This window comes from Paenibacillus sp. FSL H3-0286, from assembly GCF_045040705.1.
Taxonomy (GTDB): domain Bacteria; phylum Bacillota; class Bacilli; order Paenibacillales; family Paenibacillaceae; genus Paenibacillus_AQ; species Paenibacillus_AQ odorifer.
In genome coordinates this window covers 6679413-7070839 of the sequence record NZ_CP150285.1, presented here as the reverse complement: position 1 = coordinate 7070839, position 391427 = coordinate 6679413, and the positions used below count along the sequence as shown (strand labels likewise).

Below are 391427 nucleotides of genomic sequence, written 5' to 3'. Positions count from 1 at the left end.
AGACTGTCACTCCTTTAAATCTTCCAAATGTGGCATCAGCCATGAAGTGGAAATGTCGAAGAAAATAGGTTGGTGCTGATATTTATCCCCAGTAGGCAATATGAAGAGACAAAAAAATATGGATAAATTTGATTTGTTCACAACTTTATCCACAGCTTGTTGATAATTAAGAGAACAAACAAATCTATTCACATTCAAAAGTAATACCATCATAGCAAAACGCCCCTTGTTTTTCAATGAGCAGGGCTATTTTATCCACAAATTCAAGCACTTGTGTACAATTATTAGGAACACCACTACATATTGTTGATAATTTGTTTACGGTTCGACACTTTACGCCAAAGGTTCGATAATTTTATACACAGGTTGTGCTCAACTGTGAGTAGTCGACTTTATTTTTTGATCACAGGTGGATAACTGTCATATCTTGTGGATTACTTTTTTCCTGGGGAGAGTTGTGGATAAACACCTGAGCTTGAGGGGGAGGAACAAGCCGGTTACTAGGTTGACTTTTGCTCATAAAATATGTTTAAATATATAAAGGTGTTTTCTGTAAGGATATGTCTCGATATATAAAAATGATAATTCTTGTAGATACTGTCCCTACTATAAGGACGGCTTAGTCCGTTTCTGCTTATATGACAGTAATTAAGTTCCTGTAAGGGAGGTGCAATTATGAGACCGACATTTAGACCAAATGTGAGCAAACGTAGTAAGGTTCACGGTTTCCGTAAAAGAATGAGCACGAAAAACGGCCGTAAAGTGCTGGCAGCTCGCCGCTTGAAAGGCAGAAAAGTTTTGAGTGCGTAAGTTAGGCCACTAAGGGACCACTGCGGTGGTCTTTTTTTACTGCTTTTTATTATTATTGCTCTGCAAAAGTCTAGGATCTCGCTTAATGCGCTAGCTACACTTTGCGGGGCTATTTAACGTATATTGAGAAATATTTTGTGAGAAGTTGAAATTATTTTTCCTACTATATATAGAAGCTTAATTTCAGCACAGCAAATGTAGTCGTTTATGGCTGCTTGCAAATGCCTATACTATTAGAAGAAAAAATTCGGAGGGACACTTAAACCGGATTTTTATGAAGGAGATTCCCGTGCACAAAAAGTTACGTTTACGAAACCGTGCCGACTTCAGTCGTGTATACCGCCATGGGAAGTCATTTGCGAATCATCAATTTGTAGTGTATTGGTTTGGCAAAAAAGAGGTAGAGCGATTTAGAGTAGGTGTGTCTGTTAGCAAAAAGGTCGGAAACGCGGTTGTCCGTAACCGTATGAGAAGATTAGTTAAGGAAATCGTCCGTCACCATGAACCTGAGATTGCAGGTGGCTTAGACATGGTGTTTATCGTAAGAAAAGGAGCGCTTTCCATGGAGTATGCAGAGCTCGAAAAAAGTGTGCTGCATGTGCTTCGTAAAGCCAAGCTACTCAAGGCTTCCCGCAAATAAAGGGTGCTTAAGAGGCTTGTTTATTTGTATTCATAATTATGGTATGATTTACGGTGGAATGGAATGTTTAAGAGAGGGGTTTTGAAGTGTCTCTAATGAAGACTAGACGAGGAAAATGGTTTCTCCTCATCACGGTAATGGTGTTGTCGTTAGCTGTTCTGTCGGGATGCGCTCCGTCGGCTGCTGTCACGCACACTACGGAGGATTTGAAGAATGGAGGCTTCTGGCAAAGTAATGTAGTGTATTATTTCGCCATTGCCTTGGACAAGTTTGCAGATTGGTTTAACGGAGAATATGGTTTAGCCGTACTTGTGATGGTTATTATTGTCCGCACGTTGATTCTTCCGCTTACTATTAAACAGGTGAAGAGCTCGCGTGCAATGCAAGCCATTCAACCGGAACTCCAAAAGATCCAGAAAAAATATAAAGACACACCTGAAAAGGTGCAGCAAGAAACAATGCGTTTGTTCCAAGAAAATAAGGTTAACCCAATGGCGGGTTGTTTACCGCTGATCGTACAAATGCCTATCTTTATCGCTCTCTACAACTCGATCTACTATAATCCACATCTACGGGAGCACACCTTCTTGTGGCTGGAGCTAGGTAAACCGGATCATCTGTTTATCTTGCCAGTGCTAGCAGCATTAACAACATTTATTCAAACTAGAATGATGACCAAAATGAACCCAGTGCAACAACAAGGGCCAATGCAGTTCATGATGATGATCTATCCAGTTCTGATCTTCGTGATGTCGTACAATTTCCCTGCAGCCTTGCCACTATACTGGGTGTACAGTAACCTTTACACTATTATTCAGAACTACTTCTTATACCGCAACAACGATAAACACAAATTGGCAATCGCAAGTGCTGTAAAAAGTACAGATGACTCCAGTCCTGCTCCGAAGAGCAAAGGCGGCAACAAGTCATCGAAGGGAGCCAAAAAGTCAAAATGAGCAAAGTCGTCGCAACAGGGAAAACCATTGAAGAAGCTGTAGAACGGGGACTAACCCAGCTTGGAGTTCAAAAGGACCGGGTAACGGTCAACGTACTTGAGCAGCCATCAAGAGGATTCCTGGGATTGATCGGTGCGAAAGGTGCCAAGGTTGAACTAACCTTGATAGCCGAAGCCGCACCGGCATCAGCGGCGAGTGCTCCGTCACTGCCTCAACAGTCAGCAAGAGAGAGCAAACAGGAGGCCATCGGCGGTGTGCCACGCCAAGATTCCGGACAACCGGTGGAGGAAGCTTACCAAGAAGCCGTTCATTTCATTGTGGATGTCGCTAAGAGCATGGGGCTCGAAGTGGAGGTAGAAATCGTCCACACCAAGGAATCCACGATTCTGCAAATTTCCGGTCCAGATTTGGGACTGTTAATTGGCAGAAGAGGACAAACTCTCGATGCTCTACAGTATTTGGCTAATATTGTAGCTAACCGTTATTCCGACAGTTTTATACGGCTTGTGTTAGATGCAGAGAACTTCCGTGAGCGCCGTAAAAAAACGCTTGAAGAGCTGGCTGATCGTTTAGCCGGACGTGTAATTCGCACTCGTAAAGAGGTTGTATTGGAGCCAATGTCTCCTCAGGAGCGCAAGATTATCCACTCCAGGTTACAGGATCACCGGCAAGTGAGTACCCTCAGTAAAGGCGAAGAGCCAAATCGCCGCGTCGTTATAACCTTGAAGTAAAGACTATATGGATGCAATGACTCCTTGACCAATGTAAGGGGTCATTGTTTTTTTAAAAATAAAAGAACGTTTCTATTCAAAAAATATAAGTTTTGGGGTGAAAAACAGCATGCTTAGTGACACCATTGCTGCCGTATCGACGGCATTAGGCGAGGGAGGAATTGCTATTATTCGGGTAAGTGGCCCACAGGCTATTTCCCAAGTGGCACCATTATTTCGTAGCCGAGTTCCATTAACTGAAGCGGAATCGCATACCGTTCATTACGGACATATCGTCAGTCCTGATAACGGAGAGAAGATGGAAGAAGTGTTGGTAACCGTTATGAAAGGACCACGTTCTTTTACGACAGAGGATGTAGTAGAGATCAGTGCTCATGGCGGTGTAATTTCTGTAAGAAGAGTGATGGATTTACTTCTGCAGCAGGAGATAAGGTTAGCCGAGCCGGGGGAGTTCACCAAGCGTGCTTTCTTGGGCGGACGTATCGATTTATCGCAGGCTGAGGCTGTTATTGATCTGATTCGCTCTAAGTCTGACCGGGCTTTTTCTGTAGCTTTAAAACAGGTTAGCGGATCCTTATCGGATCGAATTCATGCTTTACGCCATACACTTATTGAGATGCTGGCTCATATTGAAGTGAATATAGATTATCCAGAACATGATGTAGAATCCATGACAGCTGAATTTATTAAAGATAAAAGCAGTGAGGTTATGGAGGGAATAACAAAGCTGCTTAAGACATCTAATGAAGGAAAAATACTTCGTGAAGGGATTACAACAGCTATTGTCGGACGTCCGAACGTTGGTAAATCATCATTGCTAAACGCATTAGCGCGTGATAACAAAGCGATTGTAACAGATATTCCAGGAACAACACGTGATGTAATAGAAGAATTTATAACGATAAATAATATACCGCTTAAGCTGCTCGATACAGCGGGAATTCGTGAAACGATGGATGTTGTTGAGAAAATTGGGGTGGAGCGCTCCAAAGCGGCAGTTAGTGACGCCGACCTGATTCTACTTGTGCTGAATGCTAATGAAGAGCTGCATGAGGATGAATTGGCATTGATGGAACAAATCCACGGTAGACAGTGCCTAGTAATCATGAATAAAATGGACTTACCGCCCAAACTGGATAAGGATAAGTTGCTCTCATTTTTTGAAGAGTCTAACATTGTACCGATGTCCGTTCTGGAAGAGGAAGGTCTAGACAAACTTGAAGATGCCATTTCGACACTCTTTTTTGGTGGAAAGCTGGAATCGGGTGACTTGACATATGTGAGTAATGTGAGACATATAGCCCTGCTCAAAAAAGCCTATAAATCACTTCAAGATGCATACGATGCTGCAGAACAGTATATACCGATTGATATGATTCAAATCGATGTACGGCTCGCATGGGAACAGCTTGGGGAAATAATTGGCGATACTGCAGCTGACTCTTTGTTAGACCAAATATTCTCACAATTTTGTTTAGGAAAATAAGATTCACGATTTAATATAATTTCAAGGGGGAAACAGGACATGAGTTATGATGGAGGCAACTATGACGTTATCGTCATTGGCGCTGGTCATGCTGGCTGTGAAGCAGCACTGGCTGCAGCCCGGATGGGTTGCAGTACGTTAATGATCACAATTAACCTGGATATGGTTGCATTCATGCCCTGCAATCCGTCCATAGGCGGACCTGCCAAAGGACATGTAGTGCGTGAAATTGATGCGCTTGGCGGAGAAATGGGCCGCAATATAGATAAGACATTCATTCAACTGCGTATGCTGAATACAGGTAAAGGACCAGCTGTACATGCTTTACGTGCACAAGCTGATAAATTCCTTTATCAACATACAATGAAGGAAACTATGGAGAAAACGCCTAATTTGACACTTCGTCAAGGGATGGTTGAGCGTTTAATCGTTGAGGATGGACGTTGTGTAGGTGTAGTTACGAAGACCGGAACCGAATACCATAGTAAGACTGTTATCCTGACAACAGGTACTTACCTGCGTGGTAAAGTGATTATGGGTGAGCTAACATATGAAAGTGGACCTAACAATCAACAGCCATCCGTGAAGCTTTCTGAGAACTTACGGGAGCTTGGGTTTGAATTGGTTCGTTTTAAAACAGGTACTCCACCACGTGTACATCGTGATACGATCGATTTCTCTAAGACAGAAATTCAACCAGGGGACGATGAACCGAAATTCTTTTCGTTCGAAACGAAATCATCCGATAACGAACAGCTTCCTTGTTGGTTAACGTATACCTCTGAGGTTACTCATCAGATTATTAATGATAACCTTCATCGTGCGCCGATGTTCACAGGTATTATCGAAGGAACTGGCCCACGTTATTGCCCTTCTATAGAAGATAAGGTCGTAAGATTCAGTGATAAATCTAAGCATCAGATCTTTTTAGAGCCAGAGGGAAAAAATACATCGGAATACTATGTACAAGGTCTGTCCACTAGTCTTCCTGAGGATGTACAGCTAGCTATCTTACGTTCCATTCCTGGTATGGAAAAGGTAGAGATGATGCGTAACGGCTATGCTATTGAATATGATGCAATGGTTCCTACACAGCTATGGCCATCTCTTGAAACCAAACGTCTTCCAGGTCTGTTCACTGCTGGACAAATCAATGGCACTTCCGGTTATGAGGAAGCAGCAGGCCAAGGGGTTATGGCTGGAATTAATGCAGCACGCAAAGTGCAAGACAAAGAACCCGTAATCCTAGATCGTTCACAGGGATACATTGGTGTACTCATTGATGATCTCGTGACTAAGGGAACGAATGAACCTTACCGTCTGCTTACTTCACGTGCAGAATATCGTTTGTTGCTTCGCCATGACAATGCAGATCTAAGACTTACACCTATCGGTTATGACATTGGTTTGATCACACAGGAGCGTTTCGATAACTTCACAGATAAGAAAGAACGGGTGGAGCGTGAAATTGTTCGTCTGCAAGAAACAAAGGTTAAACCTGTTGATGTAAACCAAGTACTAGCGCAATATGAATCGGCACCTATTGTAGATGGCAGTAATTTGCTTGTTCTGATGCGGCGCCCAGAGCTTGTATATAGTTTTGTTGATCAAGTATCACCATCACCAGAGATGCTGGATGCAGAAATGAAGGAGCAAGTAGAAATCCAAATTAAATATGCCGGATATATAGAAAAACAACTTCAACATGTGGAGCGCCTGCAAAAGATGGAGAAGAAAAAAATTCCAGATGACATTAATTATAATGAAATCCATGGATTAGCGATGGAAGCGCGGCAGAAGCTGACTAAGATTCACCCGATCTCTATCGGGCAGGCTTCTCGGATTGCGGGAGTTACACCTGCTGATATTTCCATTCTTCTTGTATATCTTGAGCATTACAACCGGGTAACCGCGGCGAAAGGATAAGCTATGGATAATACGGAAGTTCAATTCACACAACTATTACAGGAACGAGGCATATCCCTTACAGCAGAACAGTTAGCACAATTTGATCTGTATTATAAGGAACTCGTAACCTGGAATGAAAAAATGAATCTCACGGGTATAACTGAGCGAGAGCAGGTATATACGAAGCATTTCTATGATTCTATTTCATTAGCTTTTTTCCTTGATATTAACGAGATCACCAATCTCGCAGATATCGGTTCAGGAGCTGGGTTTCCAGGAATCCCACTTAAAATATGTTTTCCTCATTTGAAGCTAACGATTGTTGATTCGCTCAATAAACGAATTTCATTTCTGCAGCATGTAAGTACGACATTGGGATTAACTGATGTACAATTGATCCATGGGCGGGCAGAGGATGTCGCGCGCAAGTTCACTCATCGTGATGCCTATGATTTGGTTACAGCACGTGCGGTAGCAAGACTGTCTTTATTGAATGAATTTTGTCTTCCCTTCACACGCAAAGATGGGGTGTTCGCTGCAATGAAGGGCAGCGATCCCTCAGAGGAATTAAGCGAAGCTAAGTACAGCTTAAAAGAGCTTCGTGCTGAACTCAGCAAAGTGGAGTCGTTCAGCTTACCAGTGGAGGAGTCGGATCGACATATTGTTATGATCCGGAAGACAGGAGCAACACCAGCTAAATACCCAAGAAAAGCGGGAATTCCTGCCAAAATGCCATTGATAAAATAATGTTTCACGTGAAACATTGCCGATACTCAAAGTTCCTTTAGGAGCATTCTCTTTGAACAAAGGGAATGCTCTTTTTTTATGAAGATGATGATAACAAAAATCGATAAATATCAAATTAGATAAAAATTAGATTTATAAGCTGATTTGGTTGTTGCACCTGTAAAAATGCAGGAAAAATAGGTCTTTACGGAGAATATGATTATGTGGAGAAAAGTGATAGAATAGCATAGTAGACTTTAATTTTGTATATAACTCCTTCTCTGTACTCTTGTTCGAAAGAAGGAGAGATTATGATGCCTGTTCATTACAGGTAATTCCATAATATCAGAATGTTTTAGATTGCTGTACGATATGCTTTCCGTGAAGAAGGTCAAGAAGATCGTACTATAACGAAATTAGGTGGTTATGAACGGAATGAAAGAACAATTTACCAAGCTATTTGGGTTTAACGAGCGGAGCAGCGGAGAAGAAATCAAACAAATACCAGTTCATGAGGTCGTTAGCAGTCCTTACCAACCACGGACTATATTCGATGATGACAAAATTGATGAGTTATGTCAGACAATTAAAACTCATGGTGTCATTCAGCCTATTGTTGTACGTATGCGAGATTCCATATATGAGATCATCGCAGGTGAACGGCGCTGGCGGGCAGTTAAAAAGCTTGGTTTAGAGACGATCCCTGCTATTGTCCGTGAGTTCAATGATTCTCAGGCTGCATCTATTGCGCTCATAGAAAATCTACAGCGTGAAGGTTTGACCTCCATAGAAGAAGCTGTCGCTTATCAGAAGTTAATTGATCTTCATCAATTAACACAAGAAAGCTTAGCACAACGCTTAGGCAAGAGTCAGTCGACTATTGCGAATAAGATTCGTTTACTCCACTTACCTGAAGAGGTTAAGACAGCGTTGATGGAACGTCAGATTTCCGAAAGACATGCGCGTTCACTCTTATCACTGGATAGTGTGGAAATGCAATTAAAAGTTTTGGCAGAGATTATTGCAAAAGGATTAAATGTTAAACAGACGGAAGCTCGTATTGCTTTCTATAAACAAGTTTCGCAAACTAAAAAGTCAAAACGGGTCTCCTATACCAAGGATGTTCGTCTAGCTCTTAATACAATTCGTCAATCTATTGATATGGTGTCAGGCTCAGGTATGGAAATCAAAACGTCAGAAAATGACCGTGGTGACCATTACGAGATTGTAATCCAGATCCCCAAAAGATAAATTGTTTCAAAAGCTGAAGGCGGCCTTAAAGTGATTGGCCGCCTTTTGTGTGACTTAAACCAGGATGTATTGCTCAGTCCTGCATTTTAGAGTTTTAGCTCATATAAAGTAACATAGTTTGGCCGTTTGTACTTGCGATCTACGAGAAGATTCTTCCTAACTATTCGAGGTGAAATTAGTGTCCAAGATTATTGCCATAGCAAATCAAAAAGGCGGTGTCGGTAAAACAACATCCTCTGTGAACCTAGGTGCCGGTATGGCTACATTAGGAAAAAGAGTGCTTCTAGTTGATATCGATCCTCAAGGTAACACTACCAGCGGCGTTGGCATCAACAAGGCGGACGTAGCGAATTGTATATATGACATTCTCATTAATGAAGTAAATCCTCTAGAAACGATACTTGAAACTCAAAATGAAGGACTGCACATCATCCCGGCGACCATTCAATTAGCAGGGGCGGAGATCGAATTAGTATCAACGATTTCCAGAGAGTTGAAATTGAAAAAAGCCCTAAATGCGGTTAAAAATAATTATGACTACATCATCATTGATTGTCCTCCATCCCTTGGGATTTTGACGATCAATTCCCTTACAGCTGCTGATTCGGTAATCATTCCGATTCAATGTGAATATTATGCGCTCGAAGGGTTGAGTCAGCTTTTAAACACCGTGCGTCTAGTACAAAAAAATCTTAATCCGCATTTAAAAATAGAGGGAGTACTATTAACCATGTTGGATGCCCGTACGAATCTAGGGATCCAAGTCATCGAAGAGGTTAAAAAGTATTTCCAGGAAAAAGTTTACAGAACTATCATTCCTCGGAATGTCCGCTTAAGTGAGGCACCGTCTCATGGACAATCCATTATTACTTATGATCCTCGCTCAAAGGGAGCAGAAGTGTATTTAGAGTTGGCAAAGGAAGTGATTTCTTATGAGTAAACGTTTAGGAAAAGGTCTGGATGCTCTGATTCCTTCTTTATCTATTAATGAAGATGATAAGGTAGTAGAAATCCCATTAGCTCAATTACGGGCTAACCCTTATCAACCACGCAAGGATTTCAATGAAGAAGCAATCCAGGAATTGGCTGAGTCCATCAGACAACATGGCGTGATTCAACCGATCATTGTACGTAGTGTTTTGAAGGGGTATGAAATCATTGCCGGTGAACGCAGATTCCGGGCATCGCAATATTGTGGTAAACCTACGATTCCAGCAGTCGTAAGAAATCTAAGTGATCAACAGGTCATGGAGATCGCCCTGATTGAGAACTTGCAACGTGAAAATTTAAATGCAATGGAAATCGCAGTTGCTTATCAAGGTTTGATGGATCAATTTTCACTCACACAAGAAGAGCTATCACTTAAAGTTGGAAAGTCCAGATCACACATCGCTAACTTCCTAAGATTGCTTACTTTACCGGAAGAAGTAAAAGAATATGTTTCACGTGGAACAATGTCTATGGGACATGCACGAGCTATTGTTGCCCTGAAAGATCCGGAAGTTATTAAACAATTGGCTGAACAATGCGTGGAACAGCAATGGAGCGTAAGAGAGCTTGAAGAAACAGTGAAAAATCTGGATCGAAAGCCAACGAACGGTACAAAGATTAAAGTTGTTAAACGTGATCCCTATATTGATAATGTAGAGGAAGTATTACGTGAACGGTTTAAAACAACGGTTAAGATAAAACAAGGTAAGGAAAAAGGGAAGATTGAACTAAATTACTACAGTGCGCAGGACTTAGAAAGATTGTTAGAATTATTGGGTAACTAAATGGGTATCTATGCCAAGAACATATCCTGAGCTATCCGTAATCGGATGAGTAGGGGTATGTTTTTTCAAAATATAAGGATGTATAAAGTGCAGCTGAATATTATCCTTATATTTTCTACAGATAAGGTTATTATCAATAAAGGGCGACAACGTTGTTTCTTCTTAATGAAAAAGAGTATGAGACGAGGAGCAGGGTTATGGAAGACTTCGTATATTTGGATCATGCGGCTACGTCCTGGCCTAAACCTCCAGAGGTGGCAGCTGCGATGATGAATGCTTTGCAGTCGGGAGCAAATGCTGGCAGAGGAAATTATTCGTTGGCCATGGGAAGCGGACGGGTGTTGGTGAGAGCCCGGAGTTTGCTGGCGGAGTTGTTTGGGGTTTCTAATGCACAAGACATAGCGTTTACCCAAAACACTACGATGGCATTAAATATGGCGATTAGAGGTACGCTCAAAGCAGGGGATCATGTAATCTCTACAATGACTGAACACAATTCTGTGCGGAGACCTTTGGAATATTTACGTAAGTCACTAGGGATAAGTGTTGATTATCTGAAGGTGGATCGAGCGGGTCAATTGGATTTGAACGAATTGGGCAAAACGTTTCGACCAAACACTAAAATGGTAATTTGTAATCATAGCTCCAACTTATTAGGTAGTATACTTCCCATTGGTGAAATCGGGGATCTAGCTAAAGCAAAGGGTGCTATATTTCTAGTGGATGCTGCTCAAAGTGCAGGCTCGCTTGATATTGATGTGAAAAAGATGAATATTGACTTATTAGCTTTTCCTGGGCATAAAGGATTGCTTGGACCACAAGGGACTGGTGGGCTCTATATATCACCTGAATTGGATCTCGAGCCCTTAATGCATGGAGGGACAGGCAGTCAATCTGAGAATAGTGAACAACCCTCTGTTCGCCCAGATCGGTATGAAGCGGGAACGCAAAATGCGGTAGGAATTGCTGGTTTACTAGCCGGTGTTCAAAAGGTAAAATCGATAGGGACAAACGTTATCCACGAAAGAGAGTGGAAGCTGACTCAACTGCTGATGGAGGGCTTGTCCCATATTCCAAACATTAAACTGTTAGGGCCCACATTAGGGGCTCCGAGAACTGGAATTGTGTCGTTTGTAGTGGATGGGGAAGAATCGGCGAATATAGCCCACCGTCTAGATCGTGAGTATAAAATAGCCGTCAGAGCGGGTATGCATTGTACCCCACTGGCACATAAGGCTGTTGATACACTAGAAAGTGGTGCTGTTCGGGCGAGTGTAGGCGTAGATACAACAGAGCATAATATAAGCAGAATGCTAGCTGCTATGGATGAGTTATATGGCTGATGCCCGCAGCAGATAAATAAAAAGGATGGTCCATTCATGTCTGAAATGAATCAATTAATTAATGAACAGTTGCAGTGGTTTGTGTTTGGTTTCGTAGTAATTATGCTAGTATTGATAGTGACTGTAATCGCCCAGGGAGCTAAGCTGCGGACTATACGGCGCAAATATGAGGCCATGATGGCAGGAAGCGGTGTGGAGGATCTGGAAGGCCTTCTGGTTGATCTGAAGAACCAAAGCGACATGCTGGAAGAAGAACAACGTGAGCAAAAAGCGTTGATAGAAGCTACCCAAGTCAAAATCCGCGGCATGAAGTCAAATATCGCTCTGAAGCGTTATAATGCCTTCGGTGAACGTGGTAATGATTTGAGCTTCTCGGTGGCTATTCTGGATGACAATAGCAGTGGCATTGTATTAACCAGCCTTCATAATCGTGAGAACTCATATATTTACTCCAAGCCTATGCAAAATGGGGAATCACAATATGCCTTATCGCCTGAAGAAAAAGAAGTTATAACTCTCGCGTTGCAGCAGAAGTAGCATGCAGGTTCCATTGTTTTAAAGCAGAATATAGACTTGTAGCGATAATATCAGATAATCGCATGACTAGACTTAGCCGTGTATTCTGCAATACGAAATACTCCATAAAGCCGCCGACATTAACGATTCCAGTCAAATGGATATCTCCAACCGGCGGCAATTGTTTATTTACGCCAGCTCCTGGTCTGAGGGGACCTTCAACGACTTGGATGCAGCCAACACTAGTAGAGTGACCTAAGCAGGCATCTATTCCGATGACAAACGGGTTATTATATTTTTCATTAATTAGAGACAAAGTCTCTTCAAGATTGACGGCATGAACCGGTTCTTCAAGGGTACCGTATAAATGAAACAATGGACTATGAAAACGGGATAAGGCAGTACCAACAAGAGGACCGAGAGAATCTCCGGTGGAGCGATCAGTGCCTACACAGATGACGATAATTTGAGTCTCTGGACGCGTGCGTGAAAAGTGAAAAAGTAGCCGATGAGTAATTGCGGAATAGATATCGGGATCTGTATGTGATATTTTTAAACAGGACGTTTCTTGCGCTGCTGTAGCCTTGGATGAGGAGTTCATACCATCTTCCTTTCTAAAGGTGATTCTATTTCTTGGTATCTAGTATATGGATAGAAGAGGGGTTTTATACTCCAGCAGCAAGAGATAGGACGATAAACCTATGGAGAGGCTTGACGTATATGCAGGATGAGATGTTAATAGCATTTGACTCCACCCAGCAGGCGCTTCGTGCTGAAATGCTGCTTGAGTATGCTGAAATAGAAATTGATATATTTCCAACTCCGAAGGAGATCACCGCAGGCTGTGCAATTTCAATTCAGTTTTTTCAAAATGCGCTGGAAGAGGTAAAAAGAATTATAGTTGAGCAGGAAATAGAAATACGCGGCATCTACGGAAAACACAACGAGAACTACATACTGATTTAGGGGTAGGGAGGAGTACATGCGATGAATATGTGGATACTGGAGGCTGATACACCCGGTGCGGATACATTAAAAGATGCCATTCGCTTTAAAGATAAGGTGTGGAATTGGTTTACCGATGCTGATATGTGGGCGGATGTATTATTTGCGGGTCTACGGATTCTTGTTATTTTTCTCTTAACCCGGGTTATTATTAAAATTGTTTCTAATATTATTGATCGTTCGCTTGAGCGTAAAACCGGTGGCAGACTTCTGTCCAACACACGAAGGTTTACTACGGTTGGGGAATTGATGAAAAATGTAGTGACAGTTATCTGTAATTTTGTGATGATCATGCTCGTGCTTTCTGAGTTCCACTTCGATTTGGCACCATTGTTGGCTGGAGCGGGTGTGCTTGGTTTAGCAGTGGGTTTTGGGGCACAAAGTTTGGTGAAGGATGTTATTACAGGTTTCTTTATTATTTTAGAGGATCAATTTGCAGTGGGTGATGTAATTCAAACGGGGACCTATAAAGGAACGGTAGAATTAATTGGACTGCGAACAACCAGACTGTTAAGCACAACTGGAGAAGTATTTATTATCCCGAATGGATTAATCACTAACGTGACCAATTATTCTCTCTCGAATGCATTGGCTGTAGTTGATGTTCCTGTAAAAATGGAGCGGAGCTTGGAGGCCACGCTAGGTTTGATTGGAGAAGCTCTAAAAGGAATAGAAGAGCGTAACTCTAATGTTCTTGCTTATCCTAATGTGCTCGGTATACAGTCCATGAGTACTTCGGAATATGTAATTCGTATAGCGGCTAGCTGTTTACCTAATGCAAAAGAGGTTGCGGAGAGACAGATTCAGAATGATATTAAGCAGGCACTAGAGAAACTAAGCAGTCTAGAGCAGGCCCAAGCTGCTCAAGCCGAAGAGGAAGCGCGTTTGAAGGCAGAAGAAGAAGCAAAGGCTGAAATTGAACTGGCAAAAACAGAAAATGAGCAGGAAGTATCGGATACGCCTGACACTGGATCAAGACGCCAAATCGCAGCTACACAAGAGGGGAAAAAGGGGGAAGGGTAGTGGAACGTAAAGTTTTTCAGCTTGGAGATATTGTACAGATGAAGAAACAGCACCCTTGTGGTTCTAATGAGATGGAGATCATTCGTATGGGGATGGATATCCGCATTAAGTGTACAGGATGTCAGCATAGTGTTCTGATTCCCCGGGCGAAATTCGAGAAGAATATGAAGAAGGTACTGCGTTCTGCAGAGGGAAATACAGACAATAATTAAGCTTGCAAATGGCATGTCTGCATGATACAATTATTTTTGCTGCGGAGAGGTACCCAAGAGGCCCAAGGGGGCTGACTCGAAATCAGTTAGGCGTGTCACAGCGTGCGTGGGTTCGAATCCCACCCTCTCCGCCACTTCAGTATAATATAACATTTTAATGAATCCTTCGTTCCTGTAACGGAGGTTTTTTTGTGTCCACTGAGCTGTTTGCAAAAGATCATAACATGCAAAAAGAAGGGCCCTTTCGGGTCCTTCTTCAAGAGGCAGTACATCAATGATGTTGGAATTTCTCTGTATATAGCGACTAAAGTGATTTAGGCGTTGCTGAGGTTACTGCTTTTTAGACAATAACCCACTACTATTCCCAGCTAACAATAGATGCTGAATCAGATATCCTGTGATTGTGTTCGTCTACGACGGCCAACGGAACCACACCTCTCTTTTGTACTGCCTGAGTATAGTATGTGTAATGTCGTTTTTTTTATACACATTTATTTTTATTTAATGTACACGTGCTTTTTCAACCTTTTTCCACTTCCGATTTTTGTTACTGGTCTCGGGGAAGGTGTCCCCTTTTTCCATTTTAATATGTTGTGGATTCTGAATTTCGGTGTGGAAGCTTCGCGCTTCACCTACCTCTGTATACATGCCTGGATTGGGGGCTTTGTCGCCTTTTTCATATTCTGTCTTTTCGCCCATCATTATCGCTCCTTCCTTAAGTGCAGATGAATTCACTGATTATTGTGCGCAGGTAGGCTTTTTTTCATGTAAAAAGAGGGTGGAGGGTTGTCCGGTATTAATATTGCTTGCACTCTGCTGCTCGTTTTGGTATATTAATCAGGTGCGAGTCTATGTTTGTGCTCGTTCCTTGCTCCTGACGTGATTAGGGGCCTCAGACCATAAGGAGGTGAAAATTATGCGCAAATATGAAGTGATGTACATTATTCGTCCTGACATTGAACAAGAAGCTGTTCAAGCAGCAGTCGATAAATTCCAAGGCATCATCTCCAATGGCGGGGAAATTACAAAGCACGAAGTGCAAGGTAAACGCCGTCTTGCGTATGAGATCAAGAAATTCCGTGATGGCGTTTATGTTTTGGTTAACTTCAATGCAGAACCTGCAGTAGTTACTGAATTAGAACGTCTTATGAAGATTTCTGACGAAGTTATTCGTTATCTCATTACGAACGACGTTGCTTAAGATCTTGACAAGCTTTGTAATGAATCGCTCTAAAGGAGGGGACCAGAATTGTTGAACCGTATCATTTTGATCGGACGGTTGACCCGTGACCCGGAACTTCGTTATACTCCCGCTGGTGTTGCCGTAACTCAATTTACGCTTGCCGTAGATCGTAACTTTACGGGCCAGAACGGTGAACGTGAGGCAGACTTCATCCCGGTTGTTACCTGGAGACAGCTAGCAGAAACCTGTGCCAATTATTTGCGCAAAGGTCGTCTGACAGCAGTGGAAGGACGCATCCAAGTGCGGAACTATGAGAATAACGAAGGTAAACGTGTATACGTAACTGAAGTTATTGCTGATAATGTTCGTTTCCTGGAATCTTCACAAAGCCGTGAAGGTGGAAATACTTCAAGTGGTGCAAGTAGTATGCCTGAAGAGCCAGCATATGGTGGCGGTGGTAACGCTGGACGCGGAAATAACAACAATAATTTCTCGCGTAACAACAATACTCAAGATCCTTTTTCGGGCGATGGTAAACCGATTGATATATCGGATGATGATTTGCCATTTTAATTAGGAAGGACTGAAAAGAATATGGCTTTTAAACCAAGAGAAGGCGCTGACAACGACAAAAGACCAGCACGTCGTGGTGGACGCAACAAGCGTAAAAAAGTTTGCTTTTTCACTGTGAACAAGATTACTCACATTGATTATAAAGATACTGAACTTCTTAAGAAGTTCATCAGCGAACGTGGAAAGATTTTGCCACGTCGTGTAACAGGTACAAGTGCAAAATACCAACGCGCTCTTACCATTGCTGTAAAACGCTCGCGTCAAATCGCGTTGCTTCCTTACACAACGGAATAGGACGTTTTATAGAAGCAGTCGGGAAACCGGCTGCTTTTTTGTTGTGAAAAGCCAGCGTGTGGATTACGTTGACGTTCCATCTGGAATGTGTTAAATTACAGCTATCCTATAACAAAAGGGGAAATATTGATGTTGGTGACCGTTCTTAACTAGCAATTTCATAACACTGGAGTAGGAAGGCTTTAGCAGGCTCGTCTTTTGGCGTTTACGTGCTCTATTTGAGTTCGTTTCGCGCAGAGGTCTGTTGTTCCTAACAGTGGATGATTTAGTTAAGAACACACGAAGCGTCATATGGCCTCTTTACGGCTGTTGTTCTCTTTGTAATTAACCGTGCTCTTAGAGCACGGTTTTTTTGTTTTTCGGCCACCCTGGCTTTTATGGGGACCTTAAGACGCCAGAGAACAATAGCATAAAAAGAAGGGCAAGGACTGCCATAGTGGCATTCTTTGTCCTTTTTGCGTTAGGGAGATTTAGTTCCAAAAAAAGTTAGGTCAATAAGGAGGATTTGCTGTGAATTTACAAAGTCTAAACACGTTGGAATACGAAATTATTAAAACCGAGCTTAGCCGTCATGCGGTATCTTATGTAGGAAAGAAAACTGTAGAAGAGCTTATGCCTATGACCTATTTGCCTTCGATTCAAAGAGCGATGGAGGAAACGTCTGAAGCTAAAGAGCTGCTCGAGCGGGGGTCCAGTGTACCGATTCCTTCATTGGAGGGGATTGAGTGGATCATGTCACTAATGGGGACTGGATATTTGTACAGTGAGCAAGACTTCACTGCAGTGGCTACATTTCTAAAGAGCTGTAGTCAATTGCGCAAATATATGGCTTCTAAAGAGCAAAGTGCTCCCCGGATTGCTGCTTATGCTTCCTCGCTGCTGGAATTAAATCATGTGCGGGAAGCAATTGATCGTTGTATCCGCTTTGGGGCGATTGATGATGGAGCTAGTAAGGGGTTAGAGCGGGTTCGTAAACGGATTGCCGTAGCTAAAGAACGTCTTCATAAAAAAATTGACGGGATCATGACGCGCCATCAATCGATTTTGCAAGAGAATATTTATAGTCAGCGTGGTGGACGATATGTTATCCCCGTAAAGCGGGAGTATCATAAGCAAATAAAGGGATCGGTACTTGATCAATCCACAAGTGGACAGACGGTGTTCATCGAACCAGATGAGATCGCCTCCATGCAGATTGAGCTGGATTTGTTATTAGGAGAAGAGGCGCGTGAAGAAGCTGTGATCCTCAGTATGCTGACCAGCATGGTAGAACAGGAACAAACTGCACTGCGCCTAAATATCGAGGTTACAGGCACCTATGATTTTATTTTTGCCAAAGCAAAATATGCACGAACGCTGGGAGCATCTGAGGTTACTCTAAATGATAGGGGTTTTCTAAGGATGAACGGAGGCAGACATCCCATGCTGCAGGGCATGATTCCAATTAGCCTGGAGATAGGGAAGGGATATAAATCCCTAATCATTACAGGTCCAAATACAGGCGGGAAAACGGTGGTGCTCAAGACCCTCGGGCTGCTGACCCTCATGGCTCAATCCGGGCTGTTGATTCCGGTCGAGAAAGGGAGTGAGTTTACGGTCTTTACGGATGTGATCAGTGTAATCGGAGACGGACAAAGTTTGGCCCAATCACTGAGTACATTTTCGGCACAAATGAAGAGTATTGAGGGAATGCTGAGAGATGCCTCTAAAGGGGTGCTGCTGCTCATTGACGAGCTGGCGGCAGGTACAGACCCTGGTGAAGGAATTGCCCTCTCAATCGCCATTCTGGAAGAGCTGAGCCGTAAAGGGGCCAATATTATCGTCACAACCCATTTTAATGAGCTAAAAGCCTTTGCCGCTGCGACAGCCGGTTTTCAAAATGCACGAATGGAATTCGACAAAGAAACGCTGCAGCCGTTGTATCGTCTGACTATCGGAGAAGCGGGGGAGAGTTACGCTCTGCAAATTGCCAAAAAGCTGGGTATCCAGGATAACGTTATCAAGCGATCGTGGGAGATCGTTGAGGCGCAGCAGCAAAGGCTACAGAAAGGTGATGGGTCGGCATGGGCAAGTCTTTTTAGCAAAGAGGGGGAGAAAGGGAAGACTGCACCTGTTATAGAGGATTTTGAAAAAGAAGAAAAGTCTGCGGAATCACTGAGCGATAAGGAGAAGCAGACCCAATATGAAATTGGTGATGCTGTTCTTGTAACTTCACTAGGGCGGATAGGCATTGTTTATGAGAAAAGAGATCACTTAGGAATGGTCGGAGTGATGATCCAGAAGCAAAAAATGCGGATTAATCATAAACGTTTAAAGCCATATCTATCCAAAGATGAGCTGTATCCTGAGGAATATGACTTTGATATAATTTTTGAGAGCAAGGATACCCGTAAAAAGCGGAAATTGATGCAGCGTAAGCATGTCGAAGGCCTGAGAATTACGCATAAGGATGAAGAATAATGTAATAAAAGGATCTGCCTATGAGGTAGGTCCCTCTTTTTTTATAAATACTATGAAATATGCGTAAATTCAAGCAGGAGTATAGGCCTAAAGCTTAGAAGTTATTGTAACCATTCTAAAACTTTGTTACAGTAAATATTTATTCCATAGCTTATATGTAGATATACGTTCAACTAGAGAAGGGAAGGAACACATGAAGAATAAGAAGATATGCGGGTTCTTGTTAACAATGCTCGTGATGACTACTGTATTGTCAGCATGCAGCAGAGCAGGTACCAGCAGTAATTCATTATCTTTACATCACAATGAGGTGGTCGAAAAGCCACAGACTGGCGGAGTAGTTACTTATGGATACTCATCGCCGTTTATGGGCTTCTTTGAGCCTGCTTTTTATGAAGGTGAAGATGACTTTCATGTGCTGGAGTTTATTACTGAGGCCATGTTTACGATAGATGATGATTTATCAACGGTTCCTAATATCGCCACTTGGCAGGAGTCCGAGGATCATAGAATATTTACCTTTAAAATTAAACCGGGAATCCGTTGGCATAATGGAGATGAACTGACCGTAGAGGACTGGAAATTTGCGATGGAGACTATTGCTAGTCCAGAATACACCGGATCGCGTTATTATAGTGTGGAAATGATTCAAGGTGCAGAAGCCTATCATAAGGGTGAGGCGAAGAATATAACAGGCCTTAAGGTTATAGATCCTTATACTTTGAAAATAACAATGACAGCTGCCCGCGTTAATACGATTGATAATCTATGGCCGTATCCGATGAATAAAAAATATTATACTGGAGTCGCTGTTAAGGATATGCCTGAGAGTGATCAGATGCGAAAAAATCCGATTGGGATTGGCCCCTTTGAGGTGAGCCTTATTGAACCTGGCCAGCGGGTCGAGATGAAGCGCTTTGATCAATACTATAAAGGTAAGGCTTTATTGGATGGTGTGTTGTATAAGGTATTTGATGACAAGGAAATCATCAGCCTGTTTGAACAAGGCGTAATTGATATAGAGAATGCCCCACGAGATACTTATGAAAAGCTGAGCGAACTCGATAATATTAATATTTTACAATCAAATGAGCTTGCTTATGAGTATATAGGGTTTAAATTTGGGTATTGGGATAGTGAAGCTGAAAAAATCGTAATGGATAACCCTAAATTTGCGGATAAAAGATTACGTCAGGCGATGTATTATGCACTTGATCGGGAGGGGATCATTCAATCATTTTCTCATGGGTTAGGCAAGCCTATAGAAACTCCGGTTTCCAGTGCAAGCTGGGCGAAGATCCCTGACAGTCAGATTAATACGTATCCCTATGATCCGGAAAAAGCGAAGCAGCTGCTTGATGAGGCTGGTTTTGTAGATGTTGATGGAGATGGGCTGCGTGAGGATCAAAAAGGAGAAAAGTTAGTTATTCATTATGATTCTATGCTAGGCAGTCATTCAGCGGAGTTACGAACTGCTGCTATTCTGGAGGATTGGCGAAATGTGGGACTCGATGTGCAGCTTAATGGTGGGGCGTTAAAAGAGCTCAACACCTTCTATGAAGCAGTAGAGGCTGATGATCCGTCCATTGAGTTGTTTAACGGGGTATGGGGATTAGCTAATGATCCTGATCCTTCAGGTCTCTGGAGGGAGAATGATTTGTGGAACTACCCACGTTGGTCCTCGGAGCGGAATGAAGAATTGATTCGCGATGGCACAAGTATGAAGGCATATGATAGAGATTATCGACAACAAATCTATTATGAATGGCAGAAGCTAGTGAATGAAGAGGTTCCAATGATCTTTTTTGCGGAAAGAGAAAGCATTACTGCTGTTAATAAACGTCTACAAGGTGTGCGTGTTGATTCTTTGGGCTCCATAATTGAGCCTAATAAATGGTGGATAAAGGACTAAATTAAAAAAAATAAAAAAAATTACGCAAAAAGTGAAATCAAATTGCTGTTTCATTCGTCATATATATTATGGAGGATGACAACGATGAAGAGACGGATATTGATATGGGCTGGTGCAGCTTTGATAGTCGTTGTCTTAATTACGGTGTGGAGGCCTATCGAGCTGGGCTTTAAACCGGATATTGACGCGGGTTCAGCAGTGCTGCTAGATATGGATAGTGGAGACATATGGGTCAATATAAACGGCGATGTGCCTATGCCACCGGCCAGTGTGTCTAAATTAATGACTGAAATGATTGTGCTGGATCACATAACCTCTGGAACCCTTAGGTGGGAGGATAGAGTCCCTATTAGTGCTTACGCCAGTCAAATGGGAGGTATGAGTCTCTCATTAAAACGAGGAGATTTCTATACAGTAAGGGAGCTATTCGAAGGCATCACCATCTATTCTGCTAATGATGCTGCAGTTGCATTGGCAGAATATATGGCAGGATCAGAGGATTCTTTTGTACTTATGATGAATGATAGAGCACGTAGTTTAGGTTTATCTCCTAATACGGTATTTACCAACGCCTCTGGATTGTCGAGCAAGGATCTTGGTATCATTCGTCAGCCTACGCATATCGGTGGCCAGACGTTGATGACAGCGAGGGATACAGCCAAATTGGCAGCTGCGCTAATCCATAATCATCCTGATGTACTGAATATTTCCGGTCGTACACAGATGCAATTAAAGGATAAAGGGTTATATGTTAGTAATAGCAACCTTATGCTTCCAGGTATGGGCGGCGCTTACGCATACGATGGAGCAGATGGGTTGAAGACTGGATATGATAGCCAGACGGGATATTGTATTGCGGGATCAGCCCAGCGAGAGGGGCACCGGCTTATTGCGGTCGTTATGGGGGCAGAGACCTATGGCAGCCGATTTGAGGGTGCTGCTAAATTGTTCGATTATGGGTTTTTCCGCGGTTTACATTATGGAGAACGGGTAAAACATATTATACATGCCCTTGGAATTCGAAGTTAAATTTGGAGCATCATACCAGTAATTATTACTTGGTATGGTGCTTTTTCCCTATTCATGTCGGTATTTGTTGTTTCTTTTTATCCATTTAGTGATTACAATAGAAATATTGTTTTATCCCATATTATTTTAGAAACGCAAAAAAACTTTTTTCTATAATTTAGAATGACCCGAATTTCCTGAAAGGGGGGACAATAAGATAATGGAATAAGGGACAGTAAATTCGCCGCCGAGAGAAATAAAACCATGACTGCCTGAGAACGATCAGGAGGCATTGTAAATATATGGTATGTGTAATTATTCTACAATAAAGAAGGAATCAAAGATGAAAAAAATAAAGAAAAGATACATTGCGCTAATTGTTCTCGTCGTTGTTATAGCGGGAGGCTTTCTCTTTCGGAATTCTTTGGCCGTATTAGCCTTTGACCTCTTTTTGTCCGATCGGGTAGAAAGCAAGCTGAAAGAAGAATCTTACCAGCCACTTAAGGATGAGAATAAGGTTAAGCCAGAGCCGGTTGTATACAAAAGCGATCCATTCTCGCTGATGCTGCTCGGGACTGATCAACGCGACAATGAAACTGCACGTTCAGACACTATGATGTATGCTGTTGTTCGCCCTGAGGATTACAAAATTCTGCTTATTTCTATTCCACGTGATACGTATACCGAGATTATTGGGCATAACGATAATAAAAAAGATAAGATTACCCATGCTTATGCTTTTGGTGGGCAGCAAATGGCTAAGGATACTCTGGAAGCACTGCTGGAGCATGATATTCAGTACTATGCCACCATTAACTTTCAAGGGCTCAAGGATGCCGTTGATGCTATTGGAGGCGTTCCGCTGCCAATCAAGAAGGACATTGTAAACAAGGGTAAGGACCATGAAAAGTTTACGATCGAGGGTGGAAAGTCGAATTATAACGGTCAAGAAGCACTCAACTATACACGCTACCGTGAAGATAGTGACTTTAACCGGACCAAACGCCAACAGGTTTTTATTGATGTCGTAGCTAATAAAATGTTATCGATCAGCCAAATCGGCAATATTCCTAAGCTGCTGGATATTATGGGCGATAATTTTAAGACCGATATTGAGCCTTCAATGATTATTAGTCTGGCCAAGAAATTTATGGGCGGCAAAGATATGGATATCTCAAGCTTTACGGTAATGGGCGAAGGAAAACGTATTGACGGACTTTATTATGATATCGTTGATGAAGAGGACTTGCGCGAAGCTAAGGCGCTGATTGATAATTGGATGAATGCAGGAACACCTGTAGATCAACTGATTGAGCCGGGAAAAGCAAGTAATGCACTCGAGCCCAAAGCAACAGCAGTTACGCAGTAATTCTAATTGGAAAGCTAAACTCATATAAATAAATTGCAGCAGCCATAAACATTCTCATGGCTGCTGCTTACTGTCTTCATGTTATAATGAGTTGGAACTATTATTTAGCTGCTACGTATAATCACATTGGCATGGCAGTAAAAGGAAGTTAAAGAACCGTAATTCCTTCGGAACTCTTTGAGGAGGATCAAGAGATGAATATTGCATTTTTTTTACTTCCGAAACAGGAGGTGGCCTGCGTAACGCTCGATTCTACGCTGCGCCAAACGCTTGAGAGGATGGAGTTTCACCGCTATACAGCAGTCCCGATTCTTAACCGTAATGGAGAGTATGCCGGCACGGTAACGGAAGGTGATCTGCTCTGGTACATGAAAGAGTCGGAGGGTAAGGTTTCGTTTGAGAACGCTTCAAAATTTTTGCTGAAGGACGTTCCATTACGTATGAATAACAAGCCGGTCTCGATTGATGCGGATATGGAAGATCTAATTAATTTGGCTAAGGTGCAGAACTTTGTACCTGTGGTCGATGATATGAACCGGTTTATTGGAATTGTTCGCCGGAGTCAAGTCATAGAATATTGCGAGAAATTTGTAACAAGACAATCACAGGAATCATTATAGTCCCAGTGTATTCGCGGTTATAGAAGCTATCGGAACAAGGCCTGTATTTCCGGCGATAACGGAATGCGGGTCTTTTTTAAAGAAAGCTCCTCTCCCAAAAGAGGCATAGTCAGCATGGATTGAAGCATACTTAAGGGGCGCGGGGCGTCCAGTGTGACACCGAATTTTTTATGCTATAATGGAGAATAAAGCTTTTTGCCGGAGGTAGAGAGACGTGTCCAATGTGCCGAAGGATCTGGATGTAGCCAAGCGCGCCAAGGTAATTGAATGGCTGAAAACCGAAGTGATTGATCAAGTTTCAAGGTTATTTAAAGCGTTATGGGAAGGCAGTACTACCCGTGTCGGTGACAGTCTGGCTAGCTTGATTATGAGCTCTTATATTTTGGGCCGCAGACTAGGGATTCCTTATCGTTCTTTAGATGACTTGCTACTGGAGAAGCTTAGAAAGCACAAGCAGGAAGGGCATCAACTGGAAGATTGGTACCAAGATATATCTGCTTTAGAAGAACATATGCGTAAGAGGTGAATACTGTTGAAATTTCGCTGGTCATCTGTGGCTTGGAGCGTAGCATACTTACTTTTGCTGCTTAGTTTAACGACTCCACTCCTCATCATCACTACCCTTTTTATGATTGTTCCGGCAGTAGTGTTGTTTACTACCCTGAACACGAGACAATTTGTGCTGCATGTATTGCCGGTGTTGCTGATTGTAGGCTTGATTACACCAATTTATCTGTTGATAGCTGCGTATTTCTTAATACCGGCTCTGGTTATGGGGCGCTGGTATAAAAGACATGCCCCGGCCATGTCTACCGTGATCGCAGGTACGGTTACGATTCTTGCACAGTTCCTGCTGCTTTTGCTGCTGGGTACGGCATTATTTAATTTTGACCTGTCTACCTATGTGAACGATGTATTGCAAATGGTTAATTCACCTCTGTCTGAGCTCGGAACTACCAATCCTCTGCTCACTGATATTGGATTTTCAACTGAGGATGTAAACAAGATAAGTCATATGACGGTTCAAATGATCCCTATGACTCTAATCGTAAGCTCCTTCATGATTGCTGTGATTACGCATTCTATTGCCCGCCCGATTCTGAACAGTATGAATTATGCAGTACCTAAGATGAAGCCTGCACGTGAATGGAGACTTTCGAGATCGTTTATTTGGTACTATCTGATTGGTGTTGTTCTACAGCTCTTCTTCTCAGGGTCGGAGAACAATTTCATCCTCATGATTTCTGCCAATCTTCTGCCACTGCTGCGAATTGGCTTTATGATTCAGGCCATCGGATTTTTCTTCTTCCTGGCGCATGAACGCAAATGGAACAAGATGTCTGCCGTTTTGTTAGCGATACCGGTTATTTTACTGCCGCCGCTGCGCATTATTGGTATTATTGATCTTGCGTTCCCACTGCGGGAGTATGTGACCAAATCGAAACGATAGGGTGAGAGTTCATGCCTAAATTTCTGCAAAGACGCTGGCACGGCTATCATACCGTATGGGCGTTCATGCTGCTGTTGGTCCTTATTATAATTGTCAGTGTTTATAACTGGGCGCTTGGGGTCGCCGGCCTGTTTCTCTCAGGTACTTTATGCTTCTATATGTTGAAAGCGGAGATCTCGTTCCGCCGTAATCTGGTGGAATATATTAATGGGCTATCTTTCCGCATTAAGCGGGTAGAGGGCGAAGCAGTCAGCATGCTGCCGCTTGGAATCATTCTGTTTAGCGAGGATCGAACGGTGGAATGGAATAACCGCTATGCCGGCGATATTTTCGCACGTAAGTCTTTAGTCGGGGAATCACTGCAAGAATTATTGCCTGATATGCAGTCTTTTTTCACAGGTGCTGCAGCGGGTAAGCGGGAGGTCGCCAAAGAAGGTGTGCTCCATGACACCCGTCTTGAGATCACCGTGGATGAACGATTTTATCAAGCTGTCATTATTCCGAGTGAGCGTATTCTTTACTTGTATGATATCACTGAGCTTGTGGTGTTACGTGAGCGGTATGAGGATGAGAAGCTGGCGATCGGCATAGTGATGATGGATAACCTGGATGAATCTGCTCAAGGGATGGATGATCAACAGCGAACCTCGCTGATTGCTAAGGTGACGAGTGAAATCACTGAATGGAGTAAGCAGTTTGAGGTTTATCTGCGGCGGTTGTCCTCGGAACGTTATCTAATGCTGCTTAATCATCGTAGCCTGCAAGCGTTGGAAGAGAGCCGCTTCGTGATTCTAGATGAAGTCAGAGAAATGACTGCTGATCTTAAGGTACCCATGACACTGAGTATTGGTCTGGCCTTTGGCGCAGACTCTGCAAGTGAATTAGGGGCATTGGCCCAATCCAGTCTAGATATGGCGCTTGGCCGAGGTGGTGATCAGGCGGCTGTAAAAGCAGGCCAACGGTTATCCTTCTACGGTGGCAAGAGTAATGCTGCTGAGAAGCGTACCCGAGTGCGGGCGCGGGTCATTGCGCATGCTTTGCGGGATCTGATGCAGGAGAGCGATCGTGTGCTGATCCTCGGTCATCGGACACCGGATATCGACGCTGTGGGTGCTGCAATCGGCCTGTTAAGGGCTGCGCAGATGTATAATGTAGAGGCTAGCATTGTGATGGAGACTCCTAATCCATCGATAACTAACATGATGGAGCAGATTCGTAAGGACGATGAATTGTATAAGTCATTCATCACAACGGAGCAATCCCTACAGATCATGACAGAGCATACCCTGCTAATTGTTGTGGATACACATAAGGCGTCTATGACGATGGAGCCGCGGTTAGTGCAATATGCCAGCAGAATTGTAGTGGTGGATCATCACCGCAGAGGTGAAGAGTTCATTAACGATGCTGTATTGGTGTATTTGGAGCCATACGCTTCATCGACTTGTGAGCTGGTGACAGAGCTGCTTCAGTATATTCATGAGAAGGTAAAGATCAGTCCGCTGGATGCTACAATGTTGTTAGCGGGGATCACGGTGGATACGAAGCATTTTGCGCTTCATACGGGGTCGCGTACCTTTGAGGCCGCAGGCTTCCTGCGCCGGAATGGTGCCGATACCGTACTTATTCAGCGCATGCTCAAGGAGGATTTACAGGAGTATATTTCCAAAGCCGAAATTATCAAACATGCGCGGATGGTGTATGACCAAATCGCGCTCGTAGTTACGGCACCAGGCATGAAAATTCCGCAGCTTCTTATTGCTCAGACTGCGGACACGCTGCTTGGGATGACCAACGTAGTCGCTTCATTCGTCATCAGCGAGCGGCCTGACGGCCTGATTGGCATTAGTGCCCGATCACTAGGACGTATGAATGTACAGGTCGTGATGGAGAAATTAGGCGGCGGAGGGCATCTGTCCAATGCCGCGGTACAGCTTGAAGGAACATGTAAAGAAGCAGAAGCCAGATTACTGCAGGTGCTGGCTGAAATCGAATCGAAAGAGGGGTTATTCGAATGAAGGTCATATTCATAAAAGATGTTAAGGGTCAAGGTAAAAAAGGTCAGGTTAAAGAGGTATCCGAAGGTTATGCTTCTAACTTTTTATTGCCACGTGGATTGGTTCGTCCGGCAACGGAAGGTAACGTGAAGACGCTGGAGAATCAAGCGGCTGCTGAACAACGCCGTAAAGATAACGAAAAAGAAGAAGCACAGCAATTGGGTAAGAAGCTTGACGAGCTAACACTGACAATGAAAGCAAAATCAGGTGAAGGCGGACGTTTATTCGGTGCTATTACAAGCAAACAGATTGCTGAGACACTGGCTTCCACCAAAGGAATTACTATTGATAAGCGCAAGATTGAATTAGGTGAGCCAATTCGCCATATAGGAGTATTTCAAGTAAGCGTAAAATTGCATACTGAAGTAAAGGCCACACTTAAGGTTGAGGTAACGGAGGAGTAACATGGGTGGAGATCTCTTTTTCGATCGGGTTCCCCCGCAGAATCTTGAAGCCGAGCAGGCGGTAATTGGTGCGGTTCTGTTGCAGGATGAAGCGCTCATTACTGCAATGGAACGGGTGAATACCGAAGACTTCTACGATAAAGCGCATCAAATGATTTTTGAGGCGATGGTGCAGCTCGGAGAAGAGAGCCAGCCGATTGATCTTGTTACACTTACGTCCAGACTGCAGGACAAAGGAGAGCTTGAAGATATTGGTGGGGTTAGCTACTTAGCTAAGCTGGCGCATGCCGTGCCTACTGCTGCTAACGTAGAATACTACGCCCAGATTATCGAAGAGAAAGCCATGCTGCGCCGTTTGATTCGCACAGCCACGCAAATTGTGAGCGAAGGTTATACTGGCGGTGAAGATGTAGCCGATATGCTGAGTGATGCAGAGCGGCGCATTCTTGAAATCTCCAACCGGCGGAGCGGCAGTGGATTTATTGCGATCCGCGATGTCTTGATGGAAGTGTTCGACAAGGTTGAGTTGCTTCATCAAAATAAGGGGGGTACCTCAGGTATCCCAACCGGATTTGTGGATTTAGATCATATGACTAACGGATTCCAACGTAACGATCTAATCATTGTTGCGGCTCGTCCATCTGTTGGTAAGACTGCATTCGCCCTGAATATTGCACAGAACGTGGCAGTACGTGCTAAAGAAACTGTTGCGATATTCAGTCTGGAAATGTCAGCGCCACAGCTGGTACAGCGGATGATTTGTGCTGAAGCCAACTTAGATGCCAATATTATGCGTACCGGTGACTTCAAGAGTGATGATGATTGGTCCAAGCTGACGATGGGTATTCAGTCTCTATCTGAAGCGGAGATTTATATCGACGATACACCAGGTATCACGGTAACCGATATTCGTGCAAAGTGCCGGAGACTGAAGAAGGAAAAAGGACTTGGCATGATCGTCATCGACTACTTGCAGCTCATTCAGGGCCGCGGTAAAGGCGGAGAGAACCGTCAGCAGGAAGTATCGGATATATCTCGTACACTGAAGCAGATTGCTCGTGAGCTAGATGTGCCGGTTATTGCCCTGTCGCAGTTAAGCCGGGGTGTAGAGCAGCGCCAGGATAAACGTCCAATGATGAGTGACTTACGTGAATCGGGTTCTATCGAGCAGGATGCCGATATTGTTGCGTTTCTGTATCGTGATGATTATTACAATGCGGATACGGAGAAGAAGAATATTATTGAGATCATTATAGCTAAACAGCGTAATGGTCCCGTAGGCACGGTAGAACTGGTCTTTCTTAAAAATTTCAACAAGTTCGTTAACTACGAGCGAGCACATGCGGAACCATTTGCTGGTTAAACCTGACATGTATAATTCCCGAACGATTGCACATTTCTTTGTGTAATCGTTCGTTTTATTTGACTTTGAAAAAAACCGCTGTTACACTGAGAATTGTCCTTTAGCGGGTTAAATCTGCTTGGCGTCCGGAGGGCCACGTACATAAGAATGACGTATAGGGTCCATATTATGAAAAATAATGGTGCTAAGTAGCACCTACGGAGGAATGAACATGTCAACGGTAGTCGTCGTGGGAACACAATGGGGAGACGAAGGTAAAGGGAAAATCACTGACTTTCTAGCGGAAAGTGCAGATGTGGTCGCCCGTTATCAAGGGGGCAATAATGCCGGTCACACGATTCTGATTGACGGTGAGAAGTTTAAGCTCAGCTTGATCCCTTCGGGTGTATTTTATAAAGAGAAAACTTGTGTAATTGGTAACGGAATGGTTATTAATCCGGCTGCCTTGATCCAAGAAATTAATTATATTCATGAGAACGGTTTTGATACTAAGAACTTAGTGATCAGTGATCGTGCTCATGTCATTATGCCATACCATATGGTGCTGGATGCTCTCGAAGAAGACCGTAAGGGTCCGAACAAGATTGGTACTACACGTAAAGGTATCGGTCCTTGTTATATGGATAAGGCAGCACGCAACGGTATCCGTATTGCTGACTTGATGGACGCTGAGGAATTCGAACTGAGACTCCGCCCCTTGATGCAAGAGAAGAACCAAGTGATTACGCAGGTCTATGGTGCTGAAGCTCTTAATGTAGAAGAGATTCTGACTCAATACCTGGAATATGCAGAAGTGCTGCGTAATTATGTAACAGACACCTCTGTTATTCTTAATGATGCCATTGATGCGGATCGCAAAGTGTTGTTTGAAGGTGCGCAAGGAGTAATGCTTGATATCGATCAAGGCACGTATCCGTTTGTTACTTCATCCAACCCATCTGCTGGTGGGGTGTGCATAGGTTCTGGTGTTGGACCGTCCAAAATCAAACAGGTTATTGGGGTTGCAAAGGCCTATACCACTCGTGTTGGAGATGGCCCGTTCCCTACAGAGCTGAATGATGCAACAGGTGATTATATCCGTGAAACAGGTCATGAATATGGCACAGTTACCGGACGTGCGCGCCGTGTAGGCTGGTTCGACAGTGTAGTTGTGAGTCACGCTCGTCGGGTAAGTGGAATCACAGGGCTATCTCTTAACTCGCTGGATGTACTTAGCGGACTTGAGACTGTGAAGATCTGCACAGGCTACAAATACCGTGGTGAGGTAATTACTCATTACCCTGCTAGCCTCAAAATGCTGGCAGAATGTGAAGCGGTATATGAGGAACTTCCAGGCTGGAGCGAAGATATTACTTCTGCAAAAACGTTGGATGATCTTCCAGCAAATACACGCAGATATGTTGAACGTGTATCTGAGCTTACAGGTATTCCGATTGCTATCTTCTCAGTGGGTCGTAACCGTGAGCAGACGAATCAAGTATTGCCAATTTATATCTAAAATCTAGTTATAATAAGGAGCCCCGTTAGAGGCTCTTTTTTTTGTTCTGAGGACTATCTCTCTCTCTTTTGGGGCCTAGATTTATACCTAGACGTTTCCCAAGGCCGGTTCTAGTCAATACTGGATGTATAGAAGAACATGTACATGATCTACCAGATAGACTTGAACATAGGTGAGAGGAGAAATGAAGATGAAGATCGTGAAGCGTGCACTTAGCGTATGTCTGATTGTGGTACTTGCCAGCACTCTTTCAATTCTAACAACGGGCGTGGTTGTAAATGCTTATATTCAGTCGGTACTGGCTAGCTTCGATATTAAAGTGAATACTCCCGGTCCGGGATTTGGAGGAATGATTCGGAGCATCATTGGCATGGATAACAAATCTGACTCGGATACAGCCAATAAAGAAGTAACCACAGGGAGTACAGTTAGCAAGGAGACCGACAAAAGCACGGATTCGCCAGCTAAAGGCAAGGGTGAGCCCGTAGATGATAATACTCCGACTGATGCCTTACCAGTTATGGGGCAAGTTACAACCGAAAGTTCAGCTGATAACGGAAGCGGAAGTGTTGGTGACCAACAATTAGTAATGACACCTGAGGCACTCAGTGACTTCAAAGATAATCTTCCATCGGAAGAGAAGGTAAATATATTCAATATTTTGATGTCCAAACTACCCCAGGATGAGATGGCAAAAATTTCAACAGCGATGGAGGATGGATTAACAGAAGATGAGGTTAAAGAGCTGCAACAGGTAATTGCAAAATATGTTGATGCAGACGAATATGAGAGCATAATGAAAATGCTTACACCAACTACAGAATCTACGCAATAGCATTTGTAATTGTCACTTTATAGACACAAGAAAAAGGTTAAAATTTCATATTTGCGCAAAAAACCCGCGTATTTGGCGGGTTTTTTGTCATGTCTAAAGTTGAAATTTTTCTCTAAGCTATGGTACAGTAAACAAGGACCTCAAGAGGTTAATTTTTTGTAACCTCCTTAACAACCTTTTTATAGGTTCATTAGAAGCAGGAATTAAGCACTAGTATACGCAGAAATTTACATGGACGTAATCTATATAATCGAGGTCGTACAATTAGCTTGGCCGCTTTTGTCGGAAGTAAAAGCGGACTGAAAGGGAGAGTTTCATGAAGGGATTTAAGTTCATGCGTCGGATGAGCAAGCTGCAGGATGGACATCCAGCAGCATCCGAGGCGAATGTTCAACAGAGCCACAATTTCGATCACGACTCCAAACACTTTCAACAAGAGAAAGGTACTCGCAGATTTCGGCGTGCTTGGATTTTGGGATCTGTCGGCCTTGTGCTTCTAGCTACGGTGTTGGTTGGAGCAGAGAAAAAGTATGTAGCCGCTAACACGGTTACCTATTATCAAGTGTTGGTGAAGGGTGAAGAAGTCGGAAGACTTACCGATCAGACGCAGCTCAACCAGCTATACGAGAAGAAACAACGAGAATATCAGGAGAAATATCCGAATTCAACCATGGTGCTGCAAACAGAGGGCATAACAATAGAAGAGCAGAAGGCATACAAGCCAGAAGTTGATAGTGAGGCGACACTTACTAAACTAGATGGAATGCTGAAAGCTTATGCGGTAGGCGTGCAATTGATGGTAGATGGCAAGGCCGTTGGCATAGTTAAGGATCAGGAAACTGCTAATGCTGTGCTCGAAGGGGTAAAAAATCATTATGTCCCACAAGCAGAAGTAGCAACGACGGCTAGTAAGCTAACGAGAACAGCTGCTTCCAGCTCATCTGCTGCAAAATCGAAGGCTCCAGAGCAAGTAGAGTCGGTAGAGATTAGTGAAGATATTTCTATCGTTCCTATCAAAGCAGATCCTAATAAAGTGTTGGATGTGGAGGCAGCGGTCCAGACACTTACTGAAGGTAAAGAGGCGCCTCTTCTTTATACCGTTCAAGAGGGTGATACGATTTCGGGGATTGCCAAACGGTTTGAAATCACCCAAAAAGAGATTTATAGTAACAACCCTAACGTGAAAGAGCTGACGTTGAAGATTGGAGATACACTAAAGCTGAAGGTACCCCAACCAGATGTTACAGTAGTAACTGTGGAAAAAGTGACTGAGCAGATAGTGACTGAGCCGGAAGTGGTTGTGCGTTCGAGCGATCAGCTAGCGGCAGGCAAAAGCAAAGTGGTTCGTCCAGGACAAACTGGACTTAAAGAAATGGAGTATCGGGTAACAAAGGAAAATGGCACGGTTGTTCAAGAAGAATGGTTAGGCCAGACCGTTATAAAAGCCTCGCTGCCAGAAGTTGTTTATCGGGGAACGAAGGTTGTTGGTGAAGGAACAGGCATGTTCAGTTGGCCGGTAAGCGGGGCAACCCTGACAAGTAGCTTCGGTGAGCGTTGGAGCCGTGCCCATAAGGGTATTGATATGGTATCTAGCAATCGGAATATAAAAGCTTCTGATGCCGGGACCGTAATCTTTGCAGGGGTGCAGAATGGATACGGGAATGTAGTTATTGTGGATCATCGCAACGGATACCAGACCTATTATGGTCATTTAAAAAGCATCTCGGTTTCTACAGGCCAACGCTTGGAGCAGGGTGGCAAGATTGGCGTAATGGGCAGCACCGGACGTTCGACGGGTACACATCTGCATTTTGAGATTCGGAAGAATGGCACTGCTGTAAATCCAATGAAGTACTTGCAATAATTCATACTTAATCCTTTAACTGCTCGATTTTAATCGGGCGGTTTTTATTTTTTTTAATCTACGAGTGACGGCAAAGCCGTTTCTTTTTGCTGGGCAGGGGGATTGCTTATTTCGTAGGATGTGACGGTTAGACAGGTATGTTAAAATAAAGGAATGATCATTAAGTAAGAATAGGAAGGTGAAGCTGGGACATGCAGATGGGAACGATTCTGGTAGTAGATGATGAACAGCCTATTGCTGATATATTGAAATTTAATTTAGAAAAAGAAGGCTACGAGGTTATTTGTGCTTTTGATGGTAACAGCGCAGTGGAGCTGGCATTGTCCAAAAGGCCCGATCTTATGCTGCTTGATCTTATGCTGCCCGGCAAAGATGGCATGGACGTCTGCCGCGAGGTGCGTTCTGCGCACTTGGACATTCCTATCATTATGCTTACAGCCAAGGACGGAGAGATTGATAAGGTACTTGGCCTGGAGCTTGGTGCTGATGACTATGTGACCAAACCTTTTAGTACACGTGAATTGCTGGCCCGAGTTAAAGCCCAGATGCGGAGACAGCATAAACCGTCACCACAGGGGATGGCGAGTGAACCAGCAGAGAATAAGCAGGGCATTTATCATTTTGATCTGTTTATAGATACAGATATGTATATGGTCTATAAGGGCGGGGAGCCGCTTGACTTGACCCATCGTGAATATGAGCTGCTCTACTATATGATCAAACATGCCGGTAAGGTGATGACTCGGGAGCATTTGCTGCAGGCAGTGTGGGGATTTGAGTATTTCGGTGATGTGCGGACCGTTGATGTGACGATCCGTCGTCTAAGAGAGAAAATTGAGGAGAACCCCAGCAAGCCCGAATATATTTATACTCGGCGTGGACTTGGCTATTTGATGCATAGCCCTAAAAATGGAGGACTGTGATGAAGTGGCGGTCCTTTATCCGGACAATTCAGGCAAAACTTATTATTATTTACGTGTTGCTGATTCTGATAGCTATGCAGTTGATCGGGGTTTATTTTGTGAGCTCGATGAAGAACTCGTTAACAGATAATTTCACCAAGGACCTTAAAGCACGTGCTGAGATGTTGTCTATCCTGACTGCTGATAAATTTGGTAGTGAGGCTGGAACGGCAGATGAGGAAACCGCTGTGGAAAGTCTGCGCGGGATGGTCAATAATCTCTACATTAACGGGGCTGAAATTCAGGTACTGGATGCCAGCGGCAAAATCATCACCACTTCCGTTCCCTCGCAGAATGACTATGTCGGGCAGCGTAACACCCAGACAGTTGTGAACCGGGCCTTGCAGGGCATCAGTGATAACGAGGAATATATTATTGCGGATGATAATGTGCGGAAAAAGGTTGTGGCTAAGCCTGTGCTCTCAGGTGACAAGGTAGTGGGCGCAATCTATATTGCTGCTGACATGAAGGATCTGTACGCCACGATGGGCCGGATCAATAGTGTATTTATCTCAGGATTGCTGTTAGCTCTAGCGTTAACGGTTGTTTTATGCGTCATTCTGGCGCACACCATCACGCAGCCTATTAAGGAAATGACGAGGCATGCTACGGCGGTCGCTGAAGGCCGATTCAATCGTAAAATGCCCGTATTGGGCAATGATGAAATTGGACAACTCAGTCAGGCGTTCAATTATATGACCGGTAGATTGCGGGAAGCACTCTCGCAGAATGAAGAGGAGAAGGAGAAGCTTACCTCTATTCTGACGAACATGAGTGATGGTGTTGTGGCTACAGATGAGAACGGAGTAGTGATTCTGATGAATCGGCGGGCAGCGTTGATGCTCGGAAATGAAGGTCCGTTGCCGGAAGGCGCTCCTCTAGATAAACTGTTGGGCTTAGATTACGAACAAAGCGGATCTCTGGCTAAAGGCAATGCCCAATCTGCAATGCTTCATCTGACCCATATGGGTGGAGAAGATTCTAATATCGTAAGAGTGACGTTTACTCCGATTCATCGTCGTGAGGGTGGCATTGCCGGCACAATTGCTGTGTTGCAGGATGTCACCGAACAGGAGAATCTGGAGGAATCACGCCGGGAGTTCGTGGCGAACGTTTCGCATGAGCTAAGAACACCACTTACCACTATTAAAAGCTATGTTGAAGCACTGGATGATGGAGCACTTGAAGATCCGCAGCTGGCGGTTCGGTTTGTTGGGGTGATTCGCAACGAAACGGAACGGATGATTCGTCTGGTTACGGATTTACTGCATCTTTCCCGTCTGGATTCCAAGGAAGCTCTTCTTCGAATTCAGCAGACAGATATTACCGAGATGCTGGAGGATGTGGCGGATCGTTTTTCTTTTCAAATTCGGCAAAAGCGTATCGATATCAGTACAAGGGTCCGCAAAGATGTTACTACGGCGTGGCTTGATCGTGATCAAATCGACCAGGTCTTGGGGAATTTGGTCTCCAATGCGCTAAAATATACGCCAGAAGGCGGTACAATTGAATTGGAAGCGTTGAAGAATGAGGATGGAATGCTCTCCATTTCTGTACGTGATTCGGGGATAGGGATTCCGAAAAAAGATATCGAGCGGATCTTCGAACGATTTTATCGCGTGGATAAGGCACGTTCGCGGAACATGGGAGGCACTGGACTTGGCCTTTCCATTGCCCGGGAAATTGTGAAGGCACATGGAGGCTCCATTTCCCTGCAATCCGAGCTAAATGAAGGTTCAAAGGTAACCTTTACCCTGCCTTTGAACGAGCAAAGGGGGAGTGAGGCGTGAAGGAACGAATCAAATCATGCATTCTAGCCTTGCTCGTGCTCGGAAGCCTGGTTGAAAGCTATTATTTGATCTACCGCTTGCCTGGTGCTGATTCTGCGGTGCTTTCTGAGAACCTGTATGTGAAGACAGATAATATGGGTCCGGAAGAGAAGGTAGAGAACCTGTTATACCCTGACAAAATGATCATCCATATGGGGGAAGGCAAGCATACGCTTTTTTATCCGGACTCTACGTTCTATAGCTTGATCATGAATCGCTTAAAAGGTCGTGGCTTCGAAAGCTTCCAACGGCACTCGGTACAGGATTATGATTGGGATAAGATCCGCAATGAGAATCCTGGGATTGAGCTTTCGTTCGGAGCGGGCATTCCGGTAACGTTATTGCAGCGGGTGATGCAGTTATCGCCAGATTCCCTTTTTGAAGGAGAAAGCATCGATCGCATTTGGATCTATAACATTAAGAACGATTCCAAGGCCCATGCTATTTTCTTCAGTACGAGAGGCGACATCATATACGAAGCGGCAAAAGCGGATTTAACGGTTCAGGATGTGCAGCAGCATGTCGATTTCGGTAAGAATTGGACGCCTTACAAGACCGTAAGCGGGGATTATTATGTGCCAGACAGTAAGATTTCTCTGGTTCAGGTAGACATGCCTTCCGGGATGTACACCATAGAGCAAATGCAGAGTAATCTTTTCTTCGATGTTGGAAGCACTAGATATATCCGGGAGAAAAACGGCTCGGAGATTTATACGGACAGCAAACGGAGCCTTCAGGTGGACCAGGGTAAGAACTGGATGAGCTATAGCGACCCTGCGGCGCTTCCAGCTGGAGAAAGTACCCCTGCCAAGGATGCTTTGGAAGCTGTAGAATTTGTGAACCAGCATGGCGGATGGAATGGGACTTACCGTTTGGAGGCTACAGAGGAAGGCAGACAGGAGAGAAAGGTCTCTTTTCAACAATATTATGGCTCCTATCCGTACGGCTCCTATCCGATAATGAGCCATTCATCATTACAGTATGGTGTAATAAATCTGGAACTGCAGCAGGGAACAGTATCCTCTTATGAACGTTCTCTAATCTATATAGATGAAAGTAAGGCCGTAAAAAAGGTAGTGGAGCTATCTGGAGGTGCGGATCTGGAGTATAGGTTGTCTCTGGTCAGTAAAACTTCGGCAGTGAAGGATTTAACGCCTGCCTATGTGCCTGAGGTGAAGGAAGATCATCTGGAGCTGATACCTGTCTGGAAAGTTACACTTAGTGATGGCAGCGTGCTTACTTTGAATTAATGGGCAAGTGGTTCATATAACATTTAGGAGGTTCGGGTATGGATTGGGGAAGAGCTAAAAATGTACTGATTTGCGCCTTTTTAGGTCTGAATCTGCTGCTATGTTACCAGCTGTGGGTCGATTTACGCGATCAGGTTAGTGCTAATCTTGATTTTACTTCCCTGTCTGCTGAGACCCAAGCCGTAATGGAGCAGAAAGGGATTCGTGTATTGTGTCCCATTCCGGCTTCTACCCCGCAGCTTCCTAACATTACTTATCGTTATTCTGCTGAAGAACAGACTGAACCACCAATTAAATTAGATGTACCTATAGACAGCAAGCTGATCTATTCTTCCTTCTCAGAGCTTAGCAAGGCGCTTGAGGATAAGATTCCTGACATTTCCAATTATCGCTTTGATTCACAGGAAAGTGAGGTTGGGAAGTTCGTTCTTCATCCGCTGGTTCAAAATCAGTGGTCGTTGTTCCGTGTTAGGCTAGAGTTGATTAACAGTGATCAAAAAATCGTAGCTTACCGCTGGCCGAAGATTGAAATAGGGACAAGCAGCAGCGATAAAGAACAGAAGGTGCTTCCAGCATCGCAAGCACTTAGTAGTTTGATAGAGAAGTATTTCCCGGCAGATTCCGTAGTGAAGGAGATTGAGCTGGGATATTACGGTGAGCTGTTCAACTCGGAAAGTCAGGTAGCTTCGCCGATGTGGCGGTTTATGCTGGAGAACGGCAATGCCTATTATGTGGATGCTATTAGTGCGGACATCATCAGTCCTAAGACAACAGAGTAGAAGGAGTAAGGAAAATGGGGATTTCATTTACAGTACTGTCCAGTGGTTCTACCGGCAATGTAACGGTGGTACGAAACGGGGAGACAACACTTATGATTGACGCAGGTTTTAGTGCCAAGCGGATCGATGAGCTGTTGGCCATGCGTGAACTAACGGGTAATGATATAGACGGGATTCTAGTTACACACGAACATTCCGATCATATCAAGGGACTCGGGGCCATGGCCCGTAAATACGATCTTCCGATTTATGCGAACACCAATACCTGGGGAGCTATCGAGAAGGGAATTGGTAAAATACCGGAGTATAACCGTATGATCATGGAGTCTGGCCAGCACAAGGATTTCGGCAGTATGCGAGTAGAATCCTTTGCGATTTCTCATGATGCAGCGGAGCCAGTGGGTTACAATTTTTATGATGGAAAAGAGAAGTTATGTGTAGCTACAGACCTGGGCTATGTTAGTGATAAGGTAAGAGATGCAATTTCAGATGCAGATGTATTGGTGCTGGAGGCGAATCATGATATCGAATTGCTGAGAATGGGACGTTATCCGTGGAATACGAAACGGCGCATCCTAGGCGACATGGGTCACCTTTCCAATGAGGCAGCTGGAGCTGCGCTTAGCGAAATTCTTACAGGGCGGACCAAACGGACCTATTTGGCGCATCTAAGCCGGGATCACAATATGATGGATTTGGCAAAAATGTCAGTACGCGGCGCAATGGAGGATCGGGGCTGTTTTTTCAAAGATAGTGAGTTCAGACTGTGTGATACGTATTATGATCAACCTACGCCATGGGATAAGCTGAGCCAGTCATAAGCTGATCAAGTTCAGCGGTCTTGCGATCTAATTCTTGGCGGGAGATTAGACCTTTTTCAATCATCAATTCGATCATTGCGCTAAAGGCAAGGGTCATGTGGTAGTGTTCATCCTTTAAGTCACCAAGCTTACCGATAAACTCGACTAAATCCATACTTGTTGAAAAAGAACTCATAATTAATCCTCCTTTAATAGTGTGAATATATAGTGTAATTAGAACTGAAAACTGTAAAAAATTCGCAGGTGTTTTAGCTGAGGAAAATCCCGAATTGCAGGTTGCCTGTGATACAATTAAAAGCGTGATGAGCAATGCTAAAATTTTAGGGACACTTCTATTTTATTGTAGTCTTTTAAGTTGCAAAATATTCCTAATAGAGAAGATATATTAAAAGATTATCATAATCTAACGATTGACCGAAACTCTTGTGGGGTTAATGGATAAAGTGAAACTTTTTAGTGATATTTGGAGTCTAATGGTTACAGAGGTTTGGTTCGGACGTGGTTGCTATAGGTTCAGGTCTTACCAACAGTGAACGCTTGGCAATAGAAGGGGGAGATTTTCGGTGGGATTGTTTGATGATGATTTCTATTCAACTAAAGTTTCGCGGTCCAGAGGGGATGAAGCATCAAAGGGATCGTTTGCTAATCGTAGACATTCTGTACGCAGATCGCGTAAGGGTTTATCTACTTGGCAAATATCCGCCGTTTGCTCCTTAGTCAGCGCTGTGGTGGCAGTTTTGTTATTCAGTATGTTTACAGGCCAGATGAGTCATGAGACTGCTCAGAAGCCGGTTGTAGCAACTGGAAATGTTGCCCCAAGCAGTAGTGATCCATTTGACCGGATTATTCAAGCTGCTGCCACGGTTCGCCCTGCAGTAGTAAGTATTATCAATCATAAAGAAGATAATGAAGAATTAAACATTCTGGATGAGTCTGCACTAGGCTCAGGAGTGATCTATAAAAAGACAGGGAATAAAGCATTTATCATTACCAATAATCATGTCATCGAAGACTCCGGTAATCTCGAAGTAGTTACAGTGAACGGAGAGACTCGTAAGGCAACACTCGTTGGAACGGATAAAGTAAGCGACATTGCGGTACTCTCTATTGATGCCAAAGGAATCGATACCATCGCGCAGCTCGGTGATTCCTCTAAGCTTCGTCTAGGTGAAACGGTCATTGCTATCGGTAATCCGCTAGGACTTGGTGATACATTGACCTCGGGGATTGTTAGCTATACTGAACGGATGGTTCCCGTATCCCTTAATCAGGATGGAGTATATGACTGGGAACAAGAAGTGATACAGACCGATGCGGCGATTAATGAAGGAAACAGTGGCGGCGCATTAGTGGATCTGGATGGCAAGGTCATTGGAATTAACACAATGAAGATTTCAGATACGGGTGTAGAGGGTCTGGGTTTTGCAATTCCTGCGAATCATGTGATAGATATCGCTAATGAGCTGGCTGAAAAAGGACATATTGCCCGTTCGTACTTGGGTGTATATTCAGTTGATTTGAACAATCCGTACGTTCCACTAGCAGAAGATCAACGCAATGAATTGAACCTGCCGAACAGTGTTAAGGATGGAGTAGTTGTTCTAGAAGCCGTTGGCCCTGCGAAGGAAGCTGGACTGCAATTCAATGATGTCATTACCAAATTTAATGATCAATCAATCATATCTACCCTTTCTCTTCGCAAGTACTTATATAATCATACGAAGATCGGTGATGATCTGAAAATTACTTACTATCGAAACGGCGAGGCCAAACAGGCAACAGTTAAACTTCTTGAAAAACCACAGGAATAATATGCTGGAAGTCGGTATATAATGATATAGCAGTTACGACAAGTAGAGCGGACTACCCCTTCGATTCCGAGGGGGGTACCTTCTTGAAAAAGCGGATAAAAGTAACGTTTTTGGAAAAGCTATTTTTCTAAAACCATGATAATTATGCCAGAAAAAGGATCTATTTAGGGAATAAACACTAAGTGGCAACCCTTACATTGGAAGGTAATACTTATTAGGGCAAAACCGGATATATTCGGATGCTTGCTTGCCTTTGCTAATCAGGTGTGGTAATATGATATCAATCATACATTTAGTCCCTAATTCTCGCATTGAAAAGGGCTGTCATATTTGGTAATACAACCTTTTTCAATGTGTGAATTTTTTCTTTGTTTGAAGATAAAAAGAACATATTAATTTAAATTTGTGGAGGTAACACACATGCAAACAGGTACAGTTAAATGGTTCAACGCAGAAAAAGGATTCGGATTTATCGAAGTTGAAGGCGGAAGCGACGTATTCGTTCACTTCAGCGCAATCACTGGCGACGGCTTCAAAACTTTGGACGAAGGCCAACGCGTTGAATTCAACGTTGTTCAAGGCAACCGTGGACCACAAGCCGAAAACGTTGTAAAACTGTAATAATAGAAGAAACCGTCCCAGCTTGTGAAAGTTGGGACGGTCTTTTTATATCTAGTTACTCACTATTGACTTACAGGATGGGAGGAACGGCAATGAACTACCGGAAGAAACCTTTGGAAGAAATACCGGAAGAAAATACCGCAATTTGGGCATGTACCAATGAGGGATGCAACGGATGGATGAGGGATAATTTCGCATTTGAACATGCGCCTTCTTGCCGTCTATGTGACTCTCCAATGGTTCGCAGCACGAAGATGCTACCCCAATTGCTTAATTCGAATGGCGATCTCAAATCGCTGAAGAAGGGTATTTCCATCTAACCAATACCTAAATGAGTCAAGCATTTAATAGAACGACGAACCACTCAAGACGGGTAAACCGTCTTATTTTTTTTGCTTTCTTTATGCCAAATTGTGATCTTTGTCACAAATCATTTGAATTTCACCGTTAAATGACTATCTTTATGTGACATTTATCACAAAAAGAAGTTTAAATTTTTGACAGAATATAATTAACGAAAAGGGGAGAAGGAAGGGACAAATATGGATACAGTAATGCTGTCGCGTATACAATTTGCGTCGACGACAATATTCCACTATTTCTTTGTACCGGTATCAATCGGACTAGCGCTCTTGATTGCAATCATGGAGACAATGTACGTTAGAAAAGGTAATGAAGAGTACAAAAAAATGGCGCAGTTCTGGGGAAAGCTATTCCTCATCAATTTTGCAGTAGGGGTAGTTACAGGAATCTTGCAGGAATTTCAGTTCGGGATGAACTGGTCCGATTATTCACGTTTTGTGGGTGATGTATTCGGGGCTCCACTTGCAGTTGAGGCATTGGCAGCCTTTTTCCTCGAGTCTACTTTTATTGGGATATGGATATTCGGCTGGGATAAGGTGTCCAAGCGAGTACATTTACTGTCCATCTGGCTGGTAGCATTCGGTACGATGTTATCTGCATTCTGGATTCTAGCGGCTAACTCTTTTATGCAGCATCCTGTGGGTTTTGAGATAAATAATGGACGTGCAGAAATGAATGATTTCTTCGCGCTTATTACGAACGGACAATTGCTGGTTGAATTCCCACATACAGTACTGGCTGCTTATGCAACAGGTGCTTTTCTTGTAACTGGTATTAGTGCTTATAAAATATTGAAGAAACAAGAGGTTTCTTTCTTTAAGAAGTCTTTTCAGATTGCAGCCATCGTAGGGATTATTTCTTCTATTGGTGTAGCTGTTGCTGGTCACGCCCAAGCGCAATATTTGGTTGAAACTCAACCAATGAAAATGGCAGCTTCCGAAGGACTGTGGGGTAAGAGTGGTGACCCGGCACCTTGGACCGTATGGGCAAACATTGATCCAAAGAATCAAATCAGTAGTGGAGAATTTCAAATTCCTTATATGCTGAGTTTCCTTTCATATAGTAAATTTTCCGGTGAAGTTAAAGGTATGCTTGAGCTGCAAGCGGAGTATGAGCAAACCTATGGCCCCGGTGACTATATTCCACCTGTACGTACGACATTCTGGAGTTTCCGGATCATGGTTCTAGCAGGAACGTTAATGATTGTATTGGGAATGTACGCTATGTACTTAATGTGGCGCAAAAAAATGGACCGTCCGAACACTTGGTTTATGCGGTTTATGTTATGGGGCTTGTTGCTTCCTCCGATTGCGAATACAGCCGGTTGGGTTATGACCGAATTCGGGCGTCAGCCATGGACGGTATTCGGACTGATGACAACGGAAGACAGTGTGTCGCCTAATATTACAAGTGGTCAAGTTCTGTTCTCCGTGATTTCTTTTACAACGATTTATTTAATTCTAGGATTAGTGTTGGTCGGATTGTTTATTAAAGTGATTAAAAAAGGTCCTTATGCAATGGATAACGATCACGGCGATTCGAATGATCCATATAACGAGGAGGGTTCCCATGATATCTCTTAATGAATTGTGGTTTGTGCTGATTGCAGTTCTGTTTATAGGGTTCTTCTTCCTGGAGGGTTTCGATTTCGGCGTAGGGATGGAAACACAAATTCTCGCTAAAAATGATACAGAGCGCCGTGTTCTGATTAACTCGATCGGACCCTTCTGGGATGGGAATGAGGTATGGCTTATCACAGCTGCGGGTGCAATGTTTGCGGCTTTCCCTGAGTGGTATGCAACGCTGTTTAGTGGATTCTATATTCCTTTTGTATTTGCCTTATTAGCTTTGATAGCGCGTGGTGTCGCTTTTGAATTCAGAGGTAAACGTGATTCATTGGCTTGGAAAAGAACTTGGGATGCTTGTATCTTTATCGGCAGCTTCCTTCCACCATTCCTCTTGGCAGTAGTATTTGCAAGCTTTATCAAAGGATTGCCTATTGATGGGGAGATGCAAATGTATGCAGGGTTCACAGATATCGTGAATGTGTACACTGTAGTAGCAGGGCTTACTGTTGTCCTTCTGTGCCTGGTGCATGGTCTCATGTTCACAACACTGCGTACAGTGGGGGATCTACAGGCTCGCGCTCGCAAGTTGGCTCAAAAATTGCTAATCCCGCTCGCAGTTTTATTTACTGCTTTTGTGATTATGACTTATAATATGACGGATATTTTCGAGCAACGTGGAACGATTCTTATGATTATTGTAGCCCTGGGAGTTATCGCCTTTGTACTGTCCGGTTACTTCATGACGAAGAAGAAGGATGGCTACGCTTTTGGAATGACAGGAGCGGTAATGGCGCTTTCGGTAACTTCTATCTTTGTAGGATTGTTCCCGCGTGTTATGATTAGTTCAATTGATCAAGCTTTTAATTTGACGATCACTAATGCGGCTTCGGGCCATTACTCTTTGAAGGTAATGACGATTGTGGCACTGACTATCCTTCCGTTCGTATTGGGATATCAAATTTGGAGTTACTTTGTCTTTCATAAACGGGTTCACGAGAAGGAGCATCTTGAATACTAATGGATAAAAACTTGCTTGGGTATAAAGGAGTTAAGCCAGTCTTTCTGATTGTAGGCTTCCTTACCCTGGTGCAAAGCTTGTCCATACTTCTGCTGGCTAAATCGCTGGCAGAAGTCATCTCTGCGCTATTTGCGGGAGAACCTCTGAAGGAACAATGGGGCACTGCGCTATTGTTCCTTCTTGCATTTCTTGTGCGCCATGCTTGTGCTATGCTGATGAGCCGTGTCTCTTACCGCTTCGCGGAAGCAACGGGCAGCACTATGCGGAGGGAAATGATGGACAAGCTCTTCCAGCTTGGCCCTAGAATGGTGGGCGGGCGTGGAACCGGGGATCTTGTTACACTGGTGCTGGAAGGGGTAACTAAATTCCGCACGTATCTGGAAGCGATCATTCCTAGAATGGTAGGGATGTCTGTTACACCGATCTTGGTGCTTATTTACGTCTTTACGATGGACACTACGAGCGGGATTATTCTTACGGTAACTATGCCGATTATTATTGTTTTTATGATTTTGATTGGGATGACAGCCCGTAAGCAAATGGATCGGCAATTGAAATCGTATCGCACATTATCTAATCATTTTGTAGACTCATTACGTGGGCTAGAAACATTAAAATTTCTAGGACGCAGTCGTAGTCATAGCGACAGCATTGCTGCTGTCAGCGATCGTTATCGCTCGGCGACCATGCGTACGCTGCGAGTGGCCTTTTTGTCATCGTTCGCCCTGGATTTCTTCACTATGCTGTCAGTAGCTTCTGTAGCGGTAAGTCTTGGTTTGCGGCTTGTAAATGAACAAATGACATTGGTTACGGGCTTAACGATTCTAATCTTGGCTCCGGAATATTTCCTGCCTGTCAGATTGGTAGGTTCAGATTTCCATGCTACTTTGGATGGGAAAGAAGCCGCTGAAGCAATGAAGAGCATTATAGATCAAGATGAGGTGAAGGCTGAAGTAATCGTCCCTAACGGTGATCTATCTGTCGGTTCTGCAGCAAAAACATCGGAACAAATATTCACTTGGCATGAGAATAGCGTGCTCACATTAAATGACGTTAGCGTGAAGTATGAGGAAGCAGGGCTTTCTTCGCTGGAAGCGCTGAACCTGCAATTTAAAGGAGCTAGCAAAATTGGGATTATCGGAGAGAGCGGGGCCGGTAAATCTACTTTAGTGGATATATTAGGGGGCTTCTTACACCCTACTTCAGGAAGTATCACGGTTAACGGTACTACGGTTAGTGCATTAACGGATGAGGCTTGGCGAAAACAGACCTCGTATATCCCGCAGCGTCCGTATATTTTTAGCGGTACGTTAGCTGATAATATACGTTTTTATTACCCTGAGGCTTCTATGGAGGCTGTTGCCGCGGCAGTGAAAGCTACGGGTTTATCGGGTTTGGTGGATACTCTTCCGCATGGCTTAGATGAGATGATTGGTGGCGGCGGCCGTTCGTTCAGCGGTGGCCAGGAGCAACGGGTGGCATTAGCCCGGGCACTGCTTAGCAGCCGTCCGATTATGCTTCTAGACGAGCCAACGGCGCATCTGGATATTGAAACGGAATATGAGCTGAAGGAGACGATGGTGCCCCTTTTTGAAGGAAAGCTGGTCTTTCTGGCTACCCATCGCCTGCACTGGATGCTCGATATGGACATTATTGTAGTAATGAAGCAAGGCCAAGTGGCAGAAATCGGTACCCATCAGGAGTTACTTGCCCGCAAGGGTGCGTATTATGAGTTGATTGGGTCGCAATTGGAGGGAATCCATTGAAACGTGAAGGATGGTTTGCTCCCTATGTATCGTCGTATTTTTGGCGTTTTGTGCTAATTATTGTGCTTGGGGCGTTGACGATTTTTACTGCCTCTTCATTGATGTATACTTCAGGATTTCTGATCTCAAAAGCGTCTACACCAGTCGAAAATATCCTGATGATCTACGTGCCGATTGTCGGTGTACGTACGTTCGGAACAAGCCGGGCAGTCATTCACTACGTGGAACGGCTGATTGGGCATGACACCATTTTACGGATTCTTTCTAAAATGCGTGTGCGCCTGTACAATATTTTGGAGCCACAGGCCTTGTTCCTGTCGTCGCGTTTCCGTACTGGGGATATTCTCGGGATGTTAGCTGATGACATCGAATATTTGCAAAATGTATATCTGAGAACCGTATTTCCAAGTGTTATTGCTTTATTGATCTACGGGGTTGCAGTGATTGCGTTGGGCACCTTTGATATCGGTTTTGCGTTATTAATGGCTTTGTATATTTTGGTGTTGGTCGTGGTATTGCCGCTTATATCTTTGTTGTTCACCCAGAAACGTCAACGTGAAGTGAAGGTAGAGCGTAATCGCCTCTATCAAAAGCTGACGGACGCCGTTCTCGGTATGGGCGATTGGGTCATTAGTGGACGGCAAAGCCAGTTCGTGGAGACCTACGAAGCAGATGAGAAAAAAGTGGCCAAAACTGATGCAGCGCTGCGCAGCTGGGCGCGTCTACGTGCGTTTATCGGGCAAGCAGTCGTTGGGGTTGGTGTACTTTCGATGTTATATTGGGCCGCCGGAGAGTATGCGGATGGTGCTATTGCAGGTACTTTGATTGCGGCGTTTGTCTTGGTTGTTTTTCCTGTAGCAGATGCTTTTTTGCCAGTATCCGAAGCAGTGGAGAAAATCCCGCAGTACCGTAACTCGCTGGAGCGGTTGTCTGGAGTGGTCGGAGAAGAGCAGAATATAGTTTCCGAACAGGCATCTGTAGTCGATGTTCTACCTCAGGTCATAAAAAGTGCTCATATCAAGCTCGAAAATATAGGTTACCGCTATGGATCAGAGGATAATTGGTCGGTTCGTGATCTCAGCCTCGACATCCCACAAGGCAAAAAAATTGCCATCATCGGCCGTAGCGGGGCAGGGAAATCGACGTTGTTAAAGGCTATTCAAGGGGTTATCCAACCTTCTGCAGGTTCGGCTATGATTAATGGAATCGCGGCTGCTGCCTATGGCGATAACATTCCGTCTATTATAGCGGTGCTAAATCAAAGCCCACACTTATTTGATACTACGGTAGCGAACAATATTCGCATGGGTGATCCGAAGGCTTCCGAACAAGCGATTAAAGAAGCTGGAGCATTAGCCAAAATGGATACGCTGATCTCCTCGTTACCAGATGGATACAATACCTTTGTCCGTGAAGCGGGGCAACGTTTCTCCGGTGGAGAGCGCCAGCGGATAGCGTTAGCTCGTATTTTGCTGCAAAATACACCTGTCGTCATTCTTGACGAACCGACCGTAGGGTTGGACCCAAGCACGGAGCGTGATCTTTTGCAGACGATGTTTGAAGCTATGGACGGTAAATCTCTGATCTGGGTAACGCATCATTTGGTTGGTGCGGAGCAGATGGATGAAGTGATTTTTATGGAAAATGGCTCGGTAGAAATGCGTGGAACCCATGCAGAGCTGATGGAAAAAGAACCACGTTACCGCAGATTGTATGAGCTGGATCGTCCAGTGGAGTTTCTAGGGTAGGATGGAGAGTTTGCAGATAACATTTATAGAAATTAGAGAGATATAAGTGAAGAGATTCCTTTTGCCCGTTTGGGGTGGGAGGAATCTTTTTTTTCGGTAGGGCAAGAATATAGACAATGGATGAACAGATTGCTGGAATGGATAGATAGGAGTTCCATTTTCGTGGGAAGTATGGTAGAACAATAGAAGGAGTATTAGGCCGCAGCGGCACAGAAAGGGATGCTTGGTTGAATGTATGTAGTATGTAAAGAACATGTAGAGTTAGCCATCGACAAATTTGTGGACGAGTATGAGGATGCACCTGATATTGTGGACTTGAAGGAGACCGAGTTCTCGGACTGGGACCCGCCGGCCAAATGTGCGGAATGTGAGAAGAATGCGGAATATTTAGTGGTCTAAAGGACTGTTAAAATTTATTAAAAACACCTTGCAGTTCCGGAAATGGGCCGCAGGGTGTTTTTTTGCATGAAATAATATATGTGTTAGCCGATTAGGTCTTATGCATCTGCTGCATCTACTATGTCGGTCAGCGAGCTGCTTCGGTTGCCTCGGCGGTAGAGAATAGCTGAGATGATGGCGATCAATGCTGCAATAGAGAGTCCCCAGTAGATATTGGAGTAGGCTGCAGAAAGCGGCAGTCCGCGCTGCCATTCCAGAGCGCTTGCGGCCATAGCCACGCTGAAGGCGCCGCTAAAGAATTGCAGCAGCTGGAACAGGCCCATCCCAGAGCCGATTTGCGAAGAAGGCAGAATCCGAGAGATTTCATTGGATACACTACTGGACAGTGTCGTGAAGGCCAGACTCATAATCATATAGATGAACATGACGGCAATCCATGACCGCCCAGCAAAGAAAGCGAATAGGATGGTAGCGGTCAATACGAGCAATGGTGCAAAACGTAAAATCCCCGCATTGCCATAACGGTCAATGATTCGCCCCACGGAGCGGGAGACAAAGATGGCGAGCAGCGAACCCGGAAAGATCACAAGCCCGGCATGGCTTGCGCTGAAGCCGAAACGGTGAGTCAGAATCTGCGGCAGCAGGAATAACGTGGCAAAACTGCACAGGTAGGAGGCAACTCCGATTAGAGCCAACACGAGATATGAGCGGTTACGGAAAAGCTCCGGCATCACGAATGGATCAGGTGTGCTGCGGATACGGCCAACAAATAAAGCAATGGCGACAATTCCGGCGATCAAGGCAATCCACAGCCCGCTGGTCAGGAACAGCAGCAGCCCGGTCGTGCCGACGCCCAAGAACAGCCCGCCAAGCACATCAAAGGAGCCACGGGTGGGTACTTCTTTGGGCAGCAGAATAAGGAACAGCGGCACTAGAAGCAGAATAGCTGCCGTTACAGAGAATAACCAAATCCAACCGAGATATTCGACGATGGCTCCGCCCGCGACCGGCCCAAGTCCTAGACCCAGCGAGACGGCTGACATAATTGTCGCCATTGCTTTGCCGCGGCGGGCTTGCGGGATATAGCGGGTAAATAGGACAAGCGACAAGGACATTACTGCGCCCGCGCCTGAGGCCTGGAGAATACGAACGATAAGCAGGAAGATAAAGTTGGTGCTGAAAAAGCCGGCAACAGCCGCGAGGCCCAGCGTCAACAAGCCTATAACCAACAGACGGCGAATCGGCAGAAAATCAGAAAGCCGGCTGTACGTGATTGAGGCAATCGAGAACATAATGGAATACCCAGTGACAATCCAAGAAGCAGACGCAGCCGTAATCCCGAAGGCTTCGGTCACATCAGGCAGCGCCAGATTGAACATAGCCGTATTCATGATGACGAGAACCACAGCGACACTGAACAGCAGGGTCAGCAGGCCTTCTCGTGGAAGAGGCGCTTCCGGAACGGAGGCTTCATGATCCGCATTCGCGGAGAGGTTATTTACAGAAGTCATGTGCGAAGCACTCCTTTTATTATTGTTTAATAGTTCGATTACTTACGAACAATTGAAATATAGCATGCGTTGATATAAAATGCAATTAGGAACACCAATATTTTTTTCGCATTCATCGTACGACAAAAGGGGATAATCATCCGTGAAAATACTATTTCATCCGGACCGCAAGGACATTCAGCTTGCCTCCGTATTGTATGCACTCAGCGATCCGATTCGCTTACATATCGTATCGGATATTCACTTAAATGGAGAACAGGCTTGCAACTGCTTCAACGTCCCGATCGCAAAATCCACCATGTCTCACCATGCCCGTACTTTGCGCGAGTCAGGGGTTGTTTTTACACGAGTTCAAGGAACACAGCGCATGTTGTCCCTGCGGACTGAGGATCTTAATGCACGTTTCCCAGGCTTGCTGGACTCTATATTGAGCGCTTATGAAGCTGGGGGGAAACCGGATTTTGTGATGGAGGAGCAGGAAGAAAGTAAGTAGGGATGGATTGAACCTGCTGAGGACAGGCAATATAGGAAATCGTAGATTCAGGAAATCTAGGAATACGGGGATCAGGAGATCCAGGGATTGTATGAAAAATAGGACATTTAGAGAATGCGCAAGAGTAGGCCGTTTTAATTGTCGTTTCTTTTCCACCGAATATGTGATAGAACAGAAGGTACTTACTAAAACTACAAGGGACGCCCAGTGCGCGTCCTTTTGCTATTTCTATAGAGGATTATGACAGGAGGCACTTATGCTTATTCAAATTATTGGCGTAGGAAAGTTGAAGGAAAAGTACTTGATCGATGGCATCGCGGAGTATGCAAAACGGCTGACACCATACCTGAAGTTTCAGGTCATTGAGGTGGCAGATGAAAAAGCACCCGATTCTCTAAGCGAAGCAGAGGTCGTGCAGGTGAAGGGACGCGAGGGCGAACGCATCCTCGCGCAGATTAAGAGCGAGGCGCATGTCATTGCGCTCGCGATCGACGGCAAGCTGTGGAACTCGGAAGAGCTTGCCGCAGAAATTGACCGGCTCGGCACCTACGGGACGAGCCATGTCGTGTTCGTCATCGGAGGGAGCCACGGGCTCTCCGACGAGGTCATGCGCCGCGCGCAGCAGCGCATGAGCTTCGGGCGCATGACGCTGCCACATCAGCTCATGCGCCTGGTGCTGGTGGAGCAGGTGTATCGCGCGGTGAAGATCAATCGGGGGGAACCGTATCACAAATAGTGGTAAAGCGGAGAACAGAACTCAATATTAGTTTAAATGACTTGAACTGCACAGCATAACGGTTGAAAGCCAATACAATTGAAATAACAAAAATGTAAAAAGAGCCTCCACTTCGATTTTAGTGGAGGCTCTTTTAAGGCTGCTAATCAATGCGCCAGATGCTCGCTCATACTTATGTAAAATTAAATGTTTGCTACTTGGCAATGATAGGCACCCATAATTCCTGCTCAATTTTGGCTCCAGGAGCCAAATAATTCTCTATACATGAGGAGTGAAGAGTTTATGGTTACCTCAGCTGAGAGCGATATTCAGGATATTGTAGGTATGCTTCGTGACGCTAATGATGAGAAGATACGCGTGGCGAAAAATGTACTTAAAGAATTATTATGAGATACGTCCCTCAGAGCAAATGAGGTCATTTAAAACAAGCGCACAAGCCATTGGCTTGTGCGTTTTGCTGCAGCTTAAGTATAGTTCTTATTTTATGATTAATGGTAATAGTCTGAAATTTGATTTTCTAATAATCTTATTAATTTAAACGGGAGCGGCCATGTCGTCATTTATCGGATTTATAGTAGTTATTATCGTATTATCCATCTTAACTGGGATGAAGCAGGGGACTAAGAAGAAGAGATGACGCAGTACGGCAAGCGGAAACCTGCTGTTAAGAAAAGCAATAACAAAAGCGTGAAAACGACCTTTAACCGTTCTTCAATACCATGCAGTCCTGACGATGTACTTTTAAGAACACCTTTGGACAAACTAGCATTGCCGTTATTTATGGATCATAAGGAGGAAGAAATGACTGAATTACTAGCTCCAGCAGGAAATATGGAAGCTTTAAAAGCTGCAATTTCTAATGGTTGTGATGCCATATACTTAGGAATGCAAAAATTTGGTGCGCGTGCATACTCATCTAATTTTGATCTAGAATCGTTACAAGAGGCGGTTACGTATGCGCACCTGAGGGACGTTAAACTCTATGTTACAATGAATACCATCGTTTTTGAAAACGAAGTTGAAGAGATGAAAGAGCAGATCCACGAATTAAATAAAATCGGTGTGGATGGCATTATCGTCCAGGATCTGACTGCGTTCGATTATATCGTTAAAAACTTTCTTGATATGGAAGCACATTGTTCAACTCAAATGGGAATAGACGATTTAGACGGAACTTTATTATTAAAAGAACTTGGTGCCAAAAGAGTTGTTCTGTCCCGTGAGGTTGAGATTGAAAAAGTAAAAGAGATCAAAAGAAAAGCTGAGATACCTTTAGAAATTTTCGTTCACGGTGCTTTATGTGTATCTTACTCGGGAAACTGTCTAATGTCAGGATTAATGGGTAATCGAAGCGCAAATCGCGGAAGATGTGTGGGTTCATGCCGTAAGGAGTATGAACTCATGGATAAGACAACAGGTACATCTTTAGGGAAAAACCATATTCTATCTACCAAGGACTTAAACACAATCGACTATATCGAGGATTTAAAAGAAATCGATTCTTTAAAAATAGAAGGCCGAATGAAAGTGCCTACGTATGTTGCTAATGTTGTATCCAAATATCGCAAGGCCTTAGATCATAAAATAACCGAAGAAGACAAAGAAAATCTGAAAAAAACATTCAATCGAACATTTACTAAAGGATATTTGTTTCACGAAGATAGGAGAAATATTACAAACATTTTAAGACCTAATCACTTTGGTTATGAAATTGGAACAATCAGCAAGATTGTTAAAGATAGGTATGAAATAACACTTACACGACCTTTAAATCAGAACGATACCATTCGAATCAGTCACAACAATGAAGATGTTAATTTAACGGTTGCAAAACTGTACGATAAAGAGGGCGAATTAATCAACAAAGCAGAGGATGTCTGCTATATCAAAATCAAAGAAAAGATGTCTACGGGAGATTTAGTATATAAAACGAAGGATTATTTCTATAACAAAGAATTAGAATTATCACTGGAAAAAGAATTTAAGCGGTTTAACCTCGATATTAGAGTATATGCACGTCCAGATTCAAAGCTTGTCATAGATGCGGAGGGCTTAGGCTGTCATTATTCATATGAAAGCGAGGAAATACTAGGCGAAGCCATTAATAATCCAACAACAAAAGACCAGGTAATCAAGCAATTTTCAAGATTAAATGATACGATATTCGAACTTAATCATGTGGATTTTGAGGAATGCAATGCTTTTATTCCAGCTAAACTGTTAAATGCAGCAAGAAGAGATATTGTACTGGGCTTATATGACTTAAAGCTTAACAGCCAGCAGAAAAGAACCAAGGCTTTGGAAGCAAAAGAAAAAATAAGCTTTGCCCCTGAAAAACCATACTTTACGGCCTCTGTAACGACTAAGGAGCAGTATGATGCTTGCGTGAGCTGTGGAATTAAGGAAATCTATTATGAAAATGTTGTTAGAAGAAATCAGAATCGTTATAAGGAAAAAGAAGGGCAGCTACTAATCGGAGGATATGGCGGAATTTATCACTACAGAGAAACGAATCCGTTTGTTACGGACTATTCTCTAAATGTTGTTAATGCTACTAGTTGCTATGAATTATATAAATTAGGTGCAAAACGAGTCACTTTATCTTATGAATTGAATAAGAGCCAAATTGAAGATTTAAGGAATGCCTATTATGAAGAAAATGACGGCTATCCTGCACTGGAAATGATTGTATATGGCAAGGTTCCTTTGATGTTTACAAAATATTGTCCGATGAAAAAAATGAATCAATGCAGAATTTGCAAAACGAAGAGCTATGAGTTAAAAGATGAGCACGGAACGTTCCCTATCATTTCCCATAATGATTGTACAACGACTCTCCTTAATGGGAAGACGCTTAATCTGTTGGATGAGCTACCAAACATCAAAGGAATCGAGGCGCTCAGATTAAACTTCACAGTTGAATCCAAAGAGCAGGTTGTGAAAGTCATTAATATGGCGTCAGGCAAATTAAATGGCTCTATGAATAATGCTGTCTTTAATCAGGAAACAGACACAAGAGGACATTTTAATAAAGAGATTGTGTAGTCGTGGAATTCATTAAATGTTCTAAAATCTTGGGGAATACTATAAGTAAATCCGAGACAGGTGCAATTCAATCCAATCATAAGGATGAACTTCAGATGAAAATATTATTAGTTGAAGATGATAAGACGATCGCGTCGGGACTGGAATATTCGCTGCAGCAAGAGGGTTATTGGACTGTTCTCTGCCATAATGCCGCTTCAGCCCGAAAGGTGCTCGCCGAAGACATCGATCAGTTCACTATTACGAGCTAGAGAAGCTGTCCATCTATTTACGGGAGATTAGCAGCGGCCAGGCCTCCCTTGACCCTCGCGATAATCAAGAAGGTGAGCTTAGCATCTTAAAGAATGATATTTACAAGGTGACACGCATGCTCTCCGAGCATCGTTCTCTATTGCAGCAGGATAAGCTTCAACTGACCGATGCCATCTCCGATATTTCACATCAACTCAAAACACCGATCACCTCTATGACAGTCATGGCAGATCTGTTAAGCGCCCCTGATCTGCCTCCACTCAAAAGAACGGAGTTCACTCATCATATTCACATTCAACTTGAACGGATCGATTGGCTTGTTTCATCTTTATTAAAGCTAGCGAAAATGGATGGGGGACTATCCCGTTCAAAAAAGATCGAATACACATGAAAACCCTAATCCTAAATGCACTGGAGCCGGTTATGATTCCGATGGATATTAAGGGACAGACCGTTTCCATCACAGGGGATGACAACGTCTCTTTTGACGGCGATTTCCATTGGACTGCTGAAGCGGTTATCAATATTTTGAAGAATGGAGTGGAGCATACACCTGAGGGCGGTGCGATTACCATCACATTTTCCGACAACGTGCTATTTACGGAAATCGTTATTGCTGACAACGGAGAGGGCATTCCGAAAGAGGATTTGCCTTATATATTCAAACGTTTTTATAAAGGAAAGAATGCTAATGAAGGAACCATCGGTATAGGGCTTGCGATGGCTCACAGCATCATTGCAAGCCAGAACGGCGTGATTGATGTAACGAGCGACAGCGGGACTGGTACAGAGTTTCGGATCAAATTTTATAAGCATGTGATTTAACAGCACTCCATAAGTGACTAAACTGTCACCTCCAATGTCACTGTAAAGTCATTTTGGACAGATAAAATGATATTCATCAGATGAACGATGGAGGTACAACCATGCAAATGAAGCAGCATCGCAAGATTACTTTTTTTATCACGATAGGCTACACCCTGATTATTCTTTATTTTATGTTTTTTGCTTTCGGCAGAGCGGATAAGGTAGATCTAACCAGTCAGTACACCTTTATTTTTTTGCCGGACGATTTTTTTAGGGTGCCGGGTCTTTCCGATCTTCTACATCCGACACTGATGGACTTGGTGGGTATTGGAAACATTGCAGCCTTCATACCTTTTGGCATACTGTTTCCGTTGTTATACCGCACCAGCTTTGTTCGCTTCATGACAGGGTTTATCCTGTCCATTCTTGTGGTGGAGACCATCCAGGCACTAACATTCCTCGGCAGCTTTGACACGAACGACGTCATAAAGAACTCATTGGGCGCTGCTATTGGATTCGGGGCCTACAAGATTGGCTTCCGTACAAAAAACTACTGGAGAAATATCACTGCTACGGGAATTGCCAGTGCTGTCTTAATGCTCGGCGTGTGGGGGGTCTTAGGAGTAGTTGATCAAGTGTTCACCAAAGAGTTGGCCCCTTTTGTAGCGATAAACGAATGGGAAGATAGTACCGGAAATCGATTAACGGGAACCAAACAGGACAGTCTTAAGATTGGCGGTCAAGACGTGACACCCCAATATAATGTGTATGGCATCGAAGGTAAAAAGAAGGAAACATATACGTATTCGCTAGGCAATAAGGGAGATCTGTATCTTAGCTTGAATTATGGAATTCCTGATCATAAGGATTTTCAGGGCAGCATTAAGGTTACCGTTGACGGGCATGAGCTCCTGTCTGTATCTGCAGAAGATCAGCTCCATGAGCCGGATATGAGGATCCTTTATCTCACCGGGGCTAATGAGCTTAAGATAACCATTGAGGGGAATGAAACCCTTTGGGATGTTGGATATAGAGAGATGGTATATACCTGGAATTGAGCATCTAGGGAAGGAGGGATGGCAATGGAGATTTTAACAATTGAAAATTTGTCCGAAATATACGGCATTGGCGAATCGGCGGTGAAGGCGCTTGATGATGTTTCCTTTTCGGTCCAAAAAGGTGAATTCGTCGCAATTATCGGACCTTCCGGATCGGGGAAATCGACACTCCTTCATATGCTGGGCGGTGTGGATCGACCGACTGGCGGGAAAGTGTATGTTCAGGATACGGATATGTATACCTTGGACGAAACGCAGCTGGCCATCTTCAGACGCAGGCAAATCGGGCTGATCTACCAGTTTTTCAATCTGATTCCCGTCCTGACGGTGGAAGAGAATATTACGCTGCCGCTCTTGCTGGATCAACAAAAGGTAGATCAAAAGCAATTGGCTGATCTTGTGAATACGTTGAATTTGCAGCATCGATTAAACCATCTGCCGAATCAGCTATCCGGTGGACAGCAGCAGCGTGTCTCGATTGGCAGGGCGATCATCGGCAATCCTGCGATCATGCTGGCCGACGAACCCACCGGGAATCTGGACAGCAGGAATAGCAGCGAGATCGTCGTTTTATTGAAAATACTGAATAAGACCTATCATCAGACACTGATCGTAATCACGCATGACGAACGGATCGCCCTGCAAGCCGACAGAATCATTTCGATTGAAGATGGGAGGATTGCCAAAAACGAGGTGATAAGGCGATGAATATTGTCAATACATTAACCATCCGGCATCTGAAGCAGAACAAGAGACGAACACTTGTGACTATTTTTGGCGTAATTATTTCGGTATCCATGATGACCGCTGTCATTACGCTTGTTTTTTCCTTTGCGGATTTAATGATCAGACAAACTATCACAGATACAGGGGAGTGGCATATTCAGTATCAAGATATAACCAAGAAACAGCTTGCGGCGATACAGGGCGATGTTGCAACCAAAACGGTTGCAATCACAAGAGACCTTGGGTATGCCCCATTAGAAGGGGGACAAAATACCAATAAGCCGTACTTGTTCATTAAGGAATATAATGTGCAAGGGTTCACACAATTTCAGATTGAAATAAGCAAGGGACGTCTTCCGCACACGGACAAGGAGGTTGTGATCTCCGAGTCTGTTGCAACAAATGGCAAAGTGAAGTACGAAATCGGCGACCGTCTAACGCTTCGCGTCGGCGACCGATTCGAACAAGGGGGCGATCATCCCCTGGATCAGACGGAACCGCTGCGCAGGAAAGACGGCACATTGACCGAGACATTACAGCATAGCATAATTAGGGATTATACGGTGGTAGGCTTCATTAAACGTCCGGTGTCGGAAACGGCTTGGGCCCCGGCTTATACGATCATTAGCTATGTCGATGATCATATCATCGGGGGGGACGATCGGGTCGATGCGTCGGTGGTCTTGCAGCGGGTCAATCCGTTCTTGTTCGCACATGCGGAGAAGCTGGCTGAGAAAAACCAAATTGACACTGTCCAATATAATAACGATTTGCTTCGTTATTATGGCTTGTCCAGCAGCGGGGCCTCATCCAGCATGATGTTCTCATTATCGGCAATCATTATAGGGACTATTATAATTGGCTCGGTTGGACTCATCTATAACGCTTTTGCGATATCCGTCTCGGAACGTTCCCGCCATTTAGGGATGCTCGCGAGCGTGGGGGCGACGAAAAGGCAGAAGCGAAATTCCGTATTTTTTGAAGGTATCGTCATTGGTTTGATCAGCATTCCCATTGGCATCTTATGCGGTCTTGCCGGAATCGGAATCGCCTTTTCGTTCATGAACACAATGATTGAAGGGGCATTATGGACTAGTGAAAAGCTGAGGCTTATCGTCACGCCGTTATTGCTCTTGATTACTTGTCTTGTTTCGATGCTGACGATTTTCGTTTCGGCGTATCTCCCGGCGGTTAAAGCATCCAGGGCATCTCCCGTGGACGCGATTCGCCAAACCACTGACGTAAAGCTTACGGCCAAAGCAGTGAAGACGTCGAAGATCATTCGTAAGCTCTTCGGAATCGAAGCAGAAATCGGGCTGAAAAACTTAAAAAGGAACAAACGAAGACATCATGTTATTCTTTTTTCGCTTGTCATCAGCATCGTTTTGTTTTTGACGATATCGTTTTTCACGACTGGCCTGACACAATCTCTGGCATTGTCGCTGGAAGGCATCAATTACGATATTGAAGTGTCGTCCAGTAATGGCGAAAGACTAGATGACCGGTTGATGCAATCGCTTGTATCTCTGGATGGCGTCACGGAATACAACGTGAGTCATGAGTTAGTCGGGAACGCTTGGGTCGATGCAGCAAGCATCGCCGACGAGTTGCAAGAGAAGGTTAAGCAGGATAAGAGTATGCTGCAAGACGGGAAATACCCTTACGAAATTAAGCTCTATGCAATGAATGATTCGAGCCTGCAAGCTTATGCCAGAGCGGTTGGCGCAGATTACGAACAGCTTACGGATCTGGATCATCCCGCCGCAATCGTGATGGATACGATTCATTACAAAGATATAGATACGGGGAAATATATTCAGACGAAGTCCATATATGCGAATATCGGACAACATATCGAGCTAACGAGTTTTATTAAAGCGAGCGGGGAAGAAACGAAGGCAAATAAAGTGATATTTGCCGCATTGACGGATAAGGCACCGATGGGGATGAGCCCGGTAGGCGTAGGCGGGTTAAATATGATCGTGTCGGAACGCGTCATGAATCGGCTGGCAGACGGCGAGGAGCTGGCTAACGCTTCGATGTACCTCCATTTGAAAAGCACGGAACCGGTGAAAACGCAGCAGGAAATTGAAGCGATGAATGAGACCAATCTGAATGTCTACAATGTATATCAATTCAGAATAAGAGAAGAACAACAGATTCTGCTGATGAACGTCTTTTCTTACGGTTTTATCGTATTAATCTCTGCGATTTCTGTTGCGAACATCTTTAATACGATCTCAACAGGGCTGGCTCTTCGCAAACGGGAATTCGCGATGCTGAAATCCGTAGGCGCGACGCCAAAGGGGTTTGCAAAAATGCTGAACTATGAGAGTGTTTTTTATGGGGTCAAGTCGCTCTTGTATGGGCTTCCTGTCAGTTTCGCCGTGATGTTTCTGATCTATAAAGCATTTGCGAACAAATTCAGCTATGGGTTCACCCTGCCCTGGATGAGCATTCTGTCTGTCATTGTGTGTGTATTTGTCATTGTCAGCTCTGCGGTTGTTTATTCCGGAGCTAAAGTAAAAAAGGAGAATATTATTGATGCATTAAAGCAAGAGAATATATGATTCACGTACTTCACCCAGAGGAGGAGACGTTACCCGACGTCACACACAATCATGCGAGTCGACCGATTGCTCTCCATGCTGCTGATCATCTCCGGTAAAGGTACGGTAACGGGCAAGGAGCTTGCCGAGCATTTCGAGGTATCCTTGCGAATGAAGAATTTACACGGCTTGTTTGGCAGGAACGAAGCTTTTAATGACATCATGTTAAAGGTTGAGCATACCTATAAGCGGGAGTCCGATAAGCACAAGCTGACTCTGGATATGTCCCATTTCAGCATGGAGCAGGAAAATAAAGAATACATTGGGATCATAAGCAAGGCCATCACGGATAACAGGCTGCTGGTGTTCGACTATATCAATAGGGATATGGAAAAGCTGGAGCGAACGGTAGAGCCAAGCTGGATTGACTTTCGCCACGGCCATTGGTATGTGATAGGCTTTTGCCGGGTCAGAGAGGACTACCGCAGATTCAAGCTCGTGCGGATTAGGCAACTGAGACAGGGGCCGCCTTTTGCAAAAAGAGAGCTGCCGGAAGACCAAATCGCCGAGGTTATTAAGCAAAGCTATTCGCAGCGGGACATACAGGTCGTACTCAGATTCACTTCGCGAATTGGCGCGCAGCTTACCGAGTATTTTGAGAAAGAGAAGATTAGCCGGGGTGAAGATGGCAGTAGGACGCTCCAGCTATATTATGATAGAAATGTGTATAAAGTGAAATTTATCTACATTGATCCATTTACACAAGAAGAAAAGCTAATCAATGAGGAAACCTATCGTTTCGGCGTACAATTCATGATTCCAAGTAAATCTGTCTGGGGATTAGGAGTGACTGGAATTGGATGGAAGGCGTTAGACGGGGCACCGGAAATTGATGAGTATGCTATGAACTTAGTGCCGGCACAAAATGTGACTTATGAGCTTATCTTGCCTGACGAAGGAAGCGGAGAAGGTGGAGAAGGTGGAGAAGGTGAAAATCCGGGATTTCCAGGTTTTCCGGGATTTCCGGGAAGTCAATTCCCAGGCCTTACGGGTTTTATAAAGTTCTAATGTAGCTGTTATCATTTAGTTGGTTCTTATGAAAAGGTTCATCGTGGCTGACTGCTGCGATGAACCTTTTTTGCTGACTGTTCTATCACTCAGACCACTTAATTTGCCGTCTTATTGATGAAGTCAATCTCATTTCTGATCCCTTTATGGGCGTCATTCCACAGGCCCTTTGTCAGGCGAATGCGCAGCAGGCATGTGTTAGGATCTTCGTCGTTATTGGCTTCGTTATACCACCCGGCGAATATTGTGCGCAGCTTTGTCATCATCTCCGCGTTTTTCTCGTCACATACCCAGCCCAGGTTTTCACCGATACCATCGGCCGTAAAGTTTTCGACGATGATACAAACAGCGACTTCGGGGTTTTGGGCGATCTGCTGCATCTTGCCTGAGGTCGCGTAAGTAACGGTGTAGAACGCACCGTCCTCATAATAGGCGTCTACAATGCGGGCGGAGGGACGGCTTTTGCCATTAGCCCCCGGTTCCAGTGCGATGGTGGATAGTGAGATCAGGCCGTCCTTGTTACCCGCTTGTTCTTCCAGCAGCTTCATGGCTTCGTCGTACTTGCTCATTATATTACCTCCTAAAGTGTCATAAGGCATACATGATTAAGCTTATCATTGTAAAATCTTAGTGCATGTGAAGAATAATACGATAAAATATTAAATCGCCATCAATCCAAGCTTATACTCGATGGTCTTTTTTTTATGCCATTTAATCTCCAGTCTACAAATATATCTATTTTTTTTATGTAATAGACATTGTAAATTACCCTGGTCCTATTGTAGAATCAAGAAGTTGTCGAATAATGGTGTAAAATGCCATCCTTGGAACTCACTAGGACGACAGACTCATTGATATTTTTAGAGTAAGAAGGGGGAAGAAATAATGTTATTCCAAGCAGCACGCCGTAAACTCAGTCTGATGATTGTGTTTGCCCTATTATTAAGCACTCTTACGCCACATATGGTGTTTGGTGAGGCCGCGCAGTTCAAAGACATCACAGGCTCTTATGCGCAAAAGGAGATTCAATCATTAACTGAAGCAGGAATAATCTCAGGTTATGAAGATAACTCTTTTAAACCGAAAAAGGCTATGTCACGTGCCGAACTGGCGAAAATCATAGTCCTGTCGTTGGGGCTAGAAGCAAATGCTGATCAAGCCGCACCGTTTAAAGACGTTGCCGCGAACAGTTGGTATCGCGGTTATGTAGGTGCATTGGTAAAGGCAGGCATTACGGAGGGGACATCGGCCACCACCTTCAGTCCTAATGCAAATGTCACCCGTGAGGAGCTGGTCGTGTTTTTCATCCGAGCTTTCGAATTGGATGAAACAGCGAAGAAGCTTCCGGTTGATAGCAAGCTGTCGGATATCTCAGAGGTGTCCGAATGGGCAAAAGCGCAAGTATCCCTTGCCTTCAAAAATGGTTTCATCAACGGGGTCCAAGGCAGTGACGGCACTCTGAAATTCAAACCGAAAGAGCATGCGGAGCGCCAGGCTCTGGCTCGTCTGGCTTATGAGTTCAAAACCAATAAGTCAGTATATGTCGAGAAATCCAAACAGCTTCTGGCTGAAGAGGTTAATAAGGGCAAGAGTCCTGAGGTAACACCGACTGCCACCCCGGCAACAACTGACCGCGGGACATCTGTGACAGCACCGGCGCCGGGAGCTTCAGGTCCGGGAACGCCAGCATCGGCAACCCCAGCACCGGCAACCCCAGCACCAGTGACACCAACACCAACATCGGCACCGACACCGACACCGGCAACCCCGGCACCGGCAAATGCTCTCCAGGTTGTGGTGAAGGGGGAGAGTTCAGATGCCATTTATGTGGAAGAGCCAACAGAAGTTATATTCCGCTCATCGATTAATGCGCCAGGAACGGTAATCGCTAGTGTCTATCAAGTAGATGACAGCGGCAAAGTCATTTCGCAAATCATTTCGTTGTACGATGACGGTTTGGAAGCCCATGGAGACAGTCTTGAGGCAGACGGACTGTACAGTGGCAAAGCAGTATTGACTGAAAGTACGGAGGGTTACATAAATCTGCAGGCGTTTGTGGGAGATGTGCCAAGCAGCACAGTTTTTAAATTATCTGTAATGAAGCATCTTACGGATGAACAGCTTGCACAAACGGAAATCATTGAAAATAATACACAGAGTAAGCTTGATCAACTGGCTACTTCATATGGTAATTTGCAAAAAGCAAAGGAAGAAACTGTGGCTTGGCTCCAAACCCAAGCAGAAGTAGAGCATGCTGGGATTTCGGGTGAAGGAGGAAGCATCTGGTATTTGCTGGACAACGGGATTCTAGGGGGGATATCCGCAGCTCCTGAGAATACAAAAGGGTTAAGCAGCACCGTAGAAGAGGCTGCGTCCAGTACTACATTGGCGGCTGAGGCGCTAACGCAAAATGTGGAACAAACCGTGGCCACCATAGGAAGCCAGCGAGTTGCTGTGATTTCTCCGTTCTCCGGCACACTTCCATCTTCGACTGTTTATGACGCTGTATATCACAGCTTTGACCAGTCGAGTTACCCTTTCCTTGTAGAAAGAGTAAAGGACACCGCAGCGGGCGTTAATTTCTTTAAAGGGCTGAATCAGTATGGCGTCGTGGTCTTGGATACCCACGGAGATACTTACTATGATGAAAAAGTGCTTCAAAAGCTCCATAATAAGTACGGCATTGATTTCAAATACGCTGGACCGCAAGTTATGTTCCTGACAGGAGAAAAGGCAACGACAGAGAGCAAAAAGACCTATGAGTTGGACTTGAAAAAGGGACGACTGGCTATTATATCCGGTTATTATGCTATTACACCGTCTTTTATTACACGGTACAACGATATGCTACCTGATACCATCGTATATAATGGCAGCTGCCGCAGCGCGTACAACGATTCCATGGCAGATGCCTTCATCAACAATGGTGCTGGCACTTATTATGGATATACCGATTATGTAAAGCTTGCATATGATCAAGCTATTGCTAAATCCGTATTTACCGCTTTAAACGATGACAACATGACAACCGAAAAAGCCTTTCAAGCAGCAGTGGCTGCCCATGGAGCAAACGATGGGTTGGCAGCATTCTTCATGAAAGGAAGCAGCATTGGCACTAAGACCGAAGGGGTCATCAACGGAACCTTTGAAAACGGAACTTGGACCGGCTGGAATGGAAACGGCGATGTTCGGATGATCTCCAAGCTGGGACCGCTTAAACCGACAGAGGGGAACTACATGGCTATTATCAGCACTGGCCTTGGGTATGAAAACAATGATCAAGGAGGATATGACTACAATTCAGACAGTTATATCGAGCAAAGTTTCATTGTTCCGGCGGGTGCAACAACCCTATCGTTCGATTACAATTTCATTTCTGAGGAGCCTAAGGAATTCGTTGGAAGCAAATTCAATGACACCTTCAGAGCAACGGTAACTTCCAGTGTATACATTAATACGGCTTCCCTCATTACTTCTCACATAAATGGCGGCAATACAGTGACGTCCAGTGTCTATGGTAATGATTCTGTTATTATCGGGGCTGAATCGATTAATGAATCCACGGCCTATTGGATTGAAGAGAACAAAGTAGCGATTGATTTCTACGGCGGGGATCATACAACATACATGACGAATTGGAAGCATGTACAATTTGATGTAAGCCAATTTGCCGGCAAGGGCTCCATTGTCCTTCGGTTCCATGTTTGGGACCAAGGAGATAGTATCTACGATACGGCGGTACTAATCGATAATGTAATATTAAAGTAATCAAAAAACGGCTGGATCAGGGGAACCTGACCAGCCGTTTCTTTTGGAAATAAGCTAATGGGCGTGCGTTTGGATATGGATTCCAAATAAAGTGTGCATATTGCACATAATTTATGTTATACTTTATTATGTGCAATATGCACATAATATGGGGTGGAAGAAGGGTGTAAATATGAAGGCAGCAATCGTAAAGGTTAAGGGGACGATTCCCGTAATGGGTCATTTTGATTCCCCCGTTGGGACAGAGGGGCTAGTTATAATTAACGTTACGGCCACAGCCTTGAGTCGAGTTAGCAAGTTCCGTTCAATGGGTATGCACTATTCTTCTGAAGATAACTTTCCAATTGTAGCCGGTATCGACGGTGTAGGAACTTTGAAAGATGGGTCTCGTGTTTACTTTGCGCTGCCTACTGCACCATATGGCAGTTTGGCTGAGCAAACAATTGTCAACGAAAAGCTGACTGTCCGTTTACCAGATGGTATTGATGATCTCACTGCTGCCGCTATCGCCAACCCTGCTATGTCGTCATGGGCTGCATTGGTATTTCGAGCTGATTTTAAATCCGGTCAAACTGTATTGATTAATGGCGCTACTGGTACATCCGGTAGTTTAGCAGTTCAGATTGCTAAGGGTCTGGGGGCCAAGAAGGTCATTGTAACAGGACGCAACGAATTGAAGTTGCAAGCACTTGAAGCTGATGAGGCCATTGCATTTGATATGACAGCCGACAACGGTCAAAAAATGTTTGAAAACGCCCTAATGCCAGTTATTGCTGAAGGTGTTGATGTTATATTGGATTATCTTTGGGGCGACAGCGCACTCGCCATCATGTCAGCTCTTGCTAAGGCGAAAACGGATCGTTCAACCCGTTTTGTAAGCATTGGAACTTCATCTGGCCAAGAAAGCATTCATTTACCTTCATCTCTTTTACGCTCATCAACAATCGAACTCGTAGGTAGCGGAGATAAGAGTGTTTCCAAAGCTGATATGCTATCCGCTGTTAGAGGTGTCTTTGAAATGGCCGCCGAGGGGAAGATAAAAATTAACACAAAAGAGTTCGCTCTAGAAGATATTGAAGAGGCCTGGAATGCCCCGCTAATGCCTCGTCCTGTTGTAAGGGTGAAATAAAATGGAAAACGATATTTTTAAAGCGCTGATCGATTTAGTTTCCATTATCAATAGGCCAGACCGCGATAAGAAGATGATTGCTAATGCTGGCGTAAATTTGGAGGCAGCAACCTTTCGTGTCTTTGTGGGCATCGTGCATCTCCAACCGACTAGTGTTGGTGATTTGGCCGCCATGATGGGAAAAAACTATTCGAGTGTTAGCCGGCAAATCGATAAGTTAGAAAACGCGGGGTTGGTTCATACGTATCCATCAAGTGCAGATTCCCGCATTCGTGTGTCTGAATTGACGAAAAGCGGGGAGGAAATCAATGCAATGATTAGCCTCACCCGTGAACGAATTTTGCATGAAGCTTTGGATGACTGGACTCTGGAGGAAAAAAACAGCTTATTGAATAACTTAAGGCGTTTATTTGAATCGCTGCAAAGATTCGACTAGTTGCAGATTATGACTGTTCACACACAGTTCGATGTTTATTGCGATGGTGGATATTCGGGTAAAAGGAATTACGGATTCAATGGGGAACCATTCTGAAATCGGATTTACGAGGAAGCCGCAAAAATGCTAAAACGCTACTGACACAACGTTGTCAGTAGCGTTTTTGTATATTAGGTGTATAGCGAGTAGCGCATTGTTTTGGAGATAGGTGACCTTGCTCATAATCTTATTATAGAGGTGGAATTTATTCATGAGTAATATCAAATGGGAAGTGGATCCGGACCACAGCTCCGTCGAGTTTTCGGTGACGCATTTAATGATTAATAAAATCAAAGGAGTATTTGAGCGTTTCCAGGCGATTTTAAGTTTTGATCCCAACGAGTTAACGACCATGGGTATTCAGGCTTCCGTAGACGCAAATAGTATCACAACTCGCCAAGCGCAACGAGATGAACATTTGAGGGGCGACGATTTCCTTCATGCTGCCAAGTATCCAACCATTGCATTTCAAAGCACCAACTGTGTCTTTGCTGGTGAGCGGCAATATGAACTTACAGGCAATCTAACTCTGCATGGAGTAACCCAATCTGTTACTTTTCATACTGTTTTTGAAGGACTAAACAAGGACCCCCGCGGACGGGAACGTGTAGGATTTCACTCAACAGCCAGTATTGATCGTAATGAATTTGGATTGAAATTCAACTCGCCTCTGGAAACGGGTGGAATTATAGTCGGAAATGAAGTGAGGATCGAGCTTTATATTGAGGCAATTAAAATAAATTAGTGACCCTAAAGACTATCCTTTTATCGGGATGGTCTTTATTCAAAACTTGCTGTTACAGAAATTGCGCTGAACCGTATTACTAATTAATGTACTCTTGCACCGAGCGGAGAAGCTGCTTGGGCTTTTTTTATGTGCAGAAATGACTAGAAGATGCCTTGACTTATATTTGCATTAAATATTACCTAAATCGTATTTATCGAGCAGGAAATAACAGGAACTAAATTGAAAAAGTATACCCTATAGCAGCACTGACCGGGAGGATGGCATGCAATTTCAACCAATTTATTATAATGGGGAATTATTTCTACCGAAGATCGAATTAAATATGACACCGAATCAATCGGTTGGCATCATAACGGACTTGAAGCGAAAGCAGCTTTTAATGAATCAATTAGGTGATCATTCCCAATATTATTTATTTCGGGCTGGGCAAAACGAGTATATGCGTTTATCGGTGGAGGAACTAATCACTTTTCTAATCAGAATAACGGAGAGGAATGAGCGTGCCGCTTCGTTGATAGATTATTTTGCTTTAAAGGAAGAACGGAAGGTAAAGATCAAGGATCTAAGCTCATCGAAAAGAATGTATGTGACATTGCTGCGTGTATTTTTTGCGCATCAGCCTACACTTGTACTGGAGGAACCCTATTTTTACTTGGAAGAGCAAGATTGTCGTCAACTCAAACGGATTCTTGATGATCTTTCACAAGAAAAGCAGATTTTAATTTTAACTTCGAATTTAGAGGATGCCCTTATTTCCTGTGATGCCATTTATCGGTTGAACGAATCGGGATTTCATCCATTGGATATTCGGGACTTCGACGAGGATAAGCAGGAAGTACAGAAACAAGACGAGGCCAATATAACCTTGCAGAAGATCTCTACCAAAAGAAATGACAAAGTGATTTTATTTAATCCGCCTGAAATTGATTTTATAGAAAGTGTAGAGGGGTCAATCCTTGTTCATGTGGGCGGTGAAAATTATGACTGTGCGCTGACGCTGACCGAGCTCGAGCAGAGATTATTAAATTTCGGTTTTTTTAGGTGTCACCGATCCTATATTGTTAATCTGCAAAAAGTAAGAGAGATTATTACATGGACGAAAAATAGCTACAGCTTGCGATTAAATACAGGTCAAGATGCCGTGGTTCCGTTATCCCGTTCAAAATTGTCTGAATTAAAAGCTCTTCTTAACATTTAAAGGGTACCATTCAGGCGCTTACAGCTACATTTCGGCGCGTTTTGATGGCAGGAAGCATGTAATCTGTATATGTTTAAGCCATCAACACTAAGGATGTGGAGTTAATGAATGTTATCCGGGTAGAACGTATCCGTAAGAGATTTGGAGAAAAAGATGCGTTAGCAGATGTTTCTTTTTCAATTCCTAAGGGTGAAATTTTTGGTTTCCTTGGCCCGAGTGGCTCAGGCAAAACAACATTAATCAAGATTCTAACGGCACAGTTAAATCCGACAAGTGGACAGGCAAGTGTATTTGACCAGCCGGCGGAAATGATGCAGCAGTCTGCTCAGAAGATGCGTTTTGGCATTTTGACGGATAACAGTGGTCTATATGAGAGGTTAAGTATTGAGGAAAATCTGGAGCTGTATCGTAAGCTATATGATCTTCCCAAATCTGCGGTCGACAAGGTGCTGCAGTTTGTAAACTTAAGCGGAGAGCGCAAAAAGAAAGCCAACCTCTTATCCAAAGGGATGCGTCAGCGTGTCATGCTGGCATGCGCGATTATCCATGAGCCGGAATTATTATTTCTGGATGAACCAACTTCGGCTTTAGATCCGGTAAACACAGCACATATTTATAAAGGCTTACGCTACTTAAATGAGAAAGGAACAACGATTTTTCTGACTACGCATGATATGTCTGAAGCAGAATTGATATGCAACCGGGTAGCGATTCTGTATCAGGGACAAATCCAAACCATAGGCTCACCAAAGGAACTTAAGCGGCAGCACCGGGAGAACGTAATTTGTGTGGATTTAATCAATGGGGAAACCTACGAGCTCCCGATCGATGAGGGGACGGCTGATCAAATCGCGGATTGGATGAAGCGGGGGCTAATTGACCGGTTAGAGACGAAAGAACCAAGTCTAGGTGATATTTTTATTAAAATGACAGGAAGTGAGCTACTATGAGTATCTCATACAAACGTGCCCGGGCGATATTTGTGAAGGATTACAAAGAGTTTTCACGTAACTACGCGCTGTCCATTATGCTGATTTTTCCTATTATTATCGCTCTGATTTTCAAGAGGGCAGGTGCGTCTTTACCTGGAGCCAGCGGTTTTCTTTTTAATAGTTCGTTTGTATTGCTAACATGTTTCGCACAAGCCTGCTTGATTGCGGAAGAGAAGGAGCGTAACACTTTACGGTCATTAATGATGACACCGGCTACGACCATGGATGTACTAATCGGTAAAAGCAGTTTGGTCTTTGTCATGTCTGTTGTTGTTCTCGCTATTTCCACATTATTATTTGGCTATGAGCCAGCTAATATATGGGCGTTTGTGGCAGTAATCATTCTTTCGATTATTCTGTACACTGCAGCCGGGACGATCTGCGGCTTATTCTCCAAGACGTTGCTTGAAGCCTCATTATCTATACTCCCTGTGGCGTTCATATTTATGGGGGCACCGTGGGGAGAAGTACTAGCGAAGGATTATCCGGTCTTCAAAGTGCTGGATTACATGCCAAGCAGTCAGCTTGTGCATCTGCTGGGTCTAAGCAATACAGGTTATACGACGGGCGATGTATTGAAACCACTCCTCATTAATTTGGTATGGACGGTTGTGCTAACAGTAGTGTCTGTCATTTTGTATCAGCGGCGGTTGAAGGACGAGTAAGGGAGCTCTGAAGGGACTTTAGCCAGCCTTCGGTGGGTCTTTGGTAGGGTTGAAACAAGCGGCCGACTGAGACTATACGACGATTATTTTCCAATTGAGGCTGTGATGTTGTCATGACGGGGCCTGCCGGGTAATAAAGATGATTAGAACTTTCAAATTTGGCTGATTTTGGATTGGGAGCCAAGGAAACGGGGGGAAAGATCATGGCGGCACAGACAGTATCAGGCATCAGCTCCGTACAGACCATTGCGGCCTACGGCGGTACACAGAGTGATGTCAGTTCTCTGGAGAAACAGCGAAACCGGCTGATGATGGAACTGGATAAAGTGAATGCGGCACAAGGAAGTGAGATGCAGACGCCTTATCGCCGGGAGCAGCTGCAGCGGCAAATCCGGCTGCTGGAGTCCCAACTGGTACAGAAAAGCGGGAGCAGCACCTCCGTAAATTTTGTGCCTGCTTCTCCGCTTCAGGATCACCTCCCCCTTTGGGGAATTGAAGGAAAGGGAGGCCTCAAGGGCATCGGCCTGACTGATCCCCGGACGGCGACGGTGGACGCGGAGGGTCATTTCGACGCGTTAATTTAGGCAAGCGAGCGAAGGTGCGGAAAGCGTCAGGTGATGAACTGACGGCCCATAATCATGAGGCTAGCTGAGCTTCCACCGAGGAGACCAGCAACACGGTAGAAACAACAAAATAGGCGAGAGGGAAGCTTCAACACTTCCTCCTCGCCTACTCGTGTTCATGCAGTTGCTTAGGGTTCAACTACTTTATTCTGGTGTTCCTTGGGTTACCCCATGGATATACGAGAGCGTTGGGGAATCGACAGCCCCTTGTCCCGGATTATAGGTGAAGGAGTACTCGATGGTATCCCCGTGTTGCAGGTGATTCACAGGGTAGGTATAGTTACCGTTCCCTGCCGGGGTCATGGCTACGTTTAGCTGCCCACCGTTATTTAGCTTATAGTGTAAGTCGGCAAAGGTTGCGCCGTTCACATAGAACAGCAGGTCGTCGCCTATTTTCTTCAGACCCCGCACCTCATCGCCGACGATGATAACACCGGATGATGATGCCGGTACAACAGTGATGGTGGAGAGGGCTGTTTTATTGCCGTCGGCTGTTGTAGCCGTTACGGTTGTTGTGCCTGGAGTGAGTCCCGTCACGAGACCGTTCGGATTCACGGAAGCGACGCTGGTACCTGATACGTTCCAAGTGACCTGCTTATTGGTTGCATTAGACGGGGCAATATTGGCGTTCAACTGCACAGTCTGTCCGACTTCCACCTGCGCAGTAGTTTGATTCAGAGAAATACCGGTAACCGGTACGTTTACCGGATTCTCGCTGTTGCCTTCTTTATAGACACGAACATAATCCACTTGCATTGCTGCAGGAATATCGGACGGATCTGGGGTATGGCCGCTGTCGAAGTGCCCGCCGATCGCCAGATTCATAATGATGTAGAAGGGTTGATCGAATGGGGCGTTCGGATTGTTAGGTGCAGCTACGGAATACCATTGATCTCTACTGACTTTAAAGAAGAACTTGCCGTCCACATACCATTTCATATTATCTTCTTCCCAGATCATGGAGTACACATGATAATCATTGGCGAAGGTCTGGCCTTCAGGGAAGTGATATTCACCAGCAATATATCTGTTTACAGGCCATTGTCCGCCAAAGTGTATGGCCCCGCTGGTCGTGCCGGGCAAGCGTCCTTTGGCTTCCATAATATCAATTTCTCCGGATGCGGCCCACGCTCCATAAGCGGCATCTTCCGGAAGCATCCAAAGTGCTGGCCAAACGCCGTTACCTGTAGGCAGCTTAGCACGAATATCTACTCTGCCGTACTGGAAGGACAAGTGATCTTTGGTGTTAATCTTGCCGGATGAGTACTGGGCATACCGGCTTGGGTCCTGTGGAAAGGATTTTGAATCGTTCAAAGCTCTGATATTCAGCTTTCCGTCCTGTACAAATACATTTTGTGTACTGTCTGTATAGTGCTGCAGTTCCGCGTTGCCCCAGCCCCAGCTATTCGGATCGTCAGTAATATAATAACCTTGTTCGTAGCTCCATTTGCTCGTATCGAGCGCTGTTCCGTTAAATTCATCCTGCCAAATGAGATTCATACCCTCTATCGTGGTGTCGTTTGGTGTTCCGATGGCAATGTCATCATGATCGGATACATCCGGACGTGGGGCATCTGGATTACCGATAAAGGTATAGTTGACGTAATTGTTGCCGACACTTCCGCCCGCCTGTCCATTTAATGGATAGCCAATACGGATTTGCACATCCTCTTGGACGGGCTGGAACCAAAGCCCATAGATATAGTCAGCCCAATAGCCCCACTGGTTGGCATCGGACATGTTGTTATAGCCATTGCCGGCGTATACAAATCCGCTTTGGCTGGAATCACTCATAGCAACCCATTGTCCGTTGATGTTAATTTGGTAAACGTAATTTCCTAGCTCAGTGCCTATTGGAGCGCCCCCATCAATTTTGGGTAGCGGGACACCTATTACACCTTTTGCATCTGCGGTAAAGGTCGTTCCCTCATAAGGAGTTAAGACGTATGAATTTCTTACCGGTTTATTAAAGGTGAGGGTATAAACGACGTTAGCCGTTGAGGTTTTCGATTCTAACTTGACGTTGATAGACTCTGTTACGGTGAACCAGTAGCCACCGCCGCCTTCGGTGAATTGTCCGAAGTTGTTATCGTAGATCCAGCCGCTGGCTGCATTATTGTCAATATCAATCCATGTACTGCTGCTTACAGGTTTTACATATACCTTCAGATCTTCAGCTACGGCTTCATAGGTAACAGCCGGATCATTGTTGAAGGTAGGATAAGTAAAGCCTGCACTTCCTGTAAATCCTGCTGTAATCTGCGGCCCTTGTGTAGGGGCCATAGCAGTAATGGTCGTTTTGTTTATGTTTTGAAATACCAGGGTGTAATCAAGTGTAACTCCATTAGCCTTGGAGAATAGCTGAATCTCCGTTGTTGCGGAGAGAGTGAACCAATAGCCATTCAAGCCACCGTCGCTCCAGTGTCCCCAGTTTTGGTTGTAGGTATAGCCGCCTGCATTGTCAATATCCACCCAGTTTCCAGCAACTTTTACTTTTACACCGACGTCATCGGAAACATCATTCCAGGTGGCAGAGCCCCCATTAAATGTAGGCATGACGAAACCATAGCTAGCTTGCCCAACCCCTGATTTTGAGATGACAGGACCGTCTGCTGCTGAAAAGTAAGACATAGAGGTAACTGTGGTTCCTGCTGCCTGCACCTTTGAAGTCGGCAATAGGCCAACCCCAGCTAACAGTACTACTGCTAAGAACAAACTAAATACCTTCTGCTTAAAACCACTCTCCGTATTGTAAAGTCGTTTCATACTTGCCCTCCTTTAATAAAATAATGAAGAAACGAAACCGCTTACATTTAGGGACATCTCTATTCTATCGAATATAATAATCAGCTAAAAGGTACAATTATTTTTGTTCTAACCCAATTTTTTGGCTTTTGATTATTTATAGCGCTGTGTCACGGTACTTTTCCCCGCTGTCGTGCTTCCGGCGCATCATTTGCCGATATTCTGTGGGCTGCATATCCATGACATCCCGAAAGGATCGTGTAAAACTTTTGTAGCTTTCATACCCTACCATGGTGGCTACCTCTACAATTTTATGATCGGTTTCGGCCAGCAGCCGCCGGGCTTTATCCAGGCGCACATCGCGCAAGTATTCTGCAAAGCCTTTGCCGATATTTTTTTTGAACAGGTTAGAAAAATAGGCATAATTAAGCGACACGTGGTTCGATACCATCGCGAGATCCAGGGGTTTATGATAGCTTTCGTGTATAAAGCGTATGGCTTCATTCAAATCTTGCGAGTTGCGATAGCTGCACTTATATTCATAATAAAATTGGTTCAGCCGAAGCAGCTGTTGTTGCAGCGCCTGAATATAATCGCGAATACCCGGATAATCGAATAGATTTCGTAAACATTCGATGTCCAGCGCTTCTTCCCCCATGTACGGGCGGATCACACGTACAGATTCCTCCAGCATCTGTACAATGGCACGGCATAGCTGCTGTGTGTATTGGATGTGATAGCGTTGCAATGTATCTTTGTGAAATATCATAGAAATGCCTTGGGTGATTGTACCGCTGTTTTTGGTGCCGATTAACTGGAACAGGGCATATAACTCTTCATAGGGAAGCTCCCACTGCTGCTCCAGTCGCTCAATATGTGTTGGCAAGATGCAGCTCTTCTCTGGAAACAGGTAACTGTGGCGATAGAGCTCCAACGCTTGTGTATAGCTGCGGGGCAACTCCTTCAATCCTTGCTGCGGGCTGGTCATGGCAGTAATGGCATCTATCTGTCCTGCTTTGAGGGCGGCCGGGAAGGCTCCCGTTTCTACGGCCGCATCAACCGCGAGAATCAGGTACGGGCGGTGTTGCAGGCATATACACCCTCGTCTGCCATACACACGGTAGGCAAGGGATTCCATGCTGTGGCTACTGTCGGCCCCCGGTTGGTTAATCCATAATTCCTCCCGCAGCAGACACAGGCGGTAATTACTCCACAACTCTGGATTCTGTTGCTGGGTCTGGATAACCCACGCCTCATCAATCATTGCACCCTGCATGAACATACTCAGTTCCTTGCGGTCTGTCTCCCGGGCGCGGCGCGAGATATGCTCCATATTACGCGAGAGCGTCTGCCGTGTTTTTATCTCATTCGCTACATGTTCTACTGCGGTTTGCAGATCTTCACGTTTCACAGGTTTGAGCAGGTAGCCCTTTGCTCCAAGTTCGATGGCCTTTTGAGCATAGGCAAAATCACTATAGCCGCTAATAATCAGATAATCTACCTCGATGTGCTTCTGTTTACTCTGCGCCATCAGCGTCAGTCCATCCATATCGGGCATCCTGATATCAGTAATCACCAGTTGGATGTTGTGCTGACTCAATATATCCAAGGCCTCAATTCCGTTTACGGCACAGTAAATATTGTCCAGCTGGAGCGCAAATTGGCGCAGCATAGCCTGCAGCCCATCACGAATGTGCTTTTGATCGTCCACAATTAGAATATTGATCATGCCCTACCATCCTCCAAGATTCACATTTTCCCAAGGCAAACGTATGGTTACACAAGTATAGGCGCCCTGCACACTGTCAATCCAAAGACCGCAGTCCTTACCATAATGAAGCTGTATGCGCTTATGCACGTTCTCCAAGCCCAGTCCGTTTTTGCTGGTAACAATCGGTGAATCTGAGTCGCCCCGCAGCACAGCCTGCAGACTGGACAGCATTTCCGGGTCAATACCTGCGCCATCATCTCGTATCTCAATTAGCAGAAGGCTGTCATTTTCTACCGATACGGTAATTTGGATACTTACGCTGCCGCCCGAGGGCGCTGCATGATGAACGGCATTTTCGACGATGGGCTGCATGCACATTTTAGGGATTGTATAACGCAGTACCTCCTGCGGGAGATCCGCCGTCAACTCAATGCTGCCACCCTCCATAAAGTTTATGAATCGGACATAGCTGTGTATGTTGGCAAGTTCTTCGGTAAGCGCAACCGTATCGCTGCGCCATTGCATACTGTATCGCAGTTGTGAGCCTAAAGACACCAACGCTTCGGCGATAGCCGGCTGTCGCTGAACCTCCGCGAGCATACGGATGGATTCCAGCGCATTATATAAAAAATGTGAATTGATCTGCGAATGCAGCGAGTGCAGTTGTGCATTTTTGGCGATCAGCTGTTTATCTACCACTTGGGTCATCAGATGTTTGATTTCGTCCAACATATTATTGTAGCTGACGGCCACCTCGTCGATTTCGTCACCGGTTTCGTTTTTATCCAGGCCGGTATCAATTTTCGCATCCAGTTGGCCTTGCCGCACCTTGCGCATAGAAACCAGCACCCTGTCGAGCCGGCGGAAAATGCGCCGAGTGGTATGTGAAACGAGCAGTAACATCAGCAGCAATATACACAATGTGATCGCTACTACGAGCAAATACCAGCTTCGTGGGCCTTTCATCAGCGCTTGATGAGAGGCAATATCCACTACATAGGCGTTCAGTGGGGCGATGTAGCGATACAACGCGTAGTAAGTATGGTCGCCTACCTTTACCTTAATGGGGCTACTCTGCTGCAGCACATCCAACCGCTGGTGAATGCTGCCTAGAATTTTATCCAATTCTTCACCGGCATTTTGAGAAAAAATATGCTCAGGATTGTATACCGATCGGGAAGAGTCGGCTCCATCCATCACTACAGAAAAGAAATCTCCCCCGCTATCCTCAAGCAGGTCACTGAAAAAGACGCTATGCTGGGCGCGGATTTCCATAATGGTAGGGAGTTTCTGCTGTTGCCCCTGAAGACGTACCAACCGGTAATAGGATAGCGTATGCTCTCCATCTTTAAAAGCAAATAAGCGGTATGCCGCACCGCCTTCCTCCCGAAGTGTCACCCAGTAGTCCTTCGGCCAGAACTTGTCATAATGGTAGATTTCAGGCCAAATCTCAAATAGGTTTGGATTATCGACATAGAAACTGAGCTCGCTGATCATCTCGTAGCTTTGAATGATATTATGCATTTGCTCAAATTGATTTTGTCTAAATTTTACGAGACGCAGGCCATCCCCGCGCATATTGGAGTGAATAAAATCTACAAATGCCTTTTGATTCAGCGCAGTAGAGGAAGCGTTCTCAAGAATGCCCATTTTGCTGCGCAGCTGTTCGTTAATTCTTGAGACATGGCTGCTGCCGGTAGCCATAGCGTCCTTGTACAGCTGACTTTCCTGTGTGCGGATAAATAAAAAGGATACCACAATCGCAGGGATGGCAATCATCATGCTAAAGGCCAAAAACAATTTTTGGGAGATGCGGGAATTACGGTACAGCTTCTTCATTTTAGTCAGCAGATACTTCATTTAAGCAGCCTCCTACCCTTGTAATATACCATATATTACAAACTGCCCGGTAGGTAACTAGGCTGTTTTGTTAAATGGTTAAAAGAAGCGAAAAAGGGAATACCGGCCACCCTTTCGGTGGCCGGCAGCAATCTTAATACGGGCATTATTACTCTGCCATTTTGGATTTTCGCACATCCAGTTCAGCCTGGCGGTATTCCATCACCTTGCCAAAGCTGTAATTCTCGCGGCGGTCAAGGAAATTGTCGAAGATTTTATCAAATTCAGCCTCATTCTTGGCCGTAATTAGCTCAGGGAGTACTTCCTCCCAATTTTGCGAAATACGGGACCAGGCTACCGACACATCAGAATCGCCCTGTGGATCTAAGCCCTTATAGATACCGCTATCAATATCGGCCTGCATATTGGCGAAGTCTTCCATTTGCTTAATGACAGGAGATTTCTCCGGTCTCCACTGGTTGACGATTACAGGGTTTCGCATCATCCAATAGGTATCCATGATGCCGTATTCTTTCTCCAGCTTCTCAATATCAGTGTCGAGTAATTTTACCATTTCAGGCTTCAGCTGCGGCTTGCCATCTACCATCTCCCATGTTTCGCCTTCCTTGCCAAGGAATAAATCTCGCTGGCCTTCTTCGCTGGCCAGATAGGTCAAAAAGCGGATGGCTCGTTCAGGGTTTTCGGTTGATTTGCTAATCATCGTCACCATCCAGCCGTCCATGTTGCCAGGGAATAACTTAGGGTTATCGCCCTTGCTGTTCTTTGGCCCATCGACTGCGATGTAGTAAGAGTCCGGGTTGCCGCTAGCAGCCAGCATAGGATTGACAGCCGACATACCGGTCCACTCACGGACCATCATGAAATAGCGGGCGTTGTTTGTTTTTTCCTCTACCTGAGTATCGGAATCCACCAGGAAATCCACATTAATCAACCCGCGCTCGTAAGCCGTACGGAAGGTTTTTAGCCAGGCAATATAATCGGGATCGGTAATGCGGTCGTATACTTTTCCGTCTTTCTCATGCGGTACGGCCAGTAGGTTCTGCAGATATTCGGTCATCCCGTAAGGGACGTTCCCTTGTGCAAAAAAGGGACTGATGGGCTGGCCTTTATATTGGGAGTACTTATCCTTTACCAGTTGCAGTGCGTTCAGAAAGCCCTCTGGAGTGCTAATGTTCGGGCTGCCCATCTCCTCATACAAATCTTTCCGCACCAGGAAAGTCTGGTTGGCGGCCGTCATGCCAGTTTCATGCATCAGGTTGGGGCTATATGAATCATTCGGAACGCCATAGGTATTGCCATTTTCTTGACGATACCACTTCAGTGTACCGTCCCCCGCCACCTTGAAGAAGTAAGGGTCATACTTGTCAGCTAATTCATTTAAGGCGTAGACATGATCGCCTTCCCACAGCTTTTTGACAGCGGTTTCCCACGAACCCATTGATATCAAGTCTGGCAGCTTGCCCGAGGTCATCATTAGGGTAATATGCTCATTCGCTTCACCGGAAGGTACCTCAAGCTTGATGTTTACGCCTGTTTTTTCCGTTACGTACTTGGAGGTCAAGCTGTCTCCCCAAGTGTGGGCATACCAGTTAGCACCTACGAACCAGGTCAAATCAACAGGGCTGGTATCCAGCTTCCATGCCGGATCATCGGGATTGAGCTTTGCTTCACTCTGCGGCGGCTGTGTACTATCTGTAGGCTGTGGTGTTGGCTTATTTTCACTATTCGCTGAATTGGAACACGCGGCTATGCCTAGCATCAGGCTTGCGGCCAGAACGAGGGTCAACCCCGGCTTAATCAGATTGCGTTTCATGACATTATCATCCTTTCTTTGCTGCTTCTGAATTTTTGTATACCAGTTTCTAGACACTCACACTCTTATCCCTTAATGGCGCCAATCATCACGCCTTTGACCAGATAGCGTTGAATGAAAGGATAGACTATCAGAATAGGCAGTGTGGCCACCATCATGGATGCAAATTTAATAGAGTTGCCGGGAAGTCTTGCGCCGAATTGCGCCATAGCTTGCTGCTGCATGAAGGACATAGAGTTCTCCGCAATGATTTTGTACAGCATGGTCTGCAGTGGCAGTAATTCCTGCGAACGGATGTAGATGACCCCCTGGTAATAATCATTCCAATGATAAACGGCTGAAAAAAGCGATATAGTCGCAATGACAGCCATGCTATTGGGCAATACGATTCTGAACAGGACACCATAGTCTGAAGCACCGTCTACTTTCGCAGATTCCTCCAGGCTGTCAGGTATGGTGCGGAAGAAGCTCATGAAAATGACCATATTAAAAAAAGTGTACATAGAGGGAATGATGAATATCCAAAAATTATCATATAATCCCAGCTTCGTCATCAGAATAAATGTAGGGATCAGCCCGCCTGAGAACAGCATCGTAACCAATGCGATTTTAAGATACAGCTTGCGTCCGATTAGATTAGACTTGCTCATTCCGTAAGCAATAATGGCGGTAAACAACACATGCGTTGCTGTCCCGATCACTGTGCGCAGAGTGGTAATGTAAAAACCGTTCATCATTGTCTTATCATTGAACACAACACTATAGCTGGCCAGCGATAATTCTTTGGGAAACCAGTTGACGGTGCCCAGGGATGCCTGCTGCGGCGCATTAAGCGAGTTAATGAATACAAACCACATCGGGTATAGTGTTAAAAAGCAAACCGCCAGCATCAGCAGGGTGTTGCAGACCTCAAATACTCCAATTTGCCGAAATCTTTTGCGTCTTTCCATACCTCTGTCCTCTCCTTTCTAAAAAATGCTGTCGCCGGTTAGTTTTTTGGATGTGTGATTGGCCAAAAACAACAAACCTAGCGCCACAATAGAGCGGGCGAACAGGACGGCTGTTGAGAAGGAATGGCGCCCGGAGACCAACCCCATGTTGTAGATATACAAGTCTAGGCTTTCCGCCATCCTCATGTTCATATTGTTCTTCAACATAAAGATCTGCTCAAAGTTACTGCCGAGTATCCCGCTGACAGCGAGGATGAACAAAATAGCGATGGTGGGGCGTATGCTCTGAATGGTGATATGCCACATCCGTTGCCGCCGGTTTGCGCCATCCAGCTCAGCCGCTTCGTACAGCCCCGGATCAATGCCGGATATTGCCGCTATGTAGATAATGGCGCTCCAGCCGGTTTCTTTTAACGTATCGGTGAAAAAGGTGATCCACCAAAAGTACTTAGGGTCGCTGTTAAACAGAATTTCGCGTTCCTGGAGCCCGATCGCCATCATCAACTGATTGATCACACCGCCCTCGCCCAGCCAATTGAGTGCAATGCCGCCAAAAATCGTCCAGGCAATAAAGTGCGGCAGGTACGAAATGGTTTGTACCGTTCGCTTAAAACGAAGACTCCGTATTTCATTCAGCAGCAAGGCAAACAAGATGGGAATGGGAAAACCCAAGACCAGCTTGATGCTGCTCATCCCCAGAGTATTGCGAATCGAACGCCAAAAACGCTCATCCGTCAAAAAATCCTGAAAATGCTTCAGCCCGACAAACGGTGATTCTAGTAAGGGTTTGGCGATGCTGTAGTCCATAAATGCAATAATGAGCCAAAACATAGGGATATAACAAAAGATAAACATCCAGATGATTCCCGGGATAACCATGCTTTGCAATTGCCACTGCTTAAAAAGCGCTTTCATTTGTTCCGTTCTGTATTGGAACATTTTCCGTGCCCCCTTTCTATTTCATCGTATGAAAAAGCGTATAGGAAAAAAAGCCCATGATTATCGACCCTATCCCATTTTTTTAGATTTGTTTGACCAGCCGCAAAAATTAAGTATGCTGTGATTAAATGAAGGGAGTGTGCAAAGGATGAATAAACCTATATGGGAACAGAATTTCTTAGATAGAAATGCCGATATGAAGCTATGGAATATCCGCCTTGGCAACGACTTATTAGATAATGAAGGTAATCCCATAGACCCAGGTTGGGGCAACGGAGAGCAGCAGTATTACACGGATCATTCCAGCAATCTGTATATCGATGAATTTGGCTTAAATCTGTGCGCACGCAGTGAATCCATTGGAAAGGATGGGCGCAATTTTGCATATACCTCGGCTCGTTTGGATACAAAGGACCATTTTTCCTTTTGCTATGGGAAGTTAGTTGTGCGTGCAAAGCTGCCGGTGGGGCAAGGGGTTTGGCCTGCCATCTGGTTGCTTCCGCAGGAACAGGCTTACGGACCTTGGCCAGCTTCCGGCGAGATTGATATCATGGAAGCCAAAGGCCGCTTGCCTCAGCAAATATCCGGAACACTGCACTACGGAAAGGATTGGGAACATCAAATCGTCGAGGAGTTCTCGCACCATTTTGAAAGCGGAACCATTAATGAATTCCATGATTATGCACTGGAATGGACCGCCAGTTCGATTCGATGGCTGGTAGACGGACATTGCTTTGCCGAGCGCTGCTTGGAGCCAGGGGTTATGCCCTTTAACGAGTCATTTTATCTGGTGCTGAACCTTGCAGTGGGCGGCTGGTATGACAATGTAGCGGTTGACGAGGCTGTACTGCCAGCGGTGATGACGGTTTCAGGGATATGGCTGTACCCATAATTAAGAATCTTTGTGAGGCTCTATTATCGATTTTCAATACCTACATCCCATCTGGTAGAATAGGGAAAACCATATTTCTCTATATTCTAGTAACTTGATTATAAGCTTGGGAGGTAGACCATGGACAAAGAACTAATCGCACAGCTGACACAGTGGCATGAAGATGATGAACACCAGAAGATTGTAGACACTCTGATGGAGATTCCTCCAGCGGACAGAGATTACGAGATGGTCAGCAGTCTGGCAAGAGCGTATAACAATTTGGAACGTTATGAAGAAGCCCTTGAACACTTCGCGAAGATTGCGGAACAAGGACAGAATGATTATCTGTGGCATTTTCGTGTGGGATATTCCTACTATTATTTGAATCGATATGAGGAAGCGGTGAGAGTGCTGGGTATTGCCCATGACCTCGATCCGGATGATGAGAATACGGCCATGTTTCTGAAATTCAGCCAGCGCAAGCTACGCAAAGAACAACACGCCGCAGCCAGACAGGCAATCAGAGAGCAACATAATGATTCGGGGACGACTGCAACTCCTTTTGAAGGGATGGACCTCTCCGAATTTTGGAAAGATAGCGATTATGCGCTAAAAGAATATGTTTCGGCCCCGCCTACGGATGAGCTGATTGCTTCTGTAGAAGAAGAACTGGGTTACAAGCTTCCTGCCTCTTATATCAGTCTGATGAAGCAGCACAATGGGGGAGTGCCTTATAATACTTGTTTTCCTACGGAGGATGCGACCTCATGGGCTGAGGATCATATTGCGATTACGGGCATTATGGGCATCGGACGTGAGAAAAGCTATTCACTCTGCGGCGATCTCGGCAGTCCGTTTATGATTGAGGAGTGGGGATACCCTGACATTGGCGTGGTAATTTGCGATTGCCCTTCGGCAGGTCATGATGTCGTGATGCTGGATTACCGGAATTGCGGGAAGGACGGTGAACCCGAGGTGATTCATGTGGATCAGGAAGATAATTATGAGATTACATTTCTGGCCCCAGACTTCGAGACGTTTATACGCGGCCTGGTGAGTGATGAAGAATACGACACCTCTGAAGAAGATAAAGAGGAGGATTTGCGCAAAGTAGCCGTAGGCCAATTCTCACCATTGCTTGCGAAGCTGTGCAGCCATGTGTCTGAAGTAGATCAGCTTGAGCAGAAGATCCGTAAAGTATGTACCCGAATCGTTGAAGAGAAGGGACACTTCTCCTTTCATGCGGATGAGCTTTCTACTCTGATGTATGATGTGCAGTTCTGGCTATACACAAGCTCTTATCCAAATACGAGCCGTCAACAATATCTGGATGTATATGAAGAAATGATTGCTTTTGGCGGCGAGTTCGGCCAAGGAGGGTATGCTCCCGGCTGGATCAGCGATTGGCTGGATGGCCGAATACGGGAAGGACTGATCGTTCAGGAAAACGGGGTGCTTAGCTTCACAGATCAAGCCGGCTCAGAGGTCATTACACGGCTGGAAGCGGAAGCTGCAAAATAGGAGACGTTGATGTGGGATTTATTCCCGTGCGGTGCTCGATTGATCACGATAGTATTCAAGGGTCATCCCACAAGGGATGGCCCTTAAACTTGCCGTTTCAGACAGTGCAATCCGCATAATAAGCGAAAGAAAATTAAAGCGCTTACTCGTGAGTGTTTATATAAAAATGTAATTATTAACATTTTTCGACAACATTCACCTTACTTTTACATGGTAGTTATGATATATTCTGGGCGAATATGGATAACAAAAAAGAGAAAGGGGAATGAGTATGGAAGCGTTGGTGTGGACATCCAATCATAAGCTGGAGCTCTGCGAATGGGAAGAGCCGCAGATTGCAGCACCGGATGAAGTCAAGATCCGGATTGAGATGACAGGTGTATGTGGAACAGATTTAGCAGTCATAACTGGGAAAGAGGAGGGGGTTCCAGGGGTCATTCGTGGTCATGAGGCAGTAGGGACTGTAATCCAAATCGGCAGCAACGTTGACCGTGTTAAGGTAGGCGACCGCGTAGTTATCGATCCGAATCAAAGCTGTGATGTATGCTATTTTTGCTTGAAGAAACAGCCGCACCTCTGTACGGGCATCGATGGAAATGGGATGCCTATTGCGGGTTTGAATCGAAATGGGACATTCACTTTTTTTTACTCAACTGCACAAACGTTTGCACACCGTCTTCCCGATCATATGAGCTGGGAGACGGGGGTTTTGATTGAGCCGCTTGCCTGTGTACTGCACAATTTCAAAGAAGCTAATGTCACAGCAGACGACAAGGTACTCATTCTTGGATCGGGTCCAATGGGACTGTTAAGCCAAATTGTGAGCAAGTCGAAATCTGCGCTCACGGTAGCGACTGAAGTTAATCCCTATCGGCTAGCTTTTGCCAGAGAGATCTCAGATTTTGCTCTAACCCCTGCCCAATTAAATCAAGCTACCGTAGACAAAATCTGTGGGGGACATAAGTTTGATGTGATTATCGATACGGTGGGCACTCAACTCGAAATGGCGGAAAAGTGGATTGAACGTGGAGGCCGCATCGTTCCTTTTGGTATTAATGCGAAGTATCGCTACACCTTTTCCCCTACCAAATTCGTGCAGCATGCAATAAAAATTATAGCAGCAGGTGAATACCGCTACATTTTCGAGGAAGCTTTGCGGTTTGCCGCTGAAACTCCTGAAATGGAGAAACTAGTAACTAGAAAAGTTAAGCTCAGTCAGCATGAAGCAGCGATAGATGAGTTAATCGGCTATGAATTGAACTCTTTGAAGGTGGTTGGGAGTGAAACCGTAAAGACGGTTTTTGTTCCCTAAACGTAAGACTACAATCAATGAGAGGTGGCACTGTTGATGAGCAATGATAGCAAATTCAGATTAATTCAAGATTACTTGTCTACACAAAAGGCCAAAGAGGTAGAGCCAATTTGGATACCCGCAGTGTGGAATGAGTGCCAATATGAACGTGTTCTCTTAGAAAAAGAGGGTGAAATTTGTGTACACCCGTATGATTTTTTGACTGATCATTTGAATTATGTGGACAGGCTTTCGTGGAGATATCTGCTTAAGGAACGCATAAATCTGGACGATAGCGCGATCTATTCTTCGCTTATTCGCTATTCTACGGCTTGGGATTATAACCATGACGGAAAAATTGAATCGGGTACTTTTTTAAGATTCTTTATTCTTCTGCCTCTGCTAAAGAAAATGGGCATCAATATTCTGTACATGCTTCCAGTTAACCAGTACAGCAAGTTGAATCTGAAGGGGGATATTGGGTCCCCTTACGCAGTGCAATCGTTATTCCATTTGGACGAGAACCTGCACGATAGCCTATTGGATGATATGGAGGAGTTTACGATCCACGATGAGCTCAGCGCTTTGGTAGAGGCTTGTCATTTACTTGATATTAAGACTGTTGTTGATTTCATTCCCCGTGTGACGGCGAAAAACAGTGTGTTCATTACCGAGCATCCTGAATGGGTGTATTGGATCAAAATGGACGAATTAGAAGGCTTTGCGCCGCCCGCGATTCCCCAGCTTGGATTTTTTGAGGAGTGTACGCCGGACAAATTGGAGACGGTCTACCGCAGCCAGGAGACAGCAGTATTTCTGCGGAAGTTCACGCCACCGCCCAATGAACTCCATCCAATTCTTTGGCAGCACTTAAAGGAGAAAGCTGCTAAAACTGGAGATGAGCTATTAACTTTGGTGGAGCAAGAGATGGGGATAACGACTGCTCCAGCGCATTCGGATTGGATAAATGATGTGCAGCCGATTTGGACAGACATTACGTTCTTACGCCTCTACAAGGATTTCTCTCCGCAAGTGAGACATCTTATAAGTCCCGATCAGGCGCCATATGTCCTTTTTGATACGATTAAATGCAATGACTACCCGGGAGAGGAGCCGAATCTGGAGCTGTGGGATGTTCTGGAGGAGGCAGTACGGGTTAATCTCGAAAAATATGGGATTGACGGCTTCCGCATCGACATCGGACACGTGCTTCCTATTCCGTTGTTGACTCGTATTTTTGACACGATTAAAGAGATGAATCCAAATGCGATCTTAATCAGCGAAGATTTGTTCAATCGCAACCACAAGAAGGCAGCAAACACCGGCTATAACATTATGCTTGGCAGTGGATGGAACGTCATGACACAAATTACTAAAGACAATCTCGTTTCATTCTTAGAAGAGCTGCCTGAGTTGAATATTCATGTGTTTGCCTGTGCAGAAACAGCAGATACTCCTCGGATCACCAGCCGTGGCGGTGTTGAGGTTGCTCGGATGATTGCGGTATTTAATCAATTTCTTCCGAACGCAATTCCATACGTGACGACGGGTTATGAAATGAATGAGGAGCAGCCGCTCAACTGTGGTCTTGGAGACAACACGAACGGAGAGGAGATTTCCCGAGCTTTTTTTAACGTCATGCAAATTAATTGGACCAATCCTACACCGATGCTGCCGCTGTTGGCGGAGCTAAGTGAACTCAAGAGAGATTGGCGCCACCTAGTGAAGCCGGAAAACTTTTTCGTGGCTCAATCCCCGGAAGGTATTGTTCTGTATGGGTATATGCATGGAGATGAAACGCTGCTGTGCTGCTTTAACTTGAGTGCTGCTGCTTTCTGCCAAGTTGATTTGAAGGTTGCCGTACCTGGCCGATGCCCAATGACGGTAACACTGGATAGTTCCTTAACGGGTAGCAGCGTAGGTCAGGCGTTCGATTGCTTGCTGCTTGCGCCTAATCAGGCTTTAGTGCTCGTAAACAGTCATAGACAATTTAGGTAAGGGAGAGAGGCTGCAATGGAAAAGAACAATAAGGAAGTCGTGATATGGCATGAGTTTGATGGTCCGGGAGATACCTCGATTGAGGTGCTGGAGGGAATTTGTAAGCTGTATACTGAGCGCTTTGGGGTACAAATTACGCCACAAGTCATGAATATTACGGAGCTGACTGCGCGCCTGAACCAAATTAAGGACACCCAGCAAGGTCCGCATCTGGCGATGGTTCCTGCCGACATGTCCTCCTATGTTGAGAACGGTCTTTACTCCGAAGTGCCGGGCGGGCTATTTGACGATACGCTGACTGAGGGTGCTCTTTCAACGATGCAAATGAAAGGTGTTCAGTATGGTATCCCGGTATTGCGGGGCAATCATCTGGTTGTGTATTACAACCCGTCGATTTACCCTAGTGCGCCGACGACATGGGACGTGTTCGAAGAGGCAGCAGAAAGGTTATCCGCCCAAGGTATCGTACCGATTGGAGCAGACTTACAGCAAGGCTATTGGTTTATTCCGTTCCTTACAGCTTTCGGCGGCTGGCCTGTACAGAATGGAAAGCCGAATATCGTCACCTCTGAAATGAAGCAGGCGCTTCAGTTTATTCGCGACAAGATGGATCAAGGCGTGCTCGTTAGTCTCGACGGCTCGACAGGACTGCTTGAGCAGTTCATTGACGGTAAGATCGGCGCCATTATTTGTGGCGAGTGGATTTATAACCATCTAGATAAGCATATGAACAATAGGCTTGCGGTTTGCCAGCTTCCGAGCATCGAAGGGCGGCAATCGTTATCCATGTCTTCTTCTATTGGCCTGATCTACCCTAATCATTCATTAACGTCCGAGGAGCGGGAAGATATTTTATCATTCACGCGCTTTATGCTGAGTGACGAATGCCAAACGATGTGGACGCTGGGTGTACAGCGGATTCCGGCTCATGAAGAGGTACTGAACCGTCTAGCTGCCTCTGCTGCGCCTAACAAAAAGATGATTTTATCGCTTCTAGATCACTCACGGCCGATGCCGACTTATCCCTTCATGATCCATGTATGGGAGGCGTTAAATGCGGGTCTTATCGAGCTGCCCTTGAGCAATCCTGAACAAGCATTGAACAAAATAGAACAGTCTATTCAAGCCTCTTGGGGCGCATTTAAAAGCTAATAAGAGATGGGGAGAGCCAAATGAAAACAACGATATTCAGCCAAATTTCTATTGATGGAAAGCTCACTATGGGCGCTGGTAATTCGAGTAAAGAGCTTTTTTCTTTGTTTTCCAGTGAGGATATGGAATTTATTCATCTATTCCGGGGGAAGGTGCAGGGAATTATGGTCGGCAAAAATACAATTTTGACGGACAATCCCTTCCTTACTAATCGGTATGAGGAAAATAAAAATCCAATTCGTATCATTCCGACAACTACCTTGGATATTCCGCTAGATTGCAATGTACTCTCGGACCAAGGGAAGACAATTATTGTCACGACCGAGAAAGGACGGGATGAAGAAAAAATCAAACAGATCCGGCAAAGAGGAAAGGAGTGCCTTATCTGCGGCGAGGATAAAGTAGATTTTGTGGAGCTTGAACGTCAGTTGGAGGAGAACTATGGGATTACCAGTCTGATGGTCGAAGGCGGCGGATTCTTAAACTGGCATATTTTCAATCAGGATATCGTCGATGAGATTATTCTAATGCAGCTTCCAATCATCATAGGCGGCTCCACAAACATTACTTTAGTGGATGGAGACGGGTATCAGCAATTGAACTTTGCGAAAAAGTTCAAGATTGTAGAAATTCAACCAAAAGATAACTACACGCTCATGCGCTACAAAAAGGTGATCTAACCTCACACTAAGTCATAGACTGCGAATGGCTATAAGTTCTGGAAAAATCGAGAATATGGGGGTTGTGAACGATACATGTCAGAGAAAGAAGATTTCTACAAAAGTGTGTATAAAATCGCTGTGCCCGTTACGCTTCAAAGCTTGCTGATGGCGTTGCTTAATTTGACGGATCAATTGATGGTTGGGCAGCTGGGAGATGTGGCAATTGCCTCGGTGGGGATGTCGACCAAAATATACGGGATCATCGCGGTTGTCTTGGCCGGTTTATCGACGGGTGTATCCATATATGCAGCCCAGTTTTGGGGAAATAAAGATTCCAAAAGCGTCTCTCAAGTACTGGGTCTCGGACTGATCACCGGCTTTGCGTTCTCGTTCCTGTTCTCTGCGGCTGTCTTTATCGATTCGCCGCTCTTTTTGAGCCTATTTACTACAGACGTGAATGTAATAGATGAGGGTTATATCTTTCTCCAGATAATGTCGATCGGTTTTGTGCCTGTCATGCTCACGATGATGTATTCCGCCATTTTACGCAGTACTGGCCATGCCAAATGGCCGATGTATGTAAGTCTAATTGCAGTTGGCTTGAATATTATACTGAATTACGTACTTATTTACGGTCATTTCGGTGCTCCTGCGCTTGGTCTGAAGGGCGCTGCCATTGCTACTCTTATCTCTAGGGTCTTTGAATGCTTGTTGATTATTGGTGCCGTGTACCGGTATCGTTTACCGGGAGCTGTCGGGTTAAAGAACTTATTCAGCGTTCCTAAACCGCTCATTCGCAAGTTTTTTGGAACGACCTATCCGCTGCTACTGACTGAATTGATCTGGGTATTGGGTGAAACGGCATATGCGGTCATTTATAGCCGTATGGGGACGATGGAAATGACTGCAATGACCATTACCTTCCCACTTCAGGGTCTTTGCATCGGTTTATTATCGGGTCTGGCTAGTGCAGCAGGGGTAATGGTTGGCAACCGTTTGGGTGCGAATGAATCTGATATCGCACTCGATCATGCGAAAAGGTTCATTCGCCTAGGCATCATTATCTCTCTGATTGTCGGGATTATCATTGCGGCAGGCTCGAAGCTGTATGTCTCTGCGTTCAATATCTCCGAGGATGCTAAGCAAATGAGCATGTATATCGTTATCGTGTTTGCTGGATTTCTTTGGGTCAAAGTATCCAATATGATTATAGCCGGCGGTATTCTAAACAGCGGAGGAGACAGCAAGTTCGTATTCGGCATGGAGTCTACCGCAACGTGGCTGATAGGTGTCCCATCCGGGCTGTTGCTGTCATACATTTGGAAGCAACCTGTCTACCTTGTGTATCTCGTCATCTCGCTGGAGGAGGTTGTCCGCTTTGGCTTCGGCTACGCCCGGATTTACTCCCGTAAGTGGATGAGAAATTTAGTTAACGATCTGGCTGAAAAAGCTATGTAATGTACGACCTGATTGGGTCGATGTGGAGTATTACCTCCCTAAATTGGATATCTCTTCACTTAACAATGCAAAAGGTACTGCCTCAAGGTAGTGCCTTTTGCATTGGTTTTTAAATATCCAGTTGGGTGGTTTACGATCCATATAGTATTATTTCAATTCAATCTGTCCTTGTTCGGTTCCCCAGAACCCAGTTTGGACATTTAAAAGAAAGCCAGTCATATCTTCTGGGATTTCAAATACTACATTGCCTGTTTGAGCCAATCCAGGATTGATTCCTTCATATAAAAAATAGTCTCCGGAAGTAGTAATCAACATGCCTTTTAGTAGTTTCTTGGTAAGTTTTTAATAGTATTAGAGTGCAGTGTTTGAATATTTCTCGGGAGCCGTAGATGAGAGAAAAATAGGCCGCACTCCATGAAAAGAGCGACTATTTCTTTTTACATTTACTTAGGTTGCTTACGTCTTCTGAGATAGGCCCAGATCACAAATACCGCTGCTAGAGCAATAATGGCGCTAATGGTGATAGACCTTGTTAGGTGATTATTATCGTCCGGATAATACGCGGAAGCAAGGGTTTCATAGATCTAAAATAGTCTATGGACTGTTCAACAAATTTTGTGAGTGCTGCGGAGATGATTTTATAGGATCAGCTCCGCAAGACGATGAATGCCCTGCTCAATCGCTGCCTCATTTACTTTTGCAAACCCTAATACCCATCCTTTTCTTTTGCTATCCAAACAATAGGGTCCAAGAGGGTACACACGTATTCCATGTTGTAGGGCTAACTTTGTCACAGCTTCTTCGTCGAATGTTTCCTCAGCTTCTAATAACATATGTAATCCAGTTTCTACTCCACTGAGCGTGAAGCGCTCCCCTAAACCGCTAACCATAATAGCTTTTGCCATGACCTCGTGTCTTCGACGGTACACATTTCTGACTCTTCGCATATGGCGCATAAAATGACCATTTTTAATGAAGTGGGTTAGTGTTAGCTGATCCATAATCGGAAGATGACGGTAAGTCAGCTCCTGCACCTTCGCTAGCTGAGCAATTGCCTCGACTGATCCAACAATAGCCGAAATACGAATGCCTGGTGCAATCATTTTAGAGAAACTCATGAGATACAAAGTATTATTAGATGCCTGACTAAACAGCGTTGGCAGCGGCTCCCCGCGATATCGAAATTCACTATCATAATCGTCTTCAATGATCCAAAATCGTTCTTGAACGGCCTTATGCAGCAATTGTTGCCGGCGGGGCTCCGACATAACGACCCCTACTGCGCACTGGTGGGAAGGGGTGGCAAAGACCAGTTTGGATTGCGGGTGAATATGCTCAACCACTAGACCATACTCATCAACAGGAACGGGTACCACATTCATACGGCGGTATTTCATTGCCATCCAAGCAGCTGGGAAACCTGGATCTTCTACTGAGACAGTGTCCCCATCAGCTAAAAGTGACTGTGCGATTAAGTCAATACTATGCTGAGCTCCTGAGGTCAACAGAATCTGATTGGTTTGGACATGTATGCCCCGTTCAAGTGATAAATAACGCTGTATTTGCTCACGTAATGGTGTGTACCCGTAGCAGTTACCGTAAGCCCAGCTTGATAAATCCATTTCAGCGGATGCCTGGAGCAGCGATTGCCGCCAGTTTTTTTGGAATTGTTCGTCCAAATAGGGTTCATGGGGACTGAAATCAATATCCACTTCTAGCGGCTCTTTACCTCTGAACCAGTCATGTAATTGATCAACAGCTGAGTCTAGCAAGGAGAGTGAAGGAGGTGTGGGGCCCTCTGTTTCTATTTCCTTCGTTGATATAGCGACTTGCTTCCATGTACTAACTCGCGTCCCTCCCCGGCGGGAGGTAACTGTATAACCCCGACTTAACAATTCCTCATAGACGATCTGTATAGTTGAGCGGGAGACACCTACGATGTGCGCAAGTTCGCGGGTAGGAATCAGTAGTTCTCCTGGTGCCCAGACTCCGCTAGTAATATTATGGATCGCTTGATCAAGCAATTGCTGCCAGATCGGTCTCTTATCATTACGAATTACTTTCATCATCGTACATACCTCCAAATAGAAACTCCAATCATAAAAAGCTGGTTATGGATTGCTCTAAACAGCGAATTATGGATATTTTAATGCAATCCATTCATTGATATACTACCGTAACAACGCAGGTATCCGCAATTTAAATAAAAGGAGAGATTCGATATGAATTCGGTTCGTTACAAGACCAGGGAATGCCTAGATCAAGAGAAGATTGAAAGGTTCCTTCACCAAACGAGATTAGGTTATCTGGGGTTGGTTGATGGGAACCTCCCTTATGTTGTGCCACTTAATTATGTATGGACTGAAGGGAAACTGTATATTCATGGGGCTGGAGATGGAAGACGTAATCAGGTCATGCGTGATAATCCGGAGGTGTGTTTTACGGTATGTGAGGAATACGGAACTATTACAGATCCGGTACCAGCCAAAACGGATACAGCTTATATGAGCGTAATGATTTTTGGACAAGCAGAACCGATTTCAGATTTGGATGAAGCCACACACGTACTTCAGGAATTGATCAATAAATACGTACCCGGTTATTATAATCGCCCCTTGTCCAAGCAGCATGTGGAAAAGTATAGATCGGCTGTATTTGGCGGTCCGGTTCAAGTTTATCGGGTAATTCCGTATCATATCACGGCAAAAGAAAGTCCTATTGAAGCAGAAAAAATGTATAAAAGGGGCATGGGTACTGGACGAGATGTTTAGCCGCAAGATACCATTACAAATGGTGTTATGCTAACGAGGTCTTTGGCAGCCTTTATGTCCTAATCATATGGGGAGAGGGAGGCTTTTTAGAGGTACTATCTATCAAAGTAGGCCGCAATCCAATGAAGGAGGGCGGCCTACTTATTTTTACATTTATTTAGGTTGTTTACGTCTTCTGAGATAGGCCCAGAACACAAATACCGCTAATAGAGCAATAATGGCGCTAATGGTGATAGACCTTGTCAGATGATTATTATCGTCCGCATAATATGCGGAAGCAATGGTTCCCGACCCATCCTGCTCGTCATCGGAAGAATCGTTCTGCATCGTTTGTAACACATCAATTAAATGCCCGGGTGCTTGAGGCTCCGAAATATTGCTTAGTCCTTTTGTTTCTGCTGATGAGGCTTGTTGTGGGGCGATGATTAGTTCCTGATTGTCTTTCTTGAAGGCAGCTATATATTCGTCCCGCTCACGGATAAGTGTAGGCTCACTCACTTCACCCTCAGCTTCTAGTGAATGAATAGCATAGGCCAAAGTATTAGGATTTCCTCCAAACTCAGTAACTTGATAGGACCCGTTTGAATCCTTTTGAATGATCATTTTAGATTTGGGTATTCCGCCCGATAAAATAAGAAACTCCCAGTTGTCTTGGGGTGTGACCGTTTCAATCAGACTATCGGAAGCCGCCCTAAGCTTAGCGCCATCAATAAAATGAATCTGCATTCCTTGACCTACGGTAATTTCACTAATCTCTGCTTCATTGTTGTAACCATACCCTTCAGGATCTTTAGATAGCCCTTCTTTAATCAATGTTAATCCTTCTGTATTTGCAAAAGAAACAACATCTTCAGTTACGGTCTGAGCCCATACAGGTGAGAAAAAAGTCAGAAATAAAACGAATGAAGTTACAGTTAACAGCAGCGTTTTCTTAATGGGAAGCCCTCCTTAAATATATTTGTTGAAGCCATGAAGTCCCCATCTCCAGGTTCTATCGTAGCTGGAGCCACCTTTAACGTTGGTGTATAACATGGAGGTTTTTGTGCCCCCACTCGGGTTCATGTGTTGAATCCAATCATTTCCACTATATGTGTCGTACCCATAGATAACTACTGCGTGCCCGCCACCGGTAGCACTATTCCATTTCCAGCTTACATATATAGGACTGCCAACATTATCAATCTGGTTTTTTACATCGCTGTAAGATAGTGCTCCTGTATGATTCCAACTGGAGACACCATAATCATGAATGCCTTCTTGAACAGTTCCATAAGATTCACTCTCGTCTGTTGTACAGCCGGAGGTTCCCTTCACATGATTATAAAAAGAACATTGGCTTACAGAGATTCCGTAATATTGAAGTATGGTAACGCTAGTCGCAGCCCAGCACCAATTATTCTTAGCTTGTGTAGCTGTAGGGTAGCCAATTAAATTAGTCGCATATGCTTGGGAAACAAAAGAAAAAAGAAAGACTGAAACAAAGGTTCCAACAAGCATCAATCTCTTTTTTAAAGATAATTTCATGAATGGAATCAGCTCCTTATTATGGATTAATATTCCTTTTAATAACACTATTAAAATACCGTATATTAACTTATGTGTAAAGTTTACATATTTTTTCGTTTTTATAATACAGTCTACACATTTGATATGGAGAGGGGGATACTGATATGGATAAGGAAATATTGATGCTCGTAGGAATACGTGCTCCAATGATCCAAAGCAAGCCATTCATAACAAAAGCCACTCCGCTAAGGAATGGCTTTTCTTCATTTACTCTGCAATTACTAGTTACAACTGAGGTTCTTCCTTGCTAACTAGGTTTGCTTTCTTTTCAATCATGAGCTTGTTTTTCGTGGGCATAAATAAGGTTATAACAAATGCGGCAATGGATAAAATCATCATGAAGTAGTAGGCGTCACTTGCCCCAAGAATTGATGTAAGGGATTTAAGAATCTCAGGAGTAGTGGAGGGATTGTTCAGCAGCACTGTAGTTGCATGACTTGTTGCCTGCACTGTATAAATTGTAATTACGACAGCAGTACCAATGGCCCCGGCAATTTGGCGAACGGTATTGTTCACAGCTGTACCATGAGTGCCAAGTTGTTTGGGCAACGCATTTAGTCCGGCTGTATTGAGTGGCATAGTAATGAAGCTTAATCCAATTCGCAGGCCAATGGTACGAATCATTAGATACGTATACGTAGTTGATTCAGATAAATCTGTTACCGCCCACATAGATGGAATAATAAACAATAGACCAATGATGAACAGCGGTTTCGCACCGAAACGGTCGTATAATTTACCGGTGACGGGTGACATGAACGCATTTACGAGTGCGCCCGGCAACAATAGTAGTCCTGCATCAAATGCTGTAAACCCGCGGCCATTCTGCAGATAAATAGGCAATAAGATCATATCTGCGTACATCATCATCGTGATTAATACGTTAATAAGAGACGTCATCGTAAACACTTTATTTTTGAAGACCGACAGGTTTAGCAGCGGATCATCCGATTTGATTTGTCGAAGACAGAATACGGCTGTTACCACGACCCCAATCCCTAAGGTCAGGATCACGATTACATCATCCCAGCCTTTACTGCCTGCACTACTGAAGCCGTATAAAATTAAGCCAAATCCGACGGTTGATAAAAGCACACTTATGACATCAAGCTTCGACTTAGACGTCTCAGATACATTCACTAAATACTTGAGTGCCAACGCTATAACAATGAGGACAAGTGGAATAAGCCCGATAAATAACCAGCGCCAAGAGTGGTATTCGACAACAAATCCCGCCAGCGTTGGCCCAATAGCAGGAGCGAATATCATCGCCAGTCCAAGCAGTCCCATAGCGCTGCCACGTTTTTCAACGGGGAAGATCGCCAGCACAACACTCATCATGAGCGGCATTATAATGCCAGCACCGGCAGCTTGGATCATTCGTCCGATTAAGAGTAGACTAAAGCTCGGCGCTGCTGCACAAATTATAGAACCGATTAATAAAAATGACATGGCACTTATAAATAATTGCCGTGTTGTAAAACGTTTCATTAAATAGGCCGTAATCGGAATCAAAATCCCGTTGATCAGCATAAATCCTGTTGAAATCCATTGTACGGTTGTTGCCGTGACATCAAATACATCCATCAGACTACTTAAGGCGACATTTAAAAGCGTCTGATTGAGTGTGGATAAGAAACAACCAAAGATTAAGATGGTTAGTAAGATCCCTTTATTTATTTTCTTAATGTCTTCTTGCATGTTGCAGTCCTCTCTTCATTGCTTTTTCGACATAGTGTCAATAAAATAAATCATATCAGGATTTAAATAGTATTCCTATTTGCAATTTTATTGAAAATGTCGACTAATCGACAGAATAGGCAAATTAGTTGATGAAAGGCCATTTAAACGATAATAGAGGGATGAAATGACTGAACATAAAAGAGTTGACCCACGAGCTATTCGCTCAAAAAAGATGCTTAAGAACGCCGTTTTTTCATTATTGGCCGACAATGTGGAGATTTCCCAATTGACCGTCCAAAAAATCGCCAACCGCGCGGAACTAAATCGCGCAACGTTTTATTTGCATTATGAGGATATTAACGATTTATTGCGCCAGATCGTACATGAAATCTTCGATGACCTGTCCATGAAGGTTGAACCGCTATTACAAATGAAGAGCAACAACGAACAGGAGCAGCTGGTCACCTTTTTAAATTATTTTTTTGAATACCGGAAAGTTTTTGCTGTATTGATTGAGCATAAAGGCTTCAAAAAACACTTGACCAACCTGTTAAAAAGTACTGTCGAAAAACGAAGAAACGCGAGGAACATTGACCTTACTAAGGAGGTAGTCTCCGTTGATATTATTGCAGCCTCACTACTGGGGATTATTATGTGGTGGATTAAGGATGGCAACCAATATAGCGCTGAATACATAGCGGGGCAAATTACCTTGATGTATAAAAGAAGGTATTTATAAGGGCTTTTATGATATATTCAAGTAAAGTTTGAGTCCCTAGCCAATAATCTAAAAAGGAAGTGCGAACAATGGATTTAGAAACGGTCATGCAAGAGCTTGAAGCTCTCGGCAAGGAACGCACCAAGAAAATATATCTATCCAATGGCGCGCACGAACCGCTTTTTGGTGTGGCCACAGGCCAGATGAAGCCTATCTTCAGAAAAATAAAACATAATCAACCATTGGCCGAGCAGCTTTATGCTACGGGAAATTACGACGCTATGTATTTTGCCGGGGTGATCGCGGAGCCTAAAGCAATGACCGAGTCGGATTTTGAGCGGTGGATTGATGGCGCTTATTTCTATATGCTATCGGACTTTGTGGTGGCAGTAACGTTGGCGGAGACGGATATTGCGCAAGAGGTTTCTGATAAATGGATTGCCAGTGAGATAGAGCTGAAAATGTCGGCGGGCTGGAACTGTTACTGCTGGCTGCTCGGAAATCGCCCGGACAGTGAATTTTCCGCAGAAAAATTGGCCGCTATGTTGGAGCTTGCTAAAAATACGATTCATGATGCTCCTGAGCGAACGAAATACGCAATGAACAATTTCATCTACACTGTGGGCGTATCCTATCTGCCGCTTCATGATAAAGCGGTTGAGATTGCAAAGGAAGTTGGCCCGGTGGAAGTCCATACCGGTAGTGCAAAAAGCAAGATTTTGAATGCTTCAATTAATATTCAAAAGGCAGTTGATAAATCGCAGCTCGGCTTCAAACGAAAACATGTAAGGTGTTAGTCAATCATGGACATCAATGACCTTATTGCTGTATGGAATCACGCGAATTGCAAAGTAGTTGATATTCGTCGGATGACCCTTAGACCTGGCGAATCTATACCTTCCTATTACGTCCCCTCAAGGCTGTTTCTTATGTCGATTCACGGTAATGCTACAGTTAACCTGGGAAGCCAAGTTCACCGTTTACAGCGCTTTACAGTGCTTCATGTAGGCAAAGGAACTGTGCTCAACATTGACGCAGGCAGCGAGGGGCTGGATTACTATAGCATTTATTATAAAGTGAGTATGCATCCCTCACTACCCTTAGAGATTGCTACGCTATACGAGGGCGCTAAATCCTTTGATCATTCGTACAGCATGACGCCTGACAATTCGGTAGCGCTGTATCGCATAGTGAGCGAGATGTTTAAGGAGTGGGAGAAGCCGCAGCCGCTTGCGCGGTTGCATGTTCGCACTTTACTCCATCAGTTTGTGTATGAGCTATTTCATCAAATGTCGGTGCAAGGGGTTAATACGACTAAGCGTGATCTGGCCGCCCGGATTGCCGACATTATCCATGAACATTATACGGATAACATTACGCTGGAATCATTATCGGAAAGCCTGAACTATAGCGTCCCCCATTTATCTTCCTACTTCAAAATCCGTACTGGACTTAGCCCGATTGATTACTTAATTAAGGTGCGCATCGAAAAAGCGGTGGCACTTCTGCTGGAAACAGATGCTACGCTGAAGGAAATTGCAGTGGGTGTCGGTTATCAAGACCCTAGTTATTTGGGCAGGCTGTTCAAAAAGTATAAGGGTGTTTCCCCGATTAGCTATAGAGAATTGCATTCCAGAAAGAACAAACTAGAAGATAGTCCTGCCACAAACATAGAATCCTCCATTGTTGCCCTTGAATCATTTGACTATACTGATTATATTGATAACGATTATCAGTATCATTTTGATCAAGAGGGAGATTCATTCATGTTTAAACATTCAAGGCCTACGCTGGCATCGGTATTGCTGTTAAGCTTCATTTTGGTACTGAGCGCATGTGGTACAAACGGTGCTACGGAGAATGCTGCCTCACAGCAGCCGAAGACCAAAATCGTTAAAACGGTTAACGGTGAGGTGGAGATCCCCCTTCATCCCAAAAGAATTGTTGCAGGTGAATATCTCGGCAGCTTAATTGCGCTTGGCATTACACCTATCGGAACCTCCGAACATCATATTAAAAATCCATATTTTCAGGAGTATTTGAAAGACGTTGAGAATATAGGGGACGGAAATGGAAATGTAGAGAAAATTCTGTCGCTTAATCCCGATTTGATTATTATGGATGATTTCTATCCTGAGCTAAATGAGCAGATGTCAAAAATCGCACCTACGGTCGTTATTCCATACGCTTCCTTAAAAACGGTACATGAGGAAGTGGGTTATTTCGGTGAGCTGCTTAGTGAAGAAGATAAGGCCAAAACCTGGCTTGCAGACTATGACAGCCGTATGGCCAATGCCAAGGAGAGCGTATTGAAGGTTGTGCCTGCAGATAGCACATTTTCCATTATTGAATGGTCTGAAAACAGCTTGATGGCCGTCGGAACAGACTTCGGCAAAGGTGGACAACCAATCTATAATGGATTGGGATTTAAGCCTCCTGCGGATATCGCCGCCGAAATGGCCGATCCGGGCTGGGCTTCATTCTCTGCTGAGGTCTTACCAAAGTATGCCGGTGACTATATTATTCTTACCTCCGACTCGAAAAAGCTGGATGAACTTAAAGCCGACCCGATCTGGGGCGCACTGCCAGCAGTCAAAAATGATCACGTATTTCTTTGGACAAGCGATCGCTCCGGCTACTGGGACCCAATAGCTATTCTGAGTCAGACAGAAGAGTTGGCGGCTTGGCTGACAAGCCACTAATACAACGTGTATTCCAAACCTAAAAGGCCCCCTTCGGGTGCCTTTTTAGGTTTTTTTGGAGATGGTTCGCCGCCATGTTCTATGTGTCATTCTCCAGCTGATTCTGCAGTAACATCAAGATAATTGATCCTGTATTGCGACGGTGACAGCCCATATTTCTTCTTAAAGGCAGCAGCAAAATAAGAACTACTATTAAAGCCAACTTCGCTGGCAATGTCGTTAATATTGAAATCTTTCTTCTCCACCAGTAGAGCTGCGGCTCTTTGCAGTCTTAATTGATTTATATAATCTGGAAAGGTCTTCTGCGTATAGCTGTTGAACAGTTTGCTAAAGTACGATGAGCTCATATTGTATTTTTCAGCAAGGGCATCAATGGATAGCGTATTATCGTTAATATGCTCATGGATATACTCGATCGCCTTCATAATGTTGTTTTGCACCGTTAATGAACGGGAAGTTTTTAACTCTAAACAAGCACTGTCGAGCATTGTTTTTAGCAGGGTACTAAGCTCATCAATATTATTGCAGCTTTGCAGCTTCACATAGACATCCAGATAGATGCTACGGTATTCCTTATTTTCTACTATAGAGTTATGCGCTAGCATAGCAGCATCAGCAAGCAAATTGGCTAAATAACTTAAACCTGCTTCATACTCAATATTCTTCACAAGCTCAAGTAAAGCTTCTATATTTTCAAGAGGGATTGTTTGCAATTGGTTGCTTTTAATTAGCTCCAAAATCTTCTGTGTCAACTCATTCGCTTGCCCTTTGGATAGACTACTTGGTGTAAAGGTGTCAAAGATAAAGTACGACTGCATGTAGCAAAACAATTTATTTCTTATCAAATGTTGGACTTGTTCATAGGAATCCGGTAATTGCTGCAAGTTATATGCTATTTGTGAAATGCCTATAGTGATATGAACTTTATAGTTCTCGGCAAGCTTATGAATCATTTGTTCAGCGTATTGCGCCACAACTTGCAGATCGTTTAGTAAAATAGCCGACCGTCCTTCGCTGACAATTAGAATGAACTGATTGCTGCTTATCGGATAGGCTTTATAATCTATTTCCTGGCTCCATATTTGTTGCCCGACATTTTGCAAAAGAAGTAAGAGATTATAATCGAGATCTAGAGCAGAAGGTGCAGTAACTTCTAAACTGATAACGCGATAATGTCCTTGATCTCCTAGCTTTTCTTGCAGGCTTTTCAGTTCTCGCGGCAGTTGCGGGTCTGCATTTTGTTGACTATAGTTACGCTTTTGAAGAAAATCTATAAATTCATTGCTGCTGTGCCGTGATTCCAAGGCACTCATTTTAGAAAGCGCTTTCGATATTGTCAGTGATGCTGTTTGTATCTCATCATAATGATTTCCATGTTCTTGCTCCTCTTCATCATCCTGCTCCGAGTTTCTGAAGGCTGTATAAATATTGAGCAGCATATGATTAACTGGTTTGTAAACTTTATTAGTGAACACATAACTTAATAATAGCGCAATGAAAATAATGAAGATGGAAAAGATAATAATCGCATTTCTAGCCTTAAGTAATTGTTCAATACTGTTTTGATAATCCATGACGGAAACGATACTGTATCCTTCATGCCCATTATTTACATAGGAAATTACTATATCTTCATCTTTACCCTTATTTTTTGATGAATAGCTGTTATAGCCATCTGTGGCATGCGCTATTTCATTTAGTGTAGTTGGTGCTATGGGATAATTATTGTTTTGTTCAGTTATAATTTGGCTTGTTTGATTATCTACGATTAATATACTGTCAGACTGATCTTCATAGCTGGAAAGAATGCTCTTACGTAATGTTTCCGTATTGGAGACTATGATAATACCACTTTGACTAGTGCCGTATAAGGCTGTGCGCGAGGTTTGAAAAAATACGAGTCGCTGGCTGCCATCTGCTAATGTAATCGGAATAGGATAACGATCCGTCTTAGATTGCAGTACTTGCTTTAAAATATTTTGTTTTTCATTTCGATTAAGATAGTAGTCATCCAGTTCATAAATAATGTCATCCTGATTAAAAAAGAAAATGGAGTTGACGGATTCGTTCGCATTCAAAATCGGGTGTAAGTTATTGCTTATCTCTATCGCGTCCAATACGCTGGTGTTTTCATAGTCATAAATGTAAGAAATAGATTTGGGCATTTTATTAATAAGCTCTGTCAGGCGACGGTATTGATCTAGTTTGCTGTTGTATACGGTACTGATATTTTCCAGCTTATTTCGCAACATGTCATTAATTTGATTTTTCATATAAACATTAAAATATTGGAAGGCCGCAACATTGATAATAATTACAGTAATAATAGAAATGGATAAAAAGTTCATATAGACTTTGAACTTAAAGCTTTTGCGCCATCTATTGGCATATTTACTTACAAATTGTTTGCCTGGATTCAACAGCTTCAATAGCTTCATTCCCTCCTTATATGAAATTATGAAGGAATAGCCTAATTGTGAGTTGATGAATCAGGCTATTCCGATAGTCATATAAGCTTAATTAGTTGCTTTTTTGCTGGAAATGAACTCACTAAATTGTTTTTGATATTCAGCAATAAATTTTTCTAAACCGGCATCACGCAGCTTTTTCAAGGCAGTGTCAATATTGGAGTCATAGTCTTTAAAACCTTGTGATATGGGTTGTATATATTCTTGTTCTACGGCTTGCATTTGAGCGTATTCCGTTTTTACGGGCTCCATGTTGAAGGAGAAGCCAATATCTTTTTGTAGTATCGAGCCTTCGTTCCAATTTTGATACGTACTGATTTGTTCTTCAGTAATATAATCTCTAAATCTTGTAAAATGAATGTTATCAGGCAACCAAGTGTCGAACAATGTATCTTGATTAATAAACTCAATCTGTCCATCAGCAGTTAGGTTATAATCTTTGCCTTCAACGCCATACAGAATAAAGTCTGTCCATTCTTGACTGCTTTGCAGTAAGTTAATTAACTTCACGTAACCCTCAAGTTCAGCACCCTTTACATTAGCCCCAACTGCAAACGCTGTAGAATATGTGCCGCGTGACATTAGTGGTTTTTTCGCAGGATCACCTAAATAGTAGTTTTTGAACACCGCATTAGGGTTAGCTTTGCGTATGGCATCCATATACTCAAATACGCGATAGCTTGCACCCATGCCGAATAAGGCTTTGCCTGCAAAAAACGATGAATCTGCTTGTGCAGGATTTGACAAGGCGTAGCTTGGGATAAGACCTTCTTTATTCCATCTGCGGGCGATATCCGCCATTTGTTTGTATTCATCCGATTCATAAAAGCTGTAGACAGTCGGATCTTCCGGCTTGTTGCCATCGGTCATAATAAAGCTATACGGCTGATAAATATTAATGTTTGAATTAATCGAGCCATTGAAGATATTCAAGCTCCAGCCGCGTCCTGAGCCAATCATATCAGGATATTTTTGCTTTGCCAATTTGTAAAATTGCTCAACATCCTCAACGGTTTTCAAATCGGCCATACCGACTTCTTGCAGCAGATCCTCTCGTGCAATAATCACATAATTTTCTCCAGCATTTGGTTTATTGCCGAAAGGTAATGCATATTGCTTTCCGTTGACCTTCCAGATGTCAAACGCTTCATCGCCGCCCGTATTCTTTTTTAAATCGCCAGCATATTTTTCAGCAGCTTCAGTCAAATCAGCGTAATAGCCCTTGGCAACGGATTTTGCCATAAATGCAGTATCGGTATATGTGGCGAATTTTTCGCCGGATGATAGCATTAGCTCGGTTTTACCAGTTGCATACTCGGTCCACGGTAAATATTGAATACTTACATCGACGTTAATCGCTTGCAGAACCTTGTCATGAAACTCATTTTTCGCAAAATCAGCCATACGTTTTGACTGCTCCCCGTAAAGCACTAACGTTGCTTTGGTCGGCTGATCGCCACTGCCATTATTGTTATTGTTGCTACCAGCTTCGTCCCCTTGCGACTTGCCGCCGCATCCGCTTAAAAGTCCCGCCAGCAGTAAAGATGCAAGCAGTAAGGTGAACCCTTTTCTCGATTTGCCCATAAGAACACTCTCCCAAATTTATATTTAGCCTACTAAATTCAAATAGGCCTAACTACTATTGTTTTTTCTTATTATCCTTTTACAGCGCCAACAGTAACGCCCTTAACAAAGTACTTTTGTACAAAGGGATACAGCAAGATAATCGGACCAATCGCAATACAGGTAATTGCCATCTTAATCGTTTGCGAGGGCAGAATAACATGGCCTGCCATGGTGCCACTTGGATTGGCTGCAAGGTATTGAATATTGGCCATCATTTTGTACAAGATGTATTGCATCGTATATAGCTCGGGATTATTATTGAGCATTAATGGTAAATAGAAGTCATTCCAATATTGCAGTGCATAAAATAATGAGATCGTAACAAGCCCCGGTTTGGCTAACGGCAGCATCATTTGCATAAAAATCCGCCCATGACCAGCGCCGTCAATTTGTGCACTTTCCAGCAATTCATGTGGGATGGACTTGAAGAAATTACGTAGCAGATACATATTGAATACATTTATTGAATAAGGCAAAATCAATGCTGCCAACGAATCCTTCAGGCCGAAAAATTGTGTGGTCACTAAATACCACGGCAACATACCGCTGTTAAACAGCAGAGTAAAGTAAGCGAAGAACGCCAGTTTATTACGGTGCTTAAAATCTTTTACGGAAATGACGTAGGCAAAGCATGCTGTTATCGACACCGATAGTAGTGTGCCAAATATTGTCGTAAACAATGTTATCTTGTAGGCTTTTAAGATCATAAAATCAAGATTGGAAAATACATAACGGTAAGTATCCAATGAGAAATGACGTGGAATAATCGAAAAACCTTGCATAGTGATCGCCATTTCATCAGACAGTGAACCGGAAATCGCTAAAACAATCGGGAACAAGCAGAATAGTGCAAATATTGCTGAGCAGACATAAAAGGCTATATTAGTTAACTTATCAGCATTTGATCGTTTCAAATAGACACCCCCTTAAAATAATGTGGAATCTTTGTCGTACCAGCTTGTAATCTTGTTAGCGATAATAACAAGGAAGAAGCCAAAAACAGATTGATATAACGAAATCGCCGACGCAAACGCCATCTCACCATTTCTTACGCCGCTGCGATAAACAAATACATCGATCAGATCCGTGAAGGGTAACAAAATCGGGTTCATATTCGTCAAGCCGATAATCATATTTAGGTTACCGCGCAGCATATTGCCGACCGATAATAGAAACAAAATAATGATGGTCGGTTTAAGCATAGGAATTGTAATTTTAAAAATTTGCTGAAGTTTACTGGCGCCATCTACCTCGGCGGCTTCATACATGGAGGAATCAAAGCCAGTCAACACACCAAAATAAATAATGGAGTTATAACCTGTACTTTGCCAAATCACCACAATGACCAGAATCGGAATCCAAATCCACGGCGTAGCATAAAAATCATAAGTTGAACCGGTGATGCTTTTAATAATCTGATTTAGAAAGCCTGTTTCATTATTCAAAATTGCATTTAGAATGGAGCCAATAACCATCCAAGACATAAAAAACGGAAAAAACATAATGCTTTGATTAACTTTGACGAATCGGCGACTAGAAATTTCATTGAGCATAATAGCAATCGCTACCGCGAAGATGGTGCCAAATACAAAAAATAAAATATTGAACATTATCGTATTAAATGTCGCCCGCATTGCAGTATCAAAATTGTTAAAGAAAAATTGAAAGTTTTTAAAGATGGGATCTGCCCATGGGCTGTTAAAAATACCTCCGTCAAAGCGATATTCCTTAAACACTAAAATCGACCCTGCCATTGGCAAGTAGGAAAAGGCCAACAGCGCTAATATGCCGGGCAGTGCCATCATATAAAGAAGCCCGTCTTTTTTGAGTGCGCTCATAAACCTATTGCTTGTTTTTTGTCTCAAATAAATTCCCCCTCACTTAGTTGCCATGCATAACAAGCTGCCTGTACTCCTCTAATAAAACGCTTTCAAAAGCTAAATGAAATACGTACTCCAAATAGTAATCTTTTGGGCCTTAAAGTAAATCGCAATTAGAGGAGAAGCTTTTAAAAACGAGCATTTTACCCTCGTTTAGGCTATTAATTTCTCGCATTTTTATTAAAAATCCGTATTATGTGTTTAAATCCAGCGGTAATTAATGTTATTGACAAAATATTTGACAATGATTAGTATTGAAAAATATTAAAAATGAAGTTAGCGGCATAACAATTAAATAATTCGCAAGCTATGATTGCTATGGATCACACTATAGCAGGAGCAGCTTCTGGAGAGACCGTGGGGGATTCCCCCGGCGCCGAAGGGTTCACAATCTCAGGCAAAAGGACAGAAGAGTACTAGATAATTCATTTGTTATTCTGATCATCGTCAGAATAAAGGAATGTATTTTATTTATTATTCTTAGACCTAAGAGATTGGAGCGTATCCAATCTCTTTTTTGTTATCATTTTTACTTGTACATTTTTTCACATAAGGGGGAGTTTGAAATGGCAGTACAAGAATTAAAGAGAGATTTAGAGAATCGGCATGTTCAGCTCATTGCGATTGGTGGAACCATCGGTACCGGATTATTTTTAGGATCAGGTAAAGCTATACAGCTGGCAGGACCATCCATCATTTTTGCTTATTTAATCGTGGGTATCGCTATTTTTTTTGTGATGAGGGCATTAGGAGAACTTCTGTTATCTAAAGCAGGTTATCAATCTTTTACAGACATTGCCGAAGACTATCTTGGACCGCGGGCGGCGTTTGTAACCGGATGGACCTATTGGTTTTGTTGGATCATGACGGCTATGGCCGATATTATAGCTGTTGGGGTCTATGTACAATATTGGTTTGATATCCCGCAATGGATACCCGCAGTCATTTGTTTGATTATTTTATTAGGGCTCAATTTATTAACGGTAAAAAGCTTTGGCGAATTGGAATTTTGGTTTGCTTTAATTAAGGTAATCACTATTCTCGCATTGATTGCTATCGGGGTAGTCTTACTGGTGATTGGATTCAAAACAACTACCGGAACGGTTGCGCTCAGTAATATTTGGGCACATGGGGGAGTATTTCCAAACGGGATTTCAGGGTTCCTGCTTTCATTTCAAATGGTTGTGTTTGCTTTTGTGGGTGTGGAATTGGTAGGCGTATCGGCAGCAGAGACCTCCAATCCAGAAAAAACTATCCCATCGGCGATTAATAAAATACCTTTACGAATTCTATTTTTCTACGTGGGTGCTATTATTGCCTTATTATGCATCAACGCTTGGACAGAACTAAACCCGGCAGAAAGTCCTTTTGTTAAAACATTTAGTTTAGTGGGGATTCCGATTGCCGCGGGGGTTATTAACTTCGTTGTATTAACTTCAGCTGCGTCCGCTTGTAATAGCGGGATGTTCTCAACAAGCCGGATTCTATACAATTTAAGCAGAAATGACCAGGCTCCAGCCAACTTTGCAAAGCTTAATAAAAATCATGTACCAAGTAATGCTTTATTCATATCCACGCTTGTCTTATCTGTAGGCGCTTTGTTGAGTAAGCTGATTCCGGAGACGGCTTTTGGCATCGTGACAACAATTAGTGCCATTTGTTTCATCTGGGTTTGGGGCGTCGTTCTAATTTGCCATTTGCGATATAAAAAGACGAAGCCGGAATTGCAGGCCAAATCAAAATTCAAAGCACCGTTTACACCCTTTGTGAATTATGTTGTTCTAGCTTTGTTTGCAATCATACTCATAATTATGCTATTTGCTGATGAAACTCGTCCGGCCTTATTGTTGACGCCTTTATGGTTTATATTATTATTTGTTTTGTATTCGATAAATAGAAGAAAGAGGGAAAGAATAACGCCTGATCCAAGAGCACGTCTCGAAGGTATTCGGACTAACACGGAGATCCGGCATGATTAGTCGATGAGGGTGCTTGCTGATATTACAGTTGGATAGGCAGACATAGAAATCCACCACCGCATACGGTGGTGGATTTTCTCATTAATGTGGTCGATGCTCTTTTTCGAACTTATGTATGCTATCGGGATATTCTTCCATATTTTTTAATCAGTCTAAAATTATCCTCTATTTAAAATCAACTTTGATTTGTGCTATCTCACTATTCGTGCCAATTCGTAATGGCGGTCCCCAAGTCCCTGCACCAGATGTAACGATGACGTGAGGGCTGTTTGGATTCTTCTGATAGTGGCCATAATCTACTGTAAACATAGCATTGGTGATCAGATTTGCAGGGAATACTTGTCCTTGATGCGTATGTCCGCTAAGTATCAAATCAACGTCATCTGCGTATTCAATCCTATTGGTTGGTTGATGATCCATTACGATAACGGGCATATTTGTATCAATGTCACTCATCACTTCTGAAGTAATTGCTCTGGGGTTCCCTTGATTACCAATCGGTGATGAATCCCTTCTGCCAACAACAACGAATTGATTATCAATAACGACATGCTCATCATTTAGAAGTTTGATATTACTCTTATCTATAAAGTTCACGATCTCATCGTATGAGCGTCCTGCATCATGGTTACCTAAACAAGCATAAACTCCATAGGTTGACTGAATAGTACTTAATAACTCTACTCCTTTGGAAGGGTTAGAGAGCGCATAGTAGTTACCATTAAATATATCTCCTGTCATCAACACCATATCCGGCTGTAGTCCATTAATACGATCAACAACGTCTTCAATAAACTTTACATCATTTACGTAGCCTAAATGTAAGTCGCTGATCAGGACGATATTTAACTGATCTAATGAAGTGTTTTTATGTATTTGGAGCGGATAGGTGACTTCTTTTAAATGATTTGCATTATAAATCCCATAGGACACCAATCCTATGACTAGAATTAATACTATGGACCTTGTATGAAAAATGACACGTGCTGGTATAGGAGAAGGGAGGACCTTGATCCATTTACTAATTAGTAAGATTACATCTGAAAGGATCAAAAGCAAGAACAAATAGAAGTAGATACCCATCCAATAGTCCCCGAACTGACCAATAAAATTAACAATATTTGAATCGGTCGTCATAGCTGAAGAAGACAATAGTAAATTAATAATGATTGATAACGCACATAAGCTGTAGATGACTCCATATATGATCCCGTTTATATGTAAAAATATATGTTGTAACCATTTAAAAATCTTTCTCGCAATGTAATAGTTAGTTGCCGCGTACATAGCGAATATAAATAAAAATGCAAATACCATAGGGAACACCATCCTAATGCTTTAGATATCAGAACTAAAGTTAATACAATGATTATAGCAATAATTACTAGTTTCAGAAATTAAATGGGGTATTGAGTTTACTGGTTTTTTCAGTTATTGTTTATTACTATTTCAGCTGATATAATTCTTATTTCGACAATCAATTTAAAAGTGGTGAATTCATGAGAGAGTTCTACAGTCGGGTGAATCGAAAAACCTATTACATATTAATGTTAATGATCATCGTTCTTATGATGTCTGGATTAATACTATCTACTCTAGAGTTAGATGGAATTGATTTTGGTTATATCATTCATTTTTTATGTGTGGCGTTTCTAACGGTTTGTTTATGGATTTACCCTAAGCATGAGACACATACTTTTAGAAAGATTATCATTCTATTTGGATTTGCGTATTTTTATACGCTATTCTTTTTATATCCTCAAACTTGGACTACCTATATCCTCATTTGTCTTATTCCTGCACTCTCTATTCTATTTTTTGATTTAAAATTGTTTTATTTTTCCTTCATTATAAATGGAATACTGATGGTAATTACATTTGGCTATATCCTCTTGATTGATAGAGGGGATCTATATACATATTTACATTATGATATTCTAGGGAATTTCATTAATATAATAGCGGTTCAAGTGTTATTATTTTTCATTTTTCAAATATCATTTAAACGGATGAAAAAACAGCAGCTTTATTATGAACAATTACAGCAATCTGAGCGCTTAAAGATGGTTGGACAATTAACTGCTGCCGTTGCGCATGAAATTAGAAATCCAGTGACAGTGGTTAGAGGTTTTTTGCAGTTTTTTGATGAGGATCCTTCATTTGATGATCCTATGAAAAGAAAATTTAAATTAATGATTGATGAATTGAACACAGTAGAACAGATTATCTCGCAATTTCTAACCCTTTCAAAGCCAAATGGAGAACAAAAACTTGAAAAAGTAGATGTGAAGGATGTTATTGAGAGTGTCACAGGATTGCTCCATTCTTATGCAATGTTATCTGATAATCAAATTGTTACCTATGTAGAAGAAGACTGCAAGATCTCTATTAATAAAATTGAATTTAAGCAGCTGCTTATTAATATAATAAAAAATGCTTTAGAGGCTTCGGATGTTGGTAAATCTGTCTCTATTATGGCGAATAGGAACAATAATTTTATTGAGATAACAATCATCGATGAAGGAAGCGGGATGTCGGAAGCTGAGGTTAAGTCGCTAGGGACTCCTTTTTATTCATTAAAAAGTAATGGAACAGGCTTAGGATTAATGATTTGCTTTAATATCGTAGAAAAGTACGGCGGGGAAATTTATTATAGTAGTTCTGAAGGTAAGGGGACAACAGCTACTATCCGCTTTTTAGCTATAAATGACCAGTAAAACGGAACATTCTTTCCATTGAAAGAAGGGGATTACCTCAAGCCTTCGGCCGGAGAGGTAATCCCCTTTCCTAGTAAATATGTTTATATTTGCTGCGCTAAAAGTTACTTCAGAGGGATTTTGATCTCCAATTGCTTGTTGTAATTTTTAACTACATTGCCTTTGGCATCTACTTTATAAGCCCCGGTGTTGCCTTTTTCAAATACGGCTTGATACGGTCTGATAATCAGATATTCTGCCGCTGAGCTAGGTGCTTCGAACAATAAATCTTCAGAAACCGTATTTTGAGTTGCTGCAACAGAATCCCTTGCAATAAATTCTAATTCATTTCCCAGGTTATCATAAATGTCATATCCTAAAGCCAGTGCTTGGGTGGCAACCCCTTTAACCGCTAAAGCGATACGCACAGAAGTCTCTCCCGCAGCAACACGGGTGGTTTTGATTTCAAATTGGTTGTCTTTCTTTATAGCAGGCAGCTGAATGTTACGCACTAATCCTGCTTGCTTGAGAGAAAATTTAAGTACATATGGTTCATCGATTCCGTTAAGCTTCACATGGATACTCAATTCAGAGGAAGCCAGGTTTGCCTTTTGTTGCTCAGTTAGCCATCCGGTCTGCAATACAACAACCGCCTTGTTGGCATCACCGTCACTGATCCAGCGTGGTGTTTTTAAATCAATGCCTCCTGGTTGAGTGAGCTTGGCGTCTATTCCCACAATAGTACCTTCTGCAAGATAGGGCTCACCTTTATCATTTAAAGTTACTCCTGCGAGCATTCCTGAAAATAGCGATCCCTCACGGCTCAGGTCGATCTTAATATAGTTACCATCAAACTGCGCACTGCCCTTTAAAGTAAGCTGATCGTGTGAATCGGCCACTTTTGTTGTATTCAGGGAAGCTTCAACAGCGGGTTGGGCACTGGATGCTTGAGTTAAAGCTGGCATTCCCAGCGCTCCTAGGCATACAGCAGCACTTAAAATTACAGACATCTTCTTAGTCATTTTTTTCATGATATTATCAAGCTCCTTAATTTTTATTTAACTAGCACGTTTATCTCTAGACCGTCAATATAATGCTTCACTGGGTTTCCAGAACTGTCTGTTTTAAATGCTCCATTCTTACTTTGTGGGTTCTCAAACTCATAAAGATAGCCACGGATTGTGAGCATATTAGGGTGTTTCTCAAATGGCTCAGTAAGCAAATCGACATTAAGTGACCTATTGGAAGTCGAGAGGACTTTCTGTGAAATATCTTTCAGCACCTGTCCTTGTTGATCCTTTACTTCAAAGCCCACTAAACTCAATGCTGCATGATCTTCGTCTGTATCCTGTTCCAGCATGAGCGACAGGCGTGTCGTTAATGGACTATATTCCAGCTTTTTCAGGATCAAACTCCATCCTCCAACTTGTGCGCGTATATCAGGTGTGGAAATTTTATTAATCGTAGCCTTCCGCGCAGGAATTTGGAGAACAAACGGTTCATCCATACCGTTTAAGCCAAGAGTTACGGTCAATACAAATCGATCAGGAAAAGGTTTGTTGGAGATTCCGGAATTCGAGGAATCCACTAGTCTAAAAATAGCTGTGTTGCTTTCCGCACCTTCTATCCAGCTTAGAAACGGCATAGCTTTCCAGAGACCATCTGAAAATTGCTCCAGGGAAGCGCCGTCGATCAATACTTCTGCAGAGGTTATTGCACCTTTCGCTAAAAAAGGCTTACCATCCGCTCCAATCGTTACTCCGGCTAGCTTACCTTCCAGTTCTTCTCCCTCACGCTTCACCGAGAATGCCAACCGGCTGCCATCAAATACAGCCTCTTCGGCAGACAAGGTGATCCCTTCATGCGTATCACTACTGTTTAGACGGGAAGTCAGTCCCAGACGCTGGGCCGCTTGTAACCCTATATCATCTGCCCGTTCAAAAATACCGCCTATCAAGGGAAGCTGCTTGAGCGCATTGGCCAACGTAGGCGGATAGATAGCCGTTAGCATAACACTTAATAATATCGCCGCAGTCACAGCAGCTGTGATTTTTGGATAAATCCGCTTTTTCTTTTCCTTTTCCACAGGATCCTGGACAATGGTGGCCAGCGATGCATAAATCGAATCCTGCCGTGATCGTAGTAAAGGAGGAAGCTCCTGTATATTAGCTTTCCCTAGCTCCCTGATCTGCTTTTCTAAATTGTTATTATTCATTAGCAAGACCCTCCTCCCGCACAGGATGTATCTGTTTGGACAACAATCTCCGTGCGCGATGAAGTCGTGCCCTGACCGCTCCCTCGGAGATGTCGAGCACATCTGCAATCTGCTTAATGGATAAATCGTCATAATAAAAAAGCACGATAGCAAGCCGCAGGGATTCGTCCAACTGATTAATGAAGCTTTGCAGGTCTACGTTGCCTGAATCTTCAAAATGCACATAGGAAATGACCGGTTCCTCGGGAATCTCCGCCACAGCTATAGTTCGTTCTCGCATACGAAGTAACTGATTGCATTCATTAATCAGGATGCGTATAACCCAGGTTTTAAAAAACTTAGGCTGTTTAAGGTTGGCCAACCCTTTATACACCTTCAGTGTTGTTTCCTGAAGAGCATCCGCGCAATCTTCATCTTTTAGCAGAATGGTTTTGGCTAATCTGTACAACTGGGATTCCAGTTGCCTGAAAAGACGGGTAAACGCCTCGTGGTCGCCTTTCTGCGCTTTTTTGATATCCAGTTCGTTTTCCAGCAAATGATTTTTCCTCCTTGAGGGCCCTCTGTATAATTAGATGGAGAAGACATCCAAAAAGTTATATTTAGGATAAAATTCATTCTCCTACACAAATCACTTACCTCGGTAGTAGTATAAAATCCATGCAATTCATTGTTTTTGGCAAAGATGGAGAGGTTAATAGAAAGGGGGGGACTTCAAGTGGATAAACTGAAATAAATTCAGGAATTACCACCTTATCAGAAGAGAAGTAGTGGGGTAATCCTGAATTAAAAAGTGTATACATATACCTTGGTACGCAGTGTGTCCGTGCATGTTATGGTACGGACAGGCTGCATGCCTGGAAGGGCAAAACAAATGCTAATGACCACCGCGCCCGGCAGTAGCTCACGCTTGAACTTGTCCCCCAGCCGTTTCATCGCTCCGGGAAATAAGTAACAAAGAACAATATCCGCATGCTCGTAAGAGCTGCTATAAATATCCCCACGTACATAACGAAGCCTTCCGTGGAGCAGATTCTGGCCTTCGTCTGCTCGCAGCATACGTGTGCCGAACCTAGCAAGCAGCTGGGATGTCCACAAGGGAATACTGGAATTTTCAATGCCTGTCAGCCTTTTGCCTGGACATTGGCGAATAACATCCATGCCAAGTGTTCCCCAACCCGATCCCGCCTCCACAATGCTGCTATATCCCGGAATCCGATTCACCTCAACGGCAACAGCCGAGCGTACAGATTTTGACGTAGGCATCGGCGATATCCCGTTCCTCCAGCTCACCAGCACAATCGACACCATGGATAACAAGGCTGCGAAGGCGATGAGCCAAGCGATGACTTGAATCACGATCAATACTATCATTCCTTCTTCATCTGCTAGAAGCAGGATTCAATTCTCTTACTTTCTCCCAGCATTTCGTTTATTAACTTCATATTGATAAAGATCCTGAATTTCCTTGCTTTCAATATCTTGACCTACATAAAAAATCAGAGTGGGATCATTTGCTGGATGGGCATAAGAAAGATAAGTGCGATGTATAAAATCAAAGTCCATCTTACCCAGCTGGAAATCGATTTGATATTTATCTTCTAAATAGACTTCAAATTGCTTTTTTAAAGCCAGAGACTTCCACGGAAGTCCAAAGAATAAAAAGTAGACTCCTATAAGAAATATCAAAAAAATTAAGAGGAAAAGCGACTTTTTACTGAGAATGGTATGTTTTATAATTCATAACCCTCCCTAGCGTTTATTCTACATGAACTTTGCTGGACATATCAAAATCAACCTCTTCAAGAAATTCGATAACTTCTCCATTGGGACTGTGAATGATCGCATTTTTAATTAGAAGAGGCGGTTCGCCCAGAGACAGAGAATCCGGTGCTATAAAAGCCTTTGCCCCATGTGCAAGGGCTTTTTGATATATCTCCTCTACATTATCCACATAGAAGGCAAGATGTAATAACGCTCCGTGTGCTATATCTTCATCAGACAAGGCTTTTTTTCCTTGAGCGGCGATGACTGCATCATTATCAAAAATCTCAATACAGGTTCTGCGGTCAGGTGAAATCAGCATGGAGGCTTCTTTGATCTGAAAGGATGGCAGACTCCAATGATGACCTAGCTTGAATCCTAAAACGTCAATATAGAAAGAAATAGTTGCTTTATAGTCTTTGGCTTGAATCGCTACATGTGCAAGGCCTTTTACACTCATTTATAATCGCTCCCAACTTTAATATATACTTATTATAGTTGTATTAAAATATGAGATATATATATAAGATAAGTGTTTTGTAGTAATATGGTTATTAAATTTAAGGTATTATAGCGAAATAAGTTTATTTTATAAAATGGGTTTAGGAGGCGCTTGCTATGGAACAACTTGTGGATGACATTGATAAAAAGATTATGCAATTACTTCAGTACAATGCCCGAATGTCCATTTCACAAATCAGTAAAGAGGTTTCGATGTCACAACCCTCTGTTAAAGAACGAATGATCAAGCTGGAGGAAAGGAATATCATTTCTGGGTATCATACAGCTTTTAATCTACGAGATCTGGATCGGGGCACAACTACGTTTATTCTATTAAAAACAGAACATTGCCAAGAGATTACGGATTTTTGCAAATATGCTATGGAAGTTACCGATTTATATCGGATTAGCGGAGAATATAATTACCTCATAAAGGTGCAAACCGCGTCGATTGAGGAGTTAGCTGAATTCCAAGACAACCTTATAAAGTTTGGACCTTCAAAATCTCATATCAGTCTGAAAAATATATTGGAAAACAGGGTGTTGCTCTAAAGCCCATTTTCCAAACACAATATCTAGTAACCGCTTTCATTCCATTGTAGAATGGATGAAAACAACGTTAGCATTAACTCGGATACAAGGGAGCATGGGTATGGAGAGGTTTTTATTCAGTAAAAAGTATATTCCGTTCACCTATAAGATGATGATACCGTACCTCATTCTAGTATTGCTGACAGATGTATTGGTGGGTTATATAGCTTATACGATGCTCGTAGAGTCCAGAACGGAAATGGCGGAAACGAATGTCCGGACAGCTTTGAAGCAGACGAGGAACAATATCGAATATCAGACAGATGAAATCAAACGAATGACTAACTCGCTGTTTCTCAATACGAATTTTCAGAATGCTCTGCAGTTTAGGGGAGATGCATTGGAAAACATGCTCAAAATGAGGGATGATATCGTTCCTTATATGAAAGCCCCTCTGCAATTGTATGGGAACAATCTGAGACTTGTGCTCTATACCGCAAATGAGACGATGCTTGAAATCCCCGGTGATGATATGTCTGTACCTATCGGTAGAAGCGATTATTATATTCTTTCTGATCAGGTTATTGAAGATAAGGAATGGTTCAAGTCGATTGTTGCCAATAACAAAGACAGCTTGTGGCTTCAGGCGGACAGCGACAGTGAACTAAGCAATATTTCGTATTTCCGCAAGCTGGTTTCTTCTAAGGGAGGCCCATCGATTATTGGTTATATTCGCGTCACGGCGAGAATTGACGAGCTTTTTGGCAATTTCGATACCTTTCCGATTGAACAGGGCATAGACCTTCGTCTAGTGGATCGGGTTAGTGGATTAACGCTTTATGAACAAGGTATTGTCGATGAACATGCGAAGCAAGACGCTTATCTGATCATTAGTGAAGATATTCCGTTGTCTGACTATGCTATCGAGGTACGGGTGCCGCATGCCTATTTGAATAAAGATGCTAGCCGAATGCAGAAGGTGATCACCACGGTTTGTTTGATCAGCTTTTTAGTCATGGCGGTGATCGGCTTCCTCGTTGCCCGCATATCAGGCAAAAAAATTAAACGGATCGTATATTTGGTCCGGTCCTTTCAGGAAGGGAATTTTTATAAAAGAATCGGGTTTGCCGGGAATGATGAATTTGTCTACATTGCTAATAGTTTTAATCAGATGGCGACTAGTATCCAGGACCTGATCCAGAACGTCTATGAGCAAGGGATTCAGAAAAAGCAAGCAGAACTGGATGTGCTTCAAGCTCAGATCAGTCCGCATTTTTTATACAATACATTGTCGACCATTGGCAGCTTAGCCAATTTGGGCGAAGTTGAGAAGGTTACACAGATGGTACAAGGTCTTTCTAAATTCTATCGCCTCACCTTGAATGAAGGACATGTCTATATCTCTCTTGAAAAAGAGCTGGAGCAGGTAAGGATGTACCTTGAAATTCAGAGGGTAAAGTATGCCGATGCGTTTGAGGTTTATTATGATATTGATCCTGATATTTTACAGGTTCCCATCATTAAGCTGATTTTGCAGCCATTTGTAGAAAATATATTCAAGCATGCTTGGTTTGGGGAGACGATTGCGATCCGGATTACCGGAAAACGGCTGGGTGAACGCATCGAGCTCAAGGTCATCGATAACGGAATTGGTATGCGGGCGGAGACACTGCGAAATATGCGTTCAAGCTCATTCCATTCGAGCAGCTATGGACTGAGAAACGTGGAGGAACGAATCAAGCTGAGATACGGCCATGATTTCGGCATTCATATCGGCAGTTACTTTGGGGCAGGAACGACCGTTCAAATTATCTTACCGGTGGATAATGCGGAAATCCGGGAAGTTATGGGGGAGTAAATAGTATGGCGATGGAAATCAACGTTCTGTTGGTGGATGATGAAGTGATCGATTTGGAATGGCTGAGACGGCGGGTGGCGGGCAGTGATCATTTGCCTTTGCATAGCGTGAGAACGGCAACGAGCGGTTTCGCCGCTTTAAAAATGATGGAGCAGCACCGCATTGATATCATTCTCTCCGATATCCGCATGCCGATTATGTCGGGCGTAGAATTTGCCCGGAAAGCGAAGGAGATTAACCCTGAGGTCCATCTGCTTTTTATTAGCGGACATCAGGATTTCAACTATGCCAAAGAGGCCATTCAATTAAATGCCTCCGGTTATTTGCTTAAACCCGTTGATGATGACGAGTTAAATAAGACACTGACTGAACTCTGCGCCAAGATTGAGAAGGAGAGGAAGCAGCATATTTCCTTGTCGGAAACACTGACGCTTGTGAATCAGGAGCTGCTGCTGCGCTGGTTTAATGAGACTGCCCCGGGGCAGGTGGAGACGCATATTCACAACGTTCTTACGTCTTACTTACAAGGTGCGTCGGCGGTTGCCATCGTCGAGATTGACGATATGGCACGGAAAATCCAAACTTGGACGGAAGAAGAGCGGAGTTTATGGAGCAGCACAGCCAATCATTTTATCCGGAAGTTCGCGCAAGATCAAAATTTAGGCATGGTCATCACAACCTATGACTATCATTTTGTGATCCTTGCTGCGGTTCAGGAACAATATTTTACCGCTTTGATGGAAGAGCTCATTCGGTCATTCTATCAGGAATTTTCCTGTTCAATTACGATTGGAAGAGGGATGTACACAACAGAACTGGGTAAGCTGCATGATTCCTATCGGCAGGCTCAGGCTGCTTTAAGTATTAAATGGATTGTTGGGAAAAATAGAATCATCCAAGATGCCTCGGAATGGAGCCCGAAGGAAAAAATCGCCTCAGATTTAGAGGTTATTGTGGACCGGATGCTTAAAGCGATGCTCGATTACGACCTTACCACCATTGATGATTGTTTGCTGCAGCTGTTTGCCGGGGACAGTCCGCTCTCCCAGAAAAACGACATCTACGATATCATTATTCGAATTACCTCCAAGCTTCATGCCGATCTGCAGCAAATGAACGAGCATCTATACGAGATTTTGAATTGGGATTCACATCATCCCTTTGTGCTGTTTCAGTTTGAAACGGTGCATGATATTCTCTCTTGGCTGAGAAGAAGATTTTTTGAGTTGTCGGAGCTGCTTTATTTGAAACGGCAAAGACAAAAGCGGAAGTTAATTGATGAAATCACGGAATATGTGAAAGAAAGATTAGATCAAAAAATAACGCTGAACGAAGTGGCCGCCCATTTCGATTTTACGCCTAACTATCTCGGTCATTTATTTAAGGTTGAAACCAACAGTTTATTCAGCGATTTTTTAAGTGAATTACGGATGAAACGGGTATGCGAGCTGCTCGAAGATCCGACTAAGAAAGTTTATGAGATTGCAGAACAAGCCGGATATAAAAATATTATTTATTTCAACAGACAGTTCAAGCAATACATGGGCATGTCACCCGGTGAGTACCGGAAGAAAAATAAAATCTAACAAAAAAGCGGTGAAAATGAAAACCCGGCGATGATTTTTCGGTTATTGGAGAATCGCTGCCGGGTGTTTTTGGTCTGCCGGCTAACCTTTTTTTGTCGAATCGTTGAATTAGTATTATGTTTAGTTGTTTCGCTGAATTATCTAAGCGCCTGTGCCCTTTTATAATAAGAGATATAGAGAAGAGAGGGGTGCAAAGATGAAAGGGCATACATTTTGGAGCGATTTAAAGAATTATAGGGTTCTCTTGCTGATGCTGGCTCCGGCGGTTGCTTTTTTCCTTCTGTTTGCCTATGTCCCGATGGCGGGCATTATTATTGCCTTCAAGCATTATGATTATGCGGGCGGTATTTTTGGAAGTGCCTGGAACGGGCTCGACAACTTCCGCTTTTTCTTTGAATCAGGCGATGCTTGGCGGGTAACACGAAATACAGCACTATATAACATTGCGTTTATCGTCGTCAATAACAGTTTGCAAATTTTTGCAGCGATTATGTTGTTTGAGGTCGGTGGTAAATGGTTCCGCAAAATCACACAATCGGCGTTGTTCCTGCCTTACTTTATCTCATGGGTCGTTGTCGGAGCGATTGCTTATAACCTGCTCAATTATGATATTGGCACCGTGAATGCTTTGCTCAGAGGTATCGGACTCCAGCCTGTCGATATTTATAATACACCTTCCTATTGGCCGTATATTCTGGTTATAGTTTCTGCATGGAATAGTCTCGGATACGGAACGGTGATGTACTTGGCCGCGATTACGGGGATAGATACAGAAATGTATGAAGCAGCCGAAATCGATGGGGCTAATATTTTTCAGCGAATTATGAAAGTAACCATTCCGAATTTGTATCCAACGATTATTATTCTGGTGCTGCTGGCAGTCGGGAACATTTTCCGTGGTGATTTCGGGATGTTCTATAACATGATCGGCAACAACGGCTTGTTGTTCTCCTCGACAGACGTTATCGACACTTTCGTATTTAGGTCACTGATTACTTCGAATGATATCGGCATGTCAGCTGCAGCTGGTGTTTTCCAGTCCGTTCTTGGCTTCGCGACGATCATGTCAGTGAACTATGCTGTCCGTAAATACGACAAAGACCGCGCTCTGTTCTAATCGTATCAGGAGTTAAGTCTTTCATAATGGAGGTAACGATATGAAGCAGCTTGATCGTAAAATATTTTCAGGCATTGGTTATGTATCCCTGATTTTTCTCTCAGTTTTATGTATTTTTCCTTTTATACTTGTCGTATCTTCATCCTTTACGGAAGAATCCAAAATCCTAACGGATGGTTATCAATTTATACCGACTGCCTTCTCAACTGAGGCCTACAGCATTTTGTTTAAGTATCCCGAACAGATGATTCAAGCCTATATAGTGACAATAGGAGTTACTATACTCGGCACGGTGCTTGGCTTGTTTCTGACTTCGATGACTGCTTATGCGCTATCCCGAAAAGATTTTAAGTGGCGCAATAAATTTTCATTCTTCTTTTTCTTTACGACTTTGTTTAGCGGCGGTTTGGTTCCGTGGTATCTGCTTATGGTCAACTACCTTCATATGAAGGATACGCTGATGGCCTTAGTGGTTCCGATGATGCTCAATGTCTTTTATATCATTGTTATGAAGTCTTTTATGGGCAGCATTCCGGAAGCTATTGTAGAATCAGCAAAAATTGACGGCGCAGGCGACTTTAAGATCTATGCTCGTCTAATCCTGCCGCTGTCCAAGCCGGCGTTAGCTACCATTGGATTGTTTCTAGCGCTGGCCTACTGGAATGACTGGTACAATGCATTGCTGTTTGTATCGAATGAAAACTTGATGCCGCTCCAATATTATTTGTATAAAATGCTAGGCAATATGGATGGCATGCGCAAAGCGATGATGGGTGCAGGGGCAGTCGTAACGACATCGATCCCAACCGAGAGCTTGAAAATGGCGATGACAGTTGTGGCCACTGGCCCGATTTTGCTGGCTTATCCATTCGTGCAGAGGTATTTTGTCCAAGGTTTGACGATTGGTGCTGTGAAAGGATGAACCCGGGGAAACTCGGTTTATCAATATAATTAAACACAAGGGGGAAGGCTTGAGATGCTGAAGAGAAATAGATTGATGATGCTAGCGCTCGTTTTAACCTTCGTAATGATTCTAAGTGCATGTGGTGGTGGCAATAACAATGCTAATACGTCTGCACAGGCTACAAATAATGCGTCAGAGGGAGGAAGCGACACTACGAACAACTCAGAACCTGCAACTACCTCAGACACCCTTGATACCTCTAAAGAAGTGAAGCTGAAAATGATTTTTGTTGGCCCTAAACCGATAGACTATGATAGCGTTTTTGCTGAGATTAATAAAAAGCTGAAAGAAAAAATTAATGCTACTGTAGAGGGCGAGTTTCTGGATTGGTCGGACTGGGCACAAAAATATCCGCTGAAGCTGGCAGCTAATGAGGATTTTGACCTCATCTATTCGGCAAACTGGGCTGGTTACAATGACCAGGCGCTGAAAGGCGGATTCCTGGAATTGACCGATGAGCTGCTTACCAAATATATGCCGCAGACTTTAGCAGCTATGTCTGATGTGAGCTGGGATCAAGCTAAGGTAAACGGCAAACTGTATATGGTTCCGCAAAACAGAGGGGAATCCGTTGAAAAACTGATTTTGTACCGCGAGGATTTGCGTAAGAAATACAATCTTCCGGAGATCAACAGCCCAGAAGCGTATGCCACTTACTTGAAAACCATAGCACAAAACGAAAAAGGAATTACACCGTTCACCCCGGAAACAGGAGACTGGAAATATCATAATTTGGACCGTGTATTGCTGAAGCAACAAAACGAATGGAATATGTTTGATCTCGACCTTCCGTTTGCTTTCAAATTGACGGATGAAAAAGGGCAAGTATTTAACGTATATGAAACGCAAGAGTTTAAAGATCTACTCGTATATTACAAAGATCTCGCTGATAACAATGCATGGTCGAAAAACGTTCTAAACAGTAAAAATGATCATCAGGCCGATTTTAAAGCAGGCAAAACAGCATCGATTACGCACAACAACGGAACACTTGGAGCACTTATGGCTTTGATGCGCCAAGAGAATTCCCCTTATGAAGTAGCATTGGCTGACATCAACCAAGGCAAGAAGAAATCAGTGGCGATTTCCACCCAAAACGGTACTTCGATCCACGCTACTTCCAGAAATGTGGAACGTTCCTTGATGTTCCTCGATCTGATGCAAAATGATAAAGAACTGCACGACCTAATGATGTACGGCCTTAGCGGTGTACATTACGAAGCGGTTGGCGATGACAAATATAAAGCCCTTGAAAAGAATCCGAACTATACTGGCTTCTCTAACTGGAACTTCAACTCGCCACTTAACCGTGACAATGAAGCATTCCCGCAAGAAGCAAACGATCTGGCTAAAGGCTGGGAAGCAAATGTCTATCACTACGCGCTGGAAACCTTTGTATTTGATAACAGCAAAGTGAAAACGGAAATTGCCAACGTTGGTAACGTAATGCTCCGTTATGCGATTCCGCTCGAATACGGCGTAATCAAAGATATCGACAAAGGTCTTGAAGATCTGAACAAGCAACTGAAATCCGCGGGCATTGATAAAATTCAAACCGAACTACAAACTCAAATCGATGCTTTCTTGGCAAACAAATAAGCTACAGAATAAGGGAGACCTAACAGTCATCAAATGGCTGTTAGGTCTCCCTGTTTAATTGGGCTCATCCGCGGGTGAAGCCGCTATCGGACACAGTTGACCCTAATAGCAGCATTATCGCACTTTTGGAATACTAACGGACCTCACAGTCGCTATTAGCCTAAAACATGCCTAGAATGAAGCTCAAGATAAAGAATAGCTGCACTGGAGTCCGAAAGTCTGCTTTAAAGGCTGAAAATAAGTAAATAAAGTCACCTCGGTCCGTTAGGCAGACCAGAAACAAAAGGCAGCAACCCTTTTGCTAGGGAAATGGATACTTAGGGAGAACGGCTACTCTTTGCAGAAAGGAATAAAAAAGAAGAACCGGCATGAGCTGCCGGTTCTTCTTAATATATAATTTGCGCGCAATGAAATAACGTGATATTATGAGAAGACCACTGTTAATCTGCGTATTTTAGACAGATTTATTACATCTTATTTATACATTAATAATACCACGCGGATTGGCAGTTTGTCAAATTTGTATTTTTGCTTCTTGATAACAACCTTGAAAAGGAGCGTGTTAGTAAAAATGTTAAACGAAAAAGATTGGCAGGGAGAACAGAAACGGCTAGATTCGGTCACGGAAGAATTGCAATCAAAGATTGGCGAGCTGGAACCGGAAGTGACAGGATTACGTGAACAGGTGACGGACATCCGTAAGCGGTTTTGGGAGGAAGTTACGGTTAATACGAGCACACATGAGGATTTCGAGGAGACCTTTTACAGTATAAAACAGCAAGAAGCGTTGTTGTCTGAGCGGGAACGTAGCCACCGCCAACGGCTGCTGCGTTATAAGAACATGAAACGGCTGCTGCCGTCACCCTATTTTGGACGAATGGACTTTCAAGAAGATGGGTTGAACTCCAGTGAGCAAATCTATATCGGGGTGGCGTCTTTCATCGATGCAGCAGGTGTGAACTTTCTGGTATATGACTGGCGGACACCTATTGCAAGTATGTATTATGACCATTCGCCAGGCCCCGCCACTTACGATACACCGGGAGGACAAATCTCAGGAACGATGATGCTGAAGCGGCAATACCAGATCCGTCAGGGTCAGCTTCAGAACGTGTTCGATACGAGCTTAACGATCGGTGATGAATTACTTCAGCAGGTGCTTGGTAAGGGTGCGGATTCACAAATGAAGAGCATCGTGGCGACTATTCAGAAGGAACAGAACGCTATTATCCGCAACGATAGTAGCCGTATGCTCATTGTGCAGGGGGCGGCGGGCAGCGGAAAAACATCCGCAGCGCTGCAACGGGTAGCCTATTTGCTATATAAACACCGCGATAGGCTCAAAGCGGATCAGATTGTTCTTTTTTCGCCTAATCCGATGTTTAACAGTTATGTATCTACGGTGCTTCCCGAGCTTGGCGAGGAGAATATGCAGCAAACAACCTTTCAGGAGTATATTGATTATTGGCTTGGATCTACGCTTCGTCTAGAGGACCCGTTCGAGCAGATTGAATATGTACTGACGTCCAAAGCTTCTCCAGAGTATGAAGCACGGCTAACTGGAATGCAGTATAAAGCTTCAGAAGCTTTTCTGCATGCTTTGCAAAACTATGCGTTGTGGTTAGGGAAGGAAGGGATGTTGTTTCATAGTATCCGTTTTCGGGACCGCGAGTTGATTACTGCGGAGCAGATGAAATCGCAATTTTACAGCTATGATAGCTCCATTCGCCTGGCTAACCGCATCGTTTTATTGCGTGAATGGCTACTGCGTCAGTTGGCTTCGCTGGAGCGTCAGGAACAGGAGGCATTCTGGGTTCAAGATGAACTCGATTACCTCGATACCGATCAGTATGCCGAAGCCTACAGTGAGATACTTAAGAAGTATCGGCGGGAGGAAGCCGTCTTTGATTTTACGACTCAGTATCTTGAGAACTATGGGGATTTTCCTAATCAGGACCAAGGGGAAGAGAATGTTTTTGACTTTGGTCTGCAGGAAGAAGAACTGCTGCGCCGCATGATTGTGAAGGAGCACTTTACACCGCTGAGACGCGATGTCAAACGGTTTAAGTTCATAGATACGATTGGGTTATACGATCAGTTGTTTAGTGCCGATGCCAGTTATCGGCAAATGGCGAACGAGACTGAGGTGCCTGCTCAGTGGCAGGAAATCTGTAAGCAAACAAAGGAAAAACTGAGCCGCGATGAACTCTTTTGCGAGGATGCCACTCCATTCCTGTATTTAAAAGAACTTGTCGAGGGTACTCGTATGAACACAGAAGTTCGGCATCTGTTTATCGATGAAGGCCAGGATTATTCGCCGTTCCAATACGCGTTTCTCAAACAGCTGTTTCCCCGCGCGCGCATGACTGTGCTCGGCGATTTCGGCCAAGCGATTTTCCCTCAAGCAACGAATTTGCACGAGGTGGATTCACCTTTGATCCGGCTTTATGGTGAAGGTGAAACGAGCCTGATCCGTCTAATTCGAAGTTATCGTTCAACTCGTCAGATTGTGGAGTTTACGAAGGCGTTGCTGCCTAATGAGGAGATCGTACCTTTTGAAAGAGAGGGTAAGAAGCCGTTCCTAGTGAACGCTAGTAGCGATGTAGAGCGGGCGAAAAGAATTAAAGAAGATCTCGCGGCGTTGATGGCTGAAGGGCTCGACTCTATTGCTGTGATTACCAAGACTGCAGCTGAAAGCCGTGCGGCCTATGAAGAATTAAAGTCACAAGGATGCGAAGCTCTGCGGCTCATTACGAAGGAGACGCTCACTTTTGAGAAAGGCATTTTAGTAATTCCCGCTTATCTCGCAAAAGGGGTTGAATTCGACGCCGTACTGATTTATGATGCTTCCACACAGACGTATGATCGGGAAAGCGAACGCAAGCTTTTTTATACAGCCTGTACGCGTGCGATGCATCGGCTTCTGCTGTACACAACAGGTGATTGGTCACACTTTATTCAGCCGTTAGAGGGATCTTTATATGAGGTAGTGCAATGAGATTGGAGAGATAAATGAAAAGCATATTGTATAAGTATATGAGTAAATTTACATCTCTTAACGAAGTGGAACAGCAGGATATTGTTGAAGGTATTCCTATTGAGGAATACAAGAAGGGAACGGTACTCCTTAGACAAGGAGACGTTCCCTCAAAATGTTTTTTTGTGTTAAAGGGATGTGTGAGGCAGTCCTCGGTAGATGAATCGGGCAAAGAAGTCACATCTAATTTTTATACGGAAGAGCAAGCGGTTTCGATTTTTAATCGGCATCAAGAGAGTAGACCCTCAGCGTACACCTTAACCTGCCTAGAAGACAGCATATTGGTGGTTGGTGATCTTAATGCGGAACAGGATATGCTCCATAAACACGCTCAGCTGGAAACCATGATACGCAAAATGGTAGAGGAGAACTTGGGTGAGGTTCAGGATGAGTTGACTTCCTTTATTGCTTCCAATCCTGAAGAACGTTACAAAGCCTTGTTACAAAAAAGACCTCATTTACTTACCCGTGTCCCCCAACATCAATTAGCCAGTTATTTGGGGATTACGCCAGAGTCATTAAGTAGAATTAAGAAGCGGGTTCATTCCAGTGATGAATAACAAAATCGTTATACACTTTTGGGGATTTTCCCACCTCTAAGCAGTAGCCATATCCCAAAGCCTAGTTCTCCTACAATCATAGGAATAGTAAAAATAAAATTAAGTGTTGTAATGACTGCCTCATATTGTGGGAGAAACATTTTGCTTAGATGAATGATAATATAGCCTATTGAAGCAAGCAGCAGCAAGATGCTGATTACTTTAGGAATGACATCGGATTTTAAAGCCACATAGCCCACTATTAACAAATGCCCGCCAAAAACGACCAGCCCCATAGACCAAATGAATTGAAATGCATCCAGAAATAACATCATAAATGCTTGAGTTTGTTCGATTGTTAATGAGGAAAAGCCATTTGTGTTTCCCGTGAGCAGCAGCACAAATATCAAAGTTAATATAGAGATTGCCAATATAGCGGAATAGGTTAGACGGAGCCATGCGCCGAGTAATGAAAGATTTTGGTTGACGGGTTCTAGAAACACATAAAACGCCCAGGCGACCAGAATGTCAGTAATCATAATGATGATCCAGCCCAAGATTTCCCCTTTGAAAAGGTTGTTGGAAGATACAATGTTAATAAATGTGGCACTGGCATCGCCTTGCACAACAAGAGTCCCATGGACAAAGCCATATGAAAAAAATGAGGCGAGGGTCATGATGATCAGTGATATTCCAGCTGTTAAAGCGGACTTACGCTGGTTCGATAGGTCTTTTTCTGAGATAGCCATAAGATAGCCTCCTAAAGGACTTTTATTTCATTGTAATTAGGAGTACTATGGCGGGCATTGACTTAAATCAAGACTCTGAATTTAATCAAGCGAAGTAAGTATCACTGTTATTGCGTTATCAACAAAGGATCGCTCCGGGCGGGATTTCAAGAGTACAGTAAGCCCTATTAGCGATACGATTAGTGCTTGTGCCAAGGCCTTCGCATTTACACCACCCTTAAGCTCACCTGATTGTATACCACGTTCAATAGTTTCTTGAAATATAACCGATAGATACATTTGGTGTTCTCTTGTAAGAATCTCGAACTTCTCATCATGAGGTGCCAGCTCGACCATTGTATTGATGCAAAAACATCCTCGGTTCACACTGCCTGCATACTCCTCCGCCACCACATCTTCAAAAAAACTACGAAAGGCTTTTTTTGCGGATGGATTGCTTTGAAGTTGGGCTCGGACACGGGAAGCATGGGACATCGTGTATTTACGTAGCGCAGCTTCGAATAATTCTTTTTTGTCTCCAAAAGCTGAGTATATACTGGGGCGTTGAATGCCCATTCTGGAAGTTAAATCGCTTAATGAAGTAGCCTCATATCCCTTCTCCCAAAATAGCTCCATAGCTGATTCTAATGCTTTTTCCTCGTCAAATTCGCGGGTCCGAGCCATTTTTAACACCCCTCGTTATATTTGATTTCAATAATTTATTACCGAACAGTATTTTATAATACTAGAACTAGTCGTCTATATTGTCAAATCAAAGTCGGTAGCATCAAATATTTATGTTGACACACACCATTTTGTAAGATAAATTTACTGAGCATAATAACATACTGATCAGTATGAAATATGTTTGCGATTTAAATTTAACAGAGAAAGGGTGTGTCCAAAATGCAGGGGACTAAAGAGAAGCTTTCGTCACAAGAGACGCATACGCCATCTGATTCTATTCATGCTTCCTCGATGCCTCGGTATATGACACTTTTGTTTGCCGTTGTCTGCGGGATGTCGGTTGCAAACATCTACTTTGCTCAACCGTTGCTTGATCATTTGTCGAAAGAATTTGGTATTGATTATTCAACCATTGGTATTCTTATTACTATCACGCAGATTTTTTATGCAGTGGGGCTGTTACTGCTCGTGCCACTAGGAGATTTACTGAATCAGCGCCGCCTGATTATCGGCCAGATGTTATTATCTGTGGTGGCTTTGATTATCGTGGGTACTGCCTCTTCCAGCACGGTACTATTCGTAGGTATGGCCTCAGTGGGACTACTCGCTGTTGTAACGCAGACGCTTGTTGCGTTCGCGGCGACAATGGCTGCCCCTGCCGAACGCGGGCGAGTCGTAGGCATGGTCACAAGTGGAATTGTGATTGGAATACTTCTTGCGCGATCCATTTCAGGAATACTTACAGATCTTGCAGGTTGGCGTTCCGTATACCTTTTTTCTGCTGCTTTAATGCTTTGTATGGTGTGTACATTATTTAGGGTGTTGCCAAATGTGAAACGTGAGGTAAAAACACTGTCATACGCTCAGCTGCTTAGCTCAGTGTTTATGTTGTTTGTACAAGAGAGAGTATTGCGTATCCGCGCTATTCTGGCTTTGCTGATTTTTACTGCTTTCAGTATTCTGTGGACTTCTGTGGTCTTGCCTCTTAGTGCTCCGCCGTTATCACTTTCACATACTGCAATTGGGGCATTTGGTCTGGCGGGAATTGTGGGAGCATTAGCTGCTGCACGGGCGGGAAAGCTAGCGGATCAGGGTCATGGACAGAGAACGACAGGCATAGCTTTACTTCTATTGTTGATTTCATGGTGGTTTATCAGTTTTACGGAGCAGTCGCTGTTGGCATTGGTCATTGGTATTGTTCTGCTTGATTTGGCAGTGCAGGCGGTGCATGTCACCAATCAAAGTATAATACTTACCTTGCGCATGGAGGCACGTAGTAGGCTCACCGCAGGGTATATGGTTTTTTACTCCATTGGAAGTGCTACCGGATCGATTGCTTCCACTCAAATCTATTCTCACTATGGCTGGAACGGGGTATGTTGGCTTGGAGCTTCTGTTAGTGCTGTGGCTTTTTTATTTTGGGCTTTAACCTTGCGTGCTACGAAAGCCGCGTTGCAACGACGCCCTGCTTGGAAATAATCGGGGCAAGTCCATAAGGGTGGAGGTTCCGTTTTCCGGGCATGTTATTTAAAACAGGTTTGGGAGGGGATAAGGATGTCTAGAAGGAACAGGAAATATGCAGTGCCGGGAGCCAGCCGCGGAATGCAAATTTTTAAAGCGGAAGTGATGCGGCGCGAGGGGTATGATGTAGATCCAGAGCGGCCTGATGATGTGAAATACGAAGTTGCAAAAGAACTGGGTGTCCCTTTGGAGCGCGGTCAAAATGGTCATTTGAGCACAGAATCGGTGGGCCAGATCGGCGGTAAAATTGGTGGATCGATGGTCCGCGAAATGATTCGTCTCGCAAAGCAACAATTAGTGGATCAGGAAAGGCAGTAGCATTTTTCTAATTTATGTTGCAGAGATCGCTGGAGGCGGTTTTCGTCCTATATTGTATGGGACTGAGGCCGTCCTTTCGGTGTTTGCGTTATTTTATATTTGTATAGTAAAAAAATTCCTGAAATTCCCTAAAACAACCTGATTAATGGTAGAATTTTACCGATGTTCCACGGTATAGTGGAGAAGGATATATCATCATTCAAGTTTGTAGTGGGAGAGGAATTATCAGATGAATCAGAGATATCGCAAACGCAACACGGCTGCTTTTACGGGGGCATCGTATTTTGCATTGGGGGCAGGACTTTTTCTATTCTGTTTGGGAGTGTACAACGACACTTGGGAGCTAAACGTAAAAGGGTATTATTTGCTCTGTATGGTGTTAATTACGATTTCCTGTATCGTTGTGCAAAAGGTGGTCAGGGACAATACAGAGGATAAAGAATTTCGTTTGGATAACCCTAATCACAGGATGAGAAATACAGGGGCCTTCACAATTATGGCTTTTGTGGGTTTGATTATCGGGTATGCGATGTTTTTTATTGGCCTTTACAATGCTCCATTTGAATTAAATGTAAAGGGGTATTACATAGCTGTTATTCTCTTGATTTCTTATAGCGCTATTGGCGTTCAGAAAGTGACACGGGATAACGCGGAAGATAACGAGATTCTTGCCGAGCAAGAGGCGAGACGGGACATCCAAGGGTAAAGAGGGATATATCCAGCTTTCTCGCTGAGAACAGCAAGCTGCTTCAACTTTACTTACCATCATAAATTGTAAACAGGAGCTTCGTGAATTTACGGAGCTTCTTTCTATTTTTTTGAAATAGCAGCAATAATCTTGCCGATCTGAACATTATGAGGACTATTTGTTAGAACAACATCCTTAGTTTGGATTGTTTTTTACTATACGGTTCTCTATACTCTTCATAATACTTGAAGTAGGAGTGGATAATGGATGATCCGTCTGAAGGATATAGGGAAGTTCGAGGAACTGCCGCAAATGGCCATGCATATTTACAATGGAAATATTCCGGAATTAGAGGCTGCCATTAGAGCAGGCTGGGATATTGAAGAGGGAATCGTCCTTAGCCAATATACTACGTTAACCCCGTTAGCTTTGGCGCTTATATCAGAGAGAATGGATGTCATAAAGCTGCTGGTACAGCACGGTGTAAATCTGAATGTGAAGAATAATCCGGCTTTTTTGCTCGCGGTTCGCTATTGCAAAGAAGATATCGTCCGCTATATTGCAGCACAAGGGGCCAAACTGGACAAGCTTAATCAGGTCAAGTCAGGTGCATATTCGCAGGCCTACTATGGCAACAAAAACAATATCCCGCTCATACATGAGCTAGGATTAGATATTAAGCAGCATGGTGGGGCTGTATTACGCAAAGCGTTGTCAGATCACGACCTTAAGACCGTTGCTTATTTACTGGATCATGGGGTGGACATTAATTACAACAATTCCGATATGGTCTATCCTTATCAAGCCACTCCGTTAACAGTTGCCACAAGAATGGGTAATCAAGCGATGGTACAATATTTGATTGAACGTGGCGCAGACGTTACCTTGGCGGAAAAAGATGGCGATCGCCCTTACACCATTGCTGTGAGCAATAAGAATACAGCTTTGGCTGACTTTTTGAAATCGTTAGAGCCGGCTGAATTTCATGATATCGAGAATAAGAAGTTTGAGCTGAGAAAATATAAATTGTCTGATGAATTGGTTAGCTTTCTTACTGGAAAAAATCTGCGTCTTGAGCTAACACAAAATGAATATGAAATTAGATATATCGACTTTTTCACATTAACTGATACCATTGAAATAAAAATCGGCCGGCAAAAGCTGCTCCGTCTGTCAGCCGATATAGATAATTACTCTGATCTGCTGCTTATGTGGAATCCGAAGAAAAAAGGCCTGATAGGCTGTTACGACGTGGAACATCAGACGTACGCGGATTTATGTAGTTTTGCAGATTTTCTCACGCAACCGGAGATATACCTCATTAATTTTCTTGAAGGAACATAGTTGTTAATATCTCATGATCTGTCTATTTCTTTTGCAGGAATCATTCTATTCGTCGTTGAATATATCCCGGTAACCGTATTACGTATTCAAAATACGTAGCCACAGGAGGAGAACAACATTGAAATCGATTACCGTTCAAAGCCTTACGGAAACGTTTAAGCTGGAAGTGCTTGCGGGTGCTAGCTGCATGGACCGCGAGATCACTCGCTCTAAGACACATAGACCTGGCCTGGAGTTCGTGGGTTACTTCGACTTTTTCCCCATGAAGCGAGTACAAGTGTTGGGTCGTAAAGAAATCAATTATCTGCTAAAGCTAAGCGTTGAGCAACGCAAGTTACATATTGGCAATATCGTTAAGTATCATCCCCCATGCTTTATTGTGACGACGGGTCAGCAGGAGATTCCCTATTTGACTTTATTCTGCGACCAAGAAGGTATACCACTACTTCGGACGGAAGAGACGACGTCAGAGTTCATCGCAAAGATTGATACTTATCTGGTGAAGGCGCTGGCGCCAGAACTTTCAATTCATGGAGTGTGTGTGAACGTGTCTGGCATAGGTGTCCTATTGAGAGGCAAGTCCGGGATCGGAAAAAGCGAAACCGCTCACACGCTCATTAGAAGAGGCCATCGGTTTGTGGCCGATGATGTAGTTGTGCTTAAGAAGCTGGGACCGGCGACGCTTCTCGGCACGCATAATGAAACGACCCGTGAATTCCTAGCGCTGCGCAGTATTGGTCTGATCAATGTTGTACGGCAGTACGGGCGTAGAGCTTTTCAGGAAGAGACACGAATTGTACTCGACATCGAGTTGTCACCATGGCGGGAGAATTCCTTGAATAATGAGCTCGAAATCGAACCCCAGTTCACAGAATATCTTGGCGTGCAAATTCCGCATATTGAAATTCAGCTTCAGCCTGGCCGCGACGTGGCTGGTCTGATCGAGGCGGCTGCGAACAATTGGTACCTTAAACAGCTTGGCTATAGTGCCGTTGAAGAGTTCCTGCAGAGGATCGAAAACGGGATGCAGTCGTAAAGGCAGGATAGAAAGCAGCAATTATAGTTACCATAATTAAAATGGTTTTCTGTATACGAAAAACAGACCGCAGATAAACGCTGCGGTCTGTTTTTCACAGCAAAAAGGGAAGTTGCTTTTTGATTGATAGGGCTAGGACATGCGTTATTGGCTGGGCACAGGTTAGAAATGGTATAATTTCTAATAGGTATTTTGAGTGATCGTTAATAGGAGGTATTAATGATGAGTGATGAGTTATTGGCAAAATTGGATGAATGGCATGAGGAAGATGAATTTCAAGAAATCGTGGATGCAATCACGGAAATTCCTGAAGAGGAAAGAGATTATGTTCTAACTAGTCATTTGGGCAGGGCGCTTAATAATCTCGGGCAATATGAAGAGGCTTTAGAGCAGTATTTGAGCATTGAAGATGAGGGTGAAGGTGACCCGCTATGGCATTACCGTATCGGGGTTTCTTATTATTATCTGAAAAGATATGACGAAGCTTTAAAAGCGTTTACGATTGCCGATCAGCTGGAACCTGATGATGAAGACACATTGGAGTTTCTGGGCTGGATCAAACGTAAATTGGCTAAAAAAGCTGCGAAAAAGCCTGTAAACAAACCTGCTAAGAAGCCTGTAATAGCGTTGGATACCACTAATTTCTGGGATGACAGCGAGTATGCGTTCTCAGAATATATCTCTGATCCGCCTTCAGATGCATTGATTACTTCAGTACAAGAAGAGCTGGTCTTTAAGCTGCCTGCTTCCTACGTGGATATGATGAAGTTACATAATGGGGGAATTCCTCATAACAATCGTTATCCGATTCCGGGAACAGGAGAATTTATTACGATTTCTGGTATCCTCGGAATTGGACGAGATAAGAATAAGTCGCTGTGTGGAGCTTCAGGCAGCCGGACTGTGATTGAAAATGGACGTTATCCTGAAGTTGGCGTGGTGATTTGTGATTGTCCTTCTGAGAATGAAGTGGTGATGCTGGATTACCGTGAATTCGGGAATGATGGCGAACCTGAGGTTATTCATGTAGATCGGGATAACAAATACAAAATCACACGTTTGGCTGACAATTTTGAGACCTTTATCAGCGGACTGGTGAAATAGTCTATTTCGCTGGCTAAGAATACTTATAACCAAATCAAGGCATTCCTTAAGAGGAGTGCCTATTTCTATTAGGGGATTATTAGGGAAGCGTCTTTCGGACTCAGCTGACCTTAAATGTAGCTTTTTCGCATATTTGGAATGCCAACGGACCGCATAGCAGCTATTGGCATAAAAAACACCCAATATGAACTCGATTCATAGGAATAGCGTCGCTGGAGTCCGAAACTACGCACAAAAGGCTAAAAACATGCCAATAACGTCATCTGGGTCCGAAAGCCTCAGTGGACGAGTGCGATTTGGCGATTTAGCTGAAGGTGAGGCTGATTCGATTTCGTTAGGCTTTAACTAGCCAATAATCGTCTTGAGTCAGCTAATCATCGACCCAAAACCAGAGCAGCGGTGCTCCCATTAATGGGGAACCGCTGCTCTGCTGTCTTTTTCTCGGATCATTGCTGGGTGTTAAACACCTTAGATTGCAGGATATCGAGGGCATGGTTAATCTCGGCTAATTCCTCTGGGGGAACCTCTTTAATCCGGTTCAGAAAACGTTCACCGATCCGTTCAAAAGCTTCCTTCATCATCGCTTGTCCAGCATCAGACAGCCGAATCATTTGCTTACGCCGGTCCTCGGCGACATCAAGCTTCTCACACAGGTTTTTTTCTGTTAATTTCTTCAGCTCACGGCTGGTATTCGGCATAGAGATATTCTTACAATCGCTGATTTGGCTGAGGGTAACAGGCTGGCTAACCGCAATATATTCCAGAATACTGTATTGAACGGGCGTAATGCCTTCCGGTCTAACATCTTTGGTAAAGTCAAATGTTACTTCATGGACTGCTGTCGTAAAGGTAACAATTTTCTGAAAAAACGCTTGTTTGTCCATAAGGATCACCTCTTATTGTAAACCTTAACAAAATAATTATCATAATACAATTATCATTTGACAACTAAATGAGGGTTGTGATACCATTTTGTTATCAAATGATAATTAAAGAGGTGGAGCAATGAACGTTTTAGTCATCTATACACATCCGAATCATAAAAGTTTAAGTTATGCTTTTTTCAATAAAGTCATTCAGGGAAGTAATGAGAATCAAAAGATCACGAAGATAGAGGTCCTTGATCTTTACGAAGAGCAATTTGATCCTGTGCTGGTCTTTAATGAGAATAAACGTAGAAGAGACATGCATATCGATCCCAAGCTCGAGAAGTATCGGGAGCAGATTCGTCAGGCCGATAAAATTGTGTTTGTGTATCCAATCTGGTGGGGACGTCCTCCCGCGATGTTGCTCGGTTATATTGACCAAATGTTTGCTTCTAATTTCGCTTACAGAGAAAAGGGTGGCCTCATCCCCGAAGGGCTGCTGAAAGGAAAGTCTGTGGTTTGCATTTCCAGCATGAAGGGGCCGACCCTTTATCCTTTATATTGGCTGAATAATTCCCATAAAGTGCTGATGAGAAAAGCACTATTTCAATATTGTGGCATCAAGAAAGTGAAGTTTTTCGAATTTGGGAATATGGAGAGTCCAAAAGGGAAACATGATAAGAAGTTAAATCAGGTGTACCAATATTTTAAAGCTGTGGCTAATTAATACCTCGAAAATATCTGCTCTATGATTATTCGAGATAACCCCGGAAATGGATGTCTCAAGCGATCCCATAGTTGGATGGTCCAAAACAACGGTGGGATCCTTATCTTTTTGACTAGCCAGAACGATTTTATTTTTGCTGGCTAGCTCATGATAGAGGACAGCCATTTCTTCAATATCTTTTGCGGCTAATAAGGGCAATAGTTGTGCTGCTGATGTTATAGCTTCGTTCCTCGTTCGTCCTGAAATCAAATCAAACCAAATGTTCTCCACGATATAAATACGCGCATACATTGTTGTCATACATTTCTTCCACCGGATGCTTTTTCATTTTTTTATAATACCTAGATTATTCTAAAGCATCTTGTGAGCTCAGATGAAGATGGAGAAATAGCTCTCACACCGGTGTTAGGTATGGTGTTGCTGGCTAATTTTTTTTGTTGGCTTTTGAAATAAGGGCTGTTATATTTGAAAATACTATGTAACTTAAGGTTCAGCAACTGGGTATCGACACAATGGAGAGGCGGATTTACATGCAACAAATGTTAGACAGTATGATTAGCGCAACAAATGACTTTCTTTGGTCAAAAATTTTGGTGGTTCTGCTTATTGTTTGTGGAATTTATTTCACCATTCGATCGAAGTTTGTTCAGTTTAGCATGTTTAAAGAAATGTTTAGGGTTCTTAAAGAGTCCAATGAAAGGTCAAAAGATTCCATTTCGTCGTTTCAGGCTTTCTGTATCAGTATGGCAGCAAGGGTTGGGACAGGGAATATTACAGGGATCGCAATTGCTATCGCAATAGGTGGACCAGGGGCTGTTTTTTGGATGTGGGTCATAGCTATTATTGGATCAGCGTCCGGATTTATTGAAAGTACTCTGGCACAGGTGTATAAAGTGAAGGACAAGACTGGATTTCGTGGGGGTCCCGCCTATTATATGGAGCAAGGCCTGAAAAAACGTTGGATGGGCGCGGTATTTGCGGTTTTGATCACGTTATCCTTTGGTCTTGTATTTAATGCAGTTCAATCCAATACGATTACAGTGGCCTTTGAGAATTCATTTGGCACTAATCGGGTGATTCTTGGGCTTGTAGTTGCTGCTGCTTTTGCGGCTGTTATCTTTGGTGGGGTTAAACGTATTGCTAGAATGTCCGAATATATTGTAGTGGTAATGGCAGGGATCTATATTGGGGCTGCTGTTATTATTATGTTAATTAATATTACGGAAATACCGGCGATTCTGGCGCTTATTGTGAAAAGTGCTTTTGGATTTGAACAAATCGCAGGGGGATCTTTTGGGGCAGTCATTCTGCAAGGGGTGAAACGGGGACTATTCTCCAATGAAGCGGGAATGGGTAGTGCTCCGAATGCTGCGGCAACTGCAACAACTAGTCATCCGGTGAAACAAGGGCTGATGCAAGCGCTGGGTGTACTTACAGACACGTTACTTATTTGTTCGAGTACTGCTTTTATTATCTTGTTATCCGATGCGTATAAACAGCCAGGGCTGGATGGAATTAAGCTGACACAAGCGGCATTAAGCGAACATATTGGTTCGTGGGCCTCGGGATCCCTAGCGATCATGATTTTATTGTTTGCTTTCAGTACGTTAATCGGAAATTATTATTATGGTGAGACCAATATAGAATTCTTGAACTCCAATAAAAAAGTATTACTATTCTATAGATACAGCGTCTTGGCGATGATTATTTTTGGCTCCGTAGCTAAAGTTCAATTGGTATGGGATTTGGCTGATTTATTTATGGGCTTCATGGTCATCGTGAATTTGATCGCTATCCTTTTGTTATCTAAAGTGGCCTTTGCCGCCTTGCAGGATTATAAGCGCCAGAAGCGGGCAGGGAAGGACCCTGTCTTTTATAAAGATAGCATAGAAGGTCTGGAAAACGTGGAGTGTTGGGACAATTCTTCAGACATAAAAACATAGTAGGGTAAGTATTTGCGGGCTCAGGAAACTGAGCCCTTTTTGCTGTTATAGAGGGGGGTTAGAAAAACGAGCCTTTAGAATTTCTTCTTAGGCTCGTTTGGTGTACAGAATATTAAATTAGTCCCTCTTGATTTAGGGTTTAACCAGCAGCCCATACATCTAGCTCAATTTTTAATTCAGGTAACCCTAATCCTTTAATATAAGCAATTGTCATTGAAGGAGGTGTCATACCGAATACTTTATTCCAAATTTCATAGAAATGGTTCCAATCGATTTCATCCGTAGCCCAAATGTTGATTTTGATTACATTATCAGGTGTTAGTCTTTGAGAAGCCAGGACTTCAACAATATTACTCATCGTATTTGTTACCTGTTGGTTAAAATCTGTAGGGATATGATTGTTTTGATCGATTCCAATTTGGCCAGAAAATACATACATCTCAGCATTTCTACTTATTTTTGTTACATGACTATAGTTACCAACCGGTTTAGCAATATTTTCTGGATTATATCTTGTAATAACATTATTATTTAAGTTCATTTTGTGAATTCTCCTTTAAATAGAAGATACATAACGATATCTAAGTTATATATCTCCGCTGTTTTTTAGTTTCTTTTAATTTTTGACAGACCTATCCTATCAATAATTAATTCTAGAAAAAAACAGCAGTAGAATACCCAATACCAAAAGATAAATATTTTAGCGATCTCTTTTTCACCGGGTATTCCTCCTTCATATTTAAAGTAAGATAAGTTTCCTCAGAATGATATCATTAATCCAAGTGATACTGCAACAATTCCACTTTCTACACAATTTTCTAAGTTTTTTTTGCTGTTATAAATGAAAATAATGAAATATTTTTTGAAAAAAAGCAAAAAAGACTTACATTAATGATTTTTATATTGTTATAATAACAAACAGACCGGTTGGTATGTTAGGGGGAGTACGTTATTGTGGATACAAAATCGCTAATGATTGAGACGGCGACACTTCTTTTTCAGCAAAAAGGATATAAAAATGTAGGCGTGAATGAAATTTTAAAAGCCTGTAATGTGACCAAAGGAGCGCTTTATCATCATTTTCCAAATGGAAAAGAAGAACTATTAATTGCTTGTTTAAAGGGCTTAAATGAAGCAATTACGATAGATATTGAGGATATTTTTAAAAAGCATCCATCGACGTTAGAAGCTATACAATCCATGATCGACAAGTTGATTCACAACTTAGAAACCGAGGGCACGATTACCGGATATACCTTTAGCAGTATTGTCAGTGAAATGGCTACGGTGAGTGAACCTGTTCGCCAGGCATGTAGCTTGCTCTATGAGAACATGGAACGAATATACTGCGATAAGCTTGTAACTGAAGGTTATTCGCAGGAATCAGCCTCCGAGATGGCATTGTGGATGACGGCTTCGATCGAAGGCGCGATGATGTTGTGCCTAACGCAAAAATCCACAACTCCCTTAAAAACTATCGCCAAACTATTACCGACAATTTTGAAAGGAAGTACATCATGAATCAAGAAGCAAGATTACCAAGAAACGGCAAGGAGGGGGCATTATATGGTGCAATCATTTGTACACTGACGGTACTGTTTATGTCCTCAATAAATATCATTTTAGGGGTTGGAGAATTTAATGGTGAGGTTGCCTTAACGATTCTTAAAGTGTTTCCGATCATTTGGGTAATTGTCATGATTATTGAGCCTGTTGTTATTGGCCGTATTGCCGAAAAGCTGACAGCTACATTCACACAACCTACAGATAGCTTCAACGCCAAAATCCTATTCCGTATCCTATTCACCGTACTGGGAATGTCATTTTGTATGACGTTTATTGGAGACATTATCGGAAACGGGTTGAGTTCTCAAACGTTTAATCACTTCTTAGCCAATTGGCCAAGAAATTTCCTGATTGCACTGTTCGCTGAAAGTATATTGATACAGCCGTTTGCAAGATTTGTGATGGTAAAGCTACATGCTTCTCAGGACAAAAAGAAATCCAGCGCTGTTGGCGTAACTATACATGGATTATCAGAACAAAATTCCTAACCTAAATAAGCTCTCAGGCGAAGCGATTCGTTTGAGAGCTTTTCTATTACCGTGTATAATGATGTTTTGGCTGAATAATTGAAACTCAAATCTTTGCCCGATATCTTTCGGGTAAGCCCTCCTATAAAACCATGAAAGCATAACAATGAAAGGTGATTTTCTAACATGATGATCTATAGTCGTCTTGCCATAATGATGCCCCCATTTCCCTAGCTAGGCTCATATTCTTGTAGTTGTTCGAGGATATAAGCTTGTAGGAGGGCGAAAATAAGATGAAAAAATATGCAGCACCATCGTTACTTTTAATGATTGTTCTTGTGGCTTTTCCGCAAATTAGTGAGACGATTTACACTCCATCGTTACCGGATATCGCAGTAGCACTTGGGGCCACCAATAGTTCTGTACAGTTAACGTTAAGTATATATTTTATTGGATTTGCTTTAGGAGTTTTTAGCTGGGGTTGGTTGTCTGACTTCATCGGGCGGAGATCTTCCATGCTGGCTGGACTTCTTGTATACGGTATGGGAAGCTTGATGTGTTTTTACTCAGAATCCATTCATTTGCTGTTAGTCAGCCGTTTTATACAAGCGTTTGGAGCAGCAACAGGTTCGATTATTACCCAAACCATTCTTCGTGAGAGTGTCTCTGGGAATAAACGGCATGTTATGTTTGCCCAAATCTCGGCGGTCATTGCTTTTACTCCCGCAGTAGGTCCGTTAATTGGCGGATGGGTGGATCAAGCTTTTGGTTTTCGAGCGGTTTTCTTTACATTAGTAATGATGAGTGTGTTGTTATTTATGTATGCTTTTTGGAAGCTGCCAGAAACCACTGATGTTTCCATGAGAAAAAAGGTGGCTATTCTGCCTATAGTCAAAAAAATGCTCGCATTGCCACGTGTATTGGTGTTTGGATTACTAATTGGAGGCATTAACGGAATCTTGTTCAGCTATTATGCTGAAGCTCCTTTTATATTTATTGAACACTTTCAGATTTCGCCAGGAGTCTATGGTTTTCTCGGCATTATTGTGGCTTTGGCGTCGATTGTAGGCGCAATGATCTCCAAAAGATTATTAACCCTCTATGCCCCAGAAAAAATAATCCATGTCGGCTGTCTAGTAATGGCGAGCGGAGCCTTGCTATTAACAATCGCAAGCAGTCTTGACTCGCTGCCGGATATGATTGTGATCGTATGTATTCTAATAACGCTGTTTGTCCTATTAATGGGTGCAGGGATTGCTTTACCTAATTGTCTAAGTCTTGCTCTTGTTCAATTTCAGGATGTTGTAGGAACAGCAGGTGCGATATTCAGCTTGGGCTATTATTTGCTTGTTAGCTTGGCGACGTGGGGAATGAGCGCTCTCCATAATGGTTCATTACTGACGATGCCTATTTATTTCTTAGGGATTAGCGGCGGAATGTGGTTATTAGGCAAAAAATTTATTGTAGTGGAATAGAAATAACTTCTTAGTCATTTGATTAGTAAGATATGGATCGGGGCGTCCATAAATTAAGGGCAGTCTGGAACTTTTTGAGTTCCGGACTGCTTTTTGTTTGTTAGTCCACTTCTGGCACAATGACTTGGATATGACGAGGGAGAACACTTAGCGTAATAGGCAAAGTTGGACCTTCTTCGCCATCTACATTGGTTCTTACGGTTTCTGGAGAGCTTACACTTACATTGTGGGCTGTGAAATAGACAACGTCTTTATGATCCTTAAGGGTACCCAGCAGTAAAGATATACTGGCTGTAATGGTATTGAATATACTGAGGTCCAAAATAATAAAACAATGAAGCAGACCGTCGTCAACCGCAGCATCCGGTATTAGATTCTCGAACCCGCCGACTGAGTTGGTTAATACGGCGAGAAAGAGTAAGGAGTCTCCTTGCCATATTTGTTCATCATGGTGAATGACAAGGGGGTGGGCTGTAGGGCTTGTAAGTTGTTTAAGACCTTCTTTCAAGTATGCCAATGAGCCGAGTTTGGTTTTATCTTCGGAGGATACAGAGGATAATGCTCCGGCAATTGAACCTACAGCAACCACGTTGCCGAATAGGCGGTCATTTAAGCGACCGATATCTACTGTTTTTAAATTTGAGGAGGCAAGGGTTTGAATGGCTATTTCGGGATTCAGTGGAATTTGTAATGCACGGGCGAAATCATTAGCCGTTCCTAAAGGAACCACACCTAACTTTGGGTGGTGTTCCTGATCGATAAGACCATTAATGGTCTCGTGAAGCGTGCCATCCCCGCCGATGGAGATCACCAGATCATAACCTTCCTCACAAGCAGCGATGGAATAACGAGTGGCGTCTAGTTCTTTTGCCGTCTCCTTGATCGTAACGGAGTAGTCTTTATCACTTAGAACTCTTGTTGCATATCTGACATATTGGCTGGCTTCCTCTTTGCCGGATGAGGGGTTAATAATAATCATAGCTTGCCGCATAAGGATAATCCTCTCTATTGTGATCTAGTAGAAGTTTATTCTTACCATTACCCCAAAGTAGGCTAGTGGAACTCGTTCCCATAAAAAAAGGTGAGCAAGATTGACCTAAGTCATCCTGCCCACCTGTGTATTCAATTAATAGACTTTATCTCCATTAAAAATGGAGTTCTTAACGATAACGTAATCCACATTACGGATAGCCTCTAATTTATTGCCACCTGCATAAGAGATGGAGGATTGAAGATCCTGCTCCATTTCTCTTAGGGTTTCTGCTAAAGCCCCTTTATGCTCAACCGCAATTTTTTTACCTTCGACGTTCTTCTTTTCACCTTTTTGGTATTCTGAAGCGGAGCCAAAGTATTCTTTATAGAGCTTCCCAGCGATTTCAATGGTTTCACCCGGAGATTCTTCATGACCGGCAAATAGTGAACCAATCATGACCATAGAAGCGCCGAATCGTACGGATTTAGCAATATCACCGTGTGTGCGAATGCCACCATCGGCAATAATTGGCTTGCTTGCAGCCTTGGCACATAAGCGTAGTGCAGCTAACTGCCAGCCGCCTGTACCGAATCCAGTTTTGATCTTAGTGATACATACTTTCCCTGGTCCAATCCCAACTTTAGTAGCATCAGCTCCAGCGTTTTCTAATTCTCTAACGCCTTCAGGTGTTCCTACATTTCCTGCAATAACAAAACTGGCAGGCAGGTATTGTTTAATATGTTTGATCATCCGAATAACTGCTTCGGAATGGCCGTGTGCAATATCAATTGTAATGAATTCCGGAACCAGCTGTTCTTTGGATAATTGTTCGACGAAATCATACTCTTCTTCTTTAACTCCGACGCTGATGGATGCGATTAATTCACGGGAGTGCATGTCTTTGATGAAAGACGTACGTTTCTCCGGTTCAAAACGATGCATAATGTAGAAATAGCCATTTTGCGCCAAGGAGATAGCGATCTTCTCATCAATGATGGTTTGCATGTTGGCAGGTACCACCGGCAATCTAAATTTATGCCCACCGAGGGTGACTGATGTATCACACTCCGAACGGCTGTTTACGATACATTTTGCAGGAATTAATTGAATATCTTCATAATCGAATACTTCTTTCATAATTTACACCTCTAAATGCGAACATTATAGTATTTTGGTTTGTTAATTGTTCGTCCAAATTGTAATGTACCTCATTCTGCGCCGTAAGTCAAAATTCTAGTACATTATGGTGTAAATTGGACATAATTATACGGCAAATTGGTGTACAGCATTCTTTTTCCTCCACTTAAAAAAGCTTGAAGGCAATATAAGCAGCAACGATCCAAATAATGATCGCGGAGATCTTATTAATAATCCGCATGATTTTGCCACTTGAGTCGATTTGTCCTACGGTTTTTCCGGCTACAGCCAGCCCAAAGAACCAAATCCATGACACTAGGATAGTCGCGCCAGCAAATACAACTTTGTCTACGCCTGTGTAACTAAGCGAGCTAGTGCCAATAACGCCGATAGTATCCAAGATCGCATGAGGATTTAATAAAGAAACGGACAGCGCGAACAGGATTTGTTTTTTAGAGGATAGAGGGGTTGCGTCTTGCGCTGACGATGTAGGTGTACTTTTCCAGATAGACCATCCCATATACAAAAGAAATAAAAGTCCTACAGCAAATAAAGCGGTCTGCAGAACGGGGATGGCAAACACAAGGACTGAAACACCTAATACGGCTAATAAAATAAGCAGGGTATCGCATAAAGCGGCTGTAACAATAACGGGAATGGCTTTTTTTAAATGTGGCTGCGAGGCCCCTTGGTTAAATACAAAGACATTTTGTGCGCCAAGTGGAAGAATTAATCCAAAGGCCAGTGCAATGCCATGAAGTAGTGCGGCTAACATAGTTTATTATTCCTCCGATAGTATTCATACGTTATAGAATTGGCTGTCCTATTGGTTCAATTGGTCTACTACAATTTTATGGACAAATAATATGTACTATCATACAGTCTGTGTTTTGATTTAAAAAGCTGCTTAATATAATCTTGTTGTCCCTTAGAAAAGGTAGTAAAGTAACAGAATGCATACTATATATGGAAAGAAAGGTTGATATTTTTGAAAAAAGGAATATTTACAGGGTTGGTTGCTCTCTTGTTGATGACTACAAGTACGGTGACCTCTGGCACTGTAGAAGCTGCAGCAGCAGTAACCAAATTACCGAATGCCCAATGGAGTCAGCTGAATGTTGTGGGAGAGCTGGAGAGTGTGGAAGGCAATCCTATGGAGGTTACTAAATTAAACACAGTGTATCTACACACCAAAGAAGAGCATGCTACTCAAACTAAGATATGGTTAGTGGATACGCTGAAATCATATGACACACAGACTGGAAAGCTGAAGTGGTCGGTTAATTTTGCAGACCCTGGTACATCGATGTTTCGTGAATCCAAAGAATATTTAGTGTCACCAGATGGAACGGTATACATAACTTTTACAGATAATCTTTCTCCTGACGCAACTCAAATCTACGCGGTGGGAGCTGACGGGAAACGGAAATGGAAGGTGAATTTATCTCAAGCAGAGGGATACTTGTATAGACTTGATAACGGCAATTTAGTCTTTGCATCCCGAGGAGAGTTTGATGGTTCCGGTAATTATTCTGGGTCCCTAACCTTAATTAATAAAAATGGAACTAAAATAAAAAACGTAACTTACAAAGGGACGGTAGCAGGGAAAGGAAATCGTATCCTCATTCAAACAAATTACGGAAGTGGGAAAGGCTCGCGAATCCAGGCTCTTGATTCTTCGCTAAATTCAGTATTTACATACCAGTTGCCTGCGGATTCGTATACAGAAGTCGATTACAACGAGGTGCTCACCGATGGGACCGTACTAATTCGGGCTAATCTTCCCAAAACAGGGAACCGACTATTTGGTTTTGACTCTAAAGGTAAATTGCTGTGGGGTAGAGATGTCGCAGGTAATGCTGTCATATCATCCCTGGGAGAGGTATATGGGATTTATGCCAATGGGAAGCTGTCCTTATATAATGTAAAAGGATTGGTTAAGACAGTAGCCCTACAAGATGAGACGGAATTTTTTGTTTCGTTATATCAATTACAGGATGGTAATATTGAGCTTAGCTTTCCTGGTTCTGCAACATATATTTTAAATCCTAAAACGCTCGCAGTAGATTATACTTTCAGGCTGAAGGATAATTTTAATTTCAATTATGTGGGGAATAGCGTGGGATATGTAAAGACAGACAAAGGATTTTCAAGAATTAAGTTTTAAGTCTTGGTATTAAAGAATATGATTGATCAAGGATGCCTCCCTAAATGGGTTGGCATCCTTTTTACGTTAATGCTAAGTATACAAGGCTACCTATTCACTAATTACACCATTAGTAAAAATGTCATCTCAACTCATGACTTTTTGTAACTAGTGAGCCCTTAAGGGGTTACACTATAATAAAGATTAAGTCAGCAGAGTATATAGGGGGAAATGCCTTGTTTAATCTGGTCAAACAGTGGTTCTGGTACGATTGGCTCGTCCTCCTGTTTCGGATTTGTTTTTCTACTTCTTTTTTGGTCACCATGTGTTATCTTTCGGAGGATTTTACGATTCCTTTCTGGATCGCGTTTGTTTGGGGCGTGGTCTCTTTTTCTGTGCCTTGGTTTTGTTTGCAGCTGCATTACAAGTATTATCTGATAGCGGAGATCCTTTTTTCGGGTGGGCTTTGTTTATATTTGGCTGCTTTGTTTCCTGAATCGTACGTAACTTTTCTGCCTATCGCTTTTATGATCGCCAGCAATAGTGCACAGAAGTCCTATCGTTGGACAGCTCCGATCACGGTCATTTTGATTCCAATTATGTTATCTAGATTGTCACAACAAATGGATGCTGTATCGATGATTGTTAACATGGGTTTGGTGTATACGCTTGGGTTCGCTTTTCATTTACTGGTGGTGAATCACAAGCAGGGCAGAATTATTAAGGAGCAAAATGCTGTTTTAGAGCAGTACATCTCGCAAGTTGAACGTATGACACTTCTGGAAGAACGAGATCGTTTATCCAAAGATCTGCATGATACGGTGGGGCATTCTTATACTTCAATTATTATGGGGCTAGAGACTTTACGTTCGGAGGTGAATACTTCTGAAGGGGAGCACAAAATAGATGCCTTGTTAAAGTTAACCCGCAATGGCTTGGATGATGTTCGGCGATATTTGCACCATGTGGGCGCTTCGGAGGATTCATTGACGCTAATGCAGTCCCTACAGAAATTAGTGGATGATTTCCAGACCTTCTCCAAGGTTAAGATTCGCTTAAGAACATTCGGAGAGCCGTATACAGTATCTAAGCAGGCCCAAATGACATTATACAGATGTTTGCAGGAGTCGATAACCAACGCTGTACGTCATGGTCAAGCCAGTGAAATTGTCATCAGCTTACATTATGAAGAGAAGCTGATTCGGCTGGATGTGCAGGATAATGGATTAGGCACTGAAGATTTAAAAGCAGGATTTGGTGTGAATGCGATGAAGGAGCGTGCCTCCAACTTGCAAGGACAAGTGTATTTCTACTCTAAGCCAGGGGAAGGGACCTTAGTGACCTGCAGTTTACCAAGGCTTGAAGAGATACAGGAGGAAACGATTCGTTTATTGCTGGTAGATGATCAACCCTATATCCGGGATAGTCTGCGAATTATTCTAGAGCAGGAGCCGGATTTTGTGATCAATGGGTTAGCTGAGAATGGTGAACAAGCGATAAGCTTCTGCGAGCAGGAACAACCTCACGTGGTGCTGATGGACTTAAATATGCCGGGCATGGACGGTGCGGAAGCGACCAAGCTTATTAAGCAAAAGTGGCCAGGGGTACGAGTGTTGATCCTGACTACTTTTCAAGAAGCAGATATGGCAGTCGAAGCACTGCAAAACGGGGCAGATGGCTACTTGTTAAAGTCTACCGAGCCGCAGGAGCTGTTCGAAGGAATACGTCTCGTACATCGGGGCGTAAAGATGATTACACCCGATATTACGAATGTATTAATTGATCACTATGAGATGCATCCAGCTTCAGAGGCGCCACCGACAGAGAAGAGTAATGAATATGGACTGACTCCGCGTGAGCTGGAGATTCTAGAATGCCTCTCGAAGGGAATGCGTTATAAAACTATTGCCGCTAAACTATATCTGTCCGATGGAACGGTGAGGAATTACGCGTCCACCATCTATGCCAAGCTCGGGGTACGAAACCGTGAGGAGGCAGTCGAGAAGGCTTTTGGCATTTCGGATTAATCCTGACCGAAGTATTTGAAATTGATGAGCACCTTATTGTTTGCTTTCCCTTGTGGGAGTAGGCAGTAGGGTGTTTTTTTTGTCATATGACATTATGGCACTGGTCGATTTTACACCAAAAGCACTAGCATAGGAGTTACTTAGAAATGAACAATTTTTATTGCAGAGAGGGAGAGAAAAACATGAATCAAATAATCCGGAAACATGTGAGGAATTTTTGTTTCTTATTAATTACTTTTGCCACAGGGCTATTTTACTTTTGTTTTTATCTGGTGGGCATTACCTTTGGAGTTTCGATGTCCTTCACCTTAGTGGGGATCCCGATCCTTTATTATGTTTTGCGTTCTACCGAGACTTTTTTACAGCATGAGCGAATTCGAACTAAAGTCTATACGGATATCTCGGTTCGCACGCTTCCAACCCGATCTCAAGAAGAAGGCAGCTTGTGGGAAAGGGTTAAGGCAGAGTTTCTGGATGAACATAACTGGAGAGCGATTTTAGGGTTGATGTTGCAGTTTGGAATCGGCATGGTCAGTCTCATTTGTGCCACTCTTTTTTACTTGACCCCTATTATTCTCTTGTTGTCACCTGTCCTGTATTTATTAGATGTGTCCTCTATATCGCTATTTGGGATTGAAAATAAAACATTCAACATCTCACTTTTCTTCATGTTGTTAGGTGCAGTGTCTCTATGGATAGGTGCTTATCTCGGAAACAGTCTGGTAAAGATGATCGGCAGGTATACGCGGCGTTTAGTGAAGGATTTTGCTAGAAGATAAATTTAAACAGGAAAGAAGGAAAAATGATGGTAACCTCAGTTCCATTTATAAAATTATTCTCACAATCCCTTTGGATGATGTGGGAGAACATATTTGCTGTCATCACCAAATTTCGTAGTCAGTCCGTGCGTAGATATGGGATATGTAAGTTGGTAGTGTTGAAATATCACGGAGAAAGTTTGGTCTGCCAAGATGGGCAACGGATACTTCCGGGAGATTGGGTGGGTGAGCTTCATTTGGACAATCGCCAGATTGTGCAGCTGACACGTACGCTTGGCGCAGATCGGGCCGGAATTCGTACGGCACGCATGCTTCGCGAGGCTATGAAGGAGATCAGTCGTGATCTAGACAGCAATCCGGAACTAAGCAAAGTAAACGCGCTAACCGGGATTACACTGCTTCACCGGGGGATTATTCATGGAATAGGGTTTGAGCAGCGTCCTATCAAGTCCAAATGGCAGCGGCACTGGTTCGGGATATACCTTCGTTTTTTACTTCGCATGCTGCATCCGGAAGGGAAACATCGTGTAGAGGACAGCACAGAGAAGTTATCTCCCATGATGCTTGTGCTTAGCAAGCAGTCCTTGAAAGCGCGGTTTGCCCCGCGTAAGACAGAGGCGGCTTCCTAATGTGGGCCTTCATAATTTTAGCAGTGGATGTGATTGTTCTTTATATGATCGTTCCTTTTGCGCTTACCCGAATATTGGGATGGGGGGTTCACTCGGAGGTAGGTGCAGAGAAAGAAATTGCGTTTACGTTCGATGACGGTCCGGATCCTTGTTATACACCTGAACTTCTAGATCTATTAAAAGAGCATGGCATAAAGGCGACCTTCTTCGTATTGGGCAAAAAAGCGCAGAAATATCCGGAACTGATCGAGCGTATGCACAGAGAAGGGCACCAAATCGGCATTCATAATTATACTCATACACCCAACTGGATCCAGTTCCCCTGGACCAATAGACGGAAGCAAGTAGATCGCACAGCAGACATTGTTGAGCGAATTACAGGAGAGCGGCCTATCTTTTACCGCCCACCTTGGGGGCTTCTCAATCTAGGGGATTTCTTTTTGCTGAGAGAATCTTATCGAATCGTATTGTGGTCTGTTATGGTCGGAGATTGGAAAGCGTCACTGAGTGCAGAACAATTAAAGGATGCCTTAATAAAAAAAATAAAACCAGGCTCAATCATTGTTCTACACGACAGCGGAGATACACCGTGGGCAGATGAAGAAGCGCCCTTGAATATGATCACTGGATTAGAAGAAGTCTTAAAAGAAATGGATAAAAAGGGTCTGAAGTGTCTGCGGATGGATGAACTGCTGAACAAGGAAGTTAGTTATAGTAGAGAAGCTAGATCCAGAGTCAAACATAGGGGTCAGATTGATCTGTAGCTATTGAAATTTCTCAATCATTTTTTATATGGCAAGGGCTATGGTAACATTTAGAGTAAAGCGGTCCGTACCTATATAAATTGTTGAGAAAAGGATGGGGTAGCATGTTGAATGCTTCTTATTGGTTAACCAATATAAGATTAGAACAAGGTTATGTTATTGAGGATGGGCAAGTAGCGGGTACGAATACGAAGGTTTGTCATCTCCGCATTGACGGGGATAAGATTTCAGAAGTTGTTGGAGCAGACATCGAGCTTCAGAGCCAGCTCCCGAAATACGACTGTAAAGAGTTGTTGATGCTGCCTTCTTTCGAAGAAGCACATATCCATTTAGATAAAACATATTTCGATGGACCTTGGAGAGCGGTAAAGCCTGCGTCCAGTGTTTTCGAACGGATTGAGGAAGAGAAGGTATTATTGCCTAAGCTGCTGCCCATGGCGAGACAACAAGCAGAGAGCATCCTGACGCTTATTCAGGGGTTTGGTGCCACACATGTGCGCAGCCATTGCAATATTGAGCCTGTCAGCGGCTTGCAACGATTAGAAGCGACTGTACAAGCATTAAATGCATTCGCGGGTAAAATTTCATCTGAAATTGTGGCGTTTCCGCAACATGGCCTGCTGCGCTCGGATTCTGTACAGCTGGTAAAACAGTCTCTGGCAGAGGGAGCAACCTTTGTAGGCGGAGTAGATCCTTATACGGTGGATGGAGATATCGAGAAGTCACTTCAGACGATGGTGGAATTAGCAGTGATGAGTAATGCCGGCATTGATATTCATTTACATGATGGAAAAGAAGCGGGAAAGAAAACACTGACGCGGTTAGCTGATCTGACGGAAGAAGCTGGCTTGCAAGGAAAGGTCACGGTCAGTCATGCGTTCTGGTTCGCAGGAGCTCAGCAGCAAGAGGCAGAAGAGGTAGCTAAACGGATGGCATCACTGGGTATGACTATTGCATCCACAGTGCCTATTGGAAGAATGATGATGCCACTTCCGATGCTGCACAGCCAAGGGGTAAAAGTGAAGCTGGCAACAGATAGCCTTACCGATCACTGGTCCCCTTTTGGAAATGGAGATCAACTGGAGAAGGCAGGGCGTTACGCGGAGTTGTACGGCTGCAATGATGAATTGGCATTATCTCAATCCCTCAGATTTATAACAGGAGGATTAACACCCCTTGATCCAAAAGGCGAGCAGGTATGGCCAAAGGTTGGCGACACTGCTAGCTTTGTGCTGCTGCATGCCAGCTGTTCGGCTGAAGCAGTAGCCCGAAGAGCGCAGCGCCAAGCCGTCTGGTACGAAGGCCGACTGGTGAGTGGTTCGATAACAAATAGAGACCTGTGAGGCAGATGATATGCTCCTCTCTACCTATCTGCAACAGTATAAATCTGCGATCCTCTCACTCCCGAAGGGTACAGTGCTAACTAAACAGGATCTGCAGGTGGATAAGCTTCTAATGGAGCGTAATGGCAAGGTGGAAATGTATTATGCCCCCCATAATGAGTACATTAATCCTTCTGCTAAGGTGATCATTATAGGGTTAACGCCCGGGTTCACACAAATGGGCATAGCGATACAAGAAGCGATCATAAGTCTGGAAGCTGGTTTGTCAGATGAAGAGGTATGTAGGACAGCGAAGGAAGCGGCCAGATTCGCAGGCTCCATGCGGAACACGTTAATTCATATGTTAGATACACTTAAACTGCATCAACACTTGAACCTAACCTCTTGTGAAGAACTATTTCAGCAGCAGACGATCCTGCACACCAGCTCTTTATTGCGTTTTCCCGTGTTCGTGGATAAGAAAAATTATAGTGGGGCCCAGCCCAAGCTACTTTCAAATTCACTCCTCAGGGCGCAGGCATTATCTTCCTTGCGTGAGGAGCTGAACATACTGAGCCGGGCCTTAATTATTCCCTTAGGAAAAACAGTGGAAAGTATACTTCAACTCCTTGTGTCCGCAGGTGAGCTTGATAAACAACGCTGCTTATGGGGATTTCCCGACCCCTCGGGCGCCAACGGACATCGATATAAGCAGTTCGCCAGCCAGCAAGAACAAATGGTGAAGATACTGCATAATCATTCATGGAGGGGCTGATTCAAGCTTCCCATCAGATGATCTACATGAAGTCGAAAAAATAACGAATGACATGAAAAAAGACCGGTGAAGTGTAGGTCAAGCTATCGATCCGGCTTAAATGGCTTTGCTTCAATGCCACGAATTTATCGCCATCGCCGATTAGCAGATCCCGCTTTAACACGGAAACCGTTAAACTGCCAAAGAAGCCGCTCAAGCTGATCAACATGCCTGACAGTAACCCGAAGATTGGGTTGAGCGGCGTCAGGTAGGGATAGATTAGATAGGAAACTCCTGTTGTGATGACAAATGCGAAAGCGAAACCCTCCCAAGTCAAATACGGATTGGCGGTGGGAACTATTTTCCGCTTCCCTACATAAAGTGATGCGAGATAGTGGACCACATCATTGAGCTGCGTTAGCACTACTAGAAAAAGCACAAGCCCCGCTCCATACTCCGGTGTAGCAAATTGAAAGTAGGCCAAGTGGCTAAGTCCGAATACCATCAGCATAAGCCCCCATTGGGTGGAGCTGACACTACGCATAAAACCAACCGTGCCCTTATTAATCATTCTGGGCAGCGGTAGGAGCAAGAATACATAAACCGGGATGAAGACAATAAACATTCCGTACCACTCGATATAAATCCAGTAGAACTGCAACGGGATGGATAAGTAAGCCCACAGAAATAGCCTGCGGTCCGATTTTCGTGATTTCATCATAGAGAAATACTCTTTCAGTGCAAAGAAGCAGAGCACCATGAGAGACAGCAGAGAGACGACGGGATTAAATAGGGTAGCTAGGCAAAAGATAAAAAGCATTCCCCACCACGTCTTGATACGAAAGCCAATGCCCGTATAATCCTTATTTGGCTGTAGCTTCCCTATAACTACATACATCAAGTGAATGGCCGATAAGGCCGCAAAGATAAGAATTATAGTTAATAAAGAGCGGTCGATAATTGATCACCAACTTGTCCTAGAGTAGATTCCATTAATGGGTTCATATGTTATTATGAAGGAAACGCTCAAACTTGATAAGGGGAAAATTGTAAATGGCAGCAGATCCATCGGTCTTTATATTACTGACGAATACCGGGACGCTTTTTACGAAGCTCATTCAAGGCTATACAAAAGCACCCTATAATCATGCCTCGATCTCCTTTAATCGGGAGCTTTCCGAGCTGTATAGCTTTGGCAGAAAGCATCCGAGCAACCCCCTGAATGGAGGGTTTGTGAAGGAGGATATTAAGACAGGTACGTTCAGCAAATATCCAAATACAACATGTGTCCTATATGAACTTCAAGTTACAGCCCGCGAAGTGGAGAAAATGGAGCGGGTCTTGCAAGTCTTTATCCGAAGCCGTCAAAAGTATCTCTATAATATTCTCGGCGTAATTGGCATTGCCCTGAAGGAGCCTGTCGAATTCAGCAACTCTTATTTTTGTTCGCAATTTGTAGCGGAAATTCTAGAGCGGTCGGGCATTAAGTTATGGAATAAGCTGCCCGCACTCGTTACTCCGGATGATTTTCGCCAAAGTGATCGGCTGCGATTGGTTTACCAAGGTAAATTAAGTGAATATGAACCTGAGCGCCTAGGAGGAGACGAAGGATGAATAGCAAAGAAATATTTTCTAATCGGGTGGATTCGTATGTAAAATATCGGCCGAGCTATCCTGGAGAAGCCATTGATTATTTGTACAATACTATTGGGCTCCAACCCAATTGTGATATTGCTGATATTGGTGCAGGAACAGGAATCTTCTCAGCATTACTTCTGGAGCGCGGGAGTCGTGTGACTGCCGTTGAACCCAATCCGGAAATGCGTAGAGCTGCGGAAGAGAATTTCGCAAAGGATAACCATTTCTCTGTATCGCCGGGGTCTGCTGAACATACAGAATTATCCGATCAGTCCATGGACTTTATCGTATGCGCCCAAGCGTTTCATTGGTTTGATAGGGACGCAACGCAATTGGAATTCAAGCGGATTCTAAAACCGGGTGGAAAAGTGGTTCTGATATGGAACTCCCGGCTTACTTACGGTACCCCATTTCTGGAGGAATATGAGCAGCTGCTGCAGACCTTCGGGACGAACTACACTCAAGTTAATCATAAGAACATTACCCCTGAGATTCTTAGTTCCTTTTTCAAGAAAGGACAGATGCAAGTAGCGCATTTTAGCAATCAGCAGGTATTTGATTTGGAGGGCTTAAGCGGTCGGCTTCGATCGTCTTCCTACACTCCGGTCCCCGGAGATCCAAGCTATGAGAATATGATGGCTGAGCTGCGGAATATTTTTGAACGAAATAACCAGGGTGGGCAAGTGTTTTTTGATTATAAGACCGAAATTTATTGGGGCGAAGTGTAAAGTAAATAAAAAGACTCAAACCTTAGAGATAACAGGGTTTGAGTCTTTTTTACTTGTAGTTATGAAAGATGTACGTAAAACGTGGTGGACTCGCCGACAAAACTTTTGGCATAAATTTTTCCCTTATGCTGTTCAATAATCGATTTGGCAATCGCCAGCCCTAGGCCATATCCCCCTTGTTTACGCGCCCGGGAAGCATTTGTACGGTAGAATCGGTCAAAGATGCTCGCTAAGTGCTCCGGCGCAATGCCCTCCCCCGTATTGGTGACCGCTAACACCATGTCATTATGTTGTTTTTTAAGGGATAAGGTGACTGAACCTTTAGGGTTCGAATATTTTACAGCATTGTCCAAGAGGATCATAATCACTTGTTTGATCTGTTCACTATTGCCTAGCACTGTCAGATCAGGCTCGATGTCATATTCAAGGGAGATATGCTTCTCAAAGATTACAGCTTCCATCGTTAAAATGATATTTTCAACCACGTCGCTCAGATTGAATTTCGAATAAATCATTCTCGATCTGGAATCGTCCATCTCGGTCAGGTACAACAGATCATTGGTCAGGCTGGTCATTCTTTCTGTTTCCGACTTGATATAGTGCAGCCACTTGGACTGATTGTGAATGGTGTCATCACTGTTGGACAGGAGAACATCCGCATTGGTGTTAATAATAGTCAACGGCGTCTTTAACTCATGGGAAGCATCCGCAATAAATTGTTTCTGTTTCTCAAAAGCCTCCTTTACCGGCGCAATTGAACGATTAGCAAAAAAGCGGCTAGCGAAGTACAAGATAATCAGCATCACTGAGCCAACTACAGAGAAGGTATAGATTAGATTGGTGAGGATTTTTTGCTCTGCAGTGATGTCCAGAAATACAAGCATCGCCCCATCATTCGTATGCTGGATGTTGAAGATCCATTTGCTGCTATCCAAGGTGAACCTTCCGGTATCTTTACCGGCGCTTAGTGCTTCTTGCAGAGCCGTATTATAAAATTCATCGTCCATAGTAAATTTGGAATCTTTCCCCGTAAGGTTGGACGCTGTATCTATTTTCAGCATAAATGAGATTGAGCGTTCTGGAGGAGGTGTTCCGTTATCCGTACGTTTATTATCCACACGTGGTAACGTGGCTCCCCCTTTGGTATTGCCTAATCGTCCTGTGTCACCACCGGGAGACTTGTAGTTTTCCATGATTCTGTGAAGATCCATCTGAATATCGTTTTGGACATCCCGGTACGTAATTACATATATGGAGATGAAGGCCACAAGCATGATCACCGAGATGGTGACTAAGTTAACAATAAGAAACCGATTTCTGAGCTTCGTGAACATCAGGTCGTCACCTCTAATACATACCCTACGTTTCTGATCGTACTAATGCGTACGGTCGAATTTAAGAAGGTCAGTTTTTTTCTCAAAAAAGAAATATACACCTCTACATTATTGTGCTCAGCATCTGAATCAAAGCCCCACAGCTTCTCAATAATTTGTTCTTTGGAGGTTACAGCTTGTTTCCTCAAGATCAGAAGCTCCAATAGCTCGCATTCCTTTAGATTGAGCTTGATCTCTTTGCCACCCACGGTAAGTTTCAGATTGGATGTATTCAGTTCAATATCCCCGAACTTTAAAGCATCATCCGGTATCACCTCGCCTTTACGTCTTAGTACAGCCCTTATTCTTGCCAATAAGATCTCCGAGGAAAAAGGTTTGGCGATATAATCGTCAGCCCCATAGTCCAGCCCAGTGACCATATCTGTAATTTCACCCTTTGCGGTAAGCAGGATAACGGGAGTGGGTATCCCCTTTTTCCGCAGCGTCTTGAGGACGCTGACCCCATCCATCTCAGGCAGCATGATGTCGAGCAGCAGCAAATCATAGATTCCACTTAGTGCGTAATCCAGACCCGACCTGCCGTCATGGACTGCATCCACCGAATAATTATGTTTTTTTAATATTTGAGTTAAGGCTTCAGCGAGATGAAGCTCGTCTTCTACTATTAATATTCTCATGGTTTTGCCATCCCCTACATAGAACCAGTATTTGTTATTGAGGTCATTATATCAGGATTACCTTTATTGAACCTTAATGAAGGTTGAGATAGAAGTGACTGCGAACAGCAGTTTGAAATCAAGAAATCTGCAGACAACAGCGGCCGGAAGAACAACATTCACCGCAGTTACGACTTACACCTGTGTTAAGGGAATGTAAAAGATAATCAATAATTTGTAAAACCATTTAAGATTCATTAAAGGTTTGGGATCTAAGATACATTCATAAGCACACGAGACAACGATAAACAGAAAGGATTGATCACATATGGCGATTGAGGTATTCAACCGTTATGAGAACAAATATTTGTTGGACAACGAAGCCTACTATAAATTTTATAACCAATTGCTTGAATACATGGAACTAGACGATTTCAACAAGCAACATGAGTTTTACTCCATAACCAACTTATATTATGACACGGAGCACAACACCCTGATTCGTAACAGTCTTGCGAAGCCCAAGTACAAAGAGAAGCTTCGTTTAAGAGCTTACGGTGTTCCAAATCAAGATACGAAGGTGTATCTGGAAATCAAGAAGAAGGTATTTGGTCTTGTTAATAAAAGAAGAACGTCGCTCAAATTAAACGAGGCTTATGATTTTGTCGCCACCGGCATGGAACCGGAATTCAAGGATTACATGAATAAACAGGTGATTGAAGAGATCAAATATTTTCTGACACGCTATGATTTGCAGCCCAAGGTGTATCTGTCTTATGACCGAAAAGCGTTGTTCTGTAAAAACAATCGCGATCTAAGAATTACATTCGATACAAATATTCGCAGCCGCCGGTACGATCTGAAGATGGAGCACGGTGTTCATGGCGAACCCTTGCTGGAGCCGGGGCAGTGGCTTATGGAAGTAAAGGCTGAGAACACGATTCCGGTCTGGCTGGCCAAAATGCTCTCAGAGCATCAAATGTACCGTACAAGCTTCTCCAAGTACGGCAACGAATATAAAAAAATGCTGAAGAACAGTAAAACAGAACGGGAGAGTGCCCTCTATGCTTGATTCATTATTTACCGTAGCAACTAGTACAGAGTTAACGTTTACCAACGCACTGCTAACTATTTTTATAGCTATTGCTCTTGGCGGGATCATTAGCTACACCTATATGAAGACCAATGCAAGCGGCTATTCGCAAAGCTTCACACTAACAATGGTACTGCTGCCCGTAATTGTGGCCATCATCATTTTGCTTATCGGAAGTAATGTTGCCAGAGCTTTCAGTCTTGCCGGGGCGTTCTCCATCATTCGGTTTAGAAGTGCGCCGGGCGATCCGAAGGATATCACATTTGTTCTGTTCACCATGGCTTCTGGACTTGCCTGTGGAGTGGGTTCCTTTGGATATGCAGTTTTTTTCACCCTTATCCTATGCGCCCTTATGTTTATCCTTAACCGGACTAACTTTGGTGTAAGAACAACGTCGCAAAAAACATTAAAGGTAACCATCCCGGAGAGTCTGGGATATGAGGAAGCCTTCGCTGAAGTATTCAATAAATATAACGTTGGGTATGAGCTTAAAAAGATTAGAACGACTGAGCTTGGCAGTTTATATGAACTGGTCTACGCTGTAACGCTGGGTGAGGCTGTAAACCAGAAGGAATTTTTGGATGCGATTCGTACCCGGAACGGTAATTTAGACCTGTCTCTGACCATGACTCCAACTGCTAATGACTATTAAGATAACGAAAGGATGGATGAAAAATGGATAAATATATAACCGGAAGTAAAGTAGGAATCTTGCTATTGTGTGCATTACTTATGTCGGCTTGCAGCACCAATGCCACAACAACACAGTCTGAAGCGGCGGGTAAAACAGCAGCCTCGGCAACAACGATAACTCAGAACGGGGCTGTCACGGGAGTGCAACTGGCAAGCGCCAAACTATCCGATCTGGTGACGTTCGATGAAGAGGATTCTAATACAACTTGGACAGCTGACCAATCGACGGAAATTGCTTTGGCTGGAACAAGTGCGCTTGTTGACGGCACCGGGGCTGAGTCTAAGGATGGCTCAGTGACAATTACTGCAGCAGGAACTTATGTGCTGTCTGGTAAGCTGAGTGATGGACAGATTGTAGTTAATAATCAGGATGAAGGTACTGTGCACTTGGTACTGAACGGTGTGAACATCACGAACAGCGATAGTGCAGCAATTGATATTAAAGAAGCGGGGAAAGTGATCATTACCTTGGAAGACGGGACGGAGAACTCCGTATCTGATGGAGCAACTTACGTGTATGCCGATGAAACTACAGATGAACCGAGTGCGGCTATCTTCAGTAAAGCGGATTTAACGATTAATGGGACCGGGAAGCTGTCTGTTTCCGCTAACTATAATGACGGAATTACGAGCAAGGACGATCTGAAAATTATGGGTGGCACTATTGAAATTAAGGCTGCCGATGACGGGATTGTAGGTAAAGATCTTGTCGCTGTACAAGACGGAAATATCAGCATAACGGCAGAAGGCGATGGAATGAAATCAACCAACGATACTGAGACGGACAAAGGCTTCATAGCAATAGCAGCAGGAACATTTGATATTACGGCTGGTAATGATGGAATTCAAGCTGAGACTTCACTTGTAATAGATGGCGGAACATACACCTTAGTTACGGGTGGGGGCAACGAGAAGGGTGAAGTGAAAACAGGTGATCAAGGGCAAGGTATGGGCATGAGAGGTGGCCGAGGTCAGGGAACAGGGGATCAAGCACCAGGAACAACAGGAACAACAGGAACAACAGGAACCTCAACATCTGAAACCAAACCAGAGACGATGCCAGAAACAAAACCGGAGATACCAACAACGGAAGCATCAACAACGACAACAACGGCAACAACTACAGAATCGGAAATACCAAGTACTAAAGGTTTGAAGGCTGGAGGAGATATTAGCGTAAACAACGGAACCTTTACCATCGATTCTGCTGATGATGCAGTGCACAGCAACAGTAACATTGCTATAGCTGATGGAGAATTCAACATCAAAACTGGCGACGATGGAATCCATGCGGATGCTTTGGTGGCGATATCTGGTGGTAAAATTGATATTACGAAGAGCTACGAAGGGATTGAAGGAGCAAACATCGAGATTTCCGGTGGCGAAGCTCATGTGGTTGCTTCTGATGATGGAGTGAATGTAGCAGGAGGTAACGATGAGGCGACTGTAGGCGGCGGGCCTCAGGAGCAGGATCAATTCAGCGATTCTGCTAGCAATATGCTAACGATAAGTGGAGGAACACTAACGGTCGATGCTTCAGGTGACGGGCTGGATTCGAACGGCTCCATCACAATGTCGGGTGGCACGGTTATTGTTAATGGACCTACCAATAGCGGTAACGGTGCACTTGATTTCGACGGTAGCTTTGAACAGAGTGGAGGAACTTTGGTGGCTGCGGGAAGTTCGGGCATGGCACAAGCACCGTCTGACACCTCTAGCCAACATGCAGTCAGCATGACTTTCCCTCAGACCCAGGAGGCTGGAACATTGGTTCATCTAGAGGACAGCGAAGGTAACTCGATCCTGACCTTTGCTCCTTCGAAGAGCTATCAAACGGTGGTGATTAGTTCAACGGATCTGAAGGACGGCGGTTCTTACACCCTCTACTCGGGAGGTACCTCGACTGGTAGTGAAGCGAACGGACTGTATACGGATGGTGAATATACAGGAGGAACAAAAGTAGTAGCGTTCGAAATTACAAGCAGCGTAACTTGGCTAAATGAATCCGGAGTAACAACCGCAAACACTAATCAAGGTCCAGGTGGCGGTGGTGGTGGAAACAGAAGACCTTAGGCTATAAATTGCATTCAAAAGCCACTCCAGCATTTTGGAGTGGCTTTTTTTAGTTTGAGATAAATTAGTCGCCGTTAACAGGGATGGAATTCTGTTTAATCGGTTGATTTGAAGTGTTGATGATCACATTATGTGAATTAAAAGACAGAATTTCAATCAGCTGCTCTGCCATATGGTTAGCTGTATATTTAAATCCGCCTTTTACCCACTCTATGATTAATCCAAATAGAGCATAGGCGGTATAACTGGAAAACAATTCTATATTTACATTGGTATTAGTGTTATTAACTGCGACTAAGTCCCGCTTGGTGAGCTCCTTTAAGAGGTCGCAAATCCTATTTTGGAACCCTGGCAGAACATTGGAATTTATAATGATGGTATAAAAATTAGAGTAAGAGACCACATGTTCAAAAATCTTGATGCTCGAGGTGGTCAGCTCACTAACTATAAATTTATCGGTATGAAGATAGGGTTCTTTATAAGCCTTAATTAAATCCTCCAACACATCATCAATTAGCTCATTTAGAAGTTCTTCTTTGGTTTGATAATGTTTATAGAAGGTTCCGCGGTTTAAATCGGCAAGGGTAACGATATCGGTTATCGTAATGGTGCGGAAATTCTTTTTTTCCATGAGTAATATCAATGCGTTTTTAAGCTCTTTACGCGATTTGCTAGTTCTCCGATTATTTTTAAGCAACAGAAGACCACCTAACTGTCTATTTTCTAATCCTATTTGAACAGAATCCCACGTTATATATATTTATGAACATTTAATGTCTCATTTGTATATTGATAGTTAAATTTTAGAGGATTAAACTTGAGTAGTATAAATTTTAAGCGTTAAAGAGATTTTATATATTGATATTTACATTATAGATAAACGTAAAGGAGACTTCCAACATGAAACTTCGAGACAGAGTTGCAGTGGTTACTGGGGCGGCATCGGGTATGGGGAAATCTATCGCAGAGTTGTACGCTAAAGAAGGGGCAAAAGTGATTGTAGCCGATCTGAACCTAGAAGGTGCTGAACAAGTAGCCGCAGGGATCAATAGTAACGGTGGAGTAGCTAAGGCACTGAAAGTAAATGTTGCCCTGGTTGGAGATATTGATAGCATGATTGATACCGCTGTAAAAGAATATGGCACGCTAGATATTTTAGTGAATAACGCAGGGATTATGGATGGCTTTGAGCCAGTTGGTGATATTACAGATGAACGATGGGATCTTATCTTTGATATCAATACCAAAAGTGTAATGCGGTCCACTCGTAAAGCACTGCCTATTTTTCTGGAAAAAGGAAAAGGGGTTATCGTTAATACCGCTTCTACAGGTGGGGTAAGTGGTGCCCATGCGGGAGCAACTTATACTGCCTCTAAACATGCTGTAGTAGGCTTGACGAAAAACACAGCTTTTATGTATGCCAACAAAGGGATTCGTTGTAATGCTATCGCACCAGGAGCTACTGCCACAAACATCAGTGCTTCAATGAAAAATATAAATGAATTCGGCGTGAGCCGTACGCAATTAACACAGGCTGTGATCCCTCGTGTAGGTACACCTGAAGAAATCGCACAAGTTGCGTTATTCCTGGCTTCGGATGATTCCAGTTTTGTAAACGGAGCTATCATCGCTGCTGATGCGGGTTGGACTTCTGCATTCTAAATGTTGGTTGTCTACCTCTGCCTCAACAGTTTATCCAAGGAGTCTTACGGACCCAGATGACGTTATTCGCAAATTTTCAGCCTTTTGAGAAGGAATTCGGACTCCAGAGACGCTATTTCATATAAATCGGCCCATATTTTGTGTTTTCGCGCCAATAGCTGCAGTGGAGTCCGATAGCAATTCAAATGTGGAATAATGGCGCATTTAAGGTCTTCTGGGTCCGCTAACCAATTTTTTGGGGCAAAATGTTATCGGATTGAACGCAGGGGTGCCCCAGCACGCTACCATTTTGCCAAATGATGACCCAAACGGGAGGCTACATAAAACTCCGCTAGAGATTAATCTAGCGGAGTTTTTTCTACGCTTGATATTTCCAGGGGAACCCTGCAAAATAGAGAGAATGCTAACTATAGAGGAGTTATATGAAATGAACGATGTTATGGTGCGGAATCATGTAAAAGTCATTGGAGCAGGAGAAAAAACTATCCTTTTTGCGCATGGATTTGGGTGTGATCAAAGCATGTGGCAGTTTATCACGCCATCATTTGAGAAAAAGTATCGAATCGTTCTATTTGATTATGTAGGCTCAGGCCATTCAGATTTAAGCGCATATACATCGGATAAATATCATACTCTCCATGGTTATGTACAGGATGTACTAGATGTTATCGAAACATTTGAACTCAAGGATCTTATTTTTATAGGTCATTCTATTAGCTCTATGATCGGTTTGCTTGCTTCAATCGAGCGGCCGGATTATTTTGATAAAATGATTATGATCGGACCTTCCCCACGTTATTTAAATGAGGGAGATGCTTATTTCGGGGGCTTTGAAAAAAGTGATATTACTGAGCTTCTGGATATGATGGAGATGAATTTCGCGGGCTGGGCTAGCTTTATGGCTCCACTTGCGATGAATAACCCTGACCCGATGTTGACTAAACAGCTGGAACGAAGCTTTATTTCGGCCGACCCTATTATCGCTAGAGAATTTGCGGAAGTTACATTTTTTTCGGATCATCGAGAAGATCTGCCTAAAGCGACAGTGCCTACACTCATATTGCAATGCTCGGATGATAGTATCGTTCCTATAGAAGTAGGAGAATATTTACATAGACATATGAATAATAGTACGCTCCGGTTAATGGAGGCCAAGGGCCATTATCCACATATTAGCCATCCCCAGGAGACCATTACTTTGATTAATGAGTACCTTGGGTGAGATGGAGAAGATTATGGTGTTGAAAGGATATTTAGACAATGGATGACCGGTTAAAATATGCGCCATGCGGATATGTTTCCATTACCCATGAAGGAATGATCCTCGATGTGAATCAAACCTTTTTGGATGGGATGGGATATCAGCAGGTTGATTTGGTAAATAAACATTTTGAATCTATCATGTCTACGGCCAACAAGCTTATTTTTCATTCATACTTCTATCCTTTTATCAATCTGAATGGACATGTAGAAGAGCTATTTATCAATTTGAAGGACAGCAAGGGGCAAGCCGTGCCTTACTTGTTAAATGGTAGACGCCTTGAATGTGAAGGTGTAGAGGTCATTGATTGTATTCTCGTACAGATGGGCAAACGTATTGATTATGAGCTAGAGTTACGATCTGCGAAGAAGCAAATAGAAGAGGCGTATTGGGAAAAAGATCAGGCGCTGGCAAAGCTCAAACAAATCCACCTGGAAATCGAGCAAAAGCAAGCTGAATTACTGGAGATGAATGCCGTTTTAGTAGAGCTATCTACTACAGACAAGCTTACTGGATTAAAGAATAGAAGGTTCCTGCAAGAAAAGCTGGAAGAACAGATTGCAGCGTATCACCGTGATCAGGCGCCTTTTTCGTTATGTATTCTAGATATTGATCACTTTAAAAATGTGAATGACACCTACGGTCATCAGATGGGTGATTATGTCCTGGAGAAATTGGCGAGTATCCTGAAGTCCCAATCTCGTAAAGAAGATATCGTAGCTAGGTATGGTGGTGAGGAGTTTATCCTTCTGCTGCCTAATACAGATTCATCGGATGCCACGGCTATAGCTGAGAGTCTACGACAATTCATAGCCAGCTCCACTTGGGAGATTGGCAGCATTACGGTAAGCATTGGCATAGCTACCTTTGAAGCAACCGATACAGACATCACTCTTCTGGAAAAAGCTGATCAAGCGCTTTACGTTTCTAAAGAACAGGGGAGAAATCGCGTTACGCATATTATGGATTTGAGTGAAAAGCTTCTTTAATTGGAGGCTTTTTTTGTTATTTATAAACGATACATCCTCTTTGCTATAATTGCTCTAAAATGTCTGTTCCCTTCAAGCTGTAAAAGGGAATTCGGAATTTCTTGAATGGATCTCTTATGTAAATCGTATTGGCATCAAGCCTATGTGACAACGTTACGATAGAATATAACAGGATGATGATTTATTATCAGTATGTTGGCATACAAAACTATGGAATGTGGATCATGCCTACATTATCTATTCGGGGATTATGGCGATCTGGAAGTGATCCATCCCTCCAATATAAGAGTGCTGTCTGCGGTGGCTATGAATGATACTGTATTATTTGAGATTAAACATGAGCCTTTTAAGCAGATGGTTGCCGATTACCCGTTGATTAAGGATCAATTGATGCTGCTGCAAATGGAGCGTTTATTTTTATCGAATCGGTTATTATATGAAATGAAATTTCATGATGCGAGAGCGCGTGATATGATCGGAACGTTAAGGGAGACGGCTACCCTTGTGCTAAAAGATCTGCAAGAACAAAAGATTATTGAGATTCAACATCAGCAGATCACCGTGTTAGACCCGGCGTATTTACTGGAGTATACGGATTTCGATTGAGAAGAGCCGTTCCGGGATCTTTTTCAGAGAATCGATTATTAAAGGGGTTATGAATGTGGCTTGTAATCATTGTGTAGTAAGAGAGCTGAATTTTCAAATCAAGGCTCATGGTGAGCTTAATCTTAGGGTTTTACCTGAGGTTATTCATCACTTGAGTAGAAGTAATACGATACATAAGGTGGAAGAAAATGTGATTACAATTAAGGAGGCTGGGGTGCGGGATTTTCTGGATTTCTGTAATGACCATATGGAGTCGGAGCAGGTTGAATTCCGTATAGATGACCAAACATGGAGACCTCTATCCGAATTACCCACTGTACTTGATATGGAGTGGATTGATGAGGTTATCACTAAGGGTCTTGTTACTTGCTACTTCCAACCGATTGTGAACGTAAGGGAAGAGATTTTTGCATACGAGCTCCTATCCAGATTTAAAAAAGAAGACGGATCTCTTATCTATCCTAATGAGATTTTTGCGGCGGCACGGAATCGTGGGCGTTTATATGCTTTAGACCGGTTATGTAGAATGACGGCTGTAAAATATGCTGCACCCTTAAATAAAAAAACGTTTATTAATTTTATCCCAACGTCGATCTACGCTCCAGAGTTCTGCTTAAGATCAACCGTTGAACTGGCCAATCAATTAGGCGTCGATCCTTCTCTTTTTGTCTTTGAAGTTGTTGAGACGGAGAAAGTGGATGATCTCGCTCATTTGAAAGCTATTTTGACATATTACAAGGATCGGGGATTTGAATACGCTTTAGATGATGTTGGTGAGGGCTTCAGCACGATCGAGATGTTATTGGAGCTTAAACCCCATTACATGAAGCTGGATATGAAATATGTTCAGGGTGTGTCCAGCGATCTGAACAAACAGAAAATAGCAAAGCAATTTTTAGAAAAAGCTTTAGAAATCCAATCCGTTCCTTTAGCAGAAGGTGTGGAGTTTAGAGAGGACTTTGAATGGCTTAAGCAGAGTGGTTATCAGTTGTTTCAGGGCTATTTATTTGGAAAGCCTGATCCTATTCCCAAACAGTAATCCTAATGAGTATATATCCGTCCAGAGGATGAGATGAATTTCAGGTCAGAGTCTGAGTACAGCCAACCCCCGGGGTTGTATAATTTAGGTAATTTGAAAAGGGGGACGGGATAGATATGAAATGGCATCAATTTGTAACGCGCTGGGCGGATTCTAGGGGCTTTGATGGACGAGAGATTGATTATCAATGGCCTTCTCCCTCATTTCCGGTCATCAGTATTCGCAGTAATCTAGGGCGATACTCAGGTCAAGCGTATGGCCGTGGAGGTAAACCCCGTGTGAAGACAGCCGTTGGATTAATCGCTATTGGAGATGTAGCTGTTGGCTTGATTTCCATAGGTGCGATAAGCGTGGGCGTATTATCCTTAGGAGCAATATCACTGGGAATGTGGTTAGCGATCGGAGCAATAGCACTTAGCTGGCTTGGCTTCGCAGTGGGAGCGATTGCGATTGCAGGCGTGGCTGTAGGAGCGATCGCAATCGCGGAAAAAGCGTTGGGGGCCATCGCCATAGGGGATACGGCGTTTGGTGCGATAGCGATAGGCAGGATCGCTGGGGGTGCCATAGCTATCGGACAATGGGCATATGGTGTAATCGTAGTTGGCGAACATGGTTTCGGATTAATTCCCGTCACGGGCGATGTGTGGAATTGGTTCCGGGGTTTGTTTGGATCGGAGAGTTAAGTAGACCTACAGTCCTAAAGGATGTCCTTCTCTTCCGGGATAGTCGATAAATAATATCTATCACATAAGAAAAACTAATTGCAATTACCTATACTCATTTCATACCAATTAATCATGCGATCAGATCTAGGCTTATGTTACTCTTTGAATGTATTCGAAACTTCATAGGCAAACCTATGGAAATGTAGGGACGCAAAGCTATAGGGACTAAGGTTATCATAACTATTGTCAGCCAGCTGCCAAAGAGTGCGTAACGCTTTTTGTTAAAATATAAGAAAGTATAAGTTATAAAACTATACTTAATATCTTATATTTCTCGCTTAAACGCTTACCGTCCTTATAAGGACGCCGAAGGCGTTTATGCTTGTTAAGGTTTAATAAAAATTAAGTCTTAATTTTTAGGCGACTTTATACGCAATCAAGCTACTCTTTTGGGGTAGTTTTTTTTGTGCCCATTTTTGGGCACTGGAGAGATTCATATGACATCTGGGGGTAAGAAGAGATGAAGAAAATGATTGCGATCGCTACATCGGCGGCCATGTTGGCCAGTTTTTCGAGTGAGGCAGGTTATGCTTTAGCAAGTGAGGCAAGCAAGGTAAATGTAACAAAAACAGTGGCGCAAAGTAAGGTTAACTTATTAAGCAACGCCTCGGTTATTCCGTTTGAGCTGTACGGCAAGGATGCTCTAAATGCCTATAATGAGGTTTTTAGAATGAATCCAGCAAATATTAAATCCATCACAAATAACGGTGGCAACTACTCAGGCTCGCCTATAGCTAAGGCTATGGATGGGGATATGAGCACGCATTGGGAGACTGGCAAACCGAATAGTTCAACGTTTACGAATGAGGTTGTGTTTGTTTTCAATGAGTCCACTGAATTAAATAGAATGGTATACGCGGCTAGGCAATCCGGTGCGAAAGGTAAAGGTTTTGCTCAAGAATTTGATATCTACGGCTCCACTACCGATGCGGGTGATTTTACGCTCGTGTCTTCTGGAGAATATACAGGCTCAACCGGTGATGTAGTGGAGATTCAGTTCGCACCTACGGCTTTTAAGAGACTTAAATTTGTCTTCAAAAAAGCGAACCAAGATTGGGCGAGTGCGGCTGAGTTTTCTTTTTATAAAGAGGATAGTGTCTCTGCTAAAATGAAAAAATTATTTACAGATGATACCTTGAGCCAAGTTAGTGCTGCCTTTAATACGACAGAGAAATTAACAGCTTTAGAGAATGAAGTGCAGGCACATCCACTGTATGCGCAGTTTAAAGAAGAGATAGAGAATGCAAAGATCCTTTTGAAGAACCATCAGGTAGAGGCAACGGCAGCCAAGGTTTCGAAGCTAAAAGGGTATGGAACAGCCTATGAAAATGCCTATAGCCAAGCTTATAGAATGCCGAATGCAAACGTATCAAAAGTAACGGTGAACGGTGGAAGCTACCCAGGTACGAAGCCTGAATATATGCTGGATGACCAGCCCACTACGCATTGGGAAACGAACAAAAACAATGATGCAAGCTTCACGAATGAAGTCGTGTTTGAACTAGCGCAAGCGGAAGTGCTGGACAGAGTGGCTTTTTTGGCTAGAGATAACCGCAAAGGATTCCCAGAGGCTTTTGAAATCTATGCATCAGAGACGAGTAAAGGAGAGACCTTCCAACTTGTATCTAGCGGAACCGCGATTAGTACCAATGACTTTCTGGAATTTAAATTCGAACCGACGAAGTTTAAAAGATTAAAATTTAAGTTCACAAAAGCTAATATCAACAGACCTTTTGCGGCTGAATTTAGATTTTATACAGAAGATAAAGTAAGCGAAGCTGTAAATGGTATTTTCACAGATGGAACGATGAGTGCGGTTGTGCCTGCTTATAATAGCGTCGAAGCAATCAACGAATTAGAAGAAGCGGCAAAAGTACATCCGCTCTATCCAATCCTGAAAGATTCTTTGGATTTAGCTAAGAGGCTAGTGAATGGTGAAGTTCAAACCGAAGGCACCATCATTGAGGCGGAACAACGTGGAGATATGAAAAAGCATGCGCAGGAAAACCTGAGAATTGGTTTTGGTACGAACAACCAGCCTACAGGTCTCGTTGCAATGCCTGGAGATACGATCAACGTTTATGTGGATGCAGCTTCTAACGATAAGCTACCTTCTTTAGTCTTTTCTCAACAAGAGGCCGCTTGGAATGTTTGGGCTAGAGGTGTGCAATTGCGTCCAGGTAAGAACATTATAACCGTTCCTGAATTTGCTATGAATAGTTATTATGCACATGAAGTGACTAAGGGCGGCACCGTTTATATCGTAAATCCCTATACAGCAGAGGAACAAGGGAAAGCGCCATTGATCCGCTTCGAAGGTTTAGAAAAGATTCCTTTTATGACCAAGACCACGGATCCAGAACAATTCAAAACCTTCTTAATCACATACAAACAAAGACTGGACGAAGATAAAGCGGCTCATCCAAATGTTCAAGATCGTAAACTCATAGATGTGGTAGAACTGGCCAGCGATCATGTTATTTTCACAGGAACGGCGACGGAGGCGTACAACAAATATATTACGCAAGGAAATAACCCGCTGGACACCGTAACTGGGTATGACACCTGGATGAAGAGTATTTTTGCCTTCTATGGCCTGGATGGCAGTAGCGAGATTCATGATGCCAAGCTAATTCGTGAGAATATTCGCTTGATGCAGCCTTATGGTGCGATGTATGCAGCGGGAGATCATACAGGGATCCAACTTGGAACAGTAGGAACCATGTTAGGTGATTTTAACAAAGCTTATCCGGGCTGGGGACTGAATCACGAAATCGGGCATCGCTTGGCTATGGGTGAACGGGAATATGGCGAAGTAACTAATAATATGGTGTCTATGTTTATGTCTGTCGCGGCGAATTCGATAGATAATCGTATACCGTATGAATCAGATATCTATAAATATGTCCTCGAAGAAAACAAAGTGGTTATGAATCAGCAGGGCTTATTTGCACAACTCGGAGCCTATTGGCAGCTGGAGCTGGCACATCCCGGATACTGGACAGAGCTGACCAAGCTATATCGGGAGCGGAAGGTCATCCTTACCAACGGTGACAATTCTAAGCAGCAGTATTTGGTGGAGTTCTCCTCCGAAGTACTGGGATTAGATTTAAGCAGCTATTTTGCCAGACATGGCTTCACTGTGAATCCTGAGACAAAAGCGAAAGTAGCCAAGTATCCGGCACCGCAAAAGTTATGGTATTTAAATAACTCGGTGATTAATTATGAGGGAACTGGAATAGCGGATAAAAATCTGGCCATTAAGGTTAATATCACACCTAACACCACGGCTAGAACGAACACGTTAAGTTTCAGTATAGATAAAGAGCTTAAGCAAGACTTTTTAGGATATGAAGTGTATAGAAATGATGTGTTAGTTGGTTTTACAGGAACTGAGCAATTTGTGGATCAGAATGTAGATGCGAGTATCAACTATACGTACAAGATCGTCGGTTATGATAAAAAGCTGAACCCACTGAAGCCCGTACAGGTTAAAGCCTTTAAGCCAGCCTTGTCTGTTGAAGATCAGCTCACTTTAAAGCTTAATCAAACCTTTGATCCGATGAGCTATGTAAAAGCGGCTAACTATCTAGGAAACGATATTACTGCAGATGTCTCTCTGAAAGCCAATAACGTTGATGTAACGCAAAAAGGCAACTACGAAATTGTATATGAAGTGAAAAGCGAAGGGGTTACGGAAACGAAAACCACACAGGTTACGGTAACGAGCGACTACGCCTATATTTCCGATCTCAATGCCAAGCCAGTCGTTGTAGGCTGGGGTGAATTAAAGAAAGATAAAGCCGTTTCCGGGGGAATCATAACCCTTGTTCGCCAAGGGTTGGCTGCGACGTACGCGAAAGGGATTGGTGTTCATGCCAACTCTGAGGTAGTTTACGATATTGAAGGTAAGGGTTACGACTTCTTTGAAAGCTACATTGGGATTGATCAAGCCATGAAAGGGAAACCTTCCTCGGCTACTTTTGCAGTGTATGTGGATGGAGAACAGAAATTTGAGAGTGATGTTTTCCGGGCAGGAACAGAACATCAATTTGTGAAAATCCCTGTGACTGGCGCAAGAGAGGTGAAGCTGGTTACAACAGATGCTAAGGATGGCAATGCTTCAGACCATACGGTATGGGCGGATGCGAAGTTCTCGAATAATTCAAGCAAACCTACCATTACAGTACCGGAAGAGACAACCTTCGTTAAGCTGAACAGCGAATTTGATGTGTTGAGCGATGTAACAGCTTTTGATACGGAAGATGGTAACTTAATTGGAGCCGTTGAAGTGCATTCAAATGGATTCACATCAAGCAAAACAGGGACTTACAACGTCGAGTTTTCAGTTACAGACTCAGATGGGAACTCCGCTGTGCAGGCCAGAAAGATTGTTGTATACAGCGCTAGTAAATACCTGAGTGATATAGATTGGCAATCGGCAAAAACGGATTATAATGTGGTTCGAAAAGATAAGGCTAGCTCTAACAATCCGATTAAGCTGCTGGTAAATGGCGAGGTCAAAGAGTTCGCTAAGGGCTTAGGAACCCATGCCAGCTCTGAAATCGTGTATAATCTGGCAGGTGCAAACTATGAATATTTTGAAACGTATGTAGGGGTTGATAGAAATATCCCTGAGCAAAGCAACTCCAGTGTAATTTTCAAAATTTTTGCCGATGGGGCAGAGGTTTATAACAGCGGACTGATGAAATTTGGTACAGAAGCCAAGCTTGCGCGGATACCTGTTAAGGATGTAAGTGAATTGAAGCTGGTGTTAGATAATGCAGGTAACGGAAATGCTTCAGATCACGGTGATTTTGCTGATGCGAAGTTTATGATCTTGAACAATACACCAGAGCTTACCATACCTAAATCTGTCTCAACCAAAGTGGGCCAAGCGATTGATATCAGTGAAAGCTATTCGGCAATGGATTCGGAAGACGGTGACTTGACGGCTCAAGTGAAGGTCACAGGCCAAGAGCAAGTTAAATTCAACCGGGCCGGAAAGTATCCAATCACTTACACAGTAACAGATAGTGATGGAAATACGACCACGAAGATTAGAACTATAGCCGTAGTAGACATGACGGACTTTACGTACCTGACGGATTACGACTGGAATTCTACTCAGAACAGCTATACTGCACCTTTGAAGGATAAATCTATTAGTGCAAATACGCTGAGATTAACAGATGAGAACAATCAGGTAGTGTCCTATGAAAGAGGAATTGGAGCGCACTCTAATTCGACGATTGTATACAATCTAAGCGACAAAAACGCGGACTATTTCACTTCCTATGTAGGTGTAGATAGACAAATGTACGGTTCTGTTGGTTCGGTGAGCTTTGAGGTGTTTGTCGATGGAGAGAAGAAATTCGATAGTGGGGTCATGGGTTCGAGAGATCCGCAGAAATTCATCGAATTGGATATTAATGAAGCAAAAGAACTGAAATTAGTCGTCACAGACGGGGGAAATGGCAACGGATCTGACCATGCTGCATGGGGTGGAGCCAAACTACATTTCGCGAATGGAGATCACTTATTCACTAGAGATCTCGAACAGGCGATTGCAGCGGCTAAAGCAATTTCTCTAGAAGGCTTCACACCTGAGAGCATCGCGGCATTTACGTCCAGCCTCTCGATAGCAGAGACAGTGTTGGCTAACTCTTCTGTTACGCAAAGTGAAGTAGACGAAGCTGTAGCAGCGTTGCAACAAGCAACCGAAGGTTTGGTCCAAATAGATCTTACGCAAGTAATTACTGTGGCGGACCCGTATTTAAGTGCTTCGATCAAGACTACATTGGGCGTAACTGGAGAATTAACATTAGGTGATATGTATAACCTTACAACGTTAACTAGCGAAACCAGAAGAGCCGGATCCTTGGAAGGTTTGCAGTACGCGAAGAACCTAGAGACACTTGATATTACTGGAAATGAAATTACAGATTTCTCCCCATTACAAGGATTAACTAAACTAACGAGCTTATTGGCCGACCCACAAATGGTAGAGGTAGGAGAATTTAAGGGACCTGTAGTTGAAGTGGCCAATCTGGTGAAAGGGCTCGATGGCAGCAAAGTGATCCCTAATTCGGCTGGAGTAAGAAACACTAGAACATCTAAAGAAATTGTGTTTGATATGAAGGAATGGGCTGCTAATCCGGATGTGTTCACTATTGACCTATCAAACGAGGAGAAAGGAACTTACATGCTGGGGTTAACTTACCAAGTCGCAGGTAATCTCGTGCAAATCATTTCTTTTATTGATAATAATTAAATTCCCAAGAAAGCAGGCGGATTGTGGTCTCTATAACCATGGTTCGCCAGTTTTTAAATGAGGGGTTTTTATGTAAAAATATCCATTTTGTCATATGACAAAAGAAATGACAACGCTCACTATAAGCGGTGTAGTCTTTTAACTATACTTAATCAGAAATGCGCCAAATTTAAATGAATACTCCAATTGAAGCTTTTTATACAAAGAAGTAAATAATGTATGCGGTTTAGAGGGAGGTGTTTCTGTGAAAATCATCATTGTAGATGATCATCCTTTAGTTAGAAGAGGGCTGGCATCTGTCATTGCAATGCAATCGGATATGCAATTTGCCGGTGAAGCTACGAATGGTCCGGAAGCACTTGATGTGATTGAAGAGACAAAGCCAGACATTGTCCTCATTGATCTTAAACTTGCTGATGAATCAGGACTGGATGTCATTAAGATAGCACGTACCCGCGGCATTGTTAGTAAATTCATACTGTTGACTTCCTCTGCGAGCAGAGAGGATTTTTTGAGGGCTGAAGAAGTATTGGTAGACGGATATGTTCTGAAAGAGGCACTGCCGGAGGAATTACTGTTTGCTATCCAGTTGGTGTACAAAGGGAGAAAATATTATGATCCTGGTCTAATGGAAGAAAAGATGCGAATGAGCGCCAGCAGTCCAACAGATGAATTGACACCAAAAGAGAAGGAAGTCCTGATTCAGCTTGGACAAGGTGCTTGCAATAGAGTGATTGCCACACGTCTTTTTATCAGTGAATTTACGGTGAAGAAGCATGTCAGTCAGATTTTAGCGAAGCTGCAGGTTACTGACCGGACACAGGCGGCATTGTGCGCAAACGCGATAGGATTAACGAAATATGAAATGTCTTATGAGTAGAACGGCAAGATCAGATGTTATAATGGCTTTAACTACTTTGCGAGATTGAGTATTCTGTCTAATTGTAATTAGGGAGTGCTGTTGATGTTTGAATTGCCAGGATACCAAACCTTAGATCTGATAGATAATACCGCAGATATCAGGTTATACAGACTCCTACGTCAAGAGGACGGCCTGAGGGTTATCGCTAAGACAACAATAGGAGAATACCCGGGAGCTGCCATGGTCGATGCTTTTCGTCATGAGTATGACATGCTTAAGCGACTTTGCGGTCGTGGTGCAATAGAGCCGTACAGTTTGGAAATTATGGCGGACCGACCAGTCCTTCTCTTAAAAGATATAGAGGGGAGTACCCTTGGGCAGATCCTGCGTATGCCTGTTAATTCACTGGGTCTTCCAGCGCTGCTTCGAATCGCTACAGCTATTGCTGATTGTCTTATGCAAATTCATCGTGAAAAAATAACACTAAATGAACTAACCCCCGCTCATCTAATCGTAAATCCCATTACTTTTGAAGTGAAATTTATTGATATAAGAATGTGTTCTACCGAAAACACCACGAGTCCTTTGTCACCGTTAAGCGGTCGGCCCGATGTTCTGCTTCCTTATATAGCTCCAGAACAAACGGGACGAACCGGAGTCAAACCGGATTACCGTTCTGACTTTTATTCGCTGGGGATCATCCTGTATGAATGTCTCTCGGGCAGCCGCCCCTTTGAGCTGCATGATGTTGTTGATATTGTATATCGTCATCTTGCAGATACACCTGAGCCTCTGCACCGCAGGTTCCCCACTATCCCTCTATCGGTCTCTGATATTGTTGGTAAATGCATGGAGAAAATGCCTGAAGCGAGGTATGCCAGCGCGTTCGGCATTAAATCGGATCTTGAGGAATGTCTATCCCGTCTAGAAGAATCCGGGCATATTGAGCCTTTTCCACTAGGAAGCTGGGATATCCCAGAGCGCTGGATGGTATCAGGACGCTTCTATGGAAGACATCTTGAGCAACAAAGCTTAAGAGAAGCACTGCAACGAGCATCACAAGGTGCCGTAGAGACGGTTTGGATTAGCGGGGAGAGTGGTATCGGCAAAACAACCTTTCTGAAGGAGACCCTTACAAATACAGTCTCTTTGGATGGTTTCTTCGCCAGAGGCAAATTCGAATCCCGACATACCTCACTCCCTTATGGCATCTGGCATCAAGTCATAGAAGAGTTGGTTAGTCAGCTGCTGATGGAAACAAAGTTGCAGGTGGAGGTTTGGAGGCTGCGTATTCTACAAGCAGTGGACAATTACGGTCAGTTGCTGATCGATTTTGTTCCTAAGCTTGAACTCTTGATTGGCCTTCAACCCTCCGTGCCTCCACTGCCACCGCTGGAAGCTCAGCATCGCTTTCAATTAATCATGAGCCGATTTATTCAACTCTTTCCTCATGAGGATCATCCTTTGATCTTGGTATTGGATAATTTGCAATGGGCTGATGATACGTCGCTGCAATATCTCACTTCGCTTATAGAGGATACAGCAACGACTCATCTGCTAATCGTGCTTTCCTATCGCAATCGGGAGATTACAAGGCTGCACCCGCTCAGTAGGCTGGAAAAACATCTGATTGACCGCAACGTAGCGATGAGCAGAATTTCTTTACAAGCGCTTGAACTCACCGATTTAAAACAACTGCTACTTGATGTTATGCGTTACGAGGCAGCTGACTTGGACGAGCTGGCGCGCGTGCTGCTTCATAAGACAGATGGAAACCCGTTATTTATTAAGCAATTCCTTCAAGATTTGATAGATGATCAGCGAGTGGAATTTGATGAGAATATTCGAAGCTGGAAATGGGATCTCCAGCGTATTACTGAATTGAATGTACCCGATAACGTAGCTTCATACCTTTCAAGTAAATTGCAGCAATTTCCTGAACAGACGGTATATGCACTTAGCAGAGCCGCATTTATAGGCAGCCTATTTGATTTACGTACACTTGCTGATATTACGGAGACACCGATAGAGACATTGAACGATGCGTTGGCGGTTGCTGTACATGGGCGCTTGTTGCAGCCCGTTAACGGGGAGGAATATCCGCATTATAAGTTCCAGCACAACCGCATTCATCAGGCAGCATATACTTTTATTTCCGAAGAGGAGCGTTCCGAGCTGCATTGGAGGATTGGTCTGTTATTGCTAGGCCGAGGCCCGCTTAGTGAAGGAACGACTCTATTCGAAGCTGTCCATCATTTGAATCAGGCACTTACATGGTTAGACCGCCCTGAAGAGAGGCTTCAACTAGTAGAGCTGAACTTACAGGCAGGGATAAAAGCGAAGCAAACAACCGCACATGAGACAGCCTTGCAATATATGCTTCAGGCAACGTCATTATTAGAGGAGCAGAGCTGGGAGGCGCATTATGGGCTGACCTTCCGGGTATTCCGTGAGAGGGCGGAGCTCGAATATTTATGTTCCCATTTTGATACGGCTAATGAATTATTCCATCTGTTAATTGATAAAGCTACGACAAATATGGATAAGGCTTACGTCTACGTAATGAAGGTGCAGTTGGAAGCAAGTAATGATAACCATGAAGAGGTGATCTCCTTAGGCCAGCATACCTTATCGTTACTGAAAGTGAAGCATCAATTTGATCCTGGTTATGCTCAATTGACGCTTCAATGGTTACGATTGCGGCATAGACTCAAGAAGGTCTCACTCGAATCGCTTACTCTTTTACCTCCAATGACTGATGAAGCACGTAGAATCGCAATGTCTACTTTAGATCATTCAAGCAATGCTTGCTTTTACGTCAATCGAGAAGGGTGGCTTGCTTCTTCCTTCACCATGATTGAATTAACGCTTGATTATGGGATGACTCCGGAGGCTTCCATTGGATTCATAGGTTATGCAATGTTTCAATATTATTACTTCCGTAATGATGAAGAGACATTCAAATGGGCCATGCTGGCGTTCAGCTTATCCGAACCCTATCCGAAACAGCACATGACAACCTTAGCCGCGTTCGCCATGTGCTACGATAGCTGGCGGCATTATGATCCTGCTATGCTCCATACGTTTACCGAGAAAGCTGGTAAAGTAGGACTGGAATCAGGTGACTTATGGAAGGGCAACCAGAATGTGTTGATCAACTGTGCCTCCCTTTTGCAATTTGGTCATCCTCTCGGCGATATCTATGAGCGATTAATTACTCATTCCGGTGATTTGCTGCGCCATAACAACAGTCTTCATTGTAAGCAGGCTATTGTAGCAGCGGCCATTCTTGTTCGCTTGACAGGTTATCGCTCTATAGATGATCCCTTTCCCATCGCGGAGATTAGCGAGCCTGCTTTTGCACAGTCGGTTCATGGGGACACCTTTGATTTTATACAAGAAATGGTCTGGATCTATCAATATTTGACGGGCTATGTATTTGGGGAATACCGAGAAGCCAGTGAGGCATTAGCCAAATCAGCGGCCATTATAAAATCACGCGAAGATGGCCTAGACAGTCCCATGCAGATCATGTATGAATGTTTAGTCTGGGCTCAGTTGTATGAGGAATATAACGCTGAAGAGCAACGTACATATCGGGCAAAAATGCGTAAATGCTTGAAGAAAATGAAAAAGCTTGCCAGGCGTTGTCCGGGGAATTATCAGCATAAATATCTGTTAATGAAGGCTGAGTTAACTCGTCTATCGCGAGATCCCCGCCAAGCTGAAGCATTGTATGAGCAATCCATTGAGAACGCTCGGATCCACGGTCATATTCACGATTTAGCGATGGCAGCGGAATGTTATGGTAAATACGGGCTTCGTCATGGCAAAATGCATCTGGCAAGAATCTATATGACTGAGGCCTATGAGGCTTATCTGCAATGGGGCGCAAAGGCTAAAGCGGCTGACCTGGAGCAGCAGCATCGCCATTTGCTGCATATTAAACGAGAGCCCGGGCTCGATCGTGTGGATTCCCTTTCTGTGGTAATGTCTGCCCAAGCATTATCCGGCGAAATGGAGATGAGCCGATTATTGGCCACGCTGATGCGAATCATGCTCCACAATGCTGGGGCAGAATATGGGGCTGTTATTTTTGATCATGACGGCAAATGGATGGTGGAAGCTTATGGGACCTCAGAAGCCCAGCATATCGAATCTGTTCCACTTGGGGAAGAATCGGGGTTGGTCCCGGCAGCGATTATAGCTTACGCGGCAAGAACACAAGAACAGGTTGTATTACATGATGCACTCAGTGAAGGAATATTTACACGTAATACTTACGTTAGGAATAATAGACTGAAATCGGTTCTATGTCTCCCCATCATGAATCAGAATAAATTGGTTTGCCTGCTCTATTTAGAGAATAATCTATCGCCGGGTGTATTTACTCCAAGCAGACTCGATGTGCTCAAGCTGCTTGGTTCACAATGCGCAATCTCAATCGCTAATGCCAAGCTGTATTCGGGAATCCAATATCTCAAAAAAAATCTGGAGGATCAGGTGGTAGAAAGAACTCGTAGCCTGGAGCGTTCGATGCGTGAAACATCTGCGGCGTTGGCCGAAGCTACTGTTTTTGAGGAACGCAATCGTATTGCCCAAGAGATTCATGATATTGTCGGGCATACCCTGACATCGACGATTCTGCAGATTGAAGCTGGCAAGCGGCTGCTTCAGAAGAAGGAGATAGACAGCGGCTTTCAGCGTCTGGCTGAGGCCCAGGATCTTGTGCGGCATAGCTTGAATGAAATCCGCGGCTCTGTCCATATGCTGAAAGAGGACAGGTATTCTGATCTAACCGTGATGCTGAAGCAGTTGATTCGAGATACAGAACGCAATGCAGGCGTTGTTGTTCATGCAGTTATTTATGATCTGCCGGAAGCCATGTCAACAGCCTATAAAAAGGCAATCTATCATGCTTTGCAGGAGGGCTTAACTAATGGGATCAGACATGGGAAGAGTGTGGAGTTCCATTTTAGTCTGGAGTCTGTTGGAGCGAACTTGCAGTTTAGACTCAAGGATTGTGGGCTAGGGATGAGTCCAATCGTGATGGGATTTGGACTTAGGACGATGAAGGAACGGGTTGAGCAGCTGGGAGGCAGCTTATCCATCGATTCAGAAATGGATGAAGGCTGTTTACTGGAGATTGATCTGCCCATGCGAAGGGTTGTGGATAGAACATGAGTAAAATAAAAATTGTAATTGCCGATGATCAATTGTTGACGCGGGAAGGACTTCGCACCATTTTGGATCTGGAAGATGATATGGAAGTGGTTGGTGCTGCCAAGAATGGAGAAGAAGCTTGCGAGATGGTTGAGGCATTCCAGCCTGATCTGGTGCTGCTCGATATTCAAATGCCAGTTATGGATGGCCTTAGCGCCTTGAAACGAATAAAGCAGATTCGCCCGAACATCTTCATTCTGATTCTGACTACTTTTATAGAGACTGATTATATTGTAGAGGGAATGGCCTACGGAGCAAGCGGTTATATGCTGAAGGACATGGATGCAGATAAAATGATCGCTTCGATTCATGATACGTTATCCGGGCAATTTATTCTGCCAGCTCCGGTAGCAGCCAAACTGGCATCGAGGATGAACAGGTTAACAGAGGACTATGAACACTGGCAAAGATCGGGTCTGGATCGTATCAGTCTGACAGAACGGGAAGAGGAGCTGGCACAGCTCATTATCCGGGGACTGAACAACCGTGAAATCGCCGATACATTACATATTGCGGAAGGTACGGCGCGCAATTATATTAGCAATCTTTACAGCAAATTAGAAGTGGTTGATCGGGCCCAAGCAATTGTGCGACTGCAGGCTATTTTGTAATAATTGTTGCTGTTAACGAATTACTGTCGGGGCCAAATATTCAAACAGCGGGAGATTCCTCAGTATTCCAAATGTAACGGTCAGAATCAACATTATAGCCATAATTGCCTGGCTAAGAGGCCGGATTTGCTTCTTATTAGTAATCCAATACAACATATACAGAGGTGCTAAAATAAACAGCAACGGGTTAAATCTAAACGCTTGAATAACGTCGAACTTCAGCAAGGAAAGAATAACTCTTGTGACTCCACATCCGGGGCAATACAATCCAGTCCATTCATGAAATGGACAAGGGATACTAATATTGGTTAAGGGTATCCATGCTTTGAGATATACTACGCCGACGAGACTTAAGGACACACCCCAAAATAGTTTAGGATGTGTCCTTTTATAAATCGTAAACTTATACCAGTTTATTAACATCGGATTGTACCAAGGCATACGTGACAATACCCAGGCCAAAGAGTGTCAGGATCACATAAAGCACTGAATTATCTGACGGGTATTGGCCGCGCTGTCTTTGAGCTTCAGCAATATGTTTACCTACCTGATAGGCCCAAATGAAGCTCCAGATCCCGCACGTAACCAACGTTAGAAGGAAATGTTTTCCTCCTGTAAATGTATAGTCTCCACTCAGTTCGCCTACCTCATTGGTTAGAACAATAAACCAATAGATTGTATAGAGCCCACATGTAATTAATGACAAAATAATGGCGAATGCAACACTTCTGCGACTAATCATTACTCACTCTCCTATGTATTTACATAAAAATTCGACATTTCCATCTTATTGAATTAGGAAAAAATATACAAGACAATATTTGAGAATTACTGTCCGCTGTCGAAATCTAGACAAACTTACTGCTGATATCTAGTGGAAACCTTACCAAATATGAAATATACTTTTGAGGCTATGCACTGGAACCACAACTAGATTTACATTAACGAATGGAGGACACTTTGATGTCAACTTTGCCAAATTGCCCGAAATGTAATTCAGAATACACTTATGAAGATGGTAGTTTGCTCGTCTGCCCGGAATGTGCGCATGAGTGGAGCCTCGACACAGAGGCTGAAAGCAGTGAAGAGAACAAGGTTGTCAGAGATGCCAACGGAAATATTTTAAATGATGGAGATGCTATAACTATTATTAAAGACCTTAAAGTAAAAGGAAGCTCATCCGTTCTGAAGATAGGAACAAAGGTGAAAAACATCCGTTTAGTGGACGGAGATCATGATATTGATTGCAAAATCGATGGTTTTGGAGCTATGAAATTAAAGTCCGAGTTTGTTAAAAAGATCTAAAAAATAAAAATCAGCTTAACTTCAACAGAAGTAGGCTGATTCTTTATTTTAAACGTTATCTATTAATCTCAACAATCTGATTTCGTCCGGCATTTTTTGCTTGATATAAGGCTTTGTCCACTGATTCGAATAAATCATTTAGTTGATTGGTCAGGCTTTCTGTATATTGTGCTGCAAAATTACTAATGGACAGCAGTCCCATACTAACAGTAATCGAGAGGGAATGAGCAACATCCTCTACATGTACTTTATTAGCTTCTATTATAGATTTGATATGTTTTGCTAAGTGGTTTGCTTGTGTTTGATCTGTATTTGGTAAGTAAATGATAAATTCTTCTCCGCCATAACGCGCCAGAACATCCGTCTCCCTCAACGTTTTCTTAATTACCTCTACCGTGCTGCAAATGACGACATCACCGATTAAATGGCCGTAATTATCATTCACTGTTTTGAAAAAGTCGATATCCAGAAGGATGATAGCAAAAGGCTGCTTGAGTTTCATATTTTCTATGATCTCATGCTCTAAGTGCAACGTTAAGTAATGACGATTATAACAACCGGTTAGGCTGTCCGTTATGGCCATCTGCTTAAGTTTTTGGTTAGTCTGCGATAATTCATCCTGGATTTCAGTTAATGTAGCATTACGCTCTTGCAGGGTCTCGTTCTGGTGATTGGTCTCGGCTATGAGGCGATGCAGCTCGCTTCTGTCCTGAAAAGTGAGAATGCGTCCAACCCTGATTCCACCTACCACAATCGGCGCCGCAGTAATGTTAATGTATGCATCGAGTGAGGTGTAGAATAGTTCAACCTCAGTCCTCTCCATGGGCTGGTTCAAGTATGTATGAAGGAATAAATCGAAAGCTCCGGAAGTTTGCTCTATGGGTGCGATGGTCGACACGTCAAAGTGAGCACCGATTTGCAGATGGATTTTTGGAAAAAGCGAGCGATTGATTTCTACTACAGTCTCACTATCATCCAGTACAAGAATTCCTTCTGTAATTGTGTCAATGATATCCTGATGGGCGATGGTTACGAGATCAAATATTTTATCCCGATGGATAGCAATTACGAAAAAGATTGCCGAGATTAAGATCCCCAGAGAGGTCAGCCCTGGAATAACTGGATCAGATTTAAGCAATACCACATTAAGAAAAACATCCAATAAAATAAATACCGTTAGCACCAGCACCCCTTTGAGCACATGAGCAACCTGTTTTTTGATCCGCTGTGTAGTGTTTGAGACTAGCGCTGAATAGATGATATACAGAGAAATCATTACGCTGGTGGTTAAGAAGATAATAAGCAGCCAAAAAATCGGACCATAATATCTTTCGATATATCCGCCGTTCATAGGGAGAACAAAACTTCCGTTTGGATTGGCGATCACCCCTACTAAGATCAAAGCTGCGAGAATGTATAGGATCAATGTGTTCTTTTTTCGAAGAAGATGTGAATTCCCGGTGAGTAGTACCGTGAACAGAAGCCAGCCAATCGTTAACAGAACCGAGTCGATAAAAGCGATCTTTACATAAAACAATTGAAACTTGGGATCGTCGGTCGTTTTGATAGCGAATTGGCAGAAGGGCCATAACATCATAGTAAAATGAAAAACTAAGTATGCTTTATGTAGGTTAGTGATAGTTACAGACGCAAATATGTAGATGAACAAAGCGAACAAAACAAAAAATAATAACAAATCAATCCATGTCATGATATTCATTTCAGTGACACCTTCTCCCACCCGGTTAACAGTTCTTTCATGTTACCTTGAATTTTATTCGTTTGCCATATGATTATTTGTTCTACGACAACCGCTATTTGTTTAAGAGTCTTTCAACATATTCCTTCAAAATCCTCTATTTGTAAGCGTGGTTTTGCAAATTTTAAGGATGAGTTTCCCGGGAAACTGGGGTTGGACAGAATGACTAGCTTTTTTAACCTTAACTTGTGTTATAATCAAACAAACAATTTAAAGAGGAAATTATAGTTAAGGGGGATTTGTAAGTGGAAATAGGAATAAGCACGTTCGTAGAAACAACACCGGATGTTCAGACGGGTGAAGTGATAAGTCATGCGCAGCGATTGCGCGAGGTTGTAGAGGAGATTGTGCTTGCAGATCAGGTGGGTTTAGATATATTTGGCGTGGGCGAACATCATCGCAAAGATTATGCGGCGTCTTCTCCAGCAGTTTTACTGGCTGCGGCGGCCTCACAGACGACACAGATTCGGCTAACCAGTGCGGTTACAGTACTTTCCTCTGATGACCCCGTACGTGTGTTTCAGGATTTCGCTACCCTGGATGGAATCTCGAATGGACGCGCAGAGATCATGGCAGGCCGGGGTTCTTTTATTGAATCGTTCCCGCTGTTTGGGTATGATTTGAATCATTATGATGAGCTGTTCGATGAGAAGCTGGACTTGCTGCTCAAAATACGGGAATCCGAAAAAATAACCTGGAGCGGCGTGCACCGTCCTGCCATTAATAATCTGGGGATTTATCCGCGTCCCGTGCAGAATCCATTGCCAGTATGGATTGGCAGCGGAGGAAATACAGAATCCGTAATTCGTGCAGGTCTACTAGGGTTACCGCTTGTGCTGGCTATCATTGGCGGCAGTCCGCTACAGTTTGCTCCGCTCGTGAAGCTCTATAAGAAGGCTGCAGCGCAAGCGGGACATGATGTATCGAAGCTGCCCGTTGCTTCGCACTCGCACGGCTTCATTGCAGAGGACAATCAGCAGGCTGCCGATATGTTCTTCCCTTCTACACAAGCTAGTATGAATGTTATTGGCCGGGAACGCGGATGGGGTCAATACACCCGTGCAAGCTATGATGCGGCGCGTAGATTTGAAGGTGCCTTGTATGTAGGTGACCCAGAGACCGTTGCTGAGAAAATCATTCACCTGCGCAAGCAAGTAGGCATCACACGTTTTATGCTGCATGTGCCGCTTGGCACAATGCCTCATAAGGATGTAATGAGAGCCATTGAGCTATTGGGTACCCAAGTAGCACCCATTGTTCGCGCTGAGATATCGAGATGGGAAGCAGAGGTTGAAGCTAAGTAGTAACTATGATCTTACTTAATTATTGAAGCTGTTGATAATGGAGGGGGAGATGGATATGACAGAGCACACTATAGCGAGCAGACTCGAAGCATTAGGAGTTGTCCTGCCCGAGGCTAGTGAACCGGCGGCAAAATACGCTAACTACGTAATTGTTAATGGTTTATGTTTTGTGTCGGGAAAAGGACCAGCGGGCCATCCCAAAGGGAAGCTGGGACAAGATTACACTACCAAGGAAGGCTACCATTTTGCACGTTTAACGGGTATAGAAATCCTTGCCGTCCTGAAGACAGCTTTAGGTTCTTTGGACAAAGTGAAAAGAGTAGTCAAAATTCAAGGCTTCGTTAATGCAGATCCCCTTTTTGAAGAACATCATAAAGTGCTTAATGGTTGTTCAGATTTAATGCTTGAGGTGTTCGGAGACAAGGGTGTTCATGCTCGTTCTGTATTGGGTGCTGTTTCTGTAAGGGATAATCTTCCGATCATTATTGATTCCATTTTTGAAGTTGAGGAACCTGTCTAGCCGGCTCCATGAGGCATATTTAAAAAGAGGACTATGATACCGAAAGGTGATCGTAGTCCTCTTTTTTTTAGGTGCTTATGCCGTAGGTAGATGCTTACCCCAAAATTTGTAACAAAACTAATCATCCTTTTTTTAGTAACAATAGGTGTATATATCAATCAACGAGGTGATGACATCATGAAATTTCAAAAGAAAGCTATGTTACTTTTACTACTTACATCTATGCTCTATACTGCTCCGGCCTATGCGGCGACAACGCCTCAGACTCCGGTTACAGCCGTTTATCTGGATGATCAACAGCTACAATTGGGGGCTCAGCCCTTGTTAGTAAACGATACAGTACTAGTTCCTATGCGTAAGTTATTTGAAGCTCAGGGGGCAAAGATTACTTGGAATAATGATACCAAGACCGTTAAGGCAACCAAGGGCGACCTGGTGCTGACCTATCATATTGGTGATCAGGCAGCGAATAAAAATGGCCAGTCCTTAAGTGTAACGGTTCCCGGCCAGATTACCGGCGGTTATACGATGATGCCACTGCGTTTTGTCAGCGAAGCTTTGGGCAGCACTGTGAAGTGGGATACCACTACTCGTGCCGTTCGTATCTACTCGGCAGTGGATTACGATACGACAATTCTGTATGGGGTTAACCTGCGAACTTTGCCAGACTCGTCAGCCCAATCAACGGTGCAGCAAATGTTGTCAGCAGGAGATAAGGTACATGTGGTTAGAGAAGTAGATGCTTTATGGTTAGAAGTGCGAACACAGGATAACAAGAGTGGCTATATATCTGCTAAACCCAAATATAGCAATTATACTAGTACGGCTCTTGTAGAGCGGCAGGGAAGCGAGCTGCTTGCTTACGGAGAAAAATATCTGGGAACACCTTATGAATTTGGTGCTGCTACTGACCAGACGTCTACCTTTGACTGTTCTTCCTTTGTAGGACATGTATTTAAGGATGTGTTGGCAATTGACCTGCCACGTGTCTCTTACAATCAGGCCAAAGAGGGCAAAGAGGTTGGAATTAACGAGCTGCGCAAAGGGGATCTGTTATTCTTCAGTGCACGTGGACTTGATATTGGGCATGTGGCGATTTACGCGGGAAATAATCAGATCCTACATACGTACTCCAAGGAGCTTGGCGTTCATTATGAAGCCTTAAGTGACAAGTGGAAGAAACGTTTGGTGACGGCTCGCAGATTGTTTTAGCTAGGTAATAATTAGGCTATAATTATCACGGTGAAGAAAAGTTGAAATCCCCTCTCCATTAAAATTTATTTGCAGGCATAAAGACGGTTTTTGAGTCTCTTTTCCGTCTATGTTATGAGCTTGATGTTAAGGAGGAAAATAGTGACTTGTACGGACGCAGAACTGGTAGATAAGGTGTGTAAAGGTGACATGGATGCATTCAGTGTACTTATCGGCAAATATTCCAATGCAGTATACGGGGTTGCTTATGGTAAATTGGGTGATTTTCATACCGCACAAGACATTGCCCAAGAGGTTTTTGTTAAAACCTATCGCAAATTACCCAACTTAAAGGAGCCTGAGAAACTCGCCAGTTGGTTATATGCGGTTACTGCACGGGAATGCATGGATTGGTTTAGGTCAAATAAAAAGAAAACTGCTTACGAATTCATGCAAAAAATGGAGGTTCCGCAGCCAGAATCTACCGAAGATCAGCTGCTCAGAAAAGAACTCCAGCAAGATGTGTGGAAAGCCTTAAACACCCTATCAGAAGCTAACCGTATAGTCACAATTCTCTACTATATCGACAATTACAAGGTTAGGGAAATCGCCGATTTCCTTGATTTATCCAGCGAAGCTGTTGAGAGTAGACTCCGCAGATCAAGAACGATCTTAAAAAGGGAGATGTTGAGTACCGTGAATAATAATCTTAATGAAAACAAATTACAGGACGAATTTAAGAAGAGAGTCTTTCAGGATGAAAGAATGACTGAAACGAATTTTCGTCGTGTGGCTATGGGCCAGAGTGAATTTGATGATATTGATATGCATAAAACAAACTTCTCCAATGTAAATATGGAGGGGACCGGATTCGATAATATTAATATGAGCAGTACTACCTTTAATGACATCAATATGCATTCTGTTAAGTTTAATGAAGTGGGGCTGTGGGAAATAGAGGTTAGTAATAGTGAACTAGGGGAGGCTTATTTCCACGATATTCATTTGTACGGTAAAGGCAATAAGTTTGAGCGATGCCAGCTGAACGGGACATCCTTTGTAGATTGTGATCTTTCGAATGTAGATATAAGAGACTGCAATCTTTCAGGCGTCACAGTAAATGGGATTTCATTAGAGCTATTGTTAGACAGCTATAATAAAAGGAAATAGACTATATAAATCATAGATTTAATCGGAAACCACTTCTTTCTAGGAGTGGTTTTTGAGTTTAGGGTATAATGGATGAAGAGTGTACAGCACAACCTATAGGAGTGAAAAATAGATGAAGCGCATCACCATTTTAATTGCGGATGATGAGGCGGAAATTGCCGACTTGGTGGCCTTGCATTTGCAAAAAGAGGGGTATCATATCTTCAAAGTGTCCGATGGAAGGGCAGCGGTACAAGCCATTGAGTCGCAAACGATAGATTTGGCGATTCTGGATATCATGATGCCGGGGCTGGATGGTTACGAGGTCACCCGCCATATTCGGGAGCATCATCATCTGCCGATTATTTTTCTGAGTGCTAAAACTTCCGATCTTGATAAAATCACCGGACTGGTTATGGGCGCAGATGATTATATGACCAAACCGTTTAACCCAATGGAGCTGGTCGCCCGGGTCAATTCCCAGTTGCGGCGCTCCATACAATTCAGTCAGCCCGCTGCCATACCTAAATCGGTGCTAGAGGTTCGGGGATTGATGATTTCACCGGATGAGCATACGGTTACTCTTTATGGTGAGGTTATTGAGCTAACTCCAAAAGAGTTTGATATTTTGCATTTATTGGTCAGTCATTCCAAGCAGGTGTTTAGTGCGGAGAACATTTTTCAACAGGTATGGGGCGATGCTTATTATGAGAGTGGGAACACGGTCATGGTTCATATCCGTACCTTGCGCAAAAAGCTCGGTGAAGACATCAATAAGAATAAATTCATTAAGACGATCTGGGGCGTTGGATATACTTTTAATGGGTAAAGCCAGTGAGATTTATTTATTTTAAGAAAAACTTTATATTTGTCCTGCTTTTTCTTTAAAGTGTCTTCGTTATTCTATTCCTATCAAGGAAATGGGAGGACATTGCTGATGAAGAAGTGGGGCTTTTTGGCGTTGGTTGTGTTGTTGCTTGGGTATGCAGCGGCTCGTTATTTACCGAATACGGGTAATTTAGGATACGATGATAAGATTCGCAAAGAATCTATTAGAAATAACAATAGTTTAGAGGTAGTAACACAAGATCAAGTGTATCAAGGGGATTTGTTGCTGGTGAACAAACAATACCCGGTACATGAGGATAGTGTGAAGTCTGATATCGTGACCTTATATGAGCAGGCGGATCTGGTGCAGGGTTATGGGCTGCTGGATACCTCGATTCGTTTGTCTGAAAGTGTAGCGCATAAATTCAATAAGATGGTCAAAGCTGCCGAAAAAGAGGGTGTGAATCACTTTTTAATTAGCAGCGGGTACAGGGACTTTGAAGAGCAAGAGAAATTATATCAGGAAAAAGGTTCCGACTATGCTTTACCGGCGCAATATAGTGAACATAATTTAGGATTATCTCTGGATATCGGGTCGTCCCAATCAGAAATGAGTAAAGCGCCTGAAGGAAAATGGCTGCAAAAAAATGCCTGGAAATACGGCTTTATTCTCCGCTATCCGAAAGACAAAACCGAGATTACGGGGATAAAATATGAACCCTGGCATTTCCGTTATGTAGGGTTGCCGCACAGCGCCATTATTCATGAGAAAGGGCTTGTGCTAGAACAATATTTGGATTTCTTGAAAGAGAACAAAGAGATTTCAACAACAGTAGACGGCAAGGCTTATACAGTAAGTTATTTTCCGGTATCCAAATACACTACGATCAAAATTCCACAGGAAGGGCAATATATGACGTCAGGCGATAACATGGATGGCATAATTGTTACTACATATTAATGACTAAAGAGCCGAAAAAAAAGTCTGCTATAAACCTTTTGCTGGCAGCTATATTTATCGTCTATATGTATTTTTTAATCCGAATTATTTTATTTAAAGGTGCACCGGTGAACTTATTATCGCTTTGGGAGCAAGCGGGACGTATGTTTGAACATCCAGACCGGATTTTTAATCGGCGAGGCAACTATATTCCTTTTAAGGAGATCTCCCGGGGGATGGACGATCTGTCGCTTTCAGATCCTTTTTCATCGATTAATTTAGTAGGGAATTTGTTGGCCTTTATTCCGTTTGGGATCTTGGTGCCCATGCTGTTATCGCATAAAGTAAGGCTGTTTCGAAGAGTTTTCTTCCTCTCGCTGGCGCTGAGCTTCTGTTTTGAATTCACACAATTAGTATTGTATATCGGCACCTTTGATGTGGATGATCTTATTTTGAACACTGGCGGCGGGGTGGCTGGTTACTGTATCTATAGACTGTTGACTTCTTTCGGATGGATTGCATCTATATCAAAGCGGTGTTAGTATTTGTGGATATAGATCTAGGGTAGAAGGGGCATGGTATGAAAAAGCGTATTTCGGATATTGTTTCCATCATTGTAGGAGCTTTGTTATTCTCCTTGGCCGTTAATTTGTTTGTGATTCCGAACGAGTTCGGTGAAGGCGGGGTCACGGGACTGACTATGATTACTTACTATTTGTATCAGTGGTCACCCGGTATTGTTAGTTTGATTCTTAACGCTTTATTATTAATTGTGGGGTACAAATTTCTAGACAAAACTACGACGGTATACACGATTATTGCGGTGTTTTTCAATTCGTTATTCCTGATTCTTACGAAAAATTGGAATATTGGCAGCGATGAGTTGATAATTAATGCAATATTCGGGGGTATCTTCTCAGGTGTGGGTATCGGGCTAATTATACGAGTGGGTGGAACGACTGCAGGGTCAACCATCATCGCCAGAATCCTACATAAATATTTGGACTGGAATGTTAGTTACGCGCTACTGCTCGTCGATTTAATTGTGGTGTTCGCTTCGTATTTCATCATTGGAGTACAAAGTCTGATGTTTACGATCGTGATGCTCTATGTAGCCACTAAGATAATGGACTTTATTATTGAGGGAGTGAACCCTAAGAAGGCTGTTACGATTGTATCCCAAGAGCAGGACAAAATTGCTGAACAGGTTAATGGAATTATGGATAGAGGCGTCACAGTAATATATGGCCGTGGGTACTATACCAAGACACCTAAAGAGCTGCTGTATATTGTGATTAGCAAGCAGGAAGTGACTATGCTTAAGAAAATCGTCAAATCCATTGATAAAGAGGCGTTTATTACCATCCACGATGTACGAGATGTATTCGGAGAAGGTTTTGTGGAGCTGTCAAAATAATAAGATAAAAAGCTATCCCGGAAGCTATAATGGCTGCTTGGATAGTTTTTTTGATTTTGGGCACGTTATTGTGATGGATATCATTGCAATTATTGGATCGTTCACATTTTTTCAATTTCCCGTGTGATTGAACGCACACTATGGGATGTGCAGCTTCTATATGCTTTTTATAGAGGAATTAATTTATTGCAGGAAAGAGGGTATTTAGATGTTAGATCAACAAACCATTGAAATCATAAAATCAACGGTGCCCGTATTGCAGGTTCATGGGAAGACCATCACAACTACTTTCTATGGCATGTTATTTGAAAATCATCCGGAGTTACTAAATATATTTAATCATGCCAACCAACGGGAAGGTAAACAGCAGACTGCACTTGCTAACGCCGTACTCGCGGCGGCAATGAATATTGATCAGCTGGGAAATATTTTGCCTGTGGTAAAACAGATTGCGGAGAAACATCGGGCATTGGGAGTATTACCTGAACATTATCCCATCGTAGGTGAGACTTTGTTAGCTGCTATTGGGCAAGTACTTGGCGATGCGGCGACGCCGGAAATTATTGATGCTTGGGCAAAGGCGTATGGCGTGATCGCAGATGCCTTTATTGGTGTCGAAGCAGAGAAGTATCGTGAAGCTGCCGAAATTCCCGGGGGTTGGAGTGGATTTAGAAACTTTGTGGTTACTAAGAAGGTTAAAGAAAGTGAACTTATTACTTCCTTCTACCTTTCTCCTGAGGATGGAGGGGCTATAGCTTCTTACTTGCCGGGTCAATACATCACGGTTCGTGTTCAGCCTGAGGGAGAGGAATACACCCATGTTCGCCACTATAGTTTGTCCAGTGCGCCGGGACAGTCGTATTACCGCATCACAGTTAAACGGGAAGGTGAAGGGCCGGATAAACCGGCTGGAGTCGTATCTACTTTCCTTCATGATGTCGTACAAGTGGGAGCTATATTGGAAGTAAGCTCGCCAGCAGGTGATTTCGTACTAAATAAAGATAGTGATCGTCCAGTGGTTCTTATCAGTGGTGGGGTTGGACTAACCCCTATGGTAAGTATGCTGGAGACATTAATTGCTATGCAGCCAGAACGAGAGGTAACGTACATTCATGCAGCCATCAATGGAAGCTTGCATGCTATGAAAGAAATGGTGGCGGATTTGGAGCAGTCCCATCCTACCCTACGATCCTATGTATGTTATGAAACTCCAAGTGAAGGAGATACGTTCCATAAAACAGGTTATATTGATCTAGCTTGGCTGCAAGAAGTAACAGACGTAAACTCTGAATTCTATTTCTGCGGACCGACTCCTTTTATGAAGGCGATATATAAGGCTCTTAAGGAATGGAAGGTGGCTGAAGACAGAATTCATTATGAATTCTTCGGCCCGGCTGGAAGTTTGGAAGCCTAAGCTGTAAAACCAAAAGAGCGTCCCAGTCCTAATGACTGTGACGCTCTTTTTTACAATAGAAGTTTATTTGAAGGCAGCGAATGGGTTAGTTCCCTTTGGTAATATTGAACTGAAATTAAAGGTGTACGTAGGAATTCCAGCCGCATAAGGGGCAATTTCGTACTGTTGGTAGAAGATTGCAAGGCCACTCTCGGAAACGTAGAAGTTTGGTTTTTCTGTTAGTCCGCCAGGTGTATCTGGAAAAGCTAGCTCCTTGGTGCTTTCCTTCAACATTTTATCTAATTTTTGTTTGTAGTTTGGCTCTGCCTTCAGCAGGTCCTTAAGTTCAATTGGTTTGCCGTCTTTCAGCGAGAAGGTAAATCCTTCACGAAGGGCTCCACCATGTGCTCCACCAGTATAGCCATATTGATCAGTCACGATGCTCAGAACCCCTTCACGGTTAAAGGAGACAACAAAAGTTTGAGAGAAGTCATATTTATTCTCTATAGTACCATCTCTACGGCTAGCCTGTTCTTCACTCTCTGCGACGAATTGTTCAGCTTGCTTTTTGAAGATCGCATTAATCTTAGTCTGCACTTCATCCGTTAAGCCACTGATTTTTGGATACTGTACTTTGATACTGGCATTTTTATTGCTCTTATCTAAGGTTTCAGAGGTAATTTTGATGTCATTCATTACTTTTTTACTTAGATCAAGTGATTTCAATGAAGGATTATAAACGCCTTGCACTCCTAAATAGTCAGACAAGAGTTTGAACGGAACATAAATCCGGTCGTTGATGACCTTCACATCATGACTGCCGGTCATGCTATAAATGTAATAGCCATTCAGGGTTGTACTAACACCGTAATCTGAGACCTCCATGTCCAGCTTCATGGAATCGCTGCCTACACTATAAGTTTTGGTGCTTGCATTATAGTTAATGGAGAGGCCAAAAGCATCCCGTAGTACAGTTAAAGGGATCATGGTGTTACCGTTTACTATTTTCGCTTGCTGCGATAAGGTCTGGCCTTTATATTTAAGCACTACAGAGGGTTGCTGTGCGGCTTGTTTTACCGTATTTCCTCCGGTAGTTGCGGCTTGAACTGAAGTTCCTCCTACTAGTCCCGACCCTCCAAGCAATACTCCAGCAGCCAAGATGGCTGAGGTCCATTTCATACTTTTATTCATAACTTAATCTCTCCTTCCCAAGGATGGGCTTATGTAGTTGCAATATGATATTTTTTCCTCTATCACTCCTACAATTATACCTAGGTCCCAAATAGATTTGATTACAAAGGCGGTTACAGTGTTGTTGCATAGATATGCAAAAGGTATATACTTTTTAACCATTTTGTACGATTAAGACACTAGCATTAAGAATGTAAAGTAATTACGGTGAGCTCGGGGCGACAATTAAAACGAACAGGCATACGAGTTACTCCTATCCCGCGAGTGGTATAGACCTGAAGTTGGCTGTTGGGCAGTTGATATAACCCACTTGAATATTTACTTCCGTGAGGCGGGGTATATAAAGCTCCGACAAATGGAAACCGCACTTGGCCTCCGTGGCTATGGCCAGACAATTGCAGATCTATAGGCAGCTTACAAAAGTCATCGGCGAAATCAGGTTCATGGGCCAGGAGAATTGTGCAAGCCTCTTCCGGGATATGAAGCAGCGCTTGGGCGATGTCTGCTTTTCCGACCCAAGGATCATCTATTCCGGCAATATAGAGCTTGTCCGTACCTTGGGTTAGGACGATATGTTCATTATGGAGCACGTGGAAGTCCGATTGTGTTAGCCCTTTCGTTACAACCTTTCTGGTCCCAAAAGCATCATGATTGCCTAATACTGCAAATTGTCCAAAAGGAGCCCGCAACTGAGAGCACAAGGCTACGGCTTCTGAAATATAATCGGCTGAATGATCTAATAAATCGCCGGTGAAGCAGATCAGATCTGGCTTTACATGTTGAATTTGCTGCGCTAACTCCGTTAAAGCTTGCGGCTTGGAATATACCCCCTGATGTAAATCACTAAAATGAACGATACGAAATCTATCGAAGGCTGGAGAAAGTCTAGGGAGTGTAATATCTACATGTTTGATTTCCAGCCAGTAGGGTTCGATCCAATGTGAATAGATGCCGGATGCACCAGCTGTTCCAAGAAGGCCTAGAGTTACTTGAGCGCTTTTCTGTAGAAATTGTCGTCTGCTAATAGTATTCATAAACAAATCATACGCGGGGATTGTTACTCTACTATGACAATATTCATTTAATAACCCATTGTGACGATAAAACTACATATACATTTTTTTAATATGGGAGATGAAGAGATGAGTATTATCGATGCCTTAGTCCTCGCAGCACCTTATTTCAAAAAGATTCACTCGCAGGATATTATGATTGGAATCACGGACAGGGAGATCTTCCATTATTACGCACCAAGTAAAGTTATTGATCTCGGATTGGTTAAGGGTAACCCTATCCCTCCTGAAGATCTGTCGCTTTCAAATGGACTGAAAGGTATAGCAAGCTCTAACCGAATCCCAGCAGAAATTTATGGAGCTCCTGTAATCTCAACATGTGTACCTATCTACGGAACGGATGATGATGTAATCGGGGTTTTTGCCATTGCCTATACACTAGAGAACGAGAATAAGCTTGAAGGATTCACAGATGAGATTAATGAGATAAGCAGTCATCTAATGGAGATGGTGCAGAGCGTAGCTGCCCAATCTCAGGAATTATCAGCAACCTCGCAGCAAATATTAGATAATACGCGTAGAGCCGTAACAGAATCACAAGAAGTGAATAAGGTTGCCGGCTTCATTCGTGAGATTTCTGAGCAGACGAACCTGCTTGGGCTGAATGCGGCAATCGAAGCCGCGCGTGTAGGAGAGCAAGGGGCAGGTTTTGGGGTGGTTGCTACGGAAGTACGCAAACTGTCCGTTAACACTAAAGAAGCAACCCATAATATTGAAAAATCACTGAGTGATGTTCAAAAGTCCATTAAGCAAATGGAGCAAGAAATTGAAGCGATCTCTGCTTCTTCACACTCACAAGCAGAATTGGTCACTGAATTCAGCGGTGTCATTGAGCGCCTGAATAAAGCGAGTAATGAAATGACGTCCTTTATGCAATCCATTATCCAGTAGATAGTGAATGCATAAGATGACTTCACCCAAACCATGCTAGAAGAGAACAGGCGCATTTCAGAAGGGAGCGTATTTCATTTATGAAACAACCCGATTCCAGTCTGCAAGCGAATGACAATGTAACTCAAGCCAAAAATTCTTTGGGCAAGCTTCATTTCTCTGTCTCTCAGGCACTTAGTCATCCAACAGAACAGACTTTGGCACAGGCTGAGAACCGCCTGGCACATACTGAGCAGGCGATTCAGCAAGCTCAGGACTGGCTAGGTCCTCAAGGTGTGGAGTTGGCTGAAGAACTGTTGACCGAGGATAAGAGCAGACTTGCCTCATTGAATAAGCAAGGGAAACGTTCAGAGCGCTAAATGTTCCTGCCACAACCTGTGAAGCTCCAAGCTTCACGGGTTGTTCTTATGCGCTTTTCCCTGAAAGATGTGGCATAGGAAGAGGGATGTTATACTGGATTGAGAGTTTAAGCAAGGGTTTAGATGGGGGATAAGGGATATGAATGGCAAGCACATCGAAGAATTAACCCGGCAGGCGGAAGCTTTCATTCGACAATGTTACGCTGAACTAGATAAGTCTGAAGCCGAGACGGATCATCGCATTCTAGCCGTACATGAGGAAATTAACCAATCAGGCAGTTACACACATACAACGGAAGAATTAGCGCATGGTGCAAGAATGGCCTGGCGCCACAATAGCCGCTGCATTGGGCGTCTTTTTTGGCAATCCATTGAGCTAATCGATGAACGCCAAGCAGAGACTGAGGAACAAGTTGCTGAAGCGTTGCTGCGACATCTGGAAAAGGCGAACAACGGAGGACGTATTCGTTCACTCATCACGGTCTTCCGCAGCGGAGAAGATCCGAATCAGCGGATTCGGATCTGGAACCACCAATTGATTCGTTATGCCGGGTATCCTGGCGATGAAGAACACGGACGTGCAGGCGATCCGGCATCGGATGAATTCACAAAAATGTGCCAGCAACTAGGTTGGCAAGGAACGGGTGGCGATTATGATGTATTGCCGTTAGTGATCAGTATTGGCAACGGGCATCCTTACGTTTTCCCTATTCCTGATCACCTCATTCAGGAGGTACCGTTAACACATCCTGAAATTGAACGTTTTGCTGAGCTTCAGCTCCGTTGGTATTCTGTACCCATTATCGCGGACATGCAGTTGGAAATTGGCGGTATTCTGTACACGGCTGCTCCTTTTAACGGTTGGTACATGGAGACTGAAATCGGCTCGCGTAACTTGGGGGATACCGGACGATACAACACTTTGCCGGCTATAGCTGATGTGATGGGACTGGATCGCTCCACCAACACAACGCTTTGGAAGGATCGGGCGCTTCTTGAGCTGAATCGCGCAGTGCTGCATTCCTTCAAGCAAGCAGGTGTCAGCATCGTGGATCACCATACAGCAGCAGATCAATTTGTTCGATTCCAGCAACAGGAGAACGAGCAGGGGCGCCAAGTCTCAGGGCGCTGGTCCTGGCTGATTCCGCCTATGTCACCTTCGTCTACACCGATTTGGCATGATCGTAGGTTAAAAGAATATGATTTCAGCCCTCGTTTTCTTTATCAACAATCACCCGTCGCAACCTGCCCGTTTCACTAGCTAACGAAGGTAGTATATAGGTCGCAACTTGAATCTGGATAGAGGCATTTTCCTCGGAAATGTCTCTTTTTGTTTGACTATAGAAAAAGCGCCAAGTTCCCCTTCTAAGGAAACTGGCGCTTTTTAGGCTTTTAAATGATCCAGAAAAATTTGTTTAAGCAGCTCAAGCTGATCGTCGGAGTCTAGATCCGATTCCAGCAGGAGAATGTTTTTTTTCATCGTTAGTTTTCTGGAAAAGAGGGCAAAGCTATTCATGAGCGTAATTAAGGTCTCTTTTACGGGGAGACCCGCACGAATAGAGCCGTCTTCTACCCCATTTTGAATGATCCTGGAGTATTCATGCCAAATTTTGCGGTTGAGTGCATTGAAGCTCAGAACATCCTCAATAGGTTCACTTGAGTGTGAGGCGTAGCTTTCGAAATTGACCATAAAAATAATACTTAGATGATTTTGATCCTGAATAAAGAAATCAAATAATTTCTCGATTTGTTCAAGACAAGTAAGGGGCAAGTCAGCTACGTATTTAAAATGATCGAGCATAGGCTCCAGCATTCGGGTGGCTACAGCCACTACGAGTTTTTCTTTTCTGGGAAAATAGCGAAATAACGTCGCAATCCCGATATTGGCTTCGCTTGCGACATCTTGCATCGTCGACTTTTCGATTCCTTTTTGTGATAATACTCGTTCTGCGGATTCGAGGATCGTAATTAATCGTTGCTGCTTACCATCGGATCTTTCTTTTTCGTATCGTGTTTTAGGATTCATGAGGGCTAGACCCTTCCATTTTTTGATTGGGATTTTCAATTATTAGTATTATATCCACCGTTTATTGGATTAAGCAAGGAGTGGTTGTAGTTCTTTTGTAAAAATGATATGATGTATATCACAGTGATAGTGTGACTATCATCACTCAAATATTATATCACAATATGATTATAGAGGAGACCTAATTATGAATCGTCTAACTAATAAAGTAGCAATTATTACAGGTGCAGGCAGCGGCATGGGCCGTGAAGAAGCCCTTTTATTGTCCAAAGAAGGTGCTACAGTTGTAGCCACTGATATTAACGAGGCTGCCGTACAAGCAGTTGTGAAGGAAATTGAAGCAAATGGTGGTCAAGCAGCAGCTTATGCACATAATGTGGCTTCCGAAGAAGACTGGATCAAGGTTGTAGAAGATGTGATTAGCAAGTTCGGGAAAATCGACATTTTGGTAAACAATGCAGGGATCTCATTCCCGGTTCAATTGCTCGAATCCACTGTTGATCAATGGAACAAAGTAATGAACATCAACGTGAGCAGCGTATTCCTTGGCATGAAGCATGTTGTTCCTCAAATGAAGAATAATAAAGGTGGTTCCATCGTTAATATTTCATCCATCGCAGGTTTGACTGGCAGCAGCGGTGCTGGTGCTTATACAGCTTCAAAAGGTGCAGTTCGTATGCTTAGTAAAGCAGCGGCTGTAGACTTTGGTAAAGATAACATTCGTGTGAACTCTGTTCACCCAGGATTTATCGAAACCCCAATGAGTGCTGAATTTGTAAATAACGAAAAAATGCATAGCTTCTTTATGTCTCAGACTGCGCTGCCACGTGTTGGACGTGCTTCTGAAGTAGCTGAAGCTGTATTGTTCTTGGCTTCTGATGAAGCTTCTTACATTACAGGTGTTGAGCTGCCGGTTGATGGCGGAGTTGTAGCTAAATAATAATCTCTAATTAAGAAACATTAAGAAGCCGTCCCATACGTAGATTTTCTCTACGCGCGGGACGGCTTCTTTTGCTGTTTTAGGCCCATTTCTACTGAACATTAGCCTACACCCCTGCATACCATATAGCACTCGGATAGTAGGAGAAGGGTGTGGTGCAGAGATGGGCATCCAGTTAACAGCGCTCCATTATGTATATCTGGCATTTATCGTATTTATAATGGCACTTCTGATCAAGAGACGGGACACAACGATGATCTGTATTGCGGGCATCTTTGTACTTGGGTGGTTAGCCACGGAAACCGTCAGTGGTTCAGTCACAGGTGTATTCAACTCTTTTGTATATGCAACCAAGGAGCTAATGGGTACGATCATGATTATTTCGATCATAGTAGCCATGAGCCGGGTATTAACACGCACGGGGATTAACGAAATCATGGTTGCTCCACTTACCCGCTTTTTGCGCACACCGTTCATAGCCTTTTGGGGGATCGGTCTGATTATGATGGTCACCTCATGGTTCTTCTGGCCTTCACCCGCAGTGGCCTTGATCGGGGTTGTGCTGCTGCCGGTTGCCATTCGAGTGGGACTGCCGGCTCTTGGAGCGGCGATGGCAATGAATTTATTTGGCCACGGGATTGCGCTCTCAGGTGATTACATTATTCAAGGTGCACCTAAACTAACAGCAGATGCGGCCGGACTTCCGGTGACCAGTGTCATGGAGGCGAGTGTTCCGCTTGTAATTGTTATGGGCGTGGTGACTACGATAACGGCGTATTGGATGATGCGCAGAGATCAGAAGAAGGGAACTTGGCGAGACGGGCTTATTGCCGGGAAAAGTGCCGTGAGTGCGTTATCTGCAGAGAATGATACGGCAGAAGATCCAGCGGTGATTCATCCAGCATTGAAACAATGGCTGGCCATCGCCATTCCCATCCTGTTTTTAGCCGATGTAGCAGGCATGTTCCTGCTCGATTTGCAGGGTGGAGACGCAACTGCCTTAGTTGGTGGTACTGCGGTATTCATTCTGGTTGTAGTAACCTTGTTGGCACATCGTAATAAAGGATTGGAGCAAGTAACCTCTTATCTGATTGATGGACTTACGTTTGGCTTCAAAGTATTTGGTCCTGTGATACCGATTGCCGCTTTTTTCTATCTGGGGGATTCGGCGTTTGCTGAATTATTCGGCAAGGTGCTGCCCGCCGCATCTCAGGGGATTGTAAATGATCTAGGGGTCGCTCTAGCGCATAACGTTCCTCTGAACGGCGCAGTGGGTGCTGTGACCGCAACTATAACCGGAGCCATTACAGGCCTAGATGGTTCAGGGTTCTCGGGCATTTCACTTGCCGGGTCTATTGGGAAATTGTTTGCGGTGGCCACACATTCCGATGCGGCGACTTTAACTGCGCTGGGTCAGGTAGCTGCAATTTGGGTAGGTGGAGGCACGCTGATTCCGTGGGCATTGATTCCGGCCGCCGCTATTTGCGGAGTAAGCCCCTTTGAGCTGGCGAGACGGAATGTTAAGCCTGTACTCATTGGGCTGGTAGTCACGACGATTGTCGCCATGTTTCTGGTGTAGAGGCTGGATAACTATAGGAAACTAAAAAAAGGCTGCCGAGAAGATCTCGGGCAGCCTTTGGATGTCTTTAATGTATCCCTTTCATGAAATTCTGAATTTTGGAAGAGAATAGGAAGAGGATAAGCGCAAGGATAAGGGCCACTCCACCAATTACTCCAAAGTACATCATTTCGGTATCCGGGGTATAGAACTTCACAATCTGAGCATTAATTGCTTGGGCAGCGGCATTCGATAAGAACCACATACTCATCATTTGAGCGGTAAAAGCCGCCGGTGCCAGTTTGGTCGTTGCTGATAAGCCCACAGGGGACAAGCATAACTCCCCGATTACAATGATAAAATAGCTGAGTACCAGCCATAATGGATTCACAAGTGAATTAGCTCCACCGAAATAAGCAGGTACTAGAATCACCAGGAAGGATAAACCGGCAAACAATAAACCAAGCGAGAACTTTTGCGGAATCGAGGGTTGACGGTTACCGAGCTTTAACCACAACCAGGCAAATATAGGTGCAAGAGTGATAATAAACAGCGGGTTAAGCGATTGGAACCAAGCAGGAGAAATGTGTAAACCTGCAAAATCCAGTTGGGTCCGTTTATCAGCAAAACTAGCTAGAACTGTGGAAGTCTGCTCTTGAATCGCCCAGAACATAATCGATGCGATAAATAAAGGAATGTATGCGAGAATTCTTGACCGTTCAACGGCTGTTGTTTTGGGACTGCGGTACATCATAATGAAATACATCGTAGGAATAAGTAAGCCTAATACCCCTACTATTTTTATTAATGTTTCAAAGGTAAGCACTCCGGTAAGAATGCCGATCGTAATCAAAATCGCAAGTACAACTAATCCTACACCAATCCAAGTAAAGATCTTTTTCTTCTGATCTGCAGGAATAGGGTTGTGTACAATCGTACCGGCCAGACCCAGATTTTTTGTGCGAGTCATAATATAAACGACTAGTCCAATAAACATTCCGACTGCGGCAATCGAGAAACCAAGATGGAAATTATTCATGCCTACTGCGCCAACAATTAGTGGGGAGAGAAATCCTCCCAGGTTGATGCCCATATAAAAAATGCTGAAGGCAGCGTCACGGCGGTTATCCTGCTCGCTATAAATTTCGCCGACAATACTTGAAACATTGGGTTTCAGTAGACCCGTTCCGAGTACGATTAAAACCATCGAAGCAAAAAACAATGTGGTATTGCCTGGAATAGCCAGTAGTATATGCCCGAACATGATTAAAACGCCGCCGTAGAAAACAGCCCTCGAAGTCCCGAGGAGCCGATCCGCAAGCCAGCCTCCGATGATCCCTGACATATATACAAGCGATCCATAGATAGACATAATAGAAAGTGCCATATCTTCAGGTAATCCGAGACCGCCTTGGCTCACTTCATAATACATGTAGTAGACAAGGATAGCTCGCATGCCATAATAAGAGAAACGCTCCCAAAATTCTGTGAAGAAAAGGGTGAAAAGTCCCTTAGGATGTCCGAAGAAACCCTTTTGCGGGACGCTATCTACTATTTTTTGCCGGTCTGTTACTGCCATGAATCAAATCCTCCTAGATGACAAATATCTATATATCATGATGCAAACGCCTCTATTTTATTTATAATCCTCTACTGTCTAAGACCGCAACCCTTGGGCAGGAAGGTTTTGAATAATGCCATAATTTTTAGTGATATTTCCATTAGATCAATCGAACTTGCTTTTATTGTATTTATTTGACTGCGCCAGATTGAATGGTCTTACTTAGCGATTTATGATACTATTTACTCCTATATAGAAAGAGGACGTGAGCTAATGATCAACATAACGATTCCAAAAGCGGATGTTAGTATTACTAAACAAATTAACCCGCAGTTAAGCAATATTTACGGATTTACGGACTTTCACCTGATTCCGAGAGATTACGGCGGTATCTTTATGTTCTACAATGATCAGGATGAGTTGTTGTTTGTAGGTAAAGCGAGAAAGCTAAGACCAAGAATTAAAAAACATTTTGAAGACACCGTATCTGACATCAAGCAACATCGGGACGAGGTCACCAGAATTGATGTGTGTTTGATCGAAAGTCCAGTTCATAGAGAGATCTATGAAACCTATATCATTAATGAACTGAAATCTAAATACAACGTAGATAAAGTGATGTTTAGATAAAAGTAAGACCCAGGCACCGTCCACGTGATGGTGCTTTTTTGTGTTCTGAGAATAGTTGCGAATGAAATGGAAGTAAAGGTGCACAATATACAAGATATTCAAATCCATCACTGTTCACAAGGAGATAGGTCATATTGAAAAATAAGTATTTGATGTTGAAGCTAACCTTATTGTGTATGTTTCTGGTTGTAAGTGTTACACCTACAATTGCCGATGCTGCAGCAGCTAAAGAGAAAAAGAGCTCCCACAAGCAATGCTTAACCCCCTCCGTAATTGAGCTTAAGGATAATCTTAGGAAGTTATGGATCGATCATGTGGTATGGACAAAGAACTACATTGTTAGCGCCTTTGCAGATTCTGAGGACAAGGATGAGGTACTGGCAAGGCTGTTACAGAATCAGCAGGACATAGGGGATGTCTTTAAACCGTATTACGGTGAGGCAGTTGGAGATAAGCTGGCTCAATTATTGCGGGAGCATATTCTTATTGCCGGAAAAGTTCTAGGTGCTGTAAAGGCTGGAAATCAGGCCGATGTGGAAAAATACAATAAAGAGTGGTATGCCAACGCTGATGACATTGCCAAGTTTCTTAGTAGCCAGAACCCCAAATATTCTTATGAACAATTAAAGGAAATGCTTCATGAACATCTGGAATTGATTACTGATGACGTGACAGCTAGAGTTAAAAAGGATTGGGATGCCGAAATTGCCGCATTTGATAAAGGGCTGGAACATATGATCATGTTCGCAGATATCTTAACCGAGGGATTGATCAAACAATTTCCCGATAAATTCAATTGAAATCAAAGCACCCGAAGGGGTGCTTTTTTTATTTTGCAGAAGAGAATAGGTCTTTAGGTGCATTTCAGAAAGTTAGATATAAAGGCTCACTTACATACAAGATAAGTAAACTATAATAGACTCGTGGGCACTCGACATTTTTTGACATTTTTTTATAATTGAGGTGATAAAATCGATGATTTCCCCCTTTTTTAAAAAGAAAGATTCAGTGGATAAGCAATCCAAGTCGGATATGGTTCAAAAGGTACAATTATTAGATGAACAGGTCGAAGAAATAGAAGAAAAGACCTCGGACGAGACTTTAGCTGGATTGGTTACTACAGGCAAAGCTCAGCTTGATAAAAAATCACTCGATTTGATCTTCTCCGTGGAGCAGATTATTCAGGCCAGACAACATGCGGAGACCAATATTAATGAGCTTCAGGATCGGTTAACCCATTCCAGCAGTCATGTGGAGCGCTTAAACCGGGATATGAAGAACCTCAATAAGGTTATTGAGGAAAGAGAAAAGAATGTCCGCGAGCTTGAGCATAAGTTGATTGAGAGAAATTTGAAGGTCGATCAAGTGCTGGAGGATTACCGGGAGCTTCAAACTACGCTCACAGCTGAGATTGAGGAATTGAAGAGTACCATTGAGCTGGAGCAGCAAAAATATGTAAATCTGATTCAAAAACATAACGAAGCCCATGCAGAGAAACTCAAAAAGATGAATGATCTGGAAGAGAAAATCGGACGGGTTGAGATTGAGAATGCACATCTAAAACAAAAGTACGATACGATTCGCCAAGAAAAGGCGTATCTCTCGGGTATGATCAGCGATTTCACCAATCGGATGACGGTTCCTTTTGGGAGTGGCAGTAGTCTGACGGATCGAAACGATGGAAACGGAGATACATAGGATTCATGGCATCTAAGGAACCGGACACCATTCTAATGATTGAGTTACTGTCGCTTGAGCATGAACAGGCCGGTTATCAGATTGAGGTAGGTCTAACCCGTAATGTTGGGTACGCAAGAAGCAAGCTCACCATAGATGAATTTACATACGAACAATTGAAGGCGCTAGGTCCCTTTTCCGGAGGGAGAATGAGATTGTCGCTGTATCCGAAGTGGGATCCGTTTCGGAATAGTTACTACAGCACGCTGATTATAATGAACAGAGCTTACAGCGAAACATTGTATTTTGCCTGTTCTGAAAATTATGTAACCCAACTTCTTCAATTAAAGCAGCAGGACTATCCTCAAGTAGAAGAGGAGAGGGTAGTTCAGACCATGCTTCCCTCTACAGAACCAGGGCATAGGATAAGCAGAAAGAAGACCAAACGAATTGGACTGGTTGCACTGCTGTGTCTCATGTTCGCTTGTTTGATATTTGTGTTACCTCTGCGAATGGATGGACAACTCGTAGATAGTGCTGAAGCGCTGGAGGAACCCGTATTAGGGGCCGACTCTGAGCCATTACTTTCGGTACCGTTCGTTACCCTAGCGCAGACGATATCGGTTCATAACCAGCAAGCTGAGCCTACACCAGAACCTTCAGTCCCTCCTCAAGAACAGACATTACCGTACGAAAAGTATGAATTACCCGAGAATGAATTTTTGTATAGTTTGCCGAAGGGTTATGTTGCCTTGTCATTTGATGATGGACCGTCAAAGTATACGAAAGAGATCGTAGATATTCTAGTAGAACATAAGGTGGCTGCCACCTTTTTATTCATTGGGAATAAGGTAGCTCATAATGCGGAAGCCGTTAGGTATGCTAATGAGCATAAGATGTCGGTTGGGAGTCATTCGTGGGATCATAGCAAAATGACTGCTAATGGCGTTGAGGAGAACCGGATTAACTTGGCGAAGACTAATCAGGCGCTGGAGCAAATTACACAATCACCGATTACTATTTTTCGGCCGCCATATGGGGCGATCAATGACAAGTTAACCGCCAAGGTGACGGAACAGCAGATGAAGGTATTATTGTGGAATCGTGATCCCGAGGATTGGAACGTCAAGAACCCAGAGGATATTCTTCAATATGTTCATCATGCCGATCCGTCCGGCGGAGTCTATCTATTTCACGAAAAGAAGATTACTGTAGAAGCTTTGCCCGCTATCATTAAGTATTTCCAAGAGAAAAACCTGAAATTTGTTGTTTTTAAATAGAATCAGAGAATCCATGTTATTGCAGAATAAAAGTGGCTGTTACAGGGTTGTGATCACTGTGTTCGAAGGATAACTCATGACCCTGTACGCCGCTTATGCTGACGTTTGGTGAGACTAGAAAGCCATCAATCACTGCGCGGAAATTCACACCTTCTGAATAGGCAACATCGAGCGTCCGGACGGAGGGTACCTTGGCATCTACAGCCCACTGAAAGCCCTGTTGAAAATGTTCAGGGAATTCTTGCAGCCATTGCGGCCAATCCTGCGTTGTCTCGAAAGCATCAGGAGCTGTACCCGGAAGGGAATGGTTCCAATCTCCCCCTAAGATGAGGTAATTCCCTTTGTCATTCTCCTTCTTGATATAAGCCGATAAATACTCCAATTGCTGTTTGCGAATCGTTCCGCCTTGGTCAAAGGCTGATAAATGAAGATTGACTAGAATCAGTTCTTTTCCATTATCAACGGGGAACCTGCTCTCCACAAAAGCACGGTCGAGATCAAATTGTTGGCGAGGCCAGGTTTCTTTGCCCGGGAGATCATATCTAATATTACTTGTGCTGTTAAAACGGGATAAAGTTAATAAACCGCTGTTCACCGAGCCCATCGGATCAAGAACAGGAAGCGGTACCCAAGGTACCTTGTAGTTGGTCGCGAAAACATTGCTGTAATCAGCGAATTTATTCGACAAGTAAGAGACTTCATCTATACCGTTGCTACGGGAAGAATCGATGTCGACCTCCTGCAGCATGAACAGGTCCGAGTCTGTAACTGTCATAAGGGACGCTACGGCCTCAAGGTTTATCTTCGTTTGTTCCCTACTGCTTGAGCGTGACTTTGTTCCGCCATCCATAAAGAAATCTTGGCCTTTATCCAACCCGGCGTAGCCAATATTAAAGGTAGTTACAGAAAAGGACTCTCCCTGCTTCATTACTTGCTGCGGATTATTGTTTACAGTAAGTGTAGTAATCTCCTGTGGTTTATAGTCAGTGAGAGTAATATACACTAAAAAACCGCCAAGGATTAGAACGGCAGCTAGAAGGGTGAGGCTGATTGCTTTTATTCTTGTTGAACCCATATGATTCCATCGCTCCTTAGATACATGTTCATAGAACAGACTTTAATGGTGTAAACTTCGACACAACCCAATAACTCCCCTTGTTTTAATAAAAAAAATTTGAGACAATGAGTAGTGATGGTCTGAACTTTAACGTTTTGAAAAGAGGATAACGAATGAATATAGAATCCATTTATGGATTAACTTTTGATCAACTGGCGGCATGGCTGTTAGAACGTGGACATAAAAAGTTTCGGGCTACGCAGGTCTGGGATTGGCTTTATCGGAAGCGGATTACAGACTTTTCGGAAATGCTCGATGTAAATAAAGATTGTGTAGAATTATTAGAGCAGAATTTTGTCATTCATACCTTGGAAGAACATGTGAAGCAGGAATCTGCGGATGGAACGATTAAGTTCCTGTTCCGTCTAAAGGATGGCAACCTGATCGAGACCGTGCTTATGAGACAGAAATACGGCTTGTCTGTATGTGTAACCACGCAAGTGGGCTGCAATATCGGCTGCAGCTTCTGTGCAAGTGGGCTATTGGCGAAGAGCCGGGATCTCTCCAGCGGAGAGATTGTGGAGCAGATTATGAAGGTCCAGCAGCATCTGGATACGGCGAACCTGGATCAAAAGGTCAGTCACGTCGTAGTGATGGGCATTGGCGAGCCATTCGATAACTTCAAGAACCTGCTCGATTTCCTGGCGATTGTCAAAGATCACAAGGGACTAGCAATTGCGGGTAGAGGGATTACCGTATCAACGAGCGGATTGGCTAACAAAATCGTTGAATTTGCGGATGCGAATACGCAGGTGAACCTGGCGGTTTCTTTGCATGCCCCTAATAATGAACTGCGGACGCAGATCATGAAGATTAACAAGGCCATTCCAATAGAGAAGCTAATGGAGTCTATAGATTATTATTTGGAGAAAACCAAGCGGAGAATTACGCTGGAATACATTCTGATGAAGGATGTAAACGACGGCAGAGAGCATGCGCTTGAACTGGCCGAGCTGATTGGCGATCGACGCCCACTCGTCAATGTGAATTTGATTCCTTATAACCCGGTGGATGAACACAGCCAATATCAAAGAAGCGAGCGGGAGACGGTGCGGGCCTTTTTTGATACCTTGAAGAAGCAGGGTGTCAGCGTAAGCACTCGTCTGGAGCATGGTGTGGATATTGATGCTGCCTGCGGACAGCTGCGAAGCAAACAAATCAAGAAATCCAAAGCCATGGCTTGACGGACTACCTCGACAACAATATGTTACTTTTTGTGATACAATGACGTGGCAGGTATTAGGAAAAGAGGTTGATTGAGTTATGTTGACATTTACGGGCTACAATGTGGAGAATGTAAAAGATCCTTTCGGTATACTAACCGGTAAACGGTATGAATTTGTCGTTCAACTGGACGTTCCAGAGGATGATGAGCTGTATGTAGAGAACGGAGTATCCGCTAGAGCGATTATTAAGGTGGATGAAGATCAAGTCAGCATCGTAAGTTATGATCTACAGGAGACAACTTCAGGTCAACTGCTCGATTTCGATATGGAAGAGGACGAGGAAGAAGCGTTACTCCTTTTTTGTAAAGAGCATTTGCCAGAATAATTAAGCAGCATTGACCTCCTTGCCCAATGTTCCATTGTGGCAGGGATTTTTTTAAAATATAAGCATTTATATGTTTTGTACTTTAAAGTATCTTTATATTTCTACGAGAAATGGTTGTCGTCCTTTAAGGACGACAATGTTGTTTCTTCTTGTAAGATCTTTCGCAAGTTTGGGATATATCGGTTAAAATATTATAAAGCATCCAAAATAGGAGTTGTATACATGTCTAATGAAGAAGTGTTCTTGACCAAAGAAGGGTTGGCTCAATTAGAGGAAGAGCTGAAGGAATTGAAAGGCGCAGGGCGTAAGGAATTGGCCGCACGGCTTAAATTGGCGATCAGCTATGGAGACTTGAAGGAAAATAGTGAGTACCATTCGGCCAAGGACGATCAATCGTTCATGGAGACTCGTATTATGATTCTGGAGAAAATGTTGACCAAAGCCAAGATCGTGGATGAGAGCCAAATGGATCTGTCAAAGGTTAGTATGGGTTGTATTGTTATTCTGAATGACATCGAATATTCGGAGAAGATCGAATATAGAATTGTTGGAGCTGCTGAGGCAGATGTTCTTAATAACAAGATTTCCTATGAAAGCCCGCTAGGCAAGGAATTGCTGGGTAAAAAGGTCGGCGATATTGTTAGTGTAAATGCACCGATGGGCATCATTAAATATGAGTTGCTTGAGATCAAAATGATGTAACAATATACCGAAAATCTCCCAACCCTTTGTAAGGGTTGGGAGCTTTTTTGCTGGTATGATAGGTTTTGGCTATGAGGTATATTGATTTCATATCTTAGACGTTCTGTGCTGTTGCGCTTATAGTTTGAAGTAACCTACAGCAGAGGAGTTCTATTCATGATCCAAAGTGTGTTATCGACGTTATACCAAGTCATCGTACCTTTGTCCATTCCTGTGATCGTGGGTGCGCTACTTGGGCGGTTTAAGAATCTGGATACGAAGCCGTTATTGACGCTTTATCTATACTTTTTAACGCCGGCAATTATTTTAAATACATTGGCTACTGCCGAGATATCCATGAATGATATTTATAAGACGCTCGCCTTTTCGCTTCTAAATCTAATCTTCTTATGGGCGATTGCGAATATAGTCGGCAAATTATTGAAGCTAGATCCATCCGAAGTATCCGGTCTGACCTTGATTTCAACGTTTACGAATAGCGTGAATTATGGACTTCCGCTGGTGTTGCTAGCTTTCGGACAGCTTGGTCTCGATAAGGCCTCTGTATATGTGATCGGACAAATGATTATCGTGAATACGATAGGCGTTTATTTTGCAGCAAGATCTCAGTTCTCGGTAAAAAATGCAGTAAAATCGGTCTTTTCACTTCCTGCCATTTACGCAGCTCTGTTGGCCCTTCTTCTCCGTATCTTTGGCCTGCATTTGCCTGCAGAGGTGGCTACAGGGGTTGCCTTGGTAGCTGGAGGATATTCACCGGTGGTACTGGCGATCCTTGGCGCACAGATGGTTAAAGTGAGAAACATGCCATCCGCACGCAAGGGTCAGTCTACTTTTTGGACTGGGCTGTCGATTCGATTAATCTTAGCGCCGCTAGTGGCTTACCTCGGATTATCGATCCTGCAAATTACCGGAACCTTGTTCTCTGTGCTGCTGATTTTGGCTTCTATGCCAGTTGCCGTCAACGCCGTCGTGCTAGCCGAGCGTTTTAATGCCTCACCGGAGCTGGTATCCAAATGTATTTTGTGGACGACGCTTGCTTCGTTTCTCGTGTTGCCGGTGCTTATAGTGTTAGTGCAAGGTGCGTAATCCCTTAGAAATCAAAATGATCTGGGTCTGGACCTACCCGCTGATCTTGGTTGAGAGAGTTAATTAGAGTCATATCCTCGTCAGATAATTTGAAATCAAACACGTCTACATTTTCGATGATCCGGTGTTCTTTAGTAGACTTAGGAATGGTGATAATCCCACGTTGCAGGTCCCAACGGACAATAACCTGAGCGACGGATTTGTCATGTTTGGCGGCAATTTGTTTCAGTACAGGCTGATCGAACAATTGACCTTGCATTAACGGAGACCAAGCTTCTAATTGGATTCCTTGCTCTTTGCAGAAGTCGAGCAGCTCTTGCTGATTCAAATAAGGATGTAATTCAACTTGATTGACCATCGGCTTAATCTCAGCATCCTTCAGTACATCTTCAAGATGGTGAATCTGGAAGTTGCTGACCCCAATGGCTTTTACCCGGCCCTCTTTATACAACGTTTCAAGCGCTCTCCAAGACTCTTTATATTTTCCTTTTACAGGCCAGTGAATAAGGTACAGATCCAGGTATTCAAGTCCGAGTTTAGCTAAGCTAGTCTCGTAGGCGGCAATGGTTTCTTCGTAGCCCATATCTGCGGTCCAGACCTTTGAGGTTACGAAAAGCTCTTCTCTGGACAAGCTGTTCTCTTGCAGAGCCTCTTGGATGGCTTGTCCCACGCCTGTTTCATTCTCATAAATTGCGGCAGTGTCAATGCTGCGGTAACCGTGTCTAATAGCGGATTTGATCGCTTGTATCAGTTCTGCGCCTTCTTCCACTTTAAATACGCCAAGCCCTAGCCAAGGCATATTTACACCGTTGTGTAATGTAGTTGTATCCTGTAGATGTTGAGCCATAATAAAGTAACCTCCTAAGATATTTAAAAGTTTGTTTGGGTTGTTAATGGACTGCTCTTTAAGCAGCTTTAGTCTGGAGAGGAGCCTCATCTTTCTTCTCCAGAGCACGGCTCCATGCCGTTAGTAATACAGCGGACAGAACCATGATGGCACCTACCCAAGTGGTATGAATCAGTCCCATATGATCTGTGACGATGCCGCCAAGGTACGCACCAATGGCAATACCAGCGTTAAAAGCAGCAATATTTAATGCAGAAGCTACATCTCGTGCACTTGGCGCATATCGATCTGCAAGCGTAACGACATGTACTTGCAAGCCGGGCACGTTCATGAAAGCTAACAGTCCCATAAAGAAGATCGTAATCAGTGCGGCAACCTTATAAGGTGCGGTAAAAGCTAAGACAAATAAGACGACAGCTTGGACTGCGAACATATAGAATAGAGCATTCATCGGTTTGCGGTTGGCGGCTTTACCTCCAATCACGTTCCCGATGGCAATCGCAATGCCGTATACAAGCAAGATTACAGCGACTGTATTCTCTTTGAAGCCGCTGATCTCATGCAGAAGGGGTGATAAATAAGTAAAGACTACAAATGTGCCCCCATAGCCCAAAGCCGTAATTGCGAAGGCAAGCAGTAAACGCCCATTGGTGACCAGCTTAACTTGCTCACGAAGGGGTGTATGGGTGCCATTGCGCAGCCCGGATGAAGGAACAAGGATCAGATTGCCGATGAGTGCTATAAGCCCGATAGCAATAATAGCAACAAATGCAGCACGCCAGCCGAGTTGTTGGCCAAGGAACGTACCTAGCGGAACGCCAGTAACAGTAGCTACTGTAAGTCCAGTGAACATGATGGCAATGGCACTGGCCTTACGATCCTCAGGCACGAGATCGGCGGCAATAGTCGAAGCAATCGACATGAACAAGCCATGGGCCAGAGCGGAAATTACTCTCGCGATTAACAGCAATGTAATTCCGTCCGCAGCCGCCGCAAGACTATTGCCGATAATAAAGACGATCATAATGCTTAGCAGTAAGGTTTTGCGCGATATCGACGTGGTTAGCGACGTTAAGATGGGTGCGCCAAAAGTTACTCCTAAAGCGTATAAAGTAACGGTCAACCCGGCTGTGGTTACCGGTATATGCAGATCCGTGGCGATTAGAGGCAGCAGCCCCACACTGATAAACTCAGTGGTACCAATCGCAAAGGCACTAATGGCTAGAGCTAAGAGCGCCAAGGTGCTTCTTTTTTTATCTAAGGACATTTCTTTCACTCCTACGCTGTGTTAATCACCGGCCGGTAAGTGCTATTATGAAGAGATCTGTCCATTAAGTATAGTACGTACTTTAAAGTGCTATAGGTACTAAAAAGTACCTATAGCGCAACTCGCCAAACCGCAAAAAGCATGGGCACCCTGATCTCGTCAGGTTTGCCCATGCTTTTTGCTATGCTTGTTATATAGTCCCAATAGGGTTAACGAGACCGTTGTTTAAGGTGGCGCCGTTTAGTTGTGCCTTTGTTAGTGGCGTGCCCACCCGATCCTCCACCAACCGCCTGCTGCTGTCTTGTTCCTGGGCTTTCAATAGCGGAGTTTGTTCCACCGGTGCTGAACGTTCCGCCTCCGCTTGCTACCTGAGTTGCGGAGGCATTCTGGCTCCGTTTAGGCAGTTTAACCGTCTGGGTATTGATAACGACCACAACTTCTTTGCGATACGGATATAATAAGAGGGGCTTAGCTTTGCCGCGTTTGTAGCCCCCGCTGCCTAGGTTAGTCGCATCACCGCCTGCGCCGATACTTTGTTGTTGGCGTGTATAGGGAGAAGCAATGGCGGCATTATTGCCGCTTGCGCTGCTGCGCCCTGCACCGCTTGCAATTTGTGTAGTGTTGGGGGCGTTCGTATATTGATTGTTGATGACAAAGACTAATCTGTCCACTCCGTGGAGGGGGGTCCTTGTAATTATGCGCCGTTTTCCTTTTTGAATAATGACAACGATCCGGTCTCTTTTATAGGCCACCCATATTCACTCTCCCATACTTTGACTTCATTAACATTAATGCAGATGGGGGGAATAAGTGATGAATACGGGCGATCTACCTCGAAAAACAATCATTTGCCTAAGTTAGCTGCCTACTAAACGGTTTATTTATTCAAAGCTATATTTGATCCCCCATTGTTCCCGGACATTGCTCATAATGTCCATGACATCCAAGGAGAGGTTGAGGGTCTCTTTATGGCTTTTATCTGCAATATACCGCTGCATATCTTCAATCTCGTATTGCAAAGCTTTGGCTGTATCTCCAGCTTCAATCGTCTCTACTGTGCCATCCAAATATTGAATGGTGGCTTTGCTGGCCCGCGGGAAATTGTCTACGGTAATAAATCCGAGCTCTCCTGCAACCACCCCCCGTTTAGGCATTTTGGAGCGCATTGTAAGGGAGATTACCGCCATTTCATCTGCCGCATTGTTAAGAATAATACCGGATTGCTCGTCCACTCCTGTCTCGAATTGTTTTACCGTAGTAAGAATCTCATGGGGCTGTTTGGACAGGAAGAATCTTGTGAAGGACAGCGCATATGTCCCAATATCCAGCAGTGCTCCGCCCGCCAGATCTTTGCTGAAGAAACGGTTGTTCACATCATATTCTTTATGGCTGCCAAAGGAGACCTGCACCATTTTGAGGCGCCCGATGATGCCGTCATCAATGAGCTGCCGCAGTTTCTTATACAGTGGCATATGGTAGATGGTCATAGCTTCGGCCACAACCAGATCCTTTTCAGCGGCAAGTCGGGTGACTTCTTGAAGTTGTTTGCTGTTCACCGTGATTGCTTTTTCGCAGAGAACATGTTTGTTATTCTGTAAGCTTTCAATGATGTATTCATAATGATTGCTATGTGGCGTAGAGATGTACACTACATCAATTGCAGGATCTTGCAGCATTTCACTGTAACTGCCATAAGCTTTCGTGGCTCCATATTGATTAGCGAATTGTTGTGCTTTCTCCAAGCTTCGCGACCCAACCGCATACAACGTTCCTCCCGTTTCATTCAGCGCAGCCGCAAATTCGGCAGCTATACTTCCTGGACCGACAATTGCCCACTTTAAAGGGTTCATTTCCAGCACCTCACTTGTTTGATTTTTTGTTTTTATTTAGAGATACCTTGATTCCATCTGATCCATTCATCTTCATAAAAGTTTTGATATTAAGCACATTTGTGCAATATAATAATAAATGTGCAAAACAATCGTCTACAGTATAGCGGGGGGGTCTAAATCCGTCAAACTGTTGAATACGCGGGGGCGTTGTAACATGGATCGAAAAGAAGATAAGAAGCTGCTTATTAAAATAGCACAAATGTATTATGAACAGAATTTAACGCAGAGTGATATCTCCAGCCAACTTGGTATATATCGTACCACCATCAGCAGGATGCTAAAGAGGGTACGTGAAGAAGGGATCGTTACAATAACTATTAATTACGATACTGGCGATCATTTTACATTGGAGCAGGAGCTGAAGGAGCGGTTCGGGCTACGGGAAGCCATTGTTGTGGAGGTAGATCCTGCACAGTCCAGCACGATTAAACGCAAAGCTATAGGACAAGCCTGTGCGAGATGGCTCGAGCAAGTGCTTCTCCCGAAAGATACGATTGGATTTTCTTGGGGAAGCAGCTTAGCTGCCGTCGTAGAAAGCCTAACACAAGCCCAGAGACCTTTTGTAACCTGTGTACCTACGGTCGGCGGCCCATCAGGAAAGATGGAGAGCGGGTACCATGTAAATAACATCTGTTATCAAGCTGCTCTAAAATGGGGTGCGCGCTCGTTAATGATTGATGTTCCAGCGATCACGGAGCAAAAGGAAACTAGAGATCAACTGATGAATTCGCAGTATTATCAGACCATTGCCAAGGCGTGGGACCATCTGGATATCGCTGTGTTCGGCATCGGATCGCCGGCAACGAAAGGGGAAGAGGCGTGGCGCGGTTTTTATGGTGATGCAGTGATTGCTGAGCTGGAGAATGGAAAGGTCGCTGGTGATATCTGTTCACGATTCTATGATGGCAACGGGATTCCCGTGCATACCGGAATATCGGATCGAACACTGACCATTGAGCTGGAGCAAATTAAGCAAGCACGGTATTCGATTGGTGTAGCGGAGTCACTTGAGAAGGTAACGGGGATCCTTGGGGCACTAAATGGGGGTTATATGAATGTACTTGTAACGACCCAAGAAACAGCGCAGAAGATATTGGAGTAGCAACTACTAAATGTAAACAATTGAATTTCGTGAAAATAACCTGAAAATGGCATGCAAATTGCTTAAAATTTTGCTTGTAAGCACCAGACAGAGCGTGTAAGATATACAAGGTATTCATATTGAACATTTATAAAAATATAAGTTTCACATTATACATTATCCTTATATTTGCTTGTCAACTCATATAATCTTGGGAATATGGCCCATAAGTTTCTACCGGATAACCACTGTAATTATCCGACTATGAGTGAAATAGCGCATCTAGGGTTCCGCTTCCTGACTATGGAAGGACTGGACCGAGCGATGCGGACACTATGCAGTGTTACACCACTAAGGGACAAAAACCCAGAAGGACAAATTCACTTGAGAGAAACGACTCAAGGGATTTGTCCTTTTTTTGTTTTTAATTCAGAAGGAGAGATCAAGTTTACTATGAAGGTACTTCAAGAGCGCATCAGACAAGAGGGTCTTATTTTATCAGATACGGTACTAAAGGTAGATTCATTTCTGAATCATCAGGTGGATACGGAGCTTGCCTTACAAATTGGACAGGAGTTCAAGCGGTTGTTCGGACATTTGCCTATCACTAAAATCATCACTATTGAAGCGAGTGGCATTCAATTTGCCATGGCTACGGCCATCGCCTTAGGCGTACCGTTTGTATATGCGAAGAAGAAGAAAGCAGTGACCTTATCTGAAGCGGTCTATTCCGCGCCGGTACATTCTTTTACACGCAAAGAGGATTATATGGTTAGTGTCTCGCAAAAATATATCGGACCAAGTGATAAGGTGCTTATTGTAGATGACTTTTTGGCTACTGGTGCTGCTCTTGTTGGACTGGTTGATATCGTGAAAGAGGCTGGCGCTGAGCTCCTTGGCGTTGGTTGTGTGATTGAAAAATGTTTCCAAGAAGGCCGGAGTCTACTCGAGGATAGAGGGATAGAAGTCCATGCCTTAGCCCGGATCACATCTATGTCACCAGGTGAAATTCACTTCATTGATAATGAAAGTTCAAAAGAGCCAATCAAGGAGAGTGCGAGATGTTAAGCAAGAAAAAAGTATTTGCGTTAGGATTTCAGCATGTACTGGCGATGTATGCCGGAGCAGTTGTTGTTCCGCTGATCGTAGGGAACGCGTTGAACCTGAATGCCACCCAAATGGCCTATCTTATCGCAGCTGATTTGTTTACTTGCGGGTTAGCTACTTTGCTGCAGATTATGGGCACTAAGTATTTTGGCAGCAGGCTGCCGGTTATTCTTGGATGTACCTTTACGGCAGTAGGGCCGATTATCGCTATCGGCAGTGCCAACAATTTGGCGACGGTGTACGGAGCAATTATTTTATCTGGTTTATTCGTGGTACTGGCGGCCCCCCTTTATGGGAAGCTACTGAGGTTTTTCCCAACGATAGTAACGGGCTCAGTCGTGACCATTATTGGGTTATCTCTTATTCCTGTAGCTATGAATAGCGTAGCTGGCGGAGAAGGCAGCGCTGATTTTGGGAATCCCCGCAATTTGTTGCTTGCACTGATCACGCTGCTGGTCATTTTAGCGGTTAACCGTTTTACTACAGGATTTCTTCGCTCGGTCTCTGTCTTGATAGGTCTTTTAGTGGGTACAATTATTGCTTATGGAATGGGCATTGTTAGTTTCTCTACAGTAGGTGAAGCCTCTTGGGTAAGTGTTGCACAGCCTTTCTACTTCGGATGGCCTCAGTTCAATCTTACGGCTATTTTCACTATGATCATTGTTAATATTGTTAGTATGGTGGAGTCCACAGGTGTTTACTTTGCGATTGGTAAAGTGACGGATCAGAAAGTGGAACAAAAGCAGATCGTAAACGGGCTGCGTTCGGAAGGTTTGGCGATTATGCTGGGCGGGATCTTTAATGCATTTCCGTACACAGCATTTTCGCAAAATGTAGGTCTGGTCTCGCTGACTCGGGTCAAAACTCGGAATGTTATTTTTGCAGCCGGTGGGATTATGGTTGTGCTTGGACTACTGCCTAAATTGGCGGCTCTGACAACAGTTATTCCCAATGCCGTACTGGGTGGAGCGATGATCGTGATGTTCGGATCGGTTGCTGTTTCCGGGATGTCGATTCTGTCAGAGGTAGATCTGCGTAAGGATGGTAATCTGCTGATTGCCGCTTGTAGTATCGCTGTTGGTTTGGGTTCGGCAACTGTACCTGCAATGTTCGATCAATTGCCTGAATTCGCTCGGATGCTGCTGCAAAACGGTATCGTCTCCGGTTCCCTTACAGCGATTGTGCTGAATATCTTCCTCTCGAAGACAAAGGATAATGTTCTGGCAGAAGATCCTGCTGCCCCTGTTCTAACGAAAGAAACTCAAGTTTCTTAATACGTCTAATTCATGTTAAAAGACCAAGCTCTGGTGTGCTGAAACCTAAGCTTGGTCTTTTTCTCATGCTCAGAGCTTGTGCATATGCACAAAAAAATAGGTTGTCCCGTCAATATTATTGGGTTTGTAAGCGCAGTATACTCAGTTTAGAAAGCGTTATCAAATTACACACTGTATAGTGTCAAATTCTTATACTAGGGGGCAACTAGAGATGGAAGGCACAGTAATTAACTGGATGGGCGCGATTGCGGGATTGATTCTGGCCGTCGTATTGATTTTCAAAAAGGTTAACCCGGTCTACGCACTTTTTTTAGGCGCGATTGCCGGAGGGATATTAGGCGGGGCATCCATTGCAGAGACAGTACAATATGTCATCGACGGAACGAATAGTGTTATGGGTGCAGTTGTACGTGTTCTCGCAGCCGGTGTGCTGGCCGGGGTATTGATTGAATCAGGGGCAGCCGAACGAATGGCCGAGACCATAGTAGATAAGCTTGGCGAAAAGAAAGCGTTATTATCTATAGCGCTGGCAACTATGATTATTACAGCGGTAGGCGTATTCATCACAGTCGCTATCATTATTGTCGCTCCAATCGCTTTGTCCGTAGGTAAGAAGATCGGCATTTCCAAAACCGCTTTGCTGCTCGCACTGGTCGGTGGCGGTAAAGCCGGTAACATTATTTCACCGAACCCGAACACCATTGCCGTAGCTAAAGGCTTTGATGTAGATTTGGCTCAGGTCATGATTCATGGATTCATCCCAGCCGTTGCGGGTCTGATTGTCACTGTTATTATTGCTAATCTGCTGGTCAACAAAGGTGTGAAAATTGCAGAGGGCGACGTTGTAACTAAAGAGGAAGACAGTACTAAGGTTAAACCTAGCTTTGGCCGTGCCATCGTCGCTCCAGTTGTCGCTATTTTACTTCTAGCCATTAACCCAATCGGAAATATTCTAAATATTGAATTGCTGAAATCATTTAAAGTCGATTCTATGATCATCTTGCCTCTTGCCGGCATTATTGGATTGATTGCTATGAAACAAACGAAGAACATCATTTCTTTTACAACCTCAGGGTTAAATAAAATGACAGGTACAGCCATTATCCTGATTGGTGCTGGTGCTATCGCTGGTATTATCTCAAAATCGGATTTGAGTGCTACTGTTGTAGATGCAATAACGGCTATGGGGATTTCCGGAACGTTCCTTGCGCCAATTGCAGGGATCCTGATGGCGGCTGCTACAGCATCAACCTCTACGGCTTCTATCGTGGCTGCCGGATCATTTGGTCCCGCTATTCTTTCGATGGGCACAGCGCCGCTAAATGCAGCAATTATGGTGCACACCGGGGCTACAGTCATTGACCATCTGCCACACGGTAACTTCTTCCACGTGACCGCTGATTCCGTTAAGATGAACATTAAGGACCGGATGTCACTGATTCCTTATGAAAGTCTCGTGGGTCTGACGATGGCTATCGTCGCCACTATATTATACGGCTTCATCCTATAATTTATATTTGCAACTAGAAGGGACGGATATTCTATGAATAAAGACTTTGTCATCGTATTGGCACCGGATTCTTTCAAGGAAAGCATGACAGCCAAAGAAGCTTGTGAAGCCATGGAAAAAGGCATTCATAAAGTAAATTCTAATATTACTTGTATTCATGTACCCATGGCAGATGGCGGCGAAGGAACGATGCAGTCCTTGGTCGATGCAACGGAAGGTACAGTATATATAACAAAAGTTAAAGGGCCACTGGGCAATGAAGTTAGCGCATCCTACGGAATCACAGGAGACGGGCTGACAGGGGTGCTGGAAATGGCTAGTGCGAGTGGCATTCAGCTGGTATCCCCAGAGACACGTAACCCGTTGATTACAACTACCTACGGGACAGGACAATTAATCAAAGCATGTCTGGATCGTGGGGTCAGCAAGCTGCTGATCGGTATCGGTGGCAGTGCCACCAATGACGGAGGCGCCGGGATGGTGCAGGCATTAGGCGGCAGGCTGCTGGATGCCGAAGGCAATGAGCTGTTGTTTGGTGGTGGTGAGCTCGGCAGATTAGCCCGTATTGATCTGAGTGGATTTGACCCTCGCCTTAAGGATGTACAGGTTGAAGTGGCCTGCGACGTTACGAATCCATTATGTGGTCCGACCGGGGCTTCCAATGTATTTGGTCCGCAAAAAGGGGCTACTTCGGATATGATCAAACAGCTGGACAGCAATCTGCATCATTATGCGAGTGTCATCAAAGAGCAATTGGGTTTCGATATTATAGATATGCCTGGTGCTGGTGCAGCGGGTGGCCTTGGGGCAGGACTGGTGGTGTTCTTAAACGGAATATTAAAAAAGGGCATTGAGCTTGTGATCGACTATACTGGACTTGAAGAAAAAGTGCAGCAGGCGGACATGGTGTGGACCGGGGAAGGAAGCATCGATTTCCAGACTCAATATGGCAAGACCCCGCTTGGCGTTGCTGAGGTCGCTAAGAAATATAATAAACCTGTGCTGGCCTTTGCGGGACGGATCGGCGATCAGACGGAAGTGCTGTATGATAAAGGGATTGATGCTATTTTTGGGATCATGCCAGGTGCATCTTCATTGGAGGATGCTTTGAATAAAGGGCAAGAGAATTTGGAAAGAACGGCTGAGAATGTGGCTAGGTTAGTCATGCTGAACCAAGGAAGCTGATTGAATTATACAAAGTGATAGAGGGGCTGACTGAACGGAGTCAGCCCCTTTTTTCTTTTTTAAGGTAGAAGCTTTCTGAGTAGAATATAAAGGGACAGGAGGTACAGACATGAAGATATCGAAATCACTCGCAGGACAAATAGCACAAGAAATGATGAGCGTAGTTCCTTATAACATTAATGTTATGGATGAGAGCGGCTTTATTGTAGGAAGCGGAGATCTGAAACGGGTCGGAACCTTACATGAGGGAGCGAGAATAGCCATTCAAAGTGGGCATGTCTTTGAAGTGTACGAGGATGGCAGCGGCATGAAGCCGGGGGTGAATGAACCCATTATTATAGATCATAAAGTTTTGGGTGTGGTAGGTATTACGGGACATCCAGATGAGGTTAGGCCGTTTAGTAAGCTGGTCAGAGTCACTACTATATTACTTATTGAGCAGGAAGCAAGGAACAAGCTGGAACAGGATGAGCGAGTAAAACGTGTGAAATTTTATCATGAATTGTCTTATCGTAAAGAAGCATATGATCTTGAGTTTCTGGAACGGGCGGGCAGCTATGGGCTTGATCTTAAGAAAAAATGCTGGGCGATCCTAGTGGAAGGCGATGTGAACGGAAAAGAATTCAAAAATGTATTTAGGTCCTATCCACATTACTGGAATTTGGAGAATGATAAGGCGGTTTTTTTTATAACGGATGTTTTTCTTTATAAAGAGCTCATAGGAAAACTAAATTCATGTGCGAATGTGGGGCGAATAGGTTCTGGCGAAGCAGAGGAGTTAGCTGCTTATTCACTTGAACAGGCCCAGGCGGCGATTAGTGTTGGTAGTAGAGTCGACCCGCTCAAGATACTGTACACTTATGAAGAACTAAGATTCTTAATTCATCTCTCCTATGACGGGGCAGAACGGCCCGGGACGATTTATGCTCTACTGGATCAGTCGGGCGATAAGACAGGCCTGATTGAAACACTGCAAGTATTTATTGCTGAGAATGGGGACCATAATCGTACTGTACAGAAGCTGAATATTCACCGAAATACACTGAACTACCGGCTTAATCGCATTCATACATTAACGGGCAAAAATCCACGCAACTACATGGAGTTGTTTGAATTGTTGTGCGGATTGATGTGGCGTAAGTAGTCTAAATCCCCCTATTCCAATTGCCATCCTGATTTTATAGGCATAAACTTAGATAAGCTTGTATAGATAAATTAGGACAGGGATGGATAGGAATGAATGAGAAAGTAGTAATGAATGATAAAGTAGTCATGCCATTATGGACCGTGTGCCTTTTTATCGTAGTGATGAACACAACGATGTTTAATGTATCACTTCCAACCATTATTCAGGATCTCCAAATTTCTGCTGATCTAGGTTCATGGGTAATTTCGAGCTATTCGATTGGATATGCTTTATCGACGGTTATTTATAGCCGCTTATCAGACGTTGTGCCGATTCGGAGACTTTTGACCGTTGGCTTAATTACTCTTGGGTTGGCCTCAGTGTTTGGATTATTTGCGCATGACTTTAATACATTATTGATAACGAGAATAGTACAATCTGCTGGCGCGGGTGCGATGGCTGGATTGGGTCTCGTACTGGCTAGCCGTTATGTGCCTATTGAAAGACGTGGTGCGGCTATCGCCATGATCTCCGCAGGGAGTGCAATGGCCTTTGGTTTGGGCCCGATTTTTGGTGGTGTCATCAGTCAGTATTTTGGCTGGAACGGGTTATTCGGAATTACTTGCCTTGTGCTTGTTGTATTGCCAGTACTACTGCGTTTATTACCTAAGGAACAGCCGCAGCCTGCAAGCTTTGACGTTATTGGGGCGGCGCTGACCGTAGTAAATGCGGCAAGTCTGCTGGTAGCCGTAACTACCCAATCTCTGGTATGGTTGGCAGTGGGCGTAGTGTCTATTATCGTGCACGCTTGGTATTTGAAGAAGGCGAAGGAATCCTTTATTAACCCGCAGCTGCTAAAAATGCCGGGATACTTGAAGCTAGTTACCATAGGCTTTTGTATTCTGGTGCTGAACTTGGGGAATTTGTTCCTGATGCCGCTTGTGCTCGCTAATCTGTTTGGTAAATCCGCGTTGATGATTGGTTTGTTTATCGCACCAGGTGCGTTATTATCTGCATTTCTTACCCGTTTTGTTGGACGTTTTATTGACCGGTATGGCAACTTGCGCTTCTTAATCATAGGGCATTGTATTCTTGCCGCTGTTATGGCTGCATTTGCGCTGAACCTTTCTGTATCTCCTGTAGTTCTTCTGCTTGGTTATCTTTGCTTCTCTCCGGCCTTCTCGGCGACAATGGCATCCTTAAATAATGAAGCTTCTCGGGTTCTTCCGCGAACTTGGATTGGTTCAGGTATGGGGCTTTTACAACTGATTCAGTTTTTTGGAGGTTCTGTATCTGTTGCGGTCTGTGGGCTGTTGCTGCATGCTCAGCGTGATCTTGCGCCGGCAAAAGCCTATGAGCATGTATACGGACTGTTGCTCCTTGTCAGCTTGTGTTCGTTAGGAGTTCTCCTTTTATATAGACGTTCTTATTCCAAAAGTAATGCTGGGCAATCTATACAAGCTTAGAACTGAAACGAAAAGGTGATAAAAACGTATCAGATGCTATAGCAGATATAAGGAAGGAATGGTAATAATGGATAACGGGATGAGTGTAGTTTTAATCGAAAAAATGCCAGAAGGTGATCTACGAGTGATTGAAGAGCGTACGTGGAGCATGAATATGATAACTGCACTTGAACATGTCAATTATATAGTGGTGGGCAGTAAGGAATATGAGGCGGTTGAAGGACGACTGAATGTGGATGAGGGCAAGCTGGAGCTTTTGCTTGTTCCGATGCACACTGAGGGATAGAAGATCATCAGGGAAGGAGAACCTTACGATGGCTAAAGAAGAAAGGGATAAGGAATTGCCTGCATCAAAATTATTTACCGCAGATGGCAAACCCATCCGTGTATTATCAACATCGCTAGGCATAGCCTTATTAGCGAATGCTATGTTTATTCCTGGCGGAGCGGGGGCTAGCGCGAATACTTCTGCGGGCGAACCACAGCTAGTCTCTTGGTCTAATGAAGAGGTTAAAGCTTATTTTGATAAAAATGTGGATTGGAATATTCCCTACCCCGAAGAAGGTACGAAAGAGGTAGAGGAGCAAGGCCAAGGCGTAGTAACTTCAAACGGAACAACGGTAGTGAATAACTATGGCGGTTATCATTCAGGTTTTGGCTGGACGGATTTGCTTCTGTATCACATGTTGTTTAACAGCGGTGCCAATTACTCCTCCAGAGGATGGGCTAAGGACCGTCCTACCTATTATGGAGGCACGAGAACCACTTATAAACCACCTACTTATAGCAGCGAAAAGTTCCAGAATAAAAAGGTGCCCGGTTCTGTAGTGAAACCTAAAACCTCAACCTCATCCACGGGTTCCATCACGAGAAGAGGTTCCTCTTCAAAGAACGGAATCGGTGGCACTTCCAGTGGCTTAAACTCTTCGAAGAACTCTAAATCAAGCTCAGGCTCGAAATCTTCATCGAGATCTGGTTCTAGTAAGAGTGGTTTCGGCGGATGAGTGATCAGCAGAGCGTGTTTGAGATTCTGGATTTGTCTGATCTGGAGCGGGGCCCACGGGTACAAGCGCTGCATGAGCTTGGGTTCACTTGGGCAGATCTAGAGGAAGAAGAGTACTGGATGGATGCAATAGCTGTGATGCGCAGCGACATTTATAAAGAGCTTGAGGAAGCCTCCGCAAAGCTGTGGGCTATCCTCGATAAAGCGGTTCGGTATATACATCTAAAACGCGATTTGTATGAGCTGCTGGGCATTCCTCCTGTTCTTTGGGAGATGCTTGATGGGTTTCCTATTCCGGAAGAAGGTCTAATCAGTCGGTATGCAAGGTTCGATTTTGCGATAGCTAATGATGGAACCATCAAGCTTCTGGAACTGAATGCCGATACACCTACAGGTTATGTGGAGGCTTCCATAGCAACACCTTGGATCTGTGAACAGGCGGGTGTGACTAGTCCAAATCATGCGATGAAGGAACAACTTGCCGCAGCCTGGCAGATAGAACGTCCAGATACCGCAGCTTGTGTTGCTTATGGGTCTCATCTTGAAGATTCGGGTACGATTGAAGCCTTGGCCAGACATAGCGGGCTTACTATTCAGTGTGTGGACTGTCTCGACCTGTGGGTCGATGAGGGCATTTTGAAGGACGGGGAGGACCGGGTGATAAAGCGGATGTTCGCCCTATATCCTAAAGAGTGGATGGCCGTCGATGAAGGTGGAGATGCACTTGCCTATGCTGTTGAGCAGGGAAATCTTCAGCTTTTTAATGGACCGCACAGTATCCTGTTGCAGTCTAAGGGATTGATTGCAGCTGTGTGGGGAATGTATGAGCTTGGCTTATTATTTGACAATGAAGAGCGTGAGGCGATCTCACGTTATATTTTGCCGACTTATAATAAGCCTGTGTTCTCTGGCAGCTTTGTGTCCAAATCTGTATTTGGCCGCGAAGGCGGTTCTGTACGTCTCTTTGACGATAGTGGAACTCTAGAAATTGAGGACGAAGAGGGTTATGATAGCAGTCAGCTTTTTCCCTCTGTATATCAAAAAAGAGCTGAACTAGCCCGAATACACACCGCCGAAGGTGAATTCCACCTACTGACAGGCATGTTCGTCATTAATGGGAAGCCGTGTGGGCTGCTCGGCCGGGCTGGCGGACTGATTACGGGCAATGCCAGTCATTTTATCGCGTTGGGAGTGAGATAGTTGGATAAAAGTAAGGCTATAAACAAGTCGTCTACTAGATTAGTAAAGGCCCGGATCGGGGCTTTATGTATGATGCTTCTAACGGTATTGCTGCTTAGTGCATGTTCCAGTAATCAGGGGAGTGTGTTTGATTCAGGCACTGCTGAAACTTCTGACAGTGTTGCACGGGTACCTTGGGATTACCGGGTTGTGGAGAGTACTGTAGGTGATCTAATTGGTAGCGATATGACGGTGTTGCCGGATAATGAGCTGCTGCCGAATGATGAGAATTATGCTACTGGCGATAAAATATGGACATTGCAGTTCATGGACGCTGAGCTGATCACAGATGCCGACCAACGCAATGAAGTCCGCCTCTCTTCCTGGACGACCATTAAATCGTATCCCGATGAAAAAACAGCAGTCGAGGATCTTACCAACCTTAAGGTATCGGTAACTACAGATGTTGATCTTGTAGGAGTATACAAGACAAAATATAATGAGAAGACAAGAAACTTTGCCGTCCTTGAGCTGCCTTCCGGCAACCGGATCAAGCAGCCGATAGACGATGAGCGTTATGCAGCATTAGAGAAAGAAAAGACCGCTTCCGTAGTCCTTGAGGAAGTACATGATTTCGCCGATTATGACTCGGCATATGCGAAATTTCGGGGGTGGGCAAAGTGACGATTGTTGTTAATTTAATAGTCAGTATATTTGTGATTATTCTTCTGCAATTATTGGGTATGGTTATCTTTGGCTTGATGACCCCGTTCAAGGATATGGAAGAGCTGAAAAAAGGAAATGTGGCTGTAGCTCTAGCGCTTGGCGGCAAATTTCTCGCTACAGCAATTATCATTGGAGTAGCGGCGTATACGAATACCTCTATTCTGCATATGATCATTTGGTTTGCTGTCGGTTATGTATGCCTCATCGCTGCTTACTGGATTTTTGAATTGGCGACCCCAAGCTTTAAAATTTCAGAACATCTGGAAAAAGGCAATGTGGCAGTAGGCACTATGCTCTGCTTGGTGTTTATCGGCACAGCATTTGCAGTCAGCAGTTTGATTGTTTAGTTCAAAAATCGCAGATGGACATGGATAAGGCTGCCCTCAGTAATAACCTCGAGAGGCAGCTTTATTAATGTGAGGAAGGGATGGCAGATGCATTTTTTTCTGAGAATATCCACCAGGATGATGCGTTTACGCAAACGGTCGATCGGTCTGATTATTTTGATCTTTATAATTCTTAGCGCATCGATAGCTTACCTGCTTGAACCGAGTACATTCCACAACTGGTTTAATGCCTTCTATTGGGTCATGACAACGATGGCCACCGTTGGGTATGGAGATTATTTTACAGAGACTGTAGTGGGTAAGCTATTCACCATGTTTCTGTATATTTTTGGGATTGGTCTTCTCAGCTTGGTTATTGGCAAGGTTATTGACTCTATTGCAGAGGTGCAGAGAAGGAGAGGAGCAGGAACATTGAGCTTCCGGGGAAAGGATCATGTGATATTAATCAATTGGAGTAAGAAAGCGCAAGCTGCGGTAGATGAGGTGTTATGTTATTCACCTAAATGTCATATCGTCATCATTGATGAGATAGGACGGCATCCGCTGGAGCATATGGAACAGGTCCACTTTGTAAGCGGTGATGCTTCCAGCGATGAGATTCTCCTTAAAGCTAACATACACGAAGCCAGGGCAGCCATTGTGTTCGGAGACACACGGATTGATGAAGCATCGCTAATTGACGGGAAATCTCTGCTTATCGCCTCCAGCATTGAGCGCATAGCGCCACAAGTACATACTACCGTAGAAATTATGCAGGAGAAGAATATACAGAATTTCAGGCATGTTCAGGTCAATGAATTCGTTCTGTCGCATGATGCCATTTCTAGATTGGCAGTCCGATCCGCTCTGCAAGAGGGGAATTCAGAGGTGATTACGCAGCTGCTGAGCCGCCAGTATGGGGATGATATTTATGAGATTCCAGTGAATAGTGCATGGAAGACCTATGGGCAGGCGTTTCAGGAATTGCTCCTTCAAGGTGCAACTTTACTCTCGGATCGTAGTGACCTTAGCATCAATCGCAAGCTGGACCAGCCTATTCCTAAAGAGGCTAGATTATATATTGTTTCGGATGAAGAGACGTATCGGAGAATTAAAGGTTAGGTCAGTGATAAGCGAGTAAAGCGGATTTTCGGGAGAATGGCTTCTCGGAATTCCGCTTCTTTTTGTTTGCCGTTCCTTCCTTAAGGGTAAGAGATGAATATTATCGTTACTCTACCTTTCGGAAGGAGCCATTGTTAATGAGTGAACAGCAAAAAGTGAACGGAAATAGCAAAAATGAGCAACTGGAACAGTTTCGCAGTAAGGACGAAGGTCACGCTTTAACAACCAATCAGGGATTGAAAGTGTCCGAGGATGAGTTCTCCCTAAAAGCCGGTGACCGGGGGCCAACCTTGCTGGAGGATTTTCATTTTCGGGAAAAAATGACCCATTTCGATCACGAGCGGATTCCTGAGCGGATCGTGCATGCACGCGGATTTGCCGCCCACGGGGAGTTTGAAGTATATAAATCGTTGAAAGAATATACGAAGGCGAAATTCCTTCAAGATCCGTCCGTGAAGACCCCGGTGTTTGTCAGGTTCTCAACGGTAGCAGGATCACGGGGTTCGGCCGAAACTGTGCGGGATGCCCGGGGCTTCTCGACCAAATTTTATACCGAAGAAGGCAATTATGATTTGGTAGGCAATAATATGCCGGTCTTTTTTATACAGGATGCGATTAAGTTCCCTGATTTAGTGCATGCGCTTAAGCCGGAGCCGCATAATGAAATGCCTCAGGCAGCATCAGCCCATGATACCTTCTGGGATTTCATCGCCAATAATCAGGAATCGGCCCATATGGCGATGTGGCTGATGTCTGACCGCGCCATTCCGCGAAGCTTCCGGATGATGGAAGGGTTTGGAGTTCACACCTTCCGTCTGATCAATGAACAGGGGAAAGCGCATTTTGTTAAATTCCATTGGAAACCAGTACTTGGTGTACATTCTTTGGTGTGGGACGAAGCACAGAAAATATCCGGAGCGGACCCTGACTTTCACCGCCGTGATCTATGGGAATCGATTGAAGCCGGCAACTTTCCGGAATACGAGCTGGGCATTCAGCTTCTTAGTGAAGAAGACGAATTCAAGTTTGATTTCGATGTGCTGGACCCTACAAAGCTATGGCCAGAGGAAGACGTGCCCGTGCAGATCGTTGGGAAAATGACCTTGAACCGCAACGTGGATAATGTTTTTGCCGAAACGGAGCAGGTGGCTTTCCACCCTGGACATGTAGTGCCAGGGATTGATTTCACCAATGACCCGCTACTTCAGGGCAGATTGTTCTCTTATACGGATACCCAGCTGATTCGGCTTGGGGGTCCTAACTTTCATGAACTGCCGATTAATAGACCGGTGTGTCCTTTCCACAACAACCAGCGTGACGGATATGGGCGGCAGACGATTAATCAGGGCACTGTGAGTTATCATAATAATTCTCTGGCCCAAAATACGCCGAGACCTGTCCCAGAGGCAGAAGGCGGTTATGTGCATTATCAAGAAAAGGTTGAGGGCCGTAAGGTACGGAGCCGGAGTAAAAGCTTTGAGGATCATTTTTCACAAGCCAAGTTATTCTGGAATAGTATGAGCCCTCCGGAACAATTGCATATTATCGAAGCTTATTCTTTTGAGCTTGGAAAGGTTAAGAGTAAGTCGGTCCGACAGCAGGTCGTAAATATGCTTGCTAACATTACCTCCGAGCTTGCTGTACCTGTGGCAGAAGCCATTGGAGTAGCGGCTCCAGAAGTTGGCGGTTCCGAGGTTACTCAAGCTTCCCCTGCCTTAAGTCAGGCTAATACGAAAAAACATCCCAACACGCGGAAAGTAGGCGTGATTATCGGAGATGGTTTTGATGAAGCTGCGGTAATGCCTGTGTTGGAAACGCTTATGGGAGCTGGGATACAACCGGAGCTAATCAGTGATAAGCTTGGATTTATTAAAGGCTCAAGCGGCACAGAGCTTGAAGTCATCCATACCTTGTCCACTACAGATTCGGTGCTCTTCGATGCGATTTATGCGGCGGGTGGAAATGCGGAACGCAAGAAATTCCATAAAGATGCAGCGTTATTCCTCAACCAAGCCTATGCACATTTTAAACCTATCGCGATGACGACAATACTTGCTGAGCTGCTTGCAACAGATGAACATAGAAGCAGTCCGGGAGTCATAATAGGCGATGGTGGGGAAGTTTTTGCGGCTAGCTTCGTTGCGGCCATTACTGCCCATCGTTTTTGGGAACGTATGGAATAAAGTAAGTAAATTACAAAAAAAGGAGGATCTGCTCGTCAGAAGGCGTGTGGATGCCTCTTTTTTTTCATCTAATGGTTTCATAAATTTAACATTTGGATTAAGGATGTGATGTATATTACCGTTATAGATAATACTAGGCAATATAAGCAGATGCTTAGAGAGGTGATTTTTTGAGGAAAGAGATAGCTGTTGCTATAGTGGTACTTACAGGTTTTACAGCATTAACAGCATGCGAGCAAACAGCAATGCCGGCATCAACACCCTCGCCCTCCGCGAATGTTCATACAACAGAGCCACCGAATCCTACGGGTTCGGCTAATAATGATATGGGGGACCCTTCACAGGAATTGGATGCTTTAGAGCAATTTATTGTTACGAAGCTTACCGGCTCGTCCGGTGTTTATACGAATTTAATTGAAACAGAGCAATCCGGGGAAGCAGCAAGCGGCCATGAGATTCTAAGTGAGTCTGCCTCTCTGAGGATGCTGGCAGCCGTACGGAGTGGTGAGAAAGAGCGATTTGCAGAAGAATGGGCGCTGGCTAAGCAAACCTTTGATATGAAGGGTGGTTTTAGCTACCGGTATAGCCCTAAACAGCAGAAATTATATCCTGTGAATGCTGCAGTTGATGACTTACGTATCATTCGTGCGCTTTATGAAGCGGGGGATACGTTTAGAGATAAACAATATACAGAAGAAGCGGCTAAGTATGGTGAGAGGTTTTATAACTATAATGTAAAAAATGGATATATGTATGACTTCTATGATGAAAATTACAAAAAAACCAACACATTCGTTACTTTATGTTATATTGATTTAGGTACAATGCGAAAATTGTCGGTTTCTGGAGAATCTCGTGACTTTTTGTTGAATAATATGAGCGTTATTCTGAAAGATGGATATTTATCAGATGAGTTTCCCTTCTATGAAACAAGGTTTAATTATGAGAGTGGAACCTATAGTTCGGAGAATATCAATACAGTAGAATCGCTACTGTCTATTCTGGCTTTGGCAGAGGTAGACCAGCAGAAATCCTCCAGCATTAATTTTATCAAGCAGCAGGTCGAGGCTGGCACATTATATGGACAATATTCGCGTGAGGGAAAGCCGCTTAACGATATTCGCTCAACAGCCATTTACGCCATTACGGCTATGATTGGTGCCGAGACCGGAGACGATGCACTCTATCGCAAAAGCATTGAAAGAATGAACGAGTTCAGAATAACCGATGCCGGCAGCTCACTGTATGGAGGCTTCGGCGATGTAGCTAGTGGCCAAGCCTATTCCTTTGACAATCTGATGGCATCATTGGCCTATGTCTATTAATTTAAACCTATAGTAACGAAGGTGAATCTGCATGATAAACAACATGGTGAAATCACCTCTGAGGCAGGGGATGACACTCGCTAACCTACCGTTGCCATTGTCCCCGGCTTTTATCACTGCTTTTGGAGTGTTGCTTATAACCATCATCGCCTTATTTACCGCCCCGTATGTCGGAATGGCGGATAATGGTGATTTTTTTCGCAGCATCTATAGTAACGGAATTTATTTCAATCTGCCGGATTATGACGAGCAATACTTTGGTTATTTTGTAAAGCAATATGGAATCTTTCAGTATTTTAATGAGAATGGCGCGACATTATTTTCTTCACAGTCCCTATTTATCCAGCTGTCCATTGGACTTAATAAGCTGTTTTTTAGCAGCGAGGTTTTCGATATCCGGTTTCAAGCAGTCATTTACACGATTTTATATGCTGCGGCGATCTACTTATTAATAGAGGCTATTACATGGGGGATGACCCGCAAGCAGGGATGGCTCACTGCAGGTATTGCTATTTTTATATTTGGAGATACCGGGTATACCGCTTATTTCAACTCCTTTTACGGCGAGAGCGTCGTGATGATCACGATGATTACTATGTTCGCAGCTTGGTTGTTGTTATATCAAAAAAGATACAATGACTATGTGCTGCTGGCCCTGTTCTTGATCAGTACGATCATCCTGACTACTTCCAAACAGCAAAATGCGCCAGTGGGTATAATCATTGCGGTTCTGGGGTGTTCAATCCTTTGGATTCGCAGGGATAAGATCTTTCGTATTCTGACCCTGGTTTCCCTTGCCTTGATCCTGTTCGCAGGTGTGTTCACTTATTTGAATATCTCGGATGAGTTCGTGAATATTAACCAGTTCCATGCCATGACCCGAGGGGTGCTGAAGGATTCCACCGATCCGGAGAAGGCACTGAAGTCATTCGATATTGATGAACAATATGCCATCTTGAAGAATAGCATTTATTACGAGAAGTACGGAACTATTGATGTGAATTCACCGATCCTCCAAGAGAACTTTTACAGTCGTTACGGATTTGTTTCGATCCTTAAATACTATATATCGAATCCGGATCAGCTTAACTCGATTCTTAATGTTGCTGCTCAAAGTGCATTCTCGATTAAACCAGCGGCGATGGGCAATTATGAGCAATCCGTTGGGAAGGAATTTCGAGCACAAAGTCACTTTTTTACTGGATATAGTCAGCTGAAAAAGGCTTTGGCACCACGAACGATAGGTTTTATCTTCCTTTGGACAGTGCTTGTCATTGGTCTGTATATGCCTTCCCTCGTAACAGCCATCAAGGCACGCAATTTTAGAGGATTGCAGCGGATGGTATTGATTGTCGCTACGATAGGCATTGGTCTTTCAGGCATTTTTGTATCGATTATTGGTGCGGGTGATGCCGACATTTCCAAGCATGAATTCTTGTTCACTTTATCTTTTGATTTGGTGACCTTTCTGACAGTATCTAGTGTGATCGGACGCAGATTCTCGAAAAATCGCAAAAAGCCGGTTAACGAAAGTCCCACCACTTCTAGTCCATATACAAAGCCTCAAAAGGATGTGAGTGTTTGAAGCGCAGAGGGATCTTATACTGTATATTGCTGCTGACCCTGAGCTTAACCATCCTATTGCTTCCCGCCACTCCTGTTCAATCTGCTGCATCACCACAACAAGTCTTACTGCTCTATGACAGTCTTGCCAAGGGGACCGCTAAGGATGGAAATGTGACTGAACTTCAACGTCTGCTGGCAGCTTACTCGACAAAGGTTACACTTCGAAGCCTAGATCAATACGAGCAGGGGATGCTGAAAAATTACTCCAGAGTGATCATGGTCCGTAACGAAGCGGATATTTCGATCACGAATAAATCCTACATAGAGGATTGGGAGCATTATCAGGGGCAGTATTTGCATATCGGGTACAACCCACCCGCTAGTCTAACGAAGGCGTTACAGCTAACCACTGATGTGATCTATGACGGGAGTGCTGAGCTCGAAATCGGACAGTTCTCCGGAATTCAAGCTAAGGTGCAGGATATGCCTTATATTGTAGCGAGTCAGGCGGTCAAATCCTTCGGGCAACTCTCTTTTGCGGAGGAGGGTCTGCAAGCACCGTACGCTGTGAGTAAGGGGAATGATACATATGCCCCATATTTTGAACAAGGGAATGTTAGTACGCTGGGGATGGCGTATGTTCTGAAGGATTGGCTCCATATCACTGCTGCTCCTAAAATGTACCTTGCGATCAAAGAAATCTATCCTTTCTCCGATCTGCGACTGCTGGCAGAAACGGGTGAGCGGCTGTATCAACTGGGGATTCCGTTTCTTGCAAGTGTGCGGCCTGTGTTCAGCAATACCGACTATCCGGCCATGCAGCGTTATTTAGTGGCTATGAAAAGTGTGCAATCCAGCAATGGAAGCATTCTGGTCAATGCCCCAGTGGTGATGCCAACGATAAGCTCCAGTGACCATACGCTTAAAGGAAAGATAAATGATTTCATCAATCTGTTGGCCGAAAACGGGCTTGGGCCGCTTGGAGTCGGTGCGGAAATGCATTGGTCGTATGACAAAGAGTATTCAGAAGCGGGGATGAGCTTTTTTGATTCTGTGGTGTTATATCCGGATGATCAGATTGATTATATGGAGCAGAGCGACACCTCTAAATCCTTTCCATCCTCTTTATATAGCGTTCCGCTGGAATTTCTTCAAGCTTTGCATACATCCAATAAAGTGATACCGCATTTGCCGATGGATACTGTAATCACCGTCGACATGCCCGAGGATGAGCGTCAGCTTGAAGAAATGCTGCAAAGTCTGGAACGGAATTGGGTTTCTTTTGCCGATTATAAGCAAGAAGAGCATCAGGTTGTTACTGATCAGAACACAATCTCCTCATTAGATGGAATGATTTCTATTAATGGACAACCTCTAAGCCTGGACTATACACCGGAAACAGTGGATAGCGATTATCGCTACACAGAGGAGCAGCAAAAGAGCTTCACCCGACTTTTTAATATTCAGAATCAATTTTTTATTGTTGTGATCATGATTTCTCTGCTGCTGTTTGGCGGATTGTTGATGATCGGATACCGGTTATATCGCAGAAAGTTTTTGAAATGAGACAACTAATCGTGATTTGGAGGACCCTATGACGATTTCAGACGTGCTGATGGTGATTGCGGTGATCTGTATTTGGTCTCTGCTGCTGGTGAATGTGACCCTCATTATCGCGGGCTATCTATATTACATTAAATCCGAAAATGAGGACATACCAGAGATAGAGGGCGAATATCCTTTTGTTTCAATTATGGTTCCCGCTCACAATGAGGGGGTAGTGATTTGTAAGACGGTTGAATCTCTGCTGGCGCTGGATTATCCGCAAGATCGGTATGAGATTATTGTGATTAATGATAACTCCTCTGATAACAGTGCTGAGCTGCTTGCGGGCATACAATCCCGAAATCCGGGGCGTCAGCTGGTAGTCATTAATACGGATGCAGTTACAGGAGGCAAAGGTAAATCCAATGCCTTGAATATAGGCTTTACCAGCTGTAAAGGGGAGCTAATCGCTATTTATGATGCCGACAATACTCCTGAGAAAACAGCTTTGCGTTATCTGGTTGCTGAGATCATGCATGATTCCAGCCTCGGTGCGGTGATTGGGAAGTTCCGGACCCGTAATCGTGATGCAAGTTTACTGACCCGGTTCATTAATATTGAGACCTTATCCTTTCAATGGATGGCTCAAGCGGGGCGCTGGAAGCTGTTCAAGCTTTGCACTATTCCGGGAACCAATTTCATTATGCGCAGGTCAATTGTGGAAAGCATCGGTGGTTGGGATGTCAAAGCGATAGCCGAGGATACAGAAATCAGCTTCCGGATTTATATGATGGGTTACCAAATCAAGTTCCAGCCGAAATCCGTCACGTGGGAGCAGGAACCACAGACCCTGAAGGTCTGGTTCAAGCAGCGAACCCGCTGGGCGAAGGGCAATATTTATGTCATTGTCAAAAATATTCCGCTGCTGTTCAATAAATCGGCCGCAAAGGTCCGGTTCGATATTCTTTATTTTCTATCCATTTACTTCTTGCTGCTGCTGTCGTTAATCACCTCGGATGTGCTGCTGATCCTGCATGCTTTGGGTTATGTGCATACTACTATTGCAGGTCTTAGTAATTTCTTATGGCTGCTCGCTATTATTCTTTTCGTTGTGGGGACCTTCATCACGCTAACGACAGAAAAGGGCGAGATGAGCTTGTCCAATCTAGGGATTGTAATGTTGATGTATGTGTCTTATTGCCAGCTGTGGATGGTTGTCGCGGCTAACGGATTATATCTATATCTAAAAGACCTCATCTTCAAAAGAGAAGCCAAATGGTATAAGACGGAGCGCTACTAACGAGGCACCAAAAAGTCATATGAGAAAAATGTAATCACAGGAGAAACAGAACATGAAGATAAAAAAACAGCTGGTTATACTGTTAACCTGCCTCTCCCTTTTGTTAATTCCAATCCATCCTGCTGCCGCAGAGACGTTGCCGCAGGAACATAAGTCCACTTACACAACCTCATTTACGGGAACGGACTCGTCCTTAACAGGTTCGAGTGCCCAGCAGCAATATTTTGAGGTTCTGGATTATTGGAATGTGGATCAAGTAAAGATCAAACTGCATTTTCAAATTTCACAAATTACCGAAGAGCAGATTTCTAGTGTTACCTTAACGCTAAACGGCAGCCCGTTCTATACGTTTCGTCCGTCACTACAAGACAACGGCGAACAGCTGTTGACCCTTGTGGCGCCCAAGGGGTTTCTGAAAAAAGGGACGAATACGCTGGGCATTCAGGGCTATTTAAAGACAGATCGTCAAGATGACCTCTTTTGTTCGGTCGATGAAACGTCGGATAATTGGCTGCATCTGTTCAATACGTCCAGTATTAACGTGATTTATACCGCAAAGCCCTTGAGTGGAGGGATCAGTGACTTCAGCGAGCGATTCGCCGGGATAGATACCTTAACGAAGAATCAGAGTATTCTGACTGTACCGGACAAAAGCACAGCGGCAGAAATGGAAGCAGCCACTTATGCTCTCTCCGGGTTTGTTAAGGGGATTACGTTAAATGATAAGACTATTCCCTTGCTTCCCTACCGGGCAGACACTGTGCAGAATAAGGCCGCAGTTGTACTGGTAGCTATGTATGACAGAGTACCAAGCGGGCTGAAAGCTCAGCTAAGCTCCACTGAAGATTTGGGTACGCACGCGCTGCTCCAGCTAGTGAATAAGGATACCCAGCCCACCTTGGTTGTAACCTCGAAGGATGAGAACTTGCTGATTAAAGCGGGTCGTTTGATTGCTAATCCAGAGCTGATCGGGCAGATCACTAGTGATCTGAAAACAGTAACGGATGCTACAGAAGTGTCAGCACCTGCGCTTTCGATTAGCTCTAACATCACGTTCACTGAAACAGGTGATAAACTGACCGGGGCACATCATCAGGAGCAGACGTATTTTATTTCATTGCCAGCGAACCGCTCGATTGCCGATTCCGGTAAAATCAGCCTGGATTTCCGTTATGCACAGAATTTGGATTTTACTCGTTCATTGGTTACCGTGAGCATCAACAATACTCCGATTGGCAGTAAGAAGCTGACTAAGGAACTGGCGAATGGCGATATTCTTAATCTCTCGGTGCCTCAGAATTTGAATATCTCCGGAAATTTCTCGGTGACAGTGGCTTTTGATTTGGAGATCGAAGGAGCCAGATGTATTATCGATCGGGACCAAATGCCGTGGGCTTATATCAGTAAAGATTCTGTAATGCAGCTGAATACGAAGGATCGCACGGATCTCTTATTTAATAACTATCCATATCCGTTCATCCGCGATGGGATCTATAATCATGTGGCGGTTGTACTGCCCGAACAAATGGATGATTACGCCTATTTAAGTGTATCGAATATCTTTAATCTGCTTGGTAAATATGCCAGCGGAAATATAGGGAATATCCAGTTCTATACCGATACCGTCAACGCCGATCATTTGAAAAATAATAATATCATCGCTATTGGTGCTTATAAGAATAATAAGGTGATCCGTGATCAGAATGCTAAGCTTTATTTTCAATATAACGGAGATGGAACCACAATTCGCTCCAATGAGAAAATGAGTATTGAAGAGCAATACGGCGCACGAATCGGAACACTGCAGCTGATTGATTCGCCATTTGAGGCGGGACGTGCATTGCTCGCGGTTACGGGGGTCAGCTCGGAAGAGTATTACTTAGGATCGAAGCTGCTCGCTACAGAGCGGGATAAATGGAAGGTATTTGGCGATGGCGCAATCGTTGATAAAGACGGTAATGTCAGCGCACACCGCTTCAAAACGATCACTGGAGCAGCCGAGGACTCTGTGGCCCAGAAAATAATGGAACGGTCGGATGTACTCAGTTTTATCATCGTGATTTTACTGGTGCTGACGCTGGTAGTTCTATCGCTGATCCTGCTGCTTCGCAAACACATGAAGAAACGTGGTGATAAGCGTGAGACGTAATCGCAGCTTAGTGTCGGACATCGCTCTCTTATCATTCCTGGTGTTATCGTTCCTCTGTATCGTCTTTATTGCGGGTGCACCGGATGATTACCTCCAGAATATTATCATTTTAACGGTGGCTTTTATTCTGGCCATTGTTACGTATTTTACGACGGTCACTGCGGGTCTGGTCTTGAATCTGGTATTTATCTTTGCTTACGGATTCTACACGATGTACCAGACGATAACGCTGGGGGAAACGATTAGCCTGAATACTTATTTCTGGCTAATTATGACTCCGCTATTAACGGTCGTTCTATGGGTATTCACTTTAAGCAGCCGTGATTTGCAGGTGGAGAATGAGCAGCTACGCAAAAAGACTGCCAATATGGCTATCGTCGATGAAAACACAAATTTGCGGAACAGTATTTCTTTTCAGACGGATGCTACATTATTTACAAGCATTTCGACCCGCTATCGGATTCCGCTCACCCTGCTAGTGGTGAAGGTGAAGTATTGGAAAGAGATCAGACGGATCATTCCTGAAGATCAGCTGGCAGAAGCTATCTATGACGTGTCTCAGCTTAGTCAGGCGAGTATTCGTACCAATGATGCACTCTATCTGCTAGATAAGGATGAAGCAACATGGGGCCTGCTGCTGTTCACGGACAGCGATGGGGCGAAGATTGTGATCGAGCGGATTAAGCTCAAGCTTCAGGAGTTGAATGACAATAATTTCTCCAGAAAATATAAGGTCAGCCTGGGGCTTAAGATTGGGGCGGTCGAATACCGAGCCGGCACGATTGAGAATCCGCTGGATTTCATTGTTCAGGCCAAAAAACAGCTGGAGTACGACGTGTAGACCAGCTTAAAAATCAACGGTTTCACTATCAGCCTCTGTATGGATGGCGATGAGCACGCTTGCCGGCTCATCGCCTTTATTTATGACCAGATGTGGCACACAGGCATTCCAGCTAAAGGAATCCCCCGCTTGGAACATCCCGAAATCTTCACCTTGCTCCGCATACACCTCACCTTTTATCACTAAATGGACCTCTTTGCCTTCGTGCGCCTGCGGAGTTTCACCCGTAGAAGTACCCGGAGGGAAATGGACAAGCACCATTCGTACACCACCTGCCGAGCTTAAATGCTCAACTTGCAGTTTATCACTTCCGCTACTGGTGATTTGCCGCTCCTTGGAGCGTACCACCTGCATCCGCTCTTCCTTTTTTAACAGCAAATAAGCCAACGGAACGTTCAGCGCATCCGCAATCAGGCTAAGGGTTGCGATCGAAGGAGAGGTCTTATTAGTCTCAACTTGGCTCATAAAACCTTGTGACAGGCCAGTAGTTTCACAGATTTGGGCAATCGTAATATGTTTTCTTTTACGGATTGTACGAATGTTTGAACCTATATTCATTAGTAAAGCCCCTTTTGATATTAGTAATAGCAAATATATTTTTATATTAACAAATTATTAATTGACATACTAGCTAGAGGTTTATAATATTATCTTTACAAATATTATTTTTGTATTACAAATATTTTGAAGGAGTGTTTAGTTATGAAGGCACCTTATATATATGATGTCAGTCTACCTTCCGGTTACGATGAGAATCGGGTTTATCCGGTTATCTTCACCTTGCATGGCAAAGGTTCCAATGAGAAGAATATGTTCGGGCTTGTTGAGTCCTTGTCTGAAGAGTTTATTATTATCGGGATTCGGGGAAATATGATTTTAGGGGCAGGATTTCAATATTATGATCTCAAAAGTCTAGGTCATCCCATCCGCGAGCAGTTTGATCAGGCTGTATCGCAATTGCAGCAGTTTATCGAATACGCCACCGACAAATACCCTATAGATGCTAAACACCGTTATCTGCTTGGCTTCAGTCAAGGAGCCATTTTGTCCATGACTCTCGCGCTTACAATGGGGAATTTGCTTCGGGGAATTGTAGCGCTGAACGGTTATGTTCCGGGGTTTGTGAAGACGGATTATGAGCTGAAGAGTGTGCAGGAGTTATCGGTCTTCATCTCGCATGGTGAATATGATTCTGTATTTCCAATTTCAGTGGGGACAGAAACAGCCGCTTATTTCGAAGGTCTAACCCCATTATTAACCTTTAAAACTTATCCTTCGGATCATGGTGTATTACCGCAGAATCAGCAGGACCTGATCGCTTGGTTACGGCAGAACTTAGGGAGTGATAAACTATGATACCTTCTTACTTTATTGCCCATGGTGCTCCTTCTCTGGTACTTGATAACAATGCATATACGAAATTTCTTGGGGAGCTCGCTGAGAGGAATGTCAAACCGAAAGCGATTGTTGTATTTTCTGCACATTTCGAAGAACACACACAATCGGTTGGAGTTATGGAGACTTTCGACACCATCTATGATTTCTATGGCTTCCCAGATGAGATGTATCGAATGACTTATCCTGCCAAAGGGGACAATGAGGTTGCACAGCAAATTATGTCTCTGTTCCACAAGAATGGGATTGCCAGCAAATTAAATACAGAGCGTGGACTAGATCACGGAGCTTGGGCTATTCTTAAATTAATCTATCCGAATGCAGATATTCCTGTCGTATCTTTGTCAGTTAATCGAGAGCTGTCCAATGAACAGCAATATTTAATGGGTAAGGCTTTATCTGAGCTGCGTGAGCAGGATATTATGATTATTGGCAGCGGTGGAACCGTCCATAATTTGCGTAGCGTGAAGTGGGGAATGGAGAACGTCGAGAAATGGGCGGAGACATTCGATGACTGGCTGCAGCACAGGGTGGAAGCTTGGGATACAGAGTCGCTATTTAACTATCAGGAGCTTGCTCCTTATGGCGTTGATGCAGTGCCGACTAGTGAGCACTTTATCCCCTTGATAATAGCTATGGGAGCTGGCGATAAAGGGAAGGAAGCGAAGCTGCTGCACCGAAGTTATCAGTATGGCAATTTAAGTCTTAGCTGTTGGGAGTTTAATTAAGAAGGAGGCATTAATGATGGACTTGGGACTTCGTGGGAAATCAGTTTTTGTAGCCGCAGCAAGTAAAGGGTTAGGACTCGCAACTGCGCTGGAGTACGCCCGTGAGGGAGCGAAGGTAATGATCGCCAGCAGGAGTATGGAGCAGCTTGCAGACGCACAGAAAGAGATTCAGGCAGCCACAGGACAGCAGGTGAACATTGTTCAGATGGATGTGACTGTCCCAGAGGATATCGTACATGCTATTCAAACGGCTGTAGCCAAAAACGGTGGGCTTGATATTGTAGTGACCAATGCGGGGGGGCCTCATGGCGGAGGTTTCGCTGATATGGAAGACGCGGATTGGAACCAAGGATTTGAGCTCACACTGATGAGCACCATTCGTTTGATCCGTGAATCACTGCCGCATCTGCGCTCTTCTGGGGCAGGGCGAATCGTTAATATAAGCTCGATTTCTATCAAGCAGCCTATTGAGGGGTTGATTCTTTCCAATGTTTTTCGCGCTGGCGTGTATGCCTTGACCAAGAGCTTGGCTACTGAGCTGGCTGCGGATCGCATTTTAATTAATACGATCGCACCAGGGCGTATTGCAACCGACAGGATTCTTCAACTAGACGGCAAACGCGCGCAAGCAGAGGGGATCCCTATGGAGCAGATTCAAGAGGAAGCGCTGCTGCAAATCCCGTTAGGAAGATTGGGCACGCCCGAAGAATTCGGCAAGGCTGCTGTTTTTCTAGGCTCTTTTGCGAATACTTATGTTACGGGACAATCTCTTTTAGTCGATGGAGGAATGGTGAAATCGCTCTAACTCCGGCGTTATGGGTAGGCTTGGAAAGGTTATGGAAATATTAGTAATTTCAATATTAGTTGCTTTGTGCTCTAAATAAGCGTATGATGGAGCGGTGGTCTAAATCGTAAGATTTACGAATTTTCCTACGTTTATTAGGTTATACTATATATAAACCTACAGATCATTTGGATAATTTACCATAAAGGCTCCACGAATTTATTCAGAAGGAGGACGATCAGAATGAGAGAAGGCATACATCCTAAGTACAACCAAGTGATTTTCTTGGATGCAAGCGTAGGCTTCAAATTCTTGAGTGCATCTACTAAATCATCCAATGAAACTATGGAATGGGAAGACGGCAACACTTACCCAGTGCTCCGTGTGGACGCAAGTTCCGCATCCCACCCATTTTACACTGGTAAACAAAGAGATACAGAACAAGGCGGCCGTGTTGACAAGTTCAAACAACGTCTTGCACAAAAGAAATAAGAATCCTTACGGATTGAAGAGGGACAACCCATGTAGAAGCAATCGCTTCGGGGATGTCCCTTTTTTGTGTTCAGGCATGTTAAAATGAGATGAATTTAAAAATATACATGGCGTCGAGGGAGCGATCAGTGATGGAAAATGTAATAAAAGTAGATACAGTCCTAAAGAGTGAAGACGTTCAGGAGTTTAACTTATGGTTCAGCTTGAATAGCCGGATTATACTCAACTCTTTTAGCGTAGTCGCTTACTTTATGATTTTGTTATTAATTACTAAGGATTACAGTACTCAAAGCATCTCAATCCTGGCTGTGACTGCTATAATTCTTGCCGCTGTCTTATGGTATATGACCAAGGCAAGCTTGATCAAAAAATCGAAAAAGGCGTTCAAAACAGATAACCTAATTCAGCAACCGCAAAATTATACGATTTCAGATGAAGGCATATCTTATCTTTCCGAAGCGGGCACTGGGCAAGTGAAGTGGGAAGAGATACATAAGATAGGTGAAACTACGAACTTGTTTGTGTTTTTTGTGTCCACACAGAGAGCGCTGATTATCCCTAAACGTTTCTTTGAATCGGCACAAGATAAAATAACATTTAAGGATTTAGCCAGAAAATATATGTTCTCCAATCGGGTGAAATTTAAAGCATAAGATGTGCTGTTATTGTTGATTCATTTGTACCAAGGATTAGGCTATAATGATAGGAGCGACTTGAAAAATAGGAGAAATATGGCATGCCATGGATTCAGGGATATCCGTATTACTTATTAATGGGCAGTGTTCTAAGTCTGTACATGGGCGTCAGCTCCTATCGGCACCGTAAGTTAGCAGGGAGACGCTATTTGTGGATCTTAATGCTGTTAGTCAGCCTTATATTTGTTGCAACAGCGGGAGAGATTATGTCACCCTCTTTTCAGTCTAAGCTGTGGTGGAAGAATGTACAGCAGGCTCCGCTTTTTTTTAGTGCGCTCTTTACTTATGCTGTGGTAAAAGAATACGTATCTCCTTCCACAGGGCGCCTGCCCGTGAAGCTTGCCATCTTCTCTATCCCTATTGTTATGGATGTACTTCTTATTTTTACGGATAGCTATCATCATCTGATGCGCAGTGAAGTGTCCGTCCTGACGGTTGCGGGTGTTAGTGGAATTGCTGTAAAGCCTACGCTCCTTAGTATGGCTTTTATTGCGTATGATCAGCTTTTTGGGCTATATGCAGTCTGCTTGCTTGCAGTTTCCCTACTGAATACCCCGAGAGTTTATTTGCGGACTAATGTCCTGCTGTTGGCGGGTTTGCTGGTTCCGGTTATTTCCGTCTTTTTACTCCCCCTCTTGAAGATTACCATTACAGGTTTTACGGCGTTTACTTATTTGCCTGCGATTATAGCGGCTTATTTTGCACTTTTTGTTAGCTCCAAATTAACCATCTTCCCTCTAACCAAAAACAAAATTCTAGAGCACATGAAAGACGGCGTAGTTCTGACTGACCGTTATGATAATATCATTGGCATAAACGATGCGGCGACTGCTATTTTATACGACATTACCGGAATAGCGAACGATAATTGGATGGGAAAAAACATTGATCTTTTTACGAAGTCTCACAAAGACATTGCAGCTCATTACAGTCAGAGGACGGAAGGACAGTTTGAGGTAGTTTGTTCTGGCGCAGGGGAGCTCTGTTATGGGGTTTCTTTAATTGCTACGGAGCATGCGACAACAGAGAATAAGGGTATGCTTATTGTGTTTAGTGATCATAGTGAGAAAAAGCGATATGAGCGTGAACTGGTCTATCAGGCAACGGTTGACGATCTGACAGGGCTTTATAATCGCAGGCATTTCATGCAAAGGGTTCAGAATCAAACGATCCCGGATGGATTAGGGTTGGCTCTGCTGTTATTTGACATCGATGATTTTAAATTAATTAATGATACTTATGGTCATTTAGCGGGCGATCAGGCGTTAGTTGATTTCTCGAATAAAATACTTCAGGTATACCAGAATAAAGGTATTGCTGGAAGAGTAGGTGGCGAGGAATTTGCTGTATGCTTTTTCGCTGAAGATAAACGTGCAGCCTTAAAAGAAGCAGAGGATTTTCGTACAATGATGAGTGATTACACGATAATCTTGAATGAACAGGATAGCATTCATCTTACCGCAAGTATCGGAATCTCTTTTACGGAGCGTAGAGAGGTGACTTTCGAAGATTTATATCGGGAAGCGGATGAAGCGTTATATCACTCTAAGAATACAGGGAAGAACAGAGTTACGTTAGGTCGTGAACCGATCATAAGAGAAGCGGTAAAGGGATAAGAACATCGAAGATAAGGGAGTGGCCTAATGAATCTGACTGTTGATGAAGTGATGAGCAAGCTTGAGGAGTTGGGTACAGAGCAGACGAAACGTACTTTCTTACGACATGGCGCAGTGGAACCTTTATTTGGAGTAAAGGTAGGGGATATGAAGAAGCTGGTTAAGGATGTGAAAAAAGATCAGAGTCTGGCAAGGGCTTTGTATCAGACAGGCAATTACGATGCAATGTATTTGGCTGGACTAACGGTCAATCCTAAGAGTATGACGAAGGAAGAGCTTCAAAGCTGGGCTTCGGCGGCCAGTTGGCATGCGGTAGTGGAATATATAGTATCCCCTCTCGCCGCAGAGAGTCCATATGGATTGGAACTTGCGAGAGAGTGGATTCGTTCCTCGGATGAACTAATAGCCATTTGCGGCTGGAGCACTTATGCCAATTACATTTCAATTACACCGGATGATAAGCTGGACATCGCTGAAATTAGGGAGTTGTTACAACAAGTAGGCGCTACTATTCATCGGGAGCGGAATCGTGTCCGTTATACGATGAATACTTTCTTAATTATGGTGGGCAGCAGTATCACAGAACTGCATGAGGAGGCAGCAAAGATCGCAGCAGGTATAGGTAAGGTCCAGGTGAACATGGGACAAACCACTTGTAAAGTTCCTATGGCTGTTGATTATATTGCTAAGGTTGAACAAGCTGGGAAGCTTGGTGTGAAGAAGAAAACTTGTATTTGCTAAGTTAGATATTTAGGTAACCCTTCAAGGTGAAAGGCACTTGTGGGGTTTTTTTTATTCCGGGAAAAACAAGTGTTTCAACCCTGCGGAAATTGTTTAAATTAGCAGCAGTCAAAATTTACATAGAAGAATTAATGAAGCCTTATTCAAGTAATCTTTTACAATGATGTAGAATAGAAAGGGGTTTATAGTTAGAAGACAGGACGGAGGCTAGTTGTGAACAAACGCCGATTCACTTTGCAGTATAAAATACTGTCAATTACAGTTTTAATCGTGATCTGTCTATTAGGATTCGTTTTTGTCATGCATGGAAGAATCAATGCTCTACAGCGGGAAACCAGCTTCATCTCTCATCAGGATCGAGAGATTACTAATTTAGCTAATCTAATTGAGAAGAATATTTTGGATATGGAAACCGGACAACGCGGATATGTCATCACCGGCGATAACAAGTATCTGGAGCCCTACAATTTGGGTAAGGCTGAATGGGAGGCTAATTATGATAAGCTCTACGTGCTGACTGCTAATGATTCTTTACAGCTACAGCGTCTGTTGGGTATTGAAAGTAAAATTAAGCAATGGATCGAACAGTCCGGAAATTATGTGATCCAGTTGAAAAAAGAGGGACAGGACGTTGAGCTCCTAAGATACTTTAATTCCGACGATGGCAAAGATCAAATGGATCGGATTCGTAATCAGATCAGCACTTACCGCGAGACGATGAAAGAGAACACCAACAGTCTGATAGCTAGACAAGCAGACAAGAATAAATTATTGCTAGAGCTTCTTTATATTGCTTGGGCAATTATAGCGGTTACCGCGATGGTCGCTTCGTGGATCAATTCACGCTCCATCGTTAGTACGGTTCGTAAAGTTACCCATACGATTGCAGAATTGAAATCTGACGAAGATATGAAGACAAGGATAGAGATCACCACGAATGATGAGATCAGGGATCTGAGCGTAGCTACGAATCATCTGATAGACACGCAACAAGAACGGATATGGATTCAGGCTAACGCAAACGAACTGTTGGCGAGGTATCAGGGCATCACACATATCTCGCAACTGGGCGATATTTTTCTTGGCAAAACCGCAGAAGTGATCAATTATCCATATGGATCCTTATATGTTCGAACACAGGATCATGATCGGGATTTCTTTAAGAGAGTCTCTATTTTTGGCGGAAGCAGTAACATTCCAGATCAGCGGGCATTCCAGACCGGAGAAGGTCTAGTTGGACAATGTGCTAAAGAGGCGCGTTTGATGCAAATACAGGATCTGCCGGAGGATTATATTAACATACAGTCTGGGCTGGGTGTTTCTGCGCCGAAGGCGCTTCTGTTAATGCCGATTTCTTTTTCGGGTGAGGTAGTTGCTGTGGTGGAAATCGCCGCCTTTGCTCCACTTACGGAATTGCAGGTTAAGTTCCTAGGGTCTATTTCGAATGCCTTTGGCTCTGCAATTAACAGCACGATTAACAGTATGAAGATTGACCAACTTCTGGCACAATCTCAGCGTCTAAACGAAGAACTACAGGTATATACCGAGGAACTACAGACTCAGTCTGAGGAGCTGCAGATCCAAACGGAGTCACTGCATGCAACAAATAGAAAGCTGGAGGATAAGAATCTGCTGGCGGAACAAAAGTCATTAGAGGCGGAAAGAGCTCAAATGGAGCTTAGTGAATACACAGAGTTATTGCAGCAAAGCTCACAATATAAATCTGAGTTTCTGGCTAATATGTCTCATGAACTGCGAACTCCGCTGAACGGCATTCTGCTGCTCTCCGAATTTCTTATGGAGAACCAGTCGGGAGCTCTAAGCGAAGAGGATATTGAATTCTCAAAAGCCATTCATTCTTCGGGACAAGATCTGCTGGCGCTGATTAACGACATTCTGGATTTGTCCAAGGTTGAGGCAGGAAAGCTGAATATTGAAATTGAAGCGATAAATATATCGGAGATTCCGGAGGCAATGATCCAGAACTTCAGTCAGCTTTCCCGCAAAAAAGAGATTCCTTTGCAAATACAGCTCGGAGAGGACTTACCCCCGCTGTTTTATTCGGATGCTCAAAGAGTACGGCAAATTATTATAAATTTGCTGTCCAATGCGTTTAAGTTTACAGCGGAAGGCGCAGTCACTCTGGAAATCCGTTTAGCAACTAAGGACGAGTTGCTGGATTTGGCAGGTTCGTATACAGGGGAATTTATTGCCTTCGCCATCAAAGATACTGGAATTGGGATTTCAGAAGACAAACAGTCAATTATCTTCGAAGCATTTCAACAGGCGAATGGAAATACAGAACGTCAATATGGGGGAACTGGGCTTGGTTTATCCATATCCAGAGAGCTGGCAACATTACTTGGTGGTAGAATTACGCTGGAGAGCCAAGAGGGTGTGGGCAGTGTCTTTACAGTGTATTTGCCTTTGCAGCTTGAGGCTCCAAGCCTTGAGGAAGTGGCTGATCAAGCGACTGTTATTCAAGAGATCGGGAGTGGAGTGGTACTTGCCGCTACAACGGCTGAGGATACACGTACTGACTTCACTTCTCTGAATCAAAAGCATGTACTTATCGTGGATGATGATGAACGGAATTTGTTCGCTTTATCAAATACCCTAAGAAAGCGCGGGCTGCATGTAACTACAGCTACTAACGGAGAGAGCGGCCTGTATGAACTGGAGCAAGCGGCTTCTATAGATATCGTTCTTATGGATATTATGATGCCAGTGATGAACGGGTATGAGGCAATCAATCGGATCAGACAAATGCCCGCAAAGAAGGATATTCCCATCATTGCACTGACTGCAAAAGCGATGAAGGAAGATAAGGCTAAAATCCTACAGGCTGGGGCAACAGATTATCTCAGTAAGCCTGTTAACTTGGAGCGTTTATTAGCGTTGATGCAATTGATACTGGCTAGCGATTCATGAGCTAGACCTCCAACTTCGGACAACTCGAGTGAAGTTGCGCGAACGAAGTAACTATAATCTGCTCTGCTATCGGACACAGCTGACCGTTAACGCAGCTTTTTACCACATTTATAATTCTAACGGACCCCACTGACACTATTGGCATAAAAAACATCGAATATGCCCCTCTTTTTAATGAATAGTGGCGCTGGAGTCCGAAACGCTGCTCTGAAGGCAGAAAATTCGCAAATAAAGTCAGCTGGGTCCGTAAGGCTCGCGATTATGATCATCCCAAACTCTGCAGCAAGGCAAGTAAAAGTGTGACCAAGCGTTCAGCCGGCTTTCGTTTACCTCACAAATCGGCTGAAGCGAGTCAGCCAACCTATAGTCTATAACGCAAAACAGCGATCCTCCCATAACGGAAGGATCGCTGTTTTAATGTCTCTTTGGAATCTTTTTAATAAGATTCCAGTCTCTCTCTTATTGTTGTGCAGAATCTACTACAACTTTGACAGCTGTGCCGATTGGTGGCAGGCTTCTGGTCAGCACTGGGCTGTAGAATCCGATAACTTTTGTGCCTTTAACAAGCTCGCTGCTTTTAACAGCTTCGCCGTCTTTGTTAATGAGCACTGTGTCTTCGCTAATGCGCAGTACTACTTCTTTTTGTGACAATTCGCTCAGGCCACTACCTTTAACAGTGATACTGATATTTCCCTTATCGTCTTTTTGAACTTCTTCAATAGTACCAGCAGTACCTAGAAGATCATCTTGTTTTTGCTTATCCAGAACGGTGATTTTGTAAGTTGGTGTTTGTGGCGGAAGACTCATAGTCATGACCATGGAGTGTTCTGCTTTTACTGTCATCCCGATATGGAGATCTTTGAGTGCAATTTTAGTGCCGTCAGCCATCTCAATAGCCGTATCTTCCCCTACATTTAATACGATTCCATCCGTACCTACACCTTGGATTTGAACGGATTGGTATTTACCACCATCATAGACTGCTGTAATCACACCAGTCTTAGTCATGTGCTGCTCGGCGGCATTTGTGTTGATCACAATGGAATCTCCCTTCACAGTCATGTTTTGATGAATTACTTCGCTTAAAAAGGAAGCTGGGACATACAAAGTGGAGTCAACCAATTGTGGTGCAGTTCCAAGTGTTGTATTCATTTTGTTGATACTATAACGATCTTCTCCAGCTTTCACTGTAGTGAATACAGCGCCATTGATAAGTTCAACGGATTTATTCTGTGCATTCCAGGTTAATTCAAATCCAAGGGCTTCAGTAATTGAACGTAGTGGTACCATCGGCTCTTTACCGCTTGTGCTTTGGAAGCCTGTTTCTTTAATAGTCGATCCGTTGATTTCAATCGCAAACGTCTTTTGATTAACGCTAGCGGAGGTTTGTTTAGCCTCATTTTTAGCAGAAGTTGTGGTGGGTGCAGCATAAGCTGCTCCTGTAGAAAGTGCTAGGGACAAAGTTAAAAGAACTGTACTTGTTTTTAAAATGTTGTTCATGGTTGTGAGCTCCTTTTAAAATCTTTTGTTAGTGTTGTTATTATTCTGACGGGACACCCCTCCAAAATGTTGCAGTTTTTTTGCATCCCGATTGTAATCTTCATTCACTGCAAATATAAAAAAAGCATAAGACCCCCCAGCTATATGTAGTAATATGTAAGTATTAACAATCGCTCACATAAGGAGGCGCTATGGAGTCATTCAAAGATCGACTGAGATTCATGAAGGTACAGCAGGACGGGCTGATTAAGGAATATGAGGCTCTGATCGCGGAATATGAAAGTCACGATCTGGTCAACGAGAATGAATACTTGAAGAAGCAATATGAGAAGCATAAGCTCGCTTTGGTCGAGCTAAAGACTCAGGTAGGTAAGCTTCAAGAAGAGAATACTGAGCTAAGAGTTGCGCTAACGGAACAAATTTTAGATGAAAAGCTGGGCATTCTTAAAGTGTCGAGGCAGAAGCTGCAAACTTATTTTGCCTCTAGAAGCCACGCTCATACGGATCGGCTGACGGCTTTTGAAGTGGAGACGAAACGCCATATTCAGCAGCTGTACCACACAGCCTCCAGGCAGCTGGGTGAGGAACAAGCAGAGATATCCAGTCGACTCGGGGCGTTGGCGGAAGAATTAAATGAGCGTGTGCTGGCACAGCGGCAGAGACTGAGGGAAGCGGAGCTTCGCCTCAACTCGGGCATGGATAATGGATTACATGATTTTGCTTCGGAAGAGATCAGTGAAGAGGTGCTTAAGCGCCGAAGAAAACAAAATCAGATCGAAATGAAGATTGGACTAAGCTGGATTAACAAGCTGGGCATTCTGCTGTTGATTTTGGCGGTGGGGGCAGGCTTCCGGTATACCTATTCCAACTGGTTCACAGGTTATATGAAGGGAAGCGCTTTTTTTCTACTGGGGTTATTGATGCTGGGAGGCGGGGAGTGGCTATACCGCAAAGGAAAAGGCACCTTCGCTTTAGGGCTGCTTGGCGGCGGGATTTCGGTGCTGTATGGCTCTATTTTTTATAGCTATTTTCTGCTTGATATTATTAGTATATATGTAGGTTTATCCTTGTCTGTACTCGTTACTTTAACTGCGGTACTCCTGTCTTTAAGGTATGAATCACGGAGTATTTGTGCGCTTGGCTTAATCGGAGGATATCTGCCCTTATACTCTTATCTGGGGGCGTTTGGCCTTTCGGGCAACGCGGTTTATGTGGCTATGGGTTACTTGTTTCTATTGAATTTATTCATCTTATTGATTTCTTTCCGCAAACGCTGGAACGTTGTCAATTATATCAGCTACTTATTTAATACACCCTCCATGCTCATATTAATAGCTTTGTCGGATAGCAACGGAATTAATATGTGTTATGCTGTTTTGACTTTTGCGATGTATCTGGGAATTACCCTGTGGTACCCCTTCAAATATCGTTCCAAGCTGTCCTGGTGGGATTTCTCTCTCTTAGGATGTAATACGTTTATTAGCTGTCTCACCTTGTATATTTTATTTATGGATGCAGGACTGAAGGATTACAATGGTGCACTGGCGTTGCTTTTCTGCCTGCTGTATCTCGGTCTGGGTCGAGGGCTTGAGAAGCTGATGCCACAGGAAAAAGAAAGCATGCTGCTGTTCTACGCCACTTCACTGACCTTCGGCATATTGATGATTCCTTTTCAATTTGGAGCGGCTTGGTGGTCCATCGGTTGGCTGATTGAGGGCGTCGTTCTTACGCTGTATGGCAATCTGAACCGCTTTAAGGGGATGGAAAGGGCGGGCTGGGGCATTATGATGCTCTGCCTTGTAGTATTCTTCTGTCTAAATGTACCGACGCAGTGGGTCGCAGACTATCAATGGACGAATTTTAGAGATGTCTACTTCCCGCTAAAATATGTCTTTATCACAGCAGGCATGCTGATTGTCGCGGTGTTGTATGCTGTTCAGCATAACCGTAAGGATGCTCTTCAGCGCAGCGAACCTTATGAAATCACCTTAGCGTTGTGGTTTAAATATGCGGCGTTATTAAATTTCTGGATTTACGGCTTGTATGAATCGGGAAGATTGTATCATCTGGTTGTACCGGAGGATTTTGCGCATAGAACCTTCTATAATTTGCTGCTGTCCGCTGTATGGACCTTGGTTCTGGCTTACGTGCTGCCAAAGGTGAAGGTGCTGTATGACACGATTGTTAAATATTTTGTGAGACTTCTGTTTGGGATTGGCTACGTCATTTGTATAGTGATTACAGTAGGACTGCCAAGTCTGCAAAATAATTTCGCGCAAAATACAGCAGCTGATTATATCGCACTGGCCGTACTGATTATCTTTAATATCTTTGTTTGGTTTAGCGGACGTGATCTGCTGATTGCAGCGCTGAATCGTCAGTTTAAGAGTATGGAGATCTATCCTGTTTTCATGGCGATTTATTTACTTGGCATTATCACCGCTTTCCTAGGAGTGCAATTGCAATTGAGTGATGCAGGGTTAATTTTTAGTCTCATTTATCTACTGTTAGCCGTTCTATTTATCATGTATGGCTTCCGCAAAAGGTATGTGTACATCCGGCGCTTCGGCCTTGGATTAACGCTGCTGGCCACGGGCAAGCTGCTGCTCTATGATTTGGGTCTGCTGAATACTGGCAGCAAAATCATAGCCTATGCCAGCTTTGGTATCTGTTTGCTCGGCATCTCCTATCTCTATCAAAAGGTGTCAAACCGGATGGAGGAGGGCCAGACAACCACCGACAATGGCAATGGCAATGGCAATGGTACTAAGGGATAAAACACAGAGAGAATAATAGGAAGGAAGACGGTGGATGTACGAGACTTATATTTTCGACCTGTATGGCACATTAATCGATATTCAGACAGATGAGGAGAAGCAGGAGGTATGGGATCGATTATCGCTCCATTTCGGATATCAGGGGATGTCCATAACAGGAAGTGAGCTACAGGCACAATTTCTGCGGGAGAGGGATTTACAGCTCGCCGAAGCCGCACGGAATTGTCAGTATCCAGATTTCGTAATGGAGGATGTGTTTCGTTCTGTGGCCCGTCAATTGGGTGGGGAACCGGATCAAGCGTGGTTACATGAAACGGTTAGATGGCTGCGGACATTATCGATGATCCATATCTCACTTTATGAGGGTGTGGTTGAAATTCTGCAAACATTAAGAGAACGTGGCAAAAAGGTGTTTTTGCTCTCCAATGGCCAGAAAACCTTTATAGAAGCAGAATTAATGATGCTGGGTATTCTTCCTTTATTCGATGGCATTGCCATTTCCTCCGAAGCAGGAGTGAGTAAGCCGGATCCGCTATTTTATCGTTATTTAGTTGAACATTATGGAGCGAATTTGCGTTCGGCCATCATGATCGGGAATGATCCCCGTACCGATATTGCAGGGGCGCTAACGATAGGAATAGATTCCTGTTACATTCGTACGGCTTCTTCACCCCACGATACGACTGTGGAGAGTACTCAATCGATTTGGGACGGGGATTTGCGGAAGATCCCCGGATGGAACGCTTAGACACACAAAAAGTCCCCGTAACCGGATTCTTGCTGACCGGTTACGGGGACTTTTGTATGTCGGGCGTTCGTGACTAGAGCGCCGGTGATTTATTTAGATTACACCTTCAGCCAGCATAGCGTCGGCCACTTTTTTGAATCCAGCGATGTTCGCTCCTGCAACAAGGTTGCCGGACTGTCCATATTGCTCGGATGCATTTACAGATTGTTCGTAGATGGAAACCATGATTTCATGCAGCTTCGTATCTACTTCTTCAAAGCTCCAGGACAACCGCATGCTGTTTTGTGCCATTTCAAGTGCAGAGACAGCTACGCCGCCAGCATTAGCAGCTTTAGCAGGTGCGAATAGTACGCCAGCTTGTTGGAATTGATGAATAGCTTCAAGGGTGGACGGCATATTGGCACCTTCGCCTACTGCTTTTACACCATTCTCAATCAGTTTCAATGCCATGGCTTCATCAATCTCATTCTGAGTAGCACTCGGAAGGGCGATATCACAAGGAATGGTCCAAATTTGCGTGGAATCTTCAGTATACACAGCGTTAGGATGTTCATTCACATATTCACTAATCCGTTTTCTTTCGACTTCTTTCAGGCGGCGGACAGTTTCGAGGTTAATCCCATTTTCGTCATAGATATATCCGGCGGAATCACTACAAGCTACGACTTTAGCGCCTAGCTGTACAGCTTTTTCGATCGCATAGATCGCTACGTTACCAGAACCGGAAACAACAACGCGGCTTCCTTCAAAAGAAAGGCCTTTTGCTTTCAGCATCTCGTTTACGAAATAAACTGTACCGTAACCAGTAGCCTCTGTCCGAGCCTGACTTCCGCCGTAACCAATACCTTTACCAGTCAATACGCCAGCCGGATATCCTCCGCGGATCCGCTTGTATTGTCCGTACATGTAGCCGATCTCACGACCACCTACACCGATATCTCCTGCAGGAACGTCTTGGTCAGGACCGATGTAATTTTGCAATTCAGTCATGAAGCTTTGTGCAAAACGCATGATTTCGCCTTCGGATTTACCTTTAGGATCAAAGTCGGATCCGCCTTTACCTCCGCCGATGTGTTGGCCGGTAAGAGCATTTTTGAAGATTTGCTCGAAACCAAGGAATTTGATAATACTAGCATTAACGGATGGGTGAAAACGAAGTCCACCTTTGTAAGGTCCAATTGCACTGCTGAACTGTACACGATATCCACGGTTAACTCTGACCTTACCTTGATCGTCTGTCCAAGGAACACGGAACATAATCAAACGTTCTGGCTCAACCAATCTTTCCAGAATGGCATTTTCCTGATACTTAGGTTCAGCAGCGAGGATTGGAAGCAAAGATTCAAGGATTTCCTTTACGGCCTGATGAAATTCGGGCTCAAAAGGATTACGCGCAACAACCTGTGCGTATACGTCTTCGATATAACGATGTGCCTTGTTGCTGTTTGTGTCTAATTGCTGGGTAGATACAGAGCTCATGAATTCAACCGCCTTTTCTAGTATTCATTTGGTCCAACACTTTTTTTATATTTTGGCACAAGTCAATGTTCCTCACAACTGTTTTTATTAAATAACTTACTTCAAGTGGAACGTTATAGACGCTGGGATGATAAGAAAAGTGTGAATAAACCGCGGTATACTTCGCGTAATGACGCGTTAAAGCGCGAAATATGCTACAATGATTGTGTAATAATTGTAAGGAGATGAAATTTAAAAAATGAGTGACAAAGTAAATGAGCAGGAGCTAGTAAATGTATTATCTGCCAAAACCAAAGTGGATCCGCAAATCATCCGCTTAGTATTGAAGCATGAACAGACCTTTATCAATAAGGCCAAGGCGAACGCCAAGGGTGAGGTAGACATCGACAGCGATGATCTGGTCGACTATGTCACTGCCCAACGTGATGTGAAGCTGGATGAAATCACAGTAGAGACCATTCTTGATGCAGAAATGGATTACTTGATGGATAAAGGATTGGCAGGTTATATCGACTAACATGGGTGTTCGTCCGGCTCGGCTGCTGCTGTTTATAGGCAATAAGAGCCGGAGTGAAAATTAAATAGGCTTACGCATTGCTTTTAGTGATTTAGTGTGGTACAATGAAATCAATCATAAATTTAACCCTTAATTCACATATTGTAAAAGGTTATCATTTGTGCGTATGAGTCCTTTTCCAATGTGTGAATTTTTATTTGTTCGTACACTACGTAGGAATAAAAGGACATGTGTTAAATAAAATATTGGAGGTAATATCATGCAAACAGGTACAGTGAAATGGTTTAACGCAGACAAAGGATTCGGTTTTATCGAGGTTGAAGGTGGAAGCGACGTATTCGTACACTTCTCCGCAATCACAGGCGACGGATTTAAATCTTTGGACGAAGGCCAACGCGTTGAGTTCAACGTAACTCAAGGCGCTCGTGGACCACAAGCCGAAAACGTTGTAAAACTGTAGTTTAAAAATCAGGCTGCCCTTAACACAAGTTGAGGGCAGCTTTTTTTATTTTCATAGTATGAATCTGCCCCTAATAGGGTAGCGATATCGTCTCGATTCGATCCAAGGAGGGGTACTTATGTATTTTCGTAAAAAAGCACTGGAGGAACTTCCGCAAGAAGACACAGCTATTTGGTCCTGTACCAAGGAAGGTTGCACAGGTTGGATGCGCGATAATTTCGCCTTTCAATATGTACCTACCTGCTGGCAATGCAACTCTCCCATGACTAGAAGTATGAAGATACTGCCAACGCTTGTGAATACGAATGCAGACATGAAGGCCATGAAGAAGGGCATTTCGATTAAGTAATCGAAGAAGCTAATATACTCAAACAGCTGGACCCTTGGACGGGAGCAGCTGTTTTTTTGTTTGAGTATTTTATTTACTGTGCAGTAATTTCTCCCATTCCGTTAAGGTTATGTTCTCTGAAATAGGCTTCAGATGTTCAGGAACCTCTACGTGGCACATAAATTCCAAGCTGTTGCCGTCAGGGTCGTTGAAGTAGACAGAAGCATTTCCTTGATAAGCCCGGATAAAAGGCTCAACAGAAGTCCGGTTGCGGAACGGAACAGCCTCTACCCCAATCGATTCCAGCCATTGCAGTGAGTGCTTCAAGTCCTCGTAAGTGATACGGAAGGCAATATGCCGCAAGGACGGATGGTATGGGGTTTGAACCTCCTGGCCTTCCCAAAGACCAATCCAGCTCCGACCTTCCTCGATCCAGAAGAATACAGTTTCTTCATCCCGCCAAGCCATTTTCAGACCTAATTTCTCATAAAATTCGATGGATACTTCAAGATTGCTTACTGGTAAATGTGCTTCATATAGTCCTTTGATCATTGGATAGCACCTGCCGGTCTGCCGATTTTGCGGGCTAAGTTCAGGAATGCTTCTAATACTAGGTGGATGCGATCTTCGATTTCTTGCCCACCCTCGTATCCGTCGTACCCGACCTCGAACCGCTTGCGTTGCAGTCCACCGATGGAGATCCAGTCTGGTGTATTGATACCGTGCAGGTTGCGTACGATGGCTTGCAATTGAAGTAATGAGCTTATCCCTACCGCTCCCCCGGCTGAACTGGCGGATAACACAACTTTACCGTTGAAATGCGCCTGGCCTAGATGATCAATCGCATTTTTTAATACGCCACTTACCGAGCCGTGATATTCCGGAGTAACCAAGATTACTGCATCCGCTGCTAACATCTCTTGTTTAAGCTCGTTTAAATGTTCATGCTCTGTGTAAGCCTCGTCTGGTGAATAAAAGGGAATTGGGCGTTTGTAGAGATCAAACACGTTAACCTTTTCTCCTTGCTGACTAATGAAATGGGCGGCATGTTCTGCCAGCTTCGTGCTGGTTGCTTCTTTTCGATTACTGCCTGTCAGGATCATCACTTTCATCTGTATCCACTCCTATGTGAGGTCAGTTGCTATAAACCAATGATAGTTGAATCGGCCTCTGTTAACATCAGCACATGGAATGAACATACATAATAAAAACGCTCAGCCATTGTGCTGAGCGTCTAAGACTAAAGTTGTAGAGGAGTTTTGATTCTAGGCGTTATAGCCGCCTTTCAATGCGAAAATGGCAGCCTGAGTCCGATCCGCTAAGTTTAGCTTTCCGAGAACGTGGCTGACATGGGTCTTAACGGTTTTTTCGGTGATGACCAGCTTGCTGGCAATCTCTTTGTTACTCATACCGAGCGCAATCAGGTCTAATACTTCTTGCTCGCGTGGGGTAAGAAGCTCTAATCCGTTGATCGCAGCAGGTGTTGTGTTTGGGCCGTTCGGATCGGAAGTATTAAGTTCCAATTGCTCTAGTGTAGAAGTCGCCATTAGATTCATCAGTTGGCTGGCAGCCTCGGAATGTAGCTCCACTTGACCGTTATGTACCTTGCGGATCGCAACTACCAGCGCTTCTGGTTCTATATCTTTAAGCAAATAGCCTTTGATTCCTACGCGGATAGCCGGGAGTACATGATCCTGATCCGAAAAGGAGGTCAATACAATGACCTTGACCTGCGGGTAGGAGATCCTCAGCGCTTGAGCGGTCTCAATGCCGTCCATAATGGGCATATGCAAATCCATTAATATGACATCCGGGTTCAATTCAGCTGTTCTTTCCAGTGCCTCGCGGCCGTTGGAGGCCTCTCCAATAACCTTGATATCGGGTTGTGTGGAGAGAAATACTTGCAGCCCACGGCGTACCATTGCATGGTCGTCTACTAATAATAAGTTTATCGTCATTTATGATCACCCGACTTCATGTAGATTGGATGGGCAGAGGTATGGTTGCCTCAACCGTTGTGCCTTGATTTTCCACACTGTGGATATGAATACGACCGGTGAGAGCTTCTGCTCTTTCCTTCATAATATGCAGTCCAAGAGATTCATTAGTGTCTGTGTTAGAACGCCGTTTGGCCCCGCCTTTACCTTGGTCGGCAACGCTCAGTACCACCTCGGCTGCATTCAGATGCAGAGATACCTCCGCTTTAGAGGTTCCGGAATGCTTTCGTACATTATTGAGCGCTTCTTGGCCAATGCGCCACAGCCCTTCCTCCACGTTGCGGGGAAGTTCGTGAACACCACTCCGTTGCGTCTGTATCAGCAGCCCTAGCTGCTGGCCATGAGCCTGCAGCGCAGTCAATAAACCGGCTTCCAGTCCGGCAGGCCGAAGCTGCATAATTAATGCACGCATTTCTTTGAGTGCAGACTGGGATAAAGCTTGAATATCGCGGACAGCCTCAGTAGCAGGATGGGAGATATGCCCCTGCTTCAGCATACTTTCCACGCCTTTGGCGGTCATTGAGAGGGAGAAGAGGATCTGGTTCACGGAGTCGTGCAGGTCACGGGCCAGACGATTCCGCTCGTCAAGACGCGCAATTTCGCGGCGTTTCTCTCCAAGCTGAGCACTTTCCAATGTAGCGGAAATATGCTCAGCGACAGCCTCAAGTACCTCTCCATCCGCAGTTGCGGAGGCTAGTGCTTTGGGTGAGGTGATCAGTAGAATTCCTGCACCTTGTGCGGCAATCTGCCGAAAGGGCACAGCGAGCATCACAACATGCTCCGCGACAGGGTGTTCAGAACAGCAGGACTTCGTAATTTCCTGCTCTTCATCAGGGGTTAATGTCGCAAAGCGTTGTCCTTTCGCGATATCTCCTAGACGTATTTTAAAAGAATCCGAGAGCTCGAAGGGAGCTATTTCAGGCGTTATATTAGCCGCATAGGCAGCATGGACTTCGAATTGCCCTTCATATTGCCCGATAATCGCTGCAAAGGGCCAATCGAAATAGTCGCCAATCAGGGCGGCGCTTTTCTCGATCAGAATACTGGGCGAGATACATTGGTTGGCGGTTAGATTTAAAGCTGCGCTGAATTCGCCTAATTTGGCGTACAGATTCGCGCGGCGCTGCTCGGTGCTATATAACTGCATCCGTTCTATAGCACTGCCAATTTGCAAAGCCACGGATTGCAGCAAAGCCAGCTCGCTGTCGGCGTAATGTGCTTTGCCTGGTGCGGCCACATTCATAAGTCCCAAGTAACGCTCACCTGAATGCAGCGGGACGGTGGCGTGGTGGGTGATGCCCAGCGTGTCGCCCCAGTTATACTGCCTGGCGTTACTCAGCCGCTTGCAGCTTAGAATGTTAACGGCATGCTCGAGCCGACCGTCCCATAGGCGGCTTAGGCACCAGCAGCTTCCGCACTGCATTGGTTGTTTATTGTCGCGCTGTAGTGCAGGTGGCAGGCCTCGATCAGCGGCACACTCATATTCCATGTATTCTTCGCTCAGGAAGATCCAGCCTGCAGTGTTTCCGGTTAACTCAAGCAGCTTGCCCATGACTGTGTCGAGCATGGGTCTGAGCTCATTGGAACTGTTTAAAGTCTCCGCAATCGTTTTGAGCGTCAGTAACTCATGGATTCCGGTTTCCTCCGGCATGAAGTTCTCTCCTTTAGCTTTGTGAATTATGTTCTATCTATTGTAACGTAGAATGGTTCCTTCATTCTCAAATTTTATGTAATGTTGGCGTAAATAAATAGAAGGTTCCTTAAGATCTGATATGACCTTAAAGAACCCTCTGTATATACATATTAATTTACAGCTGCAGGAGTAGCGGAAGGTGTACAGTGTTCTGGAGCTTCGTGTTCGATAAGTCCATGTTTCTCCCAAGCTCGGCTCTTCCAGCGGAAATACATAATGACGGCTCTTACCCACTCATCGACCGCAGTAGCAATCCACACGCCGGCTAACCCGAGATCAAGTTGGAACACCAGGAAATAACCAAGAGGTAAGCTCATGCAGACCATGGAGATCAGTCCCATATATACAGGGAATTTGGCATCGCCCGAGGCGCGTAAAGAGTTAATGATAACCAGATTGGTTGTGCGCCCGGTTTCCAGGAAGAAGCTAAGCAATATGACCTGCGCCCCCATCCTAATGATGTTCTCATTGTCTGTGAAAAGCCCGAATAGCGGTACCCGGAAGAAAATCACCACAGCATCTATTATTACGGTAACCAGCAACGCCCACTTTACACTGGTGAATACACGCTTATAGGCTTCATCAGGTCGTCTAGCTCCCACGAGATGTCCTACAACGATGGAAGTTCCCATAGAGACAGCTACACTGAATAAATAAATATAATTGGAAATATTAAGCGCGTACTGGCGGGTAGCCATAGCTTCAGCGCCTAAATAAGTAATATACAGTGTGAATACAAGCTGGCACGACTGATAAGTGATGGATTCAAAAGCGGACGGGATGCCGATTTTGAGAATTTGCAGCACGTATTTTTTAGAAAGATGAATGTAATAGGTTACTTTCACCCGTACCTCCATCACTCTGTAGAGCAGCAGGAAGAATAGGATCAGGCAGATAAAGCGACTCATCACTGTTGAGATAGCCGCACCCTCCACACCTAACGCCGGAAGTCCGAAATGACCATAAATGAGCAGGTAGTTGCCCACCACGTGAATGATATTCATCAGCAAGGATACGACCATCGTCTGTTTGGTGAAACCGTGAGTACGGATAGTAGTCGCCAGAGCATTAATTAATGCTTGCAGAAAAATACCGCCCCCAACAATATTCATATAGGCTTTGGCGTAAATGAGGATATCCCCTTTTACATTCAGCGCAGTCAGTAGCGACCCTCCGAATATCAGCAAAAACGTACTTAGGAGAATGCCGACTAACAGGTTTAGGGTAATGGCATTGCCGGTCACTTGAGCGGCTTCCAGAGGTTTTTTGGAACCGAGATATTGGGAGACCACAATAGCTGCGCCGTTACCAATTACACTGAGGACTAAAATTGCTATCGCAATGATCTGATTCGCTGCGCCGACACCAGACACGGCATCGTCCGACACTGAACTGATCATAAAAGTATCCACACTGCCCATGAGCATAAAGAGGAATAGCTCGAGGAAAATCGGCCAGGTCAGTTTGACCAGGTTGAATTCCTGGTGATTATTTTGCTTCATTGTGCACCTTCTTATATTATGATGTACTTCCTAAAATTTCATAAACAAACTGTAATATTAGCACAGCTTTCATGGAAATGCAGTATTTTTACAGAAAAATGACAAAACGTTTTTAATTTAAGTCGAAAAGAGCCCTTTAACCGCACATTAGTATCCTCCAGGTAACTACATCACAATAAAGTGCCTACTTCCCTAAAGGGATGTAAGGAACTACAATTTGTACATGACTTACTAAAATATATTAATAAGGAGTGCAAATAAATATGAAATTACAATTAGCGTTGGATTTAGTGGACATTGCGGGAGCGAAAGAGGTTGTCTCAAAAGTTGCCGAATTTATAGATATCGTTGAAATTGGAACACCTATCGTTATAAATGAAGGGTTACATGCAGTGAAGGCAATCAAAGAGGCTTTTCCAGCTTTGACTGTGTTGGCGGATTTGAAAATCATGGACGCAGGTGGATATGAAGTGATGAAGGCTGTGGAAGCGGGCGCGGATATCGTTACTGTACTTGGTGTTTCTGATGATTCTACCATTAGAGGTGCAGTGGAGGAAGCGAAGAAAACCAATAAAGAGATTCTAGTTGATCTGATTAATGTGAAGGATATCCAAACAAGAGCGGCTGAAGTAGACGCACTTGGCGTAGACTATATCTGTGTACACTCTGGATATGACCATCAAGCGGAAGGTAAAAATTCTTTTGCAGATTTAAATGCGATTAAGAGTGTGGTTAAGCAGGCCAAAACAGCTATCGCTGGAGGGATCAAGCTAAGCACACTTCCAGAAGTGATCGCCGCGAACCCTGATCTTGTCATCGTTGGCGGAGGCATCACAGGTGAAGCGGATCAAAAGGCTGCCGCAGCAGAAATGAAACGTCTAGTTAGTCAGGCTTAAGATTACAATGGATACAATGAAATATGCGCAGCAAATTATAGAGGAGCTCCAGCGCTCCATATCTCAGCTTGATGAAGAAGAGACTGAGCGAATGGCTGAGCTGCTGCTTCAGTCCAACAAGATCTTCGTGGCTGGAGCGGGCAGATCTGGATTGATGGGACGGGCCTTTGCTATGCGGTTAATGCATGTTGGTAAAGAGGCTTACGTTGTAGGCGAAACGGTGACTCCGGGGATTGAACAGGGGGATGTGTTAGTCCTCGGTTCCGGTTCCGGTGAGACAAAAGGGTTGATCTCTATGGCTGAGAAAGCCAAAGGGGTAGGCGCAGAAGTTGTTGCCGTTACCATTGCGCCGGATTCGACGGTTGGACGTTTAGCGGGCTACACAGTGAAGCTGCCGGGATCTCCAAAAGATCCGGCCAGTGGAAGCTACAGCACGATCCAGCCGATGGCTTCTTTATTCGAACAGACGATGTTGGTCTTTTATGATGCTATTATTCTGCGAATGATGGAGAAGACGGGGCAGACGAATCAGCAAATGTTCGGCAAGCATGCTAATTTAGAGTGAACGTACAGAAACGAATACCTTCCAATGAGGAGGTTATTCGTTTTTGTGTTAGTATGATAACAGGAGAGAGGAGGCGCTTTAGGTATGGCAACCGAGATTAAAGATCGCATAAACTTGAAGGAAATTAACTGTGAGAAGGAATTGACGCTTGCGGTGATCGGAGGGAAATGGAAGCTGATTATCCTCTGGCATCTAGGGCTTGAAGGGACAAAGCGGTTCAGCGAGCTGAAGAAGCTAATTCCTCATATCACGCAAAAAATGTTGACCAATCAGCTTCGCGAGCTCGAAGAGGACCAGCTGGTTCTAAGAAAAGTGTACGCTGAGGTTCCGCCAAAAGTAGAGTATTCCCTGACTTCATATGGCCAAAGTCTGCTTCCCGTCCTTCGATTGATGTATGATTGGGGTAAAAATTACGGAGAAAACGTGATCTGGAAGGACACGCCGCCGGAAGAAAGATGCTAATCGAATAGCCTATGAACATTAATGATCCCTGAGAGGTCTGGATCGGCCTCTACAGGGATTTTTTGGTGTTTTAAAGGAGTGATGCGGATAATGCTTTAGGCTTTCTGTTCGAATAGCTTAGCAATCTCCACGATAACATTTACCGCTTTTACCATATTGTCCGCAGACGCATATTCGAATTTGCCATGGAAATTCTCGCCTCCGGTGAAAATATTAGGTGTCGGCAAGCCCATGTAGGAAAGCTGCGAGCCATCTGTACCTCCGCGAATCGGGCGGATGATCGGTGTGATGTTAAGGTTCTCCATCGCCTCATGGGCAATATCGACGATATGACGCACTGGCTCGATTTTTTCACGCATATTGTAATATTGGTCCTTCATTTCAAGCACGATGTTCTCTTCACCATGGATGCTTTTGAATTCTTCTACGACAGCTGAGAGATATGCTTTACGTGCCTCGAATTTCTCACGGTCGAAGTCGCGGATGATATATTGCAGCTTGCTGAATTCAGGTGTGCCTTCTATAGAGCTTAGGTGATAAAAGCCTTCATAACCGTCTGTATATTCGGGCGCTTCCTCAGCAGGGAGTCTGAGATGAAGTGCCATGGCGATTTTGGCGGAATGAATCATCTTTCCTTTTGCAGTCCCAGGGTGAACATTAACGCCGTAGACTGAGATTTTGGCAGACGCGGCATTAAAGCTTTCATACTCTAATTCTCCGAGTGGACCTCCGTCTACAGTGTAAGCATAGGAAGCATTAAAAGCGGCTACGTCAAATTTATGAGGCCCGCGGCCGATTTCTTCGTCTGGTGTGAAGGCAACTCTAATCTTGCCGTGTTTGATTTCTGGATGTTGAATGAGGTAATGCATGGCGGTCATAATCTCAGCAATACCGGCTTTATTATCTGCGCCAAGCAGGGTCGTGCCATCGGTTGTAATTAAGGTGTGGCCTTTGTATTCCGCCAGCTCCGGAAAGCTCGCTGTGGACAATACAACATTCAGCTCTTTATTCAAAAGAATATCTTGACCATCATAGTTCTCGATAATCTGTGGCTTCACATTCGTTCCGGTAAAATCAGTCGCCGTATCCAAATGGGCTAAAAAACCAATGGTCGGAACATCCTTGTCCGTATTCGCAGGGAGTGTCGCCATAACATAGCCATGCTCGTCCACCTGGACTTCCTCCATGCCGATTTCCTTAAGCTCTTCAACCAGCTTGTGGGCCAGAACCATCTGTCCCGGAGTGGATGGGCAAGTCTCATTATCTTCATTCGATTGGGTATCCATTTGTGCATACGAAATAAACCGTTCTACAACCTCTTTCTTCACCTTGGGTCATCTCCTCTTTACTATTGTATATATATAGTATCACTTTCCATATAAGGTCTCATCCCTGAGGAAGAAGATTGAGGTAATATTTAAGTTTAATGCGGCAATATATCTTGTTTCACTAACTTCGCTGAAAGTAAATAACGGTCCGGTGCAGATCCCACATATGAAAAGGGATAACAGGTAATCAATGTAAGGATGGCCTTATCACTTGGCTTTATAGCACCACGTTCGTCCCCGTCAACAATTGTGCTGCCTGTTACTTCATAGGTAAAAGTCCCATCGGTACTTTCCAGCTCGATAAGATCTCCAGCGACGAGTTCTCCCAGATTACGGAACACTGTATCGCGGTGGCCTGCGAGCACACTGTTGCCGGTGGCACCGATAGCTGCGCTGCCTTTATAATGTCCGGCTCCCTTTTTTAGCTCTGGGCTTTCCGTGCCTTCTAGCACTGCGATCTTTTTGTTTAATTTGGGGAAACGAATCTCTCCTATGATTTCACCTTCTGAATAGGAATGAGCGGGGTGCGGCTGTTCCTTGGCTGAACTGATCATTCCCATGGGAAGAGGGATTTCTTCGGCAGAAAGGGGGCGGGCGACAGCTTCCTCCCTCTTTTTTGCCCAATCATTTAAAGCCTGTTTAGCTTCGAGCGGTGCTTTGACCACTTGTACAACCGAGTAAATCAACACAACTAAAGAGAGTATGAAGATTAGCTTCACGGCTAGCAAGGCACCATTACGCTTCTTCATACTCTCTCACCTCCAGACTTATGCTGCAAAATGTGGTTATTTCTTCGATTTCAATCTGCGCATGATAATCACGCTGAGTACCGCAATGGCTAAGCTGGCAAGAATCAAGTTATACCAAGGCTCAGCGGTATTTGGAAGCTTGTTGCCAACCTCTGGTGCTCCCAGTGGAAGCTCATCATCAGGCAGGGAGATCTCATTGCTTGGCTGCGGTGTTGCACTGGTAGTTTGGCTGCCAGCACTTGGTGATACTGTCGGCTCATTATCGCCTCCACCCAGTGGGATCGGCGCTTCAGTAACACTAATTTCATCTACTACTGGTGAAGCTGTAGGTATTGGCGATGGTGTTGGCGTCGTTGATTGCCCTGGTGTGGCAGCTGCTGTTGCCGTTGGCGAAGTAGCCGTCGTGGTTGGTGAAGCTGTTGCGGTCGGCGAAGCTTCAGGTGTAGTTGTAGCCGTGGCAGTAGGTGTCGTAGTTGGCACTAAAGTAGGTGTAGCAGTCGCTGTAGGTGATGGCTCAGGTGTAGGCTGAGCTGTGGCCGTCGCTGTCGGTGAAGGACTAGGTTCAGCGGAAGGCTCCGGTCCTCCAGAAGCGGAGAACTCAAAGGCTACAGTGGCTGTTTTCCCTTGATATTCGTTCCCTGCTTCCCACGGGAAAATTACATCCATTTGGATTACACTTTGTTCTCCCCCGGCAAGTGAACCGATGGCAACTCTTCCGGCAGCCTCACTCATCACCCCTGAATAGATGATTACTCCCTCTTTTTCGAGTGTCATTTGGAGAATATCGTATAATTCTGCGTCTCCAGAGATGAATTTGAAGTCCACATAGTAATTAAAGCCCTCACTACCTGCGTTAATAATTGTGTATTCTGAGTTCGTTTCATCACCAGGCTGCATATTGTTCATGGTGGCTGTGCTTGTCGTATGCGAATTCACCGTAAGCTTAATGGTATCTTGCGCACTAACTCCGCCAGCATGCCAGATGACTCCTGCTAGAATAGTCAGGATATAAGCAGCTATGAAAGCCGAGCGATATTTCTTCTTCACTTTACTCGCTCCTTTCTCCTGAACCCCATATTAAATTTTGTAGACATCATTTGCGGGCTTCCGGCAAATTCTTCTCTTCTAATCGGATTTTCCATCAAACATTGTCGAAATAAGTAGTATCTCACAGAACCACTTTCTTGTGCGTATATAGGAATCTCCGTGAAAGTGGAAGGAGAGGGTAGAGATATACCGCCAATTCGTTCGTTATAGCGAATAACTAAAGTATAATCAAAATAATATCTAAACAAAAATGGGATATTAGAAGGAAATCCATCATATTTGATCAAATATCAATTATATTAATGGTTTTACACCAGTTCTCTCTATTTAACTCTTTATTTTTATGTAATTCATTGTTTTTATTGTGTTTTATTGAGAACGATTATGAATGCAAAATAAAAAGGCAAGACATACATCTGGAATAGGGCTCAAACCCCGATACCAGACCTATCGTCTTGCCTTAATTATGATGATAAATTAGATTTCCTTCATAGCGTCGGCTACAATCTCATAAGAGCGTAGACGAGCGTTAGGATCATAAATTCCACCAGAAACAATCAATTCATCGGCCTGTGTCTCTTGCAGGATTTCTTGAAGCCGTTCTTTAATTGCTGCTTTATCACCAGCGAAAGAGTAACGCTGTTTCTCAAGCATGGCTGCTTTTTCTTGCATCGTCCATAGCCCCTCCATACTATCAACCGGTGGTTGTAACTTCCCCGTACGTCCGCGGATGATATTAAGGAATTGCTGCTGCTGCGAGGTAGCCAGTCGTCTTGCCTCATTCACGGTATCGGCTGCTGTAATACCAACTCCGACCATCACATAAGGCTTGTCGAGTGCTGCTGAAGGACGGAAATTACTATGATAGATGTGTAAAGCTTGTAGTAAATATTCTGGTGCGAAATGGCTGGCGAAAGCAAAAGGTAAACCTAGCTTCCCTGCCAGCTGAGCACTAAAACCGCTGGAGCCCAGCAGCCAGATGGGGATATTCAAGCCTTCACCAGGAACAGCACGAACCCCAGCCGGTCGTGATCCTGCACCTGCAGGATCGAAGTAGGCTCTGAGCTCACTTAACTGCTCGGGGAAGTCACTGCCGTCGCTTCCGAGACCACGGCGTAGCGCACGGGAAGCCGGTTGATCGGATCCTGGGGCTCTGCCCAGTCCTAAATCAATCCGTCCTGGATATAGGGATTCGAGGGTCCCGAATTGTTCCGCAATGACAAGTGGTGCGTGGTTGGACAACATGATGCCTCCAGAGCCTACGCGTATGCTTTTTGTGCCGCCAGCAATGTGGCCAATTAAGAGTGAGGTAGCAGAACTGGCAACACCAATCATGTTGTGATGCTCAGCAAACCAATACCGGTGATAGCCCCATGCCTCAGCATGTTGAGCTAAAGCTAAAGAGTTATGAAAAGAGTCTGCCGCTGTGCCACCCTCCACAATAGAGGCTAAGTCCAGTACGGAGAATCGAATATCGCGCTGTTGCTTCAATGTAATCCCTCCTATAATAAACGCTCAGATAGTCTAGAGCAGTATTTGTAGCTGCGAATATTGCTACTCGCCTAGTATACCATGTAATAAAACTATATACACACTTTAAGTAAGTTATACGCACTTTGTAATGATTAGATAAGGAATAAGTATGTCTTTAAAAGAAAATGTAAGCGCTTTAAAATATCTGTTGTTATTTCTTAACGGGCTTGCTATAATCACATCGAAAAGTTACCTGAAAAAAAGGAAGTTATCGTTATGAAGCCAACCATAAGAGATGTTGCCAGAATGGCGGAGGTGTCGATCAGCACCGTATCGCGGGTTATGAATGCACCGAATACGGTCGTAGAGAGCAAACGGAATCGAGTGATGGAGGCTGTAGAACGTTTGCAATATCAACCAAATGCGTTTGCACGCGGCCTGATCTACAAGAAGTCTTTTACACTGGGCCTGCTGATTCCGGATATTGAGAACCTGTATTTCGCAGGGGTTATTCGGGGAATGCAGGATGCATGCATCAAGCTCGGATACAGTTTAATGATCTGCAATACGGACCGCGACAAAGAACGGATGCTGTCTTACATCGATAACTTTCATGAGAAGCAGGTGGATGGGATCGTGTTCGCCAGTGATGTCCTTTATCCTGAGACACATGACAAATTAGTCGGTTGTAGAATTCCTTTTGTGTTGGTATCCTCGCATTCTGATGAGTACGACATTCCATCTGTGGAGGTGGATGATGAACAGGCGGCTTACGATGCGGTAAAGTTTCTGATTGATTTAGGGCATAAGGACATTGGCATGATTGGTTTTAACCATGATAACTCCGTATCTGGCCCGCCTCGTTATGAAGGTTTTGTAAGGGCATTAACAGAGTTTGGACTACAGCAGAATATTGTGAAGAGCAAATATGCCAATCACAGGTTCGAACACGCTTATCAAGCTGCGCATGAGTTGTTTACTGATTATCCCGAGCTGACCGCCGTTTTCTGTGTTGCTGACGAATTTGCAATGGGGACGATTTCTTATCTGAAGGATCGTAATATTCTAGTTCCGGGTCAGGTATCTGTGATTGGATTTGATAATTTGCGGATGTCGAGTATGTTCATTCCAAAGCTGACCACGATTGCGCAGCCGATTTATGAGTTAGGGTATCGTGCGGCGGAGATGCTGCATGAATTGCTCACAACAGGTGGTGTCCAGGTATTGAATGAAAAGATGGAGCATAAGCTGATTGTGCGGGAATCCACGCGGGAAAAATAAAGGCTCTTTATTTTTGTGACCTTCTTCTGAAAAGCTTTTCAGAGCCATGTATCGGTCTTAATTAAAATTTAAATGTTAGGATAGAAAATAGTATGAATTCTTATGAAAAACATCTCATTTTCCGATTGGAAACGGTTACTAATTATGATAATATAAAAAATGTAAGCGCTATTATTAAATTACATTTGTGATGGAGTTTGATTTTAGGATATTTACCTGTCTTCTGAAAAGCTTTGCAAGGAGGTGATCTGCTACAAGCTGCTAATACATGCCAGGGTGCCCGGATGATTGAATAAGATGTTATCTCTATAACCATTAAAGGGGATGTACAAAAGATGAAGAAGATCTCAGGACGTAAAAAGTCGTTGGCTTTAGTACTGTGTTTATCCTTCACAATGACGCTGAGCGCATGCGGCGGAGGCAACAATAATGCGGCGCCTACAGATCCACCGGCGGCAACAGTCAGCCCAACAGCAGATAACACCGAGAAAGCGACAAATACACCTAGTGCTGAACCTTCGGGTTCCCCGTTAGATTTAGCGATGAAAGGTGAATATAAAGGGACTAAAGTAACCATGTTTGGACCCTTCGTAGATGCTGACCAAGTGAAATTTGAGAGCAGCATTAAAGAATTTGAAGAGAAGACAGGGATCGATATTCAATACGAGGGCTCCAAGGAGTTCGAAGCAACAATAAATATTCGGGTGGACGGCGGAAATGCTCCTGATATCGCTGACTTCCCGCAGCCGGGATTGCTGGCATCGATTGCTAAGACGGGCAAGGTTATCGATTTGACCAGTGTGCTGGATCAAGACAAATTGACGGCTAATTACAACAAGAGCTGGCTCGATATGTCTACGATGGACGGAAAAGACGGGAAGATCATGGCGGGGATTTGGAACCGCAGTAATGTAAAGAGCTTGGTATGGTATCCAAAGAAACAATTTGATGATGCAGGTTACAAGGTTCCTGAAACTTGGGATGAGCTGATGGCACTCACTGAACAAATTGCCAAGGATGGCGATCCTGCCTGGGCTATTGGCATTGAGAGCGGTGCTGCAACGGGTTGGCCAGCAACAGACTGGGTCGAAAATATAATGCTTCGTACGACTACGCCTGAGAACTACGATAAGTGGGTAAAAGGTGAACTGCCATTTACTTCACCAGAAGTAAAAAATGCTGTTGAAATCATGTCTAAAATTTGGCTTAACAAGGATTATGTTTACGGTGGTGCTAAGTCTATCGTGACAACATCCTTCGGGGATGCCCCAGCGCCAATGTTCACTGATCCGCCTAAAGCCTGGTTTAATATGCTCGGTAACTTTATTACAAGCTTCTTCCCTGAAACGGCAAAGGTTGATCAGGATTATGATTGGTTCTACTTGCCGCCAATTGATGCACAATATGGTAAACCAGTGCTGGTTGCAGGTGATATTTACGCTATGTTCAACGATCGTCCAGAGGTTCGTGCAGTCATGGAATTCTTCACCACTGGAGAGTCGATTAAGAGCTGGGTACAATCTGGCGGCGTAATTGCTCCTATGAATGATGCTTCCCTTGATTGGTATACCTCTGAATCCGATCGCCGGATGGCGAAGTTGGTTCAAGATGCTTCCACACTGCGTTTTGATGGCTCTGATTTGATGCCAGGTAAAGTGGGTGCAGGCACCTTCTGGAAAGGGATGACCGACTATGTGAGCGGTACAGCGACACTGGATCAAGCCTTGGAACAAATCCAGTCCGGCTGGAACAACTAACCTAATATTTAAAGCGCACAGTAAAAAGAGGGGCAGTGAGAAAAGAGGATTGTCTGCCCCTCTTTTTGTTTTCTAACTAGTGAGTTCGATGCTTATGATAAGAGTTTTGCTCCGCAAAACTTATAGGAGGAGCTGGAGCTAATATGGGTGCACAATCACAGCCACAGCCACAAATGCCAACACAACCACAAGCTAGGCCAACCGTCAGCCTGAAGGCGGTAATGCTGTCCCTAGTTGTGTTATTAGCGAATATTGTTGTTAACGGCGCAATCTTTTTATTCTTCCGGGATTCCACATTAAATCCGCTGCTAACAGCGGTTCTGGCTGTCCTCTGGGGAGTTCTAGGTGTTTATCTGATTTACTATACGCTGACGTGGGCGGTTGAGCAGTACCCGGATCATATCCGGCGTAAGGTGCTGCCTTATATCTTTATTGGTCCGGCAGTGATTATTCTGGGCTGGTTACTGGTCCTGCCTGCACTGCGAACATTATATTTGAGCTTTTTTAATGCTTCTTCAGAAAAATTTGTGGGTCTGAGCAATTATGCAGCGATCTTTAGCGATCATCTGATGGCAACGGCATTGCGTAACAATTTACTTTGGGTATTCGTTGGCACGCTTGCTTGTGTAGCATTCGGGCTCTTAATTGCTATTCTTGCCGATCGCAGCAGCTATGAGAAAATCGCCAAATCGATCATCTTTATGCCGATGGCTATTTCCTTTGTAGCGGCAGGAGTCATTTGGAAATTCGTTTATTACTATCAACCGGGTGACGAACAAATCGGGCTGTTGAACGCAATCGTTACTTATTTTGGGGGAGAACCCCAAGCCTGGACGAGTATGCTTCAGCCGTGGAATAACTTTTTCCTCATTATTATTTTGATCTGGATGCAGACGGGATTTGCAATGGTGATTTTCTCGGCAGCAATCAAAGGGGTTCCTGACGACATTTTGGAAGCTGCACGAGTGGATGGAGCAAATGAGGTGAAGATTTTCTTTGGAATCATGATTCCATATATTTCATCAACCATTCTGACAGTGACAACGACCATTATCGTCTTTACGTTGAAAATATTTGACGTCGTCATGGTGATGACAGGAGGTCAATACGATACAGAGGTTGTTGCTACACAGTTCTACCGGCAATTCTTTATGTACCGTAATTTCGGCTACGGCTCCACGCTGGCTATTGTTCTACTGATCGCGGTGCTGCCTGTAATCATAATCAATCTACGTCAGTTCCGTAAGCAGGGGGGATTCTAATGGCTGGCAAAAAGAAGAGAAAAGGCAGCAAAACGGTTGTAAATATCGTGTTGGGTGTGATCTGTTTTATTTGGCTGCTTCCGACTCTTGGGCTATTTATTTCCTCCTTCCGTCCGGCTGCTGACATTCTGCAGACCGGATGGTGGAAAGCTTTTCCTCATCAGGAGTGGAAGGCTGGAGAGACGATTCAGCTATCCAAGGATGTGGATCTTCGGGAGCCAATTGAGGTGAACGGTAAAACTTATACAGATGATGAGCTGAAGGCTGGCGTGAAGGCAGATGGCAGCCGGCTTATGTGGGAGAATCGTAGAGCGCGTACCGTAAATGAACAGATACAAGGTTGGAAGATGACACCGGATCTCACGCTGGATAACTATAATAATGTGCTTTCCGGTAAGGAATACAAGCTGAAACAGGCTGATGGTAGTGAAACGGTGCAAAAAGGCTCCGGATTGTCACAGGCCTTCTGGAATACGCTAACGATTGCTGTTCCAGCAACAGTTATTCCGGTGCTGATCGCTTCTTTTGCTGCATATGCTTTTGCCTGGCTGCGGTTTCCTGGGCGCAGAATCCTTTTTGTAATCATTATTGCAATGCTCGTCATTCCGATACAGGTTGCGCTTATTCCAGTGCTTAAGGATTATACCGCACTTGGGCTAAACGGAAGTTATCTGGGAATTTGGCTGGCGCATACGGCTTTTGGATTACCGCTGGTTACGTACTTTATGTACAACTTTATCAGTCAATTGCCGAAGGATTTGTTCGAATCGGCTTTCATGGATGGGGCAAGTCATTTCACTATATTCAGTAGGCTAATTCTGCCTCTATCAGTGCCAGCACTGGCTTCTATCGGGATATTCCAATTCCTGTGGGTGTGGAATGACTATTTAGTCTCATTGATTTTTATCGGCAATCAACCGTCTGTGCAAGTCATGTCGATGAAAATTGCCGATTTAGTAGGCTCACGAGGCAACGATTGGCATTTACTTACTTCGGCTGCATTTATCTCTATGCTGATGCCGCTCGCTATTTTTTTCCTGCTGCAAAAGTATTTCGTCAGAGGGCTTATGGGTGGGTCGGTGAAAGGTTAATGATTTAGAACCCGAATGAAACTGTGATCAGGGGGAGCTTAGAGAGATGAAGATGAAACCATACGTACATCCGGCGGCGGTATATCCTTACCGGGAGTGGAGTCTTGATGAGGAAGCTTATAGTGAAGAGAACAATCAAAGAAGCGAGAGTATTTTTGCTCTTGGCAATGGATATATTGGTATGCGCGGTAATTTCGAAGAAGGTTACCACGGCAGCTCAGGCTCGTCTGTAACAGGCAATTATTTGAATGGTTTTTTTGATTCGGAGCCCATTGTATATCCAGAAGGAGCGTACGGATATCCATCCCGCAATCAAGCGATGCTGAACGTAACAGATGCCAAGATTATTGAACTGAATATTGAAGGGCAGACCTTTCAGTTAAACAGTGGGCAAGTGCATCATTATGAACGAAAGCTGGATATGCGAAGCGGGGTTCTGCATCGGCAGGTAGATTGGGAATCTCCAGCTGGTCACCGGGTACAGCTTCATATCCGGCGGATGGTGACTTTGCAGCACAAACATCTGGCGGCGATAGATTATGAGGTTAAAGCGCTGAATTTCAGCGGAGTGCTTACCTTCACTTCATCCATCGACGGCAAGATCCAAAAACCTAAGGTAACGGATGATCCCAGATTGGGCTCGGGAGGCAAGGAGCCCAGTCTGCTCCTGGAGGATACCGGTCATGAACCGGGACAGTCCTTCTTATGGATGAAGCAGAGGACGCGGCATACCCAGTTTGCCTTATTAACAGGGGTAAGTCATAAGCTCGATTCAAGATCTGAGGATAAAAGGACCGTGCAGCATGAGGGGCAGAAATTATCCATGCAGTTTGTCGTCCCGGTGGAGCGTGGGGAAAGCGTCTCACTAACCAAATATATCTCTTACCATACCTCTAAAGATTATCCAGAAGACGAACTACTTAGTAGAAGTACTGAAATATTACACTTAGCAGACCATAGCGGGTTTGAAGCGCTTGCCCAGGAACAGCAGGCTTATCTGGATCGATACTGGGCACATACGGATGTGGAGATTCATGGTGATCTTGCGCTTCAGCAGGGCATTCGCTTTAATGCTTTTCAACTGCTTCAATCCGTAGGCCGTGATGGGGTTACGAATATTGGAGCCAAGGGATTAACGGGTGAAGGATACGAAGGGCACTATTTCTGGGATACCGAGATGTATATGCTGCCCTTCTTTACGTTCACACAGCCGGAGATTAGCCGAAAGCTGCTCGAATTTCGTTATGCCACGTTAGACAAAGCAAGGGAGCGTGCAGCGGTAATGTCGCAGAAGGGAGCCTTGTTCCCTTGGCGGACTATAGACGGGGCAGAGAACTCTGCGTATTTCCCGGCAGGCACGGCGCAAATGCATATTAATGCGGATATTGCGTATGCCATCAAGCAGTATGTACTGGCTACCGGAGATTATGATTTTTTGGTTACGAAGGGAGCGGAAATTTTATTCGAAACTTCCCGCTTTTGGTTGGACTTGGGGTACTTTAATCCGGCTAGGGGCGGTGTCTTTTGTATTGATGCAGTAACCGGTCCTGATGAATATACAGCTATCGTCAACAATAATGCATACACCAACTTTATGGTACAGGATCAGCTTTATTATGCACACGAGATGGCAGGGATATTGTCTAAGCAGTATCCTGAGCATTTTGAACGCCTGAAGCAAAAAATCGGTCTGACTGAGCATGAGATATTAGTGTGGCTGGAAGCGGCGGACAAAATGTTTATCCCCTTTGATGAGGGACTTGGCATTTATGCTCAAGACGACACGTTTCTCTCCAAGAAAAAATGGGATTTCGAGCATACACCAGCTGACAAATATCCGCTGCTGCTCAACTACCATCCGCTGGTAATTTACCGTCATCAGGTGTTGAAACAGGCGGACTTGGTAATGGCGATGTTTCTACTGGGTGACCAATTCAGCTTGGCGGATAAGATCCGGAATTATAATTATTATGAGCCGCTGACGACGCATGATTCTTCATTGTCACCGTGTATTCACAGTATAATCTCTGCTGAGATTGGTGATTTGACGGGAGCCTATTCCTATTTTGACCGCACGGTACGGATGGACTTGGATGATATCAACCGCAACGTAAAGGATGGACTGCACACTGCTGCTATGGCAGGCTCCTGGCTGTCGATTGTGAATGGTTTTGGTGGCATGCGCTTATGCGGCGGGATGTTATCATTTAATCCTAGTGTGCCAGCGCAGTGGGAGAGCTATCGGTTTAAAATAACATGCTCTGGACAGCTATTGGATATTTTTGTGAGTGATACAGAAGTGATCTATACGCTGCTGGAGGGCGAAGAGCTTGAGATTATGCATAAGGGAAACCTTATACAGTTGTCTGCACAGAAGCCGCTGAGGCTTTCGAATGTGAAGCAGCTTGAAGCTGTTATTTTCGAGCTGGACGGGATAATTACTGACACTGGAGAGTATCATTATGAGGCTTGGAAGGATCTGGCGGATGAACTTGCGCTTTCTTTTGATCGAGAGAAGCATAAGAGTCTTAAGGGCCTAAGTCGAATGGAATCTTTAGAAGTCATTCTGGAGAGTAGTGGACTGAATTTGCCGCAACCGGTAAAGGGAATGCTCTGCAACAAAAAGAACGAGAAGTATAGACAGCTGGTTCAGCAAATGACGCCTGCTGAGCTGTATCCGGGTATCCACAGCGTGTTGTCCGATTTGCAGCAAAGAGGGATTGCTATCGGACTGGCTTCAGTGAATGAGAATGCGCTGCTGATTCTCGAACGCTTGCAGATCGGGCATTGGTTTCAGGCGGTGGCTGACCCTGGCAACTTGCGTAGAAGCAAGCCAGATCCAGAGATTCACTTGCAGGTTGCGGAGATGCTGGGCATATCCCCAGACTGCTGTGTGGCGATTGAGGATACCGAGGAAGGAATAGCCGCAATTAATGCTGCTGGTATGAGGTCAGTGGGAGCTGGAGTGGCGCTCGTAACCGGGACCGCGGATCTATGTCTGGCTTCCACAGCAGAGATAAGTGTTGAGAAATTGTTAGAGCTGTTTGCGTAGTTACCCTGATAAGCAGCAAACCTCCCGATCATGGGAGGTTTGCTGCTTTGTTTATTTCATTACTTTTCGAACCAGCTTCACTTTATTGCCATAAGGAGGATACACGATTCCGAGGTCGATCCGTGTGCCTCGCTTGACGATGCTTTTATGATGGGAGAAGACCTCAAAGCTATACTTCCCGTGATAACCCCCGATTCCAGAGTTTCCTACTCCACCAAACGGAAGATAAGTGCTCGCCACATGTGAGATCGTATCATTGATACACCCTCCCCCGAATGAGACCCGGGACAGCACCTCTTGTTCTACACTCTTATCCTCCGTAAATAGGTATAGTGCCAGTGGCTTTGGATGTTCATTAATACTCTGAATGGCCTCATCCAATTGATGATATTCCAATATTGGGAGGATCGGACCGAAGATCTCATCTTCCATAGCAGCATCCGTCCAAGTGGCAGGATAGATTAAAGTAGGCTCAATATAACGTTCTTCTGGCACGATGGTGCCGCCCATAATCACCTTGCTCTGATCTCGCGCAATTAGGTCAGCAAGTCTTTGCAGCTGGCGATCATTCACGATCCGGCCATAATCTGTATTAGGCTGTGCATCCTGACCGTAGAACTCAGTGACGTGATGTTTGAGTTTGGTGATCAATTCTTTGGCAATATCCTTGTGGACCCATAGATAATCCGGTGCGATACAGGTTTGGCCCGCGTTCAGCAGCTTGCCCCAGACAATCCGTTTCGCTGCAACATCAAGATTAGCGGTCTTATCAACAATAACCGGGCTTTTCCCGCCAAGCTCCAAGGTTACAGGCACTAAATTTTTCGCTGCCGCTTCCATAACGATTTTGCCGACAGGCACACTGCCTGTAAAAAATATATAATCAAACTTCGCGTGGATCAGTAAATTAGTGGTCTCTTTTTCCCCTTGAATTACGCGGATATACTGCGGCTCGAAGGTCTCCTGAATAAGCTGTTCAACCACGGACGAGATGGCAGGTGTGCTCTCAGATGGCTTGAGGACAGCGCAGTTACCAGCGGCAATGGCGCCGATCAGGGGCTCAATCAGCAACTGAAATGGATAATTAAACGGGCCAATAATGAGCGTTGTGCCGTAAGGCTCACTTAAAATATAACTTTTTGCAGGAAATAAGTGCAGCGGGGATCGAACCTTTTTAGGCTTCGCCCAACGCTTAAGATGTTTCATCATGTAGCCGATACTGTCCAGCGTAAAGCCGATTTCTGTGGCATAGGCTTCGAACTCACCTTTTCCTAAATCCTGTTGTAGTGCGGTGATGATACGTCCTTCGTATTGTTTAATAATATTTTTAAGTTTTCGCAGCTGCTGGAGACGAAAAGAAACCTCCTTAGTTACGCCGCTATTAAAAAAATCCTTATGCTCTTCAAGCATTCCTTGAATGCTGTCAGCTGTATAGGTTGTCATTAATCTTTCCTCCATCCTTGTAAGAAGTTAAAGCATACTACTCTATGGGAGCCGGTAAAAAGCGAACGGTTCGCCATAACGGAAGGAATCACTGGCTTCATCCAGCTTGGCCGAAGTTTCTTCATTAAGTACAAGCGAGGTACTAAGCAAATTTTGTTCCAGCTGTTCCACACGTGTAGCCCCGACAATAACCGTCGAGACGGCAGGCCGATTCATAAGCCAAGCTAAGGAGAGCGAGGTAGATGAGGTTTCCATTTCCTCAGCAATTTGGCTCACTTGGCTTCCGAGCTTGATCCGGTCAGCATCAAGGAATCTTTTGAAATTAGGATCGGTATCTGCTCTGGACCCCGATGGGGCTGAGTCGCTTGTATTATATTTGCCAGTGAGAATCCCGCCAGCTAGCGGAAAGTATGGAATGATCCCTACACCTTGATCCAGGCAGAGCGAAAGAAGCTCATTCTCCGGTGTCCGGTCTGCTAAGGAGTAGCTGCACTGAATTGAAATGTACTTGGTGAAGTTGCGTGTTTCACTAATCCCAATCGCCTTCATTAATTGCCATGCTGTATAGTTGGAGGCCCCGATATAACGGACTTTCCCCGAGGATACCATATCGTCCAAGGTTCGTAAGGTTTCTTCAAGCGGCGTATAGGGATCAAAGGTATGAATCTGGTATAGATCGATATAGTCCGTCTTAAGACGGCGAAGGCTATCTTCAAGCTCCTGCAGCAAATGGCGACGGGAGGAGCCGCTACCGTTAGGACCCTCATTTTTGACTAAACCTGCTTTAGTTGCGAGAACAGCCTCATGTCTCCTACCTTCCAAGGCCAGACCGATGATTCGCTCGGATTCCGAGCCAGCGTAAATATTAGCAGTGTCTATGAAATTAATTCCCTGATCAAGCGCAGCATGTACAATCTGAATGGAGGTCTCTTGATCCGCACGTTTGCCGAAAGCGTTCGTTCCCAGTCCTAATGCGGATACCTGTAATCCGCTATTTCCTAGTCTTTTAAAGTTCATCCTCAGCACTCCTTATCATCTATTAATTAATCCATTTATTTTTGAGTGAAAAGATCCAGCGCTGTCTCAATGAAGAGCTTTACAGCAATTGAAGTGTCGGCAAGCGAGCTGACCGCAATTTGGATATCTCTATAAGCATCCGGCTGCAGCTCACGGGTAACCACATTTGGAGGCAGAGATAACAAGGACAGTTCAGACATCACGCCGATCGCCAGTCCCTCCTGAACCATATTAAGAGCTGTTGCAAAGTTATTAACCACATATTTTACATTCAGATGGCTATTACTTCTGCGGAATAGCTCTACAACAGGCGGTTCATATCCTGCTTTGCAAATCAACATGGGCTCGTTCGCTAATTCCTGCACACATACAATGGATCGCTTTTGCAGGGGATGGTCATCTCTAAAAACGGCAAACAATTTCTCTCTATATAATGGAATGGTTTCGAATTCTGCACTGGGAGCGAGCAATAAGCCAACATCAATTTCTTTTGAATCCAGCCATTCTCTGACTTCAGCGATAGAACCCTCCTGTAAGCTAATCGTAATATTTGGATATCTTTTAGTAATAGAGCTAATAATCTTCGGTAGAAAATGAGCCGATGCCACAGGGAAAGCTCCAATGCGGATACTTCCTTTTTCAAGACCTCTCTCCGCGTAAATCTCCTGATTGACCTTATCAAAGCCCATTAGAATTTCACGGAAAATAACAAGAATACGTTTGCCGATATCCGTAAGCATCAGGCCATTACGCCGGTCTCGAAGCAAGAGCTTTACGTCTAATTCGGCTTCGAGGGACGAGATCGCCCGGCTGACCGCAGGCTGTGTCATATTCAGTTCTACACCAGCTTTAGTAAAGCTGCCGCTTTCGGCGATTTTGACGAATAAACGAATTTGAGTATTGTTCATAACAAATATGATATGCCCCTTATGATTATTATTCATTTCATTTATGCTCTTGTTTATTGTATCATTTGTGATGAATCTACACCAAGGAAGTGAACAAATGAATCAGCAGAAGAAAAGTATGATCCTTCTTATTTTTTTGGTGATTGTATGGGGCATTAATTGGCCTATATCCAAAATCGCCTTAGACTATGCTCCACCTCTATTATTTGCAGGTATTCGAACCGTCGTAGGCGGTATTATTCTGATTCTAATTGCATTGCCCAAGGTGAAGGAGCTTCGCTTCAAGCAGCTCTGGCCGATCTATCTGATCTCGGCGGTACTTAGTATTGTGTTCTATTATGGATTTCAGACGATTGGCTTGCAGTATGTTCCGGCGGGATTGTTCTCATCGATTGTATTTTTGCAGCCTGTATTGCTAGGTGTTTTTTCTTGGCTGTGGTTAGGTGAGAGCATGTACGGGCTTAAAATGGCTGGTTTGCTGCTTGGTTTTCTCGGGGTAGCCTCTCTTAGTATCGGCGGAATTAATGGGAGTATCTCCATATGGGGAATTGTGTTGGCTCTAGCCAGTGCCCTAAGCTGGGCATTAGGGACAATATATATGAAACGGAATGCTGTACGTGTGGATATGCTGTGGATGACGGCTATGCAAATCACGATCGGTGGCATCATTCTGCTACTTTCGGGATCAGCTACGGAGAGATGGTCGGATATCACCTGGAGTGGAACCTTTATTGTGGATACCTTGTTTATCGCAATCTTTGTTATTGCTCTGGGCTGGCTAATTTATTTCAAGCTGATTAACGAAGGAGAAGCAGGAAAAGTAGGTTCATTCACCTTCTTGATTCCCCTGATCTCGATAGCAACCAGCGTAGTTTTTTTGAAAGAGCAGATTACCATAAACCTTGTGATCGGATTATTGCTGATTGTCAGCAGTATTGTACTGGTAAATGTGAAGATAGGGCGTGCTGCCAAACAATCAGTCAGTTAAATTTGTTGGATGGTTGTAGTAACCAATCGTGCTAAAGGGCATTATGTCTAATAGGGATTGAACATAAAAAAAGGACACTCCCAAGCTTAGAGCTTCTGGGAGTGTCCTTTTTTAATTAAGCGTATAGCGCGTGTGATTTCAGCTGTTGAAGGCCGAGCTGCAACTACGTAAGTAGCAGAACTAGCACGTTCCACTTCTTCGAGTACCCGGTTTAAGTGACTGAAGAGCGCTCCTAGATCACGAACAGATGACAGTGAGCACCGTCCTTGCAGTTCAGAGAAGCTGGCCGCCTGCAAGTCGCGGGCACGATGCAGACAATCTGTAAGTGAACGTTGGCATTCAGCCTTGGATAAGGTCTTGGTACCATAAACAGCTATACAATCGGCTGTTGCCTCCAGCACTTCCAGCATCCAGTCAGAATTGGCATGATGTGCTGGCAGCAAGCAAATATCGTCGGCAATTTCTTTAACATAGGAATGAATGGTCTTTAGATGTGCTGTGGCTTGTATAAGCCCCTTTAGATCACCACGACACTGATAGTGAGCAATGGTATAGAACATTTCCTTCTGTTGCTGATTGCTGGCAGACAGCAGTTTACCTGCTTGCTCCAGCATATTATTATCCTTTGATGAATCTCTTCTTATGCCTACGAGACCTTTTAAAGCATCCGAAAGTAGAAGGCTTCCATCGAGTGCCAATGCTTTTACCTTGACGAACCTGTTCGGTGGAACGATAATCATATTGATGATCAAGGCAATGAGCACACCAATAAAGGTTTCGGCGACTCTCCACAGCACGTAATCATTGTGATAAAAGGTAAGGGCCAGAACCGAGGTTACCCCCACCTGCGAAACCGCTTGGATATTCATCCGACAGGCTGTGGCAATTCCAATCCCGATGAGCAGAATTAGCAGAATGGAAAATGCACCTACATCGAAGAATTGGCCTACAATCAGGCTGACAATTCCGCCGATAATAATGCCGATCAGGCGGTAGATTCCTTTTTCAAGTGAAGCCTTCACACTGGCTTGAGTAATTAGAATGGCTGCAAGCGGTGCAAAGTATAAATATTGGTCACCATATAAACTGTGTACGGCTACCCAGGATAGTGATGCGGCAAGCGTAATTCGTATCATGTAAAGCGAGAATCCATATTTTTCAAGGCGGTCTAGTAACCCCTCGTTCATTATCATTCATCTTCTTTCGCAAAAATAAGAAAACCACACTGGCTTTTCAGTTCGTTTTCATTATAGCACCTCAAAAAGGGCAGGGAAGACTGGACTTTTTACAAACTTGTTAAGTTTATGCTTAGCATTTAACAATGTAAGCTATCGCATATAATGGTACAATCTAATATGCTATATCTATTGGGGCGTCGAAGAAGAGGGGAAATTGTCGCTTATTAGCGCTGAGCATACTCATTTCGATTGTTCTCCGCAAGATGCGGGTAAAATAGTATTGTATTACTAAGGTAAGGGAGGTTGTTAGCTATAGCTATTCAGGAAGGTACCATCATTTCATTTGAAGAAGTTACTAAGCAATATGACGACGAAGATCCGGTGTTAAAAGGAGTCAGCTTTGAGATAGAGCGCGGCAAATTCTATACACTACTTGGTCCATCTGGCTGTGGTAAAACGACTATTCTTCGATTGATCGCCGGGTTCGCTGAGCCAACGAGCGGTTCTATCTATTTAAATGGAAAAGTAATTAACCACATTCCCGCCAATGAGCGGCAGGTCAATACGGTATTTCAGGATTACGCATTGTTTCCACACCTGAACGTATTCGAGAATGTGGCTTTCGGACTGCGTATTAAGAAGCTTAAGAAGGACGTTATCACAAAGAAGGTACAGGAAGCGCTAAGCTTCGTTAACCTTGTGGGTTATGAGCAGCGTGCGATTAACGAAATGTCCGGCGGTCAGCGCCAGCGGGTTGCTATTGCCCGGGCGATTGTGAATGAGCCACAGGTTCTATTGCTGGACGAGCCTCTATCGGCGCTAGATCTCAAGCTGCGCACGGAGATGCAGTACATACTGCGGGAAATGCAGCAGCGGTTAGGCATTACCTTCATTTTTGTAACTCATGACCAGGAAGAGGCACTCGCGATGTCCGACTGGATTTTTGTCATGAATAAAGGAAAAATCGAGCAAAGCGGCACCCCTAACGATATTTATGATGAGCCGATTAACCGTTTTGTGGCGGATTTTATTGGCGAATCGAACATTGTGCCGGGAGTTATGATCGAGGATTATCTGGTGGAGTTTAACGGCCGCCGCTTCGAATGTTTCGATGCCGGGCTGAAACCGAATGAATCCGTAGAGATTGTTATTCGTCCTGAGGATTTGGAAATTTCTACGCTGGAACAGGGTAAACTACGTGTGCGGGTTGATTCCCAGCTGTTCCGGGGCGTGCATTATGAAATCAGCTGTTATGATGAATCCGGGCATGAATGGCTTGTACATTCTACACGTAAGGCGACTGTAGGCAGTGAAATTGGCCTTTATTTTGATCCGGAAGCGATTCATGTTATGCGTTTCGGTGAAACGGAGGAAGAATTCGACAGACGTCTGGAAGCTTATGGCGAGGTGGAGAGTCATGAAGAATAAGGGCAAATCGTACTATCTCATCCCTTATTACCTCTGGATCGCATTGTTTGTAATTGCACCGGTAGTGCTTGTCATCTATTATTCGTTATTTGATTTGGATGGCCATATTACTCTGGATAATTACGTCAGTTTCTTCACCCCTGTATATTTAAAAATGACGCTGACCTCGTTCTGGTACGCGTTTCTGATTACAGCATTCTCATTGCTGGTTGCCTATCCGGCGGCTTATCTGCTGACGAGAACCAAACATAAGCAGCTGTGGTTATTGCTGATTATTTTGCCGACATGGATTAATTTGCTGCTAAAAACCTACGCTTTTATAGGGATATTCGGTACATTTGGTCCGATCAATAATTTCTTTGATCTGCTTGGAATCGGAGAACAGCAAATTCTGTTTACGGGCTTCAGTTTTGTATTTGTATCTGTCTATATTTTTATTCCGTTTATGATCCTGCCGATATACAGCGCTTTGGAGGATTTGAATTTATCCTTGCTGGATGCGGCACGTGATTTAGGGGCTTCGGGCTGGACCACGTTTAGACGTGTTATTTTTCCGCTGACCATTTCGGGAGTACGCTCAGGCTGTATGGCAGTATTCATACCTGCGCTGTCCCTGTTTATGATCACCCGTCTGATTGCAGGCAACAGGGTCATTACGCTGGGCACCGCAATCGAGCAGCATTTCCTGGTCACTCAGGACTGGGGCATGGGTTCTACAGTTGCAGTGTTTCTGATTGCCATTATGGCGCTGTTTATGATTATCACAGGCGGATCGCGGAAAGGGGCGCGGAATGAGAAATAAAAATGGATTCTCTAACCTCTACCTAGTTCTGGTGTTCATTGTTCTGTATGCACCTATCTTCTATTTAATGTACTATTCGTTCAACAGTGGGGGGACGATGCATAAGTTCGAGGGCTTCACGCTGGATTACTACCGTGAGGTGGTCCAAGATAAGCGCCTGATCATCATCGTAATCAATACGCTTGTGATCGCGCTGCTATCCTCGGCTATTGCAACCCTTATCGCTATTATTGGTGCGCTGGCCATTAAAAGTGTGCAGAATCGCCGCGCCAAGAACACCTTGCTGTCTCTGAATAACGTGCTGATCGTCAGTCCAGATGTCATTATTGGTGCTTCGTTCCTTATCCTGTTCACCATTGCTGGCATCAAGCTGGGTTTCGCGTCTGTTCTGCTCTCACACGTTGCATTCAGCGTACCGATTGCCGTATTGATGATTTTGCCGCATCTACAGGAAATGAGCCCTACATTAACGGATGCAGCCCGTGATCTTGGGGCAAGCCGTAAGGATGTGCTGACTAAAGTAATTTTGCCGATTATTAAACCAGGGATATTCAGCGGATTTTTTATGGCGCTTACGTATTCACTGGATGACTTTGCGGTTACGTTCTTCGTAACAGGCAACGGTTATTCGACGTTATCGGTTGAGATATACTCTAGAGCCCGGCAAGGGGTGTCGCTATCGATTAATGCGCTGTCGACAATGATCTTCCTGTTCACCATTCTGCTTGTGGTTGGTTATTACTTCCTGACCCTTAAGAAAAATCGCCATAACACAGCAGAAGCTGTGGCGGAGCCTGTTGCAGAAGCGGGGGTGCCTAGATGAAACAGCTGATAAATGCTTTTCTGGCGATCCTTATCACGGCATTTGCGCTCATGTACTTGGGATCTTGGATGAATTCGAGAGAGGGATATTCGGGTGGAAACACACTGACTATCTATAACTGGGGCGACTATGTCGATCCGGATCTATTGAAGGAATTTGAAAAAGAGACCGGCTTAACAGTCATTTATCAAACCTTCGATTCCAATGAAGCTATGTTGACCAAGGTTGAGCAGGGCGGAACTACCTTTGATGTTGTAATCCCTTCGGATTATGCCATTGCTAAGATGAAAGAAGAAGATCTGCTCATCCCGCTGGATCATAGCAAGATTTCGAATCTAAAGAATATTGATTCACGCTTTATGGACCTCTCGTTTGATCCGGGTAACAAATATTCTGTACCTTATTTCTGGGGGACCGTCGGGATTATTTTCAATCCGGAAATGACCAAGGGCATGGACTTCACCAGCTGGGATTCTCTCTGGGACAGCAGACTGCATAATAACATCTTCCTGGTAGACGGAGCCCGTGAAGTGATGGGCATGGCCTTGAACAGCCTGCATTATTCCGTTAATGACAAGGATGAGGCACATCTGCAGGAAGCACTGACTAAGCTCAACAAGTTGTCTCCTAACGTGAAGGCGATTGTCGGTGATGAGATCAAGATGCTGCTGGCAAATGAAGAAGCTTCGGTTGGGATTGTCTGGTCCGGCGATGCTTCCGAGATCATGGACGAGAATGATAAGCTGGATTATGTAGTGCCGGAAGAAGGCTCGAACAAATGGTTTGATAACATGGTTATTCCTCGGACAGCGAAAAATGTGGATGGAGCGCATCAGTTCATCAACTTCATGCTCCGCCCAGACGTTGCTGCTAAGAATGCAGAATATGTAGGTTATTCCACGCCTAACATTCCTGCACTGGAGCTGCTTCCTGAGGAAACTTCTGAGGATACCCGTTTCTATCCACCAGCCGAAATTACGGACCGGCTTGAAGTATACGATAACCTTGGCAAACGGATGCTTGCTCATTATAATGAGCTGTTCCTAATGTTTAAGATGAATAAGAAGTAAGCTGACTAAAGCTAAAGCTAAAGCTAAAGCGAAACGACATTAAGAGCGTCTACATACGGGTAACCGTGTTAGACGCTCTTTTTCGGTTTGATCATCGTGTAGTCTCAAGACAACAGACAGTTTAGCCGAAAGTATAATATAGTATAATAGTAAGAATGGACAACAGGAAAAGAGGAAACGAATGCCTACTATACTGGTTGCTGACGACGATGCGAACATTCGCGAACTTGTCTGTTTATTTCTCCGCAACGACGGATTCGAAACAGTTGAAGCTGTGGATGGCAAGGAAGCGCTCGCCGTATATGCTGGAACACATGTCGATCTTGTCGTGCTGGATATTATGATGCCAAATATGGATGGTTGGATGCTTTGTAAGGAGCTCCGCAGAGCTAATCCTGATCTTCCATTACTTATATTGACTGCCAGAGGCGAAACCTGGGAGAAAGTGAAGGGCTTCGAATTAGGCACGGACGATTATTTAACTAAACCGTTCGATCCGTTAGAGCTGACGGTTCGTGTTAGGTCATTGCTGAAACGATATCGGATTGGCTCCACGCAGATGATCCAAATTGGCAATGTCATCCTTGATCGGCAGACCTATAAGGTGATGAAAGGTACGGAGTCATTTCCCTTACCCCTTAAGGAGTTCGAGTTGCTGTACAAGCTTGCTGGAACCCCTGGACAAGTATATACGCGCGAGCAGTTGATCGATCAAATTTGGGGAATTGATTATGCTGGAGATGATCGGACGATTGACGTGCATATCAAACGCCTGCGTGAACGGTTTGCGACTACTCCTGATTTTCGTATTGAGACGGTGCGTGGACTTGGCTACAGGCTTGAGGTGCATGAATGATCAGATCTATATATACACGCGTTGTTCTGACCTTCCTAGCCTCCGTAATCGGGGGCACAATCATTGCTTTGTTTGTGGCAACTTGGGTATTTGAAGACAAACTGAAAGAGAACATGCGAATTCCCTTATTGCATTTTGGACAGGATATAGTCAAAATTTACGAAACCTTTCCATTACGTGAAGCCAACTCTTTCGTAAGTGGGATGAAGCAGCTTGATTCCTACTATATCCGAATATTCGATGAAGCGGGTAAATTCCAATCTTACGGACTTAATGGGCACAAGCCGGTCCCTGTAACTATGGAAGAAATAAAAAAAGTTCTCGCAGGAGAAGTTTATCAACCTCATAACAGGAATACTTCTGCGCTTCTCCTAGGCTTGCAGTTGAGAACGGAAGACGGCACCAAAGCGATGTTTGTGGAGACGCTTAATCCCCCTTCCGTCACTGCCAGAAGGAATTTGATATTAAATTTCTTGCTCTATTCATTGATAGCTGGAAGCCTCTTGATTCTGGTAGCTGCGATGTTCTTAGTCAGACCGATCAAGAAGCTAACCAAAGCGACTAGACGAATAGCAGCTGGTGATTTCAACGTCGAGCTGAATATTAAGCAAACCGGTGAGCTAGGTACCTTGGCTCGCAGCTTTGAAGAAATGATGCACGATCTGCAGCAGCTTGAGCAGATGCGTAAGGAGTTTGTATCTAATGTGTCGCATGAGGTCCAGTCTCCGCTCACCTCAATATCTGGTTATGCGATTGCGCTCAAGCGAGTAGATCTTGCAGAACAAGAGAGAAATCGTTATCTTGATATTATTATCGCAGAAGCAGAGCGGATGTCTAAAATGAGCGACAGCCTGCTGAAGCTGAGTTTATTAGAATCGCAGTCACAGCAGCTACGGCTAATTACATTTAACCTGGATGAACAGATAAGAAGAGTAATCGTAGCGATTCAGCCGCAATGGTCGGCTCGTAATATCAGCTTTGACCTTGATCTGAAGCCTATTATCCTACTGGCTGACTACGACCTGTTAAGTCAGGTATGGACCAATCTCCTTGGCAACAGCATCAAGTTTTCTAAGGATAACAGTGTAATTAACGTCAGCCTCAAACAAGATATCAACAACGTGACCGTTCGGATAACAGACACTGGCATCGGGATTTCACTTGAGGATCAGCAACGTATATTTGAACGGTTCTTTAAGGCTGATCGATCCCACAGCCGTAAATATGGCGGCAGCGGGATGGGACTTGCCATTGTTAAACAGATCGTAACGCTTCATAAAGGGGATATCCGCGTGGAAAGCGAACCAGGCCAAGGAACGACCATCGTTGTCACCCTCCCAATTATAGCGCCGACAGAGTAATTAGCTTCCAGGCGGTGCCTTGCGAGGGCTTGAATGCATCCCGAATTTTTCATGCTACAGCAGTACAGGCAAGTTTTCTTGTCTTGTGCTGCCGTAGCATTTTTTTTACCTGTTCATTTTCAGTTCATATTGTCGTCATGAGGGGTACATCTTTGTTAGTTATGATCTCATTAGCGAAACGTTAAGGGAACTTAATAAACAGATTAAAGACAGGAGAAGATGAGGGTGACACAACAAGAGGACAAAAAAACGGGGAATGGACAGAAAAAACATAAACTGCGTAACCTGTTGCTCAAAATATTAGGAGCAATAGTGATCGTGGTCGTACTTTTTCTAGCCGTTGTCTATACAGTTAATGTGATCAGCAACAAAACAGATCAGAAAAAAATACAGCACTATGGTCAGTTAGTCCCTGTTGACGGGAAAAATATGAATGTTTTGATTCAAGGAGAAGGTAAACAGACGATCGTGCTCATACCAGGCTTTGGAACAGGAGCGCCAGCGCTTGATTTCAAGCCGTTGATTGATGAGTTATCACCATTCTACAAAGTGGTGGCGGTTGAACCGTTTGGGTATGGACTCAGTGATGAAACGAAAAAAGAACGAACTACAGAGAATATCGTTAGTGAAATTCATGAAGCCGTTCAGAATCTTAACATTGACCAATACATTCTAATGGGCCACTCGATTGGAGGTATTTACGGATTGGAATATGCGAAGAAATATCCAAACGAAGTGAGTGCTTTTGTGGGTATTGATAGTAGTGTTCCGGAGCAAGGCGGTATGGATGTTAAATTCCCAATTAAAAAATTAAAGCTGCTTAAAGATTCAGGGATTATAAGATTGGGCTTGCAATTAAGCGGTGACCCTTATGATGGACTGCCATTTGATGATGAAACCAAAAAACAAATGAAATTGATTTCGCTTAAAAATATGAACAATTCCACTACCTTAAATGAAATGGAACATATTTATCCTAACTTTGTTGCCTCCAGAGGCTTAACATTTGACAAGAATCTTCCCATTATCTTCTTTATACAAGCGAATAATACTACCGTGAAAGACTGGATTCCTCTACATGAAGGGCAAGTCAGGGATTCTGTGCATGGAAAAGTAATGACATTTGAAGGCGGACATTACTTACATCATTCAAAATCCAAAGAAATCGTAGAGAACCTAAGGGTATTCATGGAGGAAGTTAAATAAAAAAGAAGAAAACGCTCCGAACTCCTCATATGAGGGGGCGGGGCGTTTTTGGTTGCGATCGAAGATTATTTGATGCCGATTCTCATTCGGTAGCTGATTAGAACCTCTAATGTTCTGCCTTTAAAATGCTGTTCAACTGCGGCGGTGTAATCGGCGATGTCTTGCTCAAGCAAGGTAGCGTCTAGTTTCATTACGGTTTGCACTCCCCCTTGACTTAGGGTTAAACCAATATATCGCTGGGCATCGCAGGACTCTAGGTTGTGGAATACGATTTCTCTGGCAAAAGAGAAGGCCCCACTAGCTTTGATCCGTGACAAATGACCTTCTTTGTCCCATTTATGTGCTCTCTCCTCATTAGGTAAAAGCGAAGCCAGCAATTCTTCTGTTTTGGAGATCAGCTGGTTGTATCGTTCTTCTACATTTTGCTGAAGAGATAAAGGCCAATCGCAATCGTAGGCGGCAAAGACTCCGCCTTTTTTTAAGACCCGGGAGATTTCTTGCAGTGTACTTTCAGGATCCATCCAGTGGAATGATTGCGAGCAGGTAACTATGTCTACACTATCTGATGCAAGCGGAAGCTGGTTAGAGTAGCCTTGCACAAAAGTAATTGATTGGGGTTCTTCTAATCTGCTAAGTTTATCGATTGCTTTTCCCAACATATCTGGATTGGGTTCGATACCGATTACGCGTTCTGCGACATCGTTCCAGAGAAAAGTAGACAAACCCGTACCGCAGCCTATATCTGCGACGAGTGAAGGGGTGGTACCTAGGTAATCTGTTAGCAATTTGATAATCATCTCAGGGGCTTCGGGACGGTAGCGGTCATATTCATTTTGAAACCCCAAAAAGCGGTCGATGTTTTGTTTGCTGTTTTTTTCAGGTATCATGTGATCCTCCCTCATAGATCATGTTTATAGGTCTATTGTATAATCACTGATTCGATAAGCCAAATAATGTCTGGCTGGAAGGCTACGTAGAATAAATAAAATCCCCGGAGAACACCTTATAGGTGTGGCCGGGGATTGTTAAACTATCTGGTAAATGCTAACGAAGCAGTGCTGGATCGATTGCAGGCACAAGTCCTTCTGCCGCAGCACGATTAAGCAGGGCAGAGATTGCGGCATAGCCGTCCTCACCCAGATTCATCGAGAAGTCATTCACGTAGAGATCGATGTGGGATTTAGCCACTTCAGGAGCCAACTCTTGAGCATGGCTAAGCACATAGTCTCTGGAATCCGTTGGATGATCCCACGCATACTGAAGAGAGCTGCGAATCCAGCTGGTGATAGCATCGGCATCTAAATCACGGCGGGCAATGATAGCACCGAGAGGAATGGGCAGTCCGGTATCGCTTTCCCACCAGCTGCCTAGATCAGTCAGCATATTAAGACCATAAGAGGCGTAAGTGAAGCGGGCTTCGTGAATTACCAGCCCTGCATCGATATGGCCATCCCGTACGGCAGGCATAATCTCATCGAAAGGCATTACGACTATTTCGCCGATGCCTCCAGTTACATTTTGTGCTGCCCATAATCGGAAAAGCAAATAAGCCGTAGAGCGTTCGCTAGGTACAGCAATCCGGCGTCCGGCCAGCTTTTCTGGGCGTTTGACCGCATGGGGTCCACTTGCTGTAAGCAGCAGCGGGCCGCAGCCGCGTCCTAAAGCGCCGCCGCATGGCAGCAGTTTGTACCGCTCCAGAACCCAAGGCAGAGCAGCGTAGGAGATTTTGAGGACTTCTGGTCCTTCTCCGTCAGCAGCCAGCGTATTGGTAATATCAATGTCGGCATAGGTTACATTCAGCTTAGGTGCATTCGGGACAAGCCCGTGCGCCCAGGCATGAAATACAAAGGTATCGTTAGGGCAAGGGGAAAAAGCGATATTAAGCTCAGTTGTCATTACAGCACCTCCAGTAATATAGCGGCTGCCGCCGTTAATGCTTCCATTGCATCACCGATCTTCCAAGCGGCCCGGTCGCGGGGACCGACCGGGTTCGAGATGGCGCGGAGCTCCAGTACCGGGAGCCCCAGCGCCTGAGCGGCCACGGCAACTCCGTGGCCTTCCATCGCTTCCGCGACGGCATGGGGATGCCGCGCGAGATGGGCGGCGGCCGTCTCCGCGGTGCCGGTCGCCGTCGAGACCGTAAGCACGGTGCCCGTGCTTACGGGTAACCCGGCCGCAGCCAGCGCGGCCGAAACCGCTTGCACCGTGCCGCGGTCAGCCGGCACGGACACGCTGCCGAAGCCGAGCTCGGCAGCGCTGCGGAAGCCCTCCGGCGTCTCGGCCCCGAGGTCGGCGGCAATCATCTCGCTGGCTACAACCAGCGAGCCTAAAGGCGCCAGCCCCGGGAATCCGCCGCCGATCCCGACGCTCAATACGCAGCCGTAAGAACCGGCTGCGAGTGCCGCGGCGGTTCCCGCCGCCGCCGCTGCCGGCCCTGCGCCGGCAGCGATAACATGGAACCTGTCGCTGCCTTGCAGGCCGCGCAGGACCGCGTCACGCTCCGCGTCTACGGCTGTCACGATCAGCACGCGTCGTGCACCAGCCTGCCCCTCCATAGCTTCTTCGGTAGGGGTTGGATTGAACGAACTCATCAGGTCGCCTCCTTTAGGGTATTGAAATCGCTTACTAAAGAGTCATTCGTAAAGACAAGAATACGCCCTTTTATAGGTCAGGTCAAACTTGGGGTGATTTTTATCACTCCCTGTAAAGTGTCATAGGAAAACTTACCGATCTCTAGACGGAAGTAACTTTTTTAGCGATGAGGTTGACAAGGAGGATGGGAAGTCGTATAGTTATCTTAACTTAAAGATATTTAATGTAAAGACAAATAAATGGATTGAATACAAGTTTGATTGAAGTGGAGGTGGAATTGATGAGTGATAAACAAGTAAATCTGCGTAATACAGAGAGTGCACCTGACGAAGAACAAGCCGCCTCACTGAAATTGTTTGTAGTCTTATCTAAGGCTTATAAGAGCCTAATGGATCATGCGGTGAAGGATATGAAGAGTTATGGCTTGGCTTCGGCTGAATTCATGGTGCTTGAAGTACTTTACCATAGAACGCGGATTCCGCTGCAACAGATCGGGGAGAAAATTCTCGTTACGAGCGGAAGCATTACCTATAATATCGACAAGTTGGAGAAAAAGGGACTGCTGAAACGTGTACCCTGTAGCGAGGATCGCCGCGTTACTTATGCGGAGATTACGGATGCAGGCCGTGAACTGTTTGATGAGATTTTCCCTCGTCATGTAGCCTCAATTCATGATTTGATGGGTGGATTAGATAAGGAAGAGAAAGTCCAGGCTATCGAATTAATGAAAAAGCTTGGCAAAGGTGTGTAGGCGCTGCGAACATGACGAATAACTAGGCGCCTCTATAAGGTTGGAAGTAGTTCGGCTCCATCCTCATTCTCCCAACTCCAGTAAGTATAAGTGAAACCCTGCTTTTTTGGGTATATCACTAATAAGATATTTAACTTAACGAAGCCAGGTAGCCATTTACTTAAGATTACCTGATATTTCGACTGGGGGCTTGGCCATGAAATGGCAGGGAAGAAGAGGGAGTTCGAACGTGGAGGACCGCAGAGGCATGAGCGGCGGCGGCAAGATGATTGGTGGCGGAATCGGAGGAATTATCCTTGTCCTGGTCATCACGTTACTCAGTGGAGGCAATGCCGGGGATATCCTGGGAAGTTTGACTTCCACAGGCTCCAGTTCAACGGCCCCTTATGAACAGACCGCAGAGGAGCAAGAGCTTGCGGAGTTTGTATCGGTAGTTCTTGCCGACACAGAGGAGGTTTGGGGTGAGATTTTTCAGCAGCAGGGAATGACCTATACGGACCCCACCTTAGTGCTATACAGTGGGAGTGTAGACTCTGCTTGCGGAACAGCCACCTCGGCAGTTGGTCCCTTCTACTGTCCGGGCGACGCCAAACTATATATTGATCTGAGCTTTTATGATGAGTTGCAGCAACGCTTCCACGCGCCGGGCGACTTCGCCATGGCTTATGTCATTGCCCATGAGGTTGGACATCATGTACAGACATTACTAGGCACCTCGAAACAGCTCGATTCCCTTCGCCAGACGTTGAGTGAGAAGGAGTACAACAAATATCAGGTTCGTTTTGAGCTGCAGGCTGATTATTTGGCCGGTGTCTGGGCCAATCATGCTCAGGGAATGAATCTGCTGGAGGAAGGCGACTTAGAGGAAGCTCTGGCAGCTGCAAGCGCCGTCGGAGATGATACGATTCAGAAGCAGGCTCAGGGCTATGCAGTGCCGGATAGTTTCACTCACGGTACCTCAGAGCAGAGAAAGCGCTGGTTCTACAAAGGTTTTAACTCGGGTACGATTAAGGGCGGCGATACGTTTAACGCCTCCGAGTTGTAGATAGAAGAGGGAAGAGGAGAGCAGCCCATAGGTTATTCCGGTTCGCCGGGCGCTCTTTTTTACCCAATATCTTAACATTAAGATAATTAAATCAAAGGAATAGGGGAAGGTAAAAATGATAAGTGTAGGACTGTTATTAATGAGATTGGTGATTGGGCTTGCTTTTATAGGACATGGCGCACAAAAGCTATTTGGATGGTTCGGAGGTTACGGTCCGAAGGGTACGGGAGGCTGGATGGAGTCCATCGGAATCAAACCGGGGGTGACTATGGCGATTTTAGCAGGGATTATGGAACTGGTGGGCGGATTTATGTTCGCGGCAGGACTGTTAACGCCTGTTGCAGCGGTGTTGATCGCTGCCACGATGCTGGGGGCAATCGTTAAGGTTCATGCTCCAAATGGTTTCTGGTCCACTTCGAACGGAATTGAGTTTCCACTCACGGTTTTGGTATTTGCGGTAGGTGTGGCGCTTACGGGACCAGGTTCGATTTCTCTAGATGCATTGTTTTTTAACTAAGAAGGGAGTTTATAATAATGACACTTCAAACTGCAGGAATACATCATATTACAGCTTTTGTCGGAGACGCTCAGCGCAATGTTGATTTCTACGCCGGGATTCTGGGCCTACGGCTCGTGAAAAAAACGATTAATTTTGATGCTCCAGAGGTCTATCATTTATACTTTGGGAATGAGCAGGGTTCGCCGGGAACGATTATTACATTTTTCCCTTCGCCTGTAGGGCGTAGAGGCAGAATAGGCAGTGGTCAAGTTGGCGTAACGATCTACGCAGTGCCGGTCGGTGCTCTGCAATTCTGGGAACAACGCCTTGCTGAATACGGAATTTCGGTTACAAAAGGAAGTCGGATCTCGGAACCCTATTTATCTTTTGCCGATTACGACGGTCTGCGGATTGAACTGGTGGAACGTGAGGAAGGCCCGCTCAGTAAGTGGTCCTTTGGTGGGATTCCTACTAAATACGCGATCAAAGGTTTTGGCGGGGCTGTGCTGTATAGCAGCAATCCGTTGCAAACAGCCGAGACACTTGTTCATACGCTGGGTATGGAACATATTGCTGACGGAGATGGATATACTCGCTATAGAACCAATGGGGAGCTAGGTAATATTATTGATTTGAAGACATCACCCGTTCCGCTCGGAGCGGGAGGTGCAGGGACAGTTCATCACATCGCGTGGCGGGCAAAGGATAATGCAGAGCAACTGGAATGGTCGCGCCATGTACAGAGTCATGGGCATAGACCTACACCCGTTCAAGACCGTCAGTATTTTAATGCGATCTATTTCCGTGAAAGAGGAGGAATCCTGTTCGAAATCGCTACAGATCCTCCAGGTTTTGCCCGTGATGAAGCCCCAGATGCGTTGGGTGAAAAGTTGATGCTGCCGTCCTGGTTTGAGCCGCATCGCGCGGCCATCGAAGAAAACTTAACGCCTATTCAAGTAAGAGAAATTGAGGTGAAGCAGGGATGATTCATGTATTCCGTAAAGGTAAAGATATAACTAAACCTACATTAGTGTTGTTTCATGGCACAGGTGGTAATGAGCAGGATTTGCTGCCGCTGGCTGAGATGTTATCCCCAGATTCATCGGTGCTAGGTATACGGGGCAATGTGCTGGAGAATGGCATGCCACGATTCTTCCGTCGGCTGGCAGAAGGAGTGTTCGATGAAGCGGACTTAGTTTTCCGTACCCATGAGATTAAGCAGTTTCTGGATGAGGCGGCAGAGAAATACGGGTTTGATGCCAATAATCTGGTAGCGGTTGGTTACTCTAACGGTGCAAACATTGCTGGTAGCCTTCTGTTTCATTATAAGGACATTTTCCGCGCGGCAGTGCTGTTGCATCCGATGGTGCCATTACGCAATGTGGAGCTTCCTTCTCTTGAAGGGGTGTCTATCTTTATTGGGGCAGGTACGAATGATCCGCTAATAACATCTACGGAAACTCAGGAGCTAGAGGGGATTCTGCAGAAAGCAGGCGCTGAGGTTACAACCCATTGGGGCAACCAAGGTCACCGCTTGAGTATGGCGGAAGCCGAAGCCGCCAAAGATTGGCTACAGGGGTTTAGTACATCTCAAAATGCATAAAACAATTAGGATAACCGCCTTTTGGCGGTTATTTTTAAGTTATTAGCCCCGAATGAGGCCTTATAAAAGGATTGATCATTTGAGTTCCTTTACGTTAGTATGAAGAATACAAAAAAAGGCCCCCGGGTTGCTTTAGAAAGGTTGACGTAAGGATCATGATTGGAATGCAAAATGCTAATAAACTTGCTGTAGATGGACCCTCAAGGAAGCAGAGATTGCAACTTGCTGTTATTCTGGGCTCCATTACAACCATTGGGCCGTTGTCGATTGACATGTATTTGCCAGCACTGCCTACACTTGTCGACGATTTCGGTACGACAGCTGCTTTGGTGCAGCTAAGTCTCACCTTCTTTTTATTGGGACTGGCCTCGGGTCAGTTAGTAGCTGGACCACTGAGTGATGTATATGGACGTCGCCGTCCACTGCTTATAGGGATGTTCATCTATGCCGTTTCCTCAGTGCTATGTGCTTTTAGTCCTTCGATTGGACTTTTAATTGTTTTGCGGTTTATTCAAGGTCTTGCTGGTTCAGTGGGTGTAGTTGTCTCTAGGGCGGCTGTGCGTGATCTGTACAGTGGCTCTGAACTAACGAAATTTTTCTCTTTATTGATGATTGTTAATGGTCTGGGTCCGATTTTGGCTCCAGTCATTGGAGGCCAGCTCTTAAGAGTGACTACATGGCAGGGGATATTCCTCGTATTATTTGCTGCCGGAATTATTTTTTGCTTAACGATTCTCCTGCGCTTGCCTGAGACATTGCCGAAGGAGCGGCGCTCCAAGAGTGGGTTGAAGGGTACTTTGCTTACCTTTAAGGTGTTACTTGGCAACCGCAAGTTTATGGGTTATGCCTTGTCCCAAGGTTTTGTTACAGCGTCTATGTTCGCTTATATCTCTGGGTCATCTTTTGTTTTGCAAAATATTTTTGCGGTTACTCCGCAGGTATATAGCTTGATCTTTGCTGTGAACGGGATTGGGATTATTATTACAGGTCAAATTGCCGGCAGACTTGCTGGTAAGGTGAGTGAGACGAAGCTACTGCTTAGCGGGTTGCTGCTCTGTACAATGGGGGGCGTCTTGCTGCTGCTTACGATCCTGATAGGGGGAGGGCTGATCCCTATTCTAATCTGTCTGTTCGCTGTTGTCTCCAGTGTGGGGATTGTCGGCGCAACCAGCTTCTCACTTGCAATGCAGGACCAAGGAGAAGCCGCAGGCAGCGCTTCGGCCTTGATAGGGCTGATCCCGTTGCTGCTTGGTAGCTGTGTAGCACCGCTTGTGGGTCTTGGAGGCGTAGATTCAGCCCTTCCAATGGCGATTGTGATTGCCTGTACGGGTGTTCTCTCTATTCTGTCTTATCTTCTGTTGGTCAAACGGGGGAATTCCAATTCCTAACAGTTTATCCTTATAACCTTGAAAGAGAGCAATACTTTCAGCAAACTTTCAGCGGGTTTTAACGTTCCTTATCTGCAAAAGGATTATATTGGAGGTAAGGAAGGGAGGGATGATTATGAGTATATCCGCAGTCTCAGGTTCTACATCGTATACTACCTCGACGTCTAGTACTACAGATACCAGCGCGCTCGAGAAACAAAAAGCGAAGCTGGAAGCCGAATTGGACAAGATTGATGCCAGCTCGGATGACGCGAAGACCAAAGAAACGAAAACGAAACAAATTGAGCAGCAGATCAAGCAAATCGAGGCACAAATTTCCCAGAAGTCGCAGAGCAGTGCTTCCGCTGCAAGCAGTAGTGCAGAAGCACCTGCCAAACCTGCAAACAACGCGCTTGCTGCGGCAAGTCCGCAAGAAATCTCTACCGCAACAACGAATAGCCAAGGCAGATTTGATATTCGTGTATAGACCATACTAAGTCGTGTTACATAACAAAAAGGGCATCCTTTGCCGTGAGGGATGTCCTTTTTGTTATGTATTTTTAAGTTTAGACTACAATTTAAATGTTCTTTTATCACATTGTTGGCCAATACTAGAAAGATACCCCTAAAATAAAGTTCCGTCATATTGATCTGTCCAGCTTCGTAATATATTAACTATGCTTATCCTCATTTCCCAAAAAATCTTTAACTGTTGCAGGGGTTAGGGATTTGCTGGCAGTCTAATAGAGTAGGTGTTGATTATCACGGGTCTTCTATTCCAAGAATTGCTATAATGGACTAGTTGTAAAAATTGTCTAGCACAACGTGTGTCAGCGGTAAAGGCAGGTGGGCTCATGCATTCAAAGCAACAGACATTAGAAAGATTCAAAATTGTAAGACTGATCTTATCTATCTATCGGATCCGGGCGGTCAGAGCTCTTTTTCCAGTGGCTATCATAGCGTTCGTATACTGGGAGGGGCAACATGAGCTGAAGCAGGTTCATTTAGGACTTATAATGCGTGAACTAAGGCGAGTACCTACGTCTGCTATTTTGCAAATGATTGGTTTTGCACTTCTTTCCGTAGCTGTGATGAGTGCTTATGATTATTTGATTCGGGCCCATTTTCGTTTAAAAGTAGGGCTGTGGAGTACCTTTCGGTATGCATGGATTGCTAATACATTTAATAACTTGATTGGGTTTGCAGGTCTGGCTGGAGTTGGTTTAAGGACGCTGCTGTATAAAAAAAGCGGAGTGCCGACCTCCGTACTAACACCCGCCATTGTATTTCTATCGCCGCTTATGATTACCGGGTTATCACTACTTTCATGGGCGAATATCTTTGGTTTACTCCCGGCAACGGCTTTGCTGGAAGAACATCGCTGGCTGGTATTTGCAGTATGGGGTATGGCGCTTTATTTGCCGGTTTTTGTGTTTGTGCAGCGCTCATCGGTTTATGCGAAATGGATTAACCGGGGAAAAGGCAGAACATCCTGGCTTACAGTCGTTAACTCCGTCGGTGCTTCCTTTCTGGAATGGAGCTTTGCTGGCGTGACGTTTTGGACCATCAGCAGCCATCTCTTGGATGAGGTCCATTTTATAGCTATCTTTGGTATATTTACGATTGCTGCTATTGCCGGAATCTTGAGTATGGCACCCGGCGGTATCGGTGCATTTGACCTTATCGCCTTGCTCGGGCTGACACAGCTTGGCTACCAGACCGATAAGGCGATGGCGGTGCTTGTCATCTTTCGATTGTTTTATTATGTCATTCCTTGGTTGATTGGATTGGTGCTGGCTGCACTGGAAATTGGTCTGCAAGGAAAAAAGGATCAAGATCGTTCAGTTCCAGGGTTCGAACCCTCTCTTAACAAATGGCAGAAGATCTGGGGCTGGCCGGGTCAGTATACCTTTCTGAGCGATCTTGGGATGTGGGCTCTTGGTAAGCTGGTACTAGCTAGCGGGCTTATTCTCTTACTATCTGCAGCAGTACCCGGATTGCTGTATAGGTTGAAGATTACGGAGGAAATATTGCCGTTTCCCGTAATGCAGCTTTCTCATCATCTGTCTGTACTTATTGGTTTTATGCTGATTTTATTGTCGCGGGGCATTACATTGCGGGTCCATAGTGCATATGTATGGACTAGCATACTTCTGTTTATTGGATCATTGTTTGCAGTCACTAAGGGTTTTGATTATGAAGAGGCGCTTTTGCTACTTATAGTAGCGCTTATTCTTTGGATATCCAGATCGCGGTTTTATCGGATTAGTGCGCCAATCAGCAGACAGAGCGCGATCCGGTGGTTTGTCCTCACTTCAGTAATTGCACTAAGCTACTATCTGATGGGCTGTTATGTACATCGTGGATTTCTGAAGCATCTGCCTCCGGGTGTACAGCCTGAATGGTTGCAGCGATATAGTCATGTTGCATTTACGGCAGTGGGAGGATTGGTCTTGTCTTGGGTACTGCTCATAATGTGGGTAAACCTCAGGCCCCATCATAAGGAGAACGAGCTGTTCGGGACCTTGGATGTAGCTAAGCTGAAACATTTTCTAGATGGAGTTCAAGGCAATACCTTAACTCATACTTTGTTTTTGGGTGATAAGGGCTTCTTCTGGGCTCAGAACGATAAAGTGCTGCTCGCTTTCGCCAGAGTTAGGGATAAACTCGTTGTGCTGGGTGATCCGCTGGGAGAGAGAAGCTTAATAAGTGAAGCCATCAGTGAATTTAGACAAGCTGCAGATCAGTATGGTCTGGTTGTAGTTTTCTATCAAGCTTCACCTGCTTTTTTATCGGTCTATCAGGAGCAGGGCTATCGCTTTTTTAAGCTGGGTGAAGAGGCAGTGATAAGCCTTGATAACTTTGCACTCAGTGATCTGAAGAATGGTGATCTGCAAAGGGTAAGCGATCGTTTTGAACGGGAAGGCATGATTGTTGAAATTACAGAAGCGCCGCATGCTGATAGTTTGCTGAGAGAACTGCGAACGATTTCGGACGAGTGGTTGAATGGCCGAGCGGAAAAGGGTTATTCGTTAGGGTGGTTTAAGGTCGAGTATCTGCAACGGGCTCCCATTGTGGTGCTGCGGAACACCAAAGGTACAATACTGGCATTTGCTTCTATTGCCCCAGGGTATGATCAAGGATTGACCCTGTCCGTAGATTTGTTGCGCCAGCGGAAGAATGTGCCAAACGGGACGGTAGATTATTTATTGGTTTGTATGCTGGAATGGGCGAAGTCCAAGGGGTATCGGCGATTTAATCTAGGCAACACTCCTCTATCATCCAGTGGGGGTCAGGACCCCGGAGCTCTGAAGGAGGAGAAGCTGGCTCATCAAGTGTTTAATAGAGGTGGGCATGGGCATGGTTACGGTTTTGCCAGATTGCGTCGTTACAAGGAAAAGTTCAATCCAGAGTGGGAGCCGCGTTACTTAGCTTATCCAGCGTCCCTAACATTACCCGTCTTAACGCTGGATCTGGTGAGGCTTGTAACCCGCCATCCGGAGCATAAAACGAATAACTAAAAAAAGGTGCCCAACGCCAAACGGCGTTGGGCACCTTTTTAATCAGGTTTACTTCTTGTCAGCTTCTGCATCTGGCAAAGCCCAGACGGAGACGCTGCCGCCATTGACCGGGAAGGTCGCCCAACCATCTTTTTCAATGGTTATGGTGGCTTTATGGTTATGGGTGAAATCCACCCATGCTTCACCGGCGCGATGTTCTCCTACGAACATTCTCTTCTGGCCATTCTCACCATTACTGATCACAACCGCACAACCGGAGTGTTCAATATCCTCCACGCCGAGCCGTGTCCAGCCAATCGTGTTAGGATGATCGAAATAATCCTTCTGTTCACCATAAGCTTTGTGATAGCGGGTATACAGCAGAGGGTCAATCGCATCTTTTTTACCTGCTACAGGTGTTGGTCCTTCGATCCCATAATAATCCCCGTAAAAGACCACAGGATATCCATCCCGTCGCAGCAGGATAAGCGCGTAAGCACTTTGCTTGAACCAATCATCTACCCAGGATTCCAGGGCTTCGTGAGGCTGAGAATCATGATTGTCAACGAAGGTTACAGCATTGGTGGGATGGGTCTGCACCAGTGTGTCATCAAGAATTTTGGTCAGATCATAGTTTCTGCCCTCCAAAGAAGCTGAATGCAGCTTGTAGTGAAGGGATACATCGAAGAGGTCAATTTTATAATCGACGGTATTCAGAAATTGTCGACAGGACTCTAAGTCGGAATTCCAGAATTCACCGACGATATAGAAATCCTTCTCGCATTTATTAAACATCTCTACCGCGAATTCTTTAACAAACTCATGGTTGATATGTTTGATGGCGTCCAAGCGGAAGCCGCTGCAGTGGAGGGTATCCACCAGCCATTTTCCCCATTGGATCATTTCTTTTTTGACTTCCGGATGGCTGTAATCAATATTAGCGAACATTAGATAATCATAGTTTCCGAACTCGTCGTCAACATTCTGATTCCACGCTTTATTCTCGCCTACTATACGGAATACGCCGGTTCGCTCTTCTTTGGCGTCAAAGTCAGTGCCGTTAAAATGATTGTGATTCCACTTAAAGGCAGAGTGTTCATTCCCGCGGCCAGGGAAGGTGAATTTTGTCCAGCCCTCAATCTCGAAAGGTTTCGAAATTTCTTTCATCCGATCATTGGGGTCGACCTCGATGACTTGGAATACTTCCTTTTCATCCGCGCCAGCCTTATGATTCATCACCAAATCAACGTAAACGGCGATGCCATTCTTTTGACATTCCGAAATTGCGTTGATCAGTGCTTGTTTGGTGCCATATTTGGTGCGTACCGTACCTTTTTGGTCATATTCGCCCAGATCGTATAGATCATACACGCCATAGCCTGTATCGTCAGCGGAGACGGCCTTTGTCACAGGAGGTACCCAAACAGAATCAATGCCTACGGCTTTTAGCGCGGGTGCAGTTTCTTTTAAGCGATCCCAGTGTTTCCCGTCCGCAGCAACATGCCATTCAAAAAACTGCATCATTGTATGGTTCCTCATTATTTCTTACGCCTCCATATCCCATCAAGCAAATTTTACTCTCAACACTCTGATTAGTTTTTCAGATAACTCTTATTAAACTTAAAAACAGACTATGAAAAATAAGGCCAGTTGTTGAATGCGCAGGAAGGGACATGATTGTCATTAAACAGGCTTGAAAAGAATGATTTCTGACCTTTGGGAGAGATGCACAGCGTTGCGTCCATTCCGTTTGGAGCTATACAGAGCATGGTCGGCTTCAGATAGCAGTTCTTCTAGAGTGGCCTCTGGATTTAGGGCCTCCACAACTCCAAAGCTTGCGGTCACATTAATGGGCCCGATGACGGTATATAAGGTGCTTTGTTCAATATCCGCGCGGATAGTTTCGCAGAGCAATGCTGCTTGCTTCAGTGACGTCTCTGGCAGACAGATTACAAATTCCTCACCACCATAACGGCCAAAGAGATCTCCCTCCCGCAGATGTCTGCTGCACACCTGGACAATATGCTGTAGAGCTTGATCTCCATATTGATGCCCATAGCGGTCATTAATGCTCTTGAAGAAGTCCACATCCAGCAAAATCATAGATAATGAGCTTCGCAGGCTGGCAGCCCGGGCAAGCAATGCTTGACTCAGCTCCAAAAAATAGGAGCGGTTATAGATACCCGTTAGGCTGTCCATCGTAGCCAATTGACGCAGCTTCTCCTGAAGCAGTATTCGTTCAGTCACGTCAATCAGCATGATCATCTGTCCTGCTATGTGCCCTTCTTGTTTCTGTACCGGAGAGGAGCGGATTTGATAATAGCAGATCTCCTCTGCTTTGTTCCAAGCCACTTCCCGTTCTTCGCGCAACAGTGGCTCGGCATCCATCACATAGGACAAGGCATCTTTGCCTGCGTTAAGAAACAATTGTGCTAGCGGTTTGCCAATCGATGAGGAGTTGAGCCCCTCTATCATATCCGCGGCTGCACGATTGTAATCGACGAGCATGTCCGAGCGGTCGGTGACAAGCACTCCCTCCCGCATGCTCTCGAACAGATTCTCACGAGCAATAGGTGCAGCCGTTAACATGCCCCGGGATAAAATAGCCCAAATATATAGGGAGGAGGTTAGGCTCATAATGATCGGGACGGGATCCATTCCGTAAGGAGTCAAGCCTATCAGATACAAAAAAGCGCCGAGGGTTGGAAGGCTTAACCCGATTATTATTGTGATGATCTGCCTGCGGTATACCCTTTTCATCCGGTTCCACTGCCATATCATGAGGCAAATGGCTGCCAGCAGACAGCCGAAAGTAAAGCTGCCGTGAACGATATACCAAGGTCCCATCACAACATCAACGAGTGGGGTGGGCGTATTTTCCCGTAAATAAATGGATTTATAGAAGAGATGATGGTAATCATTGGTCCAGACCAGCAGCGTTGTAATGAATGGAATGATAAATAACGCCGCCCGTATGCCTTTTTTAAACAGCGTCTCCAGCCCAACGAAATGGATCACCATGATTAGACTAGCCGGCGCAATAAAGGGCATCCCCAGATATTCTAACTTAATCCAGAAGCTGATTTCCTCCAGAGTTTTCCCCGATAATTCTAATGCGAAACCGAAGGTGTAAATAGCAGAGGTAAAGGAGCTTATAACAAAAGCCCTGATTCCTAAGAAATCAGTTTTTTTATAATAGGCGAAAAGGGCTAGTAAGACACTCAGCACACCTGATATAGCAACAATTACAATATAATTCGAGATTATAGATCCCATGGGTCTATTGTCACCTACCGAGGAAAGATATGGATAAATATTACCACATATCTGCGGATATAAAAAAAATACTTCGGGTTTGTGGTCAAAAAAATGTCTCCTAGACAAAATGACGCAATTTAACAGGAGCTATTTTACTAATTGTCTAGTGAGAGTCCAGTGAGCAGCGTGTAACATGTTAGTTAATAATACATGCAATAGAAGTTTTCTTTATTTTATCTAAATAGCGTCAGTTTATATAACATTATAAACATGGCTTATTTTGAAAAGGGGGGGCTGAGGATGTCATCACTAGCGACAAATATTCCTGAGATTCAGCTGGAAAATGTTGAAATGCGTTATCGGACAGAAGCTGCGGAAGTGCTTGCCCTGCATCAGGTGAGTCTTGATATTGCAAAAGGGGAGTTCGTCTCCCTGCTCGGACCTTCCGGATGTGGCAAAACGACGCTGCTTAGACTGATGGCCGATCTCATAGCACCAACAGGCGGGAACATTGTGGTAGCTGGGAAAAGTGCCAGAGAAGCCAGGCTGGCGCAAAAATATGGCATTGTTTTTCAAAGTCCAGTTTTATACGACTGGCGGAAAGTGAAGCATAACATCACATTGCCACTGGAGCTGATGGGGGTAAAGAAGTCAATCCGTGAGGAAAAGGCGATGGAGCTTCTTGATCTGGTGGGGCTGCAGAGCTTTGCGGATAAATATCCGTGGCAGCTCAGCGGCGGGATGCAGCAGCGTGTAGCGATTGCCAGAGCACTATCGATGGAGCCGGAAATTCTGCTCATGGATGAGCCGTTCTCTGCACTGGATGAATTTACGCGTGAGCGATTGAATGAAGAGTTATTGTCTGTCTGGAGTAAAGTGCAGAACACAATTGTTTTTGTAACTCATAGTATTCCTGAATCTATATTCCTCTCTGACCGGGTGTTTGTTCTTTCCCCGCATCCAGGTCGCTTGTCCGCTGTGGTCGAAATTCCTCTGCCACGTCCGCGAACGGCGGAAATGAGAAATAGCCCAGAGTTTTTCGAACTGATCGCACGTATTCGCGACAGCTTCGAAGGGGTGTAGTGATGAAAGGGGGCAGTATCTTTGTGCGAGGCCGTCTGCTGCCGTTGTTCGTCTGGATTTTTGGCCTGCTGCTAGTCTGGGAAGGGACTTCCTGGATGCTGCTCCATGTGGTGGAGACGCCGTTAGCACAGTCCAAGCTGCCATATGTTCATGAGGTGTTAGCTACCTTATGGCAGTATGGAGGCACGCTCTTGAAGGAGGGGGCTGCGACCTTCGGTAATGCTGGTGTTGGCTTCCTGATTGGAGCGGTAGCTGGTGCCTCATTGGCGGTGCTGATGAGCTTGTCGAAGACAATAGAGCAATTAACTTTTCCTTATGCTATTGCCTCGCAGATGATTCCGATTCTGGGGTTGGCACCCATCATCTACGGGATTGTGCGCGATGAACAGACCTCACGGATTATTATTTCGGGATATATCACCTTTTTCCCGGTGGCTCTGAACATGCTGCGCGGCTTGCGGAGTGTAGATCCATCAGCGCTCGAATTGATGCATTCTTACGCGGCGAAACCTTGGGCGGTCTATTGGAAACTCAGATTTCCGGCGGCTTTGCCGGGTTTGTTCGGTGGGCTTAAGATAGCTGCCCCACTTGCTGTGACTGGAGCTATTCTGGTGGAGCTTATGGGTGCCCAGCATGGCATTGGTGTAATTATGCTGCGCAATCTCTATTATGGAAGCTCTCACACCTATATGTTCTGGTCTACGGTGATTGTGGGTGCCTTGCTGGGAATCGTAAGCTACTGGTTAATCAGTCTGATAGAACGCCTGGTAACGCCTTGGCAGCCTGAATATCGTCCGAAAGGAGGCAGCCGCTAATGGAAACTAACTCCGTTCGGGAGACCACGTTTATAGGCTCTACTGGTAAAGAAATGGCTCAGCCGGCGCTAACGGCTACACCAAAGAATGCTGTAGCCGTTCCGAAACCTGCGGAAGCTACGGCGAGTCGCGGCGGCTCACGAATGCTGAAGAGGATATTTAGCGCAGGGGTGCTGCTGCCTGTACTGGCAGGTCTGTTATTTCTTGCACTATGGGAATTTCAATTTTTTCATAAGATCTTTGATCTGAAAAAATATCAACTCCCGCTGCCTACAGCCATCGCCGAAACCATGCGAGATAATTTCAGCTTTTTGCTGTCCTATACCGGATACACTCTTGCTGAAGCTGTGCTGGGAATGTTGGCTGGTTCTGCTATCGGCTTCCTGATCGCTTTAGTCGCGACAGCTTGGCCGCGCTGGGGGAGTGGAAGCTTGACGCTGGTTGCCGCCCTAAATGCTGTGCCTATCGTCGCCCTCGCGCCCATCATGAATCTGTGGTTTGGAGATGGGATAGGCTCACGAATTGCCATAGTAACCGCAACTACAATGGCAGCGATGGCGATCAACGCCTATAAAGGTATGGCGGCGATTGATCCATTGGCGCTGGATCTGATGCATTCTTATGCGGCGGGTAAACCGGCGGTATTCCGTTATCTGCGGATTCAGAGCAGTCTGCCCTATGTATTTACAGCACTCAAGATTAATGCTACTGCCAGTATGATTGGTGCCATTGTTGGGGAATTCTTTTTCTCCTCAAAAGGGCTTGGATATCTGCTCTCCAATTCCATTAAAGTTGCCAAAATGCCACTGGGTTGGTCCTGTATTGTGTTGGCTGCGATTGCAGGCGTGCTCTTCTATTTAGTGGTTGAGCGGCTGGAGAAAGTATTCATTAAGTGGCATCCTTCGCAGCGTACTTAATCTTACCCTCATTACATCCGGCCATAGTGGGAATGGAAAAGAGAAACCGCCCACGGCTGTATGCATAAACGCACCACGATGATTGTCCATACTGTGCTTGTTACAAACTTAAATTACGATAGGGGGAGTTCGATTGATGAACGGGAAAAAACGCAAATTTCGTGGTGGTTTGTTGGCAATCGTGATGATGTTGAGTGTTTCTTTAATGGCGGGTTGCGGTGGCAACAATAATAACTCGGCAGCTGAAGCTACGACTGCCCCTGAAGCTTCAGCAGCTCCTGAAGCAAGTGCTGCTACTGAACCGGCTGCTGATCCAGTTACAGTGAAGCTACAGCTGAAATGGGTGCCGCAGGCGCAATTCGCTGGGTATTTTGTGGCGCAGGATAAAGGATATTACAAGGAAGAAGGCTTGGATGTAGAAATTCTGCCGGGTGGGCCTGATATCGTTCCGGAACAGCAAGTGGCAGGTGGCTCCGCAGATATCGGTGTGGGTTGGGTAGCCAGCTTGCTGCCGAGTCTTGAAGAGGGAATGCCGCTGGTGCAGATCGCGCAAATCTATCAAAAGAGCGGATTGGTCCTGGTCTCCAAAAAAACTGCTGGCATTAATTCAGCCGCTGATCTTAAGGGTAAAAAAGTCGGCAACTGGATGGGTGGCAACGAATTTGAACTATTAGCGTTATTCGATAAATATAAGTTCGATCCGAATAAGGATCTAAGCTTTACGAAGCAAGGGTTCACGATGGATCAGTTCTTGGGCGATCAGATCGATGCGGCCTCAGCGATGACTTATAACGAGTACCAAGTGGTGTTGGAGTCAGGCATTAAGGCTGAGGATCTGAATGTCATTGACATGAATACAGAAGGCGTTGCAATGCTTGAGGATAACTTGTTCGCGAATAAGGAATGGCTTGCGGAGAACAAAGAGACTGCGGCAAAGTTTGTGCGTGCCTCCCTGAAGGGCTGGAAAGATGCAATTGCTGATCCTTCAGCTGCCGTGGACAGTGTGATGAAACAAGCGGAAGACGGCAGTACGACGAAGGAACATCAGCTGACAATGATGACTGAGGTTGCCAAGCTGATTCTGCCTGAAGGCTTTGACAGTGCCAAGATGGGATATACCGATGCGGCGGCGTTCCAGCAAACCGCTGATATTTCGCTTAAATTTGGTGTCATTAAAGAACCGGTTAAGGTAGATGAGGCTTATACGAACGAAATCGTAGAAATGGCGGCAAAATAACTAACTGAGCTTAATGTTATAGTGGATGGCCGCCTGATCTGGCGGTCATCTATTATAATCAGCAGTCCATCAGTGCAACTGAAACAGAGAAAGGGGTGCGAGCTATGTCTCTCCTAGTAACGCAGGCTGAAAGAGTTAAGAATTATGTGAATGGAGCTTGGGTAGAATCGTCGTCCGGGCGAGATGAAGAGGTTTATAATCCGGCGACGGGTGAAGTGATTGCTTATGTGCCCATTTCTAGTAAGGAAGAGCTGGGTGCGGCGGTAGAAGCGGCTGCGGCGGCATTTCAAGCGTGGAAAAGGGTCGCTGTGCCGCGTCGTGCCCGCTATTTTTTTCAATATCAACAGCTGCTGGTAAAGCATTGGCATGAGCTGGCCGAGCTGATTACGCTGGAGAATGGCAAAAGTCTGGAAGAGGCGCAAGGTGAGGTGCAGCGTGGAATTGAGTGTGTGGAATTTGCCGCAGGCATCCCCACGTTGATGATGGGCAGCCAGCTTCCGGACATTGCTACCGGAATTGAATCCGGGATGTACCGTTATCCATTGGGGGTTATCGGGGGGATTGCCCCGTTTAATTTTCCGATGATGGTTCCTTGTTGGATGTTTCCGCTTGCCATCGCTTGTGGAAATACCTTTGTGCTGAAGCCTTCTGAACGGACGCCGCTGCTGGTTAATCGATTGGCAGAGTTATTTGCCGAAGCGGGCTTTCCTCCAGGTGTACTGAATGTGATACATGGGGCGCACGAGGTTGTGAATGGGATGCTGGAGCATGATGAAGTGAAGGCGATTTCGTTCGTCGGTTCGCAGCCGGTTGCGGAATATGTATATAAGACAGGGACAGCGCAGGGAAAACGGGTGCAGGCGCTAGCTGGAGCCAAGAATCACTCGATTGTGCTGCCTGATGCGGAGCTGGACAATGCGGTCAAAAATATCATTGCGGCTTCCTTTGGCTCGGCAGGTGAGCGGTGTATGGCTTGCTCGGTCGTAGTGGTTCATGAGGATATCGCTGACGAGCTAGTGAACCGTCTGGCTGCGGCTGCGGATGAGCTTAAAATTGGTAATGGCGCGGATGATGGGGTGTTTTTGGGTCCGGTAATTCGTCAGTCGAATAAGGAGCGGACGCTTTATTACATTGAGACTGGTGAAGCTGAGGCAGCCAAGCTTGTGAGAGATGGGCGGAAGGATGCTGCTACAGGTGGTGCGGGTTATTTTATCGGGCCGACGATATTTGATCATGTACAGCCGGGAATGACTATCTGGAAGGATGAAATTTTTGCGCCGGTATTGTCTGTGATTCGTGTGAAAAGTCTGAGTGAAGCGATTGCGGTAACGAATCAGTCCCCATTCGCGAATGGGGCGTGCATTTATACAGATAGCGCAAAGGCGATCCGTGAATTTCGGGAAGAAATTGATGCAGGGATGTTGGGTGTGAATCTGGGTGTGCCTGCCCCCATGGCATTTTTCCCCTTCTCGGGTTATAAGAAATCGTTCTACGGAGACCTGCATGCCAATGGGCGTGATGGGGTGGAGTTCTATACGCGTAAAAAGATGATCACTGCCCGTTATTAGAGAAAATGAGCTGCTGAGAGGAGAAAATGTTATGCAGAGTCTGGGGAACGATAGTGAGCTTGCGGTGAAGAAGGATCAGAAATATTTATGGCACAACATTACGCCTTATAGTGAAAAGAACCCGCCTATGATTGCCGCCTCGGCAAGTGGGTCGTGGATTACAGATATACAGGGCAATCGATTTTTGGACGGGATGTCTGGCCTGTGGTGTGTAAATGTGGGATACGGGCGCAAGGAGCTGGCGGAAGCTGCTTACAATCAATTGCTGACCCTGCCATATTTTCCTCTGACACAAAGTCATCTCCCGGCGATTGCGCTGGCGGAGAAGCTGAATGAGTGGCTCGGAGACGATTATGTGATCTTTTTTTCCAATAGTGGATCGGAAGCCAATGAGGCTGCTTTCAAAATGGCCCGCCAGTACCAGCAGCAAATCGGCCAGCATTATCGCCATAAATTCATTGCCCGTTATCGTGGGTACCATGGCAGTTCACTTGGGGCATTATCTGCAACGGGCCAGGCCCAGCGCAAATATAAATATGAACCGTTGGCGGGTGGTTTTCTGCATGTAGCTCCCCCGGACAGCTATCGCCGCCCGGCCGGGATGACTGTGGAAGAATTCAACCTCCAGTGCGCACAGTCCATAGAGGATATGATCATCTGGGAAGGCGTGGAGACGGTAGCTGCGGTGATTATGGAGCCTGTAATTACGGGTGGTGGCGTCATTGTACCGCATCAGGTTTATTTGGATCGGGTGCAGGAAATCTGCCGTAAGCACGGTGTGTTGCTCATTATGGATGAGGTGATTTGTGGATTCGGACGTTCTGGACGTAAGTTTGGTCATCACAACTTTAATGTGAAGCCTGACATCGTAACGATGGCTAAAGGACTGACTAGCGCTTATCTTCCTCTATCTGCCACTGCTGTTCGTAAGGATATCTATGAGGTATTTAAGGACAATAGCGATGACTATGGGCATTTTCGCCATGTGAATACTTTTGGTGGTAACCCTGCTTCCTGTGCGCTGGCGCTGCGTAATCTGGAAATTATCGAGCAGGAGAAGCTGGTGGAACGTGCGGAACTTTTAGGTAAAAGAATAAATACAGAATTTACTGAGCTGCTTGATCACAAGCTTGTAGGTGATGTCCGCAGCTTTGGTTTGGTGACAGGGATTGAGCTGGTTGAAGACAAGGTCAGTAAGAAACCGGTTGATCTGAATATTGTGAAGGGGATTATTGCCGAATGTAAGTCCAAGGGGCTTATCATCGGTAAAAATGGCGATACCGTAGCTGGGTTCAACAACGTGCTTACCTTCGCCCCGCCGTTATCCTCCACGGATGAAGATATAGAATTTATTATCGATACCTTTAAATCTGTGCTGAACGGGGGCTAGGTAAAGTGATTTTGTCTGGATATAGAAATTGGTAAGCGCGCAGGGCGACTTGAATGGAGATCCGATTCTCTGGCTGCATGAAGTCTTCACCCAGTAGCTCTGTTATTTTGTCCAGGCGATAATAAAGGGACTGTCTGACAATGAATAGGTTTCGAGCGGCAATTTGTTTGGAACCATCATGATCCAGATAAACACGAAGGGTAAGCAGCAGCTCGCTGCCTTTGGTTTGGTCGTGGTCGATTAGCGGGCCGAGATAACTGCGAATGAAGTTCTGCAACGTTTTTCCGTCATTTAAGCTCAACAGCAACTGGAATACACCCAGCTCTTCATAGAAGAGTAGTGACTTCTGGTAACAGGAGTATAACGACAATGCCTGTAGGGCTTCCTGATAACCGGAATAGGCTCGTTTTAGGCGCTTATGCGATTTGCTAACTCCAATGACGAGCTGCAAATCCTTGAGCTTCTCATCGGAGCGGATGTTCTGCAGGGCTTCAAGTGCTTGTTGAAGTCGCATTTTTCCAGGCATTTTCGATTGGATATCGAGGGCGATGACGGTGAGGCGATTGTTCTTAAGGGTGATCAGCGGACGTAAAGAATATTTCTCAAAGATGGAACGCAGGATGAGTGAAAGGTGGAAGGTAATGGACTCCCATTCGTTCTCCGAGCTGTTCCATTTTACATCTCTGGGGTTCTTGATCTCTATAAGGCATACACGGTAAGGGAGCTCGTTGACCACGTTGAAATTGGAGCCGATCAGGCCCTTTAAGCGGTTATCATCTTCGATGCGGCCATTGATCAGCTCGTCGACCCATAGATTTTCTGAAAAAAGCTTACGCTCCTCCATATACCGCGTCCGCAGCAGCTCTTGTGCAATGGACAAAGAGGCGGAATCCAGCAGCAGACAGTCGAACTCCTGTGGTTTGTGATTGCATACCATCAGAATGTAAGCCCAGGTCTGATCCAGCGCACCTACAGGCTTGAGCGCGATGGTCTTCTGTCCATATTCCCGGATATAGGGGGCAGCGTCAGGTTGAATTCCTTCCAGCTCGTCGCCGAAGGCGGTGAAAAAATTCAGCAATGGAGCCTGCTCTTCCGGCGGAAGTGCCGGGAAAAATAAGGGTTTGCCTTGCAGCTGCATATAGACAATTTGTGTGCGGGTACTTTTGCACAATAATTGCAGCACTTTCAGCGTTCCTTGTGAAGTTAAGGTCAGGCGGTGGAATTCACGTGAGATTTTTTCAAGTTCTTGGAGCATCCGGTGATGCCGGTTGATGATAATCGAGTGAAGATCCAACGTGATATCTACGAAACGAACCGTGCGGGTGAAGATGATTAGCGGAAAGTCATGTCTGTCGGCTAAGTCGATCATCTCTTGCGGGATGGTGCTGAAATACGTACCTAACTCAATACATAGGCAAGCTGCATTTTTGTCGATCAGGTTCTGCATAAACTCCAAGGAGGAAGGGAGATCGACACTTGCACCAATCCCCGTAGTCAAAATCATTTCTTCGCCATGAATCAGAGTCTCGAAGTTGGCACTTTCCAGCACATGCACCCAGCGAATGGCACGGCTTAGGCCGCTTTTCCCGCCGATCACCTCGGCTTCTGCGAATAGTGGTCTTTTTAAAGCGTCACGAATGGTTAATACAAGCTCCCAGTCCATAGTTACTCCCCCTCGATCTTCTGCGCTCTGGCCTTCGGCTAACGCCCTGTTATTCTCAGCCTATTCTCACACGTAAAAAATACAGTTTTGAAATTAGACAAAGTGTCTAATGCAACGAAAATTCGAAATGACTATAGTTTGATTAATGGATGTCAGTATATATAACCTAATCAGGAAGAACGTTGAGAGATAATTTCTGTTAATGCTTATATTACTACAATAAATTAAAGATGTAAGCAAAATATTCAGACAAAACTTGAAATAATGTTATATTATATAACACTAATATGGAAAATTACCCATAAGGAGGGACTAGTGATGGAGCATTCATCTCCGTTAACAGCATTTACACCTGATATGTTCATGCGCAATTTCGCCGAGGCTGAGCCGCCTCTGACCCATAAAGGTGCCCTGGATGAGTCTAATCGCTGTCTATATTGCTACGATGCCCCCTGTATAAAAGCATGTCCGACCAGCATTAATATTCCCTCCTTTATCAAACGGATCGCTACTGACAATTTGAAAGGCTCGGCACAGACGATTATGAATTCCAATCCTGTGGGTGCCAGCTGTGCTCGTGTTTGTCCTACAGATGAGCTGTGTGAAGGAGCCTGTGTGTTAAATGATGCCTCGGCGCCGATCCAAATCGGACTGCTGCAGCGTTATGCGACAGATTGGGCGATGAACAGCGGAGTTCAATTATTTAAGGCTGGCACCCCTAATGGGAAAAAGGTAGCCGTAATTGGTGGTGGTCCTGCGGGATTGTCTGCGGCTAGGGAGCTCGCCCGTGAAGGTTTCGCTGTTGTGATCTACGAAGCAAAGGCGTTAGCGGGTGGGCTGGATACACATGGGATTGTATCGTTTCGGCTCCCGCAGTCTGTATCTCTTTGGGAAGTAGAGCAGGTAGAGAAGCTGGGTGTGGAAATACGTACAGGTGTAAAAGTCGGAGTGGATGTTTCTGTAGATGAGCTGAAGTCGAATTATGATGCTATCGTTTTGGCAGCGGGTATGGGATATGTGCCTCCAATAGGGATTGAAGGTGAAAAAATGGCTGGAGTTTATGACGCTATTGCGCTTGTAGAATCTACTAAGACGGGCATTCCTCTGCTAGAGCTGATGGGTCAGCGGGTCGCTGTCATTGGGGCAGGGAATACGGCTATTGATGCAGCGACTTGCTCAGTGCGGCTGGGAGCCACCAATGTGAAAATGGTCTACCGCCGGACCCGCGAAGAGATGACGGCATATGACTTTGAATATGAATTCGCGAAGCAGGAAGGTGTGGAGTTCAGCTGGCTTACCTTACCGAAACGTATCGTGGGTGATGAGGTTGGGAATGTAACCGCACTGGAGTGTGTGCAGATGAAGCTGACGGAGGAGCTGGGCAAAGATGGGCGTCCAATACCTATGCCGATCGAGGGTTCTGAGTTCTTGATTCCTGTAGATGCGGTTGTAATAGCTATTGGTCAAAAGCGTCGTCTGGATCTAATAGATTCCTTAGGTCTTATGCATGACCGTGGGGTTGTTAAGGTGGATGAGGTCACCTGCCAAACCTCCGATCCGCAGATTTATGCCGCTGGGGACATTATTTTTGGTTCAGGTAAGGGTGAGGCTATGGTTGTGTCAGCGGCACAGCAGGGGAAAGATGCAGCCCATGCGATTGTTAAACAATTCTCAGGCCAGCAGGAGGTCGTTGTTAGATCAGCGGGCTGAGCGTAGAAATCAAATTGGATTTTACATGACAGGGAGGGAACATCATGGCAGATTTAAGTATTAATCTCGCAGGAATCAAATCACCGAATCCGTTCTGGCTGGCCTCCGCGCCGCCTACGAATACAGGTTATCAAGTGCAGCGGGCCTTTGAAGCAGGTTGGGGCGGGGCGGTGTGGAAGACGCTCGGCGATCCGATCATTAATACCTCATCGCGTTTTGCGGCAGTAAATTTCAATGGGCAACGGGTTGCGGGCTTTAACAATATTGAACTGATCACCGACCGTCCGCTTGAAGTTAATCTGAAGGAAATCTATGAAACGAAAAAAAGATTCCCGAATCATGCGATTATAGCCTCCCTGATGGTAGAACCATCGCAGCATAAATGGCATGAGATTGTTAAGCGGGTAGAGGATGTGGGTGTAGACGGCCTGGAGCTTAACTTTGGCTGTCCGCACGGGATGGCTGAGCGTGGAATGGGCGCTGCTTCGGGGCAGCAGCCTGATCTGGTGCAGGCACAGACCACCTGGGTAAAAGAAGTTGCGACAACCCCGGTGATTGTGAAGCTGACGCCTAATATTACGGATATCACCGTCGTTGCCCGCCATGCGGTTAAGGGTGGAGCGGACGCGATTAGTATGATCAACACGATCAACAGTCTTGCTGGTGTAGATATTCATAGCTGGAACACAATTCCGAATGTTGGAGGTCAGGGTGCGCATGGCGGTTACTGCGGGCCGGCTGTGAAACCAATTGCGCTTAGTATGGTGGCCGAGTGTGCCCGTGACCGGGGAGTCGGCATTCCTATCTCCGGTATTGGAGGGATTTCGACCTGGCAGGATGTTGTTGAATTCATGCTGATGGGTGCTACGGGCATTCAAGTATGTACAGCGGTCATGCATCATGGCTTCCGGATTGTGGAGGAAATGATCGATGGCCTGAACAACTATTTGGATGACAAAGGTTTGGCTTCCGTAACAGAGTTAATCGGTAAATCGGTATCCCGTTACTCCAACTGGGGTGATCTGGATCTCAACTATAAGGTCGTTGCCCGTATTAATGAGAACAACTGCATCAACTGTAATAAATGCCATATTGCCTGCGAAGATGCTTCACATCAGTGTATTGATATGTTAACTAATGCAGATGGGAAAGCTATTCTACAGGTCCGCGAGGAAGATTGTGTAGGTTGTAATCTTTGTTCTATTGTCTGTCCAGCAGACGGTGCGATCGATATGGTTCCAGTGGATACCGGGGCAGCCCCACTGACCTGGAACCAGCGGCAGAAAGTGATCGGGAGTTTGAATGGTACCTATTCGGAAGTGGAGGTGGTGTAAGGATGAAAAAGATTATTAAAAATGGCATCATCGTTACCGCAGCAGATACTTATACAGGCGATGTGGCGATTGAAAACGGGGTTATTACGGAGATTGGCCTTCATTTGGATGTCCCTGGTGCGGAAATTATAGATGCCTCGGGGTGTTATGTTTTTCCTGGAGGCATTGATCCTCATACGCATCTGGATATGCCTTTTGGCGGCACGGTTACAGCTGATGATTTTGAGACGGGAACCATTGCGGCTGCATATGGCGGAACGACCACAGTCATTGATTTTTGCTTAACCACCAAAGGACAACCGCTACAGCAAGCCGTAGATACATGGCATCATAAGTCGCAGGATAAAGCGGTGATTGATTACAGCTTCCACCTGATGGTCTCAGAATTAAACGATAAAGTACTGGGTGAGCTTCCGGAGATCATTGAGAATGAAGGCATTACCTCGCTCAAAGTATTTATGGCTTATAAGAATACTTTTCAGGCGGATGACGGCACACTTTTTAAGACCCTTCAAGCCGCGAAAAAAGAAGGTGCACTCGTTATGGTGCATGCGGAGAATGGAGATGTCATTGAATATCTTGTTGAGCAGGCCTTGGCCGCAGGCAATACCGACCCAATCTTTCATGCGCTGACCCGCCCGCCGGAGCTGGAGGGTGAAGCTACGGGACGCGCAGCTTATCTAACCGAACTTACAGATTCTCAGCTGTATGTTGTACACGTGACCTGTGCGGAAGCCGCTTGGAAGATTGCTGAAGCGCGTAAAAAGGGACTGCGCGTCTACGGTGAGACTTGTCCACAGTATTTAGTGCTGGATCAGACGGCGCTGGAAAAGCCTAATTTCGAAGGTGCTAAATACGTGTGGTCTCCGCCCCTGCGTGAGCAGTGGAATCAGGATGTTTTGTGGGATGCGTTATGGAGCGGCAGCTTGCAGACGATTGGCTCTGATCAGTGCTCGTTTGATTTCAAAGGACAAAAGGATCTGGGGCTAGGCGATTTCTCCAAAATCCCGAACGGTGGGCCGACTATTGAGGACCGGTTTACGATTCTATATTCGGAAGGTGTGCAGAAAGGCCGGATCTCATTGAACAAATTCGTAGATATTATTGCTACCTCTAGCGCCAAGCTGTTTGGCTTGTATCCGCAAAAAGGCACGGTCGCAGTAGGTAGTGACGCTGATCTGGTCATTTTTGATCCTTCTGTAGAAAGAACCCTTTCTGCGGACACGCACCATATGAACGTAGATTATAATGCGTTTGAGGGCTTTGAAGTGAAGGGAGAGCCTGTTTCTGTTCTCAGTCGAGGTGAATTTGTTATTCGTAACAAACAATTTGTCGGCAAAGCAGGTTCGGGAAAATATTTGAAACGCAAACGTTTTGCAGCGGAGGCTCCTCTTCCTTCTAAGGCAGAAATCAGCGGAGGTGTAGTCTAATGTCTGCTTTTGCGGAATATGCCAAAGAACAGCAGGAGATTGATGGGCTGCTTTTTAAAGGATATACGATTGCCAGCATCCAAGAGGATTTGGACGGTGCCCGAATAAAGTTTGTCAGAGGGGAGCCGGCTAAAAGCTCGGTAGAGCTGTTACTACTCACAGCGGATGCCCGTAAGTACGTGACAACCCTTGTGGTTGCGGGGCTGAGGGCGGAAGGTGAGCAGGCGGGTTGTTACAGTGGAGAGGTTTGAGGGAAATGGAATTGAAAGCTGAGTAGTGAGCCTGCGCAGGATAGGGGGCCTATTGCTCGGCTTTTTATTGTGCTCCTGAAAGGGGGCGAGGAAATAAATTCCCTGAAAATAGCCGATTATCATCGCGGCATACACTTTTTGGGGAAAACCTCCCTAAAAAGTGGCTGATTAGGGTCCCCAAATAGACGATTTAGGGAAAACCTCCCTAAAAATTACTGAAATACGCCGATTTTGCTCAAATTCGCTGAATATTAGGGAAGTTTTCCCTGATTTGCAGTTATAGGCACCTGAAAGACCAAAGATCAGGGAGGATTTCCCTAATCTATTTCTGTCGCTGCTGCTCACGCGCTATATACTCATACCGTAATATGGACATGATATGCAGAGATTCAAAATGTCCCTCAACCTTCATACAATCACGTAGAGTCCCTTCCAGTGTAAAGCCACAGCTTTCATAGACATGGCGAGCCCTGTGGTTGTGATCTCTAACATCCAACCATAGCCGATGCGTCTCGGTGTGCTGGAAGATCCAGTCGCTCACGAGACGAAGCGACAGTTTGCCATACCCAAAGCCCTTGGAATGGATGACGATTCGTTTAATACAAACAGTAAGATGAATATCTTGAAGTCCTGTTACGATGATATAGCCGACTCTTTTCCCGGACCTCTCCCAAATTGTAAGATGCAGGATATCTGGATCATGGATAGCCGTAATGTGCTCCTCTTTACTCCACTGTCCGATATAGGCACGATTAAGCTCACTTTGTTCAATGGCTAGAACGAACGCTAAATCCTGCTCAGTGGTAGTTTGCAGATCCAACGTTTCTGAATGAATGATCATAACCTTATGCCCCCGTCTAATATGTATTTTTGTCTATAGTAACGAAGAATTTTCTCCCTGTCATTTAATTAGTCCCGGTTGCTCACTCTATATTGGCGGCACTGTAGGAATGAACGTAACTTCGTGTATAATTGAGACCAAGTGTTAAGAATTCCAATCGGATGAGGAGATCAGCTGGTTATGTATTTTCTTGATATTATGTCTTGGCTGACAGAGGATAATCTGCGGCATCTGCTTGAACAATATCGTTCGTTTGGGCCCTTTCCGGGCATTGCGTTAACGTTTATGAAATCATTTATACCACCACTGCCAACTATTGCGATCGTAGGGTTAAATGGGGCCGTATATGGTTTATGGTTAGGTTTTTTGTATTCTTGGATCGGTCTGGTTGCAGGCTGTGTGACTACCTTTTGGATTATCCGCAAAGTAGCCTCCCATCGTTATTTACGAAAATGGGCAGCGCGGCCCAAAGTAGCCAAAAGCATGACGTGGGTGCGGCAAAGCGGATTCAGCTATGTTTTTCTGCTTAGTATATTTCCGGTAGGACCTTTTGTTGTGATTAATATGGCAGCGGGGCTTGCCGGGATGAGGTTCCGTTCGTATCTTCTTGCGCTCACGGTAGGCAAAGCGATTATGGTATTCGCAGTTTCATACATTGGCAACGATCTGGAACGTTTCATTCGCCAGCCGTGGGAGATTATCTATGTTCTGTTGTTTATCGGGCTGTCGTTATGGGGAGTCAAAGCCATCGAAGCACGTTTTGCTAGAACAGCACAGGATGGGAACAAGATAGCTTAGCATAGAGTCAGAATTAACTTGAATCCCTAAATTTAAATAGAATAAAGGAGGAAATGATGATGAAATATCGTAAGCTTGGCAGTACAGGAATGAATGTCTCGGTGATTGGCCTAGGGACTTGGCAGTTTGGCGGAGAGTGGGGCAAGGATTTCACTCAGGTTGAAGTCGATGCCATGCTGGATAAGGCTGGAGAGCTGGGTATTAATCTGATTGATACGGCAGAATGTTACGGAGATCACTTGTCGGAGAAGTTCATCGGGGACTATCTGGCGCGCCGCAAACGCGAGGACTGGGTTGTAGCTACGAAATTTGGCCATCATTTTCAGGGGCATTTGCAGCGGGAACAGCTATGGCGTGCTGAGGATGTGCTTAAGCAGCTAGACGACTCCCTCCGCGCACTCCAAACAGAGTATATTGACCTCTATCAATTCCATTCCGGAACGGATGAGCAATTCGATAATGATAAGCTGTGGAGTATGCTCGACAGACAGAAGCAAGCCGGCAAAATCCGTCATTTGGGCGTGTCGATCAGTGCATCGGGCTCGGGGGTGCACCAGACCTCTGCGGCAGCGGATGTGCAAGCAGAGGCCATACAAGTAGTATATAATCGGCTGGATCGTCAACCTGAAGAAGAGATTCTTCCGCTGTGCATCGAGCATCAATTAGGTGTGTTAGCTCGCGTTCCGTTAGCCAGTGGTTATTTGAGCGGCAAGTATAAGCCAGATGCGGTTTTTGCTCAGGGTGATGTGCGAGCTAACCATAAAGAGGATGTAAGACAAAAGCAGCTGCGCGCAGTAGCAGAAATTGCTGCTACTGAAGTGCCGTCAGGTCTGGATATGGCGCAGTGGGCTTTGGCTTGGTGTCTCCAGCATTCCGCAGTAACCAGTGTAATTCCGGGCTGCAAAAATGTAGAACAGGTCATCTCCAATGCCAGTGCTGCCGATTTGGACATGGTGAAGGGCAACGTGTGATAAGTTAGATTGTTACATGGTGAAGAGTTCTTGGAGCTTCATCTCGGGTGAATGCTGCGCGTAGATATGATTCCAGCTGTTCGTGGAAGTATCGTAAAGGTAGTCCTGCTTCCATTGCTGGACATGGGTCGCAATACTCCTTACAGCGGATACAATTCTCTCTACTTCCTGATTAGTCATAATGGGATGTAGGGAGATGCGAATCCACCCTGGTCTGAAGGATTGGTCGCCGCTCATGATCGCTCCGGCAATCTGAGCGGATTGCGTCCACCCTAATCCAAGAAGGTAATGTCCGTATGGACCTGCACAAGAGCAGCCGCCTCGAGCTTGTATGCCGAAACGGTCATTCAACAGCTGAACAGCGAGGTTGTAATGGATATCACGAAGTGTAAAAGAGACGATTCCATGACGTTCTGTATGATCTCCGGCCAGCAGCGCGCACTCCGGGATGCTGCGGAGTCCTGCCATTAATTCCTGACACAGCTCGTGTTCTCTAATCACCATATATTGACCGTTTCCATTCATCTGCTCCTTCAGCTTCACGCAAAGTGCCGTGCGAAAAGCCTGTAAAAACCCCGGTGTTCCCCCGTCTTCCCGCATCTCAATCGCATTAGTGTAGCGGCGTCCTCCCCAAGGGTTGACCCAGGCTACTGTACCTCCACCCGGTTCGTCAGGAATACGTCCATTGCTCAGTGCTTCATCAAAGATTAGAACGCCATTTGTGCCCGGCCCACCCAGAAATTTATGCGGAGAAAAAAAGATCGCATCAAGCTTCTCCAGTGGGGAAGGTGGGTGCATATTGATAGGCTCGTAGGGAGCACTGGCGGCAAAATCCACAAAGCATACGCCCCCATGACGATGCATAGTAGCCGCTAGCTTTGCGTAAGGCGTCTGAATTCCAGTCACATTAGAACAAGCTGTAAATGAACCAATCTTGAAACGGCGATTGGGGTACAGTCGCAGCTGGTCTTCAAGCTGTTGAGGGTCAATATTTCCGTCCTTTCCGGCGGGAATGGTAACGACGTCACCAAGTCCCTCCTGCCAAGGAAGAATATTGGAATGATGCTCCATATGGCTGGTGAAGATAACGGGGCGGTCTTCCAGTGCACGGTTATTATGTTCCTGTAGCCATTCCGGGAGCCTTAATCCCATGATACGCTGCAGCTTGTTCACGGCTCCTGTTGTTCCATTGCCGCAGAAGAGCAGTACATCCTGAGGGCCAGCATTAACATGGTTCTTAATGATTTGGCGAGCTTCATTATAAGCCTGCGTCATGATTAGTCCGGTGGTGTTGGAATCTGTATGTGGATTGCTGACGTAGGGACCGAAGGCTTCCTGCAACTTGCGTTCGATCGGTTCATATAAGCGCCCGCTTGCGGTCCAATCGGCATACAGAAGCGGCTGTCTGCCATAAGGGGTGTTGATTTGATGCCGAATGCCGATGGTGTGACCACGAAAAGTATCAAAATGGTCTTGTAATGAAGCGGGCGTCTCTGCAGAAGAGGCGTGGATGATGTTTAGCACGGATATTCCCTCCAGCCCGTACGCCGTCAGTGCTAAGTTAATGGGGTGTATTTTCGGCGTGCCAGTAGTTTCTATGGCAACAGTATATGCCTGCATGGGGGATTGGGTTAAAGCCTAGTCAGACTTTAAATAAATAACTGTACATCACTTTCTAAAGCATCTTTTAAATATGCCGCAGCATCGATGATTTCGACCTCTGGCAGCAGTTCCTCGGGCTTAAAGCCCATGATCTCCACAGAGAGCTTGCAGGCATAGAATTTGATGTTTTTTTTACGAGCCCCTTTTAGAAAATGAATCAGCTTCGGTGCGCCTTGTTCCTCCATCATTTCTTCCAGCATCATTCGTCCCAGCCCGCTAAAGTTCAGATGAGAGAGCGGCAGCTGCCCAGGGCCCTTCGGTGTAATAACATCCATCAGCTTCTCGTAGATACTCTTGTCCTCAAGAGTCATCTTCTCCGGATCACGCACCAAAAATAGACCCCAGAATGAAAAAAACATAGTAACCTCGACATCGATATCTCTTGCGGCATTCGCTAGGATCAGTCCAGCCATCGCTTTGTCGTATTCCCCACTGAACATTAGCAGATTGATTTTTTTGCTCACCCTGATAATCCTCCCGTTACTTTTATTAGAATGTCATTAGTATGGTTGTGATGGGGAGAACTATGCGAAGAAGCTTTCTGAAATTATAAAAAAAAGCCCCCTTTCGGGAGCTTGAGATTTACTAATGTGCTTCAGGATCTTTAGATTCTGGACCTGCATTGCGACTGATGTCGTAATAACGGGCGGACAGCCAAATAGCTCCGGTAAATAACACAATGAGTCCAAGGACGATAGAAAAGCGCCAATCGCCTGCTTTGAAATTCAACTGAAGCACCGTTAGTACTAGTGAAACTTGGGTCCAAACCAGTGTTCTTTTGCGAAAAGCCGCAATATCACCAACCATCTTCGGGATATTCCGAATGATCAGGTAGGCAATAACTGCGAGAATAAGGGCGAAAATAGCAGTTACCGCTAATTCAGAAGAGGACAGGACATGCATAGTCTCAGCATCCTTTCGGCTTGCAAAAGTATTAGTTTCAGATCAGAACAATTTCTATTTTTTGAAGATGCCCAGCGGAGCTCCAATCGGTAAGAAGCTGCGGCCGAAATGAGCGTTTAGCACGGATGCTCCACATCCGTAAAGGGACACGATACCAATACCAAGCTCAGCACAAGCAGCTAGCTTATGGAAGAATTCTGGAGCGATCCCAAAGGAATCAAAGGTTAGTCCGATAAAGAGAAAATCTATCAATACAAAAATGATAAGCAGAACTCTATTTGCCTCAACGGCACCAATCGTCATAAAGAGTGTGAAGATCAAGTAACCCAGAAATACAAATCCGAGCTGCTTAGGATCTACAGCCTCCGCAAGCGTTGGTCCAAATACGCCAAGCTTGATTAGCCAGCTGCTAGCCATGCCGAACCAAAAGAAAGCGTAGGCGCCAAAGGCAGTCATACCAAAGGTATTGTTGTGCTTAGCATCCTGAATGGCGGCGAATAGCTGCGCGAATGCTCCCAGGAAGATAGCCCAAGGAATAACGTAGCTAAGTCCTGTTGTAAATTCAAGCTTCTGTGAAGAAGCGACCAATGTGACAATAGCCAGTCCGAATAGCCCGATGGCGCTAGGGTCGGCAGTGACGATTTTGACAGATTGGGTGTTAGGGGATTGCGCTGACATGACAGTAAAAGCCTCCATTATTATATATAGTTTTACGCTCTTAAAAACAGCCCGTAAGGGGTGCTGTTCATAGGCTTGCCTATCATATCATATCGGTATGTGCTTGCCTATAAAACAACACTCATTTTTTGTCGTAAAATAGGGGTCCTGCGTGAAATAAGGAATTGTTTACATTTTTATCTTCCATTATCAAGATACTTAACCAAACAAACGGAAGTATTATGTCAAGAATAGACATTATATGCAGTGATAATCTTCACAATCTATTGAAAATTGATGTATAATAGTCAGTGATAATTATTATCAAATCATATGAAAAAGGCGGTAAGCTTGAAGTGAACAAATGGACATTATTTACCAAGGCGACCCGGTTTTGGAGTTTTTCTGTTATGCTCATCCCGATTGTTTTGGGGACCGTTGGGGCATATGTATGGGAAGGGACATTCCATCCGGTTTTATTTATTCTTACCTTAATAGGGGCGATTTCGGCGCATTTGTTCTCCAATATGGTGAATGATCTGTGGGACTTCCGCAACGGAACCGATACAGAAGCAAAGAATTCCGCTGGTGAAATCAGCACAAACTCCGGGCTACTGACAGGTGGAATCCTCTCGGAGTCTTTTTATGCAAGGATGACCTGGAGTATGCTGGCGATTGCCCTTATCTGTGGTGGGATTCTTAGTATATATAGCGGTTGGAATATCCTTTGGTTTGTACTTGTTGGTGCTTTAATCGCTTATTTCTATGTGGCTCCGCCACTGCGTTATGGCTATCGCGGCAAAGGCTATAGTGAGATGGCCATTTTTATTGCTTTTGGGATTATGCCTGTATTAGGCTCCTATTTCGTACAAACCGGTCAGTTTAGCATGAAGCCTGTAATTCTCTCGCTACCTGTCGGATTTTTAACTACATTATTGTTGTTTAATCACCATTTCCTACATTGGAAAGCGGATGAGCAGGCGGGTAAGCTTACGCTTGTTGTAGTATGGGGAGAACAAAAGGCACTTGTATTCTCACGTGTACTTCTTTTTACTGGTTACGCTTCGGTGATAGTCTGTGTGCTGTTGGGTGTACTTCCTGTTTACGCACTGCTGGCGCTGGTTACAGCTTTCTGGCCGCTGCGCATTTACAGTAGTCTCAAGCAACATAATGCTTCGCCGGCTTATATCCCGCTGATGGGTGCTTCACAAAAAGCCTCCGTACGCTGCGGAGTAGTAATGGCAATAACTTTATTAATTCAAGGCTTGATCTGATACTAATAGATGGACTACAGAAGGAGTGAGCTTTCATGGAAAAGAAGGACAAGGAATTGACGGCAGAAGAACAACAAGTTAAAGGCAATCGCATGGTTCTTGGGGATTTCCACTCTATTTTAGAAGAAGGAAAGGTCTGGAAGACGGGTGGATTTACACTGCCTGACGGATCTTTTTGGGCTTACCGTGAGCCGGAGGCTGTAGTTATCGTTCGTAATGATACCTTGTATGTACGTGCGAAGTTATCTCGTGAGAACCATCAAGTGCAAATTCTGGACAATGCCAAGCACATGTATTATTCAGCCAAGCCAGTGGAGATTCCGGAAGCTGGAGAGATTAGCATTGAGCTGCAAATTCGTTGCCGTACACAAGGAACTGCACCTGGAGATCTGTATGATGGATATGTATCGCTGAACCTGCTGGATTTCACGACAGGCGCTGCGCTTGATTTCTTCGCGGGAAATGACAAATACGCTAGTGTATATGGTATATTGCCATTCCCGGGTGTACAAGTGCCAGAAAGCACTGGAACGAAATATTTCTGCATCTTTAAAGAAGATACGGATTTCAAACCACGGGAATTCAATACGTACCGTATTACCTATCACCGCGGCAATGATGAGGCTGTATTCTATTTGAACGGCAAGGAAGTACGCCGCGAGAAAAATATACCGCTTAAATTCAATAACTTCACTGTAGCGCTCGGAATTATGACAGAGAAGGATCTGAGTCCTGAAGGCAGTGTGTCTGTACATGGACAAACAGTTATTGCAGAATGGTCCCCGGTGACGGTTACAACAACTGAACAGTAATGCCTTGCAGGCTCATTTGACAGATAAGGGTGTATGGTGTGAATATTAAAAGCTTTCTAAGATTTGTGGAGCTGCCGACGAAGGTAGCCAGTATTATTCCGTTTCTAATGGGAACGTTGTATGCCCTGTACCGGTTTGAGGATTTTTACGTATTGCGTTTTGGATTGATGTTCGTGTCTTTGCTTAGCTTCGATATGGCGACGACGGCGATTAACAACTATTACGATTTCAAAAAAGCCTCCAAAACCCACGGCTACGGCTACGAAACGCATAATCCGATTGTTCATTTTAAGCTAAAAGAGCGCACCGTCGTGGCGACGATTGTTATTTTGCTGGCGCTGGCAGCAGGGGGCGGGATTGCGCTTGTCACTCAGACGGGTTTGCTGGTCTTTTTGCTGGGTGGACTGTCGTTCTTGATCGGTATACTTTATTCGTTCGGGCCGATTCCCATCTCGCGTATGCCGTTAGGTGAGCTGTTTTCGGGTTTGTTTATGGGCTTTGTTATTATTTTTATCTCTGCCTATATCCATACGGATGAGCATGTGGTTTCACTGCTGCTTCAGAACGGCTGGGTCAGCTTGAATATCAACATCGTGGAAGTGCTGTACCTTTTCTGGTTTTCCGTGCCCGCTATTTTGGGGATCGCAGGGATTATGCTCGCTAATAATATTTGTGATATTGATGAGGATGTGGAGAATCGCAGGTACACGCTTCCGGTGTACATTGGCCGCCGCAATGCGCTTGTGCTTTTTAAATATCTCTACTATGTCTCTTATCTGGATCTTGTAGTGCTCCTGATCTTAGGGATTAATCCTATTCTGGTTCTGTTGATTCTACTTACGCTGATCCCGCTTCGCCGAAATATTGCCTTGTTCACAGAGAAACAGGAGAAGGCGAGTACCTTTATTCTTGCCGTCAAAAACTTCGTATTGATGAACCTTGCGCGTATAGTTGTGCTGGGTGCGGCTGTGCTGTTGAATGCACTAATATAAACATTCATATTTTATGAAAAAGCAGTGTCTATCGGGGTTGGAGCTCCTTTTGGCACTGTTTTTTTGCAATTTGCAGGCTTCTTTCTGTTAGAGAAACGTTTCATTCTATGATAAGGTGGCTTTAAGTATAGTAAGTAATCTATAAGGAAGAAGGTTAGCAACGATGGTGCAAAAACTTCGCTGGGGAATCATGGGCTGCGCGCAGATTGCGACAGGTTCAGTGATGCCGGCTATAATGGATTCGGAGACGGGAATGATTACAGCGGTAGCCAGTCGCGGTTTAGAAAAAAGCAGCGCTGTAGCCGCAGAGTTCGGAATAGATAAAGCTTACGGCAGCTATGAGGAATTACTGGCGGATAAGGATATTGATGCGGTGTATATTCCACTGCCAAATCACCTCCATCGGGAATGGGTAATCCGTGCGGCGGAAGCTGGCAAACATATCTTATGTGAGAAACCGATCGCGCTGAACAGTGAAGAAGCAGCTGAGATGGTAAAAGCTTGTAATGATGCTGGAGTCCATTTGGCAGAAGCTTATATGTATCGGCATCATCCTCGGATTGCGGAATTGCAAGAGATTATCGCTAGCGGAGAAATTGGCGAATTACGCTCCATTCGAGGCACTTTTACTTATAATGACGCTACAGACACCTCTAATATTCGTTTTAAATCCGCTTGGGGCGGCGGCTCGCTTTATGATATCGGCTGTTATCCGCTAAGTGCAGCACGACTGCTGTTCGGAGCTGAGCCAGAAGCCGTAACAGTTCATGCTATGTTCTCTCCGGAGCATGACAATGTAGATATGATGGCTTCAGGGCTGGTAGAGTTTCCGAAGGGGCTAAGCCTGATTTTTGATTGCGGGATGTGGGCATATAACCGCCAGCTGTTAGAGATTCTGGGGACCGATGGAATGATTGAAGTGCCTATGCCTTTTAATGCTAGAGACGAGGATGCTGAATTTTTTGTGCATACGGGAGAAGGGGTAAGACGGGTTGATGCCACCGGGGCGAATCCCTATACACGGGAGGTCGATGATTTTACCGCCGCAGTATTTACAGGAAAAAAATTATTTGCACCTGAGGATGCAGTGCTGGGCATGCAATTGATCGAGACTTGTCTAGCTTCTGCTAAAAAGCGGGAAAGAATTAGTATGCTATAAGAAGATGAATCCAATAGGAATCTATGCAAAAAAAACCTCCGGGCGCTCTGCTTTACGCAGATTCCGGAGGTTTTTACAGTTTCAGCTTTTACACGGTGCTCAAGAGAATATCATCGTCATCATTGCTATTAAACGCTTCGCGGTCAAATTCACCTTCGGAATTAGCTACTAACAGAGCTGTTACAGCTGTTCCAGTTGCGTTTACAGCGGTACGGCCCATATCGATGAGCGCTTCAACACCTGCAACGATAGCGATTCCTTCAAGCGGCAGGCCGAGAGCAGTTAAGACTACTGTGGTGGAGATTACGGCTGGTCCAGGTACGCCAGCTACACCAATGGAAGAAATAATACTTACTAATACCAGTGTAATATAGTCGGTCCAGTTCAGATCAATACCGAATACTTGGGCGGTAAATACAGCCACAATAGCTGGCCAAATCCCACCGCACGCATTAAAGTTCACAGATGCCCCTAACGGTGCGATAAAGCTCGCGATCCGCGGGGAGACATGAAGCCGCTTCGTAATCACTTCGAGATTGACCGGAAGGGTTGCGTAGCTGCTTCTGGTTGTGAAGGCAACGGTAATGGTTGGATACACTTTGCGGAAGAAACGAATTGGATTCACCTTCGCTACTAATAGAACCAATCCGCCAAAGATAAGTACAAAATGTATAATCATTGCTACGTACGAGGTTATAATTACACTGCCTAGTTCCTGCAATGTCTCCCAGCCATAACGTGCGGTGATTCCGGCAATCAGTGCGAATACGCCATAAGGCGTCAGGCGAATAATGAATTTCACAACCTGATGCAGTATCAGTGTCAGGGATTCAATAAGATCACGTACAGGCTTGACGGCTTCCGGTTTCTTGGAGCCAATCTTGATTATAGCCACTGCTAGGAAGATCGCGAAAATGAGTAGAGGCACAACCTTACCCGTAGCTGCTTCATTAACAGGGTTAGATGGAACAAGATCGAGGATAACCTGGGAGAAGGTCGGGATTTCCCGGGCTGCAAAATCTGCGGGTACATCTTGTTGTATACCTTGGCCGGGATTGAACAGCAGCGCAACGGATAGGCCGATAATAGAAGCGATGCCCGTTGTTCCGAGGAACCAGGCGAAGGTTTTGATCCCGATTTTGCGTAGATACTCCAGATTGGTTAAGGAAGAAATGCTGTTTAATACGAGTACGAATACTAAAGGAATGACGAGCATGCGGATCAAGCTGACATAAATGCTGCCGAATGTGCTAATAGCTTTGGTCTCTAAATCGAAGTACTGAAAGAATATACCGGCAATAAGTCCGATGCCAAGTCCGATGAGTACCCGGGTACCAAATCCAATTCGTTTACGTGCCAGTAGAAACAAAATTGCAAACACAAATATGGAGGCGACAAATCCATACCAGTTCGTTTCGATGGCGGATAATAAGTTGTTATCTATGTTCACTACCAATACCCCCTTAAACCTAGTTTTTTAATGTGATTAATCCTATTGAGATCAATCTATATAGAATTTATAGTAAAGTCAATGTAATTATATGTTAAAAATAATTAATTCCGATAAAAACCATGTGAAAAATAAAAATTGATTGACAAGGCACTATGGCATGAATAATATGGAACTTAATCACAAGCCAATTGGAATCGACTGGACAGCCGGAGATTCAACGAAAGACGCGTAAATTGCGTCCCGTTGAGTCTCTTTTTTTTTACTTTAGAGAAGGGAGAGTTACGGATTTAAGGTACAAGAATGTAGTGAAGGGGTTTCTTATTTTATTTGAAAAGGATGGTACACATATGAAAAAGCTTTCGATCTCTTTGGTTGCCGCCGCTATCGTCTTCTCCGCATTGACGTATGCCGCGGTATCCGCTAACAAAAAAACAGCAGAGGCAGCACCCATTCAAGAGAGTAGTAATACAGCAGTAACCGCAGCAGCTTTACCAGCAGCTGCTTCTGCGGCAGCAGTTGTTGTTCAGGCAGAAGCTACTGCAGCTCCTGTAACAGAAGCTGTCCAGCCGGAAGCTTCGGCTCCAGCAGCTGAGACAGTCACGGCAGAAGCTACTGCGGCTCCAGCCGCAGCTGTTGATTCTGCGGCGAAGGTTGTGGCTTCAGCAGCTCCAGAAGCGGTTGCAGCTCAGCCTAAAGCAGCTGCATCCCCGGCTGCGGACACCGCTAAGACGGCAACAGCTGCAACAACGGTATCTGCATCTGTTAAACCGCAAACCAGCGCAGCAACGCCTGCGCCAACTGCTGCGCCTACGACTGCTCCAAAAGCAAACGTAACCGCTAAAGCCGTTCAGCCGACCGCCGCTCCTGTTGTATCTGAACAGCCTAAGGAAACCGCAGCTCCCGTAGCAAAAGCAACGGAGACACCTTCCAAAAAGGCTATAACCTTCTCTACCACAGAGGTAGTTAAGGCGACCCCGGCTCCGGTAGTTGAGTCTTCTCAACCGAAAACATCGTCTTCTGCACCTGCATCCACGGTCAGCGCACCAGCTCCTGCTCCAGCGGAAACGGTTCAGGCACCCGCACCGGCACCAGCCGCTGAGGAAGAGGTTTGTCCTTGATGAGCAGCAGGCTCATTCAGGATTCCTTTCAGCCCATTCTTCCCATAAACCTATTTAAGGCGAGGTGCACATAATGATACGACCATTAACCTTCAAAAAAATTGTAACGCTGCTGCTGGCAGCCTCCCTGCTAATCCTGCCTACTCAGGCAGGAAGAGCTTATGCTAATCCGGATACCGCAGAGGCGATAACCTCTTCACAAGGCGGCGTTAACCAGTTTGACTATTTCAGTCATGTCTATGACCGTCTAAATGATGCTAACCATGTATTTAAAACAGCGACGTATGAAGATATCGTTCATCTTTTTGAGAGTGAAGGCACATACGCTGTTCTGGTTGGCGGTGCTTGGAGCGAGAATACACAGGCTGATATCGGCTTTATCAACGAGGCAGCTAAGGAATATGGCATCTCTACGATTTATAACTTTGATACTAAGCTGGACGGGGACACCCTTCAGATTGCAGACAGCAATAATAAATTTGCCTATAAATATGTTGATCTGGTCAACAAGTATTTGAAGAATTTAAATCTGTCTTCCAAAGATGATCCAGAACGCAATGTCAGCTATACCAATACAAACGGGGAAGTTGTGACTGCTAACAAGCTCGAGTCTCCATTCTTATTGGTATACAACAAGGATCACAAGGATGCACAGGGAAATAGTGCTCCTGTCGTATCCTATCTGGATAAGAGCTATTCGTGGAATGAGTTCCTGACGAACGGAACACTTGATGCGGCGAAGGTTAATGCGTATAAAACATCAGTAAGTGAGGTGCTGGGTGCCGCTACCCGATATGATACTATCGACGAGTCGGCTTATATCAAGGCGGCATTTAATAAGAACTATGAAGGGGAAAATGAGGGCAAACCTACGATCTTCAACGAAGCGGATGGCACGCTTGTTTATGAACATGTGACCTATCATCAGCTGAAGCAAATTTTAGCGAGTGAGGGAAACTATGCGATTTTGTTAGGCGGCTCGTGGTGCCCTAACACGCAAGCGGTGATTAAATATATCAACGAATATGTCAAAAAACATAATATCCATAAGATCTACTTCTTCGACACTAAGCTGGATGCTGGTGTGACCGTTGCTGAGCCTAATAACAACAGCGGCACTAAGGGCAGTGCGAATCCGCATAATAATAACGAGCTTCAGATTAGAACCACCAATCATCCGTATGCGCAGCTTTATGTTGATCTGGTTCGTACTTATCTGACCAATATCAAGACCGAAAACAATACAGCTGCTAAACCAACTGTAATTAGTTATGTAGACGGACTTGGAAACACTGTGAGCGGAGACAGACTTCAGGTTCCATATCTGTTCACTTATAACAAGGACAACAAGGATGCAGGAGGCAAAAACACACCGATTCTAGGGCATGTTGAACTTATGTACAGCTGGACGAATATCCAACCGGATTACGTGCAGGCTAATTACCCAATCGGAGCCAGATACAATAACACTACAACAGCGCTGGATAAAATATTCTCCAGGCTCGAAGCTGTGCCGGCAGGACTTACGGGTGTAGCACCAACTGCGGCCGACAATAAGGATGGGCAAATTGTAGGCACCAGTTCAGCATTGGAATTTAAGCTTGCTGGAGACGAGGCTTACACCCCAGTTTCGGGATCAGCCATCACAGGGCTTGCACCTGGTGTTTACAAGGTAAGATATGCCGCAACATCGGGCTATCAAGGGCCAACTTCCGCAGCTGGACCCACAATCATTCCTTATAATGCTGGCGAAGACGTAAGTGTGGAAGTTCCTGCTTACACCCATCAACAAGCAGCTCCGATAGGACTGGTAGGCGTAGCCCCTACTTCTGAAGCTAATGATGATGGGCAAATTACGGGTTCAGCGGAAGGACAGGAGTATAAAGGCGTTGGAGAAGCTGATTATAAGCCTGTAACAGGTGCGGCTATCACTGGTCTTACTCCGGGCTTCTATAATGTGCGATATGCGGCAAAAGAGGGATACAGCGTTGGTAAAGACGCTACAGTTGAAGTCCCGGCATATGGTGAGCAAGCGGCACCTACAGGATTAGTAGGTGTAGCACCAACCAGTGCAGCTAATGACGACGGTAAAATTATAGGAACTACGAAAGCGCTGGAATATAAGCTGTCTACCGTTACCGATTATGTCTACGCTTCAGATGTAGAGATCGTTGGACTTGTGCCGGGTATCTATCAGGTAAGATACGCAGCTAAAGAGGGATTTAACACGGGTAGAGCAGCAGATGTAATCGTTCCAGCATTCACTGCGGAACAAGCAGCTCCAACTGGGTTACAGGGAGTTGCTCCTACCTCAGCAGCGAACAACGATGGAAGAATTACGGGAACCACGACAGCCTTAGAATATAAGCTGTCGAGTGTAACTAATTATGTGTATGCACCAGATAAAGAAATCACAGGATTAATACCGGGCACGTATCAAGTGAGATACGCAGCCAAAGAAGGTTATAAGGCAAGTCCAGCGACTGACATTGTGGTTCCGGCCTATGTGCCTATTTCAGATCCTGGAACAGGTGGAACAAGTGGATCGGGTGGCAATTCTACACCGAGCACGACTACACCAACACCATCAGCAAGCCCGCAACTGGTTGCTACGGCAACAGCAGGGAATACCGTGAACCTGTCAGCAACAGCGGCAACTAAAACGGATAAAACCACAGGAGTTACTACTGCTACGATCACAAAAGAAACGGCTGCTGAATTTGTGAGTCTCGCTAAGAAGGCAGAAGCTGATGGGAAGAAAGCTGTTCTTGAAATTAAAGTTGCAGCTACTTCGGATACTCAAACAGCTGATCTTATACTTCCAAGAAGCATAATTAATGAGTTAGCCGCCGGAACGAAGGCGGAGATTACCATTGATTATGAGAATGTGGGTACGATTACGTTTGATGCCAAATCATTGGCGAGCATTAGTGCAGCTTCAGATGCCGGAGACATCATTGTTAGAATCGCGAAGGTGTCATTAACGGCAGAAGGCAAGGCTGTTCTCGGAGACAGACCGGTTTATGACTTGTCGGTTATAGCGGGTGAAAGTACGATTTCCACCTTCGGTGGGGGGAGTGTTCGTGTCAGCGTACCGTATGTGCTGCAAGCGGGAGAACGGTCAGATGCGGTTATTGTGTATCACATTAACAGCACTGGAAGCTTGGACAATGTACGTGGAAATTACAATGCCGCCAAGAGAACTGTAGATTTCGTAACCACACATTTCTCCCAATATATTATTGGATATAATCAGGTGAGCTTTGCAGATGTTCCAGAGGCATCATGGTATAGCCATGCAGTAGGTTTCTTAGCAGCACGCAGTATCACATCTGGTACGGATGCTGAACATTACAGTCCGAATGCTGCAATCACTAGAGGGCAGTTCATCGTCTTGTTGCTCAAGGCTTATGACATCACACCGGATGCCATTGCTGCTGATAATTTTGCAGATGCAGGCAATACGTATTATACGAATTATCTTGCTACAGCTAAACGTCTTGGGGTAGCAACGGGTTCGGGAGATAATCATTTCCAGCCAGATATTCAGATCACTAGGCAGGAGCTATTTACACTCTTGTACCGCTCGCTTGTAGCGCTAGGTGAACTGCCATCTGAGAAGACAACGGCCACGCTTGCCGGCTTTAGTGATGCTGGACAGATCGCTGGTTATGCACAAGAAGCCCTTCAAGCGCTGGTAGAGAGAGGCGTAGTGACCGGAGCGAACGGTAAACTCAATCCGAAAGAAGTCACTACAAGAGCAGAAGCAGCACAGGTTATTTACAATTTGCTATCCAAATAATTAGCCACTAAGACATAGCGGACGTCACACAAGTAGCGTCAACTATGAATGCGGCGACTTGGTTTGACTAAGGCAGCAGAGCAGCGATTCCTCCTTTATTGGAGTATCGCTGCTCTGCTTTTTTGTTTGTTAGCTGGCTGGCTGGTTGCCCTTGCCCTGTCCGCTTGCCCTCATGCCCTCATGCCCTCTTGCCCTCTTGCCCGCTTGATTCAGCAGTTCATTCATTATCGGTGCGGCTTTCGGACCCAGATGACGTTATTTTCCACTTTCCAGCCTTTGGGGCATAGTTTCGGACTCCAGCGACGCTATCGCTTTGAAAAAGGTGCGTTTATGGTGTTTTTCATGCTGATAGCGACTATGGGGTCCTTTAGCACTCCAAATGTGGTAAAAAGCCGCGTATAAGGTCAGCTGTGTCCGATAGCGTGCTCGCTCTCTTACTTATAAATGCTACTCGACCAAACGTACGCTGATCTTAGTCTGGTTTGCTCAAATAAAGGGGGTGCCAACAGCCATTTCGTGGCATCGGTGGTGCGGCCTTTCGCTATAAATCTCTAGTGGGTGGCCTAATGGGCACTCTCTTTTTAACTAGACATAAGATTAGCAGACTAAATCATGGAAGAGGATTCTACTAAATGATACAATTATTGTAATTACATAAAGTAGTAATATTTCACATTATTGATTAGTTACTAGAAAGGGGACTGAGATATGGGTTTAGCTGACGATCCGGTCATAGCGATTTCAGGTTTATGGATGAACTATACAGACCGAATGGTGCTAAAGGGAATTGATCTTAAGGTATATAGAGGACAAATTATTGGTTATATCGGCCCTAACGGGGCAGGCAAGAGTACAACGGTGAAGATTATGCTCGGTCTGGTAGAAGGATATAACGGTAAAGTGGAGATTTTCGGTAAGGATATTGCCGATGGAGATGTTTCTTACAAGAAACGTATAGGTTATGTGCCGGAGGTAGCCGAATTATATGATAGCCTCACTGCAAGAGAGTATCTAACCTTTGTTGGCGAGCTGTATGGGCTAGGTCGTGCCGAGGCGGACTACAAGGCCAAAAAATTAACTACACTGCTAGGTTTGGAGAAGTCTTACGATATGCGGATTTCTTCGTTCTCAAAAGGGATGAAGCAAAAGGTGCTGCTTATCTCCAGCATGCTGCATGACCCTGATATTTTATTCCTGGATGAACCGCTGAGTGGTTTGGATGCTAATAGCGTGATGATAGTGAAGGAGATTTTTGCATCGCTGGCGGCACGGGGGAAGACCATTTTTTACTCCTCACATATCATGGATGTGGTTGAGAAAATCAGCAGCCGAATCATTTTGATTGATGGCGGGGATATTGTGGCGGACGGAAGTTTTGCAGAGCTGAAGGAGAAAGGCCGTGAAGGGACGCTTGAAGATATTTTCAATCAATTAACCGGATTTGATAAATACCGTGATATCGCTGGTGAATTTGTTGCGGTCATGCAGGAGCAAGAGGTATCCTCTTATGACTGATTTCTTCGTGCTGAGGCTGTTGGATAAGCTGCGGGGTGCCTTTATAAGATTTGGAGTCGATTACGACACCATGCGGAGTATTTTACAGATCAAACTGACCATGGACGGAAGAAGAACGCCTACAGCGCTTGCAGGTATGCAGAAAAAGGAGAACGCTAAAGAAGGTTCACCCTTGCGATTACAGTGGATTTATTTACTGTTTGGTTTAATATTAATTCCGCTAACGCTATCCAACGATCACTATATGCTGCAAATGAGCTTAACCTTTGGGATCATTATGTTTTTTGTCTCCACAACCCTGATCTCTGACTTTTCTTCAGTAATGCTTGATTTACGTGATAAAAATATTCTTTTTTCCAAACCCGTCAACCGTACCACCTTAAATATGGTCAAAACCATCCACGTACTTCTCTACTTAGGGACAGTTACATTGTCGATCACTGGTCCATCTTTGGTATTCAGCCTATTTAAGCAGGGGATCGCTTTTTTTCTGATGTATGCGGTGACAATTGTCTTGTTAGACTGTTTTATCCTCGTAATAACTGCACTGCTCTACCTGATGATCATGCGGTTTTTTGATGGGGAGAAGCTCAAGGATATTATAAATTATACGCAAATCCTTCTGACGATCGGAATAATGGTGGGCTATCAATTCATCTCCCGGTTGTTCAACCTCACTGAGCTTGGCGCTGCTTATCATCCTGCTTGGTGGCAGTACTTTATTTTTCCGGTTTGGTTCGCGGCTCCATTTGAACTGTTGCTTGGTGGAGCGAGAGAACCCTATTACTTCATTCTTTCAATGCTGGCTTTGATAACCCCACTTGTACTGATCGCAGCCTATATTAAGCTGATGCCACAGTTTGAGCGGAATTTGCAAAAGCTGGCGGAGCAAGGCTCCGGTGGAAAAGACAAGGGCCAGATCGCAGAGTGGCTCTCCCGCAGAGTATGCAAGGAACCGGCAGAGGGGATTTTCTTTCGGTTTACTTGGTCCATGATGAAGAATGAGCGCGATTTTAAGCTGAAGGTCTATCCTGCACTTGGCTTTTCTATCGCATTCCCGTTTATTTTTATATTTGGTATATTGCAGAATAGTTATGATGGTTCCCTTAAAGGTTCAAAAGTGTACTTGTTAATCTATTTCTGCACGATGTTAATGCAGACTGTAATACAGATGTTACGCTACTCTACAAGTTATAAAGGAGCTTGGATTTATAGGCTGATTCCTTTACCCGATAGCACGCCTATTTACCGTGGGATGCTTAAGGCGGCATTGCTACGGCTAGTCTTGCCTTTATTTGCTGTAGATGCGGTATTGTTCATTCTGTTGTTCGGTGTGCACATTGTACCTGATTTAGTAGTGGTATTATTCGCCATGCTGATTTTCTCAGTCATCTGCTTTCGTGTTTATCCGCGGAGCTTACCTTTTTCAGAGCGTTATGAGGCAGCCAAACAAAAGGATTACACTGGAGTCGCCTTCATGCTTATGTTTTTGCTGATGGGGATGGCGGGTATTCATTATGTCTTCACTTTATTTACCGGAGGAATTTACATCTATCTGTTAGTTCTGGTAGTTTTGAATCAATGGTTATGGCGAAAGACCTTCCCCAAAACCCCATCAACCACAGGTCACATATCCAACTTTTCGGGGTGAGTGAATGCGTCAAATATGGACATTTTTTGCCGACATAAAAAAAGGGTATAAATTCCAGTATTTTCTTAGACAATCGGCTGAATACAAGGTAGAATACATCTAAAGTTGCTTTTCAGGGATAACCTATAATCTTTACGCACTCTTCCATTTATCTGATATTCGTGTACTGATTTTTTACTTGAGAAATACGCTGCAGCGATTACGGTATTCAAAACCGGTGAAGAGGTTAACTAATGGATAAAATGGGAATCCACTATAACGTTTGGATTGTTTTACTATCATTTGCGCTAGCGGCGACTGCAGCTTATTCCGCGCTGAATCTGATCTCGCAAGTCCCTCGTTCGTTTGGGAAAGTTCGTCGCTTATGGTTAATATCGGGGGCATGTGTACTCGGCAGTGGCATATGGTCGATACATTATGTAGGGATTATGGCGAGCCGTTTTCCTTTTAGCGTGAATTATTATCCAGGCAGGGCTGTATTATCGTTATTGGTTGGTGTGTTGTGCTGCTATTCGGCATTCCGGATTACGTTTGTGCCACGTTTAAGAAAAAGTTGTTTAATAGTTAGTGGTGTTCTTCTAGGCAGCGGAATTTCGGCTATGCATTATATCGGAATGTCCTCCATGAAGATCGCAGCGGAGATTCATTATGAGATATGGACTCAGACATGTGCTGTAATCCTCGTTATGCTCTCGTCTTTTATCGGATTATTTCTATTTCACAAGTTTAAAGACTATGTGGGTTTTAACCGCTGGAAGTTATACTCTGCTCTCTTTATCGGATTTTCGGTGACTGGATTGCATTATACGAGTGTAAGGGCGACTCATTTTGAATATAACGGTCTACTAGGCAATACAACTTTTTTTATGGAGACTGATGTTATTCTTTTAATGGGAGTGTCCTTGGTAACGCTATTTATGCTTGCGATTTCTGGTGGTGCTGTATTTCTGGACCGGCATGTGCTGGAACGGATGGCTTATTATGATCCACTAACTGATCTTCCGAACAGGCATGGCCTGGTACGTTATTTTAAAGATGAATTTTTCGGGAGTAGATCTGGCGCCGTATTTTTTGTGGATCTGGATCGGTTTAAGTCGATTAATGATACGCTTGGACATGATATAGGCGACTTGTTACTGCGAGAGGTCGCTATAAGATTAAGACGCTCTGTAGGAAGTAAGGGCAAGGTCTTTCGTTTGGGCGGAGATGAATTCCTGATCGCTCTTCCAGATTGTACTGTGGAGGATGCGCAAGAGGAAGCAGAGCACATTTTATATGAGCTTAAGAAATACTACAGCATTCAAGGTAATGAGCTATATGTTACTGCAAGCGTGGGGATCAGTATGACCCCTATGCATGGAACTGACCGCTCAGCGTTAATGAAGGCAGCCGATACAGCTCTTTATACCTCTAAGGATTCGGGTAAGAATAAATTCAGTGTGTTCGATCAGGAGATGAACCGCCATCAGCTGCGACGGATGTCGCTGGAGAAGGATCTTCGTAAAGCACTGGCACGCTCAGAGTTTATGGTTGTGTACCAGCCAAAATGGGATTCGTATATGAACGTTACCGTGGGTCTTGAAGCACTGCTGCGTTGGCGGCACCCTGAACATGGGATAATCTCCCCGGCTGAATTCATTCCCATTGCAGAGGAAACGGGACTGATTGTCCCGATTACCTATTGGATGCTGCATGATGTATGCAGCCAGAACATGCTTTGGCATAAGGAAGAGATAGCAAATGTCGCAGTCTCTATTAATATGTCAGCACGGATGTTTGAGGGCGGGGGCTTATACGATGTTGTAGAAGAAGCACTCACACGTTCAGGTCTAGAGCCGCATTTCCTTGAACTGGAGATTACAGAGTCCATTGCGATGAATAACATGGAAGAGACGGTTGCGCAGCTCTCCAGACTTCGGGCACTTGGGGTAAGGGTATCACTGGATGACTTTGGGACAGGCTTTTCATCCCTTGGTAATTTAGACGAGATTCCAGTGAACACACTCAAGATTGATCAAGTGTTTATTCGTAAGAGCAAGATGCATTCCAAGAAAGCCATTATCAGTAATATCATTGCGATTGCCACCAATCTTAATATGGAGGTCGTGGCGGAAGGTGTGGAGACACCAGAGCAGATTGAGCTGCTGCAATCCTTAGGCTGCAGAGTGATGCAGGGTTATTATTATGGGCGGCCAATGCCGGTGCATGAGCTGGGCCAGTGGTTTATAGCGAATACAGCAGTATCGTAGCAGATGATCTCAATACATAGAATAAGGGGCTAGCGTCTAAGCAGAATATCTCTGCTTGGATGCTAGCCCCTTTGCTATTAAGAAACCTTAAATCGTTCAATCAGAATTTGCAGCTTCTCAGCTAGGGAGGACAGGAAAGCTGCTGCAGACTCAACTTCCTCCATTGCGGCAAGCTGTTCTTCTGAGGAAGCGGATAATGTCTCTGCACTGCTGGCTGTCTGATTAGCGACATTTACGATATTCTGAAGGGTTGTAACGAGACGGTCGGAGATCAGTGAAAGCTGGCGAACCGTTCCTGAGATCTGCTGGCTTTGTGAGGCCATTCCCGAGACAGACATTTCAATTTCCGAGAAGGACTGGCCTGCCGTGGCAATCATTTCTCTGCCGTGCTCCATCTCTTCTGTAGAGCGTTTCATAGTTTCTCCAGCCTGATCCATCTGGTTTACGATGATGTTGACCAGTTGGCCAATTTGCGCAGCGGAATGGGCTGAGCGCTCAGCCAGCTTACGTACGGAATGAGCAACGACCGCGAACCCTCTTCCCTCTTCTCCAGCTCTTGCGGCTTCAATCGCTGCATTCAGGGACAGGAGATTGGTTTCTTCTGCGATGCTGGCAATAGTACCCACGATATTTTCAATTTCTTTGGAATAACCACCCAAGGTTTCAATAATGAGTGCTAGGTCGGTAATACTGTCACTTACGACTCTCATCTGCTGTGTGGTGGAATCCATTGCCTCACGGCCTGTACGTGCTTTATTAGCGTTGCTGACCGCATTATTCATTGCGTTATCTGCATTGCCTGCAATCTCTGTGATGAAACGAGACAGGTCTTGTACAGACTTATATTCACCCTCCATATTCTGCAGCTGTGAATTCGCGGTATCGGCAAGTTCAATCGTAACATTGACGCTATATTCACCGGCCCGGTTGGTTTCCTGCGCACTGGCGGAGAGCTCTTCGGAAGAGGAGGCTACCTGCATGGAGGTCTCATTGACCTCGGTAATAAGTAAGCGCAGGCTTTGGGTCATGTCATTGAAATCACGGGCTAATGTACCAATCTCATCCTTGCTGTTGAATAAAATAGGATTATGAGTAAGGTCGCCCTGTGCAACAAGGTTGACCCCTTTGGACAGCTTCGTTAACGGACTAATCATTCGGCGGATTAACAGATAAGCTGCCACAATAGCTATAACCAGAATGGAAGCACCGATAATAAAAGGCTGAACAATGATATCTTGAGTTCGTTCTTGAATTATGGAGCCATCGAAATTAATAGCCATCAGCGCAACTATAGGTTTAGACGGATCATGATCCTGATAGATGGGGCCGTAACCTGTCTTAAGTGAGGTACCTTCGTATGTATAAACCTTGGAGTAGGAGGAATGCTTGGACTCAGTGATATGTTGCTTAACTTCAGCTGGGAAATAAAAAGTATCGCCTGCTTCATAACCTCTAGCCTGGAAGCTTGAATCTGCGGCAAGTACTTTTCCGTCTAAGGATAAGATGAATGCCTCTTTAAAAATAGCCTTATGTGCTACAATCCAACCGATTCGATCCTCTACAGCCTCCAGTTTACTTTGATCGCCTGCCAACAATGCGGAAATGTCTGCGGGGTCAATCAGGCCGGTTGTAATATTAGCGCATCCTACCAATTCGATACCTGCGGCTTCGTCTACTTGCTTATAAGCTGTACGGTATCCGAAAAACCCGATGGATGATCCTACAAGAAGTAAGACGACGAACATCATCCAAGTTAATTTAGTTGCTAATTTCATTCTTCGCACCAACCTTGACAAATTATGTTCTCAGTGATAATAGCTCTCACCTCTACGATTATATCGTATTGATATGCTTATAACCTTACATGGAATATAGTATTTCTGTGTCGGAAATTGGAGAATCGTGGAAGTTTGCGCTTTCCATCATGCTTTCAATGGTTTAGTAGACAAAACCATTGAATCATAACCAGTTCTAATGGTACGCTTGAGTTATTAAAAACGGATTGGGGTTGAACAAATATGCCACATCAAATAGATCCGTTAATAGATCGTCTAGGACTATCCATGTGGAGAGTACAGCGTAAGATTATGTCTCAAATGTCTTTGCACAAAGAACTCGGACTTACGGTGCCACAGATGGGTCTGTTAAATATGATAGCGAAAGAAAAGAAGTCGCGGGTGGTACAGCTGGCAGAATGTATGGAGGTCAAATCCAGTGCGGTGACGGTGATGCTGGACCGCTTGGAGGTGCTGGGTTATATCAAACGTGAGCCGGATGGGAAGGATCGGAGAGCGGTTGTAGTGACGATCACCGAAAAAGGTCAGCAGGTGCTCGAAGAAGGACATTTCCGGTCGAAAGAACTGCTGGCGGAGCATTTATCCATACTGAAGCCCGAAGAACTACGCAACTTTGCAGAGTATTACCGTATGATCGAGGACCAGAAGCGTTAGTCAGCTAAGCTTCGGAATGGATATCTTTATAAAAACAGCAGAGCAGCGGTTCTCCTTATTGGAGAATCGCTGCTCTGCTGTTTTTGTTCGTTGGCTGCCTACGCCCTGTAATTTATTGTTTAGGTTGTTTGTCAGGCAACTGAGTGATATAGCTGTGGGAAAGCTGTAAAAGCCTCAAGGCACGGTTATATTCGTCTTCAGTGGCACTCGGCGTTGTTCCATTGTTATAAATAGAGTACTGAGTGTTGTCTTCAAAGCTGTTACCAGGAATAAGCAATCCTGAGCTGGCAATGAATGAACCAGAAGGTAAATAATATCGTTCTGGCAGCAAATTATAAGTCTGACTGAGTAGATCTTGACCAAAATATACGTTATTCTCTAATGAAATCCCAAGCAGACTGGCTGCGGTTGGCATGATATCTACTTCCCCGCCTACTTCGTCAATGGTCTGCGATGTTACGCCAGCACCTGCATGAATAAGCAGAGGGATGTTCATCATATCCGCATAACTGTATTCATGACCATAGATTTCAGTCATCAATTCTTTATCATCATGATCGAGGGAATAAATCGGCAATCCCATATGATCTCCATAAATCATGATTACACTATTGTCCCAGACACCATTTGCTTTAAGCTCTTCTACAAAATGTCCAAAAGCATCATCCGCATAGTTCTGGGAACGGATATAGTCACCAACAAAAGTACCTTCATAACGCTCCGGCAGCTTCATGCGGTATTTTTCTTCCGGAATAGTAAAAGGGTGATGCGCTGACATTGAAATGACTTGAGCGTAAAAAGGCTGCTCCTGTTGGTCCATTTCTTTTAGTTTATCGGCTGTCTTACTGTAGAGCGTATCATCAGAAGCTCCAAAGAAGAAGACATCATCTTCACCAAAAAATTTGCGGTCATAATAATGATCGAAGCCGAGGGAGTCATACAGCTCGCCGCGGTTCCAGAATTCTACGACATTGGTGTGGAAGGTTGCAGTCTGATATCCATTTTCTTTAAGCACGCGTGGCAGACTTGGAAGTACCTTATCCACATAAGACATCGTTGCCGCTCCACGTGGAGGGATGTAGAAGGAAGTGTTAACTACGAACTCTGCATCCGACGTATTCCCTTGGCCAACCATTTGATAGAAATTAGGGAAGTAAAGACTGTCCTTCATTACCTTGTTCAGGTTCGGTGTAATTTCTTGACCGTCTAATTTAAGGCCCAACAAGAAATTCTGGAAAGATTCCATTTGAAGAATAATAAGGTTCTTGCCTTTAGCGATGCCTTGAAGTGGAGAACTAGCCGCAGTATTAATCCCCTTCAATTTGTTGATGGCATCTTGTGTAATGTCACTTGAATCGACTAGCTCAGGCTCTTCTTTAGCGAAGATCGTATAAGCTTCATAATTAAGAATTCCCATTTCTTGAGCTTTCTTAATTTCGTTCATGCTGGCCTTATTAGGCAAGATGTTGAACAAACATAAAGCAAGTGAGACTGCAAACAGAACACTATACTTAAGTTTTCCGCCACGGCGGTGGTTGATATTCTCTTTCTTATAGACCCGGCCTTTTTTATTAAAGAAGAAATAGACGCCAAGAATAATGATGTCTGTAAAAATCAGCAGGTAGTATGGATCCATTAGTGAGAATACGCTGTTGCTGACGGCGGTGACTTGATTCACCTGCTCCGCTGCATGGTAAGTCACAATAACACCGTAATATTTAAAATACATAATGGCTGCGAAGAAAATGGCTGTCACTAATAAATTTACGGTCATGTAATATCCGAGCTTGCGCTTGGAACCAAAACGTTCAATGATACAGAAGAGCGCCCAAGCAAAGGGGATTTCAGTTAATAATGATTTCCAGGGCAATATATCGTCAAAGATTACGCCCCATGCCAAGAAAGCTTTTAGAATAAAAATTATTGTGAAAAACACAAAAGGTTTAACGATCCACTGTTTAAAGTTAAAGGATGACACAGCTTCGCCTTCTTTCTACATGATAAAACGCCATTTCCCGGCTAGGAAGAAACAGCGCCCAGACAAAATAATTCCATAGTAATTAAATTTATTATGCAGGGCTGGCTATAGAATGTCAAAAATCGAGAACCTAAGTATAAGCTTAGTGGAGCGCGTAAAGTTGAACACAAAGGGTTGAAGCTGACGCTCCTGCTCTCATGCAGGGTTATACAACGAATTCAGGACTAAAATGGCAATTGGGAACAAAAAGGATATATGGATAATAAAAGGAGGTGATGCTGGATGAGCTCTACAGTAGCTTTATCAGTTAGAACTCTCGTTGAATATGTTTTTCGCAGCGGAAGCATTGAACCTGGCTTTCATGGAACGGGCGCTATGGTCGAAGGCACAAGAATTCATCAGAAGATCCAAAAGCAATATAAGGAAGGTGACCGCAAGGAGGTTTATTTGAAAACGGAGATTCCTTATGGAAACCTGCTTTATGTTGTAGATGGGCGTTGTGATGGATTGCTTGTCTCGGAGGATGGGAGCTTTACGGTCGAAGAAATCAAATCAACCTCCGGACTCCTGGATTTACTGGATGAAGGACATGAGGTTCATTGGGCACAGGCGCTGATGTACGCATATATGTTGGCTCTGGAGCAAGAGCTTTCTTCTATTCAGGTTAAGCTTACCTATGTCCACCGGGCTACTGATGAGCAAAAAAGCTTGTACCGAACGTTGTCTTTTGAAGAACTGATTTCATTTGTGAATGACACAGTGGCTAGATATGCTCCATACGCTGAGATGATGGTTCGTCATGATGCTAAGAAGGAGCAGAGTCTTCGGGAGTTGAGCTTTCCGTTCTCCTCTTATCGAAAGGGACAACGTCATTTTGCAGGAGCTGTATACAAGTCCGTCGTGGAAAAGGTCAGTCTGTTCGCTCAAGCCCCCACAGGTATCGGGAAAACAATGTCGACGTTGTTCCCTGTCCTTAAAGCGATGGGCGAAGGACAAGCTAAAGGATTGTTCTATTTAACGGCAAAGACGGTTACCCGTTTTGCCGCGCAGGAAGCGATCTCGCTGTTGCTAACGCAGGGTCTTCAGCTGCATGTCATCACACTTACCGCTAAAGAGAAGGCTTGTTTTCGCGAAGAGGGGATATGTGGTAAGGATTCCTGTCCTTATACGGATGGTTATTATGACCGGATCAACGAGGCATTAATGGATCTGTTAGAGCATGAGACGCTGATGAGCAGAGACACCCTTGCACTGTATGCTCACAAACACAAAGTGTGCCCATTTGAGTTCTCGTTGGATGCAGCCTATGCCTGTGATGCTGTGATCTGCGATTACAATTATATATATGATCCTCGCATCAGTCTGAAACGGCTAACAGAGGAAAGAAAGAGAGAAACGGTACTTCTAGTAGATGAAGCACATAATCTGGTAGACCGGGGACGGGAGATGTTCTCCGCCTCTTTGCTGAAAGCCCCTTTCCTGGAAATCCAGCGCCAATATAAAGAAATGAACCGGAATTTGAGTACAGCCGCTAAATCGGTGAATGCTTTTTTCATCTCCCTTCGCAAAATTTGCAATGAAGAGGGGCAAGGGCAGTGGGACTCGTTCCCGGAGGAGCTGCCGGCTTTGCTTGAGATATTTTCTTTGGAGGCGGAACAGGAGCTTATTCACCCGAGCTCCAGTATTGTCTCACTGAATGGGGAAGGAGAAGGGGAAAATATCCTCTTGGATACCTATTTTGCAGTTCAGGGCATGCTCCGCACCTTTAAGACCTATGATGAACGCTACATTACCTATGCGGAGGTTCGTAGAGGGGATGTCTATCTCAAGCTATTCAATTTGGATCCCTCGCATCTGCTACGGCAGATGTCCAAGAGCTTTCGCAGCCAGATCCTGTTCTCAGCTACACTTTCTCCATTATCTTACTACCGGGATATGATTGGTGCAGCGGAGGAAGATTACAGTTTAACCGTGTCTTCCCCTTTTCAGAAAGAGCAGTGGGAAGTTACCGTCTTACCTGTCTCCACACGTTATCATGACCGGGAAGCCTCCCTAGTTCCGTTGACTAAAGCACTGAGCCAAATGGTCTCTAAAAAGGGCAACTATCTGGTGTTTTTTCCTTCGTACCTCTATTTGCAAAACGTATATCAGGCCTTTACGGAGTATTACCCTGAAATCCGGACATTGATGCAGGATACTGGCATGAGCGAGCAAGCTAGAGAAAGTTTTTTAGCCGCATTTAGTCCAGATAATGACGAGACGTTATTGGGATTTGCTGTACTTGGAGGGATTTTTTCAGAAGGTGTGGATCTGCCAGGGGATCGCCTCAATGGGGTTATGGTTGTTGGCGTTGGCCTGCCACAGCTTGGTCTTGAACGCAATCTGCTGCGTCAATATTTTAATGCCAGAGGAAAAAATGGCTTTGATTATGCCTATGTCTATCCGGGAATGTGTAAGGTACTCCAAGCCGGAGGCAGGTTGATTCGCAGCGAGACGGATACGGGCATTATCGTGTTGGCGGATGACCGTTTTTTGCAGAGTCCATATATGCATTTGCTTCCCGAAGAATGGAGAGATTATCTTATACGCTCATAAGAGGTTATAATCTACGAAAGGGTATTCATAATCAATCGGCAGGAGGAAATAATATGACAATAAAAGTGGGTATTGTGGGTACAGGTTGGTTCTCTAAGGTACATGCTGATTTGCTGGCGGGGATGGCTGATGTCCAGTTGCAGGCAGTCTGTGGAAGCAGTAAAGCCAAAGGCGAAGATATGGCACGTCCATATGGAGCTGCTGGATATGGTGATATTACAGAGATGTTGGATGCGGAGAAGCTTGATGCTGTTTATATCTGTGTGCCTCCACAATCTCATGGTGCGATTGAACGTTCATTAATCAAGAGGGATATTCCTTTTTTTATAGAGAAGCCGCTTAGTATGACTACTGAAATTCCTGCCAGCTTGCTGCAAGATATTAAAGAACATAATTTATTGACCTCGGTAGGCTACCATTTCCGCTATCAAGAGAATGTTAATAGGCTCAAGGAAACACTACGTGGTGACAAGATCGGTATGGTCATGGGCCAGTGGATGGGCGGCATGCCGGGCGTAGCTTGGTGGCGTGATCAGGAGCAATCCGGAGGACAGTTCACCGAGCAGACCACTCATATCGTCGATTTGGTGCGTTATCTGGCAGGAGAGGTAAAAGAAGTATACGGCATGTTCGGAAATCGAATTATGCATGAGCAGCATGAAGGTGTGAGTGTAGCCGATGTAGGTACCGTATCTCTGAAGCTTGAGAATGGAATCATAGCTAATATTTCAAATACATGTGTGCTGCCTGATCCGGTAGGAAGTGTAGGTCTTAGTTTCTATAATGATCGGGGATTGCTGGACTGGAACCCGGATCGTCTCTTGGAAGTGCGAAGTGGCAATAGCACCGAATTTGAAAACACAGGAAATCCATATTTAGTGGAAAGTGAAGCTTTTCTGTATGCTGTACGGACAGGAGATCGTTCGCGTATTCTCAGTGACTATGAGGATGGATTCAAGACGCTTAAAGTAACTTGTGCGGCTTACGAGTCCGCACAAAGTGGACTTCCGGTTAAATTCTAAGTTCGGATTCTTAAAAAAAGGACATGCCGCCTTAGATGTGCTAAAGAGACATGTCCTTGGCTCAAGCTGGGTTAGCCTAGTGGAGGAATATTGCGAGTAAAGCTGGCGCCACACCTATGGATAACAGCGCGGACAGAATCATCGCAATACTGGAGATGGTTCCGGTCAGTGAACTAAGCTCGAAGGCCTTGGATGTTCCTGTACCATGCGCAGCGGTTCCCAGCGATACACCACGCGCGATTTCATTGTCAATGCGGAAGATGCGGAGTACTGTAGGGCCCATCATTGTACCGAGTATCCCGGTAATGATGACGAAGACTGCAGTAATACTCGGTACACCGCCGATACTTTGCGAGATGCTCATAGCGATCGGTGTAGTCACCGAACGTGGAACCAGACTGGCTGCCAGATCGCCGCTGACATGCAGCCATTTGGCGAGCAGAATGGAAGAGATCACCGCTGTTATCGTCCCTGACAGCACGCCTGCCGCAATTTCGGCGGCGTGCTTTTTGAGCACCTTGAAGTTTTTATGCAGAGGGATTGCAAAGGCCATAGTTGCCGGTTGCAGCAAATCCGTCAGCCATTTGCCTCCCGCATTGTAAGAATCATAAGTAATGCCTGTGATGAGTAAGAAGATAATCATAAGCACGGGTGTAATGATCAATGGAGAGGTGTACACTTTGCCACTAGAAGCATAAATGCGTTTCGCCAGTAGATATACAGCAACCGTAAGACCGAAGAATAATAGAGCGTTTAACATGATCCTTTCCGCTCCTTTGCTTTGTAAATTCTACTGGTAAGTAATCCGGAACTGGCCATTACAACAATCGTACCCAAAATGACCACCGCGAGGATTCGTAAACCATCAGTTTCCAGAATATTGGCGTATTTCATTACGCCGATAGCAGATGGAATAAAGAACAGCAAGAGCTCAGCCAGTAGCCAAGAAGCACCAACTTCAACCCAATTCAGATGAATGACACCAAACTCAAGCAGAAGAAACAATATAATCATTCCGAGTATGCTTCCGGGAATAGGGATATGCAAAAATGGGGTTACAGCATTGATTAGTAATGAGAATAGGGTGAGTCCCGCTACCTGCAGCAAGCCTATAACAATCTTTTTCATAAGGCTTCGCTCCTTTCATGATAATGAAAGTTTACATCAATTGTTTTCATAGGTAAAATGAATAGATTGAATAAATGACATTCCTTTTGTCTATGGATCGGAGGTTGGAAAATGGATATCCGACAATTAGAATATTTCGTCCAAGCAGCACGAATGAAAAGCTTTACTCGGGCTGCCGAATCCTTATATATTTCACAACCTACGATCAGTAAAATGATCCGGAATATGGAGATCGAGCTGGAGGCTGATTTGTTTTACCGTGAAGGGAAAAGTGTCCGGCTTACAGATGCGGGGGAAATTCTGTTCACCAAAGCGCAAAATATCGTGGAGTCGTTCGCCAGCTTGTCTTCTGAGCTGGATAGCTTACGAAATTTGGAGCAGGGCCACATCCGCATCGGTCTGCCTCCAATGGTAGGAGCGAGCTTTTTTCCTTCGGTGATTGGTCAATTTCATAAACGTTATCCGCAGGTTACTATTCGTCTGCATGAGGATGGCGCGAAAAAAGTGGAGGAAGATGTAGAAACGGGCTTGTTGGATATCGGAATGGTTGTGCTGCCTGTAAATACAGCCAAACTTCATTGCTTCACCTTTGTTGAAGAGAAGCTGAATCTTATTTTACCTGTTGGACATAGATTGGCCGAGGCAGACCTTGTTCCGTTAAGTGAACTAGCCGAAGAGGAGTTTGTGCTGTTCCGGGAGGATTTTACGCTGCATGATCGGATTATTACGGAATGTGTGAAGGCGGGATTTCAGCCTAAGGTTATCTATGAGAGCTCCCAATGGGACTTAATTAGCCGTATGGTGGCTGCCGGAATGGGAATCGCATTGCTGCCAGAAACCATTTGCCGGGATATGGATCGTTCACGATTGGTCGTTGTGCCTTTGACGGATCCGGTAATTCCGTGGCAGCTTGCTATGGCGTGGCGTAGAGACCGTTATTTATCTTTTGCGGCACGCGAATGGATTGCTTTTGCAAAGGGACTTTTGCGAGAACAGTATCCAAATGAGCTCCCTGACGAACTTGCGGAGGACTCTGAATAAGTAGTAATTCCGTTTTTGTTAGAAGCTCTACAATTTTTCTTTTTTTTGAAAATATGTTTTTTGGTATCATGACTTATGATAGGAGAAGATGTTGATAGAGAGAAGGAGAGAGATGTGACACAAAATCCAAATTCCTCCAAGAATAATCATAGAAAAGATTATAAAGAAGATGAGCTACTTGTAACTATAGAGAGTCTTAGATGTGAATTGCTGGAGGTTGCAGAGCAACGCAGTCTTAGTGACCGTGCTGTTCTAGAGCTCAGTGAGCGATTAGACAGCTATATTTTGCTGGCACAAAATAAGATGATGGAAAATTTGCGCAACCGGAAAGCCGGCATTACATCCTATAGTAGAAGTTCCAAAACCGCCATCACTGTTAGCTAAACTACCGACAACATAGAAATATAATACTATGAAGATGTTACTGATCTAGAGGAGCGTATTAGGCTCCTCTATTTGTCGTACAATCTATTTGTTGTACAATCCATAACTTTCACCTATAATGTCAATTAATAGAATCTTTTCAAGTCAAACTTTGGGGGTGCCGAGTGGAGGGAAAGTTAACAACTATACGCTCAGAAATTGAGAAAAATTTGTCCCGCTCCGGCCATAATCTCGCCTCATTTTCAAAAATTTGTGGCCTGAATCGAGGCAGCCTCAGTGCAATTCTGCATGGAAATCCGCCGAAGCCTATGTCCTTGGGACAAGTAGATGCAATTATAAAAGCCTTTGGTTTTCCAGAAGGCTGGTTATATCCTCTATATGTTGATGAATGCTTCAATGATGAGAAGGTCTCACGCCGTAGAGTGGAGCCTTTTTTGATTCGTTGTGCTGAATTGGGCAAACAGAATTGCATTGATGAAACTATAAGCAGATTATTAGAGTCTACCAAGCCGCTGGATATCATTTATTCTGTTGCTGATAAATTATTCAATAAAGGCAAAGTTCAGGAATCCATGTTTTTTTACAAGATTGTAGTAGAGAACGAGTCGGATAGTTATAGTGAACGTCTCGCGATCAGTCATTATCGTAATTTTAAATTTTTGCAAACACTTGATATGGAGGAGAAGCTACGCGCAGTCATTAGCTTTAGTCCTTTTAGGGGGCGCCTTCCGGAAAATTTGCAATTAGATGGTTTATTGATGCTGACACAGCTATGTTTCGCCCTTCGCAGATGGGAAGAAATGGAGATCTATGCTGATGAGTTGAGAGCTTTAGCCAATGCAGTTTACCGCCAAGAACTGCGGAGGAGCGGAGACAAACGAAGAGAAGAACTCTGTACGGAACGTCCGCTCGTTGTTTATTATGGACACGGATATTTGCTTAAAGCAATTTCGTTGACGAAGCAAGGTCAATATGAAGCGGCGAAGAAATATACCGCTGGTTATGCAGACTTAGGCTGGTTTGAGATGTTGGATGAAGTAGGCCAGCAAGCTGTAGAACAATTCCGATTATTTGCAGTTGGGAACAGTTTCACACTGGAAATGTTGGAGGGAAACGTAAAGGTTGTACCGGACTATGTAGCTTTTTTGGCTGAGCACCCCGGAGAAATATTGCCAGGACTCATTATTATTATGGAATCGGCTAATCATTACAGATTTTCTGTAGACGATGTGCTTAAACGTTTTGCACGGGAAATGTTACGATTTGAACAGTTTGAAGATCCCATTAATATTGACCGATTATATCGGTTGTACTATCAAATAGCCATGTATCTAATAAACAATGGACAATATATTACGGGTGTAGACTATATCATACAGTCTTTAGAGTTATCTATTAAGACTAATAATGGAATAGACTTCATTAAGTGCGTGACCTTGTTTGAGACCAATAGGGACTATGCAACTCTGAATCAACAGGAGAAATACAGAAAGCTGATAAGGGAGGTGAGAAAAGATGAAAAAATCACTATTGATGATGGCAGGCATTTTAGCATTGTTTAGCTTCATCATTATCGGCCCAGTTGGTTCCGGAAGTAACGGACCAATCACAACTTATGAGCACGGAGCAGGATTCTAAAGGTTATCCTTGGCAATATTCTATATACAGATACATATACGCATAACTACTCCCTTGCACTCGTGCTGGGGAGTTTTCTTTTTCGTAATAATTGATAGCGTATTCATAATTTGACAAAGCAATCTGGCGAAAATATAATTAGGTAGCCTAAATAATATAGTGTTTAATAATTAGTTGACCTAACTAAAATAGAGGTGAAGGAAATTGGGATAAACGGAGGAAATACAGAAAATACTGAAAATTCAGTCGCACACGGGCTTTTTGCGGCGATGAAACGCCTGCACAAAGCTCAATGGCAAAAGGGCGTTGAGGGCCACAAGCCAAGTGAGATGACTTTAATGATATGCATTGAAAAATGGAATCATTCTGATGAAGAGGGTCTCAAGGTGTCTGAAATCAGCCGACTACTTGGATTCACTCCTCCTACCATCACGCAGCTGATTAACAGTCTTGAAGCGAAACAGATGGTGGAAAGACGCGCGGATCCTTCGGACCGAAGAGTTGTACGCGTGAAATTAACGGAAAGTGGAAAAGAACTCACACGAAAAGCAGAACATTATCGTGATGTGATGCTTGATAAGCTTGTGCAACACTTAGGCGAAAAAGACACTAAACAGCTCACAGAGCTATTGCTTAAGGTACATGAATACGTTGAGGATAATCCACCACCTGATTGGGATAGGCTACAAATGAACGGAGATGAGAAGCTTGATTAAATTATTTAAACAACTGAAGCCTTTTAGGGTAGCTATTGGTGCTGTATTAATCCTTGTATTTTTGCAGTCCATGGGCGATTTATACCTTCCTACTCTGATGTCCGACATCGTCGACAAAGGGATTGTTCAAGGAGATCGCGCTTATATTTGGAAAATAGGTAGTTTCATGCTCCTGGTTGCAGGTGGCGGTGCTTTATGTTCGGTAATTGCCAGTTACTTATCGGCAAAAGTAGCAGCCGGGTTTGGTAAACTCACCCGTGCACGAGTATTTAACCATGTAGAAAATTTTACGCTGCATGAATTCGATAAGCTGGGTACAGCTTCCTTGATTACACGTACAACAAATGATATTACACAAGTTCAAACGGTACTTACTATGATGTTGCGCATGATGATCGGAGCACCGATGATGATGATTGGTGGTATCATCATGGCAGTATCTGAAGATGCTAAATTATCATTGATTTTTGTAGTCGTTATTCCTGTACTTGTAGGGGCGATCTTCTTTATTGGGATGAAGGGTCTGCCACTGTTTAAAGCCATTCAGATTAAGCTTGATAAATTAAACCTGGTGCTGCGTGAGCATCTGACAGGTATTCGTGTTATTCGTTCTTTTAACCGGATTGATCATGAGAATAGACGTTTCACCGAAGCTAACCGTGATCTTACGGATACAGCTATCAAGGTCAATAAAATTATGGCCGGCCTGATGCCGCTGATGATGATTGTAATGAACTTTTCTATGATTGCTATTCTTTATTTTGGTGGAATCCGAATTGGTGATGGCGACTTGCAAGTTGGGTCCCTGATGGCATTTATCCAATATGCAATGCAAATTATGTTCTCTCTGATTATGGTATCGATGATGTTCGTGTTAATTCCGCGTGCTTCAGCTTCAGCCGTGCGTATCAATGAGGTACTGGATATGCAGCCTGAATTTACAGATCCTACTGAGAGTGAACTGCATACAACAGCTCAAGCTACTAAAAAAGACGGACGCGATTCTTTGCGTGGTTTTGTTGAGTTTGAGAATGTATCTTTTTCCTATCCAGGGGCAGAACAGCCTGCACTTTCGAAAATTAGCTTTAGTGCTCGTCCGGGTGAAGTTACCGCGATTATCGGGGGTACCGGATCGGGTAAATCTACACTGCTTAGCCTGATTCCAAGATTCTATGATGTTAATGAAGGTGCTGTACGCGTAGACGGAGTGGATGTACGTGAGATGACACAGGAAGAGCTGCGGAGCAAAATCGGTTACATCCCACAAAAAGCAGTATTGTTCTCGGGTACGATTAATGAGAACATCCGCTACGGTAAAGAGGATGCTACGGATGAAGAAATCATTCATGCATCTAAGGTGGCTCAAGCCTACGATTTCGTATCCGCGATGAAGGATGGGTTTGACTCAGAAATTGCTCAGGGCGGGAATAACGTCTCAGGTGGTCAGAAACAGCGGTTGTCCATTGCTCGGGCGCTTGTGAGAAAACCTGAGGTTTATCTGTTTGACGATAGCTTCTCAGCTCTTGATTTCAAGACAGATGCCAAACTTCGCGCGGCTCTCAAATCTGAAACTACGGAATCCACCGTATTGATCGTAGCTCAACGGGTTAGCACCGTTATGGATGCGGACCGGATTATTGTAATTGATGAGGGTGAAATTGCTGGAATGGGCACTCACCGTGAACTGCTCGAGAGCAGTGATGTGTACCGCGAGATCGTATCCTCGCAGCTGTCAGAGGAGGAAATAGCATGAGTGAACAAAACAGAGAACATAAACCTGCAGCTCCCCGCGGCCATAAAGGCCCGGGTGGACCGGGTGGTCCTGGAATGAGGATGCCGGCAGAAAAAGCTAAAGATTTTAAAGGTACACTTCGTCGCCTAATCAAATACTTGCGCCCACGTATGGTTCAATTGATTATTGTACTAATTATGGCGATTGCCAGTACGGTGTTCAGTATCTTCAGTCCAAAAGTTATGGGTAAAGCTACAACCAAACTGTTCGAAGGTGCTTACGGTAAACTGATGGGTGTAGAAGGTGCCTCCATTGATTTTGGATATATTAATGATATTCTGATCCTGCTCGCGGGATTGTATCTGCTTAGTGCTTTGTTTAGTTACATTCAGCAATATGTAATGGCGGGTGTAGCGCAGAAGGTAGTTTATGACATGCGTGAGCAGATCAACAGCAAGCTGGAGCGTTTACCTTTAAAATATTTTGACTCCCGTACACACGGGGAAATTCTCAGCCGTGCTACGAATGACGTAGATAACATCAGTACCACGTTGCAGCAAAGTTTAACGCAGCTAATTACTTCAATCGTCACTATTATTGGTGTTATTGTGATGATGCTTACCATCAGCCCATGGCTGACTTTAATCACGATTACTACGTTGCCACTCAGCTTTATTGTGATTATGGCGATCTCCAAACGTTCGCAGACTTATTTTGTGAGACAGCAGAAATCGCTTGGCCAGTTGAATGGTCATGTAGAGGAAATGTATACGGGGCACCGGATTATTAAAGCTTTCGGCCGCGAACCGCAGTCGCTTAAAGATTTTGATGAAATAAATGATAAGCTTTATGATTCTGGCTGGCGGTCTCAATTTATGTCAGGTATGATTATGCCGCTTATGATGTTTATCGGTAACTTGGGTTATGTGCTTATCTGTGTTGTGGGTGGTATTTTTGTTACTAAAAAAATGATTGATGTCGGGGATATCCAAGCCTTCATTCAATATTCACGTCAGTTCACCCAGCCGATTGCACAAACGGCTAATATTGCTAACATTATTCAATCCACCATTGCTTCCGCAGAACGTGTATTTGAACTTCTGGATGAAGAAGAGGAAGTTAAGGAAGTTAATACTACACTGGTGAAGCTTGATGAAGGTGCTCCGGAAGGTTCCGTTGAGTTCCGTCATGTGAAATTCGGCTATAAAGAGGATGCTATTCTGATTGAGGACATGAATATTGAGGTTAGTCCAGGTCAGACTATAGCGATTGTCGGTCCTACTGGTGCTGGTAAAACCACTTTGATTAACCTGTTGATGCGCTTCTACGAGCTTAACGACGGGGAAATTATCATTGATGGCGTCAACATTACCGATATGAAACGGAGTGACCTACGCAGTAAATTTGGTATGGTGCTTCAGGATACCTGGCTCTTCAACGGTACGATTCGTGACAACATTGCTTACGGTCGTGAAGGTGCATCTGAAGCTGATGTGGTGCGGGCTGCCAAAGCTGCGCATGCCGATCACTTTATCCGCACACTTCCGCTTGGCTACAATACGGTGTTAAATGAAGAAGCTTCTAATATTTCACAAGGACAGAAGCAGTTGATTACTATTGCTCGCGCTATTCTGGCCGATCCATCGATCCTTATTCTTGATGAAGCAACGAGCAGTGTCGATACACGGACTGAATTGCTGATTCAAAAAGCGATGAATGCGCTGATGCAAAACAGAACCAGCTTCGTTATTGCCCATCGTCTCTCGACGATTCGTGATGCGGATCTCATCCTTGTCATGAATCAAGGTAGTGTAATCGAGAAAGGCAACCACGAAGAACTGCTGGCCCAAGGCGGATTCTATGCGGATCTCTATAACAGTCAGTTCTCTGAAGGAGATTTGGACGTAGGCTAAATTGAAGTGAAGAAAAAAGTATAGATAACCCATAAACCCCTCTTTTCACATGTTGCTGATTTTTTATGTGAAGAGAGGGGTATTTTATATGTGATGATGTGTTTTAATTTTTCTGAAAAATAAAAAAAGTTTGATTAAAAATTAAAGCATATATATGATAGAATAAAAAATGACCCGCGGCTCATTTTTAAGGCTGCAAGGTAAAAGAGAGGATGAAGGGAATGTCAGGCTACGGAAAATGGGTGGCAGGAAAAAAGACGAAGTGGATTACTCTTCTCGTATGGATAGTGCTTGTAGGTGCACTTACCCTGTTATGGCCTGCAGTGAATTCTCAGGTTGCTAATAATGCGCCTAACCTCCCAGATGATTCACAATCGGTACAGGCAGCAGCTATTGCAGAGCAAGAATTCCCTAGTGGAAGTGGAGTGCCTGCGCTGCTCGTATGGCATAGAGAAGGTGGGCTTTCACAAGATGATTTAGTACATATCACTGCTGTGTACAAGAAGTTGGAGCAGCAACCATTGCCCCATCAGAATTTTGTTCCCCCATTAGGACAACTGCCGCCACAGGCATTACAAGCCTCGTTATCTGAGGATCTTAGTACGCTGGTAACCCCGGTGCTTTTTGATAAAACAGCAGATAGTGATCAGCTTGGCGAAGCTGTGACAGAAATGAAGAAGATCATAAACACAGAGACGGGTGGAGACCCCTCCGCGGCTAAGGTGGATGGAAAAGACCTGAGTTTACGTGTTACGGGTCCAGTGGGCATCTCCATAGATGCTTCAGGCCTGTTTCAGAACGCAGACGTTTCCTTGTTAATTGCTACGGTTATGCTTGTGCTGGTGTTCTTATTGGTGATTTATCGTTCACCGATCTTGGCTTTTATTCCACTTATTGCGGTTGGATTCGCTTATGGTGTAACTAGTCCGATTCTTGGAAAAATGGCGCAAGAAGGCTGGATCACAGTGGATTCACAGGCTGTCTCGATTATGACTGTTTTGCTATTCGGAGCTGGTACGGACTATTGCCTGTTCCTGATCTCACGGTTCCGGCAGTTGTTGAAGGTAGAAGAGAGTAAGAGTCGTGCGCTTCTTCGCTCCATTACCGAATCTTCAGGCGCCATTGCTATGAGTGGCTTCACCGTCGTGCTCGCGCTGTTTGCGTTATTGCTGGCTAAGTATGGAGCTTATCATCGTTTTGCCATTCCATTTAGCGTATCTATCTTCATCATGGGAATTGCCAGTCTAACCCTCGTACCAGCACTGCTGGCAATCTTCGGACGGACCTCGTTCTTCCCATTCATTCCGCGCACACCGCAAATGGAGGTAGAACGGGCTAAGGCTAAAGGCAAACCTATTCCGGAACCCAAAGTTTCCCGTAAAAAAGGAATTGGTGGTTTGGTAGTAACCCGGCCTTGGGCTATCGTAGGTGTGACCGTTATCGGACTGGGGATTTTGGCTTCATTCTCCAGTGGTATCAAATTTACGTATGATATCCTATCCTCTTTTCCTAAAAATATGGAGTCCCGCGAAGGTTTCGACCTTATTGGCAAACAGTTCTCCCCCGGAGAATTAGCTCCAGCGAAGCTGATTATTGATACCCAAGGAAAAGCGAGCGGAGAGGATTTAAAGGTCATTCTTGGCGGACTCACCTATGTGGACACGGTTTCCGATCCGCAGCAGGGGGCAGTAAACAAAGATATTGTTGGTTTTGATATTGAATTTAAAAGCAATCCATATTCACTAGAAGCGATGGGTCATATTCCTACCCTTCTTGCTACCGCAGAGCAGGCATTAATCGATGTAGACGTTGCGAACCCTGCGGATCACGTGTGGGTAAGCGGGCAGACGGCGACACAGCATGACACTAAAGAGATTGGAGATCGGGACACCGATCTGATTATCCCCGTGGTGATCGGAATGATCACCGTACTGTTGTTGATATATCTGCGTTCAATAGTGGCCACCATCTATCTGGTCGGCACCGTTATTCTCTCCTTTTTCTCAGCGCTTGGCTTAGGTTGGATTATCATTCACTATGTGATGGGAGCAGATGCCATTCAGGGAGCGATCCCACTGTATTCCTTTGTTTTCTTGGTGGCACTTGGAGAAGACTACAACATCTTCATGATCTCGAATATCTGGAAAAAGCGTAAAACCATGCCGCTTAAGCAGGCTATCGCGGAAGGTGTGAATGAGACCAGCTCGGTAATTACCTCTGCCGGCCTCATTCTGGCAGGTACATTTGCTGTATTGGCAAGCTTGCCGATTCAGGTGCTTGTGCAGTTCGGTATCATCACCGCTCTTGGGGTTCTGCTGGATACCTTCGTGGTTCGTCCGTTCCTTGTACCAGCTATTACAACGCTCTTTGGCCGTTGGTCGTTCTGGCCGGGTAAACATCAAGAGGTGGAGACCCCTCAGCCAGATGTAAGTAAATAATGAGTTTATAAACAAACAGGGATGTCTCAGAGCCATATTGGCTCCGGACATCCCTGTTTGTTTTAGGCTTGGGCACAGGACATCGCTGGATAATAGCGCTGCTTGTACCAACTAACTTAATTGTATCTATTAGGCTAATCAATCAGTCTACTGGACGATAATTACTCTAAGTTTTTACTGTAGCAATTAGCATTTAGAAGCGATAACTGTGTTAATTAGCGGCTGATTGTCTTAGCCAAGAGGTAAAAGACAATTAGCATGCTGCATTGGCTAGCCCAGTGGTAAAAGACAATTAGGTGGCTCCATCAATAATAGTCAATTAGCTCGTAGCACCGGTTACCTAGCAGTAATAATCAATTAGTTAACTGTACTTATCGGGCTACCATTCCGTACACACTTCTGGTTCAATCTAGCTACTGCTCTGTTTGGGTGGTCCAAATCCTTAGTTACTGGGCGTGCGGCTGATCATTAGTTCATATTTATCGATGGAAGCACCCAGGATTGCGTCATTACCACCAGCACCACGGTGCGACTGACGGAAGGACTCGCTGGAGGTCCAGCCTTTGAATGCATCCTCATTCTCCCATACGGTGCAGATTTTTAATTCCTCGACACCTTCCTTGGCATTTCCACGCCAAACCTCCATACGTACAAACCCTGGCATATCCTGCACACCATTATTTCCTCCGAAACGTTGAGCAATAGCTTCGCCGTGGCCTTCTTTTACTTTAATAGTATTAGTTACTACCAGCATGATAGATAAACCTCCGATCAGAAAGTTAGTATATTTTTCAGGACATTGTGAATCGAAATAGTATAACATGGGAACCTCGAAAATTAGCCAATATCTCAAGGTAACATCGTGATTTTCAACTAACAAAATAAAAGACCATCCCACAAGACACAAGAGTGCGGGTGTTTAGTTGCACTTTGTACACTTAAATTATCCGTCACACCAGAACCGATCGAATAAGTGTATTCTCTGCAACTAATTTGTGCGAATCTGGTGAATCGACGAGAATAGCCTTCTTTTAACTGTATAGAGTGCAACTAAAGTATGATTTCTCCTCTAATTGCGCTGAATAGATGTACAAAGTGCAACTATTATCTATTTAAACGTTAAGTATTGTGCAAACTCAGGTACCTGCCAAAAATCAAAGTGTCTACTGCAAGAAAAGTGGCTATAGCAAGTTAAAGTAACTACTGCACGTTAAAGTAACTACCGCAAGTAAAGTGCCACCTCAACCATAACGTTACTCTAAGCCAAAGTGCCAACCCAACTCCATATTGTTTACTCAAAACCACCATTACAGCTAGCATCCAATTCCAGTCCCAGTTCCCTAATAAAGCCTCCAAATGAAGTTACATTGCAGAATGTGCAACAGAATAGCCTGAATGATGTCTAAATAAGGCAGTCTGCTGCATTCTGTACAAAAGAATCAAGCCCAAATCGCCTAAAAGGAGGGAAGCCACTAAACTGATTGCACAAAGAGCAATTACCCAAGGCTTCACTCTCGTCTAGAGGGATCCTATTGCACAAAGTGCAATCACCCCAGATCATCCGGCTCCCTCCGCGTCCAGCGCGATTTTATTGCGGATTGGTGGTCCATAGTCCTGCTGTTTTTAGGAAGACGCGATCCGGCAGCTTCAAAGCTGTCAGTGCTAATTCAGCAACATCTTCAGGTTGCATCATGCGGTCTTCGTCACCGATTTTAAGTCCAGCATTGGAAGCTAGACCAGTGTTGACGGTGCTTGGAGTCAAGGCTACGACGCGGATATTGTGTTTGCGCACTTCTTGTGCGAGGGCTTCGGTCATGCCCATGAGAGCGAACTTGGACGCGCAATAAGCAGAGCCTGTCGCGAAACCGCGTTCTCCGGCTGTGGATGAAATATTGATGATATTTCCGCCATTTTTCTCAATCATCGCAGGCAGTGCTGCACGGGTTACGTAATAAGTACCGTAAAGATTAACTTGGATGTGGCGCTCCCAGTCTGCAGGATCCATTTCTACTAAAGTGCCGAATTTTGCGATCCCGGCATTGTTGATTAATGCATCAAATGCTCCAAGCTCATTTTGCAGGGAAGCAACAGCACGTTCAGCTTCTTCGCGTACAGCGATATCGGCCACGGCAATGCTGACTTTAACGTCATATACTTCCGTTAAGGCTGATTTTAACGCTTCGAGATCACCTGAAGCTCTGGAGATTAGACCTAAATTAGCACCTTCCTTAGCCAGTGCCATAGCCAAGGCTTTTCCGATCCCTTTGCCTGCACCAGTAATTACAACACTCTTTCCTCTCAAATCCATCTCTATCGTCACTCTCCTTCAAACTTTTTTGAAGCAGCTGCTTCATTCAAGTCTTATTATACCTGAATGCTATAGGGCAATTACAATCGCCCCTTAGAAAAGGGACTGTAAATTTTCATGAAGCCGAACTGCCTTTTCATGAAAAGTATTATTCATGGAGTTTCGTCAGCGGTACCGACGCAGGGCCCTCTAAAACTTCGCCATCGTAGGAGAAGCGGGAACCATGGCAAGGGCAATCCCAAGAGCGATCCCCGTTGTTCCATTCGCATTCACAGCCCATATGGGTGCAGGTTCTATCCACCAGATGAAGTTTACCTTCTGGATCCTTATAAGCTCCCACACGTTTGCCATCATGGAACACAACGGCCCCTTCGTCAGCTTCTAAATCAGTTGTCTTTTTATGGACGATTTCCACTTTGCCCGCCACGAGCTCTTTTGCTACGTTGGCATTTTGCACGATGAAGTTTTTTAGGCTGGTGCCAGCTTTGAAGCGGGACGGATCGTACAATTCGGTATACGGATTATCTTTGCGCTGAATCTGATCCGAGATGATCTGTGCGGCCAGCGTACCGCTTGTCATGCCCCATTTTCCAAAACCTGTGGCGATATAAATCTCTTCGTTGTCAGAAATTTTACCGATGTAGGGCACTCTGTCTAGGGTGATTAAATCCTGTGCTGCCCAGCGGTAAGGGATTGTTTTGATGCCGAGCAGATTTCCTGCGAATAGCTCCAAATTCTCATAATGTCCTATCGTACAGATGCCCTGGCCTGTCTTATGGTTGTCTCCCCCGACAATGACCAGATTCCTGCCTTCCCACTCTACTGCACGAAGAGAACGGGTGGGTTCGCTTGCACTTAGATACATTCCACCCTCAAAATCCGTTTCAGGCTGGATCGCCAGACAGTAGGAACGTTCAGCATGCAGCCGCGAGAAATATAGTGCTCCTCCATCGTAGAATGGGAAATGAGAAGCTGAAACGGCGTAGCGGCAGGTGATCCGATGCTCGTCCTTTTCAGTAAAAAGCGTAAGCTTATCGTTCTTCTCCACCTTATCCGCCATCATCGTATGCTCATAGATTACGCCACCTTTATCCTGAATGACCTTCAGTAGCCCCTTCAGATATTGCAGCGGGTGAAAGCGGGCTTGTCCTGGTAATTTAATGGCACCACTGGCCATCAGAGGGATAGAGACGTTATCTAGCCATTCTCCGGGCAGCCCCAATTGTTCATAGGCTTTATACTCTTCCTCCAGCTGTTTAAGCGACTTATGATCTTCAGCATCCGCGTACAGAAAAGCCGCCTCATGTTTCATGCCGCAGGATACTTCAAGTTCCTCAGCCGTATTCTGGATCCAATTCATAGCCTCGCTGTTCGAGCGATAATAGAGCCGGGCTTGCTCCTGCCCAAAATGCTTTATCAAATGATGATAGATTAACCCGTGCTGTGCTGAGATTTTTGCACTGGTAAAACCCGTAGTGCCACTCAGAATTTCTCCGGCTTCTAAGAGCGTGACTTTGTAGCCTGCGTTGCTGAGGAGATAGGCTGTTGTAATGCCTGTAATTCCACCGCCTACCACTGCCACATCTGTAGAAATATCTTCAGCCAGCTTTGGAAAAGCCGGTAAATCCGTGGTATCTCTCCATAATGATTCCGGAAATTGTGGAAGACTTTGCGTTATCTTACGGTTTGGGTCCATCTATTATCCCTCCATCTTTACAATCTTCATCTCATTTATTACCACAGTCCTGTGAAAAGAAACTTCCCATTCCATCGTGCTGTGCATGAATTCAGAGAAACAGTGCCAAAATAAGGTGGAAACTGGGACGTAAAGGATAAATAGGAGGGATGATGTTCCATGTCAGTTCAACAGGATAAGGACAATATTTCTCTGGAATGGATCAAAGATCAGCTGAACGGGTTCGCGGATTTAATCGATAAAACAAGCGTTGCCCCTTTTGGGCAAATCAACCTGCTCTATATCAAAAGTGTTACAGATGCGCAGACACTCAGCCGCCACGTGATTGCGCCGTTTTATGAAATGGAGAGTATTAGCGCTTATCAGGATTACATTATGACTTATCCGGGCACTGAAGAGGCGACTACGAGAGAGAAGGCGATCGACCTTTTGCTCAGTGGTTATGTGCTTCTGGGTATAAAAGATGTGATATATTTCTTCGATGCTATGAGTACGGAGAGCAGCGGTGTTAGTGAAACGTCTGCCGAAAGTATTTCACAGGGGCCGTCAGATGCACTGACAGAGGATATAGCGATTAATTTGAACATGATTCGGCGGCGTTATCAATCGACTAATCTCAAAATGGAGACCATGGTCATCGGCGATGTCTCTAAAACAAAGATAGCTATTTTATACGATGACAGTCGTGTTGACCATAACGTTTTAAAAGAATTAAGGGAGAAGATGGGAACGCTAAAGGTTGATATTTTGCAGGCTACAGGAGAGCTTGAGAAGTTTATAAGCAGTGACAAATTAAGAATACTCCCTAAGTCCATCATCACCGAAAGACCGGATAGAGTGGTGTTTAATTTGTCTGAAGGAAAAGTAGCGATAGTGCTGGATACAACCGGTTATGCGATAGTGCTGCCTTCTATTTTTAATGATTTCTTTACATCCATGGATGATAAAATACAATTTCCTATCGTGGGGCGATTCCTAAAGCTGCTTCGGATTATCGGTGTGTGCATGACGTTGTGGCTGCCTGCGCTCTATGTAACACTCACCTCGTATAACCCAGAGATTATTCGTGTGCAGATTGCCTTGCTTATTGCGGGCAGTCGTGCGACTGTGCCTTATCCATCTTTTGTGGAAGTGCTTTTAATGCTCATGATGATGGAGTTTCTGACTGAGGCGAGCTTACGGCTCCCCAAGGCAATTGGTCCAACGGCCACGACGGTAGGGGGGCTTATCTTGGGGCAGGCAGCGACGGCAGCAGGACTTGTAGGAAATATCATGATCATATTGGTTTCTGCTGTTGCGATATCTAATTTTCTAATTCCGCTGAATATGATGAGCTTGTCCATACGAGTGCTGAAGTATATTTTTCTAATTGCCGCAGCTTTTTTAGGATTGGTTGGGGTAGTAGTCTGTGTCGTGGGATTCGCAATGTATTTATGCAAACAGCGTACCTTCGGACAACCTTATTTCAGATTGTTTTTTCTCGATAATCTCGGCAAGAAGAAGGGTGGAGAGCATTGATGGCCAAAAGCCGTTATTTCTACTGTCTTTTTCTGATGAACAGCCTGATCAACATCATTAATTTTGTTCCAAGGGAACTAATAGACAGACGTTTTGGTGGCGCTTTGATGTCCATACTAATCGGAACGATTTTGGGCACTTTGTTTGTCTATATATTTACTGTACTGATTGCCAAATTCCCCGGCAAGGGGTTCCCGGAAATATTTGACTCTTTGCTTCCTAAGAAGTTATCCAGAATCTTACTGGTCCTTTTTGCTGGCTTATGGTGTGTGGCCGGGGGAGTTACATTGCTTTCTTTTGTAGATATTACGCTGCGGTTTATCAGTCCGGATTCGAGTCCTTATACGGTTGTGATCAGTTTTTTAGTCTTGGTCTGCATCTGCTGTCGCTTCGATTCTCTATCACTCTTGTATGGGCTTGAAATCATTCTCAGCGTATCCTTACCTTTAATTATTTATGGCCTCGTAAAAGCATTGACCAATCCGGACTTTAATTGGGATTCTGTTCTGCAGGTCACTACATACTTCTGGCATAAGCCGGACCTAATGAGCCTTGCGGCGGCTACCTTTTCGTTTAGCGGTTACTTAAACCTGGCCATATTTAATCGGGTATTTCATGGGCTGAAGCTGAAGCATGTCTGGATTTTAGGGGTGGAGGGTCTTTTCGTATTACTCTTGACTTTTTTAGTTCCCATCGGCTATTTCGGAACCGTTGCTATTGATAGACATGTGTATACATGGTTCTCGACGGCCGACAGTATTCGGATGGAATCCTTTATTATTGAACGGATGCTGTTTATTTTTTATTTTGCCTATTTAAGTTTATCTCTGGTGAGTGTAATCGTTCATTGGCATGGAGGTTTAGAGCTTTTTAAAGGTGCTCTTTCATCTGCAAAAAAACAGTCCCCAAAAGCAGAGCGCTGGAAAGAGTGGGGGATCCTAGGCTTGTTTAGCGCGATGGTTCTGTCCTTAATGGGGCAGGATCAGTATCAACTTAATATGTTTGGTGCCTGGTTTCTGCAAATTCGCTGGTTTGGTGAGATGTTCATCATCGCTCTGTTATTTTATTGTTATCGCAAAGCTAGGAGGGGGAAGCTATGAGAAGAGTACTTGCTGGAATTGGAATTACCTTGCTCCTTCTTCTTCCCGGTTGTGACTTCAAGGAGATTGATTTGCGGATTTTCGTGTTAGCGATCGGCGTTGACCAAGGTACAGAAGCAGGGAATTTTAAAATTAGCTTGAAGCTTGCCATCCCTCAGGGGGATGTTACTAAGATTGATGAGAAGATGCAAATCTTGACTGAGGAGTCTCCAAGCATTTCGGAAGCCCTTCGTAGAATGAAATCCAGAGTGGAAAAGGAGCTTGATTACTCCCATTGTAAATCAATTGTTTTGGGGGAAGGGGTTGCCCGTGAAGATATTCTCCATGTTATGGATTGGGCTGTGCGACGTAGAGATATCCAGCTTATTGTCAATTTTGCAATAGGGCGTCCGGAAGCACTTCAAGTGCTGAAGGTAAGACCCGAATCGGAGCGGATCCCATCGAATTCTCTTATTCTGGCTATGAGTGGACAAGGCACAGAGTCTCCATTTATTTCTAGTGTGTATTCCTTTCAGCTGATGAGAAATATCTTTGAGGAGGGGATTGATCCAATCCTGCCGATTATTGAGGCCAAAGGGGATAAGGAGTTTTTAATTGATAAAATTGCTCTGCTGAATAATGAGAAAATCAAAATGGTTCTTACGCCAAATGAGACCCGGCTATATAATCTGCTGTCACGCCCGAATCTGCGGACTAACTTACCCGCCCATTCCGAGGGAATTATGTTTCAATATTACACAGAGAGGTCATCCTCGCACTATAAAATCGTAACACCAGAGCAAGGGAAAGCTACTATTCGTTATCATATTAAGATAAAAGGTATTCTCGAAGAGAGTAGTAGCCCAGATCTGGTGACACATCACATGTTGAAGAAGATCCAGGAAGCCGGGGAAAAGGAATTGGAAGCGGATATCTTAGCATTGCTGACCAAAATACAAGCCAGTGGCCTAGATCCCTTGGGTTGGGGGCTGCATTATGGAGCAAGGCATTTTAATAACGATACGGAAATGAAAGTGTGGAAGGAGCTCTATTCTAAACTTGATTTCCAAGTGAAGGCTGATGTAAACATTAAATATTCAGGAATGATTAGGTAGCTTGTAAAGTAACATGTGGATAAAAATGGGATTGACGTTCCTATTCACAAGATTTATACTTGATCTAAAAATAAGTTAGAGGATGATAGGAATGAAAAGTCTAAATTTGACCTCCCAACGTCAAGCCGTTTACGATATCGTCCTTAATTCACATGACCATCCTACTGCTGCGGAAGTAATGAATCGGCTAGTAGAGCAGGGACATAGCTTAGCATACGGTACGGTATATAACTCTCTGCGTTATCTTTCAGATAAACAAATGATTCGTGAGCTTAAGCTTGGTGAAGCTGCCAGCAGATATGACGCACGTATGGATGATCACCAGCATATCATTTGTGAAGTTTGTGGAGCAGTGGATGAGGTTATGAATCAAGTTCCGCGTGAATGGATGAATACAGTGGCCAAGGATACCGGTTATACCATTGGTCATGCTCATGTAGTATTCGGGGGCGTCTGCCCAAACTGTAAGAACAAAAAGAATAATTAGGATAGAGGTGCCGGAGCCTGTGCTGCGGTAATAATATGTATATCCGGAGAGACCGCTTTCATTGAGGCGGCCTTTTTTGTTGCATTTATATGACAATTCTCAAAAAAAATGAGAAAAACAAAGAAAGATAGGAGGAAAATCGGTTCCTAAAACAGATTTTAAATTATATATTAAGTCTGGTAAATGTATCCTTGCCTAAGACTCAGATGAGAGAGAGATGATGACGTCTATGAAAAAAAATGCGGGTATGACTATCCGTACCAAGTTAATTCTTACATACCTAATAATACTGCTGCTGCCCAGTATTATAATAGGCTGGCGAACCTATCAAGCTGCCAGCCAGGAAGTGGAAGATCAACTGGTGAACAATGCTACCGAAAGTGTGTTGGCCGTAAATGAAATCATTAACTCTAATATTCAATCCAAAATAGATGCGATTTCCTATTTTGCCGCGGAGTTTTCATCTGAGGGGATCCACAGTGAGGGATCTGGGGGGACTTCCTCTGCTGTAAAAGCCAGACTGAAGGAATATGTGGCGCTGCATCCGGATGTACTGGACATTTATGTGGGTACAAGCAATGGCAAGGCTATTCATGCTTTAGATGCTAAGCTGCCAGAGGGTTATGATCCAAGACAGGAAAGCGCCTATATTAATTCTCTGAAGCAAGGAAAAGGAGCAGTGATTTCTCCGGCTTTTCAAACCGTAAATAAGGAAACCGCGATTGCGATATCAACGGTTCTTAAGGGCGGTGATGGGGTGATCACAATGAATCTTAACCTGTCTACTTTAGGGGAGCTGACCTCAATTAAGGTAGGCAAGGAAGGTTATATCCTCATCGTTGATAACAGCAAGAAGTTTCTAGTTCATCCTACAGAAGCTATCGGGCAGGAATCGTCTGATGATTTTGTTAAGAAAATGTTCGAGAAAGAACAAGGGGTCTTCGATTATGTCTTCAAGGATACGTCCAAAAAGATGACCTTTATGGTCAATGAACTGACGGGTTGGAGAATCGGAGGTACGATCAGCATTGATGAGGTTAACTCAGCAACTAGTGGAATTCGCGATACAGCTCTGCTTGTTATTGTAGTTTCCGTTCTGCTTGCGCTGGTTGTGATCTATTTTAATATTCAATCGATTTTGAGACCACTTTTCCGGCTGCGGAAAGCAACTGCGGTGATAGCCAAAGGTGATCTGTCGGAAGACATGGGTGTTTTCCGTAAAGATGAAATAGGGCTGCTGGCAGAGAATTTTCAATTAATGGTGATCAGCTTGCGCGAGATGATCATTGGCGTGCAGGAGATGACAAGCAATGTCTCCTCCTCAGCGGAAGAACTGACGGCTAGTGCGGATCAGACTGCCCAAACGATTGAGCAGGTGACCATAGCGATTCAGGACGTAGCGGCAGGGACGGAGCGACAGGTGGTTAGTGTACGAAAAGGAATGGAGAGCACTGCCGCTACAGCTAGCGAGGTCGAGCAGATTTCCACATATATGGAGCAAGTATCCACAATGATGGACAAGACTTCACTCTCAGCATCAGAAGGCAATGATTCGGTTATCAGCGTGGTGGACAAAATCAATGGTATCCATGAAACGGTCGGAGAGCTGGGCAGTGTAATTGACAAGCTGAATGAAAGAACCAGTCAAATTGAGGGCATTGTTGGTGTCATCACCGGGATTGCCCGCCAGACCAACCTGCTGGCCCTCAATGCTTCCATTGAGGCAGCCAGAGCCGGGGAACAAGGGCGTGGATTTGCGGTGGTTGCTGCCGAGGTGCGTAAGCTGGCAGAGGAATCAGAGAGATCCGCACATTTGATTGCCGAACAGATTACCGCTATTAATAGTGAAATGCTGCTGGTAACTCATACGATGGAAGACACCAGACAGCGCGTATCCGAAGGCATTGAGGCTGTGGATACTTCCGGACGTTCTTTCTCCCGTATCCGAAGAGCAGTAAAGAGTGCCGCGGAGAAGATTGAAGCCATGGGTGGGGTTGTGCAGACTTTATTGGTGGAATCTAATGATATGGAGAAGGCTATTGGGGAAATTCGCGGCATATCGGAAGAGGCGGCTGTGAATACGGAAACTATCGCAACTGCCGCACAAGAGCAGCTTGCTTCTGTAGAGGAGATGGCATCCTCGTCTACCGACCTTAGCCGTCTTGCAGAAGAACTGCAGAAGCTGGCGAGCCGCTTTAAGATAAACGCTTCTGGTAATAAGAATGATTTCTGATAGGAGAACCGTGCTTTTTATCTTCCCTTTTGAACTCCTTTGCAAGTATACTGATAAACAATAATGTTGGGTTAGGCAATGGAGAGAGGAGAGATAATAGGAAATGGCAGAGCAATTAAAAGGGATCACTGTCGCCTTGGCGGGTCCGCGCAAATCGGAAGAAATGGCCAAGCTGGTTCAGAATATGGGGGGGACGGCAGTAGGCCGGCCTGCTCAAGGGACTGTATTTCTTGATGACGAGGCCTTGCAGGAAGGTTTGAATGCATGGATCAATCAGCCTCCCTACTTGGCGATCCTGACTACAGGGATGGGACTTGATGCTCTCTTCGATATGGCTGAGCGAATGGGGATCGAAGAACGTTTCTTAGAAGTGCTTTCTGGTTCTATTATTGCCGCACGGGGTTATAAGACAGTGAATGCTTTGAAAAAAAGAGGACTTACGCCGGAGGTTCGTGACGACGACGGAAGTACAATCGGATTGATTCGTGGGCTTCAATCCCTGAATTTGCAGGGGAAAGAAGTCGTTCTTCAGCTGCACGGCGATCCAGCTCCTCATATGCTTGCATGGCTGCAGGAGGCTGGGGCTACTACCCGCCAAGTGCTGCCGTATCGCCATACCCCACCTGAGCCGGGCGAACTGGAAAGATTGCTTCTAGAAATCATATCAGGCAAAATTGATGCCGTGGCTTTTACGAGTGCACCACAGTTTCGTTTCCTCTGTCAATTTGCCCGGGAACAGGGAAAGCTGGAAGAGATGCTGAAGTCTTTCGAGGATAAAGTGCTTGCTGTTTCTGTAGGACGGATTACCTCTGAGGCGCTTAAAGAAGAGGGCGTACAGCGTATCATTATGCCTGAGCATGAACGGATGGGAAGCATGATTGTAGAGCTAGGCAAATATGTGGCGGCGAATCGCTAAGTCACAAGTTGCGTCAGCTTTACACGAATGACGTTATCGCACAGAAGCATTCCCGCCTGTTATCATGGCCGGGGATGCTTTTTTACCCGGAAAAATAAGCCCAAAGAGCAATATACCTGCCATCTGCATGGACATTCGCGGCAGTTTTCCTTAGAATATAGGCAACATGTGACGAATAATAACAACGAATAAGGAGGAGGATCCCATGGACAAGAGAAAATGTCTATTACTTGGTGATTACACCCATCCCCGGTTTCATCCACTTCAAGGAGTGGACCAACAAATTAGTGAGATCTTAAATGATTTATTAACCGTGCAATGTTCAGAAAATAAAAAATTAATGCGCATTGAGCATTTAGCAAGTTATGACCTATGTATTGCTTACAATGAATTGTGGAACGAAACAGTCTCCCCTCAACAAACGGCTGGTTTGCTCAGCTACGTAAGTGGAGGAGGCGGACTCATTGTTCTTCATACGGGAGCTTCGCTGACGAAACGTAACGAGCTTGCACAGCTAATCGGGGGTCGATTTAACGGACACACAGCTTACGAACCCCTGAACTTCAAAGTGCTAGAGCATGACATTACCGAAGGTGTGGAAGATTTCCAATTGGATGAGGAGCCCTATCATTTTGAATTTGACCCGTTCACAGAACGGACTATTCTACTTCAATATGAATCTGAGGGGCAATGGATTCCAGCTGCATGGTGCCATAGCTATGGTTTAGGACGAGTAGTATTCCTTATGCCTGGTCATCATGAACCCTCCTTCCGTCATCCGGCACTACGTAAACTAATTCTACAGGCGGCTACTTGGGCTGCCCGTATTCCGGTCACAAACTAAGCAATGTTGTGTTTTTTTTGAAATACGTACACAGTGGGGTATACTTTAATCATAAACTCCGTTATGTAATGAAACGGAATCTTTGGGAGGAAAGTGCCATGAGTGATTTGTTTAAAAAAGCGATCTCTTTAGGAGTGGGCCTCACCATTGTCAGTAAGGAAAAAGTAGAGAAGGTTGTTGAAGAACTAGTGAAACGCGGGGAGCTTGCTCCTTCGGAATCTAGGGCTCTCGTCGATCGGCTAATTGAACGTGGTGAGGAAGAACGAGGCATGTTCAAATCTGCTGTACAAGAGCAAGTACAACGCGTGCTGAAGGAAATGAATGTGCCTGTACAAAACGATATTGCCGAGCTGGAAGGGCGAATTGCAGTATTGGAGCGCCGGTTGGCCGAGCTAGAGGGAATTTCCCATCTAGAGGGAACATCGGCGGAAACGCGTTCGGACTAAATGGCAGTACGCATTAGACATGCCGGACGTTACCGGGCAATTGCCATGGCGCTTATGCGCCATGGTTTTGGCTATATGGTGGAAGAGCTGGGGCTCTATCACTTACTATCCCTTCCACGTCGTCTTGTAACGCAGGAAGCACACACAAGCCTTACGCTCGGGGAGCGGATTCGGCTGGTGCTGGAGGATTTGGGTCCAACCTTTATTAAGCTGGGACAACTCGCCAGTACCCGTTCAGATCTGCTGCCTGATTCTATTATTCAGGAATTGGTAAAACTACAGGATAATGTGCCTCCTTTTCCTGTCGACCGCGTGCGCGCGATCATTGAGCAGGAACTGGATCAGCATATGGATGAAATCTTTAATTCTTTTGAGGATACGCCACTTGCTGCGGCATCCATCGGTCAGGTGCATAGGGCTGTGCTTCACAGTGGACAAGTCGTAGCTGTTAAAGTTCAACGTCCGGGTATTCTGCGAACGATGAGCAGGGATTTGGAAATCCTCAAAGATTTAAGCACGCTTGCTGAAAAGCGGCTCGCTTGGGCGAGGCAATATCAGCTGTGCCGTATGGTAGAGGAGTTCTCGAAATCGCTGCTTGGCGAGCTGGATTACAGCCAAGAGGGGCGTAATGCAGAGAAAATCGATCAGCAGATGGATTATGAGGGAGTGTACATCCCGGATATCTATTGGGACTATACGTCAACACGAGTGCTGACGATGGAATATGTGGTAGGGACAACGCTGAGTCGTCGCGATGAGTTGCTGAGTAAAGGCGTTAAGCTTAAAGCCATTGCTCAGCAACTTGTGGAAATGATGCTTAGACAAATCTTCATTCATGGTTTTTTCCATGCTGATCCTCATCCGGGCAATGTTATACGGATGGGTGATGGAAAGCTGGCTTTGATTGATTTTGGCATGATGGGTCGGCTGAATGAGGAGATGAAGGAGCAGCTGTCTGCACTTATTATCGCTCTGATGCGCAAAAATACGGATGCAATGGTCCGGGCAATTTTGCGTCTTGGAGTCATTCCTGAGGATGCTGATCGAAGTGCGCTGCATGATGATATGGATCGGCTGCGGGATGAATATTATGATGTTCCATTTAGCAAAATGAGTATAGGCAAAGCCCTGAATGATCTGTTCGGCATAGCGCGAAAACACCGTCTAGTGCTGCCGCCGGATTTGACGATGTTAGGGAAGACAATGCTCACGCTGGAGGGAGTCATCAGCAACTTAGATCCAACCATCAGTATTTTGGAGATGGCGGAACCCTTTGGGCGGGAACTTGTGAAGCAGCGCTTTAGCGGCAGTCGATTGCAGCGTAAGTTTCTGGGAGGCGTAGCCGACTTAACAGAGAGTCTGCTGGAGCTTCCTGGGCAGGCTAAGCAGTTATCCGCGCTGATCAGTAAGGGAAAGATAAAGGTGGAGATTGTGGCACCTGAGATGCAGAATCTGGAGCGTAAGCTGGACCGGGTAGGTAACCGTTTAGCATTCAGTATTGTGATGCTCGCGTTTAGCATCATCATGACAGGACTCATTATTGGTACTGCGATGCGTGGACAGCCTTCAGTGTTATGGAATTTCCCTACAGTGGAGGTTGGCAGCGTAGTGGCACTTCTGATGTTCTTGTGGCTGATCTATGCGATTTTTAAATCGGGAAGGTTCTAGCTTAAGGGATTTGAATAATTATTCTTCAGCAGTTTCACACAAATGCCTTTCTATCAAGTACAATATAAAAGATAACTTTCTAAGCTTAACTTTACTTCTATTGTATAAAGTGGAATGGAACGCAAATGGAGTGCCGTCTTAACGTCCGGTGGATCGCTGCTGCCCAGAAACCGAACTTTGACCGCACTCTTTTAACGGGTCAAGGGATACATGGGACGGAAGGATGCCGGTGACGGTGTTCTTCCGCTTTTGTTTGAATATAGCTGAATCTGAAGCATATGCCCCAGAACAGGACAGCCTATGCAGGCTGCCTCATACAGGGCTTTTGAAGACGGAAGTTAAGAAAGAGATGTAATCAAATTAAACCGAGAAAATAATGAGGTGGAGAATTTGCCGGGATTTAAAGATTTAGGAGTTTCAGAATTACTGTGTACATTGCTTCAAAGTCAAGGCATTGTTAAGCCTACGCCAGTGCAACAGGAAGCCATTCCGCCATTGGTGCAGGGCTTGGACGTAATAGCTAGAGCGAAGACAGGTACAGGGAAGACCTTGGCCTTTTTGCTGCCAATTATGGACAAGATCCATACGGAGCGGGCTTACCCTCAGGCGCTGATTATGGCTCCAACACGTGAGCTGGCTTTGCAAATTACAGAAGAGGCACGCAAGCTGGCGCGTCATACGGATATCAAAATATTGGCGGTTTACGGTGGTCAAGATGTAGAGAAGCAACTGCGCAAGCTGGAAGGCGGCAGACATCTTATCATCGGTACACCGGGCAGACTTTTGGATCATATGCGCCGGGAGACGCTGGATCTTAGCGGCGTAAAAATGCTCGTTCTGGATGAAGCCGATCAAATGCTGCACATGGGCTTCTTGGAGGATGTTGAGACCATCATTACGGCTGTCCCTTATCGTCGTCAGACTATGTTGTTCTCCGCGACAATGCCTGATCCGATTAAACGTCTCGCTGCTAATTACATGAAAGAGCCACTGGATATCATCATTAAGAGTGGTTCGCCGATTCCGCTGGATAATATCAAACAGCAAGTAGTGGAATGCTCGGACCGTAATAAAGAAGAAGCGCTCAAATCCCTCATTGAACGGGATCGTCCTTACTTGGCTATTATTTTCTGCCGGACGAAACGACGGGTATCCAATTTGAACGAAGCGCTGCAAGCAGCCGGTTATGAATGTGACGAGCTGCACGGTGATTTGTCCCAAGGTAAACGTGAAGGCGTGATGAAAAGATTCCGTGATGCGAAGCTGCAGCTGCTTGTAGCGACAGACGTAGCAGCTCGGGGTCTGGATGTTGAAGGTATTACTCACATCTTTAACTATGATATGCCGCTTGATGTGGATAGCTATATTCACCGGATCGGCCGGACTGGCCGTGCTGGAGGCAAAGGGCTTGCAATAACTTTCGTATCTCCACGTGATCAAGAGGGTCTGGATTTGATCGAGCATGGCATCTCGCAGCGGCTGGATCGCCGCCGTTACGAGAAGGATGAATTCGGCGTTGGCGAATTCATCCCTGTGCAAGGCGGCGGACGCCACGGCGGTCGCCAAAGCGGCGGCGCTGAGGCAGCGCGCACGGGCCGCGGGCCGAAGACCGGCGGCTCTGGCCGCGGCGGAGCTCCGCGCGGCGAAGGCGGAGCGCGGCAAGGTGGCCGTGGCCGCGGTAAAGAAGCAGGCGGCTGGGGCGCGCCTGCAGAAGGTCGCCGCGGTCGTTCCGATGCGGCGACGGGCAAGCGTGGCGGCAGCGGCTATGACGCTGCTGCTCCTAAGGGCGGCGGCAAGGCTGCCGGCGTAGTGCGAGTAGGCGGCGGCTATGGCGCCTTCGCCTCCCGAGGCGAAGCGTCTGCCAGCGGTAACGCGGCAACGCCTAGCGCCGGTTCGCGCGGTGCGAACCGGAAGGGCGGACCAAGCACTGGCTACAGTGAGAACGTAGCTAGAGGTGCGGACGGCGGTGCCTACACTGGAGGCACTCCACGTGGCGGCTTAGGCAGCGGCTACGGTGCAGGCCCGTCTAGAGGCGGCAAAGGTGGTAAAGGCAGCAAAGGCGGATACGCCGGTGCCAAGGGTGGCGCTGCTGGCAAAGGCGGCCGCAACAGCGGCGGCGGATCTTCACGCGGTGGCCGTAGCAATGGATCCGGTGGCTTTAAAAGCGGCGGTCGCGGCACTTCCAGATAAAGTTAGTAGAGTTTTATAGATGAAACTTGTTACCATAGGGTAGTTAGCGCTGAAGCTAATGACCTATGGTAACCTTTATTTTATAGCGTGGAACATATTGATTTTTATATTAAAAATAGGTTCTTAGTGAAACATTTATGAAGGAAAGCCTGTCTAATAGATAAATAGAATGTTCGGCTTCGAGGAGGAAGAACTTACAGATGTCAAAAAAATTTAAAATTATAATCTTGTTAATTGTCGTTATTGCTGTCGGTTGGGGAATAGGAAAGTACACGTCTCCTTCTGCTTCGGAGAGTAACGGTTCAAATATAAATGTGGGGGATAATCTTCAAGGTGAGCCTGGGGAGACGGGGGAAAGTGATGGAGGGGGGATTACAGACCCGGCAGTAGCTGATCCATCGGATACACCAGATCCATCAGAACCCTCTAGTCCGCCTGAATCAGGCGGTGATAATGCAGGTAGTGTTCCAGATCCTATATCTGCAGAGCCTGATAGTATTACAGTGATGGTAAATAAGCAGTATGGTTTGCCTGATAATTATAAACCAACGGATCTTGTCTATCCTGATGTCCGGTTTACCTTCAAAGAGAAAATCGAAAAGCGTATGATGCGCAGCGAAGCCGCTAAAGCCTTGGAGAAGATGTTCGCAGGTGCAGAGGAAGACGGAATTTATTTAGCAGGCGTTTCTGCCTACCGCTCACAGGCAACCCAGACGACTTTGTATAACCGTTATGTGGAGAGAGACGGGGAAGAAAAAGCCCGTACTTACAGTGCAGTCCCTGGCTATAGCGAGCATCAGACCGGGCTGGCTATTGATGTCTCGGGAAGTGATGGCAAGTGTGCCGCTGAGAGCTGTTTTGGTGGGACGAAGGAAGCCGAGTGGTTGGCCAAGCATGTAGGGGAATATGGTTTTATCATCAGATATCCTGAAGGTAAGCAAGACATTACCGGATATAAGTACGAGCCTTGGCATATCCGTTATGTAGGTAAGGACATTGCTGCCTATATCAATGAGAAGGATATTACGTTGGAAGAATATTATGACGCAATTCCGGTATCGAAATAACACAGACGCAGAGAGCAGTCCTATGAAATTTGTAGGGCTGCTTTTTCTATGGCTATAAAAAGAGTTCAGAAGTTGCATTCCCTTACAGTTCGGGTAAGATACGTAGTGTAGTCTAAGTAAAAGGAAAGAAGGGGAATAAAGATGTCGATCTACAATTTTGCCGGCGTTACACCTTCGGGTAAAGAAGTGCCGTTTGCGGAGTATGAAGGTAAGGTGCTGCTGATTGCTAATACGGCTAGTAAGTGCGGACTTACGCCACAGTATGGAGATCTTCAGAAACTATACGAACAGTATAGCGATCAAGGACTTGTAGTATTAGGATTCCCCTGCAACCAGTTTGCGGGCCAAGAGCCAGGTACGAGTGAAGAGGCTGAGGAATTCTGTCAGATTAATTATGGAGTTACCTTTCCGGTATTCGCCAAAGTTGATGTTAATGGACCGGATGCCAGCCCGCTTTTCAATTATTTGAAGGAGCAGCAGCCTGGTGCTGGGGACAGCAGCGACATTAGCTGGAATTTCACGAAATTTCTAATTGATCGCAGCGGCAATGTAGTGGCTCGTGTGGAGCCCAAAGAATCGCCGGAAACGATGAAACAACATATTGAGTCACTACTGTAGATCCATTATGGGGTCAGTTGCAGAGTGATCCTCCAAGTATCCCCTCGACTCGGTTTCGACCGATGCTCGCGGGGATTTTCTTTTTTTAAAGGATTAATGGAGATTTTCTTGAATTTTTATTGTGATAAATTATACTTGACGCTTTAAAAAGACGATGTATCCTTTGAAGAGAATATAGCAACTGTGCGAACATGCATAAAAAAGCGGAGTACAGCAGGATAATAACGGCAGGAGGGTTTTATACAAGCATGAAGTTAATTACAGAGGTAGCAGCACAAGCAGGAATCGACGAGCAGCATCTGGAACTATACGGCAAATATAAAAGCAAACTCTCACCTTCCTTATGGGAGGATATGAAAAACAAGCCAGATGGCAAGCTGGTTCTGGTCACTGCGGTGAATCCGACCCCTGCTGGCGAGGGTAAGACCTTAACAACCATCGGGTTGGCGCAGGCAATGAATGCAGCAGGAGTGAAGACCGTGGCTGCTTTACGTGAGCCCTCGCTTGGACCTTGCTTAGGGATGAAGGGCGGTGCAACAGGCGGCGGGAAGTCGCAGATTGTTCCGGCTGATGAGATTAATTTGCACTTTACCGGTGACATTCATGCGGTAACTTCTGCGCATAATTTATTGTCCGCAATGATTGACAATCATATCTTCCAAGGCAATGAGCTGAGACTGGATCCGCAGCGTATCGTTTGGAAACGTGTCATGGATATGAACGACCGCAGCCTGCGCAGTATTGTGACTGGGCTCGGGGACGGAAATGGAGCGGTACGGGAAAGTGGCTTTCAGATTACAACGGCTTCTGAGATTATGGCTGTGTTATGCTTATGCGATAACCTTATTGATCTCAAGAAGCGTTTAAACCGTATTCTGATTGGATATGACCAAGAGGGACAACCGGTAACAGCCGAGCAAATCGGGGCCGTTGAAGCGATGACAGCGCTGCTTAAGGAAGCAGTTAAGCCAAACTTGGTACAGACTCTGGAAGGTACGCCTGTTATTGTACACGGGGGGCCGTTTGCGAATATCGCTCATGGCTGCAGCAGTGTTATTGGCACTCGTTATGCCCTTAAGCTGGGAGATGTTGTGGTCACCGAAGCAGGCTTCGGAGCGGATCTTGGTGCAGAGAAATTCATGGATATCAAATGCCAACAGGCCGGGTTAAACCCTTCTGCTGCTGTTCTTGTCGTAACTGTTAAGTCCTTAAAATATAACGGTGGTGTGCCTAAAGGTGAGCTTCTAACCGAGAATCGGACGGCGCTTCGCGCGGGATTGGTGAACTTAGAACGTCATGTAGAGAATCTCGGTAAATTTGGAGTCCCTGTTTTAGTTGCCATAAATCATTTTGAAGGGGACAGTGAGGGCGAGATTAATGATGTATTGGAGGCCTGCCGCAATTTAAACGTGCCGGCTGCGATCTCAAAAGTATGGGCGGAAGGTAGTGCAGGTGGACAGGAATTGGCTTCTGAACTGAACAAGCTCTTGGACAATAGTGGCCCGAGCCAGTTTGCTCCTCTGTATGAGAAGGATCTCGACATTTCATCCAAAATCAACAAAATTGTCCGTGAGATCTACCGCGGGGCAGAAGTGAACTTTTCTCCGGCGGCTAAGCGGAGTCTGGCGGTTATCGAGCGGCTTGGGCTAAATGATCTTCAAGTATGTTTGGCGAAGACGCCTTATTCCTTCTCCGACCAGCCTAGACTCCTCGGAGCACCGGAAGGCTTTACGATTGGTGTCCGAGATATTACCCTTTCGCTTGGTGCAGGTTTTGCGGTAGTTATTACAGGCAACATCGTTACGATGCCAGGTCTGCCAGCTAAGCCAGCCGCTGAGGGACTATGGATGGATGAGGACGGAGAGATTCACGGTTTGGTGTAAAAGTGTTTTAATAAAAGGCTTCTCCTTGTTGGTATTAGAGGGGAGGCCTTTTTTTATGCTTCCTTTGGATTCCTGCAAATACGGATCATAATGTACCTCCCACGTGGCAAAGATAACGGAGTCGCATTCGGCAGCAGTGGCGGAAAAAAACTTAAAATTGTGAACAATATGAGGATATAGGTAAAAAAGACTTGTAATGTGATAAATATCACAATATAATCAGTTTATAAAGTGAAATAAATCACAACTAACCCATTGTTGATCAGATTCCATCATTGATCGGTCATGCAAGTCAAATATATAACCCGATTGTCCATTTGAAGGAGGAAGAAATAATGAAAGTAGCTGTCATTGGATGTACCCATGCCGGAACCGCCGCAATTGTGAATACTGCTCAGCTTTACCCGGATGCCGAGATTACTGTATATGAGCGTAATGATAATATTTCCTTCTTATCCTGTGGGATTGCCTTGTATGTAGGTGGAGTGGTTAAAGACCCAGAGGGGCTATTCTATTCTTCACCAGAAAAGCTTGCAGAGCTTGGCGTAAAGACCAATATGCGTCATGAAGTAACTGCAGTGGATACGAAGTCCAAAACATTGCGTGTACGCAATCTGGAGACAGGTCACGAGTTCGCTGACACCTACGATAAGCTGATTATGACTACAGGTTCATGGCCGATTGTGCCGAAGCTTGAAGGATTTGAACTCGAGGGGATTTTACTTTCCAAGAACTATGATCATTCCAACACTATTATAGAAAAAGCTAAACAAGCGAATAAAATCACCGTCGTCGGTGCTGGATATATCGGCGTTGAACTGGTGGAAGCTTTTCAAATGAATGGCAAGCAAGTTACGCTAATTGATGGTGAAGATCGCATTCTGAGTAAATATCTGGACCAGGAATTTACTGCACCGATCGAACAATCTTTTCAGGATCATGGGATTAAATTGGCACTGAATGAGAAGGTTAGCTCTTTTGCAGGCAAAGACGGTAAGGTAACAAAGGTTATTACAAGCAAAGGTGAGCATGAGACAGATCTGGTCATTCTCTGCATTGGTTTCCGTCCTAATACTGAACTCTTAAAAGGTCAAGTCGATATGCTGCCTAATGGTGCCATTGTAGTCAATAACTATATGCAGACTAGCTGCCCGGATGTATATGCCGCTGGCGACAGCTGTGCGATTCATTACAACCCTACAGGCAAACACGCCTATATCCCACTGGCAACCAATGCCGTACGGATGGGAACCTTAGTTGCGCGCAACTTGGTAACAGAGACCATTCCTTATATGGGTACACAAGGAACTTCGGGCATTAAGATTTATGAAGACAATATCGCTGCAACAGGGCTTACTGAAGAAGGAGCTAAGGCTGAAGGAATGGACGTAGAAACCGCCATGATTATTGATAACTACCGTCCGGAATTTATGCCCACCTTTGAGCAGGTTCAGTTAAAAGTAGTGTTTGATCGCGCCACACGCCGTATTCTCGGGGCTCAAATTATGTCCAAGATGGATCTGACGCAATCGATTAACACAGTGTCTGTATGTATTCAAAATCATATGACAATCGACCAACTAGCCTTTATCGATTTCTTCTTCCAACCGCATTACAACAAACCTTGGAACTTCCTGAATACAGTAGGTCTTCAAGCGCTGCCGACAACAGTACCAAGCAAAGAGGCTGTAACGGTTTAAAAAGGGACGTTGTTCCTGAGTGATTTATCGAAGAATAAGACAGCCTTGTAAAGCTAGAGAAGCAGTGATCCTCCTGTTACGGGAGGATCACTGCTTTTTTTTGTTAGGTGCAGAATGATTAGCTGCATGGGTAGGTGCAATCCAATGGCTTCGGTGATGGTAGCAAGCCAAATGTGCTCGAAAGTTACGACTAGGGTCAACTGTGTCCGATCGTGCTGAGTCATCGCCTTCTGCAGAAGCTTCCGGACTCAGGAGCTCTGTATAAGGTCAACTGAGTCCGATCGTGCTGAGTCATCGCCCTCCGCAGAAGCTTTCGGACTCAGAAGCCGCTAATTAGCAAATAATCGCCGTTTGAGCGTGGTTTCGGACTCCAATGCAGCTATTACATAGAATGAGTTACAACTAGTGTGTTTTTCGTGCTAATAGCGACCATGGGGTCCGATAGCGAGCCAAATGTGCTCAAAAGCTCTGTATAAGGTCATCTGAGTCCGATCGTGCTGAGTCATCGCCCTCCGCAGAAGCTTTCGGACTCAGAAGGCGCTATTTAGCAATTAATCACCTTTTGAGCGTGGTTTCGGACTCCAATGCAGCTATTGCATAGAATGGGGGACAACTAGTGTGTTTTTCGTGCCAATAGCGACTATAGGGTCCGATAGCGAGCCAAATGTGCTCAAAAGCTACGTATAAGGTCATCTGAGTCCGATCGTGCTGAGTTATCGCCCTCCGCAGAAGCTTTCGGACTCAGAAGGCGCTAATTAGCAAATAATCGCCGTTTGAGCGTGGTTTCGGACTCCAATGCAGCTATTACATAGAACGAGGTACAACTAGTGTGTTTTTGGTGCCAATAGCGACTATGGGGTCCGATGGCAAGCCAAATGTACTCAAAAGTTACGAATAGGGTCAACTGAGTCCGATCGTGCTGAGTCACCGCCCTCCGCAGAATTTATCGGACTCAGAAGCCGCTATATAGCAAATAATCGCCGTTTGAGCGTGATTTCGGACTCCAGTGCAGCTATTACATAGAATGAGGTACAACTAGTGTGTTTTTCGTGCTAATAGCGACCATGGGGTCCGATGACAAGCCAAATGTGCTCGAAAGTTGCGATTAGGGTCAACTGAGTCCGATCATGCTGAGAAACCGCCCACCTCAGAATTTTCCGGACTCAGAAGCCGCTATTTAGCAATTAATCGCCGTTTGAGCGTGATTTCGGACTCCAGTGCAGCTATTACATAGAACGAGTTAAAACTAGTGTGTTTTTGGTGCCAATAGCGACTATGGGGTCCGATAGCAAGCCAAATGTGCTCGAAAGCTACGAATAGGGTCAACTGAGTCCGATCATGCTGAGAAACAGCCCACCTCAGAATTTTCCGGACTCAGAAGCCGCTATTTAGCAATTAATCGCCGTTTGAGCGTGATTTCGGACTCCAGTGCAGCTATTACATAGAACGAGTTACAACTAGTGTGTTTTTCGTGCCAATAGCGACTATAGGGTCCGATAGCGAGCCAAATTTGCTCAAAAGCTCTGTATAAGGTCACCTGAGTCCGATCATGCGGAGTCAACGCCCACCTCAGAATTTTCCGGACTCAGAAGCCGCTAATAAGCAAATAATCGCCTTTTGAGCGTGATTTCGGACTCCAGTGCAGCTATTACATAGAATGAGGTGCAACTAGTGTGTTTTTCGTGCCAATAGCGACTATGGGGTCCGATAGCGAATCAAATGTGCTCAAAAGCTACGTATAAGGTCAACTGAGTCCGATCGTGCGGAGTCACCGCCCACCTCAGAATTTTCCAGACTCAGAAGCCGCTATATAGCAAATAATCGCCGTTTGAGCGTGATTTCGGACTCCAGTGCAGCTATTACATAGAACGAGTTACAACTAGTGTGTTTTTCGTGCCAATAGCGACTATAGGGTCCGATAGCGAGCCAAATATGCTCGAAAGTTACGATTAGGGTTAACTGAGTCCGATAGTGCTGAGTCATCGCCCTCCGTAGAAGCTTTCGGACTCAGAGGCCGCTAATTAGCAATAAATCGCCGTTTGAGCGTGGTTTCGGACTCCAGTGCAGCTATTACATAGAACGAGTTACAACTAGTGTGTTTTTGGTGCCAATAGCGACTATAGTGTCCGATAGCGAGCCAAATGTGCTCAAAAGCTACGTATAAGGTCAATTGTGTCCGATAGCTGCTGCGTACGCTCAAATGTAATCCAACAAAACAAGATATGCTGGCTTAGTAGGCCAGTCGCAAACTTCTATTTGTGCACAGGCTGCAGTAAATTTGACATGTCAGTGAAAACTTTCACTTAGTTTTCTCAAAGTGATAATTATCACGTTAATGTGTTTTACGACACGCTACAATGGTCATAAAGGAACAAATTTGAAGTAAATAGATGAAGGGGATAGGAACCATGGCTTATAGCAAACCGCAGCAAATTGCCGAAGTAACTGTAGAGAACGGCATAAAAAAAGCTCATAATCCGCTAAGTACCGTACTTATTCTGGGCTTTTTGGGAGGAGCGTTTATTGCGCTCGGGTTTTTATTAGATATTCGCGTCATTGCTGGCGCACCACAGGAATGGGGTTCCATTGCTAACTTTATCGGAGCCGCAGTCTTCCCCGTTGGGCTGATCATGGTACTCCTTGCAGGTGGGGAACTGCTGACAGGGAATATGATGGCCGTGCCGCTCGCTTTTATGGCTAAGAAGATTTCTTTCTGGGAAGTTGTGAAGAATCTTTTGCTCATTACGATTAGTAATCTGGCAGGGGCATTATTTGTAGCTTATTTCTTCGGTCATGTGGTGGGTTTAACTTCAGAGGGTGTGTATTTAGAAAAATTGGTGGATATGGCTGGTCATAAAATCGATGCAGAATTCTTTCCGGCATTTGTTTCGGGTATCGGCTGTAACTGGCTCGTTGCGCTGGCCGTATGGCTCTCCTATGGAGCAGATAACTTCAGCGGCAAAATCCTTGGTATTTGGTTCCCGACGATGGCCTTTGTTGCGATCGGATTCCAGCACGTTGTAGCTAACATGTTCCTAATTCCAGCAGCTATTTTTGAAGGTTATTATTCATGGGGGCAATACTTCACTAACTTTGTTCCCGTCTGGCTCGGCAATCTAACGGGTGGGGCAATATTTGTCGCAGCTGCCTATTGGATGGCATACTTGCGTAAAGCACCTACGGCTATTCAATCCGTAGATAGCATGTCCGGCAGCAGTGTCAAGAAACACGCTTAAGCTCGTCTTATAGAGCACTCCATAGAACATTCAAGGTCTGCCTTATTGGTGGCGTTAATGTTTTAGGGGTGCTTTTTGTTATGCAGACACAAAAAAATCCGCCGTGATATATCCGCGCTCGGGGGAACGAAATCGGATCACGGCGAATTTTGAAGGGGGAGTGTTTCTAGGCTCTATTACCCCGTCTTTCTAAAAGCGAATCAGTTTCTTCTTGTTTAGTTTGCTTTACGGACGACAGCCACGGCTTTAAAATAAGAATAGATATTAGAGCTAGGGAGGACTGCGGACGTGAACCCCAAGGGAGACGGGATATTTCATGCGATATGTGCGTTTTATCCTTTAGATTTCATGCGTACTTTATCACGATAAAACGTCAATGTGTATGCTTGCTCATAGCCCTGTTTTGGGATGATACTGGATGAATTAATGACACATATATAACAGGGGATGTACACTACTTATGAAGTTTTTACAGGCATATCCAAAAGAAGTGAAAATATTTCTAATTGCCAGCCTAATTAACGCAACAGGTAGTGCGCTGATGTGGCCGCTCGTTACGATGTATGTATTTGATGAGCTTGGACGCAGCATGTCAGATGCTGGACTGGTGATTCTTATTCAATCGGTTGGTGGGATCGTGGGTCAACTACTCGGGGGCTCACTCTATCATAAGGTAGGCGTTAACCGGCTGATTGTCGGAGCGCTCGCCATGAATGCTTTGGCACTGTTCACCTTGCCGGCAGCTAGTAACAACTGGACGTTATTTATGGTAGCAATGGGACTGGTAGGATTATTTAATTCCTTATCATTACCTGCCATTCAGGCATTTATCGGCTTTCGTTTCACGAAGCAGCGTGGTGAGCTGTTTAATGTTATTTATGTCGCCAATAATATTGGTGTAGCACTGGGGACGGCATTAAGTGGTTTTTTGGCCGATATTTCCTATATGCTAAGCTTTGTAATGAATGGTGTAACTTCGGCGGTATTTGCGGGTTTCTTTTTTATATATCTGAAGAAAATCGGTGGAGAACCTGCGCATGAGGTAATGGGGCATCAGAAGAATGAACCAGAGAAACAATCCACGTGGAAGCTAATGGGGCATACTCGTATTTATCTTTATATGGGGATCGGTTCTTTGTTCCTGCTTCTCGGTAACTCTATCTGGAATACAGGGGTATCTCCGTTCATTATTTCAGAGGGCTGGCCTAAGAAAACTTATGGTTTTCTCTGGACACTGAACGGTATTTTGATTTTTGCAGCTCAGCCATTGGTAACAATGATTAAGCGCTGGTTCGCGTCTACCTCAACGGCGCAAATGACTGCAAGTGCCCTGTTTTATTTGGGTGGCTATGCGTTTCTTTTGTGGATGCCTAATTATCCTGGCTTAGTGCTCGGAATGGTGCTTGCTACACTGGGAGAAATGCTGATTTCTCCAGCGATGCCATCCTTTATCTCGGATCATGCGGGGCGCAGCGCACCGTTTTATTTGGGACTAAGCGGAGGGATAGGTGCAGTCGGGAGAGTCATTGGCCCTTACTTCATGGGCAGACTGTATGATAGCGGTGGTTTGGCACCGACAGCCTGGCTGGCCTGTGCGATGGCGCTGCTGTCTGTAGGATTTTTCGTCATCCATGCTTTAGTCAATCGTAAAGGCCATTCGTTAGAGCGGTCCGTAAGATAACTATACACAGTGGATTCCAACATCTGCTGTGAATTCTATAGAGGTGCAAGGCAAGGGGTGTACATCTTATGAAACAAATCAACAAGGCAAGGTTAACTATTAGACCCTCAGAGATTAAAGACGTGCGAGAACTGATTGATCTGGACCATCTGATTTGGACAGAGGACACTAGCCCGGGACCTATGTTGTGGCGCTCACAAGAAGATTTCTTACTGAATGCTCCCCCGGGCTCTCAGCTCGTAGCGCTGCAAGATGACAAGCTATGTGGATATGTCGGGTTTGGCTGCCCTAGTAGAATGGAGAGCAACCGGCATGTGTGCGAGGTTAATATTGCTGTTCATCCGAACTATCAACGTTTAGGCATTGGCCGGCAGCTCATGGAAGCCATTAAGGAACATGCTGCGGCGCATGCTATTCGTAAGCTTCGCCTGCGTGTATTATCCTGTAATGAATCAGCGATTTCTTTTTATCGGAAATGCGGTTTTGTGGAAGAGGGGCGTCTGCGGGAGGAGTTTTATCTTGGCGGCCGTTATGTGGATGAGATATTTATGAGCTGCATGCTGACAGGAGGAAATGGATATGGAGATCGTCTCGCTTAATGTCGGTCGGCCGGTGACGGTGGATTATCGGGGAAAACCTTTGGAGACCGGAATTTATAAAACGCCTGTAGAAGGATCAGTTCAGCTTCATATCAATGGATTTGTTGGAGATGGTCAGGCAGATCTTAAACATCATGGAGGTCCTGACAAGGCGGTGTGCGCCTATCCCATTGAGCACTATCCTTATTGGGAACAGCAGCTGGGAAAGAAACTGGAGTACTCGGCTTTCGGAGAAAATATCACCACAACGGGTCTGCTGGAGATAGAGGTGTGTATTGGCGATGTATATGAAATAGGCACCACTCTGCTTCAGGTTAGCCAGCCAAGATATCCTTGCTTCAAAATCTCACAAAAGCATGGACCCGCAGATCTTCCGGCTCAAGTTCTGGATACAAGGTATAGCGGATTTTACTTGCGTGTACTTCGTGAAGGAATGATTTCAACCGGCGATGCAATTGTCAAAAAAGAAAACGGAGACAGCCATGCTTCCGTGGCGCATGTACTGCATTTAATGCAGGTTGGGCTGCAAGAGGAGGCTGCTCTGGCAGAGCTTGTGGAGCTGGAAGCCCTCTCAGCCGTAGTACGGAACAAGTTTCGAAAACAGCTGGGTATGCCAGAGATCTAATCTTGGTCTGCTCAATAAAATAAACCTGGGGGCGTATGCCAGCCAGGTTTATTTCTGCTTGCGTGTTTGTTTAACTTTGCTTTGCTTAAGTAACTTAGCCGAGCAGCTGCCACTCACTACGTAATAAACCATATACGGCGTGATTCACGTAGCCATCGGGCAGCTTTTCTGCCTGTCTGATCACACCTTCGAGCACAAAACCAAGCCGTTCAGGAATTGCCCGGCTAGTTACGTTGGCGGTTGCGCAGCGAATTTCTACCCGCTGCAGCTCCATTTCCAGCAGGGCGTAGTCTACTAGAACTCGGCAGGCACTGGTCATATAACCTTTGCCTTCATATCCATCACCAAGCCAATAACCAATCCCTACGGAACGGTTATGCCAGTCAATCTGGTGATACCCAATGACGCCAGCGAGCTCGCCGCGGACCCAAAGTCCAGCAGTGAAGGCGCCATTGTCGGTGCCTTGTTTTATAGCATTTTTAATGAAATTAAGGGTGTGATCCTGTTCCGTAACGGCATCAACCCAAGGAAGCCATTGCCTAAGTCGTTCCCGCGAGCGCTCCACTAACGCGAATATGTGCCTAGCATGCTCAGGCATGAGTGGCTTTAAGATAAGCTCTTCGTCGATGACATAATTAAACAAGCAGTTGCCTCCTTTTCGGCACAAGGCCTTATGTATGATTATGGATTTTTTCTTATGATTATCATGCTACTCTATCGCCCGCAGAGAAGTCAAAAGGTCTAAAGATGCTAAAAATTGATCCAGGCCATGTGCCCCCTTTTATTGAACAATCTACAGTTAACGGGTATATTAGTAGGAAACATGTTTATACAAGAAGTAGTGTAACACTACAGAACGAAAGGTTGATAGCTGTGGAGAACCGTACTACCCCCTCCAATTTTATTAAAAATGTTATTACCGAAGACCTCCGTACGGGTAAAGTAAAAGAAGTTGTCACACGCTTTCCGCCGGAGCCGAACGGTTACTTACATATCGGACATGCCAAGGCGATTTGGATTAACTTTACACTGGCGGACGAGTTCGGTGGCAAGACTAACCTAAGATTTGACGACACGAATCCTGCCAAAGAAGATACGGAATATGTGAACTCCATTCAGGAAGATGTAAAGTGGCTGGGCTATGAATGGGAAGAGCTGCGTTTTGCATCGGATTATTTTGAGGAAATGTACAAACGTGCCGAATTATTAATTACTAAAGGTAAAGCTTATGTAGATGACCTCAGCGCGGATGAAATTCGCCAATTGCGGGGAACGCTGACGGAGCCAGGACAGAACAGCCCACATCGTGAGCGCAGCATCGAAGAGAATTTGGATCTGTTCCGCCGTATGCGGGCAGGGGAATTCAAAGATGGTGAGAAGGTTCTTCGTGCCAAGATCGATATGGCTTCACCAAATATTAATCTGCGTGATCCTGTCATCTATCGGATTACTCATGCGCATCACCATAATACAGGGGATAAATGGTGCATCTACCCGATGTACACGTTCGCTCATCCACTTGAGGACGCCATTGAAGGTGTAACTCACTCCCTTTGTTCGCTTGAGTTTGAAGATCAACGCCCATTTTATGATTGGGTCGTAGCGGAATGTGAGATGCCTTCTGTTCCGCATCAATATGAATTCGGCCGTCTGAATCTCGCTCAAACCATGACTAGTAAACGTAAGCTGAAGCTGCTGGTAGACGAAAAACATGTGGATGGCTGGGACGATCCGCGGATGCCAACGATCTCCGGCCTGCGCCGCAGAGGATATACGCCGGAAGCGATTCGTAAATTCGTGTACGAAGCAGGGATCTCCAAGAGTCAGGGTCTAGTGGACCTGCAAATGCTGGAGCACTTTATCCGGGAAGACCTTAAGTTAACTGTGCCTCGCACCATGGCTATACTTCGTCCGCTTAAGGTTGTTATCACCAATTATCCGGAAGGCCAAACAGAATGGCTTGAAGCGGAGAATAATACAGAGAATGAAGAAATGGGTGTACGCCAAATTCCGTTCTCTCGTGAGATTTATGTTGAGCGCGACGACTTTATGGAGAATCCGCCCAATAAATATTTCCGCTTGTTCCCCGGCAATGAAGTACGCCTGAAGCATGCTTATTTCATCAAATGTAATGAAGTCATTAAAGATGAGAATGGCGAGGTTGTTGAACTGCATTGTACGTATGATCCGGAAACAAAGAGTGGCAGTGGATTTACAGGCCGTAAGGTAAAAGGTACTCTGCACTGGGTAGAAGCTAGTCAAGCTGTGCCTGCAGAATTCCGTTTATACGAGCCACTGATTTCTGCTGAAGAAGTAGATGAAGCTGCAGAAGTTGAAGGTCTGGATTCCACGGTAGAGAAAGCGGAGCCTAGCTTCTTGGATCAGCTTAATCCTAAATCCATTGAAATCTTACAAGGTTTTGTGGAACCCGAGCTTAAGGACAGTGTGGCTCAGGATAAATTCCAGTTCTTCCGTCATGGCTATTTTAATGTAGATAGCAAATATTCGGCGCCTGGGCATCTCGTATTCAATCTTATCGTTTCACTGAAGAGTTCATTTCAGCCTCCAAAACAAGGCTAACACTTGATTCGTTCAGGTTCTTTATAAAAAAACAGGCTCAAACGTCCCGTTTAGGTACGTTTGAGCCTGTTTTTTATATTTTCGCTTATAATATTTCGATGTGAGAGAGTTCTTCCTCATCCTCTGTAGGGGGCCGGTAGCCTCCACGGTTTACAAAGAGCCACATGAAAGTAAAGCCTAGCGTTCCAAACAGTGTCAAGAAGACACCCGCTTGATACATGCTCTGTGCCCCTAGATTTTGATACATCCACCCGCCGAGAACTCCTCCAACAATACCGGCTATACCGCTCCAAGTCAGTGTGTAGAGCGCTTGTCCTGAAGCACGGTAAGGTCTTGGAATAAGAAGCATGGTCAGTTGAGTGCCTACATAGAAGAAACCACCAAATGTTATGCAGTGTAAAATTTGAATGAGCACTACTTGGAGGGCTGTAGTCGCGTCCGCCATGAACCACCATCGTAGTACGAATAAAGCGCTAACCAGCGCAAGCCAGCCGAGCAGAACAGATATTTTACGTTTAAGGAATCGGTCGCAGAGAACAAATACACCCACTTCCAAAATAGAGGAGAGGAATACTGCGAGACCAATCATTCCCTTGGAGCCGCCTAGGTCCGTAATATACAAAGACATGAATGTAGTGTTCATGGTGTTCGGTATGGAAACTAGGATACCAAACAATATGAAACACAAGAAAAAGGGATTATAAATTAGTTTGCTGAAGCCTCTATACGGCATAGGAGCCATGCCAATGGTATGGTTAAGTTTCGGTAATGCAAGAATGGATAACATTGATGCACATAGTAAGCCTGCAAACAGATAGGACAAGATAGATACACCAGCCCAATCAAGGACCAATCCGGCGGCAATTGCAATTAGTGCCCACCCCAATGAACCCCAAAGCCGAAAAGAACGGAAGCGATAGTTAGTTCCGTCAATATAGCTGAGAATCATCGTATTGCTCTGAGCAAATAACGGTCCTTGGAAGAAATAGAACAAAAGAATGGAGATGTAGATCATCTCATATGTATTTGCCCGAAACATAAGCTGGGATAACACTAACGTTCCGATTAACATAAGCAAAACGATTCTCCGGATATTCTGGTATCGGTCAGTCCAGATTGCCCAGAATGGATTTGCAAAGATGGATACTAGCGCACCCATAGAAAATACGGCACCGATCTCTAATTTGTTCATCCCTACATCCAGCAGGTATAGTTGAAAGAAGCTGGAGAAGAGGACCATGGTTCCGTATACAAAAAAATTGAACCATTTTAAAGACGTGAAAGAAGATGGATAGTTAACGCCTTTCCGCAAATGCGTCACTCCTTTCCCACTAGATGTCTTGCATGGATATACTGACCAATATTAGGCCCTTCTATCACTGTAACACGTGTTGAAAAGGGATACAAACTTCCTTTTTTACTTTTTTACATTTTTTTAACGTTTATTTAAATTTGATCCGCTAAGTGACAAAAAACGCATATAACAAGTTTGCAGGTGGTAGAAATGTTAAGAGTTCGCTCCTCCTTATTAGGAATATGCCTGAGGATTATCCTATCTACGTTTGTATAAAAGAGAATCAATGGGTTTAACTTCAGTTTACAATTCAGGGCTAGGATGGGGTTAGGCGAAACAGAGAAGATACATTCTTCTCGCAGATTCACCAAGAAAAGGGGAGTTTTTGCATGAAAAAATCCGAAGCTAAGGGGAAAACGGCGCTGAAGCCATTCCTCACATTATTAAAAGAAACCAAGCCTTCATACGGCTTATTGGCAATAGCTATTGCACTAAGCATGATCTCGACATTGGTTAGTCTGGTGATCCCAATGTTCACCAAAAATCTGGTGGATGGCTTTTCTTTGGCTTCTGTCAGCAAGCTGCAAATTGCAGGCATAGCGGGTGCTTTTATCGCGCAGACGATCGCCGGGGGAATCTCTATCTATCTGCTGAATTACGTGGGCCAGAAGATGGTTGCAGGTCTTCGTGACCGGTTATGGCGTAAATTTTTAGTATTGCCAGTAGCTTATTACAATGATAATCGGACAGGAGAAAGCGTCAGCCGGATGACAAATGATACAGGGATCATCAAAACGCTGATCTCTGAACATCTGGCCAGCTTATTTACCGGAGTGATTTCCATTGTGGGCTCCATTGCTGTGCTTTTATTTTTGAACTGGAAGATGACGCTTGTTCTGTTCACCGTTCTTCCACTATCTGCGTTGATTTTGGTGCCGCTTGGACGGCAGATGTACAAAATCTCCAAAGGCATGCAGGACGAAACAGCTTCTTTTACCGCCACACTTAGTGGTGTATTGTCAGAGATCCGTCTGGTGAAATCCTCGGGTGCAGAGAAAAAAGAGTACGAAGCAGGCAAAACCGGAATTATGAACCTGCTCTCCTTTGGCATTCGTGAAGGCAAAATCAGCGCTATGATCAGCCCACTGGTCTCTTTTGTCTTTATGATGTTACTTGTGGTCATTATCGGTTATGGCGGAATGCAGGTATCTTCCGGGGCTTTGACAGCTGGAGAGCTGGTAGCCTTTATCCTGTATCTTATTCAGATTATTATGCCGCTTACTCAATTGACCACGTTCTTTACACAGATTCAGAAAGCTAAAGGGGCATCAGAGCGCATTATTGAAACCCTGGCAGCAGAAGAGGAGGTATATGAGGGCCAGGAAGAGGCGAACGGTGCAGAGGGTCCTATCTCTGTAGAAGATCTAAGCTTTGGATATAAAAATGGTGAGAATGTGCTAACCGATGTAAGCTTCCGGATGCTTCCGGGTCAGGTGACGGCTATTGTTGGACCGAGCGGGGGAGGCAAGACTACATTATTTTCACTGCTCGAACGATTCTATGAGCCTCAGAAAGGTATGGTTAAGCTAGGCGATAAACCAGTGTCAACCTTCTCATTACGCTCATGGCGGAAACTGATCGGGTACGTCTCACAGGAAAGCCCATTGTTGGCAGGTACGATTGCTGAGAATTTAACCTATGGATTGGATCGAGACGTTAGCATGGAGGAGATGCGCGCAGCAGCAGCAATGGCTTATGCAGATGGCTTTATCGATGAGCTTCCTGAAGGATATAATACGGATGTCGGTGAGAGAGGTGTGAAGCTCTCGGGTGGACAGCGGCAACGGATTGCTATTGCTAGAGCGCTGCTGCGGAATCCAAAGATTCTTATGCTTGATGAGGCGACCTCCAGTCTGGATAGCCAATCAGAGGCCGTAGTGCAGAAGGCACTGTCCAATTTGATGAAGGGCCGGACTACGATTGTAATTGCGCACCGTTTGGCTACTGTTGTAAATGCTGAGCAGATTATTTTTATGGAAAAGGGCCAGATTACCGGGATGGGAAGACATGAAGAACTGCTGGAAAACCATGAGCTATATCGTGAATTTGCCACCCAGCAGCTGCAGATGAATAACCTTGAGATTCAAGACAATAAAGAGGAGGCTCCAGTGATACATGACAAAAATACTAGTAGCGGACGACGATCCGCACATCCGCGAATTGGTAGAAGTATTTCTGAGAGCTGAGGGGATGGATGACATCTATGGAGCTTCTGATGGACTGGAGGCTCTTCAGATTCTGGAGAGCCATAACATAGACTTAGCCATTATTGATGTGATGATGCCCAATTTGGATGGCTGGGAGCTGTGCCGGAAGATGCGCCAAACCTATGATTTTCCGATATTGATGCTGACGGCTAAGGGAGAGACCTCACAAATTGTGAAGGGCTTTGAGCTGGGAAGTGATGACTATCTCGTCAAACCCTTTGAGCCAGTGGTGCTTATTGCGCGAGTAAAGGCGCTGCTCAAACGTTACCAAATCTCTGCTGCACAAAGTGTGGGGATTGGCCGGCTGCGAATGAATCGTAAAACCTACGAGGTGTCCTCAGCGTATGGAGAAGTCACTTTGCCACTTAAGGAATTTGAGCTGTTATTTAAGCTGGGCAGCTATCCGGGGCAGACATTGACTAGAGACAGGCTGATCGAAGAGATATGGGGTTATGATTTTGAAGGGAATGAGCGGACGCTCGATGTGCATATCAACCGTTTGCGCGAACGGTTCGCTCCTGATAAATACGGGTTTGTTATTCGTACCATCCGCGGATTAGGCTATCGGCTGGAGGCAGAGGCATGAACCGGTTTAAGGAGCTTCTTAAGCGGATTGGGATGACTTTTATTTACTTCGGTGGTGTTGGGATTAGCTGGAGTGCAGCTTATTTCTTGATGAACTGGATATATGGCAGGGTTGGACGCCCCTCTTCGGAGTATTTGACCCAGTTAATCGGCGTGATGGTCGGAATTGTGATTTTGTTTTTGATGGCATTGGTAACCTCCAAGTTATTCCGGGGCTGGGAACGTGTTTTTTATAAATCAATTATCGAAGGTTTAGGGCGGATTGCTAAGGGTGATTTCAATGTGGTACTTGATAATACAAAGGACTACGGTGATTTCGGTGAGATTGTAGAGAGTATCAACGTAATGGCCAGCGAACTGAGCCAGATGGAGACCATGCGTCAGGATTTTATCTCTAATGTATCGCATGAAATTCAATCTCCGCTAACCTCTATTCGGGGGTTTGCTCTTGCGCTGCAGGATGAAACTCTGAGTGTGAAGAGCAGGAGGCACTACCTTAATATTATAGTGGCTGAGAGTACCCGCGTATCTGGGCTCAGTGATAATTTATTGAAGCTGTCCGCGCTTGAATCGGGCAATTTTCCGTTTGAAAATCAGATTTACCGCCTGGATAAGCAGCTTAGAGATACGATTCTGGCTTCTGAACCACAGTGGTTGGAGAAAAAAATAGAGGTAGAGGCTGAACTGGAAGAAGTGAATGTATCTGCTGTAAAAGATTTAATGAGTCAGGTTTGGACTAATCTGCTGCATAACAGTATCAAGTTTACTCCGCAGAACGGTTGCATCCATATTAGCCTTCGCATGGTGGATGAGCAGGTAGAGGTGGAGATTCAAGATAGTGGGATTGGCATCTCGGAGGAAGATCTGCCTCGGATCTTCGAGCGTTTCTATAAGGCAGATAAAGCTAGAACCGCAAGTGGTGGCGGTAGTGGACTAGGTCTGTCATTGGTTAAAAAAATCGTTGAGCTGCATGAAGGTAAGGTAACTGCAAATAGTCGCCCGGGGGATGGGACAGCGTTCAAGGTGAGCTTGCCAGTACGAATGAAATAAACTTGCTGTATGTGAAAAACAGCTGAAGCCGGTATTCTGGGTGGATTCGAAGACAATACCTTCCGTCCTGAGAAAAAGGCTACAAGAGCCGAGGCGGCGGCGACTATTTCTAAGCTGCTCGAAGCTCTATCTCTCTAATAGTGATTGAATAGCTCATCGCTAAGCTTTAAGCACAACGCCGCTTTCCCAGATCGTTCAGTGGGAAAGCGGCGTTTTTTGTATTTATGCAATTAAAAGAGGAACTATAATACCGGGATGGACGTTTATCCACCAATTTGAGACATGCGCCGAGCTGTCGGCGTGTGGCTCTGTGCTTTTTTCTCCAGAGCTAAGGCCATTTCATGATTATGGGGTTTGTTGCCCAGCGCTTTCCGGAATAAGGCCTGCACAGCAGCAGGATCGCTTATCAAAGGGCGGACATTGTATTCATCTGCCCAATACAGGCAAGCTTTGATGTGCCCATCTGCGGTAAGTCTCAGGCGGTTGCAATTATCGCAGAAGTGCTCGCTCACCGGATGAATCAGGCCGAATGTACCAGGGGATCCGACAACCCGCCGATTCTGGGAAGGGCCATTCCCGGAGGGCATTTCTGCCGCTTCCGTTTCCCAACCAGCCTCAGTACAAGCTTCTACAACCCTTTCCAGAGGCAGATAAGTCTGGCGCCAAGCATCAGTAGCACTGCCAATCGGCATGTATTCTATAAAGCGTACATTTAGAGGACTCTCCAGCGTAAGGGAGATGAAGTCTTTGATTTCGTCGTCATTAATTCCTTTCATCAATACAACGTTAAGCTTTATCGGTTGAAGTCCGGCGGCTTGTGCGGCCTCGATCCCCTTTAATACCTTGGCGACTTCGCCGCCACGAGTAATCATAGAAAATCGATCCTGCCGTAAGGAGTCTAGGCTGATGTTTACCCGTGACAGACCGGCTTCTTTTAGCTGTGCTGCTTTGGCTGGAAGCATTAAACCATTTGTAGTCAGCGAAATATCTTCTATACCTGGGATCGCAGATATCATAGCAACAAGCTTTTCCAGATCTTTGCGGACAAGAGGTTCTCCACCAGTTAGTCGTACTTTACGTAATCCAAGAGGGGCTAGCGACTTAACGACTGCGGTAATTTCCTCGTAACTCAGAATCTCGTCCTGCGGTTGGAATTGCATCCCTTCCGCTGGCATACAATAGATGCAACGCAGGTTGCAGCGGTCGGTAACCGAAATGCGGATGTAATCGTGTAAACGTCCAAAAGGGTCCGTCAGCGGCTCCATGGCGTTGCTCCCTTCCTTTAAATCTGGCTGATAAATTGCTCTTATACTTTCTCGTATACACGCATAACGTCCCTAATAGGACAGAACGCGAAGATGTTTATACTTGTTTAGAATTTTAAAGATCGCTTGGATTCACGTCAATGAGCAAAGTTCTGGACGACAGGGTTTCATTACATAAAACTGGACAAACTAGATAAGAAGATAACGCATATTGAACAACGGAAAGTGTGACAAAAGTACGACAAATAAAGTTTTTAGACATAGAATGCTCACGGAAAGCGCTTTTAATATCCGATATAATCTAGGTGCGGATTAGTTTTAACGTTCACTTTTGCGAAAACAGATAGGATACCGGAAACCGCACGTCGGTAATGTGACGGAGAGTGACC

335 protein-coding genes, 1 tRNA gene, 3 pseudogenes and 3 riboswitches are annotated in these 391427 nt (G+C 44.6%); of the genes and pseudogenes, 251 read left to right on the top strand and 88 right to left on the bottom strand.

The window, feature by feature from the left end; all coding sequences use genetic code 11:
- The first annotated feature begins 675 nt into the window (after positions 1–675).
- The 12 genes from rpmH (at position 676) to MHB37_RS31455 (ending at position 12163) form a co-directional block, all read left to right on the top strand.
- The gene (gene rpmH / locus MHB37_RS31510; protein WP_036677745.1) at positions 676–810 is read left to right on the top strand and encodes a 50S ribosomal protein L34; all 135 of its coding nucleotides are present in this window, start codon (positions 676–678) and stop codon (positions 808–810) included.
- A 289-nt stretch (positions 811–1099) separates the two neighbouring features.
- The gene (gene rnpA / locus MHB37_RS31505; RefSeq protein WP_036677842.1) at positions 1100–1450 is read left to right on the top strand and encodes a ribonuclease P protein component; all 351 of its coding nucleotides are present in this window, start codon (positions 1100–1102) and stop codon (positions 1448–1450) included.
- 86 nt (positions 1451–1536) lie between these two features.
- The gene (locus tag MHB37_RS31500; RefSeq protein WP_076124330.1) at positions 1537–2406 is read left to right on the top strand and encodes a YidC/Oxa1 family membrane protein insertase; all 870 of its coding nucleotides are present in this window, start codon (positions 1537–1539) and stop codon (positions 2404–2406) included.
- Entirely contained in the window at positions 2403–3137 is a 735-nt protein-coding gene (gene jag, locus MHB37_RS31495) for an RNA-binding cell elongation regulator Jag/EloR (protein WP_036677749.1), read from the top strand. The genes MHB37_RS31500 and jag overlap by 4 nt, the downstream gene beginning before the upstream one ends.
- A 109-nt stretch (positions 3138–3246) precedes the next feature.
- Positions 3247–4623, top strand: a complete 1377-nt coding sequence (gene mnmE, locus MHB37_RS31490) for a tRNA uridine-5-carboxymethylaminomethyl(34) synthesis GTPase MnmE (RefSeq protein ID WP_076124328.1) — start codon at positions 3247–3249, stop codon at positions 4621–4623.
- A 39-nt stretch (positions 4624–4662) separates the two neighbouring features.
- Positions 4663–6549, top strand: a complete 1887-nt coding sequence (gene mnmG, locus MHB37_RS31485; RefSeq protein ID WP_036677754.1) for a tRNA uridine-5-carboxymethylaminomethyl(34) synthesis enzyme MnmG — start codon at positions 4663–4665, stop codon at positions 6547–6549.
- Positions 6550–6552: 3 nt separating this feature from the next.
- Entirely contained in the window at positions 6553–7278 is a 726-nt protein-coding gene (gene rsmG / locus MHB37_RS31480) for a 16S rRNA (guanine(527)-N(7))-methyltransferase RsmG (RefSeq protein WP_076218353.1), read from the top strand.
- Positions 7279–7692: 414 nt separating this feature from the next.
- On the top strand, positions 7693–8508 hold the full coding sequence (gene noc / locus MHB37_RS31475; RefSeq protein WP_036677760.1) for a nucleoid occlusion protein: 816 nt from the start codon (positions 7693–7695) through the stop codon (positions 8506–8508).
- Between the two features lie 178 nt (positions 8509–8686).
- Positions 8687–9448, top strand: a complete 762-nt coding sequence (locus MHB37_RS31470; protein WP_036677762.1) for a ParA family protein — start codon at positions 8687–8689, stop codon at positions 9446–9448.
- Positions 9441–10283 carry a ParB/RepB/Spo0J family partition protein gene (locus tag MHB37_RS31465; RefSeq protein ID WP_036677764.1) on the top strand — a complete coding sequence of 281 codons (843 nt, stop codon included), beginning with the start codon at positions 9441–9443 and terminating at the stop codon, positions 10281–10283. The genes MHB37_RS31470 and MHB37_RS31465 overlap by 8 nt, the downstream gene beginning before the upstream one ends.
- 197 nt (positions 10284–10480) lie before the next feature.
- Positions 10481–11626 carry an aminotransferase class V-fold PLP-dependent enzyme gene (locus MHB37_RS31460; protein WP_076124323.1) on the top strand — a complete coding sequence of 382 codons (1146 nt, stop codon included), beginning with the start codon at positions 10481–10483 and terminating at the stop codon, positions 11624–11626.
- A 36-nt stretch (positions 11627–11662) separates the two neighbouring features.
- Positions 11663–12163: a DUF4446 family protein gene (locus MHB37_RS31455; protein ID WP_036677768.1), complete on the top strand. Its 501-nt coding sequence runs from the start codon at positions 11663–11665 to the stop codon at positions 12161–12163.
- Here MHB37_RS31455 and yyaC read toward each other — a convergent pair.
- Positions 12135–12743, bottom strand: coding sequence for a spore protease YyaC (yyaC, locus tag MHB37_RS31450; protein ID WP_036677770.1), 609 nt, complete (start codon positions 12741–12743; stop codon positions 12135–12137). The genes MHB37_RS31455 and yyaC overlap by 29 nt on opposite strands.
- A gap of 119 nt (positions 12744–12862) precedes the next feature.
- Between yyaC and MHB37_RS31445 the strand changes: the two genes are divergently transcribed.
- The 4 genes from MHB37_RS31445 (at position 12863) to MHB37_RS31430 (ending at position 14516) form a co-directional block, all read left to right on the top strand.
- A complete protein-coding gene (locus MHB37_RS31445; RefSeq protein ID WP_076124321.1) occupies positions 12863–13108 on the top strand; it encodes a DUF3343 domain-containing protein in 246 nt (81 codons plus the stop codon).
- Between the two features lie 21 nt (positions 13109–13129).
- Positions 13130–14170 (top strand): mechanosensitive ion channel family protein, encoded by a 1041-nt coding sequence (locus MHB37_RS31440; protein ID WP_076132919.1) that lies wholly within the window; start codon positions 13130–13132, stop codon positions 14168–14170.
- The gene (locus tag MHB37_RS31435; RefSeq protein WP_036677772.1) at positions 14170–14382 is read left to right on the top strand and encodes a DUF951 domain-containing protein; all 213 of its coding nucleotides are present in this window, start codon (positions 14170–14172) and stop codon (positions 14380–14382) included. Before MHB37_RS31440 ends, MHB37_RS31435 begins: the two co-directional genes overlap by 1 nt.
- 43 nt (positions 14383–14425) lie before the next feature.
- Positions 14426–14516 (top strand) — tRNA-Ser (locus MHB37_RS31430).
- Positions 14517–14883: 367 nt separating this feature from the next.
- Here MHB37_RS31430 and MHB37_RS31425 read toward each other — a convergent pair.
- On the bottom strand, positions 14884–15081 hold the full coding sequence (locus tag MHB37_RS31425; RefSeq protein WP_036677774.1) for a YjzC family protein: 198 nt from the start codon (positions 15079–15081) through the stop codon (positions 14884–14886).
- A 217-nt stretch (positions 15082–15298) separates the two neighbouring features.
- Here MHB37_RS31425 and rpsF point away from each other — a divergent pair, with 217 nt between their 5' ends.
- The 21 genes from rpsF (at position 15299) to MHB37_RS31320 (ending at position 38913) form a co-directional block, all read left to right on the top strand.
- Positions 15299–15583, top strand: coding sequence for a 30S ribosomal protein S6 (rpsF, locus tag MHB37_RS31420; RefSeq protein ID WP_036677776.1), 285 nt, complete (start codon positions 15299–15301; stop codon positions 15581–15583).
- Between the two features lie 48 nt (positions 15584–15631).
- Complete coding sequence (gene ssb, locus MHB37_RS31415) at positions 15632–16138, top strand: single-stranded DNA-binding protein (protein WP_036677780.1); 507 nt, start codon at positions 15632–15634, stop codon at positions 16136–16138.
- A gap of 21 nt (positions 16139–16159) precedes the next feature.
- Positions 16160–16432, top strand: a complete 273-nt coding sequence (rpsR, locus tag MHB37_RS31410; RefSeq protein WP_036651767.1) for a 30S ribosomal protein S18 — start codon at positions 16160–16162, stop codon at positions 16430–16432.
- 510 nt (positions 16433–16942) lie between these two features.
- Positions 16943–18892 (top strand): endonuclease MutS2, encoded by a 1950-nt coding sequence (locus MHB37_RS31405; protein WP_405168830.1) that lies wholly within the window; start codon positions 16943–16945, stop codon positions 18890–18892.
- A 193-nt stretch (positions 18893–19085) separates the two neighbouring features.
- A complete protein-coding gene (opp4A, locus tag MHB37_RS31400; protein WP_076278205.1) occupies positions 19086–20804 on the top strand; it encodes an oligopeptide ABC transporter substrate-binding protein in 1719 nt (572 codons plus the stop codon).
- An 84-nt stretch (positions 20805–20888) separates the two neighbouring features.
- Positions 20889–21833 (top strand): D-alanyl-D-alanine carboxypeptidase family protein, encoded by a 945-nt coding sequence (locus MHB37_RS31395; RefSeq protein WP_312147237.1) that lies wholly within the window; start codon positions 20889–20891, stop codon positions 21831–21833.
- Positions 21834–22155: 322 nt separating this feature from the next.
- Entirely contained in the window at positions 22156–23181 is a 1026-nt protein-coding gene (locus tag MHB37_RS31390) for an LCP family protein (protein WP_076099795.1), read from the top strand.
- 194 nt (positions 23182–23375) lie between these two features.
- Positions 23376–23801, top strand: a complete 426-nt coding sequence (locus tag MHB37_RS31385) for a CBS domain-containing protein (RefSeq protein ID WP_036677795.1) — start codon at positions 23376–23378, stop codon at positions 23799–23801.
- 223 nt (positions 23802–24024) lie between these two features.
- The gene (locus MHB37_RS31380) at positions 24025–24327 is read left to right on the top strand and encodes a MazG-like family protein (protein ID WP_170914153.1); all 303 of its coding nucleotides are present in this window, start codon (positions 24025–24027) and stop codon (positions 24325–24327) included.
- 6 nt (positions 24328–24333) lie between these two features.
- Positions 24334–25251: a DUF2232 domain-containing protein gene (locus MHB37_RS31375; RefSeq protein WP_076124314.1), complete on the top strand. Its 918-nt coding sequence runs from the start codon at positions 24334–24336 to the stop codon at positions 25249–25251.
- 11 nt (positions 25252–25262) lie between these two features.
- Positions 25263–27269 carry a DHH family phosphoesterase gene (locus MHB37_RS31370; RefSeq protein WP_076124313.1) on the top strand — a complete coding sequence of 669 codons (2007 nt, stop codon included), beginning with the start codon at positions 25263–25265 and terminating at the stop codon, positions 27267–27269.
- Positions 27266–27712, top strand: coding sequence for a 50S ribosomal protein L9 (rplI, locus tag MHB37_RS31365; protein ID WP_036677804.1), 447 nt, complete (start codon positions 27266–27268; stop codon positions 27710–27712). Before MHB37_RS31370 ends, rplI begins: the two co-directional genes overlap by 4 nt.
- Before the next feature lies 1 nt (position 27713).
- Complete coding sequence (gene dnaB, locus MHB37_RS31360; RefSeq protein WP_036677807.1) at positions 27714–29075, top strand: replicative DNA helicase; 1362 nt, start codon at positions 27714–27716, stop codon at positions 29073–29075.
- A gap of 211 nt (positions 29076–29286) precedes the next feature.
- On the top strand, positions 29287–30573 hold the full coding sequence (locus MHB37_RS31355) for an adenylosuccinate synthase (RefSeq protein ID WP_076105178.1): 1287 nt from the start codon (positions 29287–29289) through the stop codon (positions 30571–30573).
- Positions 30574–30763: 190 nt separating this feature from the next.
- Positions 30764–31408, top strand: a complete 645-nt coding sequence (locus MHB37_RS31350) for a hypothetical protein (protein WP_076132908.1) — start codon at positions 30764–30766, stop codon at positions 31406–31408.
- 316 nt (positions 31409–31724) lie between these two features.
- Positions 31725–33272, top strand: a complete 1548-nt coding sequence (locus tag MHB37_RS31345; protein WP_405168829.1) for a peptidoglycan DD-metalloendopeptidase family protein — start codon at positions 31725–31727, stop codon at positions 33270–33272.
- A 191-nt stretch (positions 33273–33463) separates the two neighbouring features.
- On the top strand, positions 33464–34195 hold the full coding sequence (yycF, locus tag MHB37_RS31340; RefSeq protein WP_076124308.1) for a response regulator YycF: 732 nt from the start codon (positions 33464–33466) through the stop codon (positions 34193–34195).
- Entirely contained in the window at positions 34195–36024 is a 1830-nt protein-coding gene (gene walK / locus MHB37_RS31335; protein WP_036677817.1) for a cell wall metabolism sensor histidine kinase WalK, read from the top strand. The genes yycF and walK overlap by 1 nt, the downstream gene beginning before the upstream one ends.
- Positions 36021–37313, top strand: a complete 1293-nt coding sequence (locus tag MHB37_RS31330; RefSeq protein WP_076124306.1) for a YycH family regulatory protein — start codon at positions 36021–36023, stop codon at positions 37311–37313. The genes walK and MHB37_RS31330 overlap by 4 nt, the downstream gene beginning before the upstream one ends.
- Before the next feature lie 38 nt (positions 37314–37351).
- On the top strand, positions 37352–38092 hold the full coding sequence (gene yycI / locus MHB37_RS31325) for a two-component system regulatory protein YycI (RefSeq protein ID WP_036677823.1): 741 nt from the start codon (positions 37352–37354) through the stop codon (positions 38090–38092).
- Positions 38093–38106: 14 nt separating this feature from the next.
- Complete coding sequence (locus tag MHB37_RS31320) at positions 38107–38913, top strand: MBL fold metallo-hydrolase (RefSeq protein ID WP_036677825.1); 807 nt, start codon at positions 38107–38109, stop codon at positions 38911–38913.
- On the opposite strand, the gene MHB37_RS31315 is transcribed toward MHB37_RS31320, so the two are convergent.
- Positions 38882–39088, bottom strand: coding sequence for a hypothetical protein (locus tag MHB37_RS31315; protein WP_036677826.1), 207 nt, complete (start codon positions 39086–39088; stop codon positions 38882–38884). The two genes, MHB37_RS31320 and MHB37_RS31315, sit on opposite strands and share 32 nt — an antisense overlap.
- Before the next feature lie 388 nt (positions 39089–39476).
- Between MHB37_RS31315 and MHB37_RS31310 the strand changes: the two genes are divergently transcribed.
- The 8 genes from MHB37_RS31310 to MHB37_RS31275 all read left to right on the top strand — a co-directional run bounded on the left by MHB37_RS31310 (position 39477) and on the right by MHB37_RS31275 (position 48207).
- Positions 39477–40724 (top strand): S1C family serine protease, encoded by a 1248-nt coding sequence (locus MHB37_RS31310; protein WP_076124305.1) that lies wholly within the window; start codon positions 39477–39479, stop codon positions 40722–40724.
- Positions 40725–41144: 420 nt separating this feature from the next.
- Positions 41145–41345, top strand: a complete 201-nt coding sequence (locus MHB37_RS31305; RefSeq protein ID WP_019914582.1) for a cold-shock protein — start codon at positions 41145–41147, stop codon at positions 41343–41345.
- 92 nt (positions 41346–41437) lie between these two features.
- The gene (locus MHB37_RS31300; protein ID WP_036677829.1) at positions 41438–41665 is read left to right on the top strand and encodes a cold-shock protein; all 228 of its coding nucleotides are present in this window, start codon (positions 41438–41440) and stop codon (positions 41663–41665) included.
- 222 nt (positions 41666–41887) lie between these two features.
- A complete protein-coding gene (locus MHB37_RS31295; protein ID WP_076181720.1) occupies positions 41888–43291 on the top strand; it encodes a cytochrome ubiquinol oxidase subunit I in 1404 nt (467 codons plus the stop codon).
- Positions 43278–44294, top strand: coding sequence for a cytochrome d ubiquinol oxidase subunit II (gene cydB / locus MHB37_RS31290; RefSeq protein WP_076278208.1), 1017 nt, complete (start codon positions 43278–43280; stop codon positions 44292–44294). The genes MHB37_RS31295 and cydB overlap by 14 nt, the downstream gene beginning before the upstream one ends.
- Entirely contained in the window at positions 44294–46060 is a 1767-nt protein-coding gene (cydD, locus tag MHB37_RS31285; RefSeq protein WP_076303501.1) for a thiol reductant ABC exporter subunit CydD, read from the top strand. Before cydB ends, cydD begins: the two co-directional genes overlap by 1 nt.
- Positions 46057–47808 carry a thiol reductant ABC exporter subunit CydC gene (gene cydC, locus MHB37_RS31280; RefSeq protein ID WP_076305870.1) on the top strand — a complete coding sequence of 584 codons (1752 nt, stop codon included), beginning with the start codon at positions 46057–46059 and terminating at the stop codon, positions 47806–47808. The genes cydD and cydC overlap by 4 nt, the downstream gene beginning before the upstream one ends.
- Positions 47809–48039: 231 nt before the next feature.
- Positions 48040–48207, top strand: a complete 168-nt coding sequence (locus tag MHB37_RS31275; protein ID WP_063829780.1) for a CxxH/CxxC protein — start codon at positions 48040–48042, stop codon at positions 48205–48207.
- Positions 48208–48305: 98 nt separating this feature from the next.
- On the opposite strand, the gene MHB37_RS31270 is transcribed toward MHB37_RS31275, so the two are convergent.
- Positions 48306–49718 carry an MFS transporter gene (locus tag MHB37_RS31270; RefSeq protein WP_038573941.1) on the bottom strand — a complete coding sequence of 471 codons (1413 nt, stop codon included), beginning with the start codon at positions 49716–49718 and terminating at the stop codon, positions 48306–48308.
- A 142-nt stretch (positions 49719–49860) separates the two neighbouring features.
- On the opposite strand from MHB37_RS31270, the gene MHB37_RS31265 reads away from it, so the two are divergent.
- From MHB37_RS31265 to MHB37_RS31225, 9 genes and pseudogenes are all read left to right on the top strand, one after another.
- Positions 49861–50211: a helix-turn-helix transcriptional regulator gene (locus MHB37_RS31265; protein WP_076124295.1), complete on the top strand. Its 351-nt coding sequence runs from the start codon at positions 49861–49863 to the stop codon at positions 50209–50211.
- 256 nt (positions 50212–50467) lie between these two features.
- Positions 50468–50947 (top strand): 23S rRNA (pseudouridine(1915)-N(3))-methyltransferase RlmH, encoded by a 480-nt coding sequence (rlmH, locus tag MHB37_RS31260; RefSeq protein WP_076305868.1) that lies wholly within the window; start codon positions 50468–50470, stop codon positions 50945–50947.
- 633 nt (positions 50948–51580) lie between these two features.
- Positions 51581–53992 (top strand): U32 family peptidase, encoded by a 2412-nt coding sequence (locus MHB37_RS31255; RefSeq protein WP_256716457.1) that lies wholly within the window; start codon positions 51581–51583, stop codon positions 53990–53992.
- 95 nt (positions 53993–54087) lie between these two features.
- Positions 54088–54234: pseudogene (locus MHB37_RS31250) on the top strand (DNA-binding response regulator); the annotation flags it as partial.
- Positions 54231–55069, top strand: a pseudogene (locus MHB37_RS31245) (sensor histidine kinase); the annotation flags it as partial. The pseudogenes MHB37_RS31250 and MHB37_RS31245, both read left to right, overlap by 4 nt.
- A gap of 101 nt (positions 55070–55170) precedes the next feature.
- Positions 55171–56109 (top strand): VanZ family protein, encoded by a 939-nt coding sequence (locus MHB37_RS31240; RefSeq protein ID WP_076301544.1) that lies wholly within the window; start codon positions 55171–55173, stop codon positions 56107–56109.
- 24 nt (positions 56110–56133) lie between these two features.
- Complete coding sequence (locus MHB37_RS31235; protein ID WP_405168828.1) at positions 56134–56817, top strand: ABC transporter ATP-binding protein; 684 nt, start codon at positions 56134–56136, stop codon at positions 56815–56817.
- On the top strand, positions 56814–59405 hold the full coding sequence (locus MHB37_RS31230; RefSeq protein WP_405168827.1) for an ABC transporter permease: 2592 nt from the start codon (positions 56814–56816) through the stop codon (positions 59403–59405). Before MHB37_RS31235 ends, MHB37_RS31230 begins: the two co-directional genes overlap by 4 nt.
- A gap of 51 nt (positions 59406–59456) precedes the next feature.
- A complete protein-coding gene (locus MHB37_RS31225; RefSeq protein WP_341164490.1) occupies positions 59457–60452 on the top strand; it encodes a WYL domain-containing protein in 996 nt (331 codons plus the stop codon).
- Positions 60453–60550: 98 nt separating this feature from the next.
- Here the strand turns inward: MHB37_RS31225 and MHB37_RS31220 are convergent, their stop codons facing one another.
- Positions 60551–61021 (bottom strand): pyridoxamine 5'-phosphate oxidase family protein, encoded by a 471-nt coding sequence (locus tag MHB37_RS31220; protein ID WP_076191502.1) that lies wholly within the window; start codon positions 61019–61021, stop codon positions 60551–60553.
- A 316-nt stretch (positions 61022–61337) separates the two neighbouring features.
- Here MHB37_RS31220 and MHB37_RS31215 point away from each other — a divergent pair, with 316 nt between their 5' ends.
- The 8 genes from MHB37_RS31215 (at position 61338) to MHB37_RS31180 (ending at position 70011) form a co-directional block, all read left to right on the top strand.
- Positions 61338–64220: an S-layer homology domain-containing protein gene (locus tag MHB37_RS31215; protein WP_405168826.1), complete on the top strand. Its 2883-nt coding sequence runs from the start codon at positions 61338–61340 to the stop codon at positions 64218–64220.
- A gap of 172 nt (positions 64221–64392) precedes the next feature.
- A complete protein-coding gene (locus MHB37_RS31210) occupies positions 64393–65349 on the top strand; it encodes a zinc-binding alcohol dehydrogenase family protein (protein ID WP_339245549.1) in 957 nt (318 codons plus the stop codon).
- 1 nt (position 65350) lies between these two features.
- The gene (locus tag MHB37_RS31205; RefSeq protein ID WP_036682401.1) at positions 65351–65785 is read left to right on the top strand and encodes a MarR family winged helix-turn-helix transcriptional regulator; all 435 of its coding nucleotides are present in this window, start codon (positions 65351–65353) and stop codon (positions 65783–65785) included.
- A 250-nt stretch (positions 65786–66035) separates the two neighbouring features.
- Entirely contained in the window at positions 66036–66569 is a 534-nt protein-coding gene (locus MHB37_RS31200; protein ID WP_405168825.1) for a YceI family protein, read from the top strand.
- Positions 66570–66834: 265 nt separating this feature from the next.
- Complete coding sequence (locus tag MHB37_RS31195) at positions 66835–67770, top strand: LytTR family transcriptional regulator DNA-binding domain-containing protein (protein ID WP_076181756.1); 936 nt, start codon at positions 66835–66837, stop codon at positions 67768–67770.
- Positions 67771–67874: 104 nt separating this feature from the next.
- Complete coding sequence (locus MHB37_RS31190) at positions 67875–68720, top strand: ABC transporter ATP-binding protein (protein WP_076274868.1); 846 nt, start codon at positions 67875–67877, stop codon at positions 68718–68720.
- Complete coding sequence (locus MHB37_RS31185; protein WP_076124278.1) at positions 68717–69427, top strand: ABC transporter permease; 711 nt, start codon at positions 68717–68719, stop codon at positions 69425–69427. Before MHB37_RS31190 ends, MHB37_RS31185 begins: the two co-directional genes overlap by 4 nt.
- A 203-nt stretch (positions 69428–69630) precedes the next feature.
- Positions 69631–70011 (top strand): FlxA-like family protein, encoded by a 381-nt coding sequence (locus MHB37_RS31180; protein WP_076124277.1) that lies wholly within the window; start codon positions 69631–69633, stop codon positions 70009–70011.
- A gap of 183 nt (positions 70012–70194) precedes the next feature.
- Here the strand turns inward: MHB37_RS31180 and MHB37_RS31175 are convergent, their stop codons facing one another.
- The 6 genes from MHB37_RS31175 to MHB37_RS31150 all read right to left on the bottom strand — a co-directional run bounded on the left by MHB37_RS31175 (position 70195) and on the right by MHB37_RS31150 (position 80068).
- Positions 70195–72816 (bottom strand): family 16 glycosylhydrolase, encoded by a 2622-nt coding sequence (locus tag MHB37_RS31175; protein ID WP_076124275.1) that lies wholly within the window; start codon positions 72814–72816, stop codon positions 70195–70197.
- A 136-nt stretch (positions 72817–72952) separates the two neighbouring features.
- Entirely contained in the window at positions 72953–74524 is a 1572-nt protein-coding gene (locus MHB37_RS31170) for a response regulator (protein WP_076124273.1), read from the bottom strand.
- Between the two features lie 3 nt (positions 74525–74527).
- Positions 74528–76366: a sensor histidine kinase gene (locus MHB37_RS31165; protein ID WP_076124271.1), complete on the bottom strand. Its 1839-nt coding sequence runs from the start codon at positions 76364–76366 to the stop codon at positions 74528–74530.
- A gap of 148 nt (positions 76367–76514) precedes the next feature.
- Entirely contained in the window at positions 76515–78179 is a 1665-nt protein-coding gene (locus MHB37_RS31160) for an extracellular solute-binding protein (RefSeq protein ID WP_076124269.1), read from the bottom strand.
- Positions 78180–78244: 65 nt separating this feature from the next.
- The gene (locus tag MHB37_RS31155) at positions 78245–79129 is read right to left on the bottom strand and encodes a carbohydrate ABC transporter permease (protein WP_038573901.1); all 885 of its coding nucleotides are present in this window, start codon (positions 79127–79129) and stop codon (positions 78245–78247) included.
- 18 nt (positions 79130–79147) lie between these two features.
- Positions 79148–80068 (bottom strand): sugar ABC transporter permease, encoded by a 921-nt coding sequence (locus MHB37_RS31150; protein ID WP_076124267.1) that lies wholly within the window; start codon positions 80066–80068, stop codon positions 79148–79150.
- 148 nt (positions 80069–80216) lie between these two features.
- Here MHB37_RS31150 and MHB37_RS31145 point away from each other — a divergent pair, with 148 nt between their 5' ends.
- The 7 genes from MHB37_RS31145 to MHB37_RS31115 all read left to right on the top strand — a co-directional run bounded on the left by MHB37_RS31145 (position 80217) and on the right by MHB37_RS31115 (position 89024).
- Entirely contained in the window at positions 80217–80960 is a 744-nt protein-coding gene (locus MHB37_RS31145; RefSeq protein WP_405168824.1) for a glycoside hydrolase family 16 protein, read from the top strand.
- A 120-nt stretch (positions 80961–81080) separates the two neighbouring features.
- A complete protein-coding gene (locus MHB37_RS31140) occupies positions 81081–82463 on the top strand; it encodes an SMI1/KNR4 family protein (RefSeq protein ID WP_405168823.1) in 1383 nt (460 codons plus the stop codon).
- 265 nt (positions 82464–82728) lie between these two features.
- Positions 82729–83775 carry a zinc-binding dehydrogenase gene (locus MHB37_RS31135; protein ID WP_405168822.1) on the top strand — a complete coding sequence of 349 codons (1047 nt, stop codon included), beginning with the start codon at positions 82729–82731 and terminating at the stop codon, positions 83773–83775.
- Between the two features lie 36 nt (positions 83776–83811).
- Positions 83812–85752, top strand: a complete 1941-nt coding sequence (locus MHB37_RS31130) for an alpha-amylase (RefSeq protein WP_312147335.1) — start codon at positions 83812–83814, stop codon at positions 85750–85752.
- 15 nt (positions 85753–85767) lie between these two features.
- Complete coding sequence (locus tag MHB37_RS31125; protein ID WP_405168821.1) at positions 85768–86904, top strand: extracellular solute-binding protein; 1137 nt, start codon at positions 85768–85770, stop codon at positions 86902–86904.
- 20 nt (positions 86905–86924) lie between these two features.
- Positions 86925–87584 (top strand): dihydrofolate reductase family protein, encoded by a 660-nt coding sequence (locus MHB37_RS31120; RefSeq protein WP_312147340.1) that lies wholly within the window; start codon positions 86925–86927, stop codon positions 87582–87584.
- A 75-nt stretch (positions 87585–87659) separates the two neighbouring features.
- Positions 87660–89024 carry an MATE family efflux transporter gene (locus MHB37_RS31115; RefSeq protein ID WP_312147342.1) on the top strand — a complete coding sequence of 455 codons (1365 nt, stop codon included), beginning with the start codon at positions 87660–87662 and terminating at the stop codon, positions 89022–89024.
- Between the two features lie 147 nt (positions 89025–89171).
- Here MHB37_RS31115 and MHB37_RS31110 read toward each other — a convergent pair whose 3' ends face one another.
- Entirely contained in the window at positions 89172–89339 is a 168-nt protein-coding gene (locus tag MHB37_RS31110; protein WP_081387811.1) for a DUF4352 domain-containing protein, read from the bottom strand.
- 323 nt (positions 89340–89662) lie between these two features.
- Positions 89663–91093: a PLP-dependent aminotransferase family protein gene (locus MHB37_RS31105; RefSeq protein ID WP_405168820.1), complete on the bottom strand. Its 1431-nt coding sequence runs from the start codon at positions 91091–91093 to the stop codon at positions 89663–89665.
- 153 nt (positions 91094–91246) lie between these two features.
- On the opposite strand from MHB37_RS31105, the gene MHB37_RS31100 reads away from it, so the two are divergent.
- Positions 91247–91795, top strand: a complete 549-nt coding sequence (locus MHB37_RS31100) for a pyridoxamine 5'-phosphate oxidase family protein (protein ID WP_036682364.1) — start codon at positions 91247–91249, stop codon at positions 91793–91795.
- A gap of 153 nt (positions 91796–91948) precedes the next feature.
- Here MHB37_RS31100 and MHB37_RS31095 read toward each other — a convergent pair whose 3' ends face one another.
- The 3 genes from MHB37_RS31095 to MHB37_RS31085 form a co-directional block, all read right to left on the bottom strand.
- A complete protein-coding gene (locus MHB37_RS31095; protein ID WP_340977769.1) occupies positions 91949–92608 on the bottom strand; it encodes a hypothetical protein in 660 nt (219 codons plus the stop codon).
- A gap of 135 nt (positions 92609–92743) precedes the next feature.
- Positions 92744–93319, bottom strand: a complete 576-nt coding sequence (locus MHB37_RS31090) for a C39 family peptidase (RefSeq protein ID WP_340977770.1) — start codon at positions 93317–93319, stop codon at positions 92744–92746.
- Between the two features lie 267 nt (positions 93320–93586).
- Positions 93587–95062, bottom strand: a complete 1476-nt coding sequence (locus tag MHB37_RS31085; RefSeq protein ID WP_405168819.1) for a DHA2 family efflux MFS transporter permease subunit — start codon at positions 95060–95062, stop codon at positions 93587–93589.
- Positions 95063–95228: 166 nt separating this feature from the next.
- On the opposite strand from MHB37_RS31085, the gene MHB37_RS31080 reads away from it, so the two are divergent.
- The 3 genes from MHB37_RS31080 (at position 95229) to MHB37_RS31070 (ending at position 98464) form a co-directional block, all read left to right on the top strand.
- Positions 95229–95783 carry a TetR/AcrR family transcriptional regulator gene (locus MHB37_RS31080; protein ID WP_076124245.1) on the top strand — a complete coding sequence of 185 codons (555 nt, stop codon included), beginning with the start codon at positions 95229–95231 and terminating at the stop codon, positions 95781–95783.
- Positions 95784–95851: 68 nt separating this feature from the next.
- Positions 95852–96559 (top strand): DNA alkylation repair protein, encoded by a 708-nt coding sequence (locus tag MHB37_RS31075; protein WP_076191538.1) that lies wholly within the window; start codon positions 95852–95854, stop codon positions 96557–96559.
- A 6-nt stretch (positions 96560–96565) separates the two neighbouring features.
- A complete protein-coding gene (locus MHB37_RS31070) occupies positions 96566–98464 on the top strand; it encodes an AraC family transcriptional regulator (RefSeq protein WP_405168818.1) in 1899 nt (632 codons plus the stop codon).
- An 86-nt stretch (positions 98465–98550) separates the two neighbouring features.
- Here MHB37_RS31070 and MHB37_RS31065 read toward each other — a convergent pair whose 3' ends face one another.
- The 4 genes from MHB37_RS31065 to MHB37_RS31050 all read right to left on the bottom strand — a co-directional run bounded on the left by MHB37_RS31065 (position 98551) and on the right by MHB37_RS31050 (position 104423).
- Positions 98551–100893: an AraC family transcriptional regulator gene (locus MHB37_RS31065; RefSeq protein WP_175619911.1), complete on the bottom strand. Its 2343-nt coding sequence runs from the start codon at positions 100891–100893 to the stop codon at positions 98551–98553.
- Between the two features lie 87 nt (positions 100894–100980).
- On the bottom strand, positions 100981–102516 hold the full coding sequence (locus MHB37_RS31060; RefSeq protein WP_076278227.1) for a DUF3502 domain-containing protein: 1536 nt from the start codon (positions 102514–102516) through the stop codon (positions 100981–100983).
- A gap of 71 nt (positions 102517–102587) precedes the next feature.
- Positions 102588–103472, bottom strand: coding sequence for a carbohydrate ABC transporter permease (locus MHB37_RS31055; RefSeq protein WP_076278228.1), 885 nt, complete (start codon positions 103470–103472; stop codon positions 102588–102590).
- 12 nt (positions 103473–103484) lie between these two features.
- Entirely contained in the window at positions 103485–104423 is a 939-nt protein-coding gene (locus MHB37_RS31050) for an ABC transporter permease subunit (protein WP_139331004.1), read from the bottom strand.
- Between the two features lie 351 nt (positions 104424–104774).
- Positions 104775–104857: riboswitch (glycine riboswitch) on the top strand.
- Positions 104858–105004: 147 nt separating this feature from the next.
- On the opposite strand from MHB37_RS31050, the gene MHB37_RS31045 reads away from it, so the two are divergent.
- The gene (locus tag MHB37_RS31045; protein WP_076278229.1) at positions 105005–106417 is read left to right on the top strand and encodes an amino acid permease; all 1413 of its coding nucleotides are present in this window, start codon (positions 105005–105007) and stop codon (positions 106415–106417) included.
- A gap of 165 nt (positions 106418–106582) precedes the next feature.
- Here MHB37_RS31045 and MHB37_RS31040 read toward each other — a convergent pair whose 3' ends face one another.
- Positions 106583–107734, bottom strand: a complete 1152-nt coding sequence (locus tag MHB37_RS31040) for a metallophosphoesterase (protein ID WP_076278230.1) — start codon at positions 107732–107734, stop codon at positions 106583–106585.
- Positions 107735–107916: 182 nt separating this feature from the next.
- Between MHB37_RS31040 and MHB37_RS31035 the strand changes: the two genes are divergently transcribed.
- Positions 107917–109134 carry an ATP-binding protein gene (locus tag MHB37_RS31035; protein ID WP_405168817.1) on the top strand — a complete coding sequence of 406 codons (1218 nt, stop codon included), beginning with the start codon at positions 107917–107919 and terminating at the stop codon, positions 109132–109134.
- 104 nt (positions 109135–109238) lie between these two features.
- On the opposite strand, the gene MHB37_RS31030 is transcribed toward MHB37_RS31035, so the two are convergent.
- The 5 genes from MHB37_RS31030 to MHB37_RS31010 all read right to left on the bottom strand — a co-directional run bounded on the left by MHB37_RS31030 (position 109239) and on the right by MHB37_RS31010 (position 113549).
- Positions 109239–110144, bottom strand: coding sequence for a DUF5643 domain-containing protein (locus tag MHB37_RS31030; RefSeq protein WP_405168816.1), 906 nt, complete (start codon positions 110142–110144; stop codon positions 109239–109241).
- Between the two features lie 23 nt (positions 110145–110167).
- Positions 110168–111328 carry a DUF4179 domain-containing protein gene (locus MHB37_RS31025; RefSeq protein ID WP_076301529.1) on the bottom strand — a complete coding sequence of 387 codons (1161 nt, stop codon included), beginning with the start codon at positions 111326–111328 and terminating at the stop codon, positions 110168–110170.
- Complete coding sequence (locus tag MHB37_RS31020) at positions 111321–111863, bottom strand: sigma-70 family RNA polymerase sigma factor (protein ID WP_340941213.1); 543 nt, start codon at positions 111861–111863, stop codon at positions 111321–111323. Before MHB37_RS31020 ends, MHB37_RS31025 begins: the two co-directional genes overlap by 8 nt.
- Before the next feature lie 248 nt (positions 111864–112111).
- Positions 112112–112699: a class I SAM-dependent methyltransferase gene (locus tag MHB37_RS31015; protein ID WP_076191549.1), complete on the bottom strand. Its 588-nt coding sequence runs from the start codon at positions 112697–112699 to the stop codon at positions 112112–112114.
- Positions 112700–113084: 385 nt separating this feature from the next.
- Positions 113085–113549 (bottom strand): VOC family protein, encoded by a 465-nt coding sequence (locus tag MHB37_RS31010; RefSeq protein ID WP_076181797.1) that lies wholly within the window; start codon positions 113547–113549, stop codon positions 113085–113087.
- A 158-nt stretch (positions 113550–113707) separates the two neighbouring features.
- On the opposite strand from MHB37_RS31010, the gene MHB37_RS31005 reads away from it, so the two are divergent.
- From MHB37_RS31005 to MHB37_RS30970, 8 genes are all read left to right on the top strand, one after another.
- Positions 113708–114142, top strand: coding sequence for an Lrp/AsnC family transcriptional regulator (locus MHB37_RS31005; protein WP_076191556.1), 435 nt, complete (start codon positions 113708–113710; stop codon positions 114140–114142).
- A 100-nt stretch (positions 114143–114242) separates the two neighbouring features.
- Positions 114243–115979: a sensor histidine kinase gene (locus MHB37_RS31000; RefSeq protein ID WP_076191558.1), complete on the top strand. Its 1737-nt coding sequence runs from the start codon at positions 114243–114245 to the stop codon at positions 115977–115979.
- A gap of 5 nt (positions 115980–115984) precedes the next feature.
- Positions 115985–117565 (top strand): response regulator, encoded by a 1581-nt coding sequence (locus tag MHB37_RS30995; RefSeq protein ID WP_339245499.1) that lies wholly within the window; start codon positions 115985–115987, stop codon positions 117563–117565.
- Positions 117566–117761: 196 nt separating this feature from the next.
- Positions 117762–118682, top strand: coding sequence for an ABC transporter permease (locus MHB37_RS30990; RefSeq protein ID WP_405168815.1), 921 nt, complete (start codon positions 117762–117764; stop codon positions 118680–118682).
- 40 nt (positions 118683–118722) lie between these two features.
- Positions 118723–119604, top strand: coding sequence for a carbohydrate ABC transporter permease (locus MHB37_RS30985; protein ID WP_076124225.1), 882 nt, complete (start codon positions 118723–118725; stop codon positions 119602–119604).
- Positions 119605–119658: 54 nt separating this feature from the next.
- Positions 119659–121245, top strand: a complete 1587-nt coding sequence (locus MHB37_RS30980) for an ABC transporter substrate-binding protein (RefSeq protein ID WP_076124223.1) — start codon at positions 119659–119661, stop codon at positions 121243–121245.
- Positions 121246–121816: 571 nt separating this feature from the next.
- Complete coding sequence (gene helD / locus MHB37_RS30975) at positions 121817–124243, top strand: RNA polymerase recycling motor HelD (protein ID WP_405168814.1); 2427 nt, start codon at positions 121817–121819, stop codon at positions 124241–124243.
- 14 nt (positions 124244–124257) lie between these two features.
- Positions 124258–124842 carry a Crp/Fnr family transcriptional regulator gene (locus MHB37_RS30970; RefSeq protein ID WP_280753216.1) on the top strand — a complete coding sequence of 195 codons (585 nt, stop codon included), beginning with the start codon at positions 124258–124260 and terminating at the stop codon, positions 124840–124842.
- A gap of 8 nt (positions 124843–124850) precedes the next feature.
- Here the strand turns inward: MHB37_RS30970 and MHB37_RS30965 are convergent, their stop codons facing one another.
- Both MHB37_RS30965 and MHB37_RS30960 read right to left on the bottom strand, forming a co-directional pair.
- A complete protein-coding gene (locus tag MHB37_RS30965) occupies positions 124851–125570 on the bottom strand; it encodes a DUF4386 domain-containing protein (protein WP_076301524.1) in 720 nt (239 codons plus the stop codon).
- An 81-nt stretch (positions 125571–125651) separates the two neighbouring features.
- Entirely contained in the window at positions 125652–126233 is a 582-nt protein-coding gene (locus tag MHB37_RS30960; RefSeq protein ID WP_076124215.1) for a TetR/AcrR family transcriptional regulator, read from the bottom strand.
- A gap of 294 nt (positions 126234–126527) precedes the next feature.
- On the opposite strand from MHB37_RS30960, the gene MHB37_RS30955 reads away from it, so the two are divergent.
- The 7 genes and pseudogenes from MHB37_RS30955 (at position 126528) to MHB37_RS30925 (ending at position 132247) form a co-directional block, all read left to right on the top strand.
- Positions 126528–127715, top strand: coding sequence for an MFS transporter (locus MHB37_RS30955; RefSeq protein ID WP_405169631.1), 1188 nt, complete (start codon positions 126528–126530; stop codon positions 127713–127715).
- A gap of 75 nt (positions 127716–127790) precedes the next feature.
- Complete coding sequence (locus tag MHB37_RS30950; RefSeq protein WP_340977781.1) at positions 127791–128075, top strand: alpha/beta-type small acid-soluble spore protein; 285 nt, start codon at positions 127791–127793, stop codon at positions 128073–128075.
- 229 nt (positions 128076–128304) lie between these two features.
- A pseudogene (locus tag MHB37_RS30945) lies at positions 128305–128487 on the top strand (YiaA/YiaB family inner membrane protein); the annotation flags it as partial.
- Positions 128488–128544: 57 nt separating this feature from the next.
- Positions 128545–128781 (top strand): YiaA/YiaB family inner membrane protein, encoded by a 237-nt coding sequence (locus MHB37_RS30940; protein ID WP_305953524.1) that lies wholly within the window; start codon positions 128545–128547, stop codon positions 128779–128781.
- A gap of 249 nt (positions 128782–129030) precedes the next feature.
- Positions 129031–130107: an ankyrin repeat domain-containing protein gene (locus tag MHB37_RS30935; RefSeq protein WP_405168813.1), complete on the top strand. Its 1077-nt coding sequence runs from the start codon at positions 129031–129033 to the stop codon at positions 130105–130107.
- A gap of 118 nt (positions 130108–130225) precedes the next feature.
- On the top strand, positions 130226–131143 hold the full coding sequence (hprK, locus tag MHB37_RS30930; RefSeq protein ID WP_076124211.1) for an HPr(Ser) kinase/phosphatase: 918 nt from the start codon (positions 130226–130228) through the stop codon (positions 131141–131143).
- Positions 131144–131365: 222 nt separating this feature from the next.
- On the top strand, positions 131366–132247 hold the full coding sequence (locus tag MHB37_RS30925; protein ID WP_076124209.1) for an SMI1/KNR4 family protein: 882 nt from the start codon (positions 131366–131368) through the stop codon (positions 132245–132247).
- A 446-nt stretch (positions 132248–132693) separates the two neighbouring features.
- Here MHB37_RS30925 and MHB37_RS30920 read toward each other — a convergent pair whose 3' ends face one another.
- Positions 132694–133131, bottom strand: coding sequence for a MarR family winged helix-turn-helix transcriptional regulator (locus MHB37_RS30920; RefSeq protein ID WP_405168812.1), 438 nt, complete (start codon positions 133129–133131; stop codon positions 132694–132696).
- 121 nt (positions 133132–133252) lie between these two features.
- Here MHB37_RS30920 and MHB37_RS30915 point away from each other — a divergent pair, with 121 nt between their 5' ends.
- Positions 133253–133840 (top strand): NAD(P)H-dependent oxidoreductase, encoded by a 588-nt coding sequence (locus tag MHB37_RS30915; protein ID WP_036682318.1) that lies wholly within the window; start codon positions 133253–133255, stop codon positions 133838–133840.
- Here the strand turns inward: MHB37_RS30915 and MHB37_RS30910 are convergent.
- Complete coding sequence (locus MHB37_RS30910) at positions 133799–134140, bottom strand: hypothetical protein (RefSeq protein ID WP_339281521.1); 342 nt, start codon at positions 134138–134140, stop codon at positions 133799–133801. The genes MHB37_RS30915 and MHB37_RS30910 overlap by 42 nt on opposite strands.
- Positions 134141–134370: 230 nt before the next feature.
- Between MHB37_RS30910 and MHB37_RS30905 the strand changes: the two genes are divergently transcribed.
- Positions 134371–135783, top strand: a complete 1413-nt coding sequence (locus tag MHB37_RS30905; protein WP_339281520.1) for an alanine/glycine:cation symporter family protein — start codon at positions 134371–134373, stop codon at positions 135781–135783.
- A gap of 139 nt (positions 135784–135922) precedes the next feature.
- Here MHB37_RS30905 and MHB37_RS30900 read toward each other — a convergent pair whose 3' ends face one another.
- Complete coding sequence (locus MHB37_RS30900) at positions 135923–136324, bottom strand: RidA family protein (RefSeq protein ID WP_405168811.1); 402 nt, start codon at positions 136322–136324, stop codon at positions 135923–135925.
- Between the two features lie 413 nt (positions 136325–136737).
- Here MHB37_RS30900 and MHB37_RS30895 point away from each other — a divergent pair, with 413 nt between their 5' ends.
- The 3 genes from MHB37_RS30895 (at position 136738) to MHB37_RS30885 (ending at position 139291) form a co-directional block, all read left to right on the top strand.
- Positions 136738–137304 (top strand): TetR/AcrR family transcriptional regulator, encoded by a 567-nt coding sequence (locus tag MHB37_RS30895; protein ID WP_076301519.1) that lies wholly within the window; start codon positions 136738–136740, stop codon positions 137302–137304.
- Positions 137301–137837, top strand: a complete 537-nt coding sequence (locus MHB37_RS30890; protein WP_036682312.1) for a DUF2798 domain-containing protein — start codon at positions 137301–137303, stop codon at positions 137835–137837. The genes MHB37_RS30895 and MHB37_RS30890 overlap by 4 nt, the downstream gene beginning before the upstream one ends.
- 272 nt (positions 137838–138109) lie before the next feature.
- Positions 138110–139291 carry a multidrug effflux MFS transporter gene (locus MHB37_RS30885; protein ID WP_280753214.1) on the top strand — a complete coding sequence of 394 codons (1182 nt, stop codon included), beginning with the start codon at positions 138110–138112 and terminating at the stop codon, positions 139289–139291.
- 100 nt (positions 139292–139391) lie between these two features.
- On the opposite strand, the gene MHB37_RS30880 is transcribed toward MHB37_RS30885, so the two are convergent.
- The 3 genes from MHB37_RS30880 to MHB37_RS30870 form a co-directional block, all read right to left on the bottom strand.
- The gene (locus MHB37_RS30880; RefSeq protein ID WP_076278239.1) at positions 139392–140282 is read right to left on the bottom strand and encodes a diacylglycerol kinase family protein; all 891 of its coding nucleotides are present in this window, start codon (positions 140280–140282) and stop codon (positions 139392–139394) included.
- A 135-nt stretch (positions 140283–140417) separates the two neighbouring features.
- Positions 140418–141401: a GMP reductase gene (guaC, locus tag MHB37_RS30875; RefSeq protein WP_036682307.1), complete on the bottom strand. Its 984-nt coding sequence runs from the start codon at positions 141399–141401 to the stop codon at positions 140418–140420.
- Positions 141402–141567: 166 nt separating this feature from the next.
- The gene (locus MHB37_RS30870) at positions 141568–142176 is read right to left on the bottom strand and encodes a LysE/ArgO family amino acid transporter (protein ID WP_405168810.1); all 609 of its coding nucleotides are present in this window, start codon (positions 142174–142176) and stop codon (positions 141568–141570) included.
- Between the two features lie 213 nt (positions 142177–142389).
- Between MHB37_RS30870 and MHB37_RS30865 the strand changes: the two genes are divergently transcribed.
- From MHB37_RS30865 to MHB37_RS30835, 7 genes are all read left to right on the top strand, one after another.
- On the top strand, positions 142390–143568 hold the full coding sequence (locus tag MHB37_RS30865) for a hypothetical protein (RefSeq protein WP_341172202.1): 1179 nt from the start codon (positions 142390–142392) through the stop codon (positions 143566–143568).
- Positions 143569–143783: 215 nt separating this feature from the next.
- Positions 143784–145574 (top strand): hybrid sensor histidine kinase/response regulator transcription factor, encoded by a 1791-nt coding sequence (locus tag MHB37_RS30860; RefSeq protein ID WP_076191568.1) that lies wholly within the window; start codon positions 143784–143786, stop codon positions 145572–145574.
- Positions 145575–145756: 182 nt separating this feature from the next.
- The gene (locus MHB37_RS30855; protein WP_076124185.1) at positions 145757–146353 is read left to right on the top strand and encodes a sensor domain-containing protein; all 597 of its coding nucleotides are present in this window, start codon (positions 145757–145759) and stop codon (positions 146351–146353) included.
- Between the two features lie 23 nt (positions 146354–146376).
- The gene (locus tag MHB37_RS30850; protein ID WP_254847726.1) at positions 146377–146982 is read left to right on the top strand and encodes a YkoP family protein; all 606 of its coding nucleotides are present in this window, start codon (positions 146377–146379) and stop codon (positions 146980–146982) included.
- Positions 146982–147746, top strand: coding sequence for a polysaccharide deacetylase family protein (locus tag MHB37_RS30845; protein WP_076132805.1), 765 nt, complete (start codon positions 146982–146984; stop codon positions 147744–147746). Before MHB37_RS30850 ends, MHB37_RS30845 begins: the two co-directional genes overlap by 1 nt.
- Before the next feature lie 104 nt (positions 147747–147850).
- Positions 147851–149089 carry an amidohydrolase gene (locus MHB37_RS30840; RefSeq protein WP_076191571.1) on the top strand — a complete coding sequence of 413 codons (1239 nt, stop codon included), beginning with the start codon at positions 147851–147853 and terminating at the stop codon, positions 149087–149089.
- 73 nt (positions 149090–149162) lie between these two features.
- Positions 149163–149843: a uracil-DNA glycosylase family protein gene (locus tag MHB37_RS30835; protein WP_405168809.1), complete on the top strand. Its 681-nt coding sequence runs from the start codon at positions 149163–149165 to the stop codon at positions 149841–149843.
- A gap of 22 nt (positions 149844–149865) precedes the next feature.
- On the opposite strand, the gene MHB37_RS30830 is transcribed toward MHB37_RS30835, so the two are convergent.
- The gene (locus tag MHB37_RS30830) at positions 149866–150780 is read right to left on the bottom strand and encodes a phosphatidate cytidylyltransferase (RefSeq protein WP_076132799.1); all 915 of its coding nucleotides are present in this window, start codon (positions 150778–150780) and stop codon (positions 149866–149868) included.
- Positions 150781–150875: 95 nt separating this feature from the next.
- On the opposite strand from MHB37_RS30830, the gene MHB37_RS30825 reads away from it, so the two are divergent.
- Together MHB37_RS30825 and MHB37_RS30820 are read left to right on the top strand one after the other, a co-directional pair.
- Positions 150876–151436, top strand: coding sequence for a hypothetical protein (locus tag MHB37_RS30825; protein WP_036682293.1), 561 nt, complete (start codon positions 150876–150878; stop codon positions 151434–151436).
- On the top strand, positions 151433–152188 hold the full coding sequence (locus MHB37_RS30820) for a class I SAM-dependent methyltransferase (RefSeq protein ID WP_076278243.1): 756 nt from the start codon (positions 151433–151435) through the stop codon (positions 152186–152188). The genes MHB37_RS30825 and MHB37_RS30820 overlap by 4 nt, the downstream gene beginning before the upstream one ends.
- A 59-nt stretch (positions 152189–152247) precedes the next feature.
- Here MHB37_RS30820 and MHB37_RS30815 read toward each other — a convergent pair whose 3' ends face one another.
- Positions 152248–153522 carry a cell wall metabolism sensor histidine kinase WalK gene (locus MHB37_RS30815; RefSeq protein WP_076124170.1) on the bottom strand — a complete coding sequence of 425 codons (1275 nt, stop codon included), beginning with the start codon at positions 153520–153522 and terminating at the stop codon, positions 152248–152250.
- Positions 153522–154199, bottom strand: a complete 678-nt coding sequence (locus MHB37_RS30810) for a response regulator transcription factor (protein WP_076099753.1) — start codon at positions 154197–154199, stop codon at positions 153522–153524. Before MHB37_RS30810 ends, MHB37_RS30815 begins: the two co-directional genes overlap by 1 nt.
- A 307-nt stretch (positions 154200–154506) precedes the next feature.
- On the opposite strand from MHB37_RS30810, the gene MHB37_RS30805 reads away from it, so the two are divergent.
- From MHB37_RS30805 to MHB37_RS30795, 3 genes are read left to right on the top strand one after another with little or no spacing between them, the layout of a single operon-like run.
- Entirely contained in the window at positions 154507–155250 is a 744-nt protein-coding gene (locus MHB37_RS30805; protein ID WP_076105108.1) for a polyphosphate polymerase domain-containing protein, read from the top strand.
- Positions 155243–155923, top strand: coding sequence for a DUF4956 domain-containing protein (locus MHB37_RS30800; RefSeq protein WP_076124168.1), 681 nt, complete (start codon positions 155243–155245; stop codon positions 155921–155923). Before MHB37_RS30805 ends, MHB37_RS30800 begins: the two co-directional genes overlap by 8 nt.
- Before the next feature lie 23 nt (positions 155924–155946).
- Positions 155947–158037: a carbohydrate-binding domain-containing protein gene (locus tag MHB37_RS30795; RefSeq protein ID WP_405168808.1), complete on the top strand. Its 2091-nt coding sequence runs from the start codon at positions 155947–155949 to the stop codon at positions 158035–158037.
- 64 nt (positions 158038–158101) lie between these two features.
- Here the strand turns inward: MHB37_RS30795 and MHB37_RS30790 are convergent, their stop codons facing one another.
- Positions 158102–158734, bottom strand: coding sequence for a TetR/AcrR family transcriptional regulator (locus MHB37_RS30790; RefSeq protein ID WP_254847725.1), 633 nt, complete (start codon positions 158732–158734; stop codon positions 158102–158104).
- A 203-nt stretch (positions 158735–158937) separates the two neighbouring features.
- On the opposite strand from MHB37_RS30790, the gene MHB37_RS30785 reads away from it, so the two are divergent.
- The 10 genes from MHB37_RS30785 to MHB37_RS30740 all read left to right on the top strand — a co-directional run bounded on the left by MHB37_RS30785 (position 158938) and on the right by MHB37_RS30740 (position 177289).
- A complete protein-coding gene (locus MHB37_RS30785) occupies positions 158938–159699 on the top strand; it encodes an SDR family oxidoreductase (RefSeq protein WP_076278246.1) in 762 nt (253 codons plus the stop codon).
- A 427-nt stretch (positions 159700–160126) separates the two neighbouring features.
- A complete protein-coding gene (locus MHB37_RS30780; RefSeq protein ID WP_076124162.1) occupies positions 160127–160921 on the top strand; it encodes an alpha/beta fold hydrolase in 795 nt (264 codons plus the stop codon).
- A gap of 38 nt (positions 160922–160959) precedes the next feature.
- Entirely contained in the window at positions 160960–161949 is a 990-nt protein-coding gene (locus MHB37_RS30775; protein ID WP_076124160.1) for a sensor domain-containing diguanylate cyclase, read from the top strand.
- 192 nt (positions 161950–162141) lie between these two features.
- Positions 162142–162555, top strand: coding sequence for a Crp/Fnr family transcriptional regulator (locus MHB37_RS30770; protein WP_076191580.1), 414 nt, complete (start codon positions 162142–162144; stop codon positions 162553–162555).
- Positions 162556–162745: 190 nt separating this feature from the next.
- Positions 162746–163594 (top strand): EAL domain-containing protein, encoded by an 849-nt coding sequence (locus MHB37_RS30765; protein WP_305953541.1) that lies wholly within the window; start codon positions 162746–162748, stop codon positions 163592–163594.
- A 116-nt stretch (positions 163595–163710) separates the two neighbouring features.
- Complete coding sequence (locus MHB37_RS30760; protein ID WP_076191584.1) at positions 163711–164277, top strand: hypothetical protein; 567 nt, start codon at positions 163711–163713, stop codon at positions 164275–164277.
- A 157-nt stretch (positions 164278–164434) separates the two neighbouring features.
- Positions 164435–164521: riboswitch (cyclic di-GMP riboswitch) on the top strand.
- 258 nt (positions 164522–164779) lie between these two features.
- Positions 164780–170593 (top strand): NPCBM/NEW2 domain-containing protein, encoded by a 5814-nt coding sequence (locus MHB37_RS30755; RefSeq protein ID WP_405168807.1) that lies wholly within the window; start codon positions 164780–164782, stop codon positions 170591–170593.
- Between the two features lie 244 nt (positions 170594–170837).
- The gene (locus MHB37_RS30750) at positions 170838–171473 is read left to right on the top strand and encodes a response regulator transcription factor (RefSeq protein WP_076124152.1); all 636 of its coding nucleotides are present in this window, start codon (positions 170838–170840) and stop codon (positions 171471–171473) included.
- Between the two features lie 84 nt (positions 171474–171557).
- Entirely contained in the window at positions 171558–176639 is a 5082-nt protein-coding gene (locus tag MHB37_RS30745) for an AAA family ATPase (protein WP_076191588.1), read from the top strand.
- Positions 176636–177289 carry a response regulator transcription factor gene (locus tag MHB37_RS30740; RefSeq protein WP_076191591.1) on the top strand — a complete coding sequence of 218 codons (654 nt, stop codon included), beginning with the start codon at positions 176636–176638 and terminating at the stop codon, positions 177287–177289. The genes MHB37_RS30745 and MHB37_RS30740 overlap by 4 nt, the downstream gene beginning before the upstream one ends.
- A gap of 12 nt (positions 177290–177301) precedes the next feature.
- Here MHB37_RS30740 and MHB37_RS30735 read toward each other — a convergent pair whose 3' ends face one another.
- Together MHB37_RS30735 and MHB37_RS30730 are read right to left on the bottom strand one after the other, a co-directional pair.
- Positions 177302–177712: a DUF2752 domain-containing protein gene (locus tag MHB37_RS30735; protein ID WP_076124149.1), complete on the bottom strand. Its 411-nt coding sequence runs from the start codon at positions 177710–177712 to the stop codon at positions 177302–177304.
- A complete protein-coding gene (locus MHB37_RS30730) occupies positions 177693–178031 on the bottom strand; it encodes a DUF4234 domain-containing protein (RefSeq protein WP_051491231.1) in 339 nt (112 codons plus the stop codon). The genes MHB37_RS30735 and MHB37_RS30730 overlap by 20 nt, the downstream gene beginning before the upstream one ends.
- A gap of 221 nt (positions 178032–178252) precedes the next feature.
- Here MHB37_RS30730 and MHB37_RS30725 point away from each other — a divergent pair, with 221 nt between their 5' ends.
- A complete protein-coding gene (locus MHB37_RS30725) occupies positions 178253–178594 on the top strand; it encodes a zinc ribbon domain-containing protein YjdM (RefSeq protein WP_036682263.1) in 342 nt (113 codons plus the stop codon).
- Positions 178595–178649: 55 nt separating this feature from the next.
- On the opposite strand, the gene MHB37_RS30720 is transcribed toward MHB37_RS30725, so the two are convergent.
- Positions 178650–180314, bottom strand: a complete 1665-nt coding sequence (locus tag MHB37_RS30720; protein WP_076191593.1) for a diguanylate cyclase — start codon at positions 180312–180314, stop codon at positions 178650–178652.
- Between the two features lie 284 nt (positions 180315–180598).
- Here MHB37_RS30720 and MHB37_RS30715 point away from each other — a divergent pair, with 284 nt between their 5' ends.
- The 9 genes from MHB37_RS30715 to hmpA all read left to right on the top strand — a co-directional run bounded on the left by MHB37_RS30715 (position 180599) and on the right by hmpA (position 189116).
- The gene (locus MHB37_RS30715; RefSeq protein ID WP_076191595.1) at positions 180599–181657 is read left to right on the top strand and encodes an LLM class flavin-dependent oxidoreductase; all 1059 of its coding nucleotides are present in this window, start codon (positions 180599–180601) and stop codon (positions 181655–181657) included.
- A 55-nt stretch (positions 181658–181712) separates the two neighbouring features.
- On the top strand, positions 181713–182177 hold the full coding sequence (locus tag MHB37_RS30710; RefSeq protein ID WP_076191597.1) for a RidA family protein: 465 nt from the start codon (positions 181713–181715) through the stop codon (positions 182175–182177).
- Between the two features lie 177 nt (positions 182178–182354).
- The gene (locus tag MHB37_RS30705; RefSeq protein WP_076191599.1) at positions 182355–183389 is read left to right on the top strand and encodes a stalk domain-containing protein; all 1035 of its coding nucleotides are present in this window, start codon (positions 182355–182357) and stop codon (positions 183387–183389) included.
- 141 nt (positions 183390–183530) lie between these two features.
- On the top strand, positions 183531–184538 hold the full coding sequence (locus MHB37_RS30700; protein ID WP_076191601.1) for a sigma-70 family RNA polymerase sigma factor: 1008 nt from the start codon (positions 183531–183533) through the stop codon (positions 184536–184538).
- Positions 184539–184650: 112 nt separating this feature from the next.
- Positions 184651–185346 carry a response regulator transcription factor gene (locus tag MHB37_RS30695; protein ID WP_405168806.1) on the top strand — a complete coding sequence of 232 codons (696 nt, stop codon included), beginning with the start codon at positions 184651–184653 and terminating at the stop codon, positions 185344–185346.
- A 108-nt stretch (positions 185347–185454) separates the two neighbouring features.
- Positions 185455–186306, top strand: a complete 852-nt coding sequence (locus MHB37_RS30690; RefSeq protein WP_076124134.1) for a D-alanyl-D-alanine carboxypeptidase family protein — start codon at positions 185455–185457, stop codon at positions 186304–186306.
- Positions 186306–186827, top strand: a complete 522-nt coding sequence (locus MHB37_RS30685; protein WP_076191606.1) for a VanZ family protein — start codon at positions 186306–186308, stop codon at positions 186825–186827. The genes MHB37_RS30690 and MHB37_RS30685 overlap by 1 nt, the downstream gene beginning before the upstream one ends.
- Before the next feature lie 38 nt (positions 186828–186865).
- A complete protein-coding gene (locus MHB37_RS30680; protein ID WP_036682251.1) occupies positions 186866–187702 on the top strand; it encodes a YitT family protein in 837 nt (278 codons plus the stop codon).
- A gap of 208 nt (positions 187703–187910) precedes the next feature.
- On the top strand, positions 187911–189116 hold the full coding sequence (gene hmpA / locus MHB37_RS30675; RefSeq protein ID WP_076191609.1) for an NO-inducible flavohemoprotein: 1206 nt from the start codon (positions 187911–187913) through the stop codon (positions 189114–189116).
- Positions 189117–189179: 63 nt separating this feature from the next.
- On the opposite strand, the gene MHB37_RS30670 is transcribed toward hmpA, so the two are convergent.
- Entirely contained in the window at positions 189180–190286 is a 1107-nt protein-coding gene (locus tag MHB37_RS30670) for a PdaC/SigV domain-containing protein (RefSeq protein WP_076191612.1), read from the bottom strand.
- A 185-nt stretch (positions 190287–190471) separates the two neighbouring features.
- Positions 190472–191320, bottom strand: a complete 849-nt coding sequence (locus MHB37_RS30665; RefSeq protein WP_076191614.1) for a metallophosphoesterase — start codon at positions 191318–191320, stop codon at positions 190472–190474.
- Between the two features lie 108 nt (positions 191321–191428).
- On the opposite strand from MHB37_RS30665, the gene MHB37_RS30660 reads away from it, so the two are divergent.
- From MHB37_RS30660 to MHB37_RS30650, 3 genes are all read left to right on the top strand, one after another.
- Positions 191429–192250 carry a methyl-accepting chemotaxis protein gene (locus tag MHB37_RS30660; RefSeq protein ID WP_036682244.1) on the top strand — a complete coding sequence of 274 codons (822 nt, stop codon included), beginning with the start codon at positions 191429–191431 and terminating at the stop codon, positions 192248–192250.
- An 80-nt stretch (positions 192251–192330) separates the two neighbouring features.
- Positions 192331–192609: a hypothetical protein gene (locus MHB37_RS30655; protein ID WP_038573810.1), complete on the top strand. Its 279-nt coding sequence runs from the start codon at positions 192331–192333 to the stop codon at positions 192607–192609.
- A gap of 139 nt (positions 192610–192748) precedes the next feature.
- Positions 192749–193870, top strand: coding sequence for a nitric oxide synthase oxygenase (locus MHB37_RS30650; protein WP_076191616.1), 1122 nt, complete (start codon positions 192749–192751; stop codon positions 193868–193870).
- Positions 193871–193993: 123 nt separating this feature from the next.
- Here the strand turns inward: MHB37_RS30650 and MHB37_RS30645 are convergent, their stop codons facing one another.
- A complete protein-coding gene (locus MHB37_RS30645) occupies positions 193994–194635 on the bottom strand; it encodes a TetR/AcrR family transcriptional regulator (RefSeq protein ID WP_076181870.1) in 642 nt (213 codons plus the stop codon).
- A gap of 187 nt (positions 194636–194822) precedes the next feature.
- On the opposite strand from MHB37_RS30645, the gene MHB37_RS30640 reads away from it, so the two are divergent.
- On the top strand, positions 194823–195575 hold the full coding sequence (locus MHB37_RS30640; RefSeq protein ID WP_038573803.1) for an SDR family NAD(P)-dependent oxidoreductase: 753 nt from the start codon (positions 194823–194825) through the stop codon (positions 195573–195575).
- Positions 195576–195738: 163 nt separating this feature from the next.
- Positions 195739–197154, top strand: a complete 1416-nt coding sequence (locus MHB37_RS30635; RefSeq protein WP_076132753.1) for a hypothetical protein — start codon at positions 195739–195741, stop codon at positions 197152–197154.
- Between the two features lie 67 nt (positions 197155–197221).
- On the opposite strand, the gene MHB37_RS30630 is transcribed toward MHB37_RS30635, so the two are convergent.
- Positions 197222–198712, bottom strand: coding sequence for a peptide MFS transporter (locus tag MHB37_RS30630; RefSeq protein ID WP_076191619.1), 1491 nt, complete (start codon positions 198710–198712; stop codon positions 197222–197224).
- 255 nt (positions 198713–198967) lie between these two features.
- Here MHB37_RS30630 and MHB37_RS30625 point away from each other — a divergent pair, with 255 nt between their 5' ends.
- The 4 genes from MHB37_RS30625 to MHB37_RS30610 all read left to right on the top strand — a co-directional run bounded on the left by MHB37_RS30625 (position 198968) and on the right by MHB37_RS30610 (position 202281).
- On the top strand, positions 198968–199324 hold the full coding sequence (locus MHB37_RS30625; RefSeq protein WP_036682230.1) for a nucleotide excision repair endonuclease: 357 nt from the start codon (positions 198968–198970) through the stop codon (positions 199322–199324).
- Positions 199325–199458: 134 nt separating this feature from the next.
- Positions 199459–200124, top strand: a complete 666-nt coding sequence (locus MHB37_RS30620) for a glycosyltransferase (RefSeq protein WP_341143665.1) — start codon at positions 199459–199461, stop codon at positions 200122–200124.
- A 175-nt stretch (positions 200125–200299) separates the two neighbouring features.
- Complete coding sequence (locus MHB37_RS30615; protein ID WP_076124118.1) at positions 200300–201022, top strand: hypothetical protein; 723 nt, start codon at positions 200300–200302, stop codon at positions 201020–201022.
- Positions 201023–201027: 5 nt separating this feature from the next.
- Positions 201028–202281 (top strand): polysaccharide deacetylase family protein, encoded by a 1254-nt coding sequence (locus MHB37_RS30610; protein WP_076191622.1) that lies wholly within the window; start codon positions 201028–201030, stop codon positions 202279–202281.
- A gap of 16 nt (positions 202282–202297) precedes the next feature.
- Here the strand turns inward: MHB37_RS30610 and MHB37_RS30605 are convergent, their stop codons facing one another.
- The gene (locus tag MHB37_RS30605; protein WP_076191625.1) at positions 202298–203356 is read right to left on the bottom strand and encodes an endonuclease/exonuclease/phosphatase family protein; all 1059 of its coding nucleotides are present in this window, start codon (positions 203354–203356) and stop codon (positions 202298–202300) included.
- 155 nt (positions 203357–203511) lie between these two features.
- Between MHB37_RS30605 and rlmN the strand changes: the two genes are divergently transcribed.
- From rlmN to MHB37_RS30585, 4 genes are all read left to right on the top strand, one after another.
- Positions 203512–204582 carry a 23S rRNA (adenine(2503)-C(2))-methyltransferase RlmN gene (gene rlmN, locus MHB37_RS30600; RefSeq protein ID WP_076181880.1) on the top strand — a complete coding sequence of 357 codons (1071 nt, stop codon included), beginning with the start codon at positions 203512–203514 and terminating at the stop codon, positions 204580–204582.
- Between the two features lie 79 nt (positions 204583–204661).
- Positions 204662–204949 (top strand): DUF6509 family protein, encoded by a 288-nt coding sequence (locus tag MHB37_RS30595; protein WP_036682221.1) that lies wholly within the window; start codon positions 204662–204664, stop codon positions 204947–204949.
- A 222-nt stretch (positions 204950–205171) separates the two neighbouring features.
- On the top strand, positions 205172–205651 hold the full coding sequence (gene greA / locus MHB37_RS30590; RefSeq protein WP_036682220.1) for a transcription elongation factor GreA: 480 nt from the start codon (positions 205172–205174) through the stop codon (positions 205649–205651).
- Positions 205652–205807: 156 nt separating this feature from the next.
- Positions 205808–206737, top strand: a complete 930-nt coding sequence (locus MHB37_RS30585) for an AEC family transporter (RefSeq protein ID WP_076222382.1) — start codon at positions 205808–205810, stop codon at positions 206735–206737.
- A gap of 4 nt (positions 206738–206741) precedes the next feature.
- Here the strand turns inward: MHB37_RS30585 and MHB37_RS30580 are convergent, their stop codons facing one another.
- The 4 genes from MHB37_RS30580 to MHB37_RS30565 form a co-directional block, all read right to left on the bottom strand.
- Positions 206742–207584, bottom strand: coding sequence for an aldo/keto reductase (locus MHB37_RS30580; protein ID WP_076181884.1), 843 nt, complete (start codon positions 207582–207584; stop codon positions 206742–206744).
- 58 nt (positions 207585–207642) lie between these two features.
- Positions 207643–208851, bottom strand: coding sequence for an MFS transporter (locus tag MHB37_RS30575; protein WP_076191630.1), 1209 nt, complete (start codon positions 208849–208851; stop codon positions 207643–207645).
- Between the two features lie 209 nt (positions 208852–209060).
- The gene (locus MHB37_RS30570) at positions 209061–209603 is read right to left on the bottom strand and encodes a hypothetical protein (protein ID WP_081387818.1); all 543 of its coding nucleotides are present in this window, start codon (positions 209601–209603) and stop codon (positions 209061–209063) included.
- A gap of 129 nt (positions 209604–209732) precedes the next feature.
- The gene (locus tag MHB37_RS30565; RefSeq protein ID WP_076191635.1) at positions 209733–210701 is read right to left on the bottom strand and encodes a Gfo/Idh/MocA family protein; all 969 of its coding nucleotides are present in this window, start codon (positions 210699–210701) and stop codon (positions 209733–209735) included.
- A 196-nt stretch (positions 210702–210897) separates the two neighbouring features.
- Between MHB37_RS30565 and MHB37_RS30560 the strand changes: the two genes are divergently transcribed.
- The 20 genes from MHB37_RS30560 (at position 210898) to MHB37_RS30465 (ending at position 234757) form a co-directional block, all read left to right on the top strand.
- Positions 210898–211845 carry a sugar-binding transcriptional regulator gene (locus MHB37_RS30560; protein ID WP_076191638.1) on the top strand — a complete coding sequence of 316 codons (948 nt, stop codon included), beginning with the start codon at positions 210898–210900 and terminating at the stop codon, positions 211843–211845.
- 160 nt (positions 211846–212005) lie between these two features.
- Positions 212006–212109, top strand: a riboswitch (purine riboswitch).
- A 168-nt stretch (positions 212110–212277) separates the two neighbouring features.
- Entirely contained in the window at positions 212278–212892 is a 615-nt protein-coding gene (locus MHB37_RS30555; RefSeq protein ID WP_076181891.1) for a xanthine phosphoribosyltransferase, read from the top strand.
- Positions 212886–214205, top strand: a complete 1320-nt coding sequence (locus MHB37_RS30550) for a nucleobase:cation symporter-2 family protein (RefSeq protein WP_036682206.1) — start codon at positions 212886–212888, stop codon at positions 214203–214205. Before MHB37_RS30555 ends, MHB37_RS30550 begins: the two co-directional genes overlap by 7 nt.
- A gap of 211 nt (positions 214206–214416) precedes the next feature.
- Positions 214417–215715: a GntP family permease gene (locus tag MHB37_RS30545; protein ID WP_036682204.1), complete on the top strand. Its 1299-nt coding sequence runs from the start codon at positions 214417–214419 to the stop codon at positions 215713–215715.
- Positions 215716–215748: 33 nt separating this feature from the next.
- Positions 215749–216900, top strand: coding sequence for a glycerate kinase (locus tag MHB37_RS30540; RefSeq protein WP_076124101.1), 1152 nt, complete (start codon positions 215749–215751; stop codon positions 216898–216900).
- 109 nt (positions 216901–217009) lie between these two features.
- Entirely contained in the window at positions 217010–218044 is a 1035-nt protein-coding gene (locus tag MHB37_RS30535) for a sugar diacid recognition domain-containing protein (RefSeq protein ID WP_076181893.1), read from the top strand.
- A 92-nt stretch (positions 218045–218136) separates the two neighbouring features.
- Positions 218137–219492 (top strand): MFS transporter, encoded by a 1356-nt coding sequence (locus MHB37_RS30530; protein WP_248548928.1) that lies wholly within the window; start codon positions 218137–218139, stop codon positions 219490–219492.
- Positions 219493–219559: 67 nt separating this feature from the next.
- On the top strand, positions 219560–219778 hold the full coding sequence (locus tag MHB37_RS30525) for a hypothetical protein (protein WP_036682196.1): 219 nt from the start codon (positions 219560–219562) through the stop codon (positions 219776–219778).
- Positions 219779–219806: 28 nt separating this feature from the next.
- Positions 219807–220496, top strand: a complete 690-nt coding sequence (locus MHB37_RS30520) for a hypothetical protein (RefSeq protein WP_076124098.1) — start codon at positions 219807–219809, stop codon at positions 220494–220496.
- Positions 220493–221695, top strand: a complete 1203-nt coding sequence (locus MHB37_RS30515; protein WP_076181895.1) for a glutathionylspermidine synthase family protein — start codon at positions 220493–220495, stop codon at positions 221693–221695. The genes MHB37_RS30520 and MHB37_RS30515 overlap by 4 nt, the downstream gene beginning before the upstream one ends.
- A gap of 69 nt (positions 221696–221764) precedes the next feature.
- On the top strand, positions 221765–222358 hold the full coding sequence (locus tag MHB37_RS30510) for a hypothetical protein (protein ID WP_232061559.1): 594 nt from the start codon (positions 221765–221767) through the stop codon (positions 222356–222358).
- Complete coding sequence (locus tag MHB37_RS30505) at positions 222355–222747, top strand: DUF350 domain-containing protein (RefSeq protein ID WP_038573772.1); 393 nt, start codon at positions 222355–222357, stop codon at positions 222745–222747. Before MHB37_RS30510 ends, MHB37_RS30505 begins: the two co-directional genes overlap by 4 nt.
- A gap of 87 nt (positions 222748–222834) precedes the next feature.
- A complete protein-coding gene (locus tag MHB37_RS30500) occupies positions 222835–223848 on the top strand; it encodes a potassium channel family protein (protein WP_076202050.1) in 1014 nt (337 codons plus the stop codon).
- Positions 223849–223985: 137 nt separating this feature from the next.
- Positions 223986–226031, top strand: a complete 2046-nt coding sequence (locus MHB37_RS30495; RefSeq protein ID WP_076301495.1) for a catalase — start codon at positions 223986–223988, stop codon at positions 226029–226031.
- 170 nt (positions 226032–226201) lie between these two features.
- Positions 226202–227356, top strand: a complete 1155-nt coding sequence (locus MHB37_RS30490; RefSeq protein ID WP_256717191.1) for a glycosyl hydrolase family 8 — start codon at positions 226202–226204, stop codon at positions 227354–227356.
- Positions 227357–227387: 31 nt separating this feature from the next.
- Positions 227388–228941 carry a hypothetical protein gene (locus MHB37_RS30485; RefSeq protein ID WP_081383189.1) on the top strand — a complete coding sequence of 518 codons (1554 nt, stop codon included), beginning with the start codon at positions 227388–227390 and terminating at the stop codon, positions 228939–228941.
- Complete coding sequence (locus MHB37_RS30480; protein WP_076191647.1) at positions 228938–230488, top strand: hypothetical protein; 1551 nt, start codon at positions 228938–228940, stop codon at positions 230486–230488. The genes MHB37_RS30485 and MHB37_RS30480 overlap by 4 nt, the downstream gene beginning before the upstream one ends.
- Before the next feature lie 28 nt (positions 230489–230516).
- The gene (locus MHB37_RS30475; protein WP_036682179.1) at positions 230517–231767 is read left to right on the top strand and encodes a glycosyltransferase; all 1251 of its coding nucleotides are present in this window, start codon (positions 230517–230519) and stop codon (positions 231765–231767) included.
- Positions 231768–231819: 52 nt separating this feature from the next.
- A complete protein-coding gene (locus MHB37_RS30470; RefSeq protein ID WP_081387819.1) occupies positions 231820–233916 on the top strand; it encodes a cellulose biosynthesis cyclic di-GMP-binding regulatory protein BcsB in 2097 nt (698 codons plus the stop codon).
- Positions 233906–234757, top strand: a complete 852-nt coding sequence (locus tag MHB37_RS30465; protein WP_076191650.1) for a diguanylate cyclase domain-containing protein — start codon at positions 233906–233908, stop codon at positions 234755–234757. Before MHB37_RS30470 ends, MHB37_RS30465 begins: the two co-directional genes overlap by 11 nt.
- A 6-nt stretch (positions 234758–234763) precedes the next feature.
- On the opposite strand, the gene MHB37_RS30460 is transcribed toward MHB37_RS30465, so the two are convergent.
- Complete coding sequence (locus tag MHB37_RS30460; RefSeq protein ID WP_076191653.1) at positions 234764–235315, bottom strand: helix-turn-helix transcriptional regulator; 552 nt, start codon at positions 235313–235315, stop codon at positions 234764–234766.
- A 144-nt stretch (positions 235316–235459) separates the two neighbouring features.
- Between MHB37_RS30460 and MHB37_RS30455 the strand changes: the two genes are divergently transcribed.
- From MHB37_RS30455 to MHB37_RS30420, 8 genes are all read left to right on the top strand, one after another.
- A complete protein-coding gene (locus MHB37_RS30455) occupies positions 235460–236113 on the top strand; it encodes an alpha/beta hydrolase (RefSeq protein ID WP_076191656.1) in 654 nt (217 codons plus the stop codon).
- Complete coding sequence (locus tag MHB37_RS30450; protein WP_076181911.1) at positions 236110–236880, top strand: class III extradiol ring-cleavage dioxygenase; 771 nt, start codon at positions 236110–236112, stop codon at positions 236878–236880. Before MHB37_RS30455 ends, MHB37_RS30450 begins: the two co-directional genes overlap by 4 nt.
- A gap of 16 nt (positions 236881–236896) precedes the next feature.
- Positions 236897–237685, top strand: coding sequence for an SDR family oxidoreductase (locus MHB37_RS30445; protein ID WP_076191658.1), 789 nt, complete (start codon positions 236897–236899; stop codon positions 237683–237685).
- 222 nt (positions 237686–237907) lie between these two features.
- Positions 237908–238156, top strand: coding sequence for a type B 50S ribosomal protein L31 (locus tag MHB37_RS30440; protein ID WP_036682161.1), 249 nt, complete (start codon positions 237908–237910; stop codon positions 238154–238156).
- 131 nt (positions 238157–238287) lie between these two features.
- Positions 238288–238809, top strand: a complete 522-nt coding sequence (locus MHB37_RS30435; protein ID WP_076124082.1) for a YcxB family protein — start codon at positions 238288–238290, stop codon at positions 238807–238809.
- Between the two features lie 83 nt (positions 238810–238892).
- Positions 238893–240467, top strand: a complete 1575-nt coding sequence (locus MHB37_RS30430; protein ID WP_076191661.1) for a diguanylate cyclase — start codon at positions 238893–238895, stop codon at positions 240465–240467.
- Between the two features lie 33 nt (positions 240468–240500).
- Positions 240501–241208 (top strand): DNA alkylation repair protein, encoded by a 708-nt coding sequence (locus MHB37_RS30425; protein WP_076191766.1) that lies wholly within the window; start codon positions 240501–240503, stop codon positions 241206–241208.
- 213 nt (positions 241209–241421) lie between these two features.
- Positions 241422–244139 carry a CHASE3 domain-containing protein gene (locus MHB37_RS30420; RefSeq protein WP_081387820.1) on the top strand — a complete coding sequence of 906 codons (2718 nt, stop codon included), beginning with the start codon at positions 241422–241424 and terminating at the stop codon, positions 244137–244139.
- Positions 244140–244598: 459 nt separating this feature from the next.
- Here MHB37_RS30420 and MHB37_RS30415 read toward each other — a convergent pair whose 3' ends face one another.
- A complete protein-coding gene (locus tag MHB37_RS30415; RefSeq protein ID WP_076181920.1) occupies positions 244599–245639 on the bottom strand; it encodes a copper amine oxidase N-terminal domain-containing protein in 1041 nt (346 codons plus the stop codon).
- A 191-nt stretch (positions 245640–245830) separates the two neighbouring features.
- Here MHB37_RS30415 and MHB37_RS30410 point away from each other — a divergent pair, with 191 nt between their 5' ends.
- Together MHB37_RS30410 and MHB37_RS30405 are read left to right on the top strand one after the other, a co-directional pair.
- Entirely contained in the window at positions 245831–248416 is a 2586-nt protein-coding gene (locus tag MHB37_RS30410) for a DUF2339 domain-containing protein (protein WP_405168805.1), read from the top strand.
- 34 nt (positions 248417–248450) lie between these two features.
- Positions 248451–249164, top strand: a complete 714-nt coding sequence (locus MHB37_RS30405; RefSeq protein ID WP_076191666.1) for an HAD family hydrolase — start codon at positions 248451–248453, stop codon at positions 249162–249164.
- A 93-nt stretch (positions 249165–249257) separates the two neighbouring features.
- On the opposite strand, the gene gdhA is transcribed toward MHB37_RS30405, so the two are convergent.
- The gene (gdhA, locus tag MHB37_RS30400) at positions 249258–250643 is read right to left on the bottom strand and encodes an NADP-specific glutamate dehydrogenase (RefSeq protein WP_036682144.1); all 1386 of its coding nucleotides are present in this window, start codon (positions 250641–250643) and stop codon (positions 249258–249260) included.
- Positions 250644–250881: 238 nt separating this feature from the next.
- On the opposite strand from gdhA, the gene MHB37_RS30395 reads away from it, so the two are divergent.
- From MHB37_RS30395 to MHB37_RS30385, 3 genes are all read left to right on the top strand, one after another.
- Positions 250882–251160, top strand: coding sequence for a hypothetical protein (locus tag MHB37_RS30395; RefSeq protein ID WP_038573758.1), 279 nt, complete (start codon positions 250882–250884; stop codon positions 251158–251160).
- A gap of 259 nt (positions 251161–251419) precedes the next feature.
- The gene (locus tag MHB37_RS30390) at positions 251420–251620 is read left to right on the top strand and encodes a cold-shock protein (RefSeq protein ID WP_019914790.1); all 201 of its coding nucleotides are present in this window, start codon (positions 251420–251422) and stop codon (positions 251618–251620) included.
- Between the two features lie 118 nt (positions 251621–251738).
- Positions 251739–251969, top strand: a complete 231-nt coding sequence (locus MHB37_RS30385) for a cold-shock protein (RefSeq protein WP_036682139.1) — start codon at positions 251739–251741, stop codon at positions 251967–251969.
- A gap of 69 nt (positions 251970–252038) precedes the next feature.
- Here MHB37_RS30385 and MHB37_RS30380 read toward each other — a convergent pair whose 3' ends face one another.
- From MHB37_RS30380 to MHB37_RS30360, 5 genes are all read right to left on the bottom strand, one after another.
- Positions 252039–252500 carry a VOC family protein gene (locus MHB37_RS30380; protein ID WP_076191669.1) on the bottom strand — a complete coding sequence of 154 codons (462 nt, stop codon included), beginning with the start codon at positions 252498–252500 and terminating at the stop codon, positions 252039–252041.
- On the bottom strand, positions 252497–253060 hold the full coding sequence (locus MHB37_RS30375) for an NADPH-dependent FMN reductase (RefSeq protein WP_076191671.1): 564 nt from the start codon (positions 253058–253060) through the stop codon (positions 252497–252499). The genes MHB37_RS30380 and MHB37_RS30375 overlap by 4 nt, the downstream gene beginning before the upstream one ends.
- 153 nt (positions 253061–253213) lie before the next feature.
- A complete protein-coding gene (locus MHB37_RS30370) occupies positions 253214–253906 on the bottom strand; it encodes a response regulator transcription factor (RefSeq protein WP_076191673.1) in 693 nt (230 codons plus the stop codon).
- 16 nt (positions 253907–253922) lie between these two features.
- Positions 253923–255596: a GAF domain-containing sensor histidine kinase gene (locus MHB37_RS30365; RefSeq protein ID WP_076191676.1), complete on the bottom strand. Its 1674-nt coding sequence runs from the start codon at positions 255594–255596 to the stop codon at positions 253923–253925.
- A 152-nt stretch (positions 255597–255748) separates the two neighbouring features.
- Positions 255749–257140: an MATE family efflux transporter gene (locus MHB37_RS30360; RefSeq protein ID WP_076124068.1), complete on the bottom strand. Its 1392-nt coding sequence runs from the start codon at positions 257138–257140 to the stop codon at positions 255749–255751.
- A gap of 263 nt (positions 257141–257403) precedes the next feature.
- Between MHB37_RS30360 and hxlA the strand changes: the two genes are divergently transcribed.
- The 3 genes from hxlA to MHB37_RS30345 all read left to right on the top strand — a co-directional run bounded on the left by hxlA (position 257404) and on the right by MHB37_RS30345 (position 259063).
- On the top strand, positions 257404–258036 hold the full coding sequence (gene hxlA, locus MHB37_RS30355) for a 3-hexulose-6-phosphate synthase (RefSeq protein WP_036682127.1): 633 nt from the start codon (positions 257404–257406) through the stop codon (positions 258034–258036).
- 7 nt (positions 258037–258043) lie between these two features.
- On the top strand, positions 258044–258601 hold the full coding sequence (hxlB, locus tag MHB37_RS30350) for a 6-phospho-3-hexuloisomerase (RefSeq protein WP_036682124.1): 558 nt from the start codon (positions 258044–258046) through the stop codon (positions 258599–258601).
- Positions 258602–258685: 84 nt separating this feature from the next.
- The gene (locus MHB37_RS30345) at positions 258686–259063 is read left to right on the top strand and encodes a helix-turn-helix domain-containing protein (protein ID WP_036682121.1); all 378 of its coding nucleotides are present in this window, start codon (positions 258686–258688) and stop codon (positions 259061–259063) included.
- A gap of 95 nt (positions 259064–259158) precedes the next feature.
- Here MHB37_RS30345 and pepT read toward each other — a convergent pair whose 3' ends face one another.
- The 4 genes from pepT to MHB37_RS30325 form a co-directional block, all read right to left on the bottom strand.
- A complete protein-coding gene (gene pepT, locus MHB37_RS30340; RefSeq protein ID WP_076181937.1) occupies positions 259159–260391 on the bottom strand; it encodes a peptidase T in 1233 nt (410 codons plus the stop codon).
- Between the two features lie 95 nt (positions 260392–260486).
- Entirely contained in the window at positions 260487–261140 is a 654-nt protein-coding gene (locus MHB37_RS30335) for a sortase (RefSeq protein WP_339188877.1), read from the bottom strand.
- Between the two features lie 36 nt (positions 261141–261176).
- Complete coding sequence (locus MHB37_RS30330) at positions 261177–262187, bottom strand: hypothetical protein (RefSeq protein ID WP_339188875.1); 1011 nt, start codon at positions 262185–262187, stop codon at positions 261177–261179.
- Positions 262188–262664: 477 nt separating this feature from the next.
- Positions 262665–263678, bottom strand: a complete 1014-nt coding sequence (locus tag MHB37_RS30325) for an LLM class flavin-dependent oxidoreductase (protein WP_081383185.1) — start codon at positions 263676–263678, stop codon at positions 262665–262667.
- A gap of 258 nt (positions 263679–263936) precedes the next feature.
- On the opposite strand from MHB37_RS30325, the gene MHB37_RS30320 reads away from it, so the two are divergent.
- From MHB37_RS30320 to pgmB, 5 genes are all read left to right on the top strand, one after another.
- Positions 263937–264941: a LacI family DNA-binding transcriptional regulator gene (locus MHB37_RS30320; RefSeq protein WP_036682112.1), complete on the top strand. Its 1005-nt coding sequence runs from the start codon at positions 263937–263939 to the stop codon at positions 264939–264941.
- Positions 264942–265276: 335 nt separating this feature from the next.
- Positions 265277–266698, top strand: a complete 1422-nt coding sequence (locus MHB37_RS30315) for an ABC transporter substrate-binding protein (protein ID WP_036682109.1) — start codon at positions 265277–265279, stop codon at positions 266696–266698.
- Between the two features lie 143 nt (positions 266699–266841).
- A complete protein-coding gene (locus tag MHB37_RS30310) occupies positions 266842–267960 on the top strand; it encodes a carbohydrate ABC transporter permease (RefSeq protein WP_232061475.1) in 1119 nt (372 codons plus the stop codon).
- Complete coding sequence (locus tag MHB37_RS30305) at positions 267960–269051, top strand: carbohydrate ABC transporter permease (RefSeq protein WP_076124061.1); 1092 nt, start codon at positions 267960–267962, stop codon at positions 269049–269051. Before MHB37_RS30310 ends, MHB37_RS30305 begins: the two co-directional genes overlap by 1 nt.
- A gap of 46 nt (positions 269052–269097) precedes the next feature.
- Positions 269098–272103, top strand: coding sequence for a beta-phosphoglucomutase (pgmB, locus tag MHB37_RS30300; RefSeq protein WP_405168804.1), 3006 nt, complete (start codon positions 269098–269100; stop codon positions 272101–272103).
- A 51-nt stretch (positions 272104–272154) separates the two neighbouring features.
- Here the strand turns inward: pgmB and MHB37_RS30295 are convergent, their stop codons facing one another.
- From MHB37_RS30295 to MHB37_RS30285, 3 genes are read right to left on the bottom strand one after another with little or no spacing between them, the layout of a single operon-like run.
- Entirely contained in the window at positions 272155–273546 is a 1392-nt protein-coding gene (locus tag MHB37_RS30295) for an aldehyde dehydrogenase (RefSeq protein ID WP_339188871.1), read from the bottom strand.
- Between the two features lie 42 nt (positions 273547–273588).
- Complete coding sequence (locus MHB37_RS30290; RefSeq protein ID WP_339188869.1) at positions 273589–274563, bottom strand: aldo/keto reductase; 975 nt, start codon at positions 274561–274563, stop codon at positions 273589–273591.
- 35 nt (positions 274564–274598) lie between these two features.
- Positions 274599–275507, bottom strand: a complete 909-nt coding sequence (locus MHB37_RS30285; RefSeq protein ID WP_305953676.1) for a LysR family transcriptional regulator — start codon at positions 275505–275507, stop codon at positions 274599–274601.
- A gap of 61 nt (positions 275508–275568) precedes the next feature.
- Between MHB37_RS30285 and MHB37_RS30280 the strand changes: the two genes are divergently transcribed.
- Positions 275569–276459 carry a DMT family transporter gene (locus MHB37_RS30280; RefSeq protein ID WP_076305815.1) on the top strand — a complete coding sequence of 297 codons (891 nt, stop codon included), beginning with the start codon at positions 275569–275571 and terminating at the stop codon, positions 276457–276459.
- Between the two features lie 86 nt (positions 276460–276545).
- Here the strand turns inward: MHB37_RS30280 and MHB37_RS30275 are convergent, their stop codons facing one another.
- Entirely contained in the window at positions 276546–277646 is a 1101-nt protein-coding gene (locus MHB37_RS30275) for an FUSC family protein (RefSeq protein ID WP_339188866.1), read from the bottom strand.
- A gap of 309 nt (positions 277647–277955) precedes the next feature.
- Between MHB37_RS30275 and MHB37_RS30270 the strand changes: the two genes are divergently transcribed.
- The 7 genes from MHB37_RS30270 to MHB37_RS30240 all read left to right on the top strand — a co-directional run bounded on the left by MHB37_RS30270 (position 277956) and on the right by MHB37_RS30240 (position 285183).
- Complete coding sequence (locus tag MHB37_RS30270; RefSeq protein ID WP_036682445.1) at positions 277956–279065, top strand: ABC transporter ATP-binding protein; 1110 nt, start codon at positions 277956–277958, stop codon at positions 279063–279065.
- Positions 279055–279867, top strand: coding sequence for an ABC transporter permease (locus tag MHB37_RS30265; RefSeq protein ID WP_036682096.1), 813 nt, complete (start codon positions 279055–279057; stop codon positions 279865–279867). Before MHB37_RS30270 ends, MHB37_RS30265 begins: the two co-directional genes overlap by 11 nt.
- Positions 279857–280690 carry an ABC transporter permease gene (locus tag MHB37_RS30260; RefSeq protein WP_076099717.1) on the top strand — a complete coding sequence of 278 codons (834 nt, stop codon included), beginning with the start codon at positions 279857–279859 and terminating at the stop codon, positions 280688–280690. The genes MHB37_RS30265 and MHB37_RS30260 overlap by 11 nt, the downstream gene beginning before the upstream one ends.
- Positions 280687–281760, top strand: coding sequence for a PotD/PotF family extracellular solute-binding protein (locus MHB37_RS30255; protein ID WP_076181956.1), 1074 nt, complete (start codon positions 280687–280689; stop codon positions 281758–281760). Before MHB37_RS30260 ends, MHB37_RS30255 begins: the two co-directional genes overlap by 4 nt.
- A 181-nt stretch (positions 281761–281941) precedes the next feature.
- Complete coding sequence (locus MHB37_RS30250; protein ID WP_038573732.1) at positions 281942–282616, top strand: response regulator transcription factor; 675 nt, start codon at positions 281942–281944, stop codon at positions 282614–282616.
- A complete protein-coding gene (locus MHB37_RS30245) occupies positions 282613–283977 on the top strand; it encodes a sensor histidine kinase (protein WP_405168803.1) in 1365 nt (454 codons plus the stop codon). Before MHB37_RS30250 ends, MHB37_RS30245 begins: the two co-directional genes overlap by 4 nt.
- A gap of 225 nt (positions 283978–284202) precedes the next feature.
- On the top strand, positions 284203–285183 hold the full coding sequence (locus MHB37_RS30240) for an alpha/beta fold hydrolase (RefSeq protein WP_405168802.1): 981 nt from the start codon (positions 284203–284205) through the stop codon (positions 285181–285183).
- 65 nt (positions 285184–285248) lie between these two features.
- On the opposite strand, the gene MHB37_RS30235 is transcribed toward MHB37_RS30240, so the two are convergent.
- The 3 genes from MHB37_RS30235 to MHB37_RS30225 form a co-directional block, all read right to left on the bottom strand.
- Positions 285249–286070 carry a class I SAM-dependent methyltransferase gene (locus MHB37_RS30235; protein ID WP_076181960.1) on the bottom strand — a complete coding sequence of 274 codons (822 nt, stop codon included), beginning with the start codon at positions 286068–286070 and terminating at the stop codon, positions 285249–285251.
- Between the two features lie 157 nt (positions 286071–286227).
- Positions 286228–287079, bottom strand: a complete 852-nt coding sequence (locus tag MHB37_RS30230; protein ID WP_340011566.1) for a 1,4-dihydroxy-6-naphthoate synthase — start codon at positions 287077–287079, stop codon at positions 286228–286230.
- A complete protein-coding gene (locus MHB37_RS30225) occupies positions 287079–287774 on the bottom strand; it encodes a futalosine hydrolase (RefSeq protein WP_081383981.1) in 696 nt (231 codons plus the stop codon). Before MHB37_RS30225 ends, MHB37_RS30230 begins: the two co-directional genes overlap by 1 nt.
- A gap of 281 nt (positions 287775–288055) precedes the next feature.
- On the opposite strand from MHB37_RS30225, the gene MHB37_RS30220 reads away from it, so the two are divergent.
- From MHB37_RS30220 to mprF, 8 genes are all read left to right on the top strand, one after another.
- Positions 288056–288526: a MarR family winged helix-turn-helix transcriptional regulator gene (locus tag MHB37_RS30220; RefSeq protein ID WP_036682080.1), complete on the top strand. Its 471-nt coding sequence runs from the start codon at positions 288056–288058 to the stop codon at positions 288524–288526.
- A gap of 196 nt (positions 288527–288722) precedes the next feature.
- Positions 288723–289571, top strand: coding sequence for a neutral zinc metallopeptidase (locus tag MHB37_RS30215; RefSeq protein ID WP_076191707.1), 849 nt, complete (start codon positions 288723–288725; stop codon positions 289569–289571).
- Positions 289572–289686: 115 nt separating this feature from the next.
- Positions 289687–290088 (top strand): DoxX family protein, encoded by a 402-nt coding sequence (locus MHB37_RS30210; protein WP_036682076.1) that lies wholly within the window; start codon positions 289687–289689, stop codon positions 290086–290088.
- A 17-nt stretch (positions 290089–290105) separates the two neighbouring features.
- The gene (locus MHB37_RS30205; protein ID WP_076305812.1) at positions 290106–291056 is read left to right on the top strand and encodes a ring-cleaving dioxygenase; all 951 of its coding nucleotides are present in this window, start codon (positions 290106–290108) and stop codon (positions 291054–291056) included.
- Positions 291053–291673 (top strand): alpha/beta hydrolase, encoded by a 621-nt coding sequence (locus MHB37_RS30200; protein ID WP_076124044.1) that lies wholly within the window; start codon positions 291053–291055, stop codon positions 291671–291673. Before MHB37_RS30205 ends, MHB37_RS30200 begins: the two co-directional genes overlap by 4 nt.
- 155 nt (positions 291674–291828) lie before the next feature.
- The gene (locus tag MHB37_RS30195; RefSeq protein WP_405168801.1) at positions 291829–293061 is read left to right on the top strand and encodes a multidrug effflux MFS transporter; all 1233 of its coding nucleotides are present in this window, start codon (positions 291829–291831) and stop codon (positions 293059–293061) included.
- A 115-nt stretch (positions 293062–293176) separates the two neighbouring features.
- Entirely contained in the window at positions 293177–293527 is a 351-nt protein-coding gene (locus MHB37_RS30190) for a FlxA-like family protein (RefSeq protein WP_405168800.1), read from the top strand.
- A 367-nt stretch (positions 293528–293894) separates the two neighbouring features.
- Positions 293895–296561, top strand: coding sequence for a bifunctional lysylphosphatidylglycerol flippase/synthetase MprF (gene mprF, locus MHB37_RS30185; protein WP_405168799.1), 2667 nt, complete (start codon positions 293895–293897; stop codon positions 296559–296561).
- A 48-nt stretch (positions 296562–296609) separates the two neighbouring features.
- Here the strand turns inward: mprF and MHB37_RS30180 are convergent, their stop codons facing one another.
- Both MHB37_RS30180 and MHB37_RS30175 read right to left on the bottom strand, forming a co-directional pair.
- Entirely contained in the window at positions 296610–298082 is a 1473-nt protein-coding gene (locus MHB37_RS30180) for an alpha-amylase (protein WP_076191713.1), read from the bottom strand.
- Positions 298083–298223: 141 nt separating this feature from the next.
- On the bottom strand, positions 298224–299816 hold the full coding sequence (locus tag MHB37_RS30175) for a histidine kinase N-terminal 7TM domain-containing protein (protein ID WP_076124039.1): 1593 nt from the start codon (positions 299814–299816) through the stop codon (positions 298224–298226).
- Between the two features lie 282 nt (positions 299817–300098).
- Between MHB37_RS30175 and MHB37_RS30170 the strand changes: the two genes are divergently transcribed.
- The 6 genes from MHB37_RS30170 (at position 300099) to MHB37_RS30145 (ending at position 306808) form a co-directional block, all read left to right on the top strand.
- Positions 300099–300881 carry an ABC transporter ATP-binding protein gene (locus MHB37_RS30170; RefSeq protein WP_036682061.1) on the top strand — a complete coding sequence of 261 codons (783 nt, stop codon included), beginning with the start codon at positions 300099–300101 and terminating at the stop codon, positions 300879–300881.
- 2 nt (positions 300882–300883) lie between these two features.
- Positions 300884–301696: an ABC transporter permease gene (locus MHB37_RS30165; RefSeq protein ID WP_051491222.1), complete on the top strand. Its 813-nt coding sequence runs from the start codon at positions 300884–300886 to the stop codon at positions 301694–301696.
- A complete protein-coding gene (locus MHB37_RS30160; protein ID WP_405168798.1) occupies positions 301696–302613 on the top strand; it encodes an ABC transporter permease in 918 nt (305 codons plus the stop codon). Before MHB37_RS30165 ends, MHB37_RS30160 begins: the two co-directional genes overlap by 1 nt.
- A 136-nt stretch (positions 302614–302749) precedes the next feature.
- Positions 302750–303850 (top strand): ABC transporter substrate-binding protein, encoded by a 1101-nt coding sequence (locus tag MHB37_RS30155; RefSeq protein WP_405168797.1) that lies wholly within the window; start codon positions 302750–302752, stop codon positions 303848–303850.
- A gap of 104 nt (positions 303851–303954) precedes the next feature.
- Positions 303955–305418 carry a CoA-acylating methylmalonate-semialdehyde dehydrogenase gene (locus MHB37_RS30150; RefSeq protein WP_405168796.1) on the top strand — a complete coding sequence of 488 codons (1464 nt, stop codon included), beginning with the start codon at positions 303955–303957 and terminating at the stop codon, positions 305416–305418.
- Between the two features lie 31 nt (positions 305419–305449).
- Entirely contained in the window at positions 305450–306808 is a 1359-nt protein-coding gene (locus tag MHB37_RS30145) for an aspartate aminotransferase family protein (protein ID WP_405168795.1), read from the top strand.
- Here MHB37_RS30145 and MHB37_RS30140 read toward each other — a convergent pair.
- Complete coding sequence (locus MHB37_RS30140; RefSeq protein ID WP_076124031.1) at positions 306783–308471, bottom strand: PucR family transcriptional regulator; 1689 nt, start codon at positions 308469–308471, stop codon at positions 306783–306785. The genes MHB37_RS30145 and MHB37_RS30140 overlap by 26 nt on opposite strands.
- Before the next feature lie 318 nt (positions 308472–308789).
- Between MHB37_RS30140 and MHB37_RS30135 the strand changes: the two genes are divergently transcribed.
- Genes MHB37_RS30135 through MHB37_RS30120 form a run of 4 tightly spaced genes read left to right on the top strand, consistent with a single transcriptional unit; the run spans position 308790 to position 313196 of the window.
- Positions 308790–310181: an NAD(P)-dependent oxidoreductase gene (locus MHB37_RS30135; RefSeq protein ID WP_405168794.1), complete on the top strand. Its 1392-nt coding sequence runs from the start codon at positions 308790–308792 to the stop codon at positions 310179–310181.
- A 44-nt stretch (positions 310182–310225) separates the two neighbouring features.
- The gene (gene preA, locus MHB37_RS30130) at positions 310226–311515 is read left to right on the top strand and encodes an NAD-dependent dihydropyrimidine dehydrogenase subunit PreA (protein WP_076276253.1); all 1290 of its coding nucleotides are present in this window, start codon (positions 310226–310228) and stop codon (positions 311513–311515) included.
- A 2-nt stretch (positions 311516–311517) separates the two neighbouring features.
- Complete coding sequence (gene hydA, locus MHB37_RS30125; protein WP_340921175.1) at positions 311518–312945, top strand: dihydropyrimidinase; 1428 nt, start codon at positions 311518–311520, stop codon at positions 312943–312945.
- Entirely contained in the window at positions 312945–313196 is a 252-nt protein-coding gene (locus MHB37_RS30120) for a hypothetical protein (protein ID WP_076179218.1), read from the top strand. The genes hydA and MHB37_RS30120 overlap by 1 nt, the downstream gene beginning before the upstream one ends.
- A gap of 322 nt (positions 313197–313518) precedes the next feature.
- Here MHB37_RS30120 and MHB37_RS30115 read toward each other — a convergent pair whose 3' ends face one another.
- Entirely contained in the window at positions 313519–314037 is a 519-nt protein-coding gene (locus tag MHB37_RS30115; protein WP_341164461.1) for a GNAT family protein, read from the bottom strand.
- Positions 314038–314217: 180 nt separating this feature from the next.
- Between MHB37_RS30115 and MHB37_RS30110 the strand changes: the two genes are divergently transcribed.
- Entirely contained in the window at positions 314218–314835 is a 618-nt protein-coding gene (locus tag MHB37_RS30110) for a TVP38/TMEM64 family protein (protein WP_036682051.1), read from the top strand.
- A 59-nt stretch (positions 314836–314894) separates the two neighbouring features.
- Positions 314895–315806, top strand: coding sequence for an aldo/keto reductase (locus MHB37_RS30105; protein WP_076301471.1), 912 nt, complete (start codon positions 314895–314897; stop codon positions 315804–315806).
- A gap of 12 nt (positions 315807–315818) precedes the next feature.
- Here MHB37_RS30105 and MHB37_RS30100 read toward each other — a convergent pair whose 3' ends face one another.
- From MHB37_RS30100 to MHB37_RS30085, 4 genes are all read right to left on the bottom strand, one after another.
- Positions 315819–317330, bottom strand: coding sequence for an aminotransferase class V-fold PLP-dependent enzyme (locus tag MHB37_RS30100; RefSeq protein WP_076124020.1), 1512 nt, complete (start codon positions 317328–317330; stop codon positions 315819–315821).
- A 125-nt stretch (positions 317331–317455) separates the two neighbouring features.
- Entirely contained in the window at positions 317456–317932 is a 477-nt protein-coding gene (locus MHB37_RS30095; protein WP_036682046.1) for a DsrE/DsrF/DrsH-like family protein, read from the bottom strand.
- Between the two features lie 121 nt (positions 317933–318053).
- On the bottom strand, positions 318054–318371 hold the full coding sequence (locus MHB37_RS30090; RefSeq protein WP_076278292.1) for a hypothetical protein: 318 nt from the start codon (positions 318369–318371) through the stop codon (positions 318054–318056).
- A 54-nt stretch (positions 318372–318425) separates the two neighbouring features.
- Entirely contained in the window at positions 318426–319049 is a 624-nt protein-coding gene (locus MHB37_RS30085) for an acetate uptake transporter (protein WP_036682044.1), read from the bottom strand.
- A gap of 335 nt (positions 319050–319384) precedes the next feature.
- Between MHB37_RS30085 and MHB37_RS30080 the strand changes: the two genes are divergently transcribed.
- The 4 genes from MHB37_RS30080 (at position 319385) to MHB37_RS30065 (ending at position 323265) form a co-directional block, all read left to right on the top strand.
- Positions 319385–320302, top strand: a complete 918-nt coding sequence (locus tag MHB37_RS30080) for a prenyltransferase (RefSeq protein WP_036682043.1) — start codon at positions 319385–319387, stop codon at positions 320300–320302.
- Positions 320303–320337: 35 nt separating this feature from the next.
- Positions 320338–321114: a DUF6081 family protein gene (locus tag MHB37_RS30075; protein WP_076303570.1), complete on the top strand. Its 777-nt coding sequence runs from the start codon at positions 320338–320340 to the stop codon at positions 321112–321114.
- A 38-nt stretch (positions 321115–321152) separates the two neighbouring features.
- Positions 321153–322106, top strand: a complete 954-nt coding sequence (gene menA / locus MHB37_RS30070) for a 1,4-dihydroxy-2-naphthoate polyprenyltransferase (RefSeq protein ID WP_076219134.1) — start codon at positions 321153–321155, stop codon at positions 322104–322106.
- A gap of 163 nt (positions 322107–322269) precedes the next feature.
- On the top strand, positions 322270–323265 hold the full coding sequence (locus tag MHB37_RS30065; RefSeq protein WP_405168793.1) for a Gfo/Idh/MocA family protein: 996 nt from the start codon (positions 322270–322272) through the stop codon (positions 323263–323265).
- Positions 323266–323353: 88 nt separating this feature from the next.
- Here the strand turns inward: MHB37_RS30065 and MHB37_RS30060 are convergent, their stop codons facing one another.
- Complete coding sequence (locus MHB37_RS30060) at positions 323354–324709, bottom strand: dicarboxylate/amino acid:cation symporter (RefSeq protein ID WP_036682429.1); 1356 nt, start codon at positions 324707–324709, stop codon at positions 323354–323356.
- 356 nt (positions 324710–325065) lie between these two features.
- Here MHB37_RS30060 and MHB37_RS30055 point away from each other — a divergent pair, with 356 nt between their 5' ends.
- From MHB37_RS30055 to MHB37_RS30035, 5 genes are all read left to right on the top strand, one after another.
- Positions 325066–325836 (top strand): hypothetical protein, encoded by a 771-nt coding sequence (locus tag MHB37_RS30055; protein ID WP_076181993.1) that lies wholly within the window; start codon positions 325066–325068, stop codon positions 325834–325836.
- A 73-nt stretch (positions 325837–325909) separates the two neighbouring features.
- Positions 325910–329638 carry an S-layer homology domain-containing protein gene (locus MHB37_RS30050; protein WP_405168792.1) on the top strand — a complete coding sequence of 1243 codons (3729 nt, stop codon included), beginning with the start codon at positions 325910–325912 and terminating at the stop codon, positions 329636–329638.
- 708 nt (positions 329639–330346) lie between these two features.
- A complete protein-coding gene (locus MHB37_RS30045) occupies positions 330347–331153 on the top strand; it encodes an ABC transporter ATP-binding protein (RefSeq protein ID WP_036682032.1) in 807 nt (268 codons plus the stop codon).
- Complete coding sequence (locus tag MHB37_RS30040) at positions 331146–332804, top strand: hypothetical protein (protein ID WP_405168791.1); 1659 nt, start codon at positions 331146–331148, stop codon at positions 332802–332804. Before MHB37_RS30045 ends, MHB37_RS30040 begins: the two co-directional genes overlap by 8 nt.
- A 233-nt stretch (positions 332805–333037) precedes the next feature.
- Positions 333038–335053 (top strand): EAL domain-containing protein, encoded by a 2016-nt coding sequence (locus MHB37_RS30035; RefSeq protein WP_038573706.1) that lies wholly within the window; start codon positions 333038–333040, stop codon positions 335051–335053.
- Positions 335054–335130: 77 nt separating this feature from the next.
- On the opposite strand, the gene MHB37_RS30030 is transcribed toward MHB37_RS30035, so the two are convergent.
- A complete protein-coding gene (locus MHB37_RS30030; RefSeq protein ID WP_405168790.1) occupies positions 335131–336828 on the bottom strand; it encodes a methyl-accepting chemotaxis protein in 1698 nt (565 codons plus the stop codon).
- A 243-nt stretch (positions 336829–337071) separates the two neighbouring features.
- Between MHB37_RS30030 and MHB37_RS30025 the strand changes: the two genes are divergently transcribed.
- On the top strand, positions 337072–337503 hold the full coding sequence (locus MHB37_RS30025) for a MarR family winged helix-turn-helix transcriptional regulator (protein ID WP_081383180.1): 432 nt from the start codon (positions 337072–337074) through the stop codon (positions 337501–337503).
- Positions 337504–337615: 112 nt separating this feature from the next.
- On the opposite strand, the gene MHB37_RS30020 is transcribed toward MHB37_RS30025, so the two are convergent.
- Entirely contained in the window at positions 337616–339481 is a 1866-nt protein-coding gene (locus MHB37_RS30020; protein WP_076301465.1) for an LTA synthase family protein, read from the bottom strand.
- Positions 339482–339763: 282 nt separating this feature from the next.
- Here MHB37_RS30020 and MHB37_RS30015 point away from each other — a divergent pair, with 282 nt between their 5' ends.
- Complete coding sequence (locus MHB37_RS30015; protein ID WP_405168789.1) at positions 339764–342076, top strand: helicase C-terminal domain-containing protein; 2313 nt, start codon at positions 339764–339766, stop codon at positions 342074–342076.
- A gap of 53 nt (positions 342077–342129) precedes the next feature.
- Complete coding sequence (locus tag MHB37_RS30010) at positions 342130–343098, top strand: Gfo/Idh/MocA family protein (protein ID WP_076219739.1); 969 nt, start codon at positions 342130–342132, stop codon at positions 343096–343098.
- A 76-nt stretch (positions 343099–343174) separates the two neighbouring features.
- On the opposite strand, the gene MHB37_RS30005 is transcribed toward MHB37_RS30010, so the two are convergent.
- On the bottom strand, positions 343175–343858 hold the full coding sequence (locus tag MHB37_RS30005; protein ID WP_076123999.1) for a CidB/LrgB family autolysis modulator: 684 nt from the start codon (positions 343856–343858) through the stop codon (positions 343175–343177).
- Positions 343852–344226 (bottom strand): CidA/LrgA family protein, encoded by a 375-nt coding sequence (locus MHB37_RS30000; protein ID WP_076123997.1) that lies wholly within the window; start codon positions 344224–344226, stop codon positions 343852–343854. The genes MHB37_RS30005 and MHB37_RS30000 overlap by 7 nt, the downstream gene beginning before the upstream one ends.
- 111 nt (positions 344227–344337) lie before the next feature.
- Here MHB37_RS30000 and cidR point away from each other — a divergent pair, with 111 nt between their 5' ends.
- The 7 genes from cidR (at position 344338) to MHB37_RS29965 (ending at position 354088) form a co-directional block, all read left to right on the top strand.
- The gene (cidR, locus tag MHB37_RS29995; RefSeq protein WP_076278300.1) at positions 344338–345267 is read left to right on the top strand and encodes a cidABC operon transcriptional activator CidR; all 930 of its coding nucleotides are present in this window, start codon (positions 344338–344340) and stop codon (positions 345265–345267) included.
- A 114-nt stretch (positions 345268–345381) separates the two neighbouring features.
- Positions 345382–345651, top strand: coding sequence for an aspartyl-phosphate phosphatase Spo0E family protein (locus MHB37_RS29990; RefSeq protein WP_076099698.1), 270 nt, complete (start codon positions 345382–345384; stop codon positions 345649–345651).
- Between the two features lie 164 nt (positions 345652–345815).
- Positions 345816–347213 carry a DNA-binding protein gene (locus tag MHB37_RS29985; protein WP_076105042.1) on the top strand — a complete coding sequence of 466 codons (1398 nt, stop codon included), beginning with the start codon at positions 345816–345818 and terminating at the stop codon, positions 347211–347213.
- A gap of 345 nt (positions 347214–347558) precedes the next feature.
- Positions 347559–348005, top strand: coding sequence for a MarR family winged helix-turn-helix transcriptional regulator (locus MHB37_RS29980; RefSeq protein WP_076124352.1), 447 nt, complete (start codon positions 347559–347561; stop codon positions 348003–348005).
- A complete protein-coding gene (locus MHB37_RS29975; RefSeq protein ID WP_076123992.1) occupies positions 347998–349758 on the top strand; it encodes an ABC transporter ATP-binding protein in 1761 nt (586 codons plus the stop codon). The genes MHB37_RS29980 and MHB37_RS29975 overlap by 8 nt, the downstream gene beginning before the upstream one ends.
- Complete coding sequence (locus MHB37_RS29970; RefSeq protein ID WP_076123991.1) at positions 349755–351650, top strand: ABC transporter ATP-binding protein; 1896 nt, start codon at positions 349755–349757, stop codon at positions 351648–351650. The genes MHB37_RS29975 and MHB37_RS29970 overlap by 4 nt, the downstream gene beginning before the upstream one ends.
- A gap of 212 nt (positions 351651–351862) precedes the next feature.
- The gene (locus tag MHB37_RS29965; protein WP_076182011.1) at positions 351863–354088 is read left to right on the top strand and encodes an MMPL family transporter; all 2226 of its coding nucleotides are present in this window, start codon (positions 351863–351865) and stop codon (positions 354086–354088) included.
- A 442-nt stretch (positions 354089–354530) separates the two neighbouring features.
- On the opposite strand, the gene MHB37_RS29960 is transcribed toward MHB37_RS29965, so the two are convergent.
- The 3 genes from MHB37_RS29960 to MHB37_RS29950 form a co-directional block, all read right to left on the bottom strand.
- Positions 354531–354842, bottom strand: coding sequence for an antibiotic biosynthesis monooxygenase (locus tag MHB37_RS29960; RefSeq protein ID WP_076179209.1), 312 nt, complete (start codon positions 354840–354842; stop codon positions 354531–354533).
- Positions 354843–355676: 834 nt separating this feature from the next.
- Positions 355677–356396 (bottom strand): 3-ketoacyl-ACP reductase, encoded by a 720-nt coding sequence (locus MHB37_RS29955; protein WP_405168788.1) that lies wholly within the window; start codon positions 356394–356396, stop codon positions 355677–355679.
- 148 nt (positions 356397–356544) lie between these two features.
- The gene (locus MHB37_RS29950; RefSeq protein ID WP_405168787.1) at positions 356545–358092 is read right to left on the bottom strand and encodes an FAD-dependent oxidoreductase; all 1548 of its coding nucleotides are present in this window, start codon (positions 358090–358092) and stop codon (positions 356545–356547) included.
- Positions 358093–358251: 159 nt separating this feature from the next.
- Here MHB37_RS29950 and MHB37_RS29945 point away from each other — a divergent pair, with 159 nt between their 5' ends.
- From MHB37_RS29945 to MHB37_RS29860, 18 genes are all read left to right on the top strand, one after another.
- Positions 358252–359610: a spore germination protein gene (locus tag MHB37_RS29945; protein WP_076123985.1), complete on the top strand. Its 1359-nt coding sequence runs from the start codon at positions 358252–358254 to the stop codon at positions 359608–359610.
- A complete protein-coding gene (locus tag MHB37_RS29940) occupies positions 359610–360710 on the top strand; it encodes a GerAB/ArcD/ProY family transporter (protein WP_076123983.1) in 1101 nt (366 codons plus the stop codon). The genes MHB37_RS29945 and MHB37_RS29940 overlap by 1 nt, the downstream gene beginning before the upstream one ends.
- Positions 360707–361804: a Ger(x)C family spore germination protein gene (locus MHB37_RS29935; protein WP_076123981.1), complete on the top strand. Its 1098-nt coding sequence runs from the start codon at positions 360707–360709 to the stop codon at positions 361802–361804. Before MHB37_RS29940 ends, MHB37_RS29935 begins: the two co-directional genes overlap by 4 nt.
- A gap of 91 nt (positions 361805–361895) precedes the next feature.
- On the top strand, positions 361896–362291 hold the full coding sequence (locus tag MHB37_RS29930; RefSeq protein WP_076123979.1) for a Fur family transcriptional regulator: 396 nt from the start codon (positions 361896–361898) through the stop codon (positions 362289–362291).
- Positions 362292–362520: 229 nt separating this feature from the next.
- Complete coding sequence (locus MHB37_RS29925; protein ID WP_405168786.1) at positions 362521–364524, top strand: methyl-accepting chemotaxis protein; 2004 nt, start codon at positions 362521–362523, stop codon at positions 364522–364524.
- 103 nt (positions 364525–364627) lie between these two features.
- A complete protein-coding gene (locus tag MHB37_RS29920) occupies positions 364628–365440 on the top strand; it encodes a uroporphyrinogen-III synthase (RefSeq protein ID WP_076123976.1) in 813 nt (270 codons plus the stop codon).
- Between the two features lie 205 nt (positions 365441–365645).
- Positions 365646–366284: a ThuA domain-containing protein gene (locus MHB37_RS29915; protein ID WP_076123974.1), complete on the top strand. Its 639-nt coding sequence runs from the start codon at positions 365646–365648 to the stop codon at positions 366282–366284.
- A 98-nt stretch (positions 366285–366382) separates the two neighbouring features.
- Positions 366383–366730, top strand: coding sequence for a phasin family protein (locus tag MHB37_RS29910; RefSeq protein WP_036681962.1), 348 nt, complete (start codon positions 366383–366385; stop codon positions 366728–366730).
- The gene (locus MHB37_RS29905; RefSeq protein WP_076123972.1) at positions 366731–368398 is read left to right on the top strand and encodes an AarF/ABC1/UbiB kinase family protein; all 1668 of its coding nucleotides are present in this window, start codon (positions 366731–366733) and stop codon (positions 368396–368398) included.
- A gap of 390 nt (positions 368399–368788) precedes the next feature.
- Complete coding sequence (locus MHB37_RS29900; RefSeq protein ID WP_081392567.1) at positions 368789–370588, top strand: DEAD/DEAH box helicase; 1800 nt, start codon at positions 368789–368791, stop codon at positions 370586–370588.
- 200 nt (positions 370589–370788) lie between these two features.
- Positions 370789–371655 carry a D-alanyl-D-alanine carboxypeptidase family protein gene (locus MHB37_RS29895; protein WP_076179201.1) on the top strand — a complete coding sequence of 289 codons (867 nt, stop codon included), beginning with the start codon at positions 370789–370791 and terminating at the stop codon, positions 371653–371655.
- 141 nt (positions 371656–371796) lie between these two features.
- The gene (locus MHB37_RS29890) at positions 371797–372273 is read left to right on the top strand and encodes a glutathione peroxidase (RefSeq protein ID WP_036681956.1); all 477 of its coding nucleotides are present in this window, start codon (positions 371797–371799) and stop codon (positions 372271–372273) included.
- Positions 372274–372521: 248 nt separating this feature from the next.
- Entirely contained in the window at positions 372522–374156 is a 1635-nt protein-coding gene (locus tag MHB37_RS29885; RefSeq protein ID WP_339188800.1) for a formate--tetrahydrofolate ligase, read from the top strand.
- A gap of 335 nt (positions 374157–374491) precedes the next feature.
- The gene (locus tag MHB37_RS29880) at positions 374492–375856 is read left to right on the top strand and encodes an FAD-dependent oxidoreductase (protein ID WP_038573671.1); all 1365 of its coding nucleotides are present in this window, start codon (positions 374492–374494) and stop codon (positions 375854–375856) included.
- 2408 nt (positions 375857–378264) lie between these two features.
- On the top strand, positions 378265–379092 hold the full coding sequence (locus MHB37_RS29875; RefSeq protein WP_036681949.1) for a formate/nitrite transporter family protein: 828 nt from the start codon (positions 378265–378267) through the stop codon (positions 379090–379092).
- 460 nt (positions 379093–379552) lie between these two features.
- Positions 379553–380773 (top strand): MFS transporter, encoded by a 1221-nt coding sequence (locus MHB37_RS29870; RefSeq protein ID WP_076192335.1) that lies wholly within the window; start codon positions 379553–379555, stop codon positions 380771–380773.
- A gap of 68 nt (positions 380774–380841) precedes the next feature.
- Entirely contained in the window at positions 380842–381372 is a 531-nt protein-coding gene (locus MHB37_RS29865) for a GNAT family N-acetyltransferase (RefSeq protein ID WP_038573668.1), read from the top strand.
- Positions 381353–381997, top strand: coding sequence for an MOSC domain-containing protein (locus MHB37_RS29860; protein ID WP_081387844.1), 645 nt, complete (start codon positions 381353–381355; stop codon positions 381995–381997). The genes MHB37_RS29865 and MHB37_RS29860 overlap by 20 nt, the downstream gene beginning before the upstream one ends.
- A 94-nt stretch (positions 381998–382091) precedes the next feature.
- On the opposite strand, the gene MHB37_RS29855 is transcribed toward MHB37_RS29860, so the two are convergent.
- A complete protein-coding gene (locus MHB37_RS29855) occupies positions 382092–382640 on the bottom strand; it encodes a GNAT family N-acetyltransferase (protein WP_036681941.1) in 549 nt (182 codons plus the stop codon).
- Between the two features lie 230 nt (positions 382641–382870).
- On the opposite strand from MHB37_RS29855, the gene MHB37_RS29850 reads away from it, so the two are divergent.
- Entirely contained in the window at positions 382871–384577 is a 1707-nt protein-coding gene (locus MHB37_RS29850) for a glutamine--tRNA ligase/YqeY domain fusion protein (RefSeq protein ID WP_076276935.1), read from the top strand.
- An 85-nt stretch (positions 384578–384662) separates the two neighbouring features.
- On the opposite strand, the gene MHB37_RS29845 is transcribed toward MHB37_RS29850, so the two are convergent.
- On the bottom strand, positions 384663–385898 hold the full coding sequence (locus tag MHB37_RS29845) for an MFS transporter (RefSeq protein WP_305953522.1): 1236 nt from the start codon (positions 385896–385898) through the stop codon (positions 384663–384665).
- A 362-nt stretch (positions 385899–386260) separates the two neighbouring features.
- On the opposite strand from MHB37_RS29845, the gene MHB37_RS29840 reads away from it, so the two are divergent.
- From MHB37_RS29840 to MHB37_RS29825, 4 genes are read left to right on the top strand one after another with little or no spacing between them, the layout of a single operon-like run.
- Positions 386261–388117, top strand: coding sequence for an ABC transporter ATP-binding protein (locus MHB37_RS29840; protein WP_076192341.1), 1857 nt, complete (start codon positions 386261–386263; stop codon positions 388115–388117).
- The gene (locus MHB37_RS29835; protein ID WP_076123953.1) at positions 388047–388724 is read left to right on the top strand and encodes a response regulator transcription factor; all 678 of its coding nucleotides are present in this window, start codon (positions 388047–388049) and stop codon (positions 388722–388724) included. Before MHB37_RS29840 ends, MHB37_RS29835 begins: the two co-directional genes overlap by 71 nt.
- Positions 388721–389773 (top strand): HAMP domain-containing sensor histidine kinase, encoded by a 1053-nt coding sequence (locus MHB37_RS29830; RefSeq protein WP_076192343.1) that lies wholly within the window; start codon positions 388721–388723, stop codon positions 389771–389773. The genes MHB37_RS29835 and MHB37_RS29830 overlap by 4 nt, the downstream gene beginning before the upstream one ends.
- A gap of 33 nt (positions 389774–389806) precedes the next feature.
- The gene (locus MHB37_RS29825; protein ID WP_081383200.1) at positions 389807–389911 is read left to right on the top strand and encodes an S-layer homology domain-containing protein; all 105 of its coding nucleotides are present in this window, start codon (positions 389807–389809) and stop codon (positions 389909–389911) included.
- Positions 389912–390036: 125 nt separating this feature from the next.
- Here MHB37_RS29825 and moaA read toward each other — a convergent pair whose 3' ends face one another.
- Positions 390037–391038, bottom strand: coding sequence for a GTP 3',8-cyclase MoaA (gene moaA / locus MHB37_RS29820; RefSeq protein ID WP_339170265.1), 1002 nt, complete (start codon positions 391036–391038; stop codon positions 390037–390039).
- Between the last annotated feature and the right edge of the window lie 389 nt (positions 391039–391427).

Coding starts and splice junctions, on each gene's coding strand:
- MHB37_RS30165 (WP_051491222.1), top strand. CDS start 300,884: ATGAAAGGGGGCAGTATCTTTGTGCGAGGCCGTCTGCTGCCGTTGTTC.
- MHB37_RS29940 (WP_076123983.1), top strand. CDS start 359,610: ATGGCCAAAAGCCGTTATTTCTACTGTCTTTTTCTGATGAACAGCCTG.
- MHB37_RS30455 (WP_076191656.1), top strand. CDS start 235,460: ATGAAGGCACCTTATATATATGATGTCAGTCTACCTTCCGGTTACGAT.
- MHB37_RS30115 (WP_341164461.1), bottom strand. CDS start 314,037: ATGATCATTCATTCAGAAACGTTGGATCTGCAAACTACCACTGAGCAG.
- MHB37_RS30430 (WP_076191661.1), top strand. CDS start 238,893: ATGCCATGGATTCAGGGATATCCGTATTACTTATTAATGGGCAGTGTT.
- MHB37_RS30215 (WP_076191707.1), top strand. CDS start 288,723: ATGAAATGGCAGGGAAGAAGAGGGAGTTCGAACGTGGAGGACCGCAGA.
- MHB37_RS30745 (WP_076191588.1), top strand. CDS start 171,558: ATGTTTGAATTGCCAGGATACCAAACCTTAGATCTGATAGATAATACC.
- dnaB (WP_036677807.1), top strand. CDS start 27,714: ATGGGTGGAGATCTCTTTTTCGATCGGGTTCCCCCGCAGAATCTTGAA.
- MHB37_RS30140 (WP_076124031.1), bottom strand. CDS start 308,471: ATGGACTGGGAGCTTGTATTAACCATTCGTGACGCTTTAAAAAGACCA.
- MHB37_RS31305 (WP_019914582.1), top strand. CDS start 41,145: ATGCAAACAGGTACAGTTAAATGGTTCAACGCAGAAAAAGGATTCGGA.
- MHB37_RS29875 (WP_036681949.1), top strand. CDS start 378,265: ATGGCTTATAGCAAACCGCAGCAAATTGCCGAAGTAACTGTAGAGAAC.
- MHB37_RS30630 (WP_076191619.1), bottom strand. CDS start 198,712: ATGGCAGTAACAGACCGGCAAAAAATAGTAGATAGCGTCCCGCAAAAG.
- MHB37_RS30710 (WP_076191597.1), top strand. CDS start 181,713: ATGACAGAGCACACTATAGCGAGCAGACTCGAAGCATTAGGAGTTGTC.
- MHB37_RS30615 (WP_076124118.1), top strand. CDS start 200,300: ATGATTTCCCCCTTTTTTAAAAAGAAAGATTCAGTGGATAAGCAATCC.
- yycI (WP_036677823.1), top strand. CDS start 37,352: ATGGATTGGGGAAGAGCTAAAAATGTACTGATTTGCGCCTTTTTAGGT.
- MHB37_RS30475 (WP_036682179.1), top strand. CDS start 230,517: ATGACGATTTCAGACGTGCTGATGGTGATTGCGGTGATCTGTATTTGG.
- MHB37_RS31275 (WP_063829780.1), top strand. CDS start 48,040: ATGTATGTAGTATGTAAAGAACATGTAGAGTTAGCCATCGACAAATTT.
- MHB37_RS30310 (WP_232061475.1), top strand. CDS start 266,842: ATGGGTGCACAATCACAGCCACAGCCACAAATGCCAACACAACCACAA.
- jag (WP_036677749.1), top strand. CDS start 2,403: ATGAGCAAAGTCGTCGCAACAGGGAAAACCATTGAAGAAGCTGTAGAA.
- MHB37_RS31315 (WP_036677826.1), bottom strand. CDS start 39,088: ATGAGTTCTTTTTCAACAAGTATGGATTTAGTCGAGTTTATCGGTAAG.
- MHB37_RS30720 (WP_076191593.1), bottom strand. CDS start 180,314: ATGAATATCATGACATGGATTGATTTGTTATTATTTTTTGTTTTGTTC.
- MHB37_RS29970 (WP_076123991.1), top strand. CDS start 349,755: ATGAGTGAACAAAACAGAGAACATAAACCTGCAGCTCCCCGCGGCCAT.
- MHB37_RS30695 (WP_405168806.1), top strand. CDS start 184,651: ATGAAGCGCATCACCATTTTAATTGCGGATGATGAGGCGGAAATTGCC.
- MHB37_RS31200 (WP_405168825.1), top strand. CDS start 66,036: ATGAGTAATATCAAATGGGAAGTGGATCCGGACCACAGCTCCGTCGAG.
- MHB37_RS30085 (WP_036682044.1), bottom strand. CDS start 319,049: ATGTCAGCGCAATCCCCTAACACCCAATCTGTCAAAATCGTCACTGCC.
- MHB37_RS30785 (WP_076278246.1), top strand. CDS start 158,938: ATGAAACTTCGAGACAGAGTTGCAGTGGTTACTGGGGCGGCATCGGGT.
- MHB37_RS30090 (WP_076278292.1), bottom strand. CDS start 318,371: ATGCATGTCCTGTCCTCTTCTGAATTAGCGGTAACTGCTATTTTCGCC.
- MHB37_RS30390 (WP_019914790.1), top strand. CDS start 251,420: ATGCAAACAGGTACAGTGAAATGGTTTAACGCAGACAAAGGATTCGGT.
- MHB37_RS30580 (WP_076181884.1), bottom strand. CDS start 207,584: ATGGCTCAACATCTACAGGATACAACTACATTACACAACGGTGTAAAT.
- MHB37_RS30415 (WP_076181920.1), bottom strand. CDS start 245,639: ATGAACAACATTTTAAAAACAAGTACAGTTCTTTTAACTTTGTCCCTA.
- MHB37_RS31060 (WP_076278227.1), bottom strand. CDS start 102,516: ATGGGCAAATCGAGAAAAGGGTTCACCTTACTGCTTGCATCTTTACTG.
- MHB37_RS31175 (WP_076124275.1), bottom strand. CDS start 72,816: ATGAAACGACTTTACAATACGGAGAGTGGTTTTAAGCAGAAGGTATTT.
- MHB37_RS31125 (WP_405168821.1), top strand. CDS start 85,768: ATGGAAAAGAACAATAAGGAAGTCGTGATATGGCATGAGTTTGATGGT.
- noc (WP_036677760.1), top strand. CDS start 7,693: ATGAAAGAACAATTTACCAAGCTATTTGGGTTTAACGAGCGGAGCAGC.
- MHB37_RS30000 (WP_076123997.1), bottom strand. CDS start 344,226: ATGAAAAAGATTGTTATAGGCTTGCTGCAGGTAGCGGGACTCACCCTA.
- MHB37_RS30335 (WP_339188877.1), bottom strand. CDS start 261,140: ATGAAGAAGCGTAATGGTGCCTTGCTAGCCGTGAAGCTAATCTTCATA.
- MHB37_RS31190 (WP_076274868.1), top strand. CDS start 67,875: ATGAATGTTATCCGGGTAGAACGTATCCGTAAGAGATTTGGAGAAAAA.
- MHB37_RS30005 (WP_076123999.1), bottom strand. CDS start 343,858: ATGTTAAACGCTCTATTATTCTTCGGTCTTACGGTTGCTGTATATCTA.
- MHB37_RS31110 (WP_081387811.1), bottom strand. CDS start 89,339: ATGTTGATTACTACTTCCGGAGACTATTTTTTATATGAAGGAATCAAT.
- MHB37_RS30150 (WP_405168796.1), top strand. CDS start 303,955: ATGTCTCTCCTAGTAACGCAGGCTGAAAGAGTTAAGAATTATGTGAAT.
- MHB37_RS30155 (WP_405168797.1), top strand. CDS start 302,750: ATGAACGGGAAAAAACGCAAATTTCGTGGTGGTTTGTTGGCAATCGTG.
- MHB37_RS30740 (WP_076191591.1), top strand. CDS start 176,636: ATGAGTAAAATAAAAATTGTAATTGCCGATGATCAATTGTTGACGCGG.
- MHB37_RS31295 (WP_076181720.1), top strand. CDS start 41,888: ATGGATACAGTAATGCTGTCGCGTATACAATTTGCGTCGACGACAATA.
- MHB37_RS30050 (WP_405168792.1), top strand. CDS start 325,910: ATGATACGACCATTAACCTTCAAAAAAATTGTAACGCTGCTGCTGGCA.
- MHB37_RS30800 (WP_076124168.1), top strand. CDS start 155,243: ATGCTTGATTCATTATTTACCGTAGCAACTAGTACAGAGTTAACGTTT.
- MHB37_RS31005 (WP_076191556.1), top strand. CDS start 113,708: ATGGAACAACTTGTGGATGACATTGATAAAAAGATTATGCAATTACTT.
- MHB37_RS30075 (WP_076303570.1), top strand. CDS start 320,338: ATGGAAAAGAAGGACAAGGAATTGACGGCAGAAGAACAACAAGTTAAA.
- guaC (WP_036682307.1), bottom strand. CDS start 141,401: ATGAAAGAAGTATTCGATTATGAAGATATTCAATTAATTCCTGCAAAA.
- MHB37_RS30385 (WP_036682139.1), top strand. CDS start 251,739: ATGTATTTTCGTAAAAAAGCACTGGAGGAACTTCCGCAAGAAGACACA.
- MHB37_RS30725 (WP_036682263.1), top strand. CDS start 178,253: ATGTCAACTTTGCCAAATTGCCCGAAATGTAATTCAGAATACACTTAT.
- MHB37_RS31240 (WP_076301544.1), top strand. CDS start 55,171: ATGCAAATGAAGCAGCATCGCAAGATTACTTTTTTTATCACGATAGGC.
- MHB37_RS30605 (WP_076191625.1), bottom strand. CDS start 203,356: ATGGGTTCAACAAGAATAAAAGCAATCAGCCTCACCCTTCTAGCTGCC.
- MHB37_RS30925 (WP_076124209.1), top strand. CDS start 131,366: ATGAGTGATGAGTTATTGGCAAAATTGGATGAATGGCATGAGGAAGAT.
- MHB37_RS30200 (WP_076124044.1), top strand. CDS start 291,053: ATGATTCATGTATTCCGTAAAGGTAAAGATATAACTAAACCTACATTA.
- MHB37_RS31165 (WP_076124271.1), bottom strand. CDS start 76,366: ATGAAGTATCTGCTGACTAAAATGAAGAAGCTGTACCGTAATTCCCGC.
- MHB37_RS30660 (WP_036682244.1), top strand. CDS start 191,429: ATGAGTATTATCGATGCCTTAGTCCTCGCAGCACCTTATTTCAAAAAG.
- MHB37_RS30035 (WP_038573706.1), top strand. CDS start 333,038: ATGGATAAAATGGGAATCCACTATAACGTTTGGATTGTTTTACTATCA.
- pgmB (WP_405168804.1), top strand. CDS start 269,098: ATGAAGATGAAACCATACGTACATCCGGCGGCGGTATATCCTTACCGG.
- MHB37_RS31230 (WP_405168827.1), top strand. CDS start 56,814: ATGAATATTGTCAATACATTAACCATCCGGCATCTGAAGCAGAACAAG.
- MHB37_RS29870 (WP_076192335.1), top strand. CDS start 379,553: ATGAAGTTTTTACAGGCATATCCAAAAGAAGTGAAAATATTTCTAATT.
- MHB37_RS30965 (WP_076301524.1), bottom strand. CDS start 125,570: ATGGCTATCTCAGAAAAAGACCTATCGAACCAGCGTAAGTCCGCTTTA.
- MHB37_RS29830 (WP_076192343.1), top strand. CDS start 388,721: ATGAACCGGTTTAAGGAGCTTCTTAAGCGGATTGGGATGACTTTTATT.
- MHB37_RS29905 (WP_076123972.1), top strand. CDS start 366,731: ATGGCAGTACGCATTAGACATGCCGGACGTTACCGGGCAATTGCCATG.
- MHB37_RS31185 (WP_076124278.1), top strand. CDS start 68,717: ATGAGTATCTCATACAAACGTGCCCGGGCGATATTTGTGAAGGATTAC.
- MHB37_RS30635 (WP_076132753.1), top strand. CDS start 195,739: ATGGGCATCCAGTTAACAGCGCTCCATTATGTATATCTGGCATTTATC.
- MHB37_RS31220 (WP_076191502.1), bottom strand. CDS start 61,021: ATGAGCAAGTACGACGAAGCCATGAAGCTGCTGGAAGAACAAGCGGGT.
- MHB37_RS31300 (WP_036677829.1), top strand. CDS start 41,438: ATGAACTACCGGAAGAAACCTTTGGAAGAAATACCGGAAGAAAATACC.
- MHB37_RS30935 (WP_405168813.1), top strand. CDS start 129,031: ATGATCCGTCTGAAGGATATAGGGAAGTTCGAGGAACTGCCGCAAATG.
- MHB37_RS30980 (WP_076124223.1), top strand. CDS start 119,659: ATGCTGAAGAGAAATAGATTGATGATGCTAGCGCTCGTTTTAACCTTC.
- MHB37_RS31425 (WP_036677774.1), bottom strand. CDS start 15,081: ATGGGCGAAAAGACAGAATATGAAAAAGGCGACAAAGCCCCCAATCCA.
- MHB37_RS30280 (WP_076305815.1), top strand. CDS start 275,569: ATGAATCAGCAGAAGAAAAGTATGATCCTTCTTATTTTTTTGGTGATT.
- mnmG (WP_036677754.1), top strand. CDS start 4,663: ATGAGTTATGATGGAGGCAACTATGACGTTATCGTCATTGGCGCTGGT.
- MHB37_RS30690 (WP_076124134.1), top strand. CDS start 185,455: ATGAAGAAGTGGGGCTTTTTGGCGTTGGTTGTGTTGTTGCTTGGGTAT.
- MHB37_RS30110 (WP_036682051.1), top strand. CDS start 314,218: ATGTATTTTCTTGATATTATGTCTTGGCTGACAGAGGATAATCTGCGG.
- MHB37_RS31160 (WP_076124269.1), bottom strand. CDS start 78,179: ATGAAACGCAATCTGATTAAGCCGGGGTTGACCCTCGTTCTGGCCGCA.
- MHB37_RS30565 (WP_076191635.1), bottom strand. CDS start 210,701: ATGAACCCTTTAAAGTGGGCAATTGTCGGTCCAGGAAGTATAGCTGCC.
- MHB37_RS30805 (WP_076105108.1), top strand. CDS start 154,507: ATGGCGATTGAGGTATTCAACCGTTATGAGAACAAATATTTGTTGGAC.
- yyaC (WP_036677770.1), bottom strand. CDS start 12,743: ATGAACTCCTCATCCAAGGCTACAGCAGCGCAAGAAACGTCCTGTTTA.
- MHB37_RS31460 (WP_076124323.1), top strand. CDS start 10,481: ATGGAAGACTTCGTATATTTGGATCATGCGGCTACGTCCTGGCCTAAA.
- MHB37_RS30495 (WP_076301495.1), top strand. CDS start 223,986: ATGAGTGAACAGCAAAAAGTGAACGGAAATAGCAAAAATGAGCAACTG.
- MHB37_RS29915 (WP_076123974.1), top strand. CDS start 365,646: ATGGACAAGAGAAAATGTCTATTACTTGGTGATTACACCCATCCCCGG.
- MHB37_RS30365 (WP_076191676.1), bottom strand. CDS start 255,596: ATGCCGGAGGAAACCGGAATCCATGAGTTACTGACGCTCAAAACGATT.
- MHB37_RS31355 (WP_076105178.1), top strand. CDS start 29,287: ATGTCAACGGTAGTCGTCGTGGGAACACAATGGGGAGACGAAGGTAAA.
- MHB37_RS31180 (WP_076124277.1), top strand. CDS start 69,631: ATGGCGGCACAGACAGTATCAGGCATCAGCTCCGTACAGACCATTGCG.
- rpmH (WP_036677745.1), top strand. CDS start 676: ATGAGACCGACATTTAGACCAAATGTGAGCAAACGTAGTAAGGTTCAC.
- MHB37_RS30815 (WP_076124170.1), bottom strand. CDS start 153,522: ATGTTCACGAAGCTCAGAAATCGGTTTCTTATTGTTAACTTAGTCACC.
- MHB37_RS30550 (WP_036682206.1), top strand. CDS start 212,886: ATGTTAAGCAAGAAAAAAGTATTTGCGTTAGGATTTCAGCATGTACTG.
- MHB37_RS31135 (WP_405168822.1), top strand. CDS start 82,729: ATGAGTATGGAAGCGTTGGTGTGGACATCCAATCATAAGCTGGAGCTC.
- preA (WP_076276253.1), top strand. CDS start 310,226: ATGGCAGATTTAAGTATTAATCTCGCAGGAATCAAATCACCGAATCCG.
- MHB37_RS30735 (WP_076124149.1), bottom strand. CDS start 177,712: ATGTTAATAAACTGGTATAAGTTTACGATTTATAAAAGGACACATCCT.
- hxlB (WP_036682124.1), top strand. CDS start 258,044: ATGGATACAATGAAATATGCGCAGCAAATTATAGAGGAGCTCCAGCGC.
- MHB37_RS30460 (WP_076191653.1), bottom strand. CDS start 235,315: ATGAATATAGGTTCAAACATTCGTACAATCCGTAAAAGAAAACATATT.
- MHB37_RS31320 (WP_036677825.1), top strand. CDS start 38,107: ATGGGGATTTCATTTACAGTACTGTCCAGTGGTTCTACCGGCAATGTA.
- MHB37_RS29955 (WP_405168788.1), bottom strand. CDS start 356,396: ATGGATTTGAGAGGAAAGAGTGTTGTAATTACTGGTGCAGGCAAAGGG.
- MHB37_RS30525 (WP_036682196.1), top strand. CDS start 219,560: ATGGATAACGGGATGAGTGTAGTTTTAATCGAAAAAATGCCAGAAGGT.
- MHB37_RS31255 (WP_256716457.1), top strand. CDS start 51,581: ATGACGCAGTACGGCAAGCGGAAACCTGCTGTTAAGAAAAGCAATAAC.
- MHB37_RS30970 (WP_280753216.1), top strand. CDS start 124,258: ATGAAAAGCATATTGTATAAGTATATGAGTAAATTTACATCTCTTAAC.
- MHB37_RS30170 (WP_036682061.1), top strand. CDS start 300,099: ATGTCATCACTAGCGACAAATATTCCTGAGATTCAGCTGGAAAATGTT.
- MHB37_RS30595 (WP_036682221.1), top strand. CDS start 204,662: ATGTTGACATTTACGGGCTACAATGTGGAGAATGTAAAAGATCCTTTC.
- MHB37_RS30530 (WP_248548928.1), top strand. CDS start 218,137: ATGAATGAGAAAGTAGTAATGAATGATAAAGTAGTCATGCCATTATGG.
- MHB37_RS30235 (WP_076181960.1), bottom strand. CDS start 286,070: ATGATACCTGAAAAAAACAGCAAACAAAACATCGACCGCTTTTTGGGG.
- MHB37_RS31210 (WP_339245549.1), top strand. CDS start 64,393: ATGAAGGCAGCAATCGTAAAGGTTAAGGGGACGATTCCCGTAATGGGT.
- MHB37_RS30160 (WP_405168798.1), top strand. CDS start 301,696: ATGGAAACTAACTCCGTTCGGGAGACCACGTTTATAGGCTCTACTGGT.
- MHB37_RS30770 (WP_076191580.1), top strand. CDS start 162,142: ATGTTGGCATACAAAACTATGGAATGTGGATCATGCCTACATTATCTA.
- MHB37_RS29885 (WP_339188800.1), top strand. CDS start 372,522: ATGAAGTTAATTACAGAGGTAGCAGCACAAGCAGGAATCGACGAGCAG.
- MHB37_RS30265 (WP_036682096.1), top strand. CDS start 279,055: ATGAAGAATAAGGGCAAATCGTACTATCTCATCCCTTATTACCTCTGG.
- MHB37_RS30645 (WP_076181870.1), bottom strand. CDS start 194,635: ATGAATCCTAAAACACGATACGAAAAAGAAAGATCCGATGGTAAGCAG.
- MHB37_RS31040 (WP_076278230.1), bottom strand. CDS start 107,734: ATGGTATTTGCATTTTTATTTATATTCGCTATGTACGCGGCAACTAAC.
- MHB37_RS30510 (WP_232061559.1), top strand. CDS start 221,765: ATGATGCTTCTAACGGTATTGCTGCTTAGTGCATGTTCCAGTAATCAG.
- MHB37_RS30210 (WP_036682076.1), top strand. CDS start 289,687: ATGATAAGTGTAGGACTGTTATTAATGAGATTGGTGATTGGGCTTGCT.
- MHB37_RS30295 (WP_339188871.1), bottom strand. CDS start 273,546: ATGACAACCTATACAGCTGACAGCATTCAAGGAATGCTTGAAGAGCAT.
- MHB37_RS31105 (WP_405168820.1), bottom strand. CDS start 91,093: ATGATGAAAGTAATTCGTAATGATAAGAGACCGATCTGGCAGCAATTG.
- MHB37_RS30245 (WP_405168803.1), top strand. CDS start 282,613: ATGATCAGATCTATATATACACGCGTTGTTCTGACCTTCCTAGCCTCC.
- MHB37_RS30870 (WP_405168810.1), bottom strand. CDS start 142,176: ATGTTAGCCGCACTACTTCATGGCATTGCACTGGCCTTTGGATTAATT.
- MHB37_RS30625 (WP_036682230.1), top strand. CDS start 198,968: ATGATCAACATAACGATTCCAAAAGCGGATGTTAGTATTACTAAACAA.
- gdhA (WP_036682144.1), bottom strand. CDS start 250,643: ATGAGCTCTGTATCTACCCAGCAATTAGACACAAACAGCAACAAGGCA.
- MHB37_RS30670 (WP_076191612.1), bottom strand. CDS start 190,286: ATGAATAAAAGTATGAAATGGACCTCAGCCATCTTGGCTGCTGGAGTA.
- MHB37_RS30040 (WP_405168791.1), top strand. CDS start 331,146: ATGACTGATTTCTTCGTGCTGAGGCTGTTGGATAAGCTGCGGGGTGCC.
- MHB37_RS31195 (WP_076181756.1), top strand. CDS start 66,835: ATGCAATTTCAACCAATTTATTATAATGGGGAATTATTTCTACCGAAG.
- MHB37_RS30610 (WP_076191622.1), top strand. CDS start 201,028: ATGGCATCTAAGGAACCGGACACCATTCTAATGATTGAGTTACTGTCG.
- MHB37_RS31370 (WP_076124313.1), top strand. CDS start 25,263: ATGCCTAAATTTCTGCAAAGACGCTGGCACGGCTATCATACCGTATGG.
- MHB37_RS30145 (WP_405168795.1), top strand. CDS start 305,450: ATGCAGAGTCTGGGGAACGATAGTGAGCTTGCGGTGAAGAAGGATCAG.
- MHB37_RS29945 (WP_076123985.1), top strand. CDS start 358,252: ATGTCAGTTCAACAGGATAAGGACAATATTTCTCTGGAATGGATCAAA.
- MHB37_RS29860 (WP_081387844.1), top strand. CDS start 381,353: ATGGAGATCGTCTCGCTTAATGTCGGTCGGCCGGTGACGGTGGATTAT.
- yycF (WP_076124308.1), top strand. CDS start 33,464: ATGCAGATGGGAACGATTCTGGTAGTAGATGATGAACAGCCTATTGCT.
- MHB37_RS30410 (WP_405168805.1), top strand. CDS start 245,831: ATGGAGTCATTCAAAGATCGACTGAGATTCATGAAGGTACAGCAGGAC.
- moaA (WP_339170265.1), bottom strand. CDS start 391,038: ATGGAGCCGCTGACGGACCCTTTTGGACGTTTACACGATTACATCCGC.
- cydB (WP_076278208.1), top strand. CDS start 43,278: ATGATATCTCTTAATGAATTGTGGTTTGTGCTGATTGCAGTTCTGTTT.
- MHB37_RS30275 (WP_339188866.1), bottom strand. CDS start 277,646: ATGAACGAGGGGTTACTAGACCGCCTTGAAAAATATGGATTCTCGCTT.
- MHB37_RS31045 (WP_076278229.1), top strand. CDS start 105,005: ATGGCAGTACAAGAATTAAAGAGAGATTTAGAGAATCGGCATGTTCAG.
- mnmE (WP_076124328.1), top strand. CDS start 3,247: ATGCTTAGTGACACCATTGCTGCCGTATCGACGGCATTAGGCGAGGGA.
- MHB37_RS30360 (WP_076124068.1), bottom strand. CDS start 257,140: ATGAAGCAAAATAATCACCAGGAATTCAACCTGGTCAAACTGACCTGG.
- MHB37_RS29960 (WP_076179209.1), bottom strand. CDS start 354,842: ATGCTGGTAGTAACTAATACTATTAAAGTAAAAGAAGGCCACGGCGAA.
- cydD (WP_076303501.1), top strand. CDS start 44,294: ATGGATAAAAACTTGCTTGGGTATAAAGGAGTTAAGCCAGTCTTTCTG.
- MHB37_RS31085 (WP_405168819.1), bottom strand. CDS start 95,062: ATGCAAGAAGACATTAAGAAAATAAATAAAGGGATCTTACTAACCATC.
- MHB37_RS30055 (WP_076181993.1), top strand. CDS start 325,066: ATGAAAAAGCTTTCGATCTCTTTGGTTGCCGCCGCTATCGTCTTCTCC.
- greA (WP_036682220.1), top strand. CDS start 205,172: ATGTCTAATGAAGAAGTGTTCTTGACCAAAGAAGGGTTGGCTCAATTA.
- rpsR (WP_036651767.1), top strand. CDS start 16,160: ATGGCTTTTAAACCAAGAGAAGGCGCTGACAACGACAAAAGACCAGCA.
- MHB37_RS31090 (WP_340977770.1), bottom strand. CDS start 93,319: ATGAAATTATCTTTAAAAAAGAGATTGATGCTTGTTGGAACCTTTGTT.
- MHB37_RS30380 (WP_076191669.1), bottom strand. CDS start 252,500: ATGATCAAAGGACTATATGAAGCACATTTACCAGTAAGCAATCTTGAA.
- MHB37_RS30440 (WP_036682161.1), top strand. CDS start 237,908: ATGAGAGAAGGCATACATCCTAAGTACAACCAAGTGATTTTCTTGGAT.
- MHB37_RS30910 (WP_339281521.1), bottom strand. CDS start 134,140: ATGACAACAATGTATGCGCGTATTTATATCGTGGAGAACATTTGGTTT.
- MHB37_RS31390 (WP_076099795.1), top strand. CDS start 22,156: ATGAAAAAAATAAAGAAAAGATACATTGCGCTAATTGTTCTCGTCGTT.
- MHB37_RS30485 (WP_081383189.1), top strand. CDS start 227,388: ATGATAAACAACATGGTGAAATCACCTCTGAGGCAGGGGATGACACTC.
- MHB37_RS30575 (WP_076191630.1), bottom strand. CDS start 208,851: ATGTCCTTAGATAAAAAAAGAAGCACCTTGGCGCTCTTAGCTCTAGCC.
- MHB37_RS30685 (WP_076191606.1), top strand. CDS start 186,306: ATGACTAAAGAGCCGAAAAAAAAGTCTGCTATAAACCTTTTGCTGGCA.
- MHB37_RS30030 (WP_405168790.1), bottom strand. CDS start 336,828: ATGAAATTAGCAACTAAATTAACTTGGATGATGTTCGTCGTCTTACTT.
- MHB37_RS30290 (WP_339188869.1), bottom strand. CDS start 274,563: ATGAACTTTAAAAGACTAGGAAATAGCGGATTACAGGTATCCGCATTA.
- mprF (WP_405168799.1), top strand. CDS start 293,895: ATGCATTCAAAGCAACAGACATTAGAAAGATTCAAAATTGTAAGACTG.
- MHB37_RS30540 (WP_076124101.1), top strand. CDS start 215,749: ATGAATAAAGACTTTGTCATCGTATTGGCACCGGATTCTTTCAAGGAA.
- MHB37_RS30545 (WP_036682204.1), top strand. CDS start 214,417: ATGGAAGGCACAGTAATTAACTGGATGGGCGCGATTGCGGGATTGATT.
- MHB37_RS30345 (WP_036682121.1), top strand. CDS start 258,686: ATGGCAACCGAGATTAAAGATCGCATAAACTTGAAGGAAATTAACTGT.
- MHB37_RS30025 (WP_081383180.1), top strand. CDS start 337,072: ATGCCACATCAAATAGATCCGTTAATAGATCGTCTAGGACTATCCATG.
- MHB37_RS30405 (WP_076191666.1), top strand. CDS start 248,451: ATGTACGAGACTTATATTTTCGACCTGTATGGCACATTAATCGATATT.
- rsmG (WP_076218353.1), top strand. CDS start 6,553: ATGGATAATACGGAAGTTCAATTCACACAACTATTACAGGAACGAGGC.
- MHB37_RS30915 (WP_036682318.1), top strand. CDS start 133,253: ATGAACGTTTTAGTCATCTATACACATCCGAATCATAAAAGTTTAAGT.
- MHB37_RS31015 (WP_076191549.1), bottom strand. CDS start 112,699: ATGATAGTATTGATCGTGATTCAAGTCATCGCTTGGCTCATCGCCTTC.
- MHB37_RS30820 (WP_076278243.1), top strand. CDS start 151,433: ATGAATAGCAAAGAAATATTTTCTAATCGGGTGGATTCGTATGTAAAA.
- MHB37_RS30640 (WP_038573803.1), top strand. CDS start 194,823: ATGAATCGTCTAACTAATAAAGTAGCAATTATTACAGGTGCAGGCAGC.
- MHB37_RS31215 (WP_405168826.1), top strand. CDS start 61,338: ATGTTATTCCAAGCAGCACGCCGTAAACTCAGTCTGATGATTGTGTTT.
- MHB37_RS31140 (WP_405168823.1), top strand. CDS start 81,081: ATGGACAAAGAACTAATCGCACAGCTGACACAGTGGCATGAAGATGAT.
- MHB37_RS30705 (WP_076191599.1), top strand. CDS start 182,355: ATGAAATTTCAAAAGAAAGCTATGTTACTTTTACTACTTACATCTATG.
- MHB37_RS30045 (WP_036682032.1), top strand. CDS start 330,347: ATGGGTTTAGCTGACGATCCGGTCATAGCGATTTCAGGTTTATGGATG.
- MHB37_RS30515 (WP_076181895.1), top strand. CDS start 220,493: ATGAGTGATCAGCAGAGCGTGTTTGAGATTCTGGATTTGTCTGATCTG.
- MHB37_RS30205 (WP_076305812.1), top strand. CDS start 290,106: ATGACACTTCAAACTGCAGGAATACATCATATTACAGCTTTTGTCGGA.
- MHB37_RS31170 (WP_076124273.1), bottom strand. CDS start 74,524: ATGATCAATATTCTAATTGTGGACGATCAAAAGCACATTCGTGATGGG.
- MHB37_RS30845 (WP_076132805.1), top strand. CDS start 146,982: ATGTGGGCCTTCATAATTTTAGCAGTGGATGTGATTGTTCTTTATATG.
- MHB37_RS31395 (WP_312147237.1), top strand. CDS start 20,889: ATGAAGAGACGGATATTGATATGGGCTGGTGCAGCTTTGATAGTCGTT.
- MHB37_RS30855 (WP_076124185.1), top strand. CDS start 145,757: ATGAATCAAATAATCCGGAAACATGTGAGGAATTTTTGTTTCTTATTA.
- MHB37_RS29865 (WP_038573668.1), top strand. CDS start 380,842: ATGAAACAAATCAACAAGGCAAGGTTAACTATTAGACCCTCAGAGATT.
- MHB37_RS31385 (WP_036677795.1), top strand. CDS start 23,376: ATGAATATTGCATTTTTTTTACTTCCGAAACAGGAGGTGGCCTGCGTA.
- MHB37_RS29835 (WP_076123953.1), top strand. CDS start 388,047: ATGACAAAAATACTAGTAGCGGACGACGATCCGCACATCCGCGAATTG.
- MHB37_RS31455 (WP_036677768.1), top strand. CDS start 11,663: ATGTCTGAAATGAATCAATTAATTAATGAACAGTTGCAGTGGTTTGTG.
- MHB37_RS30780 (WP_076124162.1), top strand. CDS start 160,127: ATGAACGATGTTATGGTGCGGAATCATGTAAAAGTCATTGGAGCAGGA.
- MHB37_RS30885 (WP_280753214.1), top strand. CDS start 138,110: ATGAAAAAATATGCAGCACCATCGTTACTTTTAATGATTGTTCTTGTG.
- MHB37_RS31025 (WP_076301529.1), bottom strand. CDS start 111,328: ATGAATAATAACAATTTAGAAAAGCAGATCAGGGAGCTAGGGAAAGCT.
- hxlA (WP_036682127.1), top strand. CDS start 257,404: ATGAAATTACAATTAGCGTTGGATTTAGTGGACATTGCGGGAGCGAAA.
- MHB37_RS30305 (WP_076124061.1), top strand. CDS start 267,960: ATGGCTGGCAAAAAGAAGAGAAAAGGCAGCAAAACGGTTGTAAATATC.
- walK (WP_036677817.1), top strand. CDS start 34,195: ATGAAGTGGCGGTCCTTTATCCGGACAATTCAGGCAAAACTTATTATT.
- MHB37_RS30655 (WP_038573810.1), top strand. CDS start 192,331: ATGAAACAACCCGATTCCAGTCTGCAAGCGAATGACAATGTAACTCAA.
- MHB37_RS30680 (WP_036682251.1), top strand. CDS start 186,866: ATGAAAAAGCGTATTTCGGATATTGTTTCCATCATTGTAGGAGCTTTG.
- rlmH (WP_076305868.1), top strand. CDS start 50,468: ATGCTTATTCAAATTATTGGCGTAGGAAAGTTGAAGGAAAAGTACTTG.
- MHB37_RS31155 (WP_038573901.1), bottom strand. CDS start 79,129: ATGGAAAGACGCAAAAGATTTCGGCAAATTGGAGTATTTGAGGTCTGC.
- MHB37_RS30230 (WP_340011566.1), bottom strand. CDS start 287,079: ATGACAACTGAGCTTAATATCGCTTTTTCCCCTTGCCCTAACGATACC.
- MHB37_RS30195 (WP_405168801.1), top strand. CDS start 291,829: ATGATTGGAATGCAAAATGCTAATAAACTTGCTGTAGATGGACCCTCA.
- MHB37_RS30665 (WP_076191614.1), bottom strand. CDS start 191,320: ATGAATACTATTAGCAGACGACAATTTCTACAGAAAAGCGCTCAAGTA.
- MHB37_RS30920 (WP_405168812.1), bottom strand. CDS start 133,131: ATGGACAAACAAGCGTTTTTTCAGAAAATTGTTACCTTTACGACAGCA.
- MHB37_RS30015 (WP_405168789.1), top strand. CDS start 339,764: ATGAGCTCTACAGTAGCTTTATCAGTTAGAACTCTCGTTGAATATGTT.
- MHB37_RS30650 (WP_076191616.1), top strand. CDS start 192,749: ATGAATGGCAAGCACATCGAAGAATTAACCCGGCAGGCGGAAGCTTTC.
- MHB37_RS30795 (WP_405168808.1), top strand. CDS start 155,947: ATGGATAAATATATAACCGGAAGTAAAGTAGGAATCTTGCTATTGTGT.
- cidR (WP_076278300.1), top strand. CDS start 344,338: ATGGATATCCGACAATTAGAATATTTCGTCCAAGCAGCACGAATGAAA.
- MHB37_RS30585 (WP_076222382.1), top strand. CDS start 205,808: ATGATCCAAAGTGTGTTATCGACGTTATACCAAGTCATCGTACCTTTG.
- MHB37_RS31440 (WP_076132919.1), top strand. CDS start 13,130: ATGAATATGTGGATACTGGAGGCTGATACACCCGGTGCGGATACATTA.
- MHB37_RS31030 (WP_405168816.1), bottom strand. CDS start 110,144: ATGAAAAAAATGACTAAGAAGATGTCTGTAATTTTAAGTGCTGCTGTA.
- MHB37_RS31000 (WP_076191558.1), top strand. CDS start 114,243: ATGGAGAGGTTTTTATTCAGTAAAAAGTATATTCCGTTCACCTATAAG.
- MHB37_RS29840 (WP_076192341.1), top strand. CDS start 386,261: ATGAAAAAATCCGAAGCTAAGGGGAAAACGGCGCTGAAGCCATTCCTC.
- MHB37_RS30900 (WP_405168811.1), bottom strand. CDS start 136,324: ATGAACTTAAATAATAATGTTATTACAAGATATAATCCAGAAAATATT.
- MHB37_RS31345 (WP_405168829.1), top strand. CDS start 31,725: ATGAAGGGATTTAAGTTCATGCGTCGGATGAGCAAGCTGCAGGATGGA.
- MHB37_RS31120 (WP_312147340.1), top strand. CDS start 86,925: ATGAAAACAACGATATTCAGCCAAATTTCTATTGATGGAAAGCTCACT.
- MHB37_RS30135 (WP_405168794.1), top strand. CDS start 308,790: ATGGAGCATTCATCTCCGTTAACAGCATTTACACCTGATATGTTCATG.
- MHB37_RS30995 (WP_339245499.1), top strand. CDS start 115,985: ATGGCGATGGAAATCAACGTTCTGTTGGTGGATGATGAAGTGATCGAT.
- MHB37_RS30445 (WP_076191658.1), top strand. CDS start 236,897: ATGGACTTGGGACTTCGTGGGAAATCAGTTTTTGTAGCCGCAGCAAGT.
- MHB37_RS29920 (WP_076123976.1), top strand. CDS start 364,628: ATGGCAGAGCAATTAAAAGGGATCACTGTCGCCTTGGCGGGTCCGCGC.
- MHB37_RS30470 (WP_081387819.1), top strand. CDS start 231,820: ATGAAGATAAAAAAACAGCTGGTTATACTGTTAACCTGCCTCTCCCTT.
- MHB37_RS30555 (WP_076181891.1), top strand. CDS start 212,278: ATGAAGGTACTTCAAGAGCGCATCAGACAAGAGGGTCTTATTTTATCA.
- MHB37_RS30175 (WP_076124039.1), bottom strand. CDS start 299,816: ATGGGATCTATAATCTCGAATTATATTGTAATTGTTGCTATATCAGGT.
- MHB37_RS30955 (WP_405169631.1), top strand. CDS start 126,528: ATGCCTCGGTATATGACACTTTTGTTTGCCGTTGTCTGCGGGATGTCG.
- MHB37_RS30260 (WP_076099717.1), top strand. CDS start 279,857: ATGAGAAATAAAAATGGATTCTCTAACCTCTACCTAGTTCTGGTGTTC.
- MHB37_RS29935 (WP_076123981.1), top strand. CDS start 360,707: ATGAGAAGAGTACTTGCTGGAATTGGAATTACCTTGCTCCTTCTTCTT.
- MHB37_RS30840 (WP_076191571.1), top strand. CDS start 147,851: ATGTTGAATGCTTCTTATTGGTTAACCAATATAAGATTAGAACAAGGT.
- MHB37_RS29980 (WP_076124352.1), top strand. CDS start 347,559: ATGAAACGCCTGCACAAAGCTCAATGGCAAAAGGGCGTTGAGGGCCAC.
- MHB37_RS30960 (WP_076124215.1), bottom strand. CDS start 126,233: ATGGCTCGGACCCGCGAATTTGACGAGGAAAAAGCATTAGAATCAGCT.
- MHB37_RS31080 (WP_076124245.1), top strand. CDS start 95,229: ATGACTGAACATAAAAGAGTTGACCCACGAGCTATTCGCTCAAAAAAG.
- MHB37_RS30315 (WP_036682109.1), top strand. CDS start 265,277: ATGAAGAAGATCTCAGGACGTAAAAAGTCGTTGGCTTTAGTACTGTGT.
- helD (WP_405168814.1), top strand. CDS start 121,817: ATGTTAAACGAAAAAGATTGGCAGGGAGAACAGAAACGGCTAGATTCG.
- MHB37_RS31070 (WP_405168818.1), top strand. CDS start 96,566: ATGGACATCAATGACCTTATTGCTGTATGGAATCACGCGAATTGCAAA.
- MHB37_RS29910 (WP_036681962.1), top strand. CDS start 366,383: ATGAGTGATTTGTTTAAAAAAGCGATCTCTTTAGGAGTGGGCCTCACC.
- MHB37_RS31235 (WP_405168828.1), top strand. CDS start 56,134: ATGGAGATTTTAACAATTGAAAATTTGTCCGAAATATACGGCATTGGC.
- MHB37_RS31270 (WP_038573941.1), bottom strand. CDS start 49,718: ATGACTTCTGTAAATAACCTCTCCGCGAATGCGGATCATGAAGCCTCC.
- MHB37_RS31145 (WP_405168824.1), top strand. CDS start 80,217: ATGAATAAACCTATATGGGAACAGAATTTCTTAGATAGAAATGCCGAT.
- MHB37_RS31150 (WP_076124267.1), bottom strand. CDS start 80,068: ATGTTCCAATACAGAACGGAACAAATGAAAGCGCTTTTTAAGCAGTGG.
- opp4A (WP_076278205.1), top strand. CDS start 19,086: ATGAAGAATAAGAAGATATGCGGGTTCTTGTTAACAATGCTCGTGATG.
- MHB37_RS31100 (WP_036682364.1), top strand. CDS start 91,247: ATGAATTCGGTTCGTTACAAGACCAGGGAATGCCTAGATCAAGAGAAG.
- MHB37_RS30560 (WP_076191638.1), top strand. CDS start 210,898: ATGGATCGAAAAGAAGATAAGAAGCTGCTTATTAAAATAGCACAAATG.
- MHB37_RS30255 (WP_076181956.1), top strand. CDS start 280,687: ATGAAACAGCTGATAAATGCTTTTCTGGCGATCCTTATCACGGCATTT.
- MHB37_RS29890 (WP_036681956.1), top strand. CDS start 371,797: ATGTCGATCTACAATTTTGCCGGCGTTACACCTTCGGGTAAAGAAGTG.
- MHB37_RS30220 (WP_036682080.1), top strand. CDS start 288,056: ATGAGTGATAAACAAGTAAATCTGCGTAATACAGAGAGTGCACCTGAC.
- MHB37_RS31225 (WP_341164490.1), top strand. CDS start 59,457: ATGCGAGTCGACCGATTGCTCTCCATGCTGCTGATCATCTCCGGTAAA.
- MHB37_RS29965 (WP_076182011.1), top strand. CDS start 351,863: ATGAAGGGAATGTCAGGCTACGGAAAATGGGTGGCAGGAAAAAAGACG.
- MHB37_RS31130 (WP_312147335.1), top strand. CDS start 83,812: ATGAGCAATGATAGCAAATTCAGATTAATTCAAGATTACTTGTCTACA.
- MHB37_RS30450 (WP_076181911.1), top strand. CDS start 236,110: ATGATACCTTCTTACTTTATTGCCCATGGTGCTCCTTCTCTGGTACTT.
- MHB37_RS31115 (WP_312147342.1), top strand. CDS start 87,660: ATGTCAGAGAAAGAAGATTTCTACAAAAGTGTGTATAAAATCGCTGTG.
- MHB37_RS30250 (WP_038573732.1), top strand. CDS start 281,942: ATGCCTACTATACTGGTTGCTGACGACGATGCGAACATTCGCGAACTT.
- MHB37_RS30320 (WP_036682112.1), top strand. CDS start 263,937: ATGAAGCCAACCATAAGAGATGTTGCCAGAATGGCGGAGGTGTCGATC.
- MHB37_RS30500 (WP_076202050.1), top strand. CDS start 222,835: ATGCATTTTTTTCTGAGAATATCCACCAGGATGATGCGTTTACGCAAA.
- MHB37_RS30435 (WP_076124082.1), top strand. CDS start 238,288: ATGGAAAATGTAATAAAAGTAGATACAGTCCTAAAGAGTGAAGACGTT.
- MHB37_RS30760 (WP_076191584.1), top strand. CDS start 163,711: ATGAAATGGCATCAATTTGTAACGCGCTGGGCGGATTCTAGGGGCTTT.
- MHB37_RS30905 (WP_339281520.1), top strand. CDS start 134,371: ATGCAACAAATGTTAGACAGTATGATTAGCGCAACAAATGACTTTCTT.
- MHB37_RS31350 (WP_076132908.1), top strand. CDS start 30,764: ATGAAGATCGTGAAGCGTGCACTTAGCGTATGTCTGATTGTGGTACTT.
- MHB37_RS30395 (WP_038573758.1), top strand. CDS start 250,882: ATGAGTGACAAAGTAAATGAGCAGGAGCTAGTAAATGTATTATCTGCC.
- MHB37_RS29925 (WP_405168786.1), top strand. CDS start 362,521: ATGAAAAAAAATGCGGGTATGACTATCCGTACCAAGTTAATTCTTACA.
- MHB37_RS31010 (WP_076181797.1), bottom strand. CDS start 113,549: ATGAGTGTAAAAGGCCTTGCACATGTAGCGATTCAAGCCAAAGACTAT.
- MHB37_RS31465 (WP_036677764.1), top strand. CDS start 9,441: ATGAGTAAACGTTTAGGAAAAGGTCTGGATGCTCTGATTCCTTCTTTA.
- hydA (WP_340921175.1), top strand. CDS start 311,518: ATGAAAAAGATTATTAAAAATGGCATCATCGTTACCGCAGCAGATACT.
- MHB37_RS30755 (WP_405168807.1), top strand. CDS start 164,780: ATGAAGAAAATGATTGCGATCGCTACATCGGCGGCCATGTTGGCCAGT.
- MHB37_RS30890 (WP_036682312.1), top strand. CDS start 137,301: ATGAATCAAGAAGCAAGATTACCAAGAAACGGCAAGGAGGGGGCATTA.
- hmpA (WP_076191609.1), top strand. CDS start 187,911: ATGTTAGATCAACAAACCATTGAAATCATAAAATCAACGGTGCCCGTA.
- MHB37_RS30120 (WP_076179218.1), top strand. CDS start 312,945: ATGTCTGCTTTTGCGGAATATGCCAAAGAACAGCAGGAGATTGATGGG.
- MHB37_RS30825 (WP_036682293.1), top strand. CDS start 150,876: ATGGCAGCAGATCCATCGGTCTTTATATTACTGACGAATACCGGGACG.
- MHB37_RS30190 (WP_405168800.1), top strand. CDS start 293,177: ATGAGTATATCCGCAGTCTCAGGTTCTACATCGTATACTACCTCGACG.
- MHB37_RS30370 (WP_076191673.1), bottom strand. CDS start 253,906: ATGACGATAAACTTATTATTAGTAGACGACCATGCAATGGTACGCCGT.
- MHB37_RS29930 (WP_076123979.1), top strand. CDS start 361,896: ATGAAAAGTCTAAATTTGACCTCCCAACGTCAAGCCGTTTACGATATC.
- MHB37_RS30225 (WP_081383981.1), bottom strand. CDS start 287,774: ATGAGTTCGTTCAATCCAACCCCTACCGAAGAAGCTATGGAGGGGCAG.
- MHB37_RS30990 (WP_405168815.1), top strand. CDS start 117,762: ATGAAAGGGCATACATTTTGGAGCGATTTAAAGAATTATAGGGTTCTC.
- MHB37_RS30985 (WP_076124225.1), top strand. CDS start 118,723: ATGAAGCAGCTTGATCGTAAAATATTTTCAGGCATTGGTTATGTATCC.
- MHB37_RS30775 (WP_076124160.1), top strand. CDS start 160,960: ATGGATGACCGGTTAAAATATGCGCCATGCGGATATGTTTCCATTACC.
- MHB37_RS29895 (WP_076179201.1), top strand. CDS start 370,789: ATGTCAAAAAAATTTAAAATTATAATCTTGTTAATTGTCGTTATTGCT.
- MHB37_RS30065 (WP_405168793.1), top strand. CDS start 322,270: ATGGTGCAAAAACTTCGCTGGGGAATCATGGGCTGCGCGCAGATTGCG.
- MHB37_RS29880 (WP_038573671.1), top strand. CDS start 374,492: ATGAAAGTAGCTGTCATTGGATGTACCCATGCCGGAACCGCCGCAATT.
- rplI (WP_036677804.1), top strand. CDS start 27,266: ATGAAGGTCATATTCATAAAAGATGTTAAGGGTCAAGGTAAAAAAGGT.
- MHB37_RS30520 (WP_076124098.1), top strand. CDS start 219,807: ATGGCTAAAGAAGAAAGGGATAAGGAATTGCCTGCATCAAAATTATTT.
- rpsF (WP_036677776.1), top strand. CDS start 15,299: ATGCGCAAATATGAAGTGATGTACATTATTCGTCCTGACATTGAACAA.
- MHB37_RS30950 (WP_340977781.1), top strand. CDS start 127,791: ATGTCTAGAAGGAACAGGAAATATGCAGTGCCGGGAGCCAGCCGCGGA.
- MHB37_RS30535 (WP_076181893.1), top strand. CDS start 217,010: ATGAAGATATCGAAATCACTCGCAGGACAAATAGCACAAGAAATGATG.
- MHB37_RS31035 (WP_405168817.1), top strand. CDS start 107,917: ATGAGAGAGTTCTACAGTCGGGTGAATCGAAAAACCTATTACATATTA.
- MHB37_RS30375 (WP_076191671.1), bottom strand. CDS start 253,060: ATGAAAGTGATGATCCTGACAGGCAGTAATCGAAAAGAAGCAACCAGC.
- MHB37_RS30940 (WP_305953524.1), top strand. CDS start 128,545: ATGAGAAATACAGGGGCCTTCACAATTATGGCTTTTGTGGGTTTGATT.
- MHB37_RS30880 (WP_076278239.1), bottom strand. CDS start 140,282: ATGCGGCAAGCTATGATTATTATTAACCCCTCATCCGGCAAAGAGGAA.
- MHB37_RS30105 (WP_076301471.1), top strand. CDS start 314,895: ATGAAATATCGTAAGCTTGGCAGTACAGGAATGAATGTCTCGGTGATT.
- MHB37_RS30810 (WP_076099753.1), bottom strand. CDS start 154,199: ATGAGAATATTAATAGTAGAAGACGAGCTTCATCTCGCTGAAGCCTTA.
- MHB37_RS29950 (WP_405168787.1), bottom strand. CDS start 358,092: ATGGACCCAAACCGTAAGATAACGCAAAGTCTTCCACAATTTCCGGAA.
- MHB37_RS30730 (WP_051491231.1), bottom strand. CDS start 178,031: ATGATTAGTCGCAGAAGTGTTGCATTCGCCATTATTTTGTCATTAATT.
- rlmN (WP_076181880.1), top strand. CDS start 203,512: ATGAATATAGAATCCATTTATGGATTAACTTTTGATCAACTGGCGGCA.
- MHB37_RS31075 (WP_076191538.1), top strand. CDS start 95,852: ATGGATTTAGAAACGGTCATGCAAGAGCTTGAAGCTCTCGGCAAGGAA.
- MHB37_RS30010 (WP_076219739.1), top strand. CDS start 342,130: ATGACAATAAAAGTGGGTATTGTGGGTACAGGTTGGTTCTCTAAGGTA.
- MHB37_RS30285 (WP_305953676.1), bottom strand. CDS start 275,507: ATGAATAATAATCATAAGGGGCATATCATATTTGTTATGAACAATACT.
- MHB37_RS31205 (WP_036682401.1), top strand. CDS start 65,351: ATGGAAAACGATATTTTTAAAGCGCTGATCGATTTAGTTTCCATTATC.
- MHB37_RS30850 (WP_254847726.1), top strand. CDS start 146,377: ATGATGGTAACCTCAGTTCCATTTATAAAATTATTCTCACAATCCCTT.
- MHB37_RS31445 (WP_076124321.1), top strand. CDS start 12,863: ATGCAGGATGAGATGTTAATAGCATTTGACTCCACCCAGCAGGCGCTT.